417 protein-coding genes, 1 tRNA gene, 2 pseudogenes and 1 riboswitch (2 of these 421 running past the window's edge) are annotated in these 456,241 nt (G+C 73.9%); of the genes and pseudogenes, 218 read left to right on the top strand and 202 right to left on the bottom strand.

The window, feature by feature from the left end; translation table 11 throughout:
- Positions 1-670, top strand: partial view of a sulfatase family protein gene (locus PP1_RS01920; RefSeq protein WP_010244039.1) — the 3' end only. The gene continues 953 nt to the left of window position 1, outside the view; only the last 670 of its 1,623 coding nucleotides appear in the window; the start codon falls outside the window, past its left edge; it ends in the stop codon at positions 668-670.
- A gap of 129 nt (positions 671-799) precedes the next feature.
- On the top strand, positions 800-961 hold the full coding sequence (locus PP1_RS01925) for a hypothetical protein (RefSeq protein WP_010244037.1): 162 nt from the start codon (positions 800-802) through the stop codon (positions 959-961).
- A gap of 12 nt (positions 962-973) precedes the next feature.
- Here PP1_RS01925 and PP1_RS01930 read toward each other — a convergent pair whose 3' ends face one another.
- The 4 genes from PP1_RS01930 to PP1_RS01945 are packed head-to-tail and all read right to left on the bottom strand — an operon-like array spanning position 974 to position 4,090.
- Positions 974-1,669, bottom strand: coding sequence for a methyltransferase domain-containing protein (locus tag PP1_RS01930; protein WP_010244035.1), 696 nt, complete (start codon positions 1,667-1,669; stop codon positions 974-976).
- Positions 1,666-2,364, bottom strand: a complete 699-nt coding sequence (locus tag PP1_RS01935; RefSeq protein WP_010244034.1) for a TIGR04282 family arsenosugar biosynthesis glycosyltransferase — start codon at positions 2,362-2,364, stop codon at positions 1,666-1,668. The genes PP1_RS01930 and PP1_RS01935 overlap by 4 nt, the downstream gene beginning before the upstream one ends.
- Entirely contained in the window at positions 2,361-2,822 is a 462-nt protein-coding gene (locus PP1_RS01940; protein WP_010244032.1) for a hypothetical protein, read from the bottom strand. The genes PP1_RS01935 and PP1_RS01940 overlap by 4 nt, the downstream gene beginning before the upstream one ends.
- Complete coding sequence (locus PP1_RS01945) at positions 2,822-4,090, bottom strand: molybdopterin-dependent oxidoreductase (RefSeq protein ID WP_010244030.1); 1,269 nt, start codon at positions 4,088-4,090, stop codon at positions 2,822-2,824. The genes PP1_RS01940 and PP1_RS01945 overlap by 1 nt, the downstream gene beginning before the upstream one ends.
- Before the next feature lie 165 nt (positions 4,091-4,255).
- On the opposite strand from PP1_RS01945, the gene PP1_RS01950 reads away from it, so the two are divergent.
- Both PP1_RS01950 and PP1_RS01955 read left to right on the top strand, forming a co-directional pair.
- The gene (locus tag PP1_RS01950) at positions 4,256-4,954 is read left to right on the top strand and encodes a response regulator transcription factor (RefSeq protein ID WP_010244028.1); all 699 of its coding nucleotides are present in this window, start codon (positions 4,256-4,258) and stop codon (positions 4,952-4,954) included.
- Positions 4,951-5,982, top strand: coding sequence for a sensor histidine kinase (locus tag PP1_RS01955; RefSeq protein ID WP_010244026.1), 1,032 nt, complete (start codon positions 4,951-4,953; stop codon positions 5,980-5,982). Before PP1_RS01950 ends, PP1_RS01955 begins: the two co-directional genes overlap by 4 nt.
- Positions 5,983-6,423: 441 nt before the next feature.
- Here the strand turns inward: PP1_RS01955 and PP1_RS01960 are convergent, their stop codons facing one another.
- Positions 6,424-7,644, bottom strand: coding sequence for an MFS transporter (locus PP1_RS01960; RefSeq protein WP_029240145.1), 1,221 nt, complete (start codon positions 7,642-7,644; stop codon positions 6,424-6,426).
- Positions 7,645-7,962: 318 nt separating this feature from the next.
- Between PP1_RS01960 and PP1_RS01965 the strand changes: the two genes are divergently transcribed.
- From PP1_RS01965 to PP1_RS01975, 3 genes are all read left to right on the top strand, one after another.
- Complete coding sequence (locus PP1_RS01965) at positions 7,963-8,460, top strand: hypothetical protein (RefSeq protein WP_139323878.1); 498 nt, start codon at positions 7,963-7,965, stop codon at positions 8,458-8,460.
- 55 nt (positions 8,461-8,515) lie between these two features.
- Positions 8,516-8,914: an Lsr2 dimerization domain-containing protein gene (locus tag PP1_RS01970; RefSeq protein WP_010232259.1), complete on the top strand. Its 399-nt coding sequence runs from the start codon at positions 8,516-8,518 to the stop codon at positions 8,912-8,914.
- A 270-nt stretch (positions 8,915-9,184) separates the two neighbouring features.
- A complete protein-coding gene (locus PP1_RS01975) occupies positions 9,185-9,901 on the top strand; it encodes a TIGR00266 family protein (RefSeq protein ID WP_010232256.1) in 717 nt (238 codons plus the stop codon).
- 84 nt (positions 9,902-9,985) lie between these two features.
- Here the strand turns inward: PP1_RS01975 and PP1_RS01980 are convergent, their stop codons facing one another.
- Complete coding sequence (locus tag PP1_RS01980) at positions 9,986-10,603, bottom strand: TetR/AcrR family transcriptional regulator (protein ID WP_010232254.1); 618 nt, start codon at positions 10,601-10,603, stop codon at positions 9,986-9,988.
- A 15-nt stretch (positions 10,604-10,618) separates the two neighbouring features.
- Between PP1_RS01980 and PP1_RS01985 the strand changes: the two genes are divergently transcribed.
- Together PP1_RS01985 and PP1_RS01990 are read left to right on the top strand one after the other, a co-directional pair.
- The gene (locus tag PP1_RS01985) at positions 10,619-11,518 is read left to right on the top strand and encodes a nuclear transport factor 2 family protein (protein ID WP_083697138.1); all 900 of its coding nucleotides are present in this window, start codon (positions 10,619-10,621) and stop codon (positions 11,516-11,518) included.
- A gap of 86 nt (positions 11,519-11,604) precedes the next feature.
- Positions 11,605-11,871, top strand: a complete 267-nt coding sequence (locus PP1_RS01990; protein WP_010232249.1) for a type II toxin-antitoxin system Phd/YefM family antitoxin — start codon at positions 11,605-11,607, stop codon at positions 11,869-11,871.
- Positions 11,872-12,065: 194 nt separating this feature from the next.
- Here the strand turns inward: PP1_RS01990 and PP1_RS01995 are convergent, their stop codons facing one another.
- Positions 12,066-12,281 (bottom strand): hypothetical protein, encoded by a 216-nt coding sequence (locus PP1_RS01995; protein ID WP_029239632.1) that lies wholly within the window; start codon positions 12,279-12,281, stop codon positions 12,066-12,068.
- A gap of 256 nt (positions 12,282-12,537) precedes the next feature.
- Here PP1_RS01995 and PP1_RS02000 point away from each other — a divergent pair, with 256 nt between their 5' ends.
- From PP1_RS02000 to PP1_RS02015, 4 genes are read left to right on the top strand one after another with little or no spacing between them, the layout of a single operon-like run.
- Positions 12,538-13,884, top strand: a complete 1,347-nt coding sequence (locus PP1_RS02000; RefSeq protein WP_010232246.1) for an MFS transporter — start codon at positions 12,538-12,540, stop codon at positions 13,882-13,884.
- Positions 13,881-15,098 (top strand): CaiB/BaiF CoA transferase family protein, encoded by a 1,218-nt coding sequence (locus PP1_RS02005; protein WP_010232244.1) that lies wholly within the window; start codon positions 13,881-13,883, stop codon positions 15,096-15,098. Before PP1_RS02000 ends, PP1_RS02005 begins: the two co-directional genes overlap by 4 nt.
- Positions 15,088-16,272, top strand: coding sequence for an acyl-CoA dehydrogenase family protein (locus tag PP1_RS02010; RefSeq protein ID WP_010232241.1), 1,185 nt, complete (start codon positions 15,088-15,090; stop codon positions 16,270-16,272). The genes PP1_RS02005 and PP1_RS02010 overlap by 11 nt, the downstream gene beginning before the upstream one ends.
- Positions 16,273-16,318: 46 nt before the next feature.
- The gene (locus PP1_RS02015; protein ID WP_010232239.1) at positions 16,319-17,317 is read left to right on the top strand and encodes a LysR family transcriptional regulator; all 999 of its coding nucleotides are present in this window, start codon (positions 16,319-16,321) and stop codon (positions 17,315-17,317) included.
- A 91-nt stretch (positions 17,318-17,408) separates the two neighbouring features.
- Here PP1_RS02015 and PP1_RS02020 read toward each other — a convergent pair whose 3' ends face one another.
- Positions 17,409-18,347, bottom strand: a complete 939-nt coding sequence (locus tag PP1_RS02020) for a hypothetical protein (RefSeq protein ID WP_010232236.1) — start codon at positions 18,345-18,347, stop codon at positions 17,409-17,411.
- Between the two features lie 499 nt (positions 18,348-18,846).
- Between PP1_RS02020 and PP1_RS02025 the strand changes: the two genes are divergently transcribed.
- The 5 genes from PP1_RS02025 (at position 18,847) to PP1_RS02045 (ending at position 23,118) form a co-directional block, all read left to right on the top strand.
- A complete protein-coding gene (locus PP1_RS02025; protein WP_010232234.1) occupies positions 18,847-19,482 on the top strand; it encodes a TetR/AcrR family transcriptional regulator in 636 nt (211 codons plus the stop codon).
- Positions 19,479-20,513: an LLM class flavin-dependent oxidoreductase gene (locus PP1_RS02030; RefSeq protein ID WP_010232232.1), complete on the top strand. Its 1,035-nt coding sequence runs from the start codon at positions 19,479-19,481 to the stop codon at positions 20,511-20,513. Before PP1_RS02025 ends, PP1_RS02030 begins: the two co-directional genes overlap by 4 nt.
- Before the next feature lie 707 nt (positions 20,514-21,220).
- Positions 21,221-21,586 (top strand): hypothetical protein, encoded by a 366-nt coding sequence (locus PP1_RS02035; protein WP_443217605.1) that lies wholly within the window; start codon positions 21,221-21,223, stop codon positions 21,584-21,586.
- A gap of 69 nt (positions 21,587-21,655) precedes the next feature.
- Positions 21,656-22,315, top strand: coding sequence for a hypothetical protein (locus tag PP1_RS31525; protein ID WP_029239630.1), 660 nt, complete (start codon positions 21,656-21,658; stop codon positions 22,313-22,315).
- Positions 22,285-23,118 carry an AfsR/SARP family transcriptional regulator gene (locus PP1_RS02045; protein WP_010232225.1) on the top strand — a complete coding sequence of 278 codons (834 nt, stop codon included), beginning with the start codon at positions 22,285-22,287 and terminating at the stop codon, positions 23,116-23,118. Before PP1_RS31525 ends, PP1_RS02045 begins: the two co-directional genes overlap by 31 nt.
- 386 nt (positions 23,119-23,504) lie before the next feature.
- Here PP1_RS02045 and PP1_RS02050 read toward each other — a convergent pair whose 3' ends face one another.
- A complete protein-coding gene (locus PP1_RS02050; protein WP_010232223.1) occupies positions 23,505-24,338 on the bottom strand; it encodes a hypothetical protein in 834 nt (277 codons plus the stop codon).
- A 101-nt stretch (positions 24,339-24,439) separates the two neighbouring features.
- Between PP1_RS02050 and PP1_RS02055 the strand changes: the two genes are divergently transcribed.
- Positions 24,440-25,087, top strand: coding sequence for a DUF6226 family protein (locus PP1_RS02055; protein ID WP_010232220.1), 648 nt, complete (start codon positions 24,440-24,442; stop codon positions 25,085-25,087).
- 133 nt (positions 25,088-25,220) lie between these two features.
- Here the strand turns inward: PP1_RS02055 and aztD are convergent, their stop codons facing one another.
- From aztD to aztB, 4 genes are all read right to left on the bottom strand, one after another.
- Positions 25,221-26,390 carry a zinc metallochaperone AztD gene (gene aztD, locus PP1_RS02060; protein WP_010232218.1) on the bottom strand — a complete coding sequence of 390 codons (1,170 nt, stop codon included), beginning with the start codon at positions 26,388-26,390 and terminating at the stop codon, positions 25,221-25,223.
- Between the two features lie 104 nt (positions 26,391-26,494).
- Positions 26,495-27,409, bottom strand: coding sequence for a zinc ABC transporter substrate-binding protein AztC (aztC, locus tag PP1_RS02065; protein WP_010232217.1), 915 nt, complete (start codon positions 27,407-27,409; stop codon positions 26,495-26,497).
- Entirely contained in the window at positions 27,406-28,665 is a 1,260-nt protein-coding gene (locus PP1_RS02070) for a hypothetical protein (protein WP_212592107.1), read from the bottom strand. Before PP1_RS02070 ends, aztC begins: the two co-directional genes overlap by 4 nt.
- Positions 28,665-29,537 (bottom strand): zinc ABC transporter permease AztB, encoded by an 873-nt coding sequence (gene aztB / locus PP1_RS02075; protein ID WP_010232215.1) that lies wholly within the window; start codon positions 29,535-29,537, stop codon positions 28,665-28,667. The genes PP1_RS02070 and aztB overlap by 1 nt, the downstream gene beginning before the upstream one ends.
- Before the next feature lie 75 nt (positions 29,538-29,612).
- Here aztB and aztA point away from each other — a divergent pair, with 75 nt between their 5' ends.
- Together aztA and PP1_RS02085 are read left to right on the top strand one after the other, a co-directional pair.
- Positions 29,613-30,227, top strand: coding sequence for a zinc ABC transporter ATP-binding protein AztA (gene aztA / locus PP1_RS02080; RefSeq protein ID WP_010232214.1), 615 nt, complete (start codon positions 29,613-29,615; stop codon positions 30,225-30,227).
- Positions 30,224-31,045 (top strand): methyltransferase domain-containing protein, encoded by an 822-nt coding sequence (locus PP1_RS02085; protein ID WP_010232213.1) that lies wholly within the window; start codon positions 30,224-30,226, stop codon positions 31,043-31,045. The genes aztA and PP1_RS02085 overlap by 4 nt, the downstream gene beginning before the upstream one ends.
- 153 nt (positions 31,046-31,198) lie before the next feature.
- Here the strand turns inward: PP1_RS02085 and PP1_RS02090 are convergent, their stop codons facing one another.
- The 3 genes from PP1_RS02090 to PP1_RS02100 form a co-directional block, all read right to left on the bottom strand.
- Positions 31,199-32,203, bottom strand: a complete 1,005-nt coding sequence (locus tag PP1_RS02090; RefSeq protein ID WP_010232212.1) for a YdcF family protein — start codon at positions 32,201-32,203, stop codon at positions 31,199-31,201.
- 5 nt (positions 32,204-32,208) lie between these two features.
- A complete protein-coding gene (locus tag PP1_RS02095) occupies positions 32,209-33,048 on the bottom strand; it encodes a CPBP family intramembrane glutamic endopeptidase (protein WP_249265982.1) in 840 nt (279 codons plus the stop codon).
- A 428-nt stretch (positions 33,049-33,476) separates the two neighbouring features.
- Complete coding sequence (locus PP1_RS02100) at positions 33,477-34,097, bottom strand: M23 family metallopeptidase (protein WP_010232207.1); 621 nt, start codon at positions 34,095-34,097, stop codon at positions 33,477-33,479.
- 217 nt (positions 34,098-34,314) lie between these two features.
- Here PP1_RS02100 and PP1_RS02105 point away from each other — a divergent pair, with 217 nt between their 5' ends.
- Entirely contained in the window at positions 34,315-35,250 is a 936-nt protein-coding gene (locus tag PP1_RS02105; protein ID WP_033199792.1) for a slipin family protein, read from the top strand.
- Positions 35,251-35,345: 95 nt separating this feature from the next.
- Here PP1_RS02105 and PP1_RS02110 read toward each other — a convergent pair whose 3' ends face one another.
- Entirely contained in the window at positions 35,346-35,948 is a 603-nt protein-coding gene (locus PP1_RS02110; RefSeq protein WP_010232202.1) for a TetR/AcrR family transcriptional regulator, read from the bottom strand.
- A gap of 99 nt (positions 35,949-36,047) precedes the next feature.
- Between PP1_RS02110 and PP1_RS02115 the strand changes: the two genes are divergently transcribed.
- Positions 36,048-36,848, top strand: a complete 801-nt coding sequence (locus PP1_RS02115; protein ID WP_010232199.1) for an MBL fold metallo-hydrolase — start codon at positions 36,048-36,050, stop codon at positions 36,846-36,848.
- Positions 36,845-37,417: a pyridoxamine 5'-phosphate oxidase family protein gene (locus tag PP1_RS02120; protein ID WP_010232197.1), complete on the top strand. Its 573-nt coding sequence runs from the start codon at positions 36,845-36,847 to the stop codon at positions 37,415-37,417. The genes PP1_RS02115 and PP1_RS02120 overlap by 4 nt, the downstream gene beginning before the upstream one ends.
- On the opposite strand, the gene PP1_RS02125 is transcribed toward PP1_RS02120, so the two are convergent.
- Positions 37,414-38,385 carry a TetR/AcrR family transcriptional regulator gene (locus PP1_RS02125; RefSeq protein WP_010232196.1) on the bottom strand — a complete coding sequence of 324 codons (972 nt, stop codon included), beginning with the start codon at positions 38,383-38,385 and terminating at the stop codon, positions 37,414-37,416. The two genes, PP1_RS02120 and PP1_RS02125, sit on opposite strands and share 4 nt — an antisense overlap.
- A gap of 224 nt (positions 38,386-38,609) precedes the next feature.
- Between PP1_RS02125 and PP1_RS02130 the strand changes: the two genes are divergently transcribed.
- Together PP1_RS02130 and PP1_RS02135 are read left to right on the top strand one after the other, a co-directional pair.
- Positions 38,610-40,055 (top strand): hypothetical protein, encoded by a 1,446-nt coding sequence (locus PP1_RS02130; protein ID WP_010232195.1) that lies wholly within the window; start codon positions 38,610-38,612, stop codon positions 40,053-40,055.
- Positions 40,052-41,071 carry a hypothetical protein gene (locus PP1_RS02135; protein WP_010232194.1) on the top strand — a complete coding sequence of 340 codons (1,020 nt, stop codon included), beginning with the start codon at positions 40,052-40,054 and terminating at the stop codon, positions 41,069-41,071. Before PP1_RS02130 ends, PP1_RS02135 begins: the two co-directional genes overlap by 4 nt.
- A gap of 24 nt (positions 41,072-41,095) precedes the next feature.
- Here the strand turns inward: PP1_RS02135 and PP1_RS02140 are convergent, their stop codons facing one another.
- The 5 genes and pseudogenes from PP1_RS02140 to PP1_RS02155 form a co-directional block, all read right to left on the bottom strand.
- The gene (locus PP1_RS02140; RefSeq protein ID WP_010232192.1) at positions 41,096-41,578 is read right to left on the bottom strand and encodes a carboxymuconolactone decarboxylase family protein; all 483 of its coding nucleotides are present in this window, start codon (positions 41,576-41,578) and stop codon (positions 41,096-41,098) included.
- On the bottom strand, positions 41,572-41,763 hold the full coding sequence (locus PP1_RS02145; RefSeq protein ID WP_010232191.1) for a DUF2252 family protein: 192 nt from the start codon (positions 41,761-41,763) through the stop codon (positions 41,572-41,574). The genes PP1_RS02140 and PP1_RS02145 overlap by 7 nt, the downstream gene beginning before the upstream one ends.
- The gene (locus PP1_RS02150) at positions 41,760-42,152 is read right to left on the bottom strand and encodes a GNAT family N-acetyltransferase (protein WP_010232190.1); all 393 of its coding nucleotides are present in this window, start codon (positions 42,150-42,152) and stop codon (positions 41,760-41,762) included. The genes PP1_RS02145 and PP1_RS02150 overlap by 4 nt, the downstream gene beginning before the upstream one ends.
- Positions 42,153-42,290: 138 nt before the next feature.
- Positions 42,291-42,551, bottom strand: a pseudogene (locus PP1_RS31530) (alpha/beta fold hydrolase); the annotation flags it as partial.
- Positions 42,454-42,753 (bottom strand): GNAT family N-acetyltransferase, encoded by a 300-nt coding sequence (locus PP1_RS02155; protein ID WP_033199799.1) that lies wholly within the window; start codon positions 42,751-42,753, stop codon positions 42,454-42,456. The pseudogene PP1_RS31530 and the gene PP1_RS02155, both read right to left, overlap by 98 nt.
- 274 nt (positions 42,754-43,027) lie before the next feature.
- On the opposite strand from PP1_RS02155, the gene PP1_RS02160 reads away from it, so the two are divergent.
- On the top strand, positions 43,028-44,002 hold the full coding sequence (locus PP1_RS02160; RefSeq protein ID WP_010232187.1) for a GlxA family transcriptional regulator: 975 nt from the start codon (positions 43,028-43,030) through the stop codon (positions 44,000-44,002).
- On the opposite strand, the gene PP1_RS02165 is transcribed toward PP1_RS02160, so the two are convergent.
- The 3 genes from PP1_RS02165 to PP1_RS02175 form a co-directional block, all read right to left on the bottom strand.
- Complete coding sequence (locus PP1_RS02165; RefSeq protein ID WP_075314223.1) at positions 43,944-44,321, bottom strand: hypothetical protein; 378 nt, start codon at positions 44,319-44,321, stop codon at positions 43,944-43,946. The two genes, PP1_RS02160 and PP1_RS02165, sit on opposite strands and share 59 nt — an antisense overlap.
- Before the next feature lie 83 nt (positions 44,322-44,404).
- Positions 44,405-45,010: a dihydrofolate reductase family protein gene (locus PP1_RS02170; protein WP_010232182.1), complete on the bottom strand. Its 606-nt coding sequence runs from the start codon at positions 45,008-45,010 to the stop codon at positions 44,405-44,407.
- 82 nt (positions 45,011-45,092) lie between these two features.
- Complete coding sequence (locus tag PP1_RS02175) at positions 45,093-45,746, bottom strand: (2Fe-2S) ferredoxin domain-containing protein (protein ID WP_010232180.1); 654 nt, start codon at positions 45,744-45,746, stop codon at positions 45,093-45,095.
- A gap of 687 nt (positions 45,747-46,433) precedes the next feature.
- On the opposite strand from PP1_RS02175, the gene PP1_RS02180 reads away from it, so the two are divergent.
- Positions 46,434-46,628 carry a hypothetical protein gene (locus PP1_RS02180; RefSeq protein WP_202796391.1) on the top strand — a complete coding sequence of 65 codons (195 nt, stop codon included), beginning with the start codon at positions 46,434-46,436 and terminating at the stop codon, positions 46,626-46,628.
- Positions 46,629-46,687: 59 nt separating this feature from the next.
- Here the strand turns inward: PP1_RS02180 and PP1_RS02185 are convergent, their stop codons facing one another.
- Both PP1_RS02185 and PP1_RS02190 read right to left on the bottom strand, forming a co-directional pair.
- Positions 46,688-47,347: a response regulator gene (locus tag PP1_RS02185; RefSeq protein WP_010232175.1), complete on the bottom strand. Its 660-nt coding sequence runs from the start codon at positions 47,345-47,347 to the stop codon at positions 46,688-46,690.
- Positions 47,344-48,672: a sensor histidine kinase gene (locus PP1_RS02190; RefSeq protein WP_050802400.1), complete on the bottom strand. Its 1,329-nt coding sequence runs from the start codon at positions 48,670-48,672 to the stop codon at positions 47,344-47,346. The genes PP1_RS02185 and PP1_RS02190 overlap by 4 nt, the downstream gene beginning before the upstream one ends.
- 106 nt (positions 48,673-48,778) lie before the next feature.
- Here PP1_RS02190 and PP1_RS02195 point away from each other — a divergent pair, with 106 nt between their 5' ends.
- A complete protein-coding gene (locus PP1_RS02195) occupies positions 48,779-49,735 on the top strand; it encodes a hypothetical protein (protein ID WP_010232170.1) in 957 nt (318 codons plus the stop codon).
- A 36-nt stretch (positions 49,736-49,771) separates the two neighbouring features.
- Here the strand turns inward: PP1_RS02195 and PP1_RS02200 are convergent, their stop codons facing one another.
- Positions 49,772-50,899 carry a serine/threonine-protein kinase gene (locus PP1_RS02200; protein ID WP_010232168.1) on the bottom strand — a complete coding sequence of 376 codons (1,128 nt, stop codon included), beginning with the start codon at positions 50,897-50,899 and terminating at the stop codon, positions 49,772-49,774.
- A complete protein-coding gene (locus PP1_RS02205; protein ID WP_010232165.1) occupies positions 50,896-51,480 on the bottom strand; it encodes a hypothetical protein in 585 nt (194 codons plus the stop codon). Before PP1_RS02205 ends, PP1_RS02200 begins: the two co-directional genes overlap by 4 nt.
- A 288-nt stretch (positions 51,481-51,768) precedes the next feature.
- Between PP1_RS02205 and serA the strand changes: the two genes are divergently transcribed.
- Positions 51,769-52,968, top strand: a complete 1,200-nt coding sequence (gene serA / locus PP1_RS02210) for a phosphoglycerate dehydrogenase (protein WP_010232163.1) — start codon at positions 51,769-51,771, stop codon at positions 52,966-52,968.
- A 1-nt stretch (position 52,969) separates the two neighbouring features.
- Here the strand turns inward: serA and PP1_RS02215 are convergent, their stop codons facing one another.
- Both PP1_RS02215 and PP1_RS02220 read right to left on the bottom strand, forming a co-directional pair.
- The gene (locus PP1_RS02215; RefSeq protein ID WP_010232161.1) at positions 52,970-53,452 is read right to left on the bottom strand and encodes a hypothetical protein; all 483 of its coding nucleotides are present in this window, start codon (positions 53,450-53,452) and stop codon (positions 52,970-52,972) included.
- 218 nt (positions 53,453-53,670) lie between these two features.
- A complete protein-coding gene (locus PP1_RS02220) occupies positions 53,671-54,174 on the bottom strand; it encodes a GNAT family N-acetyltransferase (protein ID WP_010232160.1) in 504 nt (167 codons plus the stop codon).
- Positions 54,175-54,284: 110 nt separating this feature from the next.
- Here PP1_RS02220 and PP1_RS02225 point away from each other — a divergent pair, with 110 nt between their 5' ends.
- Both PP1_RS02225 and PP1_RS02230 read left to right on the top strand, forming a co-directional pair.
- Entirely contained in the window at positions 54,285-54,872 is a 588-nt protein-coding gene (locus PP1_RS02225) for a histone-like nucleoid-structuring protein Lsr2 (RefSeq protein WP_060576061.1), read from the top strand.
- Between the two features lie 19 nt (positions 54,873-54,891).
- Positions 54,892-55,311 (top strand): hypothetical protein, encoded by a 420-nt coding sequence (locus tag PP1_RS02230; protein ID WP_010238148.1) that lies wholly within the window; start codon positions 54,892-54,894, stop codon positions 55,309-55,311.
- A 58-nt stretch (positions 55,312-55,369) separates the two neighbouring features.
- Here the strand turns inward: PP1_RS02230 and PP1_RS02235 are convergent, their stop codons facing one another.
- From PP1_RS02235 to PP1_RS02245, 3 genes are all read right to left on the bottom strand, one after another.
- Entirely contained in the window at positions 55,370-58,780 is a 3,411-nt protein-coding gene (locus tag PP1_RS02235; RefSeq protein ID WP_075314222.1) for an arabinosyltransferase domain-containing protein, read from the bottom strand.
- 64 nt (positions 58,781-58,844) lie between these two features.
- On the bottom strand, positions 58,845-59,480 hold the full coding sequence (locus PP1_RS02240; protein WP_010237016.1) for an antibiotic biosynthesis monooxygenase: 636 nt from the start codon (positions 59,478-59,480) through the stop codon (positions 58,845-58,847).
- 98 nt (positions 59,481-59,578) lie between these two features.
- Complete coding sequence (locus PP1_RS02245; protein ID WP_010237014.1) at positions 59,579-60,982, bottom strand: APC family permease; 1,404 nt, start codon at positions 60,980-60,982, stop codon at positions 59,579-59,581.
- Positions 60,983-61,151: 169 nt separating this feature from the next.
- Between PP1_RS02245 and PP1_RS02250 the strand changes: the two genes are divergently transcribed.
- The 3 genes from PP1_RS02250 to PP1_RS02260 all read left to right on the top strand — a co-directional run bounded on the left by PP1_RS02250 (position 61,152) and on the right by PP1_RS02260 (position 63,364).
- Positions 61,152-61,532, top strand: coding sequence for a hypothetical protein (locus PP1_RS02250; RefSeq protein WP_010237011.1), 381 nt, complete (start codon positions 61,152-61,154; stop codon positions 61,530-61,532).
- A gap of 120 nt (positions 61,533-61,652) precedes the next feature.
- Positions 61,653-62,633 carry an esterase/lipase family protein gene (locus PP1_RS02255; RefSeq protein WP_010237007.1) on the top strand — a complete coding sequence of 327 codons (981 nt, stop codon included), beginning with the start codon at positions 61,653-61,655 and terminating at the stop codon, positions 62,631-62,633.
- Between the two features lie 53 nt (positions 62,634-62,686).
- Positions 62,687-63,364 carry a pentapeptide repeat-containing protein gene (locus PP1_RS02260; RefSeq protein WP_075315072.1) on the top strand — a complete coding sequence of 226 codons (678 nt, stop codon included), beginning with the start codon at positions 62,687-62,689 and terminating at the stop codon, positions 63,362-63,364.
- 3 nt (positions 63,365-63,367) lie between these two features.
- Here PP1_RS02260 and PP1_RS02265 read toward each other — a convergent pair whose 3' ends face one another.
- The 10 genes from PP1_RS02265 to PP1_RS02310 form a co-directional block, all read right to left on the bottom strand.
- Positions 63,368-63,967: a hypothetical protein gene (locus PP1_RS02265; protein ID WP_139323875.1), complete on the bottom strand. Its 600-nt coding sequence runs from the start codon at positions 63,965-63,967 to the stop codon at positions 63,368-63,370.
- Between the two features lie 63 nt (positions 63,968-64,030).
- Positions 64,031-64,660 (bottom strand): hypothetical protein, encoded by a 630-nt coding sequence (locus PP1_RS02270; RefSeq protein ID WP_170918895.1) that lies wholly within the window; start codon positions 64,658-64,660, stop codon positions 64,031-64,033.
- 125 nt (positions 64,661-64,785) lie between these two features.
- Positions 64,786-65,679: a hypothetical protein gene (locus PP1_RS02275; protein ID WP_139323874.1), complete on the bottom strand. Its 894-nt coding sequence runs from the start codon at positions 65,677-65,679 to the stop codon at positions 64,786-64,788.
- A gap of 231 nt (positions 65,680-65,910) precedes the next feature.
- Complete coding sequence (locus PP1_RS02280) at positions 65,911-66,804, bottom strand: hypothetical protein (RefSeq protein ID WP_139323873.1); 894 nt, start codon at positions 66,802-66,804, stop codon at positions 65,911-65,913.
- A 97-nt stretch (positions 66,805-66,901) separates the two neighbouring features.
- Positions 66,902-67,876 (bottom strand): biotin-dependent carboxyltransferase family protein, encoded by a 975-nt coding sequence (locus tag PP1_RS02285; RefSeq protein WP_010235843.1) that lies wholly within the window; start codon positions 67,874-67,876, stop codon positions 66,902-66,904.
- On the bottom strand, positions 67,873-68,745 hold the full coding sequence (locus tag PP1_RS02290; protein ID WP_010235840.1) for a 5-oxoprolinase subunit B family protein: 873 nt from the start codon (positions 68,743-68,745) through the stop codon (positions 67,873-67,875). The genes PP1_RS02285 and PP1_RS02290 overlap by 4 nt, the downstream gene beginning before the upstream one ends.
- Positions 68,742-70,091 (bottom strand): acetyl-CoA carboxylase biotin carboxylase subunit, encoded by a 1,350-nt coding sequence (locus tag PP1_RS02295; RefSeq protein ID WP_075295291.1) that lies wholly within the window; start codon positions 70,089-70,091, stop codon positions 68,742-68,744. The genes PP1_RS02290 and PP1_RS02295 overlap by 4 nt, the downstream gene beginning before the upstream one ends.
- 11 nt (positions 70,092-70,102) lie before the next feature.
- Positions 70,103-70,348 carry an acetyl-CoA carboxylase gene (locus tag PP1_RS02300; RefSeq protein WP_010232661.1) on the bottom strand — a complete coding sequence of 82 codons (246 nt, stop codon included), beginning with the start codon at positions 70,346-70,348 and terminating at the stop codon, positions 70,103-70,105.
- A gap of 10 nt (positions 70,349-70,358) precedes the next feature.
- Positions 70,359-71,081 (bottom strand): 5-oxoprolinase subunit PxpA, encoded by a 723-nt coding sequence (gene pxpA, locus PP1_RS02305; protein WP_010232662.1) that lies wholly within the window; start codon positions 71,079-71,081, stop codon positions 70,359-70,361.
- Between the two features lie 23 nt (positions 71,082-71,104).
- Positions 71,105-73,474 carry a xanthine dehydrogenase family protein molybdopterin-binding subunit gene (locus PP1_RS02310; RefSeq protein WP_029239663.1) on the bottom strand — a complete coding sequence of 790 codons (2,370 nt, stop codon included), beginning with the start codon at positions 73,472-73,474 and terminating at the stop codon, positions 71,105-71,107.
- 121 nt (positions 73,475-73,595) lie between these two features.
- Between PP1_RS02310 and PP1_RS02315 the strand changes: the two genes are divergently transcribed.
- The 3 genes from PP1_RS02315 to PP1_RS02325 all read left to right on the top strand — a co-directional run bounded on the left by PP1_RS02315 (position 73,596) and on the right by PP1_RS02325 (position 77,105).
- Complete coding sequence (locus PP1_RS02315; RefSeq protein WP_075314217.1) at positions 73,596-75,086, top strand: PucR family transcriptional regulator; 1,491 nt, start codon at positions 73,596-73,598, stop codon at positions 75,084-75,086.
- A gap of 85 nt (positions 75,087-75,171) precedes the next feature.
- Positions 75,172-75,765, top strand: a complete 594-nt coding sequence (locus tag PP1_RS02320; RefSeq protein ID WP_010234137.1) for an NADPH-dependent FMN reductase — start codon at positions 75,172-75,174, stop codon at positions 75,763-75,765.
- Entirely contained in the window at positions 75,762-77,105 is a 1,344-nt protein-coding gene (locus tag PP1_RS02325; RefSeq protein WP_075314216.1) for an MFS transporter, read from the top strand. Before PP1_RS02320 ends, PP1_RS02325 begins: the two co-directional genes overlap by 4 nt.
- Before the next feature lie 9 nt (positions 77,106-77,114).
- Here the strand turns inward: PP1_RS02325 and PP1_RS02330 are convergent, their stop codons facing one another.
- Complete coding sequence (locus PP1_RS02330; protein ID WP_139323872.1) at positions 77,115-77,723, bottom strand: DUF4232 domain-containing protein; 609 nt, start codon at positions 77,721-77,723, stop codon at positions 77,115-77,117.
- Positions 77,724-77,834: 111 nt separating this feature from the next.
- Between PP1_RS02330 and PP1_RS02335 the strand changes: the two genes are divergently transcribed.
- On the top strand, positions 77,835-78,572 hold the full coding sequence (locus PP1_RS02335; RefSeq protein ID WP_010238051.1) for a sulfite exporter TauE/SafE family protein: 738 nt from the start codon (positions 77,835-77,837) through the stop codon (positions 78,570-78,572).
- Positions 78,573-78,583: 11 nt separating this feature from the next.
- Here the strand turns inward: PP1_RS02335 and PP1_RS02340 are convergent, their stop codons facing one another.
- From PP1_RS02340 to PP1_RS02350, 3 genes are all read right to left on the bottom strand, one after another.
- Complete coding sequence (locus tag PP1_RS02340; protein ID WP_212592106.1) at positions 78,584-79,090, bottom strand: hypothetical protein; 507 nt, start codon at positions 79,088-79,090, stop codon at positions 78,584-78,586.
- A 62-nt stretch (positions 79,091-79,152) separates the two neighbouring features.
- On the bottom strand, positions 79,153-81,234 hold the full coding sequence (locus tag PP1_RS02345; protein WP_075314214.1) for a serine/threonine-protein kinase: 2,082 nt from the start codon (positions 81,232-81,234) through the stop codon (positions 79,153-79,155).
- 142 nt (positions 81,235-81,376) lie between these two features.
- Complete coding sequence (locus PP1_RS02350; RefSeq protein WP_168172293.1) at positions 81,377-81,928, bottom strand: MarR family winged helix-turn-helix transcriptional regulator; 552 nt, start codon at positions 81,926-81,928, stop codon at positions 81,377-81,379.
- Positions 81,929-82,196: 268 nt separating this feature from the next.
- Between PP1_RS02350 and asnB the strand changes: the two genes are divergently transcribed.
- Positions 82,197-84,068, top strand: a complete 1,872-nt coding sequence (gene asnB / locus PP1_RS02355) for an asparagine synthase (glutamine-hydrolyzing) (protein WP_010240710.1) — start codon at positions 82,197-82,199, stop codon at positions 84,066-84,068.
- Positions 84,069-84,160: 92 nt separating this feature from the next.
- Positions 84,161-84,991: a DUF427 domain-containing protein gene (locus PP1_RS02360; RefSeq protein ID WP_010240709.1), complete on the top strand. Its 831-nt coding sequence runs from the start codon at positions 84,161-84,163 to the stop codon at positions 84,989-84,991.
- A 3-nt stretch (positions 84,992-84,994) separates the two neighbouring features.
- On the opposite strand, the gene PP1_RS02365 is transcribed toward PP1_RS02360, so the two are convergent.
- Positions 84,995-85,483, bottom strand: a complete 489-nt coding sequence (locus PP1_RS02365; protein WP_010240708.1) for a MarR family winged helix-turn-helix transcriptional regulator — start codon at positions 85,481-85,483, stop codon at positions 84,995-84,997.
- Between the two features lie 86 nt (positions 85,484-85,569).
- Here PP1_RS02365 and PP1_RS02370 point away from each other — a divergent pair, with 86 nt between their 5' ends.
- A complete protein-coding gene (locus PP1_RS02370) occupies positions 85,570-86,691 on the top strand; it encodes a M20/M25/M40 family metallo-hydrolase (protein ID WP_010240707.1) in 1,122 nt (373 codons plus the stop codon).
- On the opposite strand, the gene coaA is transcribed toward PP1_RS02370, so the two are convergent.
- Together coaA and PP1_RS02380 are read right to left on the bottom strand one after the other, a co-directional pair.
- Positions 86,663-87,634 (bottom strand): type I pantothenate kinase, encoded by a 972-nt coding sequence (gene coaA / locus PP1_RS02375; RefSeq protein ID WP_010240706.1) that lies wholly within the window; start codon positions 87,632-87,634, stop codon positions 86,663-86,665. The two genes, PP1_RS02370 and coaA, sit on opposite strands and share 29 nt — an antisense overlap.
- Entirely contained in the window at positions 87,631-88,389 is a 759-nt protein-coding gene (locus tag PP1_RS02380; protein WP_212592105.1) for an SDR family oxidoreductase, read from the bottom strand. Before PP1_RS02380 ends, coaA begins: the two co-directional genes overlap by 4 nt.
- Before the next feature lie 146 nt (positions 88,390-88,535).
- On the opposite strand from PP1_RS02380, the gene PP1_RS02385 reads away from it, so the two are divergent.
- The 3 genes from PP1_RS02385 (at position 88,536) to PP1_RS02395 (ending at position 91,889) form a co-directional block, all read left to right on the top strand.
- The gene (locus PP1_RS02385; RefSeq protein ID WP_075314213.1) at positions 88,536-89,861 is read left to right on the top strand and encodes a hemolysin family protein; all 1,326 of its coding nucleotides are present in this window, start codon (positions 88,536-88,538) and stop codon (positions 89,859-89,861) included.
- On the top strand, positions 89,858-90,913 hold the full coding sequence (locus PP1_RS02390; RefSeq protein WP_075314212.1) for a hemolysin family protein: 1,056 nt from the start codon (positions 89,858-89,860) through the stop codon (positions 90,911-90,913). Before PP1_RS02385 ends, PP1_RS02390 begins: the two co-directional genes overlap by 4 nt.
- Positions 90,914-91,079: 166 nt before the next feature.
- Positions 91,080-91,889 (top strand): 3-methyladenine DNA glycosylase, encoded by an 810-nt coding sequence (locus PP1_RS02395; RefSeq protein WP_075315066.1) that lies wholly within the window; start codon positions 91,080-91,082, stop codon positions 91,887-91,889.
- A 56-nt stretch (positions 91,890-91,945) separates the two neighbouring features.
- Here the strand turns inward: PP1_RS02395 and PP1_RS02400 are convergent, their stop codons facing one another.
- The 4 genes from PP1_RS02400 to PP1_RS02415 all read right to left on the bottom strand — a co-directional run bounded on the left by PP1_RS02400 (position 91,946) and on the right by PP1_RS02415 (position 95,655).
- Positions 91,946-92,152, bottom strand: coding sequence for a hypothetical protein (locus PP1_RS02400; protein ID WP_010232679.1), 207 nt, complete (start codon positions 92,150-92,152; stop codon positions 91,946-91,948).
- 125 nt (positions 92,153-92,277) lie between these two features.
- Positions 92,278-93,099: an SDR family oxidoreductase gene (locus tag PP1_RS02405; protein WP_010232677.1), complete on the bottom strand. Its 822-nt coding sequence runs from the start codon at positions 93,097-93,099 to the stop codon at positions 92,278-92,280.
- A gap of 53 nt (positions 93,100-93,152) precedes the next feature.
- The gene (locus PP1_RS02410) at positions 93,153-94,931 is read right to left on the bottom strand and encodes an ABC-ATPase domain-containing protein (RefSeq protein ID WP_010232675.1); all 1,779 of its coding nucleotides are present in this window, start codon (positions 94,929-94,931) and stop codon (positions 93,153-93,155) included.
- Positions 94,932-95,001: 70 nt separating this feature from the next.
- Positions 95,002-95,655: a DUF4232 domain-containing protein gene (locus PP1_RS02415; RefSeq protein ID WP_075314211.1), complete on the bottom strand. Its 654-nt coding sequence runs from the start codon at positions 95,653-95,655 to the stop codon at positions 95,002-95,004.
- Between the two features lie 167 nt (positions 95,656-95,822).
- On the opposite strand from PP1_RS02415, the gene PP1_RS02420 reads away from it, so the two are divergent.
- Positions 95,823-96,899, top strand: coding sequence for a DUF368 domain-containing protein (locus PP1_RS02420; protein WP_075314210.1), 1,077 nt, complete (start codon positions 95,823-95,825; stop codon positions 96,897-96,899).
- Positions 96,900-96,917: 18 nt separating this feature from the next.
- Here PP1_RS02420 and PP1_RS02425 read toward each other — a convergent pair whose 3' ends face one another.
- Together PP1_RS02425 and PP1_RS02430 are read right to left on the bottom strand one after the other, a co-directional pair.
- On the bottom strand, positions 96,918-98,420 hold the full coding sequence (locus PP1_RS02425; protein ID WP_010242631.1) for a CoA transferase: 1,503 nt from the start codon (positions 98,418-98,420) through the stop codon (positions 96,918-96,920).
- A complete protein-coding gene (locus tag PP1_RS02430; protein ID WP_075314209.1) occupies positions 98,417-100,162 on the bottom strand; it encodes an acyclic terpene utilization AtuA family protein in 1,746 nt (581 codons plus the stop codon). Before PP1_RS02430 ends, PP1_RS02425 begins: the two co-directional genes overlap by 4 nt.
- A 79-nt stretch (positions 100,163-100,241) precedes the next feature.
- Between PP1_RS02430 and PP1_RS02435 the strand changes: the two genes are divergently transcribed.
- Positions 100,242-101,150, top strand: a complete 909-nt coding sequence (locus PP1_RS02435; RefSeq protein ID WP_162097276.1) for a LysR family transcriptional regulator — start codon at positions 100,242-100,244, stop codon at positions 101,148-101,150.
- A gap of 25 nt (positions 101,151-101,175) precedes the next feature.
- Here the strand turns inward: PP1_RS02435 and PP1_RS02440 are convergent, their stop codons facing one another.
- Entirely contained in the window at positions 101,176-102,555 is a 1,380-nt protein-coding gene (locus tag PP1_RS02440) for an MFS transporter (protein ID WP_010228891.1), read from the bottom strand.
- Between the two features lie 144 nt (positions 102,556-102,699).
- On the bottom strand, positions 102,700-103,356 hold the full coding sequence (locus PP1_RS02445) for a TetR family transcriptional regulator (RefSeq protein WP_010228893.1): 657 nt from the start codon (positions 103,354-103,356) through the stop codon (positions 102,700-102,702).
- A gap of 127 nt (positions 103,357-103,483) precedes the next feature.
- Between PP1_RS02445 and PP1_RS02450 the strand changes: the two genes are divergently transcribed.
- Both PP1_RS02450 and PP1_RS02455 read left to right on the top strand, forming a co-directional pair.
- The gene (locus tag PP1_RS02450; RefSeq protein ID WP_075314208.1) at positions 103,484-104,389 is read left to right on the top strand and encodes a shikimate dehydrogenase; all 906 of its coding nucleotides are present in this window, start codon (positions 103,484-103,486) and stop codon (positions 104,387-104,389) included.
- On the top strand, positions 104,379-106,241 hold the full coding sequence (locus PP1_RS02455) for a sugar phosphate isomerase/epimerase and 4-hydroxyphenylpyruvate domain-containing protein (RefSeq protein WP_083697128.1): 1,863 nt from the start codon (positions 104,379-104,381) through the stop codon (positions 106,239-106,241). Before PP1_RS02450 ends, PP1_RS02455 begins: the two co-directional genes overlap by 11 nt.
- Positions 106,242-106,257: 16 nt before the next feature.
- Here PP1_RS02455 and PP1_RS02460 read toward each other — a convergent pair whose 3' ends face one another.
- Positions 106,258-107,256, bottom strand: coding sequence for an LLM class flavin-dependent oxidoreductase (locus PP1_RS02460; RefSeq protein WP_010224702.1), 999 nt, complete (start codon positions 107,254-107,256; stop codon positions 106,258-106,260).
- Between the two features lie 57 nt (positions 107,257-107,313).
- Positions 107,314-110,190 (bottom strand): aminomethyl-transferring glycine dehydrogenase, encoded by a 2,877-nt coding sequence (gene gcvP, locus PP1_RS02465; protein WP_010224700.1) that lies wholly within the window; start codon positions 110,188-110,190, stop codon positions 107,314-107,316.
- A gap of 167 nt (positions 110,191-110,357) precedes the next feature.
- Positions 110,358-110,453: riboswitch (glycine riboswitch) on the bottom strand.
- An 81-nt stretch (positions 110,454-110,534) separates the two neighbouring features.
- Here gcvP and PP1_RS02470 point away from each other — a divergent pair.
- Positions 110,535-110,834 (top strand): YiaA/YiaB family inner membrane protein, encoded by a 300-nt coding sequence (locus PP1_RS02470; protein ID WP_010224698.1) that lies wholly within the window; start codon positions 110,535-110,537, stop codon positions 110,832-110,834.
- 17 nt (positions 110,835-110,851) lie between these two features.
- On the opposite strand, the gene PP1_RS02475 is transcribed toward PP1_RS02470, so the two are convergent.
- From PP1_RS02475 to PP1_RS02495, 5 genes are all read right to left on the bottom strand, one after another.
- Positions 110,852-111,430 carry a MerR family transcriptional regulator gene (locus PP1_RS02475; RefSeq protein WP_029239194.1) on the bottom strand — a complete coding sequence of 193 codons (579 nt, stop codon included), beginning with the start codon at positions 111,428-111,430 and terminating at the stop codon, positions 110,852-110,854.
- A gap of 225 nt (positions 111,431-111,655) precedes the next feature.
- The gene (locus tag PP1_RS02480) at positions 111,656-112,132 is read right to left on the bottom strand and encodes a bifunctional nuclease family protein (RefSeq protein WP_010224693.1); all 477 of its coding nucleotides are present in this window, start codon (positions 112,130-112,132) and stop codon (positions 111,656-111,658) included.
- Positions 112,133-112,390: 258 nt separating this feature from the next.
- Positions 112,391-112,840: a glycogen accumulation regulator GarA gene (garA, locus tag PP1_RS02485; protein ID WP_010224691.1), complete on the bottom strand. Its 450-nt coding sequence runs from the start codon at positions 112,838-112,840 to the stop codon at positions 112,391-112,393.
- Positions 112,841-112,949: 109 nt separating this feature from the next.
- Positions 112,950-113,342, bottom strand: coding sequence for a glycine cleavage system protein GcvH (gene gcvH / locus PP1_RS02490; protein ID WP_010224689.1), 393 nt, complete (start codon positions 113,340-113,342; stop codon positions 112,950-112,952).
- A 9-nt stretch (positions 113,343-113,351) separates the two neighbouring features.
- Positions 113,352-114,095 (bottom strand): CDP-alcohol phosphatidyltransferase family protein, encoded by a 744-nt coding sequence (locus PP1_RS02495; RefSeq protein WP_010224687.1) that lies wholly within the window; start codon positions 114,093-114,095, stop codon positions 113,352-113,354.
- A 54-nt stretch (positions 114,096-114,149) separates the two neighbouring features.
- On the opposite strand from PP1_RS02495, the gene PP1_RS02500 reads away from it, so the two are divergent.
- The 4 genes from PP1_RS02500 (at position 114,150) to PP1_RS02515 (ending at position 117,939) form a co-directional block, all read left to right on the top strand.
- Positions 114,150-114,677: an OsmC family protein gene (locus tag PP1_RS02500; RefSeq protein WP_010224686.1), complete on the top strand. Its 528-nt coding sequence runs from the start codon at positions 114,150-114,152 to the stop codon at positions 114,675-114,677.
- A gap of 254 nt (positions 114,678-114,931) precedes the next feature.
- Positions 114,932-115,840 (top strand): MEDS domain-containing protein, encoded by a 909-nt coding sequence (locus PP1_RS02505; RefSeq protein ID WP_010224684.1) that lies wholly within the window; start codon positions 114,932-114,934, stop codon positions 115,838-115,840.
- Between the two features lie 13 nt (positions 115,841-115,853).
- Complete coding sequence (locus tag PP1_RS02510) at positions 115,854-116,807, top strand: ATP-binding protein (protein WP_010224682.1); 954 nt, start codon at positions 115,854-115,856, stop codon at positions 116,805-116,807.
- 247 nt (positions 116,808-117,054) lie between these two features.
- Entirely contained in the window at positions 117,055-117,939 is an 885-nt protein-coding gene (locus PP1_RS02515) for an AfsR/SARP family transcriptional regulator (RefSeq protein WP_060576095.1), read from the top strand.
- Between the two features lie 34 nt (positions 117,940-117,973).
- Here PP1_RS02515 and PP1_RS02520 read toward each other — a convergent pair whose 3' ends face one another.
- Together PP1_RS02520 and fgd are read right to left on the bottom strand one after the other, a co-directional pair.
- A complete protein-coding gene (locus PP1_RS02520) occupies positions 117,974-118,759 on the bottom strand; it encodes an enoyl-CoA hydratase/isomerase family protein (protein WP_075314206.1) in 786 nt (261 codons plus the stop codon).
- Positions 118,756-119,760 carry a glucose-6-phosphate dehydrogenase (coenzyme-F420) gene (gene fgd / locus PP1_RS02525; RefSeq protein ID WP_010235633.1) on the bottom strand — a complete coding sequence of 335 codons (1,005 nt, stop codon included), beginning with the start codon at positions 119,758-119,760 and terminating at the stop codon, positions 118,756-118,758. The genes PP1_RS02520 and fgd overlap by 4 nt, the downstream gene beginning before the upstream one ends.
- A gap of 325 nt (positions 119,761-120,085) precedes the next feature.
- Between fgd and recQ the strand changes: the two genes are divergently transcribed.
- The 3 genes from recQ to PP1_RS02540 are packed head-to-tail and all read left to right on the top strand — an operon-like array spanning position 120,086 to position 123,265.
- Positions 120,086-121,891 carry a DNA helicase RecQ gene (recQ, locus tag PP1_RS02530; RefSeq protein ID WP_050802471.1) on the top strand — a complete coding sequence of 602 codons (1,806 nt, stop codon included), beginning with the start codon at positions 120,086-120,088 and terminating at the stop codon, positions 121,889-121,891.
- Positions 121,888-122,631, top strand: a complete 744-nt coding sequence (locus PP1_RS02535; protein ID WP_010235637.1) for a gamma-glutamyl-gamma-aminobutyrate hydrolase family protein — start codon at positions 121,888-121,890, stop codon at positions 122,629-122,631. The genes recQ and PP1_RS02535 overlap by 4 nt, the downstream gene beginning before the upstream one ends.
- Before the next feature lie 52 nt (positions 122,632-122,683).
- The gene (locus PP1_RS02540; protein ID WP_086000708.1) at positions 122,684-123,265 is read left to right on the top strand and encodes a DinB family protein; all 582 of its coding nucleotides are present in this window, start codon (positions 122,684-122,686) and stop codon (positions 123,263-123,265) included.
- Here the strand turns inward: PP1_RS02540 and PP1_RS02545 are convergent.
- The 5 genes from PP1_RS02545 to PP1_RS02565 form a co-directional block, all read right to left on the bottom strand.
- Entirely contained in the window at positions 123,252-125,504 is a 2,253-nt protein-coding gene (locus tag PP1_RS02545) for a HelD family protein (protein WP_139324108.1), read from the bottom strand. The two genes, PP1_RS02540 and PP1_RS02545, sit on opposite strands and share 14 nt — an antisense overlap.
- Positions 125,505-125,717: 213 nt before the next feature.
- The gene (locus PP1_RS02550) at positions 125,718-126,380 is read right to left on the bottom strand and encodes a hypothetical protein (RefSeq protein ID WP_029239760.1); all 663 of its coding nucleotides are present in this window, start codon (positions 126,378-126,380) and stop codon (positions 125,718-125,720) included.
- A gap of 55 nt (positions 126,381-126,435) precedes the next feature.
- Positions 126,436-128,811 carry a glycoside hydrolase family 65 protein gene (locus PP1_RS02555; RefSeq protein WP_010235648.1) on the bottom strand — a complete coding sequence of 792 codons (2,376 nt, stop codon included), beginning with the start codon at positions 128,809-128,811 and terminating at the stop codon, positions 126,436-126,438.
- Entirely contained in the window at positions 128,808-129,539 is a 732-nt protein-coding gene (locus PP1_RS02560) for a beta-phosphoglucomutase family hydrolase (RefSeq protein ID WP_033200121.1), read from the bottom strand. The genes PP1_RS02555 and PP1_RS02560 overlap by 4 nt, the downstream gene beginning before the upstream one ends.
- A 73-nt stretch (positions 129,540-129,612) precedes the next feature.
- Positions 129,613-131,268, bottom strand: a complete 1,656-nt coding sequence (locus PP1_RS02565) for an ATP-dependent DNA ligase (protein WP_170918894.1) — start codon at positions 131,266-131,268, stop codon at positions 129,613-129,615.
- A 73-nt stretch (positions 131,269-131,341) separates the two neighbouring features.
- Here PP1_RS02565 and PP1_RS02570 point away from each other — a divergent pair, with 73 nt between their 5' ends.
- Complete coding sequence (locus PP1_RS02570; RefSeq protein WP_010230334.1) at positions 131,342-133,885, top strand: DEAD/DEAH box helicase; 2,544 nt, start codon at positions 131,342-131,344, stop codon at positions 133,883-133,885.
- 118 nt (positions 133,886-134,003) lie between these two features.
- Positions 134,004-136,151, top strand: coding sequence for a putative bifunctional diguanylate cyclase/phosphodiesterase (locus tag PP1_RS02575; RefSeq protein ID WP_010230336.1), 2,148 nt, complete (start codon positions 134,004-134,006; stop codon positions 136,149-136,151).
- A 6-nt stretch (positions 136,152-136,157) separates the two neighbouring features.
- Here the strand turns inward: PP1_RS02575 and PP1_RS02580 are convergent, their stop codons facing one another.
- The 3 genes from PP1_RS02580 to PP1_RS02590 all read right to left on the bottom strand — a co-directional run bounded on the left by PP1_RS02580 (position 136,158) and on the right by PP1_RS02590 (position 139,056).
- The gene (locus PP1_RS02580) at positions 136,158-136,943 is read right to left on the bottom strand and encodes an LLM class F420-dependent oxidoreductase (RefSeq protein WP_010230339.1); all 786 of its coding nucleotides are present in this window, start codon (positions 136,941-136,943) and stop codon (positions 136,158-136,160) included.
- Positions 136,944-136,964: 21 nt separating this feature from the next.
- Positions 136,965-137,672, bottom strand: a complete 708-nt coding sequence (locus PP1_RS02585) for a DUF742 domain-containing protein (RefSeq protein WP_010230341.1) — start codon at positions 137,670-137,672, stop codon at positions 136,965-136,967.
- A 175-nt stretch (positions 137,673-137,847) separates the two neighbouring features.
- The gene (locus tag PP1_RS02590; protein WP_010230344.1) at positions 137,848-139,056 is read right to left on the bottom strand and encodes an acyl-CoA dehydrogenase family protein; all 1,209 of its coding nucleotides are present in this window, start codon (positions 139,054-139,056) and stop codon (positions 137,848-137,850) included.
- Positions 139,057-139,265: 209 nt separating this feature from the next.
- Here PP1_RS02590 and fdhA point away from each other — a divergent pair, with 209 nt between their 5' ends.
- Positions 139,266-140,480 carry a formaldehyde dehydrogenase, glutathione-independent gene (gene fdhA, locus PP1_RS02595; RefSeq protein WP_010230347.1) on the top strand — a complete coding sequence of 405 codons (1,215 nt, stop codon included), beginning with the start codon at positions 139,266-139,268 and terminating at the stop codon, positions 140,478-140,480.
- Positions 140,481-140,583: 103 nt separating this feature from the next.
- Here fdhA and PP1_RS02600 read toward each other — a convergent pair whose 3' ends face one another.
- A complete protein-coding gene (locus tag PP1_RS02600; protein ID WP_010230350.1) occupies positions 140,584-141,414 on the bottom strand; it encodes an NAD(P)-dependent oxidoreductase in 831 nt (276 codons plus the stop codon).
- Positions 141,415-141,471: 57 nt separating this feature from the next.
- Here PP1_RS02600 and PP1_RS02605 point away from each other — a divergent pair, with 57 nt between their 5' ends.
- Positions 141,472-142,227 (top strand): HpcH/HpaI aldolase family protein, encoded by a 756-nt coding sequence (locus PP1_RS02605; RefSeq protein WP_029239545.1) that lies wholly within the window; start codon positions 141,472-141,474, stop codon positions 142,225-142,227.
- Positions 142,228-142,233: 6 nt separating this feature from the next.
- On the opposite strand, the gene PP1_RS02610 is transcribed toward PP1_RS02605, so the two are convergent.
- Positions 142,234-142,920, bottom strand: coding sequence for a TetR/AcrR family transcriptional regulator (locus PP1_RS02610; RefSeq protein ID WP_010230356.1), 687 nt, complete (start codon positions 142,918-142,920; stop codon positions 142,234-142,236).
- A 204-nt stretch (positions 142,921-143,124) separates the two neighbouring features.
- Between PP1_RS02610 and PP1_RS02615 the strand changes: the two genes are divergently transcribed.
- From PP1_RS02615 to PP1_RS02665, 11 genes are read left to right on the top strand one after another with little or no spacing between them, the layout of a single operon-like run.
- Entirely contained in the window at positions 143,125-145,248 is a 2,124-nt protein-coding gene (locus PP1_RS02615; protein WP_212592104.1) for an acetate--CoA ligase family protein, read from the top strand.
- 29 nt (positions 145,249-145,277) lie between these two features.
- Positions 145,278-146,015 (top strand): enoyl-CoA hydratase/isomerase family protein, encoded by a 738-nt coding sequence (locus tag PP1_RS02620; protein WP_010226320.1) that lies wholly within the window; start codon positions 145,278-145,280, stop codon positions 146,013-146,015.
- Between the two features lie 37 nt (positions 146,016-146,052).
- On the top strand, positions 146,053-147,627 hold the full coding sequence (locus tag PP1_RS02625; protein WP_010226322.1) for an ABC transporter substrate-binding protein: 1,575 nt from the start codon (positions 146,053-146,055) through the stop codon (positions 147,625-147,627).
- Between the two features lie 14 nt (positions 147,628-147,641).
- The gene (locus tag PP1_RS02630; RefSeq protein WP_010226324.1) at positions 147,642-148,586 is read left to right on the top strand and encodes an ABC transporter permease; all 945 of its coding nucleotides are present in this window, start codon (positions 147,642-147,644) and stop codon (positions 148,584-148,586) included.
- Positions 148,583-149,482 (top strand): ABC transporter permease, encoded by a 900-nt coding sequence (locus tag PP1_RS02635; protein WP_010226326.1) that lies wholly within the window; start codon positions 148,583-148,585, stop codon positions 149,480-149,482. The genes PP1_RS02630 and PP1_RS02635 overlap by 4 nt, the downstream gene beginning before the upstream one ends.
- On the top strand, positions 149,479-150,492 hold the full coding sequence (locus tag PP1_RS02640) for an ABC transporter ATP-binding protein (protein WP_010226327.1): 1,014 nt from the start codon (positions 149,479-149,481) through the stop codon (positions 150,490-150,492). The genes PP1_RS02635 and PP1_RS02640 overlap by 4 nt, the downstream gene beginning before the upstream one ends.
- The gene (locus PP1_RS02645) at positions 150,489-151,496 is read left to right on the top strand and encodes an ABC transporter ATP-binding protein (protein WP_010226329.1); all 1,008 of its coding nucleotides are present in this window, start codon (positions 150,489-150,491) and stop codon (positions 151,494-151,496) included. The genes PP1_RS02640 and PP1_RS02645 overlap by 4 nt, the downstream gene beginning before the upstream one ends.
- On the top strand, positions 151,493-152,770 hold the full coding sequence (locus PP1_RS02650) for a CaiB/BaiF CoA transferase family protein (protein WP_010226331.1): 1,278 nt from the start codon (positions 151,493-151,495) through the stop codon (positions 152,768-152,770). The genes PP1_RS02645 and PP1_RS02650 overlap by 4 nt, the downstream gene beginning before the upstream one ends.
- On the top strand, positions 152,767-153,918 hold the full coding sequence (locus PP1_RS02655) for an acyl-CoA dehydrogenase family protein (RefSeq protein ID WP_010226333.1): 1,152 nt from the start codon (positions 152,767-152,769) through the stop codon (positions 153,916-153,918). The genes PP1_RS02650 and PP1_RS02655 overlap by 4 nt, the downstream gene beginning before the upstream one ends.
- Entirely contained in the window at positions 153,915-155,000 is a 1,086-nt protein-coding gene (locus PP1_RS02660; RefSeq protein ID WP_075314204.1) for an acyl-CoA dehydrogenase family protein, read from the top strand. Before PP1_RS02655 ends, PP1_RS02660 begins: the two co-directional genes overlap by 4 nt.
- Positions 154,997-155,794, top strand: a complete 798-nt coding sequence (locus tag PP1_RS02665) for an enoyl-CoA hydratase/isomerase family protein (RefSeq protein ID WP_029239251.1) — start codon at positions 154,997-154,999, stop codon at positions 155,792-155,794. The genes PP1_RS02660 and PP1_RS02665 overlap by 4 nt, the downstream gene beginning before the upstream one ends.
- A gap of 136 nt (positions 155,795-155,930) precedes the next feature.
- Here PP1_RS02665 and meaB read toward each other — a convergent pair whose 3' ends face one another.
- From meaB to PP1_RS02680, 3 genes are read right to left on the bottom strand one after another with little or no spacing between them, the layout of a single operon-like run.
- Entirely contained in the window at positions 155,931-156,941 is a 1,011-nt protein-coding gene (meaB, locus tag PP1_RS02670; protein WP_010225525.1) for a methylmalonyl Co-A mutase-associated GTPase MeaB, read from the bottom strand.
- A gap of 13 nt (positions 156,942-156,954) precedes the next feature.
- Positions 156,955-159,165 (bottom strand): methylmalonyl-CoA mutase, encoded by a 2,211-nt coding sequence (scpA, locus tag PP1_RS02675; RefSeq protein ID WP_050802219.1) that lies wholly within the window; start codon positions 159,163-159,165, stop codon positions 156,955-156,957.
- Positions 159,166-159,188: 23 nt separating this feature from the next.
- Positions 159,189-161,138 carry a methylmalonyl-CoA mutase family protein gene (locus PP1_RS02680; RefSeq protein ID WP_010225521.1) on the bottom strand — a complete coding sequence of 650 codons (1,950 nt, stop codon included), beginning with the start codon at positions 161,136-161,138 and terminating at the stop codon, positions 159,189-159,191.
- Between the two features lie 199 nt (positions 161,139-161,337).
- On the opposite strand from PP1_RS02680, the gene PP1_RS02685 reads away from it, so the two are divergent.
- From PP1_RS02685 to PP1_RS02735, 11 genes are all read left to right on the top strand, one after another.
- Positions 161,338-161,943 (top strand): sulfite oxidase-like oxidoreductase, encoded by a 606-nt coding sequence (locus PP1_RS02685; RefSeq protein ID WP_029239249.1) that lies wholly within the window; start codon positions 161,338-161,340, stop codon positions 161,941-161,943.
- Positions 161,944-161,951: 8 nt separating this feature from the next.
- A complete protein-coding gene (locus tag PP1_RS02690; RefSeq protein WP_010225516.1) occupies positions 161,952-162,689 on the top strand; it encodes an FAD-binding oxidoreductase in 738 nt (245 codons plus the stop codon).
- A gap of 210 nt (positions 162,690-162,899) precedes the next feature.
- Positions 162,900-167,426, top strand: coding sequence for a Pls/PosA family non-ribosomal peptide synthetase (locus tag PP1_RS02695; RefSeq protein WP_212592103.1), 4,527 nt, complete (start codon positions 162,900-162,902; stop codon positions 167,424-167,426).
- Positions 167,423-168,121, top strand: a complete 699-nt coding sequence (locus tag PP1_RS02700; protein ID WP_249265980.1) for a BPL-N domain-containing protein — start codon at positions 167,423-167,425, stop codon at positions 168,119-168,121. The genes PP1_RS02695 and PP1_RS02700 overlap by 4 nt, the downstream gene beginning before the upstream one ends.
- The gene (locus PP1_RS02705) at positions 168,118-169,482 is read left to right on the top strand and encodes a heparan-alpha-glucosaminide N-acetyltransferase domain-containing protein (protein ID WP_075314202.1); all 1,365 of its coding nucleotides are present in this window, start codon (positions 168,118-168,120) and stop codon (positions 169,480-169,482) included. Before PP1_RS02700 ends, PP1_RS02705 begins: the two co-directional genes overlap by 4 nt.
- A 10-nt stretch (positions 169,483-169,492) precedes the next feature.
- Positions 169,493-170,956 (top strand): M1 family aminopeptidase, encoded by a 1,464-nt coding sequence (locus tag PP1_RS02710; RefSeq protein ID WP_139323871.1) that lies wholly within the window; start codon positions 169,493-169,495, stop codon positions 170,954-170,956.
- 93 nt (positions 170,957-171,049) lie between these two features.
- Entirely contained in the window at positions 171,050-172,507 is a 1,458-nt protein-coding gene (locus PP1_RS02715) for a cytochrome ubiquinol oxidase subunit I (RefSeq protein WP_010224871.1), read from the top strand.
- A 10-nt stretch (positions 172,508-172,517) separates the two neighbouring features.
- The gene (gene cydB, locus PP1_RS02720; RefSeq protein WP_010224872.1) at positions 172,518-173,579 is read left to right on the top strand and encodes a cytochrome d ubiquinol oxidase subunit II; all 1,062 of its coding nucleotides are present in this window, start codon (positions 172,518-172,520) and stop codon (positions 173,577-173,579) included.
- Complete coding sequence (cydD, locus tag PP1_RS02725; protein ID WP_075314200.1) at positions 173,576-175,351, top strand: thiol reductant ABC exporter subunit CydD; 1,776 nt, start codon at positions 173,576-173,578, stop codon at positions 175,349-175,351. Before cydB ends, cydD begins: the two co-directional genes overlap by 4 nt.
- Positions 175,348-177,024 carry a thiol reductant ABC exporter subunit CydC gene (gene cydC, locus PP1_RS02730; RefSeq protein ID WP_075314199.1) on the top strand — a complete coding sequence of 559 codons (1,677 nt, stop codon included), beginning with the start codon at positions 175,348-175,350 and terminating at the stop codon, positions 177,022-177,024. Before cydD ends, cydC begins: the two co-directional genes overlap by 4 nt.
- A gap of 264 nt (positions 177,025-177,288) precedes the next feature.
- On the top strand, positions 177,289-178,644 hold the full coding sequence (locus PP1_RS02735) for a GH39 family glycosyl hydrolase (protein WP_010240695.1): 1,356 nt from the start codon (positions 177,289-177,291) through the stop codon (positions 178,642-178,644).
- 75 nt (positions 178,645-178,719) lie between these two features.
- Here PP1_RS02735 and fabG read toward each other — a convergent pair whose 3' ends face one another.
- Entirely contained in the window at positions 178,720-179,478 is a 759-nt protein-coding gene (fabG, locus tag PP1_RS02740) for a 3-oxoacyl-ACP reductase FabG (RefSeq protein WP_010240693.1), read from the bottom strand.
- Positions 179,479-179,690: 212 nt separating this feature from the next.
- Here fabG and PP1_RS02745 point away from each other — a divergent pair, with 212 nt between their 5' ends.
- The 5 genes from PP1_RS02745 (at position 179,691) to PP1_RS02765 (ending at position 183,780) form a co-directional block, all read left to right on the top strand.
- A complete protein-coding gene (locus PP1_RS02745; RefSeq protein ID WP_010240691.1) occupies positions 179,691-180,449 on the top strand; it encodes a class I SAM-dependent DNA methyltransferase in 759 nt (252 codons plus the stop codon).
- 106 nt (positions 180,450-180,555) lie between these two features.
- The gene (locus tag PP1_RS02750; RefSeq protein ID WP_010240689.1) at positions 180,556-181,545 is read left to right on the top strand and encodes an ABC transporter substrate-binding protein; all 990 of its coding nucleotides are present in this window, start codon (positions 180,556-180,558) and stop codon (positions 181,543-181,545) included.
- A gap of 25 nt (positions 181,546-181,570) precedes the next feature.
- Positions 181,571-182,332, top strand: coding sequence for an SDR family NAD(P)-dependent oxidoreductase (locus PP1_RS02755; protein WP_010240687.1), 762 nt, complete (start codon positions 181,571-181,573; stop codon positions 182,330-182,332).
- Positions 182,333-182,380: 48 nt separating this feature from the next.
- Positions 182,381-182,962: a hemerythrin domain-containing protein gene (locus PP1_RS02760; RefSeq protein ID WP_010240685.1), complete on the top strand. Its 582-nt coding sequence runs from the start codon at positions 182,381-182,383 to the stop codon at positions 182,960-182,962.
- Positions 182,959-183,780, top strand: a complete 822-nt coding sequence (locus PP1_RS02765) for a family 1 encapsulin nanocompartment shell protein (RefSeq protein ID WP_060576125.1) — start codon at positions 182,959-182,961, stop codon at positions 183,778-183,780. Before PP1_RS02760 ends, PP1_RS02765 begins: the two co-directional genes overlap by 4 nt.
- Before the next feature lie 67 nt (positions 183,781-183,847).
- On the opposite strand, the gene PP1_RS02770 is transcribed toward PP1_RS02765, so the two are convergent.
- Positions 183,848-185,440 carry a Na+/H+ antiporter gene (locus PP1_RS02770; protein ID WP_010240681.1) on the bottom strand — a complete coding sequence of 531 codons (1,593 nt, stop codon included), beginning with the start codon at positions 185,438-185,440 and terminating at the stop codon, positions 183,848-183,850.
- An 87-nt stretch (positions 185,441-185,527) separates the two neighbouring features.
- On the opposite strand from PP1_RS02770, the gene PP1_RS02775 reads away from it, so the two are divergent.
- A complete protein-coding gene (locus tag PP1_RS02775; RefSeq protein ID WP_010240680.1) occupies positions 185,528-186,061 on the top strand; it encodes a YbhB/YbcL family Raf kinase inhibitor-like protein in 534 nt (177 codons plus the stop codon).
- A 7-nt stretch (positions 186,062-186,068) separates the two neighbouring features.
- Positions 186,069-187,415 (top strand): hypothetical protein, encoded by a 1,347-nt coding sequence (locus tag PP1_RS02780; RefSeq protein WP_075314198.1) that lies wholly within the window; start codon positions 186,069-186,071, stop codon positions 187,413-187,415.
- 214 nt (positions 187,416-187,629) lie between these two features.
- On the opposite strand, the gene PP1_RS02785 is transcribed toward PP1_RS02780, so the two are convergent.
- Positions 187,630-189,333, bottom strand: coding sequence for a class I adenylate-forming enzyme family protein (locus PP1_RS02785; RefSeq protein WP_010240465.1), 1,704 nt, complete (start codon positions 189,331-189,333; stop codon positions 187,630-187,632).
- Positions 189,334-189,530: 197 nt separating this feature from the next.
- Here PP1_RS02785 and PP1_RS02790 point away from each other — a divergent pair, with 197 nt between their 5' ends.
- Positions 189,531-190,619 (top strand): AbrB family transcriptional regulator, encoded by a 1,089-nt coding sequence (locus PP1_RS02790; RefSeq protein WP_010240467.1) that lies wholly within the window; start codon positions 189,531-189,533, stop codon positions 190,617-190,619.
- On the opposite strand, the gene PP1_RS02795 is transcribed toward PP1_RS02790, so the two are convergent.
- Positions 190,616-191,500: an ABC transporter substrate-binding protein gene (locus PP1_RS02795; RefSeq protein ID WP_010240469.1), complete on the bottom strand. Its 885-nt coding sequence runs from the start codon at positions 191,498-191,500 to the stop codon at positions 190,616-190,618. The two genes, PP1_RS02790 and PP1_RS02795, sit on opposite strands and share 4 nt — an antisense overlap.
- Before the next feature lie 82 nt (positions 191,501-191,582).
- On the opposite strand from PP1_RS02795, the gene pgm reads away from it, so the two are divergent.
- Entirely contained in the window at positions 191,583-193,220 is a 1,638-nt protein-coding gene (gene pgm / locus PP1_RS02800) for a phosphoglucomutase (alpha-D-glucose-1,6-bisphosphate-dependent) (RefSeq protein ID WP_010240471.1), read from the top strand.
- 22 nt (positions 193,221-193,242) lie between these two features.
- Entirely contained in the window at positions 193,243-193,989 is a 747-nt protein-coding gene (ppgK, locus tag PP1_RS02805; RefSeq protein ID WP_010240473.1) for a polyphosphate--glucose phosphotransferase, read from the top strand.
- A 31-nt stretch (positions 193,990-194,020) separates the two neighbouring features.
- On the opposite strand, the gene PP1_RS02810 is transcribed toward ppgK, so the two are convergent.
- A complete protein-coding gene (locus PP1_RS02810; protein ID WP_083697122.1) occupies positions 194,021-195,742 on the bottom strand; it encodes an HNH endonuclease signature motif containing protein in 1,722 nt (573 codons plus the stop codon).
- 485 nt (positions 195,743-196,227) lie between these two features.
- Between PP1_RS02810 and PP1_RS02815 the strand changes: the two genes are divergently transcribed.
- Positions 196,228-196,872 carry a TetR/AcrR family transcriptional regulator gene (locus tag PP1_RS02815; RefSeq protein WP_010240477.1) on the top strand — a complete coding sequence of 215 codons (645 nt, stop codon included), beginning with the start codon at positions 196,228-196,230 and terminating at the stop codon, positions 196,870-196,872.
- Positions 196,873-196,884: 12 nt separating this feature from the next.
- Here the strand turns inward: PP1_RS02815 and PP1_RS02820 are convergent, their stop codons facing one another.
- On the bottom strand, positions 196,885-197,430 hold the full coding sequence (locus PP1_RS02820; protein WP_010240480.1) for a dihydrofolate reductase family protein: 546 nt from the start codon (positions 197,428-197,430) through the stop codon (positions 196,885-196,887).
- A gap of 67 nt (positions 197,431-197,497) precedes the next feature.
- Positions 197,498-198,979 carry a mannitol dehydrogenase family protein gene (locus PP1_RS02825; RefSeq protein ID WP_010240482.1) on the bottom strand — a complete coding sequence of 494 codons (1,482 nt, stop codon included), beginning with the start codon at positions 198,977-198,979 and terminating at the stop codon, positions 197,498-197,500.
- A gap of 238 nt (positions 198,980-199,217) precedes the next feature.
- Here PP1_RS02825 and PP1_RS02830 point away from each other — a divergent pair, with 238 nt between their 5' ends.
- The 9 genes from PP1_RS02830 to PP1_RS02870 are packed head-to-tail and all read left to right on the top strand — an operon-like array spanning position 199,218 to position 208,716.
- Entirely contained in the window at positions 199,218-200,162 is a 945-nt protein-coding gene (locus tag PP1_RS02830) for a TetR/AcrR family transcriptional regulator (RefSeq protein WP_010240484.1), read from the top strand.
- The gene (locus PP1_RS02835) at positions 200,159-201,052 is read left to right on the top strand and encodes a 3-keto-5-aminohexanoate cleavage protein (RefSeq protein WP_010240486.1); all 894 of its coding nucleotides are present in this window, start codon (positions 200,159-200,161) and stop codon (positions 201,050-201,052) included. Before PP1_RS02830 ends, PP1_RS02835 begins: the two co-directional genes overlap by 4 nt.
- Positions 201,045-202,058, top strand: a complete 1,014-nt coding sequence (locus PP1_RS02840; RefSeq protein ID WP_010240488.1) for a 3-hydroxyacyl-CoA dehydrogenase NAD-binding domain-containing protein — start codon at positions 201,045-201,047, stop codon at positions 202,056-202,058. Before PP1_RS02835 ends, PP1_RS02840 begins: the two co-directional genes overlap by 8 nt.
- A complete protein-coding gene (locus PP1_RS02845; RefSeq protein WP_010240489.1) occupies positions 202,055-202,537 on the top strand; it encodes a thioesterase family protein in 483 nt (160 codons plus the stop codon). The genes PP1_RS02840 and PP1_RS02845 overlap by 4 nt, the downstream gene beginning before the upstream one ends.
- Positions 202,538-202,593: 56 nt before the next feature.
- Positions 202,594-204,144 (top strand): ABC transporter substrate-binding protein, encoded by a 1,551-nt coding sequence (locus tag PP1_RS02850; RefSeq protein ID WP_010240490.1) that lies wholly within the window; start codon positions 202,594-202,596, stop codon positions 204,142-204,144.
- A gap of 5 nt (positions 204,145-204,149) precedes the next feature.
- Positions 204,150-205,112: an ABC transporter permease gene (locus PP1_RS02855; RefSeq protein WP_029239907.1), complete on the top strand. Its 963-nt coding sequence runs from the start codon at positions 204,150-204,152 to the stop codon at positions 205,110-205,112.
- Complete coding sequence (locus PP1_RS02860; RefSeq protein WP_029239908.1) at positions 205,109-205,966, top strand: ABC transporter permease; 858 nt, start codon at positions 205,109-205,111, stop codon at positions 205,964-205,966. The genes PP1_RS02855 and PP1_RS02860 overlap by 4 nt, the downstream gene beginning before the upstream one ends.
- Positions 205,963-207,552 carry an ATP-binding cassette domain-containing protein gene (locus PP1_RS02865; RefSeq protein ID WP_010240496.1) on the top strand — a complete coding sequence of 530 codons (1,590 nt, stop codon included), beginning with the start codon at positions 205,963-205,965 and terminating at the stop codon, positions 207,550-207,552. The genes PP1_RS02860 and PP1_RS02865 overlap by 4 nt, the downstream gene beginning before the upstream one ends.
- Before the next feature lie 18 nt (positions 207,553-207,570).
- Positions 207,571-208,716 carry a serine hydrolase domain-containing protein gene (locus PP1_RS02870; protein ID WP_249265979.1) on the top strand — a complete coding sequence of 382 codons (1,146 nt, stop codon included), beginning with the start codon at positions 207,571-207,573 and terminating at the stop codon, positions 208,714-208,716.
- A 6-nt stretch (positions 208,717-208,722) separates the two neighbouring features.
- On the opposite strand, the gene PP1_RS02875 is transcribed toward PP1_RS02870, so the two are convergent.
- The 4 genes from PP1_RS02875 to PP1_RS02890 all read right to left on the bottom strand — a co-directional run bounded on the left by PP1_RS02875 (position 208,723) and on the right by PP1_RS02890 (position 215,155).
- A complete protein-coding gene (locus tag PP1_RS02875; RefSeq protein ID WP_010240500.1) occupies positions 208,723-209,322 on the bottom strand; it encodes a malonic semialdehyde reductase in 600 nt (199 codons plus the stop codon).
- Positions 209,323-209,402: 80 nt separating this feature from the next.
- Positions 209,403-210,320, bottom strand: a complete 918-nt coding sequence (locus PP1_RS02880) for an aldose 1-epimerase family protein (protein WP_010240502.1) — start codon at positions 210,318-210,320, stop codon at positions 209,403-209,405.
- Between the two features lie 72 nt (positions 210,321-210,392).
- Positions 210,393-213,935: an AAA family ATPase gene (locus PP1_RS02885; protein WP_075314197.1), complete on the bottom strand. Its 3,543-nt coding sequence runs from the start codon at positions 213,933-213,935 to the stop codon at positions 210,393-210,395.
- Complete coding sequence (locus PP1_RS02890; protein WP_249266091.1) at positions 213,932-215,155, bottom strand: metallophosphoesterase family protein; 1,224 nt, start codon at positions 215,153-215,155, stop codon at positions 213,932-213,934. The genes PP1_RS02885 and PP1_RS02890 overlap by 4 nt, the downstream gene beginning before the upstream one ends.
- Before the next feature lie 230 nt (positions 215,156-215,385).
- Between PP1_RS02890 and PP1_RS02895 the strand changes: the two genes are divergently transcribed.
- The 4 genes from PP1_RS02895 to PP1_RS02910 all read left to right on the top strand — a co-directional run bounded on the left by PP1_RS02895 (position 215,386) and on the right by PP1_RS02910 (position 219,932).
- A complete protein-coding gene (locus tag PP1_RS02895) occupies positions 215,386-215,574 on the top strand; it encodes a hypothetical protein (RefSeq protein ID WP_010236275.1) in 189 nt (62 codons plus the stop codon).
- Positions 215,571-215,798, top strand: coding sequence for a hypothetical protein (locus PP1_RS02900; RefSeq protein ID WP_010236279.1), 228 nt, complete (start codon positions 215,571-215,573; stop codon positions 215,796-215,798). Before PP1_RS02895 ends, PP1_RS02900 begins: the two co-directional genes overlap by 4 nt.
- 104 nt (positions 215,799-215,902) lie before the next feature.
- Entirely contained in the window at positions 215,903-216,670 is a 768-nt protein-coding gene (locus PP1_RS02905; RefSeq protein ID WP_010236282.1) for a hypothetical protein, read from the top strand.
- 28 nt (positions 216,671-216,698) lie between these two features.
- A complete protein-coding gene (locus PP1_RS02910) occupies positions 216,699-219,932 on the top strand; it encodes a bifunctional cytochrome P450/NADPH--P450 reductase (protein WP_075314195.1) in 3,234 nt (1,077 codons plus the stop codon).
- A 20-nt stretch (positions 219,933-219,952) separates the two neighbouring features.
- Here the strand turns inward: PP1_RS02910 and nhaA are convergent, their stop codons facing one another.
- The 3 genes from nhaA to edd all read right to left on the bottom strand — a co-directional run bounded on the left by nhaA (position 219,953) and on the right by edd (position 223,848).
- The gene (gene nhaA, locus PP1_RS02915; RefSeq protein ID WP_010230379.1) at positions 219,953-221,278 is read right to left on the bottom strand and encodes a Na+/H+ antiporter NhaA; all 1,326 of its coding nucleotides are present in this window, start codon (positions 221,276-221,278) and stop codon (positions 219,953-219,955) included.
- Positions 221,279-221,348: 70 nt separating this feature from the next.
- Complete coding sequence (gene eda / locus PP1_RS02920) at positions 221,349-221,975, bottom strand: bifunctional 4-hydroxy-2-oxoglutarate aldolase/2-dehydro-3-deoxy-phosphogluconate aldolase (protein ID WP_060576148.1); 627 nt, start codon at positions 221,973-221,975, stop codon at positions 221,349-221,351.
- A 28-nt stretch (positions 221,976-222,003) separates the two neighbouring features.
- Positions 222,004-223,848, bottom strand: a complete 1,845-nt coding sequence (edd, locus tag PP1_RS02925) for a phosphogluconate dehydratase (protein ID WP_010230373.1) — start codon at positions 223,846-223,848, stop codon at positions 222,004-222,006.
- A gap of 161 nt (positions 223,849-224,009) precedes the next feature.
- On the opposite strand from edd, the gene PP1_RS02930 reads away from it, so the two are divergent.
- Positions 224,010-225,194: an ROK family transcriptional regulator gene (locus tag PP1_RS02930; RefSeq protein WP_010230371.1), complete on the top strand. Its 1,185-nt coding sequence runs from the start codon at positions 224,010-224,012 to the stop codon at positions 225,192-225,194.
- A gap of 10 nt (positions 225,195-225,204) precedes the next feature.
- On the opposite strand, the gene PP1_RS02935 is transcribed toward PP1_RS02930, so the two are convergent.
- A complete protein-coding gene (locus PP1_RS02935; protein WP_075314194.1) occupies positions 225,205-225,954 on the bottom strand; it encodes a GNAT family N-acetyltransferase in 750 nt (249 codons plus the stop codon).
- A gap of 148 nt (positions 225,955-226,102) precedes the next feature.
- Here PP1_RS02935 and galK point away from each other — a divergent pair, with 148 nt between their 5' ends.
- Both galK and zwf read left to right on the top strand, forming a co-directional pair.
- Positions 226,103-227,233 (top strand): galactokinase, encoded by a 1,131-nt coding sequence (galK, locus tag PP1_RS02940; RefSeq protein WP_010227839.1) that lies wholly within the window; start codon positions 226,103-226,105, stop codon positions 227,231-227,233.
- 158 nt (positions 227,234-227,391) lie between these two features.
- Positions 227,392-228,906: a glucose-6-phosphate dehydrogenase gene (zwf, locus tag PP1_RS02945; RefSeq protein ID WP_010227841.1), complete on the top strand. Its 1,515-nt coding sequence runs from the start codon at positions 227,392-227,394 to the stop codon at positions 228,904-228,906.
- Here the strand turns inward: zwf and cobM are convergent.
- Genes cobM through cobT form a run of 3 tightly spaced genes read right to left on the bottom strand, consistent with a single transcriptional unit; the run spans position 228,900 to position 232,589 of the window.
- Positions 228,900-229,646: a precorrin-4 C(11)-methyltransferase gene (gene cobM / locus PP1_RS02950; RefSeq protein ID WP_010227843.1), complete on the bottom strand. Its 747-nt coding sequence runs from the start codon at positions 229,644-229,646 to the stop codon at positions 228,900-228,902. The two genes, zwf and cobM, sit on opposite strands and share 7 nt — an antisense overlap.
- On the bottom strand, positions 229,643-230,878 hold the full coding sequence (gene cbiE / locus PP1_RS02955) for a precorrin-6y C5,15-methyltransferase (decarboxylating) subunit CbiE (RefSeq protein WP_075314193.1): 1,236 nt from the start codon (positions 230,876-230,878) through the stop codon (positions 229,643-229,645). The genes cobM and cbiE overlap by 4 nt, the downstream gene beginning before the upstream one ends.
- Positions 230,871-232,589, bottom strand: coding sequence for a nicotinate-nucleotide--dimethylbenzimidazole phosphoribosyltransferase (cobT, locus tag PP1_RS02960; protein WP_202968924.1), 1,719 nt, complete (start codon positions 232,587-232,589; stop codon positions 230,871-230,873). The genes cbiE and cobT overlap by 8 nt, the downstream gene beginning before the upstream one ends.
- A 123-nt stretch (positions 232,590-232,712) precedes the next feature.
- Between cobT and PP1_RS02965 the strand changes: the two genes are divergently transcribed.
- Entirely contained in the window at positions 232,713-233,090 is a 378-nt protein-coding gene (locus PP1_RS02965) for a YchJ family protein (protein ID WP_369821702.1), read from the top strand.
- Here the strand turns inward: PP1_RS02965 and PP1_RS02970 are convergent.
- Positions 233,057-233,275, bottom strand: coding sequence for a hypothetical protein (locus PP1_RS02970; RefSeq protein WP_010230187.1), 219 nt, complete (start codon positions 233,273-233,275; stop codon positions 233,057-233,059). The genes PP1_RS02965 and PP1_RS02970 overlap by 34 nt on opposite strands.
- A gap of 113 nt (positions 233,276-233,388) precedes the next feature.
- Between PP1_RS02970 and PP1_RS02975 the strand changes: the two genes are divergently transcribed.
- The 3 genes from PP1_RS02975 to PP1_RS02985 all read left to right on the top strand — a co-directional run bounded on the left by PP1_RS02975 (position 233,389) and on the right by PP1_RS02985 (position 236,171).
- Positions 233,389-234,567, top strand: coding sequence for a CaiB/BaiF CoA transferase family protein (locus PP1_RS02975; RefSeq protein ID WP_010230190.1), 1,179 nt, complete (start codon positions 233,389-233,391; stop codon positions 234,565-234,567).
- 243 nt (positions 234,568-234,810) lie between these two features.
- Positions 234,811-235,296, top strand: coding sequence for a DUF4188 domain-containing protein (locus tag PP1_RS02980; protein WP_010230193.1), 486 nt, complete (start codon positions 234,811-234,813; stop codon positions 235,294-235,296).
- A 296-nt stretch (positions 235,297-235,592) separates the two neighbouring features.
- The gene (locus tag PP1_RS02985) at positions 235,593-236,171 is read left to right on the top strand and encodes an O-methyltransferase (protein ID WP_212592102.1); all 579 of its coding nucleotides are present in this window, start codon (positions 235,593-235,595) and stop codon (positions 236,169-236,171) included.
- An 88-nt stretch (positions 236,172-236,259) separates the two neighbouring features.
- Here the strand turns inward: PP1_RS02985 and PP1_RS02990 are convergent, their stop codons facing one another.
- Both PP1_RS02990 and PP1_RS02995 read right to left on the bottom strand, forming a co-directional pair.
- Positions 236,260-237,411: an acyltransferase family protein gene (locus tag PP1_RS02990; RefSeq protein WP_010230199.1), complete on the bottom strand. Its 1,152-nt coding sequence runs from the start codon at positions 237,409-237,411 to the stop codon at positions 236,260-236,262.
- Positions 237,408-238,037, bottom strand: coding sequence for a TetR/AcrR family transcriptional regulator (locus PP1_RS02995; protein ID WP_010230202.1), 630 nt, complete (start codon positions 238,035-238,037; stop codon positions 237,408-237,410). The genes PP1_RS02990 and PP1_RS02995 overlap by 4 nt, the downstream gene beginning before the upstream one ends.
- 82 nt (positions 238,038-238,119) lie before the next feature.
- Between PP1_RS02995 and PP1_RS03000 the strand changes: the two genes are divergently transcribed.
- The gene (locus PP1_RS03000; protein WP_010230205.1) at positions 238,120-239,514 is read left to right on the top strand and encodes a sugar porter family MFS transporter; all 1,395 of its coding nucleotides are present in this window, start codon (positions 238,120-238,122) and stop codon (positions 239,512-239,514) included.
- Positions 239,515-239,571: 57 nt separating this feature from the next.
- Here PP1_RS03000 and PP1_RS03005 read toward each other — a convergent pair whose 3' ends face one another.
- On the bottom strand, positions 239,572-241,908 hold the full coding sequence (locus PP1_RS03005) for a molybdopterin-dependent oxidoreductase (protein ID WP_249265978.1): 2,337 nt from the start codon (positions 241,906-241,908) through the stop codon (positions 239,572-239,574).
- 67 nt (positions 241,909-241,975) lie between these two features.
- Between PP1_RS03005 and PP1_RS03010 the strand changes: the two genes are divergently transcribed.
- Both PP1_RS03010 and PP1_RS03015 read left to right on the top strand, forming a co-directional pair.
- Positions 241,976-242,497 (top strand): mycothiol transferase, encoded by a 522-nt coding sequence (locus PP1_RS03010; RefSeq protein ID WP_010230211.1) that lies wholly within the window; start codon positions 241,976-241,978, stop codon positions 242,495-242,497.
- Positions 242,498-242,548: 51 nt separating this feature from the next.
- Positions 242,549-243,472: a LysR family transcriptional regulator gene (locus PP1_RS03015; RefSeq protein ID WP_075314192.1), complete on the top strand. Its 924-nt coding sequence runs from the start codon at positions 242,549-242,551 to the stop codon at positions 243,470-243,472.
- Here the strand turns inward: PP1_RS03015 and PP1_RS03020 are convergent.
- The 3 genes from PP1_RS03020 to PP1_RS03030 all read right to left on the bottom strand — a co-directional run bounded on the left by PP1_RS03020 (position 243,413) and on the right by PP1_RS03030 (position 245,725).
- The gene (locus PP1_RS03020) at positions 243,413-244,726 is read right to left on the bottom strand and encodes an MFS transporter (RefSeq protein ID WP_212592101.1); all 1,314 of its coding nucleotides are present in this window, start codon (positions 244,724-244,726) and stop codon (positions 243,413-243,415) included. The two genes, PP1_RS03015 and PP1_RS03020, sit on opposite strands and share 60 nt — an antisense overlap.
- Positions 244,723-245,160 (bottom strand): MarR family winged helix-turn-helix transcriptional regulator, encoded by a 438-nt coding sequence (locus PP1_RS03025; protein ID WP_075314191.1) that lies wholly within the window; start codon positions 245,158-245,160, stop codon positions 244,723-244,725. Before PP1_RS03025 ends, PP1_RS03020 begins: the two co-directional genes overlap by 4 nt.
- A gap of 91 nt (positions 245,161-245,251) precedes the next feature.
- Entirely contained in the window at positions 245,252-245,725 is a 474-nt protein-coding gene (locus PP1_RS03030) for a MarR family winged helix-turn-helix transcriptional regulator (protein WP_010231106.1), read from the bottom strand.
- 113 nt (positions 245,726-245,838) lie between these two features.
- Here PP1_RS03030 and PP1_RS03035 point away from each other — a divergent pair, with 113 nt between their 5' ends.
- Both PP1_RS03035 and PP1_RS03040 read left to right on the top strand, forming a co-directional pair.
- Positions 245,839-246,315, top strand: coding sequence for a nucleoside deaminase (locus PP1_RS03035; protein WP_010231108.1), 477 nt, complete (start codon positions 245,839-245,841; stop codon positions 246,313-246,315).
- A gap of 206 nt (positions 246,316-246,521) precedes the next feature.
- Positions 246,522-246,950, top strand: a complete 429-nt coding sequence (locus PP1_RS03040) for a DoxX family protein (protein ID WP_010231112.1) — start codon at positions 246,522-246,524, stop codon at positions 246,948-246,950.
- Here PP1_RS03040 and PP1_RS03045 read toward each other — a convergent pair.
- From PP1_RS03045 to PP1_RS03055, 3 genes are read right to left on the bottom strand one after another with little or no spacing between them, the layout of a single operon-like run.
- Complete coding sequence (locus PP1_RS03045) at positions 246,938-247,426, bottom strand: SRPBCC family protein (protein ID WP_010231114.1); 489 nt, start codon at positions 247,424-247,426, stop codon at positions 246,938-246,940. The two genes, PP1_RS03040 and PP1_RS03045, sit on opposite strands and share 13 nt — an antisense overlap.
- A 26-nt stretch (positions 247,427-247,452) precedes the next feature.
- Complete coding sequence (locus PP1_RS03050) at positions 247,453-248,556, bottom strand: baeRF2 domain-containing protein (RefSeq protein ID WP_075314190.1); 1,104 nt, start codon at positions 248,554-248,556, stop codon at positions 247,453-247,455.
- A 43-nt stretch (positions 248,557-248,599) separates the two neighbouring features.
- The gene (locus PP1_RS03055; protein ID WP_170918891.1) at positions 248,600-249,310 is read right to left on the bottom strand and encodes an IclR family transcriptional regulator; all 711 of its coding nucleotides are present in this window, start codon (positions 249,308-249,310) and stop codon (positions 248,600-248,602) included.
- 88 nt (positions 249,311-249,398) lie between these two features.
- Between PP1_RS03055 and PP1_RS03060 the strand changes: the two genes are divergently transcribed.
- Both PP1_RS03060 and PP1_RS03065 read left to right on the top strand, forming a co-directional pair.
- Positions 249,399-250,595 carry a CaiB/BaiF CoA transferase family protein gene (locus tag PP1_RS03060; RefSeq protein ID WP_033200104.1) on the top strand — a complete coding sequence of 399 codons (1,197 nt, stop codon included), beginning with the start codon at positions 249,399-249,401 and terminating at the stop codon, positions 250,593-250,595.
- A gap of 73 nt (positions 250,596-250,668) precedes the next feature.
- The gene (locus PP1_RS03065) at positions 250,669-251,868 is read left to right on the top strand and encodes an acyl-CoA dehydrogenase family protein (RefSeq protein ID WP_060572114.1); all 1,200 of its coding nucleotides are present in this window, start codon (positions 250,669-250,671) and stop codon (positions 251,866-251,868) included.
- A gap of 25 nt (positions 251,869-251,893) precedes the next feature.
- Here the strand turns inward: PP1_RS03065 and PP1_RS03070 are convergent, their stop codons facing one another.
- Positions 251,894-252,706 (bottom strand): hypothetical protein, encoded by an 813-nt coding sequence (locus PP1_RS03070; RefSeq protein WP_075314189.1) that lies wholly within the window; start codon positions 252,704-252,706, stop codon positions 251,894-251,896.
- A gap of 135 nt (positions 252,707-252,841) precedes the next feature.
- Here PP1_RS03070 and PP1_RS03075 point away from each other — a divergent pair, with 135 nt between their 5' ends.
- The 6 genes from PP1_RS03075 (at position 252,842) to PP1_RS03100 (ending at position 258,479) form a co-directional block, all read left to right on the top strand.
- Positions 252,842-253,162: a hypothetical protein gene (locus tag PP1_RS03075; protein ID WP_010235761.1), complete on the top strand. Its 321-nt coding sequence runs from the start codon at positions 252,842-252,844 to the stop codon at positions 253,160-253,162.
- Between the two features lie 80 nt (positions 253,163-253,242).
- Entirely contained in the window at positions 253,243-253,638 is a 396-nt protein-coding gene (locus tag PP1_RS03080; protein ID WP_010235763.1) for a hypothetical protein, read from the top strand.
- A 179-nt stretch (positions 253,639-253,817) separates the two neighbouring features.
- Positions 253,818-254,969 carry a polyprenyl synthetase family protein gene (locus tag PP1_RS03085; RefSeq protein ID WP_010235765.1) on the top strand — a complete coding sequence of 384 codons (1,152 nt, stop codon included), beginning with the start codon at positions 253,818-253,820 and terminating at the stop codon, positions 254,967-254,969.
- Between the two features lie 103 nt (positions 254,970-255,072).
- Complete coding sequence (locus tag PP1_RS03090) at positions 255,073-255,831, top strand: class I SAM-dependent methyltransferase (RefSeq protein WP_075314188.1); 759 nt, start codon at positions 255,073-255,075, stop codon at positions 255,829-255,831.
- Positions 255,828-257,444 (top strand): FAD-dependent oxidoreductase, encoded by a 1,617-nt coding sequence (locus PP1_RS03095; protein WP_170918890.1) that lies wholly within the window; start codon positions 255,828-255,830, stop codon positions 257,442-257,444. The genes PP1_RS03090 and PP1_RS03095 overlap by 4 nt, the downstream gene beginning before the upstream one ends.
- 27 nt (positions 257,445-257,471) lie before the next feature.
- Positions 257,472-258,479 (top strand): DUF5914 domain-containing protein, encoded by a 1,008-nt coding sequence (locus tag PP1_RS03100; protein ID WP_010231398.1) that lies wholly within the window; start codon positions 257,472-257,474, stop codon positions 258,477-258,479.
- Here PP1_RS03100 and PP1_RS03105 read toward each other — a convergent pair.
- The 4 genes from PP1_RS03105 to PP1_RS03120 all read right to left on the bottom strand — a co-directional run bounded on the left by PP1_RS03105 (position 258,476) and on the right by PP1_RS03120 (position 263,472).
- Positions 258,476-259,777: an FAD-dependent monooxygenase gene (locus tag PP1_RS03105; RefSeq protein WP_010231400.1), complete on the bottom strand. Its 1,302-nt coding sequence runs from the start codon at positions 259,775-259,777 to the stop codon at positions 258,476-258,478. The two genes, PP1_RS03100 and PP1_RS03105, sit on opposite strands and share 4 nt — an antisense overlap.
- Positions 259,774-261,753 (bottom strand): ABC transporter ATP-binding protein, encoded by a 1,980-nt coding sequence (locus tag PP1_RS03110; protein WP_249265977.1) that lies wholly within the window; start codon positions 261,751-261,753, stop codon positions 259,774-259,776. Before PP1_RS03110 ends, PP1_RS03105 begins: the two co-directional genes overlap by 4 nt.
- A gap of 129 nt (positions 261,754-261,882) precedes the next feature.
- Entirely contained in the window at positions 261,883-262,050 is a 168-nt protein-coding gene (locus PP1_RS03115) for a hypothetical protein (RefSeq protein WP_010231404.1), read from the bottom strand.
- Positions 262,051-262,446: 396 nt separating this feature from the next.
- Complete coding sequence (locus PP1_RS03120; protein WP_010231405.1) at positions 262,447-263,472, bottom strand: AraC family transcriptional regulator; 1,026 nt, start codon at positions 263,470-263,472, stop codon at positions 262,447-262,449.
- Positions 263,473-263,599: 127 nt separating this feature from the next.
- Here PP1_RS03120 and PP1_RS03125 point away from each other — a divergent pair, with 127 nt between their 5' ends.
- From PP1_RS03125 to PP1_RS03135, 3 genes are read left to right on the top strand one after another with little or no spacing between them, the layout of a single operon-like run.
- Complete coding sequence (locus tag PP1_RS03125; RefSeq protein WP_010231407.1) at positions 263,600-265,174, top strand: flavin-containing monooxygenase; 1,575 nt, start codon at positions 263,600-263,602, stop codon at positions 265,172-265,174.
- A complete protein-coding gene (locus PP1_RS03130; protein ID WP_010231410.1) occupies positions 265,171-266,034 on the top strand; it encodes an SDR family NAD(P)-dependent oxidoreductase in 864 nt (287 codons plus the stop codon). Before PP1_RS03125 ends, PP1_RS03130 begins: the two co-directional genes overlap by 4 nt.
- Positions 266,031-266,930, top strand: a complete 900-nt coding sequence (locus PP1_RS03135; protein ID WP_010231412.1) for an alpha/beta fold hydrolase — start codon at positions 266,031-266,033, stop codon at positions 266,928-266,930. The genes PP1_RS03130 and PP1_RS03135 overlap by 4 nt, the downstream gene beginning before the upstream one ends.
- Here PP1_RS03135 and PP1_RS03140 read toward each other — a convergent pair.
- On the bottom strand, positions 266,876-267,265 hold the full coding sequence (locus PP1_RS03140; protein ID WP_010231415.1) for an SRPBCC family protein: 390 nt from the start codon (positions 267,263-267,265) through the stop codon (positions 266,876-266,878). The genes PP1_RS03135 and PP1_RS03140 overlap by 55 nt on opposite strands.
- 100 nt (positions 267,266-267,365) lie before the next feature.
- On the opposite strand from PP1_RS03140, the gene PP1_RS03145 reads away from it, so the two are divergent.
- Both PP1_RS03145 and mtnA read left to right on the top strand, forming a co-directional pair.
- On the top strand, positions 267,366-268,793 hold the full coding sequence (locus tag PP1_RS03145; protein ID WP_010231417.1) for a PQQ-dependent sugar dehydrogenase: 1,428 nt from the start codon (positions 267,366-267,368) through the stop codon (positions 268,791-268,793).
- A 56-nt stretch (positions 268,794-268,849) separates the two neighbouring features.
- Positions 268,850-269,893: an S-methyl-5-thioribose-1-phosphate isomerase gene (gene mtnA / locus PP1_RS03150; RefSeq protein WP_060572140.1), complete on the top strand. Its 1,044-nt coding sequence runs from the start codon at positions 268,850-268,852 to the stop codon at positions 269,891-269,893.
- On the opposite strand, the gene PP1_RS03155 is transcribed toward mtnA, so the two are convergent.
- A complete protein-coding gene (locus PP1_RS03155; RefSeq protein WP_010236944.1) occupies positions 269,823-270,515 on the bottom strand; it encodes a class II aldolase/adducin family protein in 693 nt (230 codons plus the stop codon). The two genes, mtnA and PP1_RS03155, sit on opposite strands and share 71 nt — an antisense overlap.
- A gap of 53 nt (positions 270,516-270,568) precedes the next feature.
- On the opposite strand from PP1_RS03155, the gene PP1_RS03160 reads away from it, so the two are divergent.
- Positions 270,569-272,233, top strand: a complete 1,665-nt coding sequence (locus tag PP1_RS03160; RefSeq protein WP_010236942.1) for an FAD-binding dehydrogenase — start codon at positions 270,569-270,571, stop codon at positions 272,231-272,233.
- Positions 272,234-272,404: 171 nt separating this feature from the next.
- Positions 272,405-272,701, top strand: coding sequence for a hypothetical protein (locus PP1_RS03165; RefSeq protein WP_010236940.1), 297 nt, complete (start codon positions 272,405-272,407; stop codon positions 272,699-272,701).
- Between the two features lie 4 nt (positions 272,702-272,705).
- On the opposite strand, the gene PP1_RS03170 is transcribed toward PP1_RS03165, so the two are convergent.
- The 3 genes from PP1_RS03170 to PP1_RS03180 all read right to left on the bottom strand — a co-directional run bounded on the left by PP1_RS03170 (position 272,706) and on the right by PP1_RS03180 (position 278,092).
- Entirely contained in the window at positions 272,706-273,554 is an 849-nt protein-coding gene (locus PP1_RS03170; RefSeq protein WP_010236938.1) for a CBS domain-containing protein, read from the bottom strand.
- Positions 273,555-273,603: 49 nt separating this feature from the next.
- Entirely contained in the window at positions 273,604-277,074 is a 3,471-nt protein-coding gene (locus PP1_RS03175) for a bifunctional proline dehydrogenase/L-glutamate gamma-semialdehyde dehydrogenase (RefSeq protein ID WP_075314186.1), read from the bottom strand.
- Between the two features lie 331 nt (positions 277,075-277,405).
- On the bottom strand, positions 277,406-278,092 hold the full coding sequence (locus tag PP1_RS03180; RefSeq protein WP_010229323.1) for a maleylpyruvate isomerase N-terminal domain-containing protein: 687 nt from the start codon (positions 278,090-278,092) through the stop codon (positions 277,406-277,408).
- Positions 278,093-278,243: 151 nt separating this feature from the next.
- Between PP1_RS03180 and PP1_RS03185 the strand changes: the two genes are divergently transcribed.
- Entirely contained in the window at positions 278,244-278,819 is a 576-nt protein-coding gene (locus PP1_RS03185) for a DUF4190 domain-containing protein (protein WP_010229320.1), read from the top strand.
- On the opposite strand, the gene PP1_RS03190 is transcribed toward PP1_RS03185, so the two are convergent.
- Positions 278,816-279,973, bottom strand: coding sequence for an SGNH/GDSL hydrolase family protein (locus tag PP1_RS03190; RefSeq protein ID WP_060576151.1), 1,158 nt, complete (start codon positions 279,971-279,973; stop codon positions 278,816-278,818). The two genes, PP1_RS03185 and PP1_RS03190, sit on opposite strands and share 4 nt — an antisense overlap.
- Positions 279,974-280,084: 111 nt before the next feature.
- Here PP1_RS03190 and PP1_RS03195 point away from each other — a divergent pair, with 111 nt between their 5' ends.
- Positions 280,085-280,858: a PIG-L deacetylase family protein gene (locus PP1_RS03195; protein WP_249265976.1), complete on the top strand. Its 774-nt coding sequence runs from the start codon at positions 280,085-280,087 to the stop codon at positions 280,856-280,858.
- Between the two features lie 12 nt (positions 280,859-280,870).
- On the opposite strand, the gene PP1_RS03200 is transcribed toward PP1_RS03195, so the two are convergent.
- Together PP1_RS03200 and PP1_RS03205 are read right to left on the bottom strand one after the other, a co-directional pair.
- Positions 280,871-281,809, bottom strand: coding sequence for an ATP-binding protein (locus PP1_RS03200; RefSeq protein WP_075314185.1), 939 nt, complete (start codon positions 281,807-281,809; stop codon positions 280,871-280,873).
- A complete protein-coding gene (locus PP1_RS03205) occupies positions 281,806-282,894 on the bottom strand; it encodes an MEDS domain-containing protein (protein ID WP_083697117.1) in 1,089 nt (362 codons plus the stop codon). Before PP1_RS03205 ends, PP1_RS03200 begins: the two co-directional genes overlap by 4 nt.
- Before the next feature lie 37 nt (positions 282,895-282,931).
- On the opposite strand from PP1_RS03205, the gene PP1_RS03210 reads away from it, so the two are divergent.
- Positions 282,932-283,162 (top strand): hypothetical protein, encoded by a 231-nt coding sequence (locus PP1_RS03210; protein WP_083697116.1) that lies wholly within the window; start codon positions 282,932-282,934, stop codon positions 283,160-283,162.
- Here PP1_RS03210 and PP1_RS03215 read toward each other — a convergent pair.
- Genes PP1_RS03215 through benA form a run of 4 tightly spaced genes read right to left on the bottom strand, consistent with a single transcriptional unit; the run spans position 283,149 to position 290,572 of the window.
- Positions 283,149-285,860, bottom strand: coding sequence for a helix-turn-helix transcriptional regulator (locus PP1_RS03215; protein WP_139323868.1), 2,712 nt, complete (start codon positions 285,858-285,860; stop codon positions 283,149-283,151). The genes PP1_RS03210 and PP1_RS03215 overlap by 14 nt on opposite strands.
- A gap of 45 nt (positions 285,861-285,905) precedes the next feature.
- Entirely contained in the window at positions 285,906-288,641 is a 2,736-nt protein-coding gene (benC, locus tag PP1_RS03220; protein WP_029239231.1) for a benzoate 1,2-dioxygenase electron transfer component BenC, read from the bottom strand.
- A 10-nt stretch (positions 288,642-288,651) separates the two neighbouring features.
- Positions 288,652-289,173: a benzoate 1,2-dioxygenase small subunit gene (gene benB, locus PP1_RS03225; RefSeq protein WP_010225201.1), complete on the bottom strand. Its 522-nt coding sequence runs from the start codon at positions 289,171-289,173 to the stop codon at positions 288,652-288,654.
- A 34-nt stretch (positions 289,174-289,207) separates the two neighbouring features.
- Entirely contained in the window at positions 289,208-290,572 is a 1,365-nt protein-coding gene (benA, locus tag PP1_RS03230) for a benzoate 1,2-dioxygenase large subunit (protein WP_010225195.1), read from the bottom strand.
- 211 nt (positions 290,573-290,783) lie between these two features.
- On the opposite strand from benA, the gene PP1_RS03235 reads away from it, so the two are divergent.
- The 4 genes from PP1_RS03235 to catC are packed head-to-tail and all read left to right on the top strand — an operon-like array spanning position 290,784 to position 293,983.
- On the top strand, positions 290,784-291,710 hold the full coding sequence (locus PP1_RS03235; protein ID WP_010225193.1) for a LysR substrate-binding domain-containing protein: 927 nt from the start codon (positions 290,784-290,786) through the stop codon (positions 291,708-291,710).
- Positions 291,707-292,810, top strand: coding sequence for a mandelate racemase/muconate lactonizing enzyme family protein (locus tag PP1_RS03240; RefSeq protein WP_010225191.1), 1,104 nt, complete (start codon positions 291,707-291,709; stop codon positions 292,808-292,810). Before PP1_RS03235 ends, PP1_RS03240 begins: the two co-directional genes overlap by 4 nt.
- A gap of 31 nt (positions 292,811-292,841) precedes the next feature.
- Positions 292,842-293,699, top strand: coding sequence for a catechol 1,2-dioxygenase (catA, locus tag PP1_RS03245; protein ID WP_010225190.1), 858 nt, complete (start codon positions 292,842-292,844; stop codon positions 293,697-293,699).
- The gene (gene catC / locus PP1_RS03250; protein ID WP_010225188.1) at positions 293,699-293,983 is read left to right on the top strand and encodes a muconolactone Delta-isomerase; all 285 of its coding nucleotides are present in this window, start codon (positions 293,699-293,701) and stop codon (positions 293,981-293,983) included. The genes catA and catC overlap by 1 nt, the downstream gene beginning before the upstream one ends.
- Positions 293,984-294,032: 49 nt before the next feature.
- Here catC and PP1_RS03255 read toward each other — a convergent pair whose 3' ends face one another.
- On the bottom strand, positions 294,033-294,254 hold the full coding sequence (locus tag PP1_RS03255; protein ID WP_139323867.1) for a hypothetical protein: 222 nt from the start codon (positions 294,252-294,254) through the stop codon (positions 294,033-294,035).
- 88 nt (positions 294,255-294,342) lie between these two features.
- Here PP1_RS03255 and PP1_RS03260 point away from each other — a divergent pair, with 88 nt between their 5' ends.
- Both PP1_RS03260 and mdlC read left to right on the top strand, forming a co-directional pair.
- Entirely contained in the window at positions 294,343-294,972 is a 630-nt protein-coding gene (locus PP1_RS03260; protein WP_010225183.1) for a PadR family transcriptional regulator, read from the top strand.
- Positions 294,973-295,044: 72 nt separating this feature from the next.
- Positions 295,045-296,649, top strand: a complete 1,605-nt coding sequence (gene mdlC, locus PP1_RS03265) for a benzoylformate decarboxylase (protein ID WP_075314184.1) — start codon at positions 295,045-295,047, stop codon at positions 296,647-296,649.
- Here mdlC and PP1_RS03270 read toward each other — a convergent pair.
- The 6 genes from PP1_RS03270 to PP1_RS03295 are packed head-to-tail and all read right to left on the bottom strand — an operon-like array spanning position 296,627 to position 302,368.
- Positions 296,627-297,862: an APC family permease gene (locus PP1_RS03270; RefSeq protein WP_075314183.1), complete on the bottom strand. Its 1,236-nt coding sequence runs from the start codon at positions 297,860-297,862 to the stop codon at positions 296,627-296,629. The genes mdlC and PP1_RS03270 overlap by 23 nt on opposite strands.
- A 37-nt stretch (positions 297,863-297,899) precedes the next feature.
- Positions 297,900-298,592 carry a phosphonatase-like hydrolase gene (locus PP1_RS03275; RefSeq protein ID WP_010236909.1) on the bottom strand — a complete coding sequence of 231 codons (693 nt, stop codon included), beginning with the start codon at positions 298,590-298,592 and terminating at the stop codon, positions 297,900-297,902.
- A complete protein-coding gene (gene phnE, locus PP1_RS03280; RefSeq protein WP_010236912.1) occupies positions 298,589-299,419 on the bottom strand; it encodes a phosphonate ABC transporter, permease protein PhnE in 831 nt (276 codons plus the stop codon). The genes PP1_RS03275 and phnE overlap by 4 nt, the downstream gene beginning before the upstream one ends.
- Positions 299,416-300,225, bottom strand: coding sequence for a phosphonate ABC transporter ATP-binding protein (locus tag PP1_RS03285; RefSeq protein ID WP_212592100.1), 810 nt, complete (start codon positions 300,223-300,225; stop codon positions 299,416-299,418). Before PP1_RS03285 ends, phnE begins: the two co-directional genes overlap by 4 nt.
- Entirely contained in the window at positions 300,222-301,133 is a 912-nt protein-coding gene (locus PP1_RS03290; RefSeq protein WP_010224014.1) for a phosphate/phosphite/phosphonate ABC transporter substrate-binding protein, read from the bottom strand. Before PP1_RS03290 ends, PP1_RS03285 begins: the two co-directional genes overlap by 4 nt.
- The gene (locus PP1_RS03295) at positions 301,133-302,368 is read right to left on the bottom strand and encodes a TIGR03364 family FAD-dependent oxidoreductase (RefSeq protein WP_170918867.1); all 1,236 of its coding nucleotides are present in this window, start codon (positions 302,366-302,368) and stop codon (positions 301,133-301,135) included. The genes PP1_RS03290 and PP1_RS03295 overlap by 1 nt, the downstream gene beginning before the upstream one ends.
- A 123-nt stretch (positions 302,369-302,491) precedes the next feature.
- Between PP1_RS03295 and PP1_RS03300 the strand changes: the two genes are divergently transcribed.
- Positions 302,492-303,226: a GntR family transcriptional regulator gene (locus PP1_RS03300; RefSeq protein WP_010224010.1), complete on the top strand. Its 735-nt coding sequence runs from the start codon at positions 302,492-302,494 to the stop codon at positions 303,224-303,226.
- Positions 303,227-303,689: 463 nt separating this feature from the next.
- Here the strand turns inward: PP1_RS03300 and PP1_RS03305 are convergent, their stop codons facing one another.
- A complete protein-coding gene (locus PP1_RS03305) occupies positions 303,690-304,817 on the bottom strand; it encodes a zinc-binding dehydrogenase (RefSeq protein ID WP_075314182.1) in 1,128 nt (375 codons plus the stop codon).
- A 144-nt stretch (positions 304,818-304,961) separates the two neighbouring features.
- Between PP1_RS03305 and hchA the strand changes: the two genes are divergently transcribed.
- A complete protein-coding gene (gene hchA / locus PP1_RS03310; RefSeq protein WP_029239817.1) occupies positions 304,962-305,843 on the top strand; it encodes a glyoxalase III HchA in 882 nt (293 codons plus the stop codon).
- 5 nt (positions 305,844-305,848) lie between these two features.
- Here the strand turns inward: hchA and PP1_RS03315 are convergent, their stop codons facing one another.
- From PP1_RS03315 to PP1_RS03325, 3 genes are read right to left on the bottom strand one after another with little or no spacing between them, the layout of a single operon-like run.
- Positions 305,849-308,635, bottom strand: a complete 2,787-nt coding sequence (locus tag PP1_RS03315) for a molybdopterin-dependent oxidoreductase (protein WP_075314181.1) — start codon at positions 308,633-308,635, stop codon at positions 305,849-305,851.
- Positions 308,632-309,429, bottom strand: a complete 798-nt coding sequence (locus PP1_RS03320; RefSeq protein ID WP_010233194.1) for an FAD binding domain-containing protein — start codon at positions 309,427-309,429, stop codon at positions 308,632-308,634. Before PP1_RS03320 ends, PP1_RS03315 begins: the two co-directional genes overlap by 4 nt.
- A gap of 4 nt (positions 309,430-309,433) precedes the next feature.
- Positions 309,434-310,780, bottom strand: coding sequence for an 8-oxoguanine deaminase (locus tag PP1_RS03325; protein ID WP_010233197.1), 1,347 nt, complete (start codon positions 310,778-310,780; stop codon positions 309,434-309,436).
- Positions 310,781-310,872: 92 nt separating this feature from the next.
- Here PP1_RS03325 and PP1_RS03330 point away from each other — a divergent pair, with 92 nt between their 5' ends.
- Entirely contained in the window at positions 310,873-312,405 is a 1,533-nt protein-coding gene (locus tag PP1_RS03330; protein ID WP_075314180.1) for a PucR family transcriptional regulator, read from the top strand.
- Between the two features lie 18 nt (positions 312,406-312,423).
- On the opposite strand, the gene yidC is transcribed toward PP1_RS03330, so the two are convergent.
- The 3 genes from yidC to PP1_RS03345 all read right to left on the bottom strand — a co-directional run bounded on the left by yidC (position 312,424) and on the right by PP1_RS03345 (position 316,147).
- A complete protein-coding gene (gene yidC, locus PP1_RS03335) occupies positions 312,424-313,332 on the bottom strand; it encodes a membrane protein insertase YidC (protein ID WP_010237600.1) in 909 nt (302 codons plus the stop codon).
- A 450-nt stretch (positions 313,333-313,782) separates the two neighbouring features.
- Complete coding sequence (locus PP1_RS03340; protein ID WP_010237603.1) at positions 313,783-314,130, bottom strand: DUF6412 domain-containing protein; 348 nt, start codon at positions 314,128-314,130, stop codon at positions 313,783-313,785.
- Positions 314,131-314,170: 40 nt separating this feature from the next.
- The gene (locus PP1_RS03345) at positions 314,171-316,147 is read right to left on the bottom strand and encodes a solute carrier family 23 protein (protein ID WP_075314179.1); all 1,977 of its coding nucleotides are present in this window, start codon (positions 316,145-316,147) and stop codon (positions 314,171-314,173) included.
- Between the two features lie 210 nt (positions 316,148-316,357).
- Here PP1_RS03345 and PP1_RS03350 point away from each other — a divergent pair, with 210 nt between their 5' ends.
- From PP1_RS03350 to PP1_RS03375, 6 genes are read left to right on the top strand one after another with little or no spacing between them, the layout of a single operon-like run.
- Positions 316,358-316,660: an urease subunit gamma gene (locus PP1_RS03350; RefSeq protein ID WP_010233705.1), complete on the top strand. Its 303-nt coding sequence runs from the start codon at positions 316,358-316,360 to the stop codon at positions 316,658-316,660.
- A complete protein-coding gene (locus PP1_RS03355; RefSeq protein ID WP_010233706.1) occupies positions 316,657-317,013 on the top strand; it encodes an urease subunit beta in 357 nt (118 codons plus the stop codon). The genes PP1_RS03350 and PP1_RS03355 overlap by 4 nt, the downstream gene beginning before the upstream one ends.
- On the top strand, positions 317,010-318,731 hold the full coding sequence (locus PP1_RS03360; protein ID WP_010233708.1) for an urease subunit alpha: 1,722 nt from the start codon (positions 317,010-317,012) through the stop codon (positions 318,729-318,731). Before PP1_RS03355 ends, PP1_RS03360 begins: the two co-directional genes overlap by 4 nt.
- Positions 318,731-319,435, top strand: a complete 705-nt coding sequence (locus PP1_RS03365; RefSeq protein ID WP_075314178.1) for an urease accessory protein UreF — start codon at positions 318,731-318,733, stop codon at positions 319,433-319,435. The genes PP1_RS03360 and PP1_RS03365 overlap by 1 nt, the downstream gene beginning before the upstream one ends.
- Positions 319,425-320,132, top strand: coding sequence for an urease accessory protein UreG (ureG, locus tag PP1_RS03370; RefSeq protein ID WP_029239210.1), 708 nt, complete (start codon positions 319,425-319,427; stop codon positions 320,130-320,132). Before PP1_RS03365 ends, ureG begins: the two co-directional genes overlap by 11 nt.
- 1 nt (position 320,133) lies before the next feature.
- Positions 320,134-320,913, top strand: a complete 780-nt coding sequence (locus tag PP1_RS03375) for an urease accessory protein UreD (protein WP_075314177.1) — start codon at positions 320,134-320,136, stop codon at positions 320,911-320,913.
- A 49-nt stretch (positions 320,914-320,962) separates the two neighbouring features.
- Here PP1_RS03375 and PP1_RS03380 read toward each other — a convergent pair whose 3' ends face one another.
- The gene (locus PP1_RS03380; RefSeq protein WP_033199307.1) at positions 320,963-322,597 is read right to left on the bottom strand and encodes a purine-cytosine permease family protein; all 1,635 of its coding nucleotides are present in this window, start codon (positions 322,595-322,597) and stop codon (positions 320,963-320,965) included.
- Positions 322,598-323,049: 452 nt separating this feature from the next.
- Between PP1_RS03380 and PP1_RS03385 the strand changes: the two genes are divergently transcribed.
- The 4 genes from PP1_RS03385 to PP1_RS03400 all read left to right on the top strand — a co-directional run bounded on the left by PP1_RS03385 (position 323,050) and on the right by PP1_RS03400 (position 327,286).
- Positions 323,050-324,093 (top strand): LysR family transcriptional regulator, encoded by a 1,044-nt coding sequence (locus PP1_RS03385; RefSeq protein WP_010228264.1) that lies wholly within the window; start codon positions 323,050-323,052, stop codon positions 324,091-324,093.
- A gap of 40 nt (positions 324,094-324,133) precedes the next feature.
- On the top strand, positions 324,134-325,111 hold the full coding sequence (locus tag PP1_RS03390; protein WP_010228265.1) for a class I fructose-bisphosphate aldolase: 978 nt from the start codon (positions 324,134-324,136) through the stop codon (positions 325,109-325,111).
- 98 nt (positions 325,112-325,209) lie between these two features.
- The gene (locus PP1_RS03395; RefSeq protein ID WP_010228266.1) at positions 325,210-326,154 is read left to right on the top strand and encodes a fructose-bisphosphatase class II; all 945 of its coding nucleotides are present in this window, start codon (positions 325,210-325,212) and stop codon (positions 326,152-326,154) included.
- A gap of 37 nt (positions 326,155-326,191) precedes the next feature.
- A complete protein-coding gene (locus PP1_RS03400) occupies positions 326,192-327,286 on the top strand; it encodes a dipeptidase (RefSeq protein ID WP_010228267.1) in 1,095 nt (364 codons plus the stop codon).
- A gap of 65 nt (positions 327,287-327,351) precedes the next feature.
- Here the strand turns inward: PP1_RS03400 and pqqE are convergent, their stop codons facing one another.
- Genes pqqE through pqqC form a run of 3 tightly spaced genes read right to left on the bottom strand, consistent with a single transcriptional unit; the run spans position 327,352 to position 329,431 of the window.
- On the bottom strand, positions 327,352-328,464 hold the full coding sequence (pqqE, locus tag PP1_RS03405) for a pyrroloquinoline quinone biosynthesis protein PqqE (protein ID WP_010228268.1): 1,113 nt from the start codon (positions 328,462-328,464) through the stop codon (positions 327,352-327,354).
- On the bottom strand, positions 328,461-328,736 hold the full coding sequence (gene pqqD, locus PP1_RS03410; RefSeq protein WP_010228270.1) for a pyrroloquinoline quinone biosynthesis peptide chaperone PqqD: 276 nt from the start codon (positions 328,734-328,736) through the stop codon (positions 328,461-328,463). The genes pqqE and pqqD overlap by 4 nt, the downstream gene beginning before the upstream one ends.
- Complete coding sequence (pqqC, locus tag PP1_RS03415) at positions 328,736-329,431, bottom strand: pyrroloquinoline-quinone synthase PqqC (RefSeq protein ID WP_010228272.1); 696 nt, start codon at positions 329,429-329,431, stop codon at positions 328,736-328,738. The genes pqqD and pqqC overlap by 1 nt, the downstream gene beginning before the upstream one ends.
- Before the next feature lie 278 nt (positions 329,432-329,709).
- On the opposite strand from pqqC, the gene hxlA (PP1_RS03420) reads away from it, so the two are divergent.
- The 3 genes from hxlA (PP1_RS03420) (at position 329,710) to PP1_RS03430 (ending at position 332,128) form a co-directional block, all read left to right on the top strand.
- Positions 329,710-330,339, top strand: a complete 630-nt coding sequence (gene hxlA / locus PP1_RS03420) for a 3-hexulose-6-phosphate synthase (RefSeq protein WP_029239997.1) — start codon at positions 329,710-329,712, stop codon at positions 330,337-330,339.
- A gap of 12 nt (positions 330,340-330,351) precedes the next feature.
- Positions 330,352-330,630 carry a hypothetical protein gene (locus PP1_RS03425; RefSeq protein ID WP_029239314.1) on the top strand — a complete coding sequence of 93 codons (279 nt, stop codon included), beginning with the start codon at positions 330,352-330,354 and terminating at the stop codon, positions 330,628-330,630.
- A 319-nt stretch (positions 330,631-330,949) separates the two neighbouring features.
- A complete protein-coding gene (locus PP1_RS03430; RefSeq protein WP_010226633.1) occupies positions 330,950-332,128 on the top strand; it encodes a sodium:calcium antiporter in 1,179 nt (392 codons plus the stop codon).
- Between the two features lie 417 nt (positions 332,129-332,545).
- Here the strand turns inward: PP1_RS03430 and PP1_RS03435 are convergent, their stop codons facing one another.
- From PP1_RS03435 to PP1_RS03445, 3 genes are all read right to left on the bottom strand, one after another.
- Positions 332,546-333,772, bottom strand: coding sequence for an MFS transporter (locus tag PP1_RS03435; RefSeq protein ID WP_050802259.1), 1,227 nt, complete (start codon positions 333,770-333,772; stop codon positions 332,546-332,548).
- Between the two features lie 114 nt (positions 333,773-333,886).
- On the bottom strand, positions 333,887-334,885 hold the full coding sequence (locus PP1_RS03440; RefSeq protein WP_010226639.1) for a LacI family DNA-binding transcriptional regulator: 999 nt from the start codon (positions 334,883-334,885) through the stop codon (positions 333,887-333,889).
- Positions 334,886-334,895: 10 nt separating this feature from the next.
- Complete coding sequence (locus tag PP1_RS03445; protein WP_139323865.1) at positions 334,896-335,489, bottom strand: GMC family oxidoreductase; 594 nt, start codon at positions 335,487-335,489, stop codon at positions 334,896-334,898.
- 74 nt (positions 335,490-335,563) lie between these two features.
- Between PP1_RS03445 and PP1_RS03450 the strand changes: the two are divergent.
- Both PP1_RS03450 and PP1_RS03455 read left to right on the top strand, forming a co-directional pair.
- A pseudogene (locus PP1_RS03450) lies at positions 335,564-336,017 on the top strand (hypothetical protein); the annotation flags it as partial.
- Between the two features lie 150 nt (positions 336,018-336,167).
- Entirely contained in the window at positions 336,168-336,956 is a 789-nt protein-coding gene (locus PP1_RS03455) for a class I SAM-dependent methyltransferase (protein ID WP_249265975.1), read from the top strand.
- Between the two features lie 91 nt (positions 336,957-337,047).
- On the opposite strand, the gene PP1_RS03460 is transcribed toward PP1_RS03455, so the two are convergent.
- From PP1_RS03460 to hxlA (PP1_RS03480), 5 genes are all read right to left on the bottom strand, one after another.
- Positions 337,048-338,469, bottom strand: a complete 1,422-nt coding sequence (locus PP1_RS03460; protein WP_010226647.1) for an ATP-dependent 6-phosphofructokinase — start codon at positions 338,467-338,469, stop codon at positions 337,048-337,050.
- 27 nt (positions 338,470-338,496) lie between these two features.
- Positions 338,497-339,438, bottom strand: coding sequence for a fructose-bisphosphatase class II family protein (locus PP1_RS03465; RefSeq protein ID WP_010226649.1), 942 nt, complete (start codon positions 339,436-339,438; stop codon positions 338,497-338,499).
- 112 nt (positions 339,439-339,550) lie between these two features.
- Complete coding sequence (gene hxlB / locus PP1_RS03470) at positions 339,551-340,138, bottom strand: 6-phospho-3-hexuloisomerase (RefSeq protein WP_083697114.1); 588 nt, start codon at positions 340,136-340,138, stop codon at positions 339,551-339,553.
- A 33-nt stretch (positions 340,139-340,171) separates the two neighbouring features.
- Positions 340,172-342,277, bottom strand: a complete 2,106-nt coding sequence (tkt, locus tag PP1_RS03475) for a transketolase (RefSeq protein ID WP_010226654.1) — start codon at positions 342,275-342,277, stop codon at positions 340,172-340,174.
- A gap of 35 nt (positions 342,278-342,312) precedes the next feature.
- Entirely contained in the window at positions 342,313-342,942 is a 630-nt protein-coding gene (hxlA, locus tag PP1_RS03480; protein WP_029239997.1) for a 3-hexulose-6-phosphate synthase, read from the bottom strand.
- A gap of 157 nt (positions 342,943-343,099) precedes the next feature.
- On the opposite strand from hxlA (PP1_RS03480), the gene rpe reads away from it, so the two are divergent.
- Entirely contained in the window at positions 343,100-343,792 is a 693-nt protein-coding gene (rpe, locus tag PP1_RS03485; protein ID WP_029240035.1) for a ribulose-phosphate 3-epimerase, read from the top strand.
- On the opposite strand, the gene PP1_RS03490 is transcribed toward rpe, so the two are convergent.
- Complete coding sequence (locus PP1_RS03490; RefSeq protein WP_029240036.1) at positions 343,793-345,247, bottom strand: DNA-binding protein; 1,455 nt, start codon at positions 345,245-345,247, stop codon at positions 343,793-343,795.
- A gap of 420 nt (positions 345,248-345,667) precedes the next feature.
- On the opposite strand from PP1_RS03490, the gene PP1_RS03495 reads away from it, so the two are divergent.
- Entirely contained in the window at positions 345,668-347,059 is a 1,392-nt protein-coding gene (locus PP1_RS03495; RefSeq protein WP_010242299.1) for a DNA-binding protein, read from the top strand.
- Between the two features lie 21 nt (positions 347,060-347,080).
- Here PP1_RS03495 and PP1_RS03500 read toward each other — a convergent pair whose 3' ends face one another.
- From PP1_RS03500 to katG, 4 genes are all read right to left on the bottom strand, one after another.
- Entirely contained in the window at positions 347,081-347,278 is a 198-nt protein-coding gene (locus PP1_RS03500) for a hypothetical protein (protein ID WP_010242301.1), read from the bottom strand.
- Between the two features lie 108 nt (positions 347,279-347,386).
- Positions 347,387-349,069, bottom strand: a complete 1,683-nt coding sequence (locus tag PP1_RS03505) for a PQQ-dependent dehydrogenase, methanol/ethanol family (RefSeq protein WP_010242303.1) — start codon at positions 349,067-349,069, stop codon at positions 347,387-347,389.
- Positions 349,070-349,085: 16 nt separating this feature from the next.
- A complete protein-coding gene (locus tag PP1_RS03510) occupies positions 349,086-349,541 on the bottom strand; it encodes an MSMEG_3727 family PQQ-associated protein (RefSeq protein ID WP_010242305.1) in 456 nt (151 codons plus the stop codon).
- A 289-nt stretch (positions 349,542-349,830) separates the two neighbouring features.
- On the bottom strand, positions 349,831-352,032 hold the full coding sequence (katG, locus tag PP1_RS03515; RefSeq protein WP_010242307.1) for a catalase/peroxidase HPI: 2,202 nt from the start codon (positions 352,030-352,032) through the stop codon (positions 349,831-349,833).
- 546 nt (positions 352,033-352,578) lie between these two features.
- Between katG and PP1_RS03520 the strand changes: the two genes are divergently transcribed.
- On the top strand, positions 352,579-353,052 hold the full coding sequence (locus PP1_RS03520; protein WP_010242309.1) for a ribose-5-phosphate isomerase: 474 nt from the start codon (positions 352,579-352,581) through the stop codon (positions 353,050-353,052).
- Positions 353,053-353,092: 40 nt separating this feature from the next.
- On the opposite strand, the gene PP1_RS03525 is transcribed toward PP1_RS03520, so the two are convergent.
- Positions 353,093-353,878, bottom strand: coding sequence for a GNAT family N-acetyltransferase (locus PP1_RS03525; protein ID WP_010242311.1), 786 nt, complete (start codon positions 353,876-353,878; stop codon positions 353,093-353,095).
- A gap of 176 nt (positions 353,879-354,054) precedes the next feature.
- Here PP1_RS03525 and uraD point away from each other — a divergent pair, with 176 nt between their 5' ends.
- The 5 genes from uraD to PP1_RS03550 all read left to right on the top strand — a co-directional run bounded on the left by uraD (position 354,055) and on the right by PP1_RS03550 (position 358,257).
- Positions 354,055-354,570: a 2-oxo-4-hydroxy-4-carboxy-5-ureidoimidazoline decarboxylase gene (gene uraD, locus PP1_RS03530; protein ID WP_010242313.1), complete on the top strand. Its 516-nt coding sequence runs from the start codon at positions 354,055-354,057 to the stop codon at positions 354,568-354,570.
- A complete protein-coding gene (locus tag PP1_RS03535; protein WP_010242315.1) occupies positions 354,567-354,872 on the top strand; it encodes a hydroxyisourate hydrolase in 306 nt (101 codons plus the stop codon). Before uraD ends, PP1_RS03535 begins: the two co-directional genes overlap by 4 nt.
- 6 nt (positions 354,873-354,878) lie before the next feature.
- Positions 354,879-355,772, top strand: a complete 894-nt coding sequence (gene pucL, locus PP1_RS03540; protein ID WP_010242316.1) for a factor-independent urate hydroxylase — start codon at positions 354,879-354,881, stop codon at positions 355,770-355,772.
- 5 nt (positions 355,773-355,777) lie between these two features.
- Positions 355,778-357,166 (top strand): nucleobase:cation symporter-2 family protein, encoded by a 1,389-nt coding sequence (locus PP1_RS03545; protein ID WP_010242319.1) that lies wholly within the window; start codon positions 355,778-355,780, stop codon positions 357,164-357,166.
- A gap of 92 nt (positions 357,167-357,258) precedes the next feature.
- A complete protein-coding gene (locus PP1_RS03550) occupies positions 357,259-358,257 on the top strand; it encodes an LLM class flavin-dependent oxidoreductase (RefSeq protein WP_010242321.1) in 999 nt (332 codons plus the stop codon).
- A gap of 170 nt (positions 358,258-358,427) precedes the next feature.
- On the opposite strand, the gene PP1_RS03555 is transcribed toward PP1_RS03550, so the two are convergent.
- The 6 genes from PP1_RS03555 to PP1_RS03580 all read right to left on the bottom strand — a co-directional run bounded on the left by PP1_RS03555 (position 358,428) and on the right by PP1_RS03580 (position 365,408).
- Complete coding sequence (locus PP1_RS03555; RefSeq protein ID WP_010242323.1) at positions 358,428-358,634, bottom strand: hypothetical protein; 207 nt, start codon at positions 358,632-358,634, stop codon at positions 358,428-358,430.
- A 150-nt stretch (positions 358,635-358,784) separates the two neighbouring features.
- Positions 358,785-359,498: a GntR family transcriptional regulator gene (locus PP1_RS03560; RefSeq protein WP_010242325.1), complete on the bottom strand. Its 714-nt coding sequence runs from the start codon at positions 359,496-359,498 to the stop codon at positions 358,785-358,787.
- Positions 359,495-361,018, bottom strand: a complete 1,524-nt coding sequence (locus PP1_RS03565) for a xylulokinase (protein WP_075314176.1) — start codon at positions 361,016-361,018, stop codon at positions 359,495-359,497. Before PP1_RS03565 ends, PP1_RS03560 begins: the two co-directional genes overlap by 4 nt.
- Positions 361,015-362,217 carry a CaiB/BaiF CoA transferase family protein gene (locus tag PP1_RS03570; RefSeq protein ID WP_010228780.1) on the bottom strand — a complete coding sequence of 401 codons (1,203 nt, stop codon included), beginning with the start codon at positions 362,215-362,217 and terminating at the stop codon, positions 361,015-361,017. Before PP1_RS03570 ends, PP1_RS03565 begins: the two co-directional genes overlap by 4 nt.
- A gap of 71 nt (positions 362,218-362,288) precedes the next feature.
- Positions 362,289-363,983, bottom strand: coding sequence for a thiamine pyrophosphate-binding protein (locus tag PP1_RS03575; protein ID WP_010228779.1), 1,695 nt, complete (start codon positions 363,981-363,983; stop codon positions 362,289-362,291).
- A 45-nt stretch (positions 363,984-364,028) separates the two neighbouring features.
- Positions 364,029-365,408 carry an MFS transporter gene (locus tag PP1_RS03580; RefSeq protein WP_010228778.1) on the bottom strand — a complete coding sequence of 460 codons (1,380 nt, stop codon included), beginning with the start codon at positions 365,406-365,408 and terminating at the stop codon, positions 364,029-364,031.
- Positions 365,409-365,614: 206 nt separating this feature from the next.
- Between PP1_RS03580 and PP1_RS03585 the strand changes: the two genes are divergently transcribed.
- From PP1_RS03585 to PP1_RS03620, 8 genes are read left to right on the top strand one after another with little or no spacing between them, the layout of a single operon-like run.
- Positions 365,615-366,841, top strand: coding sequence for a CaiB/BaiF CoA transferase family protein (locus PP1_RS03585; protein ID WP_010228775.1), 1,227 nt, complete (start codon positions 365,615-365,617; stop codon positions 366,839-366,841).
- 54 nt (positions 366,842-366,895) lie between these two features.
- The gene (locus PP1_RS03590) at positions 366,896-367,885 is read left to right on the top strand and encodes a MaoC/PaaZ C-terminal domain-containing protein (protein WP_010228773.1); all 990 of its coding nucleotides are present in this window, start codon (positions 366,896-366,898) and stop codon (positions 367,883-367,885) included.
- Between the two features lie 59 nt (positions 367,886-367,944).
- Positions 367,945-368,919, top strand: a complete 975-nt coding sequence (locus tag PP1_RS03595) for an FAS1-like dehydratase domain-containing protein (RefSeq protein ID WP_010228771.1) — start codon at positions 367,945-367,947, stop codon at positions 368,917-368,919.
- Between the two features lie 7 nt (positions 368,920-368,926).
- Positions 368,927-370,249: an MFS transporter gene (locus tag PP1_RS03600; RefSeq protein WP_010228769.1), complete on the top strand. Its 1,323-nt coding sequence runs from the start codon at positions 368,927-368,929 to the stop codon at positions 370,247-370,249.
- A gap of 39 nt (positions 370,250-370,288) precedes the next feature.
- A complete protein-coding gene (locus PP1_RS03605) occupies positions 370,289-370,867 on the top strand; it encodes a TRAP transporter small permease (RefSeq protein WP_010228767.1) in 579 nt (192 codons plus the stop codon).
- Between the two features lies 1 nt (position 370,868).
- Entirely contained in the window at positions 370,869-372,158 is a 1,290-nt protein-coding gene (locus PP1_RS03610) for a TRAP transporter large permease (RefSeq protein WP_010228765.1), read from the top strand.
- Positions 372,159-372,168: 10 nt separating this feature from the next.
- A complete protein-coding gene (locus PP1_RS03615; protein WP_010228763.1) occupies positions 372,169-373,179 on the top strand; it encodes a TRAP transporter substrate-binding protein in 1,011 nt (336 codons plus the stop codon).
- Positions 373,180-373,212: 33 nt separating this feature from the next.
- Entirely contained in the window at positions 373,213-374,403 is a 1,191-nt protein-coding gene (locus PP1_RS03620) for a CaiB/BaiF CoA transferase family protein (protein ID WP_010228761.1), read from the top strand.
- Positions 374,404-374,708: 305 nt separating this feature from the next.
- Here PP1_RS03620 and PP1_RS03625 read toward each other — a convergent pair whose 3' ends face one another.
- The 5 genes from PP1_RS03625 to PP1_RS03645 form a co-directional block, all read right to left on the bottom strand.
- Positions 374,709-376,064: an MFS transporter gene (locus PP1_RS03625; protein WP_050802341.1), complete on the bottom strand. Its 1,356-nt coding sequence runs from the start codon at positions 376,062-376,064 to the stop codon at positions 374,709-374,711.
- Between the two features lie 34 nt (positions 376,065-376,098).
- Positions 376,099-376,566 (bottom strand): RpiB/LacA/LacB family sugar-phosphate isomerase, encoded by a 468-nt coding sequence (locus tag PP1_RS03630; RefSeq protein ID WP_010228757.1) that lies wholly within the window; start codon positions 376,564-376,566, stop codon positions 376,099-376,101.
- Positions 376,563-377,498, bottom strand: coding sequence for a ribokinase (locus PP1_RS03635; protein ID WP_010228755.1), 936 nt, complete (start codon positions 377,496-377,498; stop codon positions 376,563-376,565). Before PP1_RS03635 ends, PP1_RS03630 begins: the two co-directional genes overlap by 4 nt.
- Entirely contained in the window at positions 377,495-378,496 is a 1,002-nt protein-coding gene (locus tag PP1_RS03640) for a LacI family DNA-binding transcriptional regulator (protein WP_010228754.1), read from the bottom strand. Before PP1_RS03640 ends, PP1_RS03635 begins: the two co-directional genes overlap by 4 nt.
- Positions 378,497-378,636: 140 nt before the next feature.
- A complete protein-coding gene (locus tag PP1_RS03645; protein WP_075314175.1) occupies positions 378,637-379,926 on the bottom strand; it encodes a hypothetical protein in 1,290 nt (429 codons plus the stop codon).
- Between the two features lie 281 nt (positions 379,927-380,207).
- Between PP1_RS03645 and PP1_RS03650 the strand changes: the two genes are divergently transcribed.
- Complete coding sequence (locus tag PP1_RS03650; protein WP_075314174.1) at positions 380,208-381,530, top strand: chloride channel protein; 1,323 nt, start codon at positions 380,208-380,210, stop codon at positions 381,528-381,530.
- Between the two features lie 205 nt (positions 381,531-381,735).
- On the opposite strand, the gene PP1_RS03655 is transcribed toward PP1_RS03650, so the two are convergent.
- Positions 381,736-382,275: a hypothetical protein gene (locus PP1_RS03655; protein WP_010228746.1), complete on the bottom strand. Its 540-nt coding sequence runs from the start codon at positions 382,273-382,275 to the stop codon at positions 381,736-381,738.
- A gap of 402 nt (positions 382,276-382,677) precedes the next feature.
- On the opposite strand from PP1_RS03655, the gene PP1_RS03660 reads away from it, so the two are divergent.
- The gene (locus PP1_RS03660; protein ID WP_010228745.1) at positions 382,678-384,618 is read left to right on the top strand and encodes a S9 family peptidase; all 1,941 of its coding nucleotides are present in this window, start codon (positions 382,678-382,680) and stop codon (positions 384,616-384,618) included.
- 181 nt (positions 384,619-384,799) lie between these two features.
- Positions 384,800-385,105 (top strand): DUF2795 domain-containing protein, encoded by a 306-nt coding sequence (locus tag PP1_RS03665; protein ID WP_010228743.1) that lies wholly within the window; start codon positions 384,800-384,802, stop codon positions 385,103-385,105.
- Positions 385,106-385,149: 44 nt separating this feature from the next.
- Here the strand turns inward: PP1_RS03665 and PP1_RS03670 are convergent, their stop codons facing one another.
- Positions 385,150-385,875, bottom strand: a complete 726-nt coding sequence (locus PP1_RS03670; RefSeq protein WP_083832189.1) for a G1 family glutamic endopeptidase — start codon at positions 385,873-385,875, stop codon at positions 385,150-385,152.
- 153 nt (positions 385,876-386,028) lie between these two features.
- Positions 386,029-386,403 carry a hypothetical protein gene (locus PP1_RS03675; protein WP_010228739.1) on the bottom strand — a complete coding sequence of 125 codons (375 nt, stop codon included), beginning with the start codon at positions 386,401-386,403 and terminating at the stop codon, positions 386,029-386,031.
- A gap of 205 nt (positions 386,404-386,608) precedes the next feature.
- On the opposite strand from PP1_RS03675, the gene PP1_RS03680 reads away from it, so the two are divergent.
- Both PP1_RS03680 and PP1_RS03685 read left to right on the top strand, forming a co-directional pair.
- Complete coding sequence (locus PP1_RS03680; protein ID WP_010228737.1) at positions 386,609-388,162, top strand: MFS transporter; 1,554 nt, start codon at positions 386,609-386,611, stop codon at positions 388,160-388,162.
- A 25-nt stretch (positions 388,163-388,187) separates the two neighbouring features.
- A complete protein-coding gene (locus tag PP1_RS03685) occupies positions 388,188-388,790 on the top strand; it encodes a TetR/AcrR family transcriptional regulator (RefSeq protein WP_010228735.1) in 603 nt (200 codons plus the stop codon).
- Between the two features lie 238 nt (positions 388,791-389,028).
- Here PP1_RS03685 and PP1_RS03690 read toward each other — a convergent pair whose 3' ends face one another.
- Both PP1_RS03690 and PP1_RS03695 read right to left on the bottom strand, forming a co-directional pair.
- The gene (locus PP1_RS03690; RefSeq protein WP_010228732.1) at positions 389,029-391,383 is read right to left on the bottom strand and encodes a penicillin acylase family protein; all 2,355 of its coding nucleotides are present in this window, start codon (positions 391,381-391,383) and stop codon (positions 389,029-389,031) included.
- A gap of 3 nt (positions 391,384-391,386) precedes the next feature.
- Positions 391,387-392,304 (bottom strand): polysaccharide deacetylase family protein, encoded by a 918-nt coding sequence (locus PP1_RS03695; protein WP_010228730.1) that lies wholly within the window; start codon positions 392,302-392,304, stop codon positions 391,387-391,389.
- A gap of 238 nt (positions 392,305-392,542) precedes the next feature.
- Between PP1_RS03695 and PP1_RS03700 the strand changes: the two genes are divergently transcribed.
- Positions 392,543-394,330, top strand: a complete 1,788-nt coding sequence (locus PP1_RS03700; protein ID WP_010228728.1) for an ABC transporter substrate-binding protein — start codon at positions 392,543-392,545, stop codon at positions 394,328-394,330.
- Between the two features lie 30 nt (positions 394,331-394,360).
- Here the strand turns inward: PP1_RS03700 and PP1_RS03705 are convergent, their stop codons facing one another.
- From PP1_RS03705 to PP1_RS03715, 3 genes are all read right to left on the bottom strand, one after another.
- Complete coding sequence (locus PP1_RS03705; RefSeq protein WP_010228726.1) at positions 394,361-394,918, bottom strand: GrpB family protein; 558 nt, start codon at positions 394,916-394,918, stop codon at positions 394,361-394,363.
- 69 nt (positions 394,919-394,987) lie between these two features.
- Positions 394,988-395,842, bottom strand: coding sequence for an alpha/beta fold hydrolase (locus tag PP1_RS03710; RefSeq protein WP_010228724.1), 855 nt, complete (start codon positions 395,840-395,842; stop codon positions 394,988-394,990).
- A 73-nt stretch (positions 395,843-395,915) separates the two neighbouring features.
- On the bottom strand, positions 395,916-397,451 hold the full coding sequence (locus PP1_RS03715; protein WP_010228719.1) for an MFS transporter: 1,536 nt from the start codon (positions 397,449-397,451) through the stop codon (positions 395,916-395,918).
- 89 nt (positions 397,452-397,540) lie between these two features.
- Here PP1_RS03715 and PP1_RS03720 point away from each other — a divergent pair, with 89 nt between their 5' ends.
- A complete protein-coding gene (locus tag PP1_RS03720) occupies positions 397,541-398,113 on the top strand; it encodes a TetR/AcrR family transcriptional regulator (protein ID WP_010228716.1) in 573 nt (190 codons plus the stop codon).
- Positions 398,114-398,177: 64 nt separating this feature from the next.
- On the opposite strand, the gene PP1_RS03725 is transcribed toward PP1_RS03720, so the two are convergent.
- Genes PP1_RS03725 through PP1_RS03745 form a run of 5 tightly spaced genes read right to left on the bottom strand, consistent with a single transcriptional unit; the run spans position 398,178 to position 403,639 of the window.
- Complete coding sequence (locus PP1_RS03725) at positions 398,178-398,762, bottom strand: histidine phosphatase family protein (protein ID WP_075314173.1); 585 nt, start codon at positions 398,760-398,762, stop codon at positions 398,178-398,180.
- Positions 398,759-399,835 carry an ABC transporter ATP-binding protein gene (locus tag PP1_RS03730; protein WP_010228712.1) on the bottom strand — a complete coding sequence of 359 codons (1,077 nt, stop codon included), beginning with the start codon at positions 399,833-399,835 and terminating at the stop codon, positions 398,759-398,761. Before PP1_RS03730 ends, PP1_RS03725 begins: the two co-directional genes overlap by 4 nt.
- The gene (locus PP1_RS03735; RefSeq protein ID WP_010228710.1) at positions 399,832-401,622 is read right to left on the bottom strand and encodes an ABC transporter permease; all 1,791 of its coding nucleotides are present in this window, start codon (positions 401,620-401,622) and stop codon (positions 399,832-399,834) included. The genes PP1_RS03730 and PP1_RS03735 overlap by 4 nt, the downstream gene beginning before the upstream one ends.
- Positions 401,619-402,785 carry an ABC transporter substrate-binding protein gene (locus PP1_RS03740; protein ID WP_010228708.1) on the bottom strand — a complete coding sequence of 389 codons (1,167 nt, stop codon included), beginning with the start codon at positions 402,783-402,785 and terminating at the stop codon, positions 401,619-401,621. The genes PP1_RS03735 and PP1_RS03740 overlap by 4 nt, the downstream gene beginning before the upstream one ends.
- A gap of 26 nt (positions 402,786-402,811) precedes the next feature.
- Positions 402,812-403,639, bottom strand: a complete 828-nt coding sequence (locus PP1_RS03745) for a MurR/RpiR family transcriptional regulator (protein ID WP_010228706.1) — start codon at positions 403,637-403,639, stop codon at positions 402,812-402,814.
- A 231-nt stretch (positions 403,640-403,870) separates the two neighbouring features.
- On the opposite strand from PP1_RS03745, the gene PP1_RS03750 reads away from it, so the two are divergent.
- From PP1_RS03750 to PP1_RS03780, 7 genes are all read left to right on the top strand, one after another.
- Positions 403,871-404,245, top strand: a complete 375-nt coding sequence (locus PP1_RS03750) for a nuclear transport factor 2 family protein (protein ID WP_029239464.1) — start codon at positions 403,871-403,873, stop codon at positions 404,243-404,245.
- 251 nt (positions 404,246-404,496) lie between these two features.
- Positions 404,497-404,919, top strand: a complete 423-nt coding sequence (locus PP1_RS03755; protein ID WP_010228702.1) for a hypothetical protein — start codon at positions 404,497-404,499, stop codon at positions 404,917-404,919.
- 13 nt (positions 404,920-404,932) lie between these two features.
- Positions 404,933-406,078 carry an FAD-dependent monooxygenase gene (locus tag PP1_RS03760; protein ID WP_075314172.1) on the top strand — a complete coding sequence of 382 codons (1,146 nt, stop codon included), beginning with the start codon at positions 404,933-404,935 and terminating at the stop codon, positions 406,076-406,078.
- Positions 406,075-407,469: an APC family permease gene (locus tag PP1_RS03765; RefSeq protein ID WP_010231912.1), complete on the top strand. Its 1,395-nt coding sequence runs from the start codon at positions 406,075-406,077 to the stop codon at positions 407,467-407,469. Before PP1_RS03760 ends, PP1_RS03765 begins: the two co-directional genes overlap by 4 nt.
- Positions 407,466-409,262 carry a gamma-glutamyltransferase family protein gene (locus PP1_RS03770; protein ID WP_075314171.1) on the top strand — a complete coding sequence of 599 codons (1,797 nt, stop codon included), beginning with the start codon at positions 407,466-407,468 and terminating at the stop codon, positions 409,260-409,262. Before PP1_RS03765 ends, PP1_RS03770 begins: the two co-directional genes overlap by 4 nt.
- 42 nt (positions 409,263-409,304) lie before the next feature.
- Complete coding sequence (locus PP1_RS03775; protein WP_010231921.1) at positions 409,305-410,225, top strand: alpha/beta hydrolase; 921 nt, start codon at positions 409,305-409,307, stop codon at positions 410,223-410,225.
- Positions 410,226-410,278: 53 nt separating this feature from the next.
- Complete coding sequence (locus PP1_RS03780; protein ID WP_010231925.1) at positions 410,279-410,977, top strand: GntR family transcriptional regulator; 699 nt, start codon at positions 410,279-410,281, stop codon at positions 410,975-410,977.
- Positions 410,978-411,034: 57 nt separating this feature from the next.
- On the opposite strand, the gene PP1_RS03785 is transcribed toward PP1_RS03780, so the two are convergent.
- The gene (locus tag PP1_RS03785; RefSeq protein WP_010231928.1) at positions 411,035-412,804 is read right to left on the bottom strand and encodes an acyl-CoA dehydrogenase; all 1,770 of its coding nucleotides are present in this window, start codon (positions 412,802-412,804) and stop codon (positions 411,035-411,037) included.
- 58 nt (positions 412,805-412,862) lie between these two features.
- Between PP1_RS03785 and PP1_RS03790 the strand changes: the two genes are divergently transcribed.
- A complete protein-coding gene (locus PP1_RS03790) occupies positions 412,863-413,516 on the top strand; it encodes a TetR/AcrR family transcriptional regulator (RefSeq protein WP_010231931.1) in 654 nt (217 codons plus the stop codon).
- A gap of 17 nt (positions 413,517-413,533) precedes the next feature.
- On the opposite strand, the gene PP1_RS03795 is transcribed toward PP1_RS03790, so the two are convergent.
- Positions 413,534-413,698: a hypothetical protein gene (locus PP1_RS03795; RefSeq protein WP_010231933.1), complete on the bottom strand. Its 165-nt coding sequence runs from the start codon at positions 413,696-413,698 to the stop codon at positions 413,534-413,536.
- 547 nt (positions 413,699-414,245) lie between these two features.
- Between PP1_RS03795 and PP1_RS03800 the strand changes: the two genes are divergently transcribed.
- Positions 414,246-415,001 (top strand): GntR family transcriptional regulator, encoded by a 756-nt coding sequence (locus tag PP1_RS03800; RefSeq protein ID WP_029239112.1) that lies wholly within the window; start codon positions 414,246-414,248, stop codon positions 414,999-415,001.
- Here the strand turns inward: PP1_RS03800 and PP1_RS03805 are convergent.
- From PP1_RS03805 to PP1_RS03825, 5 genes are read right to left on the bottom strand one after another with little or no spacing between them, the layout of a single operon-like run.
- A complete protein-coding gene (locus PP1_RS03805; RefSeq protein ID WP_010223679.1) occupies positions 414,998-416,485 on the bottom strand; it encodes an aldehyde dehydrogenase in 1,488 nt (495 codons plus the stop codon). The genes PP1_RS03800 and PP1_RS03805 overlap by 4 nt on opposite strands.
- On the bottom strand, positions 416,482-418,014 hold the full coding sequence (locus PP1_RS03810; protein ID WP_010223677.1) for a solute symporter family protein: 1,533 nt from the start codon (positions 418,012-418,014) through the stop codon (positions 416,482-416,484). Before PP1_RS03810 ends, PP1_RS03805 begins: the two co-directional genes overlap by 4 nt.
- On the bottom strand, positions 418,011-418,334 hold the full coding sequence (locus tag PP1_RS03815; RefSeq protein WP_010223675.1) for a DUF485 domain-containing protein: 324 nt from the start codon (positions 418,332-418,334) through the stop codon (positions 418,011-418,013). Before PP1_RS03815 ends, PP1_RS03810 begins: the two co-directional genes overlap by 4 nt.
- Positions 418,335-418,369: 35 nt before the next feature.
- Positions 418,370-419,176 carry an SDR family NAD(P)-dependent oxidoreductase gene (locus PP1_RS03820; RefSeq protein WP_029239111.1) on the bottom strand — a complete coding sequence of 269 codons (807 nt, stop codon included), beginning with the start codon at positions 419,174-419,176 and terminating at the stop codon, positions 418,370-418,372.
- A complete protein-coding gene (locus PP1_RS03825; RefSeq protein ID WP_010223669.1) occupies positions 419,169-420,722 on the bottom strand; it encodes an AMP-binding protein in 1,554 nt (517 codons plus the stop codon). The genes PP1_RS03820 and PP1_RS03825 overlap by 8 nt, the downstream gene beginning before the upstream one ends.
- Positions 420,723-420,910: 188 nt before the next feature.
- Between PP1_RS03825 and PP1_RS03830 the strand changes: the two genes are divergently transcribed.
- From PP1_RS03830 to PP1_RS03840, 3 genes are all read left to right on the top strand, one after another.
- Entirely contained in the window at positions 420,911-421,732 is an 822-nt protein-coding gene (locus tag PP1_RS03830) for a mycofactocin-coupled SDR family oxidoreductase (protein WP_010223667.1), read from the top strand.
- Complete coding sequence (locus tag PP1_RS03835; RefSeq protein WP_010223665.1) at positions 421,729-422,490, top strand: citryl-CoA lyase; 762 nt, start codon at positions 421,729-421,731, stop codon at positions 422,488-422,490. Before PP1_RS03830 ends, PP1_RS03835 begins: the two co-directional genes overlap by 4 nt.
- Before the next feature lie 342 nt (positions 422,491-422,832).
- The gene (locus PP1_RS03840; RefSeq protein WP_010223663.1) at positions 422,833-422,970 is read left to right on the top strand and encodes a hypothetical protein; all 138 of its coding nucleotides are present in this window, start codon (positions 422,833-422,835) and stop codon (positions 422,968-422,970) included.
- Positions 422,971-423,048: 78 nt separating this feature from the next.
- On the opposite strand, the gene PP1_RS03845 is transcribed toward PP1_RS03840, so the two are convergent.
- The 5 genes from PP1_RS03845 to PP1_RS03865 all read right to left on the bottom strand — a co-directional run bounded on the left by PP1_RS03845 (position 423,049) and on the right by PP1_RS03865 (position 429,876).
- Positions 423,049-424,548, bottom strand: coding sequence for a PEP-utilizing enzyme (locus PP1_RS03845; protein ID WP_010223662.1), 1,500 nt, complete (start codon positions 424,546-424,548; stop codon positions 423,049-423,051).
- A 3-nt stretch (positions 424,549-424,551) separates the two neighbouring features.
- Entirely contained in the window at positions 424,552-425,964 is a 1,413-nt protein-coding gene (locus PP1_RS03850) for a phytoene desaturase family protein (protein ID WP_010223660.1), read from the bottom strand.
- A gap of 86 nt (positions 425,965-426,050) precedes the next feature.
- Positions 426,051-426,485: an SDR family NAD(P)-dependent oxidoreductase gene (locus PP1_RS03855; RefSeq protein WP_010223657.1), complete on the bottom strand. Its 435-nt coding sequence runs from the start codon at positions 426,483-426,485 to the stop codon at positions 426,051-426,053.
- On the bottom strand, positions 426,482-428,305 hold the full coding sequence (locus PP1_RS03860) for a DUF3556 domain-containing protein (protein ID WP_010223656.1): 1,824 nt from the start codon (positions 428,303-428,305) through the stop codon (positions 426,482-426,484). The genes PP1_RS03855 and PP1_RS03860 overlap by 4 nt, the downstream gene beginning before the upstream one ends.
- A gap of 113 nt (positions 428,306-428,418) precedes the next feature.
- Entirely contained in the window at positions 428,419-429,876 is a 1,458-nt protein-coding gene (locus PP1_RS03865) for a class I adenylate-forming enzyme family protein (protein WP_029239109.1), read from the bottom strand.
- Positions 429,877-430,053: 177 nt separating this feature from the next.
- Between PP1_RS03865 and PP1_RS03870 the strand changes: the two genes are divergently transcribed.
- Complete coding sequence (locus PP1_RS03870; RefSeq protein WP_029239108.1) at positions 430,054-431,277, top strand: PucR family transcriptional regulator; 1,224 nt, start codon at positions 430,054-430,056, stop codon at positions 431,275-431,277.
- Between the two features lie 57 nt (positions 431,278-431,334).
- On the opposite strand, the gene PP1_RS03875 is transcribed toward PP1_RS03870, so the two are convergent.
- The 3 genes from PP1_RS03875 to PP1_RS03885 all read right to left on the bottom strand — a co-directional run bounded on the left by PP1_RS03875 (position 431,335) and on the right by PP1_RS03885 (position 434,717).
- The gene (locus PP1_RS03875) at positions 431,335-432,333 is read right to left on the bottom strand and encodes a 4,5-dihydroxyphthalate decarboxylase (RefSeq protein WP_010223651.1); all 999 of its coding nucleotides are present in this window, start codon (positions 432,331-432,333) and stop codon (positions 431,335-431,337) included.
- 168 nt (positions 432,334-432,501) lie between these two features.
- Positions 432,502-433,014: a hypothetical protein gene (locus PP1_RS03880; RefSeq protein WP_010223649.1), complete on the bottom strand. Its 513-nt coding sequence runs from the start codon at positions 433,012-433,014 to the stop codon at positions 432,502-432,504.
- A gap of 8 nt (positions 433,015-433,022) precedes the next feature.
- Positions 433,023-434,717: a thiamine pyrophosphate-binding protein gene (locus PP1_RS03885; RefSeq protein WP_010223647.1), complete on the bottom strand. Its 1,695-nt coding sequence runs from the start codon at positions 434,715-434,717 to the stop codon at positions 433,023-433,025.
- 163 nt (positions 434,718-434,880) lie between these two features.
- On the opposite strand from PP1_RS03885, the gene PP1_RS03890 reads away from it, so the two are divergent.
- From PP1_RS03890 to PP1_RS03945, 12 genes are all read left to right on the top strand, one after another.
- Entirely contained in the window at positions 434,881-436,245 is a 1,365-nt protein-coding gene (locus PP1_RS03890) for an SLC13 family permease (protein ID WP_010223645.1), read from the top strand.
- Positions 436,246-436,326: 81 nt separating this feature from the next.
- Positions 436,327-437,796 carry an aldehyde dehydrogenase family protein gene (locus PP1_RS03895; protein ID WP_010223643.1) on the top strand — a complete coding sequence of 490 codons (1,470 nt, stop codon included), beginning with the start codon at positions 436,327-436,329 and terminating at the stop codon, positions 437,794-437,796.
- A gap of 85 nt (positions 437,797-437,881) precedes the next feature.
- Positions 437,882-439,264, top strand: a complete 1,383-nt coding sequence (locus PP1_RS03900) for an aromatic-ring-hydroxylating dioxygenase subunit alpha (RefSeq protein WP_010223641.1) — start codon at positions 437,882-437,884, stop codon at positions 439,262-439,264.
- Positions 439,261-439,869 (top strand): 3-phenylpropionate/cinnamic acid dioxygenase subunit beta, encoded by a 609-nt coding sequence (locus tag PP1_RS03905; RefSeq protein WP_010223639.1) that lies wholly within the window; start codon positions 439,261-439,263, stop codon positions 439,867-439,869. The genes PP1_RS03900 and PP1_RS03905 overlap by 4 nt, the downstream gene beginning before the upstream one ends.
- Positions 439,866-440,201 carry a hypothetical protein gene (locus tag PP1_RS03910; RefSeq protein WP_010223637.1) on the top strand — a complete coding sequence of 112 codons (336 nt, stop codon included), beginning with the start codon at positions 439,866-439,868 and terminating at the stop codon, positions 440,199-440,201. Before PP1_RS03905 ends, PP1_RS03910 begins: the two co-directional genes overlap by 4 nt.
- The gene (gene hcaB, locus PP1_RS03915) at positions 440,198-441,001 is read left to right on the top strand and encodes a 3-(cis-5,6-dihydroxycyclohexa-1,3-dien-1-yl)propanoate dehydrogenase (protein WP_010223634.1); all 804 of its coding nucleotides are present in this window, start codon (positions 440,198-440,200) and stop codon (positions 440,999-441,001) included. The genes PP1_RS03910 and hcaB overlap by 4 nt, the downstream gene beginning before the upstream one ends.
- Positions 441,002-441,033: 32 nt before the next feature.
- Positions 441,034-441,228 (top strand): ferredoxin, encoded by a 195-nt coding sequence (locus PP1_RS03920; protein WP_010223632.1) that lies wholly within the window; start codon positions 441,034-441,036, stop codon positions 441,226-441,228.
- Positions 441,228-442,472: an NAD(P)/FAD-dependent oxidoreductase gene (locus PP1_RS03925; protein ID WP_010223630.1), complete on the top strand. Its 1,245-nt coding sequence runs from the start codon at positions 441,228-441,230 to the stop codon at positions 442,470-442,472. Before PP1_RS03920 ends, PP1_RS03925 begins: the two co-directional genes overlap by 1 nt.
- A complete protein-coding gene (locus PP1_RS03930; RefSeq protein WP_010223628.1) occupies positions 442,469-443,197 on the top strand; it encodes a class II aldolase/adducin family protein in 729 nt (242 codons plus the stop codon). Before PP1_RS03925 ends, PP1_RS03930 begins: the two co-directional genes overlap by 4 nt.
- 86 nt (positions 443,198-443,283) lie before the next feature.
- Entirely contained in the window at positions 443,284-444,075 is a 792-nt protein-coding gene (locus tag PP1_RS03935; RefSeq protein WP_010223626.1) for an IclR family transcriptional regulator, read from the top strand.
- A gap of 52 nt (positions 444,076-444,127) precedes the next feature.
- Positions 444,128-444,847 (top strand): class II aldolase/adducin family protein, encoded by a 720-nt coding sequence (locus PP1_RS03940; RefSeq protein ID WP_010223624.1) that lies wholly within the window; start codon positions 444,128-444,130, stop codon positions 444,845-444,847.
- A gap of 87 nt (positions 444,848-444,934) precedes the next feature.
- Complete coding sequence (locus PP1_RS03945) at positions 444,935-446,863, top strand: FAD-dependent monooxygenase (protein ID WP_010223622.1); 1,929 nt, start codon at positions 444,935-444,937, stop codon at positions 446,861-446,863.
- A gap of 627 nt (positions 446,864-447,490) precedes the next feature.
- Here the strand turns inward: PP1_RS03945 and PP1_RS03950 are convergent.
- Both PP1_RS03950 and PP1_RS03955 read right to left on the bottom strand, forming a co-directional pair.
- On the bottom strand, positions 447,491-447,787 hold the full coding sequence (locus tag PP1_RS03950; RefSeq protein ID WP_010223620.1) for a hypothetical protein: 297 nt from the start codon (positions 447,785-447,787) through the stop codon (positions 447,491-447,493).
- Positions 447,788-447,859: 72 nt separating this feature from the next.
- Positions 447,860-448,195 (bottom strand): DUF4288 domain-containing protein, encoded by a 336-nt coding sequence (locus PP1_RS03955; protein WP_010223618.1) that lies wholly within the window; start codon positions 448,193-448,195, stop codon positions 447,860-447,862.
- A 346-nt stretch (positions 448,196-448,541) separates the two neighbouring features.
- Here PP1_RS03955 and PP1_RS03960 point away from each other — a divergent pair, with 346 nt between their 5' ends.
- The 9 genes from PP1_RS03960 to PP1_RS04000 all read left to right on the top strand — a co-directional run bounded on the left by PP1_RS03960 (position 448,542) and on the right by PP1_RS04000 (position 455,973).
- The gene (locus tag PP1_RS03960) at positions 448,542-449,747 is read left to right on the top strand and encodes a helix-turn-helix domain-containing protein (protein ID WP_010223616.1); all 1,206 of its coding nucleotides are present in this window, start codon (positions 448,542-448,544) and stop codon (positions 449,745-449,747) included.
- Positions 449,748-449,752: 5 nt separating this feature from the next.
- Positions 449,753-450,310, top strand: coding sequence for a flavoprotein (locus PP1_RS03965; protein ID WP_010223614.1), 558 nt, complete (start codon positions 449,753-449,755; stop codon positions 450,308-450,310).
- 135 nt (positions 450,311-450,445) lie between these two features.
- On the top strand, positions 450,446-450,769 hold the full coding sequence (locus PP1_RS03970; protein ID WP_010223612.1) for a hypothetical protein: 324 nt from the start codon (positions 450,446-450,448) through the stop codon (positions 450,767-450,769).
- A gap of 131 nt (positions 450,770-450,900) precedes the next feature.
- The gene (locus PP1_RS03975; RefSeq protein WP_010223609.1) at positions 450,901-451,704 is read left to right on the top strand and encodes a hypothetical protein; all 804 of its coding nucleotides are present in this window, start codon (positions 450,901-450,903) and stop codon (positions 451,702-451,704) included.
- On the top strand, positions 451,697-452,665 hold the full coding sequence (locus PP1_RS03980; protein ID WP_010223607.1) for an FtsK/SpoIIIE domain-containing protein: 969 nt from the start codon (positions 451,697-451,699) through the stop codon (positions 452,663-452,665). The genes PP1_RS03975 and PP1_RS03980 overlap by 8 nt, the downstream gene beginning before the upstream one ends.
- Positions 452,662-452,982, top strand: a complete 321-nt coding sequence (locus PP1_RS03985) for a hypothetical protein (protein WP_010223606.1) — start codon at positions 452,662-452,664, stop codon at positions 452,980-452,982. The genes PP1_RS03980 and PP1_RS03985 overlap by 4 nt, the downstream gene beginning before the upstream one ends.
- A 1-nt stretch (position 452,983) precedes the next feature.
- Positions 452,984-454,519 carry a replication initiator gene (locus tag PP1_RS03990; RefSeq protein WP_010223604.1) on the top strand — a complete coding sequence of 512 codons (1,536 nt, stop codon included), beginning with the start codon at positions 452,984-452,986 and terminating at the stop codon, positions 454,517-454,519.
- A 27-nt stretch (positions 454,520-454,546) separates the two neighbouring features.
- On the top strand, positions 454,547-454,762 hold the full coding sequence (locus PP1_RS03995) for a helix-turn-helix transcriptional regulator (RefSeq protein ID WP_029239105.1): 216 nt from the start codon (positions 454,547-454,549) through the stop codon (positions 454,760-454,762).
- Positions 454,762-455,973 (top strand): tyrosine-type recombinase/integrase, encoded by a 1,212-nt coding sequence (locus PP1_RS04000; protein ID WP_010223600.1) that lies wholly within the window; start codon positions 454,762-454,764, stop codon positions 455,971-455,973. The genes PP1_RS03995 and PP1_RS04000 overlap by 1 nt, the downstream gene beginning before the upstream one ends.
- Before the next feature lie 83 nt (positions 455,974-456,056).
- Here the strand turns inward: PP1_RS04000 and PP1_RS04005 are convergent.
- Positions 456,057-456,130, bottom strand: a tRNA-Pro gene (locus PP1_RS04005).
- A gap of 27 nt (positions 456,131-456,157) precedes the next feature.
- Positions 456,158-456,241, bottom strand: partial view of a LuxR C-terminal-related transcriptional regulator gene (locus tag PP1_RS04010; protein WP_139323862.1) — the end only. 684 nt of this gene lie beyond the right edge of the window; the window shows 84 of its 768 coding nt (coding positions 685-768); its start codon lies beyond the right edge, outside the window; it ends in the stop codon at positions 456,158-456,160.

Below are 456,241 nucleotides of genomic sequence, written 5' to 3' on the forward strand. Positions count from 1 at the left end.
GATCGAGGACCACAGCCGCAGCGCCCGCGACGACCGCCACCGCTACGTCCGGCACACCCATCCCGGACGCCCCCCGATGCCGCACTCGGAGTACCCGGACGCGCTGGGCACGTGGGCCGAGCTCCGGCGGCTGGCGCGTGACGAGTCCGCCCAGCGGACACAGGGAGAGCCGCGCACCCTGCTCACTCCCGCGCAGCGGGCGCTGGTCGGGCCGGAGAAGCCCGCCGAGGAGCTCTACGACCTCGACGCGGACCCGCACGAGCTGCGCAACCTCGCCGGTCTCCCGGAGTACGAGGCGATACTCGCCCGGTTCCGCGCGGCGGTCGACGGATGGCTCGCCCGTCACGGTGACGCCGCCGGGCAGGACGAGGACGATCTCCTCGCCGCGTGGAGGCCGGCAGGGGAGTGGGAGGTAGTGGCGGTGCCGGTACCCGGACCGGACCGGGTACCGGTGTCACCGACGCCTGGTGCGTGCGTCGTCTGGACCGACGACCCGCCTGCTCCGCAGGCCACGGGCAGGGGAGCCGGCGACGACGTCGGGCTCCCGCCGCAGGACGGGCGGCACTGGCGGATCCACTGTGCGGCGACCCCGCCGCCCACCGGCCGTCGGGTGTGGGTCAAGGCCTGCCGACCGGGGTTCGTGGACAGCGCGGAGGTCGCGACGGGGTGACGTCGTGCCGTCCGGGGCCCGGCGGCAGCCTTCATGTGTCAATGAAACATTGACGTCAGCGAATCGTCAACGAAACGACGACCCACAAACCCAGGTCACGACAGGAGAGGCCGGCGAGCCCGCCGCCGGGTGTCAGGGTTCGGGCGCGGGGTCGACCAGGCCGGGGGAGCGGGCGCCCAGTACCTCGGCGAGCCGCAGCAGGCGCAGATCGAACGCCGGTTCAGCTCCGCGGCGACGGGTTCGCCGTTGTCGACCCGATGGACGGCGACCCCCGGCTCCGGACTCGCGTGACGTACAGCGGTGTCAGTCCGAGCCCCTGACCGGGTCACCGCCCTCGAGGGGCCGGATGAGTTCGACGAACGCCCGCCCGCCCGGCGAGACGCGGGACCGCCCGACCTCCCGCAGCCCGGCCGCCGCGGCGGCCGGGCGCAGGCCCTCCGCACCGACGACGGCCCACGGTAGCGACCCGACGTCCGCGGCGCCGTGCAACCGCACGGTGCCCGTCCAGCAGACCGCGGGGTCGGGGTCGACCTCGACGAGCACGCTGCCCGACGGGTGGACGAGCGCGGCCGAGCGGGTCAGCAGCCGGGTGGGATCGCCCCCGATGCCGATGTTGCCGTCCGCCAGCAGGACGTGGCGCCAGGTCCCCTCGGAGGGGAGCCCGCCGAACAGGTCGGCGCACACCATCGCCACGCCCCGGCGGCGGCAGAGGTCCCGGGCCACGGGGGAGCTGTCCACCCCGAGTGCGGGCACCCCGCGGGTGTGCAGGGCGGCGGTCAGCCGGCCGGGACCACAGCCGAGGTCGATCACCGGTCCCCGGCACCGACGCAGCAGCCACTCGTCGTCGCCGTCCGCGCGGGCGAGCCAGCGGGCGTGGTCCAGGGACAGCGCCCGGCCGTCGTCCCGGACCAGGCGCGGCACCTCCCCGCGCAGCACCGGGTCGAAGCCGGCGCGGACCGGGGGGACACCGTCGACGACGCCCCCCTCCGCTCCGCTCACGGGGACGTCACCGGACCGGCGGTGAGGGCGCCGACCGCGGCGGCGAACCGGGACCCCGGGACCTGCTCGGCGACCGCCAGCGCGTCCGCCATGGTGTCCACATCGGTCAGCTCGGGCAGCGTCGCGACCTGCAGCCCGCCGGCGCGCAGTGCGGCGATCGTGCGCTCCGCGGTGTCGGACCGGGAGGTCGGGACGTCGGCCAGCAGCGTCGCCGCGGTGGGATCGCGGAGCGCGACGGCCCACCAGCCGCCGTCGGCTGCGGGGCCGAGGGCCGCGTCCGCCCGGTCGAGCCGGGTCAGCGCCTCGTCGAGCAACGCCGGCGTCAGCTGCGGGGTGTCCATCCCCACCTGCACGGTCGGCAGGCCGGGCCACCGAGCGGCGAGGTCGGCGTGGGCGTTCGCGATGCGCGGTCCGAGCGCGTCGCCGCACTGGCCGATCCGCATCGTCCGGCCCAGCCGGCGGCGGAGGGCGTCCGCCCGGACGGCTCGGTCGAGGTCCCCGGCGAGTGCCACCACCGTGGCCGACCGCGGGACGCGCGTCGTGGCGTCGAGCGTGTCCAGCAGCGCGGCGGCCGCGATCCCGGCGGCCTGTCCGGGTGTCGCGGGCGGGGAGAGGCGGGTCTTGACCAGTCCGGGTTCGGGTGCCTTCGCCAGCACCAGCACCGCCGCGCGCGACGTCGCCGCCGGGGCGCTCACGACCGGCTCCGCCGCGCCAGCAGCACGCGGACGGCGTAGACGAGGGCCGAGGTCGCCACGAGCACGGCCACCAGGGCGCCCCAGGCCGCGGCGTAGGGCTGCTGGTCGAGACCCGTGGCGGCGAGGTGGGTCGGCTCGGCGGTTCGGACGATCCCGGGCAGGAAGAGCAGCAACGTCAGCCCGGCCCCCAGCAGGGGGACGCGCACGTGGTTGACCAGCGGCACCGCGTGCCGGGGGAGGCGGGGGAGCAGCGCGGTCAGCGACCGGTCGCCCGCCGCGTAGAGCGGGTACAGCAGCAGGTCGTGCACGACCGCCGCCCCGACGAACCAGATCACGATCCGTAGCGCGGACGGATCGCCGAGCAGGAACGACGCCGCGTACGCAGCGAGGGCGAGGCAGGCCAGCATCAAGGCCAGGTGCCCCGGACCGGCTCCGTAGCGGGCTCGGAACCCACGCATCAGGCCTCCCGGAAGTCGATCGAACGCACCCATTTGGTGCAGTGCACGCCCGGGGTCGAGGGCACGATCACCCGGGCCGGGAACCCGTGGTCGAGGCTCAGGTCGTGCCCGTTGACCCGGAGCGCGAGCAGCGCGTCCTCGTGCAGCGTCTGGGCCGCGGTGAGGGTCACCCGCCCGAACGGCCCGGCGTCCAGGGAGTCCACGAACGACGACCGGGGCCGGGGGACGCCCGCACGGGCGGCGAGATCACGCAGCCGCACCCCCGTCCACGTCTCGACGGTCGACCAGCCCTCGACGCACGCGATGGGCAGCCTGGCGGTGTGCAGCGGCAGGCCGTCGACCCCGGCGAGCAGTTCGTCGCGCGTGTAGCGGAGCGCGGCCGGGCCACCGGTCAGCTCGATCCGCCACCGCGCCCCCGTCATCTCCGGACCGATCGCCGCGGCGGCCGCGGTGCGGTTGACCGGGTAGTCGTTGCCGGGGATCCCCTCGGGCACCCGCCCCCGTGGCAGCAGGACGGCGAGGTCCCGCAGCGGACCACCGATCGTCTGGCCCGCGGTCAGCAGCCCGACCAGCAGCGAGCCGCCCCCGACCAGCGCCAGCGCGCCCCGTCGGCTCATGGTCGGGTCGGCGGGATCGGTCGGGACCAGGCCGGGCTCCCCGTCGTGCCCGTCGGGTTCCTCGGGCCGGGTGTCCGCGAGCGGCGTCCGCAGCTCGGTCCGCAGCGAGCGGGAACGGAGCGACCGCACCATCGTCGGGAGCTTCAGCACGAGGTGTGCCACGAGCGCGCCGATGAACACCCACGCGCCCAGGTAGTGCGCGGTGTAGAAGCTGAAGCCGAACACGTAGTCGTACTGGATGTTCAGGACGCCGGTGACGGTCTCGAACAGGATGCTGCCGACCAGCAGCAGCACCGAACCCCGCTCCAGGAGGTGGGCGATGCTGCGCACCGGCGGCCGCGCGAACAGCCGTGGGATGACCGACCACAACTTGGCCAGCACGACGGGGATCAGCACCAGACCCAGACCGACGTGCAGCCCCTGGGTGAGCCGGAACAGCCACGCGGGGTCGGTCGGGAACTCGGTGATCGGCAGCCGGAGCAGACCGACGTCACCCGGGATGCCCTGGCCAGGCCCGTAGGCGACGTGGTCGAGCAGCCCGGTGACCACCACGACGGGCAGCCCGACGAGCAGGACCAGGCCGAGGACCGAGGTCAGCCAGGGGCCGCGGAGCGGGCTCCGGAAGCGGGGCCGATGGGGGGAGAGTGTCACGACGTCCTCCAGTGCGGGTCGCCGCCGGACGTTAGGCAGGCATCGCGTTCCCGGAGGTGCGCCGGACGATCTCGTAAGAAAGCCCTAAGACTTCGTGCCGCGCGGACTTCTTACCGAACGGTGACGGTCACGCCCGGCCCGGCCGCGACGACCTAGGCTGGCACCATGCCGTCGGCGTCCCGGGTGCTCGTGGTCGAGGACGACGACACCGTGCGCGAGGTGATCCGCCGCTACCTCGGCGACGCCGGGTACGGCGTGCTCGAGGTCGCCGACGGCCGGGCCGGGTTGTGGTGGGCCGTCGAGCACGCACCGGACGCGGTCGTGCTCGATCTCATGTTGCCCGGGATGGACGGCCTGCAGGTCTGCCGGGAGCTGCGGGCGCGCCGCCCGCAGCTGCCGATCGTCGTCCTCACGGCGCTCGGTGAGGAGGAGGATCGAGTTCGTGGCCTCCAGCTGGGGGCGGACGACTACGTCGTGAAGCCGTTCAGCCCGCGCGAGCTGGTCCTGCGCATCGGGTCGGTCCTGCGCCGGTCGGCGCCGGAGGCGGCGACCGTGGGCCCGGTCGTGGACGGCGGCCTCGTCGTCGACCGCTCCGGGCAGCGGGCCCACCTCGACGGTGTCCCGCTCGCGCTCACCGGCCGCGAGTTCGACCTGCTGGCGTTCCTGGTGGCCCATCCCGGGCGTGCCTTCACCCGGACCGAGCTGCTCGCCGAGGTGTGGGGCTGGGAGTACGGCGACCAGTCCACCGTGACCGTCCACGTCCGACGTCTGCGGGAGAAGCTCGAGATCGACCCGAACCGGCCACGGCGGATCGCGACGATCTGGGGGACCGGCTATCGCTACGACCCTGCCGACCGGTCATGACGCCCGACGAGCTGCTCGAAGCGGCCTCGGCCGCGCTCCTGTTCTCCCTGCCGGTGCTGGTCGTCGGGGGGATCGTGCTGCGGATGCTGCGGCGGCGCTCGCTCACCGCGGCGATCGTCGCGCTCGTGCTGGTCCCGCTGCTCGCCACGCTCAGCGGGGTGGTCGGGGTGAGCGGGTTCATGTTCACCCCTCAGCTCGGCGACGTGCTCCTCGCCTGCCTGGTCGTGACCGTGATCGTGGTGCCGGCGGGCACGCTGTTCGGGCGCACCCTGGCGCGGGAGGCCCTCTGGCAGCACGAGGCCCGGGACGCCGAACGCCGCTCCGAACGGTCCCGCCGCGAGCTGGTCGCCGGCATGAGCCACGACCTGCGTTCGCCGCTCGCCGGGATCGGGGCGCTGGCCGACTCGGTGCTCGACGGGATCGTGCACCGGCCGGACGAGGTGCAGGACTACGTACGGCGGATCCAGAGCGAGACGCGGCGGATGACGGACATGGTCGAGGACCTGTTCCAGCTCTCCCGCGCCACGTCGGGAACCCTGCAGCTGAAGCTGCGGCAGATCCCGCTCGCCGAGATCGCCTCCGACGCCGTGGCCGCCGAGGCGGTCGTCGCCCGTGCCACCGGGGTCGACGTCCAGGCGATCGCACCCGAGGACTGGCCGCTGGTGCACGCCAGCGACGCCGATCTCGCCCGGGTGGTGCGCAACGTGGTGGCCAACGCCGTCCGGCACACCCCGGCCGGAGGCTCCGTCGTGCTCACCGCCGGTGGCCGCGAGGGTGGTCTCGCGTGGCTGCGGGTCGACGACGAGTGCGGCGGGATCCCGCCGCAGGACCTGGGTCGGATCTTCGACGTCGGCTACCGCGGTACCGGTGCCCGGACACCTGGTGCGCACGGCGGAGCGGGGCTGGGCCTGGCCATCGCGCGCGGCCTGATGGGCGCGCAGAACGGTGGGATCAGCGTCGTCAACAACGGGCCGGGATGCCGCGCCGAGCTGACCCTGCCGACCGCACCTTCTCCCAGGAACGCCTGACAGGCCGGGCCCGCGCGCGCCCATGGAACACCCGGCCACGGAAGGAAGAAGTCTCCCTGGGGAAGCGAGGACACTCAGACTGTCTGTCATAACGTGCATTATCGGTTCGACATCAGGGGAGTTCCGAGTGCCCCGGGGCGTGCTCTCGTTCCCGCCGGTGTCGCCGGCCGCCGGCCCTTCGCACGGATGTGATCCCGACATCGAGGACTCAGGGATCGCCGGGTTGCCGTGTCCGTTCGTCGTCGGCGCGATGCACTGAGGGCCGCGTGGCCCATGGCATCCGTTCAGTCGCCGTCACAGGCGTCCGTGAGGTCCGACGGCCGACCGGGCTCGGCCACGGCTTGCCCTGAGGGCGGATCCCCCGCTCGCTCGGCGTCATGCGCCGGCCGCGATAACTGTCATAATTCCTTGGTGTCGCCGATCCTGGTGGTCGTGCCGACGTCACTGATCCACGACGGTCTGTCCCCGCGGTTCGAGGTCTGTCAGTGCGCGGGAGGCGAGAACGACGGCGAGGATCATCAGCCAGGCACCCACCAGCGCGAGGGCCGCCGCTGTCGGTGATCCGTACTCGGCGACGATCCCGGCCACGGCGATCCCGGCGGGTGCGGCGACCTGCAGGAGGGCGTTCTGCAGGCTGAGCACCCGGCCACGGGTCTGCTCGGGTGTGCGCTCGGCCTGCAGGACCCCGACCACCGCGCCCTGAAGGGCGTTGGTGAGACCGAGCAGGGCGGCCCCGGCGAGGACCACCAGCGGTGAGATCAGGGTCGCCATCGTCAGGAACCCGACGGTGGTTCCGGTCAGTGCGGTGGCCATCCAGAACCGCCGGGTCCTGCGGGTACCGATCCCGGCGTAGACGCTGGTCCCGGCGAGCATGCCGACGGCGAGGGCGGTGAGGACGAACCCGAGCAGGTCGGGGCGTTCGATGACGCTGAAGTACAGGGGCAGGATCAGGCCCTGCAGCCCGCCGACGACGGTCGCGAGTCCGACGGTGAGTCCGACGGTGCCGGTGAGGAACCTGCTGCGGCGCAGTACTGCTGCGCCGGCGGTGAGCTGTGTCCACACCGGTTCCCGCTCAGCGCCTCGGGTGTCGATGCGGCCGAACCGGTGCGGGACCAGTGCCGTGAGCAGCGCGGCGGTCGCCGACGTGGCGGCGACGAGCAGGAGCACGGTGCTCCCCTCGAAGAGGGCGAGCAGCGTGCCGGCGGCAGCGGGACCGATCACCAGTGCCATCGACGTCATGGACTGGCGGAGTCCGACCACGCGTTCCAGCCGCATGCCGCTGTGCCGGGCCACGGCGGGGACCAGGATCTCGCGTGCGGTCATTCCGGGAACGTCACCGAAGGAACCGATGATCGCCAGCGCGATGAACCAGGACAGATTCAGTCCCCACAGCAGGTCGACCAGTGGGATGGCGGCCACTGCTGCGGCGGAGATGATGTCGGCGATGATCGAGAAGTTCCTGCGGTTGTAGCGGTCCAGCACGACGCCGGCGGAGAGACCGACGATCACCGCGGGGACGGCCGTCGCCGCCGAGACGGCGCTGACGCCGAGCGGGCTGCCGGTGGTCTGCAGGACGATCAGCGGTAGCGCGACCGCAGCGAGTCCGTTGCCGAGCAGGCTCAGGAAGTGGGCGCCGAGGTAGGCGATCACGACGGGTGGCATGAGCACAGCAGAAACCCTGACGTCGCGTCGTGGTCAAGTGCGCGCGGTGGGCACGTGCAGTCCTGGCCGGCGATGCCGGGTTCGGGATCGCGCGGTGGCATGGTGTGCCGGATCGACGATTCGGTCGGCTCCGGTCGTGGCGCCGGACCAGGTCAGGTAGGACACTCGACCTCGTGCCACCGGTCGGATCGTCCGTGATTGGACAGATCACCGTGATGGTGTCGCGCGATCACCGTGATGCCAGAGATATCGTCGGCGACTGCTACTCCATCGACGTATGTAGGAGGTCTCGCGGTGGCTGAGGACGACGTGTCCACCATGCCGACATCGATTCAGGGTGAGCAGCAGGCCGAGGCCGGTTACGTCCGGGCGTCGGACGCCGATGTGGACCTGTACGTCGACCGGGTCTCCGACGAGGTGCTGGCGTGCCGTGAACGGGGACGTCATCTGTTCCCGACCATCCGCGAGGCCGGTATCCACTTCACCGGTGTCGACGACGACGGTCTGCTGCTGCGGCGGTTGACCTGCACGTGCTGCACGCTGGCGGTGCGGGTGGAGAAGTGGGAGGGGGCCCGTCGTCGCGGTCAGCGCACGCGGTTCCATCGGGTCGCCTCGTCTCTGGAGTACCGCACCGGAGCCGAGGGGCAGACCTATCTGGCTCCGTCCGGTCGCGGTCACATGACTCCTCGCCAGATCGGTGACTCCGTGGCGTCGAAGGCGCTGGCCGGTCAGACCGTCGCAGCATTGCGCAAGAGCGCTGCGCGGGCAGCGGCCGAGAGCGCTCGAGCGACCGGGACCAGCACGAAGAGCGGCTGAATCGCGCCGGGCTCAGTGCGCGGTTTCAGCTCCATGTGATCGAGGGAGGCATCGTATGGGAATCCGGCAGATCCGCTACTGCGATGTGAGCGGCGTCGAGGACGACGTCGAGTCGCACGAGATTCATATCGACCAGATGCGGATCGAGATCGACCTCGCAGGTGCGGAGTACCGCAAACTCCTCACCGCACTGCGACCGTATGTCGACGCCGGTCGGGTCGAGGCGTCCGCGCCGGCGTCGGTCCCGGACCGCGGCGGCCCGCGCCGCGAGGGTGAGCGGAGGCCTCCGACGCGCACCGGACTCTCCGCGGCCGAGCGGGAACAGGTGCGCCAGTGGGCCGAGTCCCAGGACCTCCCGGTTCCGGCGAACAACCGGTTCAAACGATCGCTGATCGAGCAGTGGCGCCGGGAGACCGGTGGGGACGGACAGAAGCCGGAGGTCTCCACGAGCTGAGGCGGATAGACGCCCCTCCCCTGGTTCGGCCGTCGGTTCGTGTTCCATGTCGACCTGCAGCACCGACGCCGCGCCGGTCGCGATCGGTCGGGCCGCACCCGGATCCCCCGTCCATCGATCGGCACCGATGGTCGACCCGACTTGACCGTGCCGCTGCGGCACGGTGTTCGCTGCGCTCATGTCACGGCACGGTGCACACCTCGCGTCCGGGAAGAGCGGGCGAGGCGTACGCACCGGCCTGCCCACCATGATCGACCACAGGAGGACACGATGACAGCGCTCACCGTGCTCGCGGACCAGGGCGGACACGCCGGTCTCACCTACACCATCGACTTCCGGCCCACCGGCGCACTGGCCACGCTGTGGCTCGAAGCCGGTCGTTCGGTCCGCGCCGAGGCGGGCGCGATGGTGGCCATGAGCCGTGAGATCGACCTGACCACCGAGCTCGAAGGTGGCTTGTGGAGCGCGATGAAGCGCTCCGCGGGTGGACGCTCGGCCTCGGTGTCGACCTTCACCGCTCAGGACGGTCGAGGCAGGCTGCTGCTCGCCCCGCCGGCCCCCGGCGACCTGGTCGCCGCCGCACTGAGCGGGAACTCCTACGACATCGCCGGTCACGCCTACCTCGCCGCGACCGAGGACGTCGCGGTCGACACCCAGTGGGGCGGCGCCAAGGCCTTCTTCGCCTCCGACAACGCCCTGGTCGTGCGCGCCAGTGGTGACGGGGTGGTGTTCCTGAGCGCGTTCGGCGCGCTGCTCCCCCAGGAGCTCGCGGCGGGCGAGACCCTGATCGTCGACACCGGCCACCTGGTCGCGTGGGACTCGTCGATGCAGTACCAGGTCCGCAAGGCCGCCAAGAGCGCGTGGAAGTCGATGACCTCGGGTGAGGGGCTGGTCGCCGAGTTCACCGGGCCCGGGAACCTGCTGCTGCAGTCACGCAACCTCGAGGCCCTCGCCGACGCACTGAAGACCCACCTGCCGTCGAGCTGAGCCGTGTGACGACGAGCTTCCTCCTGCGCCGGCCGCGGCCTCTGCATGCCTGAGGTGTATCACCGGCCGGGTCCAGGGACGGTGCTATCGAGCGACCAGGTCGAGCCCGCCGAGAACGGCGGCGAGGGCGGCGAGAACGTCGGCCCTTGCTGCTTCCTCGCCGGACGTCGCCTCGACGAGTTGCACCGCAGCTTCGCCGATCAGCGCACAACACATCCTGGCCAGGGGCCCGACCGGAGCGTCGTTGATCCGCCCCTCCTCGATCAGGGCTGAGAGAAGGCGTTCGAGCAGGGCCGCGGTGTAGTGGTGGTCGAGTTCGCGCCACTCGCGGTAGCCCAGTGCGATGGGCCCTTCTTCCAACACGATCCTGCGAAAGCGTTCCTGAGGGGCGACCTCGAGGAACCCCTCCATGGCGACGCGCGCAGCGTCGGCGGCGCCCGCCGCGTCGAGCACGCGGCGCTGCAGTTCCTCGACGGTGGCGACCTCGACCCGCTCGAACACAGCCTGGAACAGTGCTTGCTTGTCCGGGAAGTGCCGGTACACCGCGCCCTTGGTGAAGCGCGCGGCCGATCCGACGGCGTCGATCGAGGTCGCCCGGAAGCCTCGTTCGACGAACAGCTGCTCGGCCGCGCCGAGGATGGCCTCCCGGGTCTGCTCGACGTACTCGAGACGCTGCGGCTTGACAGAATTCACGGCGCTCATAGTACCGTTGATACTATGAGTATCTCAGATACGGCTAGTCCGGTGGCGGAGCGGGTCGTGGAGGAGTTCGCGGCCGGGTGGCACGACCCCGGGCCCCGGGCTTGGGACAGCCTGCTCGCCGAGGAGGTCGAGCTCCACCAGCCTCTGATGCTCGACGGCGTCGGTCCGGCTCACTGGCGTGACGAGTTCGAACGACTGCAGCGGTTCCTGCCTGATATCCGTGGCGAGGTGGTCGCCTGGGCGAGCTCCGGGCAGACCCTCTTCGTCGAGATCGTGTGCCGGGCCACGGCCGCCGGCAGGCCGGTGGAGTTCCGCGCCGTCGACCGCCTGACCTTCTCCGACGACGGGAAGGTGACAGCGAGGTCCTCCTACCTGGATCCCCTGCCGCTGCTTCGTTCCTTGCTGGGCCGCCCGAGTGTCTGGCTTCGCTGGTGGCGCTCGGGGACGGCGCCGTTCACGGCCCGGCGGGCCATCGTCGCCCGTGTCCGGCCGCAAGGGTCCCGTGCAGGTGCGCCCCGACCACGACGGGTGCTGTCACCGTCCCGGGCGGCACGCCTGCTGGGCACGATCCGCGCCGGCGTCGGACTGACCGCTCTGGCCAGCCCACGGACCGCCTACCGAGCTCTGAACCCAGGTGCTCAGGTTCCCGTGGGCGGGTTCATGGCGCGTGGGTTCGGGATCCGGGAGATCGCTGTCGCCGCGACCACGCTGTCGCACGATCCCCAGCGTGCGCGCCTCGGCCTCGCTCTCGGCGTACTGATCGACAGCGCCGACACCGTGTCCGTGCTGTGGGCCCGGCGCCGGATCGCAGGCGTGGGCCACCTTCTCGTCGGTATTCCCGCAGCCGCGTTCGCGATCACCGGTGCAGTCGCACTGCTCCGGGACGAGTCCGAGGTGGCGTCGGAACCCATCTGATCCTAGGTGGCCTCCATCGACCCGTGCGCCCAGAGCGTCTGATAGCGCTTCCGGCCCAACAATGTACGAGGGGCTACGCTCGTAGCGTGGGCGAGACCATCAAGCAGTCTCAGCTCAGGAACGACAACGCCGCGGTGATGAAGCGGGTGGCCTCCGGCGAGTCGTTCACCGTCACGGTCAACGGGCGGCCGGTGGCGGATCTGGTTCCCCACCAGCGACGGACCGTCGTGCCGGCCGAGGAGATGGACCGTCTACTGGCCGACGATCCGGTCGTCGATGCAGGGGCGTGGCGGAGAGACCGAGTGAAGCTGCCCGACGACGTCCAGGATCCGCACAGCGAAGGCGACCGATGACGAGGTGGCACCGTCACGTGTCGGTGGACACCTCGGTGTGGATCGAGCCACCGTCCGAGGGCTTCGCCGCCTACGCCAGGAACGCGGGCGACCTCACGGGCCTGGAGGCAGCGGTCACGGTGGTACCGATCGACTGGCGGGCCTCTTCCCGCCGCGTGGCCACGACGGCGCTCAGGCCTGAGGCGGAGCCGGCGTCAGGGCTGCGATGACCAGCGCGGCGAGAGTGCCGAGTAGGCCAGTGCCGCGCCGATCGCCCCTACTGTCGAGGTGACGACCAGGTGCCACAACGTCGCCGGCAGCGTCGCCGGCCCGGCGTTGCCCACCGTCAGCAGCGCTGACCCGGCCACCACGGTCGTGCGAGGACGTCGCGCCCGCGACAGCCGCGCCGAGACCGACGAGAACACCACCATCGACCCGCCGATCGGTTCCCCAGGTGTTGCCCTGGACCGGTCCTCAGGGTCTGACGCGGGCCGGCGTCGGTGCCGCGATCACCAGTGCGACCAGTGCGGCACCGATGGCCGCAGCGACCGTGGTGATCGTGAACCGCGCGCATATCGCACACGCCTATATGTGTGGCTGCGTGATCGGCGTTGTTCCCGGTCGTTCGTCGACGTCTGATGGCCAGAGCTCGTCAGAGACGTCGAGGCGATCAGCGGAGGATCTTCCATGACATCGACCGGTCCGGAAACCGTGCTCACGGGAACGCAGAGACCACCGGATCGGCGGGCGTGGGCGGTCGTCGGGCTCCTGTTGGTCTTCTTCACCCTCAACTTCGCCGACAAGTCCGCGATCGGACTGGCCGCGGTGCCGATCAGGCAGGACCTCGGGCTGACGGCGGGCCAGTTCGGGCTGCTCGGCAGCGCGTTCTTCTGGCTGTTCGCGCTCGGCGCGGTCGGGCTGAGCGCCCTCATGCGGTGGATCTCGTACAAGTGGGCGGCCGCGCTGCTCATGGTCACCTGGATCGCGAGCATGCTGCCGCTGACCGTTCCGACGACGTTCGGCGTCCTGCTCGCGTCCCGCATCGCTCTCGGCTTCTTCGAGGGGCCGGCACACGCGCTGTGCCAGAGCATCGTCGCCGACCGTTTCCCGCAGGAGCGGCGCGCATTTGCCGCCTCGGTCGTCAATGCCGGGTCCTCGGTCGGGCCGCTGCTCTCCGCGCCGCTTCTGACCTGGGTGATCCTCGCCTACAGCTGGCACGCTGCGTTCGTCGTGCTCATCGTGGTCAGCGTCGGCTGGCTGATCGTCTGGTGGCTGACCGTGGAGCGCCAGCCGTTGCGGAAGATCCGCGTCGCGGACGTGGACGAGCCGCCGGACCCGAACGGTCACCTCGACGTCCCGTTCCGCCGTCTGCTCGCGCTGCCCAGCTTCTGGGGCTTGAGCCTGCTCTCGTTCGCCGGGTACCTGATCACCTCGCTGAAGGTGTCGTGGCTACCCGCCTTCCTCACCGAGGGGCTGGGCTATGCGCCCTCCACCGTCGGGTGGCTGGTCACCGTTCCCTACGCGTCGGCGGTGGTGGTGCTGATCGGGTCGGGCTACCTGTCCGGGCGGCTCCTGGCTCGGGGCTGGACCTCGCGCGCCGCGCGCGCCTACCTCAGTGCCGCGCTGATCATCGGCGCCGGACTGAGCATGATCGCCTTCACCGTCGTGGCGGCCGGGACACTGCAGTTGACGCTGGTCGTGCTCACGTTCTCGGTCAACAGCGTGGCGTTCTCGGTCGCGTTCGCCGGTGCCTCCGACTTCCTGCCGAGACGGCACCGGACGGCGTTCTTCGGTTGCGTCATCGCGGTCTACAGCGTCGCCGGCATCGTCGCGCCGTATGCGCTCGGGCTGATCGTGGATGCGGCCGGAACCGCGGGCGAGGGCTACGCCCACGGGTTCCTCGTGGTCGGGGTGATGATCTGCGTGTCCGCCGCGATCGGAGGCAGGCTGCTCGACCCGGAGGCCGCGCGGCGGACGCTGGAGCGTGAGAGCTCCCGGCGGCGAGCCGATGGGGTCGCGGGCGGTGTCTCGTGAGCACGCTGCCGCTGGACGGGATGCGGGTGATCGACTTCGGGCAGTACATCGCTGCACCGGGGGCCGGCCAGCAGCTCGCCGATCTCGGCGCCGACGTGGTGAAGGTCGAGAGCCTCGACGGCGATCAGGCCCGGTCGGTGGGCCGGTTCGGGGCCGCCATGCTCGATGCCTACAACCGCGGCAAGCGAAGCATCGCCGTCGACCTGCGACGGCCCGAGAGCACGCCGGTGATCGAGGCGCTTTGCGCGCGCTCGGACGTCCTGCTGCACAACTTCCGGTGCGGGTCCGCCGAGCGTCTCGGCATCGGTGCCGCAGCGATCCGGGACCGCTTCCCGCACCTGGTCTACGCGTTCGTCACCGGCTTCGGCAGCCGTGGCCCGTCGGCGGGACGAGCGGGCCTGGACATCGCCGCGCAGGCCGAGTACGGGCTCATGCACACCAACGGTGAGCCGGACGGCGAGCCGCAGCGGGTGCCGTTCCCGATCGCCGACGTCCTCGCCGCCAACGCACTCGCCTCCGGGGTCCTCGCCGCTCTCGTGCGGCGCGGCCGCACGGGGACGGGTTCGGTTGTCGAGACCTCGCTGATGGAGGCGGTCACGGCTGCGCAGGCGACGCAGTGGAGCGGTTACCGGCTGACCGGGGAGCCGCCACGGCGGACGGGCAACGGACAACCCGCTGTCGCGCCCGCCGCGGAGTACGTGCGGGCGCAGGACGGCGCGATCGTCGTCTCGGCCTACACCACGACGAAGTGGACGGCGCTGTGCGCCGCCCTCGGGGCCCCGGAACTGGCGGCGGATCCGCGGTTCGCCGACAACGACGCCCGAGTCGCTCACCGTCGGGAGCTGTGCAGCGAACTCGAGCACCGCCTCGGGACCCGCACCCGCCGCGAGGCGACGGCGCTGCTGAGCGCGCACGGGATCGTCTGCGGCACGGTCCGATCGTTCGACGAGCTCGACGACGACGCCGACCTGCTGGCCTCCGGCCTGCTGTTGCAGCCCGGGGCCGGCGGAAGTGGCGCGCTGGGTACGCCCTACCGCATCGACGACTCCCCGCGCGGCACCGCGGGCCCCGTTCCGCAGGTCGGCGAACACACCCGAACCGTCCTGCGGGAACTGGGACATGACGACGACACCGTCGACCGGCTCCTGGCCGACGGCGTTCTCGGTGAGCCGACCGGACACGACACAGCGACGGAGGACGACCATGACAGGTGAGGGCATCCGCAGCAGCGGCGACTTCGACCGCTATCGCGAGCAGATCGCGCGGTTCACCGACCGGGAGCTCATCCCCAGCGAGCAGGAGATGGTCGCGGCGGGTGAGGTTCCCGCCCGGCTCGTGGAACGGATGGCCGAACTGGGCTTGTTCGGGATCTCCATCCCGCGCGAGTACGGCGGCCTCGGCTGGACCATGACCGAGCAGGTGCTGCTGACGCTGGAGTTCACGCGGGCCTCGTGTGTGTACCGGTCACGGTTCTCGACGGTCATCGGGTTGTGCTCGCAGGCGATCCTTTCCCATGGGACCGACGAGCAGCGCAGCGAGCTGCTGCCGCCGATGGCTGCGGGCCGTAGGGTCACCTCGTTCGCGCTCACCGAACCGGAAGCGGGATCAGACGCCACGAGCCTGCAGACCACCGCCGACCGGACGGCGGAGGGCTGGGTGCTCCACGGCGCCAAGCGCTACATCACCAACGCCCACTGGGCGGACACCCTGCTGGTGTTCGCGCGGACTGCACCGGAAGAGATCTCTGCGTTCGTCGTCGACACCACGCTGGACGGTGTCACGACGCGGTTGCCAGCCCTGATGAACGGGCACGAGGACGCACCGGTCGCGGAGATCGGTCTGGACGGGGTTGTGGTTCCTGCCGACCGGCTGCTCGGCGGCACGACCGGCGCCGGGATGAAGGCGGCCATGCGCGGGATCAACCACGCCCGGCTGCACGTGGCGGCCACCGCCGTCGGTCAGGCGACGCGCATCCTGGAGGAGACCACCGCCCACGTCGGTCAGCGCCGCCAGTTCGGCGCCCCGCTCGCCGATCTGGGCGTGGTCCAGGCCGAACTCGGCCGCTGCTACTCCGAGATGGAGGCCGGACGCGCCCTGGTGATGGACGCCGCCCACGGCTTCGACGCCGGAGCGGTCCCCCGCCAGCGCATCAGCGCAGCCAAGCTGTTCTGCACCGAGATGGTCGGCCGGGTGGCGGATCGCTGCGTGCAGCTCCTCGGCGGCGAAGGCATCGTCGGCGGGCATCCGGTCCCCCGGATGTGGCGTGATGTCCGCACCCTGCGAATCTACGAGGGTGCCTCGGCCGTCCACGAGCGCAACCTGGGCCGGGCGATGGTCCGGTCCATGGAGGCGGACACTGTGCTCCCGGACAGCTATCGGGTGCGCTGACACCGGGGTGCAGCCACCTACCGGACCGTCGCCGGAGGGGTGATCTGTGGAGATCCGTCACCTGGAGTACTTCCTGGCGGTGGTCGAGCACGAGGGACTGAACCGGGCAGCACAGCACCTGTTCGTCTCCCAGCCCTCGCTGTCGCAGGCCGTCCAGGCCCTGGAGCGCGAGCTCGGCGTGGAGCTGTTCCAGCGCAACGGGCGTCGGAGCCTCGTCCTGAGCTCGGCGGGTGCACTGCTGGTACCGCATGCCCGGGCGGTACTCGACGGCGTCGTCACGGCACGCGACGTGATGGCGCGGGCCCGGAACCTGGAGACCGGGGCCGTGTCCATCGGGACGATGCCGGAGATGTCGAGCGACGCGGTCGTGTCGTGGACCCGGTCGTTCCGGGCCGACCATCCCGGGGTCCGGCTGGACATGGCCGAGGCCGACGGCGCCGGCTCGCTGTGCGAGGACGTGCAGAACGGACGCTATGAACTCGGGTTCACCACCGAACCGGTGCCGGTCGACACGCTGGAGCTGGTCCCGCTCGGGGTGCAGCGCCTGCTGCTCGTGATGCCCCCGGGCACCCCGCGCCCCGGGGAGCCGCTCCCGCTCGCCGCGGTCGGCGAGTTGCCGCTCGCGTTGTGCTCGCCCGCCCGGCGCGAGAGCGACCGCGTGGTGGCCGCGCTCGGCGCGGCGGGGGTCGAGCCACATCTGGTGGCGACCATGCCCAACCGGGTGTCCCAGCTCGCCATGGTGCTCGGCGGCGGGGTGAACGCCTTCCTGCCTCTGCGCATGGCGGTCCAGGCACGTCGCGCGGGCGCGGTGGTGGTGGAGACAGTGCCGGGGCTGTCGGTGCCGTTCGGCGTCGTACACCGGCGCTCTGCGCTGAGCCGGACCGCGGAGACGCTGGTCCGGGACTGCCGGGAGACGCTCTCGTCCTGGTACGCCGCGATCGCAGTGCAGCGCGAGTCAGGGGCAACGCTGCTGGAGGCCGCGGACGCGGCATACGACGCGGCACATCTCGCGCCGACCCGGAGGGCCGCGGACGCAGCGGACTGACACCCCGGCTGATCACCGGCGGCGTTGGCCACCCGGCACACACGCGCGACGTCGTCGGCGGGTTTGGACTCTGGTGCTGGTGACGTGTGCTTCAGGGCTCGTCCCGCAACGCCGCGCTCAATGCAGCGAGATCGTCGGGATGCATCCGACGAGGCAGCTCGCTGTCGCGTGCTTCGCGCAAGCGTTGGAGCTCGGTGGCCGCCTCGTCGCGCTCGCGGCGGATCTGATGCAGCTGGTCGGTCAAGCTCCGGGATTCGTCGCGAGCGTGGTGGGTGGCCGCGGTGGCCGCGGTGTACTGGTCGCGTAGCTGCTCGGCGGTGGTGCGGGCGTCGTCGAGGACCTCCTGTTGCGCGGCGAGCCGGATCCGCTGTTCGGCGGCGGTGTCGGCGAGTTGATCCCGCTCGGCCCGGAGCTCGGTGTGGGCGGTGCGCATCACCGCGAGTTGCTCGGTGGCCTGGTCGCGGACGCGTTCGGTCGCGGTGATCTGGCGCTGTGTGGCGTCGCGGTCGTGCTCGGCGGTGCGGGCGGCCAGGACGGCGGCCTCTCGGTCGCGATCGGCCGCCGCGGCCCGGTCTTCCGATTCGCGGGCGTCGCCCACCGCTCGATCGCGTGCTGCGGTGGCGTCATCGGCTTGCTGACGGGCGGCACCGAGCGCCTCGGTGGCCTCGAGCGCCGCGACCGCGGACTCCTCAGCACGGGTGACGGCCTCGGTGCGTTCCCGGCGGGCCTCGGCAGCGTTCTTCTCGGCCTCGCGGGCCCGGGCGATCGCCGCGTCGCGTGCGGCCTCGGCCTGCTGGCGGGCCGCATCGGATTCTGCGGCCCTGGTGCGGGCGGCCTCGGTGGCGACCAGAGCGTCACGCTCGACTTCGTCGAGCCGCTCCCCCACCGCGGCCAACGCCGCGGAGAGCTCCGCGACCGGGCCGGCGACCGTGGCGACGTGCTCCCGAAGCCGGTCGGCGTCGAGGGCGAACGCTCCCGAGCCGGTGTCGAGGCCGAGCGTGCCCAACGCGTCGCGTTCGGCGCGGGCCATCTGCGCACACGTGCGCCCGCCCTCCCAGCGGGTGTCGCGGCAGAACGAGCGGGGTCGGCCGCCCTGGGGGCCGGGAGGTGCGAGCTCGGCGCGGCAGCGGCTGTATCCGCAGCGTACGGCGGTGTCGGTCACGTCGAACAGCGTAGCAGTTCGGTTATGCAAACTAATTACTTGGTTTCAGGTATCGATACTCGCTAGCCCAGACCTACGAAACTGTCGTTTCGTTGGTAGGTCGATCCCGACCAGAGAGCCACGCGGCCGGGGCGCTGGTCGCGTCTCAGGGTGGCGGCTGACCTCCGCCCGGCAGCGAGCCGGTTACGTGCAGCGCCGAGCAGAGGCGCCCGCGCCGAGGTCGGACGTGCACGTCCGTCACCGTGACGGAGTTTCCCTCCAGGGTTAGTTAGGCTAACCTGATGCGTACGACGTAAACACGTTCCGGTCAGACGGGAGCCCGGCGATGCCCTACAGCCCGGCTTCCGGCCTACCGCGTCGACGTGGGATGGGCCTGCTCGATCTGCCGACGATCGTCGATGTCGCACTCGGCATCGCTCGCACCGACGGGATGTCCGCGCTGAGCATGCGCCGCATCGCCGACGAGCTGGGCCGGTCCCCGATGGCGCTCTACCGGCACGTGGCCGACCGGCAGTCGCTCGTGCTGGCGATGCTGGACACGGTCGCCGCGCGGATCGAGATCCCGGCCCCCGTCGAGGACCCCCGATCCGAGATCACCGTGCTCATGCACGCCGTGCACACCGCCGCGCAGTACGAGCCCTGGATCGTGACCGCGCTCGCGCAGGAGGGGCTCGCCAGCCCCCGCATCGTCCCGGTCATCGACCGGATCCTGGCCGCGTTCGGACGGTCCGGACTGCAGGGAGCGGCCGCGCTGTCGGCGAACATGTTGCTGTGGGAGTTCGCCTACGGCGAGCTGCTCACCTCGCACCAGCGACGCCCGGGCTCCTGGGGGCGCGCCATGATGCGCGGCTCGGACCCCGAGCGGTTCCCGGCTCTGCACGCCGCCATCCGCGAAGCCGACCGGGCGCCGGGCGAACCGCAGCCCGAGCTGTTCGGACCCCACCTGCAGACCGTGCTCGACGGCCTGCTCGGCCCCACCCCCGAGACCGGAGAACCCCGATGACCGATCCCCGATTCGGCCTGCTGCTGTTCACCCACCGCTTCCCGGGCCACGACGACGGCGAGGTGCTGCAGACCGCGCTCGCTCTCGCCGCCCGCGCCGAGGAGCTGGGCTTCGACGACCTGTGGACCACCGAGCACCACTTCATCTCCTACGGCGTGAACCCATCGGGGCTGACGCTGGCCGCGCACCTGCTCGGACGGACCGAGCGGATGCGTGTCGGGACGGCGGTGACGATCCTGCCTACACACTCCCCGGTCGCCGTCGCCGAGCAGACCGCTCTGCTCGACCAGGTCTCCGGCGGCCGGTTCGACCTCGGGGTCGGGCGCGGCGGGCCGGTCGTCGACTACGAGGCGTTGGACCGGTCGCTGGACCACTGGCGGGAGGGCATGCCGGAGGCGCTGGAGCTGCTGATGCGCTCGTTCGACGGGCGGGTGTCGGCGGACGGGGAGCGATACCGGTTCCGCGAGGTCGCGCCCGGTCCGCGCCCACTTACCCGGCCGCATCCGCCCGTGTATCTCGCCGCGTCGTCGGAACGCAACGCCGACCTCGCGGCGTCCTACGACCTGCCGCTGCTGTTCTTCCTGCTGCAGGGCCCGGACGCGATGGCGCCGCTGGTCGAGCAGCACGCCGCGGCCACCGGAAGGCCGGCGGAGTCCTTTGCCCACGGCACAACCGTGCTCGCGCACGTCACCGACACCGTGGACGAGGCCCGCGAGCACATGACGGACACGGTGATGCCGTTCTTCGGGCAGGCGTTCTCCGAATACGTGATGCTCGAAGAGCGCGAGGGCAGCGGTCCACCGCCCGAGCAGATGGGCGAGATGGCGCTGGCCTCGGAAGCGATCGGTCCGGTCGACCTGTGCGTGGAGCGGATCGCCGCCCGGCTGGAAGTCCCGGGGGTGTCCCGGGTCCTGTTCCACGTGGAGTCCACCGGCACCCGTGAGGGCTCGCTCGCGACGCTCGAACGGCTCGCCGCCGACGTGCTGCCGCGCGTGCGGGAACGGGTCGGCGCACCGCCCGCACGGGTGTGACCGGGCGACGTCGGCCTGGGACGCACACCGCGCCGATAGAGGCAGGCCGGGCCTGCGGCGCATGAACCGTGCCGCTCCGTGCCCTTTCGGCTCAGGCCGTCCTCACCTGGGCAGGCGTGTCGGCTGCTGGGACGACGCGAGATCTCGCGTCGTCACCGGGAGCTCGGCGAGATAGTGCTGATCTTCCACAGTTCCGACGAATGTTCCCGGTGACCTCGCGGTCGGCTACTACTCTGTGCCGCTCGCGCCTGCAGACGTACGAGAACCGGCGGACCCGGCTCGGCAGTAGGGGCCTTCTGGGTCGACCGGGCCGACGTAGGAAAGGTCGAGTGCTACCCGTCGGGCCGTCGGGATGTGACGGTCACTCCCATGTGAATCGATGACGTGGAGGGGTGCCGATACGTCCCGCGGGCGGTAGGGGCCGCGAACCCGCACATCGCGGTGATCGAGGGAAGCCCGCGATGGTCCTCGACGACGAGGGACACACGGCGTTCCGACACCGTCGTGATCGATGCCGGCGGACCGAAGCGAGGTGGATTCGACATCAGGCCCACCGCCGCAGTCCTTTGTCTCGGCGGGTGCACGGAGGCGCGGGCAGATCTGGTTCGTCGATGAAGGGAGCAGTCATGTTGGGCGATCGATTGGGTGAGTCGGAAGGAAAGTTCAGCGGCGTTCGGGTGCTACCCACCGAGGGTGGCGTGGTCAAGATGGAGGTGTCGTTCCAGGGGCGGGGCAGGCTGCTGGGTCAGGAGATCACCGACACCGGCACCTACTGGCAGACGATCCGGCCGGGCGGAATCCTCTACGGCGAGGGGCACGTGCTGTTCATGACCTCGGCCGGCGACATCGTCGATTGGGTCGGCGGTGGCATCGGCCGGCCCATCGGGCCCGGCTACAAGGCCAGCTACGGGGTGTGGGGGTCGGCGCAGACGAGCTCGGAGAAGCTCGCCCGGCTCGGCCAGGTCGCCGACGTCCTCGAGTACGAGGTCGAGGAGGACGGCAGCTACCGCTGGACGATGTGGGAGTGGATCGGCGGCGGGATGAGTGCCGAGGAGGCAGCCTCGGCGCGCTGAGCCACGGTACGTCCGTGGCGGGGTGGCACTCCCGGTCGAGGCCGTCGGGCGGGAGTGCCGAAGACGGGTATGGTCGGGCGCCCCTCGGAGGTCTATGACGATCTCGTCCTCGCCGAGCGCGTGCACGGTGTGCTCGCGGCAGGGCCGCCCGCGCACCTGGCCCAGCCCAGCCGTGAGCAGCTGATCCAGGCGCTGTCGGCCCCGATCCGTAGAGACGATCACGCGATGGGCCTGCCTGCGTCGGACCGGTGCCGAGGACCGATCGGCTCGACGAGCACGAGCGTCGTCGCAGAGCCGGACGCGTCGGCTGAGCGTGGAGCCATCACCGACGCGGTGCCCGTCCGATACGTGCATGGAGAGGCGGCTGGTGTCACTCGCATGCGCCGGGGCGATGTGATCGGTCGGGCCTCACGGGACGAGTTCGATCCATCCCCGGATGACGTCGGGCGTGACCTGCTCGACGAGTTCGGGATGGCTGTCGCGGACGTGGCGTTCGACCGTTCGTACCACGGTCGCTTCGTCGTTCTCGCGGACCTGGTATCCGCATTCACAGCTGACCTGACGGAGCATGGCTGCACTCTCCTCTGGCGGTACCGAACGAGCGAGGACTCGTTCGATGTGTGGATTCCGCCGAGAATGCCAGAGCTGATTGCGACGATGGTGTCGCTATCTTGCCGCAACCTTGTCACCATGTCGTCGTGCGGATCCAGCTGCACGGACAGTTCGTGATCGAGAACGACAGCCCGGGTACGGACATTCGATTGCCCGGCCGGCGGGCTCGACTGCTCGTGGCCTATCTGGCCGCTCACGGATCGCAGGCCGTGGAGCGGTCGACGTTGATCGAGGCGCTGTGGTCGCCGGAACGTCCCTCCGCCGATGCGGGGCGGGTGTTCGATCCGCTGCTGTCGAAGACGCGCGCCGCGGTCGCGCCCGCTGAGATCCGTGGTCGGGCCGGGCTGCGCCTGGTTCTGCCGTCGGGATCGTTGGTCGACGCCGATCGTGCGGCGGAGGCTCTGCATGACGCGGAGGCCGCGGCGAGCCGCGGTCAGTGGCGGCGAACGTGGGCGCAGGCGCTGAGCGCCATGTTCGTCACCCAGCGCCCGTTCCTCCCCGAAGTCGTCGCGCAGTGGGCCGAGCGGCGCCGCACCGAGGCTCGGGCCGCCCACGTCCGTGCCACCGCGTGCTACACCGAGGCCTGTATCGAGCTGGGTGGTGCCGAGCTGGCCAGCGCGGAGCGCTGCGCGCGCCGACTGGTCGCGGCCGACCCCCTGGCCGAGCGCGGCTCTCTGCTTCTCATGCGTGCGGTGAATGCCCGTGGCGATCGGGCCGCGGCCCTGGCCGTGTTCGCCCAGTTGCACCGGACCCTGCGTGATGAGCTCGGGGTCTCACCGGGCCCGCAGGTGTCGGCCCTGCACCAGGCGCTGCTGGGTGACCCGCCGTCACAGCCTGGGCTGGTTCCCGAGCGCGGGCGGTGTGACGACCCGGCAGCCCTACCGGGCGGCCCGGCTCGTCCGGACGATCTCCCGGGCTAGAACGTCCACATCGCGCGGGCAGATGGCGGCACGGCCGGTCCTGTCTCCGGAACGGGAGGCTGCGGAGACCGGCCCCGGGTCCCTTGCCCGGTCGTGCCCACTCTGCCTGCCGGTCTCGCCACCGCGGATCGCCGGGACGAACATGTGCGGGCGGCCGGGGATCCGGGTTCCGAGGTCGAGTCCCCGGCCGCAACGCGACCTCTGTGGATGGCCGCGGGGAGCAGTCTGTCGGGCGGCCGCTGCGATGGTCACCCGCAAAATTGGCGGAATCGTGTCCACACCGCCTCCGCGCATCGTCAGGTACCGCTTGGCGGGACCTCGGTCGACCTGTGGACCATGCCACGGGCGTACTGCGCGGAGCACACCGCGACGGTTCGGCGGTCCATTCAGCCCGATCGGCCCGGGCCGTGGGTGGCGTCGAGCTCGTCGGCCAGGTCGGGAGTGCTGATCCCGGGCCGGTGGGCGGCCCGCAGGTGCGCATAGAGCGTGGTGGTCGCGGCGATCCAGAAGGAGATGAGTGGAATCGTGAGCAGGCCGACCACGAGCTGGGAGACGACCATGCGCCCGTCGCCGGGATAGGCGCCCCAGCCGATTCCGCCGCCGACGACGACGGTGCCCAGTCCGTAGGCGACGCTGATCAGCAGCAGGAGCAGCAGCCGTCCGAGCACGCCGAGGAACTGCGGGTTCACCAGCGAGAACGTCCGGCTCAGGCCACCTCGCTCGATCGTGACCACCCCGAGAAGGGTCGCGGTGAACACGATCGACAGGTAGATGCCGGGGACGACGAGCAGCAGGTAGCCGATCGCGGTGCAGATCGCCGCGACCACGAGCCAGCCGATCAGGGGCAGCGCGCGGCGGGCGAGATGGACGAGGACCTCGCGCACGGTCCAGGGCCGGCCGGCGGCGTCACGGACGATCACGAACACCGACGCGGCGAGCCCGACGGCGCCCAGCAGCGCGGCCACGACCTGGTAGGGGCCGGAGTCGAGCTGGAGGGGGTAGGCGAAGCCGAAGCGGGGCGCGGGGCTCGAGTCCGGGAAATGACCCAGCGTGCCCGTCGCCGCGGCGACCGCCGCAGCCGGGACGAACACGAGGAGCTGGATCACGACGAGGGGGATCAGGCTCCGCCGGGTGGTGGCGCGGCTCTGCCGCAGCCATTCCCCCACCGAGCCGGCCACGAGCGGGTCGCCGGCAGACGCCGGCGCGGTCTGGTCGGCCATGTGCTGCAACGTATCCGGTTCCAGGACGCGCAGCGCGTCGTGGGAACCGTCCCGCCCGGAATCCGTGTGCGTCTCCCCCACCCGACAGACACGATGGGCCGATGCCCGCCTACCAGCGCCCCGCCGTCGACGACCCCGCCTTCCGCGACGCGACAGGTGCCGTCATCGCCTACGGCGACCGCTGGGACCTCGAGGGCCCGCCCTCGGACACGTACTCGGTGACCACCCATCCCGAGCGGTTCCGGCCGCTGCACACCGTGGCCGACGCCCTGATCGCCCACCTCACGGCCTCCTACGACGTCGAGGTGACCGGTGCAGCCCCCTCCACCGGTCCGCCGCGGGCAGGCCCCGAGATCGTCCGCACCACGACGCTGCGACCGCGTGATCCGCGGGCGGCGACGGTGGCCGTGGCGCACACGGCGTTCCCCGGCGTCGTCGTCCGCGCCGGGGCGCTGCTCGAGGCGACCCATCCGGTCTGTGGCTGCGACGCCTGCGACGAGACCTGGCAGACAGCGGCCGACGACCTGGAGTGGCTGGTCGCGACGGTGACCGCGGGGCAGTTCGAGGAGTGGACGACCCACCGCGACGGGCACACGTGGGTGGGACACAGTCTCCGTGCCGACGGGCGGGCCTCCTCCGGCGAGACCGTCGCCGACGCGCTGTCCGCCGACCGGCTCCGGACTGCGCAGCAGGTCCTTCGGGGCCCTCGCTCCCGCTGGGCGGTGTGGCCGGCCCGCCCGGGCCGCTGAGGCGGTCCCGGATGCACGGTGCTCCCTCGGCCGGGTCAGCGTCGGGCGGGAGCTGCCCCCGGTGACACGGAGGTGTCACCGGGGACGGCGGCGGGGCAGGACCCCGGTCGGGACCGGGCCCCGGTTGTCCGGCTCAGGCGTGGGCGCCGGTGATCTCGTTCGGCGCCGCGGGCAGGGTCACCGAGTTCGCGACCTGTCCGGTGGCCAGGTCGATCGCGTGCAGCCGGCGCTGTGCGGGCTCGGTGACATACGCGGTGCCTCCGCGCACGAACAGCGCGGGACGCTCCTGCTGCCACTCCAGGGGCTCGTCCCACGCCTCGATCACCGGGATCGTGCGGGTGACGGTGCCGGCTGCGGGATCGATCTGGTGGATCCGGCCGTCGGTTCCCAGCACCAGGGCCTCGCCCTGTGGCCCGCGGGCCAGGGAGCGGAAGGTGTAGCTGGTTCCGAGGTCGACCAGTGTGAGCTGGTTGGTCCGGGTGTCGATCAGGGAGACCTGGGTGGGGCGCTCCAGCTCGGCGTCCTCGTCCTGCTTGTAGTCGCCGAGTGTGACCGGGGAGGCGTCGGAGCCCGCCTGGTTGCCGATGCGGCCGTAGGGGGTCGGGCTGTCGATCTTGGTGATCGCGCCGTCGCGGTAGACGAGTGCGCCGGTCTCGCATCCGATGACGACGGCCTCGCCCGAGGCGGTGGCCTCGCCGTGGACGCCGGGGCAGTCCTCGTTGCGGGCGATCTCGTTGCGGTCGGCGTCGAGGACGACGATGCCGGGCCGTTCCTCCTCGTTGCCCAGGGTGGTGACGAGCTCGCCGCCGGACAACTCGACGGCCACCCCGTGGTGTGCCTCGGGCGAGTCGTAGGTGTCGGCGGCGTCGGGCCCCTGGGTGATGGCGGTGGTGTCGAGGCTGGTGACCTGTCCGGTGCCGTCGGCGAACAGCACGGTACGCCCGTCGTGGTTGACGACGTGGCCGGGTTTGGGCGCGGGGTACTCGACGTCGGTGAGGGTGCCGGCGCCCATGTCGAGCACGCGGAATCCGGTGGTGGTCGAGACCAGCGCGTGGCGGTCGTCGGCGACGGCGTTGAGGCGGTTGAACCCGGGCAGCTCGATCTGGTTGCGCAGTTCCAGGGTGGTGCCGTCGAGGATGTAGATCCCGCCGTCGTGGGTCAGGGCGAGGGGTTCGGCGACGGTGGCCGGTGGCAGTTCGGCGGTCGATCCACCGGAGCCGCAGGCGGACAGGGCCAGCGCGGCCACGGTGAGCGTGGACAGCGCGACGGCGGTTCGTGCGCGTGGCCGGGTGCGGGGCGTCATGGGGATGAACCTCTTCCTGGTGGGTCGGTGCAGTGCGATCAGGGCGGCACCGTCGATGCGGTGCTGTCGGTGCTGTCGGTGCTGTGCTTCGGATGCGGTGCGCTCTAGCCCCGGAGGCCGTCCCGGATGGCGGTGGTGTTGGAGCGCATGAGGTCGAGGTAGGTCTCGGCACCGGAGCCGGGGCGGCTCAGCGACTCGGAGAACAGAGGGACGACCTCGACGTCCACGCCGGCCTGCTCGGCGAGCACGCGGGCGAGCCGGTCGGGTTGCGAGGAGTCGGCGAAGATCGTGGGGACGCCGGCGGCACGGATCGTGTCGGCCAGTCCGCTGAGGTCCGAGGCGCTGGGTGAGGCCAGGGTCGTGCCGCTGGGCAGCACGGCTCCGACGATGTCGAACTCGTAGCGTCCGGCCAGGTAGCCGAACACGTGGTGGTTGGTGACGAGCTTGCGTCGCTCGGGTGGGAGCGGCGCGAACGCTGCGGTCATGTCGCGGTCCAGCGTGGTGAGCCGCTCGGCGTAGCGCTCGGTGTTGGCCTCGACGGCGGCGGCGTCGATCCCGTCGACGTGGGTGATCACCTCCGCGGCGATCTGTCGTGTCGCGTCGCGCACCCGTAGCGGGTCGGTCCAGAAGTGCGGGTCGAGCTGGCCGTCGCTGTCCCCGGAGACGTACGGGATCGGGTCGACCCGCTCCCCCACCGCGAGCTCGGGGGTGCCCGCGTCGGCCGCGGCGTGCACGTTGCGGCTCACGCCCTCCTCGAGTCCGAGTCCATTGTGGATGATCAGTCCGGCCTGCTCCATGCGCGCGGCGTCCTGCGCGGAGATCCCGAACGAGTGCGGGTCGGCGTCGGGTTTCATCAGCACGGTGATCTCGGCCTGGTCGCCGACCACGTTGCGGGTGATGTCGCCGAGGATGTTGGTGGTGACCACGATCCCGTCGCGCTGCGGTGCCGCGCCCCCGCATCCGGTCGCGACCAGCGCGACGACGAGAGCGAGCAGGATCGGGAGTCGCGCCCGGCTCATCGGCCGGTCTCGATCATGAAGCCGGCCCGGCCGGGGACCTGCAGGGTGCGCGCCACGCGCAGGCCGTCGCCGTGGTCGATCTCGTGGACCGTCGAGCCCGACGGGTCGTTGATGTAGGCGCGCCCGGTGTCGATCTCGATGCGCACCTGCCCGTCGCCACCGGTCGCCGCCGCTGCGGACAGCAGCGGGCGCTGTGCCTGGCGGCGGCCGTCGGCGGGATCGAAGGCACGCAACACTCCGTCCCGCCCCAGGGCGAGCAGCGGGCCACGTTCGCCGACGGTGTTGACCGCGACGGCCGGTCCGGTCGCGACACGGGTCCACGTCCGGCGGCCGAGGTCGAGCGACCACGCCCCCTGCTCGCCCGCCGGTGCGGCCAGGGTGGAGCTGCCGGGACGGGAGGCGAACGCGCGGGCCCGCTGGTCGTCGTCGAACGGTTCCGGATAGGGGATCCGGGTTCCGCTGAAGACGCCGTCGTCCTCGGAGACGAGCAGCGCGCCGTCGGCGCAGCCGAACACCGCACCTCGGCGGGTCACCGCCTGGCCGTCGAGGTCGGGACAGGGTTCGGTGATCGTCGCGACCTCGGCTCCGGTCCGGTCGCGCACCGCGACCCGGTCCGGGGTCGGCGATCCGGGCGACGAGGTCGCCACGAGTACGTGTCCGGCGAGCGGCACACCGGCTCCGGTGCCGGCGGGCACGGGCGGGCCGGCGGTGATCTCACCGCGCTCGAGCGCGGCCCGGTCGAGGACGGTCGACGGTCCGGTGTCGGAGGAGACGACCGTCGTGGAGCCGTCGCTCTCGGCGGTGACGGGCACCGCACCCGGACCTGCGCCCGGTTCCGGGGCCGGTAGGGCTCCGACCTCGGCGATCTCCGTGCGGTAGTAGTGCACGTGGTCGCCGTGATCGACCTTCCAGGCGCCGCTGTCGATGATCCGGGTCGAGCCGTCGGCCCCGGTGACGTATCCGAAGCGGCCGTCGCCGAGCAGTGCGCGCGGGCCGGGAACGGTGCCTGCCGGGGTGGTCTGCTCGGTGAGCAGGTCGAGCACGGTGACGGCTCCGGAACCGGGGTCGGCGACGATCAGCCGGGTCTGGGCCTCGGCGGTCTCCTCCGCCCCTTCGACGTAGCCGTGCGGAACCTCCTCGGCCGGTGGTGGTGGGGCGCCCGCGCATCCGGACGCGAGGACCGAGAGGAGTGCGATCCCGAGGAGCACGGGACGGTGGGTGGCGCCACGGAGGTGGCGCGGTCGTCGTTCGGTCATCAGGGCGTGCGGTTCTCGACAATCTCCGCGGGCGATGCCGCGGTCGGTGTGGCGCGTCGCCGGGACCGGACGGCCGCGGCGAGCGAGGACAGGGCGAACAGGGCGACGGCGGTGGCGGCGACGGTGGCACCGGCCGCGGTCCCGGCGTGCCAGGAGACGAGCAGCCCGATGGCGTTGGCCAGCACCCCGAGCAGCACCGCCGAGACGACCACGACAGGGATGCGCCGGGCCCAGAGCACCGCCGCCGCGGGCGGGGCGATGAGCAGTGCGAACACCAGCAGCGTTCCGACCACCCGGAACGACGACACGATCGCGATCGTGACCAGCACCAGCAGCAGGCCGTGTGCCAGGCCCGGCCGCAGACCGAGCGTGTGTGCCTTGCGGACGTCGAAGGCGAGCGCGACGAAGGCGCGGTGACCGCCCACCCCGACGACGAGCGTCACCAGCGCTGCGATCACGAGTTGCCAGAGCTCGCGCGGCCCGACCGCCAGCACGTCGCCGAACAGGAAGCCGGTGAGATCGACCGCGAACGACGCCGACGACGACACGATGATCACGCCGGTGGCGAGCATCCAGACGAACAGCAGGCCGATCGCGGTGTCCTGGGACAGCCGCCGCGACCGGCCCAGCGCGGTGACCCCCGCCGTCATGACGATGGCGCTGGCCACTGCTCCGACGACCAGGTCGACGCCTGCGAGCGAGGCCAGCGCCACCCCCGGCAGCAGACCGTGCGACATCGCGTCGCCGAGGAATGCCATCCCGCGCAGCACGACCCAGGTGCCGGCGATCGCGCAGACGACCGACACGAGCACCCCGGCGAGGAACGCCCGTTGTACGAAACCCACCGCGAACGGCTCCAGTATCCAGTCCATGACGAGGCGGTACGGTATGCGTAATGAGAACGGTTATCGATGTTTTGTGACTCTGGCGACGGACGAGCCGCGGTCGTGCTCGACGACGTCGCCGTCGGCTATCCCGGGCGCGTCGTCCTGTCGGCGGTGAGTGCGACGATCCCGGCCGGTGCGACCACCGCGATCGTGGGCGCCAACGGCAGTGGGAAGTCCACGCTGCTCGACGCGATCGCGGGCGTACGCCCGGTGCTGTCCGGGTCGCTGGTGCGGTCCTCGCGTGCGCGTCCGGCCTATGTGACCCAGCGCAGCGATGTCTCCGACACTCTCCCGATGACGGTCCGGGCGACCGTCGAGATGGGACGGTGGGCCCGGCGCGGGCCCTGGCGGCGGCTCACCGGCGCCGACCGCGAGATCGTCGCCGACTGCCTGCACCGGCTGGGGCTGACGTCACTGGCCGATCAGCCGGTCGGTTCGCTCTCGGGTGGGCAGCGACAGCGGACCCTGCTCGCGCAGGGGCTGGCGCAGCGCTCGGATCTGCTCCTGCTCGACGAGGCCGAGACGGGCCTCGACGGCTCGGCGCAGGAGCTGATCGAAGGAGCACTCGACGACGCACGCCGTGACGGCGTCACGGTCGTGCGGATCACCCACGACCCGTCGACGGCCCGGCGCAGTGATCACTGTCTGACCGTGGGCGATGGAGGTCTCCGGTGACCGTCGACGTGTCGAGCTACTTCGACGAGGGCAGTGATCGGTTCGCCGGTTGGACGTCGGCGCTGTGGGACGTGCACGGCGCGACCCTGGTGGCGGCGGCTGCGCCGCGACCCGGCGAGCGGGTGCTCGACGCCTGCTGCGGTGGTGGCTCGTCGGCCCTGCCGGCCGCCCGCGCCGTCGGTCCCTCGGGGCGCGTCCACGGTGTCGACCTCGCCGGGGGGCTGCTGGCCACCGCCCGGGCCCGGGCCACCGATGCCGGGCTGGGCAACGTCGAATTCGCCTCTGCCGACGTCGCCGGATGGCCGCAGGGCGACTACGACGCCGTCCTGTGCGGCTTCGGGGTGTTCTTCCTGCCCGACATGGACGCCGGCACCGATCATCTGGTCGGACTGCTCCGCGACGGTGGACGGTTCGCGATGACCTGCTGGCCGACCGGGAGCCTGGAGGCGGTGTTCGGGCCGTTCTTCGCCGCGGTCGGGCGACACCGCCCGGACCTGCTCGACGTCCCGACGCCGCAGTTCGCGGCGAACTCGGAGCGTCTGCAGACCGAGCAGGCTCTGCGCGCCTGGCTCACCGCCCGCGGTCTCGGCGGACTGCGGATCCGGCGCAGTGAGCTCGACATCCCGATCGACGCCGATCGGGGCTGGGACTTCCTGCACAGTGGCCCGGTCCGGTCGGTGCTGGGGGGTGTCGAGCAGGACGTCGTCGACGAGATCCGCCGGTCGTTCCACGACATGATCATCGCCGAGGGCATCACCACGCTGCAGGCTCCGTGCCTGGTCGCGACCGGCACCCTCGACCGAGCACCCGAGCGGTGATCGACCGCCCGAACCGACGGGCACCGACGCGTCGACCGGGCGACGCCGGTGGGAGCCGGGTGCCGGGGCGGCCGCGCCGGTCCCGGCCCGTGTGCGCGCATCAGCCGCTCGACGGTGCAGCGGGCGATGGGGACGCCGGGACGATTCACGGCGTCATCGCTCGGCACCGACCATGGCCCCGATCACCACCAGCCCCGCGGCGATCACGCCGTTGAGGACCGGGTGTGCAGCCAGGATCGCCACGAACTCCCGGATCGTCGCGCTGGGCCAGTAGTAGCGGGCGGTCGGGGAACCGAGCACCTGGGCGTCGACGCCGGCCTGCCGGGCCAGCAGCGCGGTGCGGAAGACGTGGAAGTTGTTGGTCACCACGACACAGCGGTAGCGGGGCACCCGGCCGGCCATCAGGCGATCGCTGAAGGTGAGGTTCTCCAGGGTCGTACGGGAACGGTCCTCGCGCAGCACGGCGTCCTCCGGTACCCCCTGCTCCAGCAGATACCCCGCCATCGCCTCGGCCTCGGCGAGCGGCTCGTCGGGTCCGCGGCCCCCTGAGGTGACCAGCACGGGGTCGTTACCCATGCCCATTTCACGCCTGCGGAGCGCGATGGCCCGGTCCAGGCGGCTCCGGAGCAACGGGGTCACCTTCCCCCGGATCAACCCGGCCCCCAGCACGACGACGAAGTCCACACCAGGGCGCGCCGCGAGGCGGCCGTAGACCACGGCGTAGGTCAGGAAGCTGCAGAACAGGAAGGCCACGTAGACGGTCAGCAGCAGCAGGGCGATCGTGACCGCGCCGAGCACGTGACCGCCGTCGTACAGCGTCGCGACGGGGAGGGCCAGTACGACGATGCAGGCGATCCCGGCGAGCAACGACATCAGGTTCGCCGGTCGGCGGCCCTCACGCCGCAGCATCGTGATGCCGTTCGTGAGGAGGAAACCGGCCAGGACGACGACCGCGAGGAACCCCAGTGCGAACGTCAGGAACGTGGCGACGTCGAACAGCTCCGGCGGCAGCCGGTAGATCTCACCGAACACCGCGAGCGTCAGGCAGGCCAGGGCGAGCCCGAGCAGCACCGCGTTGCGGAAGCGGCGTCGCTCCCGGACCACGCCGAGCACGAAGACCACGGCGAACAGCGCCGCGAGGACGTAGAAGATCCACACGGGCGTCAGGCCACCGTCGGTGCGGCCCGACGAGCGCTGCGCCGCAGCAGGAGCGCCGCCACCACCGCGTAGCAGAGCACGGCGGCGACGAACACCCAGATCAGGTCTCCGGCGCCGACGCCGGAGCCGTCCTGCTCGCTGCCCGGCTCCCCGGCCGACGGGATCGACTGCGCCGCATTCCATGCGGTGTGGAAGGCGCACGACATCCACAGCCCGCCCGGGCCCAGCGCGATGAACCCGAGCAGCACCCCCAGCGCGAAGGTCGCGGCCACGTACCCCACGCTCGCCCCCGTGTTGAAGGCATGGCTCAGACCGAACGCCAGCGAGCTGAGCAGGACCGCAGGGTATGTCCCGAGGTCACGGAGCAACGAGCTCATCAGATAGCCGCGGTACACCAGCTCTTCGGTCGAGGCCTGCACCGCGGTCACCGCGAGCAGCCCCGACGCGAGTCCGGCCCCGGGACCGGGCCCGGCAGGATCAGCAACGTCGTCGCCACCTCCGACACCCACCACCGAGCCGGCCAGGCTCATGATCACGTTGGTGAGGAGGAGCAGGGCGACCGCCAGTGCCGCACCGATGAGCACCGACCGGACCGGCCGCGGCACCGGGTGCAGCCGTAAGTCGGTCAGCGGCCGCCGTTCGGCGAGCCGCAGCCACACGAGCAGCGCGAGCAGCGCCGCCGGGAACGCGGTCAGGTCGAAGGCCGCCGACTCGGCGATGCCCCCGCGCTCCAGTCCGTACACGGGGCGCACTGCGTGCCAGAGCAGCTGCCCGAGCGCGATGACTGCCACCGCGACGACGATCGCCCCGACCACCCGCCGGCCGCGTGCTGCGGTACTGCTCATGCCCGCGTCTCCCCCGGTTCACGCGGACCGTCCATCGTGGACCGGCCCGGTCGTCGGCGAAAGTACCGGCGCATGTTGCCCGGTCGGCACCGGCGCACCCGATCGAGCGGTGGCGACCACACGGCCGAGACCACGACGGCCGAGGCACCACCACCCTCCGTCCGACCTGCGGCTGCGATGTGACATCTCGGCCGCCACGTCGCCTTCCCGGACGCGCAGGTCCGGTGGCAGTCCTCGGCGTCCACCGGTGTTCCGGGGCTGGGCTCGCCCGCGCCCGCCCCCGTCGTGTCCGGGTTTTGGGGTCTTCGTTTCGTTGACGATCCGCTGGCGTCAATGAAACATTGACATATGAGGATCGGTGAGACCGCGCCACTGTGAGGAAGGCCGCCGGCAGGCCCACTCCCGACTCCCGGCCATGACCGGAGGGCTCAACCGTGCGCGTCCACGTCGACGATCCTGCCGTTGCGCGGTAGCTCACCGCGGAACGTGACGGGCACGGCGACGGCGTGCCCGATGACGGGGTCGTCGACCGCCTGCACATGGACGTGCGGCTCGGTGCTGTTACCGGAGTTGCCACAGCCCCCGAGCCTCTCCCCCACTGCCACGTCCTGGCCGAGGCCGACTCCCACGCTGCCCCGGCGGAGGTGACACAGCGCCACCACCACACCGCCGGCGTCGATCAGGACGTGGTTGCCTGCCAGGGCGCGCCATCCTGCGCGAAGGCGCCGGGCCTGAGTGAGTGCGTACCCCACGGATGGCAGGCCCCGGTAGGAGTCGTGGTCGGGCATGTCGTTCTCGACGCCGACGACGGTCCCCGCGACCGGTGCGGTCACGGGCCGGCCGAATCCGGTGAACCGGCGGCTGTCCTCACTCCGTACGAGCGATCCGAGTGTCAGCGGCGCCGAACGCCCGGTGCTGTCGACGGGCACGAAGTCGATCGCGTACGACGACGCGAACCTGGTGGTCCCGTGGCTGGGGACCGCGCTGGCGGGGCTGTTCCGGGTGAGCCACCGGCCGGCGAACGGGTACTCCAGATCGATTGCGTCCATGCCGCCTGCTCCTGGCTGCCCCGGTCGATGCGGGTCCGAGTACCCGATCAGAGTGTGCGACGCCGAGGTTCCCATGGCTGCCCGGAGATCGGAACCACGGACCGGGCGACCCACGGGCGTGCTCGACAGCCGGGCCCGGTTCGGCGGATCGTGGTGGCCTCGGGACAAAGGTGACGTCGTTGTCCCGGCTGGAAGGTCTCCCGGTCGGAGGTGACCGATGATCGTGGGTGGGGTTCTCGTCGCAGTGGGTGTCCTGTGCCTGCTGGGCGTGGTGAGCAGTGTCCGGGTGGTGCAGGAGTTCGAGCGTGGTGTGGTGTTCCGCTTCGGTCGGGTGCGGCCGCACCTGCTGGGTCCGGGACTGACGTTCCTGGCCCCGGTGGCCGACCGCCTGCAGAAGGTGAGTCTGCAGGTGGTGACGTTGCCGGTTCCGGGTCAGGACGGCATCACCGCGGACAACGTCACGGTTCGGGTGGATGCGGTGGTCTACTACCGGGTGGTCGATCCGCGTCGGGTCGCGGTCGATGTCCAGGACTACGGTTCGGCGATCCTTCAGGTGGCTCAGGCGTCGTTGCGTTCGATCATCGGCAAGAGCGAGCTGGACGCCCTGTTGTCGAATCGTGAGCGGCTCAATCAGGGGCTGGAGTTGATGATCGACAGCCCGGCGCTGGGGTGGGGTGTGCACATCGACCGGGTCGAGATCAAGGACGTGGTGCTGCCGGAGTCGATGAAGCGCTCGATGTCACGTCAGGCCGAGGCCGAACGGGAGCGCCGGTCCCGGGTGATCACCGCCGAGGGCGAGTTGCAGGCCTCGCGGGAGCTGGCGCAGGCGGCGACGGTGATGGCGGCCCAGCCTGCGGCGCTGCAGTTGCGGTTGTTGCAGACCGTGGTCGAGGTCGCGGCGGAGAAGAACTCGACGGTGATCCTGCCGTTCCCGGTGGAGCTGCTGCGGTTCCTGGAGAGGGCGACGCCGGTCGACGCGGCCGGTCCGTCCGCGGCCACGACCCGGTCCGGGGCCGCCGCCGAGCCGGTCGACGACGGCCCCGGATCGGACAGCGGCTCCGAGCCATCCGTCGACGGGGCCACGGGGACCCCCGGGCCTCCACCCGATCGCACGGGCCCCGCCGACCCGGCCGACGAGGCCGTCCTGCCCTGACCGGGCCGGACTGGTGTCGATCGGGCGAGGACGCGCGGTCGCCGGTCGGACGCGGCCGGGCGACGGGTGCCCCTCCTCCGGGCCGCCGACGCGCGTCAGGATCCCCCGAGGGTCCGGTCGAGAGCGCGACGCGCCCGGCCCGCCGCCGCGCCGTCGTGCTGGAGCTGCACCGCCGCGTTGAGCGCCAGCCCGGCGCCGATGATCTCGAACAGCGCCTGGTCGACGTCGAACCCGGCGGGCAGCTCGCCGTCGTCCACCGCCACGACGAGATCCGCCCGCAGCTGCCCCCGCCACCGCGACCACACCCCGGCCACCGCGTCGTGGACGCGGCCGGGGCGGCCGTCGTACTCGGTGAGCGCCGCTGTCATCAGGCATCCGCCGGGCAGCAGCGGCCTCTCCAGGTAGCCCACCGAGTTGGCACACACCGCCCGCAGCCGCTGCAGCCCGGGCGGCTCGGCCAGTGCGGGCTCGACCACCCGGTGCCAGAAGTCGACGAACGCCGCGTCCAGCGTGGAGACCTGCAGCGACTCCTTGGTGCCGAAGTGCTTGTGCACCCCGGACTTGCTCATCGCCAGCTCGTCGGCGAGCCGGCCGATGGTGATGCCGTCCAGGCCTTCCACGGACGCGATCTCGGCGGCCCGCCCGAGGATCCGGTCCTTCGTGGCCTGCGCCTCGACCGCCGAGCGTCGCGGTGACATGTGGCGAACATAGCGCACGGACGTTCGCTATTTACTTAGAGAACGCTCGTACGCTAATTTTGCGGTCATCCCGATGGCGAGGACGGCGGAGGAGCGGAGATGCGGGTACGACGGCTGGGCTGGGCCGGGGTGGAGATCGAGTCCGGTGACCGGCGGCTGGTGATCGACTACGTGCAGGACCTCTCACCGATGTTCACCGGCTGGACGGCGGGCACGGGACTGACCAGGCCGGGTGGTGAGGTGGACGCCGCGCTGGTCACCCACCTGCACCGCGACCACACCAACGCCGCCGCGATCGCGGACGTGCTCGCGCCGGGGGCGCCGGTGCTGCGGCCGCCGCCGGACCGGGGCGACGAGGACGACGCGGCGCTGACGATGGTGGCCGAGCGTGAGCTCGCCGCGCACCGGCCGGTCACCGACCTCGTGGACGTGTGGGACACCCGCACGGTCGGACCGTTCCGCGCGACCGCGGTCCCGGCCGTCGACGGGTTCGGCGATCCCCAGGTGAGCTGGGTGGTCGAGGCCGACGGCCGGCGGGTGTTCCACGGCGGCGACACCCTGTTCCACGGCTACTGGTGGCACGTCACCCGGCGGTTCGCCCCGCTGGACGCGGCGTTCCTGCCCGTCAACGGCGTGGTGGTCGACGCGCCACTGCGGCAGCCACCGAGCCGGCTGCCCGCCGCGATGGATCCGCGACAGGCCGCCGAAGCCGCGCGCATCCTCGGCGCTCGCCACCCGGTGCCGATGCACTACGAACCCGAGCAGCCGGACACGCTCCCGGACTACACCGAGGTCGACGATCCGGCCGGTGAGTTCCTCGGGCACACCGGAGGTCGCGCTCGCGTCCTGCCCGCCGGGGAATGGCTGGACCTGGCTCCGGGAACGGGTGAGGACTCATGAGGCGGTTCCTGCAGATCGCGTTCACACCGACGGTCACGGACCAGCAGAAGCGGGCCGGGAGCCACCGGGCGTACTCCGCGCTCGCGGCGGGCCCGGGGACGGCCGACCCGCTGGACGCCGCGGCGCGAAACTTCGTCGAGGAGCGCGACTCGTTCTACGCGGCCACCGTGGGCGAGACGGGCTGGCCCTACATCCAGCACCGCGGCGGACCTCCCGGGTTCGTCCACGTCCTCGACGAGTCGACGATCGCGTTCGCCGACGTCCGGGGCAATCGCCAGTACGTCACCGCGGGCAACCTCGCGCACGACGGACGGATCGCACTGTTCTTCATGGACTACGCCCGCAGGCGCCGCCTCAAGCTGCTGGGCACCGCCACGGCCCTCGACGGTGCGGCGCACCCCGAGCTGGCGGCGCGCCTCGACGGGCGGCGGACGCCGGGCCGCGTGGAGCACCTGGTCGTGATCGACGTCCAGGGCTACGACTGGAACTGCCCCCAGCACATCACGCCGCGGTTCGGTGCCGACGACCTGGAGCGTGCGGGTCTGCGTGTCGCGGACGTGGCCGACTAGGGGGCCGGCTCGCCCACCAGGACCGCGAATCCGTCCAGGTGCCGGGCGAGGCTGTACTCGAACAGCTCGTCGAGGTCCGGTGCGGTGTCCCCGTGCACCTGCGCCAGCAACGGGAACCGCCCACCGGCGAACAGGTCCTCGGTCCGCGCACGCTGCGACCGGAGCCATCCGGCCAGCGTCACGCCGGTCTCCTGCTCGGCCTCGACCTCGTCCGCCGTGGACAGTGCGGCACTGAGCACCAGCGAGTGCAGGGCCAGCGCCTCCTGCATCCGCGTCGATAGCGACAGGCCGAGACCGTCGAGCGCCCGCAGGGTCCATTCGGTGTGTGCCATGACGTTCGGCGCGAGGGAGGGCCGGGTGAACGAGATCGCCTTCGGCACCCAGAGGTGCCGCCGGCACAGCGCCCACTGCCGTCGCGCGACGAGCTCCAGCCCGGCTCGCCAGCCCTCGGGCCCCGGGTCGGGCAGTTCCGCTTCCGCGAAGACAAGGTCCGCCATCTGGGTCACCAGGTCGTCCTTGTTCGCGACGTGGCGGTAGAGCGACATGGTCCCCACGCCGAGTTCGGCGGCGACGCGTCGCATGGACACGGCCTCGACACCTTCGACGTCGGCGATCGCGACGGCGGTCCCCAGCAGGTGATCGCGGCTGAGCGCCCGCTTCGCGCCGCCCACCGGACGTGGGGTCGAGCGCGAGACGGGCACCTTCGCCCGGCCGGAGGAGCGCGGCCTGCCGGAGGCAGCCGCGACCACCGTGCCCGAGCCGACCCTCGCCTCGACCCACCCGTCGTCGCGCAACGTGGCGAGCACCCTGGTCGCGGTCGCGATCGCGATCCCCCAGCGGTCCGCGATCTGGCGGATGGACGGCAGCCGGTCCCCCGGTCGCAGATCACCGGACCGGATCCTGGCCTCGAACTCGCCTGCGATGCGCCGGTAGAGCGGCTCCTGTCGGGGGTCCGACGACGTTCCCACCTCACGACCTCCTCGACACGCTGCCCAGGTGCACTAGTTCGCTTCGACCGGACCAGTGCACGTATCGCTGCTGATTGCGCCGAAATGCTCGACGCCTGTGCGGCCTTCCTCCACTGTACGTGAGAGATCAATACACCGTACGCAGCCTTCGAGGCCGTCATGGACCCCCGCTCGGTCCCTCCGACCCGGGCCGGACCGACCACCGCAGAGACAGGAACGACGTGATGGTGACCGACATCGACACCGACTACCTCGTGATCGGCGCGGGCGCGACGGCGATGGCCTTCGTGGACACGCTGCTGAGCGAGACACAGGCGACCGTGACCATGGTGGACCGCTACCACCAGCCGGGCGGGCACTGGACCCTCGCCTACCCCTACGTGCGGCTGCACCAGCCCTCCGCCATGTACGGCGTGAACTCCCGCCCGCTCGGCGACGGCCGCATCGACCGGACGGGCGGGAACGCCGGACTGTACGAGCTGGCCGGCGCGGCCGAGATCTGCAGCTACTTCGACCAGGTGATGCGGCAGACGTTCCTGCCGTCCGGGCGGGTCACCTACTTCCCCATGGCCGAGTACCGGGGCGCCGGACGGTTCCACCTGACGACCTCGGGCACGCAGTACCGGGTCACCGTGCGACGCAGGGTCGTGGACACCACGTATCAGGGCGTGAGCGTGCCCGCCATGCGACCACCGGAGTTCCCGGTCGCCACCGGCGTCCCCGTCGTACCGCCGAACGACCTGCCCGCCCTGCGGGAGCGCTACGACCGGTACGTCGTCGTGGGAGCGGGCAAGACCGGGATCGACGCCTGCCTCTGGCTGCTGGAACAGGGTGTCGATCCCACGGACCTGACGTGGATCATGCCCCGGGCCCCGTGGCTCATCGACCGGGCCTCGGTGCAGCCGATCCCCCTCCGCCGGCCCGACGACATCGCGCGGGAGTACGCCGCCAGGCACGACGCCGTCATGGGCGCGGAGTCCGTACCGGACCTGTTCGACCGGCTCGACGCGGTGGGAGCCCTGCTGCGGATCTCCCCGCACGAGCGCCCGACGGCGTTCCGCTGCGCCACCGTCTCCCGGGCCGAGCTGGAACAGCTGCGCAGGATCCGGGACGTCGTCCGCCTCGGCCGGGTGAAGCGGATCGACGACACCGGCGTCGAGCTCGACGGCGGGACCCTCCCGACCGGTCCCGGCGTCCTGCACGTGGACTGCACCGCCGATGCCGTGAAGCAGCTCCCGGCCGTGCCGATCTTCCGGGATCGGCTGATCACCCTGCAGCCGGTCCGTGCCTGCCAGCCGGTGTTCAGCGCCGCCCTCGTCGCGCACGTCGAGGCGACCGGGCCCGATGACGCCGTGAGGAACGAGCTCTGTCCCGTCACCCCCTACCCGAGGACCGGGGTGGACTGGCTCAGGTTCGCCCTGTCCGCGAACCACGAACAGCTGCGCTGGGCGGAGAACCCCGACATCGGCGCCTGGTTGCACGCCTCTCGGCTGCACCCGGACGTCGCCCCACCGATGCCCGACGACCCGGCCGAGCGGGCGATCGTCGAACAGCAGGCCGTCGCCATGGCCCGGGCGCAGATCGCGAAGCTCGACGAACTCCTGCACGCCCACGACACAGCTGATCCGCAGCGCGGACTCGAACGCGGAGCGGACGGGGCGAACCGATGAACCCGACCACGAACCGCCGCCGGAACAGGGCGCCCTGGGTGCTCGCCCTGCTGACCACGCTGTGCGCGGAGCTGACGTTCACCGCGGTCGCGGTGCCGTTCACCTGGCTGCTCGTGCCCCTGCTCATGGTGATGTACGGCGCCGGCGTCCTCGTGCTCCGGGAGGCGGTCGTGCGGGTCGGCGGCGGCTGGCCGAGCCTGGTGCTGATGGGTGTGGCCTACCAGATCGCGGAGGACGGCCTGGGCCTGCAGGCCCTGACGAGCCCCCGGATGTACGGCGCCGCCGACTGGGGTCTGCGGGCGCTCGGCGTGAACTGGACGTACTGGGAGTCGCAGATCGGCATCCACGTCGTGCTCAGCGTCCTGGTGCCGATCGCGATCACCGACCTGCTGTTCCCGGCACAGCGGGCCCGGCCCTACCTGGGCGACCGGGGCCTGGCCGGCACCGGCGTCCTGGCCGTCGTGGGTGTGCTCGGGCTCCGCCATCTCATCTCGGCGACCGAGGACCCCGGCTACCGGACGCCGTGGGGCTTCACACTGCTGTTCGTCGCGCTCATCGTCGCGCTCGGGCTGGTGGCGCTGACGGTCCTTCCTCGCCTGCGGACCGCTGCAGGCCGTCCAGCGGCCCGGACCGCGCCACGCCCGGGGGTGGTCGGGTTCGTGTCCGGGTACCTGACGATGGCGTTCCTGACCACGCTCCTCCCGCTCGGACTCGGCTCCACCATGCTGCTCGGCGACCTGATGTCCCCCGTCCAGCGGTTGATCATCGCGCCGCTGACCGCCGTGGCGTTCGGGCTGCTGGTGCTGCGCTGGCAGGCGGGAGCGAACTGGGGTGACCGCCACCGGATCTGGCTGTTCGGCGGGATCCTCGTGTCCCACACCGCGTTCATGATGCCCGGCTCGCCGACCTCCGCGCTCGTCGGTGCGCTGACGATCGCGGCGGAGGTGTACCTGCTGACCCGTCTCGCCGGACATCTCCGGCAGCGGGGGTCGGTGACCGCACGTTCCGACCGGTGAGCGCATGCGCTGCGGCGAGGTTCGTCATCGGGTGACCGTCCCGTCGTCGTCACGGAGCCGGACCGGGTGCCGGCTGAGTATCGAGATCCGGTTGAACGCGTTGATCGTGGCCGCCACCCACGCGGCCGCGACGAACGCGTCGTCCCCGAGCGCCGACCGCGCGCCGAGCAGATCGGCGTCGGCCTCGTCGGTGACGGGCAGGGTGGTCGCAGCCTCGGCCACCGCGAGCACGGCCCGCTCCCGCTCGTCGAACAGCGCGACCTCCCGCCAGGCAGGCAGCAGGTCCAGCTTCTGCTGGGCGACGCCGGCCCGGCGCGCCTCGCGGGAGTGCAGGTCCAGGCAGTACGCGCACCGGTTGAGCTGCGACACACGGACCTTGACCAGCTCGGACTCCGGCGCCGACAACCCCCGGGCCGACGCGGCGTCCCGGACCGTCGTGGCGAGGCCCTGCGCTGCCCGCCACGCCTCGGGCACCGCCCGGTCGAGGAACGGGCCTGCGCTCACCATCCGCGTTCCGCGGCCCGCACGTCACCGGCCGCGATCGCGGTGCGGAGGTCACGATGGTCGGCCTCGTTCTGGGCAGCGTAGGCGCGGGCGTAGCCGAGGATCCCCTCGGCGAAGGCGGTGCCGCGGCCCAGGTAGCCGGCGCTCGCCTGCGGGTCGAGCCCGGCGACGGCCGGCGCGGAGCTCATGGCGTGTCCCGGACCGTGCGCGTGACGAGGTCGACGTCGTCCCGGGTGGGGCGGCGGAACCGGCCGCCGTCGGCGGTGAACTCCTCGCCGTGGGACCGCAGGTGTCGGGCGAACAGCGGGCACACCGGCACCACGATGAGGTCGCGGCGGATGCTGTCCGCGAGCGCCTCCCGGACCACGAGACCGGCCAGGCCACGGCTGCCGTGGTCGGCGTCGACCTCGGTGTGGAAGAAGATCCGTTCCCGCTGCGCCCCGGGCGGGTCGAGGAAGTCCGCCCGGCCGACCTCCGGCCCGTCGCCGAGGGTGATGACGAACGAGCCGACCGGGCTCGGGTCCCGCAGCGCGATCGTCACGGCCGCGCCGGTCCGGTCGGTCGTCTCCGCACTCACGGGCCGGTCACGACCCCCGGGCGGGGTGTGCGGGGGCATGGGGGGCGTCACGTGGGATCTCCTGTCGGGCGAACGGGCGTCACGCGTGCGGGGGCGGCGGGCGAGCAGGTGCGCGGTCAGCTCGGCGGGACGGTCCTCCTGCAGCAGGTGCCCGGCGTCGTCGAACCGGTGCAGGGTCGAGTGCGGGATCCGCTCGTGCAGCCGGACGCCGTGCTCCGGCGGCAGGATCCGGTCGTGGCGGCCCCACAGCAGCCGCAGCCGGACAGGGCAGCGACCGCCCCGAGGACCACGGTCGGTGCGGTCAGTCCGTGACCCGGCTGGTGGAGCGGTACTCCAGGTCGGCGTACTCGGGGTGGCGGGCCAGCCAGCCGGAGACGAAGGGGCACACCGCGAGGACACGCAGGCCCTCGGCCCGCACCGCCTCGATCGCGTGGCGGGCCAGCGCGGAGCCCACCCCGCGGCCCTCGAACGCCGGGTCGACCTCGGTGTGGAGGAAGGCGACGAGCTCGGCGGTGCGGGTGTATGCGGCGAACCCCGCGAGCGTCTCCCCCTCGTGGGCCTCGAACCGGTTCGCGGCACGGTGGTCGGACACGGTGATCATCAGGCCTGCTCCGGGTGTTCGGGGTGCGTCGTCGGGCAGGTCGACGGAGCCGGTCGGGACGCCCGGGTGCACCGGACCCGCCGGCCACGTCGACCGCGGGAACGACGGTAGGACTCCGCGGGGCACCGCGGATCGGTCGTGCAATCGGTCACCGACCGGAACGCGCCGTCGGCGTCCCGGCACCTGCCCGACGGTGGAGAGACCGGGAGCCCCATGACCGTGCCCGGCCCCGGGATGCTGCTCAGCACGGCGGCGGGGTCGCTACGGTCGGCACATGTCGACCACCGGCGCGGCCCACGACGTCGTCGTGCTCGTACGGCCCGGGGTGCTGTCCATGGAGCTCGGGCTGATCCACCAGATCTTCGGCCGGGCCCGCCTGGCGGACGGCACGTTCGGCTACCGGGTCCGCACCTGCGCGCTGCGACCGGGCCGGATCGCCACCGACGCGGACTTCGCCGTCGGTGTCGACCACGGGATCGAGATCCTGGAGACCGCGGGAACGGTCGTCGTGCCGGCCTCCTACGCCGCCGACGAGGAACCCGGCGTGCTCGACGGCGGTCTGCGCGAGGCACTCACCGGCCTGCCGTCGTCGACCCGGATCGCGTCGATCTGCACCGCCGCGTTCGTGCTGGCCGAGGCCGGGCTGCTGGACCGGCAGCGCGCGACCACGCACTGGATGGCCTTCGACCACTTCCGGCGGCGGTTCCCCGACGTCGTGCTCGACCCCGACGCGCTGTTCACCGACAACGGGCGCGTCCTCACCTCCGGCGGCGACGCGTGCGGGATCGACATGTGCCTGCATCTCGTCCGCCGCGATCTCGGCTCGGCGGTGGCGAACGAGGTGGCCCGGCGGACGATCGTGCCTCCGTTCCGGCGCGGCGGCCAGACCCAGTACATCCCCCGGGCGGCCCCCGGGACGGACCGTGCGCCGGCCGTCACCGAGCTGCGCGAGCACCTGCTCGCCGATCTCGCCCGGCCGGTGACGCTCGCCGACCTCGCGGAGCGGGCCGGCGTGAGCGTCCGGACCCTCAGCCGGCGCTTCCGTGACGAGATCGGGATGAGCCCGCTGGAGTGGATGCTGCGCCAGCGCGTCGCGGTCGCGCGCGAGCTGCTCGAGACCACGGACCTGCCGGTCGAGCAGATCGCCGGCCGTTGCGGGTTCGGGTCCGGAGCAGGCCTGCGACGACACTTCACCGACGCGGTCGGGGTCTCCCCCCGCTCCTACCGGTCCACCTTCCGAGGACCGTGATCGTCCCCGCCGCGATCGCGGCACCGACCAGGACGACCGACGACGGACCGAGCACGGATGCGGCCGAGACCGGAACCCCGAACACGACGAGGGTGAGGACCGCCGCGCGCAGCGCGGCCCGGACCGGGTCGGGGCCACCGGCGCCGCCGTCGCCGAGCAGCGGCACGAGGACCAGCGTCGCGACGAACATCAGCGCCGCGAGCGCGAGGACGACGGTTACCGCCGACGGCGCGAGCGTGACCGCGGCCAGGAGCACTCCCGCCAGGATCGTCCCGGACTCGGCGGCGACGGGACGGGCTCGGCACTCGGGGTTCGACATGTCTCCACGGTGGTCGGCCGCGACGGCGCCCCACAGTGGCCGGAGCGACAACCACCGCACAGATCCGGCCACGACCGCGGAGGTCACGCAGGGGCGCCGAGCGGCGGGTGCTCGAGGACGCGTGGCGCGTACTCGACCAGCTGGATGCCACCGTCGAAGGTCCGGTGCTCGATCATCGTCAGGGCGAGGTCCGGATAGCCGTCGTAGATCCGTTCTTCGCCCGTCGCCCCGGTGATCACCGGGAACATCACGACCCGGAAGCGGTCGACGAGCCCGGCACGGAGCAGGGACCGGCACAGGCTGAGGCTGCCGATCGTGCTGAGGAGCCCCGAGCCGTTCTCCTTCATGGCGCGGACCGTCTCGACGGCGTCGTCGCGGACGAGTGTGGAGTTCGCCCAGGCCGGTGGCGCCTCGAGCGAGGCGGAGAACACCACCTTGGCCGCCTGCGTGAGCTCGTCGACCGACGCCTGTTCCTCGGCTCTGAACTCGTCCTGGCCGCCCGGGACCTCGCCGCCGGCGAAACCCGACATCAGGCGGTAGGTGTTCGCTCCCATCAGGTAGGTGACCTCGGGCTGCTCGCCGAGCCAGGCGAGATACTCCGGACTCTCGAGGCCCCAGAACCCGGGCCACCCCTCCCCTGATGCGTAGCCGTCGAGCGAGGTGATGAAGTCGACGAGAAGCTCTGACATGGCGGGGTCCCTTCCTCGGTGTCACGAGGGTGGACCGGCCCGGGGCCACGGACTCATCGTGTCCGGGGCGCCCGGCCGTCGTTCACGGGGCGCAGCGCCCGCTGACGAGCTCGTCGGCGTCGAGCGGGCTCACCGCCCGGTGCCACGTCGCGCCGTCGACGACCAGGGGGCCGAGGTTGCACGGGCCGAGACAGCCACAGGGCGTGACCTGTGTGGTGGTGCCCTTCGCCGCCGCGGACAGTGCGCGGTGGGTCTCCCCCGCGCCGTGGACGAGGCAGCGTGGGCCGCGGCAGACGAACAGGTGCCGGTGCGGGACGTCGAGCTCGGAGAACGCCGGGCTCACGAACGCGTTCGCCGATGCGGTCACCGGCTCGCCCTCGGCGCCGGCCAGCCGGGCGACGGTGGAGGCGACGAGGCCGGTGAGTCCGGGCGCGATGCGGACCTCGGGTCCGGACGTCGCGGTGGCGCGGAGGTGGTGCGCCACGGCACGACCGATCCAGGTGACCAGGTAGCGGTCGGCGGGGACGGCGAGCGGGATCACCAGCACCGATCCGACGCCGTCGCGGGCGAGCTCGTCGAGGACGGCCGGAACCGTCGGGTCCTGCTGGTCGAGGTAGGCGATGTGGACCGCGTCCGGGACCTGCCGGGCGACCGCGCGGGCGAGCCCTTCCATCGACCGGCGATCCACTCCGGCCGGCGTGGGCCGGGCGACCAGCACCAGCGCACGTCCGGTCACCGGCGGCCTCGGCCGTGCCGGGTTCGCCGGAGGAGAGCCGTGGATGACATCTGAACAGGCTCTCATGTATCGACCGGCTCCGCGCCGGCGGTGCGATCCGGACAGTGACGACGTGCCCGCGCGTCGGTTCCGGGTGGGGCGGAAAGGGTTTGCCGCCGTGCCCGACCCGGACCATGGTCACAGGCGTGGGGCGACGGATCGGTGTGATCGGGCTCGGGCCGCAGGGGCGGTACCTGGCTCGTTGGGCGGACCGGCTCGGCTTCGAGGTCGTGATCGGCTGCGAGACCCGCGATGTCGACGATCCGGGGTCGATCCCCAGGACCCGGGACTGGGCCGAGCTGCTCGGCGCGGGTCTGGACGGCGTCGTCCTGGCGGACGACTTCGACACCCACGCGCCGCGCGCCGTCGCGTTCCTCGATGCCGGTGTGCACGTGCTGTCCGAGACCGCGGCGTGTGCCAGTGAGGCGGAGGGGCGAGACCTCGTCGCAGCGGCAGACGCCTCACCGGCGAGCTACTCGTTCGCCGAGAACTATGTCGCGTTGCCCCACGTGCGGTCGATCGCCCAGGTCGTGGCCGCCGGCGAGGTCGGCGACATCGAGTTGATCGAGGCCGAGTACCTGCACGGTCTGGGGCCGGCGGCGCTGCAGGACCTTCTCGGCGCACCCGCAGGTGAGGGTGCCGGAGCGGGTGTCCGGCGGCGATCGGGACGAGCCCGGCTCCGCGGGCACGGTCGGGGTCCTGGAGGCGTTCAGAGCCTGTCTCGACGATGGCGCGCCGCCGTTGGTGCCGGTGCGTGCCGCGGTCGACGCCTCGCTGGTCGGTGTCGTCGCCGCCGGGTCGCTCGCTACCGGCGGTACGCCGGTGGCGGTGCCCCGGATCTGAGACGGGACCACGGACCGGTCGCCGACGGCGGTCGCGTGCCCGCCGGCGGTGCCCGCGGGTCAGGCGTCGTCCCGGCGACGGGGGTCGACGAAACCGGACTCGTAGGCGGCGACGACGGCCTGGGTGCGGTCCCGGGACCCGGTCTTGGCGAGCACTCCCGCGACGTGGGTCTTCACGGTCTCGACACCCAGGTAGAGCTCACGGGCGATCTCGGCGTTGGACAGACCCCGCGCCATCAGTGCCAGCACCTCACCCTCGCGGGCGGTCAGTCCGGCGTCCTGCAGGTGGTCGCCGCCGTCGGGGGCGAATCCGGCAGCCAGTCCACGCAGCGCCGCAGGGAACAGCAACGACTCCCCCGCCGCGACGGTGTGGACGGCGCGGACGATGTCGCGCGGCGGGGTGCGTTTGAGCAGGAACCCCGTCGCTCCGGCGCGCAGGGCGTCGTAGACGTAGCGGTCGTGGCCGAAGGTGGTCAGCACCAGCACCCGCGGCGGGTCGGGACGGCGGACCAGGTCCCGGGTGGCGGTGATGCCGTCCACACCGGGCATCCGGATGTCCATCAGGACGACGTCGGGCCGCAGTCGTGCCACGAGACCCGGGGTCTCGGCGCCGTCGGTGGCCTCACCGAGCACCGTGAGGGCGGGGTCCGCGTCGAGCACGGCGCGCAGTCCGGTGCGGACGAGCTCGTCGTCGTCGACCAGGAGCAGCCCGGTGGTCATGTCGGTTCCCGACCGTGCGTCGTGGGGGACGACTCCTCCGCGGTCGTCCCACGGGTCGAGCCGGGCCCCGAAGGGCCTGTGGGTGTGGAGGGGAAGCGGGCGTGCAGGACCCAGCGGTCCCCGTCGGGGGCGGCGCGAACGGTGCCGCCGAGCAGTGCGACACGCTCCCGGGCTCCGGCGAGGCCACGCCCGACGCGGCGCTCCCGGGCTCCGTCCCCGCCGGCGGTGATCGTGTTGGTGATCGTGAGGTGCAGCCCGCTCCCGCTCCGGCGCAGACGCAGCTCGACCGGTCCGGGACCGGCGTGGCGCAGGGCGTTGGTGAGTCCTTCCTGGGCGAGCCGGTAGGCCTCCCGGGACACCACCGCGGGGACCCCTGCGGCCGGGTCCACGTCGTGGTGCAGGTCGAGTCCGGCGGCACGCGCCGAGGCGAGCAGGGGCTCGAGCGAGTCGAGGTCGCGGACCGGTTGCGGGGTGTCGCCGTCGTCCCGGAGCAGGCCGAGTACGTGGTCGAGGTCATCGAGGGCGGCGCGGCCGGTCGTGGCGATCGCGTCGAGGGCACGGGCGACGAACGACGGATCGGTGCTGAGCAGTTCGGCGGCCGCCGCGGCCTGCATGGTGGACACGGTCAGGGCATGGCCGACCGAGTCGTGCAGCTCGCGCGCCAGCCGGGTGCGCTCGGCCTGCCGGTCGGCGCGCCGGTGTGCTCGTGCCAGTTGTTCGGCGAGCTCGGCGGCGCGCCGCTGTCCGGGGTCCGGTCCCAGGAGTGCCGGCGCCAGACGGGCCTGTAGTGCTCCGGCCGCGGCGAGCGCGGTGAGCACCGCGGGGACCGGCAGCAGTGCCAGCGGCGCGGTCCACCATGCCGCGAGGCCGGTCGGCAGCGGTGGGTACTGCTCCCACGGGGTGGCGACCAGGGCGACGGTGACCGGCAGCGCGACCAGGAGCGCTGCCGCGGAGACCGCGCCCAGTGCGGTGCAGACCAGCAGCCATCCGGCCGCACGGATCCGGGTCGTCAGTGGGACCGGGCTGCCTGCCGGGTCGTCGGGCAGGTCGACGCCGAGCAAGGCACGGGCGGCGGCGATGAGGAGCTCGCGCACGCCGGGAAGGACGGTGACACCGATCGCGAGCAGCACCACCGTGACGGTCAGGCCGACCATGGCGCCGGCGCCCACGCCGCCGTCCGCGGTGCGCACCAGTACCCAGGCGGCTCCCAGGTACGGCAACAGCACCACCGCGCCGAGCAGTACGTGGAGTACACGGCGACAGGTGCGGCCCGCGGCCCACCCCGTCGGCGTCGTCAGCGTCGTCCACGACGGCGATCCCCCCACGCGGGAATCGTCGCAGACGGGGCCCTCCGGCCGTTCCCTCCTGCGAGGGAGATCGTCCACCCGCGAAGGGGAGGCCGACGTGTGCCCGGGTGGCCAGCCTGGGTCCATGACCTCACACGATGTCCACGGCACGCCGACCGCCCGCCGCATCCTCGGCGCGGCTGCCGCCCTCGCGACCCTGCCCTACGTGACGATGAAGATCGCCTGGCTCACGGGGAACCCGGTCGGTGTCACCGACCCACGCATCCTGGAGGGTGCGGGTATGCCGGTGATGAACGCGATCACCGTGCTGCTCGATCTCTGCGTGGTCGCACTCGCGGTGGCGCTGGGTAGCCGGACGGCCCTGCGGTTCCCGGTCCTGCCGGTCCTCCTGCCGGCGTGGGTCGCGACCGGCCTGTTGGTCCCGATCGCGCTGGTGTCGCTGCCGATGACGCTGGTGCTCCCGCCGGCGACGGCGACGGGGATGGCCACCTGGGTGCACCCGATGGTCTACGGCGGGTTCACCGTGCAGGGAGTGTGCCTGCTGACCGCGTTCGCCCTGCTGGCACGCGACCGTTGGGGTGCCCGGGTCACGACGCATCACCGGGCCGAGGGCGCGGCGCGACCGCTGTTGCGGGCTCTCGCCGGAGGCGGTGCAGTGACCGCGGCTGTCGCTGCGGGGCTGCGGGTCGTCGGCGGGTGGGGCTCCGGCGATCCGGTCGTACTGGTCCCTGCCGTCGTGACCGCGGTGCTGATCGTCATCGGCGTGGCCGGGATCGTCGGTCTGACGGCCGGCCGCCCGGGATGGCCCGTGGCGGTGGCAGCCTGGGTCGGGAGCGCGGTGGCGTTCGCCGATGGGCTGTACGCCACCGCGACCACCATGGGTGCGACCGAGCTGGCGGCCGGTGGCGGGTCGCCCGCCACCGGGGTCGCACACGTCGCGGGCCTCCTGGCCGGGTTCGCGCTCGCCGTGGCCGGAATGCTGTCGATGTCGGGGCCCGGCGCAGCCCTGCCCGGGGCCGGCCACGGTGTGCCGGACGAGATGCGCGTGCAGAGCCCGGTCGCCCGGTCGGCACAGGGCTGAGCCCCGGTTCCCGGCCGGCACCGCCTCGATGCCCGCTCAGACGAGCCCGATCGTGGCCACGACGACCAGGACGGCGAGGACGGCCAGCGCGGTCACGGTGATGACGGTGGTGCGCAAGCGGTGACGGCCGGGACCGGCATCGCGGGTGTCGTCGAGCTCGGACAGGGTCTGCTCGACCGCGGGCCGGTCGGTCCGCCCGGCCCGGGATCCCACGGACACCGACGGCGGCGCCGGCCCGGGCGGGGTCGAGGGCCGGGGAGCTGCGTGGCCGGTCGTCGCGGCCAGTTCGAGCGTTCCTGTGGGCGGCTCGAGGCGGGCCAGCGCCGCGGCCATGGCCCCGGCGTCGGGGAACCGGTGGGCAGGCTCCTTGGCCAGCGCCCGCAGCACGACGTCGTCGAGGCCGGCCGGGATGCCGGGCCGCAACGCGGACGGCCGCGGTGGTGGTTCCCGGAGCTGGGCGAGTACGACCGTCAGGGGGTCGGGACGGGTGAACGGTGGGCGTCCGGTGAGGGCGGCGAACAGGCAGCACCCCAGCGCGTACAGGTCCGCGCGGCCGTCGACCGCGTGGCCGCGGGCCTGCTCCGGGGCCAGGTAGGCCGGGGTCCCGACGATGTATCCGGTGCGTGTGCGCCCGGCTCCGGCTCCACGCCGGGCGATCCCGAAGTCGGCGAGGGTGACGCCCCCGTCCGGGCGCAGGATGATGTTGCCGGGGCTGACGTCCCGGTGTACCACCCGGGCCCCGTGGGCGGCCGCGAGTGCATCGCACACCGCGCGGCCGATCGCGGCCACCAGGGGTGCAGGCAGCGGTCCGGTGCGATCGAGCCGCCGGGCGAGCGACTCGCCCTCGACGTAGGCCATCACGACGAACACCCCGGAGGCCGTGACGCCGACGTCGTGCACCTCGACGACGCCGGGGTGGTCGATCGCGGCGATGGCACGGGCCTCGTCGCGGAGGCGTCCCACCTCCTCGGCGTCCTCGGAGTCCTCGGCGCGGAGCACCTTGACCGCGACCGGTCGGTCCAGGTCGCCGTCGTCGGCGAGATAGACCCGCGACATGCCACCCTCGCCGAGCAGCTCCCGCACGCGGTAACGCCCGGCGAGCAGGTGGCCGGCGCCGATGACGAGCGGCTCCTCCCCCGCTCCGGGTACGGGAGGACCGGTCACGGCGCCTGCAGTCCTCGGTGGGTGGTCTCGGGGTGGCCCGCGCCGACGAGCTCGTCGAACAGGTACTGGTAGTCGACCATCGCCCGCCGGAGCTGCTCGGTGCCGGCCTCGTCGTGGGTGTCGGCGACGGCGACCGTGTGGGCGGCGCGGTAGTGCCCGACCAGGTCGGGATGGTCGACCGAGATGACCTGCTCGCGCTCGGAGTAGTGCTCGACGGGGTACCCGCGAGCCCGCATGACCTGCAGGATCAGCAGGTCGGCGTCGCGCAGTCCACTGCGCGGGGTCTGCACGAAGGAGTTCTGCGCCTGCACCCACGAGCCGGTGAACCGTTCCCGTTCGTCGGCGTCGAGGGTGCGTACGTCGAGCTCCCGACGCCGTCGCAGGCGTCGCTCGAGCTCGGCCTCTCCGGCAGTCCGGCCGCCGGCCTGGTCGAGGACGTGGTCGTACTCCGGCCCGAAGTGACGGTGCAGCACGGCACTGCGGCGCCGGCCCCGTACCCGCCGGACGGCCGTCGACGCGGCCGCGACGACGATCACCACCACGATCCCGATCAGGACCCAGATCCAGAGCTCTGTCGCCATGTGCCGTCTCCTGCCTCGTCCGCCGTCACTCGGTCGTGTCGGACAGAGTGACCGGTGGGGCGGAAACCAATCGGCCGGCCGCTCACAATCCCCTCATCGGCGGCAGGGGGCGCGTCGTCGCGACGGGGTCGGGCGTCGTCGGTTCGTTGACGTCGAGTTGGCGTCAACGAAACATTGACAACGAGTGTGACGAGTTCGGGCGTTTCGTCCGGCACCCCCGTCGCAGCGCACCGCAACGGTGACGGGCTGATCCCCCGTGGCGGCCGTCCCGGGCATAGGTTGGTCGGCGTGAAGGTCCTGTTGCTCGAAAACATCCACCCCGGCGCCGCCGAGGCGTTCGAACGCGCGGGCTTCGAGGTCGAGACCCGGCCCGGCTCGCTCAGCGGCGACGAGCTCCTCGAGGCCGTGTCCGGCGTGCAGTTGCTCGGCATCCGATCGAACACCACCGTGACACCCGAGGTGCTCGACGCCGCCAAGGATCTGCTGGCCGTCGGCTGCTTCTGCATCGGCACCAACCAGATCGACCTCGAGGCGGCCGCCGAGCGCGGCATCGCCGTGTTCAACGCGCCGTACTCCAACACCCGCAGCGTCGTCGAGCTGGTGATCGGCGAGATCGTCGTCCTGGCGCGACGGCTCACCGAGAAGACCCAGCGGATGCACGAGGGGGTCTGGGACAAGTCCGCGAAGGGGGCGCACGAGTTCCGCGGCCGCACCCTGGGCATCGTGGGGTACGGCAACATCGGTACCCAGCTGTCGACGATGGCCGAGGCGATCGGCCTCCGCGTGGTCTTCTACGACACCGCGGACCGCCTCGCCCACGGCAACGCCCGCCGGATGCCGTCGCTGGACGCGCTGCTGGCCGAGTCCGACGTCGTCTCGATCCACGTCGACGGACGCCCGGGCAACGCCGGCCTCTTCGGCGCCGACCAGTTCGCCACGATGAAGCCCCGCTCGATGTTCATCAACGCCTCCCGCGGCATGGTGATCGACGAGCAGGCGCTGCGGGAGAACATCCTCTCGGGCCACATCGCCGGTGCCGCCGTCGACGTGTTCCCGGTGGAGCCGAAGGCCCAGGGCGACACGTTCGAGTCCCCGCTGCGCGGGCTCGACAACGTCATCCTGACCCCGCACATCGGCGGCTCCACCCAGGAGGCGCAGGAGGGCATCGGCCACTTCGTGTCGGCGAAACTGGTCGACTTCGTGACCGGTGGTGCCACTCCCCTGTCGGTCAGCCTGCCCAACGTCGGCGCCCCGAATCCGGCCGGCGTGTTCCGCATGGCGTACCTGCACACCAGCAAGCCGGGGGTGCTGGCCGACATCAACCGGCTGCTCGCCGACGCCGGGGTCAACGTCACCGGTCAGTCGCTGTCGACCTGGGGCGACCTGGGCTACGTGCTGACCGACACCGACCGTGTCCTCCCCGACGACGTGCTCTCCGCGCTGGGGAGGGCCGCGCAGACGGTGTGGCTGCGCTCGTTCCCGCTCTGACTCAGGCGCAGGCGCCGAACGCCTCGACGTCCGACGGGTGCATCGGGCCGTGCTCGCCGTGATGCACCACGAAGTCGACCCGGCTCGGGCGGCGGAACAGTCCGCCGCCCGACGGGCGCCGGTACACCAGCGGCGCGCACCGGTACCCGAACAGCGCCCGTGCCCAGCCCTCGGCCTCACCCCGGGGCAGGACGGTGCCGTCCCGGGTCGCGACGGTCAGCTCCCAGATCCCGACACCCGCGGCCGGAGCCTCGTCGTCCGGTGCCGTCGACGCGACCAGGACCAGCCCGGACCCGCCGCGCAGGGCCGTGACCTCGACCTCGCTGCGGTGGCGGTCCGGCACCGGATGCGGATACGGGTGGGCGAGCAGGCCGACCCGCAGCCGGGTCACGTCGTCCCCGTACCGCGCCTGGATCACCTGCGCGAGATCCACCGATCGTTTGCGGCGCAGGTCCGCGTTGACCAGGCCGGTCTCGACCGTCATGCCCGTGGCCCCATTTCCGTCCCCGCGACGGCGGCGGACGGCGGCCCCCGTGCGGGCCGCCACCCACGGGACGTGCGTCGGCCCGCCGCAGCGGGGCGGCCGGCGCCCCGGTGGAGGACCGTCGAACGGTCTGGCGTCGGCGCCGTGTTCTACGGCTCGTAGAGTATTCTAGATCACACTCCGCGCACAGGCGAGGGCGGGATCACATGATCGCCGGGTCACACCCGTCCGGCCGAGCGTGACGGGTCCAGCACCAGCACCATGTGGACGCTGTTCGGGTCGTCCGGGTAGTCCGCGAACGGCGGGCAGGGGGTGAACCCGTGCCGGGCGTAGAGCCGGCGGGCCGGGGCGAAGAACTCCATGGAGCCGGTCTCCAGGTGCAGCGTGCGGTACCCGCGCCCGCGGGCGACGTCGATCAGGTGGACGAGGAGCCCGGCCGCGACGCCCCGCCCGCGCGCCGCCGGTGCCGTCCGCATCGACTTGATCTCGCCGCCGTCCGGGCCGAGCTCCTTCAGGGCACCGCAGCCGAGCAGCGTGCCGTCGTCGTCGCGGACCGTCCAGACGGTGACGTCAGGGCCCCGCAGGCCGTCGAGATCGAGCGCGTGGGTGCTCTCCGGCGGCGACTGCGCCCGCATGTCGGCGAGATGCCCGGAGAGGAACTCCGCGATCTCCGTTCCGGCGAGGTCGTCGATCACCATGTGCACCCGGACACTCTGCCGCACCCGTCCGCCACGCCCGGCGTGTCGTGCGGGTTCCGCGGCCCGGCGGACCCGTCGTTATGCTCGCGACGACGCCGGAGCGACTTCCGGTCGGCGACGCGAGAGGAACGGCAGTGGCGAAGGTCGAGACGGTCCGGCTCGTCGACGACATCAGCGGCGACGAGGCCGACGAGACCGTCGACTTCGGACTCGACGGCCGGCGGTTCCGGATCGACCTGACCTCCGCCCACGCCCGCGCCCTGCGCGAGGGGCTCGCGCCCTTCCTGGGCGCCGCCCGCTCCGCCGGGTCGGCCCGCGACCACGGCCGCACGGCACCGGCCGCCACGCCGGGTGGTGCCGGGGCCGGGTCCGCGGGTGCCGCTCCCGGGGCCGAGGGCTCCGGTGCCGCCGTCCGTGAGCACAACCGCGCGGTCCGGGAGTGGGCCCGGGAGAACGGGTTCACCGTCTCCGAGCGGGGCCGCATCCCGTCCGAGGTCGCCGAGGCCTACCGGCGGGACGAGGCCGCCGCGTCCGGCACGACCGCGGGCACGACCACGACCGCGGGCACGAAGCCCGCCCGCACGGCCGGGCCGACCACGACGGAACCGGCCGCCGAGAAGCCCGCCACCACGGAGGCGAGCGCCGTGGAGCAGGCACCCGAGCCGGTCGCGGCACCCGCCACCCGGCAGTCGACGGCTCCCGCGGTCGAGTTCAGCGGCTGACCGGCGGGAGGCACCGGCGATGGCGGTGGCCGCGGCCGCGACCTGGGTGTGGCTCGGCATGGTGCTGGCGATCTCGTTCCTGGAGGCGCCGCTGAAGTTCCGCGCGCCGGGGATCACGACCGCACTCGGGGTCGGTATCGGGCGCCTGGTGTTCCGGGCGCTGAACGTCGCCGAGCTCGTCCTGCTCGCCGTCGTCGCGGTCGCGCTGGTCGTCGCCGGGACACCGGTCCCGGCGTCCCTGCTCGCGGCGGCCGCCGCCGTCGTGCTCGCGGTCCAGCTCCTCGTGGTGCGCCCGGCACTGACGCGGCGTTCGAACGTGCTGCTGCGCGCCGGGAGCGCGGCGCCCGGGCCCCGTTCGCCGGCCCACCTCGGCTACGTCGCGCTCGAGCTGGTCAAGGTCGGCGTGCTCGTCGCGCTCGGCGTCGGCGCCCTGTCCTGAGGCGCTGTCACGTCGCGCTGCCCGGGGAGACGGGTCGCCCCGGGCAGCGCGACGCGTGTCAGCGGCTCGGCGACGGGATGCCGGGCGGCGGGGCCGGCAGCGGCCCTGGGCTGTAGAGCCCGGACCGGAGGACGTCGGAGCGTTCCAGCGTCGGCCGCACCGCGTTCGGGCGGTAGGGCTGGATCGCCTGGACCTTGCCCCAGTCCCGGCCCGGGTCGCCCTCCAGGTAGGTCGGCAGCTCGTTCTGCTTTCCGATCACCGTGATCCAGCCGAGCGGGCCGCCGGCCTGCGGCGTCGACCAGCCCTCGCCGTCGACCCGCATCCGGCTGCCGTCGGCCTGCAGCCGGTAGGCGGGGACCTCCGCGATCCCGCCGGCGGTGGAGAACGGGCGCAGGCAGGGGCTCGCCAGCGACACCGGGTACTCGAGGAACATCGCCTGGTTCCCGACGACCGCCGACAGCGGCGCCAGCTGCGGGGCGCGCAGCGGGGCCACCGCGAGCCACCCGTCGGCCCCCAGCGAGTTGTCCTGCGCCACCAGCCGGACCTCGGTCGCGGCGCGGGCGGCCTCCGGCAGGTCGAACCGCAGCTCACGCCACGGCATCTCCTCGCCGCGGCCGTCGTCGAGGGTGGTCTGCTCGACCACTCGCACCCGGCCGTCGGACAGTCTCGTCGCGTACTGCACGGTCAGCTTGTTGCCGCCGCCCAGCCGGCCCGCCGCCGTCACCACCAGCGGGGTGGCGCCGGCGCGCTGCTCGGCGGTCAGCTGCGTCCACGGGGTGCGCAGCGTGCCGGTGCCGCGACCGGACGAGTCGTAGCTGCCGAAGGCCGGGGCGGCGTCGCTGCCCAGCCCGCCCGAGAGCACGTACTCGAACCCGGAGACCCCGGACCCGCCGCCCGTCGGCGGGACACCGTCGCGGCGGAAACCGGAGCCTCCGCTGGTCGGTTCGAGCAGCTGGGCCTCCGGGCTGTTCGCCGGGACGACGCCGGGCGGCAGCGGCGCGGGAGTCGCCGTCGACTCCCCCGGCGGGGGCGGCGACGCGACCGTCGGCAGCAGGTCGGGGTTGGCCGGGGTCGCCATGCCCGTCGGTTCCGGGGCGGGTGCGAGCACGCCGTCGGCCGGGCGCCGCTCGGCGAACACCTGGCTCGCCAGGCCACAGGACCCGCCGAGCGGGTTCGACAACGCGTCGGAACCCATCGACCAGGTGCCCGAGCGGGCCTGCATGGCCGCGCCCATCGACCACAGGTTGAACGTGACGAGCAGAGCGCACAGCACGGCCAGCGGGGCCGACGTCAGCCGCAGCCGCCGCGTGGCGTCCAGCGCGGCCGACGCGTCGCGGCGCCAGTCGCGGGCCCGCCACCAGCGCCCGATGAGCGGCAGCCGTCCGATCGCGCGTTCGAGCCCGGCGAGCTGGTCGGGGTGCCGGTCCTCGCGGATCCCCCGCAGGTGCTCGACCCCGGCGCCCGCGGCCAGCAGCAGCGCGACGACCAGCAGCACGCTCGACGCCTCGTAGCCGCCGATGAGGACCTGCTGGTCGGCCCAGGGCACACCCCAGTTGTTCGTGTACCACCAGGTGTTGGGCCCGGCCGCGGACAGCGCCGCCACGAGGAACGCGGCCGCCAGGAACGCGAGCCGGTTGCGCAGCGACCGCAACGCGTCGGACCCGGTCGCGATGGCCGCCAGCGCGACCATCCCGGCGCCGAGGCCGACGAGGTCGCCGAAGTGGTGGGTCCACTTGGTCGGGGTCATCGCGAAGATCAGCAGGGCGATGACGGTGCTGCCGACGAGCCGCTGGGCCGGCCCGAGCGCCGCGCCGGGGATCCGGTTCCGCCGGATCAGGACCACGACGCACGCGAGCGTGCAGAGGATGACGAGCAGGATCGGGAACCGGCGGGCGATCGACCCGTCGGCCAGGCTGCCGAACAGCGGCGCGTACCGCTGCGCGATCTCGGAGTACCAGGGCCAGTCCGGCCCGACGTCGGACCGGATCCGGGTCGAGTCGATGACCGCGGCCCAGCTCTGGTCCGCCCAGGCGATCATCAGGATCGCGGTGCCCGAGGCGAGCAGCGGTGCCAGCACCGACACCGCGCCGAACGTCCGGACCCGGGTCGCGAGCAGCTGCCACAGCGGCCGGATCCCGGCCAGGAACGGGGCGATCGCGATCAGCCCGGCCGGGTTCGCGCCCACCGCCATCGAGGCCGCGAACAGGCCGAGCGCGACCGGCAGCGTCCGCTGCAGCGCGATCGCGCGTTCCACGCACACCAGCGCGAGCAGCGAGCAGACCACGACGACCGGCTCCGGCCGCAGGCCCGAGTTGTAGGCCATCCAGAACGCGAGGAACGTCATCGCCGCGGCCCAGGTCGCCGCCCGGGACCGGCGGGCCTGGCGCCCGAGGCGGGGCAGCAGGCCCCGGGAGACCAGCCACCACGCCGTCACACCCATCAGGACGCCGGGCAGCCGCAGCCACAGCAGCGAGTCGGAGACCTGCACCCACAGCGCGTAGAGGTCGTAGAACCAGCCGAACGGCGCCTCCGCGGCGTTGTACCAGCGGTAGTAGTTGCCGACGTAGCCGGAGGTGGGCACGTCGCGCACGATGCCGAGGGTGAAGCCGTCGTCGGAGGTCTGGCCGCCGATCGCGGCCCAGAGCCCCAGCACGCCCACGACGGTGACGTCCACCGGGCGCGGTCGCGCACGGGTCCACCAGCGACGCAGCCGGGGCGGCCAGCGCTCGGCCATCCCGCCGGCCTCCCGGCCGGCGCGGTGCGGGCGCCGCCCGAGGTGCCGGTCCACCCCGGCGAGGGCGAGCAGCGACCCGACCAGGGCGAGGCTCGCGACGGCGGTGGCGAGCGACTTCCACACCGACGGGCTGGTGTCGAACCGGGTGTCCGGGCTGATCCGGACGGACGTGCCGGCCAGCGGGTCGGCGGCCCCGTCGAGGTCGGAGTAGACGCCGACCGACTGGGGCCGCAGGTCCCCGGGGAAGGTCTGCGCGCCGGAACCGAGGTCGACCGTCGTCTCCTCGGCGTCCGAGGAGATCCTGATCTCCGACGGCCCGTCGCGCAGCGGAGCCGCGGACAGCTGCTCGCCCCGGTTGACCAGGGTCAGCTGGCCGTCGCCGACCGTGAGCACCATCCCGGACCGCGCGCCCTCGGGAGACTCCGGCGGCACGGTCGACAGCACGGTCGCCGATGTGGCGCTGCGCTCGTCGAGACTGCGGATCGCCTCCGCGGGCACGGCGACCGACATGGACTCGGGACGCAGCGCGACCAGCGGGGCGTTGACGTCCTGTGCACCGGTGGCCTGCGACGGCCAGACGATCGTGTTCTCGTGCTGCACCACGGGGAGGAAGGGCACCGCAACGGCCAGGACGACGGCGAGCAGGCCGAGCCCGCCCGCCCACCGCAGGCGACGTGTGTCACGTGACGTGTCGACCTGCTCCCGTTCCGCGACCCTCGGTTCCTCGGTGAGCACCGAACGACGGTAGCGACCCGGCTCCGTGCGACACCCGGAGCCCCCGTCCCGTGACCGGGGCCGGTCAGCCCACCGGGCCCCGGTGCCGGTCGCGGAAGCGTGTGTCGTGCAGCCACCAGCCGAGCACGCGGGTGATCCAGGGCAGCACGAGGTAGACCATGATCGGCGTCAGGACGATCGTCGTGACCGCGATCCGCGGCACGACGTGCCAGTCGGCGAGCAGCGCTCCGAGGGTCACGGTCGCGAGCAGGTTCATCGGGAAGAAGACGAGCCAGATCGTCGTCGCCTGCTTCCAGCGGGGCGGGGTCGGCTGCGGCGGCCCCGCCGTCTCGACCTTCTCGGCCTCGTCGAACCAGCCCTCGATGCCGGTGCGGCGCTCGCTGCGCGTCATCTCGGCCAGGCCCTGCGCCGACCCGAGCCACCAGCGGCGCTCCGGGGCGGCCTCCCAGCGGGCGAGCGACTCGTGCGAGTCGAACCGGGCGAGCATGTGCCACTCGTCGGACCCGCCGCGGGTGCGGACCCAGCCGCCGCCGAGGAATCCGGGGAAGCCCTCCGCGAGGAGCAGGCCGGACCGGATCCAGGCGGTCATCTCGGTGGCGTGCCCGGGATCGGCCCGGCGGGTGAAGGAGACGGTGACCGGTGCGGTGGACGCGGCGGCGGGGGTGGTGCCGCCGGTCCGGGTATCGATGTCGGTGGACATGGACGCATGGTGACGGCTGCGGGCCCCGCCGCGCACCGTGGCCGCACGACATCACTGCGGCGGGCCGGGGAAGCCCGGGCCCGGGGCCACGGGGCCGGTCAGCGGCCGGTGGCCCGGACGAGGCGTTCCTCGGCGTCGACGCCGGGGCCCACCTCGGGGAACCGGGTGAGGAACCACAGGCCCACGACCCACCAGCCGCCGACGATGATCCACTCGGGCGCACCGAGCGCGGCGGGCATCCCGGGCAGGTACAGCGAGAACAGGACGAGCCCGGCGACGGCCGCGACCGTCCCGACCACCGGCCCCCCGCTCACCCGGAACGGCCGCTCCAGCGCCGGCTCGCGCCGACGCAGCACCAGGAACGTCACCGCGACCATCGTGAAGCCCATGGTGATCGTGATCCCGCCGGCGTTCACCAGCCAGGTCAGCATGCTGTCGCCGAACAGCGGCGCCAGCACCGACAGGCCGCCGATGAACAGCACGGCGTGCGACGGCGTCCGGTGGCGCGGGTGCACCACAGCGAACCAGCGCGGCAGCATCCCCGAGGCCGCCATGGCGTACACCAGGCGGCTCGCGCCGATGAGGAAGGCGTTCCAGCTGGTCAGGATGCCCGCGATGCCGCCGAGCACGAGCAGCGTGCCGAACGCCGGGTGCCCCCACAGCGTCGCCATCGCGTCGGCCGCGGCGAGCTGCGAGCCCGCGAGCTCGTCGTCGCCGAGCGCGGCACCGGTGCCGAGGACGATGACCACGTAGAACGCGATCGCCATCAGGACGGAGACGACCAGCAGCCGTCCGATGTGGCGTTCGGGGAGCCGGATCTCCTCGGCCGACTGCGGGATGACGTCGAACCCGACGAACAGGAACGGCACGGCGACGAGGACGCCGAGCATCCCGGCGACCCCGCCGGTGAACCACGGTTCGGCCGTGGCGGCGCTGCCACCCGCGGCGATGCCGGTGAGCATCACGAACGCCACGCCGACCAGGAAGGCCACCGCGACCGTCTGGGCGACGGCGGCGGGCCGGATCCCGATGTAGTTGAGCCAGGTGACGACGACGGCGCCGGCGATCCCGACCAGCGCCCAGGTGGCGTGGACGTCGTAGCCGGCGACCGTCCACAGGAGCCCGGCCTGCAGGTCGGGGAACAGATAGAGCGCGGTCTCCGGGAGCGCGACCGCCTCGAACGCCACCACCGACAGGTAGCCGAGCACCATCGCCCACGACGCGACGAACGCCCACCTCGACCCGAGCGCGCGCAGCACGTAGTGGTGCTCGCCGCCGGCCTTCGGCATCGCCGAGACGAGCTCGGCGTAGGTGAGGCCGACGACGGCCATCACCCCGCCACCCAGGACGAAGGCGAGCGCGGCGCCGGCCGTCCCCGCACCGGAGACCCAGTCCCCCGCGAGCACCACCCAGCCGAAGCCGATCATCGCTCCGAAGCCGACGGCGAGCACGTCCGCCCGGCCGAGCACCTTCACGAACCCCTGGTCGTCCTGTCGGGTCACGTGCCCTCCCCCGGTACCGGTGATCCGGGCATTCCACCCGACGGGCACCCGTCGCGTCGAGGGTCACGGCGATCCTCGGTGGACCGGCGGCCCGGCTCCCCCGTCGTGGCGGGGTGCGGTGGTCGTCGTTTCGTTGACGATCGGCTGGCGTCAATGAAACATTGACATCGTGAACATCGAGGAGGCCCAGCGGTGGCTGGAGCGTGCCGACCCGTCCATCGCCCGGAAGCGGCAGTCCCTGCCCGAACAGCTGGAGGACATGAAGACCCGGGCCGCCGAGGGCGTGCTGACCCGTGACGCCGCCGCGGCCTGGTACGCGCTCGTCCAGGAGATGCACCGCCTGGCCGACGCCTACGAACGCGATCTCATCCGGACCCTGCGGTCGGACGGCCTGACCTGGCAGCAGGTGGCCGACGCCGTGCAGGCGCAGATGTCGAGCAGGCAGGCCGCACAGGCCAAGTGGAAGCGCCTCATCGACCCCACCCGGCGCACCACCAACGGCAACATGCGTCGCGGCGGGCGCCCGCCACAGGACTCCCCTCCCGCCTGAGCGCGGTGCCCGTCGGCGGCCACTCCCCTCACCCGGACGGCCGCATGTGGTCACGGCCCGCAACCTTCCGGGTCCGTCCTCGTTGTACCGCTCGGTAACCGGTGCGAGGAGGCGGCGAGCATGGACCGACGGCGATGGGGCGCGATCGCGGCGATCGCACTGGCGACGGTGGTCGTCGGTTCGGCGCTCGTGACGCCCGTGGCCCGGGCGGCCACACCGGCCACACCCGGCCCGGCACCCGCCGCCGGCTCCGCCCCGGCGCTGCCCGGTCAGGACCTGCTGGACCCGTCCCCGGCCGGGTCGAACGACTGGGACTGCGAACCGGGCGCGGACCACCCGAACCCGGTCGTCCTCGTGCACGGGCTGTCGGCGAACCAGGCGAACAACTGGGCCTACATCGCGCCCCGGCTGAAGCAGCGCGGCTACTGCGTCTTCTCCCTCACCTACGGCCACAACCCGCTCGCCGCACCGCCGCTCACCCAGGTCGGCGGTCTCGCGCCGATGGAGGCGAGCGCCGCGGAGCTCTCCGACTTCGTGGACCGGGTCCTCGACGAGACCGGCGCGGAGAAGGTCGACATCGTCGGCCACTCCGAGGGCTCGCTGATGCCGAACCACTACGTGAAGTTCCTCGGCGGCGCCGAGCACGTCGACCGGTACGTCGGCATGACCCCGCTGTGGGACGGCACGAGCACCGCGGGGCTGGCGCTGCTGAACCGCACCGGTGAGCAGCTGGGGCTCGGCCCGGCGATCGGGCTCGCGCTCGACCCGCTCTGCGCGTCGTGCCGGCAGTTCCTGCGCGGCTCGGACTTCCTCGCCGAGATGAACTCCGGCGGCGGGCCGCGGGTCGACGGCGTCGACTACACGATGATCCTCACCCGCTACGACGAGCTGGTCGTGCCCTACACCTCGGGGCTCATGGACGGCGCCGACAACATCGTCCTGCAGGAGGGGTGCCCGACCGACCTGGCCGAGCACGTCGCCGTCGCGTTCGACCCGGTCACGTTGCAGCACATCACCAACGCGCTCGACCCGGACCACGCACAGCCGGTCCGGTGCCTCCCCGTGGGACCGGACGCACCGCCCGCCACCGCCTCGTCGTAGCGGGCACCACCGCGCCGCACGGGACCGTCGGTGCCCCGTGCGAGGCTGGCACGGTGAGCGCCGACGTCAGCACGCCCGAGGACCTGATCGCCGCGGCACGGAGCGGGCAGCCGGTCCACGGGCCCGTCCTGGACGAGTGCGACCTGCGCGAGACCGACCTCGCCGGGCTCGAGCTGCACGGTGGTTCGCTCGCCGGGGCCGACCTGCGCGGGGCGCGGCTGGACCGGGCCCGCATCACCGGCACCTCGCTCGCCGCCGTCGACCTGCGCGAGGCGGACCTGACCGACGCCGTGCTGTCCGGTGTGGACCTTTCGGGCGCACGCTTCGCCGGGGCGGTCCTCGGCGACACCCGCTTCGACGGCTGCCGGATGATCGGGGTCTCCCTGCGCGGCATGCGCGGCCTGACGGCGTCGTTCACGCTGTCGGGCTGCAACCTGCAGATCGCCGACCTCCAGGACCTGAGCCTGCGTGGACTGCGGATCTCCGGGTGCGACCTGTCCGAGGCCGACCTGTCGGGCGCCGACCTGCGCACCGTCGGCTTCGAGCGGTGCCGGCTGCGGGGGACGGTGCTGCGCGCCGCCCGGCTGGAGGAGGCGGACCTGCGCACGTGCGACCTGGGTGAGGTCACGCCCGACACCCCGGGCGCGCTGCGGGGCGCGATCATCTCGTCCGCGCAGGCCGGCGCGATCTGTGCGGCGCTCGGCCTCACCGTGCTCGAACCGGCCGGGTAGCGGTCAGCCCGGCTCGCTGTCCTGCACCTGCCCGGCCACCCACGGGTCGACCTCGCAGTCGGGATCGTCCGGGCCGGCGAGGCTGAGCGGGCCGAGCTGCAGGAGGTCGGCCGACCGGCACTGCTCACCCGGATCCGCCACGGGCTCCGAGTCCGCCGGGACCACCGCCCGCGACGACGCCGCCGCCTGCTCCTGGCGTTCGGCCTCCGCGCGGTGGTAGTCCGCCAGCTCGGAGTCACCGGCGGCCCGCGCGCGCTCGGCGCGCTCGTCGGCCTGTGCGCGGAGCTCGTCGGCGACGGTGCTGACCCGGTCCGCCGACGCGGTCTCGGCGGCCTCCCGCGCCAGCGCGGCGTCACGGGCGCCGGCGACGGCGTCGATCGCGGTCTCCCCACGCCCGGGCAGCGCGCCGGACGCCGTGGCGCCCGGGAGTTCGGGCTCCGCCGGTGGTGGCAGCGTGGTGGCCACCGCGGCCGGGCCGATCGGCTGGGGGGCCGCCCCGGCCAGCAGCCCGGTCACGAGACCGGCCCCGCCGACCAGCGGGACCGTGCCCAGCAGGGCACGGCGGGCGGGGGTACTGCCTGGACGTCGGTGCCTACCGCTCATGTGATCGCCTCCAGTCCCGCCTTCCGTATCCCGTTCGGGACGGGTCGAAACACCGGATCCCGGTCAGCCGTCCTGCATCTGCAGCAGCTGGTCGTCGATCCAGGGGTCGCGGGACCGCTCCCGCCCCTGGTCGTCGACGTAGCCGCAGTCCCTGTTGGTGATCATGTCCGGGTTCTGCGGGTCGTCGAACCTCGGCGGGCCGTCGAGGTCGCAGACGCCGGTCCCGATGCCGCCGGCCGGACCGGGGTCCGCGTCGCCCTCCGCCGTGCCGTCGTCCGTGCCGTCGTCCGTGCCGTCGTCCGTGCCGTCGTCCGTGCCGTCGGTCGTGCCGTCGGTCGTGCCGTCGGTCGTGCCGTCGGTCGTGCCGTCGGTCGTGCCGTCGTCCTCCGCCGTGTCACCCGACGCCCGGTCGGTCGCGGCCCGGGCCGCCGCGGCAGCGGCGTCGGCCGCCCCGCCGGACGCCGGCAGGGTGATCGGCGGAGCCGTCCGGGGCCGGAGCGGGGCGGACAGGGCGGCCGTCCCCGGGCCGGACCGGGGTGCATCGGCCCCCCGCTCGGCGAGCAGCCCTCCTGCGGTCACGACGGCGACGACGGTCGCCACCACCCCGACGGCCGCGACCAGCGGGAGCACGACGTGTGCGGTCCACGGGGACCCACGCCGCTCGGCCCGCGGCACGCGATTACGTCCGCCCATCAGGACCCTCCCCGGCACGACCGAACGGCGTAGTGGTCAGCGATGATGGCGCGAACCGGAGTGCGGCGCGAGCGGCCCGGCCGCCGCTCACCCACACGGGTCCCGGCGCGGACGCCGGGGCCGCGCTACACGGCGCCCTCGGCCGCGGGCGACGGGCGGGGCGGTGCGCCCGGTCCGGTGCCGTCCGGGGTCCCGCCCGCCGGGGGCGGCGGAGGTCCGGCCGGGGCTGCCGGGGTGCCGGCCGGCGGCGGCGCCGACGGGGCCGGCGCCTGCCGGGCCCGCTGCTCCGCCCGTTCCCGGTCGCGCCGCTCCTGCGCGGCCCGCTCCTCGGCGGCGCGCTGCTGATCGGCACGCTGCTGATCGGCACGCTGCTGGTCCGCACGCTGCTGATCCGCACGCTGCTGATCCGCACGCTGCTCGGCGGCCTGCCGCTCCTGCGCGCGCTCGCGTCCGGCCCGCTGCGCGGCCGCGCGCTGCTCCGCCCGCCGGGCCTCCTGCGCCCGCTCCTGCGCCACCGCGCGTTCGTCGGCCACCCGGACGGCAGCGGCGCGTGCCGCGTCCCCGGCGGCCCCCGCTGCCGCCGTCTCGCGTGACCCCGCCCCCGCCGTGGCGGGCGGCCGCGCCCGCAGGTCGGGCGAGGCCTCCATCACGCCCCCGTCCGTGGCACCCTCCGGCGACGAGGCGGGCGGGCCGCCCGCGAACGTCGGGACCGGCACCGACAGTCCGGTGCGCTGCCCGGCCGGAGCGTTCCCGCCCAGCGGCCCCGTCCCGACCGCCGCGGCGAACGAGGCCGCCAGCAGGACCGGTACGACGCCGGCGAGCACCGTCCGCAGACGCCGCGCGGGCCGCCCGCCGCCGGTCACGGATCGCGTGGCGTGACCGGCGGCGGGAGCCCGGTCCCCGGGCCGCGCGACGGGCTCCGGCGGAGCCTCCCGCAGCGGGTCCGGCCCGTTCGGGCCGCCCGGCGGTGCCGCCTCCGGCGCCTCCGGCGCGCCCGGGACGGAGTGCCGGCCCGGCATCAGCCACATTCCGATGAGCCGTTCGGCGCAGTCATACCCATGATCGTGACGGCTGTCCGGCGCCCCGGTCATGCGCCGATCGGGTGGGTCCGGCCGGTCCGGGCCGGTTCAGCGGGTGACGTCGACGAGCGGGCCGGGCCGTCCGGTGACGCACGGCACGCGGTGACCGGATGCGGAGGGCGGCGCCGGCGCCGACAGCGGGGCTCGGACGGGCCGGGTGGCGGCGCCCGCTCAGTCGCCGATCAGCGACAGTGCGGGCCCCGGGACGCGTACCTCGACGTCCTGGGACTCCAGCACCTTCAGCCGCAGCCGGACCAGGGCGTCGTCGGAACCCCGGTCGTCGTCGCGGGCCGATCCACCGGAGCCGGAGCCGTCGGACGGGTCCTGGTCGGCCGGCTCGGAGCGGCTGCCCGGAGCCGACGACGGGGACGGCTCCGCCGAGCGCTGCTGCGGGACCGTGTTCTGCTGCGGGGCGCTGGGCTCCTGCGGGGCGCTGGGCTGCTGCATGGCGCTGGGCTGCTGCGGGGTGCTGGGCTGCTGTGCGGCCGGGGTACCGGTGGGACCGGCGGAACGCTGCCGGGGAACGGCGACGGGGTCGGCCGGCCCGGTGGCGGTGTCCCGTCCGGTGGCCGTGCCCGATCCCGACGCGCGGTCGTGCCCACCGCCGGAGGAGCTGCCCCCGGACGCGGACCCGCTGCCCGACGACGAACCGCTCGACGAGCCGCTGGAGGAAGCGCTGGAGGACGAGCCGCTGCCCGGGGCGGCACCACGGTCCGGCCGAGCGCTCCGCGCACCGGACGACCCGTCCTGCGCCGTTCCGGCGGAGCGGTCGGATCCGGCGGCGCGCGGTACCGCTCCGGCGGCCGACCCCGCGGCCCCGGCCGGATCGGGCGCCGGTGCCGCGAGCGGCGACGACTCGCCGGTCGTGCCCGGCCGTGGTGTCCCCACCGGGTCGGGCCCACCCGCCTCCGGCTCGGCCGGACGGGCGCCGGCGCGGTCGCCGACCATGCCACTGCCGATGACGACGGCCGCCGCCAGCGCGAGCGCGCCGATCGACGGCACTGCGACCGCCAGGATCTTCCTGACGAGCCCCGCACGAACGGTCCTCCGGTGCCTGCCGCTCATCTGCGTCCGCCGCCTCCCCGTGATCGGTGTGTGACCGAGCGTCGAGTGTGGACCAGATGATCGCGTTCGGCCACCCCGATCGGGGGAATCGAACGGGTCAATCGCCCAACGCGGCGTACATGCGGGCGATCCGGTCCTTCCGTTCGGCGCGCAACCCCAGCGCGGTCTCCAGATCGACCTCGACGAACCGGGTCCGGGTCCGGGGGGCCGACTGGGCGACGACGTCCAGGTCACCGGAGATCACCGTCGCGACCATCATGTACCCGCCGCCGGAGACGGCGTCGCGGTGCAGGACGATCGGCTCCACGCCGCCCGGCACCTGGATCGAGCCGATCGGGTAGGGCGAGTCGACGATGTTCGACGGGTCCTGCCCCGCCCCGAACGGCGGCTCGCGGTCGACGGTCTCCAGCTGCCCGCCGGCGTAGCGGAACCCCATCCGGTCGGCGACCGGCGTCAGCGTCCAGGTCGTGTCGAGGAACGTGGCCCGGCCGGTGTCGGTCAGCCGGTGGTCGTAGAGGCCCATCACGACCCGTACCTCGACGTCCTTCGCCATGACCGGGCGCAGCGCGGCCGGCAGCACGCGCCCGGGGCGGCCCGTCCCGCCGTCGCCGACCGGGAGCACGTCGCCCTCGGCGACCGGGCGGCCGTCCACGCCGCCGAGCGAGCCGATCACGTAGGTGGCGCGGCTGCCGAGGTCGACCCGGGTGTCGAGCCCGCCGGACACCGCCAGGTAGGCACGCGCCCCGGCCTTGAGGTAGTCGAAGTCGAGCACGTCGCCCTCGGCGACGGCGAACGACTCCCACTGCGGGCGCGCCTCGCCGTTCACCCGTGGTGCGATCTCCGCGCCGGTCACCGCGACGACGGCGGGGCCGGTGAACCGCAGCTCCGGGCCCATGTAGACGATCTCGAGCACCGCGGCGTCCGGCGTGTTGCCGACCAGCGCGTTCGCCACCTCGGGCGAGTACATGTCCAGTGCACCGGACGGCGGGATGCCCAGGTGGTAGTACCCCGATCGTCCGCGGTCCTGGACCGTCGTGGACAGACCGGGCTTGCGGACCTCGATCGCCGTCATGCGAGGACCTCCAGGAGGCGCTTGTTGTAGCCGTCCGGGTCGTCCAGGAACGGCTGCAGGTCGAACTCGACGGGCCGGACGGTGATCCGGTACTCCCCCGCCTCGGCCCGCGCCTGCGCGTCGTCGTACTCGTCGCGGTCGATGGGCCGGAACTTGACCATGTCGCCGGGCCGCATGAACACCGTGTGCTCGGTGAAGTCCGGCTTGGTCTGCCGCGGGTCGTAGATCGGCGCCGGGGTGATGCCGAACATCTGGTAGCCGCCGGCGCCGCGCACCGAGTAGATGCAGGAGAAGCAGCCGCCGTAGCCGACGGTCTGCTTCGGGGTGTCGGTGCGCGGGCGCAGGTACTTGGGCACCACGATCTGCCGTTCCCGCGGCACCATCTGGTACTTGAAGGGCAGTCCGGCGACGAACCCGACCATCGAGGTGAACCAGGGCGACCCGGAGTGCGCGCCGATGAACTCGTCGACACCGGCGAAGCCGTTGATCCGGGCCGCGTACTCGATGTCGGTGGCGTCCGGGTCCTGGTGACGGTCGCGGAACCGCATCAGCGTCTCGGTGGTCCACGGGTCCTGGTAGAGCACCGGGATCTCGACGACCCGGCAGTCCAGGGTCACGCCGAGCGCGTCGCCGACGCGGTCCTCCAGCTCCTTCAGGTGGGCCAGGAAGGCGTGCGGTTCCAGCACGTCGGGGTCGTAGCGGACCTGGTACGACGCGTTGGCCGGGCAGATCTCGAGGATCCCGTCCGGTCGCTCGTCGCGGAGCAGGTTGGTGATGGCGACGGTCTTGAAGTTCGCCTGCAGGCTCATCTCCTCGGCCAGCTCGACGAACACGAACTCGTCGCCGCCCCAGCTGTAGCGGGCGCTCATGCCTTGTCCCCTCTCAACCAGTGCTCGAGCGTTGCGGTGTGGAAGTCGGCGGACGCCATCCACGGCTCGTCGACCAGCGACCGCAGGAGCCCCGCGGTCGTGGGGATGCCGTCGACGGAGAACTCCTCCAGCGCCCGGCGCGACCGCGCGAGCGCCTCGGCCCGGTCACCGCCCCAGACCACGACCTTCGCCAGCAGCGAGTCGTAGTACGGCGGGACGGTCGCGTCGGGTTCGAGCCAGGTGTCGCAGCGGACCCACGGCCCCGACGGCAGGGTGATCCGGCCGACCGGTCCGGGCTGGGGCAGGAAGTCCCGCTCCGGGTCCTCGGCGCAGATCCGGAACTCGACGGCGTGCCCGCGCCGCTCGATGCCGTCCTGTCCGGGGCGCAGCGGCTCCCCTGCCGCGATCCGCAGCTGCTCGGCGACCAGGTCGATGCCGGTGACGAGCTCGGTCGTCGGGTGCTCGACCTGGATGCGGGTGTTCATCTCGATGAAGAAGAACTCCTGCGTGGCGTCGTCGACGAGGAACTCGACGGTGCCGGCGGAGGTGTAGCCGACCTCCCGGCAGAGCGCCACCGCCGCGGCGGTCATGCGGTCCCGGACGGCGTCGGTGATCCCCGGGGAGACCGCCTCCTCGACGACCTTCTGCCTGCGCCGCTGCAGCGAGCACTCCCGCTCGAACAGGTGCACCGCGGACGAGCCGTCACCGAGGACCTGCACCTCCACGTGCCGGGCCTTCTCGACGTACCGCTCCAGGTACATGGTCCCGTCGCCGAACGCCTTCAGCGCCTCGGTGGACGCCTGCCCGAAGGCCGCCCGGAGCCCGTCCTCGTCGTCCACGACCCGGATGCCGCGCCCACCGCCGCCGGCCGCGGCCTTGAGCATCACCGGGTAGCCGACGTCGCGGGCGGCCGCCGCGGCGGCGTCCACGCCGTCGACGCCGCCGGGGGTGCCCGGCACGGTCGGCACACCGGCGGCGCGGGCGACCTCCCGGGCGGCGACCTTGTCGCCCATCCGCTCGATCGTCGCCGCCGACGGCCCCACGAACGTCAGCCCGGCGCCGGCGACGGCCGCGGCGAACGACGCCCGCTCGGACAGGAAGCCGTAGCCCGGGTGCACGGCGTCGGCACCGGTCTCCGCCGCGGCCGCCAGGACCGCGTCGGCGACCAGGTACGACTTCGACGCCGGCGACGGCCCGATCTCGACGGCGGCGTCCGCGAGCCGGGTGTGCAGCGCGCCGGCGTCGGCCTTCGAGTGCACGGCGACGGTCCGGATCCCCAGGTCGCGGGCGGCCCGGACGATCCGGACGGCGATCTCGCCGCGGTTGGCGACGAGCAGCTTCTCCACGGTGCCGTCCCTCAGCCGATCTCGATGACCGCCACCGGCTGGCCGGCGTCCACCTCGTCCTCGTCGCCGACGAGGAACTCGACGAGCGTGCCGGACGCCCCCGCCGCGATCTGGTGGAACGACTTCATGACCTCGACCAGGCCGACCGGCGAGTCGCCGGACACGGCGCTGCCGTCCTCGGCGAACGGCGGGCTGTCCGGGTCCGGCCGCCGGTAGAAGACGCCGGGGATCGGCGAGACGACCTCGTGACGGGACATGTGCGGCTCCTCAGCTCAGGTGGGGCGTCAGCGCGGTGTGGACGGCACGGGCCAGCTCGACCGCGTTCGGGGTGTCGGAGTGCACGCAGACGCAGTCGGCGCGCACCGGGATCTCGCGACCGTTCTCGGAGGTCGCGACGCCGTCGGTGACCGCGCGCAGCGCGCCCGCCGCGGACGTCTCCGGGTCGAAGGCCTGGTGCTCGCGGGTGATGATCAGCGAGCCGTCGTCGCGGTAGTCCAGGTCGGCGTAGTACTCCGAGATGAACCCGGCGGGGCGGTCGCCCCAGACCTTCTCGTGCACCGAGCCCGCCATGCCCATCAGCGGCGCGCCGAACACGTCGGCCGCGTCGGCGACGGCGGCCGCGACCTCCTCGTCGCGCGACGCCATGCCGTAGAGCGAGCCGTGCGCCTTGACGTGATGGAGCTCCATGCCCTCGGCGCGCAGGAATCCCGTCAGCGCCCCGATCTGGTAGACGACGGCCGCGGTCAGCTCGTCGCGGTCGAGCTTCATCTCGCGCCGGCCGAAGCCCTCCCGGTCCGGGAGCGACGGGTGCGCGCCCACCCGGACGCCGTGCCGCTTGGCGAGCTTCACCGTCCGGGTCATGACGCGGGGGTCCGACGCGTGGAACCCGCAGGCCACGTTGGCGACGGTCACGTAGGGCATGAGCCCCTCGTCGTCGCCGCAGTGGTAGATCGAGTACGACTCGCCCATGTCGCAGTTGATGGCCACCATGAGGTGCCTCCTCTCCCCTGGGGTCAGGCAGTCTTCCGCGCCGCGGCCGTGATCGCCCGCCAGACGGCCTGCGGGGTCGCCGGCATGTCGACGTGGGTGACGCCGAGGTGTGCGACCGCGTCGATCACCGCGTTGACCACCGCAGGGGACGAGCCGATCGCACCGGACTCGCCGATCCCCTTGACCCCCATCGGGTTCGTCGGCGACGGGGTGACGGTCTGGGTCAGCTCGAAGTTCGGCAGGTCCGACGCCGACGGCACCGTGTAGGACGCGAGGTTGCCCGCGGTCGGGTTCCCGGCATCGTCGAACGTGGCGTGCTCGTAGAGGGCCTGGCCGATGCCCTGCGCGATGCCGCCGTGCAGCTGGCCCTCGACGATCGTCGGGTTCACGACGACACCGCAGTCGTCGACGGCGACGTAGCGGCGGATCCGGGTGAACCCGGTCTCGGTGTCGACCTCGGTGACGCAGACGTGCGTGCCGAACGGCCAGGTGAAGTTCGGCGGGTCGAACGCCGAGTCGGCGGTCAGGTTGGGCTCCATGCCCTCGGGCAGGTCCGCCGCGAGCGACGCCGCCCCGGCGACCTCCTGGATGGTCACCGACGGCCCGCCGGTACCCGCCACCCGGAACTGCCCGCCGCTGAACTCCAGGTCGGACTCGTCGGCCTCGAGCAGGTGCGCGGCGATCAGCATCGCCTTGTCCAGCACCTTCCCGGCCGCGAGGTGGACGGCGGTGCCGCCGACGGCGAGGCTGCGCGAGCCGTAGGTGTCCCGGCCGAACGGGGCGACGAGCGTGTCGCCGTGCAGGACCTCGACGTCGTCGGGGTGTACGCCGAGCCGGTCGGCGACGATCTGCGACCAGGCCGTCTCGTGCCCCTGGCCGTGCGGCGACGTGCCGGTGACGACCTCGACCTTGCCGCTCGTCGTCATCCGGACGGTGGCCTGCTCCCAGCCGCCGGACTGCAGCCGGACCCCGGCCGCGACCTTCGACGGGGAGAGCCCGCCGGACTCGGTGAAGTTGCCGAACCCGATGCCGAGCTGCACCGGGTCGCCGGATGCGCGGCGCTCCTCCTGCTCGGCCCGCAGCGCGTCGTACCCGACCAGGTCCATGGCGGTGCGCATGCAGGTCTCGTAGTCGCCGGAGTCGTACTGGACGCCGGAGGGGACCGTACGCGGCTCGTCGAACTTCGGGTGCAGGTTGCGCAGCCGCACCTCGGCGGGGTCCATCCCCAGCTCGCGGGCCAGGTCGTCCATGATCCGCTCGTGGCCGTACGCGGCCTCGGAGCGGCCGGCGCCGCGGTAGGCGTCGGTCGGGGTGAGGTTGGTGAACACGCCCTTCGCGGTGAAGGAGTAGCTGCCGAAGTCGTAGAGCCCGCAGAAGGTGAAGGCGCCGAACACGGCGATGCCCGGGGTGAGCAGCTGCAGGTAGGCGCCCATGTCGGCGAGCAGCTCCACCCGCATCGCGAGGATCTTCCCGTCGCGGGTGGCGGCCACCGAGACGTCCTGGATCTGGCCGCGGCCGTGCGTCGTGGCCTGGTGGTGCTCGGAGCGCGTCTCGGTCCACTTGACCGGGGTGCCCAGCTTCCGGGCCAGGACCAGGGCGAGGAACTCCTCGGCGTAGACGTTGAGCTTCGCCCCGAACCCGCCGCCGACGTCCGGTGCGACGACCCGGATCTTCGTGTCGGCGATGCCGGTGCACGCGGCCAGGATGTCCCGGACGAAGTGCGGCACCTGGGTGGCGGTGTAGACGGTGAACCCGCCACCGACCGCGTCCGGGACGCAGACGACGGCGCGCGGCTCCATCGGCGAGGGCACCACCCGCTGCTGCAGGTACCGCCCCGACACGACGACGTCGGCGCCGGCGAACGCGGCGTCCACGTCCCCGGTGGCCAGCGGCCAGGTGTAGCAGTGGTTGGTGCCGAGCTCGGCGTGCACGAGCGGGGCGTCGTCGGCCAGCGCGTCGGCCATGTCGACGACCGCGGGCAGCTCGGTGTACTCGACGTCGACCAGGTCGGCCCCGTCCCGCGCGGCGGCGGCGCTGGTGGCGAGCACGACCGCGACGCCGTCGCCGACGTGGTGGACCACCCCGGCGGCCAGCGGGCGGTGGTCGGGGACCTTGATGTCCTCGGTGACCGGCCAGCCGCACGGGATGCCGGCGAGGAACTCGCCGTCGACGTCGTCGGCGGTCAGGACGGCCCGGACACCCGGGTGCTGCCGCGCGGCGCCGGTGTCGATGCTCGTGATCCGGGCGTGCGGCAGCGGGCTGCGGACGAACGCCATGTGCAGGGTCCCCGGCGGGACGATGTCGTCGGTCCAGGTCGCCCGGCCGGTCAGCAGGGCCGGGTCCTCCTTGCGCGGGAGGCTCGTCCCGACGTACCGGGGCGCGGTGGTGGTCACGCTGGGCTTCCCTTCGCCGACGTCCTGCGTGTGGCACAGCGTGATCCACGACACCCGGACGCGGTAGTGTCCCGATCGTCCAGTTCGAGGGTCACCACACTCCGATCTGTCAGGGGGAGCCGTGCCGGTCTCGTTGCGTGAGCTCTGCGCGGACCGCAGCCTCGGACTGCGCTCCGCGTGTCCCTCCGCGGATCTGGAACGACGCATCACCTGGGTGCATTCGAGCGAACTGTCCGATCCGACGCCGTACCTCGACGGCGGCGAGCTGCTGCTCACCACCGGGCTCGGCCCGGCGGCCGACCCCGACGGCTACGTCGCCCGGCTCGCCGCGCACGGGCTCGCCGGCCTCGGGTTCGGCACCGGTCTCGGCCACGACGACCTGCTGCCCGCCGTCACCGTGGCGTGCGCCCGGGCCGGGCTCCCGCTGGTGGAGGTCCCCGAGCGCACCCCGTTCCTGGCGCTGAGCCGGGCCGTGTCCGAGGCCCGGGCCGCCGAGCGCTACGCCGAGGTCGTCCGCACCGACGAGGCCCAGCGCGCGCTCACCGCCGCCGCGCTCGGCGACGACCGCGAGTCGGGTCCCGGGCGGGTGCTCGACCGGCTCGCCGAGCGCCTCGACGCGTGGTCGCTGATCTCCGACGCCGACGAGCGCGTCCGGTACGCGGCACCGCGCCCGTCCTCGCGGCGGGCCGCCGCGCTGGCGGGCGAGATCGCCCGGGTCCGCGAGCACGCGGGCCCCTCCAGCGTCACGGTCGCCGCCGGGGGCGGGCAGGTCGTGCTCCAGCCGGTGCGGATGGTCGGGCCCTCGGTCCTCGTCGTGGGCCGGGACCGCCAGTTCTCCCCGGTCGACCGGCAGGTCATCGGCTCCGCGGTGTCGGTGCTGACCCTCGCGCACGCCCGCAGCGCCGCCGCGGGACGGGCCGAGCACCGGGTGCGCACCGCGGTGCTCCGGGCACTGGCCGTGCTGCCCGGCTCCGGTGCCGAGCAGGTCCTGGCCGACACCTGGGGGCCGCTCCCCGACGGCGACCTGGTGGCCGTCGCGCTGGGCGGACGGCCGGCGACGGGCCGGTTCGACGTGCTGCTCGACACCCTGGAGCGGGCGTCGGCCGGTTTCCACGCGGAGCTCGACGGCCGGGTGGCGGTGATCGTCGGCGCGGACGCCGTGCCGCCGCTGCTCACCGTGGCCTCCCGGGGCCGCGACGTCCGGGCCGGCATCTCCGACCCCGCCCCGGTGACCGGCCTGGCCCGGGCCCTGCGCGAGGCGGGGCGCGCGCTCGACGCCGCCGAGCGCCTGGACCGCCGCACCGTCCGCTTCGCCGATCTCGCCGCCCGCGGGCTGTCGGCACTGGTGCTGCCGGAGGACGCGGAGGCGTTCGCCGAGTCGGTGCTGGCCCCGCTGGTACGCCACGACGCCGAGCGCCGCGGCGACCTCGTCGGCTCGCTGCGCGAGTGGCTCGCCCACCACGGGCAGTGGGACCCGGCCGCGACCCGGCTCGGGGTGCACCGGCACACGCTGCGCGCCCGGATCGAGAAGGCGGGTGCGCTGCTGGACCGGGACCTCGACTCCCCCGGCGTGCGGGCCGAGCTGTGGTTCGCGCTGCACGCCGGCCGGTGATGTTCTTGACCTGAAGTCAGCTCCAGCTTCTAGCGTCGCGGCGGATCGGGTGGGGAGGCCACCCGACGACGTGAGGAGCACCGCCATGACCGGCACGGACACACCCAGCCGCACACCGATCCGCACACCGATCCGCATCGCCGTGATCGTCGGCAGCGTCCGCGCCGGGCGGTTCGGACCGACCGCGGCCCGCTGGTTCGCCGGCGAGATCGACGACCGCGACGACGTCACGGTCGACGTCGTCGACCTGCTCGGCGCGGACCTCTCCCCCGCACTCGACCGGGCCCCGGCCGGCCCGCTGCGCGCGCGGCTGGCCGCGGCCGACGCGTTCGTCGTCGTCACCCCGGAGTACAACCACTCCTACCCGGCCGGGCTGAAGACGGCGATCGACTCGTTCCACGCCGAGTGGGCCACGAAACCGGTCGGGTTCGTCAGCTACGGCGGGCTCTCCGGCGGCATCCGCGCGGTCGAGCACCTGCGCCCGGTGTTCGTCGAACTGCACGGCGCCCCGGTACGGGACGCGGTCAGCCTGCACTCCTTCCCGGAGCTCTTCGGCGCCGACGGCCGTCCCGCCGACGGCGGTGCCGCCGCGGCCGCCGCCGGGGTGCTCACCGACCAGCTCGTGTGGTGGGGACGGGCCCTGCGCGACGCCCGTGCCACCTACGGGACCGTCGCATGAGCGCCCCGGCCCGCCGGGGCGCCGTCACCGCACTCGGGCTGGCGATGCTCGCGGTGACCTCGGAGATCACGATCGCCGCGGTCGCGCTGCCGGGCGTCGGCGCCGACATGGGCGTCGGACCGGGCGCGACGGCCTGGGTGATGCTGGCCTACACGGTGCCGATGGCGGCACTGGGCATCCCGGCCGGGCGGTGGGGCGACCGCGCCGACCCGCGGCCGGTGTTCCTGCTGGCCCAGCTCGGGATCCTGCTCGGCACGGCGCTGACCGTGCTGGCGCCGACGTTCGCGGTGCTCGTCGTCGCCCGGGTGGTGCAGGGCGTCGCCGCGGCCCTGGTGGTCGCGGTCTACATGCCGATCGTGACGGCGTCGGTCCCGCCGGAACGCCGGGGCCGGGCGATCGGCTTCATCATCATGATCATGACGGTGGGCACGATGGCCGGTGCCCCGGCCGGCGGCCTCGTCGCCGACGCACTGGGCTGGCGTGCGGTGTTCCTGGTGAAGGTGCCCGCGGTGCTGGCCGCGGTCGTCGCCGGGATCCTGTTCCTGGACCGGCGGCGGGTGCGCGGCGTGCCCGCGCCGGCACGGTCGCTGCTCGCCGAGGCGGTGCTGCTCGGCGGTGCGGTGACCGCCGTACTGCTCGCGCTCGACGGGAGCGGCCCCGGCTGGCGGTCGCCGGTGGCCGCCGTGGCCGCGGTCGTCCTGTTCGCCGGATGGCTGCGCCTGCCCGCGGCGGGCGCGGTGCGGGACCTGGTCCGCCGCCCGTCGTTCGGGCCGACCCTCGCCGCCCTGTTCGCGGTGTCGACGACGGCGGGGCTGGTGTCGTTCCTGGTGCCGTGGTTCGTCGCCGACGTGCTGGGCGGGACGGCCGCGTCCGGCGGCTCCGCGCTGCTGGTGTTCGTCGCCGCCGTGGCGGTGACCTCGCCGGTGGCGGGCCGGCTCACCGACCGGTTCGGGCCCCTGCGGGTCACCGTCGCCGGGGGTGCGCTGAGCGTGCTCGCGCTCGCGGCGCTGCTGCCGCTCGGCGCCGGGACGGGCTGGGCCGCGCTGGCCGGGGGGATGGCGCTCCTCGGCGTCGCCGGCGGGGTGTTCAACCCGGCGGTCAACGCCGCGGTGCTGGCCGCGGCGCCACCCGGCACCGAGGGCGCGACCGGCGGGATCGCGATGACCGCGCGGACCGTCGGCAGCGCCGTCGGGCCCGCGGTGGCGGCGCTCGGGTGGACCCTGACCGGCGGTGGGTCGGCGGGCTGGCGGCTCGGCGTCGCGGTCCTGCTGGTCGCGGCGGCGGCCGGGACCCTCGCCGTGCTGCGGCCCGCGCTGCGCACCCCGGTCCCGGCGACGTGAGCACGGCCGTCAGCGGGCGACGACCGACTCCACGGTGACCTGGGGCCGGTGGGGCTCGCCGGAGCAGACGCGGCCGGCCCGGGGCACGAACGTCCCCCCGCTGCCGCCGGGCGGGTGCACCCGGAGCCCGCGGGCCTCGGCGGGCACGCACACCGCGGCCGGGTAGCGGTCGGTGTCGCGGACCCGCAGCGCGGAGGTGGCGGCCCGGCCGGGCTCGAGCCGGACCTCGGCGCGCGGCCCCTCGACGGAGGCCCGCGGGCCGACGGGGGTGCCCTCGTTCCCGGCCACGAACGACACGCCCGGGTAGCCGCGCAGCACGCAGGGCGCGGAGCCGGTGTTGCGGAACACGATCTCGGAGAGGGTGCCGCCGTCGTCGGTGCGGGGCGGGGTGGCCGAGACGTCGAGACCGTCGCCGGTGCAGGGCCGCACCGGCCCGGTCGCCGGTGGCTCCGTCGGAACCGTCGTGGGGGGCTCCTCCGTGGCCGGCGCGGCGGCGGGCGTGGACCGGGCCGGGGACACCGGGGGTGCGGCAGCAGGCGCACCGCACGCGCCCAGGAGCACGAGCAGGCCGGCGAGCACCCCGCTCACCTGCAGTCGCGCCGTGCGCCGCCCACCCACGGCGTGATTGTGACCTGCGTGTCACCCGGTCGGACGTCCGGGGTCCGGACGGTGCGCCCTGGGTAGGGTCGTGTGCATCGCCATCGATCTCCCGCTCCCCCTCCCCGGCCGGTGACCGCACCGGAGCTCGCCCTGCTGTTCGTGGCCGGGTTCGCCGCCGGCCTGAGCGGTGCCGTGGCCGGTCTGGCCTCGCTGTTCTCCTACCCGGCGCTGCTCGCGGTCGGCCTGCCCGCGACGACCGCCAACGTCACCAACACGGTGTGCCTGCTCTTCCAGGGTGCGGGGGCGGTGGCCGGCTCGCGGCCCGAGCTGCGCGGCGCGGGCCCGCAGGTCCGCCGGTGGGTGCTCCCGGCCCTGCTCGGTGGCGCCACCGGTGCCGCCCTGCTGCTGGCGACCCCGGAGGGCGGGTTCGAACGGATCGTGCCGTTCCTCGTCGCCGGCGCCGCGGTCCTGCTCCTCGTGCCCCCGCGGCCGGACTCCACCCGGACCCCCGGGCGAGGCGTCACGGTCGGCGTGTTCGCGGTCGCGGTGTACGGCGGCTACTTCGGCGCCGCCGCCGGCGTGCTGATGCTGGCGCTGCTGGCGTCGCTGCCGGGGGCGACGCTGCTGCGCGCCAACGCCCTGAAGAACGTGCTGACCTGGGCGGCGAACGCGGTGGCGGCCGTCGGGTTCGCGTTGTTCGGGGACGTCGCGTGGGCCGCGGTGCCGGCGCTCGCGCTCGGCCTCGTCGCCGGCGGCAGGATCGGCCCCGCCGTCGCCCGGCGGCTCCCGGCACGGCTGATGCGGATCGGGATCGCCGTCGCGGGGCTCGGTCTCGCCGGGACGCTCTTCGCCGACGCCTGGCTCTGACGGGTCGCCGGTCAGGCGCGGACGCCCCGCTGCCCGACGGCCCCGCGGAGACCGACGCAGCCGACGCACCCGACACAGTCCACGCAGTCCACACAGGCGACGCAGGCCACGCACCGCGTGCAGTTCACGCAGGCCAGGGTCGCCACGCACCGCCGGAGCCCGACCCCGAGCAGGGTGAGGACGCTCGCCACGATCCCGGCGCTCCCGCCGGTCCCGGCGCTGCCGGCCACCGCGACGCTCCCGGCCGTGGCCACGCTGCCCGCCACCGCGACGCTGCCGGCGGTCGCCGCGCTCCCGGCCACGGCGACGCTGCCCGCGGTGGCTGCGCTCCGGACGACGCCGACGCTGCCGGCGGTCGCGACGCTGCCCGCCACCGCGACGCTCCCCCCGGTGTCGACGCTGCCCGCGACGGCGACGCTGCCGGAGGTCCCGACGCTGCCGGCGGAGGCGACCGCACCGGAGTGCTGCTCGCTCCCGGTGTCCTGCCCGTCCCGGCCCTGCCCGTCGTCCCCCGTCATGACGGGAATGGTGCCCGAGCGCGCCCGGCCGGTCGAGACACCACCGGGCCCGGCCCGCCGGGTCACTGCCGGTCGAACACCGCCGTGACGGGCCCGTCGGCGCGGTAGCCCTGGCGCTGCAGCCAGCCGTCCAGCTTCGCCTGCACCGCCCGCAGCTCGGGACGCCGCTGCGGCTCGGTGCGCAACGCCTGCTTGAGCAGCGACAGGTGCGCCGTCCGCGACGGCAGGTGGGTCAGCTTCCCCCCGGCCGCGGCGGCACGGAGCCCGGCGACGGCGTCGCTCGACTCGCCCCGCGGGGGTGCCCCGCTCAGCGCGAAGGAGACCGCGGCGGCCAGCTGCCAGCCGTCCGACGCCGGGGACGCGGGCTTGCCCGCCGCCGTCTCCGGGGCGAGGTAGTCGGGGGTGCCGAGCACGTAGCCGGTCTGGGTCAGCGTCGAGTCGCCCTGCTTGCGGGCGATCCCGAAGTCGATCAGGTGCGGGTGACCGTGCGGGTCGACGACGATGTTGCCGGGCTTGAGGTCGCGGTGCAGCACCCCGGACCGGTGCGCGGTGTCCAGCGCGCCCGCCACCCCGGTCCAGATCCGGGCCGCGGAGACGTCGTCGACCGTGCCCCGCTCGGCCACCAGCTGTCCGAGCGACATGCCGTCGACGTACTGCATCACGATCACGAGGCCGTCCATGCCCTGGAGGCCGGGGTCCGACGACGCGTGCAGCAGGTCGTAGATCTCCACGCAGCACGGGTGCCGCATCGACCCGAGCGCGGCGGCCTCCCGGCGGATCCGCTCCTCGGTCTCGGGGTCGGCGGCGTGCGCGGACTTCACGGCGACCGTGTGGCCGAGCTTCGCGTCGTGGGCCAGCCAGACGCCACCGAACCCCCCGGCACCGAGGCGCTTCATCAGCCGGAACCGCGGGGCGCGGCCGGGGCCTCCCGGCACCGGCGCCACGAGCGTCGGGCGCCGCGGCGGCCCCGGCGGCGGGAACGGCCCGCCCGACGGCGCCTGCGGCCGCATCGGCCCCGCGGCCGGGTGCGCGGCGGGCCCGGTAGGCGGGCGCCCCGGCCCGCCGGGGGCGTACGCACCGGGCGGCGGCGCACCCGGGGGCCCCGCGTACCCGGACGGCGGCCGGGAACCGGCCGGGGCGGGCAGCGACCCGAACCCGGCGTAGGGCGCCGCCTGCGGCAACGACGACGGCGCTCCGGGCGCGGCCGCGGCGGACCGGCCGGAGAAGTCGACGGGGTGCTCCGGCTCGCGCTGGGCGAACCGGCCGGCGAGCCGTTCGGCGACGCTCGGGGTGGCGCTCACCCCGCTGCCCCGTGGCTCCCCGGGGCCGCGCCCCGCCCGCGACGAGCCGGCGGCCGTGGCCCCGCCTCGCGACGAGCCCGTCGGGGCGGCGGGGACGGCCCGTGCGGCGGGCGCCGCGTCGCGGCCGGCCCGGACCCGCTCGATCCTGGCCCGCGACGGCGCCGGGAACATCGGTACGACCAGCACCCCGGCGAGACTCCCGCCGAGGATGCCGACCCACAGGTGCTCGGCCGTCCCGGCGGGGACCGTCGCGGTCAGCACGACCAGCGCGAACAGCGGGAGCCAGAAGAACTTGGCGGGCCAGCGCGGCCCGCGGCGCAGCGCCGTGCGGGCCTGCACCGCGACGAGCACGACGGCGAGCAGCGGCACCAGGCCGAGCAGCACGATCGCGGTCACCGAGGTGACGACGTCGCCGCCGCCGATCGACCCCGCGACGCTGCCCCGGCCGAGGTAGCTGCTCTGGGTGCCGACGAGGTCGCAGGTGGTGACCCGGATGGAGTCGGTGACCTGGGCGGACAGCCCGGGCACCGCGGGGACCCCCTGGGTCGCCTGTGCGAACACCCCGCCCGCGCCGACGAAGACGGCCAGCGGCAGCAGGCCGGCGGCGAGGACGCCGATCCCGCCGATCAGCACGGACTCGGCGCCGCTGTACCCCGACGACGACCCGGACCCGATCCGGCGGCGCAGCACGGCGACGGTCGCGGCGCCGGCGGTCGGGAGCAGCCCGGTCAGGACACCGAGTGCGGTGACCGACCACGCCCAGTCACCGGGGCAGGTGTCCGGGATCCCGAGGCCCCGGATGCCGCTCAGCAGCCCGGCGACGAGTGCCACCAGCGCGTCCACGCCCGCAACCCCCCTCGTCCGCCGATCCGCCGGCCCGGCCGGGCCGGCCGGGCTCCCCCACTATGGCATCACCCGGGTGGCGGGCCGTGGCGCGCATCGGGTCCCGCCGCCGTCGTCGCCGGGCGGGTGGACCGGGGCGGGATCAGCGCAGGAACAGGTCCAGGTCGGTGTTGAACCGGTCCAGCAGCCCGGCGAGCCCGTCCCGGTCGGCCTGCGGCCAGTGCGCGATGACCTCCCGCAGCGGCGCCAGCCGGGCCGCGCGGACCTCCTCGCGGGCGGCCTCCCCGGCCGGGGTCAGTGCGACGCTCACCGAACGCGGGTCGCGCTCGTGCGGGGACACGTCGACCAGCCCGGCCCGGGACAGCCGGGAGACCTGGCGGCTCGCGGTGGGCTTGCTGACACCGAGCTTGCCGGTGAGGGCGGTCAGCGAGAGGGCACCCTCGTCGTCGAGCAGCATGAGGACGGGGTACGTGTAGCGGTCGACGGCGTCGTTCGCGCCGTAGCCGTGCGCCCACACGGACTCCATGGTGCGACGCACCAGCAGGGTGATCTGCTTCTCCAGGGACTCCAGCGACGCCTCGGCGGCACCCGTGCTCGCCGGGCGCAGCGCGCCCTCCAGGTCGTCGCGTTCGGCCGTGGCGACCCCGCCGCCGGCCACGTCACCGTCAATCGGGCCAATCGGACTTTCGGTCATGTTTCGCATGGTACACACGTTGCGGACCGCAACATTCGGCATCGCAATCACGTAAGCCGATCGAAAGGTTGGCGGCCCCGGGCACCGGCACGCTGCGCCGTCCGGGTGTGACGGGGACCGCTCCACGACGTCGTCGCAGGTCATTGCACCGGGGAACGGACACCACGGGATCTTCCGTGTTACGCCGGTGTTGCGCGCCGCAATGATTAGCGTTGCAATCGATGTGTTGGATCTTGTTCCGGTTTCATCAGAAGTGAGGAGCGCGCCCGTGTGCGGAATCTGCGGCTGGATCGACTACCGGCACGACCTGGGTGCGGACGAGCACGTCCGCACCCTCGCCGCCATGAACGACACGATGGCCTGCCGCGGACCGGACCAGCAGGGCGTCTGGGCGCAGGGGCCGGCCGCGCTCTGTCACCGGCGCCTCGCCGTCATCGACATCGAGGGCGGCCGCCAGCCGATGAGCCTCGACGAGGGTGACGCCCCCGGGCTGCACATCGTCTACTCCGGCGAGACCTACAACTTCCGGGAGCTGCGCGAGGAGCTCGCCGCCGCCGGGCACCGGTTCCGCACGTCCAGCGACACCGAGGTCGTGCTCCGCGCCCACCGCGAGTGGGGACGGCGGGACCCGTCCGCCGTCGCGCGCCGGCTGAACGGGATGTTCGCCTACGCGCTCTGGGACTCCGGCACCCAGGAGCTCGTGCTGGTCCGCGACCGGCTCGGCATCAAGCCGCTCTACTACTACCCCACCCCGCACGGGGTGCTGTTCGGCTCCGAGCCGAAGGCGATCCTGGCCAACGCCGAGGCCGACCGGACCGTCGACGCCGACGGCCTGCGCCGCGCGCTGGCGTTCGTCTCCGACCCGTCGAACGCCGTGTTCCGCGGCATGCGGGAGGTGCCGCCCGGCTGCGTCGTCCGGATCGGCCGTGACGGGTACAGGGAGGAGCGCTACTGGCAGCTCACCGACACCGGTCACACCGACGACGTCGACACCACCGTCGGGAACGTCCGGGAGCTGCTCGAGGACACCGCGCTGCGCCAGCTCTACGCCGACGTCCCGCTGTGCACGCTGCTCTCCGGCGGACTCGACTCGTCGGCGCTGACCGCGCTGGCCGCGAAGCACGTCGACGGCACCGTCCGCTCGTTCGCCGTCGACTTCGCCGGCTACGCCGAGAACTTCGTCGCCGACGACGCACGCGGCACGCCCGACACGCCCTTCGTGCACGAGGTCGCCGAGTTCGTCGGCACCGACCACCGCGACATCGTCCTGCAGACCGAGGACATGATGGACCCGGCGGTGCGCCGGGCCGCACTGCACGCGCGCGACCTCCCGGCCGGCATCGGCGACATGGACTCCTCGCTGTACCTGCTGTTCTCCGCGATCCGGAAGGAGTCGACGGTCGCGCTCTCCGGGGAGTCCGCCGACGAGGTGTTCGGCGGGTACCGCGACTTCCACGACCCGGAGACCGTCGCCGCCGACACCTTCCCCTGGCTGGCCGGCCGGATGATGAACCAGGACCACCACGATCCCGGCCTGTTCGACCGCAGCCTGTGGAACAAGCTCGACGTGCCCGGCTACGTCGACGACCAGTACCGGACGGCGCTCTCGGAGGTCCCGGAGCTCACCGGGAAGGCGGCGGACGATCCGCACGAGCGCCGGATGCGCGAGATCTGCTACCTCTACCTCACCCGGTGGCTGCCCGTGCTCCTCGACCGCAAGGACCGGATGAGCATGGCGGTCGGGCTCGAGGTGCGGGTGCCGTTCTGCGACCACCGGCTCGTCGAGTACGTGTTCGGCACGCCGTGGTCGCAGAAGACCTTCGACGGCCGCGAGAAGTCGCTGCTGCGGCACGCGACGAAGGACCTGCTGCCCGAGTCCGTCGTGCAGCGGGTGAAGAGCCCCTACCCCTCCACCCAGGACGCCGGGTACGAGAAGTCGCTGCGCGACCAGGTCTCGTCGATCCTGGCCGAGGGTGACGACGCCCCCGTCGCGCCGCTGGTGGACCGTGCGGCGGTGCAGCGGCGGCTGGACTCCGCGGCGACCCACGAGCAGAACTCGATGGGCAGCCGGATGCAGCTGGAGCGCATCATCGACCTGAACACCTGGATCCGCGACTACGACATCGACCTGGCGGTGTAGCCCCGCGCACCTCCGCTGGCCCGCCCCGGGGAGCTCTGGTTCGGTGGAACCGGACCACCGCTCCCTGAGTCGAGCTCCGGAGGAGGGCACCCGTGGGACTCACCCGCACCGACGGCCCGCTGTCGTCGTACGCACCGGCGACGGTGAACTACGCGATCGACGGCCCGCCGCACAAACTGCTGATGCACCCGTTCCCGCGCCGGGTCCGGGCCGAGGTCGCCGGCCGGACCGTGCTCGACACCCGGCGCGGGTACCTGGTGCACGAGTCGAACCTGCTCCCGGTGCTCTACGTGCCCGAGGACGACGTCGACACCTCCGTGCTGGTCCCGAGCGACCACACCACGCACTGCCCGTTCAAGGGCGACGCGACCTACCGCTCGCTGCGGGTCGGCGACACGGTCCGGGAGAACGCGGTCTGGACCTACCCGGAACCGGTCGCCGCGGCCCCGTGGCTGCACGGGCTGGTCGCCCTGTACTGGAGCGCGGCCGACGCCTGGTACGACGAGGACGAGCAGGTCTTCGCCCACCTCACCGACCCCTACACCCGGGTCGACGTGCGTCCCACGCACCGCCACGTCGTCGTCACGCACGTCGCGCCGGACGGCCTGACGACGGTGCTCGCCGAGTCCCACGCGCCGTTCGTGCTGTCCGAGACGGGGCTGCGCAACCGCTGGTACCTGCCGGCCGGGGACGTGACGGTCGAGCTGGCGCCCTCGGAGACCCGCACGCGGTGCCCGTACAAGGGCGAGGCGGCCTACCGCGACGCCCTGCTGCCGCCCGCGACCACGCTGGCCGACGCGTTCTGGGTCTATCCCGACCCGCTGCCCGAGTCGGCCCGGATCGCCGGGCTGCTCAGCGTCACCGACGGCCCCCGTGACGACGGGTCCGAGATCAGGGTGACGGTCGACGGCGAGCCGGCCTGACCCCTACTCCTCGTCGTCGCAGACGATGAGCGCCTCGAGCGCCGGCAGGGCCGCCTCCAGGGCGGCCCGCTGGTCGGCGTCGAGGCGGTCGAGCCGCCGCGCGATGAGGGCGGTGCGCTCGTTGCGGACCTCCCGCAGCTTCGCGCGGCCCTCGTCGCTCACCGAGACGAGCACGCCGCGCGCGTCGCCGGGATCGGGTGCCCGCCGGACCATGCCCTGGTCGTCGAGGGCGGACAGGACCCGCGACATCGTCGGTGCCGTCACGCCCTCCCGGCGGGCGAGCTCGGAGAGCCGCAACGGGCCGTCCTTCTCCACCGTGACCAGTGCGGAGAGCTGCAACGGCGGCAGCGACTCGGTGCCGTCGATACGGATCCGCCGGTTCAGCCGGCCGACGGCCAGCCGCAGCCGGGACGCGACCTCGTCGTCCGGGGTCTCGAACCTGCTGCTCACCGCCGCAGCGCCGGAGTTGCCGGCGCCGGAGTTCCCACCCATCCGGACATGGTGCCAAACAATCCATGAGCAATGGCATCGGCCCCGTCACGTGTCACAGTCGGTGTTCCCGCGAACGGAGGTTCCCCGTGCCCGATCCCGTCGATCTCGCCGGCCGCCTGGTGGCCCTGGACACCCACGGCGGCGGCGAGCGCGCCGCCGCCGACCTGCTCGCCGACCTCCTCGACGACGGCGGTTTCGACGTCCGTCTGCACGAGCCGGAGCCGGGCCGCGCGAACCTCGTCGCCCGCCGCGGCGCGGGCCGCCCGCCGACGACGCTCACCGGGCACCTCGACACCGTCCCCGCCGACCCGGCGGGCTGGTCGTTCGACCCGCACGCCGGCGACGTCGTCGACGGCAGGCTGCGCGGCCGCGGCAGCACCGACATGAAGGCCGGCGTCGCCGCGATCACCGTCGCGGCGCTGCGCAGCGCCCCGGACGTCCCGTTGCAGCTGGTGTTCACCTTCGGCGAGGAGACCGGCTGCGACGGTGCCCGCACGCTCGACGGCCTGGAACCGTCGCCGCTTCTGGTGGTCGCGGAGCCGACGTCGAACCGGGTCCTGCACGGCCACAAGGGCGTGCTGTGGCTGCGCCTGCGGCAGGCCGGGGTGAGCGCCCACGGCTCCCGCCCGGAGCTGGGCGAGAACGCGCTGGTGGCGCTCGGCCGGGTGGCGGCGGCGGTGCACGACCACGGCGCCGGCGCTGGCTGGCCGGTCAGCGACACCCACGGGGCGGTCACCTGCAATCCCGGCGTGCTGCGCGCGGGCAGCCAGCCCAATCTCGTCCCGGACCGGGCGGAGCTGGAGCTCGACCTGCGGCTGGTCCCCGGGTTCGACGCCGGCACCGCCCGCGACGCCGTCGCCGCGCTGGCCCGGGACGCGCTCGCCGCGGCCCCCGTCCGGCCGGGCACCGCGCCGGAGATCGACGTCCTGATCGACCTCCCCGCGGTCGCCACCGACCCGGCCGATCCCCGGGCGGCCGCGGTCGCGGAGCGGCTCGGGCACAGCGGCGCGCCGGAGTTCGCGTCCTACTTCACCGACGCCTCGGTGCTCGCCGGGACGCTGGGCGGGCCCGGCGGCGACTGCGCCGTGCTCGTGTACGGCCCCGGCGACCCGGCACTCGCCCACGTCACCGACGAGACCTGCTCCGCGGCGAACGTCGTCGCCTGCACCGACGCCCTGGTCAGAGCTTGCGCAGCCGGATCCGCTTGACGTCGTGCCCGGCGCCCTTGGTCAGCACGAGGCTGGCCCGCGACCGGGTCGGCAGGATGTTCTGCTCCAGGTTGGGCGCGTTGATCGACGCCCAGATCGTCTCGGCCCGGGCGACCGCGGCGTCGTGGTCGAGCTCGGCGTAGCGCCGGAAGAACGACTGCGGGTCCCGGAAGGCGGTCTCCCGCAGCCGCAGGAACCGTTCCACGTACCAGCGCCGCACGTCGGCGGTGGCGGCGTCGACGTAGACCGAGAAGTCGATGAAGTCCGACACGGTCAGCGCACCCGCCACCGCGGGCTGCAGCACGTTCAGGCCCTCGATGATCAGGATGTCCGGGCTGCGGACGACCAGCTCCTCGTCCGGGACGATGTCGTAGGTCAGGTGCGAGTACACCGGGGCCGTGACCTCGGGCCGGCCCCCCTTGATCTCCGAGACGAACCGGAGCAGCTTGCGCCGGTCGTAGGACTCCGGGAAGCCCTTGCGCTCCATCAGCCCGCGCCGGTCGAGCTCGGCGGTCGGGTAGAGGAACCCGTCGGTGGTGACCAGCTGCACGTTGGGGTGCTCGGGCGAGCGGGCGAGCAGCAGGCGCAGCAGGCGGGCCGTCGTCGACTTGCCGACGGCCACCGACCCCGCGACACCGATGACGAACGGGGTGCGGGCGCCGCCCGCCCCCAGGAACCGGCGGTAGGCCCGGTAGAGCCGGCCGCCCTCCTCGACGTGCAGGTTGAGCAGCCGCGACAGCGGCAGGTAGACCTCGCGGACCTCGTCGAGGTCGACGAAGTCGCCGAAGCTGCGCAGCTGGTCCAGCTCCTCCGCCGACAGCGGCACCCGGGTCGACGACGCCAGCTGGGCCCACGACGCCCGGTCGAAGTCGACGAACGGCGACGCGCTGCCCTTGGCCAGCCCCGACGGCCTGCGGCCCCCGTAGTGTGCGGCGGCCGTCACTGCGTCACCGAGGTCAGCGCGTACTCGACGACCTGGGCGGGACTCGCGAGCACGTGCACGATCCCGTCGGCGACGACGGCCGGGTCCAGCCCGACCGTGGCCAGCCGCTCGGTGTAGCGGTCCCGCAGCGCACCGTCGGGCCACCCGTCGACGATCCCGGTGCGGACGAACCCGGGCGAGACCGTGGTCACCCGCACCCCGCGCGGCGCCAGCTCCGCCCGCAGGCCCTCGGTGACGGCGTGCACCGCGTGCTTGGACGCCGCGTACACCGCCCCGGCAGGGTTCGGCACCCGCCGTCCCGACATCGACGAGACGCAGACGACGGCCGGCTCGGTGCCCCGCTCCAGGTGCTCCGCCGCGGCCCGGGTCACGACGAGCAGCGCGACCACGTTGAGCCCGAACATCCGCCGCCACTGGTCCGGGGTGCTCGGCTCGTCGCCGAGCACCGGGCCGCCGTGGAAGACGCCCGCGGCGTTCACCACGGCGTCGAGACCGCCGAACGCGTCCGCGGCGGTGTGCACGGCCGCGGCCGCCGCGGCGTCGTCGGTGAGGTCGGCGGGCACGGCGACCGCGCCGGGCAGCTCCGCGGCCAGCTCGGCGAGCCGCTCCCCCCGGCGGGCCACCAGCGCGACCCGCGCCCCGCGGGCCGTCAGCGCCCGGGCGGTCGACTCACCGATCCCGGCCGAGGCACCGGTCACGAGGACCCGGCGTGCGGACAGGGGTTCGCGGGCCGGAGGCGGCATCGCCGTGGTCATGGCAGACCAACCTAGACCCCGCACGGGCCCGGCAGACCGTGAGATCACTCGCAGTGCCCGCCGCGCAGGCACCTCCGGACCGTCGTATCGTCGTGCACCGTTTCCCCGTGTCCGCTGCCCGTCGTCGCGTCCAGGAGCACACACCGGTGACCGTCCTGCTCTCCCTGCTGGGCCTCGTCGCGGTGGCCGCCCTGACACTGGGCACCGCGGTCTCGGTCGCCTCGGAGTTCTCCCTCACGGCGCTCGAGCGCAGCCGGATCGACGCCGCCGTCGCCGCGAGCGGTGACCGGCGGACGCGGTCCGTGCAGCGCGCGCACGGGACGCTGTCGTTCCAGCTCTCGGGCTGCCAGCTCGGCATCACCGTCACCACGCTCGCCACCGGCTACATCGCCGAGCCCGCGATCGCCGAGCTCCTCCGCCCGCCGCTGGAGCTGACCGGGCTGCCCACGTCCTGGGCGTCGGGCGTCGCGACGGTCCTCTCGCTGGTCGTCGCGACCGCGCTGTCGATGGTGTTCGGCGAGCTGGTGCCGAAGAACCTCGCGATCGCGAACCCGCTGGGCGTCGCCCGGGCCGTCGTGTGGCTGCAGGCGGGGTTCGCGTGGACCTTCCGCTGGCTGATCACCGGCCTCAACGGGGCCGCGAACGCGATCGTGCGACGGCTGGGCGTCGAGCCGGCCGAGGAGCTGCGCTCGGCCCGCTCCCCCGGTGAGCTGAGCTCCCTGGTGCGGGCCAGTGCCGAGAGCGGCAGCATCGACGCCGGTACCGCGGCGCTGCTGGACCGGTCGCTGCGGTTCACCGACCGGGTCGCCGAGGACCTGATGACGCCGCGGGTGCGGGTGGAGACGATCGACGCGACCGACACGGTGGCCGACCTGATCGCGCTGGCCCGGCGCTCCGGGTTCTCCCGGTTCCCGGTGATCGACGGCGACCCGGACACCCCGCTCGGGCTGGTGCACGTCAAGCAGGCGTTCGGCGTCCCGGCCGGGGAGCGGGCGGGCACCCCGGTCCGCGAGCTGGCGCGCCCGGTGGTGACGGTGCCGTCGTCGCTGGACGGCGACGAGTTGATGACCCGGCTCCGGGCGGCCGGGCTGCAGACCGCCGTCGTCGTCGACGAGTACGGCGGCACGGCGGGCCTGGTGACCATGGAGGACCTGCTCGAGGAGATCGTCGGCGACGTCCGCGACGAGCACGACCGGGACGAGCAGAACCGGGTACGGCGGCTCGGTGACGGCGTGTGGGCACTGTCCGGGCTGATGCGGTCCGACGAGGTGGACGAGGCGACCGGGTTCCGGATGCCGCGCGGTGAGTACGAGACCCTGGCCGGGCTGGTGATGGCCGAGCTGGGCCGGATCCCGGACGTGGGCGACGACCTCGTCGTCGACGGCTGGGGGCTGACGGTGCTGCGCCGGGACCGCAACCGGGTGGCGGAGGTCCGGGTGTCCCGGACCGTGGAGCAGGGGGTGCCCGCATGAGCTCGGGAGACGTGCTGGCCCTGGTCGCGGCGGTCGCGCTGCTCGGCGCGAACGCGTTCTTCGTCGCCGCCGAGTTCGCGCTGATCTCGGCCCGCAAGGACCGCCTGGAGGCGATGGCCGAGAACGGCTCCACCGGGGCCCGCACGGTGCTCGACGCCTCGCACGACCTGTCACGGATGCTCGCCGCCTCCCAGCTGGGCATCACGATCGCCTCGCTGCTGCTGGGGCGCCTCGGCGAGCCCGCCGTGGCGCACCTGATCGACGGCCCGCTGGGCGCCGTCGGCGTCCCGCAGGCGCTGGCGTACCCGATCGCGTTCGTGGTGTCGCTGATGGTGGTCGTCGTCGCGCACATGCTGCTCGGCGAGATGGTGCCGAAGAACATCTCGATCGCCGGGCCGGAGCGCGCGGCGATCATGCTGGTCCCGCCGTTCCTGGTGTGGACCTCGATCGCGCGGCCCTTCATCGACCTGTTCAACCACATGGCGAACGGGACCCTGCGGCTGCTCGGCGTGACCCCGAAGGACGAGCTGGAGACCGCCTTCACCCCCGGCGAGCTGTCCGAGATGATCGACGACTCGCGCCGCGAGGGCCTGCTCGACGACGAGGAGTCGTCCCGGATCGCCCGCACGCTGTCCTCGGCGGAGGCGACCGTCGCCGACGTCGTCGTCGCGGTGGACGACCTGGTGTGCCTGGACAGCTCGCCGACCGTCGACGCGCTCACCGCGGCGGTCGAGCGCACCGGGTTCTCCCGGTTCCCGATCCGCGGTGCCCGCGGCGGGCTGACCGGCTACCTGCACGTCAAGGACGTCCTGGACCTCGCCGACGCGGGCTCGGCCGCGGTGCCGCCGCAGCGCGTCCGCAGCCTGCCGCCGGTGCCGGTCACGGCCCGCCTCGACGAGGCGCTCGCGTCCCTGCGGGCGGCCCGGGCGCACCTGGCGCGGGCCGTGGACGCGCGCGGCGACACCGTCGGCGTCGTGACCATGGAGGACGTGACGGAGGCGTTCGTCGGGACCGTGCGGGACGCGACACACGCCCCCGGCGCACCGGCCTGAGCCGGGCGCGCCCCGGGCCCGTGCCGGTCGCCGCGCGGGACGTACCGTCGCAGGCGTGACCACCGACGCCGCCCGCCACGGCACGGGCGCCCCCGCGGGACGCGGGACCGGCGCGCAGCTCGACGCCGGCTCCTGGCGGGCCCGCGCGCAGGCGCACCGTGACCGGGTGTCGGCCTGGACGGCACCGCACCGCGAGCGCCGTCGGCGTCGCGAGCCGCACCCGGTGTGGGACTTCCTGTTCACCTACTACTCGCACCGGCCCGCGCTGCTGGAGCACTGGGACCCGGGTGCCGGCGTCGTCCTGGCCGACGGCGGGGAGTTCCTGGACCGGCCCGGCTACGTCCGGGTCCCGGGCGGCGGCACCGCCGTGGCGTTCGATCCCGCGGCCGCACCGGAGCGGCTGCGGACCACGGCCGGGTTCGTGCACCGGCTGCTCACCGCGACCCGCTCCCGGCCGCCACGCCTGGGCTGCTTCGGCCTGCACGAGTGGGCGATGGTCTACCGGACCGACCGGCCCCGGCACGGCGCCACGGTGCCGCTGCGGCTGGGCCCAAAGGGCACGGACGACGTCGTCGAGTCGATGCGGATCGGCTGCACCCACTACGACGCCTACCGGTTCTTCACCGGTCCCGCGGCGCCCCGCAACACCCTCACCCCGACCCGGGAGACCCAGGTCGAGCTGGAGCAGCCGGGCTGCCTGCACGCCACGATGGATCTCTACAAGTGGGCGTACAAGCTGGCCCCCGCGGTGCCGTCGGAGCTGGTGGCGGACTGTTTCGAGCTGGCCGCGGACGTCCGTGAGCTCGACATGCGGGCGAGCCCGTACGACCTGGCGGACCACGGGTTCTCCCCCGTGCGGATCGAGACACCCGAGGGCCGCGCCGACTACGCACGCGCCCAGTCCGCCTTCGCCGGCCGCGCCGCCCCGCTCCGCGACCGCCTGATCGACGTGGCAGGGACCCTGCTCGACCCCTGATCACGGATCGGGAAGGGATCCGGCCACATCCGGCCGGATCCCTTCCGATGCCGTGATCACCCGGTCGCGCTCCCGACGAGCTCGTCCAGGACGCCGTCACGGGCCGAGGCGACCAGGTCGGAGAACTGGTCGACGCTCATCTGCACCCGCTGCCCGAAGTCGTCGGTGATCACGATCCGCTTGTCCGGAGCGGCCGCCTCGTCGACGTAGAGCTCGGGGCAGCCGCAGTTGCAGCTGCCGCAGAAGGTGGCGATGTGACGCACGCGGCGCTCCTCTTCCTCGCATCGGCGGTCGCGGGCGGATGCCCGCGCCGTCGTGGTGGTCGCCCGCCCGGCCCGGGCGGTTCCCGCGATCACCCGGACGGGTCAACCGGTCACGGCCCGTGCGATCAGGCCCGCTCGACGAAGAAGTCGAGGTCCGGCTCGTCGCCCCCGCCGTAGCGGGACAGGTCGGAGACGCCGTGCGCGGCGAGCACCTCGTCGTCGACGAAGGTCCGGCCGGTCGGCCGCGCGTCGTCGGTGAGCACGGCGACGGCCGCGTCGGCCATGATCTCCGGGCTGCGGGCCCGGTTCCCCGCCGCGTCGCCGCCCAGCAGGTTGACGACCGCCGCGGTGGCGATCGTGGTGCGCGGCCACAGGCAGTTCGCGCGGATGCCGTCGGCGGCGAACTCGTGCGCCCAGCCCAGCGTCAGCAGCGACATCCCGTACTTCGACAGCATGTAGGGCGGGAACTCGCCCAGCCACCTCGGGTCCAGGTTGACCGGCGGGGACAGGGTGAGCACCTGCGCGTCACCGGACTTCCGCAGCTGCGGCAGCGCGGCCCGGGTCAGCAGGTACGTCCCGCGCGAGTTGATCGACTGCATGAGGTCGTAGCGCTTGGGGGTGACGTCCTCGGTGCCCTGGGTGTTGAGCGCGCTCGCGTTGTTCACGACGACGTCGACGCCGCCGAAGGTGTCGACCGCGGCCTGCACGGCGCGCTCCACGTCCTCCTCTACCCGGACGTCGCCGACCACCGCGACCGCCCGGCCGCCGGCCTGCTCGATCTCGGCGACGGCCGTGTGCACGGTGCCGGGCAGCCGCGGGTCCGGCCGGTCGGTCTTGGCGAGGATCACCGCGTTCGCCCCGCGCCGCGCAGCGGCGGTGAGGATGGCGAGCCCGATGCCGCGGCTGCCTCCCGACATCACGATGGTGCGGCCCTGCAGATCGGTCATGGCGTCCTCCGGGTAGCGGTGCGGCGGTGCACGGTCCCGACGGACATTAACAGTCAGAGCTGACCGTTTGTGCGGTGACCCGTGACACGTGCCGCCCGCAGCCGGTTCACCGCGGCCGCGACCTCGTGCCGGCGGGGCACCGCGAAGTCGGACAGCGAGCCGTGCGCGATCGCCACCGCCCCACCGCGCTCCAGGTCGGCCTCCAACCGGTCCAGCGCCTCGGCCAGGGTGACGCCGTCGAGGTCCAGGTGGGCCAGCGCCAGCCCGACGCCGGTGGTCTGCGACGGGTCGGCCAGCTGGGAGACGGCCGAGAGGTCGATGTCGTCGCCGCCGAAGGTCAGCCGCCCGCGCCCGCGGGCGGTGATCTTGCGGCGCCCGCGCACCTCGGGATCGACACTGCGCGGGTCGAACACCCGCGCGCCGAAGCCGGGGAACTCCGGGTCGCTGCCCTCGGGGGCCAGACCCGCCACGTCGCGGGCCCGGGCGGTGATGTCGGAGACCCGGTAGTCCTGCAGCAGGACCACCGTGTCGGCGCGGTCCAGGTAGTCGCCGGACCCGCCCATGACCAGCACCGTCGACACGCCGTCGCCGCGGTGCAGCGGCCGGACCCGGTCCACGAACGGCACCAGCGGCTCGGCCTCGATCAGCTCCCGCATCCGGGCGTCGCGGATCATGACGTTCGTCGCGGAGGTGTCCTCGTCGATGAGCAGGACGTCCGCACCGGACTCCAGTGCCTCCATCGTCGACGCGGCCTGCGACGTCGAGCCGGACGCCGACTCGGTGGAGAAGTCCGCGGTCGGCTTCCCCGACGGCAGGCCCGACACGAACGCGCGCACGTCGACCCGCTGCACGGAACGCTCGTCCTCGGCCCGGACCGACACCGCGTCCCGCCGGGCGACGACGAGCTCCCGGCCGTCGCCGGGGACGTGGTCGTACACCCCGGTCTCCAGCGCCCGCAGCAGGGTCGACTTCCCGTGGTAGCCGCCCCCGACGATCAGCGTGACGCCGGTGGGGACCCCCATGCCCGGCACCGCACCGCGGTTCGGCACGTCGAGGGTGACGCGCAGGCCGTCGGGGGACGAGAAGGGGACCCCGTCACGCAGCGGGCGGTCGTCCACCCCGGACGCCCGCGGCAGCACGGCGTCGTCGGCGACGAACGCGACGAGACCGGCGCCGGGGAGCGCAGCGCGCAGGGCGCAGGAGTCCTCGACGGTCTCGACGAACTCCACGGCCGCATCACGGTCGGCGTTCGCCCAGGTCAGCGCCTGGTGCACGGCGTCGGGCAGGTCCCCGGTCAGGGTGCGGGCCGCCGCGTGGCCGGCGATCCGGCGGCCGTGCCCGGGGAACGGCGCGCCGAGCTCGACGGTCACCGATCCGTCCCCGTCCCCGGCCCCGTCACCGTCGCCGGTCCCGCCGCGGCCGATCCGGATCGCGCTGCGGTCGAGGACCTCCTGCCCGCCGGCGTCGACGGTCACCGGCGTGCCGCGCAGCGCGGTGCGCAGCGCCCGCAGCAGGAAGCCGCCGAGCGCGCGGGCACGCTCCGGGGTGCGGTGGAGTTCGCCGGGCAGGTCCGCCGTCGTGGCCGGCACGGTCACCCGCAGCCGCGACGGCGGCGCGAACGGGTCGGACTGGACCTTGCGGATCTCCAGCTCGAACCCGTCCATGCTCCAGCGGCCGGCCAGGCCCTTGTAGGCGCCGTAGCTCGCCCCGTCGAGACCGTGCAGCCGCGAGGCGAGCTCGTGGCCGTCGCCCTGGATCCCCCGTGGCGCGGGGCCGGTACGGCGCGGGCCCCCGGATCGGGAGCCGGGTCGGGAACGGTGCGGGCGGGTCATGCAGATCCTCTCCGGACGGTCGCGGCGGGCGTTCCAGGGTAGGTACCCGCCGCGCCGCGACCGAACCGGATCACTGCGGCCCGAACGCCTCCACGGTCAGCTGGTCGCCGGGGGGCCGCCCGGAGCAGCCGGTCCCGTCCTGGGCGACGAACAGCGAGTCGGTCCCCCCCGGCGGGTAGACCCGGAAGCCACGGGTCGGGACCGGGGCGCAGTCGGCCGGGTCGAAGTTGTGCGCGTTCACCATCCGCACCCGCGCACCCGCCGACGCACCGGGCGCGAGCTGCACCGGATCGCCGTGCCCGCCCTGCATCGCGGCGGCCGGACCCACCTGGGCCCCGTCGTCACCGCCCACGTAGGACAGGCCGGGGAACCCGCGCACGACGCACGTCCGGCCGCCGTCGTTGCGCAGCACGAGGGTCGCGTAGGTCGACCCGGCCGCGCCGCCTGCGGGATCGGCGACCAGCGAGCCGCCCAGCTCCGAGGTGTGGCAGCGCTCGGCGCCCTCGGCGACCGGCCCCCCTGCGGGATCGGCCCCGCCGGGCACGTCGGAGCCGTTCGCGACCGGCTCCTCCGGCAGCTCCGCGGCAGCCGGCGTGGCCACCGCGGCCTCGTCCTGCCCCCGGGCGGGCCCTGCCGCGCCCGGCCGGCCCGAGCCCGCCCCGCACCCGGCGAGGAGCGCACCGCAGGCGACCACCGCCGCCGTCCAGCCCGCACGCCGGCCCACGGCACCGCTCCGGCCCCGTCCGTCACTCCTGTCGTCCATGTCAGTCCCCCGATCGTCATGGTCCGTACACCCCTCTTGACGTTCCACCGTGCAACGGGTTGCCCCGCACGACGCACCGGACGGGTGGATCCGTACGATTCGTCCACGTGTTGTCGCGTATGTCCGGAATGCATCTCGCTCGCGGAGCGGCGATCGGCGTCGTCGAGACCATCCCGGGCGTCAGCGGCGGGACCATGGCGCTGGTCGTCGGGATCTACGAGCGGCTGATCACGCAGGCCGGGCACCTCGTCGGCGCGGCGCGCGCCGTCGTCCGCCCCGGCACCGGCGGGCAGGGTCGCGCCGCTCGGGCCGGCACCGAGCTCCGGCGCCTCGACTGGGGTCTGCTCCTCCCGGTCGCGGCCGGCATGGTGCTCGCCGTGGTGCTGGCCTCGCAGGTGCTGCCCGGCCTGATCGAGGCGCACCCGGTCGGGTCCCGCGCGGTGTTCCTCGGGATGGTCGCGGCCTCGGTCGCCGTCCCGCTGCGGATCACCGGCATGCTGCGCGGCGTCCGGGAGTGGGCACTCGTCGTCACCGGGTTCGTCGTGACGTTCCTGGTCAGCGGCCTGCCTCCGGCGGCCGGCGACGGGCGGCCGCCGTATCCGTTGATCGCGCTCGCCGCCGCGGTGGCGATCTGCGCGCTGGTGCTGCCGGGCTTCTCCGGGTCGTTCCTGCTGCTGGTGTTCGGCCTCTACGAGCCGACGCTGCGCGCGGTGCGCGACCTCGACATCGCCTACATCGCCGTGTTCGGGCTCGGCGCCGTGCTCGGCCTCGCGTCGTTCGTGTCGCTCCTGCAGTGGCTGCTGGAGCACCACCGCCGCACCCTCATGGTGATCATGATCGGGGTGCTGCTCGGTGCGCTGCGGGCGTTGTGGCCCTGGCAGGACGACGCCCGGGGCGTGCTCGCCCCCGATCCCGGCTGGTACGCCATGCTGGTCCCGGTGCTGCTCGGCGCCGCGCTCGTCGTGGGGATCATGATCCTGGAGCGGCGGCTCGAGCCCGCGGCCGTACGCGTCGGCGAGCCGGACCCGGCGCCCGGTGCGGGGGCGGAGAGCGAGACCCGGCGCCTCGCCCCGGTCCCGCCCGCCGACTCCACCGACTCCGACGCCGGCTCCGACGCCGATGTCACGCGCCCGCTCCCGCGGATCACCCCCGACGGGCCCGGGCGGCCCCCGGCGGGACCGCCGGACGGCCCCGGACGCGGCTGAGCACACCGGGGCGCCCGGTCAGCGCGGCAGCCACTCCGGGCGGCCCGACCCGCGGGGCACCAGCACCGTCCGGTACTCCCCGGGAGTCGCCGACATCCGCACCTGGTCGGTCACGCCCCGGTAGAGGCCGAGCGGGGTGTCGGCGGTGAAGGTCTCCGGGTCGAGGTAGGCGTGGTCGGCGCCGGTACCGGCGACCTCGCGGGCGTAGCCCAGGTCGACCACGCCCAGTTCCAGCATCCACAGCGCGGCCCGCACCAGCGACACCTCGACGGCCCAGGAGCCGCCCTCGACGGCACGCCGGCGCAGGGCCGCGGTGATCCCGGCGGCGGTCAGCCAGGACACGACGTAGTCGTTGACCACCAGGATCGGGGACAGCCGGGGCGGCACGAAGCCGTCGTCGGTGGAGCCGCCCTCCAGCGTCATCATCCCGACGAGCGTCCCGGCGGTCTGGTCGAACCCGATCCGGTCGGCCCACGGCCCCACCGGGCCGTGCAGCGTGTTCGTGGCGTGCACGATGCCCGGCCGCACCGCGGCGGCTTCCTCGGCCGACAGCCCGACCGAGCCGAGGAACCCGGGCCGGCGGTTGGCGTAGAAGACGTCGGCACCACCGAGGAGCCCGCGCAGCAGCGCGTTCCCGTCCTCCGCGCGGGGGTCCACGGTCGCCGACCGGACGCCGACGTTCGCGCTCACGTAGGTGGTGTCGGGTTCGTACTCCCCCGGCCGCCACACGTTCAGCACGTCCGCGCCGTGCAGGGCCAGCGCCCGCCCGGTGCCGGCCCCGGCGATCACGTGGCCCATGCCGAGCGCGCGCAGCCCGTCGAGCGGGAGGTCCGGCCGTCCCCGCTCCGGGAACGGTTCCGGTGGCGCGTCGCCGATCCGGCGCAGCGTGATCGGGGGCGTGCCCTCCAGCGCTGCGTGCTGCGCGGTGGCCAGCCACTCGCCGGGCGTCCGGGCCACCGGCATGACGATGCCCGCCTCGCCCGCCGCGTCCTCCAGGTCGGTGGCGTCCCACCGGGCGATCGCGGCGGCGACCGCCTCGGGCGTCTCGGGGACGCCGAGGAACCGCTCCCCCGCGTAGCGCAGCGCGGGGTACGGGTTCAGCGGCATCACCCAGCGGCCGTCCCGGGTGCGGTGGAAGGAGAACCCGAGCGCCTGTGAGGTGGACGCCGCGTTGGTCGCCGGGAAGCCGTTCACCAGCTCCCAGCGACGGTCGTAGAACGGGCACAGCCGGTGCGGGGCGCTGCGCAGGTCGGCGGTCACGTCCTGGCCCTCGCCGCCGCGGTCGCGGTGCACCGCCGCCATCCCGACCGACTTCGCGGCGAGCGCGACCGCGGCGCCGCCGCCGAGCCGCAGCGCGCTGGGCACGACCGGGTCGGCGCCCAGGAACCGGACCCGGCCACCGGCGTCCGCGGCGGAGAGCCCGACACAGCCGAGCAGCTCCTCCAGCGCGACCCTCGGGTCGAACGCGTCCCCGGTGGCCGGTGTGGCGACGTTCTTCCCGATCCGTTCCGCGATGCTCACCGGGGTCCTCCCACGTGCCTGGACCGCAGGTACTCACCCACGGACTTCCCGATCTGGTCCACCCGCATGTTCGCCGATCCGCCGGACCCCAGCAGCCCGGTGAACACCAGGTGCACCGCACGCAGGTGCGGGAACTCGTGCCGGACGATCGCACCCCGCGCCTCGGGGAGCAGCTCCGCCGCCGTCGGGGTGGTCAGCGTGGCGCGCAGCCACTCCCAGTGCGCGGGGTCCGGCGCCCAGACGCCGACGTTGGCGTTGCCGCCCTTGTCCCCGGCCCGGGCGTGGGTGAAGGCGCCGAGCTCCACCGGGTCACCGGCGGGCGCCGGGAGGTCCGGTTCCGGGTGCACCGGCTGGGCCAGCTCGTCCGGGGTGGCGGTGCGCGACGAGCGCGGCACCTCGATCCGCGCCCCGTCCTCCCCGACGGCGTGGTGGTCGAGCAGCGCCGACTCCAGCAGCGCGGGCCAGTACTCGATCCGCGGCCACGGCTCCGACGCGCGCGGGGCGTGGCCGTCGTGGTGGAAGCCGGGGAAGCCCTGCAGGTACAGCGACCCGACGGCCGGGGCGAAGCGCCGCAGCGGCTCCTTGTGCCGGGCCGTGGCCATCACCCGGATCGGGACGGTCGCCGCCCACTGGTCCGGTGGGTCCACCGCGGCGACGCCGAGCGGGGTGACGTCGAGCCGGTCGACGTGCCCCTCGAGCTGGGCGCGGAGCTGGGCCCGCAGCAGCTCGACCTTTCCCTCGACGTCGGGGGCGGTGCAGAACAGCATCGTGGAGATCTCGTAGCCGATCGGGGCGAACACCGCGACCTTCGCCGTGGGCGGCGGCGGTGACCCCGTCACGGGGCCGATCGCGACCCGGTCGGGCGCCTCCTGGGTGAGGCGGACCGTGTCCAGGTGCACGGTGACGTCCGGGTTCAGGTAACGCGGACCCTGGATCTCGTAGAGCAGCTGCGCGGTGACGGTGTCGACGGTGACGGTGCCGCCGTCGGCGGCGTGCTTGGTGATCACCGAGGAGCCGTCGGCGGCGATCTCGGCGATCGGGAAGCCCGGCTTCACCATGCCCGGCACGGCGCGGAAGCCGGAGAAGTTGCCGCCGGTGGCGTGCGCGCCGCACTCGATCACGTGCCCGGCGGTGACGGCGCCGGCCAGCGCGTCGTGGTCGTCGGGGGTCCAGCCGTGCCACCAGGCGGCCGGGCCCGCGGTCAGCGAGGCGTCGGTGACCCGTCCGGTGACGACGACGTCGGCGCCCGCGGCCAGCGCACCGGCGATGCCGAACCCGCCGAGGTAGGCGTTCGCGGTGATCGGCTCGAACCCCCAGTCCTTGAGCGGGGCGCCGGTGTCGAGGTGCTCCATGCCGTGGCCGTCGGCGTGGAAGTCGGCCAGCCGGTCGAACACCCCGTCGCCGGCGACGTGCGCGACCCGCAGGTCCAGGCCGGCGTCGGCGATCCGGCGCCGCAGCTCGGCGGCCATCCCGGCCGGGTCGAACCCGCCCGCATTGGTGACGACCCGGATGCCGCGCCGGGCGATCTCGCCGAGGTGCGGGGTGAGCTGGTCGAGGGCGTAGGCGACGTAGCCCGGCTTCCCCCGCCCGGCCGCCGCGGCGAGAGCGGCGAGGGTGATCTCGGCGAGGTAGTCGCCCATGAGGACGTCGACGGGGTCACCCGCCATCGCCTCGTCGACGGCGGTGAACCGGTCGCCCAGGTAGCCCGAGACGTTGCCGATCCGCAGTGATCGTGTGGCCATACCGGTCACGCTAGGGGTGCGGTGTGCCCGTGACCACGACCGATGCGCACACGACGGCGTGACCCCTAGGGTCATGCGGGTGGAGCTGTTCCACCTGCACTACTTCCTCGCCGTCGCCGACGAGCTGAACCTGACGCGGGCCGCGGCGCGGCTGCACCTGGCCGCGTCACCGCTGTCGCGGCGGATCCGGGACCTGGAGCGGGAGCTCGGCACGCCGCTGTTCGTCCGGTCCTCGCGCGGCATGGCGCTGACCGCTGCGGGGAGGGCCCTGCTGCCCCGCGCGCGGGAGATCGTGCGACGGGTGGAGTCGCTCCCCGGCGAGCTCGCGGCCGCCGACGGCCATCCGGTCGCCGCGGTCGGGATCGCACCGGACGTGTCCGCGGCGGTCCGCGACGGCTTCCTGGAGCGGGTCCGGGCCGCCCATCCCGAGCTGGCCGTGCGGATCCGGCCCGGCGCGAGCGCGGAGCTGGCGCGGTCGGTGGGCCGCGGCGACCTCGACCTGGCGTTCGTCCACGGCCGCTACGACGACGACCCGCAGCTCGCGCAGCGGCGGGTGGACAGCCGGCCCGCGGGCGTCGCCGTCGGGCACGGGCTGGGGTTCGACGACCGCACCGGGATCCGGCTCGACGAGCTGACCGATCTGCCCTACGTCTCGATCCGCTACGACGCGGCGCCGTCGGTCTACCGGGCGACCGGCGAGCTGCTGGCCCGGCACGGGGTGCACGGCCGCATCGAGCTGGACACGCACAACCCCGGGGACCTGACCCACGTCGTCGCGGCGGGGCAGGCGTTCACGCTGGTCGGGCTCGGGTCGGGGGCCACGCACAAGGCGTTCGTCGGGGAGCCGGTGCACGTGCTGCCGGTCCTCGGGGCCGACGTCCGGATCGGCACCGAGGCGGTGTGGCGGACCGACCGCGCCGCCGCCGACGACGTCGTCCGGCTGCTGGTGGCCGCCGCCCCCGGTCCCGGGGACGGCGGCCCGGCCTGACACAACGGCCACCGGGCCGGCACCGTCAGAGGCGGGCGGGCTCCCGCTCGCCGTCCTGGGCCGCCTCGATCTCGGTCAGGCTCAGCTGCGCGGTCTCCCGGGCCGACCAGGCCGCACCCGCGGCCAGCAGGCAGATCACCCCGCCGAAGACGGCGACGGGCACCCAGCCCGAACCCGAGTCACCGGCCAGTGCGGTGGCGATGGTCGGGGCGAACCCGCCGAGCGCGAAGCCGATCTGGGTGCCCACCGCGGTGCCGGTGAGCCGCACCTTCGCCGGGAACATCTCGCCGTAGAAGGCGGGCCAGACACCGTTCGCGGCGCTGTAGACCACACCGGAGAGCAGGATGCCGGTGACGAAGACGAGCACCAGGTCGCCGGTCGAGACAGCCCACAGGTACGCGGCCAGCATCACCGCGCTGCCCAGCGCACCACCGATGAACACCGGGCGGCGGCCGATCCGGTCGGCGAGCGTGGCGAACAGCGGGATCGCGGCCAGCGCGACGATGTTGGCGGCGACGACCACCCACAGCATCGTGGAGCGCTCCAGGCCGACGGTGTTCACGGCGAACGACAGCGCGAACACCGTCATGAGCGTGCTGACCGACGCGACGGTCGCGGCCAGCGACACCCGCAGCAGGTTCGGCCAGTGCCCGCGCAGCAGCGCGGCGATCGGCAGCTGGTCCTTCGCCGACGGTGCCGGGGCCCCGTCCGCGGTGGTGCCCGCGCCCTCCCGGATCTCCCGCTCGAACACCGGCGTCTCGTGCAGCGTGCGCCGGATCAGGACACCGGCGACCAGCACGAGCACGCTCGCCCAGAACGGCACCCGCCAGCCCCAGCTCAGCAGGGCCTCCTCGGGCAGGAGCGCGACCGGCAGGAACACCGCGGTGGCCAGGATCTGGCCGCCCTGGGTGCCGGACAGGGTGAAGCTGGTGAAGAACGCCCGCCGGTCCTGCGGCGAGTGCTCCAGCGTCATCGAGTTCGCGCCGGCCTGCTCACCGCCCGCGGACAGGCCCTGCAGCAGCCGGCAGACGACGAGCAGGACCGGCGCGAGCGCCCCGATCTGCCCGTACGAGGGCAGCAGGCCGATCGCCAGCGTGGCGATGCCCATCATCAGCAGCGTCGCGACCAGCACCTTCTTGCGGCCGAGCCGGTCACCGATGTGGCCGAACAGCACCGCGCCGAGCGGGCGGGCGACGTAGGCGACGCCGAAGGTGGCCAGTGACAGCAGGGTGCCGGCGACCGCGCTGGTCTCCGGGAAGAACACCTTGTTGAACACCAGCGCCGCGGCCGTGCCGTAGATGAAGAAGTCGTAGTACTCGAGGGCGCTGCCGGTCCAGGCGGCGAGCGCGGCCCGCCTCGGCTGGGCGGTCGGCGCCAGGGTGGGGTCGGACGGACTGGGGCTCACGGGTCTCTCCCGGCGTGTGCGTCGTTGCAGGCACGTAGCAGGCACGGTGGCGCAGGCGTCAGGCCGCGCTTATGTACCGTCTGGTTACGTACCGGATAGTGAGTTGTCCGGCGGTGGCGTGTCAAGCCCCGGGGTCCGGCCCGTTCAGTCCCGGCCGACGTTCGCGGTCAGGTACGCGACGACGACGTCGCCCACCATCCGGCGGTAGTGCTCGCGCCGCCCGGGTTCCAGCAGGTCCCGGCCGAAGATCGCGGAGAAGGTGTGCCGGTTCGCCACCCGGAACACGCAGAACGAGCTGACCAGGACGTGCACGTCGAGGGCGTCGACGTCGTCGCGGAACAGCCCGACCGCCCGGCCCCGCTCGAGGATGCCGCCGAGCACGTCGACGGCGGGGTCGGCCAGCCCGGAGAGCACCGGGGAGGTCCGCAGGTGCTCGGCGTGATGGATGTTCTCGATCGCGACGAGGCGGATGAAGTCCGGGTGCGCCTCGTGGTGGTCGAAGGTCAGCTCGGCGACCGCGCGCACGGCTTTCGCCGGCGGCAGGTCGTCCACCTCGAGACCCCGTTCCAGCGCCCGGATCCCGACGTAGGCCCGCTCGAGGACCGCCAAGTAGAGGCCCTGCTTCGAGCCGAAGTAGTAGTAGAGCATCCGCTTGGTGGTGCGGGTCCGGGCGGCGATCACGTCGACCCGGGCACCGGCCAGGCCGGCCCGCGCGAACTCCGCGGTCGCCTCGTCGAGGATCTCGGCGCGGGTCCGCTCGGCGTCGCGCTGCCGCACGCCCTCCTCCGGTGCCGCGGCCACCGCCCACCTCCACTCGTCCCGGCTCCGTCGTCGGGCCGGACTCTACGGACCGCGCCGGGCCGGGACTGGCCGACGCGCGCACCGTCCGGTACAACTAACCGTACGGTACATAAGCCGAGGAGGACGTGTGCAGAGCAGCCAGACCGCCACCGGGACCGTCCGGACCGGGTTGATCGGCGCCGGGATCGGACCGTCGCTGTCCCCGGCGCTGCACGAGCGGGAGGCTGCCGCACTCGGCGTGCCCCTGCGCTACCGGCGCTGGGATCTCGGCGCGCTCGGTGCCGCGCCGTCCGACGTCGGCGAGCTGCTCCACCGGGCCCGCGCCGAGGGCTACGCCGGTGTCAACATCACCCACCCCTGCAAGCAGGAGGTGATCCGGCACCTCGACGCCCTGTCCCCCGACGCGGCGGCGATCGGCGCGGTGAACACCGTCGTCGTCGGCACCGACGGCTCCCTGACCGGGCACAACACCGACTGGACCGGATTCCGCGACGGCCTGCGCGACGGGCTCCCCGGCGCCGGGGCCGGACGCGTCGTGCTGCTCGGTGCGGGCGGCGCCGGGGCGGCCGCCGGGTACGCGCTCGCCCGGGAGGGCGTCCGCGAGCTGCACGTCGTCGACGTCGACGCCGACCGGGCGGCCGGCCTCGCCCGGCTGCTCGCCCCGCACCTCCGCGACGGCGCCACCGCGACCGGGCACCCGCGGGCCGAGCTGGACGGGCTCCTCCCCGGCGCCGACGGCCTGGTGCACGCGACACCGGTCGGGATGGCCGACCACCCCGGCCTGCCGTGCGACGCCGCGCTGCTCGCCGGGCGCCCGTGGGTCGCCGAGATCGTCTACCGGCCGCTGGACACCGAGCTGCTGCGCACCGCCCGTGCGGCGGGCTGCCGCACCGTCGACGGCGGCCGGATGGCCGTGCACCAGGCGGCCGAGGCGTTCCGGCTGTTCACCGGGCACGCGCCGGACCCGGCGCGGATGCTGGAGCACCTGGCCGAGCTCGTCACCGCCGAGCAGGAGGCCGAGCGTGTCGCCTGAGGTGCCCCGGCTCGCGCTCGCCACCGTGTGCCTGTCCGGCACCCTGGAGGACAAGCTCGCCGCCGCCGCGACCGCCGGGTTCGACGGCGTGGAGATCTTCGCCCCGGACCTGGTCGCCGACCCGCTGCCGCCCGCCGCGATCGGCGAGCGCTGCCGCGACCTGGGCCTCTCGGTCGACCTCTACCAGCCGCTGCGCGACATCGACTCCACCGACCCGGACCGGTTCGCCGCCAACCTGCGCCGGGCCGAGGCCACCTTCGACGTGATGGCCGGCCTCGGCGCCGACACGGTGCTCGTCTGCTCCTCGGTCGCTCCGGACGCCGTCGCCGGCACCGACCGGCTCGCCGCACAGCTGCACACCCTCGCCGGCCGCGCCCAGGACCGCGGCATCCGGATCGCCTACGAGGCCCTGGCCTGGGGCCGCCACGTCGACACCTGGGACGCCTCCTGGGCCGCCGTGGCCGCCGCCGACCACCCCGCACTCGGACTGTGCCTGGACTCCTTCCACGTCCTGGCCCGCGGCTCCGATCCCGCCCCGATCGCCGGCGTCCCCGGCGACAAGCTGTTCTTCCTCCAGCTCGCCGACGCCCGCGAGCTCTCGATGGACGTGCTGTCCTGGAGCCGCCACCACCGGCTGTTCCCCGGCCAGGGCGGCTTCGACCTGCCCGCCTTCCTCGCACCCGTCCTGGCCGCGGGCTACAGTGGCCCGCTGTCGCTGGAGGTGTTCAACGACGTCTTCCGCCAGGCCGACCCGGTCCGCACCGCCGTCGACGCCCGCCGCTCCCTGATCGCGCTGGCCGAGGCCACCGCCCGCCACGGCACCGGCGGCACCGGCGGCACCGGCACCGACCCGGTCGCCACACCCGCACCACGGCTCGGCGGGCCGGCGTTCGTCGAGCTCGCCGCCGGACCCGAGCTGGGCCGCGTGCTGCGCGCCCTCGGGTTCAGCCGCACCGGGGTCCACCGCACCAAACAGGTCGAGCGCTACCGGCAGGGCGACGCCACACTGCTGGTCAACGCCGCCGGCCCGCACCCCGGCACCGGCAGCGCCGTCGCCGCGATCGCCCTCGACTCGGCCGACCCCACCGCCTCGGCCCGCCGCGCCGCCCGGCTCTGCGCACCCCCGCTGCCCCGGGCCACCGGCCCCGGCGAGGCCGATCTCGCCGAGATCTCCGCGCCCGACGGCACCTCGGTGTTCCTCTGCCGCACCGACTCGCCCACGAGCTGGGCCCACGACTTCGTCACCGTCGACGAGCCCCCGGTGCCCGGCACCGGCATCCACGCGATCGACCACATCGGACTGACCCAGCCCTACGACGCGTTCGACGAGGCCGTGCTGTTCCACCGCACCGTCCTCGGACTCGGCACCGTCGCCGACGGCGAGTACGCCGCCCCGTTCGGCCTGGTCCGCAGCCGCGCCCTGGCCGACGACGCCCGCCGCGTCCGGATCGCGCTCACCGTGTCCCTGCTGCGCCGCGGCGAGTGGGGTCCCGGCGTCGCCGACCCCCAGTACGTCGCCCTCGCCTGCGACGACGTCCTCGCCACCGCGGCCGCCGCCCGCGCCGCCGGGGTCCCGCTGCTGCCCGTACCGGGCAACTACCACGACGACCTCGCTGCCCGCCTCGACCTGCCCGGCCCCACGATCGCCGCCTACCGCGACATCGGGGTCCTCCACGAACACGACTCCGGCGGCGACTACCTGCAGGTCTGCACCGAGCTGCTCGGCGGACGCCTGTTCCTCGCCCTCGTCCAGCGCACCGGCACCCACGACGGCCACGGCTGGACCGACGCCCCCGTCCGGATGGCCGCCCACCGCCGCTCCCGGCTCGCCCGGACGGCCGCCCCGTCCTGAGCCGGGGCCGGTGCGGTCACCGGCCGTCGTCGTCGAGGCGCGGGAGCACCTGCTCGGTGAACAGGCGCAGCGTCTCCCAGCCGCGGTCGACCGGGATCCCGCCGCACAGCGGGTGCAGGACGACGGCCGCCCCGTCACCCTGCTCCCGGCAGTGCCGTACGAGCTGCTCCGGGGCCAGTACCTGGTAGATCCCCTCGGCGCGCAGCTCGGCGACCGTCCCCGCACCGGACGCGACCCCGGACCGGACGCCCGCCGTCTGCCAGGACCGGTAGCGCGTGGCCTCGTGCAGCAGGTGGGGACCCAGCTCGTCCCATCCCCGCTCGGGGTCCTCGGCGAGCACCACCATCGCGGTGTCCGCGGGCGGCATCACGACCGCACCGCGGGTACCGGCCTCGGCGCAGCGTGCCTCGTAGTACTCCGCCAGCCCGGGGAGCCGGTCGGGCAGCACCATCGGCAGGCCGAGTCGGGCCGCGCGGCGTGCGGCGGGCCTGCTGCTCCCCCCGACCGACACCATCTGCGCCGCGGGCGTGCGCGGGACCGGGCTGACGACGACCCGGCGGCCGTCGTGCTCGACCGGCTCGCCCGACCACGCGGCCAGCAGGGTCTCGAGGGCGCAGTCCATGGCCGCCCCGCGGGTGTCCCACCGGACACCGGCGGCGGCGTACTCCTCGGGCCGGTAGCCCAGCCCCACCGTGACCGCCAGGCGGCCGCCGCCGAGCAGGTCGAGGACGGCGAGCTGCTCGGCGATCCGCACGGGGTCGTGCAGCGGCAGCAGCAGCGCCTGCACCGACACCCGCAGCTCGCGGGTCGCACCGAGCACGGCACCGGCCACGGTCAGCGGGGCCGGCAGCCAACCGTCGTCGCTGAGGTGGTGCTCCTCCAGCGACACCGCGCCGACGCCGTGCCGGTCGGCGTACGCCGCCATCTCGACGCCCGCCCGGTAACGCTCGGACAGCGCGGCCGGATCGGCGCCCGGGAGGACGAAGTTGAACCGCAGGACCGATCGGGGACGCACCCGATCACCCTCCCGCGTCCCGGCCCCGGCCGCGCGGCGGCCGGGGCCCGGAGCGGATCAGGCGAACGCCTCCGGCGGCGGGCAGGAGCAGACCAGGTTGCGGTCACCGTGCGCGCCGTCGATCCGGCGGACCGGCGGCCACACCTTGCGGTCGTGCACGCCCGGGGTCTGGCCGGCCGGGTACGCGGCGAGCTCCCGCGGGTAGGGGTGGTCCCACTTGTCGTCGGCGAGGCAGGCCGCGGTGTGCGGGGCATTGCGCAGCGGGTTGTCGTCGGCGGGCCACTCCCCGGCCGCGACCCGGTCGATCTCGCCCTTGATCGAGATCATCGCCTGCACGAACCGCTCGATCTCCGGCAGGTCCTCGGACTCGGTGGGCTCGACCATCAGGGTCCCGGCGACCGGGAAGGACATGGTCGGGGCGTGGATGCCGTGGTCGATCAGCCGCTTCGCGACGTCGTCGACCGTCACGCCGGTGTCCTTGGTGATCGTCCGCAGGTCGAGGATGCACTCGTGGGCGACCGCGCCGTCGGTCCCCGAGTACAGCACCGGGTAGTGCTCCGCCAGCCGCTTCGCGACGTAGTTCGCGGCCGCGACGGCGGTCAGCGTGGCCCGGCGCAGCCCGTCGAGACCCATCATCCGCAGGTAGGCCCAGGAGATCGGCAGGACGCCCGGGCTGCCGTAGCGCGCCGCGGAGACCGGCCCGACCTCGCCGCGACCCGGCAGGAACGGGACCAGGTGCTCGGCCACCGCGACCGGCCCGACACCCGGACCGCCGCCGCCGTGCGGGATGCAGAACGTCTTGTGCAGGTTCAGGTGGCTGACGTCGCCGCCGAAGGCACCCGGCCGGGCCACCCCGACCAGCGCGTTGAGGTTCGCGCCGTCGACGTAGACCTGGCCGCCTGCCTCGTGCACGGCGCCGCAGACGTCGCGCACCTGCGCCTCGTAGACCCCGTGCGTCGACGGGTAGGTGATCATCAGTGCGGCCAGCCGGTCGCCGTGCTCGGCGATCTTCGACCGCAGGTCGGCGAGGTCGACGTCGCCCTGGGCGTCGGTCCCGACGACGACCACCCGCATCCCGGCCATGATCGCCGAGGCGGCGTTCGTGCCGTGCGCGGACGCCGGGATCAGGCAGACGTCACGCTCGTCGTCCCCCCGCGAGCGGTGGTAGGCGGCGATCGCCAGGAGCCCGGCGAGCTCACCCTGGCTGCCCGCGTTCGGCTGCAGGGAGACGGCGGCGTACCCGGTCAGGTCGGCCAGCCACCCCTCGAGCTGCGTGATCATCTCCCGGGACCCGGCGGTGTCGGCCTCCGGTGCGAACGGGTGCAGGTCCGAGAACTGCGGCCAGGTCACCGCCTCCATCTCGGCGGCGGCGTTGAGCTTCATCGTGCACGAGCCGAGCGGGATCATGGCGCGGTCGAGCGCCAGATCGGCGTCGGCGAGGCGGCGCAGCCACCGCATCAGCGCGGTCTCCGACCGGAACTCGTGGAACGTCCGGTGCGTCAGGTACTCGCTGGTCCGCACCAGCCCACCGGGCACGGCGTCGGCCGTGGCCGCGTCCAGGGCCGCGACGTCGCCGACGGTCACCCCGAACGCCTCCCACACCGCCTGCAGGTGGGCGACGGTGGTGATCTCCGAGGTGGACACACCCACCTCGTCGTCGGAGACCTGCCGGAGCGCGATGCCGGCGTCGTGCGCGGCGCCGACGACGGCCGTCGCCCGCCCGGGCACCCGGGCCAGCACCGTGTCGAAGAAGGCGTCGTGCACGATCTCCACGCCACCCTCGCGCAGCCCGCCGGCCAGCACCGCGGCCATCCGGTGCGTGCGGGTCGCGATCGACCGGAGCCCCTCGGGGCCGTGGTACACGCCGTAGCAGGCCGCCATCACCGCCAGCAGGACCTGCGCGGTGCAGATGTTCGACGTCGCCTTCTCACGGCGGATGTGCTGCTCACGGGTCTGCAGGGCGAGGCGCAGCGCGTAGTTGCCGTCGGCGTCCCGGGACACGCCCACCAGGCGCCCCGGCAGCTGGCGCGCGTGCTTCTGCCCGACCGACAGGTACGCGGCGTGCGGCCCGCCGAACCCGAGCGGGACACCGAAGCGCTGGGTGGACCCGACCGCGGCGTCCGCCCCGAACTCGCCGGGCGGGGTGAGCAGCGTCAGCGAGAGCAGGTCCGACGCGACGGCGACCAGCGCGCCCCGCTCGTGCGCCTCGGCGACCAGCGCGGACGGGTCCGCGACCCGCCCGGACGCCCCGGGGTACGACAGCAGCGCACCGAAGAACTCACCGTCGGGCAGGCCGCCGGTCAGGTCGGTGACGACGAGCTCGATGCCCAGCGGCTCGGCACGGGTGCGGAGCACGTCGAGGGTCTGCGGGAGGGTGTCGGCGTCGACGACGAACCGCGGGCTCCTCGAGCGCCCGGCGCGCCGCAGCAGGGTCATCGCCTCGGCCGCCGCGGTCGCCTCGTCGAGCAACGACGCCCCGGCGACCGGCAGGCCGGTCAGGTCGGACACCATCGTCTGGAACGCCAGCAGCGCCTCCAGCCGGCCCTGGCTGATCTCCGGTTGGTACGGCGTGTAGGCGGTGTACCAGGCGGGGTTCTCCAGCACGTTCCGGCGGATCACCGACGGCGTGCGGGTCCCGTGGTAGCCGAGCCCGATCATCGGGACGGTGACCGTGTTCCGGTCGGCCAGCTCCCGCAGCTCGGCGAGCATCCCGGCCTCGTTCTCCGGGGCCGGGAGCGAGGCGCCGACCGGCTCGGGGTCACGGATCGCGTCGGGCAGGGCCCGGCCGGCGAGAGCGTCGAGGGAGTCGACGCCGAGTGCCTCGAGCATTCGCGCCAACTCGTCGGGGCGCGGGCCGATGTGGCGCTCGGCGAACGGCAACCCGTGCTCGAGCTCGGCGAGGGTCGGGCGGTCCTGCTGCGGGGTCGGGCTCACGGCGCCTCCGGGGTACTACTCGGTCAGGCCGGGGACAGGGCGGTCACGCCCCTCCCCCTCTGTCCGTACCCGCGGTGGCGGGCGCCTGAGAGATTCACCCGAGGCTTCGGGCTTTCCCCGTCGGCGGACGGGCCTCCCCGTGGTGGCCCGTCGCTTTCCAGAGGCGTCTCGACCGTACGGTCCGTGTGCCTGAGAGATTCCGGGAAGGGATTTGCTCCTTCGGCGCCCGGCCTCCTGCACCGGGTCTCTCCCGCACGGCGTCAACGACTACCGGCAACAGGGTACCCGTCTTCTCCGTACTTTCACGGCGCCGGCGCCCGCCGGTGCTCGTCACACTTCCGTGCATGTCGAACACCAGCAGCGCGACCACCACGCCCGCGACCACCGCGGCCTTCCACATGCAGTCGGTCCTGTCCTTCGGCGTGTCGCTGGCCGCCGTCGTGATCGGGACCGTCTACCTGCCCGTCGACGGGTGGGTGAAGGCGTTCCTCGCGATCGCCGTCCTCTACGCGATCACGTCCGCGTTCACCCTCGCCAAGTGCGTGCGGGACCGCCAGGAGAGCCTGACCGTGGTCAACCGGGTCGACCAGGCACGGATGGAGAAGCTCCTGTCCGAGCACGACCCGTTCCGCTCGGTGGCGTGACCCGGGCCGTGCAGGACTCAGGAGATCGCGCGGCGGGACCGCCTGCGGGCGAGCTCGTCCTCCGGGGACTCGTCGACGGTGCCGCCGTCGGCGCGCTCCGCCGGGAAGTCCTTGATCACACCGGTGATCTCGCGCATCGCACCGGAGACGGCGATGCCGAAGACGCCCTGGCCACCCTGGAGGAGATCGACGACCTCCTCCGGCGAGGTGCACTCGTAGACGGTCGTGCCGTCCGAGAACAGCGTGATGCCGGCCAGGTCCCGGATGCCCCGCCGGCGCAGGTGCTCCACGGCGATCCGGATGTTCTGGAGTGACACACCCGCGTCGAGCAGGCGCTTGACGATCTTCAGGACGAGGACGTCCTTGAAGGAGTACAGCCGCTGGCTGCCCGATCCGGCCGCACCTCTTATCGACGGCACGACCAGACCCGTGCGGGCCCAGTAGTCGAGCTGCCGGTAGGTGATCCCCACGACCTGGCACGCGGTCGGGCCGCGGAAGCCGACGAGGCTGTCGGGCACCCCGTCGAGCCCCTCACCGACGAGCGGGTCCGGGAACAGCTCTCCCTGTCCCGGCCCCTCGGGTGGTGGCGTCTGCACCGCGTGGTCTCCCTCGGTCGGCCGCACCGCGCTCCCCTCCGGTACCACATCACTCTGGGTGCCCGAGGAGTTCCACGGATGTCATCAGTAGTGATGACGGTAGGCCCGGCGGACGGGGTGGTCAACGCGGCTCGCCGACACGGGCGTACCGGACGGCGCGGGACCCACGTCCCTCGGCCGGACGGAGCACGGCCGGCGGTCGCCGGCCGCGCCGAACGGTCGCTCTCAGCCCGGCTGGGCGCCGCGGAAGTCCTCCGGCGAGACGGAGTCGAGGAACTCGCGGAACTTCTCGACCTCGTCCTCCTGCTCGTCCGGGATGACGAGCCCGGCCTCGGCGAGCACGCTCTCGTCGGCGTGCACCGGGACCCCGGTGCGCAGCGCCAGCGCGATCGAGTCACTCGGTCGTGCGGAGACGGTCACGCCGCCGTCGAAGATCAGCTCGGCGTAGAAGGTGCCCTCCTGGAGATCCGTCACCCGGACCTGCTCCAGCCGGCGGCCGAGCGCACCGATCACGTCCTTGAGGAGATCGTGGGTGAGCGGCCGCGCCGGCTTCACGCCCTGCTGCTCCAGGGCTATCGCCGTCGCCTCCACGGACCCGATCCAGATCGGGAGGTAACGGTCCCCGTTGGTCTCCCGCAGCAGCAGGATCGGCTGGTTCGCCGGGAGTTCGACCCGGACGCCCACGACGCGCATCTCGCTCATCAGCCCGCCTCCCCGGCCCTTGCGGGCCTGTCGGCCGGCCCGGGTGTACCCGCCACCCCGGCCGCCCGGATCGCCTTGCTCGCCCTGGTCCGTGTGGTCACTTCCGCTCCCACCACCGACACGCTCCGACGCTACACGGGCGGGGCCGTCCACGCCCGCCTCCGGACGGGGTGTGACGACGTCCTTTCGACGATCGTCACACGGCCGTCGCGCGCGGCGTGTCGGCTCGACATCCGCCCGCCCGCACGTCGTGCGGGATCAGCCCTGGCCGGGCTCGCGCGGACCGGTCAGGAAGACCAGCCGGAACTTGCCGATCTGCACCTCGTCGCCGTTCGCGAGCACGGCCGTGTCGACCGGCTCGCGGTTGACGTAGGTGCCGTTGAGGCTGCCGACGTCGACGACGACGAACTCGCCGGCGTCACGGCGGAACTCCGCGTGCCGCCGGGAGACGGTCACGTCGTCGAGGAAGATGTCGCTGTCCGGGTGCCGGCCCGCGCTCGTGGTCGGCACGTCGAGCAGGAAGCGCGAACCGGCGTTCGGGCCGCGCCGGACGACGAGCAACGCCGACCCGGCGGGCAGACCGTCGACACCGGAGACGGCCGGCTCCGCGCTCGGCTGCTCCACGTCGGCGAGGAAGTCAGCCCGGAACACCGACGTGGTCTCCGGTGCGCGCTCCGGTGGCACGTCGCGCGGGTCGTTCGTGGTCACGTCGGGGTCTCCTCCTGTAGGAAACGGGTCCCGGACGTGGTCCGGGCGATGATCAGCGGCGTTGTCAGGGGATTCGAAACTACCGGTCCGGCAGGCACGGCGGAACGGGTCAGGAACCGTCTGCCAGCTGCCGGTAGGCCTCCGCGTCGAGCAGCCCCTCGGGCAGCCCGCCGTCGGCCAGGCGCACGTCCACCAGCCACCCGTCGCCGTAGGGGCCCGAGTTGACCAGCTCCGGGGCGCCCTCGAGCGACTCGTTGACGGCCACCACCTCGCCGGCCACCGGCGCGTAGATGTCCGACACCGACTTGGTCGACTCGACCTCGCCCATGGTGTCGCCCGCGGTCACGGTCTCGCCCACCGTGGGCAGCTGGACGAACACGACGTCGCCGAGCTGGGACTGGGCATGGTCGGTGATACCGATCCGGACCACCCCGTCCCCGGTCTCACGTACCCACTCGTGGGCTTCGGTGTAGGTCAGGTCCGACGGAATCTCCGAGCTCACGCGGCGAGCCTAGCCCCCCGCGCCGTCGTGATCGAACCGGGTGCGCGCAGCGGGACCGGCCGGCGACGGACGGCGCATCGCCAGCACGAACTGCGCGAGGTAGAGGACGCCGGTCCAGAGGTAGAGCGCGACGCCCCAGATCGCGAAGGCGTGCGCGATCACGGCCACGACGGACTCCGCGGGGGTCGGCCCGTCGCCGAGCAGCAGCAGCGGGAAGGCGTAGAGGAGCACGAACGTCGCCGCCTTGCCGAGGTAGACGACCTCGAACGGCGCCCACCCGCGGCGGCGCATCACGAGCACACAGGCGGCGAGCACGACGTCGCGGGCCACCAGTGCGGCCACCACCCACCACGGGACGAGCCCGCGGATCGCCAGCCCCACCAGCGCGGCCAGGATGTAGAGGCGGTCGACGGCCGGGTCGAGCATCGCGCCGAGCCGGCTGTACTGGTCCAGGACCCGCGCGAGCTTGCCGTCGAGCCAGTCGGTGAAGCCGCCGATCGCCAGCACGGTGACGGCCCAGACGTCGGCCTCCGGGCCGAGCATCAGCCAGAGGAACAGCGGGACGCCGAGCAGGCGCAGCACGCTGAGCGCGTTCGGGACGGTCCACAGCCGGTCGTCGGCGGTGGGCGGGCCCGCGACCTCGTGGACCGAGTCCCGGACGGTGACGCGCACCGTGTCGCGCGCCTCCCGCACCGTCTCGCGGGCGTTCCGCCGCACGGCTGCGGCCCTGCCCGTGTCCGACTCCCCGCCCACGTGGTCAGCCTAGACGCCCCTCCGCGCTGTACCGGAGCGGACGGTGGGGTGAGGATGGAGGGCGTGACGGACTCGAACACCACATCGCTGAAGGACATCCAGGCCCCGCTGAAGCAGCAGTACCGCGACGACCCCGAGGCCGCCGTCGTCACGCTGAAGGCGGACGGCGAGCTGGGCGCCGGCGTCTCCTGCAAGGTGACGACCGGGCAGGCGCTCGCCGAGGCCGGCCTGCACCCGGCCACCGGTGGCGACGGCACGCAGCTGTGCTCCGGCGACATGCTCCTCGAGGCGCTCGTCGCCTGCTCCGGCGTCACCCTCCAGGCGGTCGCGACCGCGCTGGAGCTGGACGTGACGGGCTCGGTGCGGGCCGAGGGCGACCTCGACTTCCGCGGCACGCTCGGCGTCGTCAAGGACGCGCCGGTCGGGTTCCGCGACATCCGGCTGACCTTCGACATCGACGCGCCGGGGGCCGACGACGAGAAGATCGCCACCCTGATCAAGCTCACCGAGCGGTACTGCGTGGTGCTGCAGACGATCAAGGGCAGCGCCACGACCTCGGTGGACGTCACCAGCAGGTCCTGAGCGCCCGTCCCCGGGACACCGCCGCTCGTCCGTCCGGAGCACCGGCGCGCGGCGAACGGACACGGGCGGCCCGCCACGATCACGGCTCACCGCCGGTGGCGGGCCGCTCGGCGCGCTTCACCGTCGGTTCGGCGCCCGGCACTCTCCGGGGTCTGCGGGCTCCTGTTCGGACGTCCGTACGGTGGACGCGTCCAGGGACGACGTGACTGGGCGTGCCCGCGTCACCCGCGCGCGCACGTCACGGCAGGTGAATCGTGATCAAGCTTGCGGACGATCTCTCGTCCGGCGATCACGTGTGTGCGGTCCCGGACAGCCTCGAGCACCTCGGCGAGATCCGGGCCGGGTTCGTGGCGCACGGCCTCGACCTCGGTGAGCGGGTCCTCTACTTCGACGACGACGGCGCCGCGGACACCCTGCTGCGCAGGCTGTCCGAGGACGGCGTCGACGTCGAGGAGCCGTTGCGCCGGGGCCAGCTCCTGATCCTGCCGGAGGAGAACACCCGGCAGACCTTCCGCACGCCGCTCCCCGACATCCACGCCGGCGTCTCCGGCCAGGTCGAGGAGTCGCTGCGCGACGGCTGGCACGGCACCCGCCTCACCGGCCAGATGCACGCGTCCATCGCGGCGGGGGCGTCGGCGACGCTGCCCGAGTACGACGGGCTGCTGGCGCGGCTGGTCCGGGAGAGCTCGGGCTCCCTCACCGCGCTCTGCACCTACGACCACGAGCACTTCCCGGACGAGCAGATCGACATCATGCGCGCCCTGCACCGGGACCACCTGGCGGTGACCGGCGCCTACGACGACGGGCTGCTGCGGATCGTGCGCCTCGGCGTCGGGCACGCCCGGCTGGCCGGCGAGATCGACCACAGCAACCGTCCGAAGATCACCGCGCTGCTGCACCAGTCGCTGGACGCCGTGCTGCGCTCCCCCGACGCCCCCACCGACATCGGGCTGGACATGGCCTCGGTCCGCTTCGTCGACGTCGCGTCGGCGGTGGCGTTCGTGCACGCCGCCGAGAGCTTCCCCGCCACCCACCGGCTCGTCCTGCACCGGGTCCGCCCGCGGGTCGAGCGGGTCCTGGAGCGCTGCGGGGCGGCCTTCTCCCCGCAGCTGGCGCTCGACGACGAGCCGCCGAAGGTCGTCCCCGTCCTGCCCGACCGGTGACCGGAGGCCGCCCGTGCAGATCAACGCCGCTCCCCGCTCGCCCGGTTTCGTCCACGTCCTGGTGCACGCCGACGACCCGGCGGAGCTCGTGGCCAAGGTCGCCCCGCAGGCCGCGGCCGCCGTCCACGACGTCGGGGCGCAGATCGCACTGGCCGTCTCCGAGCCGGTCGAACAGGCACTGCGCGACGAGCTGGCCGGCACCGGCGCCGCGCTCGGCCGTCTCACCACGCTCACGCGGTCGGCCCGCGACTCGGGCCAGACCGTCGCGGCGTGGCGGGCCCGGGAGCTGCGGGCACTGTCGTCGTCCGGGCGGCCGGTGGTCGTCGTCGCGGAACACGACCCCGAGCTGGACGGGGTGGACGGCGGCTTCTGGGTCGAGTTCGAGGCCGCGCTGAACATCTCGCTCGACGGCCTGCCCGTCACCCAGCTGTGCGTGTACCCGCGGATGCCGCTGCACGGCGCGGTCGGCGACGGTGCGCTCGCGAACCACCCGCTGCACCTGCGGGGCGGCGAGCGGGTGCCGAACCCGCGGCACGCCGCCCCCGCCGACGTCCTCGCGGCGCTGCCCTTCGCGCCGCCGCACCTGCTGGGGCCGCCGGACGTCCGCCTGCACTACAACACCTTCGAGCTCTCCCGCGTCCGCGACGCGGTCGAGGAGGCGGCCCGCGCCTGCCGGTTCGACCCGGTCCGCGGCGAGGACATGGTGCAGGCGGTCAACGAGGTCGCCACGAACGCGGTGGAGCACGGCTCCCCCGAGGCGGGGCTGTCGGTGTGGGCGCGGCCGGGCGAGCTCGTCTGCGAGATCCACGACACCGGCGCGCTCACGCTGCCGCTGATCGGGCTCGCGCCGCCGCACCCGTCGCAGGCGCGCGGGCGGGGCACCTGGATCGCCCGGCAGCTGTGCGACAGCCTGCACGTGTGGCGGGCCCGCGACGGCACGCACGTCCGCCTCCTCGCCAGGGCCTGACCAGCGCCTCCACCGGCGACCGGCAGCCATGCGTGGCGATTCGCTCACCCGGATCTCACGCACCCGCCCGACCTCGGCTATCCTGGCCCTCGAGCACACCGCACGGAGACGCCGCCCGCCGTCCGTGCTGGTGCGGTTTCGTCGTGTCCACACAGCGCCCCGCGGCCCTCCCGCCCGGGCGGCGCGCCCGGCACCGGCGCAGAACCGCGTGCGGGCCGCACGTCACGACCGACCCGGGGAAGACGGCATGTCCGACGACGATCACTGTCGATCCAGTGAGTCCACGCTGAGCGAGCCCACCGACGGTTCCGCGCTGCACGTCCGCGTCCTGGGGGCGTTCGGGCTGCGGGTCGGCGACCACTCCGTACCGCTGCCCGTCGACTCCCGGCGCCTGGTGGCCTACCTGGCCGTGCACCCGCGCCCGCAGCCGACCGCGGCGATGGCCGCCGACCTGTGGCCCGGCGTCGGGCCCGCCCCGGCGGCCCGGCTGCTGGACGAGGCCGTCGCGGGCGTCGACGTCCCCGGCCTGCTCACCGCCGACGACCGCGGCCGCCTGCACCTCGCCGACGACGTGACCGTCGATCTCGCCGAGGGTCTGCTGATGGTCCGCGGGTTCTCGTCACCGGAGATGGCGCGGACCGTCCGCGAGATCGGCTGCCCGGCGACCGACCTGCTCGAGGCCGACATCCTCCCGTCGTGGACGGCGCCGTGGATCGTGGTCGAGCGGGAGCGGTTCCGGCAGCTGCGGCTCTCCGCGCTGGAGAACCTGTCCACCACGCTGAGCGCGGCCGACCGGCACGACGACTCGGTCGCCGTCGCCCGGCGCGCCGTCCGGACGGCGCCGAGCCGCGAGCGCTCGCGGCGGGCGCTGGTCGAGGCCCTGCTCGCCGGCGGCCGCGTCGCCGACGCCCTCGCCGAGTACGAGGAGTTCCAGCGGCTGCTCCGCAACAGCGTGGGCGCCACCCCGGACTCCGAGCTGGACCGGCTCCTCGCGCCCTACGACTCGGCGTGGCCCCTGGGCCCCGGGGTGCACCGCCCGGTGCAGCGGTGGGGCGTCGGGATGCCGGGCGCACACCGGCCCGCGCAGCGCGGGCGCCGGCTCGCGGCGGGCAGCCCCGCCAGCGGCCGCTGAGCCCGGCACCCCGACACACCACACCCCGGCGCCGCTAGTGGAACTGCGGGCGCCGCTTCTCGCCGAACGCCGCCAGCCCCTCCGCGCCCTCCGGCCCGGCCGCGCAGGCGGCGATGGAGGCGGCCTCGGCGTCGAGCTGCTCGCCGAGGGTGGCCTCCCAGGTCCCGCCGAGCAGTCCCCGGATGCGGCCCAGCGCCGCCGTCGGCCCCTGCGCCAGCCGGTGCGCGAGGGTCGCGGCCTCGTCGTCGACCGCGTCGTCGTCGACGACCGAGGCGAGCAGTCCGAGGCCGTCGAGCGCGTCGGCGTCGAGCACCTCGTCGGTCAGCAGGATCCGGCGGGCCCGGGCCGCGCCGACCAGCCGGGGCAGCGTCCAGGTCATCCCGCCGTCCGGGGAGAAGCCGATCCCCGGGTAGGCGGGACGCATCCGGGTCGACCGCCCGCCGACGGCGAGGTCGCAGGCCAGCGCCACGCTCATCCCCGCCCCGGCGGCCCAGCCGCGCACGGCGGCGACGGTCGGGACCGGGCTCGCGACGAGCGGGCGCTGCAGCGCGTGGAAGATGTCGGCGACCTCGCGCACGTAGCCGCCGCGGTCCGGGGCCGCGGCGAAGTCACGGACGTTGCCCCCGGTGCAGAAGTTCTCCCCGTCGCCGTGGACCAGCACCGCACCGACGGCGCCCGGATCGGCCGGGTCCTGCCCGGCCAGCCCCGCCAGCGCGTCGGTGACCTCCTGCATCACCGCGCCGTCGAGCGCCCCGTGCCGGCCGGTGGAGATCCGGCAGCGCAGGACGCGCCCGTCCCTCCGGACCGCCTCCGCCGTCACCCCAGCTCCCGCAGCTTCGGCAGGACGTCCTCGGTGAACTGGCCGAGGAAGCGACGCTGGTCGTCCCCCGGGCCGTGCACGACGAGGTGGTTCAGGCCGGCGTCGACGTAGGGCCTGATCTGCTCGACGGCCTCGTCCGGATCGGACGCGACGATCCAGCGCTTGGTCACCTGCTCGATGGGCAGCTCGTCGGCGAGCCGCTCCATCTCCCGCGACGAGTCGACCGAGTTCTTCTGATCCGGTGTCAGCGACAGCGGGGCCCAGAACCGGCAGTTCTCCCGGGCCGCCTCCGGGTCGCGGTCGTAGGAGATCTTGATCTCGATCATCTTGTCGATCTGCGACGCGTCGCGGCCCTGCTTGTCGGCGCCCTCCTGGACACCGGGCAGCAGCTTGTCGGTGTAGAGCTCCATGCCCTTGCCGGAGGTGCAGATGAAGCCCTCGCCGTGCCGGCCCGCGTAGCGCGCGACCATCGGCCCACCGGCGGCGATGTAGACCGGCACCGGCTGCTCCGGCCGGTCGTAGATCATCGCGTCGACGAGGGTGTAGTAGTCGCCCTCGACGCTGACGCTGTCCTCGGTCCACAGTGCCTTCATCAGCCGGACCGCCTCGCGCAGCCGGGCGAAGCGCTCCTTGAACTCCGGCCACTCGCGGCCCGACACGGCGATCTCGTTGAGCGCCTCGCCGGTGCCGACGCCGAGCGCGACCCGGCCGCCGGTCAGCATCGCCATCGTCGCGAACTCCTGGGCGAGCACCGCGACGTTGTAGCGGAAGGTGGGGGTGAGCACCGAGGTGCCGATCTGCACCCGGTTCGTCCGCTCCCCCACGGCCGCGATCCACGGCAGCGCGGCGGGGGCGTGCCCGCCGGTGTGCCGCCACGGCAGGAAGTGGTCCGAGGCCCAGACGCTGTCCAGGCCCAGCTCCTCGGCGAGTACCGCGTACTCGACGAGGTCGCGCGGGCCGAACTGCTCGGCCGACGCCTTGTACCCGATCTTGAGATTCACGGATCAGTCCTTATCGCGTGCCTGGCGCGCAGGCCGTCCGGCGCGCCGTGTCCCTCCCGTGTTGCTACACCCCGGCGCGGCCCGGCGCAGCCCCGGGTGGCTCACAGTCCCCCACCGCGGCGCCCGGTGCCGGATCCGCGGAGCCGGGCGGACGGCGCCGAGCACGGCTCGTACGATCGACCCCGTGTTCGACACCTCCGACCCGGACGAGATCCCGCTCCCGCCCGAGCCCGAGGACGTCGAGGCGGACCCGCCCCCGCCCGAGGAGGCGCCGGAACCGGCCGGTGCGGCGCCCGCCCCCGTCCGGTCGTCCGACCCGCACGAGGTGCTGCGGCGGGTGTTCGGCTACGACGCGTTCCGCGGTGACCAGGAGGCGATCGTCTCCCACGTCACCGGCGGCGGCGACGCGCTGGTGCTCATGCCCACCGGAGGCGGGAAGTCGCTCTGCTACCAGGTCCCGGCGCTCGCCCGGTCCGGCACCGGCGTCGTCGTCTCGCCGCTGATCGCGCTGATGCAGGACCAGGTGGACGCGCTGCGGGCGCTCGGCGTCCGCGCCGGGTTCCTCAACTCCACCCAGGACGCCGACGAGCGGCGCCTCACCGAGCAGGAGTTCCTGGCCGGCGAGCTGGACCTGCTCTACCTCGCCCCGGAGCGGCTGCGGGTCGAGTCGACCGTGCGCCTGCTCGAGCGCGGCCGGATCGCGCTCTTCGCGATCGACGAGGCGCACTGCGTCGCGCAGTGGGGGCACGACTTCCGGCCCGACTACCTGCTGCTCTCGGAGCTGCCGAAGCGCTGGCCGGACGTGCCGCGGATCGCGCTCACCGCGACCGCCACCGACGCCACCCGCACCGAGATCGCGCAGCGGCTCCAGCTGACCGGGGCGCGGCACTTCGTCGCGAGCTTCGACCGGCCGAACATCCGGTACCGCATCGCGCCGAAGAACGAGCCGCGCAAGCAGCTGCTGGACCTGCTGCGCTCCGAGCACCCCGGTGACGCAGGCATCGTCTACTGCCTGTCCCGCAAGTCGGTCGAGCAGACCGCGGAGTTCCTCGGCTCGCAGGGGATCGCCGCGCTCCCCTACCACGCGGGTCTCGACGCCGAGGTCCGCCGCCGCAACCAGTCCCGCTTCCTGCGCGACGACGGCCTGGTGATGGTCGCGACGATCGCCTTCGGCATGGGGATCGACAAGCCCGACGTCCGGTTCGTCGCGCACCTGGACCTGCCGAAGTCGGTCGAGGGCTACTACCAGGAGACCGGTCGTGCGGGCCGGGACGGCGAGCCGTCGACGGCGTGGCTGGCCTACGGGCTGGCCGACGTCGTCCAGCAACGGAAGATGATCGACGACGGCGAGGGCGACGCCGCGCACAAGCGGCGCCTGGCCCAGCACCTCGACGCGATGCTCGCGCTGTGCGAGACCACCGAGTGCCGCCGCGCGCAGCTGCTGCGCTACTTCGGGGAGAGGCCCGCCACCGAGGCGTGCGGCAACTGCGACACCTGCCTGACGCCGGTGTCGTCGTGGGACGGCACGGTCGCCGCGCAGAAGGTCCTCTCGACGGTGTGGCGGCTCAAGAAGGAGCGCAACCAGGAGTTCGGCGCCGGGCAGGTCGTCGACATCCTGCTCGGCAAGCGCACCCCGAAGGTGGACCAGCACCGCCACCACGAGCTGTCGGTGTTCGGCGTCGGCACCGAGCTGACCGACGTCGCGTGGCGCAACGTGCTGCGGCAGCTGGTCGCGCGCGGGCTGCTGACCGTCGGCGGGACCTACTCGACGCTGCGGTTCACCGACGACTCCCCCGCCGCGATGCGCGGCGAGCAGAAGGTCATGCTGCGCACCGAGCCGGAGCGGACGGCGCGGTCGTCGCGGTCGCGGAGCGGGTCGAAGCCGGCGGTCGAGATGCCGGCCGAGGTCGCGCCGGTGTTCGAGCGGCTGCGGGCCTGGCGCGCGTCGGCGGCGAAGGAGCAGGGCGTGCCCGCCTACGTGATCTTCCACGACGCGACGCTGCGCGAGATCGCGACGCGGGCGCCCGCCGACCGTGCCGCGCTGGGCACGATCTCCGGGATCGGCGAGGGCAAGCTCGCCCGGTACGGCGACCAGGTCATCGACGTCCTGCGCGGGGGTGACGACGGGTGAGGCCACTGATCGGGCTGACCGCCTACACCGAGCGCGCCACCTACTGGATCGTCGACGACGAGGAGACGGTCCTGCTCCCCCGCGGCTACCTCGACATGGTGTCCGCGGCGGGCGGGATCCCGGTGCTGCTGCCGCCGACCGCCGACGCCCCGGACGCCGCCGCGTCGTGCGACGGGCTGCTGGTCACCGGCGGGCCGGACATCGGCGCCGGCCGCTACGGCGCCGCGCCCGGCCCGCACGACGACGACCCGCGCACCGAGCGCGACGCCGCCGACCTGGCCGCCGTCCGCCGGGCGATGGAGCTGGGCATCCCCGTGCTCGGGGTGTGCCGCGGGCACCAGCTGCTCAACGTGGCGCTCGGCGGGACGCTGCACCAGCACCTGCCCGACGTCGTCGCACCGGAGGTGGCTGCCGCGCACTCGGCCGGGCCCGGGAACTACGCGCCGGTCGGGATCACCACGGAGCCGGGGTCCCGGATCGGGGAGCTGCTCGGCTCCGGCCCGGTGACCGTCCGCTGCCACCACCACCAGTCGATCGACCGGGTCGCCGACGGCCTGCGGGTCACCGCCCGCGCCGGGGACGTCGTCGAGGCGGTGGAGGCCCGGTCCGGGGCCTGGGCGATGGGGGTGCAGTCGCACCCCGAGCGCAGCCCGGACGACCTGCGTCTGGCCCGGGCGCTCGTCGACGCGGCACGGGAGCGGCGGGCGGCCGGTCCCCCGCCGGTACGCCGGGCAGGGTGAGGCGCCGGGTCGAGGACGGCGGGTGTCCGCGTCGGGCTCTACCGTGCCGGGCATGACGCCCACCACCACGGACATCGACTGGAACGCCGAGCTGAGCGCGCAGCTCACCTTCCACTGGGAGACCACGCTGCGGCCGCGGCTCGCGGGCCTCACCGACGAGGAGTACCTCTGGGAACCGGCGCCCGGTGCCTGGAGCGTCCGGCCGCGGGCGGAGTCCGTCGCGTCGCACAGCGCCGGGGCCGGTGACCTGGTCGTCGACTTCGCCTTCCCGGAGCCCGACCCGGCCCCGGTGACGACGATCGCCTGGCGGCTCGCCCACGTGATCGTCGGGGTGTTCGGCATGCGGAACCACTCGCACTTCGGCGGGCCGCCGGTCGACTACGCCTCGCACACCTACGCCGGCACCGCCGACGGCGCGCTCGCCCAGCTCGACGAGGTGTACCGCCGCTGGACCGAGGGGGTGGCGGCGCTGGGCGCCGACGGCCTGGCCCGGCCCTGCGGGCCCGCGGAGGGGCCGTACGCGGACGCGCCGCTGGCGACTCTCGTCCTGCACATCCACCGCGAGGTGATCCACCACGGCGCGGAGATCGCGCTGCTGCGCGACCTGTACCGGGCGGGGGTCACCCCCGGCTGATCCGCTTCAGCACCGGCGGCAGCTGGCCGGAGTACAGGACACCGAGCCGCTGCGTCGCCCGGGTGATCGCGACGTAGAGGTCGTTCAGGCCGCGCGGGGACTCGTCGAGCATCTCCTGCGGCTCGACGACGAGCACCGCGTCGAACTCCAGGCCCTTCGCCGCCGTCACCGGCAGCACGACGACGGCCGTGTCCAGCTCCTCGGTGTCCGTCTCCGGGTCGATCACCCCGGCTGCGGCGAGTGCCGCCCGCACCGGCTCCAGGCGCGCCGACGGCACCAGCACCGCGGTCCGGCCGTCGCCGACGGCGTCGCGCTCGGCCGTCACCCGGTCCACCAGCACCTCGTCGGCCCCGGTCTCCGGGAGCGGTGCCGCCCACGGCGGCTCCCCCGTCGAGCGGACCGACGACGGCGGTTCCAGCGAGGCGTCGATCTCGGCGAGCACGTCGTCGGCGACGTCGGCGATCTCCGACGGCGTCCGGTAGTTCACCGTCAGCTGCTCCAGCCGCCAGCGGCGGGCCACGAACGGCGACAGCACCTCGTCCCAGGACCCGGCTCCGCCCCGGTCGCCGGTCTGCGCGATGTCCCCGACCAGCGTCATCGAGCGGGCGGGCGCGCGGCGCATCACCATCCGCCAGGCCATCGCCGACAGCTCCTGGGCCTCGTCGATGATCACGTGCCCGTAGGTCCACTCGCGGTCCGCCGCGGCCCGGTCGGCGGTCGAGTCGTACCGCGACACCTGCATCCGCTCGGCGAGCCGGTCGGCGTCGATGATGTCGGTCGCGCGCAGCAGCTCCGGGTCGAGGTCCTCCTCCAGATCGAGGACGTCGAGCACGCCCTGCGCGTACTCGACCTCCTCCCGGAGCGCGGCGGCCTCCGCCGCGGCCTGGGCGGCGCCGTCGTCGCCGAGCAGCTCGGCGGCCTCGTCGAGCAGCGCCACGTCCGCGGGCGTCCAGCGCCGGTCGTAGGGGACGTCGTCGCCCGGGGCGTCGCGCTCCAGGAGCCGCCGCTGCTCGGCCGGGATCCGCCGGGCGACCGAGTTGAGCCGCTTGCGGTCCGCGAACAGGTCGCTGAGCAGCTGCTCCGGCGACAGGGTCGGCCAGAGCTCCTCCATCTCGCGCCGGACGTCCGGCGACTCGGCGAGCTCGTCGCGGATGTCGTCGATGTCGCGCCGGTCCAGCAGCTCCGCCCCGACCCGGCGGGCGACCTGCTGGGCCAGCAGCCGCAGCAGCTCCTTGCGGAACGTGCGGCGGGCCTCGTTGTGCGGCTTGCGGGACCGCCGGGCCCGGGTGCGGGCCTGGGTGACGGTGTCGCGGTCGAGTACGACCCGCTGCTGCTCGACGACGAGCTCGATCGGCCGGCGCGGCACCTGCTGGCGGTCCCGGACGGCTGCGGCGACCACCGGTGCGAGGTCGGCCCGGCCCTTCAGCTCCGCGGTGGCGGGGTCCTCCTCGCGGCGGGCGTCCAGTCCCGGGTAGAGCTGCGCGACGGTGCCGAGGACGACCGAGGTCTCGCCCAGCGACGGCAGCACCTGCCCGATGTAGCGCAGGAACGTCGGGTTCGGCCCGACGACGAGCACGCCGCGCCGCGCCAGCCGGTCCCGGTGGGTGTAGAGCAGGTACGCCGCGCGGTGCAGCGCGACGGCCGTCTTGCCGGTACCCGGGCCGCCCTGCACGACGAGCACCCCGGACGGCTTGGAGCGGATGATCCGGTCCTGCTCGCCCTGGATCGTCGCGACGATGTCGCCCATCCGCCCGGTGCGGGCCTCCGACACGGCGGCCAGCAGCGCGGCCTCGCTCGTGAGGCCGGACCCGGCGCGGGCGCGCTCCTCGGCGTCCATGTCGGACAGGTTGAGCGGCTCGTCGTCGATCGCGACGACCTCGCGCAGCCGGGTCCGCAGGTGCCGGCGCCGCCGCATCTCCTCGGGGTTCGCCGCCGTCGCGGTGTAGAACGGCCGCGCCGCCGGCGCGCGCCAGTCCATCAACAGCGGCTCGTACTCGTTCTGCTCGTCGAGCAGGCCGATCCGGCCGACGTAGCGGGTCTCGCCCGCGTCGGTGTCGAGCCGGCCGAACGCGAGGCCGTGCTCGGCCGCACGCAGCGCGGCCAGCTTGTCGGCGAGCAGCGCGGCCGCGGCGTCACGCTGGGTCAGCGCCTGCGGGGTGCCGACGGTCTCGTCGCGCAGGGTCGCGGCGAGCCGCGTCGCGGTGTCGCGACGCCGGTCCTCGAGCTGCTCGTAGAGCATGCCCACGTACGTCTTCTCGTGGGCCAGCTCCGGGTCGGCAGCGGGATCGCCGGCAGTGGCAGGAGTGGGTTCGGGCACGGCGCGGGGATCCTCCACCGAGAGGGCGTACACGACCGCGCTGCCCGGTGGCGGGAGATGTCCCGTCGCCCGGCGGCGCGACGAACCAAAGTACCAGTAGTGCGCGATCGGCCGCGGTGCGCGCACCGACGGCGGTCACCCCGCCTGCGGGGCGATCTCTGCGCGGATCCGGACCTGTGTGCCGTCGAGCCGCTCGATCGTCGCCTCCGGGACGGGGTCCGTCCCGGTGCAGGTCACCGCGCGACCGGCGGGGAGGTCGCCGGGGCACTCGAGGTGGACGAACTCGTCGCGGCCCCCGGCCTTCAGCGCGCTCCACACCGTCATGGTCACCGCGACCGTCGGCGAGCTCCCCGAGAAGCGCCGGAGGTCGGTCTCGGTGTCGACCCGGGTGCCGGAGGCGGCGGCGCCCGGCCCGGCAGGGCCGGTGGCGACCGGCACGGAGCCGGACACCGTGATCCGCCACTCCCCCGACGACGGCAGCCGCGCGAGCTCGTGCTGCTTCAGCGGCCGGCCGCGGTCGTCCCCACCCCATCGGCCGTCCAGGCGCACCGCGGCCCACCCGGCACGGTCGGCCGAGGTCAGCCGGCACCCGCTGCGGTAGGCGCCGTCGGGGGACTCCGCCGGTTCCTCGCAGGACGCCGTGACCTCGACCCCGTCACGGGCCAGCAGGTGGGACCGGACGGCGGCCTCGATCTCCGCGCGGTCCGGCCGGGCCCCGGGCGAGGCGACCCACACCCACAGCCCGAGGAACCCGGCCACGACCACGAAGAACAGGACCCATGCCCCAGGACGCCGCATACCGGACAGTCAACCCGGTGGGCCGCCCGTCCGGTACACGCAGGACCACGGAGGTTCAGGCGCGCTGGCGCGGAGCCCGCCCGTAGGGCTGCTCGACCGGCTCCACCCAGTCCGGGGTCGGCGTCGGCGCCGTCACCGGGGTCTCCCCGTCGAGCGCGATCGGCTCGTCGTGGTGCCGCAGACGCATCGGGGCGCCGTCGTGCAGCTGGTACTCGACCTCGTCCGGCGTGATCGTCACCCGCAGCCTGCGGCCCTGCCACTTCAGCCCGAACGAGATCCGGGACAGCGACGGCGGCAGCACCGGCGCGAACGACAGCCCGTCGGCCTCGCAGCGCATCCCGCCGAAGCCGAGCACGACCGCGGTCCAGGTGCCGGCCATCGAGGCGATGTGCATCCCGTGGTCGGTGTTGCCCGCCAGGTCCTGCATGTCCACCAGGGCGGCCTCGGCGAGGTACTGGTGGGCCAGCTCCAGGTGCCCGGTGCGGGCCGCCATCACCGACTGGGTGCACGCCGACAGCGACGAGTCCCGCACCGTGATGCCCTCGTAGTAGGCGAAGTTGCGGCGCTTCTGCTCGTCGGTGAAGGAGTCCGGGAAGATCTGCATGGCCAGCACGAGGTCGGCCTGCTTGATCACCTGCTTGCGGTACAGGTCGAAGTACGGGTAGTTCAGCAGCAGCGGGTACCGCTCGGCCGGGGTGTCCTCGAAGTTCCACCGCTGGTGGTCGGTGAAGCCCTCGGACTGCGGGTGCACACCGAGCCGCTCGTCGAACGGGATCAGCATCGCGCCCGCCGCGTCCCGCCAGGACGCGATCTCCTCGGAGTCGACGCCCAGCCGGGACGCCGAACGCGGGTGCTTGGCGGCGACCTCGGCCGCGTAGCGCAGGTTCTGCTGCGCCATGAGGTTGGTGTAGACGTTGTTGTCCGCGATCGAGGAGTACTCGTCCGGGCCGGTGACGCCGTCGATCCGGAAGTTGCCGGCCGAGTCGTGGTGGCCGAGCGAGCGCCACAGCCGGGCCGTCGCGACCAGCAGCTCCAGCCCGACCTCCAGCTCGAACGTGGTGTCGCCGGTCGCGTGCACGTGCCGCTTCACCGCGTCGGCGATGTCGGCGTTGATGTGGAACGCCGCCGTGCCCGCCGGCCAGTAGCCGGAGCACTCCTGGCCGCGGATCGTCCGCCACGGGAACGCCGCGCCCTTGAGGCCCAGGGTCTCGGCACGCTCGAACGCCAGCGGGAGGATGGACTTGCGCCAGCGCAGCGCGTCGGCCGCCGCGTCCGGCGCGACGAACGACAGCACCTGCAGGCAGAACGTCTCGGTGTCCCAGAAGGTGTGGCCGTCGTAGCCGTCGGCGGTGAGGCCCTTGGCCGGGATGCAGCGCCGCTCGGCACGGGCACCGGCCTGCAGGATGTGGAACGTGGCGAGCCGGACCGCCTGCTGCAGCTCGGCGTCGCCGTCGATCTCGACGTCGGCGGTGGCCCAGAAGTCGTCGAGGTACTCGCGCTGCTCGCGGACGAGTCCGTCCCAGCCGGTGTAGCGGGCGGCGGCGATCGCCGCACGCACCTGGTCGTACACCGCGGGCAGGCTGCGCCGCGACGACCAGCCGTAGGACAGGTACTTGACCACCCGCAGCGTCTCGCCCGGCTTGACCCTCGCGATGATCGTCGTCCGGGCGAGGTCCTCGTTGGCGTCGGTGGTGACCTCGACGCCGTCCGGCCCGAAGACCTCGTGCTCCATCGCGGCGCCGCACCGCAGGCCGGACTGGCGGGTGCGGTGCACCAGCGTCGCCCCGGCGTCACCGGCCCGGGACTGCTCGGGCTCCAGGACGTTGTCCAGGGCGCTGTCCAGCCGCGGGTCGTCGCCGTTGCGGCCGGGCAGCTGCTCGTTCGCGACCAGCTCGGACTGCAGGACCAGCAGCGCGCCCTCGCCGTTGTCGTCGTCCCCGGCGTGGACCACCTCGACCTCGTAGGAGATCGCCGCGATCGCGCGCTGGGTCAGCGACACCAGCCGGGTGGAGCGCACCCGCACCGCGCGCCCGGCCGGGGACTCCCACTCCACGTCCCGCTGCAGGGTCCCGGCCTGCATGTCGAGCACCCGCTCGTGCTTGCGGAGGGAGCCGTAGCGCAGGTCGAACGGCTCGTCGTCGACCAGCAGGCGGATCAGCTTGCCGTTGGTCGTGTTGATGATCGTCTGCCCGGACTCCGGGTAGCCGTAGCCGCCCTCGGCGTAGGGCAGCGGGCGGACCTCGTAGAACGAGTTCAGGTAGGTCCCGGGGAGGACGTGCGGCTCACCCTCGTCGAGGTTGCCGCGCAGGCCGATGTGCCCGTTGGACAGCGCGAAGACCGACTCGGTCTGGCCCATCGCGCCGAGGTCCAGGCGCGGCTCGCGGATCACCCACGGCTCGGTGGTGAACGTGGGCAGGTGGTCGGGCTTCACGAACGCTCCAGCAGGTCGGCGAGATCGGTGACGACGACGTCCGCGCCGTGCTCGCGCAGCGCGGCCGCCTGGTCGAGACGGTCGACGCCGATGACGGCGCCGAAGTCCCCGGCGCGGCCGGCCTCCACACCGGCCAGCGCGTCCTCGAACACGACCGCCGCGGAGCGCTCGACCCCGAGGTCGGCCGCGGCGGCGACGAAGGTGTCGGGTGCGGGCTTGCCGGGCAGCCCCCGCTCCCGTGCGGTGACGCCGTCGACGCGGTGGTCGATGAACGTCTCCAGGCCGGTGACCCGCAGGATCTGCTCGGCGTTCGCACTGGAGGAGACCACCGCGGCGGCGAGCCCGGCGTCCTTCACGGCCTCCAGGTACCGGCGCGAGCCGGGATAGACGTCGACCCCCTCGGTGATCTTCGTCTGGACCAGCGCGTTCTTCCGGGTCGACAGGCCCCACAGGGTCTCGGTGTCGGCGGAGTCGTCCGGGGTGCCCTCGGGGAGCTCGATGCCCCGGGACGCGAGGAAGCTGCGGGTGCCCTCCAGGCGCGGCTTCCCGTCGACGTAGGGGCCGTAGTCGGCCCCGGCGTCGAACGGGGTGAAACCGGCACCGTCGCGCGAGCACAGGTACTCGTCGAACATCTGCTTCCACGCCGCCGCGTGCACGCTCGCGGTGTCGGTCAGCACGCCGTCCAGGTCGAACAGGCACGCACGTGTGCCCTCGGGCAGCCCCAGCATGGCGCGCACGCTATCCGGATCGATGAAGTCCGTCGCGCCGGGGCGGCGACTCCGTTACCCGGTCACGCGGGCGTTACTCCGCGGGTGCGTCCAGCGGCAGGCTGAGGAGGACGAGCGGGGCGCGGGCGGCACCGCCGGGGACACCCGGCCGGTCCGCCGTCCGGACCTCCACCCGGCAGGTGCCCGTGACGAGACGCACGTGCACCGTCCCCCCGGCGGTGGCGGGCTCGATCTCCTCCTGCACACCGCGCCGGACGGCGGCGAGCACCGCCAGCGGCGGGACGGCCGCGGCCGGGTCCACGCCCGACGTCCGCGGGTCGTCGACGTCCGACTCCAGCCGGGCGCCGAACCGGGTCCGCTCGATCTGCAGGTACGCCCGGACCGCGGCGAGCTCCTCGTCGAGCCGGATCGCCGGCTCCTCGGCCCGGTCCGCCGCCCGGGACAGGTCGGCGAACCCGAGCAGCAGCTCCCGGGCGCGGGGCGGGTCGGTCCGGACGAGCGAGGCGATCGTGTTGAGGGTGTTGTAGACGAAGTGCTGTTCGAGCCGCCGCGACAGCGGTCCGTGCCAGGGGCCCTCGGGCGCCGGAGCCTCCGGCGGGACGGCCTCGCGGACCCGGATCCGGACGGTCTCCTCGGTGGCCGGAGTGGTCGCCGGGGCGGGGGTCGCGGCGGGGGGCGGGGCCGCGGCCGTGCGGACCGGCACCGTCGCGCCACCGCCGCCGGGCGGCTCGCGGCGCGCCGGGGCCGGGTCGCGCAGGTCGTCGTCCTGGGCGTCCGGGGGGACCAGGCCGCGCCAGGACGGCAGCGCGAGCCGGCCCGCGGCCGTCCGGCCCCGGTGCTCGACGGCCGCGACGAGACCGGGCGCGAGCCAGCGGGCGTCCGCGGCGATCCCCTCCGGCACGTCGGCGGGCGGGCGGCCCGGACGGGCACCCAGCACCGTGCGGGCGTCGCCGTCGGCCGCGCCGATCCCGACCCGGCCGACGTAGACCGGGCCGTCCGCACCGGGCAGCGCCAGCAGCACGGCCGCGATCCGTTCCCGGCCCGCCGTGCTGCCGGCCGGGACCCAGCCCGCGACCTGCACCTGACGGCGCCGGCGCAGCGGTACCCGCAGCCAGTTCCGGGTGCGCCTGCCCGGCTGGTAGGGCACGTCGAGACGCTTGAGGTGCAGGCCGTCGAGCCCGTACTGCTCGGCGGTGCGGACGACGAGATCGGCCTCGTCCAGCCCGAACGACGGCGGCACCAGGATCGTGGGCCCGGCCAGTCCGAGCGCCTCCAGCTCGGCCCGGCGGCGCCGGTAGGGCAGCTCCAGCACCCGGCGGCCGTCCCTCCAGAGCAGGTCGGTCACGACGTAGCCGACCGGCACCTCTGCGCGCAGCCCGTCGTCCGGGGCGACGGTCGCGGTCCGGCGCAGCAGCGGCCCGCGCGAGGGGCGGCCCGCCTCGTCGAGCGCGACGACCGTGCCGTCGAGCACCATCCCACCCGGTGGCGACTGCTCGCCGAGCACGGCCAGCTCGGGGAACGACCGCGTGACGCTGCGCGCCGTCGACGAGAGCAGCCGCACCCGGCCCGGACGCACGTAGGCCACGCAGCGGTGGCCCTCCCAGCCGAACTCCACGGCCCACCGGCCCGGGTCGGTCGCGTCGCTGAGCTCGCCGGCCGCGGGCAGCATCGGTGGGACGAGATCGGGCAGGGTCGGGCCCTGCTCGCCCGTCGCAGCGCCCCCGCCCACGGACGACACGGTAGTCGGGCGGCTGCGCGGCCCTGCCGTCCGCTCCCGGGCGGCCAGGCACAATCGACCCATCATGACGCTGACCGAGCGACTCCGACGCACCGCGGGCCCCGACGGCTCCCCCGATCCCGCCGAGCTGGTGGACACCTTCGCCGACTGGGCGTTCGACGAGCGCGGCCTGTCGCTCTACCCGGCGCAGGAGGAGGCGCTGCTCGAGCTGGTCACCGGCGCGAACGTCATCCTCTCCACGCCGACCGGCTCCGGGAAGTCCCTCGTCGCGATGGGGGCGCACGCCGCGGCGCTGGCCCGCGGGGAGCGCACCTTCTACACCGCGCCGATCAAGGCGCTGGTCAGCGAGAAGTTCTTCGCGCTGTGCGAGGTGTTCGGTGCCGACCAGGTCGGCATGCTCACCGGCGACGCCGCGGTGAACGAGAAGGCCCCGATCGTCTGCTGCACCGCGGAGATCCTCGCGAACCTCGCGCTGCGCACCGGGTCCGGCGCCGACGTCGGCTCCGTCGTGATGGACGAGTTCCACTTCTACGCCGACCCGTCCCGCGGCTGGGCCTGGCAGGTCCCGATCGTGGAGCTGCCGCAGGCGCAGTTCCTGCTGATGAGCGCGACGCTGGGCGACACCTCGTTCTTCGCCGAGGACCTCCGGCGCCGCACCGGCCGGGAGACCGCGGAGATCACGTCGGTGGAGCGGCCGGTGCCGCTGCACTTCCGCTACGTCGTCGAGCCGCTGCACGAGACGATCACCGAGCTGCTGGCGACGAGGGAGGCGCCGGTCTACGTCGTCCACTTCACCCAGCAGGCCGCCGTCGAACGGGCGCAGGCGCTGATGAGCGTCAACGTCACGTCCAAGGAGGACAAGGCGGCGATCGCCGAGACGATCGGGAGCTTCCGGTTCAGCTCCGGGTTCGGCCGCACACTGTCCCGGCTCGTCCGGCACGGCATCGGCGTGCACCACGCCGGGATGCTGCCCCGCTACCGGCGGCTGGTGGAGACGCTCGCCCAGGCGGGGCTGCTCAAGGTCATCTGCGGCACCGACACCCTGGGGGTGGGGATCAACGTCCCGATCCGCACGGTGCTGTTCACCGCGCTGTCCAAGTACGACGGCCGCCGCGTCCGCCCGCTGAAGGCCCGCGAGTTCCACCAGATCGCCGGCCGCGCGGGCCGGGCCGGGTACGACACCGTCGGCACCGTCGTCGCGCAGGCGCCCGAGCACGACATCGAGAACGCGAAGGCCCTCGCCAAGGCCGGCGACGACCCGAAGAAGCGGCGCAAGGTGCAGCGCAAGCAGCCGCCAGAGGGCTTCGTCGGCTGGTCCGAGACGTCGTTCGAGAAGCTGCAGCAGGCCCGCCCCGAGCCGTTGACCAGCCACTTCGAGGTCACGCACGCGCTGCTGCTGAACGTGATCAGCCGGGGCGGCGACACCTACGCGGCGATGGAGCACCTGCTCACCGACAACCACGAGCCCCGCAAGCGGCAGCGGGCGCACATGCTCCGTGCGATCGCGATCTACCGTGCGTTGCGGACCTCGGGCGTCGTCGAGGAGTACGACGAGCCCGGCGCCACCCGGCGCCGGGTGCGCATCGTCGACGAGCTGCAGCTCGACTTCGCCCTCAACCAGCCGCTGTCGCCGTTCGCGCTCGCCGTGTTCGAGCTGCTGGACCAGGAGTCGCCGACCTACGCCCTCGACGTGCTGTCGGTCATCGAGTCCACGCTCGACGACCCGCGCCAGGTGCTCGCGGCCCAGCAGAACAAGGCCCGCGGTGAGGCCGTCGCCGCCATGAAGGCCGACGGCCTCGAGTACGAGGAGCGGATGGCCCGGCTCGACGAGGTCACCCACCCGAAGCCGCTCGACGAGATGCTCCGGGCCGCGCTGGAGACCTACCGGCGCGGTGCGCCGTGGGTCGCCGACGCCGAGCTGTCGCCGAAGTCGGTCGTCCGCGACATGAGCGAGCGGGCGATGACCTTCACCGAGTACGTCTCGCACTACCAGCTCGCCCGCTCCGAGGGCCTGGTCCTGCGCTACCTCGCCGACGCCTACCGGGCGCTGCGCCAGACCGTGCCCGAGCACGCCCGCACCGAGGAGCTGACCGACCTCATCGAGTGGCTGGGCGAGCTCGTCCGCCAGACCGACTCGTCGCTGCTCGACGAGTGGGAGAAGCTCGCCGCGGGTGCCGACGCCGAGGGCGGCGAGGTCACCCCGCCCGGGGCCGAGATCGCCACCGGGCCGTCCGGGCTCACCGGCAACGCCCGCGCCTTCCGGGTCATGGTCCGCAACGCGATGTTCCGCCGGGTGGAGCTGGCCGCGCTCGGCCGGTACGCCGAGCTCGGCGACCTCGACGCCGACGCCGGCTGGACGGCCGACCGCTGGCGGGAGGCCCTGGACCCGTACTACGACCTGCACGACCGGATCGGCATCGGCCCGGACGCGCGCGGTCCCCAGCTGTTCGACCTCACCGAGGAGGCGGACCGCTGGCTCGTGCGTCAGGTCCTCGACGATCCGGCGGGCGACCGCGACTGGGCGGTCACCGCCGAGGTCGATCTCGCGGCCTCGGACGAGGCGGGGGTTCCCGTCGTGTGGGTGACGGCGGTGACGGACGGGTCCTGACGGCCCCGGACGGGCCCCGTGATGTAACCCGGTCGGCCCCACCGGACCGTGAGCATCGGTTACGGTGTCTCCCGATCACGGGGGGACACCCTCCGCCGGGGACGAACGGGGGCGGCGGATGCAGCAGGCCGACGTCGCCGCTGCACGCCCCGACCACGGGCGGGCCCTCGTCGCGGGTGGGCTGCCCGATGCCTCCGATCTGGCGGAACGCTGGTCCGACGAGCTGTCCCGGAGGGCCGTCCCGACCGCGGGCGAGCTCCGCCCGCTGCTCGACCGGCTCGCCGCGCAGATCCGGGAGTCCGCCGTCGCGGAGCCGTTCGACCCGGCCGTCCCCGCGGCCGCGGGCCGCGAGCTGATCGTCGCGCGGCTGACCGACCCGGCCTGCCTGGAGATCAGCCTGCGGCTCCTCGGCGCCCACCTCGAACCGGCCGCGGACACCGCGGGACGGGTGCGCCGGCTCGCCGCCGTCGCGGGCGCCTTCGCCCGCGGCTACACCGACGCCACCCGGCACCAGGTGCTCGGCGAGCACGAGACGATCACCCGGGCCGCGCTGGAGGCGCGGGAGACCGCGGAGCGGGCCCGCTGGGTGTCGGAGTCCCGGTTCACGGCGATGTTCGACTCGGCGGCGGTGGGCATCGTCATCTTCGATCCCGACGCCGCGTCGATCGAGGCGAACGACGCCGCCGCCACGATGCTCGGCTACACCCGCGCCCAGCTGGCCGGGATGGGTGTCGAGGAGTTCGTCTCGCGCGCCGACGCCCCCGGGATCTGGGCCGAGCGGCGACGGCTGCTCGAGGGCTCCCTGGACCGGTTGCGGCTGGTCCAGCCGGTGCGGCGCGCCGACGACGCCGAGATCTGGATCGACGCCGTCGTCACACCGCTGCGTGAGCCGGACGGCACCGCGCAGCTGCTCGTCGCCGTGCTCAGCGACGTGACCGACCAGCTCGAGCTGCAGCAGCGGCTCGAGCACCAGGCGCTGCACGACCCGCTGACCCAGCTCCCGAACCGGTCGCTGTTCTTCGAGCGGCTGTCCGCCGCGATCGACCGGGACGGCGCGGACGGCGCCCGGCCCGGGGTCTGCTACCTCGACCTCGACGGGTTCAAGGTCGTCAACGACACCCTCGGGCACCAGTCGGGCGACCAGCTCCTGCAGGTACTGGCCGACCGGCTGCGGTCGGCGCTGGAACCGGACGGGCACCTCGTGGCCCGGATGGGCGGCGACGAGTTCGTCGTGCTCGTCGAGCGCAGCACCGACCGCGCAGAGCTGGAGGAGGTCGCCGGACGGGCGCTGGGCACCGTCCGCCGCCCGGTCCGGATCGACGGCCGCGACATCGTCATCTCGGCGAGCGTCGGCGTCGTCCGGCACGACGGCGAACTCGGCCCCGACGAGCTCATGCAGGCCGCCGACACGACGCTCTACTCCGCCAAGCACGCCGGCCGCGGCCGCTACGTGTACTACGACCGCGAGCGGCACCGCTCCGACGTGCGCCGCTTCGAGCTCTCCTCGCAGATGCCGGAGGCGTTGCGCCGCGACGACTTCGTGGTCGTCTACCAGCCGCTGGTCCGGCTCGCCGACGAGCAGACGGTCGGCGTCGAGGCGCTGGTGCGCTGGCAGCGACCGGACGGCGAGCTGCTCGGCCCCGACCGGTTCATCCCGCTCGCCGAGGAGACCGGGCTCGTCGTCCCGCTCGGCAGGCGGGTGCTGGACGAGGCGTGCCGGCAGGGCCGGATCTGGGCCGACGAGCGGCCCGACCGTCCGTTGCTGGTGAGCGTGAACGTCGCGGCCCGCCAGATCGGGGAGTCCGACCTGGTCGCCGACGTCGCCGCGACCCTGGAGCGGCACGACTGGCCCGCCGGGCAGCTCCAGATCGAGCTCACCGAGTCCGACCTCATGGGCTCCCCCGGACGGCCGCTGGCCACGCTGCGCGAGCTGGACCGGATGGGTGTCCGGATCGCGATCGACGACTTCGGCACCGGCTACTCGAACCTCGCCTACCTGCGCCACCTGCCGGTGCACGTGCTGAAGCTGGCCGGGCACTTCGTCGCCGGGTCGGCCGAGCGCGACGACGTCATCCTGCGCACCCTGATCTCGCTGGCCTCCGCGCTCGACCTGGAGGTGACCGCGGAGGCCGTCGAGACCCGGGAGCAGGCGGCCCGGCTGCGGGAGTACGGGTGCGCGAACGCGCAGGGCTGGTACTACGCCCCCGCCGTCGTCCCGGGGCGGATCCCGGACCTGATCGGCGACCCGTTCCTCCGCGACCTCTGACGCCGCTCAGGCGTTGCGCTCGTCGCGCCAGGCGATCCAGTCCTTCAGCCGGGCGAGGTCGTAGCCGCCCTGCCCGTCCTGGCCGACGGTGAAGAGGCGGACGCCGGCGTCGTACAGGCCGGGGCCGCTCTCCTCGGGGGAGCCTTCCACGGCGCAGGACCGCTCGATCTCCGCGGGATCACGACCGAGGTCGCGGCAGTGCCCGTCGAGCACGGAGCACTTGTGCGCCACGGTCTCCGCGTCGCCGAATCCGTGCCAGATCGTGGCGTGCTCGGCGGTGTAGCGGAGCGTCTTCTTCTCCCCGCCGCCGCCGACCAGCACCGGGATGTCGCGGGTCGGGGCCGGGTTGAGCGCCGCCCAGCGGTCCCGGATGCGGGGCAGCGCCTGGGCCAGGTCCCGCAGGCGGCCACCGGCCGTGCCGAACTCGTAGCCGTACTCGTCGTAGTCGCGCTGGAACCAGCCGGCGCCGATGCCGAGGATCAGCCGGCCGCCGGAGATGTGGTCGACGGTGCGGGCCATGTCGGCGAGCAGCTCGGGGTTGCGGTAGCTGTTGCAGGTCACCAGGGCGCCGATCTCGATCCTCGAGGTCGCCTCGGCCCAGGCACCGAGCATGGTCCAGCACTCGAAGTGCTTGCCGTCGGGCTCGCCGTAGAGCGGGAAGAAGTGGTCCCAGTTGAACACGACGTCGGCGCCGGCCTCCTCGGCGGCGGCGACGGTGCGGCGGATCTCGGAGTAGTCGGCGTGCTGGGGCTGCAGCTGCAGCCCGATACGGACGGGACGCGGGTCGCTCATGCGCCCCATCCTGCCGCCGGGTCAGAGCTTCCGCAGTCCGGCCAGCACGCGGTCCATCAGCTTCATGCTCGGCCCGTCCTCGGCGGAGGAGACGCCGTGCACGGTCAGCCTGCCCTCGCCGGCCAGGTCGTCGATGAGCACCCGGGCCACGCCGAGCGGGACCGACGCGAGCGCCGCCACCTCCGAGACCGACCGGGTCTGCGCGCACAGGCCCAGCACGACCGCCTTCTCCCGGCTGTCGACCCGCACCGGGCCGCGGACCGGCGTCACCGACACCAGGGTCTCCAGCCGGAGCTCCATCCGGACCCGGGTGCGGCCGCCGGTGATCACGTAGGGCCGCACCGGCGCGAACGCGACCTGCTCGACCGGGCCGGGGTCGTCGACGACGGCGGGCAGCGGGGCCGTCTCCCAGCCCGTGCCGTCGTCCGGGGCGGTCGCCGCGGCGTCCTCCTGTGCGGCGGCGCTCACGGCGGCGGCCGACTCGGCCGCACGTTCCTTGCGGGACTTCCGCTTCCGCTTCACCGAGTGGCCACCGAACCGGGCGCCGGTGACCCCGACGAGGTCCTCCTGCGGCGGCTCCGCGTCGTCCACGGGAACCGCGGCGGGCTCCGGTGCGGGTTCCGGGGCCTCCTCGACGGGGCGACCGTGCGGGTGCTCCGGATCGGGCGCGTGCCGGGACGTCGGGGCGCCGAAGCGGGCCCCCGTACGCCCGATGTCCGACCGTGCCATCCACCCTCCGATGTTCGCCGTCCGCTTCGTCCCCTGTCGCGTGGAAGCGATCACGGTGGGCGACCGGGGAGACGCACAGGGTGGACCGGACGCACTACCGATCGGTGTCGCCCGTGTCACGCCTGTGTGACACGACGGAGGGTCGGCAGGTCGTGACAGGAAAAAATTCCTCCTGTCACCCCAGCGGGCTCCGCGGCAGCAGGCGGTCCGCGATGATCTTCTTCTGGATCTCGCTGGTGCCCTCGAAGATCGTCGTCAGCCGGGCGTCGCGCCAGTGCCGCTCCACCTGGTGCTCGGTGGTGTAACCGTTGCCCCCGTGCAGCTGGATGCCGTCCGCCGTCACCTCGGCGGCCATCTCGGTGGCCACGAGCTTCGCCATCGCCGCCTCCCGCTCGCACGACTCGCCCTGGTCGAGGCGGTGGGCGACGTGCTGGTAGAACGACCGCGCCTGCTCCACGCGGGCCGCCATCGTCGCGAGGGTGAAGCGCACCGCCTGGAAGTCGCCGATCGGGTGCTCGAACTGCCGGCGCCGCTGCAGGTAGCGGACGCAGTCCTCGACGGCCGCCCTGGCCAGGCCGACGGCGCGGGCCGCGGTGTGCACCCGGGCGATGTTGAGCCACGCCTGGGCGTCGGCGAACCCCTCGCCGCCCGCGCCGAGCTGGTTGGCGACCGGGACACGGAGCCCGTCGAACTCGAGGTCCCAGGTCACGAACCCGTGGTAGCCGATCTTGTCGATCGGGGTGCCGGTGAGCCCGTCGGGGAAGGTGTCCCGCTGCTTCTCGACGACGACGGTCGCGAGCCCGGCCGAGCGCTTCTCCCCCGGCTCCGGGTCGGCGGTGCGGACGAGGACCTGGACGAAGTCGGCGGCCTTCGCGTTGCCGGTCCAGCGCTTCCGGCCGGTGACGACGTACTCGTCGCCGTCGCGGACCGCCCGGGTCTCGACGGCGGCGAGATCGGACCCGGCGTCCGGCTCGGACAGCGCGATCGCGCCGATCCACCCGCCGCGCGCGCTGCGCCGGAGCAGCTCCGCCCTGCGGTCCGGGTCCGCCACGTTCGTGCCGGCCCCCTGCGCCCTGGCGATGATCGACCCGACGCTCATCCAGGCCCGGGCCAGCTCCTCGGCGACCATGCAGTACTCGAAGGCACCGAGACCGAGCCCGCCGTGCTCGGTGCCGACCGTGATCCCGAAGTACCCCAGTTCCCCCATCTCGTCGAGCAGGTCGCGCGGGATCTCGCCCTTGCGCGGGTCGAGCTCGTCGGCCACCGGCAGCACCCGCGTCGTCGCGAACTCGCGTGCCTGCTTCTGCAGCGCCTCGCGCTCGGGGGTGTGGTGCGGCGCGGTCAGCACCGGCACCGGGGGCTCGAGGAGATCGTCGTCGGTCATCCGCGCAGTATCGCCCGGTGCCGCGGCCGGGGCCATGCACGGCACCTCTCCTCCGGTGCAGTGCCCATCGACCCATGTTCAGATCCGCATATCCGTGGCACGGTCGCATTCGGCGACGTGGCCGGCGCACGGGGGCGGGCACCCGGCGCGACGCCCGCGGGTCCGCGACCGCGGATCGCGCGCAACGCCTTCGAGGGGAGCGAGGCATCATGCCCGACAACCGCGTCGTGGTCTACAAGGGACCGGGACAGGTCGCCGTCGAGTCGATCGAGTACCCGAAGCTGGAGCTTCCGACCGACGTCGTCGACGGTCTCAAGATCAAGCGGAAGGCGCCGCACGCCGCCATCCTGAAGATCGTCACCACCAACATCTGCGGCTCCGACCAGCACATGGTCCGTGGCCGCACCACCGCACCGGTCGGGCAGTCGCTCGGCCACGAGATCACCGGCGAGATCGTCGAGGTCGGCGACGACGTGCTGTTCGTCGGGCCCGGGGACATCTGCTCGGTACCGTTCAACATCGCCTGCGGGCGGTGCCGGATGTGCAACGAGGGCAAGACCGGTGTCTGCCTGAACGTCAACCCGGCGCGGCCCGGCGCGGCCTACGGCTACGTCGACATGGGCGGCTGGGTCGGTGGCCAGGCCGAGTACGTCATGGTGCCCTACGCGGACTTCAACCTGCTGAAATTCCCGGACCGGGACCAGGCGCTGGAGAAGATCCTCGACCTCACGATGCTGTCCGACATCTTCCCGACCGGCTACCACGGCGCGCTCAGTGCCGGGGTGACGACCGGGTCGACCGTCTACGTCGCGGGCGCGGGCCCGGTCGGGCTGGCCGCCGCGCACGCCGCGCAGCTGCTCGGCGCGGCCGCGGTCGTCGTCGGGGACATGATCCCTGAGCGCCTGCAGCAGGCCCGCAGCTTCGGCTGCGAGACGATCGACCTCCGGCTGGACGGGACGCTGCCCGAGCACCTCGAACAGCTGCTCGGCGAGCCCGAGGTGGACGCCGCCGTCGACGCCGTCGGCTTCGAGGCGCGTGGCCACGGCAAGGACGCCGACGAGGCGCCGGCGACCGTGCTGAACTCGGTCATGGACATCACCCGGGTCGGCGGCGCGCTCGGCATCCCCGGGCTCTACGTCACCGGGGACCCGGGCGCGGTCGACGACAGTGCGAAGGAGGGCACCCTCGGCGTCCGGATCGGCCTGGGCTGGGCCAAGTCGCACCAGCTCACCACCGGCCAGTGCCCGGTGAAGCGCTACAACCGGCAGCTGATGAACGCGATCCTCTCCGGCCGGGCGGAGATCGCGAAGGCGGTCAACGCCACGACGATCTCCCTGGACGACGCCCCGCGCGGCTACCAGGAGTTCGACGGCGGCGTGGCCCGCAAGTTCGTCATCGACCCGCACGGCTCCGTCGCGGCCTGACCCGACGGGCACACAAGGCGCCCCGGTGCCGGTCCTCCCGGCGCCGGGGCGCTCGGCCGTCGTGCGCCACCGCACCCTCGGGTGGCGGCGGGACCCGCGTCCGTCAGCCGCCGTCCGACGCCCGCCGGTACAGCTCGGCCGCGGCGCGGGAGAACCCGTCGGGCACACCGATCGCGGCCAGCGCGTCGGCGGCCTCCTCCATCTCCCCCGCCCAGCGCCAGCCCTTCGCCGCCGCCGTCGCGCGGACGTCGGCCAGCGCGCCGGCGTAGGCGGACCCGGTCCGGTCCAGCTCGCCGTGCAGCGCCTCGGTGACCCCGAAACGGGCCGCGGCCTCCTCCAGCGCGAGCCACAGGGTCGGCAGCGCCTTGCTCTGCAACGCGAAGCAGGCCTTGAGCCCGCTCGCCGTGCCGACGTCGGCCGGCCCGGTGGCCAGCACCCGGGCGTCGAACGGGCTGCCCTCGAACAGCGCGGCCGCGGTGTCGGCGCCCGGGCCGGACAGCCACAGGACCGTCGTGCCACGGTCCCACGCGGGCGGGCCGATCACGGCGCCGTCGCACACCGTCGCCCGGTCGCCCAGCAGCGTCGCGATGCCGCGGACGCTGTCCGGGGCGATCGCGTTCGCCTCCACGTACAGCGGCCGGTCGGTCCGGTCGGCGAGCGCGGCCCCCACCAGCCCGGCGACCTCGCGGGCGGCGTGCGGCGGGCAGATCGAGACGATCACGTGCGAGCGGCGGGCGAGCTCGGCGACGTCCGGGACGGCGACCAGGTCGGCCAGCTCGGCGCGCTTCGCCGTCGCGTGGCTGCGTCCGGCGTCCGCCCAGACCACCGCCCCGGCACGGGGTTTGAGCGCCGAGCCGATCGCGGCGCCCATGGCTCCGGGGTGCAGGATCCCGATCACCGGGCGGGGCGGGAGGGACAGCGCGGGCGGGGCCATCCGGCGATGATGCCCCACGGCTGGCGCGCGGCCGCGCGGGCGGGCACGGTCGACGTCATGAGCGCAGTGATCGACGGGGATCCGATGTTCACCGGCGACGCGGTCGGCGGGTGGCTGCAGCTGCCCTCCCCCGCCGTCGCCGAGGTGATGGGCGCGGTCGGGTTCGACGTGATCTGCGTCGACACCCAGCACGGGCTGATCGGCGACGACACCGTGCTCGGCATGCTGCAGGCGCTGACCGCGTCGGGCACCCGCTCGCTGGTCCGGGTGCCCGGGCACGGCGCGGAGCCGATCGGCCGGGCGCTGGACCGCGGCGCGGACGGCGTGATCGTCCCGCTGGTGGACACCGCCGAGCAGGCCGCGGCCGCCGTCGCCGCCTGCCGCTACCCGCCGGACGGCGGAATCCGCAGCTTCGGGCCGGTCCGCCCGTCCTGGCTCGGACGGGACCCGCTGGCGCCGGGCCGGTGCGTGGTGATGGTGGAGACGGTCGCCGCGGTGGCGAACCTGGAGGAGATCCTGTCCGTCGAGGGTGTCGACGCCGTCTTCGTCGGGCCGTCCGACCTGGCGCTGGCCCACGGCTTCCCGCTCCCCGCACAGGGTCCTGGCGGGCCGCGGGCGGAGGAGTACGGCGACCTCGTCCGCGGGATCACCGAGCGGTGCGCGGCGGCCGGTGTGCCGGTGGGGGCCTACTGCGACTCCCCCGCGCACGTCCGGCGGTTCCGGGAGCTGGGCGCCACGTTCGCCATGCTCGCCGCCGAGCACGTGATCCTGCGGGCGGCGGCGGCCGAGGCGCTCGGCGCGAGCCGCCCCTGAGCAGGGTCAGCGGCGCGGCAGCCCGAGCGAGCGTCCCCACAGCCGGGTCAGCACGGCGACCGATTCCTCCTCGTCGTGGTCCTGCCCGAGGACCAGCCAGTAGTAGATGTACTGGGTGACCATCGAGTTGAGGGCGTGCGACGCCAGCACGGGGTCCAGGTCGTCGTCGGCGAGGCCCCACTCCTGTAGGCGCCGGATCCCGGTCTCGGCCCGGGCCACCGAGCGTTCCCGCAGCTCCAGCCGGTAGCGGCGCATCTCGTCGTCGAAGGACGCGACCTGCTCGAACAGGGCCAGGAGCTTCCGGTCCCGCCGGAACAGGCCGAGGTAGCGGCGGTTCCCCCGCTCGATCCGGTCCCACGCCTCGGCGAGGGTCGGCGGGCGGCCGTCCCCGTGCGGGCCGGTCGGTTCCGGGGCGTAGAGCCCGGACTCCATCACCTCGTTGACGAGTGTGCGGAAGACGTCGGCCTTGGAGTCGAAGTAGGTGTAGAAGCTGCCGTGGCCGGTCCCCGCCGCCGCGGCGATGTCGGCGACCCGCGCGTCGAGGAAGCCGTCCCGTTCGAAGACGGTGCGCGCCCCGTCGAGCAGCAGCGAGCGGGTGCGCCGTCCGCGCGCCGTGCTCGGCATCGTGCCGATGCTCGCCCGGCGGCGGCTGCCGATCCCGCTGCGGGCAGGGCTGGTCGCCTGCTCGGTCACCTGCAGCTCCCCTCACTCGCGTGCCGAGGATGGCACAGCACCGCGTCACCCGAAAGACTTGTAGTCGATATCGATGTCGACTTACCGTGTGGCCCAGGACACGATCTCGCGGGCCGCGGATCGGCGCCCTGACCAGCATCGACCTTCCTCACCCGTCCGAGCGACGGGTGACCGGTCGTGCCCTGCGGACGAGGAGGTCCCACCGTGACGGACACAGCCGGCGCGACCCGGCCGGGCCCGGCCGGTACCCCCGGCCCGACCGACTGGGAGCGGGTGTTCCGGCCCCGGGGCGTCGCGGTGCTGGGTGCCACCGGCCGGCCGGACAGCCCGATGGCACGCCCGCTGCGGTGGCTGGCCGAGCGGGGGTTCGCGGGAGCGGTCCGGCCGGTCAACCCGAAGTACGACGAGCTGGCGGGGCTGCCGTGCTTCCCGTCGCTGGCGGACGTCCCCGGCCCCGTGGACCTGGTGCTCGCCATGGTCCCGGCGCCGCACGCCGAGGCGGCCGTCCGCGAGGCGGGGGCGGCCGGAGCCGCCGCGGTCGTCGTGTTCGCGTCCGGCTTCGCCGAGACCGGCCCCGAGGGCGCGGACCTGCAGCACGCGCTGGTCCGGGCCGGCCGCGAGTCCGGCGTGCGGGTGCTGGGGCCGAACTGCCAGGGCGTGATCTACCCGCCCGCGCGGTTGTTCGCCACCTTCACCGCGGCGGCCGACCGCCCGCTGACCGGCACGTCGGGGATCGCCTACGCCGGGCAGAGCGGCGCCGTCGGCGGATCGGTCCTGGACCTCGCCGCGGAGCAGGGCCTCGACCTGACGGCGTGGGTGAGCACCGGCAACCAGGCCGACGTCGACGTCGCCGAGGTGGGCCGGTTCCTCGTCCGGCAGCCGGAGGTCTCGGTCCTCGCGGTGTACCTGGAGGCGGTGCAGGACGGCGCCGCCTACGCGCGGCTCGCCGCGGAGGCCGCCGCGAGCGGCACGGCCCTGGTCGTGCTGCGGTCGGGCCGGTCGGAGTCCGGGCGCCGGGCCGCGGTGTCGCACACCGGCGCGATGCTCGGTGACGACACCGCGTTCCGGCTGGTCTCGCACCGGCACGGGGTCGTCCTCGTGGACGACGTCGACGAGCTGCTCGCCGCCGCCACCGCGCTCCGCGGCGGGCCGAGGCCACGAGGCCGCAGGATCGCCGCCGTCACCACGTCCGGGGGTGCCGGGATCCTGGCGGCCGACCGGTGCGAGAGCACCGCCCTGGAGCTGCCCGGGCTGGCCCCGGAGACCCGGGCGAAGCTCGCCCGGGTCGTCCCGGAGTTCGGGGCACTGGCCAACCCGGTCGACGTGACCGCCCAGCTGTTCAACCGCGACGACCGGGCGTTCGGCGACGTCTGCTCGATCGTCTGCGCCGATCCCTCCGTCGACGCCCTGATGGTGCTGCTGACCATGGTCGTCGGCGACCAGGCCACCGACCTCGCCGAGGACCTGGCCGGGGCGATGGCCGGGACCGACGTGCCCTGCTCGGTGGTGTGGCTCGCCGCCGCCGACCGGACCACCGAGGCACGCGCCACGTTGCGCCGGGCCGGGATCCCGGTGTTCTCCTCGATCGCCGTCGCCGCGCGGGTCGCCGGCGCGCTCGCCCCGCCGGCGACCGCGGACACGCCCCTCCTCCCCGCCGGGGACGCGGTGCCCGGCCCGGCGCACCGTCCACCGCGGACGGACGGCTGGGCGCTGCTGCACCGGGCCGGTGTCCCGGCGCCCGCGTCGGCCGAGGTCCGCCGGCGCGACGAGGTCCTGCCCGCCGCCCGGGACCTCGCCGGCGCGGTCGGCACCGTGGTGATGAAGGCGGTCGCGCCGGGGCTGGAGCACAAGACCGACGCCGGCGGCGTCCGCCTCGGGGTCCCGGTGGCGAGCGCGGCGGACGTGTTCGACGAGCTGTCGGCCCGGGTCCCGGAGCTGGAGGCGGTCCTGGTCCAGGAGGCGGTGCCGCCGGGCCTGGAGCTGCTGGTCGGGGTCGCCGGTGCCCGCGACGGCTGGCCGCCGGTGGTGACCGTGGGCCTCGGCGGGACCGCCACCGAGGTGCACCGCGACGTCGCGACCGCCCTGGTCCCGACCACCCCGGACGAGGCCCGCGGCCTGCTGCGCGAGCTGCGGTCCTGGCCGCTGCTGGCCGGGCACCGCGGCGCGCCGCCACGCGACGTCGACGCCGTCGTCGACGTCCTGGTGCGGCTCGGCGCCGCGGTCGCCGACCGGCCCGACATCGAGGAGCTCGAGATCAACCCGCTGATCGTCGGCGCCGCCGGCGACGGCGTGGTCGCCGTCGACGTCCTCGTCACCACCCGTTCCTGACCACCCACCGACCCTGGAGGACCACACAGATGGGCTCGATCGTCCTGGACAAGACCGACGGGGTCGCGACCCTGACCGTCGACTCGCCGGAGGTGCGGAACGGGCTGACGCCGACGATGGGCCACGAGCTGGTCGCCGCCTGCGAGGAGATCGACGCCGACCCCGCGATCGGCGCCGCCGTCGTCCGCGGGGCCGGCGGCACGTTCTGCTCCGGCGCCGACCGGCGCACCTGGAACCCGGGCGCCGACCAGGCCGAGGACGCGACGTTCCGGGAGACCGGCGCCGTGTACCGGGCCTTCGTGCGGGTCGGCGCCCTCGCCGTCCCGACGGTCGCGGCGGTCCGCGGCGCGGCCGTCGGCGCGGGCATCAACCTGATGTTCGCCACCGACCTGCGGGTCGTCGCCACCGACGCCCGGCTGCTGGCCGGGTTCCTCCGGATCGGGCTGCACCCCGGCGGCGGGTTCTTCACCATCGCCGGGCGGACCGCCGGTCGGGAGGCCACCGCGGCGATGGGGCTGTTCAGCCAGGAGATCGACGGCCGGCGTGCCGCCGAGATCGGCCTGGCCTGGTCCGCCGTCCCGGACGCCGACGTCGAGGACACCGCGCACCGGCTCGCCGCCGAGCCCGCGAAGGACCCCGCCCTCGCCCGCGAGGCCGTCCGCTCGTTCCGCACCGAGCTGGGTCCGCCCGGGATCGGCTGGGACGCGGCGGTCGAGTTCGAGCGCGCCACCCAGATGTGGTCCCAGCGGCGGCGCAACTCCCGCTGACGGCGCCACGTCGCACGCCGGACAAGGAGGTCCCCCCGTGCGCCCGTCCCCCACCACCCTCGTCGCCGGCCTGCTCGGTTGCCTGCTGCTCGGACTCGCCGCGGGCTGCGGCGCGGGCAGCGGTGCGATCCCGCAGGCCGACACCGGCCCGGTCGACTGCCCGCCCGTCGCACCCGGATCGGACCGCGCCGCCGAGCTGACCTGGATCTACACGGTCGACAACACCAGCTTCGACCCGGACCGGATCACCACGAACAACAGCCAGATGTACCTCTACCCCGTCTACGACAGCCTCGTGCACGTCAACGCCGCCGGCGAGGCCGAGCCGATGCTGGCCGAGTCGTGGAGCCTGTCCCCCGACGGCCGGTCGGTGGACATGCGGCTGATCCCCGGGTGGCGCTACCACGACGGCGTCCCGTTCGACGCCGGTTCGGTGCGCGCCAACCTGCTCCGCCACCGCGACCTCGAGGGCTCGTTCAACGCGAACCGGCTCGAGTCGCTCACCGACGTCCAGGTGCTCGACGAGCGGACCGTCCGTCTCGTCACCGACTCCTCGGCGGGCCCGCTGATCACCATCCTGGGCGGCTCGGCCGGGATGATGATGAGCCCGGCGGCCTTCGACCGGCCCGGCGAGGACGTCCGGCCCACCGGTGGCTCGGGTGCCTACACGATGAGCCGCTACGTCCCCGGTGACCGGGTCGAGTACACCCGGGTGCCCGGCTACTGGGACCAGGACGGTGCGCGGGTCGAGCGGCTGACCTACCTGATCTCCGGCGACGACAACGCCCGTCTCAACGCCGTCACCACCGGCGCCGCGGACGTGACGTTCCTCCGGGCCAACATGGTGCGCCCGGCGCAGGAGTCGGGGCTGGTGATCTGCCAGCAGCCGTCGCTGTCGAGCTACACGCTCAACCTGAACACCGCCCGGTCGGAGTTCGGCGACGAGAAGGTCCGGCAGGCGATGAACGTCGCCGTCGACCGGAGGTCGATCAGCCTGCTCGTCAGCGGCCTCTGCCAGCCCGCGGGCCAGATGTTCCCGGACTTCTACTACGCGTCGTCGACAAACGTGGCACCGCCGGAGCACGACCCGGAGCAGGCCCGGCGGCTGCTCGACGAGGCCGGTCTGCCGGACGGCTTCTCGTTCGACCTGGAGGTCGTCAACCTCGACGTCTACCAGCAGATCGCGCAGATCCTGCAGGCCAACTTCGCCGAGGTCGGCATCACGATGTCGATCACACCGGTCGATCTCAACAAGCTCGCGGAGGACTTCTCCGTGGCCAAGAGCGTCGACGCGATCCTGTTCGAGCAGAAGGCCGAGTCCGACCCGAGCGTGCTCACCGCCGAGTACTACCGGCCCGACGGCTTCAACAACCCGGGCGGGTACAGCGACCCGGTGGTCGTCGCCGCCGAGGACGCCGCGGCCCGCGGCGCGACGCCGGAGGACCGGGCACCGCAGTTCGAGAAGCTCTTCGACCGGGTCGCCGAGGTCCAGGCGCCACACCTGCCGCTGTGCAACCTCACCACCCCGTACGTCATGAACCCGAAGGTCGGTGGTGTGGAGATCTACGCCGACGCGTCCCGCCAGTTCCGCGGCGCGGCGATCAACCCCTAGAGGCGGAGGTTCCCATGCTCGGCCTTCTCGTCCGCAGGCTGGCGTTCACCGTCCCGATGCTCGTCGTCGTCAGCTTCTGCGTGTTCAGCCTGATCGTCCTGGTGCCCGGCGACCCCGCGGTCGCCCTCGCCGGGGAGAACCCCGATCCCGCACAGATCGCGGCCGTACGGGAGCGGCTCGGTCTCGACGACCCGTTCCTCCTGCAGTTCTGGAACTGGTTCTCCGGGGTCGTGCAGGGCGACCTCGGGCAGTCGCTGTTCTCCAGCCAGCCGGTGTCCGAGGCGGTGTTCTCGCGGCTGCCCGCCACCCTGTCGCTGGCGCTGCTGAGCCTCGCCGTCGCGCTCGTGCTGGGTGTCACGGTCGGTGTCGTCGCCGCGATGCGGCCGGGCAGCCGGCTCGACCGGGTGGCGACGTTCGCGGCCAGCCTCGGCGTCGCCGTCCCGTACTTCTGGGTCGGCATGATCCTCGTGCTGCTGCTGGCGATCAACGCGGCGATCTTCCCGGCCGTCGGCTACGTGCCGCTGACGGAGAACCCGCTGCAGTGGTTCCTGCACCTCGTCCTGCCCGCGACGGCGCTCGGTCTCGCCCCCGCGGCGGTGATCGCCCGCCAGACCAGGGCCGGGATGACGGGCGTGCTGCGCGAGGACTACGTCCGCACCGCGACCGCGAAGGGGCTCCCGCCGGCGCGCGTCGTCGGGCGGCACGCGCTCAAGAACGCCGCCGTCCCGGTGGTCACCGCGTTCGGCCTGGAGGCGAGCCGTCTCATCGGCGGGACCGTCGTGATCGAGCAGCTGTTCGCCCTGCCCGGGCTCGGCAGCCTGGCCTACACCTCGGTGTTCGCCCGGGACTTCCCGATGGTGCAGGGCGTGCTGCTGGTGGTCGCGGCGCTGGTGCTGCTGATCAACCTGCTCGTCGACCTCTCCTACGGCTACTTCGACCCGAGGATCCGGCAGTCATGACGACCACCGCGCCCACCGCCGCGGCCGGTACCGCCGCCGCGCCCGCCGTCCCCGTCCGTGCCGGGTTCTGGCGCCGCTTCCGGGAGAACCGGCCGGCGTTCGTCGCCCTCGTCGTCCTGGGGCTGCTGGTCGTGGGATCCCTGGCGGCCCCGCTGATCGCGCCCTACGCACCGGAGGCGATCGACGTACCGCGCCGGCTGTCGCTGTCCACGCCGGACCACTGGCTGGGCACGGACGCGCTGGGCCGGGACACCTTCACCCGGCTGCTCTACGCCGGGCGGGTGTCCCTGTTCGCCGCCGCGCTCGCCGTCGCCATCGCCACCGTGATCGGCGTGCCGCTGGGCCTGCTCGCGGGCTACGTCGGCGGCCGGGTCGACTGGCTGCTCGGCCGGGCCGGGGACGTGCTGATGACCTTCCCGGCGATCGTGCTGGCCATCGCGATCATCGCCGCCACCGGGCCGGGCCTGCAGAACGCGATGATCGCGCTCGGTGTCGTCTACGCGCCGCGGCTGTTCCGGGTCGCGCGGGCGTCGACGCTCCAGGTCCGCGCGCAGACCTACGTCGAGGCCTCGATCAGCATCGGTACCCCGGCCTGGCGGATCGTCGTCCGGCGGGTACTGCCGAACATCGCCTCACCGGTGCTGGTGCAGGTCTCGGTGATGCTGGCCGCGGCGCTGCTGGCCGAGGCCGCGCTGAGCCTGCTGGGGCTCGGTGTCGTCCCGCCCACGCCCAGCTGGGGCGTGATGCTCGGCAGCGGGTTCCGGGAGATCCGGTCCACTCCCCTGCTGGTGTTCTGGCCCGGCGTCGCGATCGCCGTCGCCACCCTGTCGTTCAACCTCATCGGTGACGGGCTGCGCGACGCCCTCGGCCGACGTACCAGGAAGGCCGGATCATGACCGCACCTGCCGCCCCCGCCCGTGCCGGGACCCTGCTCGGCGTGGACGACCTGCACGTCGAGTTCGTCACCGATCACGGGTGGTCGACGGTCGTCGCCGGGGTCTCGTTCGACGTGCGCGAGCGCGAGATCGTCGGCCTCGTCGGGGAGTCGGGCTCGGGCAAGACCGTGACCGGCCTGTCCGTCCTCGGGCTGCTGCCGCGCGGCGTCGGCCGGATCGCCTCCGGGGCCGTCCGGTTCGGCGACCGCGACCTGTCCGCGCTGTCCGGGCGGGAGCTGCGGGCGGTGCGCGGCAACGAGGTGGCGATGGTCTTCCAGGAGCCGATGACCAGCCTCAACCCGGCGTTCCGGATCGGCGACCAGATCGCCGAGACCGTCCGGCTGCACCGCGGGGTGTCCCGCCGGGCCGCACGCGAACGGGCCGTCGAGGTGCTCGACCTGGTCGGCATCCCGCACGCCCGGCGCCGCGTGGACGACTACCCGCACGAGTTCTCCGGCGGGATGCGGCAGCGGGCGATGATCGCGATGGCGGTCAGCTGCGAGCCGCGCCTGCTGATCGCCGACGAGCCCACCACCGCACTCGACGTCACCATCCAGGCCCAGGTGCTGGAGCTGCTGGCGACGATGCAGCGCGATCTCGGGATGAGCGTGCTGCTGGTGACCCACGATCTCGGCGTCGTCGCCGAGGTGTGCGAACGGGTCGTCGTGATGTACGCCGGGCAGGTCGTGGAGCGGGCCGGGGTCGGTGAGCTGTTCGACCATCCGCGCCACCCCTACACCGAGGGGTTGCTGGCGGCGATGCCGCAGCTGGGGTCGAGGGGGCAGCGGCTGCCGTCGATCCCGGGGCGCACCCCGGAACCGTGGGCGATGCCCCCGGGCTGCCGGTTCGCGCCGCGCTGCGGCCGTGCGACGACGGTCTGCGGGGAACCGCCACCGCTGGTCACCGCCCGGCCCGGGCACCTCTCGCGCTGCGTCCGGCACGACGAGCTGACCCTGCGCGGTGCCCGGTGACCGGCGGCGGAGCGGCCGGTCTGCTGGAGGTCGACGACCTGCGCGTCACGTTCGGGTCCCGGGGCCTGCGCGGCCGCGGGCGGACCCTGCGCGCCGTCGACGGCGTCAGCCTGCGCCTCGCGCGCGGGCAGACGCTCGGGCTGGTCGGCGAGTCCGGCTCCGGCAAGTCCACGCTGGGGCGGGCCGTGCTGCGGCTCGTCCCGGTGGCCGGCGGGCGGGTCCGGCTGGACGGCACCGACCTGACCGCGCTCCGCGGGCGGGCGCTGCGCGACGCCCGCCGGACCATGCAGATGGTGTTCCAGGACCCGTACTCGTCGCTGGACCCGAGCGCGGTGATCGGGGACAGCATCGCCGAGCCGCTGCGCGAGCACGAGGGCCTGTCCCGGCGCGACGCCGCGAGCCGGGTCCGCGCGCTGCTCGACGTCGTCGGGCTGCCCGCGAGCCACGCGGACCGCTACCCGTACGAGTTCTCCGGCGGGCAGCGGCAGCGCGTCGCGATCGCCCGGGCGGTCGCGCTCCACCCGAGCCTGGTGGTGTGCGACGAGGCGGTGTCCGCACTCGACGTGTCGACCCAGAACCAGGTGATCAACCTGCTGGAGGACCTGCGGGAGCAGTTCGGGCTGTCCTACCTGTTCATCGCGCACGACCTGGCCGTGGTGCGGCACATCGCGCACACCGTCGCCGTGATGTACCTCGGTCACGTCGTCGAGACCGGCCCCACCGACCGGGTCTACGACGCGCCGGCCCACCCCTACACCCGCGCCCTGCTGTCGGCGATCCCCGCGACGCACCCGGGACGGGCGGGGACCGGGACCCGCATGCTGCTCTCCGGCGACCTGCCCGACCCGGCGGACCCGCCCGCGGGCTGCCCGTTCGTCACCCGGTGCCCGTTCGCGATGGACGTCTGCCGGGAGACCCCGCCCGCCATGACCCCCGTCCACGGCGGCGGCGAGGTCGCCTGCCACCTGGAGACCGGCGTCCCGGCCGGGGCGGTCGCGCCGTGACGGGCGCGCTGGACGGGATCACGGTCGTCGAGTTCGGGCAGTTCGTGTCCGTGCCGTTCTGCGGCCAGCTGATGGCCGACGCGGGAGCCCGGGTGATCAAGGTGGAACCGCCCGGCGGGGACTCCTACCGGAGCTCGCACGAGCTCGCGCCCGGCGAGAGCCGCCAGTTCGCGATCAAGAACCGGGGCAAGGAGTCGGTCGCGCTGGACCTGGGCCACCCCGACGCCGGCGAGGTCGTCCGCCGGCTCGCCGCGCTCGCCGACGTCGTGCTCGTGAACATGAGCCCGGCCGCCGTCGCGCGCCGCGGCCTGGACGCCGCGACGCTGTCCGCGGTGAACCCGCGGCTCGTGCACGGGGCGGTCACCGGCTACGGCACGGTCGGCCCGGACGCGGGGCTGCCCGGGATGGACGTCGTGGTGCAGGCGCACTCCGGGCTGGTCGCGGCGCTCGGCGCCGAGGCCGACGGCGTCCCGCGGCACAGCGAGGTGCAGGTCGCCGACTACGCGTCGTCGCTGCTCCTGCTCGCCGGGGTGTCGATGGCGCTGGTCGCCCGCGACCGCACCGGTCGCGGCCAGCCGGTCGACGTCTCGCTGCTCGGTGCGGCACTGACCCTGCAGAACAACCAGTTCTCGCACGTCGACGCCGTCGACGGGTGGCGCGCGGCGTTCGTCGCCGACGAGCTGCCCCGGCTGCGCCGCGCGGGCGCCGGCCGGGACCGCATCGCCGCCGCCCGGGAGGCGCACCAGCCCGACCGGCTCACCCTGACCGGGCACTACCGGGTGTTCGGCACCGCGGACGGCGCCATCGCGGTCGGGGCGGGCAGCCCGCCCACCCAGGAGCGGCTGGCCGCGATCGCCGGGATGCCGGTGGACCGGCTGCGGACCGGCACCGAGGCCGTCCGCGCCGACCTGGCGGCGCTCTTCGTCACCCGCGACAGCGCGGAGTGGGTGACGCGGCTGCGGGAGGTGGCGATCCCGTGCGCCGTGGTGCGGGCCCTCGACGAGGTGCTGACCGACCCGCACGTCGAGGCCGAGGGCCTGGTCGCCGACGTCGAGCACCCGGCGATCGGCCGCTACCGCGGCCTCGGCGCACCCATCCGGTTCGGCGGCACCCCGTCCGAGCCGACCCGTCCCTCGCCGCCGTTCGCGGCGCACACCACCGCCGTGCTCGACGAGCTCGGCTTCACCCCGGCCGAGGCCCGCCGCCTGCTGCGCTCCGGCGCGGCGGTGGCCCGCCCCCGCCGCACGGACGACCGGAGCAGGAGCAGCGCATGATCTTCACCCCGACCGTGCTGACCGAACGGGAGGAACAGCTGCGCCACGAGGTGCGCGGGTTCCTCGCCACCGAGCTGCCGCCGGACTTCCGGCCCGGGCTCGGCCTCGGCGGCGCGCACGACCCGGAGTTCTCCCGCCGTCTCGCCGCCCGCGGGTGGGTGGGCATGGCGATCCCGCGCGAGTACGGCGGTCAGGGGGCCACTCCGGTGGAGCGGTTCGTCGTCGTCGAGGAGCTGCTGGCCGCGGGCGCACCGATCGTCGCGCACTGGGTCGCCGAGCGGCAGACGGCGCCGACCCTGCTCGCGTTCGGCACCGAGGAGCAGCGCCGGTGGTTCCTGCCCCGGATCGCGGCCGGCGAGTGCTGGTTCTCCCTCGGCATGAGCGAGCCCGACGCGGGCTCCGACCTGGCGTCGGTGCGGACCGCCGCGACGAGGGTGGACGGCGGCTGGACGGTGAACGGCACCAAGATCTGGACGAGCGCGGCGCACCTCAACCACTTCTTCGTCGTGCTGTGCCGCACCTCGCCGTCCGACGACCGGCACGGCGGCCTGTCCCAGCTGATCGTCGACCTGCACGCGCCCGGGATCACGGTGTCCCCGATCCGGTTCCTCGACGGCGGACACCACTTCAACGAGGTCGTCTTCACCGACGTGTTCGTGCCCGACGACATGGTGCTCGGCGAGATCGGCTCGGGCTGGCACCAGGTCACCTCGGAGCTGGCCTACGAGCGGTCCGGGCCGGACCGCTACCTGTCGGTGTTCGGGCTGCTCACCGCGTTCGTCCGGGAGTGCGGCGACCGGCTCGACGACGCCGGGCGGTCCGCCGTCGGCCGGGCCGCCGCGACGCTGTGGACGATCCGGCAGCTGTCGCTCGCCGTGGCCCGCTCGCTGGAGCACGGTGCCGCGCCGGCCGTGGAGGCGGCACTGGTCAAGGACATCGGGACGGTCCACGAGCAGGAGGTGGTCGAGGCGCTGCGCCACGTCGCGGAGCTGGAGATCGACCCGGGATCGCCGGGGATGTTCGGCCGGCTGCTGGCCGAGGCCGTCCTCACCGGTCCGTCCTTCACCCTGCGCGGCGGGACCACCGAGGTGCTGCGCAGCATCGCCGCCCGGGGCCTGTCGGCGGAGTACGCGGGGGCACGGCGATGAGCGGGGCGCGCAGCGACGCGGACCTCGTCGGCGAGGCCGTCGCGGACGTGCTGCGGGACCGCTGCACCGCCGAGGTCGTCGACGCCGCCGAGGAGACCGGCTGGGCGGGCGGCCTGTGGGCGACGACGGCGGACGGCGGCTTCCCGTGGGTGTCGGTCCCCGACACGGCGGGCGGTCCGGCGGTCGGCGGCACCGTCGCCGAGGCGTGCGCGGTGCTGGAGCAGATCGGCCGGTTCGCCGCGCCGCTCCCGGTCGCGGAGACCGGGCTGCTCGGCGGGTGGCTGCTGGCCGCGTCCGGCACGGACGTCCCGCCCGGCCCGGTGACGACGGCGTCCACCGGGGTCGCGCTGCGCCGCGAGGGCGCACGCCGGGTGGTGGACGGGACCGTCGCCCGGGTGCCGTGGGCGCGGTCCGCGCAGCGGCTGGTGCTGCTGGCGCGCTCCGACGACGGCCCGCAGGTCGTCACGGTCGACCCCGCACGCGCCCGCGTCGAGCCCGGTCAGAACCTCGCCGGCGAGCCGCGCGACACCGTGCACCTGGACGGCGTCGCCGTCGACGAGGCCGCGCCGGCACCGGACGGCGTCACCCTCGCCGCGCTGCGCCGCCGCGGGGCGCTGTCCCGGGTGGCGCTCGTCGCGGGTGCGGCCGGGCGGGTCCTGGAGCTGACCGTCGGCTACACGAACGACCGGCACCAGTTCGGACGGCCGGTGGCCCGGTTCCAGGCCGTCGCCGCACATCTGGTGCGCCTGGCCGAGCAGACCGAGGCGGTGCGGATGGCCGCCCGGGTCTGTGCCGCCAATGCCACGGCCGCACCGGGGGGCACCCCGGCGGAGTTCGACGTCGCCGCCGCCAAGACCGTCGCCTCCGCGGCGGCCGGGACGATCGCGGCGGCCGCCCACCAGGCCACCGGGGCGATGGGGATGACCCGCGAGTACGAGCTCGGCCGCCTCACCCGGCGCCTCTGGTCGTGGCGCGAGGAGTACGGCGCGGAACGGGAGTGGAGCACCCGGCTCGGGGCGTCCCTGGTCGCGGGCGGGCCGGACGCGCTGTGGCCGTCGATCGCGCGGGGAGCCGTGGCGTGAGCGCGCCGACCCGCACGGAGAACGGCCTCGACGTCCGCGTCGCCGGCCGCGTCGCCACCGTCACCCTGGACCGGCCGGAACGCCTCAACGCGCTGTCGGCCGGTCTGCAGGCCGACCTGGTGCAGGCCTTCGACCGCTTCGACGCCGACGACGACGTCTGGGTCGTGGTCCTCACCGGTGCCGGGTCGAGGGCGTTCAGCGCCGGTGTCGACCTCAAGGAGGTCCGCGAGCACGACGACGGGGCCGGGAACGGGCTGCGGCCGATGGGCGGGACCTCCCGCAACGTGTTCGAGACCGTCCTCGAGTGCGGCAAGCCGACCGTCGCCGCGCTCAACGGCTGGGCGCTCGGCGGGGGCTGCGAGCTGGCACTGGCCTGCGACATCCGGATCGCGGCCGACCACGCCCGCATCGGGCTGCCCGAGGCGAGACGCGGCATGGGCGCCAACTTCGGGGTGCACCTGCTGTCCCGCACCGTGCCGCGCGGCATCGCCTACGAGCTGCTCTACACCGGCGACGACATCGACGCGGCCGAGGCACACCGCTGGGGGCTGGTGAACCACGTCGTCCCGGGCGCCGAGCTCGCCGCGCACTGCGCCGCGCTGGCCGGCCGGATCGCCGGGAACGCGCCGCTCACCGTGCGCCGGTACAAGGCGGCCGTCGGGAGGGGCGGCGAGCTCCCCCTCGCGTCGGCGCTGCGGCTGTCGGTGGGACCGGACCCGTACACCAGCGAGGACCGCGTCGAGGGGGTCGCGGCGTTCGTGGAGAAGCGCCGCCCGGTGTGGCGGGGCCGGTGACCACGGCGCGTCCGCCCGGCCGGCCGCCACCGCCGAGGAGCACCCGCAGCGGCCGCCGCCCGCGCAGGACGTCAGCGCAGGACGTGAGCGCAGGACGTCAGCGCAGGACGTCAGCGCAGGACGTCAGCGCAGGACGTCAGCGCAGGACGTCGAGGATGGTCTGCGCGGCGAGGGTCGGTGTGAGCCCGCCGGTGCGGACGTCGGCGGTCAGCTCCGGCAGCCGCTGCTTCAGCTCCGGGTCGTGCACCACCCGGTCCATCAGCCGGTCCCGCACCATCTGCCACATCCAGTCGACCTGCTGGTCCGCGCGCCGGGTCGCGAGCTCGCCGGCCTTGTCCAGCGCCTCGCGGTGCTCGCCGACCTTCTCCCAGACCGTGTCCAGGCCCATGCCGGTGTGCGCCGAGCAGGACAGCACCGGGGTGCGCCAGTGCGCGGACGCCGGGGTCATCATGTGCAGCGCCCCGGCCAGCTCGCGGGCCGCCGCGCGGGCGTCCTGCTCGTGCTTGCCGTCGGCCTTGTTCACCGCGACGACGTCGGCGAGCTCCAGGATGCCCTTCTTGATCCCCTGCAGGGCGTCGCCGGTCCGGGCGATCGTGAGGAACAGGAAGGTGTCGACCATGCCGGCGACCGTCGTCTCGGACTGGCCGACCCCGACCGTCTCCACCAGCACGACGTCGTAGCCGGCGGCCTCCATGACCACCATCGTCTCCCGGGTGCGCCGGGCGACCCCGCCCAGCGTGCCCGCCGACGGCGACGGCCGGACGAAGGCGTCCGGGTCGGTGGCCAGCCGCGGCATCCGGGTCTTGTCACCGAGGATCGAGCCACGGGTCCGGGTGGACGACGGGTCCACCGCCAGCACCGCGACCCGGTGCCCCTGGCCGGTCAGCCGGGTGCCCATCGCCTCGATGAACGTCGACTTCCCGACCCCCGGGACCCCGGAGATGCCGACCCGGACGGCGTCGCCGGACTTCGGCGTCAGCTCCAGCAGCAGCTCCTGGGCCGCCCGCTGGTGGTCGGGGCGGCTGGACTCGACCAGCGTGATCGCCCGGGCCAGCAGCGTGCGGTCTCCGTCGAGGACCCCGCGGGCGAGCGCGGCGGGGTCCGGGACGCGGCCGGCGGCGCGGCCGGGCCCGGTGGATCCGCCCATCAGTCGCTGCCCATCAGTCGGCGAACACGCTCCCCGCCGCGGCGGGGGCGTCACCGTCGCCTGCACCGTCACCGGCGCCGTCGCCGTGGCCCAGGGCCGCCGACAGCTTTCCGAGCAGGTCCACCGCCGCCTCGGCGATGACCGTGCCGGGCGGGAAGACCGAGGCGGCACCCATGTCGAGGAGCTCCGGGACGTCGGCGGGCGGGATCACGCCGCCGACCACGACCATGATGTCCTCGCGGCCCAGCGCGGCGAGCTCGCTGCGCAGCTCCGGGACCAGCGTGAGGTGCCCGGCGGCCAGCGAGCTGGCGCCGATCACGTGCACGTCGGACTCGGCGGCCTGCTTGGCGACCTCGGCCGGGGTCTGGAACAGCGGCCCGACGTCGACGTCGAAGCCGATGTCGGCGAACGCCGTCGCGATCACCTTCTGGCCGCGGTCGTGGCCGTCCTGGCCCATCTTCGCGACCAGGATCCGGGGCTGGCGGCCCTCGTGCTCGGCGAACTCGGAGACGAGCTCGCGGGCGCGGTCGATCGCCGGGTTCTGCCCGGCCTCCTCGGAGTACACACCGGAGATGATGCGGATCTGACCGGCGTGGCGCCCGAAGACCTTCTCCAGTGCGTCGGAGATCTCCCCGACGGTGGCCTTGTTGCGGGCCGCGTCGACGGCCAGGCCGAGCAGGTTGTCCTCGGCACCGCGCCGCGACCCCTCGGCGATCTTCTCGGCGACGCCCGTCAGCCTGCGGAGCGACTCGTCCAGGGCACGGTCGTCGCGCTCGGCCCGCAGCTTCTGCAGCTTCTCGAGCTGCTCGCGGCGCACGTTCGCGTTGTCGACCTTGAGGACGTCGATCTGCTCGTCGGCCTCCAGCACGTACTTGTTGACGCCGATCACCGGCTGGCGGGCGGAGTCGATCCGGGCCTGGGTGCGGGCCGCGGCCTCCTCGACGCGCATCTTCGGGATGCCGGCGTCGATCGCCTCGGCCATGCCGCCGGCCTTCTCGACCTCGTCGATGTGCGCCCACGCGCGCCGCGCGATGTCGTAGGTCAGCTTCTCGACGTAGTAGCTGCCGCCCCACGGGTCGACGACGTTCGTGGTGCCGGACTCCTGCTGCAGCAGCAGCTGGGTGTTCCGGGCGATCCGCGCCGAGAAGTCGGTGGGCAGCGCGAGCGCCTCGTCGAGGGCGTTGGTGTGCAGCGACTGCGTGTGGCCCTGGGTGGCGGCCATCGCCTCGACGCAGGTGCGGACGACGTTGTTGTAGACGTCCTGCGCGGTCAGCGACCAGCCCGAGGTCTGCGAGTGGGTCCGCAGCGACAGCGACTTCGCGTTCTTCGGGTCGAACCGGTGGACGAGCTTCGACCAGAGCAGGCGCGCGGCCCGCATCTTGGCGACCTCCATGAAGAAGTTCATGCCGATCGCCCAGAAGAAGCTCAGCCGCGGCGCGAACTTGTCGATGTCCAGCCCGGCGTCGACGCCGGCCCGCAGGTACTCCACGCCGTCGGCGAGGGTGTAGGCGAGCTCCAGGTCGTTCGTCGCCCCGGCCTCCTGGATGTGGTACCCGGAGATCGAGATCGAGTTGAACTTCGGCATCTTCGCGCTGGTGAAGCCGAAGATGTCGGAGATGATCTGCATCGACGGCTGCGGCGGGTAGATGTAGGTGTTGCGGACCATGAACTCCTTCAGAATGTCGTTCTGAATGGTTCCGGTCAGCTTGTCGGGGCTCACCCCCTGCTCCTCCGCCGCGACGATGTACAGCGCGAGCACCGGCAGCACGGCGCCGTTCATCGTCATCGAGACCGACATGCGGTCCAGCGGGATGCCGTCGAACAGCTGGCGCATGTCGAGGATCGAGTCGATCGCGACACCGGCCATGCCGACGTCGCCGGCGACCCGCGGGTGGTCGGAGTCGTAGCCGCGGTGGGTGGCCAGGTCGAACGCGATCGACAGGCCCTTCTGGCCCGCGGCGAGGTTGCGCCGGTAGAAGGCGTTCGACTCGGCCGCGGTGGAGAACCCGGCGTACTGCCGGACCGTCCACGGCTGGTTCGTGTACATCGTCGGGTACGGGCCGCGCAGGTACGGCGTGATCCCCGGGTAGGTGCCCAGGAAGTCGAGCCCGTCGAGGTCGCGGGCGGTGTACAGCGGCTTGACGCCGATGCCCTCCGGCGCCTCCCAGGTGGGGGCGGACCCCGCCCAGTCCGACGACGGCGTCGTCGCGGGGCCCAGGGGCACCGAGGTGAAGTCGGGAATCTGCGTCACTTCGATCCCTCCAGGGCGGTACCGGTGCGCGCTTCCAGCGCGCTGAACACGTCGTCGATCACGGCGAGGGCGTCGCAGCCGGCGAACAGGTACCCGTCGACACCGGGCACGTCGTCCTTCGGCTTCCCCGCCAGCAGGATGCGGGTCGCGCCGGCCTCGCGCAGCGCGGCGGCCGTCGCGCCGGCGCGCTCGTCGTAGAGCGCGTCCGACGAGCAGAGCACGGCGACCGTGGTCCCGGCCCCGCGGAACGCGTCGGCCACGTCCTGCACGGACTCGGTCGGGCCGGCCTCGGTGGCGTCGATCCCGCCCGCGGCGAGCAGGTTGCGGGTGAACCCGGCGCGGGCCGTGTAGGTGGCCAGCGGGCCCAGCGTCGCCAGGAACGCGGTGGGACGGCTGCCGGTCGCCTCCAGCACGGCGTCCGACCGGTCGCGGTGGACCTCGTAGGCCTCGGCGGGCCGGTAGAGGGGCAGGCCCCCGCGCCGCACCGGCTCGGGCAGCGGTGTCCGTTCGACCGGGCGCTCGTGGAGGTCCGGGAACTCCGAGACGCCGGTCAGCGGGACCTTCCGGCGGGCGACGTCGGTCTCCCGGCGGGCCCGCACCTGCGCCACCTTCTCCGCGACGAGGCCGGATTCCAGCGCGGCGACGGCCCCGCCGGCGGCCTCGATCTCCTGGAAGAAGGCCCAGGCGGCGGCGGCGAGGTCCTCGGTCAGGTGCTCCACGTACCAGGAGCCGCCTGCCGGGTCGATCACCCGGGCCAGGTGCGACTCCTCGATCAGCAGGCTCTGGGTGTTGCGCGCGATCCGGCGGGAGAACGGCTCGGCCGCACCGAGCGCGGCGTCGAACGGCGGCACGGTGACCGCGTCGGCGCCGCCGACACCCGCCGCGAACCCCGCGACGGTGCCGCGCAGCATGTTCACCCACGGGTCGCGGCGGGAGAACGACGCCTCCGACACCACGGCGTGCTGGCGCTGGGCGACCTCGGTGGTGCCGCTGGCCTCCAGCACCCGCGACCACAGCCGGCGCGCGGCGCGCAGCTTCGCGATCGTCGGGAACTGCTCGGGGGTGGCGGCGTAGCGGAACTCCAGCACCCGGGCCGCGGCGGCGACGTCGAGCCCGGCCGCGGTGAGGGTCCGCAGGTAGGCGACGCCGGCCGCGAGCGACCAGCCCAGCTCCTGGCCGTCGGAGCCGCCCGCCTCGCGGACCACGGTCGCGTCGACGGTGACCGCGGCGACCTTCGGGAACGACTCCGCGACCCGCCGGGCCGGCTCGACGACCGTCTCCGGCTCGCCCGCCGCACCGGCGGCGGACCCGGCGCGGGCGCGCAGCCCGATCGGGTCGACGCCGAGCGAGCCGAGCAGGTCGGCGTCCTCGACGCCGTTCCGGGCGGCCAGGTCGAGGTAGGCGTGCGCGGCGGGGACGGCGTCGGTGCCGGCGTCCAGCGCGACCGCGGCGAGGTCCAGGTAGACCCCGTCGAGGGTGCGCGCGAGGTCCGCGACCGGGACACCGCCCTCGCCGACCCGCAGCCAGATCGAGTTGACGCCGCACTCCAGGTCGGCGAGCAGGGCCTCCCGGACGGCGGCGGTGTCGGTGCCCGCGTGCCGCTGCCGGATGTCCCAGCCCTCGGGCACGTGACCGTCGGTCAAGGCGCCGCGGGTGAAGGGCCACGAGCCCGGGACCCCGGTCTCCGGCAGGCCCTCGACGTCCTCGGCGGCGTAGAGCGGCGCGACCCGGAAGCCGTCGGCCGAGGTCCGGGTGAGGGTGTCCACCCCGGCCCCGGGCTCGGCGTCGTCGGTGATGCGGCCGGACTTGCGCACCACGCCGTCCGCGGCCGCCGTCCACTGCTCGCGGGTGACCGGGTCGAAGCCCCCTGCCAGGACGAGCTCGTCCGGCTCCACCGGGGCGTCCGTGTCAGGTGCGCCGACCGCTCCGCGGTCGCTGTCCGTCATCCGCTCAGTATCTCCTCACCGGCCCGCGGGGCGGCCTCGTTGCCCGCCGGGGCGACGCCGTCGCGGCGTCACCGAAGTCGTCGGGAGTGTAGTGACGGGCCGGCACCGTGCGGTCATAGGTGTGGCGAGGCGCGCACGGGCTGTGACGCAACCGACCGCCGGCGGGAACAACCGGCCCTCCGGGTGCATTGTCGTCGTCATGCCCCGTGTGACCCGTGGCTTCGTCGGCCGCCGTCCCCGCGACTCCCGGCTGCCGCCCGGCCAGTACGACGCCGGTGACCAGTGGCCGGTGCTCACCGCCGAGCGGGCGCCGCACCTCGACACCGACCGGTGGACGTTCCGGATCGAAGGGCTCGTCGAGCGCGAGGTCGAGTGGACCTGGGACGAGATCGGCGCGCTGCCCCGGGAACGGTGGGACGGCGACATCCACTGCGTCACGACGTGGAGCAAGTTCGGGATGCGCTGGTCGGGCATCCCGGTCGACGACCTGCTCGAGGCGGCGGGCCCGCTGCCGCGGGCCCGGTTCGTCGTCGCGCACTCGCACTCCGGCTACACGACCAACCTGCCGCTGGCCGACGTCACCGGCGGGCGGGCGTGGCTGGCGTTCGACGCCCAGGGCGGGCCCCTGACCCGGGAGCACGGCGGCCCGGCCCGGCTGCTGGTCCCGCACCTGTACTTCTGGAAGAGCGTCAAGTGGGTGGCCGGGCTGCGGGTGCTCGCCGAGGACGAGCCGGGGTTCTGGGAGCGCAACGGCTACCACGACCGCGGCGACCCGTGGCGCGAGCAGCGGTTCCAGGGGGACTGAGGGCACCGATGAGCACGGACCCGGGCACCCGCCCGACGACACCGCGCCGCACCCTGCGCTGGCAGGCCGCCACCGTCCTGGGGATCCGGGACGAGGCCCCGGCGGTCCGGACCTTCACCCTCGGCCTGGAGGAGCCCGCCCACCACCTGCCGGGCCAGTACTACGTCCTGCGGCTCACCGCGGAGGACGGCTACACCGCCCAGCGGTCGTACTCGGTCGCCTCCGCCCCGGACGGGCGCCCGGAGATCGACCTGACCGTCGAGCGCCTCGACGACGGCGAGGTCTCGGAGTTCCTGCACGACGTCGTCGTCCCCGGGGACGTGCTGGAGGTGCGCGGCCCCGTCGGCGGCTGGTTCGCCTGGACCGGGGACTCCCCCGCGCTGCTGGTCGGCGGCGGGTCCGGGCAGGTCCCGCTCACCGCGATGCTCCGTCACGCCCGCGCCGCCGGACGTCCCGACCTGGTGCGGATGATCCTGTCCGTGCGGACCCCGCGCGACCTCTACTACGGCGACGAACTCCACGTGCCGCAGGTGACGCCGGTGTTCACCCGCACCGCGCCGGACGGCTCGGTCCGGCCGGCGGGCCGGCTCGTGCTCGACGACGTCGCACCGCACGTCCGCGGCGGGGAGACCGCCTACGTGTGCGGCTCCCCCGCGTTCGCCGACGCCGCCGCGGCGCTGCTGGCCGAGGCCGGCGTTCCCGACGACGCGATCCGGATCGAGCAGTTCGGCCCCACCGGCAGCTGATCCGCCCTGGACCGGTGCGCTCCCCCGGGTAGCCGACCAGCGGCACCCACACAGCGGGCAGACCGCTCCCCATGCTCACGCAACGTGATTGAGATAGGTCACCCCGAATGCTGTCGGCGTAACACGATTGGGTTTCCGGACCGACGTACCGGGAGCACCACGGCCTCGTGACCGGAGCGCTCCCCAGCAGCTCCCCCAAGGAGAATGACCTTGACGTTGTCCCCGCCCCGGGCGGGCACCGAGACACGCCCGGCTCCGGCCGGACCGCCCCACCCCGATCGGCTGCACCGCTTCTTCGAGGCGTCGGTGGCCCGCCGCCCCGACGCCGTCGCCCTCCAGGACGGCGCCCTGGAGCTGACCTACGCCGAGCTCGACGCCCGTGCGGCGCAGCTCGCCCGGTACCTCCTGGCGCGGGGTGCCGGGCCGGGGCGCCGGGTCGGGATCCTGCTGCACCGCAGCTGGCGGACCTACGCGGTGCTCCTCGCCGTGCTGAAGACCGGTGCGGCGTTCGTGCCGATCGACCCGGCCGCGCCCGCCGACCGGGTCGTCTACATCCGTGACGACGCCGGGCTCGACCTGCTCGTCACCACCTCGGACCTCGCCGAGGAGCTGCCCCGCGACCGGGTCGTGCCGCTGGACCTGTGCGCCGCCGAGGTCGCCGCGCTGCCGCGGCACCCGCTCGAGCCCGTCCGGCCCGGCGCGGACCCGCTCGCGTACATCATCTACACCTCGGGCTCCAGCGGCCGCCCCAAGGGCGTCGCCGTCGCGCACCCCAGCATCTGCAACTTCGTGCACGTCATCACCCAGGTGTACGACGTCCGCCCGCACGACCGCGTCTACCAGGGCATGACGATCTCGTTCGACTTCTCCATCGAGGAGATCTGGACGACCTTCGCCGCCGGCGCGACCCTCGTCGTGGGGCCCACCGACTCCCGCCGGATCGGCGCCGAGCTGGGCGACTTCCTCGCCGACACCGGCGTCACCGTGATGTGCTGCGTCCCCACGCTGCTCGCCACGATCCCGCGCGAGCTGCCCGCGCTGCGGACCCTGCTCGTCGGCGGCGAGGCGTGCCCGGCCGGGCTGGTCGAGCGCTGGGCGGGGCCGGGCCGCCGGATGCTCAACACCTACGGCCCGACCGAGGCGACCGTCACCGCGACCTGGGGCGAGCTGGTGCCCGGCCGCGCGGTCACCATCGGCCGACCGGTGCCCACCTACTCGGTGGTGATCCTCGACGACGCCCTGCGCGAGGTCCCCCGCGGCGAGGTCGGCGAGATCTGCATCGGCGGACCGGGCGTCGCCGTCGGGTACGTGAACCTGCCGGAGAAGACCGCCGACCGGTTCGTCCGGCACCCCGCGGCACCGCCGAACGGCGACGGCCGCCTCTACCGCACCGGCGACCTCGGCCGGATCGACGACCACGGCGAGATCGTCTACCTGGGCCGGGCGGACGACGAGGTCAAGATCCGCGGCCACCGGGTGGACCTCGGCGAGATCGAGAGCGTCGCCCTGGAGCGCGCCGACGTCGAGAGCGCCGTCGCGGCCCTGACGAAGCCCGGGGACGGTACCGGCGAGGAACTCGTCGTCCACGTCGTGCCCGCGGCCGGGCCCGGCGGGCCGGTGGACCGAGCAGCCCTGCACGAGCTGCTCCGCACCCGGCTGCCCGAGTACATGGTCCCCGGGTACCTGGAGGTGCTCGACCGGCTGCCGATGATGCCCAGCGGCAAGGTCGACCGGCCGCGGCTGCCCGCGCCGTCCGGGCCGCGGATCGTCGTGACGGACGGGCCGATGGTCGAACCCGCGACGGAGCTGGAGACCCGGGTCCGGTCGGTGCTCGCCGAGGCGCTGTCGCTGGAACCGCACCTGGTCTCGGTCACCGCCGACTTCTTCGACGAGCTCGGCGGCCACTCGCTGCTCGCCGCCCGCGTCGTCACCCTGCTTCGGGAGCGCGGCGTCGGGCGCAGCCCGGCCGTGCGCGACCTCTACGAGAACCCGGACGCCCGCGCGCTGGCCGCCGCGCTCGACCCGGACGCCGGCACCGGCACCGGGGGCACGCCCGGCTCGGTCCCGCCGCCGCCGCGCCCCGAGCCGCTGCGGCACTCGCGGCGCCGCTACTCCGCCGCCGGCGCCGCGCAGGCCGGGTCCCTGTTCGTGCTCATGCTGGTGATGACACTGCCGGCCGCCGGGGTCTACGCCTGGCACGGCGGTCGCGTCGCCCCGGACGTGCTGGCCCAGCTCGCGCTCGGCGCCACCGCGGTCTTCCTGCTGCAGCGCTGGCTGCTGGCGCCGCTCGCGGTGCGGGCGCTGAGCGCGGGCGTCCGTCCCGGGCGCTACCCGATGTGGGGGCGGGTGCACCTGCAGTTGTGGGCGGCGGACCTGCTGCTGTCGATGTCCCCGCTGCCGGTGCTCTCCGGTGGCCCGCTCGCGCCCGGCTACCTGCGGATGCTCGGGGCCCGCGCGGGCCGCGACGTCCACCTGGGCAGCTCGGTGCTGTCGCTGCCCCGGATGCTGCACCTCGGCCACGGCGCCACCGTCGGGCACAGCGCGGCGCTGCGCCCGTGGACGGCCGCGGACGGCTGGATCACCGTCGCCCCGATCATGATCGGCGAGGGCGCCTACGTCGGGGCCGGCTCGGTCGTCGAACCGGGCGCGGTCATCGGTGCCGACGCCGTCCTGGGCGAGCAGTCGGCGGTGGCGGCCGACCAGCTGGTCCCGCCCGGGGAGCACTGGGCCGGGTCGCCCTCGGCGCCGGACGCGGCCGACGCCGCCGTCGCCGAGCTGTCCGAGCGCGGGCCCGCACCGGGGTGGACCCGGGCGCAGCTGGCCGCCGCGGCCGCCGGTGTCGCCGCCCTCGAACTGGTCGCGCTGGCGTCGCTCGTCCCGGCGGTGCTGCTGGTGTGGACGTCGCTGCTGTTCTTCGGCGACGGCCCCGCGCTGGCCGTCGCGGTCGCCGTCGGCCCGGTGTTCGTGGTGACCGTCTGCGTGCTCGTCGCGCTCGGCCGCCGGATCGTCCGGCCCCGCACCGGGCCGGGCGTGTTCCCCGCGCGGTCCGCGCTGGGGCTGCGCAAGTGGTTCGGCGACAAGCTGCTCGAGATGAGCCTGGCCTACACCAACTCGCTGTACTCCACGCTCTACACGGTCGGCTGGCTGCGGCTGCTCGGCGCCCGGATCGAGCGCGGCGCCGAGGTCTCCACGGCATCGCACATCGACCCCGAGATGCTCACGATCGCGCAGGGCTCGTTCGTCGCCGACATGGCCAGCGTCGGCAGCGCCACCTTCCACAACGGCTGGATGGTCCGCCGTCCGACGCTGGTGGGCCGGCGGGCGTTCGTCGGGAACGCCGCCGTCGTCCCGGCCGGGTCGGAGCTGGGCGACGAGTCGCTGGTCGGGGTCGCCACGGTGCCGCCGACGTCCGGCGTCCCGCGGGACACCACCTGGCTCGGGTCCCCCGCGATGCACCTGCCGGTCCGGCAGGACTCCGGCGACCACCCCGAGAGCATGACGTTCGCGCCGTCGCGGCGGCGGGTCGCGGAGCGGCTCGGGATCGAGACCCTGCGTGCCACGCTGCCCGCGTCGGCGATCTCCGTGTCGCTCTACCTGTTCCTGCAGGGCCTGTCCGACGTCGCACGGACCGCCCCGGCGTGGGTGGTGGTGCTCGCGGCGCCCGCTCTCGCGCTCGGCACCGCGCTGCTGCTGGTGCTGCTGGTCGCGGCCGTGAAGTGGCTGGTCGTCGGCACCTACCGGCCGCGCCGGGAACCGCTGTGGAGCCGGTTCGTGCGCCGCTCGGAGTTCGTCACCGGCCTCTACGAGGCGTCCGCGGTCCCCGGGCTGCTGACGATGCTGTCCGGGACCCCGCTGCTGCCCCCGATGCTGCGGCTGCTCGGCGCCCGGATCGGGCGGCGGACGTGCGTGTCGACCACCTACCTCACCGAGTTCGACCTCGTGGTGATCGGCGACGACGCCGTGGTCGGCCGGGACGTCTCCCTGCAGACCCACCTGTTCGAGGACCGGGTCATGAAGATGTCGACGGTCACCGTCGGCCCCGGCGCCTCGGTCGGCGACCGCGCGATCGTGCTCTACGACGCCGTCGTCGGCGCCGGGACCCGGCTGGACCCGCTCTCCCTGGTCATGAAGGGCGAGCACCTGCCCGACGACACGCGCTGGCGCGGCATCACCGCGCAGGCCGTGCTCGACGCGCCGGCGGAGCCGCTCCCCGCCCTCCCGGCGCCGGACCCGGAGCGGACCACCCGGATCGCCCCCGTCACCGACCACGCCGACCCGGAGCGGACGACCGCGCTCGCGCGGGTCGGCGGGGCACCCGACCCGGGCCGCACGGTGCGGCTCCGTTCGGTGCAGGCGGCCCGGTCGGCGCCGCGGCGGTCGGGTGGCGACACCGTGCGCCGGGCCCCGGCCGTCCCGGCCGCGCGCCGGCCCGAGGAGGCACCCGTGGAGGCACCCGTGGAGGCACCCGTGGAGGCACCCGTGGAGGCGACGGCCCGGCAGGCGCCCGTCGTCCCCGCAACGTCCGGTCCGGGGCCGCAGCGGGTCCCGGTCCCGGCTCCCCGGCACGCGAGCCGGTCCGCCCCGCCGGCCCCGGCCTCCCGGCCCGCCCCGCCGGCGGCGCCCGGTCCGCGGCGTCCCGGTGCCGGGCAGGGCCGGCACCGCCGGGGCCCCGCGCAGGAGGCGTCCCGGCCGTCGCCGGGACCGGCGGGCGACCGCCCCGGGCCGGGACCGCGGTGAGGCTGCGCGACCTGGTCGGCGGCCCACGGCGGCCCTCCGGTGACCGGCCCCTCGCGCTGGTCTACCGCGGCCGGGCGAGCGTGCCCGGCTGCCCGGAGTCGGTGGCGGCGCTGCTGGCGTCGTCCCGGCACGGGTTCGACGTCCGGTTCGTCGGCCGCCGCGAGGACCTCCCCCTGACCGCGGAGACCCTGGCCGGCGCCGCCCTGTACGCCCAGCCCGGCGGCGGGACGCTCGACGCGGCCTGGCGCCGGATGCGCAGCGCCCGCGGCCCGGTCCGCGGGTTCGTCGCGGGCGGGGGTCGTTACCTGGGCTTCTGCCTCGGCGGGTACCTGGCCGGGGCGACACCGGGCTTCGGGCTGCTACCCGGGGACACCGACCGGTGGATCGGCCGGCCCGGCGCCACCGTCGGCCACGACGGCGACGCCGTCGTCCGGGTCGACTGGCGCGGCCGCGACCGGGCGCTCTACTTCCAGGACGGGCCCCGCTTCCTGCTCGACGCGGACGCCGGCGGCACCGTGCTGGCCCGCTACCCCGACCACGAGGTCGCCGCCGCCGTGACGCCGTTCGGCGCCGGCCGGGTCGGCGTCGTCGGCCCGCACCCCGAGGCGGGGCCCGACTGGTTCGACGACGCCGGGCTCCCCCGCACCGACGCGCGCGACCTCGGCCTGCAACTGATCGACGAGGTGATGGCGTGACCCGACCGGCCCCCGACGCCGAACGGACCGTCCCGGCACTGCAGCCGGTCCGGCTGCCGGAGCAGCGCGCGGTCCCCGCCCCACGGCCGCGACCGGACCGGGCACCGGACGGGAACCGGTCCGGGAACCGGCTGATCGGCGTCGACGCCGCCCGTGGTGTCGCGCTGCTGGGGATCGTCGCGGTGCACGCCCTCGTCGAGACCACCGACGACGGCGTCCCCACCCCCAGCTACCTGATCTTCGGCGGCCGGTCCGCGGCGTTGTTCGCGCTGCTGGCGGGGGTGTCGTTCGCGTTCCTGACCGCGCGGGCCCGGGTCCGCCCCGGACCGGACCTGGCGGCGGCCGCGGCGTCGCTCGCCACCCGCGCGGGGATGCTGATGCTGGTCGGGCTGGCGCTGAGCTGGACCGACCCGACGATCGCCGCGCTGATCCTGCCGTACTACGCGGTGGCGTTCCTGCTGGCGATCCCGCTGGTCGCCGTCCCGACGCGGGTGCTCGCGCCGCTCGCGGTGCTGCTCTGTGCCGGGGTGCCGGTGCTGTCGCACCTTGTGCGGCCTGCTCTTCCCGATCCGTCGCTGGCGAACCCGTCGCTCGTCGAGATCGTCACCGACCCGGGCGGGGCGCTGTCCGAGCTGGCCGTGACCGGGGCCTACCCCGCGGTGCTGTGGGTGTCGTACATGGCGGTGGGGATCGTCGTCGGGCGGCTGCGGCTGTCGTCGCCGCGCACGGCGCTCGCGCTGCTCGGCGGGGGCGCCGCCGTCGCCGTCGTCGCGACCGTGACGTCGATGTGGCTGCTCGGCCCGGGCGGCGGGTACGCCGCCATCGCCGCGGCGAGCCCGCCCGCCCTGCCGGCGTCCGCCCCGACGATCGCCGACGCCGTCGCCGGCTACCCCGACGGCGTCACCCCCACCACCACCTGGTGGTGGCTGGCGACGGTCGCCCCGCACTCCGGCACCCCGCTGGACATGCTGCAGACCGCGGGCTCCGCGCTCGCGGTACTGGGGGCGGCGCTGCTGCTCGCGGGTGCCACGCACCGGGTGGTCGCACCGGTCGCCGGCGTCCTCGTCCGCCCGCTCGCCGCGGCCGGGTCGATGACGCTGACCTTCTACGTCGCCTCGATCCTGTTCATGAACTCCCCGCTGGACGTGTTCGACCCGGTCGAGGGCTACCTGTGGCAGATCGGCGTCGCCCTGGCCGCCGGGACGGCGTGGCGCCGCGCGGTCGGCCGCGGGCCGCTGGAGACGCTGGTCTCCGCACCCGCGCACGCCGTGCGCGACCGGGTCCGGGCCCGTACCCGCGATCGGGTGGCACCCGCCGGTGGGCCGCGCTCGCCGATCGCTGCGGGCCGCGACCGCCGGTAGCCTCGCGTCCATGATCGACCTCACCCGGCGGTACCGCGGTCTCGCCGGGGTGGCGGTCGTCCTGGCGGTCGTCGGCGGCTGCGCGGCCGGTGTCCCGGACACCGACCGGGCGGCCCCGGCGCCCGACCGTCCGGTCGTCGACGCCACCCTGGACATGGCACCCGACCTGTCGTCGGCGACCGGCACCCAGACCGTCCGCTTCACCCCGGACACCCGGGTATGCGAGCTGGTGTTCCGGCTCTGGGCGAACCGGCCGACCGCCTCCGAGGACGGCACGTCGTCGGAGGTCACCCGGGCGTCGGTCGGCGGGACGCCGGTCACCCCGCGGGTCGAGCAGGCGGGCGCCCCGGACGGTGCGCCCGGCACCCTGGTCGAGCTGCCGCTGCCGTCGTGCGCCGAGGCGGGCACCCCGGTGACGGCCGATCTCAGCTTCCGGCTCACGCTCGGCGCGGACTCCGCCGAGCGGATCGGGTACTCGCCGAGCGCCGGGACGGCCTGGCTCGGCAGCCCGCTGCCGGTGCTCGACCACGTCCGGGGCCGCGGCTGGGTGCGCGAGCCGGCACTGGACATCTCCGGCGAGACGGTCGTGTCGGAGGACGTCCGGCTGAACTCGCTGGCCGTCACCTCGGGCGACGACCAGCAGGTCGCGGGCGTCGGCACCCCCACCGGGAGCAGCCCGGCGGCTCCGGGCCGCACGACCCGCACCTTCACCGCCGACGCGATCCGCGACGTCGCGATCGCGGTGGGCGCCTACCGGATCACCGAGACGACGGTCGGCGGCACCCGGGTGCACGTCGCGCTCCCGGCGGCCGGCCGCGCCGGCGCCGGTGACGGTGAGAGCGGCGGCAGCGAGCAGGGTGGCGATCTCCGCGGGTCCGCCTCGGACTGGTCGGAGAGCGTCGCCGACAACCTGACCCGGCTGGAGCAGCTCCTCGGCCCGCACCCGTATCCGGACCTGTGGGTGACGATCGTCCCCACCCAGAGCGACGGCGTCGAGTTCCCGACGCACGTCCAGTTCGGGGACGTCTCGAACGGCACCCGCCCGTCGCTGGTGGCCCACGAGCTGGCGCACATGTGGTTCTACGCGCTGGTCGGCAACGACCAGGCCCGCGACCCGTGGCTCGACGAGTCGTTCGCGACCTGGGCCCAGGCGATCGTCTCCGACCAGTTCGACTACTACCGCCTCGACAAGTACTCGGCCGGGTCGGACGGGCGGATCGGCGACCCGATGCGGGTGTGGGACCGCCGCGGCGGGTTCGACGGCTACGTCACCGGCGTCTACGACCAGGGCGCCGCCGCCCTGCTGGAGGGCCGCCGCCGGGTCGGAGCGGAGCGGTTCGACGAGGCGGTGCGCGGCTACCTCGACGCGAACGCGCACCGGGTCGCCGGGCCCGCCGACGTCGAGCGCGCGTTCGCCGGCCTGCCACCGGTGCTCGACGTCCTCCGCGAGCACGGAGCCTTCACGCAGTCCTGAGTGGCGGGCCCCACCCCGGCCCCGGCCCCGTCGATCTTCTACTTACGGTAGAACTACTACTGAACGTAGAACTTCGCGGAGGACGGGGCCGGAATGGACGCGCTCGACCTGGCACGCTGGCAGTTCGGGATCACGACGATCTACCACTTCCTGTTCGTCCCGCTGACGATCGGCCTGTCCGTGATCGTCGCCTCGCTGCAGACCGCGTGGTTCCGCACGGGCCGGACCGAGTACCTGCGCGCGACGAAGTTCTTCGGGAAGCTCTTCCTGATCAACTTCGCGATGGGTGTGGTCACCGGCATCGTGCAGGAGTTCCAGTTCGGGATGAACTGGAGCACCTACTCGACCTTCGTCGGCGACGTCTTCGGGGCGCCGCTCGCGATGGAGGCGCTGATCGCGTTCTTCCTGGAGTCGACCTTCATCGGGCTCTGGATCTTCGGCTGGGACCGGCTCCGGAAGGGCGTCCACCTGGCCTGCATCTGGGCCGCCGCGCTCGGGTCGAACCTGTCGGCGTACTTCATCCTCGCCGCGAACGCCTGGATGCGGAACCCGGTCGGCTACGAGGTCGACCCCGCCACCGGCCGCGCCCGGCTCACCGACATCGGCGCCGTCCTGGCCAACCCGCAGGCGTGGTCGACCTACTTCCACGTCGTCGCCGCGGCGTTCGTCATCGCGGGCCTGTTCGTGGCCGCCGTGAGCGCCTGGAAGCTGATGCGGGAGCGGTGGCCGCGGACCGGTGACGCGGTCCCGCACGGCTCCGAGCACGAGCTGTTCCGGAAGAGCCTGCGGGCCGGCCTGCTGGTCACCCTGATCGCCGGCGCGCTCGTCGTCGCCTCCGGGGACCACCAGGCCAAGCTCGCCGCGACCTACGAGCCGATGAAGCTCGCCTCGGCCGAGGCGCTGTGGCAGACCGAGGGCTCCGCCGGGTTCTCGCTGTTCGCGGTCGGCGACATCCAGGGCAGCCGCAACCACATCAACGTCCAGATCCCGGGTGTGCTCAGCTTCCTCGCCACCGGCGACCCCTGGGGACCGGTGCAGGGCATCGAGAACGTCCAGGCCCAGTACGAGGCCCTCTACGGCCCCGGCGACTACCGCCCGAACATCGCGGTCCTCTACTGGTCGTTCCGCATGATGATGGGGCTCGGGCTGGCCGGCGTCGCCGTCGCGGCGGCGGGACTGTGGCTGACCCGCCGCGGACGACTGCCCCGGCACCGCTGGATGTACCGCGTCGTCGTCGCGGCGCTGCCGGCCGCGCTGGCCGGGAACATCTTCGGCTGGATCCTCACCGAGATGGGCCGCCAGCCGTGGACCGTGCACGGCGAGCTGCTGACCGCGGCGAGCGTGTCGCCCGGGGTGAGCCTCGGGCAGGTGGCGTTCTCGCTGGCCGCGTTCACGCTGCTCTACGGCGTCCTCGCCGTCGTCGAGGTGGGGCTGCTGTTCCGCTACGTGAAGGCGGGCCCGGCCGCCGCGATGCCCTACCCCGACCCCCCGGAGCCCGACGGCCCCACCGCCGCACCCGGCGAGCGCCGCGACCCGGCGTTCAGCTACTGAGGAGAGCGTCATGGACCTGCCCACGATCTGGTTCCTGGCCGTCGCCGTCCTCTGGACCGGCTACCTCGTGCTCGAGGGGTTCGACTTCGGCGTCGGCATGCTGGTGCGCGCGTTCGGCCGCGACGAGGAGGACCGCGAGGTCGCGCTCGGCGCCATCGGCCCCGTCTGGGACGGCAACGAGGTCTGGCTGATCGCCGCCGTCGGCGCGATGTTCGCCGCGTTCCCCGCCTGGTACGCAGCCACCCTCTCCGGCCTGTACGTCCCCGTCCTGCTGGTGCTCCTGGCGCTGATCGTGCGCGGGGTCGGGCTGGAGTACCGCCACAAGCGCGACGACGCCGCCTGGAAGCTCCGCTGGGACGTCGGCATCGGCATCGGGTCGCTGGTCCCCGCCTTCGTGTGGGGGATGGTGCTCGCGAACCTGGTACGCGGACTGCCGACGACCACGACGGCGCCGGGGAACGGCGCGAACACCGTGGTCACGGCGTCGCTGCTCGACCTCGCCAACGGCTACGCGCTGCTCGGCGGCGTCGTCACCACCGCCCTGTTCCTGCTGCACGGCGCGGTGTTCCTCGCCCTGAAGACCGACGGCCCGGTCCGCCGCCGGGCCCACCGCTTCGCGGTCCGCGCGGTGGTCCCGGTGCTGCTGGTGACCGTCGCGTTCCTGACCGCCACGCTGGCCCTGCGCGCCCCGTCCTGGACCACCCCGGTGGCCTGGGCGTCCGGGCTGGCGCTGGCGCTCGCCGGGCTCGCCCTGCTCCTGGGCCGCGAGGGCTGGGCGTTCACCGCCACCGCGACCGCGGTCGGGGCGCTGTCGGTGGTCCTCTTCGGGCAGCTCCACCCGGAGCTGCTGGTCTCGACCACCGACCCGGCGCACACCCTGACGGTGGCGAACGCGGCGTCCGCGCCGTACACGCTGACGGTGATGAGCTGGGTCGCGGTCGTGTTCCTGCCGCTGGTGCTGCTCTACCAGAGCTGGAGCTACTGGGTGTTCCGCAGGCGGCTCGGCGGCGACCGGGTGTCGCCCGCCGGGACGGACGGCTCTGGCGGCGCGGCGGTACCGGCGCCACGATGAGCGTCGTGTCCCGGCCCGCTCCCGCCTCACCGCCGGTCGATCCCCGGCTCGTCCGGACCGCGAGCGCCGTCCGGGTGCACCTGCTGGTCGCGGCCGTCTGCGGGGTCGCGGCGACCGGCCTGATCCTGGCGCAGGCCTGGCTGGTGTCCCGGGTCGTCGCCGGGGCGACCCCGGCCTTCACCGGCGACGGCTCGCCGCTCGGCCCGGGCTCCGGGCTCGACGTGCTGTGGCCGCTCGTCGTGGGGGTCGCCGGCGTGGCGCTGGCCCGCGCCCTGCTGTCCTACGGGGCGGAGTCCGCGGCGCTGCGCAGCGCCGCACGCGCCAAGTCGCAGCTGCGGATGCAGCTGGTCCGGAGGCTCGCCGCGGCCCCGCCCGACCCGTCGCGGTCCACCGGGCAGGTCGTCACACTCGCCACCCGCGGCCTCGACGCGCTCGACGACTACTTCGCCCGCTACCTGCCCCAGCTCGTCCTCGCGGTGCTGGTCCCGGTCACGGTGCTGGTCGTCGTCGGTGGCGCGGACTGGATCTCCGCGGTCGTCATCGGCGTGACGCTGCCGCTGATCCCGGTCTTCATGGCGCTGGTCGGGATGCACACCCGCGCGCGCACCGACCGGCAGTGGCGGCTGCTGTCGCGGCTCGGCGGGCACTTCCTCGACGTCGTGCAGGGCCTCCCGACGCTGGCGCTGTTCCGGCGGGCGACCGTCGTCGCCGAGAAGGTCCGCGAGACCACCGACGAGCACCGCACCGCCACCATGGGGACGCTGCGGGTGGCGTTCCTGTCCGCGTTCGTGCTGGAGCTGCTCGCGACCCTCGCCGTGGCGCTCGTCGCCGTCGAGGTCGGGCTGCGGCTGCTCTACGGCGACCTCGACTACGCGACGGCCCTGTTCGTGCTGATCCTCGCGCCGGAGGCGTACCTGCCGCTGCGCGAGGTCGGCGCCCGGTTCCACGCGAGCATGGAGGGCGTCGCCGCCGCCCGGCAGGTGTTCGACGAGCTCGACCGCCCCTCCACCGGCCCGGCAGGCGGGACCCTCCCCCCACCGGCGCCCGCCCCCGCCGGGCGCGCGCTGGCCGTCGACGCGCTCCACGTCCGGTACCCGGGCGCCCCCGCCGACGCACTGACCGGTCTCTCACTGGAGGTGCGCCCCGGGGAGTCGGTGCTGCTCAGCGGACCGTCCGGGTCGGGGAAGTCGACCCTGCTGGGGGTGCTGCTCGGCTTCGTGGCCCCCACGGGCGGCACGGTGCGCGTGCCCGGCCCGGGTTGCGCCGACCGGGAGCTCGCCGACCTGGATCTCGACGCGTGGCGGCGCACCGTCGCCTGGGTGCCCCAGCAACCGCACCTGTTCGCCGGGTCGGTCGCCGACAACGTGCGGCTCGGCGAGCCCGGTGCGTCCGACACCGCGGTACGCGAGGCGGGCCGCCGGTCCGGACTCGACGCCGTCGTCGCGGGCCTGCCGCAGGGCTGGGACACCCCGCTCGGCGAGGGCGGCGCGCGGCTGTCGTCCGGGGAACGCCAGCGGGTCGCGCTGGCCAGGGCGTTCCTGCGGGACGCCCCGCTGGTCCTGCTCGACGAGCCCACCGCGCACCTCGACCCGGACTCGGCCGAGGCCGTCCGCTCCGCGGCCGCGGACCTGCTGCGCGGCCGGACGGCGGTCGTCGTCGCGCACGACGCCGGCTGGGCCGAGCACACCGACCGCACCGTGCACCTGGAGCGGGGCCGGATCACCGGGCCCGTCCCGGCCCACGGCCCCGAGCGGGACGAGGCCCGCCGATGAGCACCCCGAGCGCCCCCGGGGGCCCCTGGTCGCTCGCCGGGTCCGTGCTCCGCCCGCAGGCCCGCGGCGTCCTCGGCGGCGCCCTGCTCGGCGCGCTCGCCACGGCCTGCGGGGCCGGGCTGCTGTCGCTGGCCGCGTGGCTGCTGGCCACGGCCGCGCAGCACCCGTCGGTGACGGCGCTGTCGGTCGCCGTCGTGCTCACCCGGGCGCTGGGCGTCGGGCGCGGCGTCACCCGCTACGCGGAGCGGCTGGTCGGTCACGACGCCGCGCTCCGCGCGCTGTCCGACATGCGCAACCGGGTCTACGCCCGGCTCGCCGCGACCGAGCCGGTCCGCCGGTTCCGGTCCGGTGACCTGGTGTCGCGGCTGGTCACCGACACCGACTCGGTCCAGGACCTCGTCGTGCGGGGTGTGCTGCCGGTGGTGGCCGCCGCCCTCGTCGGCTCGGGGGCGGTGCTGCTCGCCACCGTGCTGCTCGTGCCCGGTGGCGCGCTGCTCGCGGCCGGGCTGCTGCTGGCGGGCGTCGCCGTCCCGGCGTTCGCCGCGGCGCTGTCCCGGGGACCTGCCGCCCGCGCCGGCAGGGCCCGCGCCGGGCTGTCGGCGGGGCTCGTCGACCTCCTCGACGGCGCCCCCGACCTGCTCGCGTACGGCGCCACCGGCCGGACCGTGGCCGCCGTCGAGCGGGCCGACGCGGAGCTGACCCGCACCGCCCGCCGCGACGCCGTCCTGCTGGGGCTGGGCGCCGGGTCCGGTGCGCTGGTCGCCGGGCTCACCCTCGCGGGGACGCTGCTGCTCGGTGTCGCCGCCGTCGGGGACGGCACCCTCGGCGCCGTCCCGATGGCGGTCCTCGTGCTCACCGCACTTGCCGCGTTCGAGATCACGGCGCCGCTGCCGGCCGCCGCGGCACGGCTCGCGAGCGTCCGGGCCGGCCTGGCCCGGCTCGTCCCGGTGCTGTCCGCCGAGCCCGCGGTGACCCACCGGGCCCCGGGGCCCGAGCCGCTCCCCCGGCGCGGCGGGCTGCGGATCCGCGGTCTCGTCGTCGCCCACCCGGACCCGGACGGGACACCGGGCCGCACCGTCCTCGACCGGCTCGACCTCGACGTCGCCGAGGGCGAGCACGTCGCGCTGGTCGGCGCCAGCGGCTCCGGGAAGTCGACGCTCGCCTCGGTGCTGTTCCGGTTCCTGGACCCGGTCGCCGGTTCGGTCACCCTCGGCGGGCAGGAGCTCACCACCCGCCCGCCGGACGAGGTGCGGGTCGTCGTCTCCGGCGTCCCGGCCGACCCGCACGTGTTCGACTCGACGGTGCGGGAGAACCTGCGCCTGGCCCGGCCCGCGGCGCCCGACGACGAGCTGGCCGGCGTCCTGCGCCGGGTCGGGCTCGGCGGCCTGGCGCTCGACGACGAGGTCGGCGCGCACGGCGCCCGGCTCTCCGGCGGGATGCGGCGCCGGCTCGCGCTCGCCAGGGCGCTGCTCGTCGACCCGGCCGTCCTGGTGCTCGACGAGCCCACGGCCCACCTGGACCCGGACACCCGCGACGCCGTCCTCGACGACCTGCTGGTCGCGGCGGCCGGTCGCAGCCTGCTGCTGATCACCCACGACCCGGCCGTCCTGCACCGGGTGCACGCCGTGCACACACTGCGCGACGGGCGGTTGCACCCCCGCAACGGGGGGTGACGAACCGGCAGCCGAACCGCGCCCCTACCCTGCTCCGAACACCGGGTGCGGCGCGTGGACGACCGGTCGCGCACCGCTCTCAGGTGGATCACAGGACCCCGCTGCCACGCTGGGAGCGACCATCGGGTGACACGGTCCCGCCCCGTGGTCGTGAACGAGCCGAGACCGTGTCAGAACGTGAGGTCCCCACCCGTGCGAGTGTTGCGCCGTCCCTCCCCGACGACGTCCCCCCGGCGGCCCCGGCCGACCGGCCGGGCGCGGAGGGTGTCCCTGCCGGCCGCCCTCCTGGCCGGGGTCCTGACCCTGGCGTCGTGCACCTCCGGCGGGACCGGTGAGGACGCGACCGGCGCCGCCCCGGCCTCCGGGCTGGAGGCCTCGGCCCGCGCCGTCGACCTGAACGACGGCTGGACCTGGGATCCGCAGCCCGGTCCGATGGAGCTCGGCGTCACCCACACGCAGAACAGCCTGGACGACACCGAGCCCGCGGCCGCCCGGCAGCGCGGCACGGACATCCTGTCCAGCCTCGGCCAGGAGTACCAGAACCACCACCTCATGGGCTTCGGCACGCTGAACCCGGAGCCCGCCCCCGGCCAGTTCGAGTGGGGCTCCCTGGACCGCCGGATGGCGCTCACCGAGGAGACCGGCGGCAAGGCGATGCTCACGCTGTGCTGCGGGCCGGACTGGATGAAGGGCGGCCCGCCCGGGGTCACGGCGTGGGACAAGCTGGAGCGCCAGATCCTGCCGGAGTTCTTCGACGACTACGCGAACCTCGCCCGCGAGGCCGTCCAGCGCTACCCGCAGGTCGACCGCGTCCTGGTCTGGAACGAGCTCAAGGGCTTCTACCACGAGGACCAGAACCGCTGGGACTACGAGGGCTACACCGAGCTCTACAACAAGGTCTACCAGGCCGTGAAGTCGGTCCGGCCGGACGTGCAGGTCGGCGGGCCCTACGTCGTCATGAGCAGCGTGCCGGCGGACTCCTCGGACGCCTCCGACATCCGCGGCCCGTGGGGCGCGCTCGACCAGCGCCCGCTCGACGTCCTCGACTACTGGCTGCGCAACAACGTGGGCGCGGACTTCATCGTCGTCGACGGCTCGACCACCAACCGCGGCCAGCAGGACGCGATCTCCCCGGTCGACGTCGGCGCCGAGAAGTTCTCCGTCATCGACCGGTGGATCCAGGAGCGGACCCAGCTGCCGATCTGGTGGGCCGAGTTCTACGCGAACGTCCCGGCCGACGCCCAGGCCGGCTACGGCACCCCGGCCAGCGCGGTCTCGACCCTGGCCGTCCTGCAGTCGATGGCCCGGTCCGGCACACAGGGCGCGCTGCTGTGGGGCCCGGAGGGCAGCGACTCGCTGGAGTACTCGTCGCTCTGGAGCCCCGCCACCGAGGAGGACGGCGGGCAGCCGACGGCGATGACCGACGCCTGGCGCTGGCTGGTCCCGAAGCTGCGCGAGGGGACCGTCGAGCTCGGCCGCGCCCAGGGCTCCACGCTCGCCGCGTTCCGCGCCCCGGACGGCTCCGTCCTGCTGATGAACCTCGCCGGCGAACCGGTCGAGGTCCCCGGGCAGGAGGACATCCCGGGCTGGGCGATCGTCCCCATGGAGGCCGGCACCTGATCCGGACGCACCCTGGACGACGACGGGGCCGGTCCACCTGTGCGGTGGGCCGGCCCCGTCGTCATGGGGTCCCGCTCAGGCCTTGGGGCCACCGGCCACGTAGATGATCTGGCCGCTGACGAACGACGACCGCTCGTCGGCGAAGAACGACACGGTGTGGGCGATGTCCTCGACCGCGCCGGGGCGCTGGACCGGGATCTCCTTGGCGCGGGCGGACTTGAACTCGTCCCAGTCCACGCCGAGCCGCTCCGCGGTCGCCTTCGTCATCTCGGAGGCGATGAACCCGGGGGCGATGCAGTTCGCGGTGACGCCGAACTTGCCCAGCTCGATGGCGAGGGTCTTGGTGAAGCCCTGCAGGCCCGCCTTGGCGGTGGAGTAGTTCGCCTGGCCGCGGTTGCCCAGCGCCGAGGTCGACGACAGGTTGACCACCCGGCCCCACTGCGCGTCCACCATGTGCTTCTGGACCGCGCGGGTCATCAGGAACGAGCCGCGCAGGTGCACGCCCATCACGGCGTCCCAGTCGTCGGTGCTCATCTTGAACAGCAGGTTGTCCTTGGTGATCCCGGCGTTGTTGACCAGGATCGTCGGGGCACCGAGCTTCTCGGTGACCGTCTCGACCGCTGCCGCGACGGCGGCCTCGTCGGCCACGTTCGCCCCGACCGCGGCCGCGGTGCCCCCGGCGCCCTCGATCGCCTCGACGGTCGCCTTCGCCGCCGACTCCTTCAGGTCCAGCACGGCCACCTTGTGCCCGTCGGCCGCCAGCCGGATCGCGGTGGCCGCGCCGATCCCGCGCGCACCCCCGGTGACGATGGCGGTCCTCTGCTGCTGGGTCATGTCTCTCCTCGCGTCTCGGGTTATCGCCGGTGATCCCGGTGCGGCACACCACCGGACGCGAGAGTCCGCCCGGGTCCGGGGCGCCGCCGGAGCCGATCGTGTCACCCCGCGCACGCGAATGGGCAGGCGGCTGTGCGGGATTGCTCACCCCTTACGCGGCGGCGAGGTTCGACTAACGTCGGAGCGTCCGTTCCCGACCAGGAAGGATTTTCATGGCCGTCGAGCGTTCCCAACCCTCCTACCGGCTGGCCCTGCCGGAACCCACCGCCTCGTTCGAGCAGGACGTGGAGTACTGCGTCCTCGACGACGGGGACGGGTGGACCGAGTACCGGTTCCACGACTACGACGCGTTGTACCGGGTCCCGGGCCTCTACGAGAAGCTCTTCTACGACATCCTGCAGTGCCAGTCGCCACCGGTGGTGTGCGACCTCCTCGCCGAGCAGCTGACCGGCGAGAACGTCGACCCCTCGGGCCTGCGGGTGCTCGACGTCGGGGCCGGCAACGGCATCGTCGCCGAGGAACTCCGGACCCGCGGGATCGGCAAGGTCGTCGGGGTGGACATCATCCCGGAGGCCCGCGAGGCCGCCGAGCGCGACCGTCCGGGTGTCTACGACGACTACCACGTGATCGACCTCACGGCGCTGGACGACGGCGAGGCCTCGGCCATCGCCTCCGGCGGGTTCGACGCGCTGACCTGCGTGGCCGCGCTCGGGTTCGGGGACATCCCGCCCGCGGCCTTCCGCGCGGCGCTGGACATGGTCGCGGTGGACGGGTTCGTCGCCATCACGTTGCGTGACGACTTCCTCTCCGAGGCCGACACCTCCGGCTTCGCCGGGCTGATCACGTCACTGCTGGAGACCGGGGAGCTCGAGCAGCTGGGCTCCACCGTCTACCGGCACCGCCTCGCGACCTCTCGCGATCCCCTGCTCTACCGGGCCGTCGTGGCCCGCAAGCGCCGCCCGCGCGCGTAGTACCGGAGCGCCCGCGTCGGCCGCACCGGCGCGATCGACGCGGGCGCGAACGCGGTACGAAAACGGGCATCTCGCCTGTAAGGGGAGGCTCGGCTAATGTCGGCACGTGCTTCGCAAGCTGCTTCCGGTGCTGGCCCTGTTCGGCCTGCTGACCGCGTGCTCCTCCGCCCCCGCCCCGGACTCCGGTTCCGGCGCGCCCGCCCCTGCCTCCGACGGCGCCTTCCCGGCCCGGATCGAGCACGTCTACGGCAGCACCGAGATCCCCGAGCAGCCGCAGCGCGTCGTGGCACTCGGTGTCACCGACGCCGACCCGGTGCTCGCGCTCGGCGTCACGCCGGTCGCCACGGCCACGTACACGTTCTACGAGGAGGCCGGCGGCCTCGGCCCGTGGGCACGCGACCTCGTGCAGGGCGAACCGCCGGTCGTCCTGACCGGGGACCCGAACCTCGAGCAGATCGCCGCACTCGCCCCGGACGTGATCATCGCCGTCAGCGCGGGCATCGAGCAGCCGATGTACGAGCAGCTCTCCGCCATCGCCCCGGTCGTCGCCCGCCCGGCGGGGACGATCGCGTTCGGCGTGCCCCGCAGCGACCAGATGCGGACCGTCGCGACCGCGCTCGGGCAGCCCGAGCGCGGCGAGGAGCTGATCCGCCAGGCCGACGCCGCGTTCGCCGACGCCGTCGCCGCCAACCCCGCCTTCCGGGGGAAGGTCGGGGCGACCGTGCTGCCCTTCGACGGCAAGTACGGCGCCTTCACCACCGCCGACGCCCGCGGCCAGTTCATGGCCGGGCTGGGCTTCGTCCAGCCGCCGCGGATCGCCGAGCAGGACACCGGCAGCTTCTACGTCGAGGTGTCGTCCGAGCAGGCGAGCCTGCTCGACGGCGACGCACTCGTGATGCTGGCCGACGAGGGTGCCGCGAAGACCCAGGTCGACGGCGACCCGGTGCTGCAGCAGGTCCCGGTCGTCGCGCAGGGCCGCATGGTCGTCCCGGACGCCGACACCCGCGGCGCGATGACCTACAACAGCGTGCTCTCGGCTCCGTTCGCGCTGGAGCGGCTGGTGCCGCAGCTGGCGGCCACGCAGCAGCAGGGCTGAGCCGGCGCCGGTTAGGGTCTCGACCGTGAGCGTGATGGAGCGATTCCGACTGGACGGCAAGGTCGCCGTCGTCACCGGTGCGTCGTCGGGGCTGGGGGTGGCCTTCGCGAAGGGCCTCGCCGAGGCCGGCGCGGACCTGGTGCTCGGCGCCCGGCGCACCGACAAGCTGGCCGACACCGTGAAACTGGTCGAGGCCGCGGGGCGGCGCGCCGTCGCCGTCGCCACCGACGTGGCGGTACCCGACGACTGCCGGGCGCTCGCCCAGGCCGCCGTCGACGAGTTCGGCCGGCTCGACGTGCTGGTGAACAACGCCGGGGTGGGCACCGCGGTGCCCGCGCTGAAGGAGACCCCCGAGCAGTTCTCCCAGGTCGTCGACATCAACCTGAACGGCAGCTACTGGATGGCGCAGGCCTGCGCCGCCCACATGCAGCCGGGGTCGAGCATCGTCAACATCTCCAGCATCCTCGGCCTCACGACGGCCGGGCTGCCGCAGGCGGCGTACTCGGCGTCGAAGGCCGGCGTCATCGGCCTCACCCGGGACCTCGCGCAGCAGTGGTCCGGCCGCAGGGAGATCCGGGTCAACGCGATCGCGCCCGGTTTCTTCGCCTCCGAGATGACCGAGCAGTACAAGCCCGGGTACCTGGAGAAGATGGCCGAACGCATCCCGATGGGCCGCAAGGGCGACCCCGAGGAGCTGACCGCGGCCGTGCTGTTCCTCGCCTCCGACGCCGGCGGCTACCTGACCGGGCAGACCGTCGCCGTCGACGGTGGGATCACCATCACCTGAGCGCGTTCCCGGCGCGCCGGGCAGGCCGCGCGGTCCTAGGCTCGCCGTGTGCCCGACATCACGACGCTGATCCTCGACGATCACGCCTGGTTCCGGCGGCAGTTCGCGGAGCTCGACGAGCTCCAGGCGCGCGCCGGGACCGACACGCGTGAGCTGACACGGCTCTGGGAGCCCCTGGCCGCCCGGCTCGACGTGCACGCGATCGCCGAGGAGAAGATCTTCTACCCGCAACTGCTGCAGCACGGCGAGGACCCCGAGGACGAGACCCTCGACGCGATCGGCGACCACAACGAGATACGCGACGGGGTCGCGCGCGCCGAGCGCAACCCCGTCGGCTCGGCCGAGTGGTGGGCGGGCGTCTGGGACGCCCGCCGCGCCAACGACGAGCACATGGGCGAGGAGGAGAACGAGGGCCTCGCGAACTTCCGGCTGCACGCCACCACCGGCCTGCGCGAGTCGCTCGGCCGGCAGTTCGAGGAGTTCATGGGCGCCCACCCCACCCCCGCCGGGCTCGACAACTCCGACAAGGACCCCGAGGCCTACGTCGAGGAGATCGAGAACCGCATCGACCCGCCGGACCCGTCCACCACCGGGCTCGGCATCGGCGACCTGAAGGGACGGCAGCAGTGACGGTCCAGGACCACCTCCTCCGCGACAAGGCCCCGATCCCCGTCACCGCCTGGAAGGCCATCGACGACGAGGCCCGCGAGCGCCTCACCCCGCTGCTCGCCGGACGCCGGATCGCCGACTGGGGCGGGACGGCCGGCTGGGAGGCGTCGTCGGTGGCGCTCGGGCGCTCGACGCGGCTGTCCGGGCCCCCACCGGGGGTGAAGGCCACCGACGCGACGGCGCGGCTGCGCCGGGTCCAGCCGCTCGCCGAGGTGCGGGTGCCCTTCACGGTGTCCCGCGACGAGATCGACGACCTCGAGCGCGGCGCCCAGGACCCCGAGTTCGACGACCTCGCCCGAGCAGCCCGGGAGGCCTCCGAGATCGAGAACCGGGCGCTGTTCCACGGCTGGCCGGACGCCCTCATCGAGGGCATCGCCGCGTCGAGCCCGTACGACGCGCTGGGGCTCGGCGAGGAGACCGACCGGTACCCGGCCGTCGTCGCGCGGGCGGTGGACGTGCTGCGGCGGAACGGCATCGAGGGGCCGTTCGCGCTGGCCGTCGCACCGGAGGGTTTCACCCGGATCGCGGAGACCGCCGAGCACGGCGGCTACCCGCTGTTCGACCACCTGACCCGGATCCTGGGCGGGCAGATCCTGCGCGCACCCGGCCTCGACGGCGCGCTCGTCGTGTCCCAGCGCGGCGGGGACTTCGTCCTCGACGTCGGCCAGGACGTCGCGATCGGCTACTCCGACCACGACGCCCGCGAGGTGCACCTCTACCTGGAGGAGTCCTTCACCTTCCGGGTCACCGAACCGGACGCGGCGATCGTCCTGCGCTGAGCGGCCGGGCCGAGCGGCAGGTGTGGGCCGGACGGCGCGTCCGGCCGGCCCACACCGCGCCGGTGTCTCAGTCGAGCAGCACGGTCCGCAGGTCGAGGCGGCGCAGGACCCGGTCGGCGGCGTGCGGGTCCACCCCCGGCTCCCGGCGGGCCGCCAGCACCTCGGTCCGGGCCGCGGCCAGGGCCGAGGCCTGCGCGTCGGCGATCTGCCCGCGCACCGCTTTCATGGTGGCGAACTGCTTGCGCTCCTCGTCGGACGGCGTCTCCCCGGACAGCACCGCCTCCAGACGCTCGACCCGGTCGCGCATCCGCGCGCCGACCTCCTCGGGGAGGTCACGGACCTTCTGCTCGAACTCCATGGTCGCCATCGCGGCCCGCCGGGCCCGCAGGACGATCTCCCGTTCGGCGCGCTCCTCGGCCTCGGCCTCGTCGTCCACACCGAGCGCGCGGACCAGCAGCGGCAGCGTGAACCCGGGCACCAGCAGGGTCACCACCAGCACCGACACGGCGATGAGCACCAGCTCGGCGCGGTACGGGAACGGCTCGCCGGTGGCCAGCGTCGTCGGCAGGGACAGCGCGAGCGCCAGCGTCGCGAGCCCCCGCATCCCGCACCAGGCCAGCAGCACCGCCTCGCGGCCGGTGCGCGGCGCGGCGCTGACGTCGTCGGTGCGGCGCACGACCCGCCAGGCGGCGACCATCCAGACCGTCCGCACGACGACCACCACGAGACACACGAGCGCGGCGTGCCCGAGCATCCGTGGCAGCTCGTCCCCGGCGGCCGCGACGACCTGGCGCAGGTCCAGCCCGATCAGCCCGAACGCGATGCCGGTGACCAGCAGCTCCACGACGTTCCACAGCGACGACTGGGTGATCCGCTCGGCGGCCTCGTCGGCGTCCGCCCCGGCGCGCAACTGCAAGGCGAGCACGACGACGGCGATCACCCCGGACGCGTGGATCTCCTCGGCGGCCAGGTAGGTGGCGAACGGCAGCACCAGGGTCAGCGCGCTGCGGCCGGTGGAGTCGGTGAGACGACCGAGCACGGTGCGGGCGAGCCAGGCGACCGCCAGCCCGAGGAGGACGGCGGCGACGGCGCCCGCGACGAACCGCGTGCCGAGCGCGAGCGGGCTGAGTTCGTCGCCGGAGACGGTCGCGAGCACCGCGGTCTGGAAGATGACCAGGGCGGTCGCGTCGTTGAAGAGGCCCTCGCTCTGCAGCACGGAGATCATCCGGCGCGGGATCGGCGTCTGACCCGCGACGGCCTCCACCGCCACCGGGTCGGGCGGCGCCACCATCGCCCCGAGCGCGATCGCCGCGGTCACCGCGATCCCCGGGACCAGCACCCACACCGTCCCCGCGACCGCGGTGACGGTGACCAGGACCAGCGCGACGGCGAGCAGTGCGATCGTCCGCCAGCGAGCCCGGAACACAGCCCACGACGTCCGCTGCGCGGTCGCGAACAGCAGCGGCGGCAGGAACAGCGGCAGGATCAGCTCGGGATCCACGACGAACGCGTCGGGCAGACCCGGGACCAGCGCGACGGCGGCGCCGAGGACGACCATGAGGGCAGGCCAGGGCAGTCGCAGCCGCTCCCCCACCCCGACCAGGACGACCGCCGCCAGCATCAGGCCGACGACCACCAGCAGCATCTCCACCCGCACCACCCTGCCCGTTCCTCACCGCACCGCGGAGCGGCGCGCCGTGCCAGGATTCACCCGATCACATGCATCCGAGACGAGGAGGTCCACCCCGTGCCCCGCAACCCCTACGACGAGCTGCCCCCGGTCCCGTCGTTCACCCTGACCAGCACGGACGTGAACGACGGCGCTGCGCTCTCCACGCCCCAGCTGTCCGGCATCTTCGGTGCCGGCGGTGAGGACGTGTCGCCGCAGCTGTCCTGGTCCGGCGCCCCCGAGGGCACCCGCTCCTATGTGGTCACCTGTTTCGACCCGGACGCCCCGACCGGCGCCGGGTTCTGGCACTGGGCCGTCCTGGACATCCCGGCCTCGGTGACGGAGCTGCCGACCGGCGCGGGCGACGACACGGGTTCCGGCCTGCCGGACGGCGCGGTGCAGCTGGCGAACGACGCGAGCCTGCGCCGCTTCCTCGGCGCGGCCCCGCCGCCCGGGCACGGACCGCACCGCTACTACTTCGTCGTCCACGCGGTCGACGTCCCGTCGCTGGAGGTGCCGGCCACCGCGACGCCGTCGTTCCTCGGGTTCAACCTGTTCGGCCACACCCTCGCCCGCGCGGTGCTGGTGGGTACGCACGCGAACCTGAGCTGAGCCGGTCGTGGACGTCGGCGACGCCGCGGACCGGCTCTACCGGGTCGCGCCCGAGGACTTCGTCGCCGTCCGGGACGATCTGGTCGCGCAGGCCCGGGCCGCCGGGGAGCGCGCCGCCGCGAAGGAGATCGCGGGGTTCAAGCGTCCGACGCGGGCGGCCTGGCTGACGAACCTGCTGGTCGCCGCCGTCCCGGACGAGGTGGCGGGTCTGCTGGAGCTGGCCGGTCCGCTGGCCGAGGCCCAGCGCTCCCTGGACGGTGCGGAGCTGCGCCGGGTCTCGGCGCAGCGGTCCCGGCTGGTCGGCGGGCTGGCCCGGCGGGCGGCCGGGCTCGGCCGCGACGCCGGGCACCGGATCGACTCCGGGCTGGAGCGCGACGTCCGCGCGGTGCTGGAGGCGGCACTGGCCGATCCGGAGCTGGCCGAGCAGGTCCGCGCCGGACGGCTGGTGCGCGCCGAGCGCCACAGTGGCTTCGGGACCTTCGGCTTCGAGACTGCCGACCCCGGAACCACCAGCTCCACGCCGAGTGGCTCCGGGGCAGCCGGGGCAGGCGGCACCGGGGCAGGCGGCACAGGAACGGGCAGCACCGCGGGCAGCACCGCGGGCAGCACCGCCGATTCCCACGCTGCGCCCCGGGACCGGGCCAACGCACCGGACACGGCCGCCGGCCGCCGCTCCGGGCGTTCCGCGGAACGCCGCAGTGGACCGTCGCGGCACGCCCCGGCAGACCCGGGCGGCTCCGGCGGCTCCGACGGCTCCGGCGGCTCCGGCGGCTCCGGCGGCTCCGGCGGCTCGGGCGTCTCGGGCGTCTCGGGCGTCTCGGGCGGCAGCGAGGACGATCGGGAGCACCCCGGAGACCGTGCCGGGGCGGGGGCCGCGGCCGGCGCCACGGCGGAGACACCTGCGGGAGCCGATGCCGGTGCCGGCGCCCGTGCCGGCGGCGAGCTCGGCCGGAAGCGTCGCGAGATCGACGAGCGGGCGTCCGAGCAGCGTTCCGCGGAACGCCGGGAGCGCGACCGCGCCGCCGCCGAGGACCGGGAGCGCCGCCGGCGCGAGCAGGCACACGCCGAGGCCGAGGACCGGGTGGAGCGGGCCCGGCTCGCCGCCCACGACGCCTCCCGCGAACGCGACCACGCCCGCGAACGCGCCGACACCGCCACGACCCGGCGCGACGACGCCCACCGCCGCGTCGACGAGCTGCGCGCGGACCTCGACCGGGCCCGCACCGATGTCACCGACGCCGAGCGCGCCCTGCGTTCCGCGGAACGCGACGCCGCCGACGCCGCACGCCGCTCCGGGCGTGCCGACGCCGAGGTCACGCACGCCGAGCGGGCGCTCGCGGACCTGGAGGACTGACGACTCGGACCGGAGTCCCCGACTCGGACCAGCCCACTCGGCCGGCCCCGCCGCCCCGCCGCTCTGCCGCCCCGCCGCTCTGCCGGTGCGCCGCTCTGCCGGTGCGTCGCTCTGCCGGTGCGCCGGTGCGCCGGTGCTCCGGTGCGCCGGTGCTCCGGTACGCCGGTGTGCCGCTCCGACGTCACGCGACGTCACGTGCTGCGCCGAACCACGGTCAGCCCGCGGTGAACCCGTCCCGCAGCTCCCGCTTGCGCACCTTCCCGGTCGCCGTCCGCGGCAGCGGTTCAACGGTCCACCGCACGTGCGCGGGCACCGCGAACCCGCCGACCCGCTCCGCGACGGCCGAGCGCACCGCGTCGTCGTCGGGGGCCGTGCCGGGCGACACCCGGACGATCGCCGCGACCTCCTCGCCGAGCCGCGGGTGCGGCACGCCGACGACGGCCGCCTCGACGACGCCCGGCACCTCGTGGATCGCCGCCTCGACCTGCGCCGAGTAGATGTTCTCGCCGCCGCGGAGCACGACGTCCTTGAGCCGGTCGACGACGTACACCCAGCCGTCGGTGACGTGCCCCAGGTCGCCGGTGCGGAACCAGCCGTCGGTGAAGGCGGCCGCGTCGGCGTCCGGGTCGTTCCAGTAGCCGCGCACGATGTTCGGTCCGCGGAACCACAGCTCGCCGACCTCGCCGTCGGGAAGCGCGTCTCCCGCCGGCCCGGCGATCCGCAGGTCCGCCCCCGGCGCAGGCCTGCCCACGCTGTCCGGGCGGGCCGCGTAGTCGGAGCCGGTGTTCGCGCAGATCGCCGACGTCGTCTCGGTGAGGCCGTACCCGTTCGCCGTACCGGCACCGAGCTCGCGGCCGATCCGGGTCACCAGCTCCGGCGGTACCGGCGCACCGCCCATCCCGAACATCCGCAACGACGCCAGGTCGGCCGGGTCCGCGCCGTCGACGAGCTCGGCGGTGGTCGAGGGAACGCCGTTGGACCGGGTCAGCCGCTCTTCGCGGACGACCGACCGTGCCGCGACCGGGTCCCAGCGGTGCAGGGTGGCCAGCTTGGACCCGCCGAGCACCGCGCCGACCAGCCCGTTGATGCCCGCGATGTGGAACATCGGGTACATCAGCAGCGTGCCCTGCTGCCCGGAGGGCGGCTCTGCGCCGGTCAGGAGCGCGGTGGCCCGGGCCTGCAGCGCGACGTTGAGCAGGTTCGTCACGTGGTTGAGGTGGGTCCCCACGGCGCCCTTGGGACGGCCGGTGGTGCCCGAGGTGTAGAGGATCGTGGCGTCGTCACCGACGTCCGGGGCGGGAAGCCCGTCGAGCGTGCCGGGGCCGTCCGTGCGCAGGCCGAGCGCGTCCCAGTCGACGACGCCCGCAGCGGCCACAGCCGGGACGTCCCCGCGGACGCGGATCACCGGGACCGCGCGTGGCGGCCCCTCGTCCGCGGACCACGCCGTCGTGAGTGCCGCGGCCCGCTCCGGATCCGCCATCACGACCCGGGCTCCCGAGTCGGCGACGGCCCACGCGAGCTCGGGCGCGCTCCACCACGCGTTCAGCGGAACGCTCACGAGGCCCGCGACCTGCGCGGCGAAGAACGCGACCGGCCACTCCGGGAGGTTGCGCATCGCGATCGCGACCCGGTCCCCGCGGCGCAGCCCGAGCCCGTCGAGGAGATGCCGCGCCAGGTCCGCGACCAGCGACCGGTGCGCGCCGTAGGTGAGCCGTTCCCCGTGGTGCACGGTGAAGGTCCGCTCCGGCCACGTGGCCGTCGTCTCCCACAGCTCGCGCAGCGTGTGCGGGCCGCGCCGGTACACCCGCACCGGGCGCCCGCCGCCGGCAGCGACGGTCTCCAGCTCGAACTCCCCGCCCGGTCCGGTCAGACCCGCGATCACCGGTCCCAGCCCGATCTCGTCGGCGTGCTCCGCCATCGGCGCACCTCCTCGCCCGTGAGTCTCGCCCGTCCGTCTCCCCCGTCGGCCTCGCCCGTCCTGCCGACCCGCCTCGCCCGTCCGTACTACCCGGTCCGCGCCGGGACCGAAAGTACTTGTCCCGTGCCAACGACCGTGGCCGGTTTCACCGGGACACCTCCCGTGGCCGACGCCTAGGCTGAACCGGTGATCGCACGGTGACGGCGCCCGGGCGCCTCCGGAGTTTCCCCTGGTGGCGATGGCTGCTGCTCGCCGCGCTCACCGTCGCCGCCACGGTCGCGCTCGACGCACTCGACGTCCCCTCACCGGCGCTGTTCGCCGGGTTGTTCGTGGCGACGGTCCTCGCCCTCGCCGGGCTCGGCCCCACGCGGGTCGCGCGACCGGCCACCGCCGGTTCCCAGGCGGTGATCGGCATCGTCATCGGGCTGCTGGCCCGCCCGGAGACGCTCGCGACCGTCGCGACGCAGTGGATCCCGGTGCTCGTCATCAGCCTGCTGACGCTCCTGGTCAGCATGGGTGCGGGCCTGCTGATGGGGTTGCAGCGCGGTGTGACCCCGCTGACCGGGATGCTCGCGCAGACCGCAGGCGGGGCATCCGGCCTGGTCGCCATCAGCCGCGAGCTCGGCGGTGACGAGCGCACCGTCGCCGTCATCCAGTACCTCCGCGTCGGGCTGGTGACCGCGACGATGCCCGTCGTCGCCGCGCTGGCCTACGGCGCACAGGTCGCGGAGCCCGCCGGCAGCCCGCCCGCCGGCCCTGCCGCACCCTGGTGGATCGGCCTCGGTGTGATCGTGGCCTGCGTCGTGATCGGCGTCCCGCTCGGACGCGTCACCCGGGTGCCCGCCGGCTCGCTGCTGGGGCCGATGGTCGTCGCGCTGGTGATCAGCCTGGCCGGGTTCTCCTTCGACGCGTCCGTGCCCCTGCCGATCGTCGACGTGGCCTACGCCGTCATCGGCTGGCAGGCCGGGCTCCGGTTCACCCGCGCGGCGCTCGGGACGGTGGTCCGGGTGCTGCCGCTGGCCACCGCACTGATCCTCGCCGTCGTCGCGGTCTGCGCCGGTCTCGGGCTCCTGCTGTCGCACTTCACGGGGATGACCCCGCTCGAGGGCTACCTCGCGACCACGCCCGGGGGTATCTACGCGGTCCTGGCGACGGCGATCTCGTCCGGGGCCGACGTCACGACCGTCGTCGCGGTGCAGGTGCTACGGGTGATCCTGATGCTGATGGTCGCGCCGTGGATCGCCCGGTTCGTCGGCCGGCGGCTCGGCGCGGGCGCACGCACCTAACGGACGCGCTCGGTCCGCCCCGGCGGCGGTTCCGCGACGGTCCCGGGGTGCAGCGCCGCCGCGATCGCCTCGACCCCGTCGACCAGCCGGGGCCCTGCCCGCACCACGAGCCCCGCCGAGTCGATCGCGTGCACCGGCACCCCGGCCGGGAGGCGGTCGAGCACCGCACGGGCCTGGGCCACCGCGTCGTCCAGACCGAACCCGCAGGGGGCGACGAGCACCGCGTCGACGTCGCCGGGGAACGTCTCCCACCCGACGCCGACACTGCGCCCGCCCGGGTCCCCCGCCACCGGGACGCCGCCCGCGGCGGTGACCAGGTCGGGCACCCAGTGCCCGGGCAGGAACGGCGGGTCGGTCCACTCCAGCACCAGCACGCGCGGCGCGGGACGGTCCGTCACCGCCACCGCGACGGCGTCCAACCGGTCGGTCAGCACCCCCACCAGCTCCGCGGCCACCGCCGGTACCCCGGCCGCCGCGCCGACGTCGGCGATCATCGCGAGGACGTCGGTGAGCCGGTGCGGGTTCAGCGACAGCACCTCCGCACGGGTGCCGAGCGCGGCCTGCGCCTCGGCGACGGTGGCGCCGGGCAGCGCGCAGACCGCGCACAGGTCCTGGGTCAGGATCAGCGTCGGATCCGCGGCGGCGAGCGTCGCGCCGTCGACCTCGTACATCGGGAGTCCGGCCGCGGCGCGGGACCGGACGACGGCGTCGATCTCACCCGGCGTCGCGCCGTGCGGGAGCGCGGTGTCGACGACGACCGGGACCCGGTCGCGGACACCGGGCGGGTCGTCGCACTCGAAGGTGACACCGACCAGACGATCGGCCAGCCCGAGCCGGCCTGCGATCTCGGTGCCCGCGGGCAGCAACGACGCGATCCGCACGAGGACGAGCGTAGGTGCTGCGACCACACCCGCCCATGCGGCAGTGTGTGCAGTCCGAACGATACGGACGGAAGGACGACGCATGTCCGTGCACGAGCGCGCCGGGACGCCGGCCCGCCCCGAGGACCTCATCGACGTGGACGCGCTGCTCGCCGCGTACCGGGAGACCCACCCCGACCCGAAGGTCGACGTCCAGCGGGTCGCGTTCGGCACCTCGGGGCACCGGGGCTCGGCATTCACCGCCACGTTCAACGACGACCACATCGCCGCGACCAGCCAGGCGATCGTCGAGTACCGGGCGGGGCAGGGCATCGACGGCCCGCTGTTCCTCGGCCGGGACTCGCACGCGCTGTCCGAGCCGGCGTGGCTCACCGCCGCCGAGGTCTTCGCCGCGAACGGGGTCGAGCTGGTGATCGATTCGCGGGACGGTCTGACCCCGACACCCGCGATCTCGCACGCGATCCTCGTGACCAATGCCGGCCGGTCGCAGCACCTCGCCGACGGCGTCGTCGTCACCCCGTCGCACAATCCGCCCGCCGACGGCGGTTTCAAGTACAACCCGCCGGACGGGGGTCCGGCCGGCACCGAGGCGACGTCCTGGATCGCGAACCGGGCGAACGAGCTCCTCGAGGCCGGGCTCTCCGGGATCCGCCGGACGGCATCGTTCGAGGCCGGGCGCTACGACTACCTCGGCGAGTACGTCGCCCAGCTCGACCAGGTCCTCGACATGGACGCGATCCGCGACGCCGGCGTCACCATCGGCGCCGACCCGCTCGGCGGGGCCTCGGTCGACTACTGGGGTGTCATCGCCGAGCGCTACGGCCTCGACCTGACCGTCGTGAACCCGGCGGTCGATCCGGCGTTCGGGTTCATGACCCTCGACTGGGACGGCAAGATCCGGATGGACTGCTCGTCGCCGTACGCGATGGCGTCGCTGCGCAGTCGGATGGAGGCCGACCCGGCGCCGTTCCGGATCGCGACGGGCAACGACGCCGACGCCGACCGGCACGGCATCGTCACCGCCGACGGCGGGCTGATGAACCCGAACCACTACCTGGCCGTGGCGATCGGCTACCTGTTCGCGCACCGCCCCGGCTGGCCGGCCACGGCCGGGATCGGCAAGACCGCGGTCAGCTCGTCCATGATCGACCGGGTGGCCGCCGACCTGGGCCGGACGCTGGTCGAGGTGCCGGTCGGTTTCAAGTGGTTCGTTCCCGGCCTGCGGTCCGGGGAGATCGGGTTCGGGGGTGAGGAGAGCGCCGGGGCCTCGTTCCTGCGCCGCGACGGTTCGCCGTGGAGCACCGACAAGGACGGCCTCCTGCTCGCCCTGCTCGCCTCCGAGATCACCGCGGTGACCGGGCGCACGCCCAGTGAGCACTACCGGGACCTGACCGGCCGGTTCGGGGAGCCGGCCTACGCCCGCACCGACGTCGCGTGCTCCCGTGAGGACAAGGCCGCGCTGTCGAAGCTCGACGCGTCCGCGGTCACCGCGACCGAGCTCGCCGGCGACCCGATCACCGCGAAGCTGACGCGCGCCCCCGGCAACGACGCCCCGATCGGCGGCCTGAAGGTCGTCACCGAGGCGGGCTGGTTCGCGGCCCGGCCCTCCGGGACCGAGGACGTCTACAAGGTCTACGCCGAGAGCTTCCGCGGCGCGGACCACCTCGCGGCCGTGCAGTCCGAGGCCCGCGAGGTCGTCGCCGCCGCACTCGGTTCCTGAGCCCTGAGAGAGGATCACCTTCGTGAGCAAGAAGCACGAACTCGGTTTCGGGATCGACATCGGCGGGTCCGGCATCAAGGGCGCACCGGTCGACCTGCACAAGGGGAAGCTGGCCGACGACCGGGTCAGGATCCCGACCCCGCAGCCGTCGACACCGGAGGCGGTCGCCGAGACGGTCAAGCAGATCCTCGACGAGTTCGACTGGAAGGGGCCGTTCGGCTGCACCTTTCCCGCCGTCGTCCAGCACGGGGTGACCCGCACGGCGGCCAACGTGGATCCGTCGTGGATCGACTGCGACGCCGCCGCGGTGCTGCGCAAGGTCACCGGACGGGACGCCCTGCTGGTCAACGACGCGGACGCGGCCGGCGTCGCCGAGGTCGAGTTCGGCGCGGCGGGTGCGAAGTCCGGCGTCGTACTCCTGGCGACCCTCGGCACCGGGATCGGGAGCGCGCTCATCGCGGACGGGCATCTCGTCCCGAACACCGAGTTCGGGCACCTCGAGATCGACGGGTTCGACGCCGAGAGCCGTGCCGCCGACTCCGCCCGCGAACGCGAGGACCTCGACTGGGAGCAGTGGGGCGAGCGCCTGACGCGGTACTTCACACACGTGGAGAACCTCGTCTGGCCGGACCTGATCGTCGTCGGCGGCGGCGTCAGCAAGCGGTTCGACAGGTGGTCCCCGTACGTCCGGACGCGGACCACGATCGTCCCGGCGACGCTCCTGAACGAGGCCGGCATCATCGGCGCCGCGCTGCTGGCGCACGGCTGAGGACCGGTCCCGCGGAGCCCGGTGTCGTCGCTCAGGCGGCCGTCGCTGCGGTCCGCGGGGGCAGCAGGGCGTCGAGGATCGGGCCGGGATCGACCGCGTCGCCGTACCAGTCCGGGGTGAGGGAGACGCGGTCGATCTGCAGGTCGGCCCTGGTGTTGATCTCGACGATCGCGGCCGCGGCACCGCTCAGCGGCGGACCGAGGGGGCTGACCGGGGTACCGTCCGGGCGGCGGAAGTCCCAGGCGTCCGCGCGGTAGCGGATCCGGTAACCGGCGTCGTGCACGAGCCGATGGTGGTAGCTGCAGAGCAGTACGAGATTGTCGATGTCCGTCGCTCCCCCGCTCAGCCACGACCGCACATGATGGGCGTGCAGATGACGGGTGTGGTCGCAGCCGGGGAAGCGGCAGCCACCACCGTCCGCGGCGTCGCGCGCGGTGAGCGCAGCGATCTGGGCCGGTGACGCCAGGCGACGGGATCTCCCCAGGTAGAGCCGGTTCGTCGCCCGGTCACCGAGCAGGACCTGGACACGGGCGTCGCAGGCGAGGCGCTCCGCGGTCGTCGTGGGGATCTCGGGTCCGCCCGCCAGCCGTGCGCTGCCGGAGCCGACGTCCATGTGGACGACGACCTGGGCACTCCCGCGCGTGACCACCGGCCCGGTCGCACCGGGGCTGTCCCCGTGCCGGACGAGTTCGAGCAGCGCGTCCGCGCGACGCGCCGCCGTCCGGTCCACCGTCGAGCCGGGTTCCTGCTCCCGGCCCTGGTCCAGGAGATCCGCCGAACGCCCGGCCGGGGACGTCCCGGCCGGAGCGGGCGGCGGGACCAGCGCCTCGATCGCGGCGATCAGCGCCGCGCCGTCCTCGGGAGTGAAGCGGCCACGCAGGACGAGCGAGCCGTCGACGTCGTGGTGCCAGCTCAGCGAACGACGCGCCGCGGTGTCGACCGGCGGGGTGGTCCGGCGTCGCACCGCACGCACCACCGTCTCGACGTGACTCGCGGTCGACGACATGGCCAGCTCGAGCATCACCCGCTCGGCCGTCTCGGCATCGGCCACCGTGGGTTCCGGCCGCGGCGACGGCACGGATTCGGCACTGCCGGACCTGCATTCGCCCGCCCCGTCGTCGACAGTCTCACGCTGGGTCGGCGTGGCGCCGCAGGGCGATGCGCCGTCACCGATGGCTGTGCTCTCGCCGGGCACTGTGCTCTCGCCGGGCACCGTGCTCTCGACGGGCACCGTGCTCTCGACGGGCACCGTGCTCTCGCCGGGCACTGTGCTCTCGCCGCGCTCCGTCTCCTCACCGATCACCGCTGTCCCCACGGTGATCGCTCCGCCACCGGGCTGCGCGTCCACACCGGGCTGCGCCTCCCCGCCGGCCGCCACCCCTACCGCCGCGGCAGCGCGGGTGAGGGCTGCGCCGTCCGCGCCGGTCACCCGGGTGATCGCGCGAACCTTCGAGTACGACAGGCGCCCCGCGGCGAACTCCGCCGTGACCAGCGGCAGGTTCTCCAGAGCACGGGCGACGCGCAGGTGCTCGGTCGCGGTCCGCAGGCTCATCCCCGCACGCCAGGTCAGCCAGTGGGCACACGACCGGATGCCGACGCCGCACCATCCGCCGCGCCGGTCGAACTCGGCGAGCAGCTGCAGGAAACGGCACTCCGCCGCGGCGATGTGGCCCGCGAGCCCCAGCAGCTCGGACTCCAGGACGGGCAGGCTCAACCCGGGGAACGCATCGGACGAGGGCGTGGTGAGAGACATGCGGACACTCCCAGCGGTATCGCACTGATGTTCGAACGAGTGTCGCAGCGGGGCCCGACAGTCTCGCCCCGGTCCGTGAGATCGCGTTCCGCGGAACGCACCGCGCGGAACCCGCATGGTGGGAGGCGCACTCGCAGAGACGTGCGCGACGGACCATGCGGAACCCCTCGACCAGCCCTCGCGCACCCGGACACGTGGACGCGATTCGGCGAGGAGCGACGAGGCGGGTGGCGCCTCGGGACCGCGTTCCGCGGAACGCGGATCCCCCGCCGGACGGCGTCGGCGACGGGGTCGAGCGACCCGACGGCGACGTGCGCGTCGCACCGCCGACGATGCCGTGCGGGCCCGTCAGCTCCGGTGGCCGCCGACCGAGGGGAAGCGCCCGATCGGACCGTGCCGCACGATAGTTTGCTGTGCTCACGACTTTGCGCGCACACTGCAGGGGCTGCACACGTGCAGCCCCCGCACGAAGGAGAGGTGACGCGATGATCGGCACGACCGTCGCGGAGCAGGAGCAGCGTTGCTCGGGTCTGCGGGAACGCAAGAAGCTGCGCCTCCGCCACGCGCTGCGCGTGGCCGCGCTCGAGCGAGCCCGCAGCCAGGGGCCGGAGCACTTCACCGTGGAGGAGGTCTGCGCCGACGTCGACGTCGCCCCGCGGACGTTCTTCAACCACTTCCCGTCGAAGGACGCCGCGCTGTTCGACTGGGACGAGGTGTCGTTGGCCGAGCTGGCGGCCGAGGTCCGGACCCGGCCGGAGCCGTCCGCACTGGCCGCCGCGACCGCCGTCCTCGGTGATCTCGCCGGCACACTGACGACCAGCCCGGTCTGGCACGACCAGCTCGAGCTGCTGCGCACCCACCCCGAGCTGAACGGCCGGATGGCCCGGGTCGGCCGGACCGTCGAGGAGACCGTCGCCGGAGCGCTGGCCGAGCGGGACGGCATGCCGGAGCCCGAGCTGTCGCACCGGATCGCCGCGGCGACGGCGATGGCCGTCCTGCAGGTCACCGTCGCGACCTGGCTGTCCGAGCGGGACGCCCCGGACGCGCGCGCGGTCCACACCCGGGTCCTCGACGCGGCACGCCGGGCGGTCGCGACACTGGATCGCGAGCGGACCGCACCGGCGTCCTGAGCCGGCGGACGCTCAGGCCGCGGGCGGCCCGTAGGTCATCCTGACCACGCCGTTCTCGTAGGCCTCGGTCTCCACCAGCCGCAGCGGGATCCGCTGCCCCGCCGCGAACAGCCGCTCGCCCGCACCCAGCGCGACCGGGTAGACGAACAGGTTCAGCGTGTCGACCAGCCCGTCGGCGAGCATCGCCCGCACCAGGGTGGCGCTGCCGCTGACGTAGATGCCGCCGTCGACGGAGTCCTTCAGCGCCTGGATGCGCGTCGGGTCGTACGGGCCGAGCACTGTCGAGTTCTCCCACTCCAGCGGATCGGCCAGTGTGGACGTCACGACGTGCTTCGGCGACCCGTTGAAGAACGCCGCGCCGGACTCCTCGTCGTGCCCGCGCGCCGACCACGCCGGGTAGAACGCCTCGTAGGTGGTGCGCCCCAGCAGGATCGCCTGGTCGCAGAGCTTCCCGATGGCGGCACCCATCCCGTCGGTGAAGCCGTACTCGGCGGTCCACGACGGATCCTCGATCACGCCGTCGAGACTGATGAACTCGTGCACGTCGATGGTTCCCATGGTGTCTCCCCGGATCGGGCGGATGCGTCAGTACCTGGGACCGGAGACGTGCCGGATTCTCATCGGTTCATCCGATGTCGGCGACGGTCGCGGCCGCCCCGCGTTCGTAGAGCGACTCCAGCGCCCTGCGGAACGCGCCGGCGAAGCGCTCGTCGTCGGCCAGGTCGCCGAAGACAGGCCGGTACCGCAGGAAGGTCAGCGGCTCGGAGCGCTCCCGCAGCGCGAGCGGGGTCAGCTCGTCGGCGAGCCGGTCCTGCTGCTCGATCGCCTCGCCCTGCTCGTCGGCACCCTCGGCGTACCGGCACCACCCCGCGACGACGGCGGCCGCCCGGTCCACCGGTCCCCCGGCCGCGAGCTGCTCCCGCACGACCGGCAGTAGGAAGATCGAGATCCGGTCGGAGCTGCCGTAGTTGATCCGCTTCAGGGTGTCGGCGACGCCCGGGTTCGCGAACCGCGACAGGAGCGTGTCCTTGTACTCGTCGAGGTCGATGCCGGGGACCGGCCGCAGGGTCGGCGTGGCCTCGGCGTCCATGTAGCCGCGCAGGAACGTCGCGAACGTCGGGTCCTGGGCGACCTCGTGCACGTAGCGGTGCCCCGCGAGATAGCCGAGATAGCCCAGCGCCTGGTGGGTGGCGTTGAGCAGCCGCAGCTTCATGAACTCGTACGGCACGACGTCGTCGACGACCTGCACGCCGACCCGCTCGAACTCCGGGCGGCCCGCGGCGAAGTCGTCCTCCAGCACCCACTGGGTGAACGGCTCGCAGACCACCGGCCAGCCGTCGCGCAGGCCGAACCGCTCCTCGAGGGCGGCGCGGTCGGAGTCCGCGGTGGCGGGGGTGATCCGGTCGACCATCGAGTTCGGGAAGGTGACCTGCTCGGCCACCCAGACGCCCAGTTCGGCGTCGCGCAGCTGGGCGACGCCGGTGAACACCCGCCGGGCGGTGTCGCCGTTGCCCTGCATGTTGTCGCAGCTCATGATCGTGAGCGGGCCGGTGCCGCGCTCGCGCCGGCGGGCCAGCGCCTCGACGACGAGGCCGAACGCGCCGCTCGGCGCACGCCCCGCGGCCATCGATTCCAGGTCGTCCCGGACACCGGGGAAGTCCGGGTCGAACTCACCGGTCTTCTGGTCGATCGCGTAGCCGCCCTCGGTGATCGTCAGCGAGACGATCCGCGTGTCCGGGTGGGCGATCCGCTCGATCACCGCCTCCGGGTCGTCCGGGGCGAACAGGTAGTCCACCAGCGACCCGACGACGCGCGGCGACAGCGATCCGTCGGGCTCCTTGCGGACGAGGGTGTACAGCCCGTCCTGGGCTGCCATGACGTCGCGCATGCGTTCGTCGAACGACAGGACGCCGACCCCGCAGATCCCCCACTCGCGGGCCTCCCCGGCGGTGAGCAGCGAGTCCACGTACATCGCGAGATGCGCCCGGTGGAACCCGCCGACCCCGATGTGGACGATGCCCGTGCGCACCCCCGCCCGGTCGTAGCCCGGGACGTCCACCCCCTCCACGCCCTCGGTCCAGATCGCGGTCTCGTCCAGCGAGCGCATGGTTGCCTCTCCCCCGGTCGGCTACGTCGGCAGTGGCGACCCTACCGTTCACCGCGCGACCGTGCGGACCGGTAGCGCAATCTGAGCGGCGCACCGGTCGGACATCGCAAACACGCTCCGACCTGCACGTATGCGAATCGTTATTTGCGGCTTTCGCAAGCCCGGCCTACGGTTCCGGATCGTGCACCCCTCACGTCCGTCCGCCCGCAGCGGCTCCACCCCCGGAGACCCCGCACCGGTGGACGCGACGCAGGGGGACGCGGTGGTCGCCTCCCGGGTGCGTGAGCTGCTCGAACGGGACGGCTGGACACAGCGGCGGTTCGCCGCGGCGATCGGGCTGGACGAGACGAAGCTGTCCAAGTCGCTCGCCGGGCGCCGCCGGTTCGCCGCCGGGGAGCTCGTCGCGATCGCCGACGTCACCGGGGAGACCGTCAACCGGCTCCTGCACGGCCGGGACGACGCACGCACCCACACGGCCGTCCCGGGCGGTGCGGCCGCGACCACCAGCGCCGCGTCCGCCGGCGCCCCCACGACCCGGGGCTCCCGGGAGACCCGCCGCCGGATCCTGGACGCCGCGTGGCGGCTCATCGCCGACCGCGGCTACCACCGGGTGCGGACGGCCGACGTCGCACACGCGTGCGGCACGAGCCCGGCGGCGATCCACTACCACTTCCCCACCCGCTCCGAGCTGCTCGACGAGGCGTTGCGGCACAACGTGAAGCTCGCCTTCGACCGGCAGGTCGCCGCGCTCGGCGAGATCACCGACCCGCACCGCCGGCTGCTGCGCCTGATCGACCTGCAGCTCCCCGAGGGCGAGCTGCTGCGCCGCGAGTGGTCCATCTGGATCCAGGTCTGGGCCGAGTCGGCGATCGACCCGGCCCGGCGCGAGCTCTACTGGGACTCCTACGACCGCTGGTACCGCAGCGTCGCCATGACGCTCGCCGACGGCGCCGCGACCGGCGTCTTCGTGCCCGGCGCCGACGGTCTCGCGCGCCAGCTCACCGCGCTCGTCGACGGCCTGGGCATCCAGGTCCTCGCCGGTACCCCCGGCACCGGGCCGGACGGTATGCGCGCGGTGCTGCACGACTACATCGACCGGGCCGTGCTCGCGGCGCCGGGACGACCCGCACCACCCCCACGCGACTCCACACAGGACGAGCCACACAGGACGGAGAACGGATGAACCGTGACGTCATCGTCACCTGCGCGGTGACCGGGGCCGGAGACACGGTGGGCCGCAGCCCGCACGTGCCCGTCACCCCGGCCGCGATCGCCGCCGACGCGATCGCCGCCGCCCGCGCCGGCGCCGCCGTCGTGCACATCCACGTGCGCGACCCCGAGACGGGCGACCCGTCGCGGGCGGTGGAGCTCTACCGCGACACCGTCACCCGGATCCGCGACTCGGGCGTCGACGTCGTGCTGAACCTGACCGCCGGCATGGGCGGCGACCTCGTGATCGACGCCGAGGACCCGCTCAAGCCGGTCGACGGCACCGACCTGGTCAACGCCCTCGAGCGGCTCCCGCACGTCGAGGAGCTCCTCCCCGACATCTGCACGCTCGACTGCGGCTCGCTGAACTTCGGCGAGGGCAACCAGCTCTACATCTCGACGCCGGACATGCTGCGCACCGGCGCGAAGCGGGTGCAGGAGCTCGGGGTGAAGCCGGAGCTCGAGATCTTCGACACCGGGCAGCTGTGGTTCGCCACCACCCTGGTCGAGGAGGGCCTGATCGACGCCCCGCCGCTGTTCCAGCTGTGCATGGGCATCCCCTACGGCGCTCCCGCCGACCCCGGCGTCCTGGCCGCGGAGGTGAACATGCTCCCCGAGGGGGCGAACTTCGCGTCGTTCGCGATCGGCCGCAACCAGCTGCCGTGGGTGGCGCAGTCGATCCTGGCCGGTGGCCACGCCCGGGTCGGGCTCGAGGACAACCTCTACCTGTCCCGCGGGGTCAAGGCGACGAACGAGCAGCTCACCGAGCGGGCCGTGCAGATCGTGCAGGACCTCGGCGCGACGGTGGCGACACCGGACCGCGCCCGCGAGATCCTGGGTCTGAAGGAGCGCGCCGGTGCCTGAGCAGCGTCCTGTCACGCGTCCCGTCACGGAGATCCGGACCGTCGCCTGCATCGGCGCCGGTGTCATCGGGGGCGGCTGGGCCGCCTACTTCCTGTCCCGCGGGCTGACGGTGCGGGCCTGGGACCCGGCGCCGGACGCCGGCGACAAGCTCCGCCGCCTGATCGACGCCGCGTGGCCCGCGCTCACCGAGCTGGGCCTCGCCGAGGGTGCCGACCCGTACGCGATCGAGTTGTTCGACACCGCGGCCGAGGCCGTGACCGGTGCGGACTTCGTGCAGGAGAGCGCGCCGGAGGACCTGGCGCTCAAGCGCTCGCTGCTGGCCGAGCTGGCCGCGGCAGCGGGGCCGGGCGTCGTCGTCGCGTCGTCGACGTCGGGTTTCCCGATGTCCGACATGGCCGTCGACGCCGCCGACCCCGGTGCGCTCGTCGTCGGGCACCCGTTCAACCCGCCGTACCTGATCCCGCTGGTCGAGGTCGTCGGCGGGGAGAAGAGCGAGGCCTGGGCGTCCTCCGCCGCGGCGGAGTTCTACCGGCACATCGGCAAGTCCGTGATCGAGATGGAACGGGAGCTGCCCGGGTTCATCGCGAACCGGCTGCAGGAGGCCATCTGGCGCGAGGCGCTGCACATGGTCGCCGAGGGCGAGGCCACCCCGGAGGAGATCGACCGCTCGATCACCGACGGACCGGGGCTGCGCTGGCCGGTGCACGGGCCCTGCCTGACCTTCCACCTGGCCGGCGGCGAGGGCGGCATGGCACACATGCTCGACCACTTCGGACCGTCGCTGAAAGCGCCGTGGACCCGGCTCGACGCCCCCGAGCTGACCACCGCGCTGCGGGACGACATGGTCGCCGGGGCCGAGGTCAGCGCCGGCGGCCGCCCGATGGCCGAGCTCGTCGCCGAGCGGGACCGGGCGGTGATCGCCGTCCGGCGGGCCGTCGATACGGCCCGGGCAGCAGGCACGGCGGGAAGGGCGGGCTCGCCGTCCGGCGAGACGGGCCGACCGTGACCGAACTGGTGCACACCGACGTGGTCCGTCCGGAGTGGATCGACTACAACGGACATCTCTCCGAGCCGTACTACGTCCTGGTGTTCGGGGACGCGACGACGGCGCTGATGGACCGCACCGGGATGGACGAGGCCTACCGGGCGGCGAGCGGCTGCTCGCTGTACACGGTGGAGGCGCACGTGCGGTACCTGAGCGAGGTCGGCCCCGACGCCGCCCTCGAGGTGCGCACGCGCGTGCTCGGACGCGACGCCAAGCGGCTGCGGCTCTGGCACGAGCTGCACGTCGACGGCCGGCTCGCGGCCACCGAGGAGCTCATGTGCCTGCACGTGGGCGCCGACGGCACGCAGCCGTTCCCGGACGACGTCGCCGTCGCCCTCGACGGGCTCACCGGCGGCGACGTGACCGAACCGGAGCACGCCGGACGGTCGATCGCGCCGGTCGGCACCGGCGGAACGGCGGTGAACCGGCCCCCGACCTGAGCCCGCGACCGCGGCCCCGGGTCCTCCCCGGGGCCCAGCCCCGAGGAGACAGTTTCATGATCAGCCCGACAGCGGCGCCGTTCACCCGGCGCCGCCTGCTCGGCGGAGCGGCCGGTCTGGCCGCAGCGGCGTTCCTCGCCGGCTGCGGCGGGCCGGCCGCGGCCCGGGACGCCGGACCGCCCCGCCGCGGCGGCGTGCTGCGGGTCGGTGTGACCGGAGGCGGCGCCTCCGACACCCTGGACCCGCACAGCCCCGCGACGAACCCGGACATCGCCCGCACCCTCAGCCTGTACGAGCCGCTCCTGCACTGGGACGACGCCTACACGCTGCAGCCCGCCGTCGCCGAGGCGGTGCGCCCCGACCCCGGGGCCCGCACCTGGACCGCGACGATCCGCTCCGGCATCACCTTCCACGACGGGCGCCCGGTCACCCCGGACGACGTCGTCGCCACCTTCCGGCGGATCACCGACCCGGACGACCCCAAGTCCGGCGCGTCGCAGCTCGGCATCCTCGACGACGTCGTCGTGGCCGGTGACCGGCAGGTCCGGTTCGTACTGAGCGAGCCGTCCCCCGTGTTCGACCAGTACCTGGCCGAGTACTCCTGCGGGATCGTGCCCACCGACTTCGACGTCGAGCGCCCGGTCGGCACCGGCGCGTTCCGGTTCGAGTCGTTCGCCGCCGGGCAGCAGAGCGCGTTCGTCCGCTACGACGGGTACTGGCGACCCGACCAGCCCTGGGTCGACCGGCTCGAGCTGATCAACTTCTCCGAGGACGACGCCCGGATCAACGCGTTGCTCTCCGGCCAGGTCGACGCGATCGACCAGGTCCCGCTGTCGCTCACCGAGGTGGTCGGGGCGTACGAGTCCGTCCGGCTGCTGACCTCGGAGACCGGGGGCTGGCTGCCCTTCACGATGCGGGTCGACGTCGCCCCGTTCGACGACGTCCGGGTCCGGCAGGCGCTGCGCCTGATCGCCGGCCGCGACGAGATGGTCAACCAGGTCCTCTCCGGCCTCGGCACCCACGCGTCCGACCTGTACGCCCGGTTCGACCCCGAGTACCTGGACCCGCGGCGCGAGCAGGACATCGAGCGGGCCCGTGACCTGCTCTCCGCGGCCGGGAAGCCGAACCTGTCGCTGGAGCTGGTGACCTCGCCGATCCAGGCGGGCGCCGTCGAGGCGGCCCAGGTGTACGCCACCCAGGCCCGCGCCGCCGGCGTCGAGATCGGGTTGCGCCGGGTGGACACCTCCACCTTCTTCTCCGACCAGTACCTGCAGTGGGAGTTCGCGCAGAGCTTCTGGAACACCCGCAACTACATCCCGCAGGCCTCGCAGTCGTCGATGCCCGACGCGCCGTTCAACGAGACGCACTGGGACGACGCCGAGTACCAGGGCGTCATCCGGCGGGCCCGGTCCGAGGTGGACACGACCCTGCGTGCGCAGCTCGTGCGCCGCGCCCAGCAGATCGAGTTCGACCGCGGCGGCTACCTCATCTGGGGGTACCCGGACCGCGTCGACGCGCACCAGGCCTACGTCGGCGGGCTCGTCCCGAACCGCACCGGGCTGTCGCTGTCCGGGTACGAGTTCCGGAAGGCGTGGGTGAACGCATGAACGTCCTGACGAAGATGATCCTCCGCCGGCTGCTCGTGAGCGTGCTGGTGCTGTTCGTCGTCTCGGTGCTGATCTTCGGGGCGACCCTGCTGCTGCCCGGTGACCCGGCGCGGGCCATCCTCGGCCAGCAGGCCACCCCGGAGCGGATCGCCGCGCTCACCGAGCAGCTCGGCCTCGACCGTCCGGCCTGGGAGCGCTACTTCTCCTGGCTCGGCGGGATCCTCACCGGTGACCTCGGCTTCTCCGCGGCCACCCAGGGCCCGGTCGGCGAGCTGCTCGGGGGCCGGATCGCGGCGTCCGCGCTGCTCCTGGTGGTCACCGCGGTGATCTCCACCCCGATCGCGCTCGCGCTCGGCGCGTGGGCGGCCGTGCGGCGCGGCACCCGGACCGACTCCGGGGTGTCGGGGTTCAGCCTGGTGCTGGCCGCGCTGCCCGAGTTCGTCATCGGTGTGCTGCTCGTGGTCGTGTTCGCGACGTCGGTGTTCCGGATCCTGCCCTCGGTCACCATCGCCCGGCCCGGCGAACCGGTGTGGGCCCGGCCCGAGCAGCTGGTGCTGCCGGTGCTGACGCTCGCGCTCGTCGTCGTGCCGTACGTCGTGCGGATGACCCGGGCGACGCTGTCGGAGACGCTCGACGCCGGGTTCGTCGAGATGGCCCGGCTCAAGGGCCTGCCCGAACGCACCGTGCTGGTGCGGCACGCGGTCCCGCACACGATCGGCCCGGTGGCCCAGGTGATCGCGATGCAGCTGGCCTGGCTGGCCGGTGGCGTGGTCGTCGTCGAGTTCCTGTTCCGCTACCCCGGGATCGGAGAGGCGCTCATCGACGCCGTCGCCAATCGGGACGTCCAGGTGGTCCAGGCGATCACCCTGATCATCGCCGCGTTCTACGTGCTGGTGAACCTCGCCGCGGACGTCGCCGGGATCCTCGCCGACCCGCGGATCCGGACCGCCTCCGGAGGTGTCTCGTGAGTGCTCCCGCTGTTCCTGCAGGACTGCTGCGGCGGACCTTCCGCCGCCGCCAGGCCCGGATCGGGGCCGTGCTGACCCTGGTCGTCGTCGTGATCGCGCTGCTCGGGCCGGTGCTCGGCCCACTGCTGACCGGGTACGGCGTCGACGACTTCGCCGGGCGCCCGTTCCGGCCCGACGGTCTCGCCGGGACCGACGACCTCGGCCGCGACGTGTTCGTCCGGTTCCTCGCGGGCGGCGGCCCGGTGCTGCTCTACGCGCTGGCCGCGACCGCGATCGGCATCGTCGGCGGCGCCGTGCTGGGGATGCTCGCCGGGTACTCCGGCGGGCGGCTCGACTCGCTGATCATGCGTGGCGGCGACGTGCTGCTGTCGTTCCCGCAGCTGGTGCTGGCACTGCTGGCGGTCGCCGTGCTGGGGTCGTCGGGCTGGCTGCTCGTGCTGGTCATCGGCATCACACACATCCCGCGCGTCGCCCGTGTCGCCCGGCAGGCGACGCTCGCGGTCGCCGGCCAGGACTACGTGCTGGCCGCGCGGATGTACGGCGTCCCGCGGCGGCGGATCCTCGCCACCGAGGTGCTGCCCAACATCACCGGCCCGCTGATGGTCGAGCTGGGCCTGCGGCTGACCTACTCGATCGGCTACGTGGCGTCGCTGTCGTTCCTCGGCCTCGGGGTGCAGCCGCCGGCCGCCGACTGGGGCCTGCAGATCAACGAGAACCGGATCGCGCTGATCGTCGCGCCGTGGGGCGTGCTGCTGCCGGTGCTCGCGATCGCGATCCTCACCGTCGGCACGAACATGATCACCGACGCGCTCGCCAAGGAGTCCGCGGACACGACCGGGGAGGCCGGAGCATGACCGGTACGGCCAGTTTCACGATCGAGTGCACCGGCCTGCGGGTCGCCACCACCGGCGGCCGCGAGGTGCTGCACGGGGTGGACTTCGCCGTCGCCCCGGGCGAGATCCTCGCCCTGGTCGGCGAGTCCGGGTCCGGGAAGACGACGGCCGCGCTCGCCGCGCTCGGCCACTTCCGGGACGGGCTCGCCTGCACCGGTGGGAGCATCGCGTTCCACGGCCACTCGGAGACCCACGACGACCTGCTCGCCGCGGACCCGGTGACGATGCGCGGTGTCCGCGGGCGGCTGGTGACCTACGTCCCGCAGGACCCGGCGCTGTCGCTGAACCCGCTGCTGCGGATCGGCACCCAGGTCGCGGAGGTGCTCCAGGCCCACGGTTTCGACGGCGACGTGGCCGCCCGGGTGCGGGAGGTGCTGTCCGACGTCGGCCTCCCGACCGACGACACGTTCCTGCGCCGCTACCCGCACCAGCTCTCGGGCGGGCAGCAGCAGCGGGTCGGGATCGCGGCGGCGTTCGCGAACCGGCCCGACGTCGTCGTGCTCGACGAGCCGACGACCGGCCTGGACGTCACCACCCAGGACCTGGTCCTCGACACCGTGCGCGATCTCGTGACGCGCTCGGGGACCGCCGCGCTCTACATCACGCACGACCTCGCCGTCGTCGCCGGGCTGGCGGACCGGGTGACGGTCATGCAGGGCGGCGAGGTGGTGGAGACCGGACCGGTCCGGCAGATCCTCACCGCACCGGAGCACCCGTACACGCGGGCGCTGATCGGCGCGGTCCCGGACCTGGACCGCGCCGTGGACCGGGACCCGTCGCCGTCGGGCGACGGGGCACCGCTGCTGCGGATGTCGGGTGCCGGGAAGCGGTACGGGCCGAAGACGGTGCTCGACGGCGTCGATCTCGAGCTGTGGCCCGGCGAGTGCCTGATGCTGCTCGGCGAGTCCGGCTCCGGGAAGACGACGCTGGCCCGTGGCCTGTCCGGGCTGCTCCCGCTCGACGCCGGGACGCTGACCCTCAAGGGCGACGAGCTCACGACGCCGCGCAGCTACGCCCAGCTGCGGAGCGTGCAGTACGTCTTCCAGAGCCCGTTCGCCTCGCTCAACCCGCGGCGGACGATCGCGAGCTCGCTGGAGGTGCCGCTGCGGCACCTCACCGATCTCGACGCCGACGCGCGCGGCGCCCGGGTGCTCGACATGCTCGGGCAGGTCCGGCTCGACGGGTCGTTCGCGCAGCGCTACCCGGGCGGGCTGTCCGGTGGGGAGCGGCAGCGCGCGGCGATCGCGCGGGCGCTGGTGACCGCCCCGGACGTGCTGGTGTGCGACGAGGTGACGTCCGCGCTGGACGTGTCGGTCCAGGCCAGCATCATCGAGCTGCTGGCGCTGGTGCGCCGGGAGCTGGGCACGGCGATGCTGTTCGTGACGCACAACATCGCGCTGGCCCGTGAGGTCGCGGACCGGATCGCGGTGCTGCAGGACGGGCGGATCGTCGAGCAGGGCACGGTCGACGAGGTGCTCGCGAACCCGCAGCACGACTACACGCGCCAGCTGCTGGAGCACACCCCCTCGATGGCCGAGGTCCGGTGACGGCACGGTGACGGCACGGTGACGGTGCAGCCTCGGGTGCACGGCACGGTCGCCCGCGGGTTCGGTCCGGTGGCGGACGCGTTCGCCGGCGTCCTCGCGGGCGCCCGGGGCGGTGCCGCGTTCTCGGTGGTCCGGGACGGTGAGCCGCTGGTGGAGCTGCACGGCGGGCTCGCCGACCCGGACACCGGACGCCCGTGGGACACCGGCACGGTCGCGGTCCTGTTCTCCGGCACCAAGGGCCTCGCGGCGACGGCGTGCGCGGCGCTGGCGGACCGGCTCGACCCGGACGTACCGGTCGCGCGGTACTGGCCGGAGTTCGCCGCGGCGGGCAAGGGCACGGGCGAGGGCGGCAGCACGACCGACGGCACCGTCACGGTGGCGCAGGTCCTCTCGCACACCGCGGGACTCCCCTACGTCGATCCGGAGCCGGTCCCGGCGGCGGGGCTGGACGACCGCGCCTCGGCCGCGGCGCTGGCCCGGCAGCCGACCCTGTGGGTGCCGGGCAGCCGGGTCGCGTACCACGCCCTGACCTGGGGGAACCTGGTGGCCGAGCTGCTGCGCCGGGTCACCGAGTCCGATCCGCGGACCGTCGTCGAGGACGTCGTCGCGCGGGTGCCGGGGGCCTGGGTGCACCTCGCGTCGCCGCCGACGTCCCCGGCCCGGATCGTCCGGGCGGAGGGCTACCGGATCTCGACGTTCCTGCACGACGAGGAGCGCCGCCGCACCGTCGAGCGGATGTACCGGGTGCTGCTCGACGACGCCGAGACCGTCAACACCCCGGCCTGGTACCGGTCCGGGGCGCTCGCCGGTGCGGGCGTCGCGGGTGCCCCGGCGGTCGCGCGGCTCTACGGCGCGCTCGCCGACCCGGACCGCTCACCGGTGCCGGCGGCCGCCCTGGACCGGGCGACCCGCACCCACGCCGAGGGGTTCGACGCCGTCAACGACCGGCCGCTCCGGTTCGGGCTCGGCTACGAGCTGGCCGACCCGATCGGCACCTTCGGTCCCGAGCCGGTCGCGTTCGGGCACAGCGGTGCGGGCGGCGGCCGGCACGGGGCATGGCCGGAGCGCGGGATCGGCTTCTCGTTCCTCACCAACGAGATGCGCGCCGAGGACACCGACGACCGCGCGCCGACGCTGCTCGGCGCACTCCACGCGTGCCTGTGAGGGCTGTCAGGCGAAGGAGAGCACGTCGTCGGCGGCCAGGCGGGGCAGCCGCGGGTGCCAGGCGTCCGTGGCGGGGTGGCCGAGGTTCACGACGAGCAGCACCCGGTGCTGCCCGCCGGGGAAGAACTCGTCGGTGACGGCGTCGGCGTCGAAGCCCGCCATCGGGCCGGCGGCGAGACCGTGCGCGCGGGCGGCGAGCAGGAAGTAGCCGGCCTGCAGGCTGGCGTTGAACCGGGCCATGCCCTCGCGCCCGGTGCGGCCCTGCTCCTCGAGGCTCTCCCGCATCCCCGGCTTCACCGGGAACGTGACCGGGGTGTGTTCGTGGAAGTCGAGGTCCGCGGCGAGCAGCGCGACGACCGGTGCGGCCTCGGACTTGGCGCGGTTCCCCTCGGCCAGCAGCGGGAGCAGCCGCTCCTTGCCGGAGCCGGAGCGCACGTACGTGACCCGCAGCGGCTGGGTGTTGGCGGCGGTCGGCGGCCACTGGGCCAGCTCCCACACCGCGCGCAGCGTCTCGTCCGGCACCGGCTCGCCGGTGAAGGTGTTCGCGGTGCGGGCATCGGTGAACAGCGCGGCGCGCCCCGTCTCGTCGAGGAGGGGCAGGTCCACGGGGGAAGCGGTCTGAGCAGTCACGAACCGTGGAACGTTCAACGACCCGGGGCGGATTCCGCGTTGCGGGGTGAAAGAGATCACCCGGTGGCCAGCACGCCCCAGCGGAGCACCTGCTGCTCCCCCGGCACCAGCTCGATGAGGTCGGTACCCGAGTTCAGCGCGTCCGGCGGGCAGGTCATCGGCTCCACCGCGACCGCGCGGGAGGCGGCGACGGCGCCGTCCGGGCACTGGCGCGGGAAGTCCGGCGGCGTGAAGACCTGCACCCAGCCGAACGCCGGCTCCGCCCAGAGCTCGGTGCCGCCACCGTCGGGCGCGGCCACGCGGTGCCGGACCAGCTCGTCCCCGTCGCCCGGGGCGCAGCCGCCGAACGCGTCGTCCAGCTCCAGCCCGGCCAGCGGGGTCGACGAGAACTCCCGCTCCAGCGGGCGCGCCGGGCCGGACGGGATCCCGCCGTCGAGCGGCAGGGTGGTGCGGGCGGCGAGGGTGAGCTCCAGCTCGTCGGTGGGCACGTCCCCGACCCGCAGGTACGGGTGGAAGCCCAGTCCGAACGGGACGGGCGCGTCGCCGAGGTTCTCGACGTGGGTCTCGACGGTGAGGCCGCCCGCCCCGACGGTGTGGGTGACGGTCACACGCACCGGCTGCGGCCACCCCGGCTGGACGGGCGCGACGGCCGTCAGCGAGACGTGGTCGCCCGCGCGGTCGGCGAGCGTCCACGGCACGTGCCGGAGCAGGCCGTGGATGGCGTTGCCGGCCGCGGGCTCGGTCAGCGGGAGGTGGTGGGCGGTGCCGCGGTGGCTCCAGCTGCCGCCCGCGACCCGGTTCGGCCACGGGGCCAGGACCGCACCCGAACCCTTCGGGGGCCGCGCCGTCGGCGGGTGCGGCTCCACCCGCACCCGGCCGCCCTGGACGAACCCGGCCAGGCCGCCGCCGACCTCGTCGACCTCGGCCCGGGCGTCCCCGCTGACGATCACGAACCGCTCACCGCACGCGTCCATGGGAGCAGTCTGCGCGACGGTGTCCCCGGAGTGGGCCGGGGGTCGGCGGTCCGGATGTCGAGGACGGCTGTGTCAGCCCGCCAGCGGGGTGGCGCGCGCCGCGTCGGCGTCGAGGACGGCGTCGACCCGGGCGGGCGGCCCCAGCTCGGCGACGGCGAAGTCCGCCCCGGTGCTGCGGGCCAGCCCCACGAGGTGCTCGTGGTGGGTGAACAGCAGCACCTGCTGGCTGCCGGCCAGCTCGGCGAGGACCCGGATCGCGGCGTGGGCCCGCTCGTCGTCGAAGGTCATCAGCACGTCGTCGAGCACCACCGGGACCGGCGGGAGCACGGCGGCGGCGCGGTCGGCCTGCAGCTGCTCGATCCCCGCCAGCCGCAGCGCGAGGTGCACCTGGTCGGCGGTGCCCTCGGACAGCTTCTCCGGGACCAGCTCCTCGCCGTCACCGCGAACCGCGACCAGCGTGCGGGCGCCGCCTCCGGGCTCGGACGGGGGCCGCAACGCCACGAACCGGCTGCTCGTGAGCTGCTCCAGCAGCGCCCCGGCACGGACCAGCAGCGGGGAGGCGTGGCTGCGCTCGTAGGCCTCCAGCTCCCGGCGCAGGATCTCCCGCTGCAGGTGCAGCACCAGGTAGCGCTCGGCCGCCTCGGCGACGCCGGCGAGCTCGGACTGGGCGCGGGCGTGCAGCTCCGCGGCGCCCTCGGCCTCCTCCAGCTCGCGACGCCGGGCGCGCAGCCCGCCGAGCTGCTCGCGGACCTCGTCCTGCTCGGCGCCCAGCTCGGTCTCGTGCGTCTCGGCCCGGTCGAGCGCCTCCGTCAGCGCCCCCGGCTCGGTGTCGGGCGCCGACGCGACGAGCTCGCCGGCGTCGAGGTCCGGCGCCGCGGCCGCGAGGAGCCGGGACTGCTCGGCGATCCGGGCGTCGAGATCGGCGACCACGCCACCCCGCTCCGCCGCTGCCTCCAGCCCACCGGGCTCCATCGCCTCGGTCAGCGCCAGCTCGACGGCCAGCCGGTCCAGGATCGCCCCGGCCGTCGCCACCGCGCGGGCAGCGCGGGCGGCGGCGTCCTCGGCGGCGACGATGCCGTCGTCGAGGTGCCCGGCCGACACCGCGCCCTTGGTGACCTCGCGGACCCGGTCGGCCAGCTCGCCGAGGCGGTCCTCCGGGGCGGTCCCGGTCGGCGCCTTCTCCAGGTGCCGCTCGACGAGTGCGGTGACGGCGCGGCGGTGCGCGTTCACGGCGCGTTCGAGGCGGCGGGCCTCGGCGTCGTCCTGACGGGCCAGCGCACCGGCCTGCTGGGCGTCGGCGACGGTGTCGCGGCGGGTGCCCCAGCCGGACGGCTCCAGATCGGTCGGCAGGCCCGCGCCCCGCAGGGCGAACCGCCACCGCTGGCCGGCCAGCTCCCGCTCGTGCCGTGCGGCGTCGGCGGCACCGCCCGCCCGCTCGGCGTCACTGCGCAGCCGGTGGAGCAGGACCAGCCGGTCGCGGGCGTGCCCGGCCTCGGTGGCGAGGTCCTCCGCCGCGAGCAGGAGCACGTCCAGCGGGGCCCCGTCACGCGGGCGCCCGGCGGCGGCGAGGGCAGCGCCCAGCGCGCGCTGCTGCTCGTCGGCCTGGTCGCGCAGCCGGGCGAGGCGCTCGTCGGCCCGGGCCACCTCGTCCTGCGCGCGGGCCGCGTCGCCGAGCGCGGAGAGCACGGTGTCGGCGTCGTCCGGGTCGGGCACGGCGACCCCGTGCGAGCGCCACAGCGTGGACCAGGCGTTGCCCGCCGCACCGGTGCGCTCGCGGGCCTCGGCGACGCCGGACCCCGCCGCCTCGGAACCGGTGGTCGCGGACTCCAGCTCGGCCTCGCGGTGCGCGAGCTCGGCGACCCGGTCCGCGGAGGCGATCATGTCGTCGGCGACCCGGTCGGCCGCGGCGACCGCGGCCGTCACCCGGCCCGCGGCGGTCGCGGTGCCGTCGGGCCCGGCCTCCAGGAGCGCGGCGACGGCGGCGTCGCGCTCGGTCCGTGCCGCGGCGAGCGCGTCCGGCCCGACCGGCCTGCCGCGGGCGGCGACACCGTCGCGGGCCGACCGGGCCCGGTGCGCGCGGTCGTCGGCCTCGGCGGCCGCGCGCTCGGCGGCCCGCAGGTCCTGCTCGGCGGCCCGCAGCGCGGTCCGGGCGGACCGGACCTCGCGCACCGGCGGCGCCAGCACGGTGGGTCCGGCGGTGCCGGCCGCGCCGCCGGTGGCCGGGCCCCGGTGCCCGGCCGCGGCCAGCGCCTCGGAGCGGCGGGCGACGGCGGCGTCGCGCTCGACCACGGCGGCCCGGCACAGTGCCGCCGCCGAGCCCTCGGCCTCGATGGCCCGCCGGACCTCGGCGACACGGCCGACCTGCTCGGCGTCCAGCCCGCCCGGGACGTCCGCGGCCTCCCGCACCTCGGCCAGCGCCTCGGTGTGCAGGCGTTCGGCCCGCTCGGCCTCGACGGCGGCCTCGTGCAGGCGTGCGGCGATGGCGTCGAGGTCGCGGGCCCGGTCCGCGGGCAGGTGGACGGCGGCCAGCCGCTCGTCGGCGGTGCGGCCGTCCTCCGCGACGAGGCCGGCCAGTGCGGACTCGGCCCGGCGGTGGGCCTCGGCGGCGTCGGACCGCAGCCGGTCGGCGCGGTCGGCGTCGGCCCGGCGGGCCTGGGCGGCCGACTCGAGCTCCCGGATGCGGGTGGCGTCGGCGAGCAGGTCCTCGTCGAGGTCGAGCTCGGCGCGGCGGGCCCGCAACCCGTCGGCGTGCTCGCGGTGCTCGTCGCGCTCCTGCTCGGCCGCGGCGCGGTCCTCGGAGGCCCGGGTGTACTCGGCCAGCGAGTCGGCGTCGAGCGCCGCACCGGTCGAGCACAGCGCCGTGCGTTCGGCCCGCAGCGCGGCCAGCTCCCGGGCCGGGTCCTGGGCGCGGACGGCCTGGCGGGCGCGGTCGGCGGCGTCGGCCGCCGACCGGCGGGTGCGGCCCAGCTCGGCGGCCCGGCGCTCCAGCCTGCCGATCTCGTCGGCCAGTGCGGTGACCTCACCGGCCCGCGACGTCCGGTCGGCGGCGGCCTGCTCGGTCTCGGTGAACCGGGCGAACGCGGTGCGCACGGCGACCGACCGGCTCCCACGGTGCTCCTTGTAGAGCGCGTCGGCCTCGGCGTCGAGTGCGGCGATCAGCGCACGGGCATCGCGGCCGCTGCGGGCGGTGAACACCAGCTCGGCGAGGTCACCGCCCCCGGCGCAGAGCTTGCGCCCGCCCGCGCGGAGCTGCTCGTGGCCGAGGCCGAAACCCTCCCGCCACCGCCTGCGGGCCTCCGCCCCGCCCTCGCCCCACGGGGCGTCGACGGCCACGTCGTCGTCGGCGTGCAGGCCGCGGGTGGTGCGGCGCAGCGTCCGCTCCCCGCCGGGGCCCTCGACGCACGCCGCGACGGCGAGCCGGGCCGGGCTGAACGCGTACGCGTGCTTCGCCGGCCGGGGCATCCCCCACAGCAGGTCGGACAGCGCGTCGAGCAGGGTGGTCTTGCCGGCCTCGTTCGGCCCGGACACGATCGTCAGGCCGGGACCGAGCTCCAGGTCCCGGCCCTCGTAGGCGCCGTAGCGCTCGAGCACCAGGCTGCGCAGGCGGGCCGTCACGACGACTCCCCCGCCATCCGGGCCAGCAGCTGCTGCTCGGCCTGGCGGGCCAGCGCGGCCAGCCGCTCGTCGTCGCGCAGGTCGAGCAGGCCCGCCTCGCGCAGCCGGCGCCCGACCTCCCGCTCCAGCGGCGCGGCCAGCTCGCGGATGCGGCCGGGCTCACCGGCCAGCTCCGCGGCGGCCGAGGAGACCGCCGCGGTCAGCTCCGGGTCGACGGTCAGCGCCTCCGCGGTCGGCCGGGTCCGGTTCCGGATCTTCTCGAGCACCGCGCCCGCGCTCTCCGCGGCCAGCTCCAGCTCCGTACGGACGCGCTCGGTGTCGGTGAGCCCGGCCGCGGCCGGCCCGGCCCCGGACAGCGTGACCTGTGCGACGACGGCCCGCGGCGCCGCCTGGACGCACCGCTCCCGGATCGCCGCGCCGACGGCGTCGAACACCTCGTCGGCGTCGGCGAGGCCGGCGATGTCGACCTCCACCAGCTCCCAGCGCGCCACGTCGAGCACCAGCGGGGTGGGCGCGGCCCAGCGCCCCGGTGCGGCGTCGACGAGCAGCGCGCCCTTCGGCCCGCGCTCCTGCGGATGCCTGCCCTGCAGGTTCCCGGAGAACCAGGCCTGGTGCGGCCCGTCGCAGACCGGCCGCTGCTCGTGCACGTGGCCGAGGGCGAAGTACTCGTAGCCGCAGCCGGACAGGTCCTCCGGACGGCAGGGGGCGTAGGTGTCGTGCCGGTCGTCGCCCTGCACCGAGGTGTGCAGCATCCCGACGTTGACCAGGCCGGGGATCCGGTCGGGGTAGGCGGGCACCAGGTTCTCCAGCACCGCCCGCCGCGCGAAGCCCTGGCCGTGCACGGCCAGCCCGAGATCGTCGAGCACGACGCTCTCCGGGGCGTCGACCGAGAGCCGGTGGGTGTTCGGCGGCAGCCGGAGCGAGCGGGTGATCTCCGACTCGGCGTCGTGGTTGCCGTTGATCAGGAAGACGGGAATGCCCTCGTCGTGCAACCGGGACAGCTGGCGGACGAAGAAGGCACCGGTCGCGTAGTCCTTCCAGTCGCCGTCGTAGACGTCGCCGGCGAGGAGCAGCGCGTCGGCCTGCTCGTCGACGACGGCGTCGACCAGGTTCTCGCAGGCGCGCCGGGTCGCCGACCGCAGCGTGGCGGCCAGCTCGGAGTCGCCGAGCCGGGACAGCCCGCGCAGCGGGCTGTCCAGGTGCAGGTCGGCGGCATGCACCAGGCGCAAGGCAGGAACTCCGTGGGTCGGACGGCCGGGAAGTGCCCGAGTCTAGGAGCTGGCACCGACAATGACCGCGAGGCGACCCGGCGCGTCGGTTGCCCGCGACGAAATCCCTGGTCAGGTGGGGTAGCCCACAGCGGCGCCGGTCACGTTCCGGTGTCCCGGGGCAGGCCCCCGGGGAGAGCATGAGGTCCCGATCCAGACACCTCGTGCGAGGTCCTCGAACGATGATCCTGCTCTGCGAACGCTGCTACGCCCCGGTCGACCCCGCGACCGAGCGCTACTACCGGCTGTCCCACATCGACCACGCCGACGCCGCGGGCGACGTCGTCTGGCGGGACGCGGTCGTCCACACCGACGCCTGCGCCGCCGCCGGAACGGTCACCGCGGCCGGACGGCAGGGTCGCGCCGCATGACCCGCGACCTGCTCTGCGAGCGCTGCTGGAACCCGATCGACCGCACCAGCGAGCCGATCCGGTTCCGCACCCACGGCGGGGTCACCGCCGCCGGGACCCCGGTCCGCTCCCACGTGCACGCGCTGCCGTGCGCGCTCCCCGACACCGGCGAGTGGGACGGCGCGCGGCGCGGGCTGTCCCCCGCCGCCGTCCACCACGCGGCGGCCCAGGCCGACCACCGCTGACCCTCCGGAGGGGACCGCGGCCTGCGGGAACCCTCGAAACTGGGTATGGACCCGCACCCCCGGGTGCGCTCTGGTCGTTCCATGAGTCCAGCGGTGGTGTCCGCGTGAGCCGGGCCCGGGCCCGGCTCGCGGCCGTCACCGGGCTGCTGTTCGCCGCCCTGTTCGTCGCCTCGCTGCTGCTGCTGCACCGCGCCCCCGGGCTCGACGACCCCGACGCCCGGTACGCCTCGTTCCAGGCGAGCGGGGGCGACGGCCTGTTCGTCGCCGTCGGGCTCTACCTCGTGCCGCTCGCGGGCATCGCGTTCCTGTGGCACATGACCGCGATGCGGGCCCTGCTCGACACCCTGACGCCCGCCCCCGCGGCCATGGCGCACGGGCTCAACCTGCTCTCCGGCGTCCTCTTCGTGGCCATGCTCTTCGCGGCCACCGCCGCCGCGTCGGCCCCGGCGCTCGCGTCCTGGCTGGGCAACGCGTCCCCGGTCGAGCCCGACGTGTCACGTGCGCTGACCGCGGTGGGCTACGCGCTGTTCTTCGTGTTCGCCGTCCGCGGCGCCGGGATGTACGCGATCACGACGACCACCCTGCTGCGCAACGGCGGGGTGCTGCCCGGGCCGGTGGCGGTCGTCGGCTACCTGCTCGCCGCGTTCCTGCTGCTCACCGCCAGCACCGATCTCGTCTCGGCGCTCGTGCTGCCGGCCTGGGTGGTGCTGGTCGCGGTGAGCCTGGTCGTGCACGCCCGGCGCGCCGTCACCACGCCCGCGGCCGAGCCACCCGCCACCGGACCGTCCGTCACCGAGCCACCCGCCACCGAGCCACCCGCCACCGGGCCACCTGCCACCGAGCCACCCGCGACCGAGCAGTCCACCACCTGACCGAACCCGGACCGACCGAGGAGCCGTCATGGCCGCACCGTCCCGTCCCGCAGTGACCTCCGAGATCCCGGGCCCGCGGCCGCTCCCGCTGATCGGGAACGCGCTGAGCGTCCCGTCCGGGCGGACGATCCAGTCGCTGATGCGGCTCACCCGCCGCTACGGGCCGATCCTGCGGCTGCACTCCCCGGCCGGGGACCGCTACGTCGTCTCCGGGCTCGACATGATCGACGACATCTGCGACGACAGCCGCTTCACCAAGCTCGTCGGCGGCGGCCAGCTGGTGCTGCGCAGCCGCTTCCCCAGCGCCGGACTGTTCACCGCGGACACCGGCGACCCGCTGTGGCGCAGCGCGCACGACATCCTGCTGCCGTCGTTCGGCACCCGCTCGATGCGCGGCTACCTCCCGCAGATGATCGACATCGCCCAGCAGCTGATGCTCAAGTGGGAACGGACCAACCCCGGCGAGCCGGTCGACGTCACCGCCGACACCACCCGGCTCACCCTGGACACGATCGCGCTCTGCGGGTTCGGCTACCGGTTCAACTCGTTCTACCGGGAGACCAACCACCCGTTCGTCGACGCGATGCTGGGCGTGCTCGCCGAGAGCCAGACCCGGTCGCGGATCCCCCCGGCGCTCGTCCGGCTGCGCCGCGGCGCCGAGCGGCGGTTCACCCGGAACCTGCGGCTGATGACCGACACCGTCGGCGCGATCCTCGACGAGCGCCGCAGCAGCGGCGACCCGGGCGACGACCTGCTCGGCCGGATGCTGACCGGCACCGACAAGCAGGGCCGCTCGCTGCCCGACGACAACATCGTGTCCCAGTGCATCACCTTCCTGGTCGCCGGGCACGAGACGACCAGCGGCCTGCTGTCCTTCACGATCTCCTACCTGATCAAGAACCCGGAGGTGGTCGCCCGCGCCCAGGAGGAGGTCGACCGGGTGCTGGGCACGGACCCGGAGGTGATGCCGACGGCGGAGCAGCTCGGCAGGCTCACCTACGTCACCCAGATCCTGGACGAGACGCTGCGGCTGTGGCCGACCGCGCCCGCCTTCACCCGCCAGCCACTCGCCGACGACACCGTCGGCGGGTACCCGATGGCCCGCGGCACCGGGATCGTCGCGCTCACCCCGATGCTGCACCGCCTGCCGGAGGTGTGGGGACCCGACGCCGAGGAGTTCGACCCGGACCACTTCGCGCCCGAGCGGCGCGACGCGCTGCCGCCGAACGCGTTCAAGCCGTTCGGGTCCGGCCAGCGCGCCTGCATCGGCAGGCAGTTCGCGATGCAGGAGGCCGTGCTGGTGCTCGGCATGCTGCTGCAGCGTTTCGAGATGATCGACCACGCCGGTTACACGCTGCGGATCCGGGAGGCGCTGACCCTCAAGCCGGAGGGCCTGACCGTCACCCTGCGCCCGCGGTCCGGCCGGACGCCCGGCGCGACCGCACCGCCGCCCCCCGTCCGCGCCGCCGCCCCCGCGACCGCCCCGCAGGCCGGCGGCGACCGGCACGGCACCCCGCTGCTGGTGCTGTTCGGCTCCAACCTCGGCACCGCCGAGGACCTCGCGGGCCGGCTCGTCCGCGACGGCGCCGACCGTGGCTACGCGGCGCGCACCGCCCCGCTGGACTCCGCGACCCGCGCACTGCCCACGACCGGTGCCGTGGTGATCGTGTCGGCGTCGTACAACGGGACGCCGCCCGACAACGCGGCCGCGTTCTGCGCGTGGCTGCGCGACACCGGCACCCCGGACGGCGCCGCCGCGGGCGTCCGCTTCACCGTGTTCGGCTGCGGGAACCGGGACTGGGCGTCGACCTACCAGGCCGTGCCGACGCTGATCGACGACCGGCTGGCGGCACTCGGCGGCACCCGCGTGCACCCGCGCGGCGAGGGGGACGCCCGCGGCGACTTCGACGGCCAGTACGCGGCCTGGACCGCCGGGCTGTGGGACGACCTCGCAGCCGCGCTCGACCTGCGGGGGCAGGCCGGTGCCGCCGGCACCACAGGCCCGCGGCTGCGGCTGGACTACGAGAACCTGCGGGCCTCCGCGCCGGTCGTGCGCTCCTACCGCAGCGTGCCCGCCACCGTGCGGGCCAACCGGGAGCTCACCTCCGGCGAGGCGGACCGGTCGGTGCGCCACCTGGAGATCGAGCTGCCGGCCGGGACGACCTACGGCACCGGTGACCACCTGGGCGTCCTGCCCCGCAACGACGCCGCGCTCGTCCGGCGGGTGCTGGCCCGGTTCGGGCTCGACCCGGCGACGTACGTGACCGTCACCGCCACCGGTGCCGCACCCACCCACCTGCCCACCGGGGAGCCGTACCCGGTGCTGGCGGTCCTCGCCGGCTGCGTCGAGCTGCAGGACCCGGCGAGCCGGGCAGGCCTCGCCGCGGTCGCCGCGCACCTGCCCGCCGGGCCGGACCGCGACGCGCTGGAGGGCCTCACCGGCACCGACGACGCCTCCCGGGCCCGCTACCGCGAGCAGATCGCGCTCCCCCGCCGGTCACTCCTGGACGTGCTGGAGGGGTACCCGGCGAGCACCCTGCCGTTCGCCGAGTTCCTGGACGTGCTGCCGCCGCTGCGGCCGCGCTACTACTCGATCTCCTCGGCGCCGGAGGCGAGCCCGAACCCGTCCGTGACGGTCGGGGTGCTGGAGGCGCCCGCGCGGTCCGGCGACGGCGTCCACCACGGCGTCTGCTCGACGCACCTGCGGGACAGCGAGCCCGGCGGGACGGTGTTCGTCCTGGTCCGGGAGCCGTCGATCCCGTTCCGGCCGCCGGAGAACCCGCACCGGCCGATGATCATGATCGGGGCGGGGACCGGGATGGCCCCGTTCCGCGGGTTCTGCGAGGAGCGGATGGCGCTGTACGAGCGCGGGGTGCCGGTCGCCGAGTCCCTCCTCGTGCTCGGCTGCCGGGACCCGCTGCACGACCTGCTCTACGCCGGTGAGCTGCGGGCGTTCACCGACGCGGGCGTCGCACGGCTGCTGCCCGCCTACTCCCGGATGCCCGGCCACCCGCACCGCTACGTCCAGCACGTGCTGGCCGCGGAGGCGGAGACCGTGTGGAAGGTGCTGGAACAGGACGCGGTGGTCTACGTGTGCGGGAACGCGAACACGATGGCCCCGGCGGTGCGCGAGGCCCTGGTCACGCTGTACCGGGACCGGAGCGAGGGCACCGCCGACGAGGGCGACGCCTGGCTCGCCGCGCTCCGCGCCGAGGGCCGCTACCTGGAGGACATCTGGGGCGAGTCGGCCGTTCCGGGCTGAGACGCCCGCCCGGCGGGGGCTCAGCCGTCGTCGCGCCGGGTGCCGTCCGCCGGGCCGTCCTGGTAGGCGTCCGGGATGCCGTCGTGGTCGTCGTCGCGGGTGTCGGCCTCGGCGATCCGCCGGTAGTGCCGATTGCGGAGACGGAGCACGACGGTCGCGAGCAGCGCCGCGAGCAGCGACCCGGTCAGGACGCCGATCTTCACGTGGTCGTCCTGCGGGGTGCCGGTGCCGAACGCGAGCTCGCCGACCAGCAGCGAGACCGTGAAGCCGATCCCGGCGAGCTGGGCGAGCCCGAGCAGGTCCCACCAGCTCAGGTCGTCCGAGAGCCGGGCCCGGGTGAAGCGCTGCACCAGCCAGGTCGAGCCGAGCACGCCCACGGTCTTGCCCAGCACGAGCCCGGCGACGATGCCCAGGGCGATCGGGTCGGCCAGCGCCGCACCGAGACCACCGGCGTCGACCACGGACACCCCGGCGGCGAAGAAGGCGAAGACCGGGACGGCGAACCCGGCCGAGATCGGGCGCCAGGTGTGCTCGAACTGCTCGGACAGCGAGTGATGGTCCGGGTCGGGCTGCTGTCCCCGCCGCTGCAGGACCGGCACCGCGAAGCCGAGCAGCACCCCGGCGACGGTGGCGTGCACCCCCGACTCGTGGACGAGCACCCAGGTCACCGCCGCGAGCGGCAGCAGCACCCACCAGGCCCGGATCCCGCGCTGCACGGCCAGGGTGAACAGGGCGAGCGGCACGAGGGCGAGCAGCAGCGGGCCGAAGGAGAGCTCGTCGGTGTAGAAGACCGCGATGATCGTGATGGCCAGCAGGTCGTCGACGACGGCGAGGGTCAGCAGGAACATCCGCAGCGCCGACGGCAGACTGGAGCCGATCACCGCGAGCACCGCCACGGCGAACGCGATGTCGGTGGCGGTCGGGATCGCCCAGCCGGCGAGGCCATCGGGGTCGCCGGCGTTGATCGCGACGTAGATCAGCGCCGGGGCGACCATCCCGCCGACCGCCGCCGCGACCGGCAGCAGCGCGCGCTTCGGGTCCCGCAGGTCACCGGCGAGGAACTCACGCTTGAGCTCCAGCCCGACGACGAAGAAGAAGATCGCGAGGAGTCCGTCCGCCGCCCAGGTGGCGAGCGACAGGTCCAGGTGCAGCGCGGCCGGACCGACCGTGGTGCCCGCGAGATCGAAGTACGCCTCGCGCCACGGTGAGTTCGCGAACAGCAGGGCCAGCACGGCGGCGCCGACGAGGAGCGCCCCGCCGACGGTCTCGGTGCGCAGGACGTCGGCGATGCGCTTCGCCTCGGGCCAGGAACCGCGGGAGAAGAGGGACTTCGGGGTGGTGCTCACAACGCTCCGGAGGTCGGTGGGCAGGGGTCGTCGCTCGCCGACCAGACTTCCCGGCACACCGGTGGAGACCCTACCGTCCGCCTCCCAGCGCCGCCGCCTCGGCGGCCAGGTCCCGGATCCGGCCGAAGTCCCCCGCCGCGACCAGGTCGGCCGGGGTCAGCCAGGACCCGCCCACGCAGGACACGTTCGGCAGCGCCAGGTAGTCCGGCGCCGACGCGGGGGTGATCCCGCCGGTCGGGCAGAACCGCAGGTCCGGCAGCGGGCCGGCGACCGACTTCAGGAACGGGCGCCCGCCCGCCGCCTCGGCCGGGAAGAACTTCATCGCGGTGTGCCCGCGCTCGGCGACCGCGAGCATCTCCGAGATCGACGACGTCCCAGGCAGCAGGTCCAGCCCGGAGTCCTCCATCGCGTCCAGCAGCCGCGGGGTCGCCCCCGGGCTGACCAGGAACCGGGCACCCGCCGCGACCGACGCGGTGACGTCGGCCGGGGTGCGGACGGTCCCGGTCCCGACGACCGCGCCGGGCACCTCGGCCGCGATCCGCCGGACGGCCTCGGTGGCGGCCGGGGTCCGCAGGGTGACCTCGATGACGGGCAGCCCGCCGTCGACCAGCGCGCGGGCCAGCGGGACGGCGGCGCCGGCGTCGTCGAGCACGACGACGGGGACGACGGGGGCCAGCTCCAGCAGCTTCTCGCTCACGGTGTGTTCCTCACGGTGTGGTCGGTTCCTACAGGGCGACGGTCGCACCCTCGTCGGCCGGCCCGACGACGGCCCGGAACGCGGCGAACAGCTCCCGGCCGATCCCGAACGTCGGCCCGGACGGCTCGTCGCGCCGCGCGGGCTCGCGGGCGTCGAACTCGTCGGCGTCGACCAGCAGCGACAGGGTGCCGACCAGGGTGTCGAGCCGGATCGGGTCGCCGTCGCGCACCTTCTGCAGCGGCCCGCCGCGGGCGGCCTCGGGGGTGACGTGCAGCGCCGCGGGGACCTTGCCCGACGCACCGGACATCCGGCCGTCCGTCACGACGGCGACCCGCTGCCCGCGGTCCTGCAGCACCCCGAGCGCCGGGGTGAGCTTGTGCAGCTCGGGCATCCCGTTGGACCGCGGCCCCTGGTAGCGGACGACGGCGACGAAGTCCCGCCCGTCGAGCTCACCCGCGTGGTAGGCGGCCAGCAGCTCGTCCTGGTCCTCGACGACGACGGCGGGCGCCTCGACGACGCGGTGGTCCGGCTCCACGGCGGAGGTCTTGACCACCGACCGGCCGAGGTCGCCGTGCAGCACGCGCAGGCCGCCGTCCGGGGCGAAGGGGTCCGCGACGCCCCGCAGGACGGACTTGTCCGGGCTCTCCTCCGGACCCTCGCGCCAGACCAGCCCGCCGTCGGCGAGGAACGGCTCGCGGGTGTAGCGGGACAGGCCCGGCCCGTCGACGGTGGCGACGTCGTCGTGCAGCAGCCCGGCCCGGACGAGCTCACGGACCAGCAGCTGGACGCCGCCCGCGGCCCGGAAGTGGTTCACGTCGGCCTCGCCGTTCGGGTAGATCCGGGCGAGGAGCGGCACCACCGACGAGAGGTCGGAGAAGTCGTCCCAGGTGATCTGCACGCCCGCGGCGGCGGCCATCGCGACCAGGTGCATCGTGTGGTTGGTCGAGCCGCCGGTCGCCAGCAGCGCCACGATCCCGTTGACGACGGCCTTCTCGTCGACGATCTCGCCCATGGCGAGGGACCGGTCCCCGGCCGCCGCGAGTGCCCGGCGGGCGGTCTCGGCGGTCAGCGCGTCGCGCAGCGGGGTGCCCGGGTTGACGAACGTCGAGCCCGGCAGGTGCAGGCCCATGATCTCCATGAGCAGCTGGTTGGAGTTCGCGGTGCCGAAGAACGTGCAGGTCCCGGGCCCGTGGTAGCTCTGCGACTCGGCCTCGAGCAGCTCGGCGCGGTCGATCTCGCCCGCGGCGAACGCCTGCCGCACGCGGGCCTTCTCCTTGTTCGGCAGGCCCGAGGGCATCGGGCCGGCCGGGGCGAGCAGCACCGGGAGGTGGCCGAACGACAGCGCCCCCATCACGAGCCCGGGGACGATCTTGTCGCAGACGCCGAGCAGCACCGCGGCGTCGAACATGTCGTGCGAGAGCGCGACCGCGGTGGACATCGCGATCACGTCGCGGGAGAACAGCGACAGCTCCATGCCGGCGCGGCCCTGGGTGATGCCGTCGCACATCGCCGGCACACCGCCGGCGACCTGGGCGACGCCGCCGGCGTCGCGGGCGGCCTCCTTGATCAGGGCCGGGTAGGTCTCGAACGGCTGGTGCGCCGAGAGCATGTCGTTGTAGGCGGTGACGATCGCGAGGTTGCGGGCGGGCGTCGCGGTGAGCGTCAGCTTGTCCGGGCCGCAGGCGGCGGCGCCGTGGGCGAGGTTCGCGCAGCCCAGGCCCTCGCGGGTGGGGCCGGCGGCGGGCCCGGCGGCCGAGCGGATGCGCTCCAGATAGGCGGCCCGGGTGGTGGCGGAACGGGCGGTCACCCGCCGGGTGACCTCGTCGAGGACGGGGTGGGTCTCCGGGGTGCGGTTCTCGGAGGGAGGGGTCACGGCGCGTCGATCTCCTGTGGTGGGCGGATGGCGGGCCGAACGTGTGCGGCACCACGGGCGCCACGCTTAAGAACTCTAGCGATCCACTTACGTACTCACAAGACAATAGTGTGACCGGATCAGCGTCTTGCCAGCTCAAAGCCCTGTGGTTCACTGGACGAATGCGAGGACGCACCCCGACCAGCGCGCCCGCGACCGCGGGCGAGATCTTCCGGCTGGTCCGGGACGGCGTGGCGGCCACCCGGACCGAGATCGGTCGCGAGACCGGCCTGTCCCGGACCGCCGTGGCCGCACGCGTGGACCGGCTGCTCTCCGACGGCCTCGTGACCGAGGTCGTCGGCGCCGCCGCCACCGGCGGCCGCCCGGCCGCGCGCCTGGAGTTCAACGCCGCGGGCGGCACGGTGCTCGCGCTGTCCGTCGGCGTCAGCCGCTCCAAGGCCGCCGTGTGCGACCTGGCCGGCACCATCCTGGCCGAGGGCGTGATCGACCAGCCGGCCGCCGTCGGGCCCGAGAGGCTGCTCGGCGACGCGGTGACGGTGATGGAGAAGCTGCTGCTCGACGCGGGTGTCGAGGACACCGGCATCCGCGGCATCGGGCTGTCGATCCCGGGCGCGGTGGACCGGGTACGGGGCTGGTCGGTGGGCGTGCCGTCGCTGCCCGGCTGGGAGCACGTGCCGCTCGCACCGCTGCTCACCGAGCGCTTCCCGGCACCGGTGCGGGTGGACAACGACGTGAACGCCATGGCCCTGGCCGAGCACGACGCGCACCCCGACGTCGACGACCTGCTGATGGTCAAGATCGGGTCCGGGGTCGGGGCCGGGCTGGTGTCCGGCGGGTTCCTGCAGCGCGGTGCGTGGGGTGCCGCGGGCGAGATCGGGCACACCCCGGTCCAGGACGGGCCGGGGATCGGCTGCGGCTGCGGCAACGTCGACTGCCTGGAGGTGCTCGCCTCCGGCCGGGCGCTCGTGCGGGACCTGTCCGACGGGCGGCCCGAGGGCGAGGTCACCTCGATCGCCGACGTCGTCGAGCTGGTGAAGCGGGGCGACCCGGACGCCGTGCGGCTGGTCCGGATCGCCGGGCGCCGGCTCGGCGAGGTGCTGGCCGCGGCGGTCAACCTGGTCAACCCGGCGCTCGTCGCGATCGGCGGCGACCTGGTGGGCGCGTTCGACCCGCTGGTCGCCGGCGTCCGCGAGGCGATCTACCGCCGGTCGATGGCGACGGCGACGCAGAACCTGCGGATCGAGCCCGGGCTGCTCGCCGGGCGCAGCGGCGTCACGGGCTGCGCCATCCTCGTGCTCGACGACGTGCTCTCGGCCGGTTCGGTCGACGCGACCCTCTCGGCCTGAGCCCGCGCCCTCAGAGCGCGGGCGGCGTGCGCACCAGGTCGAACCGCATCGGGCGCGCCACCTCGAAGCCCATCGCGCGGTAGAGCCGGATCGCCCCCTCGTTGGACGCCGAGGCGTGCAGTACCGGCCGCTCGCCGCGGGCGACGATCCCGGCCGCGACCGCGTCCACCAGGCGCCGGGCCAGCCCGCGCCCGCGGTGCTCCGGGTCGGTGCACACCGCGCTGATCTCGGTCGCGCCGCCGGGACCGGCGGGGCCGAGACGCATCCGCTCACCGGCCATCGCGACCAGCCGCCCGCCGTCGCGGATCCCGAGGTAGGTGCCCAGCTCGGCGGTGCGCGCCAGCCACGGTCCGGGCCGGGTGCGGGCGGTCAGCGCCGCCATCTCGGCGCGGTCACCCGGGCCGAGCTCGACCGCCTCGCCGTCCGGCTCGCCGGGGACGGCGGCGCCGTCCATCTGGACCCCCGGGAACGCCACCGACAGCGCCCAGCCCGCGGGGAGCGCCGGCGGGCCGTCCCCGGCCCGGACGACGACGACCTCCTGCCCCGGCCCGCACAGTGCGGCGAGGTCCGCCCAGTCTGCGCCGGACGGGTCCAGCGGCAGCCCGCCGAACGGCGAGACGGCCGGGTCGAAGCGGGCCGCACCGCCGCGCACCGTCCCGAACCGGCGGAGCCGCCCCCCGAGGGCGCCGGGGACCGGGTTGAGCAGCACTTCCGGCAGGGTCGCGCTGCCGGGGCCGGATGCGGTCGCGTGATCGGGCACGGTCCGATCGTGCCTCCGCGGCCACCGGCACGCGTCAGGGGGTCCGCTACGGTTCCCGCGTGAGTTGCACGTCGGAGAAGACACGGCGGGACGGCCGGGCGGACCTCGACGCGAGCCTCCGGGCCGTCGCCGGCACCGGGAGCACCGCATGACCGCCGCCGACGCCTTCGCCGCCGACCGGGGCACCGCCCCGTCCGGGGTCTGGTTCGCGCCGGGCCGCGTCAACCTGATCGGCGAGCACACCGACTACAACGACGGCTTCGTCCTGCCCTTCGCCCTGCCGCACCGGGCGGTCGTCGCGGCCGGCCCGGCGGGCGGGCGTAGCCGGGTCCGGTCGGCGCAGGAGCCGTCCGGCGCCGTCGAGTTCGACGCGTCGACCGTGGCGCCCGGCGACGTCGAGGGCTGGGCCGCCTACGTCGCCGGGACCTGCTGGGCGTTCCGCGAGGCCGGCCACCCGGTCGCCGACCTGGAGATCGAGCTGGACTCGGACGTCCCGGTCGGGGCCGGGCTGTCGTCGTCGGCGGCGGTGGAGTGCGCGGTCGGGGTCGCGCTGGCCGGGCTCGCCGGGGTGGAGATCGGTCCGACCGAGCTGGCCCGCATCGCCCGGCGCGCGGAGAACGAGTTCGTCGGTGCCCCCACCGGTGGGATGGACCAGATGGCGTCGATGCACGGCCGGGCCGGCCGGCTGGTCTTCCTCGACACCCGCGACGACACGGTCGAGCTGGTGCCGTTCGAGCTCGGCCCGCACGGGCTGGAGCTGCTGGTGATCGACACCCGGGCCCCGCACGCGCACGCCGGCGGCGAGTACGGGCAGCGGCGCGCGGACTGCGAGGAGGCCGCCGCCGCACTGGGCGTGGGTGCGCTGCGCGACGCGACCGCCGACGCCGTCGAGCGGCTGACCGACGACCGGGTCCGCCGCCGGGCGCGGCACGTCGTCACCGAGAACGACCGGGTCCGCGCGGTGGTGGAGCTCCTCGGCTCCGGCGCCGACCCGCGGGAGATCGGCCCGCTGCTCGACGCCTCGCACACCTCGATGCGCGACGACTTCGAGATCACCGTCCCGCACGTCGACGTCGCCGTGGAGGCGGCCAGGGCCGGTGGCGCGGCCGGCGCGCGGATGACCGGCGGTGGGTTCGGCGGGTGCGTGATCGCGCTCGTCCCGGCGGAGGCGGCCGCGGCCGTCACCGGCTCGGTGGAGCGGGCCTACGCCGAGCGCGGCTGGACGGCGCCGGTGGTGTTCCCCGGGACGCCGAGCGAGGGCGCGGGCCGCCTCTCCTGATCCCGGGACCCCCGCGCTCCGGCCCGGATACCGGGCCATCGGGCACGCCGGGACCACTTCGGCTTTCGAGAGACCGATCAGAGTCGGTACAGTACTGAATCGGCCCGTCGCCCACGGGCCGAAGGCACTCAGAACTCGTTCGACCGAGGAGACGGCTCGTGCCGCACCCCCTGCCCGTCATGGACCCCGCCGACGTCCTCGTCTTCGGCGGCACCGGCGACCTCGCCATGCGCAAGCTGCTGCCGGCCCTCTACCTGCGCGACCGCGACGGCCAGCTCGCGGGCGACACCCGGATCGTCGCGGTGTCCCGCTCCGGCCTCGACGACGCCGACTACCGCGACAAGGTCGACTCCGAGCTGCGCCGCACCGCGCCCCGCTGGGCCGGGCCGGACGCCTGCTCCGACGACGCCCTGCACGACCGGTTCCTCCAGCGGCTGCACCACGTGACCCTCGACGTCGCCGACGACGACTGGTCCCACCTCACCGACCTCGTCGGCCCGGCCGACGACCGCATCCGGGTGCTCTACCTGGCGTCCGCGCCGCAGCTGTTCGGCCGGATCTGCGTCGGGAGCGCGCAGGCGGGCATCGTCGACGACCGCACCCGCGTCGTGCTGGAGAAGCCGCTCGGGCACGACCTCGCCTCCGCCAAGGCGATCAACGACGAGGTCGGGTCGGTCTTCGCGGAGGAGCAGATCTACCGGATCGACCACTACCTCGGTAAGGAGACCGTCCAGAACCTGCTGGTCCTGCGCTTCGGCAACTCCCTGTTCGAGCCGATGTGGAACGCCGGCCAGATCGACCACGTGCAGATCACCGTGTCGGAGTCGATCGGCGTCGGGAACCGCGCCGACTACTACGACGGTTCCGGCGCGCTGCGGGACATGGTCCAGAACCATCTGCTGCAGCTGCTCTGCCTGGTCGCGATGGAGCCGCCCGCCCGGATCGACGGCGAGGGCGTCCGCGACGAGAAGCTGAAGGTCCTGCAGTCGCTGAAGCCCCTCGACGGGCCGGACGTCGTCCGCGACACCGTCCGCGGGCAGTACGTCGAGGGCCTGGTCGAGGGGCAGGCCGTGCCGGGCTACCCGACGGAGCTCGCCGAGTCCCGCGCCGGCACCCCGCGCGAGCGGGAGCGGTCGACCACCGAGACCTTCGTCGCGCTGCGCGCCGAGGTCGGCAACTGGCGCTGGGCGGGGGTGCCGTTCTACCTGCGCACCGGCAAGCGGCTGGCCACGCACGCGTCGGAGATCGTCGTGCAGTTCAAGCCGGTCCCGCACTCGATCTTCCCCGCGTTCGGCGGGGAGATCCCGGCGAACCGCCTGGTGCTGCGGCTGCAGCCCGACGAGGGCGTCCGCCTGCACATGACCGCCAAGGAGCCCGGCCCCGGCGGGATCCGCCCGATCCCGGCGCCGCTGGACCTGTCGTTCGCCCGCACCTTCGGCGACCGGCTGCCCGACGCCTACGAGCGGCTCCTGATGGACGTGCTCCGCGGCAACCCGACGCTGTTCATGCGGCGCGACGAGATCGAGGCCGCCTGGACCTGGGCCGAGCCCATCCTGCGCACCTGGGAGAGCACCGGCCAGCAGCCGCGGCCCTATGCGGCGGGCAGCGCCGGACCGGCGTCGGCGACCGCACTGATCGAGCGCGACGGCCGGGCCTGGCACGAGGACTACTGATCCCGGCAGCGGGCGTTCGAGTAGAGGTGCGAGTCCGGGAAGTGCCGGGCCGCGAGCGCGTCACCCACGATGATCACGGCGGTGCGCTCGATCCCGGCCTCCCGGACGGCCTTGGGCATCCCGTCGAGGGTGCCCCGCAGCACGATCTCGTGCGCCCGTGACGCGTGCGCGACGACGGCGGCCGGGCAGTCGCCGCCGTACGCCGGGGCGAGCGCGTCGACGACCTCGTCGATCCGGTGCACCGCCAGGTGCAGGACGACCGTCCCGCCCGCCCGGCCGAGCCCGGCGAGGTTCTCCGCGTCGGGCATCGGCGTGGCGCGGGCCGCGATCCGGGTGAGGGTGACGGTCTGCGCGACGGTCGGGACGGTCAGCTCCCGGCCCAGCGCGGCGGCCGCCGCCGCGTAGGCGGGGACGCCGGGGCACACGTCGTACGGGACGCCCTCGGCCTCGAGCCTGCGCATCTGCTCGGCCATCGCCGAGAACACCGACGGGTCGCCGGACGCGAGCCGCGCGACGTCGAGCCCGTGCCGGTGCGCCCGGACCATCTCGTCGAGGATCTCGTCGAGGGTCATGAGCGCCGTGTCCACGGTCCGCGCGCCCGGCGGGCAGATCTCCAGCATCTCCGGCGGCACCAGGCTGCCCGCGTACAGGCAGACCGGCGACGCCGCGATGAGGTCACGGGCCCGCAGCGTCAGCAGGTCGACCGCGCCCGGCCCCGCCCCGATGAAGTGCACGGTCACGGTGCGTCCCCCTTCTCGTACGTCCAGATCGTCACCGGCATCCCCGGCCGCCAGCCGTGGAAGCCGCCGACGGGTTCGGCACGGGCCACCTGGACCCGCACCAGGTCGCCGCCGTGCTCGGCGTGCGCCGCCGCGAGCAACGCCTCGGTCGCCGTGGTGACGGCGTTCGCGACCAGCCGTCCGCCCGGCCGCAACGCGGCCAGGCACGCGTCGAGCACGCCGTCGCGGGTCAGCCCGCCGCCGACGAACACGACGTCCGGTCCCGGGAGGCCCGCCAGCGCGTCCGGGGCGCTGCCGGTCACCACCCGCAGGCCCGGCACGCCGAGCGCGGCGGCGTTGGCGGCGACCCGGTCCGCCCGCTCGGGGCGGGACTCGACGGCGACCGCCCGGCAGGACGGGTGGGCCCGCATCCACTCGATCCCGATCGACCCGGACCCGGCACCGACGTCCCACAGCAGCTCACCGGGCCGCGGTGCGAGGTGCGCCAGGGTCACGGCACGCACCTCGCGCTTGGTGAGCTGGCCGTCGTGGTCGTAGAGGGCGTCGGGCAGGCCGGGGGTCTCGCCGGGCGGGCGGAGGCCGCCGTCGGGGACGCACTCGACGGCGACGACGTTGAGCGGGTCGGCCTCGCCGCGCCAGCCGGCGGCGGTGCTCGCGACGACGCGCTCGTCGCCGGCACCGAGGCGTTCCAGCACCGTCAGGCGCGACCGGCCCCAGCCGGCGCCGGTGAGCAACCCGGCGATCTCCGACGGCGATCCGGCGCCGGCCGAGAGCACGACCAGCCGGGCGCCCGGCGCGAGCGCGCGGCGCAGCGCGTCGAGCGGGCGACCGACGACCGACAGCACCCGCACGTGCTCCGACCCCCAGCCCAGCCGGGCACACGCCAGCGCCACCGACGACGGGTGGGCCAGCACCCGCAGCCGGTCCGGCCCGGCGACCCGGGCCAGGGTCGCACCGATCCCGAAGAACATCGGGTCCCCGGACGCGAGCACCGCGACCCGGCGCCCGTCGAGCTCGTCGAGGATGCCGGGCAGGGCCGGGACCAGCGGCGACGGCCAGGCCCGCCGCTCCCCCGCCACGCCGTCGTCGGCCGGGCCGGGCAGCAGGCCGAGCTGGCGCGGCCCGCCGAGCAGCACGTCGGCCTCGCGCAGCGCCTGCCGCGCGGGCTCCGGAAGACCGGCCCAGCCGTCCGCCCCGATCCCGACGACCGTCACGGCCGGGTGGTCATCCATCGGTCTTGTCCGTGACCCCGGCGCTGTCGAAGGTGGCGACGTCGGCCATGGCGCGTGCCGCGCCCTGCAGGACCGGCAGTGACAGCAGCGCTCCGGTGCCCTCCCCCAGCCGCATGTCGAGCTCCAGCAGCGGCGCCAGGCCCAGCCGGTCCAGCGCGATCGCCCCGCCGGGCTCGGCGGAGCGGTGCCCCGCGAGGCAGTACCCGGCCGCGTCCGGCGCGAACGCCGCGGCGACCAGCGCGGCGGACCCGGCGATGACGCCGTCGAGCAGCACGGGGGTGCGCAGCGCGGCGGCGCCGAGGACGAACCCGGCGAGCCCGGCGTGCTCGAACCCGCCGACGGCGGCGAGCACCCCGAGCGGGTCCGCCGGATCGGGGCGGTGCAGGTCCAGGGCGCGGCGGACGACGTCGGTCTTGCGGACCAGGGTCTCGTCGTCGATCCCGGTGCCCCGGCCCGTCACCTCCGCGGGATCGGCGCCGGTGAAGGCGCACACCAGCGCGGCCGCGGCGGTGGTGTTGGCGATGCCCATGTCACCGGTGAGCAGGCAGCGGTTCCCGGCGGCGACGAGGTCGCGGGCCACCTCGATCCCGTGCTCGACGGCCGCGCGCGCCTGCTCCCGGGTCATGGCGGGGCCGGTGGTCATGTCGGCGGTGCCGTGCGCGACCTTGCGGGGCAGCAGGCCGGGCACCGGCTCCAGGTCCGCGGCGACCCCGATGTCGACGACCTGCACCTCCGCCCCGAGCTGGCGGGCGAACGCGTTGACGACGGCGCCGCCGTCGAGGAAGTTCGCCACCATCTGCACGGTGACCTCCTGCGGCCACGGCGTGACGCCCTGCGCGTGCACCCCGTGGTCGGCCGCGAACACGGCGACGGCGGCGGGCGACGGCACCGGCGGCGGGCACGCTCCGGCGATCCCGGAGAGGGCGACGGCGACGTCCTCGACCCGGCCCAGCGCCCCGCGCGGCTTGGTCATCCGGTCCAGCCGGTCCTGTGCCGCGGCGCGGGCCTCCCCGTCGACCGGGCCCACGACGTCCACGGTGGACTCCAGGAGGGTGGTGGGCTCGGCGCCGGGCAGCGCCCGGGCACCCCAGGTCTCCTGGTGCACCGCCCAGTCCAGCGGGCGGCGGCGGGCCCAGCCGTGCCCCTCCAGCTCGGGGCGGTCCGGGAAGCCGTCGACGTGCCCGACGCACAGGTAGGCGACGACCTCGACGTGCGCGGGGAGGCCGAGCAGCTCGTGCAGCGCGTCGATGCCGTCGTCGCCGAAGAAGCTGACCCAGCCGACGCCGAGGCCCTCCGCCCGCGCGGCCAGCCACAGGTTCTGCACGGCGAGAGCGGCCGAGTACGGCCCCATCTCCGGCCGGTCGTGCCTGCCGAGGGTGTGCCGGCCGCCGCGGGTCGGGTCGGCGGTGACGACGACGTTCAGCGGCGTCTCCCGGACCGCCTCGATCCGGATCGACCGCAGCGCCTCCGCCCGTGCCGCGGGCAGCTCGGCCGCGTACCGGTCCCGCTGCTCGGCGACGAGGGCGTACACCCGCTCACGGGTCGCCGGGTCGCGGACCAGGACGAAGTCCCAGGGCTGGGAGAACCCGACGCTCGGGGCGGCGTGCGCGGCCTCCAGCACCCGGGTGAGCACGGCGTCGTCGACCGGGTCCGGGCGGAATCCGGTGCGGACGTCCCGCCGGGAGTGCAGCACGTCGTAGAACCCCTGCACCCCTGACCTCCCGGTGATCGCGTCGCGGCAGCGAACGAGACGACCACACGTCTGTGCGGGCGGTCAACCGACGCCCCGCGGCCGGTCGGGCACCTCACACGGCGACGGGACCGCGGCGCGATACTGGGCCGCGTGAACTGCCCCTGCGGCACCGGCCGCCCCACCGACGCCTGCTGCGGCCCGGTGCTCGCCGGGCGTCCCGCGCCCACCGCCGAGGCACTGATGCGCAGCCGCTACACCGCGTTCGTGCTCGGCGACACCGCGCACCTGACGGCGTCGTGGCACTCCTCCACCCGGCCCCGGCGGCTGCGCCTGGAACCGGGCTCGGTGTGGACCGGGCTGGAGATCCTCGACCGGTCCGGCGGGTCGATGTCCGACACCGAGGGGACCGTCGAGTTCCGGGCGCACCGGACCGACGGTGCGCTCCACGAGCGGAGCCGGTTCGTCCGGGAGGACGGGCGCTGGGTCTACGTCGACGGGGACCTCTCCCCCGGCAGGTGACTGCCGTAGAGCCGCCACCCGCCCGCGGTCGGCTCCCAGTGCAGCTCCTCCCACGGGTTCGGGTCGATCCGCTCGAGCCGGGCCCACAGCTCCTCGTGGGCGCGGCCGACGTCGCGCAGGGCACGGCCGAGCCGGACGAGTACCTGGACGACGGCGCTGGTCGCGGTGCTGTTCTCGCTGTTCATGGCGACGATCGTGGCGGGATCGCGCCCCGCGGGGAACCGGCAGGAACGCCAGTGTCCGGCAAGATGCCGCCACGGTTGTCGGCGCCGCGCGCACACGGCTAGCGTGCCCGGACGTGGATCATCCCCCGCTCGGCGACGAGCCCACCGGAGGACCGCTGGACGGCGTGCTCGTCGCCGACTTCTCCCGCGTCCTGGCCGGGCCGTACGCGACCATGATGCTGGCCGACCTCGGCGCCACGGTGGTCAAGGTCGAGGGACCGGGCGGCGACGACACCCGCACCTGGAAGCCACCGGTCGTCACCGACCCCGAGCACGGCGACATCGCCACCTACTACCTGTCGATCAACCGGAACAAGCGGTCGATCGTGCTCGACCTGTCCGACCCGGGCGACCGGGACCTGGCGCAGCGGCTGGCACGCCGGGCCGACGTCCTGGTGGAGAACATGAAGCCGGGCGGGATGGCGCGCTTCGGGCTGGACCACGCCGCCGTCGCCCGGGAGAACCCGTCGGTCGTCTACTGCTCGATCTCCGGGTTCGGCACCCGGGGCGGCGCCCACCTGCCGGGCTACGACCTGCTCGTCCAGGCGGTCTCGGGCCTGATGAGCCTGACCGGCGCCGCCGACGGTCCGCCGTACCGCGCGGGCACCGCCGTGTTCGACGTGCTCACCGGCCTGCACGCGGCCCTCGCGGTCAGCGCCGCCCTGCGGCACCGCGAGCTGACCGGCGAGGGCCAGCTGCTGGAGACGAACCTGCTGTCGGTCGCGATGTCGACGCTGGTCAACCAGACCGAGGCCTACGTCGCCGCCGGCGCCGTGCCGCACCGGATGGGCAACGAGCACCCGAGCGTCTTCCCGTACCAGCCGATGCCGACCGCGGACGGCGAGCTGATCGTCATAGCCGCGAACGACGGCCAGTTCCGCAAGCTCGCCACCGTCCTCGGCGACCCGGCGATGGCGGAGGACCCGCGGTTCGCCACGATGTCGGACCGGATCGACCACCGCGCCGAGATCGAGCAGCGGCTGCGCGCCCGGCTCGCGACCCGCTCCGCGCAGGAGTGGTACACCGCGATCACCGAGGTCGGCGTGCCCTGCGGGCCGATCAACTCGGTCGACGGCGGCGTCGCGCTCGCCGAGGAGCTCGGCCTGGAGCCGGTCGTCCGCGCCGGCGACGACGCCGCGGTGCCCACCCTCCGCAACCCGGTCACCTGGTCGGGCACCCCGCCGTCCTACCGGCGCTCGCCACCGCCCCTCGGCGCGGACTCCGACGAGGTGCGGGCCTGGCTGGCGACGTAGACCGGCCCGGCCGGGACGCCCGCCGCCCAGCCGCAGCCCGGCCGCTGTCCGGCCGCTGTCCGGCGAGCCGGACTCCGGACCAGCCGGCACCTCCTGCGGAATCGCTGCCTCAGGCAGCGATCTCCGAGAACCCTTCCCCGGTGCTCGTCGTCACCACGCCCGGGAACACCCTCCTGTTACGGATAGCGTCACTATCCGATCGGCGGTAGCCTGCGACCACGGCGACCACGAAGGGACCGGACGATGGCGCAGTACACCCGGACGACGAACGAGGCCACCGACGACGAGATCGTCGTCTTCCTGATCGGCATGCGGTTCAGCAAGCCCTGGCGCCCGGACGCCTGGCTCCCGACGTTCACCGCGATGCCGAAGATGCTCGCCGAGCTCTCGGCCGACCCGGGATCGGGACTTCTCGGCTACCGCCTGACGATCGGCGCCGGTGGGCCGATGGTCGTCCAGTACTGGCGGGACCACGAGTCGCTCTACGCCTACGCGAACGACACCTCCGCCCTGCACCGGCCGGCCTGGGCGGCGTTCAACCGCCGCGCCCGCCGAGTCCCCGGGGCGGTCGGGATCTGGCACGAGACCTTCGTCGTGAAGGAGTTCGAGACGATCTACGGCGACATGCCACCGACCGGCCTGGCCAAGGCACTCGGCGTGCGGACGGTCGACGCGCGTACCGAGGGCGGGCGCCGCCGGCTGGCCGCGGCCCGCCGGACCGCCGCCTGACAGCCACCCGCGACGCGACGACCTGTGTTCCGCCGAACGCAGCGGCACGTCCCGCGACGGACAGCATCGCGTTCCGCGGAACGCGACGTCGGCCGCCGACGCTCACCTGATCGGCCCGCGCTCACCGGATCGCGTGAGCGGAACCGGATTCGGTGAGCGCCGAGGGTGTCCTCCGCGTTCCGCGGAACGCGACGCGCGGAGACTCGCCGCCGGGCGGCGGCGACAGGGGAGGCGGCGACTGGGACGGCAGCGACAGGGACGGCGAGGAGTGGCCGGGCGGGTACAGACTGGCGGCCGTGGATCCGAAGGTGCACCGCGTGCTCGACAGGCTGCTGGCCGACGCCGCGGCGCACGACGCCGCCGAGCCCGATCGGCTGCGGCGGTGGCGCGTCCTCGAACCGGACGCGGGGGCGCTGCTCGGTTTCCTCGTCCGCCTGACCCGCGCCCGCGAGGCCGTCGAGATCGGCACCTCGCAGGGTGCCTCCACGCTCGTCCTCGCGGAGGCACTCGCCGGCACCGGCGGGCACCTGACCAGCGTCGACACCGGGCTGCAAGCCGGTGCCCGGGACCGGATCGACGAGGCGGGCCTGACCGGGCGGGTCACCTTCCTGCGCGGCGACGGCGGCGGGCTGCTCGCCGGGTGGCCGGACGGGAGCCTCGATCTCCTGTTCCTCGACGCCGAGCGGACCGAGTACGCGTCGTGGTGGCCGCACCCGACGCGCGTGCTGCACCCGGGCGGGCTGCTCGCCGTGGACAACGCGCTCTCGCACGCCGCCGAGGTCGCTCCACTGGCCGAACGGCTGGACGCCGAGCCGGGGGTGCACACGGTCACGGTGCCCGTCGGCAAGGGCGTGCTGCTCGCGTTCCGCTCCTGAGACCCGGCGCCGGCCGATCCCGGAAACCCCTCGATCCCGGGACCCACCGGCGCCACCGCCACGGGAGCCGCCGCTACAGGAACCGGCGCTACAGGAACCGGCGGACCACCCGGGGCCGGCGCACCACCCACGCCGCCGCCCAGCACAGCGGCAGGGACAGCGCGACCAGCAGGAGGGCCTTCGGCGCGGCCGGCGCCGCGACACCGGCCAGCGCCACGCCCAGCCAGGCCACGATCGGCGCGTGCAGGACGAACACCGCGTAGGCGTCGGCCGACAGGAACCGCGCGACCGGCCCGGACCGGTCCAGCCACCGCCGCGCCGCGACCAGCACCGCCACGATCACCGTCACGGTGAACACCCCGTTGAGCACGGCCGTCACCGCCGAGATCGCCGTCCCGCCCCCGTTCGCCCCGGGTCCGCCGGTGGCGACGGCGACCAGCCAGGCCAGGCCGGTAACCACCGCGATCCCGCCCGCGGCCACCCCGGTCCGCGGACGCAGCCGGTCGAACCAGCCGCGCCGCCCACCGGCGATCCCGATCGCGAAGCACAGCGCGTACTGCGGCAGGTACCCCGCCGACGGCAGGACCGTCCAGAACGTCCCGATCGGCACCGCGATCCACCACAGCCAGGACACCGCCGCGAGCACCAAGCCCGCGGCGACGACCGCGGGCACCCCGGGCACCCGGCCACCGGTCTCCGGATCCGTGCCCGCCCCCGCGCGTCCCCGCACGCCCCGGACCAGGGCGTAGGCCAGCGAGAACACCAGGAGCAGCAGCACGAACCAGAGCGGGCCGGGGTCCGGCGTGGTCAGCGCCCACAGCAACGCGTTCCCGGTGCCGTTCCAGGCCGGGAGATAGTAGACCGGCTTGAGCAGCAACACGAACGCCAGGAACGGCACCCCGAGCCGCAGCAGCCGCCCCCGGACGAACCCGCGCACGCCGTGCCGGTCCACCGATCCCGGCACGAACCAGCCGGAGATCAGGAAGAACGCCCCCATGAACCAGGCCTGGTTCACCGCGACGAACGCGTCGAGCAGCACCGCCGAGCCGTCGGTGGGTGGCTCGTAGTACGTCCAGGCCGGGATGTGCGAGTAGGTGATGGCGCAGTGGTGGGCGACCACCAGCGCGGTCAGGCCCACCCGGACGGCGTCCGGCCAGGCCGTGCGAACCCGGCCCCGGACCCGGGCCCCGGTCGTCCCCTCCGTGCCGGCGGGCCCGGCCCGCTCCCCCGTCGTCGTCATGACCCTTCCCCCTCAGGTCGTCGGATCGCCGCCACCAGCAGGTCGGCGAGCTCCTCGGAATACGCGACGAGATCCGTCTCCGGCCGCGCGATCCAGTACGCGAACATCGAGTCCAGTGCGGACTGCACCGTCACCGCCATCACGCGGTGGTCGAACCGGCGGACCTCGCCGGCCTCGACGGCCCGGCCGTACATCCACTCCAGGCCGAGGTACAGGTCCTCGTTGGTGGTCACGCCGTAGCGCAACCGGCCGTCCTTGCGCCGCAGGTGCGTGACGATCTCCCCCACCGCCACCAGCTCGTCCCGGTGCGCCACGCCGTCGCGGGCGACGGCCAGCACGTGCGCGCGCACCGTCTCCAGCGGGGCCAGCCCCTCCAGCTGCGGGACGACCCGCTCGGCGATCCCGGTGTAGATCGCCGTCACGCACTCCTCCATCAGCTCCTCCTTGCCGGAGAAGTGGTAGGAGATGACCCCCTTCGAGATCCCCGCGGTGCGTGCGATCGCCGCCAGGGAGGCGTTGCCGAACCCGTCGCCGGCCACCGTCGTGACCGCGGCCTCGATGATCTGTCGCCGTCGCGCCTGCTCGATGAACGTCTTCTGACCGTCCGCCCTGGAATCTGACCGCACGGCCAGAAATATAGCCGGACGACCAGTCGAGGTCCACCCGGTTCCGGTTGCGACCCGCAACCCATCGACGGACGATCATCGGGTGACTTCGGGGGCGGAGGCGGCACGACGGCCGTCGCAGTGGGCGATCTGGTTCTTCGGCGCGCTCGGCGGGATCCTGTGGGGCTTCGACACCGGGGTGATCTCCGGCGCGATCCTCTTCATCCCGGACGACGTCCCGCTCACGTCGCTGCAGGAGGGCCTCGTCGTGTCCGGCCTGCTGGTCGGGGCGATGCTGGGCGCCGGGGTCTCGGGCCGGCTGGCCGACACCCTCGGCAGGCGGCTGCTGATCCTCGCCGGCGGGATCGTCTTCGTGGTCGGCACCCTGGGCACGGCGCTCGGGGTCACCGTCGCGATGCTGGTCGGGTTCCGGTTCGTGATGGGGATCGGCGTCGGCATCGTCTCGGTGGTCGTCCCGATGTACCTCTCCGAGCTCGCGCCCGCCCACATCCGCGGACGTCTCACCTCGCTGATGCAGCTGCTCGTGACCGTCGGGATCTTCCTCGCCTACGTCACCGCGTACGCGTTCGCCGAGGCGCGGGACTGGCGCTGGATGATCGGGCTCGGCGTGATCCCGGCCGTCGTGCTGGCGATCGGCATCTACACCCAGCCGGAGAGCCCGCGGTGGCTCGTCGCGCACAAGGCCGACGGCGGCGAGGCCGACGCGCGACGGCTGCTGCGCCGGCTGCGCAGCACCACGGAGATCGCCGACGCGGAGCTCGACGAGATCAAGGAGAGCGTGCGCGTCGAGCGCGAGCACACCGAGCGGGTCTCGATCCGCAGCCTGTTCGCACCGCGGCTGCGGCGCCTGATGGTGATCGGGCTCCTGCTGGTGTTCTTCCAGAACTTCGTCGGGATCAACACGATCATCTACTACGCGCCGACGCTGCTCACCGAGGTCGGGTTCGGGGCGACCGGGGCGATCGGTGCCAACGTCGCCATCGGTGCGGTGAACATGCTGATGACGCTGCCCGGCATGTGGCTGATCGACCGGGCCGGGCGGCGCCCGCTGCTGCGCTGGGGTGCGCTGGGCATGTGCGTCGCGATGATCGTGCTGGCGGTGACGAACCTGTCCGGGCTGGAGCAGGGCCCGCTGCTGCTCGGGCTGACCCTGGCCGGGATCGTCGTCTACATCGCGTCGTTCTCGATCTCGTGGGGACCGGTGCAGTGGGTCCTGCTGCCGGAGCTGTTCCCGCTGCGGGTCCGGGCCGGGGCCGTCGCGTTCTGCGTGACGTTCAACTGGCTGTTCAACATGACCGTCGCGCTGCTGTTCCCGAGCCTGCTGGAGGCGTTCGGCGCGGGCTGGAACTTCCTGTTCTTCGCGGTGACGACGGCGCTGGGCTACGTCTACGCGACCCGGCTGCTGCCCGAGACCAAGGGCCGCACGCTGGAGCAGATCGAGCGTGACCTCGCGGACCCCGCCGCCGCACGTTCCTGACCGGCGGGGCGCGACCGGCCGCCGGACGGCTCGTGCCGTCCGCGGCGCTCACGGCACTCACGGTGCTTCCGGCGCCCGGTGCACCTCCACCGCGGGCAGCGGATGGTCGAACCGGCTCACCGCGACCGCGCAGAGCTGTCCGGTGCAGCCCTGGGCGAACCGCGACGAGCCGCGGTCGCGGGTGACCGCGTTCGGGTTGCCGTGCGCGCACAGCCCGTCGTCGCCGAGTTCGGGGCGCTCCGGATCGGCCGTCGGCGCCCACCACGCGCCGGTCGGGAGCTGCAGCACCCCGGGCCGGATGTCGTCGGTGAGGCGGGCGGCGGCGAGGGTCGCGCCGCGGTCGTTGTGCAGCCGGACGACGTCGCCGTCGGCGATCCCGAGCGGGCCGGCGTCGTCCGGGTGGATCCGGACGACCTCGCGTCCGGACCGCTTCGACCCGGAGCTGTGCGCGCCGAAGTCGAGCTGCGAGTGCAGCCGGGTCGCCGGCTGGTTGGAGACCAGCCAGAACGGGTGCCGCTCGTCCGGGGCCTCGGTCGGTTCCCGCCATGCCGGGTGGCCGGGGCAGTCGTCGTAGCCGTGCCCGGCGATCGTCGCCGACCCGACCTGGACCCGGCCGGACGGCGTCGGCAGCGGGTGGCCCTCGGGGTCGGCGCGGAACCGAGCGAGCACACCGCCGTCGTCGGGCCGTCGCGGCAGCTCCAGCTCCCCGCGCTCCCAGAACTCCTCGAAGTCCGGCGCGGGCTCGCCCCGGTCGGCGAGCGCCTTGCGGGTGCGGTCGTACATGTGCACCAGCCACTCGTGCGCGGTGCGGCCCTCGGTGAAGGCCTCGCCGTGGCCGAGCCGGTGCGCGAGCGCGGAGAGCACGTCGTAGTCGTCACGGGCCTCGCCGTGCACGGGGACGAGCTGCTTCATCGCGACGAGCAGCGCGTCGGAGCTGGTGGCGCCGATGTCGTCGCGCTCGATCGTCATGGTCGAGGGCAGGACGACGTCGGCGTGCCGGGCCGTCGCCGTCCAGACGGGGTCGTGCACGACGAAGGTGTCCAGCTCGGCGACCGCCCGCCGCAGCCGGCGCAGGTCCTGGTGGTGGTGGAACGGGTTGCCGCCCGCCCACCAGGCCATCCGCACGTGCGGGTAGGTGCGCTCGGCGCCGTCGTAGTCGTAGGTCCCGCCCGGGTGCAGCAGCATGTCCGCGACCCGGGCGACCGGGATGAACGAGTTCACCGGGTTCGGGGCCCGGGAGAAGCTCGGGACCGGCACCGCGTTGCGCGGCCGGCCGTAGTGCCCGAGGGAGCCGAGGCCGTAGTTGAACCCGCCGCCGGGCAGCCCGATCTGACCGAGGACGGCCGCGAGCGCCGTCCCGCCCCAGACCGGCTGCTCCCCGTGCTCGGCGCGCTGCAGCGACTGCGCGACGGTGACCAGGGTGCGGCCGTAGGCGATCCGCCAGGCCAGCTCCCGGATCGCGGACGCGTCGATGCCGGTGATCGCCGACGCCCAGGCGGCGTCCTTGGCGGGGGCGGCGAACAGGTACTCGCGCAGCGTCTCCCAGCCGTCGCAGTGCGAGGCGAGGAAGTCCGAGTCGTGCCGGCCCTCGGCGACGACGGTGTGCATCAGCGCGAGCATCAGCGCCACGTCGGTGCCGGGGCGGATCGGCAGCCAGGTCGCGTCGACCTCCTCGGGCAGATCCGGACGCAGCGGGCTGACCAGCACGAACATCGCGCCCCGGTCCCGGGCGGCGCGCATCGCACCGCGCTCCACGTGCCGCGACACCCCGCCCGCCGCGATGCCCGAGTTCTTCAGCGCCATCCCGCCGAACGCGAGCACGGTGTCGGTGTGCGCGGCGACCTGGTCCCAGGTGACGGCGTAGCGGGTGACGGCGTCGAACCCGCCCAATATCTGCGGCAGCAGCACCTCCGCGGCGCCACCGGAGTAGGAGTTGACCGAGCGGGTGTAGCCGCCGGTCACCGCCAGGAAGCGGTGCAGCTGGCCCTGCGCGTGGTGGAAGCGCCCGGCCGACGCCCATCCGTACGACCCGCCGTAGACGGCCTCGTCGCCGTGGGTCGAGCGGACCCGGTGGGTCTCCTCGGCGAGCCGGTCCAGGACGGCCTCCCAGGAGACCGTGCGGTACCCGTCGCGTCCGCGGCCGGGGTCGCGCCCCGGCCCGCGCTCCCACCAGCCGCGCCGCACCGCGGGCGCGGCGACCCGTGCCGGGTGTCCGACGGCGGACGGGATGTTGTCCAGCACCGGCGACGGGTCCGGGTCGCCGGGGTGTGGGCGGACCCGCAACCGACGGCCGTCGTAGCGGGCGGTGAACACGCCCCAGTGCGCGCTGTGGGTCTTCTCGGCGTCGATGATCACTCCGCGGGATTCGGTCCGGTCCGGCTCACCGCGTTCCACGCTAGGCCGCACCGGCCCGCATGCGGAAGGGAGCATACGGATCGCCCCGGGTGGGAAGCCTCGCAGCATGACGACCTCCGCGGAGCTGCTCATCGACCACTTCGGCCGCGTCGACGAGCTGGTGCACGACGTGCTCGACGGGCTGACCGAGGCCGATCTCGCCCGCCGTCCGGAGGTCGCCGGGTCCGGTGGGCCCGGGAACCCGATCGGCTGGCTGGTCTGGCACCTGCTGCGGGTGCAGGACGACCACGTCGCCGAGGCGTTCGGCACCGGCCAGGTCTGGACCGGCGACGGCTGGGCCGACCGCTTCGGCCTGGACCTCGATCCCGCCGACACCGGGTTCGGCCACACCCCGGAGCAGGTCGGGCGGGTCCGCACGACCGCGGGGCTCCTCACCGGGTACGGCGAGGCCGTGCACGCCCGCACGGTGGCGCACCTGGGCGGTCTCGGCGACGACGACCTGTCCCGGATCCTGCCCTCGACCTGGGGCGAGGGTGTGAGCCTGGGCGTGCGGCTGGTGAGCGTGCTCGGCGACGACCTGCAGCACGCCGGGCAGGCCGCCTACCTGCGAGGCCTGTTCGGGGTGTGACACCGGCGGCCGTACCGGTCCGCGGCGGTACCTGCGCCTAGGCTGGACCGGATGTCCACCGCACCCGTACGCGTCCCCGACCTGACCGCGCTCGCCCTGGTCGTCACCGTGGCCCGCACCGGCGGGCTCGCCGCCGCCGCGCAGGAGCAGGGGCTGTCGGTGCAGGCCGCGTCGTCGCGGCTCCGGACACTGGAGCAGCAGGTCGGCGGGCCCGTCCTCGAGCGGACGCGGCGCGGCCGGTCGGGGCGGCTCACCGCCCGCGGGGTGCTGCTGGCGGAGTGGGCCGGTCCGCTGCTGGACACGGCCCGCGATCTCGACGCGGCGCTGGCGGTGCTGCGCCCGGCGCCGGACGGGACCGACCCGGTCGTCCTGGCGGCCGGGTCGGGGGTGGCGGAGTGCCTGCTCCCCCGCTGGCTGGTGGAGCTGCGGGACGGCCCGGGCGGGCGGATCTCGCTGCTCGACACCGACGACCCCGCGACCGCGGTGCGCGACGGCGACGCGGCCGTCGGCGTCGTCGAGACGCCCGGCCCGCTGGACAAGCTGCACGCCGCGACCGTCGCGACGGACGCGCTCGTCCTCGTCGTCGCTCCCGGGCACCACTGGGCGGGCGGGCCGGGGGTCGGCGCCGCGGAGCTGCTCGCCACTCCCCTGCTCACCCGCCGCCCGGGGACGGGGTCGCGGCCCGCCGCCGAGGCCGCGCTCACCGCGGCCGCCCCCGGGGTCACGGCCGCCGCGCCGCTGTCCGAGCTCGCCGCCGACGCGGCCGTCCGCGCGGCCGTGCGGGCCGGCGACGGCCCGGCGCTCCTCGGGCGGACGTCGGTGGCCGCCGACCTGGCCGCGGGCTCCGCGGTCGAGGTCCCGGTGCACGGCGCCGATCTCGGCCGCGAGTTCCGCGCGGTCTGGCAGGAGGGCACGTCACCGCAGGGGACCGCGCGCGACCTCCTCCGCATCGCCACCGGCGGCCGGATCCGCTGACCGCCCGTCCCGCTCCGCCCGCGCAGCACGCCGGGCGGCGGGCAGGCCGATGAGGGCCGCGGCCAGGCAGGCGACGGCGCCGAGCGCGAGGCCGCCCCGGCCGCCGAGGTGCTCGCTCACCCACCCCGCGACCGGGCCGCCGATCGGGGTCGAGCCGAGGAAGGCGACCGACCACAACGCCATCACCCGGCCCCGCATGTGCGGCTCCGAGGCCAGCTGCATCGTGCTGTTCCCGCCCGCCATGAACGCCACGCTGGCCATCCCGACCATCGCCATCGCGACGAGCGCGACCCACAACGACGGGGCGGCCGCCGCGAGGCCGAGCACCACGCCGAACACGAGCGCCGTGCGCACCAGGGACGGCAGCCCGGTCCGGCCCCGCCCGGCGACGACCAGCCCGCCGATCACGGCGCCGACGCCCATCGCCCCGGTGAGGTAGCCGTAGGTGCTCGCGTTCCCGCCGAACGTCTCCGACGCGACGACCGGCAGCACCACCGGGAACTCGTAGGCCAGACAGCCGATCAGCGCCATCATGACCAGCGGGACGAGCAGGTCGGGGTTGCCGCGGACGTAGGCCAGTCCCTCGCGGAGCTGCCCGGGCGCCCGCGGGGCGGGCTCGGTCGGGGTGAGCGCGGAGACGTCGAGCCGCAGCAGCGACGTCACGACGGCGACGAAGCTGGCCGCGTTCACCGCGAAGCACACCCCGGTGCCCCCGGCGACGATCACCAGGCCGGCGACGGCGGGGCCGACCGCGCGGGCGGCGTTGGTCAGCACCGAGTTGAGGGTGACGGCGTTGCGCAGGTCGTCGCGGCCGACCAGCTCCTGCACGAACGCCTGCCGGGCCGGGTTCTCGAACGCCTTGTTCAGCCCCAGCACCGCGGCCAGGACGTAGACGTGCCAGAGCGCGACCGTCCCGGTCAGGGTCAGCACGGCCAGCGCGAGTGCCTGCAGGCCCATGACCGACTGCAGCCCGACCATCAGCCGCCGCTTGTCGACCCGGTCCACCCACACGCCCGCGTACGGCCCGAGCAGCAGGGTGGGCAGGGTCTGCATCGCGACGACGGTGCCGAGCACGGCCGCGGACCCGGTCAGCTCGTAGACCAGCCAGGACTGGGCGACCGACTGCATCCAGGTGCCGACCAGCGAGATCGACTGTCCGCCGAACCAGAGCCGGTAGTTGGGCCCGGACAGCGCGGCGAAGGTGCGGCCGGCGGCGGACCGGGCCGACGAGCGGAGCGCCGAGCCGGTGATCACCGGGCGTCCCGCAGCGACGACGCGAGGGCCTCCAGCGCGGGGAGCGCGGCACGCAGGCCGTCGGCCTGGACGTCGGGCAGGGCGTCGACGTGCTCGGCGAGCAGCCTGGCCCGCTCCGCGCGCTGCCGCTCGTGCTCGGCCCGGCCGGTCCCGGTCGCGGCCACCCGGACGGCGCGACCGTCGTCGGGGTCGGTGTCGCGGGCCAGCAGCCCGGCCGCCTCCAGCTTGCCCGCCATCCGGGACAGCATCGTCGGGTTGAGCCCCTCGAGGGTCGCGAGCTCGCCCATCCCGATCGGCCCGCGCACGACGACCGTGCCGAGCACCGAGACCTGGGTGCGGGTGAGCTCGGACCCGCGGGAGTGCCGGTCCAGGCCGCGCCCGATCCGGGCGAGGACGACGCGCAGCCGGGCCAGCTCGTCGGGGTCGAGACTCATCGTGCTCCGGTCTCCCGCCTGTCGTTCTGTTGCCTGTCGGCAAGCATATACCCGGGGACAGGAGGGTGCCGGTGGACGTGAGCGGGAGAACTCAGCCGGCCGGCTCGTCGTGCTCGTCGCGTCCGTCACGCAGCCGCGCGGCGAGCCGCTGGAGGTCGTCGCGCAGGCGGAAGAGCTCGTCGAGATCCATCCCGGTCGCCCGGATGACCTGCTCCTGCGCGACCGCGGCCCGGCTGCGCAGGGCCCGACCCTCCTCGGTCAGCGAGACCTGCACGGTGCGCTCGTCGTCGGGACGGCGGGCCCGCACGACGAGCCCGCGCTTCTCGAGCCGGGTCAGCATCGGCGACAGCGTGCCGCTGTCCAGGACCATCCGCTCGCCGAGCTCGCGCTGCGGCACGGACTCCTCGGCCCACAGCACCAGCAGCACCGCGTACTGGCTGTAGGTGAGGCCGATCGCGTCGAGGATCGGTCGGTAACAGCCGGTCATCGCCCGCGAGGCCGAGTGCAGCGCGAAACAGAGCTGCTCGTCGAGCGCCAGCGGCGCAACGGTTCCGGTCCGGTCCATCCCCACAGGGTAGGCCGTCACCGCGCGGAGTCCACCGGGCGTCGTGTCCGGCGCGCCGCGGGCGGGCCCGGAACGGCCCTACGATCGGCGGGACCGGAAGGGGTGATCGGGCGATGGACGAGCAGGACCGCGTGCATCTGCGCCGGTGCGTCGAGCTGGCCGAACAGGCCCTCGGGGCCGGGGACGAGCCGTTCGGGTCGGTGCTGGTCGACGCCTCGGGCGTCGTGCGGGCCGAGGACCGGAACCGGGTCGCCGGCGGGGACCCCACCCGTCATCCGGAGTTCGAGCTGGCCCGGCGCGCGACGGAGCTGCTCACTCCCGGTGAGCGGGCCGGGGCGACCGTCTACACCTCCGGTGAGCACTGCCCCATGTGCGCGGCCGCGCACGCCTGGGTCGGGCTGGGACGCATCGTCTACGCGAGCTCGACGGCCCAGCTCACCACGTGGCTGCAGGAGATCGGGACACCGTCGCCCCCGGTCCGGCCGCTTCCGGTGTCGGAGGTGGCGCCGGGGGTCCGGGTGGAGGGCCCCGACCCCGATCTCGCGCCCCGGGTCCGCGCACTGCACCAGCGGTTCCACCGGTGGCACTGAGATCGGTGGCGACGGGACGGGGTCCGGGGCGCCACCGCCCCCGAGCGGCCGCGCCCCGGACCCCGGGGCGACGGACCGGAAGGCTCCCCAGCATCCGGCCCGGTTCCGAGGTCGTCAGGACTTCGGGATACCCGCGCACGACCGCGGTAACCCACACGGGCCGGAAAAGTTCGGGATCCGGCCGCCGTCACCGGAAGGACCGACCGATGCTCCGCACCACCGCCCGCCTGCTGCTCGGCGCCTTCCTGGTGACCGCCGGCGTCGCCCACCTGCTGGTTCCCGCCGAGTTCGGCGCGCAGGTCCCACCGTTCCTGCCCGCCCCGGGCGTGATCGTGCTGGTCTCCGGGCTCGTCGAGATCGCCCTGGCCGCGGCGGTCCTCGTGGCTCCGGCGCGGGTCCGCCCGGCCACCGGCCTGACCGTGGCCGCGCTGTTCGTGCTGGTGTTCCCGGGGAACGTGTCGCAGTACCTGACCGGCACCGCCGCGTTCGGGCTCGACACCGACGGCGCCCGCGCGCTGCGCCTGGTGTTCCAGCCGATGCTGGTGGCGTGGGCGCTGTGGGCCTGCGCGTCGTGGCCGGTGCTGCGCGGGGGGTGGCTCGGACGTCGGCGGGGCGGGGCCCGTCAGCGGTCCTGAACGGTGCGCGCCAGGATGCCGAGGGTCGCCCGGAGCGCCTCCCCGGAGATCAGCGGGAACCCGAGCCCGCGGTAGTCCGGGTGGATGTCCGACCAGTCGCAGTACGACACGACCCGGGTGGCGCCCTCCCCGGCGGGCTCCAGCCGGTAGCCGTAGACGTGCCCGACCGGAGGCCGCATGGTGCCGTCGATGGTCCATGCGATCTCACGGTCCGGCTCGTAGGCGGTGATCACGACGTGCACGTCGTAGCGCCCCATCGGACGGTCACCGAGGGCCTCGCGGTCCATGTGGACGAGGAACCTGTCCCCCGTCGCCGTGACCGGCTCGCCCTCTGCCGACATCAGCATCCCGGAGCTGTCGATCGCCACGTGACCGTGCGGGTCACGCAGCACCGCGAAGATCGCCGACGGCGACGCGTCGACCACCCGTGCCGCCTCGATCCGCTCGCCGGTCGCCGCACTGCGCTCGTCGCTCATGGCTCCCGATCATGCCGGACGGAACGTCAGGCGGCCGGGCCGACCGGGAAGCGCAGGATCGCGCCCAGGCCGTCGGAGAGGGTGACGTCGTCGCCCGGGCGGGCCTGCACCACGTCACCGTCCGCGGAGACGACCGCCCGCACCAGCACGTCCGCGGCGGGCCCGGAGGTCTCCGGTCCGCCGGCGAGCAGCTCGTCGGCCCGCTCGGCGACGGCGGTCGGGTCCGTTCCGACGAGGAGTTCGGTCCCCGGCACCGCCGACGGGTCGACCAGCAGCGTCTCCACGGCGTGCGCGCGGGCGGCTGCGGCGACGCCGGACAGCCCGGTCACGGCGAGGCCGTCGGTGCGGCCCGACGCGGTCGCGTAGCTGGTCACCGCGGTCACCCGGCGCTGCTCGCGGACGTCGTCGGCGGCGGCGCGCACGGTGTCGTCGACCTGCTCGGGGACCGTGCCGCCGGTGTTCTCGATCTCCGCCATGATCTCGGCCGAGGCCGGGGCGAGCTCGTCGCGCAGCCGGGCGCGGGCCGGTGCGTCCCCGGCGACCACGAGCAGTCCCGCGTTGCCGCCGCGGACGAGCTTGTCGACCCGCTCGGCGACGGCCTGGGCGTTGCGCTTCCAGGTCTCCTCCACCCGGGCGTCGGCGCCACCCTCGCCGGGGCCTGCGGTGTTCGCCTTGTGCACCGGTCCGGTCGCGTCCGAGCTCACCGTCTCCACCGAACCGTCGACGGCGCGGATCTCACCGCCGGTCCGGTCGACCGCGACCACGACCGTCGGCACCTCGTCACCGCCCGAGGAGAGCACGGCGAGCAGGTCGGGGACCGGCCCCCAGCTCGCGGTGCCACGCTCCGGCGGCACCTCGCAGTGCCGGTCGAGCAGGACGCGGGCGGAGTCGGCGACGAGCAGCCGGCCCGCCGTGCCGTCGGGAGCGCCGGCGCCGGTCACGGCCTCGTCGAGCACCGCGAGCGTCGCGTCGTCGGCACCGGCGTCGACGAGCCGCTCGCGCAGGTCGCGCCACCGCAGCCGGTACTGCTCGGTCGCGTCGGCCGTGTCGTGCGTGGCGTCCATGACCACGGTCGCGAACGGGCCGGCGCTGTCGTTCAGGTCTCGGATCCAGATGTTTCGCATCACCATCCGCCTTCCCGCTGAGGCCCCGGACAAACACCCCGGAGGTGCCTCAGCCCGACCACGCGTCGGCGGCGTCGGCCAGCGCCTGCGCGACGCCCGCCGGGACCTCGCCGGCGTGCGGGGCGGCCGCGGACAGCGCACCCGTCACCCGGCCCTCGCGGCGCAGCGGGACCGCGACCGCCGCGGCCCCGGGCAGCAGCGTCCCGCTGGCGCCGCGCTCCCCGCCTGCCTCCCGGATCCGGGCACAGGTCTCCAGCAGCGCGGCGGCCGCCGCCGGGTCGCCCTCGTGCGCGTGCAGCGCGATCCGCTTGCGTTCCTCCGGCGGCAGGTGCGCGAGCAGGACCCGCCCGGCCGCGGTGTCCGGGAGCGGCGCCCGCACCCGCGCCGACAGCGCCACGTCGAACGACTCGTCGGCACCGGCCCAGTCCAGGTAGACGGCGTCGTCGCCGATCCGGGCGGCCAGCAGCACCGGGAGGCCCGTCACCCGGGCGAGGTGGTCCAGCGCGTCGTGCGGGACCGCGGGGACCGGCGGGACGCCGGCGCGGGCGGCGAGCATCCACGGCGCGGGCCCGAGCGTGTAGCGACGGTCCCGCTCGTCGAGGTATCCGGTGGCCACGAGGCCGTCGACGAGCTTCTGCACGGACGACACCGGTGCCCCGACCCGGCGGGCCAGCGACGACAGCGTGCTCCCGCCCGGGCGGCGCGCCGCGGCCTCCAGCAGCGCGGCCACCCGGTCCACGGTCCGGTGATGAGTACGCATTTGGGTAAGCGTAACTCGCATCAGGGAACGTCGGTAGCCATGCTGATGTTGTGCGGAGCGAGAACCCCGACGGAAGGACGTGAGGGACGTGAGCACAGCGGGAGCACTCGAAGGGCTGCGCGTGATCGATCTGGCCTCGGTCGTGATGGGCCCGTACGCCTGCCAGATCCTCGGTGACATGGGCGCCGAGGTGATCAAGGTCGAGCCGCCGACGGGCGACATGACGCGCCGCACGATGCCGCAGCGCCACCCCGGGATGGGGGCGCTGGCGCTGAACGTGAACCGCAACAAGCGCTCGCTCGCCCTCGACCTCAAGACCGACGGGGGCCGCGCCGTCCTGGACGACCTGCTCGGCACCGCCGACGTGCTCGTCACCACCATGCGCCCCGGGGCGCTGGCCCGGCTGGGGCTCGCCCCCGACGCGGTGTCGCAGCGGTTCCCGCGCCTGGTCCACGTGCGTGCGCAGGGTTTCCGCAGCGACTCGGAGCTCGCCGACCGCGCCGCCTACGACGAGATCGTGCAGGCGTCCTCCGGGATGGTGGACCTGATGCGCCGGGCGACCGGCACGCCGTCGTACGCGCCGACGATCCTCGCCGACAAGGTCTGCGCCCTGACGATCGCCTACTCCACGCTGGCCGCGGTGATCCACCAGCGCGCCACCGGCGAGGGGCAGCTCGTCGAGGTGCCGATGACCGACACCCTGCTGGCGTTCAACCTGGTCGAGCACCTGTCCGGGCACACGTTCGTCCCCGCGGAGGGGCCGACCGGGTTCAACCGGTCGATGGCGGAGAAGCACGAGGCCGTCGCCACCGCCGACGGCTGGGCCTGCATCCTGCCCTACACCCCGGCGAACATCGCCGACTTCTTCCGCGCCGCCGGCCGCGAGGACCTCGCCACCGACGAGCGGTTCGCCGGCTCCGAGGCGCTCTCGCGGCACCAGCCCGAGCTGTACGCGCTGATCGGCGAGCTCGCCCCGTCGCGCACCACCGCCGAGTGGGGAGAGCTGTGCGCCGACCACTCGATCCCGTTCGCGCCGGTGCTGTCCGTCGACGACGCGGAGGACGACCCGTACGTGACCGGCGGCGGGATCCTCGCCGAGGCCGACCACCCCACGGAGGGCCGCTACCGCTCCATCGGCTTCCCGGTCCGCTTCGCCGGCACCCCCGCCGGGCTCCGCAGCCCGGCCCCGCAGCTGGGTGCCGACGGCGCCGACGTCCTGCGCGAGCTGGGCCGCACCGACGCCCAGATCGAGGAGCTCGTCGAGGCGGGGGTGCTGGCCCGATGAGGGCCGCCGACGTCCTCGCCGCCGGGACGGCCCCGGCCGCGCACCCCACCGCCACCACACAGGAGGACCCGTCATGACCGTGCTGGACCCGCTTCCCGCCGACGTCTACGGCTACGCCGGCCTGCTCGACGACACCGACACGGAGATCCTGGCCCGGGTGCGCCGGTTCGCCGAGCAGCGGATCGCACCGATCGCCGACGACTACTGGGACCGCGCGGAGTTCCCGCACGAGCTGATCCCCGGCTTCGCCGAGCTCGACGTCGTCGGCCTCGCCCGGGACTGGCCGGACCGTCCCGCGCGCTCCCGGCTGCTCACCAGCTTCGTGTCGATGGAGCTGTCCCGCATCGACCCGTCGATGGCGACGTTCTTCGGCGTGCACGCGGGACTCGCGCTGACCTCGATCGACCTGTGCGGTTCCGAGGAGCAGAAGGAGCGCTGGCTCCCGGCGATGCGCCGGATGGAGAGGATCGGCGCGTTCGCGCTGTCCGAGCCGCACGGCGGCTCCGACGTCGCCGGCGGGCTGGAGACGACCGCCGAGCGCGACGGCGACGCCTGGGTCCTGAACGGCGCGAAGCGCTGGATCGGCAACGGCACGTTCGCCGACCTCGTCGTCGTCTGGGCCCGGGACGTCGCCGACGACGCCGTGAAGGGCTTCGTCGTCGAGAAGGACATGCCCGGGTTCGCCGCCACCAAGATGGAGGGCAAGCTGGCCCTGCGCTCGGTGCAGAACGCCGACCTGACCTTCACCGGCGTGCGGGTCCCCGAGGCGAACCGGCTGCCCGGCGCGCAGAGCTTCGCCGACACCAACCGGGTGCTGCGGGTGACCCGCGGCGGGGTCGCCTGGAACGCCGTCGGTGCCATGGCCGGGGTGTACGAGCTCGCCCGCGACTACGCCGTCGACCGCGTCCAGTTCGGGCAGCCGATCGCCGCGTTCCAGCTGGTGCAGGACCACCTCGTGTCGATCCTCGGCAACGTCACGGCCTCGCTGGGCATGGCGGTGCGGATCGCGCAGATGCAGGACGACGGGACGTTCCGCGACGAGCAGGCCGCGCTGGCGAAGCGGCAGGCCACGCTGATGCTGCGCGACTCGGTCGCCCGTGCCCGCGAGGTGTTCGGCGGCAACGGGATCCTGCTGGAGAACAAGGTCGGACGGTTCTTCAACGACGCCGAGGCCCTCTACTCCTACGAGGGCACCAAGGAGATCAACACGCTCGTCGTCGGGCGGTCGGTGACCGGCATCGGGGCCTTCGTCGGGCGGTCGCGGTCCCGCTGACCGCCGCGGCGGGACGGCCCCGCGGTCACACCCCGCCGGGCCCGGTCGCGGGCCCGCCGAGCGCCGTCCGCAGCGACCGGAGCCCGGCGGCCGGCGGGGCGTCGGCGGGGAGCGCGGCCAGGTAGGCGTCGACGCACTCCCGGTACAGCGGGGCCAGGTGCGCGGTGAGCAGGCCGAGCGTCACGTCCGCGTCGGGCAGGCCGCCGTCCCGCCAGTGCAGCGCCGCCGTCGCCAACGCGGTGTGCGGCCCGTCGTAGGACGCGACGGCGGCGTCGTTGCGTCCGATGTCGCCGGTCCGGAGGGTGTGCAGGAACCGCACCGGGAAGAGCACCGCCTTCGTGACGGCGCGCGCCCCGCCGTCCAGCAGCCCGGCCGGGTCGGCGATCCCGGCGAGCCACGCGTCGTCGGCCCGGCCCGCGAGGAACTCCGCGGACGCGGCGACGAGCTCGGCGTGACCGGGTGCGACGGCGCCGTCGCGGACGTCGGTGCCGTGCCGCAGCACCCCGTGCTCGAGCAGGTCGAGCCGGTCCACCGCGGGCAGCCGCGCAGGGGTCGCCGCACCGCCGCGGCGCACGGTCGCGGGATCGGCCCAGAAGACCGAGAGCCGGTCCGCGAGCGCCCCGGGGGCCCGACCGCGGGTCCGGGCGGTGACGTCACGGACCCGGTCCGCGGTCCCGTCGCCGGTGCTGCGCAGGACCAGCGCGAGATCGACGTCGCTCACCTCCGGCGCGAACCCGCCGTGCGCGAGGCTGCCGAGCGTGTACGCGGCCACCAGGTCGTCCCCGAACTCCGCGGCCGCCTCGGCGGTGGCCGCGGCGAGCACCGTCTCGCCGTCCACCCCGACAGCGTGACAGGTCGTCCGTCGCCCGGGAGGGTGTACCGCCGGGCGCGTCGTCGACCGCCGGGCGCGTGGCGGGCTCCACCGGGCCCGGGCAGGGTTGCCCGCAATCGATCATCGCGGACCATCGTCGACGTGCTCTACATCGGACCGGTCGACATCCCGGGGTCGGACGACCACGAGGGCTTCGTCAGCGCCCGCACCCCCGACGGCCGGGACACCGGGATCTGGACCGACGTCCGGGCGGCGGACGCCGGGTACACCGGGTTCCGGGCCGGCTGCGAGTGCGGCTGGCTCGACGATGCCTTCACCACCCCCGACGACGGCGGTCACCAGGCCGCGCTGCACGACTTCGTGCACCACCACTTCGAGGTCGTCGCCGGCCGGACGCTCGACCCGGCGCAGGACTTCCTCACCCCGTGGGCGGTTCGTGTCCGATCGGGCTCCGCCGTCTGATCCGTCCGTCGCGGGCACCCCGTCCTCGGGCACACTCGGTGATCACCGAACCGCACCCACCACCACCCGGGGAGCCCCGTATGTCCACGCCGAACCGGCACGTCGCGCCGGCCTCGTCGCCGACGGCGCCCGTCGTCGCCCTCCGCGCACTGACCGTCGCCTCGCTCGTCGTGCTCGCCTGGCAGTTCGTCACGGCCGCGGGCCTGTTCACCGGCGGGGGTGTCGGCCCGCACGGCACCGGGGCGATCGTGCTGCACGTGGTGACCGGGCTGGCCGCGGCCGCTGCGCTCTGGGTGCTGCTCGCCCGGGGCGGGCCCTGGTGGCCGTCGGCGCTGGCGGTCGTCCTGTTCGCGTTCACCTTCGTCCAGGCATGGTTCGGCGACTTCCCGGGCCTGGTCGTGCACGTGCCGGGCGCGATGGCGCTCACCGCAGGCACGGCCTGGCTGACGGCCTGGTCGTTCCTGCGGCTGCCCTGAGCCCGCACGGGGTACGGATGTCCGATTCGGCGGGCGCGAACGGGGCCGCGGCCATAGTCTCGGCCGGACCCGGCGCGGAGCCGGGCGTCACCGTCGATGCCGCCCGCCCGGTCCGGACACGCCGTCCGGAACACCCACACGGGCCCCTGGGGCCCCGGTCACGGCGGGAGCAGGTCGCGATGGTCGTCGATGCGGAACGGGCGGGGCAGCGCGGGCGGGCACGGCCCGAGGAGGGCCCACCGTCCCCGCCGGTCGCGCCGGTCGCGTCGTGGACCGAGGAGGTCCGCGGCCGCGTCCGGGACCGGGTCGAGGAGACCGTGCGGCGCCGGTGCGCCGAGCACGTGCACTCGATGGAGGGCGCGGAGTTCCTCGCCGGGGTGCTCACCGACTTCGTCGGCCGCGGCAAGTACCTGCGCTCGATGTTCGGCTACCTCGGCTGGCGGGCGGCCGCACCGGACTCCCCGGCGGCCCTCGACGCCGTCGCCGGGCTGGAGCTGCTGCACGCCTTCGCCCTGCTCCAGGACGACGTCATGGACGGCTCGCTGCTGCGGCGCGGCCGCCCGACCGTGCACGTCCAGCTCGCCGCCTGGCACCGCGGACAGGGCATGTCCGGCTGCCCGGACCGGTTCGGCGAGTCCGGTGCCGTGCTGCTCGGTGACCTCTGCCTGGTGTGGGCCGAGCAGGCCATGCGGGAGAGCGGGCTGCCCCGTGACGCCCTGGACCGGGGCTGGCCGCGCTACGACGCGATGCGCTCCGAGCTCGCCGTGGGCCAGTTCGCCGACCTGCTCAACGAGGCCCGCCGCGTCCCCACCCTGGACGAGGTGATGGACGTCCTGCGCCGCAAGTCGGGCAACTACACGGTGCGCCGCCCGCTCGAGCTGGGTGCCGCGATGGCGGGCGGCGGGGACGACCTGGTCGCCCTGCTCGGCGACTACGGCACGATGGTCGGCGAGGCCTTCCAGATGCGCGACGACGTGCTGGGCGTGTTCGGCACCGACGCCACCGGGAAGCCCACCGGCGACGACCTCGCGGAGCGCAAGGCGACCAGCGTCGTCGTCCTCGCCCGGGAGCTCGCCGGACCGGCCACCCGGCCCCGTCTCGACGCCCTGCTGCACGGCTCCGACACCGACGACGGCCCCGTCGACGTCGCCGCCGCCCGCGAGCTGATCGACGCGACCGGGGCCCGCCGCCGCGTCGAGGAGCTGATCTCCACCCGGGTGGCGGGCGCGCTGCGCCTGGTCGAGGCCGCCGTCGACGACGGCCACCTGGGTGACGACGTCGCCGGGGTGCTGCGGGCGATGGCGGTCCGCTGTGCCGACCGGATCTCCTGAGGGACAGGGTGATCGTGCGATGAGCACCGGAGCTCCCGGCAGGCAGGCCGGCGGGACGTCCCCGCGCTCCCCCGGCCGGCGGCACGGTCCTACGCTCCGGTCCATGGCCGACCGTCACGTCCCCGCCCCGTCCCGCACCGGAACCGTCGGCCGGGCCGGCCTGCCACGGGCCGAGGTGCCCACCCACTTCGACGACGGCGCGGGTGACTACGACCGGCTCGTCGGCATGAACCCCGGCTACCACGACCACCTGCGCGCCTCGGCCGCCCGGATGCGCCTGCCCCGCGACGGCGCCGGCCTGCGGCTGCTCGACGCCGGCTGCGGCACCGGTGCCTCGACCGCCGCGCTGCTGGGCGTCGCGCCGCGCGCGGAGATCGTCGCGGTCGACGCGTCGGCCGGGATGCTGGAGCGGGCCCGGACCAAGCCGTGGCCCGGTTCGGTGACCTTCGTGCACAGCACCGCCGAGACCATGGCCGAGTACGGCGTCGAGGGGCCGTTCGACGGCATCCTCGCCGCCTACCTGCTGCGCAACCTCGACGACCCGGACGCCCAGCTGCGCCGCTTCCACGACCTGCTCCGCCCCGGCGGCACCCTCGCCCTGCACGAGTACTCGGTCGCCGACTCCCCGCGGGCCCGCGCCGTGTGGCACGCGGTCTGCTGGGGCGTGATCGTCCCGCTGGGCCGGGTGACGACCGGTGAGACCGCGCTGTACCGGCACCTGTGGCGCAGCGTGAACACCTTCGACGGCGTCGGGCGGCTGCGCGACCGGATGCGCGCGGCCGGGTTCGACGCCGTGCACTCCGAGACGATGACCGGCTGGCAGAACGGCGTCGTCCACACCGTGCTCGGGTCCCGGACGTGAGCGTGCGGCCGGTCGACCCGCGGCGGGTGGTGCACCCCGCGGCGGGCGGCGGCCTGGGCGACGCGGGGCTGCTCGGGCGCCGGCCGCGGGTGGCCGTCGTCGGCGCCGGCATCGCCGGGCTCGCCGCGGCGACCGGGCTGGCCGAACGCGGCGTCGCCGTCGAGGTCCTGGAGCGCGAGCCGCACCTCGGCGGGCGGGTCGGCGGCTGGTCGGACACCCTGCCGGACGGCTCGCCGGTCGCGATGAGCCGCGGGTTCCACGCGTTCTTCCGGCAGTACTACAACCTGCGCAACCTGCTCCGGCGCGGTGACCCGGGCCTGGAACACCTCGTCCCGCTGGCCGACTACCCGCTGGTCGACGCCGAGGGGCGTCGCGACACGTTCCGCGGTCTCCCCCGCACCCCGCCCTGGAACGCGGTGCTGTTCGCGCTGCGCAGCCCGACCTTCCGGCCGTCGGACCTGCTGCGGCTCGATCCCCGCGCCGCGGCGCCGCTCGCGGCGGTCTCGGTGCCGGGGATCTACGAGGCCATCGACGACGTCGACGCGCAGAGCTTCCTCGAGTCGATCAACTTCCCGCCCGCCGCCCGGCACCTGGCGTTCGAGGTGTTCTCGCGCAGCTTCTTCGCCCCGCCGTCGACGATGTCGGCCGCCGAGCTGGCGACGATGTTCCACATCTACTTCCTCGGCTCCTCCGAGGGGCTGATGTTCGACGTCCCCGACGACGGGTTCGACGCCGCCCTCTGGGAGCCGTTGCGGCACTACCTCTCCACCCGAGGTGTCTCGTTCCGGACGGGCGTCGCGGTCTCGTCGGTGCAGCGCGACGTCGCGAGTGGACGGTTCCACGTGAATCATTCGTCCGGCGGTACCTCCACCGGTTCGTCCACCGTGGACGCCGTGGTCCTCGCGACGGACGTGCGCGGCCTGCGGGAGATCGTCGCCGCGTCGCCGGACCTGGGGCCCGCGGACTCGGGCCTCGGTGACCCGGAGGCGGTGCAGCACTGGCGCGACGACGTCGCCGCGCTCGGCAGCGCGCCGCCGTTCCTGGTCCAGCGCCTCTGGCTGGACCGCCCGGTGCGCGAGGACCGGCCGCCGTTCCTGGGCACCGGCGGGCTCGACCCCCTCGACAACGTCTCGGTGCTCGACCGCTACGAGCGCGACGCCGCGTCCTGGGCGTCCCGGCACGGCGGGTCGGTCGTGGAGCTGCATGCCTACTCCGCGGCGGTACCCGACGGCGTGGACGAGGCCGCCTGGACCGCGGACCTGCGTGCGCGGTGCCTGGCCCGGCTGCACGAGCTGTACCCGGAGACCGCCGGCGCCCGGATCACCGGGGAGCTCGTGCAGTGGCGCGCGGACTGCCCGATGTTCGGCGTCGGCGACTTCGCCCGCCGCCCGACCGTCGCGACCCCGCTGGACGGGCTGGTGCTCGCCGGCGACGGCATCCGGATCGACCTGCCCGTCGCGCTCATGGAGCGGGCGGCCGCCACCGGGTGGCAGGCGGCGAACCGCCTGCTCGCCGGCTGGGGGCTCGCCGGGCATCCCCTCGAGACCGTCCCGACCGGCGGGCGGCTCGGCCCGCTCCGGCGCGCCGCCGAGTACGCGATGCGGTCCCGCTGACCCTGCCGACCTGCGAAGGAACCCGCCATGACCCTCCTGTCCCGCCTCACCGGCCGATGGCCGGGCACCTGGCCGCTGCAGCCGCTGCCGTCGTCGCAGTGGGCCCGCCAGGAGCCGACCTACGCCGGCGCCGACCCGAAGCTGATCGCCGCGGCGCTGGAGCGGGCCCAGGCCCGCCGGTCCGGGAACTGGTTCGTCCTCGCGGCGAGCCGCGAGATCCGGGCCGACCGCCCGTTCGGCACCCGGGTCGGCGGCGCCGAGCTGGTGGCCTGGCGCGACGAGGACGGTGACGTGCGGATCGGGCCCGGCGCCTGCCCGCACCTCGGCGCGCCGATGGCGCTCGCCGCCGTCGACTGCGGCGAGCTGGTCTGCCGCTGGCACGGGCTGCGGCTCGGGGCCCGCACCGGCCCCGGCTGGGCCCTGCACCCCGCGCACGACGACGGCGTGCTCGTCTGGGTCCGGCTCGACGAGCTCGGCGGCGAGGAGCCGAGCGATGCGCCGGTGGTCCCGGCCCGCCCCGCCGGCCGGACGCTGGACGCGGTCACCACGCTCACCGGTGTCTGCGAGCCGGAGGACATCGTCGCGAACCGGCTCGACCCCTGGCACGGGGCGTGGTTCCACCCGTACTCGTTCCAGCGGCTCGACGTGGAGTCCGCGCCGGCCGTCACCGACGTGACCGAGTCCGACGACCGGTTCCTCGTCACGGTCACCTTCAAGGTCGGGCCGGGCCTCGGCGTGCCGGTGCGGGCCGAGTTCGTGTGCCCGGAGCCGCGCACCGTCGTCATGCGGATCGTCGAGGGCGAGGGTGTCGGCAGCGTCGTCGAGACGCACGCGACGCCGCGCGGGCCCGGCCGCGACGGGCGGCCCCGGACGTCGGTGATCGAGGCCGTCGTCGCCGGGTCGGATCGTCCCGGGTTCGCCGTCGCGTCCCGGATCGCCCCGGCGCTGCGGCCCGCGATGGCGAAGGCCGCGACGAGACTGTGGCGCGACGACCTCGACTACGCCGAGCGCCGCTACGAGATGCGGACCCGCTAGTCCCCGACGCCGGCGCGGTCCCGCGGGCCGGGCCCGCTCGCCGCCGCGGGGGTACCGGCGGCCGGGGCACCGGGCACGACCGTCGTGCGCTCGGGACCGGTCCGGTGCCCGACGGGCTCACCGCGGCGGACGGCGAACCAGGTCCGCCTGCCGGTCTCGTACCAGCGCCGGGTCTTGCGGACCGGCAGGTACTGGATGGCACGGTGGCTGCGGTAACGCCACGGCGGCATCGGCCCCAGCCGGGCACACATCGCGGCCGCGAAGTCGGCCACGTCCCGGTCGGTGTAGCGGTCCATCTGCTCGAACCAGGCCATGCTGCTGCGCGCCGACGCCTGGGTCTGCTGCAGCGGACGCCGGCGCTGCCGCTCGTAGGTGTTCAGGGCACCGGTCAGGTCGTCCGGCCGCCCGAGGAGGCTGTGCGCGAGCGACACCGCGTCGAGGATCGCCAGCCGGGTGCCGGAGCCGATCGTGAAGTGGGTGGTGTGGGCGGCGTCGCCGACCAGGACGACGCCGTCGTGGTGCCAGCGCTCGTTGACCACCTCGGGGAAGTGCCGCCACTGCGCCGGCTCACCGCGGGACGCGCCGATCAGCCGGTGCCCCCTCAGCGTCCCGGCGAAGATCTGTTCCATCAACGCGGTGCTCTCCGCGGGGGTCGTCGTGGCGAGCCCGAGGCCGTCCCAGGTCTCCTGCCGGCACTCGACGATGAAGGTGCTGGTCCCGGAGCTCGTCGGGTAGGCGTAGCACCAGACCCACCCCGACGGGGTCTGGACGAAGTCGAAGACGAACGTGCTGAACACGCGGTCGGTGCCCAGCCAGATGTAGGGGTTCCCGCCCGTCCGGACCGTGGTGCCGAACGCGCCGCCGTAGAGGGTGCGCACCCGGCTGTTCGCGCCGTCCGCGGCGACCACGAGGTCGGCGGACGGAAGGTCGGCCGGCTCGGCGACCTCCTGCTCGTGGAGGACCTCGACGCCCAGGTCGGTGGCCCGCTCGGTGAGGATCCGCTGCATCGCCGCCCGGCCCACGCTGTAGCCGTAGCCGCCGAGGTAGGCGGTCCGCCCGCGCATCCGGATCTCCTGCTCCTGCCACAGCGCGGACACCGCCCGCAGCCTGCGGCCGCTCTCGGCGTCGTTGCGGTAGAGGGTGTCGAGCAGGTTGTCCTTGTAGACGACACCCCAGCCGTAGGTCGCGCCGGGCGGATCGCGGTCGAGGACAGTGATCTCGTGTCCGGCGTCGCGCAGCTTGGCGGAGAGGGCGAAGTACAGGCCGGCGGGTCCCCCGCCGACGCACACGATCTTCATGAGGTGGTCCCTTCGACCGGATGGGATACGGGGTGTGGGGCGGGCTCGGGGCCGGGCGGCACCTCGGCGCGCCGGTGACGGCCGTTGCGGGGCGCGCCGCCCGGGACGTCGGAGGTGCCGGGCACCCGCACGACCCGCTGCGGTCGCTCGGACGGGCGGTGGTGCAGGCGGTACAGGTCGGCGTAGCGCCCGTCGGCCCGCATCAGCTCGTCGTGGGTGCCGGCCTCGGTGATGCGGCCGTGGTCGACGTGCACGATCCGGTCGGCATCGGCCACGGTCAGCAGGTTGTGCGAGATGACGACCGTCGTGCGGCCCGCCATGAGCCGCCGCAGCGGGGCGAGGATCCGCTCCCCCGCCTCCGCGTCGAGGCTCGCGGTGGGCTCGTCGAGCAGCAGGACGGGGGCGTCGCGGACCATCGCGCGGGCGATCGCGATCCGCTGGCGCTGGCCCCCCGAGAGCAGGCGGCCACGCTGCCCGACCCTGGTCTCGTAGCCGTCGGGCAGGGCGCTGACGAACTCGTGGGCGTCGGCGGCCCGGGCCGCCGCGACGACCGCGGCGTGGTCGGCGTCCGGGCGCCCGGCGAGGATGTTCTCCTCGATGGTGCCGTCGAGCAGCAGGGTCTCCTGCAGGACGATCGCGACCGCCCCCCGCAGCGCGTGCGGGTCCAGGTCCCGCAGGTCGTGACCGTCCAGGGTGATCCGGCCCTCGGTCGGGTCGTAGAAGCGGAGCAGCAGCTTCATCAGTGTCGTCTTGCCGGCCCCGCTGGCGCCGACGATCGCGGTGGTCTCCCCCGGTGCGGCGGTGAACCCGATGTCGTGCAGCACCTCGGTGCGGGACTCCGGGTAGCGGAACCCGACACCGTCGAGCCGGAGCAGGCCGCGCGGCCGGGCCAGGTGCACCGGGTGCTCCGGGACGGCGACGTCCGGCTCCTGGTCGAGCAGCTCGACGATCCGCTCGGCACCGGCGGCGGCGGCGAAGACCGTGTTCGAGAGCTGTCCCAGGCCCCGGACCGGGCCGTAGAGCTGCGACAGGTAGATGAGGAACGCCAGCAGGCCGCCGAGGCTGATCTGCTCGAGCGACAGCTGCCAGATCCCGACGCCGACGACCGTCATCACCCCGACGACCTGGAACAGGTCGATCGTCGGTCCGAACATCGCCGCGATCCGGGCCGCGGCGAGCTGGGCCCGCACGGTGCCCCGTGCCTGCTCGTCGAACCGGTCGACCTCGGCGCCCTCCCGGCCGTAGGCCTGCACCAGGATCGCGTTGCCGAGGCTCTCCTCGGCCACCACGTTGACCGAACCGCTGCGCCGGCGCACCTCGCGCGACGCCAGCTTGATCCGGCGGGAGAACGAGCGGGCGATCAGCCAGAAGAACGGGACGGCGATCATCGAGATCACCGCGAGCTGCCAGTTCAGGTAGAACATCACGCCGCCGAAGATCCCTATCTTGATCAGGGCGGAGAGCGCCTGTGCGATTCCGGCGAGCAGCAGCGCCTCGATCGTCGCGACGTCACCGGAGAGGCGGGTCAGGATGTCGCCGAGACGGCGACGGTCGAAGAATCCGACCGACAGCGTGTGCAGGTGCGCGAACACCCGGGTCCGCATCCGCCGGAGAAAGTTCTGTCCGATCCAGACCGCGAGGTACTGATCGAAGAATCCCACGACCCCGCCGAGCAGGGTCAGTCCGACATATCCGGCGACGACGAGGGGAAAGGCGCCGAAATCACGGGGAGTGAGCACGTCGTCGACGAGGACCTTGAACATCCAGATGACGGCGGCCTCGAGCGCCGGGGTCACCACGATGAAGAACAACGTCAGGCACAGCCACCCGCGGAACGGGCGGACGTCCGGGGCGAACCGGCGGAAGATCTCGACGACGGTCTTCGCCGGGACCGGCTCCACCAGCCCCTCGGCCGTCTCGCCGGGCCGCAGCATCTCCCGGAGCCGCTCCCGCACCGCACCCGCCCGTCGTCGCACGCCCACCTCCGCTCGTCCCCTGCACGTCCTGTCCCGTACGTCACGCTCCGGGCAGGCGGTGGCCCGTAGACCGAGGTCCAGGGACATCGGGGCCACCGCCCACGTCATCGACCTAGCACCGGTGCGGGCTCAGCAGTCGGAGTTGCTGCCCCAGCCGCCCCACCCCTTTCCCCAGCTGTCGTCATCGTCGTCGTCGTTGCGGTGCCAGTTGCCCCAGCCACCCCAGCCGCCCCAGCTTCCCCAGTCGTCGTCCTTGTCGTCGTGGCCGTTCCACCAGCCACCCCAGTGATCACCCATCGTGATCCACCTTCTTCTCGGTGCGGGAGGACCGCCGTCGACGGCCCCCGGAGTCCGCTCCGGCCCGGATCCGTCCAACGCGTGGGCGGAGGGGTGCCGATCGCCGCCTCCGATCGCCGGACTCGGCGGCCGGAGCGGGGCCGTTTCGCGGCGCCGGAACAACTCACTCGATTGCAGGACCGAAACCATTCATCGGTGTCGCGACGATTCGTCGACAGCAGACACCGTTCATTCGAACCCTATTCCGGCGTAGCCGGTGAAATGCGACGGAAGCGCCGGGAGTGGCGTCGGGACCGAAAGGGAACACCGGTCGACCCGGGACCGTACGGCATTCTGCGGAGACCCGTCACGACGTCCCGCGGTTCTCAACCACCGGATTGACGACATCCGGGCGACTCAGCGCCCCGGGAGCACCGGGCCCGCCTTGCGCAGCGTCCGGGGCGGGACGCCGAACCAGCGCCGCGACGCCCGGGTCAGCGCGGACTGCTCGGCCAGCCCCACCATCGCGGCGATCTGGGTGAAGGGCAGGTCGGAGCGGGTGACGAGGCGCTCGGCGGTGTCCCGCCGTGCGTCGTCGACGATCTGCTCGAACGTGGTGTCCTCGGCGGCGAGGTGGCGCTGCAGGGTCCGCGGGTGCACCCGCAGCAGCCGTGCGACCGCACCGATCCGGACCGGGCCCGTCCCGAGCGACCGGTCGACCGCCGTCCGGACCCGGTCGGTGACCCGGCGGTCCGGGCGGTCGAAGTGCGTCTCCAGATACTCGATCGCGATGTCGCGGACGGCCTGGTCGCCGTCGAGCGGCCGGCGCGGCAGGTCGGCGGGCACCCGGAGGACCGCGGTCGGCCGGTCGAACCGGACCTCCGCGCCGAAGAACTCGCGGTAACGCCGTTCGGAAGCGAGTGCCGGGTGCGGCAGGTGTACCGAGCGGAGCCCGTACCCGCCCCCCGACAGCAGCCCGATGATCCGGTGCAGCACGCCGACGCCGAGGTCGGCCACGTGCGGCGGGAGGCGCTCGGTGCTGCCGTACTCGACGCCGGTGACCCCCGCGACGTGCTCCGGGTCCGGCACGGCGGCGATGCGGAGCGCGGGACTGTGCACGTAGAGGTACTTCGAGGCGCAGTCGAGCGCGGCGCCCAGGGTCGGCGAGTTCTGGACGGCGACGGCGAGCGGCCCGAGGATCTCCGGCCCCTGCCGCTCGGCCAGGCGCAGGCCCAGGTCGCTGCAGTCCAGCTCCGCGGCCGCGGTCTCGAGGACGAGTGCGACCGCGCGGGTCGGGACGAGGGCGTCCGGGTCGGCACCGTCCACGGCCTCGGCCGGGATGTGGAACCGGTCCAGCATCGCGGCCCCGTCCCCGCCCAGCTCGTCGACCAGCCCGGGCAGGCCGCGCAGCGCTCTCGCCCGGGTGAGCGATCCCGTCCCCATGTCGTCCGAGGGTAAGTTGTTGTCGCGCACAGTCAAGTTACCCGCGGTAGGTTACGGGCAGAATCGACCGCAGCGAACACCATCACCGCAGACGGTGCACGAACAGCGCAGACAGGAGGCCGCTGGAATGACGCAGCCCACCGCGACGCCCGGGCCGGGCGCCACCGCCGGGCCCGAGCACCACGACGTGATCATCGTCGGTGCCGGTCTGTCCGGGATCGGTGCCGCCTGCCGGCTCCAGCAGGAGCTCCCCGGCAAGGACTACGCGATCCTCGAGGGCCGGGAGAACGTCGGCGGGACCTGGGACCTCTTCCGGTACCCGGGCATCCGCTCCGACTCGGACATGTTCACACTCGCCTACCCGTTCCGGCCCTGGCGCGAGCGCAAGTCCATCGCCGACGGCGCCGACATCCGGCGCTACATCGTCGACACCGCCCGCGAGTACGGCGCGCTGGACCGGATCCGGTTCGGCAACCGCGTCGTCGGCGCCTCCTGGGACTCCGCGGCCGCGCTCTGGACCGTGCGCACCGAGACCGCCGACGGCCCGCGCACCTACACCTGCGCGTTCCTGTTCATGTGCTCCGGCTACTACGACTACGACGCCGGCTACCAGCCCGAGTTCCCGGGCCGCGAGGACTTCGCCGGCACCTGGGTGCACCCGCAGTTCTGGCCCGAGGACCTCGACCACGCCGGGAAGAAGATCGTCGTCATCGGCTCCGGCGCCACCGCGGTGACGCTGATCCCGTCGCTGGCCGACCAGGCCGAGCACGTGACGATGCTGCAGCGCTCGCCGTCCTACCTGACGGTGCTGCCGAGCACCGACCCGATCGCCGACCGCCTGCGGAAGTACCTGCCCGCGAAGGTCGCGCACCACATCCTGCGGCTGCAGTACGTGACGCTGACCCAGGCGTTCTACCAGCTCGCCCGCCGCCGCCCGGAGCGCGTGAAGAAGGTCCTGCGCGGTCTCGCCCTGAAGTTCCTCAAGGACGAGTCCTACGTCGACCGGCACTTCACTCCCAGCTACGAACCGTGGGACCAGCGGCTGTGCGTGATCCCGGAGGGCGACTTCTTCAGATCCATCAACGCAGGGCGCGCCTCGGTCGTGACCGACCACATCGACCGGATCACCGAGAAGGGGATCCGGCTGCGCTCCGGTGAGGAGCTGCCCGCCGACGTCGTCGTCTCGGCGACCGGGCTGTCCCTGAAGCCGCTGGGCGGCATGACCATCCACGTCGACGGCGAGCAGGTCGACATCGGCAAGACGGTCACCTACCGCGGCCTGATGCTCTCCGGCGTGCCGAACCTGGCGTTCTGCATCGGCTACGTCAACGCGTCCTGGACGCTGCGGGCCGACCTCGTCGCCCGCTACGTGCCGCGCCTGCTCGGGATGATGGACCGCGAGCGCGTCGCCGTCGCGACCCCCGCGCCCACGGTCTCGCCGGACCGCCCCCTGCTGGACCTCGCGTCCGGCTACGTCAAGCGCTCCGAGCACCTCTTCCCGCGGCAGGGCCGCACGGACCCGTGGCGGCTGCGGCAGAACTTCTTCCTCGACGCCGTCGGGCTCGGCCGGGCCGACCTGAAGAAGGACATGCTGCTCACCCCGGCGTCCGCGGTCGGCGCCCGGTCCGCCGCGGTGCCCCGCCCGTCGGTCGCCGGCATCGCGGCCGACGCCCCCACCGAGACGCAGGAGGTGGCCTCGTGAGCCGCACCCCGTTCCGCTTCGCCGAGGGCACCGCCGTCGTCACCGGTGCCGCCGGTGGCATGGGCGAGCACGTGGCCCGGCTCCTCGCCGAACGCGGCAGCGACCTCGTCCTGGCCGACCGCGACGGCGACCGGCTCGAGACCGTCGCCACCGCGATCCGGGACAGGCACCCCGGCCTGTCGGTGACGACCGAGACCGTCGACCTCGCCGACCGCGACGCCGTCGACGCGCTCGCCGGCCGGATCCTCGCCGGGCACCCGGAGGTCCGGCTGCTCGTCAACAACGCCGGCGTCGCGCTCGGCGGCGACTTCGCCCGGCTGACCCTCGACGAGTTCGACTGGGTCATGGACGTCAACTTCCGGGCCCCGGTCCGGCTCACGCACGCCCTCCTCCCGGCCCTCACCGCACGCCCCGGCGCGCACGTCGTCAACGTGTCCAGCCTGTTCGGCCTGATCGGGCCGCCCGGGCAGTCGGCCTACTCGTCGTCGAAGTACGCGCTGCGCGGCTTCTCCGAGGTCCTCCGTGCCGAGCTCGCGCAGGTCGGTGCCGGTGTCACCACGGTGCACCCCGGCGGCATCCGGACGAACATCGCGCGCTCGGCGCGGGTCGGGGTCAACATCCCCGCCGCGGAGGCGGAGAAGGGCCAGCGGGACTTCGACAAGCTGCTCACCTTCCCGGCGGACCGGGCCGCCGAGCTGATCGTCGAGGCGGTCGCGAAGCGCAGGCCCCGGCTGCTGATCGGTGCCAGCGCACGGATCCCGGACGCGCTGGCCCGGATCGCACCGGCGCACGGCATGACGCTCCTCTCCCGGCTGCTCGGCGCCTCCGCGCGACGGCCGGCGACGGCGGGTGCCCGGTGAGCGGGGACGCGCTGCCCGCCACCCGGCTCGTCGACGTCGGCGGCACCCGCATCCGGGTCCGCGAGTCCGGCGACCCCGCGGGCGAGCCGGTGCTGCTGCTGCACGGCATCGGGCGCAGCCTGGAGGACTGGGACGCCCAGCACGACCTGCTGTCCGGGTACCGGGTGATCGCGGCCGACCTCGGCGGGTTCGGGTACTCCGACCGGGTCCCGGGCCCGGCCACGATGGAGAAGCTCGCCGACACCGCCGTGGCGACCCTCGACGCGCTCGGCGAGACCCGCCCGGCACACGTCATGGGCAACTCGCTGGGCGGCGCGGTCGCCCTGCTGATCTCGGTGCGGCGTCCCGAGCGGGTCGCGTCGCTGGTGCTCGCCGACCCGGCCGGGTTCGGGTCCGAGGTGACACCGGCGCTGCGCATCCTCGGGGTGCCGGTGCTCGGCCGGTTCCTGATGGGCCGGTTCGACGAGCGCGCCGCCCGGCAGACCGAGCGCTCGCTGTTCGTGGACCGGTCCCTGGTCACCGAGGATCGGGTGCGGCGGGGCCTGGAGATCGGGCGGCGGCCGGAGTTCGCGCAGACCTTCCTGGAGATCGCCACCGAGCTGGGCACGATCCGCGGTGTGCGGGCGGGCTGGCGCACGGCGCTGCTCGCGGCGGCCGCGCGGGCGCCCCGGCCGACCCTCGTCGTCTGGGGCGAGCGGGACGTCATCCTCCCGGTCGCGCAGCTGCGGGCGGCGGCGCGGGCGCTGCCGCACGTCACGACGCACGTCTTCGGACGGGTGGGGCACATGCCGCAGATCGAGGTGCCGGAGCGGTTCGCCGCGCTGGCCCGCGACCACCTCGCTCAGGCCGGGCGGCGGACCAGCATCTCCAGCGAGACGCGGGCCGGTACCGCGTAGGGCAGGACGACGGCGGCCGGCCCGTCCACGGTCAGCCAGGTGCGCGTCCCCCGCCCGGACGCCCGCACCCCGTGGCCGAGGGAGAGCCGCAGCGGGCCGGCCGCCACGTCCCACGCCCAGGTGCGGGCGTCCTCGTCGGCCGTGGTCACCGCGAACGCGACCCGGGTGCCCAGGGGGCCGCGGACGTGGCCGGTGGAGCCCGCCCGGATCCGCGGGTCCGAGCAGTCGACGCCGACGATGTAGGGCGCCCACTCCGGCCAGCGGGCCGGGACGGCGTAGCGCTCCCACACCTCGTCGGCGGGCTGCGGTCCGCGGGCGTGCAGCGTCAGGCGCATGCCCCGATCCTGACCCGGCGGGCGGTGCGGCGCAGCGGGAGCGGGCCCGGAGGCCGGGCCCGCCGCGCGGCCCGGCCGTCCCGCCCGTAACGTCCGTATCATGCGGATCACGGCGCACGACCGGGCTCGGCGGCCCGGGCCCCCGACCCGTCCCTCCCGGCCGCTCCGGCACACCCGCCGCCGGCTCGCCGCACTCGCCTGCCTCCCCGTCGTCGCTGTCGTCGCTGCCTGCGGCACCGGCCCGAACCCGGTCACCAACGCCGTGTCGGGCAGCGAGGCACCGGTCGGCGCGGCCGCGGCGGATCTGGTCCCGGCGCAGGTCGCGGTGCCGGACGGGATGGCGACCGGGCCGTTCGACCAGCCCCGCGAGGCACTGGTCCCGCAGGGCTGGACCATGTCGGTGTTCGCCCGCGTCCCGAACGCCCGGCTCGCCGCGTGGACGCCCGACGGGAACCTGCTGGTGTCGGTCCCGGACGAGGGCCGGGTCCTGCTCCTCGACCCCTCGGGCGGGCAGCGCCCCCTGCTGGAGGGCCTCACCCAGCCGCACGGGCTGGCGTTCTCCCCGGACGGCGCGACGCTCTACGTCGCCGAGTCGGACCGGGTCGCGTCCTGGTCCTACGCCGGCGGCGCGGCGACCGGCGAGCAGGTCGTCGCCGACGGCCTGCCCGACGCCAACAGCCCCGACCTGCGCGGTGCCTACGGCCACGAGCTGAAGTCCGTCGCGGCCGGTCCGGACGGCGCGGTCTACGTGTCGATCGGCTCGACCGGGAACATCTCGGTGGAGGACCTCGACGCCACCCCGCCGCGGGCGTCGATCCTGCGGGTGCCGCCGGGTGGCGGGCCTGCCGAGCCGTTCGCCGTCGGCGTGCGGAACGGGACCGGGCTCGCGGTCGCGCCAGACGGCGCGGTGTGGTCGGCGGTCAACGGCCGCGACAACGTGCCCTACCCCTACGACCGGCCCTACGGCGACGCCACCGGTTCGTCGTTCGGCGAGGTGATCGACGAGTACGTGACCGCGCACCCGGCCGAGTCGCTCGCGAAGCTGACGCCGGGCCGGAACCTCGGCTGGCCGTACTGCAACCCGGAACCCGACACCGATCCCGGGGTGCAGGGCAGCGCCCAGGACTTCACCGACGTCCCGCAGGTCGCCGACGCCGAGATGAACCCGGGTGGCCGCGAGCTGGACTGCGGGGCGCTCGCACCGGTGGAGCAGACGTTCCCGGCGCACTCGGCCCCGCTGGGGCTGGCCTTCACCTCGGCGGCGCTCCCCGCCCCGTTCGGCGGCGGCGCGCTGGCCGGCGTGCACGGGTCGTGGAACGCCGACCCGCCGCGGGCGCCCGAGGTCGCGTTCTTCCCCTACGCCGACGGCCGCATGGGACCGCAGCAGACGCTGGTCGGCGGGTTCCAGGACCCGTCGGGCGCGCGCTGGGGCCGCCCCGTCGCGGCCGTCACCGGCCCGGACGGCGCCGTCTACGTCACCGACGACGACGCCGGTGCCGTCTACCGCGTCGCCCCGCCCGGGCGCTGAGGCCGGGTACCGTCGCGAGGGGCGTCGGCACCGGCCCGGGGCCGGGAGGGGTACCGATGCGGATCGTGGACTGGGCGGACGAGAGCGACGGCGGACCGGCCGTCGTCCTGCTCGACCAGCGGGCGCTGCCGCACCACACCACCCACCTGCACCTGACCACCGTCGACGGCGTGATCGACGCCGTCCGCTCGCTCGCGGTGCGGGGAGCCCCGAGCCTGGGGCTGGCGGGTGCGTTCGGCGTCGCGCTGGCCGCCCACGTGCACGGGACCGCCACCCCGGTCGCCGTCGCCGCCGTACGGGCCGCGGCCGAGCGGATCGCGACGGCCCGGCCGACCGCGGTGCCGCTCTCGCTCGGGGTCCGGCGGGCACTGGGCGCGCTCGACGGCGGACCCGCCGCGGTGCTGGCCGAGGCGCGCGCGGCCGCCGACGACAACGCCCGCACCAACGCGGCCGCGGCCGGCCGCGCCGCCGACCTGCTGCAGGAGCGGTGCCCGGACCGGCCGCTCCGCGCCCTGACCGTCTGCAACACCGGACCGCTCGCCACCGGCGCCGTCGGCACCGCCCTCGGCGCGATCCTGCGGCTGCACGAGCGCGGCGCGCTCGCCGAGGTGCTGGCCTGCGAGACGCGGCCGTTGCTTCAGGGCGCCCGGCTGACGGTCTGGGAGCTCGCGCGGGCCGGGGTGCCGCACCGGCTGTGCGTCGACTCCGCCGGGCCCGCCGCGATCGCAGGCGGCCTCGTCGACGTCGTGCTCGCCGGGGCCGACCGGATCGCCGCGAACGGCGACGTCGCGAACAAGATCGGCACCTACATGCTGGCCTGCGCCGCGGCCCGCTCCGGTGTCCCGTTCGTGGTCGTGGCGCCGGAGGAGACCGTCGACCCGGGGACCCCGACCGGCGACGGGATCGTCGTCGAGGAGCGCGACGCCGCCGAGGTCCGCGAGCACGGCGGGGCGCTGGTCACGCTGCCCGGCACCCCCGTCTACAACCCGGCGTTCGACGTGACACCGCACGACCTCGTGACGGCGGTGGTCACCGAGTCCCGGGTGTGGTCGCCCGCACCCGCCGCTTCTGCACTGCGAACCGCCGTACCGCCTCGCTGATCTCCGCGGCGGACAGCAGCCGGGGCTCGCCGGCGGCACGGGCGCGCAGCCACACCTCGCAGAGCCATTCGAGCTGGCGCGCACCGTCGTAGGCGGCGCCGAGCGTGTCGCCGAGGACGAGCGTGCCGTGGTTGCCGAGCACGACCGCGGTGGAGTCCCCCAGGGCGGCGACGGCGTTCGCGACGAGCTCGTCGCTCCCGAACGGCGCGTACCGGGCGACCCGTACCGACCCGCCGAACATGGCGAGCTGGTAGTGCACCGGGGGGACCTCGTCCACGAGCAGCGACGTCGCGACGGCCGCCGGCGAGTGGGTGTGCACGACCGCGGTGGTGCCGGGGCGGGCGTGCGCGGCCAGGTGCAGCGCGAGCTCGCTGGTCGGCTCGCGGTCCCCGGCGGCGACCGTGCCGGCGTCGTCGACCAGCACGACGTCGGACGGGGTCATCGTCTCGTAGTCCACCCCGGACGGTGTGACGGCGATCAGGTCGCCGGTCCGCAGCGACAGGTTGCCCGACGTGCCGACGACCAGGCCGTCGCGCACCATCCGGCGCGACCAGGTGCAGAGGGACTCGCGGGCGGCGGTGTGATCGGCCGGGGAGGGATGCGGGGTCACGGCGTCCAGCATGCCCGGCGGATCCGCCCTACCCGTGGGTAGCTCCGATCGTGCAGGATCGCGCCATGGACGCCGATGTCATCGTGGTCGGGGCCGGGCTCGCCGGGCTGGTCGCCGCCGCCGAGATCGCCGACGCCGGGCGCTCGGTGATCGTGCTGGACCAGGAGCCGGAGCAGAACCTGGGGGGCCAGGCGTTCTGGTCGCTCGGCGGGCTGTTCCTGGTGGACACCCCCGAGCAGCGGCGCACCGGGATCCGGGACTCGGCCGACCTGGCGCTGTCGGACTGGCTGGGGTCGGCCGCGTTCGACCGGGGCGTCGACGACCCGTCCGGCGAGGACTTCTGGGCCCGCCAGTGGGCGACGGCCTACGTGCACTTCGCGGCCGGTGAGAAGCGGGCGTGGCTGCACGAGCAGGGGGTGCGGTGGCTGCCGGTCGTCGGCTGGGCCGAGCGCGGCGGGCACCTCGCCGACGGGCACGGCAACTCCGTACCCCGCTTCCACCTGACCTGGGGCACCGGGCCGGGTGTGCTGGAGCCGTTCGTCCGGCGGGTCCGCGCGCACGCCGACGCCGGCCGCATCACGCTGCGGTTCCGGCACCGGGTGGACGAGCTCGCCCTCACCGACGGGGTCGTCGAGGGGGTGCACGGCGCCGTGCTCGCCCCCGACGGCGCCGAGCGGGGCGCCGCGACCAACCGGGACGTGATCGGCGAGTTCACCGTCCGGGCGGGGGCGGTGCTCATCACCTCCGGCGGGATCGGCGGGGACCACGACCTCGTGCGGGCGAGCTGGCCCGACCGGCTGGGGACGCCGCCGTCGCACATGGTGTCCGGGGTGCCCGCGCACGTCGACGGCCGCATGCTCGCGATCACCGGGCGCAGCGGCGGGCGGATCGTGAACTCCGACCGGATGTGGCACTACACCGAGGGCGTGCAGAACCACTCCCCGGTCTGGGAGAACCACGGCATCCGGATCATCCCCGGTCCGTCGTCGCTGTGGCTCGACGCCACCGGACGGCGGCTGCCGGCGCCGAACTTCCCCGGCTTCGACACCCTCGGCACCCTCGGGGCGCTGCGCGCGACGGGGTACGAGCACTCCTGGTTCGTCCTGACCCGGAAGATCATCGAGAAGGAGTTCGCGCTCTCCGGGTCCGAGCAGAACCCCGACGTCACCGGCAAGGACGTCCGCGCCACGCTCGGCCGGGTCCGGCCCGGGGCGGCCGCGCCGGTCGAGGCCTTCATGGAACGCGGGGCGGACTTCGTCGTCGCCGGCACCCTCGACGAGCTCGTCGCCGGGATGAACCGCCTCACCGGCGGCACCCCCGAGCTCGACGTCGACGCGATCCGCCGCCAGGTGGTGGCCCGCGACCGGCAGATGGACCACGCCTTCACCAAGGACCTGCAGGTCATGGCGATCCACAACGCGCGCCGCACGCTCGGTGAGAAGCTCGCCCGCACGGCGCCGCCGCACCGGCTGCTCGACCCGGCCGCCGGGCCGCTGATCGCCGTCCGGATGCACGTGCTCACCCGCAAGACCCTCGGCGGGCTGCAGACCGACCTGTCCGGCCGGGTGCTCGACGGCGGCGGCTCGCCGGTACCGGGGCTGTGGGCGGCAGGCGAGGTCGCCGGGTTCGGCGGGGGCGGGGTGCACGGCTACCGGTCGCTGGAGGGGACGTTCCTCGGCGGCTGCCTGTTCTCCGGGCGCGAGGCGGGGCGGGCGATCGCGCTCGGGTAGGCGGCTCGACCCCTCCGGGTGTCACCCGACCAGGTCGGCCGGCGTACGGCGGAGCGGCCCCGGGGTCAGACTCGACGGACCGGCCGCGGCCGGAGGCGGGCGGCGGTCGCTCCCCGCGGTGCAGCCGATGCCACCGATCGCGCCCCTCCGGGCGCAGGAAGCAGGACCGCCGTGCAGAGTCTCGTCCGCGCCGTGACCGTCACCGTGCTCGTCCTCGGCCTCGGGGCCGCGGGTGCCGGGATCGCCGCCGCCCAGCCGGCCCCGCCCGACCCGCCGCTCACCCCGGCCGACGAGCGTGCGCAGCTCGCGTGCGTGCAGCGCTATCTCGACCTGACGGCCCTGCCGCAGCAGGCGCTGCAGGACCCGGCCGCGTTCTCGCTGACCGTCGCCGACGCCGCGGAGAAGTGCCACGACGTGCGGGCCCCCGCGGCGCCCACGGTGCCCACGGCGCCGCTCCCGGCCGGCTGAGCGGTCAGAGCAGGTCGCTGCGGCTGATCACACCGACCAGGACGCCGTCGTCGTCGACGACCGGGATCACCCGGAAGCCGCGCTCGGCCAGCAGCTGCTCGGCGTCGGCGAGCGGGTCGCCGGGGTGCACGGTCTCGACGTCGTAGGTCATCACCCCGGCGACCGTGCTGGCCCGGGTCCGGCGCCCGCCGTAGGTGGACCCCGCCATCAGGTCGGCCTCGGAGACGACGCCGAGCAGCCGGTCGTCGTCGTCCACGACCGGGACGGCGGTGTACCGGTAGGACAGCAGCACCTCGGCGGCCTCGTCGAGCGCGAGGCCGGGCGGGACGGCGACCAGCCCGCCGTCGGTCATGACGTCGGAGACCCGCAGCGAGGAGACCGGCCGCCCGCCGACCCGGCCCGCGCCCCGGGGTGCCATCGCCTCGGGCAGGGGGCCGCTGATCCCGGCGCCGCCGAACAGGCGGGCCGCCTTCCGGAACATCCCGCCCTCGCGGCGGGCCCGCAGCAGGTCGCTGCGGGTGATCACCCCGAGCAGCCCGCCCCGCTGGACGACGGGGACCAGGCGCAGCTCGCCGTAGACCCGCATCCGGTGCGCCACGATGGACACCGAGGTGGTGGCCTGCACGGTCACGACCTGCTCGGTCATGGCGTCACCGACGGTCGCGTTCGGATCGTCCCGGTGCCGCAGGACGTCGACGAGGCTGATCACGCCGACCAGCGAGAACCGCCGGTCGACCACGGGCAGGGCGGAGAAGCGGGCCTCCGCCATCCGCTCCTGGGCGCGGGACAGGGGTGCGTCGGCCCACACGGTGACGACGCGTTCGGTCATGACGTCCCGCGCTCGCAGCACCATGCAACGACCGTAACCCCGGCGCGGGCCCGCAGGGAGCGCCCGGCACGGATCAGCGGCGTTCGATGTGGCCGAACCGGTGCCGGGTGCGGCTGATCGCCTGCTCACGCAGGACGGTGAGCAGCTCGCGGCGCCCGTCGGCGAGCACCGGGGCGTCCACGATCGACGCCCCGGCCCGTGCCGCAGCGCCGCGCAGCGGGCCGGGCACCTCGCCCAGCGCGCGGATCCGCTCGCCGGGGACGGGTTCCAGGTGCTGCCCGTCGTGGACGCCGCCGGGCAGCGGGCCGCCCGGGACGGCGGGCCCGTGCAGCCGTACCGGGACACCCGCCGTCGCCGCGGCGAGGAGCACCCGCAGGACGTCGGCGCGGGTGGTGCCGGCGCCCGCCCAGACGGTGAGCGCGGGCAGCGGCCGGTAGCGGAACACGTTCGACTCGGCGGCCAGACCGGTCGGGTCGTGCTCCACGGCGAACTCGTCCCGCCAGGCGACGGCGTCCGATGCGGCCGCACGGCGCAGCCGGTCCCGCTCCGCCGGGTCCAGGCCGGACGCCGCGGCGAGCACCCGCCGGGCCGCCCGCCCGGGCGTCGCGTCCCCGGCATGCGCCTCGGCCGGGGCCGGCGCGGGGGTGTCGTGCCAGGTCCCGAACTGGGCGACGTAGTTCGGCCCGCCCGGCTTCGCACCCGGGCCGAGCACCGACCCCTTCCATCCGCCGAACGACTGCCGCTGCACGACCGCGCCCGTGATGTGCCGGTTCACGTAGGCGTTGCCGACCTCGGCGCGGGCACACCAGTACGCGATCTCGTCCTCGTCGAGGGAGTGGATGCCGCCGGTCAGACCGAAGCCGGTGCCGTTCTGGAACGCGATGGCCTCGTCGAGGTCGCGGGCCGCCATGAGGCCGAGGACCGGGCCGAAGCACTCGGTGCGGTGGAACCAGCTGCCCGGCGCCACCCACGCCCGGACACCCGGGGACCACAGGCGCTCGCCGAGCCGCCGCGGCGCGACCAGCCACCGCTCCCCCGGCTCCAGCGTCGTCAGCGCACGGTGCAGCTTCTCCGACGGCTCGCCGACGAGCGGCCCGGTCGTCGAGCCGAGGTCGGTCCCGGGGCCGACGTGCAGGCTCCGGACGGCGTCGACGAGCTGGCGGCGCAGCCGTCGCCCCGTCGCCGAGCCGGTCGCGGCCGGGCCCACCAGGATCCCCAGCGAGGCCGCCGAGCACTTCTGCCCGGCGTGCCCGAACGCGGAGCGGACGAGATCGGCGACGGCCAGGTCGGGGTCGGCCGCCGGGGTGATCACCAGCGCGTTCTTGCCGCTGGTCTCGGCGACCAGGTTCAGGTCCGGCCGCCACGAGCGGAAGAGGGCGGCCGTCTCGGACGCGCCGGTCAGGACCACCCGGTCGACCCCGGGGTGGGTGACCAGCCGCCGTCCCGCGTCGCCCTCGTCGGCCGGGAGCAGCTGCAGTGCGTCGGCCGGGACACCGCCGCGGTGCAGCGCGGCGACCCCGGCCTCGGCGCACGCCCGCACCTGCGGGGCGGGCTTGAGCAGGACGGGCGCGCCCGCCGCCAGCGCCGCCAGGCAGCCGCCGAGCGGGATCGCGACCGGGAAGTTCCACGGCGGGGTCACGGCGACGACCCGGTCCGGGGTGAAGGGGGCACCGGCGAGCTCGGCGGCGCGCTCGGCGTAGTACGCGGCGAAGTCGACGGCCTCGGAGATCTCGGGGTCGGCCTCGGCGACGGTCTTGCCGCCCTCGGCGATCATGACGGCGAGCAGCGTCCCGCGGGCGGCGGCCAGCGCCCGTGCGGCGCGACGCAGGACGGCGGCCCGCTCCGCGGCGGGCACGTCGCGCCAGCCGGAGGCCGCGGCCCGGCGCACGGCGGCGTCGACCTCGGCGGGGTCGGTGACCACAGATACCCGCGGCACCGCGACCGCACCGCCGGCGGCGGTCGTGGCGGCGTGGCGGGCCCACACCCGGTTCGCGGGCAGGGACGGGTCGGTGTCGGGCTCGTTCCGGAAGCCCGGTATGACGGGTGCGTCGCCCACCGGCCCGTCCTTCCCGACAGGGGCCTCCACCGTCCGGTCCTGGGTGCGGCGCGGGGTGTCGGCGACCGTGTCGCGGTCGCGGACCGAGGCGAGGAACCGGTCCCGGTACGACGCCGGGCCGGCGTCCGGGGAGAACAGGGCGTAGAGGTAGCCCTCCGGCGACGCGTTCTCCTCGAGCCGCCGGACCAGGTACGACACCGCGGTGTCGAAGTCGCCGCGGTGCACGACGGGTGTGTAGAGCACCAGCTTCGACCCCGGCCCGGACTCCGGCAGGTCCCCCGCGACGGCGCGGGCGAACGCCGGGGCCATGCCCTGCAGCATCTCCAGGTCGAGCTGGGCACGGGCGCCGCGGGCGTCGGCCAGCTCGAGCGCGAGGGCCACGTGGTGCAGGTGGTGCGACGCGACGCCCAGGCGCAGCGGGTGCCGTCCCCCGGCCGCGGCGCCGCCCGGGACCCGGTGCCCGCCGATCGCGCGGTCGAGCAGCCGGACGTAGTTGGCGTCGACCTCGGCCTTCGTCCCGTACGGCGCCTGCGCCCAGTCGTGGACGCCGGCGTCGACCCGCTCCATGGCGAGGTTCGCGCCCTTCACGAGGCGCACCTTGACCGGTGCCCCGCCACCGGCGGCGCGGCGTGCGGCGAACGCCCCCAGCTCGTAGAGCGCGGCGACCGAGTCGGGCAGGTAGGCCTGCAGCACGATCCCGGCGGGCAGGTCGCGGAACTCCGGGCGGGACAGCAGCGTCGTGAACAGCGCGACGGTCAGGTGGAGGTCCTTGTACTCCTCCATGTCGAGGTTCACGAAGACGCCGTGGTCGCGGGCCGCGCGGTACAGCGGAAGCAGCCGCTGCACGAGCCGGTCCCGGCTCCCCTCCAGGTCCCACGGGACCAGCTGGGACGCGACCGACGACGCCTTCACCGACACGTGGTCGACGCCCGGGCGGCGCAGCAGGGCGATGGTCCGCTCGAGGCGCCGGTCGGCCTCGGCCTCGCCGAGCACCGCCTCGCCGAGCAGGTTCAGGTTGAGCCGGTGCCCGTCCGCCTCGGCGGCCGCGAGCCGTCCCGCCAGGGACCGCCCGCCCGCGTCGACGACGAGGTGCCCGACCAGACTGCGCAGCCGCACCCGCGCGGCGGGGACGACGACGTGCGGCAGCGCCGGCGCCAGCCGGCCGCCGGCGCGCAGCAGCAGCCGGTCGAGCCCGCCGACGAACGACGGCAGGTCCGCCCCGGCCCCGGCGAGCCGGGCCAGCTCGCGGGCGGCGACCCGGTCGTCGGCCGGGCGGGCGACCCGGTCCACGAAGCGCAGCGTGAAGTCGACCCCGGCGGGGTCGTGCATCAGGGCGGCCAGCCGCGCCGTCGGGTCCGGGGACGCAGACCGGCCGTGGCCCACGGGATCGGTGCCGGTGCGCTCGGTCCAGCGGCGCACGCGCTCGACGGCGCGCCCGGCCAGCGCGTCGTCGAGGGCGGGGACGGGGTGGGTGGGGTGCACGCTCACACCGCACAGTCTGGACCCCGTGTCAGGACCGTGTCACGTCACGGTCCTGACACGCCCCTCCGTGTCGCGTTCCGCGGAACGCAGGATCTCGCCGAGATGCAGCTCAGCGTCGTCGGATGATCGACAATTCGCGCTGAGCTGCATCTCGGCGAGGGGCGGACGCGTGGCGCACGGCACGAGCGGCGTGGCACGAGCGGCACGGCGCGGCGCGGCACGAGCGGCACGAGCGGCGCGGCACGGCGCGGCACGAGCGGCACGAGCGGCGCGGCACGAGCGGCACGAGCGGCACGAGCGGCGCGGGGCCGGCGGGGCGGGGCGGGTCAGGGTTCGGTCAGGACTCGGTCAGGTCCCGGTCCGGGAGCGACCCGAGCAGGGCGAACGCGCCGAGGTACGGCGCGACGTCGCCGCGCTCGGTCCAGGAGCGCAGCTGCGCCGCGGACCGGCGGGTGACCAGGGCCCTCGCCAGCTCGAAGTCGGTCGTGCGGATCGCGACCGCCGCATCCGCCTCGTCGCCGCGGGAGACCCAGCGCCAGCCGTCACCGATCAGCGCGATCGGCGGGAGGTCGCCGAGCCCGCCCCCGAAGCGGCCGGCGAACTTCTCGCGCAGCGCGTGCAGTCCGGGGGTGTGCTGGGCGCCCGGCTCGCCGAGCGCGCCGCGCAGGTCCTGCTCGTGGATGATCACGTCGCCGAGCGGGCGGGTCGTGTGCGCCGCCATCCACTCCCGCACCGGCCCGGTCAGCGACTCCCACTCGCCGACCAGCGTCGCGACGTCGTGGTCACGGCGCTGCTCCACCTGGCGGGCCGTCCACCCCTCGTGGTGGTCCTCGGGCTCGTCGCCGCGCACGACGTCCGCCCCCAGGCCGACCATGTGCGAGAACAGGTCCCGCACCGTCCAGTCCGGGCACGCCGGGACCCGCTGCTCCGACCGGGACAGGGGCAGGTCCCGCACCAGGTCGATCACCCGGCGCTGCGCCCGGGTCCACTCCTCGATCTCGTCGATTCCGCTCACGAGGGGCATCCCACCACCGTCCGGTGCAGGGCGCAGGCGCGCCGGACGGGCGTTTGTCCTGGACCCGGCCCCCGGCTGCCGGGATCATCGCCCGCAACACCGTCAGCAGCACGGCCCGGGCAGGGTGCCTCCCGCCCGGGGCCGGTCGGGAAGGACCACCGTGAGCAGCCCACCGCCGTACCCGGGTCAGCCGGGCGACCCGCAGGACCCGCAGCAGCAAGGAGCGTCCGAGCAACCCACCCAGCAGTACGGCCGGCAGCAGTACGGGCAGGGGTACGCCGAGCACGGCGCGTACCCGGACCGGACGGCCTACGGACCCGGGCCCGGCTACGGCCCGGGCGGCCCGGGCGGACCGGCCGCCCCTCCGCGCAACGGCGTCGGGATCGCCGCGCTGGTGCTCGGCATCCTCGCCGTGCTCAGCGGCATCTTCCTGATCGGCGGGCTGCTCGGCCTCGTGGCGATCGGGCTGGGCATCCTCGGCATCGTCCGCGCGTCGAAGGGCGTCGCGAACAACCGCGGGGTCGCGATCACCGGGCTCGTGCTCGGCATCGTCGGGCTGCTGCTCGCGATCGTCGTGGCCGTGCTGCTCGTGTTCTCGTTCAACGTGTTCAACAGCGTGGACCAGGGCCAGCTGATGCAGTGCGTGCAGCAGTCCGGTGGGGACCAGTCCGCGGTCGACCAGTGCGTGCGGGAGCTCGAGGACCGGCTCCAGAACCAGGTCGACCAGATCAACTAGACCGGGGCGAACGCGCCGCCCGGGCCGAACACGGCCCGGGCGAACCGCTCCCCCATCCGTTCGTGCGTCGCGGCGTCGGGGTGCAGGCGGTCGGGCAGCGGCAGCTCGGTGGCGTCGGCCTCGCCGTACAGCTCGCGGCCGTCGAGGTGGCCGAGGTTCGGGTCCTCGGGCACCCGGGCCGCGACCAGACCGGCCAGCTGCTCCCGGACCACCTGCAGGGTCAGCCGGCCCGCGGCGACGTCGGCCGGGTCGCCGGTGGCACGGAACCGCAGCGTGCCGTCGGTGACGTCCGGTGCCAGCGGGCCCGGGGTCTCCTCGTGGATCGGGCACAGCACCGGCGAGACGACCAGCAGCGGAGTGTCCGGGTGGCCGTCGCGGATCGTGTCGAGGAACCCGTGCACCGCGGGGCCGAACGCACGCACCCGCATCAGGTCCGCGCCGACCACGTTGATGCCGATCTTGACGCTGATCAGGTCGGCCGGGGTGTCGCGGATCGCCCTGGCGACGAACGGGTCGAGCAGGCACGCCCCGGAGAACCCCAGGTTCAGCAGCTCGACGCCCGCGGAGCGCGCCGCCAGCGCCGGCCAGGTCGTGCTCGCCCCGGCCGCGTTCGAGCCCTGGCTGATGGAGCTGCCGTGGTGCAGCCACACCGGCCGGTCCCCCGCGGGCACCGCCGTGACCGGGGCGTCGGTGCGCAGCGCGACGACCTCGGTCATCTCGTTGTGCGGCAGCCAGATCTCGACCAGCGCCGACCGGCCGGGCAGCGGGAACCGGACGGTGCCGGGCGGGCCGTCGGTCGTCTCCGCCGCACCCGTCGCGGGGTCGATCATGTGCAGCCGCCCGCCGGTGGTCGGCGCGGAGCCGGCGGGGACCCCGTCGACCAGCAGGTCGTAGGCCCCGTCCGGACGCAACGGCGCACCGGCCAGCCCCACCCGGGTGCGCACCGTCTCCAGCTCGACGACGGTCGCGGCGGTCCGGAACACCACCCGGACCCCGGACGGCTGGGACTCGGCACCGGCCAGCTGCGGATCGGTGTTCCGGGCCCGCGCGGCCGGGGGCAGGCGGTGCGGGACCAGCCCGGCCGGGCCGGGCGTGGAGTCGAGGGCGCCGTGGAGCAGGCCGGCGTCGACCGGCGTGGTGATCGAGGGGAGCACGACCCCACCCTGCCGCGCCGGCGCCCGGTCCGCCGCCCGTTTCCGCGGCGCGCCGCACCCGCGGCGGGGATCCGCGGTGCCGCCCGGCGCCGTGTGCCCGATCATGTCGGGGTGACCGACGACGAGCAGCGCACCGCCACCGACGACCGCAGCCACACCCGGATCGAACGCGCCCTGGTGATCGCCGCCCATCCCGACGACATCGACTTCTCGTGCAGCGGCACGGTCGCCGTCTGGACCGACGCCGGTGTCGCGGTGACCTACTGCCTGGTCACCGACGGCGACGCAGGCGGGTTCGACCCCGACGTCGCCCGCTCCGACATCGCCGGGATCCGGCAGGCCGAGCAGCGCAAGGCGGCGGCCGCCGTCGGCGTCACCGACCTGGTGTTCCTCGGCTACCCCGACGGAAGGCTCACCGTCACCCTGGAGCTGCGCCGCGACCTGGCGCGGGTGATCCGGCGGACCCGCCCGGACCGCGTCGTCGTGCAGCCGCCGGTCCGTGACCTCGGGAACATGTACGGCAGCCACCCCGACCACACCGCGACCGGTGAGGCGTCGATGTGCGCGGTGTACCCGGACGCGCGGAACCCCTACGCGTTCCCGGAGCTGGCCGCCGACGGGTTCGAGGCGCACACGGTGCCGGAAGTGTGGGTGCTGGGCGGCGGGTCGGACGACGCGGCGTCGTCGCGGCGCGTCGACGTCCACGTCGACATCACCGCCACGGTCGATCGCAAGATCGCGGCGCTGCGCGCGCACGAGAGCCAGACCGCGCACATGACCGAGCTGGACGACATGATCGCCCGGTGGGCCGGGTCGCAGGCCAGGGCCGCCGGGTTCCCGCACGGCGCGCTGGTCGAGTCGTTCCGGGTGCTCGACACCCGCTGACCGGGGCGCGGCTCAGGCCGCGGCGCGGACCCGGACGTGCGTGCCGCCGTCGTCGCTCCAGACGTGCAGCAGGTCGCAGAGCTGGCGGGCGATCCAGATGCCGCGGCCGTGCGGCGCGCGCGGGTCGGGCGGTGCGAGGCCGGGGAGCGGGTCGTCGAGCCGGCCGGTGTCGTGCACCTCGCAGACGACCTCGCCGGGCGGCGTCCAGATCATCAGCCGGGCGGTGCCGGGCCCGTGGTGCACCGCGTTGGTGGCGATCTCGTTGACGGCGACGGTCACGTCCTCCGAGCGTGCCTGCGGGAACCCCTGCCCGCGCAGGGCCCCGTCGACGGCGGACCGGACCTCGCGCAGCCGGACGGCGTCGAACGGCAGGTCCGTCACCGGCGGTCCCATCTCGGCCGGGACGGGGGCGGGACGGTCGGTGAGCAGGCTCCGCGGGTCCCGGTGCGCGGACGACCCGACCACGGCGCCGTCGCGGTCCTCGAGCGGGTGCGCGGCCCGGGCCGCCGCGGCGACCGGCGCCGCGACCTCCTGCGGGAACCAGCAGAGCAGCTGCACCGGCAGGTCGGCCAGCGCGACCTCGGCGGCGGCCTCGACCTCGGTCCAGTAGGCGCCGCCGGGGCCGGCGTGACCGGCGGCGTGCTCGGACACCACGGTGACCGGGCCGGCCTCGACCACCCGCTCGCGCAGGACCCGCGCCGCCCGGGCCACCTGGGTCTGGCCGGACGGGCCGTCCGGACCGGTGTCGCGGGGCAGCCGGAGGAGCCCGGCGACGGCGTCGGCGCCCAGCTCGGCGGCGACCCGCCCGCGCAACGCCACCTCGGTCGACGGCCGCAGCTCCACGGCCACCGAGCCGCCGTCGCGCAGGGTGGCCAGCACCGTGTCACCGAGCCGCGCGTGCAGGTCCGCCTCACCGGAGTACCAGCACAGGACGTGCCGCAGACCGCTCATCCCGCCGCCCCGCCCGCCAGTTCGAGGGCGTCGGCGGTGCGGAGCGGGCTGCGCTCCCCGATCGAAACGTCGAGCCGGCTCGCGAAGCCCGCACCGCACCGGTCGAGCAGCCGCGCCACCCCGGGCCGGACGTTCTCCAGGCGCAGCCGCAGCGTCGCCGGGAGTTCCTCGGCCGCGTGCACCACGCTGACCGCGGCGGCGACGTCGCAGAAGCGCAGCGACCCGAGATCGGCGACGACGGTGTCGGCCTCGATCTCGCCGCGCACCATCCGGTCCAGGACCCGGCCCAGCACCCGGCGGACCTGCGGCCGGTTGCCGTGGTCGACCTCGCCGGCGAGGCGCAGGTGCGCCGGGCCGAGCTCGGTGATCCGCAGCAGCGTGTCGTCCAGCAGCGGGGTCCCGCCGATCTCGGCGTCGTGCACCGCGCGCATGTGGGCGATCAGGTCGTCGGGGTAGCGGAGGTGGTCGTAGACGCACAGCGCGTGCACCGGACGGCCCCGGACCGCGTCGGCGAGGACGCGGTCGTACTCGTCGAGCGCCTGCCCGCCGGGCCGCCGCAGGCCGTGGTCCATCTGGCCGGTGAACCGCAGGCCCGCCCAGCCGTCGTCGACGGCGGCCTGCATGTTGTGCTCCAGCACGCCGCCGAGCTCGTCGAGCGGGGCGAGCAGTGCGGCCCGGGTGAACTCGCCGGGCACGAGCTGGAACTGCCCGCTGCGCAGCGGCCCGCGGACGTCGACGCCGTCCTCGTCCATCCGGGCGAGCACGGCGTCGGCGGTGTCGTCGTCGAAGTAGGCGACGCGCTCGCCCCGGGCCAGCCCGGTCGTGAGGAACTCCGACACCGACTCGCAGAGCTGCTCGTCGCTCACCGGAACGGTGAGCACGTGTGACGACGGGTCGTCCACGACCGGTCCAGCCGTCACTCGCCACCCCCCGTTGCGGTACTCGTCACACGACCAGGTGTGACGTGCCGGGCACGATAGGTGACGCCGGTGATCGTCGCGAGCCGGAGCCGCCCGCCCCTTGCGACAGGCACGACGAGGCGTAGAGTTAGCCGGACCGAACTTCGCTGTTCGGGACGTGCACACCGCGTCGATCAGGCGCGTCGATCAGGAGGTGGTCAGCATGTTCCGTGCCGCCCCGTCGCCCGACCGGACGGCAGGCCGGGTCGCACTGCGCCCGGTCCTCCTGGCCGGGCTGCTGATGGTGCTGCTCGCCGCCGCCACGATCGTCTCGGTGACCACCGCCCCCGCCCCGGTGACGCTGCTGCTCGCCGCGGCCGCGCTCGCCGTCCGCCCGCTGGTCGTGCTGCACCACCGCCGCGCCGCCGGGCGGCCCGCGCTCATCCGCCGCTGAGGCGCCCCGCCAGCTCCGCCCTGGACCGCACGCCGACCTTGGCGTAGATGCGGGTCAGGTGGTATTGGACGGTCTTGACCGACACCTGCAGCTCGGCCGCCGCCTCCCGGTTCGTGCGTCCCCCGGTGACGAGGTCGGCGACCGCCCGCTCCTGCGGCGTCAGGTCGGCGGGCCCCCGCTCGGCGCGGGCGCCCGCGTGCACCCCGCCCGCCTTGAGCTCCCGGTCGCAGCGCCGCACGTAGACCGTCGCGCCGAGGCCCGCCCACATCTCCCGGGACGCCGACAGCATCGCGTCGGCGTCCCGGCGCTTGCCGGCCCGCCGCAGCGTCTGACCGTAGGCGAACCGGACGCGGGCGCGGTCGTAGCGGTGCGGCAGCCGGTCCGCCACGCGCAACGCCTCCTCGAACGCCGGCCACGCGGCGTCGTGCTCGCCGCGGGCGCCGAGCAGGCGGCCCCGCGCGTACCCGAGCCGGGCGAGCGTCGAACGGTGGCCGCGGAGCGCGGCGCGGCGCTCGTGCGGCCGCAGGAACTCCTCGGCCGCGTCGAGGTCGCCGGTGACGACCAGGGCGTTCGCGTACATGTCGGTCCACGGCCACCAGCCCGGCTCGTCGGTGCTGCCGGTGCCGGCGGACCGGTGCAGCGGCTCCAGCGCCCGCAGCACGGCGGCGTAGTCGGCGCGGACCTCGGCCAGCTGGGCGCGTGCCAGCAGGGCCGGGACCCGGGCGACCTCGTACTCCGAGCTGCCCGCCTCCGCGGCCAGTGCGGCCCGCTCCGCACGCTCCGGCTCGTCGCGCAGCGCGTGCACCTGGGCGGCCGTCCACTCGATCAGCGGCGTGACCAGGGCGATCCCGGTCCGTCCGGCGAGCTCGCGGCCCTGCCCGGCGGCCCGGAGCGCCCCGTCCCAGTCACCGGCGAGGAACCGGGTCCGGGCGAGCCAGGCCAGCGCCCACAGCGAGATCCGGGACGAGCCGCCGAGCACCGTCGTCGGGACGGCGCTCTCCAGGTCGGCCCGGGCCCGGCCCAGGTCGTCCTGCAGCAGGTGCAGCCAGCCCCGGCCCATCGTGACGCGCTGGGCCTGCGCGCCGTGCCGGACCCGGTCCGACACCGCCTCGTACGCGGCGCGGGCCTCGTCGGGGCGGCCCGCGGCGGACAGTCCGAGCCCGCGGATCGCCGCCGCCTCCACCGCGTGCGGGGTGTCGGGGCCGGCCAGCGCGATCGTGCGGTCCGCCCAGGTCACCAGCTCCTCGCCCCGGCCACGGGCCAGCGCGTGCAGCACGTAGCGCTGCGCGACGAGCGCCGCGACGGCGCGGTCGGTCCCTCCGGTCCCGGCCTGCTCCCAGGCCCGTCCGAGCCCGGCCGACGCGGTGTCGGCCTGCCCGCGCAGCACCGCCAGGTAGCCGAGCACCGCGCCCCGCAGCGGCGTCTCCCGGGTGGCCTCCACGACCGGGACGAGTGCCTCCGCCGCCCGGCACTCCCCCGCCCCGACCAGCGCGTCCACCGCCCGGACCAGACGTTCCTCGCGCAATCGGCGCTCGGTCGTCAGTCGCGACGCCTCGGTGAGCAGCGCAGCGACCGTGCTCCAGGCACCGGCCCCGGCCTCCTCGCCGGCCCGGGTGTCGAGCTCGGCCGCCAGGCCGTCGTCGCGGCCGGGGACGCTGCCGGCCAGCAGGGTCAGCCGCCGGGTCGGGTCGTCGACGAACTCGCCGGCCCGGCGGCGCAGCGCGGCGACGACGTCGGGCCCGAGCAGGTCGAGCACGGCGGCGCGCACCATCGGGTCGGCCGGCGCCGCCGCCGGGCCCCACCGGCTCCCCGCCCGGGCGACGAGCCCGGCCCGCGCGCTCTCCGCCAGCGCCGCGAGGACGGTGCCGGGGTCCCCGGTGACCGCCCCGATCTCGTCGGGCTCGGCGGGCCGGTCCAGGACGGCGACCACGTCGAGGAGCGCCCGCGCGGGCCCGGACAGCGCGGCCCGGCGCTGCGCCACGGACGTGGCGACCTCCGGTGGGGCGGGCAGCCGGGCGTGCGGGTCGGACCAGGCGTGCGGGGGCAGCTCCGCCAGCAGGGCGAGCACGTGGCGGGGGCGGCCCCCGGTGTGCCGGGCCAGCCGGTCGGCTCCGGCGACGTCGAGCGGGACGCCGTGGGCGGTGGCGATCGCGCCGACCGCGGTCGCGTCCAGCGGGCGCAGCGCGATCTCGGTGGTGGCGACCCGCCGGAGGAGGTCGGCGACGCCGGGGCCCGCGTCGGCCGGGCGTGCGGCCAGCACGACCGTCACGTCGAGCCCGGGGTGGTGCCCGGTCAGGGTGGACAGCACCTGCAGCGACCACGGGTCGGCCTCGTGCGCGTCGTCGACGAGCAGCAGCGTCCGGGCCCCGGTACCGCACGCGCCGGCGACCGCGTTCGCCGCGGCGAACGCGTCCGTCCCCGGCACCGCGACGCCAGGCACGAGCTGGGCGAGGACGCCGCCGGCCCGGCCCGCCTCCCAGGACGCGCCGCGGGCCCGGTGGACCTGTCCGTCGTGCCTGTCGGCGACGGCACGGACGAGCGCCGACGTGCCGGCGCCCGCCGGGCCCGTGACCAGCACGGCGCACGGGCCGGACCCGGTGAGCAGGCCGCGCAGCCGCGCGATCTCGTCCGCCCGCCCGGCGAGGCCGGCGGCGTCACCGGGGCCGGCGGGGTCCGCACCGGCGCCGGGGTCACCCACGGCGCGCACCGTACCCGGCACCGCCCGGCGGGCGGGCCGCTGCGCTCACCCCTGGTCGCCCCCGGCGACCGGGAGCACCGTCCCGGTGATGTAGGACGCCTCCGGCGAGGCCAGGAACGTGATGGCCGCGGCCTGCTCGTCGAGCGTGCCGTACCGCTTGAGCAGCGACGACTCGGTGGTCTGCTCGACGATCGTGGCGTACCAGTCCTGCTCCTGCACGGACTGCGGCGCCGGTCCCCGGGGGATCCGCCGGGGCGGCGCGTCCGTCCCGCCGGGTGCGGTGGCGAGGACCCGGACGCCGTGCGGGGCCAGCTCCGTCGCGAGCGCGGAGGTGATCGCGTTGACCCCGCCCTTGGCCGCCGCGTACGGCACCCGGTTGAGCCCGCGGGTGGCGACCGAGGAGACGTTGACGATCGTGCCCGCGCCCTGTTCCACCATCTGCGGGGCGACCGCGCGGCAGCACCACAGGGTGGGCATGAGCGAGCGGTCGATCTCCGCGCGGATCTGTTCCGGCGGGTAGTGGTGGTAGGGCTTGGCCCAGATCGTCCCGCCGACGGTGTGGACGGCGACGTCGATCCGGCCGTACCGGCGCAGCGCGGCGGCGACGACGGCGTCGGCACCCTCCCACTGCTCGAGGTCGGCGGTCACCGCCTCGGCGCCGAGCTCGCCGGCGACCGTCGTGACCTGCTCGGACCGGTCGGCGAGGACGAGCGCCCCGCCCTCGGCGCCGATCCGCCGGGCGACGGCCTCCCCGATACCCTGCGCCGCCCCGGTGACCAGCACGACGAGACCGTCGAACCGGCCCGGCGCGACGAACCGCGGCCGGCGGGCCCGGGCGGCGTCGTGCATGGCACGGCGCATGGTGGCCTGGGAGTTCCGGGCGTGCGCCGACACCAGCCGGCGCGCCTCCGCCCGGTCACCGGCCTCGATCGCGGAGACGATGTCGAGGTGGTCCTGCGCGCAGTCCGGGTGGCACCAGACCGCCGACCGCAGCGTCTCCGCCATCGCCCCCTTCACACCCAGCGCCTGGTAGGCGCGGAGCAGGTGGTCGTTGCCGGTGCGGGTGAACAGGTAGTCGTGGAACGCGGCGTTGCTCTCGGTGTAGGCGTGCGCGTCGGTGAACCGCTGCGCCTCGCGGTCGACGTAGGGCACGGTCGCCTCGGCCAGCAGCCGGTACCCGGCGATCTCCCGGCCGGACAGCCTGCCGAGCACCAGCTCCAGGGCGCCGAGCTCGAGGGCCCGGCGGGCGTCGAAGATCGCGTCCGACGAGTGGATGTCCGGGTGTTCCTCGCCGATCTCGTAGCCGTCGCCCGCGACGGTGCCGGTCGGGGCCGGGTCCGGCGCCGGGACGGGGGCGGCGAGGGGGGCGAGGTCGTGCGGCGGGAGCACCGGCATCGACTGGATCCCGCGGGCGCCCTCGGGGGCGACGAGCAGGGCGGCGTCGTCGTCCAGCCCGTCCTGCGGGGTGGCGGTGGTGGCCAGGGGCGGGGTGTGCAGCGGCTCCGGCTCGCCGAACCGGGTCAGTGGCCGGCCGAGGACCGCGCGGCCCTCCCGCCCGTCGAGGGTCAGGAGGTCGTCGGCCGCCGAGGGAACCGGCTGCGGCGGGGCCGCGGCCTCGGTGCCGGGTGCGGTGCCGGACTCGGTGGCGGACTCGGTGGCGGACTCGGTGGCGGGTGAACGGTCCGTGGTCGTGGCGACCGCGTCGGCGGCGGGGTCCGGCCCGGTGACCGCCGCCCCTGCGGCCGGGGCCCCGTCCGGCACGGCGGCCAGCGCGAACTTCTCGTAGTAGAAGCCGGTCGGTGCCAGCTCCCGCTCGCGCAGGTCCCCGCGGACCGCCTCGACCATCGCGGGCGGACCGCACAGGTACACCGCGCCGCTGCCGTCGTGCAGGTGGTCGCGGCCGAACAGCGCGGTCACGTACCCCTGGTTCGGCGCCGACGTCGCGGGATCGGCGACGCAGTAGTCCCAGGTCAGCCCGGTCTCCCCGGCCAGCTCGCGCACGGTCTCCAGCTCGACGACGTCGTCGTCGGTGGTCACCCCGTACACGAGGTGCACCGGGCGGGTGCTCCCCCGGTCGCGCAGCGTCCGCAGGATGGACAGGATCGGCGCCAGGCCGGTGCCCCCGGCGAGCAGGAGCAGCGGCGCGTCGGACTCGCGCAGGAAGAAGCTGCCGTGCGGCCCGGTGAAGGACACCGCGTCCCCGACGGCGGCGCGGTGCTCCAGCCAGTCCGACATCACCCCGCCCGGGGTGAGCTTCACCAGGAAGGTGAGCGCCTCGTCGTCCGGCCCGGAGGAGAACGAGTACGAGCGGTGGACGTCCGTGCCGGGCACGGCGATGTTGACGTACTGGCCGGGCAGGAACGCGAGCCTCGCCCGGTCGCGGACCTCGACGGTGAGCCGCACCGTCGTCGGCGAGAGCCGGTCGAGGGCGGTGATCCTGCCGTCGTGCGTGGCCGCGGCGGTCCTCGCGACCGCCGAGGTCGTCGGGATCTGCACGACCAGGTCGGAGCGTGGCCGCGCCTGGCAGGCCAGCAGGTAGCCCTCGTCGGCCTCGTCGCCGGACAGCGCGTCCTCGATGTAGGACCCGCGGTCGTACGCGCCGGACTCGCAGAACGCCTTGCAGGTCCCGCAGGCGCCGTCGGAGCAGTCGACCGGGATGTTGATCCGGGACCGGTAGGACGCGTCGGCGACCGACTGGTCCTCCCGGCAGTTCACGAAGCGGGTCACACCGTCCTCGAAGGCCAGTGCCACCCGGTGCGTCCGGGTTTCCGTCGTGGTCATGTCCTCCCCCTCAGAAGTGGTAGACGTCGACCACGTGGTGGATGTAGTCGTTCTTCAGCACCACGGTCTTGCGGCGGATGAGCGGGGTCTCCCCGGAGAAGTCGATCGTGTAGAACGACGTGCCGTAGTACGGGTCCACGGTCTTGTACCGGAAGTACATGGTGTGCCAGTTGAACCGGACGTCGACCAGGTCGCCGCGGCGCTCGACGACCTCGACGTTGGAGATGTTGTGGCTGGTCCGCGGTTCGGGCAGCGACGTGGCCGACGACCGCTCGGTGCGGATCCGGAAGACCCGGTCCTCCAGGCCGCCCTTGTTGCCGTAGTAGATCAGCGAGATCTCGCGCTGCGGGTCCTCGGTGAGCCGGTCGGTGTCGTCCCAGGCGGGCATCCAGTAGACGACGTCGTCGGCGTAGCACTCGAGCCACTTCTCGAACTCGCGGTCGTCGAGGTGGCGCGCCTCGCGGTAGAGGAACTGCTCGATCGCGTTCTGGGTGATGAGCGTGCTCGGACGCTCCGTGGTGGGGGTGGTCATCTCTCGGGCTCCTTCGACCGGGTGCGGCGGGGGTTCAGCTCTGCGGCGACTCGGCGTCGATCGCGCGGCGCATCACGTCGCGCCAGTAGCCGTGCTGGACCGGGTAGAGGCCCTCGTCCTCGTTCTTGACCCCGGCCGAGATCACGCCGTCCATGTCCAGGGCCTTCGCGACGTCGTCGGGGCCGGTCAGCCAGTGCTGCGCGCCGCGCGACATGTCGTTCCACGGGGCCGCCGTCGCCTCGAAGGTCAGCTGGCAGGCCCGGAACTCCTCCAGGTCGTCCGGGGTGGCCATGCCGGAGGCGTTGAAGAAGTCCTCGTACTGGCGGATCCGGTGGGCACGGGCCGCGTCGCTCTCCCCCCTCGGCGCGATGCAGTGGATCGTCACCTCGGTCCTGTCCGGCGCGATCGGCCGGAAGTGCCGGAGCTGGGTGGAGAACTGGTCCATCAGGTAGACGTTCGGGTAGAGGCACAGGTTCCGGGAGCCCTTGACCATGAACTCGCCCTTGGCGTCGCCGAACTCCTCCTTGAGCGCGTCGAGCGAGCTCCACAGCGGACGGTCCTCGGGGTTCGCCGCCCAGGTCCACAGGCAGAGGTGGCCGTTCGGGTAGGACCAGTAGCCGCCGCCGGACTTGCCCCACCCGCCGGCGTCGAGCGCCTTGGTGTCGTTCGCCGACTCGCCGGAGCCCCGCCGCGAGGTGGTGGCCGCGTAGTTCCAGTGCAGCGCGGAGACGTGGTAGCCGTCGGCGCCGTTCTCGGCCTGCACCTTCCAGTTGCCGTCGTAGGTGTAGGTCGACGAGCCGCGCAGCACCTCCAGCCCCTCCGGGGACTGGTCGACGAGCATGTCGATGACCTTCGTCGTGTCGCCGAGGTGCTCGTCCAGCGACAGCACGTCCGGGTTCAGCGACCCGAACAGGAAACCGCGGTACTCGTCGAACCGGGCGACCCGGGTGAGGTCGTGCGAGCCGTCCTTGCCGAAGCCCTCCGGGTAGCCGGCGCCGTCCGGGTCCTTGACCTTGAGCAGCGTGCCGTCGTTGCGGAAGGTCCAGCCGTGGAACGGGCAGGTGAGGGTCATCCGGTTGTCGGTCTTGCGGCGGCACAGCATCGATCCGCGGTGCGCGCAGGCGTTGATGAGGCAGTGCAGCTCGCCGTCGCGGTCCCGCGTGATCATCACCGGTTGCCTGCCGATGTAGGTCGTCACGTAGTCGCCGGGCTCCGGGAGCTGGCTGGTGTGGGCGAGGTAGACCCAGTTGCCCTCGAAGATGTGCTTCATCTCGAGCTCGAAGACGTCGGCGTCGGTGAAGATCCGCCGGTTGGCGCGGTAGACACCGGCCTCGGGGTCCTCGACGACGGCGTCGTCGAGCACGCGGCGGATGTGGGTGGAGTGGGCGACGGCGGTCATCGACGTCCTCCTGGGTCGTGGTCCGGGAACGCCGCTCACTGTCGCGGCCGGCCGCCGTCCGTCGCCCCGGGCAGGTACCCAGTCCTGACCCAGGGTGGGTCGAGACGTACAGCGTCCTGATCGCGCGCTACTCGGTCTTTGTGGCTCTGACCGGAGCGGTTCTACGCTGCTCGACGTCTGGACGACCCGGCTCGCAGGGAGGGGGCAGGAGATGGATCTGCGACAGCTCCGCTACTTCGTCGCCGTCGCCGAGACCCGGCACTTCGGCCGGGCCGCGGAGCGGCTGCACATGGCGCAGTCGCCGCTGTCCCAGGCCATCCGGCAGCTGGAGAGCCAGGTCGGGGCGACGCTGTTCGAGCGCACCACGCGCCGGGTCGACCTGACCCCGGCCGGGGAGTCGCTGCTCTCCGACGCCTACCGGATCCTCGCCTCGGTCGACGACGCCCGCCGCCGCGTCGAGCGGGTCGCCGCGGGCGCCGACGCCGTCGTCACCGTCGGGGCGACCGACCTCGCCGCCTACCGGCTGCTGCCCCGGCTCGCCCGGGTCGTCTCCCGCCGGATGCCCGCCGTGACCCTGCGCTTCCGTGCCGGGCTGCTCACCAGCGCCCAGGAGGACGCGCTCGACGAGCGACGCATCGACATCGGGGTGCTGCGGCCGCCGGTCGTGCGGCCCGAACTGTCCACCCGCACGGTCGCCCGCGAACGCCTGGTCGCCGCGCTGCCCGCCGGGCACCGGCTGGCCGCCCGGACGTCGGTGTCGCTCACCGAGCTGCGCGGCGACGACTTCGTCGCCTACGGCGCCCCGGGCTCGGTCGTCGACTCCGTCGCGGTGCAGGGCTGCCTCGGCGCGGGCTTCCTACCGCGCCGGCACGCCGAGGCCCGCGACACCCCGATCCTGCTGACCCACGTCGCCGCCGGCGAGGGCGTCGCGCTGCTGCCCGAGTCGGTGCGCGCGCTCGGCACCGAGGGCGTGACCTACACCGACCTCGAGGAGGAGCTGCGGGTGGACCTCGCGCTGGCCTGGCGCACCGAGGACCGTTCCCCCGCTCTCGTCCGGCTGCTCGACGTCCTCGCGGACCACGCCCGCGAGCTCGACCCGGCCACCGCACCCACCCCCCTGCTCGGAGGACTCCCGTGAAGATCGTCGCCGTCGAGGCGATCCCGTTCGCCGTCCCGTACCGGAAGCCGCTGCGGTTCGCCAGCGGCGAGGTGCACACCGCCGACCACGTGCTGGTGCGGGTCCACGCCGAGGACGGGATCGTCGGCGTCGCGGAGGCACCGCCGCGGCCCTACACCTACGGCGAGACCCAGGCCGGCATCCGCGCCGTCGTCGACACCGTGTTCGCCCCCGAGCTCGTCGGGCTGTCGGTGTTCGAGCGGGAGAAGATCCATGCGGTCCTGGACCGCACGGTCGGCAACCCGGCCGCGAAGGCCGCCGTCGACATGGCGGTCTGGGACGTCATCGGCCGCCGGCTGGACGTGCCCGTCACCGAGCTGCTCGGCGGGTGGACCGACCGGATGCGGGTCGCGCACATGGTCGGCTTCGCCCCGGACGACGTCATGGTCGCCGAGGCGCTCCGGATGCGCGACGAGCACGGCGTCACCACCTTCAAGGTCAAGGTCGGCCGCCGCCCGGTCGCGCTGGACACCGGCGCCTGCCGGGCCCTGCGCGAGGCGCTGGGCCCGGACGCCGAGCTCTACGTCGACGGCAACCGCGGCTGGACCGCCTCCGAGGCGGCCCGGGCCCTGGACGAGATGGCCGATCTCGGGCTGACCCTGTCCGAGGAGCTCATGCCGGCCGACCAGGTGCTCGGCCGGCGCTGGCTGACCGGGCGCACCTCCGTCCCGACGGTCGCCGACGAGTCCGCCACCCGGCCCGGCGAGGTGACCCGCGAGCTCCTCGACGGCGCGGCGACGATGATCAGCATCAAGACCGCGCGGACCGGGTTCACCGGCTCACAGCGGGTGCTGCACCTGTGCGAGGGCCTCGGTGCCGAGGTCGTGCTGGGCAACCAGATCGACGGCCAGGTCGGCAGCGCCTGCTCGGTCGCCTTCGGCGCCGCGCACCGGCACACGAGCGCACGGGCCGGTGAGCTCTCGAACTTCCTCGACATGGCCGACGACCTGCTCGCCGAGCCACTGGTGATCACCGGCGGGGAGCTGCGCGTCCCCGCCGGGGCCGGGATCGGCATCACGATCGACCCGGACAAGCTCGCGCACTACCGCACCGACACCTAGGACATCCGACACCGCAGTCTGGAGACGCACCATGACCACCACAGAGCCGAGCACGGGGTCCGCCACCGCCGCCGGATCCGGCGCCAACGCCACCGCGACCTTCGCGAAGAAGGAGCGCACCGGGGCGCAGGCCGACCCGGCCCGCGTGTCCGCGATCGCCGCCGACACCCTCGCCGCCCTGCACGACGTCATCCGCAGGCACCAGGTCACCTACGCCGAGTACGACGCCCTGAAGTCCTGGCTGATCCGGGTCGGCGAGGACGGCGAGTGGCCGCTGTTCCTCGACGTGTTCGTCGAGCACGTCGTCGAGGAGGTCGCCAACGCCGACCGCAAGGGCGCCGTCGGCACCATCGAGGGCCCGTACTACGTGCCGGGCGCCCCGGAGTTCGAGTCCACGGCCACGGTCCCCATGCGCGACGACGAGAAGGGCACCCCGCTGCTGTTCCAGGGCACCGTCACCGACCTCGACGGCAACCCGGTCGCCGGTGCGACGGTCGACCTCTGGCACGCCGACGACGACGGCTACTACTCGCAGTTCGCGCCCGGCATCCCGGAGTGGAACCTGCGCGCCGTGATCACCACCGGCGCCGACGGCCACTACGCCTTCCGCACCATGCAGCCCGCGCCCTACCAGATCCCGACCGACGGCTCGACCGGCGCGTTCATCGGTGCGGCCGGCTGGCACCCGTGGCGTCCCGCGCACCTGCACCTCAAGGTCTCCGCGCCCGGTAAGGACCTGGTCACCACCCAGCTGTACTTCGACGGCGGCGACTACGTCGCCGACGACGTCGCCCAGGCCGTGAAGCCGGAGCTGATCCTGCGTCCGGGCCCGGCCGCCGACGGCCACGGCAACGAGGTCACCTACGACTTCGCGCTGGACCCCGCCTGATGGCGCGGTTCGCGGTCCGGATGGAGGTCGCCCTCCCGCAGGACATGGACCCCGCGGCCAAGGCCGATCTGCTGGCCCGGGAGAAGGCCTACTCGCAGGACTGGCAGCGCTCCGGTGAGTGGGTGAGCATCTGGCGCTGCGTCGGCGAGTACGCCAACCTGTCGATCTTCGACGTCAAGGACAACGAGCAGCTGCACGAGATCCTGTGGGGGCTGCCGCTGTTCCCGTACATGACGATGCAGGTCACGGCACTGGCCACGCACCCGTCGGACATCGACGCCTGAGACCGCGGGAACAGGCCCGCGCCCGGGTCCTCGGAGGACCGGGCGCGGGTCAGTTCTCGCAGATCAGCCCGAACAACGCCCCCGACGGGTCCTGCGCGCAGCTCGACGATCCACCGGCCGGTGTCGCGGCCGACGAGCCGGCGCCGGGTTCGGCCGGGGCCATCGTCAGCAGCAGGGCGGCGACGGCGACCAGCAGCGCCGACAGCGCCGCGGCGAGACCGACCGCGCCGCCGAACGTCCCCTCGCCGCCCCGTCCCGAAGCGCCTCGCACCGCGTCCCCGCCCACGTGGTCCCCCTCCCTCGCCGGACACATACTCCCATGGGGAGTACTCCCTTGGGGAGTATGGGAGGGTCACCGGATGTCCCGGGGCCAGACGCCGACGACGACGTCCTACGCGATGCTGGGGCTGCTGGCCGTCCGGCCGTGGAGCACCTACGAGCTGACCAACCAGATCCGGCGCAGCCTCGCCCGGTTCTGGCCCCGCGCCTCCAGCAAGCTCTACGAGGAACCCCGCAAGCTCGTCGCACTCGGCTACGCCACCGCCGAGTCGCAGAACCAGGGCCGCCGCCGGCGCACCGTCTACACGATCACCGAGGACGGCCGCCGGGCGCTCGCCGCTTGGCTGACCGAGCCCGGATCGCCCCCCGCACTGGAGTCCGAGCAGCTCCTGCGGGTGTTCCTCGCCGACAACGGCACCAAGGCGGACCTGCTGCGCACCATCGAGGCGACCCGGCGGTGGGCCCGCGAGACCGCCGCGGTCGACGCCGCGATCGCCCGGTCCTACCTGGAGGGCGACGCGCCGTTCCCCGACCGCGCCGGGCTGAACACGCTGGTGGGGCGCTATCTCTCGGACATGTCGGCGGCCACCGAGCGGTGGGCCGACTGGGCGAGCGAGGTCGTCGCGTCCTGGCCGGACGACCTCTCCGACCTGCCGGTGGAGACCGAGGCGCTGCGCGAGGTCGTCGCGCGCGACCCCCGCGACCGCTAGCCGCCGGGCATGGCGCCGGCCGGTACCGGATGCCTAGCGTGACCGGGGTCCACGACACGAGAGGCGGCTGCGATGGCGACGATCGGCGAGGCCGGCTGGCAGGTGCTGCACGGCCACGGCATCGACACCGTGTTCGGCAACCCCGGGTCCAACGAGCTCCCGTTCCTGGCGGCGATGCCCGACGGCACCCGCTACGTGCTCGGCCTGCACGAGGGCGTGGTCGTCGGCATGGCCGACGGGTACGCCCAGGCGACCGGCCGCCCGGCGCTGGTCAACCTGCACGCGGCGTCCGGCTCCGGGAACGCGATGGGCGCGCTGACCAACGCGGTCTACTCGCACTCGCCGCTGGTGCTGACCGCCGGGCAGCAGGTCCGCTCCACCGTCGGCCAGGAGGTGATGCTCACCAACGTCGACGCGGCGGCGCTCCCGCGCCCGCTCGTGAAGTGGTCGGCCGAGCCGGTCGACGCGCAGGACGTGCCCCGTGCGCTGTCCCAGGCCGTGCACACCGCCTGCCTGGAACCGCGCGGCCCGGTCTACCTCTCGGTCCCCTACGACGACTGGGCCGCCCCCGCCGGCCCGCACATCGCGCACCTGCCCGGCAGGCGCACCGTGTCCGCGGCGGCACTCGACCCCGCACAGACGGCGACGATCGCCGGCACGCTCGCGTCGGCACGGAACCCGGTCCTGGTGCTCGGCCCGCAGGTCGACGCGGACCGGGCCGTCGCCGACGCCGTCGCCCTCGCCGAGCGGCTGGCGTGCCCGGTGTGGGTGGCGCCGTCGGCGTCGCGGTGCCCGTTCCCGACCCGGCACCCGTCGTTCCGCGGGGTGCTCCCGGCGTCGGTGCGGGACGTGACCGAGCGGCTGGCCGGGCACGACGTCGTGCTGGTCGCGGGGGCCCCGGTGTTCCGCTACCACCAGTTCCTGCCCGGTGACCTGCTCCCCGAGGGGGCCCGGCTGCTGCACCTGACCGCCGACCCGGCCGAGGCCGCGCGGGCCCCGATGGGCGACGCCTGGGTGGCTCCGGTCGGTGCGGCGCTCGCCGCGCTGGCCGCGGCCGTGCCGGACTCCGGCCGCGACCCGCTCCCACCGCGACCGGCCTTCGCGACCCCGGCGGGCGCCGACGACCACGTCCCCCCGGAGCAGCTGTTCGCGCTGGTCCGCGAGGCGGCACCGGCCGGGACGGTGCACGTCTGCGAGTCGACGTCGACGATCGACGCGTTCTTCGCCCAGGCCGACCTGACCGAGCCGGGCAGCTACCTGTTCCCCGCGTCGGGCGGCCTCGGGTTCGGGCTGCCCGCCGCCGTCGGCGCGCAGCTGGCGCACACCGACGAGGGCGGGACCGCCCGGCGGCGGGTCGTGGCACTCGTCGGCGACGGCTCGGCCAACTACGGGATCACCGCGCTCTGGACCGCCGCGCAGTACCGGGTCCCGGTCGTCTTCGTGATCCTCAAGAACGGCACCTACGGCGCGCTGCGCGGGTTCGCCGGGCTGCTGGGCACCGGTGAGACCCCGGGGCTCGACGTCCCAGGCCTCGACTTCGTGCGGATCGCCGAGGGCTACGGGGTGCCCGCCGTGTCGGCCCGGGACGCCGGGTCCGTGGCCGCCGCGCTGAAGGAGGCGTTCGACGACGACGGGCCCCGGCTGGTCGAGGTCGTCACCGCGTCCGGGATCGGCTGACCCGCACGACCGCCCGCACCGAGAGCCCGGCGGCCAGGACGACCACCCCGGTCAGCACCGGCACCGGCGGCAGCAGCAGCGCGAGGACGACGCACCCGGCGAGCCCGGCGCCGGACAGCGCCCGCCGCCACGGCCGGTCCCGGTGCAGCGTCCACGCCGCGGCGTTCGCGACGGCGTAGTAGAGCAGCACCGCGAACCCGGACAGGCCGATCGCGGTGACCGGCGCCGCGGTCAGCACCAGCACGAGCACGGCGGCGCCGACGACGAGCTCGGCCCGGTGCGGGACGGCGTGGCGCGGGTGCACGGCCGCGAGCCCGCCGGGCAGCTCGCGGTCCCGCGCCATCGCCAGCACCGTCCGGCCGATCCCGGCGACCAGCGCCAGCAGCACCCCGGCCGACGCGACCGCCCCACCGGCCCGGACCAGCGGCCCGAACCCGTCGCCCGCGGCGGTGACCAGCGGCGCCGGGGACGCGGCCAGCGCGGCGGGCCCGGCCGCGCGCAGCGCCGCCACCGCCACCACCGCGTACACCACCAGCACCAGGCCCAGCGCGAGCGGGACCGCCCGCGGGATCGTGCGGGCCGGGTCCCGGACCTCCTCGCCGAGCGTGGCGATCCGCGCGTACCCGGCGAACGCGAAGAACAGCAGGCCGGCGGCCTGCAGGACCCCGAGCGGGCCGGCGTCGTCCCAGCCCGTCCACGGCGAGGCGACGACCGGCCGGGACAGCGCCGCGACGACGACGGCGGCCAGCACGGCCAGCGTGAGCGCGACGAGCACCCGGGTGACCGCGGCCGTGCGCGTGATGCCGCGCAGGTTCACCGCCACGACGGCGACGACGGCCGCCGCGGCGACCGCGCGGGCGTGCTCGGGCCAGGCGTACCCGCCGAGGGTCAGCGCCATCGCGGCGCACGACGCCGTCTTGCCGGTGACGAACGCCCAGCCGGCGACGAATCCCCAGGTCTCCCCCAGCCGCCGCCGGCCGTACACGTAGGCGCCGCCGGACTCCGGGTACCGGGCGGCGAGCCAGGCCGACGACATCGCGTTGGCCGTCGCGACCGCGCCCGCCACCAGCAGGGCCGGGAGCAGTGCGGTGCCGGCGGCCGCGGACGCCGGGCCGAACACGGCGAACACCCCGGCGCCGAGCATCGAACCCAGCCCGATCACCACGGCGTCGGCGGGACCCAGCACGCGGGCCGGGGACGGGGTCGCGGTCACGGGGACAGCCTGCCGTACCGGCGTCCGCCGGTGTCGATCACGGCTCCCGACCGGCCCCCACGAGCTCGGGCAGCGCCGCGACGCCCGACACGACGTGGGTCGGCCCGGCCGCGGTGAGCTCGTCGCGGGTCTGGCCGCCGGTGAGGACACCGACGACCCAGCCGGCACCGGCCCGCCGCCCGGCCTCGACGTCGAGCACGGTGTCGCCCGCGGCGAGCACCCGGGCCGGGTCGGTGACCGCGGTCAGCGCCATCGCCCGGTGGATCATCGCCGGGTCGGGGCGGCCGGCGCCGACCTCCTCGGCGCACACGACGCCGTCGAGCTCCCCGGTGAACTCCGGGGGCAGCGACGCGAGCAGCGGGTCGGTGACCTGCCGGTCGAAGCCGGTGGTGAGCACGACCGACGTCCCGGTCGTGCGCAGCGCGGCGAGCGCCCCGGGTACCCCGGGGAGCGGGCGCGGCGGGGTCGCGGCGTAGGCGGCGGCGAGGCGGGCGACGAACGCGTCGTGCAGGTCCTCGATCCGGTCACGGCCGGTGAGCGCGGCGAGCGCCTCCCGCTTGTCGGCACCCATCCACCGGCGGATGTCGGCGGCGGAGGCGGGGTGCCCGGCGTCGGCGACGACGTCGGCGAGCACCCGGTAGACGGCGCCCCCCTCGTCCACCGTGGTCCCGGCGACGTCGAGGACGGCCAGGTGCGGGGTCGTCGGGTGCGGGGTCGGCTGGACGGTCATGCGGCACTCCCGAGGCGGCGGCGGACCAGCGCGGACAGCTGGTCGACGGCGACGATCAGCACGAGGACGACGAGGATGTGGGTCAGCATCTCGTCGAACCGGAACAGCTGGATCGACTGGTTGATCAGGAACCCGATGCCGCCGGCGCCGACGAGGCCGAGCACCAGCGACGAGCGGACGTTGACGTCGAAGCGGTAGAGCAGCAGGCCCACCAGCTGCGGGGTGACCGTGGGCAGCAGGGCGTGCGCGGCGACCTGCAGCCGTCCGGCGCCCGCCGAGCGCAGTGCGGTCGCGGGGCCCGGGTCGGCGTCCTCGATCGTCTCGGCCCACAGCTTGCCCATCACGCCGACGTTGTGGAACACGAGCGCGAGCACGCCGGGGAACGGGCCGAGGCCCACCGCGGTCACGAACACCAGTGCGAAGACGACGTCGGGGACCGCGCGCAGGAACGACAGCAGCCCGCGGGCGGCCTGGTAGACGACCGGGCCGGGCGCGGTGCCGCGGGCCGCGGCGAGCGCGAGCAGCAGCGCGAACGGGATCGACAGCGTGGTGCCGAGCAGCCCGATCCACAGCGTGACGAGCGCACCCTCCAGGCTCGGCCCGAGCACCTCCCACGAGACGTCGGGCGGGATCGACTCGGCCAGGAACTCCCCCATGCCGCCCGCGCCGTCGAGCAGCGACGCGAACGACATCTCGGTGGTGCGCCAGGCGATCACATGCACCACGAGCAGCACGGCGACGATCCCGGCGCCGAGGGCGAGCGTGCGCGGCTCGCGCCGCCGGGGCGGTACCGCGACGCGGCGGATCTCCGGTTCGGTGACGGTCACGACGCGGTCTCCAGTGCGGTGTCCTGCGGGGTGTCCACTGGGGTGTCCGGTGCGGTGTCGCCTGCCGGGTGGCCGGCCCGCTCCGCGGCCGGGTAGAGCGCGCCGACGTCCGTGCCGGGCGGCCCGTCGAGTGCGACGCGGCCGTCCTTCAGCCCGACGACGCGGTCGGCGTACCGCGCGGCGAGGCCCGGCTGGTGCAGGACGGCGAGCACCGCGAGCCGCTCGGTGTGCGCCAGCTCGGCCAGCAGGCCCAGCACCTGCTCGGCCGCCGCCGGGTCCAGCGCGGACACCGGCTCGTCGGCGAGCAGCACCCGGGCCCGCTGGCACAGCGCCCGGGCCACGGCGACCCGCTGCTGCTGCCCGCCGGACAGCGAACCGGCCCGGTCGTGGGCGCGGTCGGCGAGCCCGACCCGCTCCAGGCAGCCCATGGCCTCCTCCCGGACGGCGCGCGGGAACAGCGCCGGGACCAGCGACGAGCGCAGCGGCAGCCGCCCGAGGGCACCGGCGCAGACGTTCTCCAGCACGGTCCGCCGCTGCACGAGGTGGATCTTCTGGAAGACCAGGGCGACGTCGAGGCGGTCGCGCGGCTCCCCGCCGACCCGCACCTCGCCGCCCGCCCGTACGTCGCCCCCGTCGGTGACGAGCCCGGCGGCGGCCCGGAGCAGGGTGGACTTGCCCGAGCCGTTGGCGCCGAGCACGGCGAGCAGCTCCCCGGCCTCGACGTGCACGTCGACGTCGTGCAGGACCTCGCGGTCGCCGTAGCGGACCCGCGCACCGGTGACCCGGAGCATCGGCGTCGTCGTCATTCGACGTCCTCCTCGGTCAGGCCGAGCTTCTGCGCCAGCTCGAACAGGGGGGCGTAGGTCTCGTGGGTGACGGGCACGAGCTTCCCGGGCGGGTCGACGTCGAGCAGGGCACCGATCTCGCCGACGGCCTGCGCGTCGAGGTTCAGCAGGGCGTCGGTGACCGCGGCCTTGAACTCCGGCGAGGTGTTCCCGCGGACGGTGACCGGGTCGTTCGGGATCGGCGCGGACGTCCAGATCTGCCGGAACCGCGACGGGTCGAAGATCCCCGACTCGACCGCGGACGCGAGCTGCTGGGTGTTGATCTCCGCGGCGTCGACCTTGCCGTTGGTCAGCGCGAGGAGCGCCTCGGGGTGCCCGCCCGCGTAGTCGACGCGGACGTCACCCTCGCGCAGCCCGGCGTCGAGCAGGGCCTGGCGGGGCAGTGCGTCGCCCGAGGTGGAGCCGACGGCGCCGAGCGCCAGGGTGCGGTCGCGCAGCTGCGCGACCTCGCGGACGTCGGAGTCCGCGGGCACCCAGAGCCCGGCCGTGTAGGTCGACAGCGCACCGTCCGCGGTCCCGAACGACGCGACCGCCTCGGCACCGGCCCGCTGCTCGGCGAAGACGAAGCCGAGCGGGCCGAAGATCCCCAGCTCCAGCTCGTCGTTGCGCATGGCCAGGACCTCGGCCGAGTAGTCGTCGGTGACCTGCACCTCGACCGGGCAGCCCAGCCGGCGCTCCAGGGCGTCACCGAGCACCTCGGCGGCGGGGATCAGTTTCTGCGGGTCCTCGAAGGGTTCGACGCCCATCCGGATCCGGCCGTCCGGGCAGGTGGGCGAGGCGGCGGCGGAGTCCTCTCCGGACGGGCCGCCGCAGGCGGTGAGGCCGAGTGTCGCTGCCAGCAGCAGGCCGGCGAGCTGTCGGGGTCGCATCAGGGCTCCTCGGTGGAACGGGTGGCGGGGACGGCGGGCTGGTGCCGGTCCCGGAGGCTGTCGAGCACGGCCGGGGCGAGGCCGAACGCGGTGGTCATGCCGATCCCGGAGGTGACGGACACGGCCGTCGTCGCGGGCCCGGCCGGGCGGACGAGGAACTCGCCGGGGGCGTCGGCGTAGACGCCCTGCCAGCGACGGGTGACGCGCACGTCGGTCCCGAGCAGAGCCCGGGTCTCGGCGAGCAGCAGCTCGTCGAGGGACTCGTCGCCCCACGGTGCGGGTGTGCGGTCGTAGGCGTGGGTGTCCCCGACGACGAGGTCGCCGCCGGGCAGCTGGGTGAGCATGTGGTTGACGACGGCGTCGAGCAGCTCGGGCCGCTCGGTGCTCCACCGTGCGCGCAGCGCGGCCGCGCCCGCCGTCCCGGAGAGGGCCGGGTAGCGGAGCATCGAGCTGCCGGTGAGGACCGCGGGTCCGACCGTGACGGGCCTGGCCGTCCGGACCTGCAGCATCTGCAGGACGCACCGGCGCAGGCCCGCCTCGTCGGCCAGGTCCGGGAGGAGGCGGTCCAGGTCGTGACCGACGCACAGGAGGACCTGCCGGGCGCGGACGTCCCCGCGGCCGGTGCGGACGACGACGGGGCCGTCGTCGTCGGTGCCGGTGGACCCGGTGCCGGAGGATCCGGTGCCGATGGACCCGGTGCCGATGGACCCGGCACCACCGTCGATGCCGAGCAGCGGGGTCCCGAACCGGATCTCCGCCCCCGGCTGCTCCGCCAGCCAGGCGGCGACCGCACCGACCGCCCGGCGCTGCTCGACCCGCAGGTCCCGGGGCAGGAACGCACCCCCGTGCAGGCCGTCGCTGGCGACCGGGACGCGGGCGGTGACCCCGGCCGGGTCGAGCAGCTCGACGTCGTCGCCGCGCACGGACGCGAGCTCCTCCAGCGCCGCACGCTCCTCGCCGGACCGGGCGACCACGACGGTGCCGCACTCCGCGACGCCGAACCCGGCCTCCTTCCCGAGCCGCAGCCAGGTGTCCCGGCCGCGGGTGGCGTAGGCGAGCGCGTCGCCGGTCTGCGCGGTGAGGCAGCCGTGGCCGAAGTTCCGCACCGAGGCGCCGACGGCACGCTCGTCGCGCTCCAGCACGGTGACGGTCAGGCCACGCGCCACGGCCTCCACCGCATGGGCGAGGCCGACGACGCCGGCCCCGACGATCACGAGATCACTCGTCCGGGTCACGGCACCGACCGTGCCAGCGCCGCCGGGGTGGAGCAACGACTTGTCGATACAAGTCGACGACTGTTCACCTGCCATATCCGTGGAAGCCGTGCTCGGAGGCTGCGCACTTGTAGAGTCGGGCTCGTGGGTACACCGTTGCACCGGACCCTGGCCGACGAGCTCCGCGCGCGGATCCGCGGCGGCACGCTCGCCGTCGGGGAGATGCTGCCGTCGGAGGCGGAGCTGTGCCGGGAGTTCGAGACCTCGCGCGGCCCCGTCCGGCAGGCGCTGGCCGCACTGCGCGACGAGGGACTGATCGGCGGCGGGCAGGGCAGGCGGCCGGTGGTGCTCGACGCCGTGCCGGCGCAGCCCTTCGAGTCGTTCCTGTCCTTCACCCGGCGCGCGCAGCTGACCGGGCACGTGCCGGGCCAGCGGCTGCAGGAGATCGCCCTGCGCCACCCGGGCCCCGCGGTCGCCGCCGCCCTGCACCTCGACCCGGACGACTACGCGGTCCAGCTGATCCGCCTCCGGCTCCTCGACGACCGGCCCGCGATGCTCGAGCGGATGACCTACGTGGAGAAGGTCGGCCGCCCCCTGCTCGACGCGGACCTGAACGCGGGCTCGATCTACGCGCTGCTCACGGCGACCGGCGTCGACCTGCACGCCGCCCGCCACACCTTCGACGCGGTCGCCGCCGACGACCTGGACGCCGAGCTGCTCGGCGTCGAGGCCGGGCACCCGCTGCTGCGCGAGCGCCGCCTGACCTGGAACTCCGCCGGCGAGATCCTGGAGTGGTCCGAGGACCGCTACCGCCCGGACGTCGCGACGGTGACGATCACGAACATGCGGCACGGACGGGGCGCCGTGACCAGGGAGTAGCCCGGCCGGCTCACCGCGTGACCGCCGCCGACACCCCGGTTCCGACGGATCGCCCGCCGAGCAGCGGCGCCGGCACCGTCCGTCGCCCCGCTGCGGCTCACGACAGGCTCGGACCGAACGTGGCATTCTTTCCACGAGGCCCCCGACCGCGGACGTCCGCCGCCCCGAGGATCCGGGAATCGCTTCCTCGCGCAGCGATCTCAGCCGACCCCCTGCCGACAGCACCTCACGACCGGACCGGCTCGCACGAGCCCGGCGCCCTGTCCGGAGAGTCGCTGCCTCACGCAGCGATTCCCGCCGACCCCCGGAACCCGGCACCCGGCACCCGGCCCGCCCTTCCGTCCGACCGGCCGGCCCTCCAGGCTCTCCCTCCGGAGAATCGCTTACCCGAGCAGCGATCTCCGCGAGGACCCGACCTCACCGCACGAGCGGTCGTCGAGCCGGCCCCCTACGAACCGGCCGCTCAGGGCCGGACGCCCTGTCGCGGTGCCGCACCGGGTTCCCCGGCGGCGGCGAAGGCGGCGTCGATGTCGTCGAGGTCCCACGGACCGCCGGTGAGCTCGGCGAACGGGAACCGGGCGTGCTCGGCGGCGAGGAACCCGACGGCCGTGGCGAGGTGCCGGGGCGCGTAGTTGTGCACGCCGACGACGGTGTGCAGCCCACGGACGACGCGCTCGGGATCCAGCGCGGCCGCGGGGCCGGGCGACACCGACCCGGCGAGGACGACGGTCCCGCCCACGTCCAGGTTGTCGAGACAGGTCTGCACGGCCGACGGAGCCCCCGACAGCTCGAGCGCCACGTCGACGCGATCGAAGCCCGGCGCGGCGGGAGCGCCCGGTGAGCCCGGTGCGCCCGGTGCGGCCGTCGCGGCCGGCGGTCCCGGCACCGCGGCCACCGCGCCGAACCGCAGGGCGCGGTCACGGCGGTCGGCGTGCGGGTCCACGACGACGACGTCCGCGCCGGCCCGGGAGGCCATCGCCGCGGCGGTCACGCCGAGCATGCCTGCCCCGGTGACGAGCACCCGCAGCCCGGCGGCGGACGGGCCGAGCCCGGCCGCGTCGAGCACCGCGGCGACCGTGGCGGTCGCGCACGAGGCGGGCGCGGCGACGGTGTCGGGCACCGCGTCCGGGACGACGACGGTCGCCGTCCCCGGGGCGAGCACGCAGTGGCTGGCGAACCCGCCGGTGAGGGGCCGGGTCTCGTCGAGCGGCTCGTGGCCGTACTTGTGCAGGTCGGTGCACTTCTGCGGGATCCCGCGCCGGCACCGGCGGCAGGACCCGCAGGACGCGGCGACCGACCAGACGACCCGGTCGCCGACCCGGACCGGGCTGCCGTCGACGTGCCGGGCCGTCGCGCCCGGGCCGAGGGCCAGCACCCGTCCGACCTGCTCGTGGCCGAGCACCCCGGGCGCGGGCGAGGGCCGGCGTCCGCGGGTGGTGTGCAGGTCCGAGCCGCAGACGGTCGCGAGATCGATCGCCACGAGGAGCTCGCCGGGTCCGGGCGTCTCCGGGAGCGGCGTGCCGACGACGCGGAACGGCTCCCCGACGCCGTCCCAGCGGGCGTAGCGGGCGGTGGGCTCGGTGACCGTCATGCACGGATGCTCGCACCCGCCCCCCGGACGGAGCGACCAACTTGTCTTTACAGGTTGGTGAACGGTCCGGCGTGGTTCCGCGGGCGGCCGGGCGGGTACGCCCGGACCGACCCCGTCCTCGACCCCGACACGTGCGAGGTTCTCGTGACCGACCAGGCGCCCCTGAGCAAGGAGCCGACGCCCGACACCGCCGAGCACGAGGCGTACTTCCCGTCGCCGTACTCGCTGGATGCCTACACCGCGCCGCGCACCGACTTCGACGGTCTCGCGACGGAGCGGCACGCGTGGACCGGTGGGCGCTGGAAGATCCTCGTCCTCGCCACCGACGAGCGCTACCTCCTCATGGGGAACGGCACCATGTTCTCCACCGGCAACCACCCGGTGGAGACGCTGCTGCCGCTGCACCATGTGCTCGGGGCCGGCTTCGGCGTCGAGATCGCCACGCTGACCGGCAACCCGGCGAAGTTCGAGTGGTGGGCCTACCCCGGCGAGGACGAGGCCGTGCGCAGCACCCGCGACGCCCTGCTGCCGCAGTGGCGGAAGCCGAAGTCGCTGGCCGACGTCGTCGAGCACGAGCTGGGCCCGGACTCGGACTACCTCGGGGTCTTCGTCCCCGGCGGTCACGGCGCCCTGTCCGGCCTGCCGTTCAGCACGGACGTGCGCGACACCCTGGAGTGGGCGACGGGCGCCGGTCGGCTCGTCGTGTCGCTGTGCCACGGCCCGGCCGCGTTCCTGTCGACCCGCATCGGCCGGGAGCGGTCGCTGTTCGAGGGCTACGAGATGTGTGTGTTCCCCGACGCGCTCGACGCCGGTGCGAACGTCGACATCGGCTACCTGCCCGGCCCGATGCCGTGGATGCTGGGCAGGGCCCTGCAGGACGACGGCGTCCGCGTCGTCAACGACGACATGTCCGGCCGCTGCACCACCGACCGTGACGTGATCACCGGGGACAGCCCGCTCGCGGCGAACGAGCTCGGCAGGCTCACCGCCACCGCGATGCTGGCGAAGGCACGCGAGCTCGGCTGACCCGGCTACCCCTCGGAAGCACCGGCCGCCAGCCGCCACACCCGGTCCCGGGTGAACGGCTGGTGGTACGGCCGCACCCCCAGCGCGCGTCGGATCGCGTTCCCGATCGCGGGCGCCACGGGGTTGTAGGGGGCCTCGCTCATCGACTTGGCGCCGAACGTGCCGAGCGCGTCCGAGGTCGCGGCGAACAGCACCTCGACCGGCGGCACGTCGGCCATCTGCGGGACCCGGTAGGTGCGGAACGCAGGGTTGAGCAGCCGGCCGTCGTCGCCGACGTACACCTCCTCGTACAGCGCGCTGCCGAGCCCCATCGCGGCACCGCCCTCGACCTGCCCGCGCAGCTGCTCGGGGTTGAGGACGGTGCCGGCGTCGACGGCCTGCACCGACCGCAGCACCCGTACCTCGCCCGTCTCGACGTTCACCGCGGCCCGGACGCCGTGCACGTTCGCCGTGATCGCCCGCTCCTCCCCCGGCTCGGTGCCCTCGCAGGTCAGCCCGCCGGGCGAGCCGGCCAGCAGCTCGTCGAAGCCGATCGGGCCGTCCGGCGTGCGGACGCCGTCGGCGTGCAGCTCCGCACCGGGACCGGCGAGGGTGTGGATCCGTTCCCGCAGCGCCAGCGCTGCCCGGTGCAGCGCCTTGCCCGCGACGGTCGTCCCGGCGGACGCGAACGCCCCGGTGTCGTAGCCGCACGCGTCGGTGTCGCCGTGGTGCAGCTCGATCCGGTCCGGCGTCGTCGCCAGCACGGACGCGACGACCTGGCGGTGCGTCGTCGTCGTGCCGTTGCCGAACTCCACGGTCCCGACGCCGAGCCGGTAACGCCCGCCGGGCAGCAGCGTCACCGAGGCGGTCGCGGCGTGCCCGAACGGCGCCATCGTCGTCATCATGCCCAGCGCCATGCCGTCGGCGGCCCGCCACTGCGGGCCCTCCGGCACGGGGTCCCCCGGGTCCCGGGCCAGCGCGTCCTGCACGAGGTCCAGGCACTGGTCCATGCCGTAGCTCGTCCAGTGCAGGTCGTGCTCGGGTTCCGGGTGATGCGCGACGTGCAGCGGGTCCCCGGCGCGCACCATGTTGATCCGGCGCAGCTCGAACGGGTCGGTGCCGAGCCGGATCGCGAGCTCGTCCATAGCGGACTCCACCGCGAGCAGCACCTGCCCGAGCCCGTACCCGCGGAACGCCCCGCTGGGCACGTTGTGGGTGTAGACGACCTCGGCGTCGAGGTGCTTGACCGGGCAGTTGTAGACGCTCACCGACTCGGCGACCGAATGGAACAGCACCCCGCGGGAGTGGTTGCCGTAGGCGCCGGTGTCGGACAGGACGTCGAGCTTCATCGCGGTGAGCCGCCCGGACGCGTCGGCGCCGAGCTCGACGCCCACCCGCATGGGATGGCGCAGCGCGGTGCGCTCGAACTCGTCGGCCCGGGTGAACTCGTGGACGACGGTGCGCCCGGTGCGCAGCACGGCGAGCCCGACGAGGTCCTCGGCGAACATCTCCTGCTTCCCGCCGAACCCGCCCCCGACCCGCGCGGTGTGCACCCGGACCCGGTCGGGGTCGAGGTCCAGCAGGCGCGCCAGCTCGGCGCGGGTGAGGAACGGGACCTGGGTGCCGGCGCGGATGTCGAGACGGCCGCGGTCGTCGAGCCGGCCGACCGCGCCGTGGCACTCCAGCTGGGCGTGGCTGACCCGCGACGTCCGCCAGGTCCCGGACACGGTGACGGCGGAGCCGCGCAGCGCCGCGGCGACGTCGCCGCCGTGCCCGCCGTGCAGGGCCAGGACGACGTTGCGGGAGGCGTCGTCGACCCGGTCGTCCGGCGTCCGGTCCGGGTGCACGAGCGGTGCACCCGGCCGGCGGGCCTCCTCCGGGTCGAGCACCGCGGGCAGGACGTCGTAGTCGACGGCGATCAGCCGGCAGGCCGCCTCGGCCTCGGCGGGGCTCTCCGCGACGACGGCGGCGACCCGCTGCCCGACGTGCCGGACGACGTCGTCGAGCATCCGGGTGTCGTCCGGGTCGTCGGTGCGGTGCTCGTGCCGGGCCGTGGAGTAGCGGGTCGCCGGGACGTCGTGGTGGGTCAGCACCAGGCGGACGCCCGGTGCGGCGCGCGCGGCGGTGGCGTCGATCGCGCGGATCCGGGCGTGCGCGTGCGGGGAGGCGAGGATCCGCAGGTGCAGGGCACCGGTGAGGTCGGTGTCGACGGTGAAGGGCTCCGCGCCGGTGACGATGCGCTCCGCGGCCGGGGGGCGCGCCGCGGTGCCGATGCTCCCGCCGTCGGGCGCGCTGCCGCACCCGGGGCCGGTACCGGGGCCGGACGCGGTCGCGCCGCCGTCCCGTGCCGCGCCGCATCCGGGCGCGTCCCCGGCGGCCGCGGCCCGCACCCCGGTCTCGATCGCCTCGCGGATCGACCGGTAGCCGGTGCAGCGGCAGAGGTTGCCCTTCATCCTGCGGGGCAGATCGTCGAGGTCGTCCTCGGTCAGCGTCGACGCGGTCACGATCTGCCCGGCCGTGCAGAAGCCGCACTGGAACCCGAAGCGGTCCACGAACGCCTGCTGCACCGGGTGCAGTCCCCGCTCGGTGGCGAGCCCGGACACGGTGGTGACCTCCGCGCCGTCGAGGCGCTGCGCGGGGATCAGGCAGGAGTGGACGGGGCGGCCGTCGAGCAGGACGGTGCAGGCGCCGCAGTCGCCGGCGTCGCACCCCTTCTTGACCTCGGAGTGCCCGTGCTCGCGCAGCAGGGTCCGTGTGCACTGGCCCGGGCGCGGCTCGCCGGACACCTCGACGTCGTTGATCCGGAACTTCATGCGGCGAGCTCCTCGTGGATCTCGGCCAGCAGGACGCCGCTGACCTGGCGCCGCCAGCCGGCCGTGCCGAGCGGATCGGTGTACCAGCCGTCCAGTGCGGCGACGTCGGCGCGCAGCCGCCCGGTGCCCGGCAGCGCCGGGTAGCGCAGCACCGTCGGTGCGGCCGTCGCGGCGGTGATGCCGAAGACGCAGCCGCCGTCGTCGTGCAGCCGCCCGGTCAGCACGGCACCGGACCGGCCCAGCTCGGCGAGGGCGATCTTCCGGAACGCGGTGCGGGCCGACAGCGCGTGCGCGGGCAGCTCCAGCGACCGCAGGACCTCGCCGGGGCGCAGCGCGTTCGTCCCGTTGCCGGTGACGAGCTGCGCGACGGGGACGCGGTACGTGCCGCCGTCGGGGGTCCAGACGAGCGCGACGCCGTCGAGCGCGACGCACAGCGCGACCATCCCGGCCGCGGCGAACGACCGGCAGACGTTCCCGCCGACGGTCGCGGTGTGCCAGATCTTGTACGACGCCAGCAGCGCGTGCGCGCACTGCGCGAGCAGCGGGCGCCCGGTGCGCTCCCCGAACGCGGCGAGCTCGGCGATCGTGCAGGTCGCGGCGATCTCCAGCCCGCCGTCCGGCCGGACGACGACCGGTTCCCAGCCCATCGTCGTCAGGTCGACCAGGCCGGTCGTGTCCGGCTGCGGCTCGGAGAACAGCCAGGTCCCGCCGCCGAGGATCCGCTCCCCCGGCGCCAGCGCGAGGTCGCCGCGCGAGCGGGCCCGGCGGAACGTCGTGACGGTGTGCAGGTCCATCCGCTCACCCGGCCTTCGCGACCAGGTCGCGGTGCACCGCCGCGCAGCGCTCGGCGACGGCGCCGGTGTCGATGGTGACGACCCGGTCCCGCTCGACGACGGTCCGGCCGTTCACCAGCAGCCGCTCCAACGGCGGCGCCGCACCGAGGACGAGCGCCGCGACGGGGTCGGCGATCCCGGCGTGCCCGAGCCCGTCGAGCCGCCACAGCGCGAGATCGGCGAGCTTGCCGGGCTCGATCGAGCCGATCTCGGCCTCGCGGCCGAGGACCGTCGCGCCACCGAGCGTGCCGAGCTCCAGGGCGGCGCGCACGGACAGCGCGGTCGGCCCGCCGACGGCGCGGGCGAACAGGACCGCGTGCTTGACCTCCTCCAGCAGGTTCGTGCCCTCGTTCGACGCGGCCCCGTCGACGCCCAGCCCGACCCGCGCACCGGCGTCGGCCAGGTCCCGGAGCCGGGCGATGCCGGCCCCGAGCCGCCCGTTGGAGGTCGGGCAGTGCGCGACGCCGGTGCCGGAGGCACCGATCGCCTTCACGGCGTCGTCGTCGAGGTGGACGGTGTGGGCGAACCAGACGTCCGGGCCCGTCCAGCCGAGACCGGCGACGTAATCGGTCGGGGAACAGCCGAACCGCTCGCGGCAGAAGTCCTCCTCGTCGGCGGTCTCGGCGAGGTGGGTGTGCAGCCGGACACCGAGGTCCCGGGCCAGCTCGGCGGACTCCCGCATGAGGTCGCCGGTGACGGAGAACGGCGAGCACGGCGCCAGCGCGATCCGCAGCATCGAGTCCGGCGCCGGGTCGTGCCAGCGGGCGACGGCGTCGGCGGACGCCGCCAGGATCGCGTCGCGGTCCTCGACGACGTGGTCCGGGGGCAGCCCGCCCGCGCTGCGCCCCAGGTCCATCGAGCCGCGGGTCGGGTGGAACCGCAGCCCCACCTCGGCGGCGGCGCGGATCTCGGCGCCGAGGACGTCACCGCCCTCGCGGGGGAAGACGTAGTGGTGGTCGGTCGAGGTCGTGCACCCGGACAGCGCGAGCGTCGCGAGCGCGCCGGTGGCACCGGTGTGCACGGCGTGCTCGTCGATCCCGGCCCACACCGGGTACAGCGTCGTCAGCCACTCGAACAGCGTGTGGTCGACGGCGAGCCCGCGGGTCACCCACTGGTACAGGTGGTGGTGGGTGTTGACCAGTCCCGGGGTGAGCAGGCAGCCGCGGCCGTCGACCACCCGGCCCGGCCCGGTGGGTGCCGGGCCCGGCCCCACGGCGGTGATCCGGTTCCCCTCGACGACGACGTGCCCGCCCGGGAACTCCTGCCCGCTGACGGTGACGACGTGCGCCCCGTCGATGACGATCCGCTCCATGTGCCCAGGGAACCGCTCCGGGGTCACAGGTAGAAGGCACCACCGTGACGAATCGTCGCCGTCCCCTGCCCGGACGGTTGTAGGTTCCTCCAATGCTGCTCTCCGAGCTGGTGGACCGCCGTGAGCTGCGACTGCGCGTGCTGCACGGCACCGCGGCGGATCTGGACCGTCCGGTGCGCTGGGTCTACACGACGGACCTGCCGGACCCGTCGCGCTACCTCGGCGGCGGCGAGCTGGTCGTGTCCGGCCTGGTGTGGCGGCGGTCGGCGGCCGACTCCGAGCGGTTCGTCGCGGCCGTCGCCCGGTCCGGGGCGGCCGCGCTCGTCGCGGGCGAGGCGGTGTTCGGGGAGGTCCCGGACGACGTCGTCGACGCCTGCCGCCGGCACGGCCTCGTGCTGATCGCGGTACCGGTCGACGTGTCGTTCGGAACGGTCACGGAGACGGTCGTCGGCGCGTTGTCCGCGGCCCGCGGCGACCGGCTCGCACACACGCTCGGGCGGCACCGGCGCCTGCTCGACGCGTTCGCGGGCGGCGCGGCGCTCACCGAGCTGGCCGGCTCGGTGTCCGCGGGTACCGGCCTGACCTGCCGGGTCCTGACGGCCGGCGGCCGGCTGCTCGCCGGTCCCCCACTGCCCGACGACGACCGGGACGCCGTCGTCGCGGCCTTCCTCACCGCCGGACGGCTCCCGGTCTCCGCCGGACGGCACCTGCTCGTCCCGGCCGCGCCGGGCACAGCGCGTGCGGAGAGCTGGCTGGTGGCGGCGGAGTCGGCCCCCGGCGACGATCCCGGCGGCCCGGGGCCCGAGGCGGTCGACGCCGTCGGGGAGCTGGCGGCGATCGCCGCGCTCGACCGGGCCCGGCGGCGGGAGGGCGTCGCGGTGGCCCGGCCGATCGCCGACGACGCACTGGCCCGGATCGCCGCCGGTGAGGGCGACCGGCCGGAGACGCGGGTCCGGCTGCGGCAGGCCGGGGTGGAACCCGACGGCACGCTCGTCGTACTCGTGCTGCGGGCCGACGGCACCCCGGACCCGGCGGGCACGGCGCACACCGTGCTGGTCGACGCGCTGGCCGGGGCCGGGCCGGCCGCCGTCGGGGTGCACGACGACGCAGCCGTCGCCGTGCTCGCGGACACCGGGGAGCCGGACCCGGTCCCCGCGGTGCTGGCCGCGCTGCACCGGCTCGGGCCGGGACTGGGCGGGCGCCGGCTGCACGCCGGGGTGTCGCGGCCGTCGTCCGCGGACGCCCTGTCCGGTGCGCTCGGCGAGGCCGGACACGCCGCCGGGCTCGCCGCGACCCGGCCCGGCCCGGTCGCGTCCGCCCGGGCCGGGGAGATCACCTCGCACGTGGCGCTGCTGGCCGGGGTGCCCGACGACGTCCGCCGCGGTTTCGCCGCCCAGGTGCTCGGCCCGGTGCTGGACCACGACGTCCGCTCCGGGACCGGGCTCGCCGAGACGCTCGCGACGTTCCTGGACGAGTCCGGTTCGTGGAGCAGGACCGCGGCGCGACTGCACCTGCACGTCAACACGGTGCGGTACCGGATCGGGCGGGTCGAGGAGCTCACCGGTCGTGACCTGGGCTCGTTCTCCGACCGCGTCGACCTGTACCTCGCGCTGCGGTCCCGGTGACGGGGTCCCGGTGACGGCTCAGCGCCGGGCGGCACCGGCCTTCCCCGGACGCACCGGCTTCGCACCCGGCCGCGGTGCACGGGCCCGCGCACGGGCGGGGGCGGGAGCGGCGACGACCGGGGCGGGCCGCCGGTCCAGCAGTCTCGTGATCACCAGCTGCTGCACCAGCGTCGCGAGGCTGCCGGTCATCCAGTACAGCAGCAGCGCGATCGGCACCGGGAAGAACAGCCCGCCCACGAGCACGCCGAGCGGCGCGACCCACGGCATCGCGGCCAGCACCCGTCCGACGCCCGCGGGCTGTCCGCTGGGGTCGACCCGGGCGAACCGCATGCTCAGGTGGGTGCAGACGGCGGCGAGCACCGCCAGCGGCACGACGACCGCGGCCACCGCACCGGCCGCGACCGGTGCCCCGCCGAACGACGCGAGCTGGTCGGCGGGCATCGTCAGCCACGCCGACAGCGGCGCCCCGAACAGCCTGGCCTGCAGGAACGAGGCGACCTGGTCGGGTCCGAACGCGTAGTTGGCGATCGCCGCGTTCTGCTCGAAGCTCAGCCCGGGGCGGTTGAACGAGCGCAGGACGTGCAGCAACGCGACGAACACCGGGATCTGCAGCAGCGCCGTCCCGAGCCCGGCGACCGGCGACGAGCCGTGCTCGCGGTGCAGCGCGGCGGTCGCCTCGGCGAGCCTGCGGGAGTCGTGGCGGTGCTTCTCCCGCAACGCGGTGAGCTGCGGGCCGAGCGCACGCGTGATCCGCGCCGACCGCATCCGGCTCCAGGCGGGGCGCACCAGGAGCGCGCGCACGGTGAGCACGAGGAACACGACGGACAGCGCCCAGGCGAGGCCGGAGGCCGGGCCGAGCAGGGCACCGAACAGCTCGTGCCAGAGGCGCATGACGAAGGAGACGGGATAGTAGAGGAAGTCGAGCACAGGGAACTCCAGGGACGTCCGGTCGAAGGGCGGGACGGACGCCGGAGCAGGCGGATCGGCGGGGGCGCTGGCCCATGGCGCGGGCCGGCAGTGGCGCCGGGGGGGGCGGCGGTGGCGCGTAGGCCGCAGTGGCGCGCGAGGCCGGCGGTGACGCGGCCGGTGACGCGGGCGATGACGCGGGGCCGTGACGTGTGCGGCCGGCACACCGCCCGACAGCCCTGCGGGCCGCCGGGTACTTCCTTCCGGAAAATCGCTGCCTGAGGAAGCGATTCTCCGAACAGGACCACCCCCGTGGGGCGAGGAGCCACCGCGCCGGGCGCGACATCTGCGATCTCCACGCGTGTCGACAGCGCCGACGACACCGGCCGACGGCACCCGACCGCGACACCCGCGGACGAGACCCGACGAGACCCGACGGTCACCACCGGTCGTCGGCGGCTCCCGACCGGCTCAGCCGATCGTCTGCTCCAGCGGGACCGGGAACCCCGGTGCCCGGGGGCGCGGCCGCCCGTCGGCGTCGGGATCGCACTGGCGGGACGCACCGGCCCGGTGCGCGCTGCGGAGTGCCTCGCGGACGGGAGTCGTCGCCGTGGTCGCGACGAGACGGAGCGAGCCGAGCTCGCGCCCGCCGGTCCAGGCCAGGACGGCAAGCGCGACGACGGCGCCGACGAGTCCGGCGTCGCCGTCGACCGGGAGCAGGACCGGGACCAGCACCAGGAGCGACGCGAGCAGGGCCGCGAGCAGCACCGCCGCCGCGTCACGCACCCGGTCCACCCGGAACGCGACCCCCTCCACCATGCCCGCCACCGTACCGCCCCGGACGGTGGCGGGCCGGGGATCAGCGCGCGACGAGGTCGTCGAACCGGTGCCCGGCGACCTTCGCGATCTCGACGAGGGCGGCGGCGTGTTCCTGCGCGGGCGGGTGGGTGAGCCGGCGGCGGGCGGTCGCGAGCAGCGCGGCCCGGTCACCGGCGTCGCGCAGGCAGACGATCAGCGGGAAGCCGAACCGCTCCCGGTACGACGCCGCGAGCGCGGCGAGCTCGTCCCGGTCGTCGGCGCCGAGCAGCGCCAGGCCCGCCCGGTCCCGGGACACGGCCCGGTCCCCGAGCGCGTCCCCGCCCGTGTCCCCGGCCGTGTCCCCGGCCGTGTCCCCGGTTCCCTGCCCCGCCCGGCCCGCGGGTGCCCGCCCGTCCGGCCCGGCGCCGGTCCCACTCCCGCCCGTCACGAGCCCACCCAGATCGGGGTAGTGCCCCATCAGCTCCCGCTGCTCCCCCGCCGGTGCGGCGAACAGCTCCTCCTGGACCGCGGCCCGCAGCGCGTCGGTGTCCGGGAACGGCCCGCGCGCGTGCACCCGGGCGGGCACCGGCGTCGGCCCCTCGAAGAGCCGGCCGAAGACGTCGGCGAACTCGGCCCGCCCCATCGTCTCGATCCGGCCGGCCGCGATCCCGGCCGGCACCGGGTCCCCGGCCGGCCGGCGCCCGGTGTGGAAGAACAGCAGGTTCAGGCCGATCGCCACCACGCTGCCGGCCGTGATGCCGGAGCCGAGCACGATCTGCGCCCAGCCCGGCAGCGCCTGCGCGACGTCCGGCTGCACCGTGACGAACAGCGCCACCCCGAGGCCGGAGCCGACCACCACGACGTTGCGGTGGTCCCGGAAGTCCACCGCGGTCAGCGTCTGGATCCCGACGACGGCGACCGTCGCGAACATCGCGAGCGCCGCCCCGCCGAGGACCGGGTGCGGGACCGCGGCGACCAGCGCCCCCGCCTTCGGGACCAGCCCGATGAGGATCATGAACCCACCGGCGGCCGCGACCACCCATCGGCTCGACACCCGGGTCAGCCGCACCAGGCCGACGTTCTCGGCGAAGCAGGTGTAGGGGAACGAGTTCAGGACCCCGCCCAGCGTGGTGGCGGCGCCGTCGGCGCGCAGGGCGCGGGCGACGTCGTCCGGCCCGACCCGCTTCCCGACGATCTCGCCCGTCGCGACGACGTCCCCGGTCGTCTCCACCGCCGTGATCATCATGACCACGATCATCGAGAGGATCGCGGCCAGTGAGAACTGCGGCCAGCCGAAGTGGAACGGCGTCGTCACCCCGACCCACGCCGACTCCCCCACCCCCGAGGTGTCGACGAGCCCGAACGGCACCGCGGCGAGCGTCCCGATCACGAGCCCCGCCAGCACCGCGACGGTCGCCAGGAAGCCCCGGAAGATCCGCTGGATCAGCACGATCACCGCGAGCGTGCCGAGCGCGAGCGCCAGGTACAGCGGGTTGCCCGGATCGGGGGCGTTCGCACCGCCGACGGCGTCCTGCGCCGCGACCGGCAGCAGCGCCAGCCCGATCACCGTGATCACCGTGCCGGTGACGACCGGCGGGAAGAACCGCAGCAGCCGGGCCACGTAGGGCGCCGCGAAGAACGTCACGAGCCCGGCGACGATCACGGCACCGTAGATCGTCGTCAGCCCCTCGGTCCCGCCACCCGCGGCGAGCCCGATCGCGATCATCGGGGACACCGCGGTGAAGGTGACGCCCTGCAGCAGCGGGAGCCGCACACCGATCTTCCGGCCGATCCCGACCGCCTGGATGATCGAGGCGATCCCGCAGGTGAAGAGGTCCGCGTTGATGAGGTGGATCAGCTGCCGCTCGTCCAGCCCGATCGCGTTCGCCAGCAGGATCGGGACGACGACGGCGCCCGCGTAGAACGCGAGCACGTGCTGCAGGCCGTAGACGGCGAGACGGCCCGGCGGTGGCACGGCGTCGACGGGGTGGACGGGCTGGGTGGACGGGCGGCGGCGCGGACGCGGCAGCGGACTCATCGGATCCTCGTTCCGGACGGGATTGCGACCTGCATCACCATGCGCCCGCCGTCGCCGGGCCCGGCACGGCCACGGACGACGAACGCACCGGGCCGGTGACCGGGAGATTCGTGCGATCCCACAGTCGACCGGCCCGCCGCGGTACAGCGGCGTGATCGCTCGAAACCGCGCCGAAACCTGTGGGAAACGCGCTCCGGAGAGAGTTCCGGGATGCACCTCAGCCCCCAGGAGCGCGACAAGCTGCTCGTCCACGTCGCCGCCGACGTCGCCCGCAGACGGCGCGAGCGGGGCCTGCGGATGAACTACCCGGAGGCGGTCGCGCTGATCACCGAGCACGTCCTGGAGGGCGCCCGGGACGGGCGGACGGTCGCCGAGCTCATGTCGAGCGGCCGGGAGGTGCTGACCCGCGACGACGTCCTCGACGGCATCGGGGACATGCTCGACTCGGTGCAGGTGGAGGCCACCTTCCCGGACGGCACCAAGCTCGTCACCGTGCACGGGCCGATCGCGTGAGCGGCGGGGGTGGCGGGAGCACGGCGGGCTCGCCGGGCGAGATCGTCCTCGGCGAGGAGCCGGTCGCGCTGAACCCGGGACGCGAGCGGATCGTCCTGACCGTCGAGAACGTCGCCGACCGGCCGGTCCAGGTCGGCTCGCACTACCACTTCGCGGCGGCCAACCCCGGCCTCGAGTTCGACCGCGACGCGGCCTGGGGGCACCGGCTCGACGTGCCCGCCGGGACGTCGGTGCGGTTCGAGCCGGGCGTGGCGCGCGAGGTGACGCTGGTGCCGATCGCCGGTGCCCGCCGGGTGCCGGGTCTGCGCCCGGAACGGGCCGGCGCCCTGGACGAGCGGGGGTACGCACGATGAGCGGCACCATCGGGAGGGCCCGCTACGCCGACCTCTACGGCCCCACGGTCGGCGACCGGATCCGGCTGGCCGACACGAACCTCGTCGTCGAGGTGACCGAGGACCGCTCCCGCGGTCCCGCGTCGGGCGACGAGGTCATGTTCGGCGGCGGCAAGGTGATCCGCGAGTCGATGGGCCAGGCCGCCGTGACCGCGGAGCAGTGCCCCGACCTGGTGATCACCGGCGCCGTCGTGCTGGACCACTGGGGCGTGGTGAAGGCCGACGTCGGCGTGAAGGACGGCCGGATCGTCGGCATCGGCAAGGCCGGGAACCCCGACACGATGGACGGCGTCGACCCGGCGCTGGTGATCGGCCCGGGCACCGAGGTGCTCTCCGGCAACGGGAAGATCCTCACCGCGGGCGGGATCGACGCCCACGTGCACTTCATCTGCCCGCAGCTGGTCGAGACCGCGCTCGCGTCCGGTGTGACCACGCTGATGGGCGGTGGCACCGGGCCGGTCGACGGATCGAAGGCCACCACCGTCACCCCCGGTCCGTGGAACATCGGCCGGATGCTGGGCGCGATGGACCACCAGCCGGTGAACGTCCTGCTCATGGGCAAGGGCAACACGGTGAGCGCCGCGGCGCTGCACGAGCAGCTCCGCGCCGGGGCGGGCGGGTTCAAGCTCCACGAGGACTGGGGCACCACCCCCGCCGCGATCGACGCCTGCCTGCGGGTCTGCGAGGAGACCGGCGTCCAGGCCGCGATCCACACCGACACGCTCAACGAGGCCGGCTTCCTGCAGTCCACCCTGGACGCCATCGGGGGCCGCTCGATCAACGCGTTCCACACCGAGGGCGCGGGCGGCGGGCACGCCCCGGACATCATCGAGGTCGTCGGCACCGGACACGTGCTGCCGTCGTCGACGAACCCGACCCGGCCGCACACCGTGAACACCCTCGACGAGCACCTCGACATGCTCATGGTGTGCCACCACCTGAACCCGTCGGTGCCCGAGGACCTGGCGTTCGCCGAGTCCCGGATCCGCCCGACGACGATCGCCGCCGAGGACGTCCTGCACGACCTGGGCGCGATCTCGATGATGAGCAGCGACTCGCAGGCGATGGGCCGGATCGGCGAGGTGGTCGTCCGGACCTGGCAGACCGCGCACGTCATGAAGGCCGCCCGCGGGCCGCTGCCCGGTGACTCCGACCGCGCGGACAACCTGCGGGCCCGGCGCTACGTCGCCAAGTACACGATCAACCCGGCGCTGGCGCACGGCGCCGCGGAGCACGTGGGGTCGGTCGAGGCCGGCAAGCTCGCCGACCTGGTGCTGTGGGAGCCGAAGTTCTTCGGGGTGCGGCCCGCGGTCGTGCTGAAGGGCGGGTTCGCCGTCTGGGCGCAGATGGGCGACGCGAACGCCTCCATCCCGACGCCCGGCCCGGTCTACGGGCGCCCGATGTTCGGCTACGCCCCCACCCCGGCCGCGCTGGGCTCGCTGACCTTCATGGCACCGTCCGCCCTCGACGACGGCGTCCCCGGCCGTCTCGGCCTCGCGACGCCGTGCGTGCCGGTCGCCGACACCCGCTCCGTGCGCAAGGCGGCGATGGTGCTCAACGACGCGACGCCGGAGGTGCGGGTCGACCCGGACTCGTTCGGGGTGACGATCGACGGCGCCGTCGTCGAACCCGCGCCGGTCGGCGAGCTGCCGATGGCCCAGCGCTACTTCCTGTTCTGATGACGGGCCTCGCCTCGCTCGTGCTCGCCGACGCCCGGTTCCCCGGTGGCGGGCACGTCCACTCCGGCGGCCTGGAGGAGGCCGTGTCCCGCGGCCTGGTGACCGACGTGGACTCGCTCGCCACGTTCCTGCGCGGGCGGTTGCGCACCGCGGGCCGGGTCGCCGCCACCGCCGCGGGGCGCTCCGCGCTCGTGAGTGGAAAAGTCGGCTCCGACCACGGTTTCCACTCACGGGCGCTCCGCGCCCTGGACGCCGCGCTCGACGCGCGCACCCCGTCGGCGGCGCAGCGCGACGCCTCGCGGGCGCAGGGCCGGGCGGCGCTGCGGGCGGTGCGGGCGGCCTGGCCGTCGCCGGTGCTCGACGCGCTCGTCGCCGTCCACCCCCGCCCGCACCACCCGCTGCTGGCCGGCGCGGTGATCGGGTACGCCGGGGAGGACCCCGCCGCGGCGGCCCGCTGTGTCGGCTACCTGGCCGTCAGCGGTCCCGCCTCGGCCGCGGTGCGGCTGCTCGGGCTGGACCCGTTCGCCGTCAACGCCGTGCTCGTCGCGCTCGGCCCCGACCTCGCCGCGCTCGTGAGCGAGGCCGCGGACCTCGCGGCGGGCCCGGTCACCGATCTGCCGGCGCCGGGTGCGCCGGTCCTCGACCTCATGGCCGAGGCCCACGTCCACCACCACCGCGAGAGGGTGCGTCTCTTTGCCTCCTGACACAGGCCACGGTCACGGCCACGTGATCAGCTTCGACCCGACCGTCACCGACCACGACCACCACACCCCCGCCCCGCACGCCGGACGCGCGGTGCGGATCGGGATCGGCGGCCCGGTCGGTTCCGGCAAGACCGCGCTGGTCGCGGCGCTGGCCCGCAGCCTGGCCGGGCGGGTCCGGCTGGCGGTGGTCACCAACGACATCTACACCACCGAGGACGCCGACTTCCTGCGTCGAGCGGGCGTCCTGGCACCGGACCGGGTCGAGGCGGTGCAGACCGGGTGCTGCCCGCACACGGCGATCCGCGACGACATCACCGCCAACCTCGACGCGATCGACCTGCTCGAGGAACGGTTCGGCGACCTGGAGCTGGTGCTCGTCGAGTCCGGCGGGGACAACCTCACCGCCGTGTTCTCCCGGGGGCTGGTCGACCGGCAGATCTTCGTCGTCGACGTCGCCGGTGGGGACAAGGTGCCCCGCAAGGGCGGCCCCGGGGTGACCACCGCGGACCTCCTGGTGATCAACAAGACCGACCTCGCCCCGCTGGTCGGCGCCGATCTCGGGGTGATGACCGGCGACGCGGCGCGGATCCGGGGCGAGCTCCCGGTCCTCGCACAGTCCCTGGTCGAGGACCCGTCCGCCGGTGACGCCTGCGCCTGGGTGCTGGAGCAGGTCGCCGCGGTCCGCGCGACGGTCTGAGGTGCGCGCCCGCGCGAGCCTCGCCGTCGAGCTGCGGGACGGCCGGACCGTCGTGACGGTCCTGCGCGCCCAGGCGCCGCTGGCGCTGGTCCCGCGGCGGGGCGCGGCCGCGGCGGCGAGCCCCGACGCCGTCGTCCACCTGGTCGGGTCGGCGTCCACCCCGCTCGCCGGCGACGACGTGCGGCTCGACGTCACCGTCGGACCCGGCGCACAGTTGGTGCTGACCGGCGTCGCGGCGGCCGTCGCGCTGCCCGGCGCCGGCCGTCCGAGCCGGACGGTCCTGTCCTGCACCATCGGCGACGGCGGCGCGCTGACCTACCTGCCCGAGCCGACCGTCGTCACCGGGCGGGCCGACCACGAGACGGTGCTGGACGCCGACCTCGCCCCGACGGCGTCGCTGCGGGCACGGGACCTCCTGGTCGGCGGCCGCACCGGCGAGCGCCCCGGGCGCTACCGCGGCACGGTCCGGATCACCGAACGGGGGCTCCCGCTGCTGGTGCAGACCCAGGAGATCGGCGACCCGGATCTCGACGACTCACCCGCCCACCTGGCCGGGCACCGCGTGCTGGGCACCGAGGTCCTGATCGGGGACGACGGCGGCACCCGCCCCGCCGCGGGCGAGGGCTGGAGCCTGTCCCCGCTCGCCGTCCGGGGCGTGCTCGCGACCGCCGTCGCGCACGACGCGGTCACCGCGGACCGCCGGCTCACCGAGGCACTGTCCTGCGTGGAGGGCGTGGAAGGCGCGGAGGGCGCGGTGGCCGCCACCGGAACGGGCCGGTGACGGCCACCGCTTCGACGACCGGGGAGCCCCGGTCCGGTCCGTGGGGTGGTCACCCCTGGGCGGGCAGCACGTGCTCCTTCCGCCGGTCCGTGCTCAGGCAGAGCGAGCAGACGTAGGCGTCGTGCGCGACGCACGCCGTCATGTCCGGGCGCTCCAGGTCCTGCCCGCAGACGTGACAGGGCAGCACCACGTCCGACGGGTTGCCGTGCTCGTCGTACATCGGCAGGTCGATGCCGTCGTCGGTCCGGCGCAGGTAGTACCGGCCCCCGGTGGCGACCGCCAGCACCGGGGGCAGCACGAGCCCGAGCGCGATCGCGACCAGCGGGGAGAACGGCTGGATCGCCGTCCCGAGCGCCCCGAAGAACGTCGCGATCGACAGTCCGCCGGCCAGCACGACCGAGACGAACCCGACCGGGTTGACCGCGTAGAGCATCCCGCGGCGGAACTCGGGGTGCTTCGGGGAGAGCCTCAGCAGGTACTTGTTGACCGCGATGTCGGTGGCGACGACGACGATCCACGCGATGGCGATGTTCGCGTAGAAGCCGAGGATCGCGTTGAGGAAGTCGAACATGTTCGCCTCCATCAGCACCAGCGCGATCAGCAGGTTGACGCCGAGGAACACGAGCCGGCCGGGATAGGTCCCGGTGATCCGGGTGAAGGAGTTCGTCCAGGCCAGCGACCCGGAGTACGCGTTCGTCACGTTGATCTTGACCTGGCTGACGACGACGAGCACCACCGCGAGGGTGATCGCCAGCCAGCCCGGCACGAGGTCCTGGTAGATCAGCAGGAACTGCTGCACGGGCTCGTTCGCCACCGCGGCGCCCCCGGCGACGTTCGCGATGAAGTACACGGCCAGGAACAGGCCGACGACCTGCTTCGCGGCGCCGAACAGGACCCAGCCCGGCCCGGCCAGCAGCGTCGCCGTCCACCACCGGCGGCGGTTCTCCGGCGTCTTCGGCGGCATGAACCGCAGGTAGTCGATCTGTTCGGCGATCTGCGCGATCAGCGACAGGCAGACCCCCGCGGCGAGCATGACCGAGCCGATGCTCGGCGCACCCAGGCCGTCCTCGCCCTGGTAGGCCAGGAACGTCGAGACCGAGTCCGGGTGGGCCAGCACGAGGTAGCCGAACGGCAGGACCATCAGCACCAGCCAGAGCGGCGTCGTCCAGAGCTGGAGCGTCGACAGCAGCGACATCCCGTACACGACGAGCGGGAAGATGATCACCGTGGAGACGGCGTAGCCGATCCACAGCGGGACGCCGAGCCCGAGCTCGAGCCCCTGCGCCATGATCGAGCCCTCGAGCGCGAAGAAGATGAAGGTGAACGTCGCGAAGATGATGTTGGTGAGGATCGAGCCGTAGTAGCCGAATCCGGAGCCGCGGGTCACCAGGTCGAGGTCCAGGTTGTACCGCGCGGCGTAGTAGGCCACGGGCGTGCCGGTCGCGATCACGACGAGCGCGAAGACCGCGATCCCCCACAGCGCGTTCGTCGTGCCGTAGGCGATACCGATGTTGGCGCCGATCGAGAAGTCGGCGAGGTAGGCGATCCCGCCCAGCGCCGTCACCCCGACGACGCCCGGTGACCACCTGCGGTAGCTGCGTGGCGCGTACCGGAGCGTGTAGTCCTCGAGCGTCTCCCGCGCTGCGCCGACCGCGGCCGGTGCCGCCGTGGCCGGCGGGTCCATCTCCTGGGTCACGTCCCCCACCTCCGACGGCGGCCGGGTCGGCGGCCGCCGCACGGAATGCTGCGTGCCCGGACCACCGTCCCGGGTTGCCCCGCTGTCACGAGTGGGTGTCGCATGGATCGGGCCAATGGGGCGAACCGGACCCGAGATGACGGGCGGTCGTCGCCGCGGAACGACTACGTGAAGAAACGGGGCCGCCCGGCGTCCGCCGGAGCGGAGCCGGGTCGAACGAACGGCGGCGCACCGACGACGAGCGGCGGTCGTGGCGTCACGGGAGGGAATGCGGGGCCCGTCACCACCGCCTGATTCCGGCGCCGTCCCGTAGGTGACCTGCCGCACACCGTTCATGCGCGCGCAGCGTGCGTTCGTCTCGGCCGCCTTGACCACCCGAACCGGTGTGCCCAATCTCGCTGCGTACCGCGAGTCGCAGGTCAGCGAGAGGGATGAATCCAATGGTGCTTCCGTCCAAGATGCCTCAGCTCGCCGACCTCGATCTGCTGCTGTCGGTCGGGAGTCACGGCAGCGTGGGGAAAGCGGCGCAGGCGCACAGTCTCTCCCAGCCGGCCGCGAGTATCCGGATCAGCGCGATGGAACGCCGCCTCGGAATTCAGCTGCTGGAACGTTCTCCCGCGGGTTCGAAGCTCACCGAGGACGGGGAGATTCTCGCGAAGTACGCCCGGAACGTGATCGAGGCGGCGCGGGAGCTGCTGGAGTTCGGTTCCGGTGCCCGGAGCGGCGAGACGAAGCGCCTCCGGGTCGCGGGCAGTCCGGCGATCTCGGAGCACCTGCTTCCCGAGTGGCTGAACCGTTCCCGGTTCTCGTTCGGCGAGGTGCGGGTCGAGGTGCAGAGCGGCGGTGTCGACGCGCTGCGTGGGATGATCCAGGCGGGCCTGGCCGATCTCGCGTTCATCGACGGCTGGTGTGAGGCGGGCGACCGCGGGCAGCGCCACGATCGCGACGACCTGGTGACCCGCAACATCTGTGACGACGAGCTGGCCGTCGTGGTCGGGTCGGACCACCCGTGGGCCACGCGGAGCACTCCGCTGACGGTGGCGGAGCTGGCGGGCGCGCCCCTGGTGGTGCGCGAGCGTGGTTCCGGGCTGCGGGAGTTCACCGACGAGCTGCTGGACGCCGCGCACGCCCCGCAGAGCCACGTGGAGCTGCCGTCCAACGCCGCGATCAAGCAGGCGGTCGCGACCAGCCGGCGGGTGACGGTGCTGAACGTGTCCACCGTGCGGGCCGAGCTCGCGGAGGGGCGGCTGCACCTGGTGGCCGTCGACCAGGACATGCCTGCCAAGCCCATCTACGCGGCCTGGAGCGAGCGCCGCGGCCTTCCGGGGTACGCGGCGGAGCTGGTGGAGGTCGCCGCGGCGAAGGGCTCCCCGGTGCCGGTCGTCGGGGCGGGCCAGAGATCGAGGAAGGCCGGCTCGCGATCGCGGCTGCGGCCGCGGCCGCAGCAGTCGCCGGCCATCGACGTCCACGAGGCGATCGCCTGATCGCCGCACCCGTTTCGTACCTACAGGAGGATCGACGACAGTGTCTGCTCTGAACAAGATCGCACGGACCCTGGTGTCCAACAGGCGCGGCATCCTCGCCGCCGACGAGAGCATCGGGACGATGTCGGCACGGCTGGAGAACGTCGGCGTCGAGCCGACCGCGGAGAACCGCCGGGTGTACCGGGAGTTGATCGTCACCACTCCGCGGCTGGCCGAGTCGGTCAGCGGTGTCATCCTCGCGGACGAGACGTTCCACCAGAAGCTGAGCAACGGCCGCACGTTCCCGGAGTACCTCGACGACATCGGGATCCTCGCCGGGATCAAGGTCGACACCGGGGCGAAGCCGCTCGCGGGGGCGGCCGAGGAGAAGATCACCGAGGGTCTCGACGGGCTGCGGGAGCGGGTCGCGGAGTACGTGCGGCTCGGCGCGACGTTCGCGAAGTGGCGCGCGGTGATCACGATCGGCGACAACACGCCGTCGTCGCGGGCGGTGCGCGCGAACCTGCATGCGCTGGCGCGCTACGCGGGGCTGTGCCAGGAGGGCGGCCTGGTGCCCATCGTGGAGCCCGAGGTCCTGATGGACGGTGCCCACTCGCTGGACCGCTGCCGGGAGGTGTCGACCGCCGTGCTGAGGTCGCTGTTCAAGGAGCTCGCCCTGATGGAGGTGGAGCTCGACGGCATCGTCCTCAAGCCGAACATGGTGGTCGCCGGGACCGGTAGCCCCGAGCAGCCCACGGTGGCGGACGTCGCCCGGGCCACGGTGGAGACGCTGCGGGAGACCGTCCCCGCGTCCGTGCCGGGCATCGCCTTCCTCTCCGGCGGGCAGCGCCCTGAGGTCGCGACGCAGCACCTCGGGGCGATGCAGCACCTCGACCCGCTGCCCTGGGAGCTCACCTATTCGTTCGGGCGGGCCCTGGTCGGGCCGGCGCTGGAGGTGTGGCGGGGCGACCAGGACAGCTGGGGCGCCGCCCAGGACGCGCTGTCCGAGCACGCCGTCGCGAACGCCGCCGCACGATGAGTGCCTGACGGCGGAGGGCGGTCGGAGCAGCCGGCCGCCCTCCGCGTCCGCGTCGGAGCGCGCGCCGGAGCTCGTGCCGGTCACGGGGATCGAGGGTGATGAGTACTCAGGAGTGGTTCGCCACCGCGTCGTGCCCGGGACCGGATGCGGATCTCGGGCTGGAGCTCGTGCGGGCGACCGAGGCCGCCGCGCTCGCGGCCGGTCGAGGGGCCGGCCGCGAGCGGTCGGGCCGCGACAGGGCCGCCGCCGGTCTGGCGATGCACGAGCACCTCCGGTCCGTGCCCGTGCACGGCACCGTGGTGATCGGCGAGGGCGAGCGGGACGACTCCCCCGTCCTGCGCACCGGCGACGCCGCGGGCGCCGGTGCGGGGCCGCTGTGCGACCTCGGCATCAGGGTGGGTGGCGGCGACCGGTCACCGGCCGGGGACGTACCGGACTCGCTGGTGGCGATCGCCGTGGCCGGGCACGGCGCGCTGTACACGCCGCGGGTGCCCTCCGACGTGGAGATGCTGGCCGTGGGCCCCGACTGCGCCGACGCCGTCGACATCACCAGGCCGGTGGCGGAGAACCTGCGCGCGGTCGCCGCGATCAAGGGCGTGCGGGTGTCGGACGTGGAGGTCGCCGTGCTCGACCGGTTCCGGCACCGCGGCGTCGTGGACGAGGTCCGCGACGCCGGGGCCCGGGTCCACGCCCTGCAGGGCGGCGCCCTCGCGGGAGCGATCGCCGCGGCCCTCCCCGAGAGCCCGGTGGACGTGCTCCTGTGCACCGCCGGGGTGGCGGAGGGGGTCATGGCCGCCGCCGCCCTGTCCTGCACGGGCGGTTCGCTGCAGCTCCGGCTGCGCTCCCACGGTGCCGGCCCGGTCCTGCACACGGCGGACCTCGTCCGCGGTGGGCGCGTCCTGTTCTGCGCCACCGGGGTGGTCACCAGCGAGCTGCTCGACGGTGTCCGGTACCGCGCCGGCCGCGCCACCACGCGGTCGATTCTGCTGTGCTCGGAGCCGGACACGGTGCGGATGGTCGGATCCGAGCACCGGTTCGCCTGACGGGGTGACCGGGTGACCGCCTGCCCCGAGGAGAGAGATGAGCCTGCGTACCGACGACGGCGTCCGGTCGCTGCTGGCCGAAGCGCCGCTGATCGACGGCCACAACGACATGATCTCGAAGATCCGCGACGAGGCGGGGCTGGACTCCGGCACGCTCGACCTCGCTCTCGCCCGGCCCCGCACCCTGCAGACGGACCTGGTCCGGCTCGCCGCGGGTGGGGTGGGTGCCCAGTTCTGGTCGGTGTGGATGCCCTGCTCCACGACGGGTGCGGCGCTGGCGGCAGGGACGCTGGAACAGTTCGAGGGGATCCACCGCCTCCAGGCGCTCCACCCGGACCGGACCGCCCTCGCACGCACCGCCGACGACATCGAGAGGATCAACGGCGAGGGCCGGATCGCGTCGCTGATCGGGGTGGAGGGCGGGCACCAGATCCTGGACTCGCTCGAGGTCCTGCGCCTGTTCCACCGGCTCGGCGCCCGGTACCTGACGTTGACGCACACGCGGAACACCGGCTGGGCCGACAGCTGCACCGATGTCGTCGACACCGGCGGGCTGAGCGACTTCGGACGGATGGTCGTGACCGAGCTCAACGACCTCGGGATGCTCGTCGACCTGTCGCACACCGCACACGCCACCATGGACGCGGCGCTCGACGTGTCACGGGCACCGGCGTTCTTCTCCCACTCCGGGGCCTACTCCGTGTGCCGGCACGCCCGCAACGTCCCGGATCCCGTCCTCGAACGCGTCGGGTCGACCGGCGGCATCGTCATGGCCGTGTTCCTGCCGACCTTCCTCAGCGAGGACCTCCGGCGGTGGGGCCTCGCGCGGAGAGAGGTCCGTGACGCCGCCGTCGCGGGGTGGGAGCGCAGGAACCCACCCCCCGCGGTCGGGATCGCCGACATCGTGCGCCACCTCGACCACCTCCGCGAGGTCATGGGCGTGGACCACGTCGGGATCGGCAGCGACTTCGACGGCATGACGCCCCCGCCCGACATTCCGAGCGTCGAGTACTACCCCCGCCTGTTCGACGCCCTCGATGCCGGCGGCTGGAGCCGCGACGACCTGCGGAAGCTCGCCCGGGGCAACGCCCTCCGCGTGCTGCGCGACACCGAGGACGCGGCGCGCGCCTGACCCCGCCCCGTCCCGGGGACGGAGGCCGGCGGGCGCCGCGCCCCGGCGCGGGAGCCGCTACGGCGTCATCGCCTCCGTGCCGACACCGTCGGACGGCGGTGGACGAGCTCCTGCCCCCGGGTCCCGGCGTCGTCCTGGTTGGCCCTGTCCAGCGCGTCCTGCACCAGGTGGTGGTCCGGCGAGTGCCGGCACACCGGGTCGGTGCGCCCCGCGTCGCCGGTCAGGGCGAAGGCCTGGCAGCGGCAGCCGCCGAAGTCCAGTTCCTTGCGCACGCAGCTGCGGCACGGGTCGGGCATCCACTCGGTGCCGCGGAACGCCGCGAACGCAGCGGACGTCGTCCAGATCCGGTCGAGGTCGTGGTCGCGGACGGAGTCGAACTCCATGGTCGTGATCTCCGAGGCCGCAGGGCACGGATACACGCGACCGTCGGGGGCGACGGTCAGCGCGGTCTGCGCCCAGCCCCCCATGCACGGCTTCGGGTAGGGCTCGTAGTAGTCCGGGAGGATCCAGAGCAGCTCCGTCCGCCCGGCCAACTCCGCCTTGCGACGCCGGTAGACCTCGACCGCCCGGTCCAGCTGGGCGGTGCCGGGCATCAGTGCCTCGCGGTTGCGCAGCGCCCAGCCGTAGTACTGGGTGTTGGCGAGCTCGAGCCGTTCGGCGCCCCACTGCACGCAGACGTCGATGATCGCGTCCAGCCGGTCGAGGTTGAGCCGGTGCAGCACGACGTTCATGTTCAACGGCAGCCCGGCGTCACGGATGAGGCGCGCGGCCACTTCCTTCTTGTCGAACCGCTTGCTCGCCGCGACCAGGTCCGTCGACTCGGCGGCGTCGCCCTGGATGCTCAGCTGGGCACTGTTGAGCCCGGCGGCGACCAGCGACTCCACCCTGCGCTCGGTGAGCCCGAGACCGCTGGTGATCAGGTTCGTGTACAGGCCGAGGCGGCGGCACTCGGCGACCAGCGTCTCCAGGTCGCCGCGGACGAGGGGTTCCCCGCCCGACAGGTGGACCTGCACGACGCCGAGCCCGGCCGCCTGGCCGATCACCCGCAGCCAGTCGTCGGTGGCGAGCTCGTCGTGGCGCTCCAGCAGCGCCAGCGGGTTCGAGCAGTAGACGCAGTGCAACGGGCACCGGTGGGTGACCTCGGCCAGCAGGCCGTAGGGCTGGGGCGGGCCGTTCACGACACCACCACCCAGCCCCGCCCGCTGGCGTCGTCGAGGAACGTCATGACGTCGTTCACGAGGTCGGTCGCGGCGAAGTCCCGTTCGAGCTGGTCGACCAGCTGCCGCACGGTCCGGTTGCCGTCGCACAGGCCGAGTATCGCCGCGCCGGACTGGTTGAGGACCACGACCCGCTCGGGCAGCAGCAGCAGCTCCACACCCCGGACGCGGTCGTGCTTGAGCATCGCCCTGGTCGCCAGCCGGGGGGTGGCGGTCAGATCGTCGTCGGTCATCAGCGGCTCCTGCCGTAGGCGAGTTCCACGGCGTCGAGCAGGCTCCAGAGGACGTCGCACTTGAACTCCAGCGCCCGGGCACACGCGTCCTGCTGCTCGCGGGTCGTCGCGTGGTCGAGGACCAGTTCGAGCAGGTGCTCGATGTCCTTGGGCTGCTGGGTGAGCCGTGCCCGGAAGTACTCGAGACCGTCGGTCGCGATCCACGGGTAGTGGTGGGTGACGTCGGTGATCCGCCGGCTGAGCAGGTCCGGCGCGAACAGCTCGGTCAGCGCCGAGGCGACCGACTCCAGCCACGGTTGCCGTCGGCAGAAGTCGACGTAGGCGTCCACCGCGAACCGGGTGCCGGGCAGGACCGTGTCGTCGTCGAACAGGTGCTCACGGGTCAGGCCGACGGCCTCGCCGAGGCGGATCCACTTCTCGATGCCGCCCTCGTCGCCGGTACGCCCGTCGTGGTCGATGATGCGCTGGATCCAGCGCCGCCGGTCGTCGCGGCCGGGGAGCTTGGTCAGGATGAACGCGTCCTTCACCGGGAGGTTCACCTGGTAGTAGAAGCGGTTCCGCACCCAGCCCCGGAATTCGTTCTCGGTCAGTGTGCCCGCGTGCATCCGTTCGTTGAACGGGTGCAGATGGTGATACCGCTTCTCCCCGATGGACCGCAGCCGCGCTTCGAACTCGTTCGCGGACCAGGCGTTCATTTCCCCCACCTCCACACCGGCTCTGCCGGACTTGTCCGCTCACCGTGATACCCACGCCGATGCCTGACAACCGGGTGGGAACGACCGGCGCCGGACCGCGGACGAACGGCGACGAGTCCGCCACGAGCGGATCGGGATCATCTGCGGCCCCGGACGGTTATGTGGAAGGCGTATCAGGGGATTGGTTTTTCGCATGTGCTGCGGCGTTGCCGGTTTTCGGTGGTGGCGGTGATGGTGGTGGGGACATACATCGGAGTCGTGACGTTGGGAGTTCTCTCGTGCAGCTGCAGGTGGCGTTGGATGTTCTGGATCTTCCCTCGGCGTTGAGGCTGGCGGACCAGGTGGCCGAGCACGTGGACATTCTGGAGCTGGGTACGCCGTTGGTGAAGTCGGCGGGTATCGGTGCGGTGACCGCGATCAAGGCGGCGCACCCGGACAAGCTGGTGTTCGCGGACCTGAAGACCGCGGATGCGGGTGCGCTGGAGGCGGAGCTGGCGTTCTCCGCGGGTGCGGATCTGGTGACGGTGATGGGTGCGGTCGACGACGACACCGTGCGTGGTGCGGTCGCGGCCGGGGAGAAGCACGGCAAGCAGGTCGTGGCGGACATGATCAGTGTGGTCAACGGGCGGGTGGCCCGGATCCGTGAGGTCGCGAAGCTGGGTGTGGCGTTCGTGGAGATCCATGCCGGTCTCGACGAGCAGGCCCGTCCGGGGTACTCGATCGCGCAGCTGCTCGACGACGGCCGGGAGGCCGGGGTGGCGTTCTCGATCGCCGGTGGGGTCAAGGCCGACACGATCGCCTCGGTCCGTGAGGCCGGCGCGGTCGTCGCCGTCGCGGGCGGGGCGATCTACGGCGCCGACGACCCGGGCGCGGCAGCGGCCGAGCTCAAGCAGCGCGCCACCGGCTGAGGGGGAACCGGCATGGAAGGACACCGACCCCCGCAGCTGGCGCCCGCCAACGCCTACGGCGCACTGATGCTGCAGGCCGCCGGGGTGCTCCGGGTGCGCTACGTGCGCTGCGAGCGGGACGACGGTCTGTCCCCGGCCGCGGCGAACGAGCTCGCCGACGTCTTCGAGAGCCTCTCCTACGGGGATCCCGCGTTCGACCAGATCGACCCGAACGAGGCGATCGCGCTGGCACACCGCCTGCTCGACGACGACCACCCCGAGCGATCGAGGCTGTGGCCGCAGACCTCGTGAGGGGGCCACACCGTTCGGCCACCGGGTGGGCGCGCTCATCGCCGCCCACCCGGTCCGGCGGAGTGGATCCTTTCGGGACGTATCGATCCCGTTCCTGTCAACTCGCCTTTCGACCAGCTCCGCGAGATGTCGGGTGCGGTCTACCATCCCGGCGGCGACGGATTCGGCGTCCTATGAGGATCTACGGTCTCCGTTCCGAGGAGTCTCCGCCGGTTCCCGGCTGCCGTCGAACGCGTGACAGGGAGAGCCCGGTCGCCGTTCGTCCATCGATTCTGGTCGCTGCACGGGCCGACGCCTGCTCGAGGAGGAGCACCGCACCATGGACGCGATAACGTCACTCATCGTCTTCGCCGCCGGTGCGGCGGTGCTCGTCTACAGCGCCGAAAAGCTGATCACCTATCTGGTCGGCGCCGCCCGCGGTCTCACGGTGTCGCTGTTCCTGCTGGCGATCCTGTTCACCGGTATCGAGTTCGACGACCTCGCGTTCGGCATCGTGCTGAACCTCGAGGGCCTGGAGGACGTCGCGATCGGCGTCATCTTCGGGACCGTCATGTCGATGACCGGCCTGGTGCTGGGCCTCGCCGCGCTGATCGCGCCCTGCCGGGTGGAGATTCCCCGGGACTACATCGCGATCTTCGCGCTGGCCCCGCTGATCCTGGTCCCGGTCGCCCTGATCGGCGAGCTCGGGGTCGCGTCCGCGATCGTGCTCATCCTGCTGTTCGTGGCGTTCGTGGCCTACGTGGCCTACCGCGAGTACCAGCGGGCGATGCCGACGTTCCGCAGCTCCGAGGTGCTCGAGTCGCTCGACGGCGACGAGACCCGCGCGGTCACCGGCCGGCGGGTCGCCGCCTCCGCCGGCGGTGGGACCGCGGGGGGCGGTTCCGGTGACGCGGGTGCGGGGGGTCTCTACGAGACCGGCGACCTCGCGGTCGCGACGGCGAACCGTCGTTCCGGCAGCACGCTGCTGCTCCTGGCGATACTGGCGCTGCTCGGTCTCGTCGTCGGTGCCTGGGCGATGTCGGAGGGCACCGAGGGGCTGCTGGAGAACTTCGCGATCAGCGGCACGGTCTTCGGTGCGACGATCGCGACCCTGGTTCTCTCCCTCGAGGACATCTTCCTGACCGTCGAACCGGCCCGGCGGGGTGCGCCCGCGATCGGGGTCGGGAACGTCGTCGGCAGCGTGGTGTTCTCGGTGACGGCCAAGCTCGGCATCGTCGTTCTGGCCGGCGGCACGATCGTCATCACCTCCGAGGTGTTCAGCTGGCATCTGCCGGCCTTGGTCGTGATCAACGGGTTCGCGGCGTACGCCCTGTTCACCGGCCGGTTGCGCCGATGGCACGGCGCCGCGCTGCTGGTCGGCTACATCGCCTACTGGGCCATCAGCTTCACCGTGTTCGGCCTGGTCCCGGTCGACGACGCCGGCGGCGACGACGACGACGCGGCGTCCCCTCCGGGGATCGAGGCCCCCGCCGTCCCGGGCGCACCGGACGACGACTGACGACGAGCTCTGCTCGTGGTCCGGAAGGCCGATACCGGTATCGGCGCGGGAGCGGCGACCGCCAGTGGCCGTCACAGTCCCCGGCCCGGCAGATAACACGTCGCGCAGGACCCGGTCGGGGACCGCCCGCCCAGCGGGCCCCGCGCGGGCTTGCCACTGGTTAGGCACCGGTCGCGGTTCTGACCTGGCAGCATCAGGAACCGGCGTTTCAGCACAGCCTGTCGGAAACAGCATCCAGGCGGGACGACCGTGGCCGGGTCCCCCGCGGTCAGCTGCGGCCCGATCTCCTGTCCACCGGCCTCCTGTGCCCGAAGTCGTGCCGAGCCACCGAGATCATGACCGGCGACGGGTTGAAGAGGAGCAGCGTCGTGCGATCCAGCAACCGGATCACAGTGATCCACCACCGAGGGGTCCATGTCATGGGAGTTCTCCTACTTCGGGTGAAGCTTGCCGCCGCGGGCCGGCCGGACGCCCCAGCCGAACGAGTTTCCACGCGAGCGCCAGGCAGATCGCATTGAGCACGAACAGCGCGCCCGGGACGACTTCTACCGAGAGGGCTTCGATCCCGAGCCCGAGCAACGTGGGCAGCACTACGCTGCCGGCCATGGACGCAGCGATGACGTGGGCAGCGCGGCGCCGGACTGCGGGAGCAAGTTCGTAGAGCCACGCCAGTCCGGTCGGGAAGATCGGTGCGATGAAGAGCCCGACGCCGGCATAAGCCCACGGAGCTAGAGCGGGGACCATGGCCAGACCGAAGCAGGCGCCCATCCCACCGAGGCTGACGAGCACGATCGTCGACGGACGCACGTGCACGGTCAGGGGCAGGACGACGAACCGCCCGAGGGTCATCATCAGCCAGTAGGCAGCCGTGGCGGTGGCGGCTGCCCCCGCAGTCCAGCCGACGCCGATCAGGTGGGTGGTCTCCCAGCCGCCGACCGCGGACTCAATACCCACGTTGAGCGCATAGAGCACCACGAACGCCAGGACCATCCCGAGGAGGGCGGAGGTCCGGGCACGATCGGCCCCCACTGGATCGTCGGCCTCGGTGCGCGCCGGACGCGGGCGCACTCCGCCCAGTCCAAGGAGCAGGAGGAGAGCCAGCAACGCGAACGCCAAGAACACGACCGAGTAATTGTCGGCCCCCAGCGCTCCGACGACGGCAGGCGCGATGATCGCACCGACGCCGAAGAACGCATTGAGCAGATTCAGCATGAATGTGCTGCGGGCGCCGAACCCGACAGCGAACATGTGGTTGAGGCCGTAGTCCAACCCGCCGAACCCCAGCCCGGCGACGAGTGCACCTGCCAGGACAAGCCACCAGACCGACGCCAGGGCGAACACCACGGCGCCGCCGGCCACCGCGAGGTGGCAGCCGACGAGCATGGCCCGGTCGCTTCGGCCGTTGAACCTGCGATGAAACAGCAACACACCGGCGACGCCGCCGAGGAAATGCGCGGATAGAGCAAGCCCCGCTCCTGTCGGGCCCAGCCCGAAGCGTTCCTGGAACGTCGGCAGGGCGGGACCGTATGCGGCCTGCAGTCCGCCGATCAGCACGAACGCCCCGAGCGCAGTCACCACTCCGCCCCGAGTGAACAGTGTGACCGGGCGGGCGACTGACAGGGACCCTAGATCGGATCCGGTCATCGGCTCGTTTCTCCTCAGATGCTCGGCACGACTCTGGGTAGATTTGTTAACGCTCCCGTGAGCGCTAACGGAGAAGCGTGCCCTGCACCAACCGGGGTGTCAACTGTAACGGACTCAGGTGGAGTCGCGGACGAGAAGCTCGCAGTCCAGGGTGACTGGATCCGTGTCGGACGAGCTCTGGTCATCGATCAGTCGGCGCACCTCGTCGACTGCCAGCAAGCCGAGTCGGTGGGTGTCGACATGCACCGAGGTCAGCGTGGGGGTGACGAGGCCGCCCAGTACCGAGCCGTCGAACCCGATGACCGCGCAGTCCTGTGGGACACGCAATCCGCGGGCTGCCAGCCCGCGGAGAGCACCGACGGCCACGAGGTCGTTGAACGCGAACACCGCGTCCACCTCCGGATGCCGCTCCAGCAGCGCGTGGATGGCGGTCTCGCCTCCGGCGATCGACTGTTCGGCGAGCTCGATCCGATCTCTCCCCATGTCCAGGCCACGGGCTGCCGCGGAGGCCAGGAAGGAACGGCCGCGCAGAAACCGGTCGCAGGTGGTGGTGCAGTCGATCATCCCTGGGCGCCGGTAGCCACGTTCCGCAAGATGAGCCACGGCCGCGTCGACTCCGCCCGGCACGTCGATTCGCACCGAGCCCGCCCCGGGTACCGCCTTCTCCGGGTCCAACAGGACGAGCCGCAGATCTGGCGGGAGGGGTGGAGTCGGTGCGCGACTGTGGTCGAAGTATCCGACGAGGCTGTCGACCTGCTCGCTCATCGAACGGATCAGGCGCTGCTCACCCTCGGGATCGCCGTCGCTTGTGGACACGACGACCCGCCAGCCCTGTGCGGACGCTGCGTCGATGACGCCCTGGATCAGCGACGGGAAGAACGGGTTGATCAGGTCAGGGACGATCAGGCCGAGTGTGTCCACACCGGGTGCAGCGAGCCCTCGCGCGTGGCGACTGCGCCGGTAGCCCATCTGCTGCACGATATCGAGCACGCGCTGACGCGTGCTGGGGTCGATCTCGGCCTTACCATTGATCGCTCGGGAGACGGTCTGCAGCGACACACCGGCGGCGCGCGCGACGTCCTTGATCGTGGGGCGTCGACCCGTCTCCGGCATGGGACCCATTTCAGCACGGCCGCACCCGAAACGGCGTGCCACGCACACCGGCGCGATTGAGGAACCGCTCGGTGATCTCGTGCGCGAACGCCATGACGGTCTGCTGCGGGCTGATCCCAGTCGATCCTGGCAGCACAGAGGCGTCACAGATGACCAGACCGTCGACGCCGTGCGGACGTCCGTCGTCGTCGCACACACCGCCACGTTCAGGGCGCCCCATCCGGCACGAGGCCATGGCGTGCACGGAAACCATGCCCCAGGTGCGCGTGTCAGATATGTCCAGTTCCGCATATGCCTGGTCGGGTCCGGTCCACGGCCCGGCGCCTGGGATGCACGGGTACAGCTCGGTGGCACCAGCCTGCAGCAACAGAGTCACCGTGCGTCGCATCGCGTCGTGCAGGGTCGCGCGATCCCTGTCAGTGAGCGCGTGCCGGACGACATGTCTCCCGCCGGGCAGCGTGCGAACGCATGCGGTTCCTTCCAGCCGTACTTGGGTGGTGTAGATCGCCACGCGGTCGATGTCCTCGATGAGACGTGTGACCACACAAGGCGGGTGGGCCGCGAGCGCCGCGCCGAGGTTGCCGGTCGACAAGTTCGCGGGCATGACTAGCACGCCGCGGTCGGCGAACTCCTGCAGCTGTGTGGTGAAGATCGTGCCCCTCTGAGCATGAAGGCGCCTCAGCCCACCGCTACGAAGGCGCCGCGCCCGGTGAGCTGGTCCACGTCGATGTGAAGAAGCTTGACCGGATCCCCGACGGTGGAGGCTGGCGGGTCCACGACCGCGGCCCACGTCCGGGCGCGGCCCGCCGCATCGGGTTCGACTACGTCCACACTGTGGTCGACGACCACTCCCGCTTCGCCTACGCCGAGGCCTGCCCGATCAGAGCTCGCCACCTGCGCCGGTTTCCTTCAGCGCGCCGCGGCCGCGTTCGCTGCAGCCGGCATCGCCCGCATCGCCCGCATCGCATCGCCCGCATCGCATCGCCCGCATCGCATCGCCCGCATCGAGAGTGTGATCACCGACAACGCCCGCAACTACCGCGGCTGGCGGATATTCGCGGACGAGGTGACCAGTCTCGGAGCACCCCAGAAGTTCATCCGGCCGCACTGCCCGTGGATCAACGGCAAGGTGGCCGCACACCTTCTGGTGCTCCCGCACGGTTCGTATCTCGTGCGGGAGCACCAGAACGTGTGCGGTCGTGGCGGGCATGGGTCAGAGCGGGAGTGGGCCGGGCGCGCAGGCGCGGCCGAGGTGTCGGTGCCGTTCCCTATGGTCCGCCGCATGGACGAGCACGAGGCCGTGGAACGGACGCGCCGGGACTACGACGACGTCGCCGAGGCGTACGACGACATGGTGCGGCAGGGCGACGAGACCACCGACGCCCTCTCCGCAGCGATGATCGACGCCTTCGCCGGGCTCGCCCGTGGCGGCGGGCCGGACAGCGCCGGTGAGCCGGACCGTGCCGGTGGGCCGGACCGTGCCGGCGGACCGGACCGTGCCGATGGACCGGACAGGGCCGATCGACCGGACAGGGCCGATCGACCGGACAACGCCGTGATCGACGCGGGGTGCGGCCCGGGACAGTGGACCGACCACCTCGACCGGAACGGCACCCGGGCCTACGGGGTCGATCTGTCACCCGCCATGGTCGCGATCGCCCGGCGATACCGCCCCGATCTCCGCTACGAGGTCGGTTCCATGCTCCGTCTCGACGCACCGGACCGTTCGGTCGCCGGCGTCCTGGCGCACTTCTCGCTCATCCACACCCCGCCGGACCTCCTCCCGGACGTCCTGGCCGAGTTCGCCCGGGTGATCAGGCCGGGCGGTCCCCTGCTCATCGGGGTGCAGATCACCGACACACCGGGCGCCGACGGCTGGATCCCCTATGCCCACAAGGCCTCACCGGCGTTCCTGTGGCACCTCGACGCGCTCGACGAACGGCTGCGACCGCACGGCTTCGTCGAACTCGGACGCATGCGCATCGCCGCTCCGGCCCCGGGCAGGCCCCCGGCCGGCTACCTCCTGGCGCGCCACGGCGCCCGTCCGGCCCGGTCGACGCATGGTCGATGAGTCGCACCGGGGGACGAAGCAGCTTCCGCCGTGGTCGGGGAACCCGCCGCCGTGCTCCGGAGGGGGCGTCCGCGCCGGCGTGTGCGTTCGGTCAGCAGAAGCCCGCGGGGACCGTGTCGCGGGTGCGCACCGGGCCGAACTCGGCAGGCTGGCAGGTGGCCTCGAGGACCGACATCCACATGTCGCCGTCGGGGTCGATCTGGTTGCGGCGGCTGGTCATCAGCGGCAGCGGGACGTGGACGATGCGTCGCCGCCAGCGCGCGACGGCGGCCTCGGTACGCCCGGCCATGGCCGCGTGCACCGCGGCGTGGGCCAGGCGCAGGCAGTACACGCTGTCGTAGGCGTTCGCGGCGATGCTGCGGACCGCGTAGCTCGGATCGATGTAGCGCATCGTGGGCGTGAGGCCGACCGCGCTCAGGTGGGCGGTGATGCGTTCCTTGAGCAGCTCACCGATGTTGCCGAGCTTGATGTTGCCCGACGCGTCGGTGCCGCGGCCGTTGTGCTGCAGCAGGCCTGCCCCGGAGAGGGAGCCGAGCTCGACGGAGGACGGGCCGTGGTCGTCGAGGAGGTCCTGGCCGGCCCCCTCCGCGAGGACGATCACCACGTGGCCCTTGGTGCGCACGTGCTGCTCGACGTGGGCGAGCAGGCCGGTCTCGCCCTCGAGCGCGAACCCGACCTCGGGGATCAGGACGATGTCCGCGGCGCTCGCGGCCAGCGCGGCGTAGGCGGCGATGAACCCCGAGTGGCGGCCCATCAGCTTCACCATCCCGACGCCGTTCGGGCTGGCCGCGGCCTCGACCGCGACCGCGGAGATGAACTCGGTGGCGCGCGCGAACGCGCTCTGGAACCCGAACGACTGGTCGGTGAAAGGCAGGTCGTTGTCGATGGTCTTCGGGACCCCGATGACCGCGATGTCGAGACCGCGCGCCCGGATCGCCTCGCTGAGGTACGTCGCGGCGCGCATCCCGCCGTCGCCACCGATGACGAACAGGATGTCGACGCCGCGCAGGACGAGGCTGTCGACCATCTCGTCGGCGTCCTGCCCGCCGCGTGAGCTGCCCAGGATGGTGCCGCCGGCGTGGTGGATGTCGCGGACGCCGTCCACGGTCAGGTCGACGGTGTCGTCGCGGTGCTCGGCCGTCAGCCCACGGAGCCCGTTGCGGAAGCCCAGGATCCGCTTGACCTTGTAGTGCACGGCCAGTGCCTTGACCAGGCCGCGGATGACGTTGTTGAGGCCGGGGCACAGCCCCCCGCAGGTGACGACGCCCGCGGTCACCTCCGCGGGATCGAAGTAGATCTTGCGGCGCGGGCCGGCGGCTTCGAAGCTCGGTGCCTGGACGGACGGGAGGCCGTGCCCGGCCAGCATCGAGACGGTGTCCTCGAGCAGCACCCGGTCGCCTTCGGCCACGTAGTGCGGCGAGGTCTGCTTGGTGGGGAGCAGCTCGGACATCGGCGAGTCGTAGTGGCACTCGCCGAGGTCGCGGACACGGAGGTCGTCCAGGTGCAGGGTCACCGAATCTCCTTGGTCGTCCGGGTGGGGTCAGTCGAAGGTGGTGTGGGTGATGTGGCGGATCTGACCTCGGGAGATCAGCAGTGACTCGACCACGGTCGTGCCGTCGCGGATGTGCGGCCGGGCGAGCAGCGGCCCGCCGTTGACCCCGGAGGCGGCGAAGAAGGCCTCACCCGCCGCGAGCTCGGTACCGTCGTAGACGCGGTCGAGGGACATGCCCGCCGCGCGGATCGCGTCCGCCTCGTCGTCACGTTGCGGGGCCAGGCGGCCCAGCATGCCGCCGCCGAGCGCCCGGACCGCCGCGGCCGTCATGACCCCCTCCGGTGTGCCGCCGACCCCGAGGAGCAGGTCGAGGTCGTGGGTCGGCATCAGCACCGCCAGGGCACCGCCGACGTCGCCGCCCGCCGGTGTCTGGACCGCAGCGCCCGTCCGGAGCACGCGCTCGATCAGCTCCGTGTGCCGCGGCTTGTCCATGATGACGACGCGCAGGTCGGCGACGTCCTTCCCGAGTGCCGCGGCGACGTCGGCCACGGTCTGCTCGGGCGGGGCGTCGAGATCGACGACGTCCTTCGCGGCCGGGGGCACGACGATCTTGTCCATGTAGAACCCTGGCCCCGGCGACCAGAGCGTGCCGGCGTCGCCGAAGGCGATCGTGGCCAGCGAGCCGGGCAGGTCCCGCGCGCAGAACGAGGTCCCCTCGAGGGGGTCGACGGCGATGTCGAAGTCCGGTCCGTGGCCGGTGCCGACCACCTCGCCGTTGAACAGCATCGGGGCGTCGTCCTTCTCCCCCTCCCCGATGACGACGGTCCCCCGGCCCGGTGCGGCGGCGAGGGCCGTGCGCATGGCCGTGGTCGCCGCCGCGTCGGCGGCCTTCTGGTCGTTGCGGCCGACCCAGGCGTAGCCGGCCACGGCGGCGCTGCGGGTGGCGGCCAGCGCCACCGCTTCCAACGTGCTGAGGTCAGCGGCCTGCATCAACGGGCTCCTCGGGATTCGACGTGGGATTCGACGTGGGATTCGACGTGGGATTCGACGTGGGATTCGACGGAGGGGGCGACCTGGCGTCCGGACGGGCCCGGTGCGGCGCTCACTCGAGGTTCGCGTGCAGGCGCCACAGCTCGCGGGCCTGCGTGCCGCCGGTCTTCCAGAGCGTGTGGAACAGCGCGTCGGTGATCAGCAGCACGGACTGCTCGAACAGGCTCCCCGCGTACTGGACGGAGGTGGCGCCGTCGAAGTCCTGCTTGTCGGCGGCCGGGACGACGAGCACCTCGGTCGCGATCCCGGCCAGCGGCGAGTCGGCCGCCGTGGTCAGCGCGATCACCTCCGCGCCCTGGTCCCGCGCGGTCTGCGCGGCGCGCACCACGCGGGCGGTGGTGCCCGAGCCCGACGCCGCGACCAGGACGTCGCCCGAGCCGATCGCCGGGGCGGTCACCTCACCGACGACGTGGGTGGGGAGCCCGAGGTGCATGAACCGCATGGCGGCCATCTGCAGGGCGAGCCCGCTGCGCCCGGTCCCGAGGGTGAACACCTTCGGTGCCGTGAGCAGCAGTGCCCCGGCCCGTGTCCAGGTCTCGTACTGGACGCCTGCGGTCACCTTGTCGACCTCACCGACGACCGCGCGGGTGGCGTCGGAGAAATGACCGGGATCGAGCACCGTGGGAATCGACTGAGTCAACGCAATTCTCCTTGTCGTGAAAACGGCGGCGGGTCACCGCCGCTGTAGGGACTCCACGCTGCGCCGGGCCGCGTCGACCACGGCGGCGGTGGTGATGCCGAACTCGGTGAACAGGGTCGTGAAGTCCGCCGAGGCACCGAAGTGCTCCAGCGAGACGATCTCGCCGGCGTCGCCGGCGAAGCGGTGCCAGGGCTGCGCGATGCCCGCCTCGACGACCACCCGGGCCCGGACCGCCGGCGGGAGGACCTCGTCCCGGTAGGCGCGGTCCTGGCGGTCGAACCACTCCACGCACGGCATCGACACCACCCGGGTCGCGATGCCGTCGGACTCGAGGGCCGTCCGGGCCTCCACCGCCAGCTGGACCTCGGAGCCGGTGGCGATCAGCACCACCTCGGGAGGACCCGAGGAGGCGTCGGCGAGCACGTAGCCGCCGCGGGCGACCCCCTCGGCGGAGGTGCCCGGCAGGGTCGGGACGTTCTGGCGGGTGAGCGCCAGCCCGGCCGGGCCGCCGGTGTCCTCCAGCACGGCCTTCCAGGCGTGCGCGGTCTCGTTGGCGTCGGCCGGGCGCACCACGGACAGGCCGGGGATCGCGCGCAGCGACGCCAGCTGCTCGACGGGCTGGTGGGTCGGTCCGTCCTCGCCGAGACCGATCGAGTCGTGTGTCCACACGTAGACGACGGGCAGCCGCATCAGCGCGGCCAGCCGCACCGCGGGCCGCATGTAGTCGCTGAAGATGAGGAAGGTGCCGCCGTAGGGCCGGGTGCCGCCGTGCAGTGCGATGCCGTTGAGGATCGAGCCCATCGCGTGCTCGCGGATGCCGAAGTGCAGCGTGCGACCGTAGGGCTGGGCGGTCCAGGTCCCGGTGGAGATCTCGGCGGGGCCGAAGGAGTCGGCGCCCTTGATCGTGGTGTTGTTGCTCTCCGCCAGGTCGGCCGACCCGCCCCACAGCTCGGGCAGGACCTCACCGAGGGTGGCCAGCACCGCGGCCGATGCCTTGCGCGTGGCGACCGCTCCCCCGCCGGCCTCCCAGCTGGGCAGGTCGTCGGCCCACCCGGCCGGCAGCGCGCGGTCACCGAGGCGGTCCAGCAGCGCCTTGCGGCCCGGGTTGGCCTGCGCCCAGGCGTCGAACTCGAGCTGCCACTTCTCGTGGTCGGCCCGTCCACGGTCGGCGGCCGCGCGGGTGTGGCGCAGGACGTCGTCGTCGACCTGGAAGCTCGTCCCGGGGTCGAAGCCGACGGCGCGCTTGACCGCGGCGAGCTCCTCGGCGCCCAGCGCGGCGCCGTGCACCTTGCCGGTGTTCATCGTGGTCGGCGCCGGGTAACCGATCACGGTGCGCAGCACGATCAGCGTCGGGCGGGCGGTCTCGGCCCTGGCCTGCTCGACCGCCGCCAGGAACCCGGCGACGTCCTCGCCGCCGTCGACGGTGAGGACGTGCCAGCCGTAGGCCTCGTACCGCTGGGCGGTGTCCTCGGACAGGGCGATGCGTGTGTCGTCCTCGATGGAGATCTCGTTGCTATCGTAGACCACCGTCAGGTTGCCCAGCTGCTGGGTTCCTGCGAGGGACGACGCCTCGGAGGTGACACCTTCCTCGATGTCGCCGTCGGAGGCGATGACGTAGACCTGGTGGTCGAAGACGCTCGTGCCCGGCTCGGCGTCCGGGTCGAACAGCCCCCGCTCACGACGGGCGGCCATCGCCATACCGACGGCGTTGGCCAGGCCCTGTCCGAGCGGGCCGGTGGTCGTCTCCACGCCTGCGGTGTGCCCGTACTCGGGGTGTCCCGGTGTCAGGGAACCCCACGTGCGCAGGGCCTTCAGGTCGTCGAGCTCCAGGCCGTAGCCGGCGAGGTAGAGCTGGATGTAGAGGGTGAGGCTGGAGTGCCCGGCCGACAGCACGAACCGGTCCCGCCCGAGCCACTGCGCGTCGCCGGGGTCGTGCCGCAGGACGCGCTGGAACAGCGCGTAGGCGACGGGGGCGAGGCTCATGGCGGTGCCGGGGTGTCCGCTGCCGCACTGCTCGACCGCGTCGGCGGCCAGCACGCGGGCGGTGTCGACCGCGCGCTGGTCCACATCGGACCAGTCCTCGGGGACCCGCCGGGTGGTCAGGCGGACGATCTCGTCGGCGGAGTGGTGTGGTGACATGGGCGGGAGCTCCCTGGGTTCGGCGGGTGGGTCGGTCAGCCGGTGGCGCGCTGCTTGAGCTCGGCCGCTGCCGCGCCCGGGTCGTCGGCGCCGTAGATCGCCCCGCCCGCGACGGCGACGACCGCGCCGGCCTCACGGACCGAGGCGATCGTGTCGGCCTTGACCCCACCGGCGATCGAGAACGCCACCCCGGCCTCCCGGCCGTCGTCGAGCAGCTGCGCGATCGAGTACCCCGGACGGGCCTGCTCGTCGAGACCGGCATGGATCTCCACGAACGCCACACCCAGCTTCGCGACCTCACGGATCCGGGCCACCCGCCCGTTGACCACACTGATCATGTCCGCCACGACCTGCTTGCCGTGCTTCTCCCCGGCCGCGACCGCACCACGCACGGTGTCGTCGTCGACCGCACCCATCACCGTCACCAGATCCGCACCCGCGGAGAACGCCAGCTCCGCCTCCAGCGCACCCGCATCCGCGGTCTTCAGGTCCGCGAACACCAGCTTGTCCGGGTGCGCCGCCTTGATCGCGGTCACCGCACCGATACCCGCCGACTTCACCAACGGCGTACCCAGCTCCAGAATGTCCACGTGCTCGGCCACCTGGTCCGCCAGCCTCAACGCCGAGGGAAGATCCAGAACATCCAACGCCACCTGCAGCTGCACGAGAGAACTCCCAACGTCACGACTCCGATGTATGTCCCCACCACCATCACCGCCACCACCGAAAACCGGCAACGCCGCAGCACATGCGAAAAACCAATCCCCCGATACACCTTCCACATAACCGTCCGCCGGTCCCTGCTGACCTAGGCTCGAGGTCGTGTCGAATCAGCCGTTGATTGCGCCGTCCATTCTTTCTGCCGACTTCGCCCGGCTCGCCGACGAAGTGGCCGCGGTGCGCGGCGAGCCGGGACGCGGTGCGGACTGGCTGCACGTGGACGTCATGGACGCGCACTTCGTGCCGAACCTGACCCTGGGCCTACCGGTCGTGACGTCGCTGCTGGCCAGCACCGACCTGCCGATGGACTGCCACCTCATGATCGAGAACCCGGATCACTGGGCGATCGGCTACGCCGAGGCGGGTGCCCACAACGTCACGGTGCACGTCGAGGCCGCCGAGGATCCGGTGATGCTCGCGAAGGACCTGCGCGCCGCGGGGGCGAAGGCGGGCCTGGCGATCAAGCCGGGCACACCGCTGGAGCCCTACTTCGGGGTGCTCCGGCACTACGACACGCTGCTCGTGATGTCGGTGGAGCCCGGCTTCGGGGGCCAGACGTTCATCGCCGAGGTACTCGACAAGGTCCGCACGGCGCGGACGCTGGTCGACACCGGCCACCTGAACCTGATGGTGGAGATCGACGGCGGCATCAACGCCGAGACGATCGGAGCGGCGGCCGAGGCCGGCGTCGACTGCTTCGTCGCCGGCTCGGCCGTCTACGCGGCCACCGATCCCGCACTGGCGGTCGAGGCGCTGCGCAGCAGGGCCCGGGACGCAGCCGGGCGGGCCGGCTGATCAGATCCCGAGCATGCGTCGCAGTTCCGGGGCGTGACGCCGGGAGACGGGCACGAGCTCCTGGGACCCGCGGGAGTCCATGATCAGCACCAGCTCGCCCTTGATGCCCCGCTCGATCTCCGCCACCCGGCGCAGGTTGACCAGATAGCTCCGGTGCACCCGGCGGATCCCGTAGGGCGCCAGCGACCGCTCGACGTTGTCCAGGCCACGGGTCGACGCCTGGATCCGGCCCCGCTCGGTGACCAGCCAGACGACGTTGCGGTCGGCCTCGGCGTAACGGATCTCCGATGGCGCCAGCAGGACGAGCCGGTCGTTGCGCATCCCGATGATGCACCGGGGCAGCTGGCCGGCCGCGGCGTCGTCGTTCTGCTCGTAGGACTCGCCCTCCTGCACCCCGAACTCGCACAGCATGCCCACCACGTGGTTGGCGTCGACGACCGAGTGCATGGTCAGCGGCACGGCCTCCTCGCCGGGACAGACCGGCAGCCGCGCGTAGCCGCTCCACTCCGCGTTGCCGTGCGCCCGCTCGGTCGCCCACCGCACCACGTCGGGCAGCCCGAGGATGTCCGGGCTCCAGCGGTCCGCCGGCTCGGTACCGCCCGCCACGATGGGGGTGTCGCCGGCCAGCCCGAGCAGGGCGACGGCCGCGTCGTTGGCGGCGATGACGTTCCCACCACGGTCGATCGCCATGGACGCGCCACGCGACTGCGCGTACCTCCTGCTGAACGCGGTGACGACCGTGTCGGCCTCGTAGATCGCACGCCGGTAGATCTCCTGCTCGACGCACGCCACGGCCTTGGTCAGCCACGGCGGCACGAGCTTGGGCAGCGACGCGTTCCATCGTGAGATGTTGATCGACGCGACCGGCGCGCCGGTCACCACGTCACGCACGGAGATGCCCGCGCACGCCCACTGGTGGAACGCCTGGCACCAGTGTTCGGGCCCGGTCACGGTCACCGGGCCGGACAGCTCGAGGGCCGTGCCCATCCCGTTCGTCCCGGTGCACTGCTCCGACCACGACGACCACGGCGCGAGATTGTGCAGTTCGGCGCGTCGCTGGGCGGACGGGTCGCCCCAGGCTCCGAGGACGCGCCCCACACCGTCCGTCACGGTGACCACGGCGCCGTCGCGTTCGACCTCCTTGCCGGCCAGTGCACCGACACCGCCGAGCGCGGTGAAGACCACGCCGTTGTCGACCCCCTGGGCCTCGTCGGCCCGGGCCCCCGGCGCGACGTCCAGCGTGCGGTCGACGTCGTAACGGTCCCGGCACCGGTACCACGAGGCCAGGATCTCGGGGCGCACCCCGGTCTCGATGTCATCGCCCGCGGCGAAGTCCTCCCACGCGCGAGCCACCTCCCTGGCCGAGGAGGTGGCCACCAGGGAGCGGTCGGGACCGCGGTCACCCCCGACGGGACGGCTCGGTGCGATCACCAGCGGCGGCACTCTCCCGACCATGTGCGACCTCCTCGTCGCCCGGCGCACCGGGGATCCTGGGATCCACCGGGCGCTGACAGAAAGAGAAAAATATCGCGTTGCACCCAGCAATTGCAACACCTGTTACCGCTACATCCCGGCATCGCGGGTGAACTGACCTTTCGGAGAGGGTCACGGCAGAACCGACCGATCGGAGAGGTGCCCGCGGAAATACCCACACATCCGGGGAGGTGTGCGACATGCGCGTCCGGAGCCGGATCCCGCCGCTACTCGTGGCCGATTTCCTGCGATCGATCACCGATTCACCGCCGTTCGTCACGTACCGGCCCGCGCCGGTTGCCCTCGATTCGCGACGGCGGTTAGCGTGCCCGCCAGCCCTGAGCCCACGTCGTGACGACCACGTCGTCGTGTCCCGGCCCGACGGACCGGAGGCGGTCTCCCATGGCACAGCCACGACGGCTCCCGCCCGGCTCCCGCAGCCGTGCGGCGACGACGCAGCAGGCGTGGGAGCGGTTCGCCGGCGGCGAGGACGACCTCAGCGGCGTGCGGCCCGAGATCGCGATCTCCTGGCACCGGTGCCGGGACCAGTACCGGGTCGACCCCGGCCTCACCAGGGCTCCCGCGGCGGTCGCCGAGGTCGACCACGGACTCGAGCACGACGTCGTGATCGCCGAGCTCGGCTTCCGCGCCGCCGCGATGGCGCACGAGGTCGGCACCGTCGGCGGCATCGTGACCATCACCGACGCCACCGGCCGGGTCCTGGCCCAGTGGGGCGACGAGAGCACGCGCGCCGTCGCCGCCGACGCCAACCTGGCGCGCTGGTCCTGCTGGTCGGAGAGCGCCACGGGGACCAACGGCATGGGTACCGCGCTGATGTCGTACACCCCGGTGGTGATCCGGGGCGCCGAGCACTGGTGCCGGGCCTTCCACGACTGGACGTGCGCCGCTGTGGCGGTCCGGGACGCCGTGACCAGGAGACCGGTCGCGGTGCTCAACGTCTCCTGCTGGCGCAGCGAGGTCCCCGCGACCGTGTCCTCCTGGCTGGGCAACGCCGCCACGATGACCCAGCGCATCCTGCGCCGGCGCGCCGAGGACGACGGCGGCGAGCTGGTCGCCGCGTTCAACCACGTCCGATCGGGCACGAGCGCGCCGCTCGCGGCCGTGGACCCCGCGGGCCGGGTGGTCCTGGCCGACGACACCGCGGCCGTCCTCCTGGGCATCCCGGGCTCCACGCCCGCGCCCGATCCCGCGGTGCGCTGGAAGCCGGAGCTCCCCGAGTTCATCCAGGCCGCCGTCTACGCCGCCGAACGGGCGGCCTCGAATCCGGACTGGGCCGGCTCGACACAGATCTACACCCGGCTCACCGACGAACCGACGTCGATCAGTTTCCGGCCGGTACTGCGGTCGGGGCACCTGGTCGGCACCGTCGTCTCGTTCGGTGTGGCGGCCGGGGACCCGCTGCCCCGCGCGGGAGCGGACCCGTCGTCCCGCGTCCGGCCGCGCCGGATGGTCGCGACGCGCGAGAACCGTCTGGTCCTGCTCGGGCTCGCGGAGGTGGCCTTCGCGCAGTCGGACGGCAACGACGTGTGGCTGTGCACCGACGACGGACTGGTGCGTTCGGCCTCGCCGGGCCTCGACCGGCTCGAGGCCGAGCTGACCGACGGCGGCTTCCTGCGTGTGCACCGCCGGTACGTCGTGAACCTCGGCCGGGTCCGGGAGGTGGAGCGCCGGGACAGGGGCGAGCTGCTCCTGGTCATGGACGACCCGGCCGGGACGATGGTGCCGGTGTCGCGGCGGAGCGCACCGACGGTGCGGCGGGCCCTGGAGATCTGACCCGTCGCACCGCGGGGCCGTTCAGCCGCGGTACCTGTGCACGTCGCACACGCAGTACATGAGACGGCAGCTGAAGCATCCGGGCTTGTCGACGCACGTGATGCACGGCCCGCAGTGCACCGGCTCGGTGTGCAGCGCGGCCTCGTCCGGCCCGAAGCGCTGCCCGCAGGACGAGCACGGCAGGTGCTCGTACCGGCTGTCCGCTGAGGAGTGGGTCATCCGCGTCCCCGCTGTTCGTCGTCGGCCGCCGGCACACCGCACCGGTGGCCGGGCCGTTCGGTGGAACGGCCCGGCCACCGGTCGGTGTGGGTCAGCGGAGCATGTCCGTCAGAGGGAGAACACGATCAGCGCGGCACCGTGTCCCTGCCCGGACATGCCGGGGACGATGCCCTCCAGCCAGCCACCCCAGCCGACCGGTACGGCGATGTACTGCTTGCCGTCGACGGTGTAGGTGCTCGGGCTGCTGTGGTGGCCGCTGCCGCACTGGAAGCTCCACAGCTTCTCGCCCGTCTCCGCGTGGAGCGCCAGGAACTCGCCCGTCGGGGTGCCGGCGAGCACCAGGTTCCCCGCTGTGCTCAGCGTGGAGGCGGCCATCGGCATGCCGTCGAGCCGGTAGCGCCACTTCTCCTCACCGTGGGAGTCGAAGGCGCTGACCGATCCGGCCATGTTGTCGACGTCGACCTCGACGGCGGCACCCCAGTAGGGCATGCCCTCCTTGAACTCGCGGCGCCGGCGGGTGGCCGTGGCGCCCACGTCCGCCACCGGGACGTAGAACAGGTCGTGCTCGGGGTTGTAGGAGGCGTGGGTCCATTCCTTCGCGCCGGCGGGACCGGGGAAGAAGTGACAGGGCTCGCCCTCCTTGTCCGGGTACTTGCGCGGCATGAACTTCCCGTCGCGCGTGATGACACCCCAGTCGATCCGGTCGACGAACGGCGTGACGTGCTGCAGCTCGCCGTTGGTGCGGTCCAGGACGAACATGTACCCGTTCTTGTCGAAGTGGGCCAGCAACTTCTTGCCGTCCCGCTCGAACAGGGTCATCTCCATCGTGGAGTCGTAGTCCCACAGGTCGTGCGGGGTGAACTGGTAGTGCCACCGGATCTCGCCCGTGTCCACGTCCAGGGCGACCACGCTGTCGGTGTAGAGGTTGTCGCCCTCGCGGACCCCGCCGTCGAAGTCGGGGGCGGGGTTCCCGGTGCCGGCGTAGTAGAGGTTCAGCTCCGGGTCGTAGGTGCCGGTGACCCAGTGGTTCCCGCCGCCGCGCTGCCAGGCCTCACCGTCGGCCGGCCAGGTCTCCGAGCCGGGCTCACCGGGCTTGGGCACGGTGTAGGTGCGCCAGCGCTGCTCACCGGTCTCCAGGTCCCAGGCGTCGATGTGGCCGCGGACGCCGTACTCGCCACCGGCGGAACCGGTGATGAGCATGTCCTTGATGACGAGCGGAGCGATCGAGGCGCTCTCGCCCGCCCGCACGTCACCGATGGTCTTCTGCCAGACCTTCTGGCCGTTGGTGGCGTCGAGCGCGACCAGCTGCGCGTTCTGGGTGACCATGTAGACCTTGCCCTTGGCCACCGCACAACCGCGGTTGACGTTCGCGCAGCACAGCGTCACGTCGATCGGGATGCCGTGCTTGTAGCGCCACAGCTGCTCGCCGGTCTTCGCGTCGAGCGCCCAGAGCCAGCCGTCCCAGCCGGTGACGAACATGATGCCGTCGACGACGATCGGGCAGGCCTCGAACGCGTACGTCGAGGTCGAGGCGATCATCCCGGTCGCGCTGGCCTGGAAGATCCAGGCGACCTTCAGGTCCTTGGCGTTGCCGGCGTTGATCTGGTCGAGCAGGCTGTGGCGCTTGCCGTCGTAGTCGCCGTAGTAGGTGATCCAGTTGTGGGACTCGCTGCGCGCCTGCAGGATCCGCTCGTAGTCGATGTCGCGGGTCACGTCCGGCGCGCTGTGGGGCAGGTTGGAGAGCCGGTTGTGGTTGAACGCCTTGCCGGCGTCGACGTACTCGATGGTCATGGTGATCGCTGCCCTTCTACGGCCGCGGCTGGGCGGGTCGGTCGAGCTTGGCCTCCGGCGGCACCTCACCGGACACGACGATGGCGGCGGTCAGGCCCCGGCCCTCGTCGTTGCCGGCGGGCGAGCCGTACCAGTAGCAGCCGGGACCGTCGAGCTCGAGGGTCGCGCTGCCCTTGGAGTGGTTCACCAGGGAGATGAACTGCCTGTCACCGTTGCTGGGCAGCAGGCAGGCATGGGTGTTCTTGTCATCGTTGATGATCGTCAGCTCGAGCGTGCCGCCGTGCGGCATGATCAGGACCGCCGGTTCCCACACCATCGCGTCCTCCGGGATCCTGATGGTCGCCTCCATCGTCCCGTCGGCACGCTCGGTCGCCTTGGCGATCTCGCCGGTGCCGAGCACGGCACCGATGGTCGCCTTGTTCTGTCCGCCGAGCTCGGCCAGCAGGTCTTCCCGCTCCTGGGCGATCGTCATCGGACTCCACCTCCTCGTCATCGAGAAATGAGCACATCGACTGGTGTCGCGGAATTGAGTGCGCGCGAGCGCTACGCCACGTTCCAGAGTGATGTGGCACGCCGGTCACAGGCACGGATTCTCGTCTTCCCCGCAGAACCTGTGACTGATTCGAACTCTACCCCGGAACGCGCTGTTCCGGAATATCTCACCGAAATCCGGGCCCGATCCACCGTTCACCCGGAATGACATACCGTTCGTACCGGCCACGTCGCCGGAACACGCACTCCCCTTTCGGCCGCATCCGCGGTCAGTCCGGATCGAACCGGTCGAGTTCCATCACCTTCACCCATGCCGCGACGAATTCCCGGACGAACATGGCGCCCGCGTCGTCGCCGGCATAGACCTCCGAGAGCGCGCGCAGCTCGGAACTCGAGCCGAAGACGAGGTCGACGCGGCTCGCGGTCCACCGCACCGCGCCGGTGCGCCGGTCGCGGCCCTCGTAGACCGTCGGGTGGGCCTCCCCGTGCGGGACCGGCACCCACTCCGTCCCCCCGTCCAGCAGGTGGACGAAGAAGTCGTTCGTCAGCGCCCCCGGCGTCGGGGTCAGCACGCCCACCGGGGAACCCCGGTGGGTGGCTCCGAGCACCCGCAGACCGCCGACGAGCACCGTCATCTCGGGCGCGGTCAGTGTCAGCAGGCCGGCCCGGTCCACCAGCAGGTGCTCCGGCGGCACGCCGGCGTCCTCGCCCGGGTGGTTCCGGAAGCCGTCCGCCCGGGGCCGCAGCACACGGAACGACTCGACGTCGGTCCACTCCTGGGTCGCGTCGGTGCGTCCCGGGCGGAACGGCACGGCGATCTCGTGACCACCGGCCGCGGCGGCCCGTTCGACCGCCGCGCATCCACCGAGCACGATCAGGTCGGCCATCGAGATCCGCGTGCCCGTGGTCTGCGAGGCGTGGAACCGCTCCTGGACGGCGTCGAGCGCGGACAGGACGACAGCCAGCTGTGCGGGGTCGTTGACCTCCCAGCCGCACTGGGGCTCGAGGCGGATCCGCGCCCCGTTCGCGCCGCCGCGCTTGTCGCTGTCGCGGTAGGTCGACGCCGACGCCCACGCCGTGGCGACGAGCTGGGCCACCGTCAGGCCGGAGGCGAGGATGTCGGCCTTGAGGGCGGCGATGTCACCGGCGTCGACGAGGTCGTGGTCGACCTCCGGGACCGGGTCCTGCCAGATCAGCGGTTCGGCCGGGACGAGCGCGCCCAGGTACCGGCCGACCGGGCCCATGTCGATGTGGGTCAGCTTGAACCATGCCCGGGCGAACGCGTCCTCGAACCGGTCCGGATGCTCCAGGAACCGCCGGGAGATCGCCTCGAACGCCGGGTCCTCCCGGAGCGCGAGATCCGTGGTGAGCATGACCGGCCGGTGCGTGACGTCCGGGTCGACGGCGTCCGGCACGGTGCCCTCGCCGGCACCGTCGCTCGGGACCCACTGCCACTGGCCCGCCGGGCTGAGCTCGATGTCCCACCCGGACATGAACAGCGTGTCGAAGAAGGTGTGGTCCCACGTGACCGGCGTGCGCGTCCACGTGCCGTCCTGCCCGCTGGTGACCGTGTCCGCCCCGGCTCCGGTGCCGTGCCCGCCGAGCCAGCCCAGGCCCTGCGCGGACAGCGGCGCGGCCTGCGGCTCGGGTCCCCCGGTCACGTTCGGGTCCACCGGGCCGTGGGTCTTCCCGACGGTGTGCCCGCCCGCGATGAGCGCCACGGTCTCCTCGTCGTCGAGCCCCATCCGGCGGAAGGTCTGGCGGATGTCGCGGGCGGCGAGCACCGGGTCGGGGTTGGTGGCCGGACCCTGCGGATCGACGTAGACGAGCCCCATCGCGCTGGCCGCCAGCGGCTCGTCGAGCTCGTGCAGCCCGCGGTAGCGCTCCTCGGCCAGCCACGTGCGTTCCGGCCCCCAGTACGTCTCGTCGGGCCCCCACACCTCCGGACGACCGCCGCCGAACCCGAAGGTCGTGAAGCCCATCGACTCCAGCGCCCGGTTGCCCGCGAAGATCATCAGGTCGGCCCAGGAGATCCGGCGCCCGTACTTCTGCTTCACCGGCCACAGCAGCCGGCGCGCCTTGTCCAGGTTGCGGTTGTCCGGCCAGCTGTCGAGCGGGGCGAAGCGCAGCATCCCGGCACCGGCACCGCCCCTGCCGTCACCGGTGCGGTAGGTGCCTGCGGAGTGCCAGGCCATGCGCAGCACCAGCGGCCCGTAGTGTCCGAAGTCGGCGGGCCACCAGTCCTGCGACGTCGTCAGCACCTCGTCGATGTCGCGGGCCAGCTCGTCGAGATCGATCGAGGTGAACCGTTCGGCATAGCCGGCGTCCGCGGGCCGGTGCCTGCGCAACGGCGTGAGGTCGAGCCGGTGTGGCCACCATCCGCCGGCACGGCCGCTCCCCGCCTGCTCACGGGCGCTGTCCATGATCCGGTCGTAGGTGCGATAGACGTGTGTGTCGGGATGCTCGGGCATCGTCGTCCTCCCCCGATCGGCCGGCGACGACGGTGTCGCGATTCGGCCACGTCGCGTGCCCGGCCACCCTGGACCGTTCGACACCACCGGGGAGCCGACGCGAGGCGGGTGCCTCGCGTCGACCCGGTGGAGCAGAACGAGCCCCGTGCCCCTCAGCCCCGGTGGAAGTACCCGGTGACCTCAGCGCACACCTCGACGACCGTGTACTGCGGAGTTTCCCACTGCATTTTCTTCCTCCTCGCTGTCGTGAGCCGCGCTTTCTTCGAGGAATACACCACGATTTTCCGCGGTCCCGAACGACCTTCGTCGACCGCGCGGATCCGTCGCAACCGCCCTCGAACAAGTAGTCGGCAATCGGTGCCGAACGGCGGCCCGGGGCCCACGAGTGGAGGGCATGCGGGCACCGGCGGCCCGCGGGCCGAACCGGAGTCCGGCACCGGTCCGCCACCCGGGTGACGCCGTTCACCGCGAGCCATCAGGAACGCCGACCACGGCCATAACGGCTTTCGATGCCGGGCCGGCCGGATCCGCTCCTAGACTGCCGGTGTGCGCATCTACCTCGGCTCCGACCACGCGGGCTTCGAACTGAAGGCCCATTTCGCCGGGCGCCTGGCCGGCCTCGGCCACGACGTGATCGACGTCGGCCCCCGTGCGTACGACGCGGACGACGACTACCCGCCGTTCTGTGTCGAGGCGGCGCGGCGGGTCGTCGCCGACGAGGGCAGTCTCGGTCTGGTCATCGGCGGGTCCGGCAACGGGGAGCAGATCGCCGCGAACATGGTCCCGGGCGCCCGCGCCGCGCTGGCGTGGAGCGTCGACACCGCCCGGCTCGCCCGCCGGCACAACGACGCGCGGCTCGCCGGGATCGGCGCCCGGATGCACCCGGTCGAGGAGGCCGAGGCCATCGTGGACGCCTTCCTCACCACGGAGTTCGAGGGCGGCCGCCACCAGCGCCGGATCGACCTGCTCGCGGAGTACGAGCGCACCGGCGAGCCGCCTGCGCTGCCGGCCGGCCACTGAACCCACGGGACGCGCTGCGCCCGCACGCGGCGCGTCGGGGTCAGGGTGCCGGGTGCTCCCACATGGTCGCCCGGAACAGGTCCCAGAAGCCGAGCCGGTGGTAGACGGGCCGGCCGTCGTCGCTGGAGAGCAGCAGCGCGGGCAGGTCCGGCGCGACCGCACACGCCGCCGCCGTGACGGCGCGGCCGTGGCCGCGGCCGCGGTGCTCGGGCAGGGTCGTGACCCAGTCGATCTCGACGACGTCGTGGTGCACGGCGGAGCCTGCCGTCGCGACCGGCAGGCCGTCGGCGTAGCCGACGACGAGGTGCAGCAGCCCGCCGGTCAGGCGTGGATCGGCCGCCGCCGGGCGGCCCAGGTCGGCGAGCCCGTAGCCGTCGACGAGGACGTCCTCGAAGTCGCCGGGGTCGGCGTCGGGCACCACCCGGATCTCCAGCCCGGCCGGGGGTGACGGGAGCGGGGCCGGCGGGCGCAGCATCAGCGGCGGGTGGCCGACCGGGTCGAGCCCGTGCCCCGGGTCCCCGGGCAGGGGGAACAGCGACAGCAGCACCCACCAGCGTTCCGGCGGGAAGAAGCCGCACGCCTCGTCCAGCACACGGTCCAGCCCGGACGGGTCCGGCGGCCGGGTCAGGACGACGGCGTTGTCGTACCCGAACGGCGACCCCAGATCGGCGAGCACCGCGCCGTCGGTCCGGCGGAACCGCTCGCCGGTCCGGTCGGCCATCGCGACGATCCGGTCGGCGTAGGCGTGCACGAACCGGCGGGCGAGACTGTCCCCGACGGGCACGGCGTCGTCCCAGCCGGTGGTGAGCGCGACCTCGGTGTCCATGGCGGGTGATGGTCCGCCGGTGGCGCCGCGCCCGGCAGGGCTGTTCGGCGGAGCGGACCCGGGGTGTTCCAGGAGTGACCCTTGACACGCTTCGCCGCGGAACGAACACTGATCCCAGTTCGGAATCACGATTCCATCATGCGGAATCTCCCGCACGGAAGCACGGAAGCAGGGCCATGCCGGACCTTCTCACCCTCGACCGACTCAACACCGCGCCGCCGGACGAGCTCGCCGCCGTCCTCCGCACCTGCAACACCTCTCCCGCGTGGGCCGGGCGGTTGCTGGCCGGGCGGCCGTTCGCCGGCGTCGACGACGCCGTCGCCGCCGCCGGGAAGGCGGTGCTCGCGCTCGACGCCACCGAGATCGACGCCGCGCTCGCCGGGCACCCCCGCATCGGGGAACGCCCGGGCGGCGCGCACGCCGACGGCGCCGCGTTCTCCCGGCGGGAGCAGTCCGGCATCGGCTCTGGCTCCGGCGGGGACGCCGCCACGCGGCTGGCCGCCGGGAACGCCGCCTACGAGGACCGGTTCGGTCACGTGTTCCTGATCCGGGCCGCGGGCCGCGACGCCGGGGAGGTCCTGGCCGAACTCGAACGGCGCCTCGGCAACGACCCGGCGACCGAGCGGACCGAGGCGGCCGGGCAGCTCGCCGAGATCACCGAGCTGCGGATGCGGCAGGTGCTGGCCGGATGAGCAGCTTCTCCACCCACGTCCTCGACGCCGCGCGCGGGGTGCCCGCCACCGGCGTCCCGGTGGTGCTGTCCCGGGCCGACGGCACGGTCCTCGCCTCCGGCCGGACCGACGACGACGGCCGCTGGCGCGCCCCGGAGACCGCCGCGCTGACCGCGGGCGAGCTCCACCGCATCACCTTCGAGGCACCGAGCCCCTTCTTCCCCGAGGTGTCGATCGCGTTCCGCCCGGAGCGCACCGACCGGCACCACCACGTCCCGCTCCTCCTGTCGCCGTACTCCTACTCCACCTATCTCGGGAGCTGATCCACGATGCCCGTCCTCGGTCATACGCAGTACGGCAAGGCGGAGGTCCGCGTGGTGCGGATCTTCCGTGACGCGGACCCGCACGAGATCGCCGACCACAACGTCTCGGTCGCGCTGTCGGGGCAGTTCGCCGACACCCACCTGACCGGCGACAACACCCGCGTCCTCACCACCGACGCGGTCAAGAACACGGTCAACGCCTTCGCCAAGGAGGCGGGCGACGCCGCCCGCACCCCGGAGGTCTTCGGCCGGGAGCTGGCCCGCCACTTCGCCGCGGTGCCGCAGGTGGAGCGGGTCCGGGTGAATATCGAGACCTTCCCGTGGCGCCGGCTCGACCACGACGGCGCGCCGCACCCGCACGCGTTCGCCCGCGACGGCGGCCACACCCGCACCACCACCGTCACTCGCGCTGCCACCGGTGCGGAGTGGGTGACGTCGGGGGTGAAGGGCCTCGTCGTGCTCAAGACGACCGACTCGGAGTTCCACACCTTCTACACCGACCGCTACACGACGCTCGCCGAGACGACCGACCGCGTGATGGCGACCGAGGTGACCGCGCAGTGGTGGCACGCCGAGGACCCGGACGACTGGAACGCCTCGCACGCCGGCACCGTCGCGGCGATGACGTCGGCGTTCGCCGGGCACCACAGCCTCGCCCTGCAGCAGACGCTCCACGAGATGGGCACCCGGGTGCTCGCCGACGGGCCCGGCATCGGCGAGATCCGCTTCTCGCTGCCGAACAAGCACCACTTCCTGATCGACCTCTCCCCCTTCGGGCTCAAGAACCCCGGTGAGGTCTTCCACGCCGACGACCGGCCCTACGGCCTGATCGAGGGCACCGTCCGCCGCGACGACACCCCCGACCCGGGACCGGCCTTCGATCCCGGCCAGGGCTGGTGAGGGGCGTGCGACGGCTGCGGCTGCCGCGCCCCCGCCCGTCCGGTGAGGTGCACCCCGTCGACGAGGTGCTGCCCACCGGGACGCTGCTGCTCTACGGACTGCAGCACGTCATGACGATGTACGCGGGCCTGGTCGCGGTCCCGCTGATCGTCGGCCAGGCACTCGGCCTGCCCTTCGCCGACATCTCCTACCTCCTCGCCGCGACCCTCCTCGTCGCCGGGCTGGCGACGCTCCTGCAGACGATCGGGATCTGGCGGATCGGCGCGCGGCTGCCGCTGGTGCAGGGCGTGTCGTTCGCCTCCGTCGCCTCGATGATCGCCATCGGCACCGGGGCCGGCGGCGGCCGGGCGGGGCTCACCCTGATCTTCGGCGCGACGCTCGTCGCCGGCGTCGCCGGCTTCCTGCTCGCGCCGCTGTTCCACCGACTGATCCGGCTGTTCCCGCCGGTCGTGACCGGGACGGTGATCACCGTCATCGGTGTCTCGCTGCTGCCGGTCGCGGTCCGCTGGGCGTCGGGGGCGTCCGAGGGCGAGCCGGGCGACCCGGCCGCGATCGGGCTCGCCGGGTTCACCCTGCTCGTGATCGTGCTGATCTACCGGTTCCTGCCCGGGTTCCTGGCCCGGATCGCGATCCTGCTGTCGCTGGTCGCCGGCACCGCGCTGGCCGCGGTCCTCGGGATGGCCGACTTCTCCCGCGTCGGGGAGGCGGCGTGGTTCGCGGTGTCGACGCCGTTCCACTTCGGGACGCCGCAGTTCTCCGTCGCCGCGATCATCTCGATGACCGTGGTGATGCTGGTGATCATGACGGAGACGACGGCCGACCTGCTCGCCGTCGGCGAGATCGTCGACCGCAGGGCGGACGGCCGGCGGGTCGTCGCCGGCCTGCGGGCCGACACGCTGTCCACCGCCGTCTCCGGTGGCCTGCTCAACAGCTTCCCGGCGTCGGCGTTCGCGCAGAACGTCGGCCTGGTCGCGATCACCGGGATCCGCAGCCGGTTCGTCGTCGCGGCGGGCGGCGCGATCCTGATGGTGCTCGGCCTGTTCCCGAAGCTCGGCGCCGTGATCGCCTCGGTGCCGCAGCCCGTGCTCGGCGGCGCGGGTCTCGCGCTGTTCGCCACCGTCGCCGCGTCCGGGATCCGGTCGCTGGCGAAGGTCGACTTCGACGGGCACGCGAACCTCGTGATCGTCGCGGTCGCGCTGGGACTGGGCGTGCTGCCGATCGCGGCACCCGACTTCTACGAGGGCTTCCCGGAGTGGTTCCGGACGGTCTTCGACTCCGGGATCAGCGCGGCCGCCGTCGCCGCGGTGCTGCTGAACGTGCTGTTCCACGGGGCGCGCGACCGGGAGACCAGCCCGGTCGCGGAGGCACCGGCGCCGGTCGTCGACCAGGGCTGAGCCCGTCGCCGGCCGATCCGCCCGGAACGGGAAGTGCGAGCGGCCTCTCGTTGTTGGGAGGGAGGACGAGCTCCCGAACGAGAGGTACCGCCGTGTCCCTGCCACTGCCGTTGTCGATCCTCGATCTGGCCACCGTCTCCCGGGACGAGACCGTCGCCCAGGCCCTGGAGGCCAGCACGACGCTGGCGCAGCGCGCGGAGGACTGGGGCTTCCGGCGGATCTGGTACGCCGAGCACCACAACATGGGCAGCATCGCGTCGGCCGCGACCAGCGTGCTCATCGCGCACGTCGCCGCACGCACCGAGCGGATCACCCTCGGCTCGGGCGGCGTGATGCTGCCCAACCACTCGCCGCTGCAGGTCGCCGAGCAGTTCGGCACCCTGGCCGAGCTGCACCCCGGCCGGATCGAGCTGGGCCTGGGCCGTGCGCCCGGCACCGACCAGGAGACGGTGCGCGCCCTGCGGCGCGACCCGAGCGCGTCCGAGCGCTTCCCGTCCGACGTCCGGGAGCTGCAGGCCTTCCTCGCGCAGGACAGCCTCGTCCCGAACGTCCACGCCTACCCGGGCCGCGGCACCCGCGTACCGCTGTCGATTCTCGGGTCCTCGCTCTACGGGGCTCAGGTCGCCGCGCTGCTCGGGCTGCCCTACGGGTTCGCCTCACACTTCGCGCCGGACGCGCTGGAGCAGGCCGTCGCCCTGTACCGCAAGGAGTTCCGTCCGTCCGAGCAGCTCTCCGAGCCCCGCGTGCTGGCCGGGGTGAACGTCATCGCCGCCGACTCGGCCGACGAGGCGGAGGCGCAGTTCCGGGAGGCCCAGCGCCAGCGGGTGCGCCTGTTCACCGGCCGCCGCGGCCGTTCGCTGACCGACGCCGAGACCGATGCCGTGCTCGACAGCGCGGCCGGTGAGCAGATCCGGTCGATGACCCGCTACAGCGCCGTCGGCACACCCGACACCGTCGCCCGGTACCTCGAGGAGTTCACCACCCGCGCCGACGCCGACGAGCTGATCGTCGCCGGGCTCGCGCCCCGTCGCGAGAGCTGGTGGCGCAGCTGGGAGCTGCTCGCCACGAAGGTCCAGGGCGCCGCCGCCTGAGCCCGGTGGGGCGCGACGGCGCCTCAGCGTCCGAGGCCGAGCAGGACCCCGAGGACGACGAGGCCCGAGCACAGCACGAGGTGGAGGACGCGGTGCTCGGCGAGCACCGCGACGAACTCCCGGGCCCGAGGTGGTGCCGCCCGAGCCGTCGGCCGGCCCCGGCGGAGAGGTCACGGGCCGGCCGGGGCGCCGGGCGCGGACGCGTCCGCCGGGCGGGTGCCGGGGACGACGCGGCCGATGTGCACGCCCGCGAAGTCGGTGACCTCGCCGTCCCGGTCGGCGGACCCGATGTGGACACCGGAGTGGTCGAGCACGACACCGCCGGGATCGGCGGACCCGATCCCGACACTGCTGAAGTCCTGCACCGGCTGGGTCATGGCATCCGTCCGATCCGTGTGGGGCCGCGGGGCCGGGGCGGGGTCTGCACGACCTGCGCCCGTCCGTACGGAGGATCCGGCTCCCCGGGCACCGCCCGCACCCGCCGTCCGGCCCTCTCGCGCCGGGTCCAACGGTCCGGTCGGCCCGGGTCACCCCTCCAGACGGATGGAGAGCGGGAACTCCGGACGCGTCCAGCTCCGGGCGTACTCCACCGCCGTCGACGACTCGTCGTGGGTGATGCGCACCGACGCGATCAGCGGTCCGCCGCGGCGGACCGCGAGCACCCGCGCCTGTTCCGCCGTGGCCGCGGTCGCCGAGACCTCCATGTCCGCCCAGCTGAGCCGCAGGCCGTAGTGCTCACGGATGGTCCGGTAGAGCGACCCGCCGGTGAGCTCGACCCGCGCCAGCAGCGGCACCAGCGCGTAGGGCAGCCAGCTGACCTGCAGTGCGGCCGGCCGGTCGTCGATCAGGCGGAGCCGCTCGATACGGATCGTCTCCCGGCCCGCCGGGAGCCCGAGGTGCTCCCGGGCCTTTTCGGACGCGACGGTCGTCTCCCGTGCCCGCAGCTCCGTGCGGACCCGGGTCTCGTCGGTGCCCATCTCCTGGGCGAAGGAACCGAGCCGGTTCAGCCGGCGCCGCTGCGCGCTCGGACGGGTCACGAACGTGCCGGACCCCCGCCGCCGGACGAGCAGGTGTTCGTCCTGCAGCTGGCGGACCGCCTGGCGGACGGTCATCCGGCTCACGCCGTAGCGCTGCGCGAGGTCGGCCTCGCTCGGGAGCTGGACGTCGGGCGCCAGCGCCCCGGAGGAGATCTGCGACGACAGGTCCTCGTAGATGACCTGGTAGCGCGGGATCCGGCTCACGTGCCCCCTCGTCGTCCGTCGCTGTGATCACGTCGGGGACCGAGCGTATCGGTTCGGGTACCACCGCCCGGCGTCCCACGCGCCGGAGCATCAGGTGCGACGAGGGCGCGGGACGCGAGCCACCGCGGGTACAGCTCGCCGTAGAGCGCGGCGCGCCCGGGATCGGGGTCGACGCGGTGCAGGCGCGGGCGCAGGTGCTCGAGTGCCTCGTCGAGGTCGCGGCCCGTCCCGGCGAGGGCGAGGGCGGCGGCGCCGAGCAGGGTGACGTCCGGGTCGTCGCAGACCAGCACGGTCCGATCGAGCACGTCGGCGCGCAGCCGGGTGGCGGCTGCCGAGCGGGCCGCGCCACCGGCGAATACCACGGTCGTCGAGCCGGGCGAGTCACCGGCGTCGAGCAGGTCGACGCCCTCCCGCACGGTGAAGGCCGCGCCCTCCCGGGCAGCCCGCAGCAGGTGTGCCGGGCCGTGGCCGGGCCCCTGGCCGAGCACGGCGCCGCGGGTGGCGGGCCGCCACCGCGGGAACCGCTCGCCGGACATCGCCGGGATCACCTGCAGGCCGTCGGCCCCCGGCGCGACGGCGTCGACGACGTCCTCCTCGACCGTCCCGGCGAGCTCGCGCCAGCGGGCCACGGCACCTCCGGTGAGGCCGGTGGGCCCGCCGACGACCCACCGGCCGCCGGCCAGGGCCGGGTTCAGCAGGACCCCGCCGGCGGTCCCGGCCGGGTCGGTGCTCAGCCGTCCCAGCACGTCGGTGGTGCCGGCGACGTCGGCGATGAGATCGGTGCGCCCACCGACGAGCAGGCCGATGCCGACCGACCCGTCCGGCCCGCCGGCGACGACCGGGAGCCCGGCGGGCAGACCGGTCGCCGCGGCCACGTCGTCGCGGAGCCCGCCGACCGGGTCGGCCGGCCCGGCGGCCGCGGGCCACCAGCCCGCCGGCAGGTCCAGCTCGGTGAGGAGGTCCTGGTCCCACGTGCGGGTGCGCACGTCGAACAGCAGCGTGTAGGCCGCGTCGACGGTGTCGGTCACCGGGGACCCGACGCAGCGCGCGACGAGGAAGTCCTTCGGTGAGAGCAGCGCGTGCACCCGTGCTGCCAGCTCCGGACGGCGTGCGCGCAGGTCGAGCGCGTGCGCGAGCCCGCCCGCGCCGGGGACGGGCCGGCCGCTGATCTCCCGGATCCGGTCCAGCACCGGCTCGGGGAGCGCGGCCACCAGGTCCGCGCCGCGGGAGTCGGCCCACCCGGTGGCGGGCCCGACCGGGCGGAGCTCCCGGTCGACGGCGACCGTCCCGATGTGCCCCGCGATCCCCAGCGCACACACCGGACCGGGAGCGGCCCCGCGGACCCGGCCCAGCGCGGTGACCACATCGGACCAGAGCTGCTCGGCGTCGACGTGCCCACCGCCCGCGCCGTCCGTACGCGGCACCCGGACGGCGCTCTCGACCGTGCCGTCACCGGAGACGACAGCGGCACGCACCGCCGAGGTCCCGACGTCGACGGCGACGACCCGGTCGCCGCTCACACCGCACCGGAGGAGCGCAGCCGCTCCAGCTCCGCCTCGTCCATCCCGAGGATCGTCCGGTAGACGTGATCGTTGTCCTCGCCCACGGTCGGCGGGGCCTTGCGCACGGTCGGCGGCGACTTCTCCATCTTGATCGGGTTGCCCGGCATCCGGATCGTCCCGAGCTTCGGGTGCTCGGACTCGACGACCATCTCCCGGGCGGCGATCTGCTCCGACTCCGCCACCTCGGGCACCGTCGCCACCCTGGCGAACGGGATCCCGGCCTCCTCCAGCACGTCGCCGATCTCGTCGGCGGTGCGGTCCCGGGCCCAGTCCGCGACGACCGCCTCCAGCTCCGGGACGTGCTCCATCCGCCCGGGCACGGTGCGGTAGCGCTGGTCGGTGGCCAGCTCGTCGCGGCCGATGGCGTGGCAGAGCTTGGGCCACAACGAGTTCGTCCCGGCCTGGATGTACATCTGGGCGTCGGCGCAGGCGTAGACGTTGACGGGCGCGGTGAGCAGGTCCCGGGAGCCGTTGCGGGGCATCTCGCTGCCCAGCATCAGCCAGCTGATCAGCCGGGTGCCCAGGGTGGCGAACATCGAGTCGAGGCTGGCGACGTCGACCCGCTGCCCCTCCCCCGTCCGCTCCCGGTGCATCAGGGCGGCGAACGTCCCGAGCGCGGCCTGGAACCCGGTGACGTAGTCGGCGATGTAGGTGCCGGTCAGGGTGGGCGGGCCGTCCGCCTCACCGGTGGTGTCCATCAGACCGGACGAGGCCTGGGCGATCGCGTCGAACAGGGCGCGCCGCGACAGCGGCCCGGTCTGGCCGAACCCGGAGATCGAGGTGAGGACGATGTCCGGCTTGAGCTCGGTCATCCGCTCGTAGCCGATGCCCATCTTCTCGATGGTGCCGGGCCGGTAGTTCTCCACGACCACGTCGGCCCACCGGACGAGCTGCTCGAGGACCCCGAGCGCGTCGGGGTGGCGGGTGTCGAGCGTGGCACCGTACTTGTTGCGGTTGTAGAGCATCGTGTAGACGCTCTCGCCCTCGTAGTACGGCTCGTGGTGACGCGCGTCCTCGCCGTCGGGACGCTCGACCTTCACCACCTCCGCGCCGAAGTCGGCGAGGATCTGCGCGCAGCTGGGGCCGGCGATGAACCGGGACAGGTCGAGGACGCGGAACCCGGCCAGGGGGCCGGGCGCGTGGGGGGCGGACTGCACTGTCTGTTCCCTTCGGTGACCGGCCGCCGCCGTCCGGGCGGGACGGCGGCGACGGTGCGGTCGTTCGCGCCTCAGCCTGCCCGATGGGGCAGGAAGGCCTCGTAGGTCCAGGCGTTGGCGGCGCGGTCGAGGACGACGTCGACCAGCGCGGGCCGCCCGCTCGCGAAGGCCGACTTCACCGCGTCGACGAGCTCCTCGACGGTCGTCACCCGGCGGCCGGGCACCCCCATCCCCTCGGCGACCCGGGCGAAGTCGACCTCGCCGAAGTCGACGCCGATGGTGCGGCCGTCGAAGTGGAGCTCCTGCTCCTGGCGGATGTTGCCGTAGCTGGAGTCGTTGAGCACCACGAGGCACACGGGGCCGCCGACCCGGGCCAGCGTCTCGATCTCACCGAGGCTCATGCCCAGCGAGCCGTCACCGATCAGCGCGAGCACAGGCCGCTCGGGGTCGTCGGCGACCGAGGCGATCGCCGCGGGCAGAGCGAAACCCATGTTCCCGAACCCGACCGGCTTGATGTAGCGGTACGGCCGGGGCATCTCCCAGAGGAACGACCAGACACCGGGGTTGCCGGCGTCCGGGATCAGGACCGACTCGGGCGGGGTGACCTCGCGCAGCGCACGCACGACGACCGCGGGCGAGACCGTGCCCGGGGTCTCCGGCTCGCGGGACCCCGAGAGCTCCCACCAGTCCTTCTCGGCCTGCTGCAGCCCGGTCACCCATCCGGCCCGCGACTCCCGTGCCGCGGCGGCACCGCCGGTGGTGGCCTCGACGAGCGAGGTGCAGAACGCGCCGAGGTCACCGACGACGCCGGTGGTCGTCTCGGAGTAGTAGCGGCCGATCATCGTCGGGTCCACGTCGACCTGGACGACCGGCGGCAGCGCGGTCTTCCAGCGGCGGGTGGAGACGGCGTTGAGGCTGTTGCCCAGCGCCAGCACCAGGTCGGACTCGGCGAGCACCCGCGAGGTGAGGGCGGTGCCCATCCGGGACAGCGCCCCGAACACCAGCGGGTGGCCGGTCGGGACCGCCCCCATGCCGTTGAACGTGGTGATGACCGGGATGTTCAGAGAGTCGGCCAGCGCCAGCACGTCGTCGGCGGCCCTGGCGCGGTTGCCGCCGTTGCCGAGCCAGATCACCGGGCGCTCCGCGGCGAGCACCCGTTCGGCGACCTCGGCGACCGCGGCCGGAGCCGGCACCGGACGGGTGCCGACCCAGGTCCGGGACGGGTGGGTCGCCGGCACCTCGGGCGGGGCGTCGACGACGTTCTCGATGGTGTCGCGGGCGAAGTCGAGGTGCACCGGGCCGGGGTTGCCGGTCATGGCGACGACGTAGGCCTCCTCCATCGCCTGCTTGATCGACGACGCGTGCGCGACGAGCCGGCTGTACTTGGTGAAGGGCTCGAAGATCTTGACGTGGTCGGCGTTCTGCGCGTCGTCCTTGTGGATGTTCTCGCCGTTGTTGTTGCAGGTGACGATGATCGCCGGGCTGGAGTCGCGGAACGCGCCGCCGACGCCGGTGAGGAGGTTCGTCGCACCGGGTCCGGTGGTCGCGATCGCGACGGCGGGGGTGCCGGTGAGCCGGCCGTAGGCGTCGGCCATCACCGCGGCGGCGTTCTCGTGCCGGGTGTGGACCATCTCGATGCCGGGGGTGTCGATGATCGCGTCGGTGATCGCCAGGGTCTGCCCGCCGACCACGCCGAAGACGTGGCGGACCCCCAGCGACTCGAGCATCTTCACGACCAGCTGGCCGCCGGTCATCTTCTCCGACATGCGGTGTCCTTCCGTGTACACGTGCGGTACGGGTGTCGTTCGGGGTCAGTTGCCGGCGGGCCGGTCGGCCGTGGCCGGGTCGACGATGTCGCTGCGGTGGGTCTCCTTCGACAGCACCGCGCACCAGGCACCGATGCCGAGCATCGCGACGGTGATCAGGACGACCGGCCAGGGCCTGCCGTCGGTGGCGATCAACAGCGAGGTGGCGACGTAGGGCCACACGCCCACGACCATGCTCGGGAGCTGGGCGGCCATCGAGAGCCCGGTGTAGCGGGTCCGGGTGCTGAACAGCTCGGCGAACATCGCCGGCTGCACGCCGTAGAGCGCGCCGATGCCGATCGAGTACGCCACCACCATCATGAGGACGACCAGCGGGAACGAGTTGGTGTCCAGGATCAGGAAGATCGGCCAGGTCATGACGGCCGCGACGCCGGCACCCAGCAGGTAGACGGGGCGGCGGCCGATCCGGTCCGAGAGCCTGCCCATGAGGTAGTAGGTCCCGATCGCGGCGCCGGCCGCGATGCAGCTCGCCCACAGCACGTCCGAGCGGTCGAGGTCGGTGTAGTTCGCCGCGTAGGTCAGCACGAAGGTCAGCAGGACGTAGCCGAAGATGCCCTCGCCGAGCCGCAGCCCCATCGCGATCAGCAGCGGGCGGCGTTCCAGGCGGAGCAGGCGCCGCAGCGGGATCTGCTCGTCCTCCGGCGCGGTGCCGTCGGACTTCACGGCCTGGGCCGCCTCCTGCGCGGCGACGAACGCCGGGGTCTCGGTCAGCTTCATCCGGATGAACAGGCCGACCACGACGAGGACGATGCTGACCAGGAACGGGACCCGCCAGCCCCAGCTGAACAGCTGCTCGTCGGGCAGCAGGGCGACCAGGCCGAACACGCCGGTCGCGGCAACCAGGCCGATGGCGTTGCCGATCTGCGGGGCGCTGCCGTAGGCGCCCCGCTTGCCCTCCGGGGCGTACTCGACCGCGACCAGCGCCGCGCCGCCCCACTCGCCGCCGACCCCGAAGCCCTGCACGATCCGCAGGAGCACCAGCAGGATCGGTGCGAGGACGCCGACCTGGGCCGTCGTGGGGAGCAACCCCATCAGGAAGGTGGCGATCCCCATCATCATCAACGTGGTGACCAGCGCGCCCTTGCGGCCCAACCGGTCCCCGATGTGACCGAAGACGATGCCGCCGAGCGGGCGGGCGAAGAACCCGACGCCGAACACGGCGAACGCGGCCAGGGTGCCGGCGAGCGGGTCCTCGCTCGGGAAGAACAGCGCGCCGAAGACCAGCACCGACGCGGTGCCGAAGATGAAGTAGTCGTACCACTCGATCGCGGTGCCGACGAGGCTGGCGGTGGCGGCGCGACGGGCGAGGGCGGTGCGTTCCACCTCGGTCTGCGGCGGCCGCGCGGCCGCGGGTGTCGTGCTCACGCTGACTCCGTTGTCGTGAGGGGCGGGCTCACCGGGATCCGGCGAGTTGTCTAGATCGCTAGACTCATCGAGAACAACATAGCCGCCCACTGCCGTCAAGGTCCCGGGGTGCCGGCGGCTCGTCACCGCCCCCTTGACGGACGGCGCTGTGACGTGACTCAATCGAATTGAGTAGACGTCTAGCCTTTTGCGACGAGGAGGTCGCCGTGGCAGCCGACCATCAGCACACCGGCACCGGGGATCCCGAGCCCCCCGGTGCGCTGCACGGCCTGCGGGTCCTCGACCTGTCCCGGTTCATCGCCGGCCCGCTGTGCTGTCAGATCCTGGGCGACATGGGCGCCGAGGTCGTCAAGGTGGAACGCCCGGGTGGTGAGGACGGCCGCCGGCACCGGCCGTTCCACGAGGGACACAGCCTCTACACGATGATGTTCAACCGGAACAAGCACGGGATCACCCTCGACACCCGCCATCCCGAGGCCGGCGGGATCCTCTCCGACCTCGTCGCGTGCAGCGATGTGGTCGTCGAGAACTTCCGCCCCGGCACGCTCGAGAAGATGGGCATCGGCTGGGAACGGATCCACGCGATCGCCCCGCGCACCGTGCTCGTGTCGATCTCCGGGTACGGGCAGACCGGGCCGAACCGGGACCGCGCACTGTTCGACGCGATCGCCCAGGCAGGTTCGGGCCTGATGAGCATGACCGGCGACGCCGACGGTGAACCGACGATGGCCGGCGCGTTCCTCGCCGACCACACCGCCGGTTTCCACGGCGTGATGGGGACGATGATGGCCCTCGCGGCGCGGGAGCGCACCGGACTCGGCCAGCATGTCGACATCGCCTGCATGGACGCGCTGTTCGCGTGCATGGGCACCCTGCCCAGCGCCTGGGCGATGCTCGGCGAGACCAGCGGCCGCACCGGCAACCGCGACCAGATCACCGTGCCCGCCAACACCTTCCCCACCGCCGACGGGTACGTCTACCTGCACGCCGGCACCGACGCGCTGTTCCCGCGCCTCGCCGCGGCGATGGACGACCCCGGCCTCGCCGAGGATCCACGTTTCCGCGGACAGGCCGACCGGCTCGCACACGTGGAGGCGCTCGAGGACATCGTGCGCGGCTGGACCCGGCGCGGGAGCACCCCGGCGATCTGCGCGCGGCTCGCGGAGGCCGGGATCCCGTCGTCACCGGTCGCCACGGTCGCCCAGGCGACCGACTCCGAGCAGGTCCGGGCCCGCGAGATGATGATCGAGGTCGAGCACCCGGAGCTGGGCACGCTCACGCTGCCCGGCATGCCGATCAAGCTGGGAGCGACGCCCGCGCGGGCCCGCAAGGCGCCCCCGACGGCCGGAGAGGACAACACCGCGGTCTACGGCCGGCTGCTGGGCTTCACCGACGAGCGGATCCGCGCGCTCACCGACGCCGGTGCGATCTGAGCACAGAAACCCGGCGCTCCCCCATCCCCGAGCACGAAAGCGAGGAACTCCGCCATGACCTGGCGCGACCTGACCGACCCCCGCGTCGTCGCGGACGGCGTCGACCCCGAGGCCGGCCTCAAGGAGCCGATCTTCGAGAACCTGGAGATCCCCGAGGCGCTCGGCCCGGTCACCCTGGTCGTCGACGACCACAAGATCAAGCGCTACGCCTTCACCCAGGACGACCACCACTCCTGGCACCTGCACGACAGCCCGTTCGGTGGCCGCATCGCGCACGCCGGGCTGCTGTCCAACGACCTCGTGCAGCTGTTCACGACGCGCTACGCCGCGAGCCGGACGGTCGGCCTGCACACCGAGGAGCAGCTCTGGTTCGACAGCCCGGCGTTCCTCGGCGACGAGGTCACCCTGTCCGGGACCTACACCGAGAGCTACACCCGGCGCGGACAGGACTACGTCGTGATGGAGGCCGCCGCGACGGGGCCGGACGGGCGCAGCATCCTCCGGCACCGCGGCGTCGAGATCCTCCGGACCCGCCCCGGAGACGTCGCAGGACGCGCGTCGACCGGTGACAGCGGCTCCGGCCGAGTCGGCGGCACCGCGGATCCGGACCTGCCGGTCGCGCAGATCGGCACCGGCACCGTCGTCCCCGGAGCGGCGCTGCCCGAGCTGGAGTTCACGATCACCCAGGAGCAGGCCTCGGTCTTCTCCCGCTGCGGCGAGTACGTCCGCAACGTCCACTCCGATCTCGCCGTCGCCCGCGACGGCGGCCTGCGCATCCCGATCGTCCAGGGCCAGCAGCAGTGCGGCCTGGTCACCGCGATGCTGACCCGCTTCTTCGGCACGTCCTTCCTCACCGGGGGCTGGCTGCGGGTCAAGTTCGTCGCCCCGGTCGAGGTGTTCGAGCCGCTGCACGTCGGCGGCGTCGTCACCGGCGTCACCCCCACCGACGACGGCGGCTCGGACATCGCCGCCGAGGTGTGGGTCCGCCGCGCCGACGGCCGGCTCTCCACCGTCGGCTGGGCGAGCGCCACCACCCACCCGTGAGTGGTCGTCGTGGTCCTGATCGCCACGACCACTCACGACCCCCATCTCCAGGAGGATCCATGACGACCACCGAACAGCCCGCGACCGTCGGCGGCACCACGACGCCGTGGTGGACGGGCACCAAGAAGGCCCTGTTCGAGAACATCGAGATCGGCGAGCGGTTCGGGCCGTTCGAGATCACCGTCGACGAGCGGCTCGTCAAGAACTACGTCTTCGCCCAGGACGACCCGGCCGCGGCCGACCTCGTCCACGAGGGCGCACCGGCCGCGCACCCGGCGCTGCTCTGCAACGAGCTGCTGTTCCTCTTCTACGCCAACTACGACGGCAACACCGCGGAGGGCCTGCACACCCACGAGGACATCGCGTTCCACTCCCCGATCCGGATCGGGGAGACCGTGACGATCGGCGGGCGCTACGTCGAGACCTACGAGCGCCGCGGCCAGGGCTACGTCGTGATGGAGGCCGAGGCACACGGCGAGGACGGCCGCCCCCTGGTCACCCGCCGCGGGACCGAGATCATGCACACCCGCGCGGCGGACGTCGTCGGCGGCTCGCGCGCACCCGCACCGGCCCGCGCCGTGACCGCCAGGACGCTCGACGTCGCCCCGGCCGCGCGGGCGTCGTTCGACCTCGCGGAGCGCACCCCCGTCACACCGGCCGCCACCCGGATCTCGCAGGAGCAGATGTATGTCTTCTCCTGGGGCGGACGCGGCTTCTCCAACATCCACACCGACACCGCCGGAGCGCGGAAGGTCGGCATGGACCGGACCGTCGCGCAGGCCATGCAGCAGGTCGGCTACCTGAGCCGGATGTGTACCGCGTTCCACGGGCCCTCCTTCGTGACCGGCGGGCACCTGTCGGTGAAGTTCGTCAACCCGTTCTACGTCGACGACCTGGTCACCGCCCGTGGCGCCGTGCTCGGGCCGGTGGAGCACGACGGTGCCCGGCACCTCGAGACCGAGGTCTGGGTGGAGAACGAGTCCGGTCTGAAGACGGCCGTCGGCTGGGCGCACGCCCCGGTCGTCGAGGACTGAGGCCGCGATGTCCGGGACCACCGGGCCGGCCGGCGCTCCCGCCGGGACCGGGGAGAAGGCCGCACCGAGCACGATCCGCCGGGTCGCCGGCGCGAGCCTCGTCGGAACCATGGTCGAGTGGTACGACTACTTCATCTTCGGCACCGCGTCGGCGATCGTGTTCAACCGGATCTTCTTCCCGGACCTGGACCCGGCCGTCGGGACGCTCGCCGCGTTCGCGACGCTCGGCGTCGGCTTCCTGGCCCGGCCGCTCGGCGCGGTGGTCATCGGACACTACGGCGACCGGATCGGCCGCAAGTCGATGCTGGTCCTGACGCTGCTGGTGATGGGCGTCGCGACCTTCGCCATCGGCCTGCTGCCGACCTACGCGACCATCGGGATCTGGGCCCCGGTCCTGCTGGTGTTCCTGCGTCTCGTGCAGGGCTTCGGCGTCGGCGGTGAGTGGGGCGGCGCCGTCCTCATGGTCGTCGAGCACTCGCCGCCGCGGCAGCGCGGGTTCTGGGGCACCTTCCCGCAGATCGGCAACGCGCTGGGCCTCATCTCGGCCACCGGGATCTTCGCGCTGTTCGCGCTGCTCCCCGAGGAGCAGTTCCTGTCCTGGGGCTGGCGGATCCCGTTCCTGTTCAGCGCGGTCATGCTCGCCGTCGGGCTCTACATCCGGCTCGCGGTCGCCGAGTCGCCGTCGTTCGAGAAGCTCAAGCGCGAGCAGCAGCAGGTGGCGCTGCCGATCGTCGAGGTGTTCCGCACCCAGTGGCGCAGCATCCTCACCACCATCGGTCTCCGGAGCTCCGAGGGTGTCTTCTCCTACATCATCCTGACCTTCGCGCTGTCCTACGCGACCGGGAACCTGGACCTGCCCCGCACCCCGATCCTGCTGGCGACGACGGTCGCGGCGGCCTTCATCGCGGTCGCCTACCCGCTGTTCGGGCTGCTGTCCGACCGCGTGGGACGACGGCCGGTGTACCTGTTCGGTGCGCTGTTCACCCTGGTGTTCGCGTTCCCCTTCACCTGGCTGCTGGAGAGCGGGTCGATGGCGCTGCTGTGGCTGGCGATGATCATCGGCTACGTGTTCGCGATCGGGTCGACCTACGCGGTGCAACCCGCGCTGTTCTCCGAGCTCTTCAGCACGAAGGTCCGCTACACCGGGATCTCGGTGGGCCAGCAGCTCGCGTCCGTCGTCACCAGCGGGCTCGCCCCGACCGTCGCGGCCGCGCTGACCCTCTGGGCCGGCGGTGCACTGTGGCCGGTCGCGGTCTACGTCGCCGCCTCGGCGGTGATCACCATCGCGACGGTCGCGTACACCCGCGAGACCTACCGCGGCGCCGTCTGAGCCGCCCCTCCCCCGCTCCGTGACACCCCGGGAGTCCCCGTGCACGACGACGCCGTCGCCACCCCCGCACCACCCGGCCACTCCGAGCCGGTCCACCGCCTGATCGACCGTTACCACCGGGCCGCGCCGGTGCTGGACCGGATCACCATCGGTACCGCGGTCACGCTGGTCACGACCGGAGTGCTGGTCACCGCGCTGTCGGTGGCCGCCCGCAAGCTCCCGGCGCTCCCGTCGATGTCCTGGGCGTCCGAACTGACGACGTTCTGCCTGGTCGCGGCCGTACTGCTGGTACTGCCCCAGGGTCTGCGGCACAACACGCAGATGGCCGTCACGGTGCTCACGGACCGGCTGGGCGACCGCGGCTTCCAGACGCTGACCGCGGTGAACCAGGTGCTCTCGGCCGCCCTGTTCGGGGTGCTGGCCTGGTTCGGCACCGAGATGGTGCTCCTCCAGCAGGCCGCACACAGCCCGCAGCTGGGCCTGTCCATGGCCGTGCCCTACGTCGTCCTGGTCGTCGCGGCGGCGCTGATGCTGATCGAGACCGCCGTCCGGTTCACCGAGGCGCTGCTGGGCCGCGCCCCGCGCGGGCCGGGCGCCGCGGCGACGGTGGAGGTCTGAGATGGAGACGGTGCTCCTGTTCGGACTCCTCATCGGCTTCCTGGTCCTCGGTATGCCCGTCGCGGTGGCCATCGGTCTGTCCGCGCTGGCCGTGATCCTGCTGGCCGACCTCGCCGTACCGCTGACGCTCGTCCCGCACCAGATCTTCGCCGGGATGAACAGCTACGCCCTGATGGCCGTTCCGTTCTTCATCCTCGCCGGCGAGATGATGAACGCCTCCGGGGTCACCCAGCGGATCATCCGGCTGGCGCTGGCGCTGGTCGGGCACGTCAAGGGCAGCCTGGCCCAGGTCAACACCGTCGGCTCGATCATGATGGCCGGGGTGTCCGGGTCCGGGGCCGCCGACACCGCGGCGCTGGGCAGCGTGCTGATCCCGGAGATGGAGAAGAAGGGTTACGACCGCGCCTACTCGGCGGCGATCACCGCGGCCACCGCCACGGTCGGCCCGATCATCCCGCCGTCGGTGCTGTTCGTGGTGTACGGATCGCTCACCAACACCTCGGTCGGCAGCCTCTTCCTGGCCGGGCTCCTGCCCGGACTCCTGATGGGCGTGATCATGATGGTGGTCGCCTACCTGACCTCACGGCGACGCGGCTTCCAGCAGGATCCCGAACCGTTCAGCATCGCCGCGCTGGGCGGTGCCGCACTCGGCGGGCTCGCGGCGGCGCTCGTCCCGGCGATCATCGTGGCGGCGATCCTCACGGGGTTCGCCACCGCCACCGAGGTCGGTGTGATCGCCGTGCTCGTCGCCCTCGTGCTCGGGCTGGTGGCGTTCGGGCGGCTGCGGGGCCGGCGCGAGCTGGCCGGGGTGGTCACGGCGGCCACCCGGACCAGCGCAGCCATCCTCTTCATCATCGCGACGTCCGGGCTGTTCGCGAACGTGCTGACCCGGCTGCGGTTCCAGGACACCCTGCTCGACGCCGTCTCCGGGTTCTCGACCGACCCGCTCGTCGTCCTCGTGCTGATCGTGCTGGCGCTGCTGCTCTTCGGAGCGTTCATCGACGTCACCCCGCTGCTGATCATGTTCGCCGCGCCGATCGCGGTGATCGGGGACGAGCTCGGGCTCGATCCGCTGCACTTCGGTGTCGTCGTGGTGCTGACCGCGACGATCGGTGCCGTCACCCCGCCGGTCGGCGGCTACCTGATCATCGCCGGCGGCATCGCCCGGGTCCCGCTCACCGCGATGGTCCGGCCGCTGGTCCCGTTCTGGGGTGCCCTGCTCCTGAGTCTCGCGGCGCTGATCGCGTTCCCCGTGCTGGCCACCGCGATCCCGTCGCTCGTCGGCGGATGAGGGAGTCGAGATGACACGCGCACGCACCGTCCCGGCCGCGCTGCTGGCCGCGATCTGCCTGGTGCTCACCGCCTGCGGCTCCCCGGCAGGCGGTGACGGTCCCGGCCCGGTGGTGATCCGCTACGGGAACATCTACCCGGCGTCGACGACGTTCGGGAAGGCCGTGGACCGGATGGCCGAGCTCGTCGAGGAGCGCAGCGGCGGGGCCGTCCGGGTGGACGTCTTCCACAGTGGAGCCCTGGGCAGCGAGCAGACCCACATCGAGGGCGTCCGCGAGGGATCACTGGAGATGGCGCACACAGGGACCGCCGGGATCGCACTGTTCGTGCCGGAGACCGCGCTGTTCGAGCAGTGGTACGCCTTCGACGACGTCGACGCGCTCGCCGGTGCGTTCGACGAGGCCCGGCCGTTGCTGGAGCGGATGTATTCCGACCAGGGCTTCGTCCTGCTCGGGACCTTCTACAACGGACCGCGCACGCTGATCTCCACCAGCCCGATCCGCTCGCTCGCCGACATGCAGGGCAAGCAGCTGCGGGTCCCGGGCAGCGACCTCTACGTGCGGATGGCCAACGGCCTCGGCGCCCGCGGGGTGTCGCTGCCGCTCGGCGACGCCTACACCGGCCTGCAGACGGGGACGATCGACGCCCTCGAGGGCTCGCCGGACGACCTGCGCAGTGGCGGCTACGGCGACGTCGCGCCCTACCTCACGCTGGACGAGCACGTCTTCCACCCGCTCTCCATCGTCTACACCCGCGACGCGTGGGAAGCGCTCGCACCTGAACACCGCGGGCTGGTCCGGGCCGCGGTCGACGAGGTCTCGCGTGAGCAGCGCGGCGCTCTCGACCAGGCCAACGCCGATGCGCTCGCCGAGCTGCAGGACCAGGGCGTCGAGATCATCGATCTGCCCGACCGGGACGCCTGGGCCGACCGCGTAGCCGGCACCTCCGCGGAGTTCGCCGGGCGGTTCGGCCCGGACGGGCAGCGCATCGTCGAGATCCTCGACCGCGCCGGCCGGCCCTGACCCCATCCTTCACGAGGAGAGGACGACCCACCGATGCCACCTCCCACCGGAGCACTCGACGGGATCCGCGTGCTGGACCTGTCCCGGTTCATCGCCGGGCCGCTGTGCGCCCAGATCCTCGGTGACCTCGGCGCCGACGTGATCAAGGTCGAGCGCCCGGGCGGCGAGGACGCCCGCGGTCTCGGCCCGTTCCTGGACGGCGAGAGCCTCTACGTCGCCACCTACAACCGCAACAAACGGGCGATGACCATCGACACCCGCAACCCGGACGGCGTCGCGCTGCTGACCGATCTCGTCGCCCGCTGCGACGTCCTCGTCGAGAACTACCGGCCCGGGACGATGGCGGCGATGGGCCTCCCGCACCAGCGGCTGCTCGAGATCGCCCCCCACCTCGTCGTCGTCTCGCTGTCCGGGTTCGGACAGGACGGGCCCCTCGCCGGCCGGGCCCTGTTCGACGCGATCGCCCAGGCCATGTCCGGGCTGATGAGCCGCACCGGGCGGGCGGACGACCCGCCCCTCCCGGCCGGCACGTTCGTCGCCGACCACCTCACCGGCGTCTACGGGGCGCTGGGGGCGGTCACCGCGCTGCACCACCGCACGAGCACCGGTCGCGGCCAGGTCGTCGACGTGGCGTCGCTGGACACGCTGTTCTCCTGCCTCGGCACGACGTCGGTGGCGGCGGCGAACGGCGTCGCACCGGCGGAGCGCACCGGGTCCCGCGACCCCCTGAGCGGACCCGCCAACACTTTTCCCACCCGCGACGGGTGGATCTACCTGCACGCCGGCACCGACCCGCTGTTCCCCCGGCTGTGCGAGGCGATGGGGCGACCCGAGCTCTCCGCGGGAGCCTGGTCCGGGATCGCGGGCCGGATGGCGGACATCGAGGCCGTCGAGGAGGAGGTGACCGCCTGGACACGGGAGCGCTCCACCGACGACGTCTCCGCGCTGCTGGAGGAGCAGCGGATTCCCTTCGGGCCCGTCCTGACCGTGGACGACGCGGCCGCGCTCCCGCAGCTCGCGGCACGGGAGATGCTCGTCGAGGGCGGGCACTCGGTCCTCGGGTCGGTCACCCAGCTCGGGATGCCGGTGAAGCTCGGTGCCGCACCGGCGAGCGTACGGCACCCGGTGCCGGCGGTCGGCGAGCACACCGCCGAGATCCTCACCGAGGTGCTCGGTCTCGACGAGCAGCGGGTCGCGACGCTGAGGGCGGGCGGGGCCGTCTGAGCCGGTGGGCGGGCCGTCCCTGCCCGCGGTCGCGGTACCGCGGGGACGTCCGCACGGGGTGATCGGTTCCCGGACCGATCCTTGCCCCGGACCGACCCATCTCTGTATAACCGTAAAGATCCACACGTTGAGTGACTGAAGCTCGGCATCGTCCCGGTCGTGTTCGCCGGGTGGCTCGGCAAGGGCGGCCGGATGCCCGACGGCGGTGCCCAGCCGTTCTGTGGTCAGCGCCGAGGCGGACGCCGCCGAGCAACGGGCACCCCGGCCCCGCCGGAGCGCGGGGCCGGGGCCGGCGCCGGCGCCCCTCAGCCGGTCACCGCGGCGGCGCGCTCCTCCTCGCGTACGAGCTCGGCGACCTCGGCCCGCCGGCGCGGACCCCACGTCTCGGTGGTGAGCAGGATGCCCGCCAGACCGACGAGCGCGGCGGCGACGTAGAGCATCGCCGCACCCGGCCATCCGAACGCCCCGGCGAGGAGCGCGGCGAGCAGCGGCGCGAACCCGCCGAGCGACGCGGCGAGCTGGTAGCCCAGGGACGCACCCGACGTGCGCGTAGCGGCGCGGAACTGCTCGGTCAGCAACGCTCCCTGGGTGCCGGTGAGCGCGGCGTGGATCAGTCCGATGCCGATCACGAACACCAGCACCACCAGGACCGGGTTCCCGCCCTCGGTGAGGAGGTACATCGGGAACCCGAACAGCGCGGCGGCCACGCACGCACCGATGTAGACCGGCCGTCTGCCCACCCGGTCGGAGACGACACCGGCCAGGAACGTCATGCCGATGGCGATCACGCTGGCCACGGTCACCGCCCCGAGAAGGGTGGGTTCGAGCCCGGGGTGCTGCGAGCTGATGTGGTTCAGCAGGTAGGTCGCGGTCGAGTAGTAGGCGAAGGACTCCACGACGCGCAGTGCGATCACGCGCAGGATGCCGCGCCAGTCGCGGCGCAGCGCCGTCCGGACCGGGTTGCGCTCGGTGCGCCCGCTCGCCCGGACCTCCTCGAACTCGGGGGACTCCCCGAGCTTCGCGCGCACGATCATGCCGGCGATCACCAGCACCGCGCTGAACAGGAACGGCACCCGCCACTGCCAGTCCCCCGGCAGCCCCGAGCTGAGGAAGAACATCAGGCTCGACAGGGCGATCCCGAGCGGGTTGCCGGCCTGCGGGATGGCCGCGTAGGTGCCCCGCCGGTGCCAGGGGGCGTGCTCGTAGGCCATGGTCACAGCCCCGCCCCACTCGGCGCCGAACGCGAGCCCCTGGATCACACGGATGAGCGTGAGCAGGATCGGGGCGAGGACGCCGACCTGGGCGTAGGTGGGCAGCGCGCCGATCAGGAAGGTCGCGCCGCCCATCACGATCATGGCGGTCACGAGCACCGGCTTGCGGCCGAACCGGTCCCCGAAGTAGCCCCCGACCGCCCCGCCGATCGGACGCATCACGAACCCGACCGCGAGGGTCGCGAAGGCGAGCAGGGTGCCGACGACGGGATCGTCGTCGGGGAAGAACACGGCCCCGAAGTACAGCGCCGACGCGGTGCCGTAGGCGACGAAGTCGTAGTTCTCGACGCTGGTGCCGACCGCCGCGGCGATCGCGGTCTTGCGCCGGTCCTTGGTGCCGCGCACCGAGCGGGGAGCGCCCGGGGCCGGAGGGGAGTCGGGAGTGGTCATCGGAATCTCCGTTGATTCGGGTGCGGACGCGCGGTCAGATCCGGCCCGGCGCGGCCGGGTCGCCGCCCTCGAGGGCATGCAGCTTCGCGACGCGGCGGCGGGTCTCCTCGGTGTCGTCGAACGCGGCGTGCAGGAACCGCTCGACGATCTCGGGCACCAGGGCCCGCGGGACGAGCCACGACCCCATCGCGATCGCGTTGGCGTCGTCGTGCTCGACCGCCTGGTGGGCGCTGTAGGGCTCGTGGGCCAGCGCGCAGCGGATGCCGTCGATCTTGTTGGCGGCCATGATCGCCCCGGCCCCCGAGCCGCAGACCAGGATCGCCCGGTCCGCGGTCCCGTCCAGGACCGGGCGGCAGGTCGCCGCGGTGATGTCGGGGAAGTCGACCGGCTCCTCGCTGTGCGTCCCCTGGTCGAGCACCTCGTGGCCGAGGCGCTCCACCGCCTCGCGGACGAACTGCTTCAGCGGGAAGCCGGCGTGGTCGGCTCCGAGCGAGACCTTCATGACGGGTTCCTTCCTGGGGCGGCACCGGCACTGCCGGTGACGGCGTCTCGGGTGGGGATGGAGGCGGCGGCGCCCTCGCGGGTCACCGCCAGGGCGGCGGCCGACGTCGCGACACGGATCGCGTCGGCGGCGGCACCGCCCGGGGAGCGGACGAACTCGGCGCACAGGTAGCCGACGAACGTGTCCCCGGCCGCGGTGGTGTCGACGACGGGCACGACGGGGGCCGGCACCTCGCCGGTCGCGTCCCCGATGGCGAACACCGAGCCGGCGGCGCCGCGGGTCGCGACGACGTCGGCACCGAGTCCGGCCCGGACGACCTCGACCGGCGACGCGCCGGCAGGGCCGTCCACGAGGGTCCGGACCACGGCCAGCTCGCCCTCGTTGACGACGAGCACGTCGCAGTCGAGCAGGTCCGCCGGACCGTGCGGCGCGGGTGCCGCGTTCCACACCACCCGCGCGCCCGCCGACCGCGCGACCGACACCGCCGCCCGGGCGGCCTCGATCGGGATCTCGTTCTGCAGCAGGACCACGTCGGCGGGCACCAGGCCGGCCAGTGCCGGCCGGACGTCCCCGGCGTCCAGGTGGAGGTTCGCGCCGGAGGACACGACGATGCGGTTCTCCCCGGCGCCGTCGACGGTCACCACGGCGCGCCCTGTCCCGGCCCCCGGGACCGCGCGGACCGCGGAGGTGTCGACACCCCGGGCGTCGAGCTCGGCGACCGCACGCACACCGTCGGTCTCGCCGACCACCCCGATCATCCGGGTGGTGGCACCCGCCGACGACGACGCGACGGCCTGGTTGGCCCCCTTCCCGCCGAGGTGCTCCGCGGCGCTGCGTGCGCGCACGGTCTCCCCCGGCTCCGGATGGGCGTCGACGGCGAGCACGACGTCGACGTGGATGCTGCCGACCACCACGACCCGGCCGGCGGTCATGCCGGTCCCCCGCGGAACCGGTCGACCAGCCGGGTGGGGACGACGAGCCGGTCGGACTCGGGCCCGCGGTCGCCCTTCGGGCCGGCGATCGCGTCGAGCAGCAGGGCCATGCTGAGCCTGCCCATCTCGGTCGCGTCGTTGGCGATCGCGGAGACGGGCGGTTCGACCTCGGCGAACCACGGCAGGTCGTCGAACGAGAGCAGCTCGATCCGGTCGCGCAGGCCGCGCACGCGGAGTTCGGCGAGCACGCCCATGGCCATGAGCCCGTCGGCCGCGATCACCGCGGTGGGCGACGCCCCGGCGTCGAGCATGCGCGCCAGGGCGCGGCCGCCGCTGTCGGGCCGGAAGTCCCCCTCCTCGATCAGGCAGGGGTCCGTGGCGAGCCCGCGCTCGGCGCGCCCGGTCAGGAACGCGCTCCGGCGCTCGGCGCCGGTGGACAGGGTCGCCGGCCCGCCGACGTAGCCGATCCGTTCGTGGCCGCGGGCGGCCAGCGCCTCGAGCGCCTGCCCGACCCCGCCGGCGTTGTCCGCCGCGACGTGCGGGATCCCGGCGCCCCGGACGGTCCGGTCCACCATCACCAGTGGACGGTCCGCCGCCGCCCGCAGGTAGCGGTCGGCGTCCGACGACTGCGGGGCGAGCAGGATCCCGTCGACCCGCTGCTCGCCGAAGGCGCGCAGGTAGGTGAGCTCCTGCTCGGCGTCCTCGTCGGCGTTGGCGAGCATGACGACCGACCCCCGCCGCAGCGCCTCCTGCTCGGCGGCGTGCGCGAGCTCGGCGAAGAACGGGTTGCGGACGTCGGAGACCAGGATCCCGACCGTGTCCGTGCGGGCCCGGCGCAGCGACCCCGCCCGGGCGTTCGGGACGTACCCGAGCTCGGCGACGGCCTCGGCCACCCGCTCCCGCGACGCGGCCGACGTCGCGGTGCTGCCGGCCAGCACGCGGGACACCGTGCCCAGCGAGACCCCGGCGCGCGCCGCGACATCGCGGATGGTCGCCATGACACCTCCTTGTGGAACCGGTTCCATGGAACCGGTTCCACGTACGGTGCCCAGTGCGCGTCACGATGTCAAGACTCTGGGGGCGCGGGGCGGAACGGGACGGACGGAGCGACCGGACCCGGTCCGGCACGCCCGCCGGGCTACACCCCGGTGGTCGCCGTGCCGCGCGGTCCCGCCGCCGAGGCGTACGCCCGCGCCTCCGCACCGGACTCGTAGTCGGCGAGCTCTTTCATCAGGGTCCGGCGGATCCGGGGCTGCTGGGCCAGCGCCACCGCGACGACGGTCAGCAGGATCCACATCGCGATGCTGCTCAGGACGACGAGGACGGCCGGCAGGACCGCGCTGCCGAGCCGCGCCGCCATCTCCTGGGCGGCGAACGCCCGCCAGAGCAGCATGAGGTTCACCAGATAGCCGATGGCGTAGGACACCGCGAAGGCGATGGCGAACTGGCGGAGGGTGCCGTCCTTGCGACGGTTCAGGATCGGTTCGTCGCGGATCGGGACGACGACCGACAGGACGTTGCCGACACCGAGCCACAGCACGATGAAGGAGATCATCAACGCGCAGGCCGTGAAGAACGCGGCGAGGTTGCCGGCCCGCCAGGCGAGCAGGGCGCTGAGCAGGAACCCGATCGGTGCGACGATCGCGACCAGTGCGAGGTTCTTCGTGATCAGGAGGTGCCACAGCCGGGCACCGCTGTCCAGCGCCGCGCGCACGCGCATCGCGTCGAAGCTCATCGCGTTGAGGCAGACCGCGCCACCCATGACGACGGAGACGGCCAGGAGGCCGAGGTAGGGCAGCCAGGCCTGGGCCCGGTCCCATTCGACGAGGCGGATGAAGCCGAGGTAGCCCAGGCCCAGGGCGAGCGTCACGGCCAGGCTCCTGAGGATCGAGCGGGGCCTGCGGGTGAGCATGTACCGGATCTCCCCGGACAGGCCGTGTGCCAGGGCGGGCCCGTGCCGGGTGACCGCGTTGCGGCCGGTCAGCGGGGTGTGGCCGTCCACCGCGACCGCCCCGGGATCGCCGTCGCCGGCGTCGATCCGGGCCACGCGGGCGTCGAGGACGGCGAGGTGGGCGTCGAGCAGGGCCAGGCGTGCCGCGCTCACGGCGGCCAGCGCGTCAGTCTCGGCGCGCACGGCGTCCTCGGCGGTCACGGCCGGCAGCGGGCCGTCGGCCTCCACCGGCGGACGACCGGTGTCGCCGGGTGCGTCCGGGTCGTCGAGGAACGCAGCCAGGTGCCGCGCCCGGCGAGCGCTCGGCGCGGGGCCGGTGGAGAGCCGTTCGGACTCGTGCTGGGCGGCGATGGCCCGCCGGACGTGCCGCCGCAGCGCGTCGACGTCGGCGCGTTCCTTCCACCTCGACGCGAGCGCGGCCCGCTCGGCCGCACCGGCCCGCTCGACCAGCTCGGTCAGTTCGTCCACGGCGGACATCCGGGCTCCCTCGCTCGAACGGCTCCGGCCCTCGGACAGGACGGATCGCCGGCCACCGTCCCGGCCGCACGCCGCGACACGATCGCGCCCCTCCCGGCCGCACTCCAGGGGCCGAGGACCCGACGACTCCGGCCATCGGACCTCGGTACCCGTGACCGCACCGGACGGTGCCCGCCGCCGTGGGAGCCCGTCCCGCGAACTCATCCCCGGTGGGTGATGGCACACCGGTACCCGGTGCCGACGCTGCAGTGAGCGGACCGGCCGCGGCGCGGGGAGGGCGAATGGATCCGTCGGGAACCGATCCGACCGCCGTCCTGCGCAGCCGCGGCTACGTCCGGTTGCTGCTGCTCGCCGCCCTGCTGGGGATCCCGGTCTCCGCCCTCGCCTACGGCTTCCTCGCGCTGGTCTCGTTCCTGCAGCATTGGCTGTTCACGGACCTGCCACCGGCGCTGGGGCTCGGTGCGGCACCGCTGTGGTGGCCGATCCCGCCGCTGGTGCTGGCCGGGCTGCTGGTCGGCGCCGCGGTCCGATTCCTGCCCGGGCACGGCGGCCACTCCCCCGCCGGGGGGTTCCACACGGGTGCCGCCCCGCTCCCGCGCGAGCTCCCCGGCATCGCCGCGGCGGCGCTGGCCACCCTCGTGTTCGGCGCCGTGCTCGGGCCCGAGGCCCCGCTGATCGCCCTCGGGGGCGGGCTCGGGGTGTGCGCGACCCGGCTGGCCCGGCGACCGCTCCCGCCACCGGCCGCCACGATGGTCGCCTCGTCGGGCAGCTTCGCGGCCGTCAGCACCCTGCTCGGCTCACCGCTCCTGGGCGCGTTCCTGCTGATGGAGGCGTCGGGACTCGGCGGGGCGACGCTCGGGCTGGTGCTCGTCCCGGGCCTGCTGGCGGCGGGGATCGGCTCGCTGATCTTCCTCGGGCTGGACTCGCTGACCGGGCTCGGGACGTTCTCCCTGGCCCTGCCCGACCTGCCCCCGTTCGGGCAGCCCACCGTCGCCGAGTTCGGGTGGGCGGTCGCGCTCGGCCTGGTCGCCGCCGTACTGGGCACCGGGCTCCAGCGGCTGGCGGTGCTGCTGCGCTCCCTCGTCGAGGGCAGACCCGTCGTGCTCACCACCGCGGCCGGCCTGGCCGTCGCCGGCTGCGCCGTCCTCTACACGGCGCTGACCGGTCACGGCTGGAGCGACGTGCTGTTCTCCGGCCAGGACGGGATGAGCCCCCTCATCCGGGGCCAGGCCGGCTACACCGTCGGCGCCCTGCTGCTCCTCCTGGTGTGCAAGGGCGTCGCCTACGCGGTGTCGATGAGCGCCTTCCGGGGTGGCCCCACGTTCCCGGCGATGTTCCTCGGCGCCGCGGGTGGCATCGCCGCCTCGCACCTGCCGGGGCTGCCGCTCGTGGCCGGGATCGCGATCGGCATCGGGGCGATGACGGTGTCGGTGCTCCGGCTGCCCCTCACCTCGGTCCTCCTGGCCACGCTCCTGCTCGGCGCCGACGGCCTCGCGCTGATGCCGCTGGTCATCGTCGCGGTCACGGTCGCGCACGTGGCGACCGCCCGGCTGGCCGTGGTCGGCCGCCGGGCGGAGTCACCGCCGGTGGACGCGTCCCGGTGACCCGGCGCCGGTGACTCAGCGCCGGGCACTCAGCGCCGGCGCGCTTCGCGCCGCGTCACGCGCCGTGCCGTGCGGCGCGCGGTGCGCCGGGCCATCCTGCGGGTCGCGAACATGCCTGCCTCCGTCGTCGTGTCGTCGTGTCGTCGTGGTGGGGGTGTCGTCGTGTCGTCGTGGTGGGGGTGTCGTCGTGGTGGGGGTGCCGGGCTCAGGTGGCGGCGCCCACCGCGTCGAGCGTGTGGCGGTCCGCCTCCTCGCGGGCGAGCAGACCGATCTCGACGAGGTCATCGGGGCCGATGAACCCGTCACCGATGCGGAAGCCACCGGCCGAGGCGATCGCGTCCCGTAGCGGGACGGCCCAGCGGTGTTCCAGCAGGAGCACGGCGGCGGCGGAGTCCGGCGGGATGTCGGCGAGGACGTCCCACTCGTCGTCGTCCGCCACGGGGCCCGGACCGTCGGCGGCCGCCTCGGCGCCCGCGACGGCACCGGCCTCCATCCCCTGCTCGCCGTCGAAGCCCAGCCCGATCAGGGCCCCGACCGTGCTGCCGAGCTCGGCGGCCTCCTCGGCCGACAGGGTGCTGAGATGCATCGCCTCGAGCTCGCCGTCGGCGTCCTTGTAGACGGCGAGTGCGTCGATCACCCGGACGGTGTCACTGCTGCGCAGTCGCTCGAGCTCGTCGAGGATCCGGCCGTGGAAGTCCGGATCGCGGAAGCCGAGAACGATCAGCTGGACGGGCCCGATGGTCATGGTGGTGTCCTCTCGGTGATGGTAGGGAGCCGGCGCGCCCGGCCCGCGTGTCCGTGCGGTGCGGACGTCGACCTGCCGGAGGAGACGGGGACCGCGTGCTGCCGTCCCGCCACGGTGGTCGCGCGGCCTCGTCCCGACGACGGCCGCACGGCCCCGGACCGAGGCCGGAGGCCGTTCGCGAGGGCGCCGGGGCACCTGTCGTGGAGCCGAAGAGTAGGTACCGGCACCGGGCCCGGGAAGGGACCAACGGCCTGGGCGGCGGCCGGTCCGCCGTTGCTCCGAGCCGGACCTGGCTGTGACCCGCGCCACGCCCGCTTGAGTGTGCCGCGACGGCACCCGTTGCCATGGCCTCGTCACCGCGCGCCGTGGAGATCCCCCGGGCGCACACCGAGGAGGGCACCGATGACCCAGGCACCCGGCCGGACCGAGCAGGCACCGACGCGGATCGAGCTCGAGGAGTTCTTCGCCGACCCGGTGTTCTCCGGCGCGTCCCTGTCCCCCGACGGCACCCGGATCGCCTACCTGGCCCCGCACCTCGGCCGGCGCAACGTCTGGGTCCGCGGCATCGACGAGGACCACACCGACGCCGTCTGCGTCACCCACGACTCGCGCCGCGGCATCACGAAGTACCACTGGACCGACGACCCGCGCTGGCTGCTCTACGAGCAGGACACCGACGGCAACGAGGACTGGCACCTCTACCGGGTCGATCTCGACGCTCCCGACCAGCCGGCCGTCGACCTCACCCCGATGGACCCGGGTTCGCGCGTGGTCGGCGTCGACCCGCTGGAGTCGCAGCCCGGGAACGTGCTGGTCGGCATGAACCGCAACCCCCTGTCGGTCGACCTGTTCCGGATCGAGGTCGCGACCGGCGAGACGACGCTGCTGCTCGAACAGCCCGAGCCCCGGGGCAACTACCTGGTGGACCGGGACGGCGCGCCCGTCTTCCACTCGTTGCTGACCGAGGACGGCACCTGGGAGTTCTCGGCGGTCGACCCCGAGACCCACGAACGACGCCTGCTGCGCCGCATCAGCGGCCCCGAGCACCCGCTGGGCGTGCAGCCCCAGCTCGTCACACCGGACGGTTCCGGCCTGCTGCTGGGCTCCTACCAGGACTCCGACGACCTGCGGCTGGTGCGCGTCGACCGGGAGACCGGCGAGGAGACGGTCGTCGCCGCCGTCGAGGGCCACGACCTGTGCACCCTCGGGCTGATGGCTCCCGGTGTGCTGCCGCCGACCGTGTTCACCAGCCGCCGGACCGGCGAGGTGATCGCCGCCCGCTTCGTCGGCGAACGGCCGCACATCAAGGTCCTCGACCCGCACTTCGCGGAGGTCTACGCCGAGCTGGAGAAGCTGTCCGACGGCGTGCTGGGCACGCTCTCGTCGGACGAGTCGGAGCAGCGCTGGATCGCCACCTTCGTCCACGACCGCGACCCGGCGGTCACCTGGCTCTACGACCACTCCACCGGTGAGAGCAGGATCCTGTTCCGCCCCTATCCGCACCTGGACCCGGCCGCGCTCGCCCCGATGGAGCCGGTGAGCTTCCGGGCCCGGGACGGGCTGCCGCTGCACGGCTACCTGACGCGGCCGGTCGACGCCGGGCCCGGGCGCCTGCCGCTCGTCCTGCTCCCGCACGGCGGGCCGTGGGTGCACGACACCTGGGGCTACAGCGCGGAGGTCCAGTTCCTGGCCAACCGCGGCTACGCGGTGCTGCAGGTCAACTTCCGCGGGTCCTCCGGCTACGGCAGGCGGCACATCACCGCGGCGATCGGCGAGCTCGCCGGCGCGATGCACGACGACCTCATCGACGCCACCGAGTGGGCCGTGACCCAGGGCTGGGCCGACCCGGCGCGGCTCGGCATCTACGGCGGGTCCTACGGCGGGTACGCCGCGCTCGTCGGCGTCACCGTGACACCGGACCACTTCGCCGCCGCCGTGGACTACGTCGGCATCTCCGACCTGGCGAACTTCATGCGGACGCTGCCGCCGTTCGTCCGGCCTCATCAGGTGAACGCCTGGTACCGGTATGTCGGCGACCCGGACGTCCCCGAGCAGGAGGCCGACATGCTGGCCCGCTCGCCGATCACCATGGTCGACCGGATCCGGACGCCGCTGCTGGTCGCCCAGGGCGCCAACGACGCCCGCGTCGTCCAGGCCGAATCGGACAACATCGTCGCCTCGCTGCGGGAGCGCGGCGTGCCCGTGGAGTACCTGCTCGCCGAGGACGAGGGCCACGGGTTCGCCAACCCGGAGAACCAGATCCGGTTCTACCGGGCCATGGAGCGGCACTTCGCCACGCACCTCGGCGGCGACGCCGGACGCAGGTCGTCCGCGATCTCCTGAGCCGGAGCCCGGCGTTCCACCATGCGGACCACCGGATCGCCGGACCGACCACGACGGTGCGAATCCGGAACGAAGTCCGCGCACGATCGTGTGCGAGGGTTCGCGGCCGTGGCGCCGTGCTCTCAGGGCGGCCACAGCTTCTCAGGGCCCCCACAGCACGCCCCGTCGAGACTCTCCGGCCATGCAGCGCGACCACGGTCCGGAGAACGAGCTCGGGATCCCCCTCGAGGATCCCCGGGTCCCGGTGACCCGGATCGAGGTCCTGGACTTCGTCGGGGAGGCGTTCGACGACGACCGGCCCACCCGGTCGGCACTCGTCACCCACGCCGCGGCCGAGGGTGCCCGGCCCGCTCTGCTCGAGCTGCTCGCCACCCTCCCCGACGGCCGGTTCGACGACCCGGACGCGTTGTGGGCGGCACTGCCCGGCGTCCCCGTCGATCTCCGGGACGGCCGGCCCGGCTCCCGCGCCGGCCCGGCGGACGGCTGAGGACTGACGCTGCGCCCGTACTCACCTGGTTCCGAACCCGGTGGCTACCCCCGGAGCTGGCGGATCGTGAAGGCGTCCCCGGACATCCGGCCCGTCGCGGTCATGAAGCCCTTCCCGTCGGTCGCGTCGATCGCCGTCGCCGACCGCGCACCCATCGACTCCCCGTCGACCGTCGCCCCGGTGAACCGCACCGACCCGAACCTCGGGAACGCGCCCTGCTGCGCCTCCAGCACGACCTCGGCCGAGACGTTCGCCGCGGCGTGCGTCCTGACCACGCTGCGGCTGTCGCCACGGGTGAGGTTCCGGATCGTCATCGTGTACGCGTCGCCGCTGCGGACCACCTCGGCCGCGATCTCGTCCCCGGTCCGGACGGTCATCGAGTGGTACACCGCCGGGGCGGGCGCGATCTCGAACCACGCACGGTGGACCGGCTCGCCGCCGACGCAGGTCGTCGCGACACCGGTCTGCTGGACGGTGCTGCTGCCGTAGCCGTCGATCCCGACCCAGGGCGCGAACGGCGTGGCACCGGCCGTGCACGCGACGTCCGGCACGGTCCACCGCGCCGACACCGACCGGAACCCGGAGCCCGTCACGACGTAGCCCGACCAGTTCCCACCGTCCACGGAGAACGGCGGCCCGGCCGGTCCGTCCTGCCGCGTTCCCTCGGCGTGCGCCGGGACCGGCGTGAACACCACCGCGGCGACGGCGAGCACCACCAGCAGCGCCCCTCGCCTCCGCTCCGCTCCGGTGGGGGTCCGGTCTGTCCGCATGCGGAACCTCCTGTCGGACGGGGTGTCGGGCCGGAGGCGTGACGCTACGGCGGACGCCGACCGGGCACAGGTACGTCCGGCCCGGCCGCGCCCGGCATCGGTCCCGGCGGGCCCCGGGACCTTTGGGGGTGGCGGGCCGGGCATCCGGACCGGTCAGAGCATCGCCTCGATCTCCTCGCGGTGATGGGCCAGCGGCGTGGTCGGGAACCCGAAACGGTCCTGGTGCCGGGTCGCCGAACCGCACCATCCGCACCGGCCGGCCGGGTCGAGCACCGCCCGCCCCTCCAGCTCGGCCCGTCGCGTGACGGCACCGTCCGGCCGGGTTCCCCGTTGCGGTCGCCCGGACCGCCCCGGCCCCGCGCGCCGCCCCGAGGAACGCAGGTACAACCAGACTGCGGCGACCGGGACGGCGACCAGCACCGCGGCGACCGCGAGCCACTGGACGACCCCGACCACGAGGCTCAGGACCACGAACGCCAGCACGACGATGCCGACGGCCTGCGCCAGCGTGAGCACGATCCTCGACACGACGACTCCCGATCCGACGAACGCTGTCGCCGCTCGGGTCGCGCCGCGGCGGCGCGGCGTTACGGCCACACGGTCTGCCCCGGTCGACCGCCGGTGTCGCCATCGGTACGCGGGCACCCGCCTCACCCGGACTCCACCACTCTTTCCAACTACATGAACGATGGTACAACTAGTACGATCGCTCAACTTCTTGTGAGGAGTCACCGTGCCGTCGACGGACGACGATCGGGCCGGGGTCCGTGAGTGGGCAGGGCTCGGCGTGCTGGCGCTGCCGACGGTCCTTCTCGGTCTCGACATCACCGCGCTCTACCTCGCGGTGCCGGCGCTGTCGTCGGATCTGCGCCCGAGCAACGTCCAGGCGTTGTGGATCATGGACGTGTACGGGTTCATGATCGCGGGGCTGCTGATCACCATGGGGACGCTCGGTGACCGGCTCGGGCGCCGGCGTCTGCTCCTGGTGGGAGCGGGTGCGTTCGGCCTCGCGTCCGTCGCGGCAGCGTTCTCGACGTCGGCGTCGATGTTGATCGCTGCGCGTGCCGCGCTGGGGGTCGCCGGCGCGACGCTGATGCCGTCGACCCTGGCACTGATCGGGAACATGTTCCGGGACCCGCGACAGCGAAGTCTCGCCATCGGGATCTGGGCGACCATGTTCGCTCTCGGGATGGCACTGGGTCCGATCGCCGGTGGGCTCCTGCTGGAGCGCTTCTGGTGGGGATCGGTGTTCCTGCTGGCACTGCCGGTCGTCGCGATCGTGATGATCGCCGCACCCCTGCTGCTTCCCGAGTACCGCGATCCCGGTGCCGGGCGCCTCGACCTGCCGAGCGTCGGGGTCTCGCTGCTGGCGATACTGCCGGTGGTCTATGCCGTCAAGCACGGCGCCGATGCCGGCCTCGACACGACGACCTTCGTCGCGGCGACCGTGGGGGTGGTGTCCGCGGCCGTGTTCGTCCGCCGGCAGCTCAGGCTCACCGACCCGCTGCTGGATCCGGGCATGTTCCGCGCCCCGGCGTTCAGCGCGGCGCTGGTCGTGCTGCTGGTCGCGCTCGTCGGTGTCGGCGGTGCGATGTTGCTGGTCACCCGGCATCTGCAGGTGGTCGAGCAGCTCTCTCCGCTCACCACCGGGTTGTGGATGGGACCGGCCGCACTGGCGATGTTCGCGGCGGCGATCACCGCACCGCTGCTGGCACGCCGGATCCGGCCCGCCGTCATCGTCTCGACGACCCTCGGGGCCTCTGCGGCCGGCCATCTGTTGCTGAGCCGGGTCGAGGGCCCGGGCAACGTCGGGACCGTGGTGGTCGCGTTCGCGCTGGTCTACCTCGGACTCGGCGCGATCGCTGCGCTCGGCACCGATCTGGTCGTGGGGAGTGCTCCGGCCGGCAGGGCCGGCTCCGCCGCAGCCATGTCGGAGACGGTCCAGGAGCTGGGAATCGCAGTCGGCGTCGCCGTCCTCGGAAGTCTCGCCGACTCCGTCCACCGGGCCACCGTGCTCGCCGACCCCCGCGCCGAGCTGCTCGACGCCGGTACGTCGAGCCTCGCCGGAGCCGTCGCCGCCGGCCTTCCACCGGCCGCACTCGATGCAGCCCGGGAGGCACAGACCGCCGGCCTGGGCGTCGTCGGAACGGTTGCCGGTGTCGCCGTCGCGGCTCTGGCGGTGATCGCCCTCGTCCTGCTGCGCGGCGTCGGCCCGATCGGGGCGGCCGGGTCCGGGACGACGGCCGGTGAGCCGCGGCGGCGTACCGGGCGGATCGATAACCTGTAGCGGTCACGAGCCCGAGGAGGTTCCCGTGCCGCGAACCACAGCGACCGCGTCGGGCGCCGACGCCTCCCCCGCCGCGCACCCGGACGGGCGGCGGGCGCGCGGCGATCGTCGTCGGACCGAGCTGATCGCGGCGACCCTGCGGGTGGTCGAGCGCGACGGCGCCGCCGGAGTCACGCACCGCGCCGTCGCCCGTGAGGCGGAGGCCCCGGCCAGCCTGGCCACCTACTACTTCGCCACTCTCGACGACCTCCTGGTCGCCGCCCTGACCGACGTCTGTCGGCACTACGAGACCGTGCTGGAGTCCACTCTGGCCTCCGGCGAGGACCCGTTGACCGGGCTCGCCCGGCTGCTGTCCGAGTCGGGCACCGAGACCGGCCGCGGCCGCGCACTGGCCGAGCGCGAACTGTCGACGCTCGCTGCTCGCCGCCCCGCGCTGCGTGGCCTGGCCCATGGGTGGCGCAGGAAGGTCGCCGACATCGCCCGCACCCGCACCGACGACCCGACGGCCGTCGCGGCACTCATCGCCGCTGCGGACGGTCTGTGTGCATCGGTCCTGCTCGCCGACGACCCTCCTGACGTCGACCACCTGCGGGGCGTCCTCGTTCACGCTCTCGGCACCGGGACCTGACGCGCGGAGCGGGCGCCTCGGCCACCGCCCGAGGCGCGACACGAGATGGTGCAACCGTGGTGGCCGCCGGCCGTGCCGGCGGTGATCCAGCTCGGCGACGCGGCCCTGTGCGTGAAGCCGGTCGCCTTCGTCCGGCAGTGCCGGGTCGACGTCCGGTGAGCGGGTCTGCACCGACGAGGTGGCCCGCTCCCGCCGGGCAGCCGCCGGGCAGCCGGGCCGGCGGCCGGCCCGGCGTCCGTCAGTCCGCGGGCCGGAGGTCCGCCACCGGTGTCAACCGGAGCCTGCTCTCCGCGACCTCCTCGACCGCGTCGCGGCTGTAGGCCAGCGGGAAGGCCTCCCCCGCCGCCCAGAGGCCGAGCTGGTCGGCGTAGTGCGCCGATCTCGGGTCCCCGGACTGCCCGGGTGAGTTCAGGACCAGGGTCGAGTCCCACTCCCCGACGTCGACGGCGATGCGGAAACTGCTCCCCATCACCGCGTTGAAGGAGTCGTCGTGCCCGGCCAGGCCGACCGTGTCCCCGCTGCCGGCGCGGGGCACCGGTGGCAGCGACCGCCAGTCGTCCGGAGCTCCGGGGTCGTGGGCGAACACCGCGTGCCGTAGCTCGGTGCGGTGCAGCGCTCCCCACGTCCACCCGTCGCGGTCGGGCCCGAGCAGGGTCGCGATGTCGGCGAGCGCGGCGTCGAGCGTCTCGTCGATCCCGTCGCGCAGGGTCGCGGCGTCGCCGGCGTCGGACAGGTCGAACCTGCCGAGCATCCGCAGGTCCGGCCGGAGGTCGGAGAACAGCGTGTCGGCGCGGAGCAGCCGGTGACGTGCGGCCTTCGCCCGTTCCGCGTCGACGCCGAGCCGCTCCAGGCAACGGTCGGCCAGCCACGGCCGCAGGTGACGGCGCACCCACACCTGGAAGACCAGTGCCGCCCGGCTGCCGGTCGACTCGATGCCGTCCCACTCCTGCAGCGCCGCCCACTCGCCGGCGTGCCGCGGCATCCCGGTGAGCGGGGCGAGCAGGTCGAGCAGCCGCCGTCCGTGCACGTTCGCGGCATCGCCCTGCATCCGGATGCTCGAGGTGACGTCGACCGGGGCGTCGCCGCCGAGCCAGCCGGTGAGACGCTCGTGCCGCGCGTCGGAGTACCAGTCCGTGGTGACCGTCGGCGTCCGGTCGCCGACGCCGTCCAGGAGGTTCTCCTCGTTCGACGTCGTGAACCAGCCCGAGTCCGGGTTGCGCACCCCGGGCAGCTCCTCGAGCCGGGCGAACCCGTCCCACTCGAAGCGCCCGTCCCCCGGCACCGGGAGCGCGCCGTCCCACCCGGGCCGGCGCGGCACGAGACCGCAGCCCTGCCAGCCGATGTCCCCGCCGGCGTCGGCGAACACCTGGTTGACGCCCGGCGCGCCCCACCGCCGCAGCGCACGGCGGAAGGTGTCGACGTCGTCGGCGTCCTGGTACTCGAGGCTCGCCAGGTAGGGGGCCATGCCCGGCTCGAGCCAGACGGCACGGACGGCCACGGCCGTCCGTGCACCGGTGTCGAGGTGGACGACCGGGCCGTGCCGCGAGAAGGTCAGCCGCAGGACCTCCTCCCCGCCGCCGGCGACGGCCGTGCGCTCCTCGACGACGGTGAACGCCTCCCACCCGCCGCGATGGCGGTAGCGGGTGTCGTCGTCGGGGTGGAGCTCGTAGACGTACAGGTCCTCGTGGTCGACCGGCCAGATCGTCAGCCCGAACGCCACCCGCCCGTTGTGTCCGATGGAGACACCCGGCAGGTTCGGCTCCCCCGCGCCGATGACGCTCATCCCCGGCGCCTCGAGGTGGGTCAGGTAGCGCAGTGACGGGACCGTGACCGCGCGGTGCGGGTCGTTGGCCAGCACCGGACGCCCGGTGGCCGACCGCTGCGGCGACACGACCCAGTTGTTGCTGCCGGACGGTGCGACGGCCGCGCCGGCGCCGGGAAGGCCGGCGAGGTCGGCGGGGGCGAAGGCGAGCCGGTACACGTCGAGCACGGAGTCGTCGAGGTGCTGCAGCACCGCGGGATCGGGCACGCCGAGCTCGGTGTGCGGCTCGCGGATCGAGCGGAGCTCCTCGGCCGCGGCACCGAGGTCGCGGACCGTGAGGGCCCGGGCCAGCTCCTGCTCGGCGTTGTAGAGCAGGCCGTGCGTGCGGATCCGGACGACGTCCTCGGGCTCCCAGCGCGCCGGCCGGTGGCCGAGCGCGGCGAACTCCGGCGGCAGCCGCTCCCCGGGATCCTGCGACGCCCACTCCACGTAGGCGTTGACGCCGGTGACGAACGCGGTGACGACGTCACGGGTACCGGTGCCGTAGGCGAGCCACTCGGCCCGCATGTCCCCCCGGTACAGGAACAGCCGGGTCGCCCGGTCCTGCGCGAGGAAACGGGGACCGAAGACCTCCGACAGCCTGCCCAGCCCGCGGCGCCGCCACAGGTCGATCTGGAAGAGCCGGTCGCGGGCCGCCTGGAAGCCCTGGGCCAGGTAGGCGTCGTGCCGGTCCGTGGCGTAGACGTGCGGGACCCCCCAGCGGTCGAGGACCACCTCGACGTCGCCGTGCAGGCCCGCGACGGGGCGGGACTCGGACGGGACGGTCGCCACGGCTCAGGCCCAGCCGGAGTCGGCCGGTGCCGGCTCGACCCCACGGACGTCGGGGAGTGCGAACTTCGCCTCGTCGGTCTCGTCGTCGACCCAGGCGCGGGCGATCTCCTCGATGGTGGCGAACCAGACCCCGTCGTGGCCGCTGATGTGGTCGACCAGCTTCTCGTACCAGAGCATGTGGTGCGCCTGGCCGATGATCTGCGGGTGGACGCAGGTCGCGAAGACCGGGTTCGTCTCGTGCGCGTAGCCGTAGTCGAAGATGTCCTTCCACCGGTTGAAGATCGTGTCCGAGTCCTGCATGCCGGCCTGGGCACCGGTGTAGGCCAGCGGCGGGAAGTCGTCGAGGTACCAGTTGACCGGGACCTCCAGGACCCGGCTCGCCCGCCCCGCGACGTTGCCCTGCTCCCAGCGGACCTGCCAGCGCTGCGGGTGGTACGGGTGGAAGTCCCGGCCCATCAGGCTGGTGTCGTAGATCAGCCCCGAGTCCTCGATGATGTCCAGTGTGGACTCGCTGTAGTCCCAGTACGGGGACCGGTAGCCCACCGGCCGGATGCCCAGGACCTTCTTGAACGTCGCGAAGGCCAGGTCGACCAGGCGGCGCTCGGTGTCGCCGGAGATCATCGTGGGGTTCTCGTGGTAGTAGCCGTGGTGGCCGAACTCGTGGCCGTCGTCGAGGATCTTCTTGCACCACCCGGGGAACGTGTCGATCGAGTGGCCCGGGGTGAACCAGGTCGTGCGGACCCCGTAGCGCTTGTAGAGCGAGAGCAGCCGCGGGACGCCCACCTCCGCGCCGAACTCGCCACGCGACATGGACGCCGGGGTCGGCCGGTTGAACGCGCCGAGCCAGAGGCACTGGGCGTCGAAGTCGGTGCCGAGGTTGACGGCGATCTTCTTCCCCGGGGGGAGCTGCAGATGTCCCATGACATCTCCGATCGATTCGAGTCCGATGGTCGGTCCACGGGCCCGCCGGCGGGGATGCTCCCGCTCGCCGGCGAGCTCGGTGGGCACACGCTAGGAACGGCCCGCCGGCCCGCCATCGTCAGATGTACGTAGCGGTCGGCGGCCGGTGACCCATCGCCGGATCCGCATCGGTACGGCATGCTCGGAGGACACACAGGCGTGCCGCCGCGTCCCCGGGCCGCCACGAGGAGGTGCCCCGATGACGTCACCGGACGGTGCTCCGGCGCGCCCCTCGGCGTGGTCGGGGAACGCCTTCACCGTGCAGGTGCGCCCGGACGGCCGGCTCGGCCTCGCCGACCGCGGTGACCACGCCGACGTCCCTGCGGACCTGCGCCGCGCGGCGGGCGCGATGGGGCGCGCCGGTCTGGAGCACTGCCGCTTCCACTGGCGGTCGCCGGTCTCCGGCCTGTTCTGCCGGGTCACGCTGACCGCCCGCACCGAGTCCGGTTTCGACCACGTCGAGCTGAGCGGCGACCCGGTGGAGCGGCTCCCCGCCGGGCTGTCCGCGCGCGAGCTGGAGATCCTGACGATGCTCGTCGTCGGGCCGTCCAACGCCGAGATCGCCGGCGAGCTCCGCATCACCCAGCGCACCGCCGCCACGCACGTCACGCACCTGATGCAGAAGCTCGGCACCCCGACGCGCACGGCGGCCGCCACCTACGCTCTGGACACCGGGCTGCTCTGCGTGCCCCTCCCCGGGTCTCCGGCCCGCTACGCGGACCTGTCGCTCGGCCGGCTGCTCGCGGCCGCGGCGGCAGGCCCCGAGCAGCGACACCGGCAACCCCGCCTGCCACGACCGCGCCGGGAGCTGGTCGTCGGCGCCGCCCTGCCGCTGTCCGGCACGGGCAGCGACGACGGCCGCGAGATGGTCAACGGGCTGCGGCTCGCGATCGAGGAGCTCAACGCCGCCGGGGGTGTCCGCGGACGCCGGATCCGCGCGTCGGTCCACGACGTCGAGGTGACCAGCCCCGCGTCGGTCCGGACCGCCTTCGCGTCGCTGCTGCGCGACGGCGTCGACGTCCTCACCTCCGGCTACCTCGCCGGGCAGGAGATCGGGCACGAGACGGCCGCGGACAGCGGGGTGCCCTACCTGCACGCCGCCACCAGCGGCGCGATGGAACGGATGGTGCGCGACGACCACGCCCGCTTCAGCCGGATCTTCCAGGTGTGCGCCAGCGACACCGAGTACGCGCCACGGTTCGTCTCGTTCATGACCTCGCTCCGGGACCGGGGCCGGTGGGACCACACCGCGGACCGGCTCGCGATCGTGGTCCGGGACTGGCACGGCGTCGACTTCGGCATCGACCGGGCCCGGGCGGTCGCCGAACGCGAGAACTGGACGCTCGACGTCGTCCCGGTCGGCGGGGCACCGGGCGGCGACGGCTGGGCCGGTGCCGTCGCGACCGCCGTGCGGGCGCCCACCGCGGCGGTCATGATCGGCAGCTTCTTCGTCGACGACTCCGTCGCCGCCGTCACCGCGCTGCACGAGCTGGGCTCCACCGCGCTCCCCTACGCGATCTACGCCCCGTCGGTGCCCGCCTTCCGTCACCGGCTCGGACCGCTGGCCGAGGGCGTCGTGTGGGCCACCACCACCGGCACCTACTCCGACGGTGCCGGACGGGCGTTCGCCCGTCGCTACACCGACCGGTTCGGGGTCGTCCCGGGACGCTCGCACGCCGGGCTCGCCTACGACCGGATGCAGCGCATCGCGCGGGCCTGGAACTCGTGCGGCGACGTCACCGACGCCGACGGGATCGCCGCCCACCTGCGGACCGAGCCCTACCGCGGGGTCAACGGCACCTACAACTTCGACACCCCCGGCCAGGCCGCGCTGGGCACACCCGACCACGGTGACCCGTCGCTGGCCCAGCCGCAGCTGCTCTACCAGATCCAGGACGGCCGGCAGGTGATCATCCGGGGCGGGCCGTTCCGCACCGGCGGGTTCCGGGGGCCCGCGACCGTGCCGGGCCGTCCCGGCGGCCGGTGAGGGCACGCCGGCCGAGGTGTGTGTCCGTCGCTACCGGTCGACGGTCCAGCCGACCCGCTGTGCCCATCCCTCCGCGCGACGGGTGATGTCGGCGATCAGCGGGCCCTTCGCGTCGGCGTAGGCGTTCATGTCCGCCCACTCGCGTCCGGCGAGATCGAGCTTCAGCGCGGCGTACGCGGCGCGGTCCCGCCGGTCGGCACGGAGCCGGTCGCGGAAGAGCAGGTGCCGGCGCTCCCAGTCGCTCCCGGCCGGGCAGACGTGCACGTGCACGTCGCGCTCGGCGGTCCGGACGAGCCGGTGCCCCGGCTCCCGCACCCGCAGCAGGTATCCCGCACGCTCGAGCGCCGGCAGGTACGACGGCTCGTCGTCCACGTCGGGCACGCTGAGATCGATGTCGACGATCGGCTTGGCGGCGAGACCGGGGACCGCCGTGGAGCCGACGTGGTCGACCCGCCGGGCGACCGCTCCCACCGCGGCCACGATCCGGCGGCGCTCGGCCTCGAACCTCACCGGCCACCCCGGGTCGTACGGGACGACCACGATGTCCCGCTTCTCGACTCCACCGATCAGCTCGGGTCCGCTCGCCACACCCGTGAGGATCCCAGCGGGCCCCGGACCGGCGACCGCGACCCTCGCGGTCGTGCCTCGGAGAGGGGTTCAGCTCGTCGCGAGCACACCGGTGACGGCTGCGCGGACGACGTCCGGTGCCTCGTGGGTCACGAGCGCGCCCGCACCGGGGACCACCCGCACCGCCGAACCCATCAGGGCGGCGACGGGTCGCTCCAGCCGCCCGGCCGTCCACATCGGGTCCCGCTCCCCCACCAGCACGACGTGCGGGACGTCCCGCCAGTCGCGCAGCACCGCGTTCGGCAGCAGTGCCGGAGGGCCGCTCGGCCACACCGCGGTACCGGTGAGCGCCGTCCACTCGACGAGGGTGTCGTGGTCGTCCGGCACCCGGTCGCCGTACAGCGGCCGCAGGACCCGCCCGGCGCTGCGCCCCGACGGTGCCAGCTCGTGTCGCAGGACCCTCAGCTCGAAGGCGAGGTCGCCCGGGTACTCGTCGATCCCCGCCGGGGCGACCGCCACCAGCCCGGCGATCCGCCCGGTCCGGGCGCACAACCCGACCGTCGCCCCCAGGCCGTCACCGACCACGACGACCGGCCCGTCAGCGACCGCCTCGACGACCTCGTCGACCCAGTGGCCGTAGCGCCGCACGAGGTCCCCGTGCGGTCGCCGGTCGTGCGAGAGGCCCGGCTCCCCGGGCAGGTCGACGGTCACGACACGATGCCCCGTGGCGAGCTCGGCGACCAGCAGGTCGAGGACCGCGGCGCACTCTCCCGCGGCCGGGAGCACGACGACCGTGGGTCCGGCCGATCCGGAGAGCGTGACGTGGGTGGCGCCGAGGCTCGTCGGCAGCTCGGTACGCCCCGCGACGTGGTCCTGTCCGTCGAGCCGCGCACGGCACCAGGCACGGACGGTCCCGCGTGCCCGGTCGTCCCCGTAGATCGACATGGCGTCGTCTCTCCTCTCGTCGACGGCGCCGCGGCGGACGAGCCGGCCGGTGGCGACGTAGGGCAGCGTGGCGTCAGTGGATCCGGGCCGGGGTCCCGCGATCGGCGTCGACGGTCCTCGGGATCGTGCGGAAGGCGACGATCGCGGCGGCGAACGTGACGGCCGCGGCGATCAGCGAGGTCGTCTGCATCGCCCCGGTGAACGCGGCCCGGGCCGTGTCCAGGACGGGTGATCCCGGCTCCAGGACCGACGTCGCCGACGCCAGGGAGTCGGTCACCGCCGCGCGCTGCTGCGGATCCAGCCCGGCCGGGAGCGACAGCCCCGCCCGGTACACCAGGGACACGACCGAGCCCAGGATCGCGATGCCCGTCGCCACCCCCAGCTCGAGCGCGGTCTCCGCGATCGCCGAGGCGGCACCGGCCTTGCGCGGCGGCACCGCCGAGACCACCGCATCGGTCGTGAGCGTCTGCGCCAGCCCGACGCCGAGCCCCACCGGGACCAGCGCCAGCGCCAGCCACACGTAGCCGGCGGCGCCCTCCGCCACCGCGACCGCGACCAGCCCCACGCTCACCAGCAGCAGGCCCACCGCGATCGCGGGTCCCAGGCCGAGGCGGCGCAGGACCCGGCCGACCAGCACCACGACCGCGATCGCGGACAGCGTCGTCGGCAGCTCGGCGAGGCCCGCCTGCAGCGGGCTGAACCCGCGCGCCAGCTGCAGGTACTGGGAGAAGAAGAACAGCAGCCCGGTCAGCGCGAACACGGCCATGAACCCGGCGAAGACCGACCCGCTGAACGCCCGGTGCGCGAACAGCGACACGTCGATCAACGGGCTCTCCAGCCGCCGCTGCCGCCGCACGAACACCACGCCCGCCGCGATCCCGGCGAGCAGCGCGGCACCACCGGCGACGTCGATCCCGCTCGCGACCGTGTGCTTGACCGCCCAGACGACCGGGACGATCGCGCCCAGCGACAGCGCAGCCGACACCAGGTCGAACCGGCCCGGTGCGGGGTCACGCGACTCGGGCAGCAGCCACGCACCGCCCACGATCAGCACCGCCATGATCGGGACGTTGATCAGGAACACCGCCCCCCAGGAGAAGAACTCCAGCAGCGCCCCGCCCACCAGCGGGCCGAGCGCGGCCCCGCCCCCGGCGGCGGCCGACCACACTGCGATCGCCCGCGTGCGCTCGGCCGGGTCCGGGAACACGCTGCGGATCAGCGACAGCGTCGACGGCATCAGCGTCGCGCCGGCGACGCCGAGCAGCAGCCGCGCCGCGATCAGCATCTCCGCGCTCGTCGACAGCGCGGCCAGCAAGGACGCGGCCCCGAACGCCGCGGAGCCGATCAGCAGCAGCCGCCTGCGTCCGATCCGGTCGGCCAGCGACCCCATGACGATCAGCAGCCCGGCCAGGGCCAGCGAGTAGACGTCACCGATCCAGAGGATCTGGTTCGCGGTCGGCGCGAGATCGGCCGTCAGCGCGGGCACCGCCAGGTAGAGCACCGTGTTGTCGATCGCGAGCACGAGCACGGCGACCGCCAGGACCGCCAGCGCCGCCCACCGGCGGCGCGGCGACAGACCGCGACCGGGCGCGGTGACATCGAGGGACATGACCGAAACTGTACCGACTGGTCGGAACAGTATCGACGGTATTCCGGTGTGACGCCGCCCCACCGGGACGCAGGAGGAAGGATGGACCCATGGGCCGCACGACCGGACGCTCACCCGAGGACACCCGCCGACTCGTGCTCGACGCGGCCGACCGGGTCATCCGCAGGCACGGGATCGGGGCGACGCTCGACGTCATCGCCCGCGACGCCGGCGTCTCCAAGGGTGGTCTCGTCTACCACTTCGCGAGCAAGGAGGCGTTGCTCGTCGCACTCGCCCAGGAGCACCTCGACGCGTTCCGCGACGACGTCCTCGCCCGGACCGCCGAGCCCGACGGCACCCCGGGGCGGCTCACCCGGGCCTACGTCCGCGCCAGCATGGTCGACGTCGACGGCGACGACGCCCGCGAGCGGTTCAGCCTGATCGCGCAGCTGCTCACGGTCCCCGCGGTGCTGGAGCTGGCCCGCGACGACGAGCGCCGCTGGCAGCGCGACATGGACGCCGACGGCGTGCCGGCCGCGACCCAGACCCTCGTCGTCGCCGCCGCGGACGGGGTCGGTGGTCCTCCGCTGTGGGCGTCCGAACTGGACCCCGCGGTACGGGACCAGCTGGAGACCGACCTCATCGCACTGGTCGACGCCGCGGTGCGGCCGGACCCGGGATGAGGCCGTACCGCCCCGCCGACGACCGCCTCGGGTGCACCGAGCGTGCCCCCGGCGGCGCGGCCGGCTACTCGGACGGCTCGGCGCCGGCCGTCCGCACACCCCCGATGTTGTAGGCGTGCAGCCGGTCGAGCGCCCCGGACCGGTCGACGACGGTCAGCGTCGCCGGACCGACCGGGACAAGCTTCTCCGGTGGCAGCCCCACCAGGTGCCGCAGGACGATGCGGATCGGGCCGCCGTGGGAGACGACGACCGTCGTCCCCTCCCCGGGGAGATCGGCCAGCCCGGCGAGCACCCGCTCGGTCAGTTCGGCGAACGACTCCCCGCCCGGGGGCGCGGCCCGGCCCGCGCGCCACTCCGCGTACCGGTCGGCAGGCAGGTCCGGGACCGACCGCCCGGTCCACTCCCCGAGGTGGGCCTCCCGCCAGCGGGCGTCGGTCCCGGCGGTGGACAGGCCGAGCAGCTCGGCCGTCTCGCGGGTGCGGCCCAGCGGCGAGACGACGACGTGGTCGGCCCCGTGGACGTCCAGCACCGGACGGAGGGCGCGCACGCCCGCGCGGCCGCTGTCGGACATCGGTACGTCGGCGTCGCCCTGCAGCCGGTGGCCGGCGTTCCACGCGGTCTCACCGTGCCGCACCAGCACCAGTCTCACGACGCGATCCGCAGGCCGGTCACCGCGTCGAAGAGACGGTCCGGCCGGTCCGGCACCAGGACCCGTAGCGGGTCACCGGGACCGGCGGCCGGGACCTCGTCGGTGACGACCGACAGCCGGGTCCCCTGGTGGAACCCGGTGACGACCACGCGCCCGGCGAGCGGTGTGGCCTCGGCGAACTCGACGGGCAACGCCGGTCCGGCAGCGTCGGCCGGACCGAGACGGAGCGACTCCGGCCGGTACATGGCCCGCACCGCCGCGCCGGGCCCGACCGGGCCCGCCGGCCCGAGGTCGACGCCGCCCCGGTCCAGCCGCCCGTCCACCGCGACGGCGTCGAGGACGTTCGCCGCGGGAGTGCCCATGAACGTCGCGACGAAGTCGGTGGCGGGATCGTCGAGCAGCGCCGAGGGCGGCCCGAACTGTTCGATGCGGCCGTCGCGCATCAGGGCGACGTGGGTGGCCATCGTCAGTGCCTCGATCTGGTCGTGGGTGACGTAGACGCTGGTCGCCCCGGTCGACCGGTGCACGCGGAGCAGCTCCGCGCGGGTCTCCACACGCAGTTTGGCGTCCAGGTTGGACAGTGGTTCGTCGAACAGGAGGACGGACGGGCGGGTTCCGATCATCCGTGCGATCGCGACGCGCTGCTGCTGTCCACCGGAGATCTCGCCCGGGTAGCGGTCGGCGAGCGGGCCGATCGCGAGCAGGTCCAGCACCTCGTCCACCCGGGCGTCGCGCTCCGCGGCGGGCGTCCTGGCCACGGTCAGCGGCCAGGCGACGTTGGCACGCACCGTCATGTGCGGCCAGAGGGCGTAGCTCTGGAAGACGAGGCCCGCGTCGCGCCGGCCCGGCGGGACGACCCCGCCGGGTCCCGCGACGACCCGGTCGCCGAACCGGATCTCGCCCGCGGTCGGGTCCTCTAGCCCGGCGAGCATGCGCAGCGTCGTCGTCTTGCCGCAGCCCGACGGTCCGAGCAGGACGAGGAACGCACCGTCGGGCACCTCCAGGTCGATGCCGTCGACGGCCGGCACACCGCCGAACCTCTTGCCGATCCCGGTCAGCCTGATCCCGCTCATCCGGTCTCCTCCCACGGTCGTGCGGTGCGCTCGAGCCTGCGGGCGAGCACGGTGGCCCCGACCGAGAGCACGACGATGATCACTGTGATGGCGTTGGCGAACTGGGCGAAGCCCTCGGCGGCGTAGCGGTAGGTCAGCACCGACAGCAGCGGCAGGGCCGGCGTCACCAGCAGGACCACCAGCGACAGGTCCCGCACGATGTTGACGAAGACGAGCGCCGCCCCGGCCAGCAGCCCGCGTGCCGCCAGCGGCACCACGATCCGTGCGCCGCGGCGGGCCAGCCCGGCACCCGCCATGACGGCGACCTCCTCGACGTCCGGCGAGATCTGCCCGACGGCGCTGCGACCCGCCTGCGCGACGAACGGCAACGTGTACGCCGTCCCGGCGATCACCAACAGCACGAACGTCCCGTACAGCGCGGGCAGCGGGCCGACGGGGCGTCCGAACTGGGCGATGAACGCGGCGCCGAGCGCGATGCCCGGCACCAGGAACGGGAGGTAGGACAGCAGCGCCAGCGCCCCGGTCACCGGCCGGGCGCCACGCAGCCGGACGCCGACGTAGCCGACGGCCGTGCCCAGCACGGTCGCGGCGAGCGCCACCGCGAGCCCGAGCCCGACGGTGGTCAGGACCGCCTCGACGATCTGCGGGTCGCGCAGCACCCCGCGCTGCCCCTGGGCGAACGCCGGGTCCGAGGCGCCCGTCCAGAAGTGCAGCGTGAAGCCGCCGGTGAACGAGTTGGTGCGCCGGGCGAAGCTGGTCGCGAGGAGCACCAGGCCGGGCAGCACGCTGGTGGCCAGGCACAGCCCGACCGCGGCGGCCGTCAGCGGCACCCGCCAGGGTCCGAGCCCGACGAGCGTCCGCCGTCCGCCCTTGCCGCCGATGGTGGCGTAGGAGCGCCGGCCACCGACGACCCGGTTGCCGGCGAGGAGGATCGTCGCCGCGACCGCGACGAGCACGATCGAGAGCACGTACCCGCGCTCGACCTGGCCCGTGACGACGGCGCCGTGCAGCCGGGTGGACAGCGTGTGGAACCGGACGGGCAGCCCCAGCAGCGCCGGCGAGGCGAAGTTGCCGACCCCCTCGGCGAACGCCAGCAGCCCGCCGGAGAGCAGGGCCGGCGCGACCACGGGCAGCGCGATCGAGCGGGCGATGCGGAGACGCCCGGCACCGGTCATCGCCGCCGCCTCCATCAGCTCGCCGTTGACCGTCGCGAGCGCGGCGGCGGCGAGCAGGAACGACAGCGAGAAGTAGTGCGCCACGAGCGTCGCGGCCACCGGCACCGGTCCCCACGCCAGCCAGTCCGGCACGGCGACACCGAGATCGGCCAGCACACCGACCCGGCCGCCGACGAGGTCGTTGCGGAACACCGTCTCCCAGGCCAGCGCCAGCGCGAAGCTGGGCAGCGCGAACGGGACGGTGGCCAGCAGGCCGATGGTGCGCCGGAACGGGACGTCGGTCATCACGACGAGCCACGCCAGCCCGCCGCCGAGCAGCACCGACCCGGCGGCGGTCGCGGTACCGACGAGCAGCGAGTTCCCCAGGGGCTCCCAGAGCAGACTGCCCGCCAGCCGGCCGGTCAGGACGTCGGACCATGCCTCGCGCCCGGTCGGGCGGAGTGTGGACGCGACCAACCCCACCATCGGGACGACGACGAGCATCGTGAGGCCGGCGGCGACGAGCGTCCCGAGCCGGGCGACCGGATCGGTGACCAGCCGGCGCAGGAGGCCGGCCGCCGGCGGGCCCGGTGGAGGCGGTGCTCCCGGTGGGGCGAGGGTGGGCGCGGTCATCCGAGGGTGAGGATCAGGTCGGCCACGTCGCCGCGACGGCCGGCGACCACGGCGGGATCGATCGTCCAGGCACCCAGCTCGGCGAGCGGCACCGCCCCGGACGGCGGGACGACGTCCGTGCGGGTCGGGTAGTCCCCCGGCACGTAGAAGGGCGCGAACCCGGGGCCGCCGTCCGGCGAGCCGTCGCCCATGAGGAAGTCGACGAGCAGCCGCGCGGCAGCCGGGTGTGCGGCGTCCGGGGTGACCCCGAGCAGGGCGGGGAACGCGATCCCCGGGGCCGGGGCGACCCCGGTCGCGGCCTGCAGCGCGCGGTTCTCGTCCTCGTTGTCGCGGCGGTCGGAGTAGGTCGTGAAACCGACCGGCGGCTCCTGCTGGCCGCGCGCACCCACGGCGGCGTTCACCTCGTCGGTGTCCCCGACCAGCACGACGTCGTTGGCGTAGAGGTCGGCGATCCACTGCTCCCCCGCCGACCCGATACCGTCACCGAGGACGACCGGGCCACCGCGCAGCGCCCGGTGCGCCTCGTCCATCTCGGGCGAGCGCAGGACGACCTCGGTCATGAGGTCGAGGTAGTCGCCACGGACCTGCGGGTCGACCATCACGACCCGGCCCCGCCACTGCGGGTCGGTCAGCTCCCAGAGGTTGGTCACCGGCGGGCCGGCGGGGTGCGTCTCCTCGTTGTACATGAGCGTCTTGGTCGACAGCCTGCTCGCGAGCAACGGCTCCCGGAACCGGTCCGGCACCGAGCCGGCGATCCGGGGCGGCACGTAGTTGCGGACCATGCCGTCGGCGAGCAGCTCGTCGAGCACGACGGGCGCGTCGGACAGGTACGCGACGTCCGCGCCCGGGCTGCCGGCCTCGGCCTCCGCCCGGATCCGGGCGATCTGCTCGGTGGAGGAGATGTCGGTGGCGAGCAGGTCGACACCCGGGTAGGTGCGTTCGAACTCGGCCTCCACCTGCGCGATCCGGCTGGTGAAGGAGTACACGACGACCTGCCCCTCCTGTCGCGCCCGTTCGACGAGCTCGGCGGTCGGGGCGGTGTCGAGCGGGTCGGGCGCGGCCGGGGCCGGTGCGCCGGTGTCCGGGACCCCGCCACCGCAGGCGGTGAGGGTCAGGCACAGGACGGCGGTGGCTGCCAGGGTGCGGGCGAGGAGCTGCGACATGGGGTTCTCCGCGTGCGGTGAGGGTGTCAGGAGTCGAAGCGGTCGAGCAGGTCGTCGAGCCTCCGCAGCGCTGCGGTGGTGCGGTCCTCGGCGAGCCGGGCGATGCCGAGGACGAGTGCGTTCACCACGGCCATCGGCGCGGTGAGGGACTGGAACTCGCGCCCGCTGCCCCGCGGTGCGACGAGCACCGTGGGCGATCCGCCGCCCGCACCCCCGAGGACGTCGGTCAGCAGCACCACCGGGGTCCCGATCTCCTCGGCGGTGGCCAGCAGCGGGGGCAGGGTGCGGGGCGCGCGGCGGAAGGCCAGTGCGACCACGAGGTCGCCGGGGTCGAGCGAGATCAGCTCCTCGGCCAGGTCCCGGTCCGAGCCCGGCAGCTCGACGACCGGCAGGCCGAAGCGGCGCAACCGCCGGACCAGCATCCCGCCGAGCACGGTGGCGTTGCCCCGGGCGTAGACGAGGGTGCGGCGCGCGGCGAGGATCCGGCCGGCGACATCGTCGATCTCCGCACCGCCGACGGCGCGCGGGAGCGCCCGCAGCGCGTCCGCCTCGTCCTCGACGAGGTCGGCCAGCACGTCGTCCGAGCGGTCCAGCCTGCGGCGCACCCGCTCGGCCGCGTCCGTCCCGACGACCAGCTCGGACTGGAACGCCGACCGCAGCTGCGGGTAGCCGGTGTAGCCGAGCTTCTTCGCCAGCCTGGTCGCCGCCGCCACGTGCACGCCCGCGCGTCCGGCCACCTGCTCGGCGGGGAGGAACGCCGCCTCGGTCGGATGCGACAGCAGGACGTCCACGACGGCGAGATCGGCCGGTGAGAGGCGGGATCGGTTCTCGTCGATGACGGCACGGAGCGACACGCGGGAGACGCTAGCTGCACGATGTCTTGCAGACAGGGCACTACTTGCAAACTACTTCGCAACGGCAGGTGAACCGGCGGGGTGGACGGCCCCTCCGGAGTCCCCACGACCGCGATGCGGCGCTACCGGGCGACGTCAGGGACGGCGACGCCCGTACGGTGGGACGGGACGGTCCCGTATCGTCGCGTCCGGATCCCGTCCACGACCAGCACCTCCGTGAAGGAGATCGACATGCCCGCGACACCGCCGCTCGCCCTCGACCGCTACATCGCCGCGACCGACCGGGCCGTCGCCGACGACGGTGCCCTCGACGACCTCCTCGACGTCTTCGCCCCCGACGCCGTGGTGCAGCTCGACGACGTCCCCGTCCGCGGCCGCGACGCCCTGCGCGAGCTGTACCGGGACTCCGTCACCGTCCACGTCGAGGCCACGCACTACTGGAACACCAGGGTCCTCGCCGACGGCCGGGAGGAGGCGACGTGGGCGTGCGCGGCGCGGGTCGCCGACGGCTCCGTCGTCACGGCGGCCGGGGTCGAGTGCGCGACCGTCGGACCGGACGGCCGCATCGTGTCGCTGCGGAACGAGTTCACCCGCCGGCCCGCCTGACCGGGCCACGGGAGCGGACGGTCCCGCCCCGGCCGGGCACGCCGGGCGCCGACGGCCGGGCGTCCCGTCGTGGCGTGCCGACGTCGTCGCGCAGGGCCGCGGCCACGCCGTGGCCATGCCCTCCGTGCCCGTCGCTCCTGCCGCCGCCCGGAACCGGTGGGTCGGGCTCCCTCCGCAACCGGCGCGACCGGACACCTTCACATTGCATCCATTACTAGCTACATTGCATCGCACCTGAGTGAAGGAGAGCCGTGAGTTCCTACCCACCCACCCCCGGCGACACCCTGATCTTCGAGAACGACCGGGTGCGCGTGTGGTCGATGACCCTCGAGGCCGACGGAGGGATGTTCGACTTCCACCAGCACCACCACGACCACCTGGTGATCTGGCCGGACGCCGGCGAGGCGGAGGCTCAGGAGCTCGGCGACGACACCTGGCCGGTGCGCCAGTCGGCCGAGCCGGGCTTCTGCATGTTCAAGACCGTCGGGTCGGGCGGACCGATGACCCCGCACCGGATCCGGAACGCCGGCTCCACGGCGGTCACCCACTACGTCGTCGAGCTGATCGGCGAGGAGTCCCCGAGCCCGGTGACCCTCGACGCGCAGACCAACGACCGCGGCCGCATCAGCCACCCGGGCCTGTCGACCGCCGGGCCCGACGATCCCCCGTCCTGATCGGAGCGCTCGGATGAAGGTACTGATCTGCGGCGCCGCCATGGCGGGACTCTCGGCCGCCTACTGGTTCGCCCGCCTCGGCCACGACGTGGCCGTCGTCGAACGGGCGCCGGGGATCCGGCGGGGCGGCGCACCGATCGACGTCCGCGGCCCCGCACTCGACACCGCCCGGCGGATGGGGATCCTCGACCGGATCCGCGCCGAGCAGATCCGGCCCCCGGCACCGTACGACGTCGTGGGTGCCGACGGCGCCGTCCGGGGCCGGTTCGCCATCGCCTGGTTCGGCAACGAGAGCCCGGACGACGTCGAGATCGGCCGCGACCGGCTCGGCGCCGCCCTCCGGGACGCCGTCGACTCCCTCGGCTCCCGCGCCCGCCTGGTCTTCGGCACCGAGATCACCGGGATCGTCCAGGACGAGGACGGCGTCACCGTCACGACACCGGCGTCGGCCGAGCGGTACGACCTCGTCGTCGGCGCGGACGGACTCCACTCCGCGGTGCGCCGGATGGTCTTCGGCGAGGAGGAGAGGTTCGTCCGTCACCTGGGCCTCTACGTCGCCCTGGTGTCCCTGGACCCCCGGCGACGGTGGGCCCCGGGCATGTACAGCGCCCCGGGACGGACGGCGTTCGTCCGCGACGACACCGACCGTCCGCTCGGGATGACGATGTTCCGGAGTCCACGGCTGAGCTACGACGTCCACGACCTCGCCGCGCAGCGGGACATCGTCTGCGACGTCCTCGCCGGCGACGACGCCTGGCAGATGCCCCGACTGCGGGAGTCGCTGCGGGACCCGGACTCCCCCGGCTTCTACTTCGACTCGATCAGCCAGACCCGGATGGCCTCCTGGCACCGTGGACGGGTCGCACTCGTCGGCGACGCCGCACACTGTGCCGCGCTGCTCTCCGGCATGGGCACCAGCCTGGCCATGACCGGGGCACGGTTCCTGGCCGAGGCCGTGACCCGGTCCCCTGACGACCTCGCCGCCGCCCTCGCCGACTACGAGGCGCGCCAGCGCCCGCTGGTCGAGCGTGCCCAGGACGGCGTCGACGGCAACAGCAACATCATGGTCCCCGCGACCGAGACCGACCTCGGACGACGGGACGCCCTGCTGCGGCGGGCCGAGGCGGCCGCCGGGGCTGCACCGGGCGGTGCGCGGTGACGGCCACGAGCGGGACCGCCGCGGGACAGCTGCGGAAGGGCGCCGTCGGGGCGCCCGGCATGGTGTTCATGGTGGTCGCCGCGACGGCGCCGCTGACGGCGATGTCGTCGAACATCTCGCTCAGCCTCGGCATGGGGGTGGGCCCGGCCGTCGTGCTCGTGATGATCCTGACCGGGGTGCTGCTGGCGGTGTTCTCGGCGGGCTACCTGGTGCTCGCACGCCACGTGACCTGCGCCGGCGCGTACCAGGCCTTCGTGGCCTTCGGGCTCGGCCGGGGCGCCGGTGGGAGCGTCGCGTTCGTCGCGACGCTCGCCTACACCCTCGCGGCGGGCGGCATGGTGGCGGCCGCCGGCTACTTCACCGGGCTCGCCGTGTCGTCGGTGACCGGGGTGGACCTGCCCTGGTGGCTGTTCTCGGTGGGGGCGCTGGCGGTCACCGTCGCGCTCGGGCTGCGGGGCGTGGAGATCGCGCAGCGGGTCACGACGACCGTCTCGGTGCTGCAGTTCGGCATCATCGGGCTGCTGGCGCTGGCGGTCCTCGTCGAGCGTCCGGGTGCGTGGGCGAACAGCGCGATGCTGTCCCCGGCGGCGGGGTTCGGCCCCGGGCTCGCCCTGACCCTCGTCTTCTGCCTCCTCTCGTTCGGCGGTTTCGAGGCCACCGCCGCCTACGGCGAGGAGACCCACGCGCCCAGCCGCAGCATCACGCTCGCCACCTACGCGGCGCTCGGCCTCCTGCTGGGCGTCTTCGTCCTCGGCACCTGGACGCTCGTCGCCGCGTTCGACGACGTCGCCGCCGCGGCCGCAGCGGATCCCGGCTCGCTGGTCGTGCAGGCCGCCGACCGCTACCTGGGTCCCTGGTCCGGACCACTGCTGGGCGTGCTGATCGCGATCAGCTTCCTCGCCGCGGCGGTGGCCTTCCACAACCTCGCGATCCGCTACCTGTTCGCGCTCGGTCGCGACGGCCTGCTGCCCCGGGCGCTGGCCCGCACACACGGCCGCTACCAGACCCCGTACGTCGGGTGCGTCGTCGTCGGCGTCGTCGCCGTCGTCCTGCTCGTGCCGTTCGCGCTGGCCGGGGCCGACCCGCTGGTGAACCTGTTCCCCGCGGTCTCGGGGATCACCTCGATCTCGCTGGTCGCGATGATGGCGGGCTGCTGCGTGAGCCTGCTCGCGGCCCGGGCCCGCGGCATCGTCACCGGTTCGCCGTGGTCCACGGTCGTGGCACCGGTCCTGGCCGGTCTCGGCCTGCTCGCGGCGCTGTTCCTGATCGTCGTGAACTACGAGGAGGTCACCGGGAGCGACTCCCCGGTGATCGCCTCCATGCCCGTGGTCGTGGTGCTGGCCGCGGTCGCGGGTGCGGCCGCCGCCCGGGTGAGCGGACGTCGCGGATGACCGCGATGCAGGCACGTCCGGACCTCGTCGGCTCGTTCGGGATGGCGGCGTCGACCCACTGGCTGGCCTCGGCGACGGCGCAGTCGGTGCTCGAGCGGGGCGGCAACGCGGTCGACGCGGCCACCGCCGCGGGGTTCGTGCTGCACGTCGTCGAACCCCATCTCAACGGCCCCGGTGGCGATCTCGTCGGCCTGGTGAAGCCGGCCGGGGGCGAGCCGAGCGTCGTCTGCGGCCAGGGCCCCGCCCCGGCGGCGGCGAGCATCGGGCACCTGCGTGCCGAGGGGCTCGACGCGGTGCCGGGAGCCGGGGCGCTGGCCGCCGCCGTCCCGGGTGCCGTGGACGCGTGGCTGCTGATGCTGGCCCGGTTCGGTACCTGGCCGCTGGGCGACGTCCTCGACTACGCGATCGGCTACGCGGAGCGCGGCGTCCCCCTGCTCCCGACGACGGCGGCGGTGATCGGCGCCGTGAGCGACCTGTTCCGGGACCGGTGGCCGTCGTCGGCCCGGCTCTGGCTCCCCGACGGCCGCACGCCCGTCGCGGGTGAGGTGCTGGCCAACCCCACCTACGCGGCGACCCTGCGCCGGATCCGGGACGAGGCGGTCCACGGTGCGGGCTCCGGCGCGGACCGGGCCCGGGTGATCGAGCACGCCCGCCGGGTCTGGGGCGGGGGCTTCGTCGCGAACGCCGTGGAGAAGTTCGTCGCCACGACCGCGCACCGGCACTCGTCGGGGTCGTCGCACCACGGCGTGCTCACCGGTGCCGACATGGCGGGCTTCCGCGCGCACCTCGAGGAACCGGTGGGCGTGACGTTCCGGGGACACCGGGTGTACAAGGCCGGGCCCTGGACCCAGGGCCCGGCACTCCTGCAGGCGCTGTCCGTCCTGGACGGCGTCGGCGACGCGCGGCTCGACCCGGACACCGCCGAGGGCGTCCACCTGGTCGCCGAGACGCTCAAGCTGGCGCTGGCCGACCGGGACGCCTGGTACGGCCACGCGACGCCGCGCCACGAGCTGGCGACGCTGCTCTCGCCGGAGTACGCCGCGGCACGGCGCACGCAGGTCGCGGAGGTGGCCTCGCACGAGTTCCGCCCGGGGCACCTGCCCGGCGCCCGCCGGCCGTGGCTCCCACCGCTGCGGCGAGCGGGCTCCGAGGAGTCCGGCGCGTCGGTGACCACGGGCGAACCGACGGTCCGCGACGACGGCGAGACCCGCGGGGACACCTGCCACGTCGACGTCGTCGACCGGTGGGGCGCGGTCGTCTCGGTCACCCCGTCGGGCGGCTGGCTGCAGTCGAGTCCGGCGATCCCGGAACTGGGGTTCTGTCTCGGCACCCGGCTCCAGATGACCTGGCTCGACGCGGCCAGCCCGGCGGCGCTGGGTCCGGGCCGGAGACCCCGGACGACGTTGTCGCCGACCCTGGTCCGGGACGGCTCCCGGTGGACCGCCCTCGGGACCCCCGGCGGCGACCAGCAGGAGCAGTGGCAGCTCGGCTTCCTGCTCCGCACGGTCGTCGGTGGGTCGAGCCCGCAGCACGCCGTCGAGGCACCCGCGGTCCACACCACCGGCTACGTCTCCAGCTTCTGGCCGCGGGCCTGGGAACCCGGCGGCCTGAGCGTCGAGGACCGTCTCGGCGACACCGTCGTCGACGAGCTGGTGGCGCGCGGCCACGTGGTGACCCGGGCCGGCGACTGGGCGCTCGGCCGGCTCTCCGCGGCCTGGCACGACCGTCGCTCGGGCCTGGTCGGTGCGGCCGCGAACCCGCGAGGGGCGCAGGGCTACGCCGTCGGCCGATGAACCACCGCCCCGCCACCCACGACCCGAGAAGGACGTGATCCCGTGCTCCACGACGACCGGCCCCGCCCGGGGGTCGTCCGCCCGTTCGACCTGGTCGCGCCCGGGTTCGCCGACCCGGTGGAGGTCCGAGCCCTCCCCCGCTGCCGGTCCTATCCGGACGTCACGGTCGCGACGATCCCGGGGTGGCGGCCGCTGACCGTCGACGTGCACGTGCCCGACGACGGGGACGGCCCCTTCCCCGTCGTGCTCTACCCGCACGGCGGCGCCTTCATCGCCGGCGTGCCCCGCATGGGGCCGTGGGGGACGCTGCCGTCGCACGGGATCGCGGTCGTGTCGCTGGCCTACCGGCTGTCCGGCGAGGCCCGGTACCCCGAACCCGTCGAGGACGTGATCACGGCGCTGCGCTGGGTCCGCGCGCACGGCCGGCGGTACGGGCTCGACCCGGCACGCGTCGCCGGCTGGGGCAGCTCCGCGGGCGCCTACCTGGTGGGCCGGGCCGCGTTCACCGACGGCGCGTCGATCGGTCACGCCGTTCCGGAGCTCGCCGGTGCCGCGGCGACGATGGATGCGGTGGTCCTGCACTACCCTGCGGTGGACTTCCCGGCGCTGCTGGGACAGCCCGCCGATCCCGACCGGCTCGCCATGTGGTGGACGACGGCCTGCAACTTCTTCGGGGTGACCCGTGAGGGCGACCTGTCACCGCTGGAGCACGGGTCGCTGCCGGCGGCCGCCGCACGGGCCACCCGGGTCCCACCGCTGCTGCTCGCCCACGGCACCGCCGACGAGGTCGTGCCGCACAGCCAGAGCGAGCTGCTGCACGACGCCGTACGCCGGGCCGGCGGGCGGAGCGAGCTGACCCTGGTGGAGGGCGCCGGGCACGGGGCGGACGTCTTCGGCTCACCGGCGGTCGTCGAGCCGGCGATCTCGTTCCTCCGTCAGGTCTGGGAGGACGCGGCGCGCTGAATGGGATGCAGTAGGTTCTTTCTTGCACCTTCTGCTCGATCCCAGGGGAAGCCGTGGAGTCCGACCTGCTCACCGACGACGGGCTCTCGCTCAGCGACCGGGTCGCGGAGGCGCTGCAGAGCCGGATCATCGCCGGCACGATCCCGGTCGGCGCGTGGATCCGACACAGCGCGGTGGCCGAGGAGTTCGAGATCAGCCGGACACCGGTCCGGGAGGCCCTGCGCATCCTGGCGGAGCGCGACGTCGTCACGATCGTGCCGAACCGCGGGGCCCGGGTGAACGGCCAGTCCCCGGGCGACATCCGCCTGATCGGCGAGGTCCGCTCCGAGCTCGAGGGGATGGCCGCGCAGTGGGCGGCGGACCGCATCGACGACCGGCTCTCGGCCCGGTTGCGGACGGCGTGGGACAGGTTCCGCGAGGTCGTCGACGGGACGGTCGACGGGGACGTCGCGCAGGAGTGGGCGGCGGCGAACGGGGAGTTCCACTCGGTGATCCTCGAGGCGGCCGGCAACAAGTACCTGTCGCTGACCGTCGCGGAGCTCAGGCGCCGGCTGCCCCACAACATCTCGTTCGGAGCCTATGCGGGGAACTCCCGCCTGCTGGCCCGCAACCTCGCCGAGCACGACGCGATCGCCGAGGCGGTCCTCGACGGCGACGGGGCCCGGGCCCGGGAGCTCATGGCCACGCACATCCGGGCGTCCGTCGACGCGGTCGCCGCCTGGCTGGACCGCTCGGGCGGCCACGCCGGGTGAGCGACGCACCGCCCGGCGGGATGGTCGTGGCGTCGGCGGCAGCGGCTCCGCCGCGTCTCAGAGCCAGGCCGGGTCGGTGTCCAGCGTGGTGCGGTCCAGCGACGCCAGCAGGTCGAGCTGCGGCACGACCCGGGGCAGCTCGAACCGGAAGAAGTACCGCGCCGCGGCCCGCTTGCCCCGGGCGAGGTCGTCGTCCCGGCCGGCTGCGGCGAGGACCTGGTCCAGCCACAGCCACGCGACGACGACGTGCCCCGCCGCCTCGAGGTACACGCTCGCGTTGGCGAGGCGTTCCTCGGCGTCGGGGTGGGCGTGCAGGGTCGCCGTCACCTCGACGAGGCGGTCGAGGGCGCCCTGCAGCTGCTCCGACATCGCCGACGTCGCGGGGTCGGCCCCGGCCCGGCCGATCGTGTCGGCGATCCGGTTCCGGAGCGCGACGAACCCGGCCCCACCGGCCATCACGACCTTGCGGCCCAGCAGGTCCGCGGCCTGGATCCCGTGGGTGCCCTCGTGGATCGCGTTGAGCCGGTTGTCGCGGTAGTGCTGCTCGACGTCGTACTCGCGGCTGTAGCCGTAGCCACCCTGCACCTGGATCGCCAGCGCGTTGGCCTCGAGCCCCCACTGCGACGGCCAGCTCTTGGCGATCGGGGTCAGCGTCTCCAGCAGCAGGTGGGCCTCCTCCGGGTCGGGGCCGGTCCGTTCCTCGTCGACGAGCCGGCCGCAGTAGAGGACCAGCGCGAGGGCGCCCTCGGCGTAGGACTTCTGCGCCAGGAGCATCCGGCGCACGTCGGCGTGCCGGACGATCGGCACCATCGGCGACGACGGGTCCTTCTCTCCCGCCGGCCGGCCCTGCGGCCGGCTCCGGGCGTAGTCGAGGGACTTGAGGTAGCCGGTGCAGGCGAGGGCGGCGGCACCGGCCCCGACGCCGACGCGGGCCTCGTTCATCATGAGGAACATGGCGGCCAGGCCCTGGCCCTCCGCGCCGACGAGGTGCCCGACGGCGCCGCCGGACTCCCCGAAGGCGAGCAGCGTGTTGACCGTGCCCCGGTAGCCCATCTTGTGGTTGACCCCGGCGAGCGCGACGTCGTTGCGGCGGCCGTCGGGAAGGATCTTCGGGACGAGGAACAGCGAGATCCCCCTGACCCCGGCCGGTCCGCCCGGGACCTTCGCCAGCACGAGGTGGACGATGTTCTCGCCGAGCTCGTGGTCCCCGCCCGAGATCCACATCTTGGTGCCCGTGACCCGGTAGGTCCCGTCCGGCGCGGGCTCGGCCCGCGTGGTGATGTCCGCGAGCGAGGACCCCGCCTGCGGCTCGGACAGGCACATGGTGCCGTGCATCCGGCCCTCCAGCATCGGCGGGACGTACCGCTCGACCAGGGCCGGGTCCGCGAGGGCGAGCAGCAGGTTCGCATTCGCGACGCTCAGCATCGCGTAGGCCCAGGTTCCGACGTTGGCGGCGTGGAACCACGCCTGCACCGCCACGCCGACGACGTGCGGCAGCTGCAGCCCGCCCGCCGCCTCGTCCATGGTCGCGGACAGCAACCCGGCCTCCGCGGCCGCGCGGAGGGCGGGGGCGACCTCGTCGTGCAGCTCCACCCGGCCGACACCGTCGGTGCCGACGAACACCGGCTCCTCGACGTCGTTGCGCCGGTTGTGCGGGGCGAACTTCTCGGTGGCGATCTCCGCGGCCAGGTCGAGCACCGCGTCGACGGTCTCCCGCGAGTGGTCGGCGAAGCGCGGACGGGTGGTGAGCGCCTCGACGTCGAGCCAGTCGTGGAGGAGGAAGTGGAGATCCTGCCGGGACAGGATCAGGTCGCGGGCGTGCGGCATCGTCGTTCCTTCACAGGCGGGCCACCAACTTACTGATCGATCAGTAAGCTACGGAGCCGTGACGGATCCGGTCAAGGCGATGCCCGCGGCACAGGACCCCTGGGCCGCGTGGCCGAACGCGACGCAACGCCGCATCGCCGCCTCGGCACTGGACTCGTTCGCCGAGCGCGGCTTCCACGGCACCAGCCTCCGGCACATCGCCCAGGGCTCCGGGCTGAGCACCGCGGCCCTCTACGTCCACTTCGCCTCCAAGGAGGAGGTCCTCTTCGCCCTCGCCCGGCACGGACACGCACTGGCACTCGCCCTGGTGCGGGAGGCGGCCGCGGACCCCGACCCCGGACGGGCACTCGACGTCCTGGTGCGCGCCTTCACCGGGTGGCACGCCGAACACCGCACGCTCGCGCGGGTGGTCCAGTACGAGCTGGGGGCGCTCGACGGGGACCATCGCGCCGAGGTGCTCGACCTGCGCCGGCAGACCGAGCGGACCGTCCGCGACCTGGTCGGGCGCGGGGCGGCCGCGGGCGTCCTGTCGGTTCCCGACGTGCGGGCCGCGACCGCCGCGATCCTCTCGCTGGGCATCGACGTCGCACGGTGGTACGAGCCGGGCGGGCGCTGGACCCCCGACGAGCTCGGCGCCCACTACGCGGAGCTGGCGGCCGGGCTGCTCGGCATGCGCGACCCCGGCCGGCACCGGATGCCCGACCACGGGTGACAACGGCCCCGGACGGTTCACGTCCGCGCAGGGCTCGCCGGCGGGCGCAACAGGTCAGGAGCCGCAGGCGGGTCTGCGCCCGCCCGGTCCAGGGCGTTGGCGACGAACACGTCGAGCACCCGGGTGGTGACGGCGACCGCGCCGGCCGCCGCGGCGACCCCGTCGCCGGCGGCTGGTGCCATGGCTGCGGGCCCACGCCCGGTACCGGCACGGCCGCCTGCGACCCGGGTCCTGGACGGCGGCCGACACGACGATCGGGACGTGCCGGGCCCCGCGGCCCGATGCCCCGGGGCCGCAGCGGTGGAGGGGGGCGCGACGGGAGACGACCATTCCCGCCTTCCTCGGCACGGTAGATCTCCTGTCGCGTTCCGGTCGCGCTCCGGACGGGTCCGGCCGATTCACACCCGGCAACATCCCATCGAGTGAAATCGTCACCGAGAGTCCGGCCATTACTTCGAGTGGGCGCAATTGTCACCGCCGTGCCCGGACCCGCGACGACCGGGACCCGGTCCGCGGCGCCGAACGCCGGCCGGTCGAGGTACGCCTCCCGGGATGCCGGCGTCACCATCCGGGCAACGCGGTGCGCTCGACAGCGAGGTCGGCGGGCCATCGCTCCCACCGGAACGACGAGATCGACGTGACCGCCCGCCGGGGCACGGTTCACCGGGCCGCACACCTCGATAATGTACGGTACGGGAAAGAAGCCGAAATGCGACCGCCGACGGAGAGGTGGACAGTGTGAAACGGTCACAATCCGTCCGTCCCGCCGCTTTCCGCGATCTCGCGGACGCATTGCGCAGCTCCATTCGTCATGGCGAGTACCGCGATGGCAGGCGCCTTCCCACCGAAGCCGAGCTGGCCGAGAGGCACTCCCTGAGTAGGAACACGGTCCGCCGAGCGATGCAGGAGCTCGTCGCCGAGGGCGCGATCTACCGGGTCCCGGGGCGTGGCACGTTCGTCGCCGAAGGTGGTGACCACCGCTTCCTCCGTCCGCTCGGCACGATCAACGACCTCTTCGGGCTGGCCGCGGACACAAGTCTGGAGATCCTGACGCCACTCCACCGATGTGTGGACGTCGCCGTCGCAGGACGCCTCCGGCTCGATCACGATTCGCTGTTCCAGGTGACCGCCCGGCGCCTGCACGGGGACGAGCCGATCAGCTATTCGATTCTCTCGATGACACCCGAGCTCGCGACCCTTCTGGGCGACGTGGAGATGCTCACCACGGTGGGCGCGACCTCTGCAACACCGATCATGGGGCTCGCCGACGACCGCCTTCCGGGTCTGGTCGCGGGCGCCGACCAGAGTGTCACCGTCTCGACCCCTCCCCCGGACGCCGCCGAGGCCATCGAGCTCGCCCCTGACCTGGCCGCGCTCCGGATCGACCGGATGTATCTCGGCGCACAGGACGTCCCCCTGGCGCTGACGATCAACTGGTACCACCCCGACCGGTTCACCTACCGGACGAGGCTGTGGAGGTCCTAGACGGCGCCGGAGCCGGCCGGCACGGCCTCCAGGATCACTGTCTTGGTCTCCAGGTACGCCTTGAGCCCCTCGGCGCCGCCCTCGCGACCGATACCGGACTGCTTGAACCCGCCGAAGCCGATCCCGAAGTCGGCCCGGAAATGGTTGTGTCCCACGGTTCCCGACCGGATCCGGCGGGCGACGGCGGCGGCTTTGTCCACATCCGCTGTGAAGACGGAGGCGTTGAGCCCGTAGATCGTGTCGTTCGCGATGCGGACGGCACCGTCCTCGTCGGCGGCCGGGATCACGGTGAGCACCGGGCCGAAGATCTCCTCCTGCGCGATGACCGACCCGTTGTCCACGCCGCCGAAGACGGTCGGCTCCACGTACCATCCGCGGTCGAGGTGGGCGGGGCGTCCGCCCCCTGCTGCGAGCTGCGCCCCGTCGGCGATCCCGCGTGCGATGTAGCCCTCGACACGGTCGCGCTGCCGGGCGGTGGCGAGCGGACCGATCTCGCTGGACGTGTCGAAGGGATCCCCGACACGGACGGCGGAGAACGCGGCGGCCAGGGCCTCGACCATCTCGTCGTGCCGGTGCCTGCTCACCACGATGCGGGTGAGGGAGGCACAGGCCTGACCGGTGAGGTTGCACTCCGCGGCGGCCAGGGTCGCCGCGGCGGTCGTGATGTCGGCGTCGTCGAGCACCACAGCCGCGGACTTGCCGCCGAGCTCGAGCGAGTACCGGGCGATCCGGTCGCCGCACAGCGCGGCGATCCGCCGGCCCGCCGCCGTCGAGCCGGTGAACGAGACCTTGTCGACGGCGGGATCGCGAACCAGGAGCTCGGAGGCCTCACGGTCGGCGGTGACGACGTTGAGGACACCGGGCGGCAGACCGATCTCGTCGGCGATCTCCGCGATCAGATAGGCGGCGCCGGGCGCCTCCGGCGAGGCCTTGAGCACGACGGTGCAGCCGGCAAGGAGCGCCGGCGCGATCTTGTGCGTGATCAGCGCGAGCGGCGAGTTCCAGGGCACGATCGCGGCGACCACCCCGACCGGTTCGCGCACGAGCAGCCCGAACCCACCCCCGCCGGTCGGCCGGACCCGCTCCTCGAACGGGAACTTGTCGGCGAGGGCTGCGTAGCCGCGCCACGCTCCGGGCAGAGCCGCGACGCGCAGGTGTGCGGCGGAGTGGAGGACACCGGACTCCCGCGGCCAGATCCCGGCGGCGTCGGCCGCGCGGGCCTCCAGGCCGTCGGCGAGCGCCCGGAGGTGAGCGGCCCGCTCGGAGTGGGTCAGCCAGGGCCAGGGGCCCGAGTCGAACGCCGTGCGGGCGGCGGCCGCCGCCCGCACGACGTCCGCCGCGACGGCCTCGGCCACCCGGAGGAAGACCTCCCCGGTGCCGGCGTCGACGACGTCGAACCGTCCGTCGGTGGCGGGGGCCGTCCACCTACCGTCGATGTACAGGCGCTCCGGATGGGCCAGGGGCGGAACCGTGCGCGTGGTCATACGGACTCCTCCTGGTGTGCCGGGGCACGTCCGATCGCCGCCCGGATCTGCAGCTCCTCGTAGGTGGCCTCGTCGTCCCGGACCGTCTGCGGCCCGAGAACCGTGCCGAGGTAACAGCCGAGGAAGCCCAGCGGGATCGACACCAGCGTCGGGTAGGTGAGCGGGTAGAGCGCGTTCGCACCGAGGACCAGCGGGCCGACGACGATCAGCAGGACCGAGCTGGCGAGGCCGGTGGTGATGCCGGTGATCACCCCGCGGGTGTTCAGCCGCCGCCAGAACAGCAGGAGCAGCAGCACCGGCACGTTCGCGCTGGCCGCGACCACGACCGCGACGGCGCTCAGCACCGTGAGGTTGACCGACTGAGCCGCCAGGGACAGCAGGATCGAGACCCCGGAGATCAGTACGGCGGTGGTCCGGCCGGCGTTGACCTGCTCGCGCTCCGAGGACCGGCCCTTGCGCAGGATCGTGTGGTAGAGGTCGTGGGCCAGGGCTCCGGAGCCCGCGATCACAAGGCCGGCGACCACGGCGAGGATGGTCGCGAACGCCACGGCGGCGACCACGGCGAAGAGCAGCGGGCCACCCAGCAGTTCCGCCAGCTGCAGCGTCGCGAGGTTGCCCGCCGAGTCGGCTCCGGTGATCGCGTCGGTGCCGAGCAGTGCCACGGCGCCGAACCCGAGGATCGGCACGGTGAGGAACGCGATGCCGGTCAGGACGAGTGCGACGTTCATCGAGCTGCGGGCGGCCTTGGCGTCGGGCACCGTGAGGAAGCGGATGAGGATGTGCGGCATGGCGGCGGTACCCAGGCCGACCGCGATCGCGACCGACATCAGCTCCAGTCCGGGCAGCACCCCTCCGACGTAGTCGAACAGGTTCACGGGACTCGCCGCCCGCGCGGCCCGGAAAACCTCGAACGGGCTGAAACCGAAGCGCGCCAGCACGAGCACCGTCATCACGAGCAGGCAGGACATGATGAGCACGGCCTTGACGATCTGGATCCACGAGGTGGCGAGCATGCCGCCGACGGCGATGTAGACGGTCATCAGGAGCCCGACGACGATCACCGCCACCCAGTAGGGGATGCCCAGCAGCAGCCCGATCAGTGCGCCGGCGGCGACGAGCTGCGCCACCATGTAGAAGATCGTGACGATCAGGGAGTTCACGGCCATCGACGCCCGGACAGCCGTCGAGCGGAAGCGGCTCGCCAGCACGTCGGCCATCGTGTAGCGGCCCAGATTTCGCAGCGGCTCCGCGAACAGCAGCAGCACGAGCAGGTAGGCGATCGACCCGCCGACGGTGAAGAAGTACCCGTACACACCCTTGAGCGCGAGGATCCCGACCGTGCCGAGCAGCGTCGCGGCGGACAGCAGGTCTCCGACGATGGCCAGACCGTTCTGCCAGCCGGTCAGCTGCCCGCCGGCGACGAAGTGGTCCCCGGCGCCGGAGTTGCGCCTGCCCGCCCAGAACGTGATGCCGAGGGTGACCGCGATGATCGCGGCGAAGACCGAGAGGGTGAGGGGACTCGCGCTCATCGCAGGTCCTCGGCGAACTCGGCCCGGATCTGCTCGGCCCGGGCGTCCCACCGGTCGGCCCGACGCCGGTAGAGCAGGGTCAGCACCCAGACGAGCGGGATCAGCAGCATGAGCAGCAGCAGCGTCGCCGACATCCCTCCGCCGAGCTCACCGTGCAGGACCCCGGTGAATCCGGCCGTCGCCGCGACGACCAGGTAGAAGCCGAGCCCGACAACGGTGATCGGGATCCCGAAGCGCAACCGTTCGCGGACCAGGCCGTCGGCCGCGGCGACGAGCTCGGGCGGGGGTGCGGACGGGATCGGGGTGGCGTCGTCGGACACGGGTCCTCCTCGTCGAGGGCTGTCTCGGGTGTGGATCAGGTGAGCGCGAGGCTGTGACCGCCGTCGACCGTCAGCTTCGCGCCGGTGACGAACTTCGCCTCGTCGGAGTGCAGGAACAGCGCCGCGTTGGCCACGTCCCAGGCGCTGCCCATACCGCCCTTCAGGGGCACCCGGGCGTTGCGCTCGGCCCGGAGCTGCTCGCGGTCGGCACCCCGCGCGACCCTGCTGTCGATCGCCGTGGGGGTCTCGATCAGACCGGGGACGATGACGTTGGCGCGGATCCCGTAGGCCGCGTTGCGGATCGCGACGCTCTCGGTCAGCGTGATCACCGCGGCCTTCGACGTGCGGTAGCCGATGAGCGCGTAGTCGAAGTGCACGGCGATGGACGAGACGTTGGTGATCGAGCCGCTACCCTGCCCCCGCATCACCCGCAGAGCGGTCCGGCAGGTCAGTGCCATGCCCTCGAGGTTGATCGCCAGGATCCGGTGCAACGCCTCGTGCTCGATGTCCATGAGGTCCGCGTCGCCGGCGACGACGCTGACCCCCACGTTGTTGTGCAACACGTCCAGTCGGCCGAACTCCGCGGTCGTCGCGGCGACCACCTCCTGCACCGACCCTTCGTCAGCGACGTCGAGCGGCAAACCGACCGCCCGGCCGCCCTCCGCGCGGACCATCGCCGCGGTCTCCTCTGCGGACTCGAGGTTCAGGTCCGCGGCCGCGACGAGCGCGCCCTCCTGCGCGAACCGCAGGGCGGTGGCCCGCCCGTTGCCCATCGTCGCGCCGGGGGTCTGGCCCGCACCGCATACCAGGGCGACCTTTCCGGCCAGACGCCCGTCAGACACGGTCGCCCCCCGGAAGCCGGGCGGCGGACGCGGGCAGGTCCCGCAACGCCTTCTTGTCCACCTTGCCGACCGGTGTGAGCGGCAGTTCACCGAGCGTCCAGATCTCCTTGGGCACGTGGACCGCCCCCTTGGCGGTCCGCACGTGCGCGCGGAGTTCGTCCTCGGTGACCGGAGCCGTGGTCGTCACCACGGCGCGCACCTGCTCGCCCCAGCCGGGGTCGGGGATGCCGTAGACGGCGGCCTCGACCACGGCGGGGTGGCGAGCCAGCACGTCCTCGACCTCACGGGCGTAGACGTTGAACCCGCCGGTGATGATCATGTCCTTCTTGCGGTCCACGATGGTCAGGAATCCCCCGGCGCCGCGGCGTGCGATGTCGCCGGTGTGCAGCCAGCCCCCGGCCAGGGCCCGCGCGTTCTCCTCGGGGGCGCCGACGTAGCCGTCCATCAGCAGCGGGCCCCGGACCACCAGCTCACCGGGCTCCCCCGCAGGCACCTCGCGGCCCTCGTCGTCGTGCAGCTGGACCTCCACCCACGGAACCGGACGACCGCAGCTGTCCAACCGTCCCGGGACGTGGTCCTCCTTCCGCAGCACGCACACCGTGAGGGGCGCCTCGGCCTGGCCGTAGAACTGCGCGAACCGCGGTCCGAACCGGGTGATCGCCTCACCGAGCCGGTCGGGCGAGATCGCGGCGCCGCCGTAGTAGACGGTGTCCAGGCACGCCAGCCGATCGTCCCGCGCGGGCGGGAGCTCGAGGATCCGGTAGATCATCGTCGGTACCAGCAGCGTCACCTCGATCTCGTGCTCGGCGACGAAGTCCGCGAAGCCCTCCGCGTCGAACCGGGATGTGTCCTGCAGGAACAGGCAGCCGCCGCGCAGCCAGGTCGACAGCACCATCGTCTTGCCGGAGTGGCTGATCGGGGTCGTGACGTAGGTGCGCGGCGCGAACGGCAGATCCCACTCCATGAGCTGGATCAGTGTCATCCAGGCGTTCGACCGGTTGCTGGTCCGGACGACCTTCGAACGGCCTGTGGTGCCACCGGTGAACACGACACGCACCGGATCGTCCGGAGTCTGGTCGGCCACGTCGGACACGCGCAGCGGGCGGGGCTCGTACGCCTCCGATGCCGCCAGCAGATCCTCGACGCCGTCGGACCTCCCCAGACAGAGAACCCGGAGCCGGGGGATCTCCGACGCCAGGGCCGCCGCTGTCGCCGCGAACTCCGGTGTGACACACAGGAACTCGGCCTCGGACGCGACCAGGGCGTTCCGGGCGTCCTCCCGCGATGTCTTGGCGGCCAACGCTCCGCCGCACACGCCCGCCACGAACGTCGCGGCCAGGAAACACACGGTCGCGGGGTGGTTGCCCGCCAGCACCACGACGCGGGTCCCGCGTCCGATGCCGCGTTCGGCCATGGCCTGGGCGAGCCGGCTGACCTGGGCCCGGACCTGCGCGTACGTGCGTAGTTCGCCGTCGTCGTACAGGCAGGGCTCGCTGTCACGGCCGTTCAGGGCGGCCACCGTGAGCGCGCCGACGGTCAGGTCCATCCTCCGCCTCTCCCTCGAAGCCCGCCCGGGTGTCCACCGGGCTGCCGCCGGACTATGGCAGACCAAATCAGCATATGTCCAGAACGATTCATTGCCGCCGCACTACATGGTGGACATGCTGATCTGCGCGTGCTACCACAGAGTCGCGCGACGGCAGCGCAGATTTGTGGGACCAAATTAGGAGTGGCATGGGAACGCTGGACGGCAAGGTCGCCTTCATCACCGGTGCAGCGCGGGGCCAGGGTCGATCGCACGCGGTCACGCTGGCGGCTCAGGGTGCCGACGTCGTCGCGTTCGACCTGTGCGAGCAGGTCGGCTCGGTGGCCTACCCGATGTCCACCGAGGCCGACCTGGCCGAGACCGCCCGACAGGTCGAGGCGCTCGACCGGCGCGTGGTGACCCACAAGGGAGACGTCCGGAACCCCGACGACATCGAGGCCGCGCTGGCGAAGGGCGTAGCGACGCTCGGCGGGCTGGACATCGTGGTCGCGAACGCAGGCGTCATGTTCCACAACTCTCCGCCGGAGAAGGACGTCGAAGCGTTCAAGGATGCGCTGGACATCATGCTCACCGGGGTCTGGCACACGCTCCGTCTCTCGGCCCCGCGGATGATCGAGCAGGGCACGGGCGGCGCCATCGTGATCACCAGCTCGGCGGCCGGCCTGAAGGCCATGATCGCGGGCACTCACGGCGGCAACTTCGGCTACAACGCGGCCAAGCACGGCGTCGTCGGCACGATGCGGATGTACGCGAACCTCCTCGCCCCCCACGACATCCGCGTCAACTCCGTGCACCCCACCGGTGTCGACACCCCGATGCTGCACGGATTCCACGAGTACGTCGCGTCGCAGCCGGAGGGGAAGCTCTCCGGCGGCCTCGGCAACGCGCTGCCGATCGACGTCATCCAGCCCGTGGACGTCAGTAACGCCATCGCCTGGCTCGTGTCCGACGCCGCCCGTTACGTCACCGGTGTGACACTGCCCGTCGACGCCGGACTGCTGGTCCAGTGAGCGCCCTGCGACAGACCATGGGGCACAGCGAGCCGGACAGGATCGAGGTTCGCGGCCACGACCTGTGCACGGAGCTGATCGGGAAGATCGACTTTGCGTCGATGCTCTACCTGGAGATCACGGGGCGGCTGCCTTCCGCGGGCGAGGCACGGTTGGTGGACGCCACGCTGGTCACCCTCGTCGAACACGGGATCACCCCGAGTGCGCTCGCCGCCCGGCTCACGCACCTCGGATCGCCGGGCGCACTGCAGGGCGCCGTCGCGGCGGGGATCCTGGGCGCGGGTGAGACCTTCCTCGGTGCCATCGAGCAGTGCGCGGAGGTCCTGCAGGAGCTGAGGGAGACGGACGACATCGACGGCTACCTCGACGGAGTGGTCGGTGCAGGAGGAAAGGTGCCGGGCATAGGCCATCCCTTCCACAGACCCGTCGACCCGCGGACACCGGTGCTGTTCGCGCTGGCCGAGGAGTGCCTCGACGACACACCGCACATCCGGTTGCTGACCGCGTTGCAAGAGCGGGCGGCCGACCGGTTCGGGAAGGACCTGCCGGTGAACGCGGACGGGGCGATCGCCGCGATCCTGTCCGACGTCGGTCTGTCCTGGCGGGTCTGCCGCGGCTTCGCCGTCGTGTCCCGTTCCGCGGGCATCGTCGGCCACCTCCACGACGAGGCCTCGGCCCCGATCGGCCGGGCCGTATGGGACCTCGTGGAGGAACACGTGCCCTACGAGCGCCCGAGGGGTCGGGACGACCACCGCTGAGCCGGTTCCACCTCGGGCACCGGCTCGGCGGTCACCAGGCGACGTGGGTCGACCGGTCCGGTGCGGTGAGCACGTGCGGGCGGGCCTCGGCGGTGCGGATGCGGCGCAGCACGCCGCGCGGGGTCGCCGGGACGGCCCGGGACGGGAGGCCGCGATGCCTGGCTCGTGGGCGCGGCTGACGCTGCCGACGAGTCCGCCACGAGATCGACGCGCCGGAACCCGACGGTGGGAGCCCCCTGGCGAGGAGAGGCAGAACACCCTGCTCAGCGGGAACGAAGCTCCGGATCGACACGATGCACCTGGTGTCAGCACGATCCGCACCGAGTCGACGAGAGAGAAGCAATGACCGCTCTGACCCACCCGTCCCCCGACACCGCGATCTCGCGCGTCCGTACGAACCGACTCGTGACCCTCGCCGCCGCGTTCCTGGCGGCTGTGAGTGGCGCCGTCCCGGTCGCGTACGTCCTGCTGGCGATGTGACTCCATGCCGGCCGGCGCGGGCGATCCCTCGCGCCGGTCGGCGCGCCCGGCCCGCGTGGCCCGCCGGGACCGTCCCGGTCACCCTCGCCCGCGCGTCACCGTCCCGAGCGCACCGTCGACGACGAGGTCGTCGCCGCCCCGGATCCGGGCGGTCGCGGTCTCCGTGCCGGTGACGCACGGGACGGCCGACATCCGGCAGAGGGCCGCGAGCGGCGAGCCGGACATACCGGCGTCGACCACGACCGCCCCGGCGAGCAGGACCGCGGTGAGCCACTCCGCCCCGCCGCTCGCGACGACGACGACGTCGCCGGGACGGACGCGCGACGCCCCGGCCGGTGATCGGAGCACGGTCGCCCGGCCCCGGACACGGCCGCCGGTTCCGCTGCCGTGCACGACCTCGCCCGGCCCGAGGCGGGGGACGTCCCGCGCGTGGATCCACCGCACGGCCGCCGGGACCGGCCCGACGATCTCCCGCGGCGGGAGCCACAGGTCCAGCGCATTGTGGTCGTAGGTCCGGAGGGAGACGTCCTCCGGCACGCAGCCGACGAGCTCGTCGCCGTCGAGCATGGCGACGTGCGCCGCGTCGAACAGCAGGCCGTCCTCCTGCAGGGCCCGCCCGGCCTGCCGCACGATGGTCCGTTGCACGGCGACGATGCGGGAGACCGTGTCCATGGCATCGGCTCGGAGCGTGGCCCAGCCGCCGAGCTCCCCCGCCGCGGCGGGGGGCGTGCTCGGCCGCCGGACGACGGGAGGCGGGTGGTCGTCCGGGACCGTCCGGAGCCGGTCGATCAGGGCCAGGATCCCGGACGGGTCGCTCCGCCAGCTCGGCACACCGAGGTCCCAGGGTGCAGCGCCGAGATGCCCGTGGTGGTCGAGCAGGGACCGGACGGCGCGGAACACCTCGCGGGCGGATCCCGGGTGGCCGGTGCCGAGCCGGCCGCCGAGGCCCGGCAACCCGCGGCCCAGCAGGAGCGCGCCGTCGGAGCTGCGGGCGACGACCCGGCTGACCTCCCAGAGCGCATCGAGCAGCCGGCACGAGCGGCCGCCCACCAGCGACTCGTCGACCTGAGGCGCCGGTGAGCCGGCTGCGAGCAGCCGGTACTCGGCGTGCGCGAGTGCACGGACCGCCGGCGCCGACAGCGCGACGGTTTCGACGAGGAGGTCGCGGCACCGGTTCGCGGTGGGACCGGACCGCTGGGCGGACCGTCCGATCCGGGGTAGCCGCTCGCGCACGGCGTCCACCTCGGTGTGCAGGCTGCGGAGCCCGTCCGTGACCGGCCGGCCCGCCCGCCGCGGTCCGGCGACGTCGGCGTCGAGCCATGCCTGACCGTCCCGGACGACGACCGCCGGGCGACCGGTGGTCGTGTCCGCCAGCTCGGACCAGGCGGCGTCGGCCGTGGCGATCGGCCCCATCGTCCGGGCCAGCGGTGTCAGGGGGAAGCGGGCCCAGTCCGACAGCAGATCCGAGCGCCAGAGGGTCGTGCCCTCGCGAGCGGAGGCGGACGTGGCGGGTACCGGGCGATCCGGCGCGCGGGCCGTCACGGAGTCGGGCGGGGACGCCCCGGCAGGTCCGGACACCGCTCACCGCCCCAGCCGCGTCAGCGCCCGCGCGGCGGCGTGTGCTCCGCACATCCCGTGCGCGCCCGGTCCGGGCGGCGTCGACGCCGAGCAGAGGTAGTGACCCGGTGCCCCGGTGTCGTAGGGCTGCAGCGTCGTCCGCGGCCCGAACACCAGCTGCCGGACGTCCTTGGCGCCGGTGAGGATGTTGCCCCCGGCGAAGTTCGGGTTCCCGGCGAACTCCCGTGGCCCGGTGCGCAGGGTCCCGACGACGCGGTCCCGGAACCCGGGCGCGAACCGCTCGATCTGCGCGGTGATCGCCTCGGTGGCGTCGCCGGTGTAGCCGTACGGGACGTGGGCGTAGGCGTAGACGGGATGCACGTCGCCCGCGGAGCGGGTCGGGTCCGCGAGGTACTGCTGTCCGACCAGGACGAACGGTCGCCCGGGCATCCGGCCGGCGTGCACCTCGCGTTCGACGTGCACGTTCTCCCCGGCGGAGCCGACGGCGTGCACGGTGCCGGCCAGGCGCGCCTCCGGGCGCGTCCAGGGGATGCCGCCCTGGACCGCGTAGTCGACCTTGAACGCGGCCGGCCCGTACCGGAAGCGCCGGTAGGCGCGGGCGATGCGTGGCGGGAGCCGGTCGCCGAGCAGCGCGGGGAGCCGGTCGGGACCGACGTCCCAGATCGTGATGTCGGTGGGCGGCAGCTCGTCGGCCGAGCTCACCGGGGTCCGGGTCTCGATCGTCACGCCGCTCTCGCCCAGCGACGCGGCGAGGGCGTCGGTGATCGCCCGGGAGCCACCCTCGGCGACCCCCCAGCCGTGCCGGTGCCCGGCCGTCAGGATCCCCATCCCGATCGCGCTCGACAGGGGCCGGTTCAACGGCCGGAACGCGTGCGCCGCAGTACCCATGAACAGCGCCCGGCCCCGCTCGGTACGGAACGCCCGGCCGAGGACCTCGGCCGGGAGCACCGTCGGGGCCCCGAACCGGGTCAGCCTCAGCGGGTGCGCCGGCACCCGCAGCAGCGGACCCAGCACGTCCTCGGCCAGCGCGTCGTAGCCGCGCGACGGGCCGGCCAGCAGGGCGCGCCACACCCGTCCGTCGGGCCCGAGCCCGTCCGCGGTGTCCTCCACCGACCGGTGGAGGACACCGGCGTCGCCGCCGTCGAGCGGGTGGACGCAGTCGATCTCGGGCAGGCGCCATCGCAGCCCGTGCCGCTCCAGGCCGAGCTCGCGCAGCACTGTCGAACCGACCGCCATGGGGTGCACGGCCGAGCAGTGGTCGATCAGCAGGCCCGGCACGATGCCCTCGACCGTGCGGGTGCCGCCCCCGATCTCGGCGGCGGCCTCCAGCACGGTCACCTCGACCCCGGCCCGGGCCAGGACGGCGGCCGCCACGAGGCCGTTCGGCCCGGCCCCGACGACGGTCGCGGTGCTCATCCGCCCGCCTCGACCGGCCGGCAGGACGGTCCTGCCCACGGCAGTGGGGTCATGTCGTACTCCTGGGGGATCGGGAACGCCGGGGGTCAGAGGAGGGAGGCGTGGAGGCCGCCGTCCAGGACGAGGCCGCTGCCGTTGCAGAAGGCGGAGCGGTCGGAGGCGAAGAACAGCGCCGCCTCGAAGTCGGGCGCGGCCGACGTGACCGCGCGCCAGGCCGCCAGATCCATCTGCAGCAGTGCCTCGGCCTTCCCGACGCCGGCGTTGGGCACCAGCACGTGCAGCCCGCCGTGCCGGTCCACGGTCGCGGCGACCAGGTCCTGGACCTGCTGCTCGTCACGGACGTCGCACGGCCGGTGCGAGGCCCCCGGGATCCCGGCGGCCACCCTCTCCGCGGCGTCCCCGTCGATGTCGGAGACCACGACGGTCGCGCCCTCGGCTCCGAACCGCTCGGCAACGGCCCGGCCCAGCCCCTTCCCGGCGCCGGTCACGACCGCGACCCGGCCCTGCAGCGCTCCGGTCATGACTCCTCCTCGGAACCGGTGGTCAGGACGGGTGCGCTCCCGGTGCCGGCCTCGTCGGCGCGCTCCGGTGCACGCCAGGTGACCGTGAGCGGGATCGGGCCGTCGGGCAGCCAGGGCTGCTCCGCGACGGCGTCGGCGACGTTCCAGTACCCGGTCTCGATCACTCCGAGCGCGGCGTCGATCAGCTGGTAGTGCTGGACCTTCGAGTGGATGGCCTGGGACTCGACCCAGGCGACGACGAACTCGCCGGGTGCGAACCCGATCCTCCTCTGGATGGCGTCGATGAGGTCGGCGTCGTGCAGGTGCCCGTCGCCGAAGTTGAACCCGATGACGGAGTTGCACCCGAACTCGGCCTCGCGCACGGTGCGCGACTCGATGTCGTCGAGCCGGGCTCCGAGGACCGAGAACAGGCCGCGGCCCTGGGAGTGCAGGGAGCGCCAGGCAATCGTCTGCTGCAGGGTGATCTCGGCGGCAGCGGGGGCGTAGCCGGACGCCTGCAGCTGGTCGATCTGGTTCTTCGTCGGCCGGTGGGGCAGGCCGTTGAGCTTCGTCTCGGCACCCGGGGTGAAGGTCCACAGCGCCGAGGCCCAGTTACCGGCGTACTGGCGCATGGACGGGAGGAACGACACCAGGTCGGGGCGCAGGTTCCCGAGGATCGGGAACGCCACCAGGCCGGCCACGATCGCCAGGGTCAGCGCCGGGGAGGACATGTCGGCGGGCCCGAAGCCCGCCTCGTTCGGGAACCCGAGGAACAGGAAGATCGTCAGGTAGCCGAACAGCAGGTTCCACTCCAGCGGCACCGCCAGCGGGAACGTGGAGGTGATGAAGAGGTGGAACACCACCATCAGGACCACCCCGGCCAGGGTCAGCCAGTGGTTCGTGGAGAACAGCAGCACCAGCGGCGTGATGATCTCGACGGTGGTGCCGCCGACGTGCGCCATGAACGTCGCGAGCCGGGACGGGCGGACGTCGCGCGGGAAGTCCCGGTAGTGCATCCGCTTGATCCAAGTCGACGGGATGCACGGGCTGTTGGACACCATCGGGGGGATCACGTTGGTGAAGTGCCGCCCGAACTTGGAGATGCCCGCGCAGATCCAGACGGTGCAGATCAGCAGCTTCGCCGCGACGATCATGTCGACGAACGGCAGGAGACCGAAGAACAGCATGGCCGGCAGGTACTGCTCGCTCCGGGCCGCGAGGAAGATCGTCTTGTCGCGCAGGCCGCACAGCACCAGCAGGACGACCGGAGCGATCATCAGCCAGGGAGCGACGAGTCCTGCGGTGTCGTCCGGCAGCACGGCGCTCAGCGACGCCGACGGCACGCCGGGAAGCACGATCGCGACCAGCAGCGAGGCGAGCAGCGCGAGGTAGAGCGCGACGTCGAGCACCGTGCGGGTGTCGCCGGCGGTGCCCGGGACCGCCTTCCACGGGCGCAGCCGGATCGTGCCCGGTCGTGCCCAGAACAGGATCCCCCCGGTCATCGGCGTGAACTTGCCTGCCATGGGGCCCCAGGAGCCGGCCACCCCGACGGCCTCGAGCATCGCGGTCCAGAGCACCAGCTTCTGGTAGACGATCGGCTCGTCCCACCAGCCCGCGACGTCCCAGAACGGGCCGACACCGGACGTCCACGTGATGAGCGCCGTCCCGGCCAGGATGTAGAGGAACAGCAGCTTGAGCACGTAGACGAGCGGGATCATCGCCGGCGATCCGAACCCGTACTGCACCCAGTGCAGCGCGAGCGTCCTCGTCCGTTCCGACAGCGGCTCGTCCAGGAACGTGTCCGGATCGACCGGGGGAAACTTCCCCGTCGTGAAACCCATGGTGAAACCCCTTGTAGCGAGACGTCGTCGTCGGCGGAGCCGCTCGTTGCGGCACGGTGGGGCCGCCCGCCGGACCGTCGGGTCCGCGGGCGGAGGAGGTGGGGCCGAGCGGGTCAGCCGGCCGGTTCGGGTATCCGGCGCAACGCCGGTTTGTCGATCTTTCCGACCGGGTTCCTCGGCAGGGAACCGACGATCGTGATGCGCGCCGGGACCTTGGTCCGGGCCAGCCGGCCGGCACAGTGCGCGGTCAGGTCGTCGGGTGTCGCCGAGCTCCCGGGGAGCAGGGCGACGTGGGCCACCGGGACCTCGCCGAGGACCGGGTCCGGTGCACCGACGACCGCCGCCTCGTTCACCGCCGGGTGCGCGTGCAGCGCGTTCTCGATCTCCTTGGGGTAGAGGTTCTCCCCACCACGGATGATCATGTCCTTGATCCGGTCCACGAGGACGAGATGGCCGTCGTCGTCGAACCGTCCGACGTCACCGGTGTGCAGCCACCCGTTCCTGATCGTCGCTGCGGTCTCCTCCGGACGGTTCAGGTAGCCGCGCATGACGGTGGGCCCGGAGATCACCACCTCCCCCGGCCCGTCGGTGACGACGGCTCCGGTGGCGTCGACCAGCGCGATCCGCTGCCCGGGCAGCGGCAGACCGACCGTTCCCGGCTTGCGCGGTCCGGACGGGGGGTTGAGCGTCGAGGCGCAGGTCGCCTCGGACAGGCCGTACCCCTCGATCACGGGGACCCCGAAGCGCTGCTCGAACCGGGCGATGAGCTCGGCAGGCATCGGTGCGGCGCCGCAGATCACCCGGCGCAACGAGCTCGTGTCCGGCTCCACCTCGGGCGGCAGCGCCACGAGCATGGCGTAGATCGCGGGGACCGCGGAGAAGTAGGTCGGACGGACGCGCTCCAGCTCGGCGGCGAAGGAGCCGGCGCGGAACCGGCCGACGATCGACGCGCACCCGCCGGCGAGCAACGGCGACAGCACCGAGACGACGATCCCGTTCACGTGGAACAGCGGCAGGACCAGCAGGCTGTGGTCCGAGCCGTCCAGCCCGAGGGCGGCGACGATCGTCTCGCACATGACCCCGACGTTCGTGTGGTCGAGCATCACGCCCTTGGGACGCCCGGTGGTCCCGCTGGTGTAGATCAGCAGCGCGAGCCCGTCCGGTTCCACCGTGGAGGGTGCGGGAGCGGTGTCCGGATCGGCGTCGAGCTCGGCGACGTCCAGCGTCACCAGGTCCGAGGCGGCCCGCTCCCCCACGACGACGCCCGCGCCGGCGTCGGTGATCTGGAAGCCGGCCTCGTCGGTGGTCAGGACGGGGTTCACCGGGGTGACGACGGCGCCGAGGTGCCACGCGGCGAACAGCGTCACCACGAACTCCACCCGGTTCACCAGCATCACGGCGACGACGTCGCCGCGTGCCACGCCCGCGGAACGGAGCGCCGCCGCCGCGCCGAGGACCGCGTGCGCGAACGCGGAGTTGTCGAGCGCCCGGGCGTCGTCGGCGACGCACGGCGAGTGCGGTGCGGTCCTTGCCCGTTCCTGCGGAAGCACGGCGATGTGCATCGGGGCCATCCTCCGGACGGTCGTTGTCGGGTGGAGGAAAGGTAGGACCGCGGTGTGACGGTCACCATGGGCGCACGTCATGAAGTCGCGGACCGCCGTTGTGCGCACGGCACAAGCCCGGCCCCGGACAGGTGAACGTCGCGGGTGGTGTCGGTCGCGGTCGTCGGGCGCTATAGGTTCGGCGGCATGTCCGCCCACGTCGACGACGTCGTGGCGACCGTCGCCCGTGACATCGACGCCCGGTTGCCGGAACTCACCGTCGAGCTCACCGACTGGTTCGTCGAGATGATCCCGGAGTTCCGGCACGACGAGGCCGTGCGGCAGCTGATGGTCGCCAGCACCTCGGCGAACCTGGTGGGCATCGTGGACCTCCTGGCGCACGCGATCCCGGTCGAGCAGATCGCGGTCCCGCCGGCGGCGGCGGAGTACGCGCGCCGCTTCGCCCAGCACGAGCTGTCCCTGGAGGCCCTGCTGCGCGCCTACCGGCTCGGCGAGCACCGGTTCGGGCAGTGGGCGCTCGACTCGCTGCGCCGGGGCGATCGACGCGACCCGGACGTCGTCCTGGCCGCGGTGGCGTCGCTGTCCGAGCGCACCAACCGCTACATCGACCAGGTGGTCGAAGGGCTGATCGACATCTACGAGACCGAGCGGCGCCGGTGGAGCACCCGCTCCGGGGCCGGCCTGGCAGCCAGGATCCGGATGGTCCTCGACACCGATCCGCTCTCGGACAGCGCCGCCGACGAGCTGCTGGGGCTGCCGGTGCGCGGCTGGCACCGGGCGGCCGTGCTCTGGATATCGGGGCCGACGGACGCCCCGGACGACGACGGGCTGCTCCAGGCCGGTGCCCGCCTGCTGCACGACGCGGCGGGGCGGCCCCCTCTGACGGTGCTGGCCGACAGCCGCACGCTGTGGGCGTGGCACTCCGGGCCGACCGCACCGACGCTGGACGTCGAGCTCCTCCGTGCCCGGATGCCGGGCGACGTGTGCGTCGCGCTCGGAGCGCCCGCGGCCGGCCTGTCGGGGTTCCGCGGGTCGCTCGCCGAGGCGGTCCGGGCCCGGGCGGTCGTCGAGAACTCCGTCCTCACCCCGCCGGTGACGGAGTTCGACGACGTCGCCATCCCGGCCCTGCTCACCGAACGGACCGAGGACCTGCGCCGCTGGGTCGCCCGCGTACTGTCCGATTTGGACTCCGACGAGCCCGGTGTCGACCAGGTGCGGGAGACGCTGCGGGTCTTCCTCGCCTCCGGGGGCAGCTACACGCAGGCAGCCGGCCGGCTGCACCTGCACAAGAACACGGTGCACTACCGGGTGCGCAAGGCCGAGGACCTGCGGGGCCGGCCGCTCGGCGACGACCGGCTGCAGGTCGAGGTCGCGCTGCTCGCCGCGTCGCTGCTGCGGTCCCGGCCGTGACGGTGCGGTGGAATGCTCCAGGTGTACGTCGAGGCGAGCGACGGAACGACCGGCGACTCAGATGACGTAGGTCTCGTGTGTCTCGGACGCGAAGAGCTCGTCGGGGGCGAGCCGGCGGCCGGTCATGCCCTGCTCGTGTGCATAGCGCAGGAAAACGTCCAACGTCCGGCGGTTCGCATCGAGGCCGTACGGCCAGAAGTCCCGACCCAACAACGCTCGGGTCCGCTCGACCTCGTCGTAGAGCCAGGGGACGGCGTAGGGGTTCGCCGCCGTTTCCGCCATGCGCGCCATCGAGAGCGACTTGGCCTGCTCGAACGCACTGAGCAGGGAACCGGCCAGCCAGGGCCGCGCCTCGTAGACGTCCCGCCGCAGGACCACGGTGTGCATGATCGGGAAGATCCCGGTGTCCCGGGCGTACTGCTCCTCGACGGCGCGGGGGTCGGCGAACAGGCGTCGCACCTCGGGCCGGCCCTCGAGCACCGGGCGTGGCGTGCGGGGCGCGTAGAGCGCGTCGATCTCACCGGTGACGAGCATGTCCACCAGCGTCCGGTCCGGAGCGATGGGTGCCACGTCGATCTCCGGCGGCAGGTCCAGGACCTGCTTCTCGACCCGGCCCGGCGAGTGCATGCCACCGGTCCGGTACCGCACCGACGCCACCGGGACATCGTGCCGGTCGGCCAGGATCCCGCGGATCCACACCACGGCCGTCAGCTGGTACTCGGGCACGCCGACGGTGCGGCCGACCAGGTCCGACGGGTTCTCGATCCCACTGTCGCCGTTCACGTAGATGCCGTGGTGCCGGAACGCCCGCGAGGGGAACGCCGGGATCGCGATCAGACCGCCGGCGTCCGGCGCGGCCGCGGCGGCGGTCACATAGGACCCCAGTGACATCTCTGCTGCGTCGAACTCCCGGTGCCGGAGCATCCTGAAGAAGGTCTCCTCGACCGGGAGGCTCAGATAGGTGAGGTCGACGCCGTCGGGCCGGACGGTGCCGTCGGCCAGCGCGCGGGTCCGATCGTAGTCCCAGCAGGCCAGGGTGAGCGGGACGCGGCTCATCGGGGACCTCCGGGTCCGGGGCGCACCACGGCGCGCCGCTCGCTCGTCTCGCAGGTCATGTGTTCCTCACAGATCATCTGCAACTCCTTCGGGGGCCGGATCCGGGTCGGGTTCGTCACCGTCGTTCGTGCGACTGCCGGAGTCGGTGGGCGTCGCCGGGAGGGCGGGTCAACGACCGCACCGACGGATCATCGCGTTGACCAGCGGAATGCCGACGTACACGGCCAGCGGGACGAGCACCATGCTGGTGACCAGGGACTGGGCGAGCACCGGCAACGTCGTCACCACCGGGCCGGCGGTGGCGGTGAACAGCAACGAGAACGGGAACAAGCCGGCCCAGACCACCATGGCGGTCCGCCACCGGGGCGGCGCACCGGAGGGCTGCGCCCGGCCGACGGTGACCGGAGCCGGTACCCCGTCGGTGAGCAGGTCGGCGGCGGCCAAGCACCTGGCCCGCGAGGCGCTCGCCTCCCAGACCGCGAGCGTGGCCGCGCTGTCGAAGACCAACGCGACCGTGACGGTGCCGTCGTCGTGGCGCTCGACCTGCGAATCCAGGTGGCCGGGTACACGGGAAGCCTCGGCGCCGAGCCTCGCCGCCCATGCGTGGAGCTGCTCGTGACGCCCGGGCAGAGGCCTGCGGGTGGCCGACACCGTCACCGGGAGCCGGAACGTCTCCGACACGGCGGACCTCAGCGGGCTGCCGGGGGCAGCAGCCCGGGCGGCAGCCCGTACATCTGGTCCTGGACGACGTCCACGATCGCCGGTCCGTCCTGGGCCAGGGCCTTCTCCAGCGCAGGGCCGAGCTCGTCGTCGGCCGTCACCCGTACACCGTGACCGCCCAGGGACCGGGCGAACTCGGCCAGGTCGGGGTTGCCGTAGAAGACCCCGAGATAGCGCCCGGCATGCGCCGACCGCTGCCGGTCGCGGGTGTTGCCGTAGGCGCTGTTGTTCATCACGACGTTGACGACCGGGATCGACTCCCGGACACAGGTCTCGAAGTCCTGGGCGACCATCCAGAAGCTGCCGTCCCCGCTGACCGCGACCACGCGCTGGTCGGGACGGGCCAGTGCCACTCCCATCGCAGCGGGCATGCCCCACGCCATCGCCCCGCCCGCGGAGCCGAAGAACGAGCCGGGGCGGTGCAGGCGCAGGTAGCGGTGGCTCCACGGGCCGAAGCTAGGCGCGTCCTGCACGAGCAGGACGCCGTCGGCGTCGGCGATCCGTTGCAGGGCGGACACCGCGGCCACACTGCTGACTCCCCCGGCGGGATCGTCGTCGGCCAGCGCGGGCGACGAGAGGGAGGAAACCCCTTCATAGGATTTCCGCAGAGCGCTGCGGCGATCGGCGCGTCGTGCCGCCAGCTCCGGTGGCGTCTCGTCCAGCGCCGCGGTCAGCGCACGGGCGGCGAGAGCGGCGTCGGCCACGATGCCGACCTCCGGCAGGTACACCCGCCCCAGCTCCTCCGCATCGACGTCGACGTGGACCAGCCGTGTGTCCGGCGAGACCAGGGTCCACCGCTTGGTCGTGAACTCGGAGAACCGGCAGCCCAACGCGACCAGTACGTCGGCGTCGCGGACCACGTCCTCGGTCACCGTGTGCGCGCCGTAGCCCAGCGCACCCAGGAACGCGGGATGGTCGTGCGGGACGGAGCCCTGCCGCAGCCATGTCGTGAGCAGCGGAGCCCCGAGCCGCTCGGCGAGCTCGAGCAGAGCGGCCGGATCCCCTCCACCACCACCGCCGATCAGCACGGCGGGCCGCTCCGCGTCGCGCAGGACCGCGGCCGCGTCCCGCACCGCTGCCGGAGCCGGACCCGGCGGGTGGTTACGTGAGCGCACGGCCGGACGGACACCGTGGTCCACGACATCCTGCAACACGTCCAGCGGCAGCGACACCACGACAGGTCCCGGGCGGCCACCGACGGCCGTGCGCACGGCACGTTGCAGGAGCTCCGGCACCCGTGCCGCCTGATGGATCTCGACGGCCCACTTGCTCATGGGCCGGAAGGTGGCGACGACATCGGACTCCTCGAACGCGCGGCGCTCCACGACCCCTGCGGGCACCTGCCCGACCAACAGGACCAGAGGCACCGACTCGTCGTAGGCGTTCTGCACGGCGATCGCAGCGTTGGCAGCTCCAGGGCCGCGAGAGACGAGACAGACCCCGACGCCCGCACCGGACCGGGACACACCGTCGGCCAGGAACCCCGCCACCTGCTCGTGACGGGTCGAGACGAACCGGACGGCCTGCTGGCGAGCCAGACTGTCGATCAGGTCCATCACCGTCGTCCCCGGCACCCCGGCGACCAGCTCGACCCCCTCTGCGGCCAGGCACTCGACGACGAGGTCCGCTCCCGTCCGGACCGTGGCCCCCTCTCCCGTCTCCATCGATCCCCCCGCTGCCGGACTTCCCGTGAGTCTTGACACGGTCGGCAGTTTGACAGAAAGTTCCTCTGCATAACAGAGGGAGTTTCCTCCCTGCGGCGAAAATCGTTGACGGGCGGAATGGTGCCGTCCCGGTCGCCGCGCGACCCACCGTTCCGGGAGAGCCGTGTCCATCCACGTCATCGGCGTCGTGGCCCTCGTACTCGTGTTCATCGTGGGCACAGTCCGACCGGTCAATATCGGCGCACTCGCACTGATCGCGACATTCCTCGTCGGCACCCTGGTCGTGGGCGAGAGCCCCGACGAGGCGATCGCGGGGTTTCCGCCCGACCTGTTCGTCCTGCTGGTCGGGGTGACCTACCTGTTCGGCCTGGCAGCGGTGAACGGGACCCTGGAGTGGCTGGTCGACCGCGCCATCGGGCTGGTGGGCGACCGCCCCGTCCTCGTCCCGTGGCTGATCTTCGTCTTCTCCGCGATCCCGACCACCGCGGGCGCACTCGGCCCGGCGGGCGTCGCCATGCTGGCCCCGCTGTGCATGCGCCTAGGTGAGCGCTACGGGATCGACCGCCGAATGGCGGCGTTGATGGTCATGCACGGCTCGTGCCTCGGTAACTTCTCGCCGCTCAACGGCCTTGCGGTCATCGTCCGCCAGACCGCCGTGAACAACGGGCTCCAGGTCTCCGCCGCTGAACTCTTCCTCGGCAATGCGGCCTACAACATCGCACTCGCCATCGTGATCTACCTCTGCTTCGGCGGTCGCGATCTGCTGCGCCGCCGCCACGAGCACGCGACGAGCGCCGCCGCACTCGTCCGCGCGGGCGGTGCCGGGACACACGTGGCCGATGGGGGCACGACGAGCAGCGCCGTCGACGCCGGCGATACGTCCTCGCGCGAGACCTTCGCGAGGCCGCCCCTCGACACCCCGGAGCGCACCCGGCTGCGCCTGGACCAGGTGGTGACGCTGATCGTCATCGTCGCCGTCGCCGTCGGCGCCCTGGTCTTCGACCTGGAGATCGGCTTCCTGGCCCTGATCGCGGCGGCGCTGCTGCACCTGACGTTCCCGTCCCGTTTCCAGCTGGCCGACAAGCGGATCGTGTGGTCGGTGGTGCTGCTCATCTGCGGCATCGTGACCTTCGTCGGGGCACTGCAGCGCTACGGCACGGTCGATGTGATCGGCGGCGGGATCGCCTCGCTGGGTGCGCCGCTGCTCACCGCGTACCTGCTCTGCCTGGTGGGCGCCTTCACGTCCGCGTTCGGCTCCAGCGCCGGCCTGCTGGGGGTCCTCATCCCGCTCGCGGTGCCGTTCCTCGTCCAGGGCGAGGTCGGCGTGACCGGCATGATCATCGCGCTGTCGATCTCCGCGACCGTCGTCGACTCCACCCCGTTCTCCTCGGTCGGAGCACTGACCCTGGCCACCGCGCCGGAGCAGGAGCGGCGGCCGTTGTTCCGCACGATGCTCGGCTGGGGCGCGGCGATGGTGGTGACGGCACCGGTGATCACGTGGCTCCTGTTCGTCCTGCCCACGAGCTGAGCCGACCCGAGGGAGACGCCTCCCCCTGCCGCACGTCGGCGACGACACGCCGCCGGCTCGTCCTTCCGGAAGGAATCACCCATGACCGTGTCCGACACCCCTCGCGCCGTCGTCGACGGCCGTTTCGAGGTCCTCCTCGGCGGTCGGCCGCTGGGCGGTACGGCCCGCTACGAGGTGGAGGACCCGACGACCGGCGGCGTCCTGACCGACGCCCCGGACTGCTCGGTCGAGGACGTGGACCGGATCGTGGCGGCCGCCGCCGGGGCACAGCGTGCCTGGGGATCGCTCCCGCCGAGGGCGCGCGCGGCGATGGTGCGCGAGTTCGCGGCTCTGCTGCGGGCACACACCGACGAACTGGCCACCCTCGACGCGGTCGATGCCGGGTTCCCGCTGCCGGTCATGCGGGCCGACGTCGACGCGGCGGCGACCCTGCTGGAGATCATGGCCGATCACGCGCTCGCGCTGGGTGGGGCGACCTACCCGCTGTCGGAGAACCTGCACTACAGCGTGCAGGAACCATACGGCGTGGTGGGCCGGATCGTCCCGTTCAACCATCCGCTGTTCTTCGCCGCCGGAAAGGTCGCCGCTCCCCTGGTCGCCGGTAACGCCGTCGTCCTCAAGGCTCCCGACCAGGCGCCGTTGTCCTCACTCCGGATGGCCGAGCTGGCCGCGGAGGTGTTCGGGCCCGACCTGTGCGCCGTCGTGTCGGGGCGTGGCGCGGTCAGTGGGCAGGCGCTGGTCCGACACCCCCTGATCCGCCGCATCGGCTTCATCGGGGCACCCGACACGGGACGGCTCATCCAACGCGAGGCCGCGGAGTCCGGCGTGAAGTACGTGAGCCTGGAGCTCGGCGGCAAGAACGCCCTGGTCGTCATGCCCGACGCCGACCTCGACGCGGCGGCGGCGAGCGCCGTCTCCGGGATGAACTTCACCGCCACCGCCGGACAGTCCTGCGGATCGACCAGCCGGCTGCTGCTGCACGAGTCGATCGCGGACGAGGTTCTGGCCTCCGTGGTCGAGCAGGTGCGCGCCGTCCGGGTCGGGCACCCGCTGACCGAGGGGACCCAGATGGGCCCCGTGATCGACCGCAGACAGTACGACAAGACGCTCGGAGAGATCCGCGCCGCGACCGATGCCGGCGCCGAGGTGGTCGCCGGTGGCGGACGCCCCGACACCGTCGGCGAGCAGGGCTGGTACGTCGCCCCGACCGTGCTCAGCGACATGGCACCGGACAACCCCGCCGCCATGGAGGAGATCTTCGGCCCGGTGCTCTCGGTGCTCACGTTCGCCGACGAGGCCGAGGCGGTCGAGATCGCCAACCGCACCGACTACGGCCTCACCGCCGGGGTGTGGACGAGCGACGTCACCCGCGCCCACCGGATGGCCGGGCGGCTGCAGGCCGGCTACGTCTGGATCAACGGCAGCTCGCGGCACTACTGGGGACTCCCCTTCGGCGGGACGAAGTCCTCCGGCGTCGGGCGCGAGGAGTCCGTCGAGGAACTCCTGTCCTACAGCGAGACCAAGGCTGTGACGGTCGTCCTGCAGGACTGAGCCCGGTTGACGCACCCGGAGCAAGTTGCTCTACTGAACAGAGACAACCTCTTTCAAGCAGAACAAGCACCACAGGGACGGATCGATGACCGACCAGACCGACGTTCTCGACGCCGTGCGTCGCGGGATGATCCCCGCGCACGTCTACAACGACCGGGAGATCTTCGAGCTCGAGAAGGAGCGTGTCTTCTCCCGCGCGTGGGTCTTCGTCGGGCACGAGTCCGAGATCGCCCGGCCCGGTGACTACGTGGTCCGCCGGGTACTGGAGGACTCGTTCATCGTCACCCGGGACGAGAAGGGCGAGATCCGCGCGCACTTCAACATGTGCCTGCACCGCGGCATGCAGGTCTGCCGCGCCGAGATGGGCAACGCCTCGCACTTCCGCTGCCCGTACCACGGCTGGTCCTACCGCAACGACGGCCGGATCGTCGGCCTGCCGTTCCACCAGGACGCCTACGGCGGCGAGGCCGGCTTCAAGCGCAAGGGCCAGCGGCTGCTGCCGGCCCCGAACCTGGCCACCTACAACGGCATGATCTTCCTCAGCATGGACCCGCAGGCCCCTCCGCTGGAGGAGTTCCTCGGCGACTTCCGCTTCTACCTGGACTACTACACCAAGCAGAGCGCCAGCGGCATCGAGCTGCGCGGCCCGCAACGGTGGCGGGTCAAGGCGAACTGGAAGATCGGCGCGGAGAACTTCGCCGGCGACATGTACCACACCCCGCAGACCCACACCTCGGTCGTGGAGATCGGCCTGTTCCGCGAGCCCAAGGCGGAGAAGCGCAAGGACGGCGCCACCTACTGGGCCGGGGCCGGCGGCGGGACGACCTACAAGCTCCCGCCGGGCACCCTGGACGAGCGGCTGCGCTACGTCGGCTACCCCCAGGAGATGGTCGACCGGATGACGCAGCAGTGGTCACAGGACCAGCGTGACCTCGTCGGCACCGACGGCTTCATGATCAGCGCGGCGTCGATCTACCCGAACCTGTCGTTCGTGCACAACTGGCCCCGGGTGGCCGAGTCCGACGACGTGCTGCCGTTCATCTCGATCCGGCAGTGGCAGCCGATCAGTGAGGACGAGACCGAGGTGCTGTCCTGGTTCGCCGTGGACGCCGAGGCCCCGGAGGAGTTCAAGGCGTTGTCCTACAAGGCGTACCTGATGTGCTTCGGCTCGACCGGCATGTTCGAGCAGGACGACGTGGAGAACTGGGTCTCGCTCACCAACACCGCAGCCGGCTCGATGGCACGGCGGCTCCAGCTCAACAGCAGGATGGGGATCCTCGAGGACGACACCGAGGTCGTGCCCCAGCTGACGCCCGAGCAGTTCCACGGCCCGGGCTCGGCCCACACGGGCTACAGCGAGTACAACCAGCGGGCACTGCTGCATCGCTGGGCCGACGACCTGGCGACCCCGCAGGCGGCCGCCGGCACCCTCACCGTCGGTGAGCCGGAGGCGGTGACCCCGGCATGAACGACCCGACCACGACCGCACCGACCGGTCCCGGGACGCATTCCTCACGGTCCGCCCTCGGCGGGCACGCCTCCCGCGTGCAGCGCACCGGGACTACCATCGGCTTCGGCGACGAGCGCCACCTGACGGCCCACCAGTGGCTGGTGGACGAGGCGTGGCTGCTCGACGCCCAGGCCTACAGCGAGTGGCTCGACCTGCTCACCGACGACATCCACTACCTGATGCCGGTACGGGTCACCACGGCGTTGGGCGCCGGCTACGACACCTCGCCGGGCATGGCCCACTTCGACGAGGACAAGTACTCGCTCTCGCGCCGGGTGGCCCGGTTCCTCACCGAGCACGCCTGGACCGAGGACCCCCCGTCGCGGCTGCGCCACCACCTGAGCAACGTGCGCACGTTCGCCACCGACGACCCCGACCACCTGGTGGTGGAGTCGGCGACCCTGCTGTTCCGCAACCGGGGCGACGTCCGCGAGGGCTCGTTCGTCTCCGCCGGGCGCGAGGACCTGCTGCGCTCCACACCCGAGGGCTGGAAGCTGGCCCGCCGCACGATCCTGGTCGACGACTCGGTCATGCGGATGCAGAACCTGGCGATCTTCCTGTGACGCTGGAGTGGGAGGGCGAGCAGACCGACGCGCGGGCCGCGCGCCGGGCCGCGTCCGAGCACGCCGAGCTGCTGGAGAACGCCGCCGGCGAGCCGATCACGGTGGCGAACGAGTTCGCCGAGGTCCGGGTGCGTCTGGTCCGCACCCGCAACGGGGCGCGGCTGCTGGTCGAGTCGCCCAAGTCCGGGCAGTGGGTCACCCTGTGCCCGCTCGAGCTCGAGTCGCTGACCTGGCAGAACACCGCCACGTTCTCCGCGATGATCGGTACCCCGTTCGCCCCGTTGATCCCCGACGACGACAGCCCGCCCGCACCGAGTGGGGCCGACTCGTGACCGGGTGGCTGGAGGGCAGGCGCGCCCTGGTCGTCGGGGCCGGGTCGGGCATCGGCCGCGCGGTCGTCGACGCCTTCCGGGCCGAAGGCGCCCGGGTCGCGGTCCTCGAACGCGACGCCGAGAAGTCGGCCGCCCTCGCGGCGGCCCGGCCCGAGGTGCCGGTCACCGTCGGCGACGCGACGACCCGTCACGACAACGACCGCGCCGTCGCAGCCGCTGTGGAGGCCTTCGGCGGACTCGACGTGCTGGTCAACTGCGTCGGGGTGTTCGACTTCTACCGCAGCATCACCGAGCTCGACGCCGACGTCCTGGACACCGCCTTCGACGAGATGTTCCGGACCAACGTCCTGAGCCACCTGCACTCGGTCAAGGCGGCGCTGGGTCACCTGCAGGAGTCCGGACGCGGGGTCGTGCTGCTCACCGAGTCGACCTCGTCCTACTCCCCCGGGCGCGGCGGGGTCCTCTACATGTCCTCCAAGTTCGCCGTCCGCGGACTGGTCACCGCCCTCGCCCACGACCTGGCGCCCAAGGTCCGGGTCAACGGCGTCGCGCCCGGCGGCACGGTGGGCACCGACCTGCGCGGGCTACCGAGCCTGGGCACCGCCGACCGCAGCCTCGGTGACACCCCCGGCCGGGAGCAGGAGCTCGCCACCCGGGTGCCGCTCCAGGTGGCGCTGTCCGGCGAGGACCACGCCTGGAGCTACGTCTTCCTCGCCTCCGAACGCGCGCGCGGCATCACCGGCGGCGTCGTGCACCCCGACGGCGGAACCGGCGTCTCCGCGCCGCGAAAGCGTTCGTGACGAACCCGACCCACCCCACAGAGAGGACCACCATGGCCCGGCTACTGGCCGACGTCGAGGCATGCCAGGGATACGGCAACTGCATCACCGGCGCCCCGGACGTCTACGACATCGACGACGACGGCAAGGTCGTGCTGCTCCGGACGGAGATCGCCGACGAGGACCGCCCGCGGGTACAGGAAGCGGCCCGCAGCTGCCCGGTCGACGCGCTGGGCATCGAGGACTGATGGACCGGACCACCGGCACCGTCGTCGTGGTCGGCAGCTCCGTCGGCGGCGTACGCACCGCGCAGGCGCTGCGCACCGAAGGGTTCACCGGCCGGATCGTGCTGGTGGGGCAGGAGGCCGACCTCCCCTACGACAAGCCGCCGTTGTCCAAGCAGCTGCTGGCCGGTTCGTGGGACACCGACCGGATCACGCTGCTCGACACCGCGGCCGCCGAGGCGGCCGGCATCGAGCTGCGGCTGGGCGTCGGCGCGGCGCGGCTCGACGCCGCCGGCCGGCGGATCGAGCTCGCCGACGGCACGGCGCTGGGCTACGACGCCGTGGTCCTCGCCACCGGGGCCGGCGCCCGGCCCTCCCCCTGGATCACCGGGTCCGGGGTGCACGTGCTCCGTTCGCTCACCGACGCCACCGCGCTGCGCCGTGACCTCGACGCCGAGGGCCCCGTGGTCGTCGTCGGCGGCGGGTTCATCGGCGCCGAGGTGGCCGCGACCGCCCGCGCACTGGGCCGGGACGTGACCGTCGTCGACCCGCTGCGGGCTCCGATCGGCCGGGTGATCGGCGACGCCGTGGCGGAGCACGTCACCACGCTGCACCACCGGCACGACGTCGCCACCCGCTTCGGGGTGGGCGTGGAGGACGTGCGCGGGCGGGCCGGAGACCTGCGGGTACGGCTCACCGACGGCACCGAGCTCCGCGCGGGGACGGTGGTGGTCGGGATCGGCGCGGTCCCGAACGACGCCTGGCTGCAGGACTCCGGCCTGCTGGTCGACGACGGCGTCGTCTGCGACGAACACGGCCGCGCACCGGGTTCCCCCGACGTGTACGCGGTGGGCGACGTGGCCCGCTGGTACCACCCGGGCCTCGAGGAGCACCGGCGCGTCGAGCACTGGACCAACGCCGTCGAACAGGCCGCCGTCGTCGCGCACAACCTCGTGCACCCCGACGACCTCCGCGCACACCGCCAGGACGGGTACGTGTGGAGCGACCAGTACGACTGGCGGATCCAGATCGTCGGACGGCCGGGTGCCGCGACCCGGCACGAGCTGCTCGGCGACCTCGACGGCGCGCAGGCGCGCGGCGCCGCGGTCTACACCGACGACAGCGGCCTGCTGTGCGGTGCGGTCACGGTGAACTGGCCGAAGGCGCTGGTCGTCTGCCGCAGGCTGATGGGCACCGCCGCGACGTTCGACGACGCCGTGACCCAGCTCGCCGGGCTCCCGGCCCGCCGCGCGGCGGGCACGTCGTGACCGACCCGAGCACGGAGCTGGCCCCGCTCCGCCGGGAGGTCGCCGACGCCTGCCGGGTCCTGGCCGCTCGCGACCTGGCCCCCGGCTATCTCGGACACGTCAGCCTGCGGATCGACGAACGCCGGCTGCTGGTGCGCTGCCGGGGGCCGCAGGAGCGCGGGCTCGCCTGGACCACGGCGCAGGACGTGCACCTGGTCACGCTCGACGGCGAGCCGGGCGCCCCGGACGAGCTGCAGGCGTGGAGCCCGCCGAACGAGCTGCCGCTGCACACCGAGGTGCTCCGGACCCGGCCCGAGGTCACGGCCGTCGTGCACGCACATCCGGAGACGGTGGTCGCGGCCGACCTCGCCGGGCTGGGTATCCGCCCGATCGTCGGCGCCTTCGACATGCCCGGCACGAAGCTGGCCCACGCGGGCGTGCCGGTGTACCCGCGGGCGGTCCTGGTCCGGAACCGGACTCTCGCCGCCGAGATGGTCACCGCCATGGACGGGCGTCCGGTGGTCCTGCTCCGCGGGCACGGTCTGACCAGCGCCGGAGCCGGCGTGCCGGAGGCGGTGCTGAACGCGGTGTCGGTGGAGCGGATCGCACGGCTGTCCCTGACCGTCGTCTCGGCCGGCGGGCGGCTGCAGGACCTGCCCGAGGCGGACATGGCCCAGCTGCCCGATCTCGGCGGGTCGTTCAACCACGACACGGCCTGGCGGCACGAGCTCGCGCGGTTGGCCTGACATGAGCGAACACCGGAGTTCGAACCCGGCGGCCACCCATGCCGAGTGCGACTCTCTGCACAGCAGACATCGCGTAGGGTCGTGCCATGGACGGAGTCGAGGGCTTTCCGCCCACACCGGAGTACGGCGAGACGCCGCGGTATCCGATCGAGTCGGTCGACAACGCGTTGCGGATCCTGCTGCTGCTCGGCGAGCGACCGCGGTTGCGGCTCACCGACGTCAGCCAGTACCTCGACGTCGCCTCCTCGACCGCGCACCGGCTGCTGATGATGCTGCAGTACCGCGGGTTCGTGCGGCAGGAAGCCGGCACCCGCAGCTACATCCCGGGGCCGACGCTGGACGGGCTCGCCTTCGGCGTCCTCCGTCGGCTCGATGTACGCACCCGCGCGCGCCCGGTGCTGGAGAGGCTCAACGCCGACCTGAACGAGACGGTGCACCTGGGCCGGCTCGAGGGCAACGACGTGCATTTCATCGACTCGATCGAGAGCGGCCGCGCGCTGCGCGTCGGGGGCCGGCTGGGCCGGACGATGCCGGCGCACTGTACGTCCAACGGCAAGGCGATGCTGGCCACACTCACCGAGGCGGACCTGTTCCGGATCTATCCCGACGAGGAGCTGACCCGCCTGACCTCCAACTCCGTGGCCACCCGCACCGACCTGGTGCGCGAGCTCGCCGAGGTTCGCAGCCAGGGTTTCGCGACCAGCCAGGAGGAGAGCGAGGAGGGCGTGAGCTCCCTCGCCGTCGCGCTGTCCTCCGGTCCGACACCGATGGCCGTGACGGCCTCCGCACCGGTCAGCCGGATGACGGCCGGCGCCCGCAAGACCGTCCTCGCCCAGCTGCTCGCCGCGGCCGAGGAGATCGACAAGCTCCTGCTCTGACGCTCCACGTCGTGGGGCGAAGAGACGTCACACGATCGGAGACCGCCCCCGCATGACCATCGAGTCCGCAACCGCCACGACGACCGACCTCCGCGAGCTGGTGGCCACGTCGTGCCGGGTACTCGCCGCCACGGGCCACCACGACCTGATCTGGGGCCACGCCTCGGTCCGCGACCCGCAGGGCCGCGGCGTCTGGCTCAAGACCGCGGAGTGGGGGCTCGACGAGGTCACCCCGGAGCGGGTGCACCTGGTCGACCCGTCCGGAACGGTGCTCGAGGGCGACGGCGCCCGGCACAGCGAGTACCCGATCCACACCGAGATCATGGCTGCCCGCCCGGACGTCGGCGCGGTCGTGCACACCCACCCACCGCACGCCGTCGCCCTGGCTGCCAGCGGGCAGGACCTGCGGCCGGTCAGCCACGCGGCCAACTACTTCGTGCCGCCGACGGTTCCACGCTTCACCGACACCGCCGACCTCGTTCTCACCCCGGACCTCGGCCGCTCGGTCGCGCTCACACTCGGTGACGCCCGGGCGGTGTTCCTGGTCAACCACGGCATCGTGGCCGTGGGTGCGTCGCTGCCGGAGGCAACCGTGGCCGCGGTGCTGCTCGAGCAGGCATGCGAGCAGCAGCTGCGCACCCACGCCGCCGGTGGGTGGCCGAGCTGGTCGCCGCCGGAGGAGTCGCTGGCCAAACGGGACCACATCTACAACGACCGTGCCGTCCGCGCCGCCTGGGACTACCTCGTGCGCCGGCTGCCGGCCGTGGACTGAGCACGCCGCTGGGGCCGCCGAGCGTGACCGGTCGGCGGGCGGCCGTCGGTGAGTGCCGACCTTGGTGAATTCGGAGGAACCTGAACCATGCAGTTCCATCTCGACGGTTACAGGACGGGCGATCCCCTCGTCGAGGACGCGCACCCGTCGGTGCGGGAACGGCCTCCCGGCCTGCCGGACGAGACCGATGTGTTGATCGTCGGATGCGGTCCCGCCGGTCTCGTCCTGGCGGCGCAGCTGGCCAACTTCCCGGACATCCGGACGGTGGTGGTCGACCGCAAGGACGGCCCCCTCGAGGTCGGACAGGCCGACGGGGTCGCATGCCGCACCGTCGAGATGTTCGAGGCGTTCGGCCTGGCCAATCGCCTGATCGACGAGGCGTATCGGGTCAACGAGGTCAGTTTCTGGAGTCCGGACCCGAAGGACCGGTCCCGGATCGTGCGCGCCGGTCGTGTCGACGACGTCGAGCAGGGCCTCTCCGAGATGCCGCACGTGATCGTCAACCAGGCCCGGATGCTCGCCTACCTGCGTGAGCACATGGAGCGGTCCGCCAGCCGCACGACTCCGCACTACGGCCTGCAGGCCGACGACATCCGCATCGACACCAGCGGCTCGTCCGACCACCCGGTCACCGTCGAGCTCGGGCACCTCGAGGGACTGGAACCGACCGGTGAGTCCACGACGATCCGGGCCAGGTACGTGATCGGTTGCGACGGGTCGCGCAGCGGCACCCGCGACGCGATCGGTCGCCGTCTGGTCGGCGACCCGATGAACCAGTCCTGGGGCGTCCTCGACGTCCTCGCGGTGACCGACTTCCCCGACATCCGCCTCAAGTGCGCCGTCCACTCCGCCAACGACGGCAACATCCTGATCATCCCGCGTGAGGGCGGCTACCTGGTCCGGCTCTACATCGAGCTCGACAACGTCCGCGACCAGGACATGCTCCGGAACCGGGACGTCACCCCGGAGAAGCTCGCCGCCGTGGCGAACCGGATCCTGCACCCGTACACCATCGAGGTGCACGACGTCGGGTGGTGGGCGGTCTACGAGATCGGCCAGCGCCTGTGCGACAAGTTCGACGACGTCCCGGCCGGAGAGACCGACACCCGCCTACCGCGGGTGTTCATCGCCGGCGACGCCTGCCACACCCACAGCGCCAAGGCCGGGCAGGGCATGAACGTGTCGATGGCCGACACCTGGAACCTGGGCTGGAAGCTGGGCTCGGTGCTCCGGGGGACGGCCAGGCCCGAGCTCCTCCACACCTACAGCCAGGAGCGCCAGGAGGTCGCCCAGGAGCTCATCGACTTCGACCGCGAGTTCGCCGCGATGTTCAGCGCCCGCCCGTCGGAGGCCGACGCTGCCGACGGGGACGGCGTCGACCCCGCCACGTTCCAGCAGTACTTCCGCGACCAGGGGCGCTTCACCGCGGGCGTCGCCGTCCGCTACGCACCGTCGATGATCACCGCGGCCGGGTCGTCGCAGTACCTCGCCCCCGGGTTCCCGGTCGGGATGCGGTTCCACTCCGCCCCCGTCATCCGGCTGGCCGACGCCGCACCTATGCACCTCGGGCACGTCGCCCGGGCGGACGGCGCCTGGCGCCTCTACCTCTTCGCCGACCGGGCGGACCCGACGGTCGCGGGTTCCACGTTCCGGGACCTGTGCGAGGTCCTCGGCTCGGACCGGTCCGCGCTGACCCGATTCACGCCCCCCGGCGCCGCACCCGACACCGTGATCGATGTCAGGGCGATCCTGCAGCAGGGCCACCGGGAGCTCGCTCTGGACCGGATGCCCGAGGTCCTGCTCCCCCGCAAGGGTGGATTCGGCCTCATCGACTACGAGAAGATCTTCTGCCCCGACCCCGCGGCCGGCGACATCTTCGACATGCGAGCGGTGGACCGCGACGAGGGCTGCATGGTTCTCGTCCGCCCGGATCACTACGTCGCACACGTTCTCCCCCTGCACGGACACGAGGAACTGACCGACTTCCTTTCCGGGGTCCTCGTACGTGCGCGATGAGCTCCGCTCACCCCTCACCCGGGAGACTCTCACCTGCAGGTCGAGCCCGGCGAGGGAGGACGGCGCGACAGAGAGGGTGGACCACAGAACTGCAGGTCACACGACGAAGGGCCGGTACCCGATCATCTCGGATACCGGCCCTCATGCCTGTCGGGACGACAGGATTTGAACCTGCGACCCCTTGACCCCCAGGACGTGGGAGTTGCTGTTTCCGCACGTCGAACGCGTTCGAGGCGACGTGGTGAGCCCGGACAGGACAGGCGACGTTCGCGGTCACGCACGACGTGTGGTCCCCAAGTGGTCCCCACGACGATGTCCGCCTTCAAGGCCACTGGGGCGCCTGGTCGCGGATCTGTTCTGGCTGGTCAGACATCCGTGGCCGTCCGGTGGTGTCTCGCGGTTCTCCGGTGGGTTGCGGTCACGGTTGTGGTCAGTCGCCACGCTGGCCCCTTCCCCGATAGAGGCCGGCTTGGGCGTGGTCCGTGGGGTGTCCAGGGGCGCCGCAGGCGCTCGCGCAGCGACGGTTCTGTGTGGGGTAGGGGCCCCGCACAGGTTCGCCCTGGATGCCGCGCGGACCACGTACGACCGTTTCCGGCATCGGGGGTGGGCTGCCCGTTCCTCAGCGCGCTAGCTCTGGTCTCCGCCCTGCTCGATCCGGACTTGCTCCACCAGCGCGGGGTAGGTCGCGTCGGCCTCTGGCCTGTCGAGGTCCCAATGCGCTGTCGTCCAGGGGATCGGGCATGGGCCGTTGTGCTCCGGATCAGGACACAGCAGGAGTTGGATCTCGTCGACCAGCCTCCTCGCTTGCACCTCGGTGCAGTAGACGCCGACCTTGATCTCGAAGAAGGCCTTGGTCTCAGTTTTCGGTCGGGATGCGCTCTTCTCCATGTTCCGGATGCTGGCACCGGGCATCGAGTCGGTCATCAGGGATCTCCCGGGTCTCGGTGGGGTGACGGGCACCGAGCCCCTCGGGCTGGGCCGAGCGGGGCCGGCCTTTCACAGGGCTTCGCCGTCGAGGAGGGGTTCGAACGTGCGGTAGGAGGTCAAGTCTCGGAAGTGGCGGCTGTACAGGTCGGCGGGCGAGGTGTCGTTCTCGTACAGGGCGGGTGCTACGTCGACGACCTCCAACAGTCGATCCCTGATCTCCTCCCCCGCCTGGTTGCTGTAGGAGATCTGGGCGTCGCGTCCGTGTCGCTCTGCCCGATCGCGAGCGTTGCTCAGTGACGGGGCCCGCAGCGTGACGATGTCCTCGCGGTAGAGCGGCCGGTAGTCCGGCGCAGATGACGACGACTCGAACAGGAGGATGGCGACGAACAGCGTCTCGGTGGCCATGTCCGCATCGTCGTCCCGTTCCGACCTGCTCGCCTCAGGCCGAAACCCTGAGATGCACCCGGGCCGGGCTCAGTCTTGTTGCCGCACCTTCGGCCGTTCCGGGGTGCGGTCTTCTCGCGTTCCGAGCTGGTCTGCCGGTGGCGGGCGTGCGCGCGCCGGTCGCCGGGCCGGAGGCAGGAGGCGAACCGGCAGCGACGCCGCCCGTCCGGCCCGTCAGGGCCGGCTTGAAGACGTAAAGAAAGTCCTCACCGACCGGAAGGTACGTCCGGAAGATCGCGCCCGTCCGCAGTGGCAATTCGACGCCCGAAAGGGCGGAAACGATCATCGTGATGTGAGACAATGAGGCGTGCCCGAGGATTCGATTGGCAAGCGGATCGCCACCTACCGGCGGCGCCGTGGCATGAGCCAGGCTGCGCTCGCAGGCCTCATCGGCCGCTCGGAGTCCTGGCTGTCGCAGGTCGAGCGGGGCGTCCGCTCGGTCGATAGGATGTCTGTCCTGCTGGACCTCTCGCGGCTGCTGCACGTCGACGTCCAAGCGCTGACCGGCACACCGTGGCAGCTCGCGCCGAACGGTGGGCAGCGCGCCGAGGGCATCGAGAGCGTGCGTACCGCGCTCAACCAATACACGGGCCTGCTCGGCGGGAATGACACGGTCCCCGAACTAGCAGAGGTCCGACGCTCGGCATCCGAGGCGCACACAAATTACCAAGCGGCTCGATACGCGAGCGTTGTCCGCGACATTCCAAAATTGATCGCGAACGCCGATGCCGCATTGCTGCATTCCGGTACGGACGATCGAGAAGCAGCGCTGTCCTACGTCGAGACCTACGTCGTAGCCTCCAAGCTGTTGACCAAGCTCGGCGTCGGCGACCTGGGCGCGGTGACGGCGGACCGGGCCGCGATGGCGGCTGGTCGCGCGAACTCCCCGGCCGCGCAGGGCATGGCGGTCTACCAGGTCGTGACCGCGCTGCTGCGCTCCGATCAGGTCGACCAGGCCGAGCAACTCGCGATGCGCATGGCCGGGCAACTCGGCCCGGCAGTACGTTCCGACGACCCGGCTCTGGTGTCGGTCACCGGGGCACTGTGGCTGATCGCGGCCGTGATCGCGGCGCGGCGGACCGAGCAGTGGGAGGCCGAACGCCGGCTGGCCGAGGCATCCGCGTTGGCCGATCTGCTGGGCCACGATGCGAACTACGCCTGGACAGCGTTCGGGCCGACGAACGTCGCGATCCACCGTGTGTCGGTCGCGGCCGAGCTCGGCAACCCGGGCGGTGCGCTCGACGCCGCTGCCGCGGTGGACCTCGACGCCCTCCCAACCGGGTTGTCGTCGCGCCGAGCGCAGGTCAACCTGGATCTCGCCTGGGCGCAGGCACAGCGTCGTCGGGACGCCGAGGCCACGCTCAACCTCCTGGCCGCAGAGAAGGCCGCTCCGGAGGCCGTGGCCCAGAACGTCGTCGCCCGCGAGATCATGCGGATGATGCTCGCGCGGGCCAAGCGCGGCAACGGCAACGCGTTGCAGGCGCTCGCAACCCGGGCCGGTGTGCTGGACTAGGTGCCATGACGGCACCACTCGGGTTCGTGGTCTGCGGCGCACCGTTGGCCGCCCGCGCACCCGATGTCGCACGCGCCCTGGCCGACCAGGGCTGGGAACTGTCGATCGGCGTCAGCGAGGCCGGCGCCGAGTGGGTCGACCCCGACAAGCTCGCCGCCATCGCAGAGCACGAGATCGTCACCCGACGCCGGCACGCCACCGAGCAGCGCCGGACACCACGCCCGGACCGGGTCGTGGCGTTCCCACTGACGTTCAACACCGCCAACAAGATCGCCGCCGGGATCATGGACAATCACGTCACCGGCGCCCTGTGCGACGCACTCGGCACCGGCGCCCCGGTCCTGGCGACGCTGATGGTCAATGACCGGCTCTGGGGACACCCGGCCTGGGCCGGCACCCTCGACCGGCTGACGACAGCGGGCGTCCGGTTCCTCGACCCGCGTGTCGGCCACGTCACGGGGCCGGAGCCCGTGCCCTCTGGTACTGGTGGACAGGTAGTCGACAGCTTCGACCCACGCTGGGTCGTCGACGCTGTCGCTGCCCTCCCCGGCCGCGACACCTGACCCGGTAAGACCCGCGACCCGTACGTCTGTGCGGGTCGCATTTTCGTGCGGGTCGAACCTCTGAGCTGCGGTTTTCCTTGGTAGGCGCTCCCCCGAGAGTCGGGACGACAGGGCGCGAGTCCCAGGAGGACCGTCATGGCAACGATCAAGGTGGACACCAGCGGCACCCGTTTCACCGTGGGTGCGGCTCCGCGTCCGAAGAACGACATGGACGGCCGGCAGCGCACCGACCGGCAGACCGGGGCGCCGTTGTTCACCACGCAGCTGGTCAAGGTCGACGACGAGGGCGCCGAGATCCTGACCATCACTACCCCGGGTGCCCCGGCGGTGGAGCAGGGCGCCGAGGTGCGCCCGGTCGCGTTGATCGCGATCCCGTGGCAGCAGGGCCAGCGCTCCGGTGTGGCGTTCAAGGCCGACCGGATCGAGCCCGCGCACGCGCCGGCCTCCAAGGCCTCCTGAGCGCCGGTTCTGCCGCTGTCTGGTCGGTGGAGAGGGCCGGGACTCACTTCCCCGGAGCCCCGGCCCTCTCCCCCGGCGCTGCTCACGCTCCCCGCTGCTGCTCGTTCAGTCGCTTGGAAGGCCGATCCCTGATGCCTCGCAACGCCACACCGTCCCGCTCCTTCGGTGTCGGGAAGTCCCGCGTCGATTCCTTCGAGATCATCTCTGCACCGCCCCGCAACCCCGCCATCCGCGTTCTCGCGCTGCTGCTGAGGTTGCGGGCCGAGCTGCTCGTCCTCGCGCTGCTGCTTACGGCCTGGGTCGCGCTCGGACCGGACCACGCCCCCGGCCCGGACGGCGTCGTGGTCGGGGTCCCGGGTACCGGCCTGGACGCCACCACCCGCCCCGTCCTGTTCGCCGCGGTCGGACTGCTGCTGGCCGGGCTGCCGTGGACGCGCCGGTTCCTGTTCCACCGCGCCCAAGCCGTGCTCACCCGCCACCGGGTCCGCCAGGCCCTGTTGGAGTGCCGCGTCCTCAACTCCCGCTCCCGCGCGTGCCCGCTGACAGTGTGGGCGCGTCCGACGCGGGTCGGTGAGGTGGTGTGGCTGTTCCTGCGCGCCGGGATCGGCCCGCACGCGGTGGAGGAGCAGGCCGAGGAGCTGGCCGCGACCTGCTTCGCCCGGGAGGCCCGGGTGACCGCTTGGCCGTCGTCGATCAACGTCGTCCGGGTCGAGATCATCCGTCGCGACCCGCTCGCGCCGAACCTGATCCGCTCGGACCTGTTCCGCTACGCCGCCGGCGACGTCCACGAGGAATGGCCAACCAACGATCGCGGTACCGAAACCCCGGCACCGCGGCCCAAGCCGTCCCGGCCGGTGCTCCCGGCGCTCCCGCGCCCAGCGCTCGACAGCCCGCAGCCCGGCGGGCGTGGTGGGGACTGGTCGGACTATGTCTGAGCACCCGAACCCGCCCACCCTGCCGCTGCACGCGCTCGACGACGGCCCGGAGCCCGGCCGGCTGGGCCGCCCGCTGCTGGCGCTCGCTCGCTGGGTCGACGAGTACACCGCCCGCCGCCGCGAACGCGGCGCCGATGAGGGTCCGTCGATCTGGGAGCCGATCCACCTCGGCGTCGGCGAGAACGGTCGGCCCATCCGGGTCCCGCTGATCTACCGGAACATGCTGCTCGCCGGGGAACCCGGGGCGGGCAAGTCGGTGGGGTTGAACAACATCGTCGCCCACGCCGCCCTATCGACCGACTGCCGACTCTGGTTGTTCGACGGCAAGATCGTCGAACTCGGACTCTGGCGCACGTGCGCGGAACGGTTCATCGCCAACAGCCTCGACGACGCCACCTCGGCGCTGCTCGACCTGCAATCCGAGATGGACTCCCGCTACGCCGTCCTCGACAACGAGCGCCGCCGCAAGATCGCACCGTCGGACGGGGTATCGCCGATCGTCGTGGTGCTCGACGAGCTGGCCTACTTCTCCGCCACCGTCGGCACCAAGCGCGAGCAGGAAGCCTTCTCCGTGCTGGTGCGGGACCTGGTGGCCCGCGGCCGCGCGGCCGGGATCATCGTCGTGGCCGCGACGCAGCGGCCGTCCGCGGACATCATCCCGACGTCGCTGCGGGATCTGTTCGGGTACCGGTGGGCGTTCCGCTGCACCACCGACACCTCCTCGGACATCGTGCTCGGACACGGCTGGGCCACCCGCGGCCACACCGCCGCCAGCGTGGCGCCGGAGACGAAGGGGATCGGGTTCCTCCTCGCCGAAGGCGGCGTCCCGCGCCGGGTCAAGGCCGCCTACCTGTCCGACGAGCAGGTCTACGCCCTCGTCGAGCGCGCCGCGCTGCGCCGCCTCGCCGCCGGGATCGCCCACGGCCAGGACCTCGACCAGCAGCCCGGGAGCGGATCATGACCGCCCGGCCGTCGGTGGCGGACCTGGTCTACGCCGGGGTGCGCCGTACCGACGCCGACCGGATCCGGGTCGGCGCCCGCTACGACCGGGGCGCACTCTCGCCGGTCGCCTGGCGCACCGCGATCGCTGCCCTCTACGCCCGGGAAGCGCGCTGGTGGGCGGTGCTGGGCCGCGCCACGGTCGCCGATCACGCGATCCCGCTGGTCTACATTGCCGCGGTCGGCGCCGCGCAGACCGGTGCCCGACAGGCCGCTGCCGACTGGGCCCGCGCCGCCACCGAGCGCGCCCGCCACACCAACCCGGCCCGGGTGAGCTGACATGGGCACCGGCCGCCGGGACAACGCCACCGTCGAGCACCTCGCGGCGCGACGGCTGTCCCGCCTGGCCGGCGACACCCCGCCCGCCGAACTCGTCGCCGCCGCGAACCGACGCGACGACGTCACCGGCTGGTTACGCCACGTCACCCCCGCCGCCGGCTGCGCCCACCCGGTCCGCCTGTCCGGGACGGTGTTCCGGGTCGAGACCTCGACCGGCCGCATCACCAGCGAGCGGCACACCTCGCAGATGCCCGACGGGCTGATCTACACCGCCTGCGGCAACCGCCGCGCCTCCGTCTGCCCGTCGTGCGCCGAGACCTACCGCGCCGACACCTTCCAGCTCGTCACCGCCGGACTGGTCGGCGGCAAAGGCACCCCAGCCAGCGTGGCGGGGCATCCGTGCGTGTTCCTGACCGTCACCGCCCCCTCCTTCGGACCCGTCCACGCCCACCGCACCGACCACCGCGGCCGAGCACTGCCCTGCCGCCCCCGCCGCGACGACACCACCTGCGAGCACGGGACCGGACACGCCTGCTGGGAACGCCACACCGACGACGACCCACGCGTGGGCCGGCCGCTGTGTCTGGACTGCTACGACCACCCCCACCAAGCCGTGTGGAACATGCACGTCGGCGAGCTGTGGCGCCGCACCATGATCGCCGCCAACCGTGGCCTGCGTCCGCTCGAGAAACTGTCCGGCGCCAAGCTGCGCCTGTCCTACACGAAGGTCGCTGAATTCCAGGCCCGCGGCGCGGTCCACCTGCACGCCCTCGTACGCCTCGACGGCCGCGACCCCGACCCGAACCTGTCCCAACTCACCCTGCCGCCCCCACCCGGCATCTCCGCCGCCCAGGTGGCGCTGCTGCTGCGCTCCGCGGTGACCGGGGTCGGGTTCGCCACCGAACCGCACCCCTACCGGCGGTCGGGCTGGTGGATCGAGTGGGGCACCCAGGTCGACCCCCGCCCGGTCCGCCTCGCACCCCGGGACCTCGACGACCACGCCGAGATCACCACCACCGCGGTCGCCGCCTACCTCGCCAAGTACGCCACCAAGGCCACCGAGACCGCCGGGCACCTCTCCACCCGCTTGCGGCCGGACACGGTGCGCTCCTACACCGACCACGCCACCCACACCGGGCGCCAGATCGACGCCTGCTGGCGCCTCGGTCAGCGCCCCGGTGGCTGGGACCCCGACGACTGGTCCGCCTCCTGGGGACGGCTCTGGCGGTGGGCGCACATGCTCGGATTCGCCGGGCACTTCTCCACCCGCTCCCGCCGCTACTCTACGACCTTGACCGCCCTGCGGCAGGCCCGCCGCGACTGGCAACGCGACCACGCGAACACCGGCCCGACCGCCGATGAGATCGAGCGCCTGGACGACAGCGAGGACACCACCGAGGTCGTCATCTCCTCCCTGCACTTCGCCGGCATCGGCTGGCACACCACCGCCGACGCCCTCCTGGCCAACACCGCCGCCGCCCAGGCCCGCGCCAGGAGGCGCACCGCCCGCGAGGAACTGACCAGCACGACAGCCTGACCAAGCCCCACCACGGAGGTGATGACCATGACTGCTGATCTACTGCTCGGACGCTGGTACTCCACCGACGAACTGGCGGAACTGCTGGGCGTCGACCCGTCGTCCGTGCGCCGCTGGCGGACCGCTCGACCGCCACAGGGACCGCCGTTCGTCCGCGTCTCGTCCCGCGTGACGATGTACAGCGCGGCCGACGTCGAGACCTGGCTACGGAGCCGCCGCATCGATCCCGGGAGGGCCGCGTGATGGGCCCGCCGGATCACGGGCTACCGCTGGGCGTCTCCATCCGCGGCGACGTCGAGCACCGGCCCGACCGCCCGCAGCCCTACCGGGCCCGCGTCCGCTGGACAGACCCGGCCACCCGGCAACGGCACTCGAAGTCCGAGGCGTTCGACACGGCCGAGGCCGCACAGGGCTGGATCAACCAGGTACAGCGGCTCGCGACAGCCGGCGTCGACCCGGTCACCGCGACCCGCACCCTCGCCGACTACGGCGAGACCGTGATGCCGCTGGCGCTGCGCGGGTTGGAGTCCAAGACCCACGATCCCTATCTGGCCGGCTGGAAGTACCGCGTGGTCCCGACACTCGGGCACCTGTCGGTCCGGATGGTCACCAACGGCGCCGTCGACCGCGCCGTCCAGCAGTGGATCGCCGACGAGTGCAGCCGCTCCACGGTGAAGAACAGCCTGGCCATCCTCGTGCGGGTGCTCGAACAGGCCGTCCGGGACGGGATCATCGACCGCAACCCCGCCCGGGTCACCGGCTGGCAGTACGCGTACCGCCAGGCCGAGGACGAGCTGGACAACCCCCGCGCCCTCGCGCTGCCGAACTGGGAAGCCCTGAGCCGCCTGGCCGACGCGCTGGTCGACCGGTCATCCGGACGCTTCCGCGGCTGGGGCGACGTCACGATCTTCGCCGCCTGCACCGCGGCCCGAATCGGCGAGGTGTCCGGGGTCCGGGTCGCCGACATCGACACCGGCCGGTGGCTCTGGACCGTCCGCCGGCAGACCACGCCCTCCCCCGGCGGCCTCGTCGACAAGGGCACCAAGGGCAAGCGGGCTCGCTTCGTCCCGCTGATCGCCGAGGTGCGGGATCTGGTGCGGCACCGGATCGAGGTCGTGGAGGGCCGGCCCGACGCCCGGATGTTCACCGGGCCACGCGGCGGCCGGATCACGACCGCGGTGTTCCGGGACGCCACCCACTGGGACGAGGTCGTCGCACAGCTCGGGTTCGAGCACCTACGACGGCACGGGCTGCGACACACCGGCCTGACCTGGATGGCCGACGCCGGCGTCCCGGTGCACGTCCTACGCAAGATCGCCGGACACGGATCGCTGACCACAACCCAGCGCTACCTGCACCCCGACCAGGCCGCGGTATCGGCCGCCGGGGACTCCCTCACGGCCTTCCTGCGCGCCCCGCGGTCCCCAAACGGTCCCCAGGAGGCCGCCGGATGAGCGGGACCAAGATCGCCGCCGCAACAGCGAAACGGCCCGCTGACCTGGCGATTTACCAGTCCAACGGGCCGTCAATCAGACCGTCGGGACGACAGGATTTGAACCTGCGACCCCTTGACCCCCAGTCAAGTGCGCTACCAAGCTGCGCCACGTCCCGGCCGCCCCTCGCGGAGCGAGAGCAACACTACCTCACCCCCGGCGCCGGAACTCCGGGGGTGTCGTCCCCCGGGTCCAGGCTGCGCACCAGCGCCACGGCCTCCAGCTGCGA

The organism is Pseudonocardia sp. P1 (genome assembly GCF_000178675.2).
In the GTDB taxonomy this organism is placed as follows: Bacteria; Actinomycetota; Actinomycetes; order Mycobacteriales; family Pseudonocardiaceae; genus Pseudonocardia.

Excerpts from the sequence above, each read along its gene's own strand:
- PP1_RS01940 (WP_010244032.1), bottom strand. The coding sequence starts at position 2,822 with ATGCGTGGGTTCCGAGCCCGCTACGGAGCCGGTCCGGGGCACCTGGCC.
- PP1_RS01950 (WP_010244028.1), top strand. The coding sequence starts at position 4,256 with ATGCCGTCGGCGTCCCGGGTGCTCGTGGTCGAGGACGACGACACCGTG.
- PP1_RS01955 (WP_010244026.1), top strand. The coding sequence starts at position 4,951 with ATGACGCCCGACGAGCTGCTCGAAGCGGCCTCGGCCGCGCTCCTGTTC.
- PP1_RS01960 (WP_029240145.1), bottom strand. The coding sequence starts at position 7,644 with ATGCCACCCGTCGTGATCGCCTACCTCGGCGCCCACTTCCTGAGCCTG.
- PP1_RS01965 (WP_139323878.1), top strand. The coding sequence starts at position 7,963 with ATGCCGACATCGATTCAGGGTGAGCAGCAGGCCGAGGCCGGTTACGTC.
- PP1_RS01970 (WP_010232259.1), top strand. The coding sequence starts at position 8,516 with ATGGGAATCCGGCAGATCCGCTACTGCGATGTGAGCGGCGTCGAGGAC.
- PP1_RS01975 (WP_010232256.1), top strand. The coding sequence starts at position 9,185 with ATGACAGCGCTCACCGTGCTCGCGGACCAGGGCGGACACGCCGGTCTC.
- PP1_RS01980 (WP_010232254.1), bottom strand. The coding sequence starts at position 10,603 with ATGAGCGCCGTGAATTCTGTCAAGCCGCAGCGTCTCGAGTACGTCGAG.
- PP1_RS01985 (WP_083697138.1), top strand. The coding sequence starts at position 10,619 with ATGAGTATCTCAGATACGGCTAGTCCGGTGGCGGAGCGGGTCGTGGAG.
- PP1_RS01995 (WP_029239632.1), bottom strand. The coding sequence starts at position 12,281 with ATGGTGGTGTTCTCGTCGGTCTCGGCGCGGCTGTCGCGGGCGCGACGT.
- PP1_RS02000 (WP_010232246.1), top strand. The coding sequence starts at position 12,538 with ATGACATCGACCGGTCCGGAAACCGTGCTCACGGGAACGCAGAGACCA.
- PP1_RS02010 (WP_010232241.1), top strand. The coding sequence starts at position 15,088 with ATGACAGGTGAGGGCATCCGCAGCAGCGGCGACTTCGACCGCTATCGC.
- PP1_RS02020 (WP_010232236.1), bottom strand. The coding sequence starts at position 18,347 with ATGGCCCGCGCCGAACGCGACGCGTTGGGCACGCTCGGCCTCGACACC.
- PP1_RS02025 (WP_010232234.1), top strand. The coding sequence starts at position 18,847 with ATGGGCCTGCTCGATCTGCCGACGATCGTCGATGTCGCACTCGGCATC.
- PP1_RS02030 (WP_010232232.1), top strand. The coding sequence starts at position 19,479 with ATGACCGATCCCCGATTCGGCCTGCTGCTGTTCACCCACCGCTTCCCG.
- PP1_RS02035 (WP_443217605.1), top strand. The coding sequence starts at position 21,221 with ATGGAGGTGTCGTTCCAGGGGCGGGGCAGGCTGCTGGGTCAGGAGATC.
- PP1_RS31525 (WP_029239630.1), top strand. The coding sequence starts at position 21,656 with ATGGTCGGGCGCCCCTCGGAGGTCTATGACGATCTCGTCCTCGCCGAG.
- PP1_RS02050 (WP_010232223.1), bottom strand. The coding sequence starts at position 24,338 with ATGGCCGACCAGACCGCGCCGGCGTCTGCCGGCGACCCGCTCGTGGCC.
- PP1_RS02055 (WP_010232220.1), top strand. The coding sequence starts at position 24,440 with ATGCCCGCCTACCAGCGCCCCGCCGTCGACGACCCCGCCTTCCGCGAC.
- aztD (WP_010232218.1), bottom strand. The coding sequence starts at position 26,390 with ATGACGCCCCGCACCCGGCCACGCGCACGAACCGCCGTCGCGCTGTCC.
- aztC (WP_010232217.1), bottom strand. The coding sequence starts at position 27,409 with ATGAGCCGGGCGCGACTCCCGATCCTGCTCGCTCTCGTCGTCGCGCTG.
- PP1_RS02070 (WP_212592107.1), bottom strand. The coding sequence starts at position 28,665 with ATGACCGAACGACGACCGCGCCACCTCCGTGGCGCCACCCACCGTCCC.
- aztB (WP_010232215.1), bottom strand. The coding sequence starts at position 29,537 with ATGGACTGGATACTGGAGCCGTTCGCGGTGGGTTTCGTACAACGGGCG.
- PP1_RS02095 (WP_249265982.1), bottom strand. The coding sequence starts at position 33,048 with ATGAGCAGTACCGCAGCACGCGGCCGGCGGGTGGTCGGGGCGATCGTC.
- PP1_RS02100 (WP_010232207.1), bottom strand. The coding sequence starts at position 34,097 with ATGGACGCAATCGATCTGGAGTACCCGTTCGCCGGCCGGTGGCTCACC.
- PP1_RS02105 (WP_033199792.1), top strand. The coding sequence starts at position 34,315 with ATGATCGTGGGTGGGGTTCTCGTCGCAGTGGGTGTCCTGTGCCTGCTG.
- PP1_RS02110 (WP_010232202.1), bottom strand. The coding sequence starts at position 35,948 with ATGTCACCGCGACGCTCGGCGGTCGAGGCGCAGGCCACGAAGGACCGG.
- PP1_RS02115 (WP_010232199.1), top strand. The coding sequence starts at position 36,048 with ATGCGGGTACGACGGCTGGGCTGGGCCGGGGTGGAGATCGAGTCCGGT.
- PP1_RS02120 (WP_010232197.1), top strand. The coding sequence starts at position 36,845 with ATGAGGCGGTTCCTGCAGATCGCGTTCACACCGACGGTCACGGACCAG.
- PP1_RS02130 (WP_010232195.1), top strand. The coding sequence starts at position 38,610 with ATGGTGACCGACATCGACACCGACTACCTCGTGATCGGCGCGGGCGCG.
- PP1_RS02135 (WP_010232194.1), top strand. The coding sequence starts at position 40,052 with ATGAACCCGACCACGAACCGCCGCCGGAACAGGGCGCCCTGGGTGCTC.
- PP1_RS02140 (WP_010232192.1), bottom strand. The coding sequence starts at position 41,578 with ATGGTGAGCGCAGGCCCGTTCCTCGACCGGGCGGTGCCCGAGGCGTGG.
- PP1_RS02145 (WP_010232191.1), bottom strand. The coding sequence starts at position 41,763 with ATGAGCTCCGCGCCGGCCGTCGCCGGGCTCGACCCGCAGGCGAGCGCC.
- PP1_RS02155 (WP_033199799.1), bottom strand. The coding sequence starts at position 42,753 with ATGATCACCGTGTCCGACCACCGTGCCGCGAACCGGTTCGAGGCCCAC.
- PP1_RS02160 (WP_010232187.1), top strand. The coding sequence starts at position 43,028 with ATGTCGACCACCGGCGCGGCCCACGACGTCGTCGTGCTCGTACGGCCC.
- PP1_RS02165 (WP_075314223.1), bottom strand. The coding sequence starts at position 44,321 with ATGTCGAACCCCGAGTGCCGAGCCCGTCCCGTCGCCGCCGAGTCCGGG.
- PP1_RS02170 (WP_010232182.1), bottom strand. The coding sequence starts at position 45,010 with ATGTCAGAGCTTCTCGTCGACTTCATCACCTCGCTCGACGGCTACGCA.
- PP1_RS02185 (WP_010232175.1), bottom strand. The coding sequence starts at position 47,347 with ATGACCACCGGGCTGCTCCTGGTCGACGACGACGAGCTCGTCCGCACC.
- PP1_RS02195 (WP_010232170.1), top strand. The coding sequence starts at position 48,779 with ATGACCTCACACGATGTCCACGGCACGCCGACCGCCCGCCGCATCCTC.
- PP1_RS02205 (WP_010232165.1), bottom strand. The coding sequence starts at position 51,480 with ATGGCGACAGAGCTCTGGATCTGGGTCCTGATCGGGATCGTGGTGGTG.
- PP1_RS02215 (WP_010232161.1), bottom strand. The coding sequence starts at position 53,452 with ATGACGGTCGAGACCGGCCTGGTCAACGCGGACCTGCGCCGCAAACGA.
- PP1_RS02230 (WP_010238148.1), top strand. The coding sequence starts at position 54,892 with ATGGCGGTGGCCGCGGCCGCGACCTGGGTGTGGCTCGGCATGGTGCTG.
- PP1_RS02240 (WP_010237016.1), bottom strand. The coding sequence starts at position 59,480 with ATGTCCACCGACATCGATACCCGGACCGGCGGCACCACCCCCGCCGCC.
- PP1_RS02255 (WP_010237007.1), top strand. The coding sequence starts at position 61,653 with ATGGACCGACGGCGATGGGGCGCGATCGCGGCGATCGCACTGGCGACG.
- PP1_RS02265 (WP_139323875.1), bottom strand. The coding sequence starts at position 63,967 with ATGAGCGGTAGGCACCGACGTCCAGGCAGTACCCCCGCCCGCCGTGCC.
- PP1_RS02270 (WP_170918895.1), bottom strand. The coding sequence starts at position 64,660 with ATGGGCGGACGTAATCGCGTGCCGCGGGCCGAGCGGCGTGGGTCCCCG.
- PP1_RS02275 (WP_139323874.1), bottom strand. The coding sequence starts at position 65,679 with ATGCCGGGCCGGCACTCCGTCCCGGGCGCGCCGGAGGCGCCGGAGGCG.
- PP1_RS02280 (WP_139323873.1), bottom strand. The coding sequence starts at position 66,804 with ATGAGCGGCAGGCACCGGAGGACCGTTCGTGCGGGGCTCGTCAGGAAG.
- PP1_RS02285 (WP_010235843.1), bottom strand. The coding sequence starts at position 67,876 with ATGACGGCGATCGAGGTCCGCAAGCCCGGTCTGTCCACGACGGTCCAG.
- PP1_RS02290 (WP_010235840.1), bottom strand. The coding sequence starts at position 68,745 with ATGAGCGCCCGCTACAGCTGGGGCGGCGACGAGTTCGTGTTCGTCGAG.
- PP1_RS02300 (WP_010232661.1), bottom strand. The coding sequence starts at position 70,348 with ATGTCCCGTCACGAGGTCGTCTCGCCGATCCCCGGCGTCTTCTACCGG.
- pxpA (WP_010232662.1), bottom strand. The coding sequence starts at position 71,081 with ATGGTGGCCATCAACTGCGACATGGGCGAGTCGTACTCGATCTACCAC.
- PP1_RS02320 (WP_010234137.1), top strand. The coding sequence starts at position 75,172 with ATGACCGGCACGGACACACCCAGCCGCACACCGATCCGCACACCGATC.
- PP1_RS02325 (WP_075314216.1), top strand. The coding sequence starts at position 75,762 with ATGAGCGCCCCGGCCCGCCGGGGCGCCGTCACCGCACTCGGGCTGGCG.
- PP1_RS02340 (WP_212592106.1), bottom strand. The coding sequence starts at position 79,090 with ATGACGGGGGACGACGGGCAGGGCCGGGACGGGCAGGACACCGGGAGC.
- PP1_RS02350 (WP_168172293.1), bottom strand. The coding sequence starts at position 81,928 with ATGACCGAAAGTCCGATTGGCCCGATTGACGGTGACGTGGCCGGCGGC.
- PP1_RS02365 (WP_010240708.1), bottom strand. The coding sequence starts at position 85,483 with ATGGGTGGGAACTCCGGCGCCGGCAACTCCGGCGCTGCGGCGGTGAGC.
- PP1_RS02380 (WP_212592105.1), bottom strand. The coding sequence starts at position 88,389 with ATGACCACGGCGATGCCGCCTCCGGCCCGCGAACCCCTGTCCGCACGC.
- PP1_RS02390 (WP_075314212.1), top strand. The coding sequence starts at position 89,858 with ATGAGCTCGGGAGACGTGCTGGCCCTGGTCGCGGCGGTCGCGCTGCTC.
- PP1_RS02405 (WP_010232677.1), bottom strand. The coding sequence starts at position 93,099 with ATGACCGATCTGCAGGGCCGCACCATCGTGATGTCGGGAGGCAGCCGC.
- PP1_RS02410 (WP_010232675.1), bottom strand. The coding sequence starts at position 94,931 with ATGACCCGCCCGCACCGTTCCCGACCCGGCTCCCGATCCGGGGGCCCG.
- PP1_RS02420 (WP_075314210.1), top strand. The coding sequence starts at position 95,823 with ATGCATCTCGCTCGCGGAGCGGCGATCGGCGTCGTCGAGACCATCCCG.
- PP1_RS02430 (WP_075314209.1), bottom strand. The coding sequence starts at position 100,162 with ATGGCCACACGATCACTGCGGATCGGCAACGTCTCGGGCTACCTGGGC.
- PP1_RS02470 (WP_010224698.1), top strand. The coding sequence starts at position 110,535 with ATGTCGAACACCAGCAGCGCGACCACCACGCCCGCGACCACCGCGGCC.
- PP1_RS02480 (WP_010224693.1), bottom strand. The coding sequence starts at position 112,132 with ATGAGCGAGATGCGCGTCGTGGGCGTCCGGGTCGAACTCCCGGCGAAC.
- PP1_RS02500 (WP_010224686.1), top strand. The coding sequence starts at position 114,150 with ATGGAGGGCGTGACGGACTCGAACACCACATCGCTGAAGGACATCCAG.
- PP1_RS02515 (WP_060576095.1), top strand. The coding sequence starts at position 117,055 with ATGTCCGACGACGATCACTGTCGATCCAGTGAGTCCACGCTGAGCGAG.
- PP1_RS02540 (WP_086000708.1), top strand. The coding sequence starts at position 122,684 with ATGACGCCCACCACCACGGACATCGACTGGAACGCCGAGCTGAGCGCG.
- PP1_RS02545 (WP_139324108.1), bottom strand. The coding sequence starts at position 125,504 with ATGCTCTACGAGCAGCTCGAGGACCGGCGTCGCGACACCGCGACGCGG.
- PP1_RS02550 (WP_029239760.1), bottom strand. The coding sequence starts at position 126,380 with ATGCGGCGTCCTGGGGCATGGGTCCTGTTCTTCGTGGTCGTGGCCGGG.
- PP1_RS02560 (WP_033200121.1), bottom strand. The coding sequence starts at position 129,539 with ATGCTGGGGCTGCCCGAGGGCACACGTGCGTGCCTGTTCGACCTGGAC.
- PP1_RS02570 (WP_010230334.1), top strand. The coding sequence starts at position 131,342 with ATGACGCTGACCGAGCGACTCCGACGCACCGCGGGCCCCGACGGCTCC.
- PP1_RS02575 (WP_010230336.1), top strand. The coding sequence starts at position 134,004 with ATGCAGCAGGCCGACGTCGCCGCTGCACGCCCCGACCACGGGCGGGCC.
- PP1_RS02580 (WP_010230339.1), bottom strand. The coding sequence starts at position 136,943 with ATGAGCGACCCGCGTCCCGTCCGTATCGGGCTGCAGCTGCAGCCCCAG.
- PP1_RS02585 (WP_010230341.1), bottom strand. The coding sequence starts at position 137,672 with ATGGCACGGTCGGACATCGGGCGTACGGGGGCCCGCTTCGGCGCCCCG.
- PP1_RS02590 (WP_010230344.1), bottom strand. The coding sequence starts at position 139,056 with ATGACCGACGACGATCTCCTCGAGCCCCCGGTGCCGGTGCTGACCGCG.
- fdhA (WP_010230347.1), top strand. The coding sequence starts at position 139,266 with ATGCCCGACAACCGCGTCGTGGTCTACAAGGGACCGGGACAGGTCGCC.
- PP1_RS02600 (WP_010230350.1), bottom strand. The coding sequence starts at position 141,414 with ATGGCCCCGCCCGCGCTGTCCCTCCCGCCCCGCCCGGTGATCGGGATC.
- PP1_RS02605 (WP_029239545.1), top strand. The coding sequence starts at position 141,472 with ATGAGCGCAGTGATCGACGGGGATCCGATGTTCACCGGCGACGCGGTC.
- PP1_RS02620 (WP_010226320.1), top strand. The coding sequence starts at position 145,278 with ATGGGCTCGATCGTCCTGGACAAGACCGACGGGGTCGCGACCCTGACC.
- PP1_RS02630 (WP_010226324.1), top strand. The coding sequence starts at position 147,642 with ATGCTCGGCCTTCTCGTCCGCAGGCTGGCGTTCACCGTCCCGATGCTC.
- PP1_RS02635 (WP_010226326.1), top strand. The coding sequence starts at position 148,583 with ATGACGACCACCGCGCCCACCGCCGCGGCCGGTACCGCCGCCGCGCCC.
- PP1_RS02640 (WP_010226327.1), top strand. The coding sequence starts at position 149,479 with ATGACCGCACCTGCCGCCCCCGCCCGTGCCGGGACCCTGCTCGGCGTG.
- PP1_RS02655 (WP_010226333.1), top strand. The coding sequence starts at position 152,767 with ATGATCTTCACCCCGACCGTGCTGACCGAACGGGAGGAACAGCTGCGC.
- PP1_RS02660 (WP_075314204.1), top strand. The coding sequence starts at position 153,915 with ATGAGCGGGGCGCGCAGCGACGCGGACCTCGTCGGCGAGGCCGTCGCG.
- meaB (WP_010225525.1), bottom strand. The coding sequence starts at position 156,941 with ATGGGCGGATCCACCGGGCCCGGCCGCGCCGCCGGCCGCGTCCCGGAC.
- PP1_RS02680 (WP_010225521.1), bottom strand. The coding sequence starts at position 161,138 with ATGACGGACAGCGACCGCGGAGCGGTCGGCGCACCTGACACGGACGCC.
- PP1_RS02685 (WP_029239249.1), top strand. The coding sequence starts at position 161,338 with ATGCCCCGTGTGACCCGTGGCTTCGTCGGCCGCCGTCCCCGCGACTCC.
- PP1_RS02690 (WP_010225516.1), top strand. The coding sequence starts at position 161,952 with ATGAGCACGGACCCGGGCACCCGCCCGACGACACCGCGCCGCACCCTG.
- PP1_RS02710 (WP_139323871.1), top strand. The coding sequence starts at position 169,493 with ATGATCGACCTCACCCGGCGGTACCGCGGTCTCGCCGGGGTGGCGGTC.
- PP1_RS02715 (WP_010224871.1), top strand. The coding sequence starts at position 171,050 with ATGGACGCGCTCGACCTGGCACGCTGGCAGTTCGGGATCACGACGATC.
- cydB (WP_010224872.1), top strand. The coding sequence starts at position 172,518 with ATGGACCTGCCCACGATCTGGTTCCTGGCCGTCGCCGTCCTCTGGACC.
- cydD (WP_075314200.1), top strand. The coding sequence starts at position 173,576 with ATGAGCGTCGTGTCCCGGCCCGCTCCCGCCTCACCGCCGGTCGATCCC.
- cydC (WP_075314199.1), top strand. The coding sequence starts at position 175,348 with ATGAGCACCCCGAGCGCCCCCGGGGGCCCCTGGTCGCTCGCCGGGTCC.
- fabG (WP_010240693.1), bottom strand. The coding sequence starts at position 179,478 with ATGACCCAGCAGCAGAGGACCGCCATCGTCACCGGGGGTGCGCGCGGG.
- PP1_RS02745 (WP_010240691.1), top strand. The coding sequence starts at position 179,691 with ATGGCCGTCGAGCGTTCCCAACCCTCCTACCGGCTGGCCCTGCCGGAA.
- PP1_RS02785 (WP_010240465.1), bottom strand. The coding sequence starts at position 189,333 with ATGGCGGAGCACGCCGACGAGATCGGGCTGGGACCGGTGATCGCGGGT.
- pgm (WP_010240471.1), top strand. The coding sequence starts at position 191,583 with ATGTCCGTGCACGAGCGCGCCGGGACGCCGGCCCGCCCCGAGGACCTC.
- PP1_RS02810 (WP_083697122.1), bottom strand. The coding sequence starts at position 195,742 with ATGTCTCTCACCACGCCCTCGTCCGATGCGTTCCCCGGGTTGAGCCTG.
- PP1_RS02815 (WP_010240477.1), top strand. The coding sequence starts at position 196,228 with ATGATCGGCACGACCGTCGCGGAGCAGGAGCAGCGTTGCTCGGGTCTG.
- PP1_RS02820 (WP_010240480.1), bottom strand. The coding sequence starts at position 197,430 with ATGGGAACCATCGACGTGCACGAGTTCATCAGTCTCGACGGCGTGATC.
- PP1_RS02825 (WP_010240482.1), bottom strand. The coding sequence starts at position 198,979 with ATGCGCTCGCTGGACGAGACCGCGATCTGGACCGAGGGCGTGGAGGGG.
- PP1_RS02835 (WP_010240486.1), top strand. The coding sequence starts at position 200,159 with ATGAACCGTGACGTCATCGTCACCTGCGCGGTGACCGGGGCCGGAGAC.
- PP1_RS02850 (WP_010240490.1), top strand. The coding sequence starts at position 202,594 with ATGATCAGCCCGACAGCGGCGCCGTTCACCCGGCGCCGCCTGCTCGGC.
- PP1_RS02865 (WP_010240496.1), top strand. The coding sequence starts at position 205,963 with ATGACCGGTACGGCCAGTTTCACGATCGAGTGCACCGGCCTGCGGGTC.
- PP1_RS02880 (WP_010240502.1), bottom strand. The coding sequence starts at position 210,320 with ATGGACGCGTGCGGTGAGCGGTTCGTGATCGTCAGCGGGGACGCCCGG.
- PP1_RS02895 (WP_010236275.1), top strand. The coding sequence starts at position 215,386 with ATGATCCTGCTCTGCGAACGCTGCTACGCCCCGGTCGACCCCGCGACC.
- PP1_RS02900 (WP_010236279.1), top strand. The coding sequence starts at position 215,571 with ATGACCCGCGACCTGCTCTGCGAGCGCTGCTGGAACCCGATCGACCGC.
- PP1_RS02910 (WP_075314195.1), top strand. The coding sequence starts at position 216,699 with ATGGCCGCACCGTCCCGTCCCGCAGTGACCTCCGAGATCCCGGGCCCG.
- PP1_RS02930 (WP_010230371.1), top strand. The coding sequence starts at position 224,010 with ATGCGAGGACGCACCCCGACCAGCGCGCCCGCGACCGCGGGCGAGATC.
- galK (WP_010227839.1), top strand. The coding sequence starts at position 226,103 with ATGACCGCCGCCGACGCCTTCGCCGCCGACCGGGGCACCGCCCCGTCC.
- cbiE (WP_075314193.1), bottom strand. The coding sequence starts at position 230,878 with ATGGATGACCACCCGGCCGTGACGGTCGTCGGGATCGGGGCGGACGGC.
- PP1_RS02970 (WP_010230187.1), bottom strand. The coding sequence starts at position 233,275 with ATGAACAGCGAGAACAGCACCGCGACCAGCGCCGTCGTCCAGGTACTC.
- PP1_RS02980 (WP_010230193.1), top strand. The coding sequence starts at position 234,811 with ATGGCGCAGTACACCCGGACGACGAACGAGGCCACCGACGACGAGATC.
- PP1_RS02990 (WP_010230199.1), bottom strand. The coding sequence starts at position 237,411 with ATGACGACGACGGGGGAGCGGGCCGGGCCCGCCGGCACGGAGGGGACG.
- PP1_RS03010 (WP_010230211.1), top strand. The coding sequence starts at position 241,976 with ATGACGACCTCCGCGGAGCTGCTCATCGACCACTTCGGCCGCGTCGAC.
- PP1_RS03015 (WP_075314192.1), top strand. The coding sequence starts at position 242,549 with ATGTCCACCGCACCCGTACGCGTCCCCGACCTGACCGCGCTCGCCCTG.
- PP1_RS03025 (WP_075314191.1), bottom strand. The coding sequence starts at position 245,160 with ATGAGTCTCGACCCCGACGAGCTGGCCCGGCTGCGCGTCGTCCTCGCC.
- PP1_RS03030 (WP_010231106.1), bottom strand. The coding sequence starts at position 245,725 with ATGGACCGGACCGGAACCGTTGCGCCGCTGGCGCTCGACGAGCAGCTC.
- PP1_RS03035 (WP_010231108.1), top strand. The coding sequence starts at position 245,839 with ATGGACGAGCAGGACCGCGTGCATCTGCGCCGGTGCGTCGAGCTGGCC.
- PP1_RS03040 (WP_010231112.1), top strand. The coding sequence starts at position 246,522 with ATGCTCCGCACCACCGCCCGCCTGCTGCTCGGCGCCTTCCTGGTGACC.
- PP1_RS03045 (WP_010231114.1), bottom strand. The coding sequence starts at position 247,426 with ATGAGCGACGAGCGCAGTGCGGCGACCGGCGAGCGGATCGAGGCGGCA.
- PP1_RS03050 (WP_075314190.1), bottom strand. The coding sequence starts at position 248,556 with ATGGTGATGCGAAACATCTGGATCCGAGACCTGAACGACAGCGCCGGC.
- PP1_RS03055 (WP_170918891.1), bottom strand. The coding sequence starts at position 249,310 with ATGCGTACTCATCACCGGACCGTGGACCGGGTGGCCGCGCTGCTGGAG.
- PP1_RS03065 (WP_060572114.1), top strand. The coding sequence starts at position 250,669 with ATGACCGTGCTGGACCCGCTTCCCGCCGACGTCTACGGCTACGCCGGC.
- PP1_RS03080 (WP_010235763.1), top strand. The coding sequence starts at position 253,243 with ATGTCCACGCCGAACCGGCACGTCGCGCCGGCCTCGTCGCCGACGGCG.
- PP1_RS03085 (WP_010235765.1), top strand. The coding sequence starts at position 253,818 with ATGGTCGTCGATGCGGAACGGGCGGGGCAGCGCGGGCGGGCACGGCCC.
- PP1_RS03090 (WP_075314188.1), top strand. The coding sequence starts at position 255,073 with ATGGCCGACCGTCACGTCCCCGCCCCGTCCCGCACCGGAACCGTCGGC.
- PP1_RS03100 (WP_010231398.1), top strand. The coding sequence starts at position 257,472 with ATGACCCTCCTGTCCCGCCTCACCGGCCGATGGCCGGGCACCTGGCCG.
- PP1_RS03105 (WP_010231400.1), bottom strand. The coding sequence starts at position 259,777 with ATGAAGATCGTGTGCGTCGGCGGGGGACCCGCCGGCCTGTACTTCGCC.
- PP1_RS03115 (WP_010231404.1), bottom strand. The coding sequence starts at position 262,050 with ATGGGTGATCACTGGGGTGGCTGGTGGAACGGCCACGACGACAAGGAC.
- PP1_RS03120 (WP_010231405.1), bottom strand. The coding sequence starts at position 263,472 with ATGGGGACGGGATCGCTCACCCGGGCGAGAGCGCTGCGCGGCCTGCCC.
- PP1_RS03125 (WP_010231407.1), top strand. The coding sequence starts at position 263,600 with ATGACGCAGCCCACCGCGACGCCCGGGCCGGGCGCCACCGCCGGGCCC.
- PP1_RS03140 (WP_010231415.1), bottom strand. The coding sequence starts at position 267,265 with ATGCGCCTGACGCTGCACGCCCGCGGACCGCAGCCCGCCGACGAGGTG.
- PP1_RS03145 (WP_010231417.1), top strand. The coding sequence starts at position 267,366 with ATGCGGATCACGGCGCACGACCGGGCTCGGCGGCCCGGGCCCCCGACC.
- mtnA (WP_060572140.1), top strand. The coding sequence starts at position 268,850 with ATGCGGATCGTGGACTGGGCGGACGAGAGCGACGGCGGACCGGCCGTC.
- PP1_RS03155 (WP_010236944.1), bottom strand. The coding sequence starts at position 270,515 with ATGCTGGACGCCGTGACCCCGCATCCCTCCCCGGCCGATCACACCGCC.
- PP1_RS03160 (WP_010236942.1), top strand. The coding sequence starts at position 270,569 with ATGGACGCCGATGTCATCGTGGTCGGGGCCGGGCTCGCCGGGCTGGTC.
- PP1_RS03170 (WP_010236938.1), bottom strand. The coding sequence starts at position 273,554 with ATGGTGCTGCGAGCGCGGGACGTCATGACCGAACGCGTCGTCACCGTG.
- PP1_RS03180 (WP_010229323.1), bottom strand. The coding sequence starts at position 278,092 with ATGCCCCTCGTGAGCGGAATCGACGAGATCGAGGAGTGGACCCGGGCG.
- PP1_RS03200 (WP_075314185.1), bottom strand. The coding sequence starts at position 281,809 with ATGAGCGGTCTGCGGCACGTCCTGTGCTGGTACTCCGGTGAGGCGGAC.
- PP1_RS03210 (WP_083697116.1), top strand. The coding sequence starts at position 282,932 with ATGTTCCGTGCCGCCCCGTCGCCCGACCGGACGGCAGGCCGGGTCGCA.
- benC (WP_029239231.1), bottom strand. The coding sequence starts at position 288,641 with ATGACCACGACGGAAACCCGGACGCACCGGGTGGCACTGGCCTTCGAG.
- benB (WP_010225201.1), bottom strand. The coding sequence starts at position 289,173 with ATGACCACCCCCACCACGGAGCGTCCGAGCACGCTCATCACCCAGAAC.
- benA (WP_010225195.1), bottom strand. The coding sequence starts at position 290,572 with ATGACCGCCGTCGCCCACTCCACCCACATCCGCCGCGTGCTCGACGAC.
- PP1_RS03235 (WP_010225193.1), top strand. The coding sequence starts at position 290,784 with ATGGATCTGCGACAGCTCCGCTACTTCGTCGCCGTCGCCGAGACCCGG.
- catA (WP_010225190.1), top strand. The coding sequence starts at position 292,842 with ATGACCACCACAGAGCCGAGCACGGGGTCCGCCACCGCCGCCGGATCC.
- catC (WP_010225188.1), top strand. The coding sequence starts at position 293,699 with ATGGCGCGGTTCGCGGTCCGGATGGAGGTCGCCCTCCCGCAGGACATG.
- PP1_RS03260 (WP_010225183.1), top strand. The coding sequence starts at position 294,343 with ATGTCCCGGGGCCAGACGCCGACGACGACGTCCTACGCGATGCTGGGG.
- mdlC (WP_075314184.1), top strand. The coding sequence starts at position 295,045 with ATGGCGACGATCGGCGAGGCCGGCTGGCAGGTGCTGCACGGCCACGGC.
- PP1_RS03275 (WP_010236909.1), bottom strand. The coding sequence starts at position 298,592 with ATGACCGTCCAGCCGACCCCGCACCCGACGACCCCGCACCTGGCCGTC.
- PP1_RS03285 (WP_212592100.1), bottom strand. The coding sequence starts at position 300,225 with ATGACGACGACGCCGATGCTCCGGGTCACCGGTGCGCGGGTCCGCTAC.
- PP1_RS03290 (WP_010224014.1), bottom strand. The coding sequence starts at position 301,133 with ATGCGACCCCGACAGCTCGCCGGCCTGCTGCTGGCAGCGACACTCGGC.
- PP1_RS03305 (WP_075314182.1), bottom strand. The coding sequence starts at position 304,817 with ATGACGGTCACCGAGCCCACCGCCCGCTACGCCCGCTGGGACGGCGTC.
- PP1_RS03315 (WP_075314181.1), bottom strand. The coding sequence starts at position 308,635 with ATGAAGTTCCGGATCAACGACGTCGAGGTGTCCGGCGAGCCGCGCCCG.
- PP1_RS03320 (WP_010233194.1), bottom strand. The coding sequence starts at position 309,429 with ATGGACCTGCACACCGTCACGACGTTCCGCCGGGCCCGCTCGCGCGGC.
- PP1_RS03325 (WP_010233197.1), bottom strand. The coding sequence starts at position 310,780 with ATGGAGCGGATCGTCATCGACGGGGCGCACGTCGTCACCGTCAGCGGG.
- PP1_RS03330 (WP_075314180.1), top strand. The coding sequence starts at position 310,873 with ATGCTGCTCTCCGAGCTGGTGGACCGCCGTGAGCTGCGACTGCGCGTG.
- PP1_RS03340 (WP_010237603.1), bottom strand. The coding sequence starts at position 314,130 with ATGGTGGAGGGGGTCGCGTTCCGGGTGGACCGGGTGCGTGACGCGGCG.
- PP1_RS03345 (WP_075314179.1), bottom strand. The coding sequence starts at position 316,147 with ATGAGTCCGCTGCCGCGTCCGCGCCGCCGCCCGTCCACCCAGCCCGTC.
- PP1_RS03350 (WP_010233705.1), top strand. The coding sequence starts at position 316,358 with ATGCACCTCAGCCCCCAGGAGCGCGACAAGCTGCTCGTCCACGTCGCC.
- PP1_RS03360 (WP_010233708.1), top strand. The coding sequence starts at position 317,010 with ATGAGCGGCACCATCGGGAGGGCCCGCTACGCCGACCTCTACGGCCCC.
- PP1_RS03365 (WP_075314178.1), top strand. The coding sequence starts at position 318,731 with ATGACGGGCCTCGCCTCGCTCGTGCTCGCCGACGCCCGGTTCCCCGGT.
- PP1_RS03380 (WP_033199307.1), bottom strand. The coding sequence starts at position 322,597 with ATGGACCCGCCGGCCACGGCGGCACCGGCCGCGGTCGGCGCAGCGCGG.
- PP1_RS03385 (WP_010228264.1), top strand. The coding sequence starts at position 323,050 with ATGGTGCTTCCGTCCAAGATGCCTCAGCTCGCCGACCTCGATCTGCTG.
- PP1_RS03395 (WP_010228266.1), top strand. The coding sequence starts at position 325,210 with ATGAGTACTCAGGAGTGGTTCGCCACCGCGTCGTGCCCGGGACCGGAT.
- PP1_RS03400 (WP_010228267.1), top strand. The coding sequence starts at position 326,192 with ATGAGCCTGCGTACCGACGACGGCGTCCGGTCGCTGCTGGCCGAAGCG.
- pqqD (WP_010228270.1), bottom strand. The coding sequence starts at position 328,736 with ATGACCGACGACGATCTGACCGCCACCCCCCGGCTGGCGACCAGGGCG.
- pqqC (WP_010228272.1), bottom strand. The coding sequence starts at position 329,431 with ATGAACGCCTGGTCCGCGAACGAGTTCGAAGCGCGGCTGCGGTCCATC.
- PP1_RS03425 (WP_029239314.1), top strand. The coding sequence starts at position 330,352 with ATGGAAGGACACCGACCCCCGCAGCTGGCGCCCGCCAACGCCTACGGC.
- PP1_RS03430 (WP_010226633.1), top strand. The coding sequence starts at position 330,950 with ATGGACGCGATAACGTCACTCATCGTCTTCGCCGCCGGTGCGGCGGTG.
- PP1_RS03435 (WP_050802259.1), bottom strand. The coding sequence starts at position 333,772 with ATGACCGGATCCGATCTAGGGTCCCTGTCAGTCGCCCGCCCGGTCACA.
- PP1_RS03440 (WP_010226639.1), bottom strand. The coding sequence starts at position 334,885 with ATGCCGGAGACGGGTCGACGCCCCACGATCAAGGACGTCGCGCGCGCC.
- PP1_RS03445 (WP_139323865.1), bottom strand. The coding sequence starts at position 335,489 with ATGCCCGCGAACTTGTCGACCGGCAACCTCGGCGCGGCGCTCGCGGCC.
- PP1_RS03455 (WP_249265975.1), top strand. The coding sequence starts at position 336,168 with ATGGACGAGCACGAGGCCGTGGAACGGACGCGCCGGGACTACGACGAC.
- PP1_RS03465 (WP_010226649.1), bottom strand. The coding sequence starts at position 339,438 with ATGCAGGCCGCTGACCTCAGCACGTTGGAAGCGGTGGCGCTGGCCGCC.
- tkt (WP_010226654.1), bottom strand. The coding sequence starts at position 342,277 with ATGTCACCACACCACTCCGCCGACGAGATCGTCCGCCTGACCACCCGG.
- PP1_RS03490 (WP_029240036.1), bottom strand. The coding sequence starts at position 345,247 with ATGGTCGGGAGAGTGCCGCCGCTGGTGATCGCACCGAGCCGTCCCGTC.
- PP1_RS03495 (WP_010242299.1), top strand. The coding sequence starts at position 345,668 with ATGGCACAGCCACGACGGCTCCCGCCCGGCTCCCGCAGCCGTGCGGCG.
- PP1_RS03500 (WP_010242301.1), bottom strand. The coding sequence starts at position 347,278 with ATGACCCACTCCTCAGCGGACAGCCGGTACGAGCACCTGCCGTGCTCG.
- PP1_RS03505 (WP_010242303.1), bottom strand. The coding sequence starts at position 349,069 with ATGACCATCGAGTACGTCGACGCCGGCAAGGCGTTCAACCACAACCGG.
- PP1_RS03510 (WP_010242305.1), bottom strand. The coding sequence starts at position 349,541 with ATGACGATCGCCCAGGAGCGGGAAGACCTGCTGGCCGAGCTCGGCGGA.
- katG (WP_010242307.1), bottom strand. The coding sequence starts at position 352,032 with ATGCCCGAGCATCCCGACACACACGTCTATCGCACCTACGACCGGATC.
- PP1_RS03525 (WP_010242311.1), bottom strand. The coding sequence starts at position 353,878 with ATGGACACCGAGGTCGCGCTCACCACCGGCTGGGACGACGCCGTGCCC.
- uraD (WP_010242313.1), top strand. The coding sequence starts at position 354,055 with ATGCCGGACCTTCTCACCCTCGACCGACTCAACACCGCGCCGCCGGAC.
- PP1_RS03535 (WP_010242315.1), top strand. The coding sequence starts at position 354,567 with ATGAGCAGCTTCTCCACCCACGTCCTCGACGCCGCGCGCGGGGTGCCC.
- pucL (WP_010242316.1), top strand. The coding sequence starts at position 354,879 with ATGCCCGTCCTCGGTCATACGCAGTACGGCAAGGCGGAGGTCCGCGTG.
- PP1_RS03555 (WP_010242323.1), bottom strand. The coding sequence starts at position 358,634 with ATGACCCAGCCGGTGCAGGACTTCAGCAGTGTCGGGATCGGGTCCGCC.
- PP1_RS03575 (WP_010228779.1), bottom strand. The coding sequence starts at position 363,983 with ATGTCGGAGAAGATGACCGGCGGCCAGCTGGTCGTGAAGATGCTCGAG.
- PP1_RS03590 (WP_010228773.1), top strand. The coding sequence starts at position 366,896 with ATGACCTGGCGCGACCTGACCGACCCCCGCGTCGTCGCGGACGGCGTC.
- PP1_RS03595 (WP_010228771.1), top strand. The coding sequence starts at position 367,945 with ATGACGACCACCGAACAGCCCGCGACCGTCGGCGGCACCACGACGCCG.
- PP1_RS03600 (WP_010228769.1), top strand. The coding sequence starts at position 368,927 with ATGTCCGGGACCACCGGGCCGGCCGGCGCTCCCGCCGGGACCGGGGAG.
- PP1_RS03610 (WP_010228765.1), top strand. The coding sequence starts at position 370,869 with ATGGAGACGGTGCTCCTGTTCGGACTCCTCATCGGCTTCCTGGTCCTC.
- PP1_RS03615 (WP_010228763.1), top strand. The coding sequence starts at position 372,169 with ATGACACGCGCACGCACCGTCCCGGCCGCGCTGCTGGCCGCGATCTGC.
- PP1_RS03620 (WP_010228761.1), top strand. The coding sequence starts at position 373,213 with ATGCCACCTCCCACCGGAGCACTCGACGGGATCCGCGTGCTGGACCTG.
- PP1_RS03625 (WP_050802341.1), bottom strand. The coding sequence starts at position 376,064 with ATGACCACTCCCGACTCCCCTCCGGCCCCGGGCGCTCCCCGCTCGGTG.
- PP1_RS03630 (WP_010228757.1), bottom strand. The coding sequence starts at position 376,566 with ATGAAGGTCTCGCTCGGAGCCGACCACGCCGGCTTCCCGCTGAAGCAG.
- PP1_RS03635 (WP_010228755.1), bottom strand. The coding sequence starts at position 377,498 with ATGACCGCCGGCCGGGTCGTGGTGGTCGGCAGCATCCACGTCGACGTC.
- PP1_RS03640 (WP_010228754.1), bottom strand. The coding sequence starts at position 378,496 with ATGGCGACCATCCGCGATGTCGCGGCGCGCGCCGGGGTCTCGCTGGGC.
- PP1_RS03645 (WP_075314175.1), bottom strand. The coding sequence starts at position 379,926 with ATGTCCGCCGTGGACGAACTGACCGAGCTGGTCGAGCGGGCCGGTGCG.
- PP1_RS03650 (WP_075314174.1), top strand. The coding sequence starts at position 380,208 with ATGGATCCGTCGGGAACCGATCCGACCGCCGTCCTGCGCAGCCGCGGC.
- PP1_RS03655 (WP_010228746.1), bottom strand. The coding sequence starts at position 382,275 with ATGACCATCGGGCCCGTCCAGCTGATCGTTCTCGGCTTCCGCGATCCG.
- PP1_RS03660 (WP_010228745.1), top strand. The coding sequence starts at position 382,678 with ATGACCCAGGCACCCGGCCGGACCGAGCAGGCACCGACGCGGATCGAG.
- PP1_RS03665 (WP_010228743.1), top strand. The coding sequence starts at position 384,800 with ATGCAGCGCGACCACGGTCCGGAGAACGAGCTCGGGATCCCCCTCGAG.
- PP1_RS03670 (WP_083832189.1), bottom strand. The coding sequence starts at position 385,875 with ATGCGGACAGACCGGACCCCCACCGGAGCGGAGCGGAGGCGAGGGGCG.
- PP1_RS03695 (WP_010228730.1), bottom strand. The coding sequence starts at position 392,304 with ATGGGACATCTGCAGCTCCCCCCGGGGAAGAAGATCGCCGTCAACCTC.
- PP1_RS03700 (WP_010228728.1), top strand. The coding sequence starts at position 392,543 with ATGACGTCACCGGACGGTGCTCCGGCGCGCCCCTCGGCGTGGTCGGGG.
- PP1_RS03710 (WP_010228724.1), bottom strand. The coding sequence starts at position 395,842 with ATGTCGATCTACGGGGACGACCGGGCACGCGGGACCGTCCGTGCCTGG.
- PP1_RS03715 (WP_010228719.1), bottom strand. The coding sequence starts at position 397,451 with ATGTCCCTCGATGTCACCGCGCCCGGTCGCGGTCTGTCGCCGCGCCGC.
- PP1_RS03720 (WP_010228716.1), top strand. The coding sequence starts at position 397,541 with ATGGGCCGCACGACCGGACGCTCACCCGAGGACACCCGCCGACTCGTG.
- PP1_RS03730 (WP_010228712.1), bottom strand. The coding sequence starts at position 399,835 with ATGAGCGGGATCAGGCTGACCGGGATCGGCAAGAGGTTCGGCGGTGTG.
- PP1_RS03735 (WP_010228710.1), bottom strand. The coding sequence starts at position 401,622 with ATGACCGCGCCCACCCTCGCCCCACCGGGAGCACCGCCTCCACCGGGC.
- PP1_RS03740 (WP_010228708.1), bottom strand. The coding sequence starts at position 402,785 with ATGTCGCAGCTCCTCGCCCGCACCCTGGCAGCCACCGCCGTCCTGTGC.
- PP1_RS03750 (WP_029239464.1), top strand. The coding sequence starts at position 403,871 with ATGCCCGCGACACCGCCGCTCGCCCTCGACCGCTACATCGCCGCGACC.
- PP1_RS03760 (WP_075314172.1), top strand. The coding sequence starts at position 404,933 with ATGAAGGTACTGATCTGCGGCGCCGCCATGGCGGGACTCTCGGCCGCC.
- PP1_RS03770 (WP_075314171.1), top strand. The coding sequence starts at position 407,466 with ATGACCGCGATGCAGGCACGTCCGGACCTCGTCGGCTCGTTCGGGATG.
- PP1_RS03785 (WP_010231928.1), bottom strand. The coding sequence starts at position 412,804 with ATGCCGCACGCCCGCGACCTGATCCTGTCCCGGCAGGATCTCCACTTC.
- PP1_RS03795 (WP_010231933.1), bottom strand. The coding sequence starts at position 413,698 with ATGGCACCAGCCGCCGGCGACGGGGTCGCCGCGGCGGCCGGCGCGGTC.
- PP1_RS03805 (WP_010223679.1), bottom strand. The coding sequence starts at position 416,485 with ATGACCACGCGCACGGTTCCGCCCCTGGCCCATCCGGAGCGCCTGTAC.
- PP1_RS03810 (WP_010223677.1), bottom strand. The coding sequence starts at position 418,014 with ATGAGCGCGAGTCCCCTCACCCTCTCGGTCTTCGCCGCGATCATCGCG.
- PP1_RS03825 (WP_010223669.1), bottom strand. The coding sequence starts at position 420,722 with ATGGACCTGACCGTCGGCGCGCTCACGGTGGCCGCCCTGAACGGCCGT.
- PP1_RS03830 (WP_010223667.1), top strand. The coding sequence starts at position 420,911 with ATGGGAACGCTGGACGGCAAGGTCGCCTTCATCACCGGTGCAGCGCGG.
- PP1_RS03840 (WP_010223663.1), top strand. The coding sequence starts at position 422,833 with ATGACCGCTCTGACCCACCCGTCCCCCGACACCGCGATCTCGCGCGTC.
- PP1_RS03850 (WP_010223660.1), bottom strand. The coding sequence starts at position 425,964 with ATGAGCACCGCGACCGTCGTCGGGGCCGGGCCGAACGGCCTCGTGGCG.
- PP1_RS03855 (WP_010223657.1), bottom strand. The coding sequence starts at position 426,485 with ATGACCGGAGCGCTGCAGGGCCGGGTCGCGGTCGTGACCGGCGCCGGG.
- PP1_RS03860 (WP_010223656.1), bottom strand. The coding sequence starts at position 428,305 with ATGGGTTTCACGACGGGGAAGTTTCCCCCGGTCGATCCGGACACGTTC.
- PP1_RS03865 (WP_029239109.1), bottom strand. The coding sequence starts at position 429,876 with ATGGCCCCGATGCACATCGCCGTGCTTCCGCAGGAACGGGCAAGGACC.
- PP1_RS03870 (WP_029239108.1), top strand. The coding sequence starts at position 430,054 with ATGTCCGCCCACGTCGACGACGTCGTGGCGACCGTCGCCCGTGACATC.
- PP1_RS03875 (WP_010223651.1), bottom strand. The coding sequence starts at position 432,333 with ATGAGCCGCGTCCCGCTCACCCTGGCCTGCTGGGACTACGATCGGACC.
- PP1_RS03885 (WP_010223647.1), bottom strand. The coding sequence starts at position 434,717 with ATGGAGACGGGAGAGGGGGCCACGGTCCGGACGGGAGCGGACCTCGTC.
- PP1_RS03895 (WP_010223643.1), top strand. The coding sequence starts at position 436,327 with ATGACCGTGTCCGACACCCCTCGCGCCGTCGTCGACGGCCGTTTCGAG.
- PP1_RS03900 (WP_010223641.1), top strand. The coding sequence starts at position 437,882 with ATGACCGACCAGACCGACGTTCTCGACGCCGTGCGTCGCGGGATGATC.
- PP1_RS03905 (WP_010223639.1), top strand. The coding sequence starts at position 439,261 with ATGAACGACCCGACCACGACCGCACCGACCGGTCCCGGGACGCATTCC.
- PP1_RS03920 (WP_010223632.1), top strand. The coding sequence starts at position 441,034 with ATGGCCCGGCTACTGGCCGACGTCGAGGCATGCCAGGGATACGGCAAC.
- PP1_RS03925 (WP_010223630.1), top strand. The coding sequence starts at position 441,228 with ATGGACCGGACCACCGGCACCGTCGTCGTGGTCGGCAGCTCCGTCGGC.
- PP1_RS03935 (WP_010223626.1), top strand. The coding sequence starts at position 443,284 with ATGGACGGAGTCGAGGGCTTTCCGCCCACACCGGAGTACGGCGAGACG.
- PP1_RS03940 (WP_010223624.1), top strand. The coding sequence starts at position 444,128 with ATGACCATCGAGTCCGCAACCGCCACGACGACCGACCTCCGCGAGCTG.
- PP1_RS03945 (WP_010223622.1), top strand. The coding sequence starts at position 444,935 with ATGCAGTTCCATCTCGACGGTTACAGGACGGGCGATCCCCTCGTCGAG.
- PP1_RS03950 (WP_010223620.1), bottom strand. The coding sequence starts at position 447,787 with ATGACCGACTCGATGCCCGGTGCCAGCATCCGGAACATGGAGAAGAGC.
- PP1_RS03955 (WP_010223618.1), bottom strand. The coding sequence starts at position 448,195 with ATGGCCACCGAGACGCTGTTCGTCGCCATCCTCCTGTTCGAGTCGTCG.
- PP1_RS03965 (WP_010223614.1), top strand. The coding sequence starts at position 449,753 with ATGACGGCACCACTCGGGTTCGTGGTCTGCGGCGCACCGTTGGCCGCC.
- PP1_RS03970 (WP_010223612.1), top strand. The coding sequence starts at position 450,446 with ATGGCAACGATCAAGGTGGACACCAGCGGCACCCGTTTCACCGTGGGT.
- PP1_RS03975 (WP_010223609.1), top strand. The coding sequence starts at position 450,901 with ATGCCTCGCAACGCCACACCGTCCCGCTCCTTCGGTGTCGGGAAGTCC.
- PP1_RS03980 (WP_010223607.1), top strand. The coding sequence starts at position 451,697 with ATGTCTGAGCACCCGAACCCGCCCACCCTGCCGCTGCACGCGCTCGAC.
- PP1_RS03985 (WP_010223606.1), top strand. The coding sequence starts at position 452,662 with ATGACCGCCCGGCCGTCGGTGGCGGACCTGGTCTACGCCGGGGTGCGC.
- PP1_RS03990 (WP_010223604.1), top strand. The coding sequence starts at position 452,984 with ATGGGCACCGGCCGCCGGGACAACGCCACCGTCGAGCACCTCGCGGCG.
- PP1_RS03995 (WP_029239105.1), top strand. The coding sequence starts at position 454,547 with ATGACTGCTGATCTACTGCTCGGACGCTGGTACTCCACCGACGAACTG.
- PP1_RS04000 (WP_010223600.1), top strand. The coding sequence starts at position 454,762 with ATGGGCCCGCCGGATCACGGGCTACCGCTGGGCGTCTCCATCCGCGGC.